Below are 450350 nucleotides of genomic sequence, written 5' to 3' on the forward strand. Positions count from 1 at the left end.
TCGCTCCTCGCCTCCGGTCTGGGCGTGTGGCTGACCTCCCCGGCGCACTCGGTGACCGTCGGCGCCTCCGGCGTCGTGTTCGGCCTCTTCGGATACCTGCTCGCACGGGGCCTGTTCATGCGCAAGCTCGGCGACTTCCTCATCGCCCTGCTCATCGTCCTCGTCTACGGGTCCCTCATCTGGGGCGTGCTGCCCACGAGCCCGTTCGTGTCCTGGCAGGCGCACCTGTTCGGGTTCCTCGGCGGCATCGCCGCCGCCGTCCTCGTCGCCCGCTCCCGCCGCGCGAAGGCCGCCGAATGAGCGCGCCCACCGGATTCACCTGGCGCGAGCGCGGCGACGGCACCGTCGTCATCACCCACCGCGGCCGCCCGGCCGCCACCCTCCGCGGCGCCCGCGCCGCCACGTTCCTCGCCGAAATCGACAGCGGCGACCCCCAGCTCGTCATGGCCCGCTGGACCGGCGCCTACAAGTTCGGCAACGAACGAACCGCCCGCAACCACCCCCGCAACCAGCGCCGATAACCCCCGCAGGGGGCCCGTCCTCGACGGCCTTGGACTGGTAGCGCCCGCGGTTCAAAGACTCGGACGACCACCTACGACCGGGGGAGCAGCCCAACCCCGCCTAGTCCGCCGCACCCTCGCCGCGCTGGCCCTCACCCGCCTCTCGTTCTGGCGTGTGGGCCGCGGCCTCAGCTTGCTGACATTCCCACAAGCAACGGTGGGCGGGACCCAGGTCCCGCCCACCGTCTCACGCGCGCTCGCGCCCGCCTTCAGGCGCCGGGGGAGGCGCCGGGGGACTGGCCGCTCGAGATGTTCACCATCCAGCCGATCCCGAACCGGTCCACCAGGGCCCCGAACTCGTCGCCCCACATCTGCCGCTCCAGGGGGATGTTCACCGACCCGCCCGCCGCGAGCCCTTCGAAGTACCCGCGCAGCTCGTCGCCGTCGTCGCCCGAGAGGCTGATCGCGATGTTCTGCCCCGGCTCGTACGGCATCCCCGGCGGCGTGTCCGACGCCATCACCGTGTACCCGGCCGCGGACGTCAGCTGCGCGTGCATCACCTGCTCCGCCGGCGCGTCCGGCACCCCCGACTCCCCGAACGTCATCACGTTCAGCTCACCGCCGAGCACCGACTGGTAGAACTCCATCGCCTCCCGCGCGTTCCCGTTGAACGACACGTACGGATTGAGGATCGAACCCATCAGAGACTCCTTCCGTCCGATCTCCCGCCATCGTCGCAGCGCGCACCCCGCCCGGCAGCCGAATCCCCGAACCCCGCACCCGCCCGCCGGCCCCGGACGGCCAGCGCGGGCCGATCGCGCCGAAAGGGCCACCGACCCGACGAACCCCGGCCCGCGATCCGGTGGGCCGAAGCAGGGCCCGACGATACATAACTTGCGGGAACGGCACTTCTCGTGAGTTATGTGCAGGCGGGCGACACACCTGTTTTTTGATTATTTAAATATCAATACCGGAAATAAATAATGTTAGGATGTGGGCATGACGAAAACAGATGGAACCTCCCAGGCCGGCCCGAAGCTCGTGACGCTCTGCAAGCGGTGCGGGACGCCGATCCCGCAGCAGCCCGGCCGCGGCCGCCCGCGCCTGTACTGCGCCGACGGCGACTGCGCCTCCCAGGCCAAGCGCCAGCGCGAGCTGCGCCGCGCCACGCCCGGGCTCGAGGGCGCGCTGGCGCGGGCCGAGGAGCTGTACGAGCAGATCGAGCAGTCGATGACGTCGGCGCTGGCGCCCCTGGCGGAGGCGCTGCGCGCGGAGACCGATCCGGCGGAGGTCGAGGCGCGGATCGCGGAGGTCCGGTCGGAGGCCGCGAGCGCGGTGGCGGCGGCGCGGGCGGAGCGGGACGAGGTGGCGTCGCGGGCGGCGGCGCTGCGGGAGGAGCTGGCGGCGGCGCTGGCCGAGGCCGAGCGGGTGTCGGCGGCCGCGGAGGCGAGTGAGGCGCGGGCGCGCGAGGCGGTGTCGGCGCGGGTGTCGGCGGTGAAGGAGGCCGAGGCGGCCCGGGAGGAGGCGTCGCGGGCGCTGGCCGAGGCGGCGGCGGCGGTGGCCGAGCGGGACGCGGCGCTCGAAGCGGCCGCGGAGGCGCGTGAGGAGGCGGCGGGGGCGTTCGCGGAGCGGGAGGCGGCGCTGGGGGCCCGTGCGGAGGCCGAGCGGGCGGCGGCGTCGGCGCGCGGTGAGGCGGAGTCGGCGCGGGTGCGGGCCGACCAGGTGGCGGCGGAGGCGGCCGAGGCGCTGCGGGCCGGTGAGGCGGCGCTGGAGCGGGCGGAGGCGCGGGTGTCGGCGGTGATGGTCGAGCGCGACGGGGAGCGGTCGCGGGTGGAGTCGCTGCTGGCGGAGTTGGCGGTGGCGCGGCGGGATGCGGAGCACGCGTCGGCGGCGGCGGTGGAGCGCGCGGAGGCGGTGTCGCGGTTGCAGGCGGAGTTCGCGGACGCGGTGGCGGATCAGCGGGTGCTGGCGTCGCGGTTGGCGGCGGCGGAGGCCGCGGTCGCGGAGGTGCGCGGTGAGGCGGCGTCGTGGCGGGAGCGGGCGCTGGCGGCGGAGGCGCGGGCCGGGGGCGCGCGGGAGTAGTGCTGCTCCCCCGCGCCGGCGCGTGGGGGTTTTGTCTGGTTCGGGGCCCGGCGGATGCCGGGCCCCGTTCCTGTTTGCTATGCGGCCGCTTCGCGGGCGGCCTGTTCGATCTGGGCGCGGTAGGCGGGCCAGTCGATGTCGTTCTCGCCGGGGAGGTTGGGGTTGGCCGCGGCGAGGCCGGCGGCGCCGTCGATGGTCTCGCGGACGATGTCGGCGTGGCCGGCGTGGCGGTTGGTCTCGGCGATCATGTGGACGAGGATCTGGTGGAGGGTGACGGTGGCGCGGTCGGCGGGCCACCAGGGGACGGTGCCGGTGGCGTCGAGGTCGAGGTCGTCGATGACGGCGTCGGAGTGGCCCCAGACGCGGCGGTAGAAGCCGGTGATGTACTCGGTGGTCTCCTCGGGGGTGGCCCACATCTCGATGTTGGGGACGGTCTCGATGAGGGGGAACCAGGCGGGCGGGTCGGGCAGGGGGCGGTCGAAGCAGTCGCCGAAGTAGCCGGCGTCGGTGGAGGCGACGTGCTTGACGAGGCCGAGGAGGTTGGTGCCGGTGGGGGTGAGGGGGCGGCGGAGGTCGTACTCCCCCAGGCCGTCGAGTTTCCACAGGAGGGATTCGCGGGCGGTCTGGAGGTAGCGCTTGAGGGTCGTCTTGGCGTCGTCGGTCATGGGTGCGAGTGTGGCACCCGGGTGCGACGTCAGAGGTCGATGGGGCGGGATTCGAAGACGCGGACGTCGGCGGGGCGGGCGCGGTAGGCGTCGAGGGCCGCGGAGCCGGCGGTGTGGTGGGGTGCGGCGAGGTGGGCGTCGAGGGCGGCGCGGTCGGTCCACTCCTCGACGCAGACGAACGCGCCGGGTTCGGTGAGGGACTCCCAGCAGGCGTAGGCGAGGCAGCCGGGGTCGTGGGCGAGGGTGGACTCCTGGAGGGCGGTGAGGCCGGCGCGGTAGGCGTCGGCGTGCTCGGGTCGGGCCCAGACGTAGGCGTGCACGGTGATCATGGCGGTGAGGGTAGCGGGTACCGGTGTCGCGGGCGGCGGGCGGCTGCTGCTACGGTCCGGGCGATGACTGCTCATGACGGGCCGGCACGGTACGGCCATCTCTACTGCAACTCCCCCATCGCCGACTGGCGGTTCGACCGGCAGGTGGCCGAGTGCGCGGCGTTCGCGCCGCAGACGATCCTCGACATCGGGTGCGGGTGGGGCGAGCTGATCCAGCGCGTGACCGAGCGGGTCCCGGGCGCGAGGGCGGTGGGGATCGACTCGGACGTGGAGCTGCTGGAGCGGGGCCGGGCGGGTGCGGTGCGGCGCGGGATCGCCGACCGGCTCGAGTTCGTGGAGTACCGGGGCGAGGACTGGACGGAGCCGGCGGACCTGGTGGTGTGCATCGGGGCGGCGCACGCGTTCGGGACGGGCGCGGACGCGGTGGGGGCGCTGGCGAAGCTGGTGAAGCCCGGCGGGCGGCTGCTGTTCGGCGACGGGGTGTGGGAGCGGGTGCCGACGGAGGCGGAGCTGGCGGCGATGTGGCCGGGCACGGGCGCCGGGGACTGGCTCCTCCTGCCGGATTTGGTGGATGCGGCGGTCGCGGTCGGGTTGCGGCCCTTGCGGGTCGAGTCGGTCGAGCGGCACGAGTGGGACGACTTCGAGTCGGCGTTCTTGGCGGACAAGGAGGTCTGGTTGCAGGCGAATCCGGGTCATGCGCGGGCCGCGGAGGTGCGGGAGCAGGCGGATGCGCATCGTGCCTGGTGGCTGCGGGGGCATCGGGGTCTGCTCGGGTTCGCGTATCTGACGTTGGGGCGCGCGGTAGCGTTATAGGTGTGGGCACGGCCCGGACCCGGTGGGGGTCCGGGCCGTTTCTCGTCTGCACCCCCGGGCCGGTCTAGAGGGCGGCGAGGGCGCAGAGGGCGATGAAGAGGACCTGTTCGGCGGTGCGGATGCCGAGGGGGGTGGCGGGTTTGCCGGCGAGGGGGACGCCGCGGCGGGCGGCGGAGTAGTTGGCGGGGTACATGGCGGCGAGGAGGGCGGCGAGGCAGATCGCGGCGGCGGTGGCGGTGGCGGGGATGAGGAGTCCGGCGGCGCCGGCGAGTTCGAGGGCGCCGGTGAGGGCGACGAGGGCGGCGGGTGCGGGCAGGCGCGGGGGGATCATGCGGATCATGTCGTCGCGGAACGTGGGGACGAAGTGCACGGCGCCGGTGAGGGTGAACATGGCGGCGAGGCCGATGCGCAGGCACAGCTGCCAGTCGTCGAGGGCGTCGGCGCCGAGGAGGCCGGTGAGGCGGGCGAGGAGGGTGGCGGCGGCGAGGGTGATGACGGGGGCCATTGGGTGTGCTTTCCGGTGGCGGGCGCGAACCCGGTCTTGACAGTGTCAAGTTAAGGATGCACCGAAAACTAGACACTGTCAAGTCTGGTGTGGTTACCGGCGGGAGCGCCAGGCCGCGACCGCCTCGTCGGCGTCGATGAGCCCGAACCGCAGCGGCGGGCCCTCCACCGGGCCGATCAGAGCCTTGCGGATGCGCTCGTTGAGCTCGGCGATCACGGCGCGCACCTCCCCCTCGTCGGCCAGCGCGTCGAGTCGTTCGGGGAGGGTCTCGCGTTCCTTGGAGAGGCGCAGGGCGGGTGGGAGGGCGTCGAGGCCGAGGTTGTCGCGGGTGGCCTGCTGGTGGAGCCACCAGTCGTCGTGGAGGGGGCGGTCGAGGCCGGGGAGGGGTTTGCCGGCGCCGGGGAGGTTCTTGAATTCGCCGCGGGCTTCGGCTTCTTGGATGGCGCGGTCGACGCCTCGGGCTTGTCGGTCGCTCATGGCGGCGCTCCCCTCGGGTGGTGGTGCGGCCATGGTATCGGTCAGGTGGTGTGGAGGACGAGGGCGACGGCGGTGAACTGGGTGGTGTAGGCGGCGATGGTGAGGGCGTGGAAGACCTCGTGGAAGCCGAACCAGTGGAGGGAGGGGTTGGGTCGTTTGAGGGCGTAGACGATGCCGCCGATGGTGTAGAGGATGCCGCCGGTGAAGATGAGGATGGTGGCGGGGAGGCCGGCGCCGGCGGCGAGTTGGGGGGTGACGGTGACGGCGGCCCAGCCGAGGGCGATGTAGAGGGTGGTGTAGAGCCAGCGGGGGGCGTTGTGCCAGAGGATGCGGAAGGCGACGCCGAGGGCGGCGCCGGTCCAGATGGCGGTGAGGAGGGCGGTGCGGGGGGTGCCGTGGAGGGCGAGGGCGGCGATGGGGGTGTAGGTGCCGGCGATGATGAGGTAGATGTTGGCGTGGTCGAGTCGTTTGAGGACGGCGGTGGCGCGGTCGGTGAGGGTGGTGCGGTGGTAGAGGGCGGAGATGCCGAAGAGGGCGGCTGAGGTGGCGGTGTAGATGGCGGCGGTGGTGCGGCCGGCGGGGGTGGGGGCGGTGGCGGTGAGGGCGAGGCCGGCGAGGAGGGCGAGGGGGAAGGCGGTGAGGTGGAGCCAGCCGCGGAGGCGGGGTTTGGGGAGGGTGGTGATCGCGGGTGCCAGTGCCATGGTTCGAGGCTACGTCCGCATGCTACTGGTCGGTAGTGTCGCTGCTCCCCCGATCGGTGGGGGGTTTAGGCCCCGTTTGGGCGGTCGCGGGGGTCTGGGGGGTTTAGGCTCCGGCCGTGGAGTGGGACGGGTTGTCGGTGCAGGTGGTGGTGCTGGCGATGGCGGCGGTGGCGGCGCCGTTGCTGGTGGATCGGTTGGAGCGGTGGGTGCGGCTGCCTGGGGTGGTGGTGGAGATCGTGCTGGGGGTGGTGATCGGGCCGCAGGTGCTGGGGTTGGTGGCGACGGGGCCGTTGTTGGAGGTGGTGTCGCAGCTGGGGTTGGCGATGCTGTTCTTCCTGGCGGGGTATGAGGTGGATTTCCGGGCGGTGCGGGGGCGGCCGATCGTGGCGGCGTCGCTGGGGTGGGTGGTGTCGTTCGGGTTGGCGCTGCTGGGGTTGTGGCTGGTGGGTGCGGGGGCGGCGGTGTTGATCGTGGCGATCGGGTTGTGTTCGACGGCGTTGGGGACGATTCTGCCGATCGCGCGGGATTCGGGGCTGCTGGCGGGTCCGGTGGGGCCGCATCTGATGGCGGTGGGGGCGGTGGGTGAGTTCGCGCCGATCGCGTTGTTGGCGTTGTGCTTCTCGGAGGGGGCGCATTCGGGGCGGACGACGCTGGTGATCGCGTTGGCGGGGTTGGCGGTGGGGGCGGCGGCGTTGGGGTCGCTGGCGCGGTCGGCGCGGGTGTCGCGGTTGCTGTCGGCGACGTTGGGGACGAGTGCGCAGTTGGCGGTGCGGTTGTCGGTGCTGGTGCTGTTGGCGGCGGTGTTGTTGGCGGCGGAGATCGGGGTGGACATCGCGTTGGGGGCGTTCGCGGCGGGGGTGTGCATGCAGGTGCTGCTGTCGGCGTTGGACGAGCGGGAGGAGGTGCTGGTGCGGTCGAAGTTGGACGGGATCGGGTTCGGGGCGGTGGTGCCGGTGTTCTTCGTGTACACGGGGGTGGCGTTCGATCTGGACGAGTTGCTGGGGTCGCCGGTGGCGTTGGCGTTGATTCCGGTGTTCTTGGTGGCGTTCGCGCTGGTGCGGGGTGTGGTGACGTGGGTGGGGGCGCGGGGTGCGCTGGTCGGTGGGGAGCGGGGTGCGCTGGGGGCGTTCGCGGCGACGCAGCTGCCGATCGTGGTGATCGCGTCGTCGACGGCGGCGGAGCGGGGTCTGGTGGACGAGGCGGTGGCGGCGGCGATGGTGGGGGCGGCGATGGTGTCGGTGCTGGTGTTCCCGCTGGTGGGGTTGAAGTGGGCGCGGCGGGACACGGCGGCGGTGGCGGCCGGGCCGATCTAGGCGGTGGGGCGTAGGGGTGGATACGCTGCGCCGCTGATGCGCGGGTGGGGGCGGGGGCGCGATGGTGGGGTCATGTTCAAGCTTCGCCGCCGGTCGTACCGGTTCTTCGTCATCGCGCACGTCGCGTCGTCGGTCGCCTGGCTCGGGTTGAGCCTGTGCCTGCTGGTGCTGGGGGTGCGGGCGGTGACCACTGCGGATCCGCGGGTGCAGTTCGCGGCGGGGTCGGCGATGGACGCGCTCGCGTCGGCGCTCGCGGTCCCGCTGGGTGCGGTGGCGCTCGTGACGGGCGTGGTGCTGATGCTGGGGACCCGGTGGGGTCCGTCGTACAAGTGGGTGCTGGTCAAGCTGGTGGCGACGGTGGCGGCGTATGCGGCGACGGTGTTGGCGCTGCGTCCGGGCCTGGCCGCGACGGCGGCGGTGCTGGACCCGGCCCGGTTGCAGGTGCTGGACGACCAGTCGGTGGCCGGGCCGGTGGTGTCGTCGGTGGTGTACCTGGGTGCGACGGTCCTGTCGTATGTCAAGCCGTGGGGACGGGTGGGCGGGCGGGGCGCGCCGGCCCGAGGACGAGTGCCCGCCCGTAGTGCTCGATGAGCGCGTCGCCTTCGGCTTCCCAGGTGCGGCCGCGGACTTTGAGGCGGCCGCGGCGGCCCCATTGGCGCAGGACGTCGCGGCGGCCGGCGAGGTCGGCGACGAGGGCGGCCAGCGCGGCGGGGTCGCCGGCGGGGAAGTGGGTGCCGTCGACGCCGGGGTCGACGAGTTCGGCGGCGCCGCCGGCGTCGACGGCGAGGACGGCGGTGCCGGAGGCGTGGGCTTCCTGGATGGTCTGCCCGAACGTCTCGAACGGTCCGGTGTGGACGAACAGGTCGAGGGAGGCGTACAGGCGGGAGAGGTCTTCGCCGTGGAGGGCGCCGAGGAACGACGCCTGCGGCAGGGTGCGTTCGAGGGCGCGGCGGCGGGGCCCGTCGCCGGCGATGACCAGGCGCACGCCGGGGAGGGCGGCGACGCCGGCGAGCCAGTGGAGCTGCTTCTCGCGGGCGAGGCGGCCGACGTAGCCGACGAGGAGCTCCCCGTCGGGGGTGAGGGCGTCGTGGAGGGTCTGGTCGCGGAAGTCGGGGTGGAAGCGGGCGGTGTCGACCCCGTGCGGGAGGACGGCCACGGACCCGATGCCCTGGGCGGTGAGGGAGCGGGCGGTGCAGTCGGAGAGCGCGAGGTTGACCGCGGCGCGCGAGTGGATGGACTTCAGGCGCTTCCACACGAGCTGTTCGAACGCGGTGAGGTGGTAGGCGCGGGTGTAGGCGGGCAGGTCGGTCTGCCAGACGGCGACGGCGGGGACGCCGCGGCGCTCGGCCCAGGCGGCGGCGCGGGCGGTGTACCCGAAGGGGCTGGCGAGGTGGACGACGTCGGGTTTGTGGGCGTCGAGGGCCTCGTCGAGGGCTTTGGTGGCGAGTCCGGCGCGGAAGTGCCGGTAGGCGGGCAGGCGCACCGAGGGCACGTGGACGACGGGCCAGTCGAAGACCGGGCGGGGCCCGGGCCCGGGGGCCGGGGCGATGACGACCGGTTCGATGCCGCGCGAGGCCAGATGCGCCGCGGCCCGCGCGACGGAGCGGGCGACGCCGTTGATCTGCGGCGGGAAGGACTCGGTGACCAGTGCGACTCTCATGACGGGAGCATAAAGGCGCAGGTGGGCGGAGGAGGGAATTGGACGTGTCGCGGGTCTGAACCGCAGCCGATATTCGCGCCCGGGAGCGTGGCCGATTCGTGCAAGACCGGGGCGGGCGGCGGCCTCTAGCGTGGGGGGCATGGGATTTCTGGAGGAGGCGGCGGCCGGTCGGGCCGCGCAGTTCGTGTGGCGGACCGGGGGCCTGGTGGACCAGCGGCGCATGGCGCTGCTGACGGGGGCGGGGACGGCCGCGGGGGTGCGGGAGGCGGTGTTGGCGCACCGCACCGGGGACGGCGGGTTCGCGTTCGCGATCGAACCGGACGTCAAGGGCCCCCAGGCGCAGCCGCTGTCGGCGATGAGCGCGCTCGAGATCCTGGCCGAGGCCGGGGTCCTCGACCAGGCGACCGGGGCCGGGGTGTGCGACTGGCTGGCCCGGCACACCGCCGCGGACGGGGGTGTGCCGGACCTGCTGGCGTCGATCGCGGCCTATCCGCACCCGCCGTGGGTGCAGGCCCCGCCGCAGGACCGGGGCGGTCTGCTCACGACCGCCCGGACCGCGGGGGTGCTGCGCGCGGCGGGGGTCGAGCACGCGTGGATCGAGGGCGCGGCCGCGTTCGCCCGGGCCCGGATCGACGCGTTGGAGGCGACGCACCCGTACGAGGCGTTCTCGATCATCGCGTTCCTGGGGTCCGAACCGGACCGGGCCTGGGCCGATCGGGCGGCGGCGCGGGTGCGGGACCTGGTGCGCGACACCTGCGTGGTGCTGGACCCGGCCCGGATGGACGAGGCCGAGGCGCCCGCGGGGTACGCGCCGGGCGAGCACCACGTCGCGTGCGACTTCGCGCCCGGCCCCGAGAGCGCCGCCGCGGCGTGGTTCACCGCCGCGGAGCTGCGGGCCTCGCTCGAGCACCTCGCCGGCGAGCAGGCCGGGGACGGGGGCTGGCCGATCCACTACCGGCGCTGGCATCCGGGGATCGAGCAGCAGGCCCGGCCCGGGTTCACGGTGCGGGCGGTCAGGACGCTGCGGGCGTGGGAGGGCCGGGTGTAGCGGTCGGGGGCCGGCCGGACCAGCGGCGCACCTGCCGGGACAGGTGCGCCTGGTCGGCGTACCCGGTCTCGGCCGCGATCCGCGCCCACGCCGGCCGGCCCTCGGCGCCGGCGGCGGCCGTGGCGCGGCGGAACCGCAGCACCTGCTCGAGGGTCTTGGGCCCGTACCCGGCCGCGTCCTCGACGCGGCGGCGCAGCTGCCGCTCCGAGAACCCGAGGTCGCGCGCCAGGACCGGCAGGCGCGGGGGCCGGGCCCGGTCCAGGGCCCGGGCCGCGGCCAGCGCGACCGGGTCGGGCCCGTAGGGGCGGGCGGCGAGCGCGGCGGCCAGGAGCGCGGCGATGCGCCACGGGTCGGTCTCGGCTGCGGCGGCCGCGGCGAGGCCGGCGGCGTCGCCCGGGTGCAGGTCGGCCAGGAGCGGCTGCGCGTCGCGGACCGCGGTGGCCGGGACGGGGCCGAGGAGGACGCGGGCCGCGCCGGGGCGCAGGCGCACGCCGGCGATCACCTCCCCCGGGGCGAGGACGGTCGCGCGCGGGCCGGTGTCGGGGCCGGCGATCTCCAGGCGCCCGGCGCGCCACAGCAGGTCGGTGCAGGCGTCGGGGACGATCCGGACCGCTTCGGCGGCGGGGGCGCGGCGCACCCACAGGCACGGCGACCAGTCCCGGGCCGCGGCCGGCGCGGGCCGCTCCTCGTATGCGGGTGCGGTGTCCACGCCTCCGACCGTAGCGCGGGGCGCCGACACGCGGCGGCGGCGCGCGCGACTCGGGGGGCGGGCCAGTGTCGGACCCCGCGGGTAGGTATTGGAGGATGCAGACCAGTTCACCGGGCCGCATCCGCAAGGGCGGCCTCCGAACCCATGTGAAGGAGCCCCCGATGTCACTGTCGAGTGCCGACATCGCCCATCTCGAATCGGTGCTGGCGCAAGGGAAGAAGCCCAAGGTGGTGTTCACCGACGCGGCCGGGCAGGTCGCCGGCCGCACCGGCAAGGTCGTCGCGCTCGACCCGGCGGGCGTGGACGACTTCGTCCACGTCGCCTTCGGCTCCGACGAGCTGTCGTTCTCCGCGGCCGAGCTGCGCCTCCCGGCCCCCGGCGAGGGGGCCCGCCGCGCGGCCGCCCCGCGCCAGCGGACCCAGGCGCCCGCGGGGCCGGGCCTGCTGCCCGACGACCCCGAGCCGACACCGAAACCCGTAGTGAGCGAGAGGAAACCCGTGACCGAACCCGAGACGCCCAAGCCGGCCGCCGCCGCTGTCGAGCCGGTGAAGAAGAAGGCGGCCCGGCCGCGGGCCGCCGCGGCCAAGCACCCCGAGCTGACCGTCACGTTGACCTATGAGGACGGCGAGTGGTCGGTGGCGGCCACGCGCGGGGCCCGCACGGTCGTCAAGGGCGCCAAGGTCGCGCACCCGAACGCGCTGGCGATGTGCCAGGCCGCGGGGTCCGACGAGGTCGCCGAGGTCGTCTCGGAGGTGGTCGAGAAGATCCGCTCCGAGGCCGCCGAGGAGGCCGCGCGCCTGCGCCGCCAGCTCGAGGAGGCCGAAGCGCGCCTCGCCGAGCTCAAGTAAGCCGCGTCCGCGGAGCCGACGGGCCCGGACGCCGACCCTGTGCAGGGGCGGCGTCCGGGCCCGGCCGTCTGTCTGTCTGTCTGTCTGTCTGTCTGTCTCCAGTGTCCGGTCCCGTCTGCGGTCGGGCGCGTCGGATCGCGGCCGGGGCGGCGGGGGCCGCGCGGGTGTGGCACGGGCCCGTACAGCGGGGACGCGAACGCGGGGACTGCTGCGGGGCCGGTGGGTGCGGTTCGGCGCGGCCGCGAAGCGGCCGGGGCCCGGTGCTCACCGGCGCGCCGCCCGCGGCGGCGCGGTGCGCTTCGGCACTGCGCGCCCGAACACGGCCGGGGCGGGCACGGGCCGGTGCCGAGCTCGGGCTGCGCGCAGCCGCGGACCTGCGCAGCACCGCTGCGGCACCCGCAGCCGGGCCGCGCCCGGCCGCCGCACCGGACGAACCACCGGGGCAGGGCGAGAGGCGCCGCCAGGCGGCCGTCGCGCCGAAGACCATCCTGCCGGTCACCTCCGACATTTCCGGGCTCCTCCCCCACGGCGGACTCGCGACAGCGACAGCGAGGGGCCGGGCGGGGCCGCGGTGTCAGTCGCGGGCGTGCTTGATGTAGATCATGACCGCTTCGCGGGTCGTCTTGACGCCCAGGGACTGGCGGGCGGCGGCGATGCGGCGGTTGGCGGTGCGCAGCGACACGAACTCGGCCTCCGCGGCCGCCGCGATCGTCGACCCGGCCGCCAGGCGCGCCAGGAGCGCGCGCTGCTCGGCGTCCAGGTCGAGCCCGTCGGCGGCCTCGGCCTTCCCCGGCGTCACCCCCAGGGGCCCGACCCGGCGCAGGTCCGCGGCCAGGTTCAGCGCCAGCTGCCCGGTGGCGACGGCGATGATCCCGGCCCCGCGCGCGGCCGCGAGCACGGCCTGCGAGGCGGTGTGGTCGTCGCCGACCTGCCCGTGGCACACCAGGCGCCGCTCGGCCAGGTCCCACGCCGGCTCCAGCAGCGCGAACCCGCGGTGCGCCGACCAGCCCGCGGCCGCGCACCGGCGCACCAGCGCCTCCGCCTCCCCCGCCGCGGCGACCACGTGCAGCGGGACCTGCTCGCCCATCACGAACCACCGCCCTCGGCCGTGCCGGCGGTCAGCAGCACGGCCGCTTCGGTGCGGGTCTTCGCGCCGAGCTTGCGCATCCCCGAGCGGATGTGGGTCTCCACGGTCTCGGCGGTGATCCCCAGGATCTCGGCGATGCGCCGCGACGGGTGCCCGGCGGCGACGTGGCGCAGCACCTCGGCCTCCCGGTCCGTCAGGCCCCCGCCGCCGCGCGCCGAGCGGCGGTCGCGGCGCACGTCGTGCTTGCGCAGGCCCCGGCGGGCCCGCCCGGCCAGGACGATCAGGCCGTGCTCGTCGGCGATCCGCTCGGCGGCCTCCAGGGCCGCGACCGCGGCCTGCGGCTCCCCCGAGTGCGCGGCCAAAGCGAGGAGGCAGCGGACCTGCTCGCGGGCGGCCAGGCCGTCCCACGCGGACGCGGCCTGCGCGAACGGGCCCGGGGCGGCCTTGTCCCACGCGGCCAGGGTCGTGGCGACCGGCGCGGGCCACGGCGCGGCCTCGGCCGCGACCGGTTCGGTCCCGGTGTCGTAGGCGATCCACCGGCCGGTGATGTGCGCGAGCCCGCCGACCAGGCCCGGCCGGGCGTCGGGGGCCTCGGGGCCGGGCTGGCCGTCGAGCCACGCGGTCTCGTGCTCGAGCCAGGCGACGAGCCCGTCGAGGGCGGCCGGGGCGTCGTGTAGGCGCGACAGGCGCGCCCGGGCCGCGCCGAGGGCGCCCGTGTCGGCCTCGGCGAGCGCGATCGACGCGGCGATGAGCGTGTCGGCGACCGCCGGGAGGGCGTGGTCGGCCAGGGACTGGGCCGCGGCGATCACGTTGTCCAGGCCCGTGCCCGACAGGACCAGGCACCAGGCGGCCGCGGCCAGGAACCGCGTCTGCCACGAGTAGGCGCCGTCGGCGCCGGCTCGGTCGGCGGCCTCGTGCGCGACCGCTTCGGCCTCGACCAGGCGGGCGGCGTCGGCCAGGGCGATCACGCGCGACCACGCGCACCAGGCTGCGGTCGTCGCGTCCCCCGCCGCGCGCGCCAGTGCCTCGGCGGCCGCGAGCGCGTCGGGGTCGGCGCCGGCGAGCGCGGCGGCGAGCCCGGGGTGGTCGATCCGGTCGTAGGAGGCGCGGACGGCGGCGGCGAGGTCGTCCCGCTCGTGCGCGGGCGCGCACAGCAGCCGCAGCTGGTCGGTCTCGGGGCCGGCGGGCGCCTCGGCGAGGGCGGCGCGCGCGGCGGGGGCCTCGCCGACGGCCAGGAGCGCCCAGGCGCGCACGATCGCGGTCTCCCCGGCCGGGTCGGGGGCGCGGTCGAGGACGGCGAGCGCGGCGTTGGTGCGCCCGGCTTCGAGGGCGGCGCGGGCGGCGGCGACGGCGTGGGCGCCGTCGAGTTCGGCCGCGAGCAGGAGCGCTTCGGCCCGGGTCTGCGGGGAGGCGCCCTCGGCGGCGGCGAGCGCGGCGGCGAGGGCGCGGGCGGCGAGGCCGGCGGCGTGGGCGTGGCGGGCGGACTCGACGCCGGTCGTGGCGTCGGCGAGGTGCTCGTGCATGGACCGGCGGGCCTCGGCGTCGAGGATGCCCGCGGCGATCTCGGCCATCCACGGGGAGGCCGGGCGCAGGAACGGGCCTTCGGGGACGGCCAGGCCGGCGTCCTGGAGGATCGGGGCGCCCTCGCCGAGCAGGCTCGGGTGCGCCGGGCGCCCGAGCAGGCCCAGGACGGCCAGGGCGGTGCGCCCGGGCCGGGGCAGGTCGGCGATCGCGGCCGCCGCGGCGGAGGCGGGGTCGCCGGGCGCGCCGGGGTCGGGGTCGCCGCCGCCGGCGTGGGCGGCGCGCTTGGCGAGCGCGGTGAGCGCGAGCGGGTTGCCGCCGGCGCGGGCGGCCAGGGCCGCGGCCCGGGCGGGGGGCAGCGCGGGCGCGCACTCGGCGACCAGGGCGGCGGCCTCGGCGTCGGTCAGGTCCGGGACGGGCACGACGGTGGCGGCGTCGAGGAGGCGCGCGAGGGCGTCCTCGCCGAGCCGGTTGGGGATGCGCAGGGCCGCGGCGACCGGGAGGCGCTCGGCCAGGACCGGCAGGACCGCGAGCGTGGCCGCGTCGCACCACTGGAGGTCGTCGATGACGAGCAGGCCCCCGCGGGTGCGCGAGTAGACCGCTTCGGCCAGGAGCGGGAGGTCGCCGGCGGGCATGCGGGCGCGGGTGGCGCGTTCGAGCGCGAGCGCGGGCTGGCCCGAGAGCATCGCCAGGCCCCCGCCGGCGTGCACGGGCCGCTTGGAGGCGCGGGCGAGCCGCTCCAGGAGCCGGGTGCGGCCGGACCCGGGCGGGCCGGTGACGACCACCAGGCCCGGGCCCGCCAGCGCGCCGGCCATGGCGCGCAGTGCATCGTCACGGTTCTCGACCCCGGCCGGTCGGGGCGTCGAGGCGACGCGGGGCGCCAGTCCGGGGGTGGGCGGCGGGGGGGCCAAGGGGGCTCCTAACGCTGTGGCACGAATGGGGGAGGCGGCCGGGCGGCTGCGGTTTGTAGTCTTTCGTTGTCGACGGATCGCCGACGCCTCTCATGATATTGCGGAAGCTTCGATGCCGCAGACCGGCGTCCGGCGGCCCGAAGTGCCGCAGACCGGCGCAGGCCCGGACTATCGGGACCGACGAGGCTACAGGAGAGGGCGGTCACGGGGACCATGGTGGCAGGACAACTCACCACGAGCGTGGCGAGCATGTGCGAGGAACTGGCCGGGAAGGTCTCCAGCGCGTCGCGTCCCGTGGTCGAGGAGGTCGCCGGCCGGCTGGGGCAGCCGCTGCGCGTCGCGGTCGCCGGCCGGTTGAAGGCCGGGAAGTCCACCCTCGTGAACGCGCTCATCGGCCGCCGCGTCGCCCCGACCGCGGCCGGGGAGTGCACGCGCGTGGTGACCCAGTTCCGGTACGGGCCGGCCGACCGCGTCGACGTCGTCGCCCGCAACGGCTCCAAGCACGCCGTCCCGCTCGACGCGAACGGCATGATCCCGACGACGCTGCCGATCCCGGCCGACGAGGCCGCGATGATCGACGTGCAGCTCTCGTCCGACCGGCTGCGGGATCTGACCGTGGTCGACACGCCCGGCCTCCAGTCGGTGAACACCGACATCTCGGACGCGGCCCGCGAGATGCTGTTCGCCGCCCCGATCGCCGAGGACGTCGACGACGACTCCAAGGCCGCCGTCGAGTCGGCCGAGGCGATCATCTACGTGTTCACCCAGCAGGTCCGCGCCGACGACGTCGACGCGCTGGAGGCGTTCGCGAAGGCGTCCCAGCAGCTGTCGTCCTCGCCGATGAACGCGCTGGGCCTGTACAACAAGGCCGACAAGCTCGCGCCCGGGCCCGGGCAGGACCCGTGGCCGGTGGCCGGGCCGATCGCCGGCGACCAGGCCAGCGTCCTGCGCCGCTCGGTGTGCGACGTCGTCCCCGTCGTCGGGCTCCTGGCCGAGACGGCCGAGGCGGGCCTGCTGACCGCCGCCGACTGCGAGGCGCTGCGCACCCTCGCCGGGCTCCCCGAGGACAAGCGGGCGCTCATGCTCGCCTCCGCGGGCCTGTTCCTGTCCACCGAGGGCCCGGTCGACAAGCACCAGCGGCAGCGCCTGCTCGAGCGCCTCGACCTGTACGGCATCCACTTCGCGATCGCGCACCTCCAGGCCAGCCCGCACCTGGCGACCGGCGAGCTCGTGCGGCTGCTGTTCGCCGCCTCGGGGTTCCCGCGCCTGCGCACCACGCTGCACCAGATCTTCGGGGTCCGCGCCGACGTCATCAAGGCCGGGTGGGCGCTCGGGCGATTGGACGCGGCCGCCGCGTCGGGCCCGGCCGCCGACCGGGACCTGCTGCGCGGCGCGGTCGAGTCGATCGTGGCCCGCCCCGAGTACCACCGGCTCCCGCTGCTGGAGGCGGCCGCGCAGGTCACCACCGGGCAGGTCGCGCTCCCCGAGGCGATGGAGGCCGAGGTCGCCCGGCTGGCGCTCACCGACGACGCCGGCGTCGTCCTGGGCCTGCCGGACGCGCCCCGCCCGCAGCTGCGCCGCGCCGCGATCGAGGCGGCCGCGCGCTGGCGGGCCTTCGCGAACGGCGGCGCCACCCCGTCCCAGGCGCGGGTGGCGAACGTGGTGCATCGTGGTTTCCATCTGCTGGCCCAACGACTCGGCTGACCGCCGGTATCGACCTGTAAGGAGAGCAAAGTGACGAATCGACTCGGCGGACCGCTGGTGGGGGGCCTCGTGGGCCTGGCCGCCGCGGCCCTGGGCGCGGTGTTCCTCACCGGCGGCGGGTTCGATGCGCGCGTCCTGGCCATAGCCGCCGGCGCGGTCCTCGTCACCGCGGTCGTGGCCTTCGTCGCCGGCAAGTCCATCGCCGCCCCCGCCGCCGCCCCGGCCTTGCAGGCGCCGGCGTTCGCGCCCGCGCCCGGCACCGGCGCGGCCTCCGGGGCGATCCCGGTGGGGCAGCTCCAGGACGCCGCCCGCGCGGCCCAGAACACCGCCGACCGGACCGTGCTGGTCGAGACGTGCATCTGGATGCGCGACCGCGCCACCTCCCCGGCGCTGGCGCAGCACCTGGACGGTGCGTTCGCGAAGGTCGGGGTCACGCCGGTGGACGCGACCGGGCAGCGGTTCGACCCGGCCGTGCACGAGGCCGGCTCCACGGTGGCCGCGCGCGGCCCGGCCGACGAGGGCATCATCGCCCGCACCGAGCAGATCGGGTACACCGACCGGGGCCGCATCGTGCGCCACCCGATCGTGACCGTCTACCGGGGCCAGGGGGTGCGGGCATGACCGACACCGCCGCCGCCGCGCCGGCCGCCCAGAGCCCGGCGCCCGCGAAGAAGGCCGCCGCGAAGCCGAACCCGGCCGCGGCCATCCACAAGCTGTGCGCGAAGGCCGCCAAGGCCGGGAACGCGTCGCTGCGGACCGTGGACGCCAAGGCCGCCGCCGAGGTCGACGAGGTCGCCCGCTGGCAGCCCGACAAGCCCGTCGCCGTCGTCGTCGGCGAGACCAAGCGCGGCAAGTCGTCGCTGGTGAACGCGCTCCTCGGCATGCCAGGTCTGTCTCCTGTAGACGCGCAGGTGGCGACGACGGCGTACCTGGAGTTCGCGTGGGCCGAGCAGGCGTCGGTGCGCGCCTGGCAGCCGGGCGCGGCCGACCCGATGCTGCTGGGCGTGGGCGACCTGCGCAACTGGGCGACGCGCCTGGGCACGATGCCCCCGGGCATGGTCCCGCCGCGGCGCATGCTCGTGGGCCACCCGTCCGCGCTCCTGAAGCACATGTCGGTGGTGGACACGCCCGGCACGGGCGGCCTGGACCCCGACCACGCCCAGATCGCGCTCGAAGCGGTCGCGCGCGCCACGTGCCTGATCATGGTCACCGACGCCTCCAGTCCGATGGCGAAGACCGAGCTCGACTTCCTCACCGAGGCGTCCAAGCGCGTCAACTTCGTGGTGTTCGCGCTCACCAAGACCGACACGTACCCGGGCTGGCGCACGGTCCTGGAGGAGAACCGGTCGCTGATCGAGGCGCACGCGCCCCGCTTCCGCAACGCCCCGCACTTCCCGGTCTCGGCCATGCTCGCCGAGCACGCCCTCAACTCCCAGGGCCCCACCCGGCAGGCGCTGGCGAAGGAGTCGGGGATCGGGCGCATGCAGCGGGCCTTGGTCAAGGTCGGCGCCGCCGGCAAGGCCCTGGTCGCGGCGAACGTGGTGCGCGCGGTGCGCACCGAGTTCTCGCGCCTGGCCGCGGCCGCGCAGGAGGACATGAAGGCCTACGACCCCGACCCCGAGACCGCCAACCGGCTCAAGGAGGAGAAGAAGCAGGCCCTCGCGGCGCGCCGCACCGAGACGAAGAAGGCGAACCTCGCGCTGCGCGTGGAGACCCAGCGCGCGAAGATCGAGGTCCAGGGCCGGCTGCGCGTGCACCTCCAGGAGCTCGAGGAGGCCCTCCTCAACGAGCTGGAGAAGGCGAACAAGGCCGCCCTCGAGTCCCTCCCCCAGCGCGTCGACATCGCCCTCCAGGGCATCGCCGCGCGCCTGTCCGGTGAGCTGCACCAGCGGTTCGTGCTCCTGGCCGAGCGCGTCCTGCGGCAGGTGTTCACCGAGGACGAGCTCATGCAGGCCACCAACTCGATCTCGGCGGGCCTGCGGGCCGCGGCCTCGGGCCGGGCCCGGCGCGACGCGAACCAGGACGGGGCGCTGCTCATGGCGTCCTCGGCGGGCGTGGCGATGATGGCCGGGCGGGCCGTGACCGCCGGCGCGGGCATGATCGGCCTGACGGCCGTCGCCGGCTCGGTCGCGAGCGTCGCGCTCACGGCCTCGGGTGTCGGCATCGGCCTGGCGGCGGCGGCGTTCCTGCTGTACCGCCGCAAGATCCAGGGCGACCGGCAGGCCGCGAAGCAGTGGGTGCAGCGGGTCATCGCCGAGGCGAGGGCGAACCTCAACGAGGAGATCGGGTTCCGCTTCACCGAGGTCGAGTTCGTGTTCAACTCCACGCTGGACGACGCCCTCGAGCGCCGCGCCGCCGAGTTCGACGCGCGGATCTCCGCGGCCGAGAACGCCGCGAAGGCCGACCAGGCCGCCCGGGCCAAGAAGCAGGCCGCGCTCAAGCAGCGCCGCGACTCCATGGCCCAGAAGGTCAAGCAGCTCGACGAGGTCCTCGCCAAGGCCCGCACCCTCGTACCAGGAGATGAGGAATCCGATGGATGAGTTCGACGAGTTCGACCCCGACGGGGCCGACGGGGACTTCCCCGACCTCGACGACGACGGCCAGGAGGCCCCCGGGTTCGACGAGTTCGAGGCCGGCGAGGTTCCCGACGAGGACGGCCTCGAGGCGTTCGCGTTCGACGACGGCGACGACGGTGACGACGAGCCCCTCGAGGAGGGCTTCGGGGTCGACGCCGAATACGAGGACGCGGGCGAGGAGGAGACCGGCGGCGACGAGACCGCGTACGCGGCCACCTACGAGGACCTGCTGCTCGACGAGGCCGACAACCCGCCGACGTTCCCGCCCGAGCTCGACCTGGACGTGCCCGAGCCGGTCGACGGCTACCCGTGGGTCGACCTGGACGTCCTCGGGTCGGCCGAGGCCGAGCCGTGGGTGAACGCCGTCGACGCCTCCGAGTACGCCCTCGCCGACGTCGACGACCCGGCCGCGCAGGCCCTGGCCCGCTTCTGGCAGGGCTAGCCCGCGCCGCGGCTCGGCGGACCCGGCAGCCGCCGACCGACGCGGCGACGGCCCCGCATCTTCGGGTGCGGGGCCGTCCGCGTTCCCGGCGGCATTCGCGAATGGGAGCGCAGTGCACTGTCCGATGTCGCCCGCTCTGGGCCGCGGCCGCGAATGCGCGAAAGACGCGCGCGGCGCGCACCGGCGCGGCCGCGCGCATGCGAAGGGCCCAGTGCGGGAGTGAAACCGCAGGACGCGAGGCCGACCGGCCGGTCCGGGGAACGGGAACGGGCCTCCACTGTGGCGGCGAGGCGGGCGGATGGCCCGAGTATCGGGCGCGACAGGTTGAGAAAACGGGACCTGCCGACACCGAAAGGGGCGAACCGGCGGTAGATTGGGGGCTCCATGACCGTCGAGTCCGACGCCCGATCCCCCTCTCCGGGCAAGGCCCGTCCCCGTACGACCGACCGGGAGCCGTGGTGAACGAACCAGACCACTACCGCGTCCTCGGGGTGAGCCCGCAGGCACCACGCAGCGAGATCCAGGCCGCCTACCGCCGGCGCCTGCGCGAGACCCATCCCGACCGCGGCGGCGACGAGGCCGAGTTCCACCTCGTCCAAGGCGCCTGGGAGACGCTCTCGCACCCGGGGCTGCGCCGCGAGTACGACCTGCTGCGCTTCGGGCGCCGCGCCGCCCGCCGCTACGGCAAGGCCGCCGCCAAGCCCGCCCACCGCAAGGTCCGCGGCTGGAACGTCGCCCCCGCGCCCGCCCCGGCCCAGCACGCGTTCACCGCCGAGGGCGCCCTCGTGGCCGTCCCCTGGCACGCCCGCCTGCGCCGGCTGCGGCCGGTGTACCGGCCCTCGGCGTGGACGGCCGCGGCCTGGTGCGCCGCGGCCGCGGCCGTGTGGGTGTTCATGGGCCTGGGCTTCCTCGGCCAGGCCCTGGCCTCGGACTCGTGGGTGTTCCTCATCCTGGCCATCCCGGTCACCATCGCGATCGCGATGATCGTGGCCGTCCAGACCAGCCGGGCCCTGCGCCGCCGCCCCGACGCCGCCCCGTCCCCGCCCACCGGGCGCCTGGTCGCCGCGTTCCTGTTCGCCGTCGCCGTCATCGTCGCCGCCGGCCCCTCGACGCCGTGGGGCTGGGCCCTGGGCCTGTACGTCCTCACCGGCGCCGGCATGGCCTGGACGGTCAAGCGGCTGCGGTACACGATCGCGCTGCGCCGCTCGGTCGGCGGCGCCCTGCGCCAGTTCAACGCGTTCGGCCCCGCCGGGACCCGCCCCAAGGCCGACCGGCCCACCGGGAAGCTCCTGCGCGAAGTCCTCACCAACCTGCCCGCCGCGCGCCTGTTCGTCGCGCTCCCGGCAGGCGCGGACACGCGCGTGCCGCACGCGATCGTGTGCGGCGACCGCATCGCGCTCCTGTGCGCCCCGATCGGACGCGACGGCGCCGACGTCGACTCGGTCAACCTGCCCGAGGCCGTCACGGCCCTCGACGCGGCCCTGCCCGACGCGCACGTCCAAGGCTGGGTGCTGTGGCCGACCCTGCCCGAGACCGCCCGCGCCGGCGAGACCGCCGCCGTCCACGACGTCGCCGTCTCCCAGGCCGCCGCCGACATCGGCCTGTGGCTCGCCGCCGCCGGCGCCGTCTACGACCTGCCGGTCCTCCAGGCGCTGCGGATGCGCCTCGCCGCCGTCCCGGCCCCGCGCACGGGCGAGCGCAACGCCGTCGTCAGGGCCTGAACCACCGCTCCCCGCACCGCCGGCGTGAGACAACGCACCCTCCACACCGGCCCCGTTCGCCAGTACAGTGCGAGCAATGGACGCCACCGCCCGCGCCGACGCGATCGTCGCCGAACGCCTCCGAGCCGCCGCCGGCCGCGAACCCCTCCCCGGGCCGGCCCGCGGCGCCACCGCGGCCGAGATCGCCGCCGCCGTCAGCGCCGGATCGCCGCACGCGGACCGGTTCGCGCGCGAGGTCGCCGCCGCGGTGCGCGGCACCGCGCTCGCACTCGAGGCCGCGCGCCCGCACCCCACGGACCTGTGGGCGGCCGCCGCCGCGGCGCACCCGGACCCGTCGGTGTGGTTCGAGCAGGCCGTCCTCCTCGGACACCCGGTGCACCCGCTCGCCCGCTCCCGCGGCGACCTCACCGACGACGAGATCCGCGCGTACGCGCCCGAGCACCGGCCCCGGTTCGACCTGGGCCGCTTCGACGTCGCCGACCGGGCCGCGAACTACACCGACGACCGCGGCCTGCCGCTCCTGCCGGCCCACCCGTGGCAGGCCGCCCGCCGCGGCCTCGGCGAACCCGCGCGCACCTGGCCCGGCGCGGCCCCGCTGATGAGCCTGCGCACCGTCTCCACCGGCGACCGGCACGTCAAGACCGCCGTCGACCTGCAACTGACGTCCGCGCAGCGCCGCGTCTCCGCCGCCGCGATCCACAACGGATACTTCCTGCCGGAGCGCCTGGAGGCCCCGGCCCGCCGGTGCGCGATCACGCTGCTGCCCGAGACCGCGGTGTGGGCCCGGACCGAGGACGGACCCGACCCGGGGCTCGCGGCGATCGTCCGCCCCGCCCCGCACACCGTCGGCCACCCGCGCGCCGTGCCGCTGGCCGCGCTCGCCGAGCCGTGCCCCTCCGACGGCCGGCCCATCGCGGCCGCGTTCACCGGCGACGACCCCGAGGCGTGGTGGGCGGCGTTCGCCGCGGTCGCGCTGGCGCCGCTGCGGCTGTTCGCGCACACCGGCGTCGCCCTGGAGGCGCACGGCCAGAACACCCTCGCGTCCTTCACCAGGGACCAGCCGACGGGCCTGGTGTACCGGGACTTCGGGGGCGTGCGCGTCCCGCCCGAGGACTTCCCCGGCTTGGCCGGGGACCTGCCCGAACCCGACCGCGACGCCCGCCTCACGAAGCTCCTCGCGGCCCTGCTCCCGACCACGCTGACCGCGATCGTCGCGGCGCTCGCCGACTGGTCCGGCACCGACCCCGGGCGATGGTGGGCGGCCGTCGCGGCGGCCGTGCGCGACCTCGACCTGGAGCCGTGGATCCGCGACCGGGTCCTGCGGGACCCGTGGCCGATCAAGGCCACCACCGCGATGCGCCTGGCGCACCGCCCGACCGACGACATCTGGGCGCAGGTCCCGAACCCGCTGGCGGCGGCGTGAACCTCACCGACCGGATCCTGGCCGCCGCCTGGCGCGAGGACCTCAACGGGCGCCGCACCGGGCCCGCCCCGGCCCCCGAGGGCCCGTTCAACCAGCTCGCCTACCCCGACCCTCCGCTCGACGGCGCCCCCGAGGACGACGACCCGGTCAAGGCCCTCGAAGCGGTCCTCGGCGCGCCCGTCCCCGCGCACCTGGCCGCCGAACTCGAATCGGCGCGCACCGGCCGCGCCCTCGCCCGCCACCGCGCCGCCGCCCGCGCCCGGCGCCTCGCGGCCGTCGCCGCCCGGGCCGGGGCGCCGTCCCTGGCGCACCTCATCGACACCTGCAAATCCGATGTGGACACGACGGCGCGGCTGCTGGAGACCCTCGCGACCGACGGCCACCAGCTGCACCCGTGCGCGCGCACCCGCCTCGGCTGGGACCGCGCCGACCTGGAGCGCTACGACCTCGAGACGCCCGCCCCGATCCCGATCCGCCTGGTCGCCGACCGCGCCGGCGTCCTCGACCGCTCCGGCGCCGACTTCCGCACCCACCCCATGCTCGCCGGCCTCGACCTGCCCGACCCCGTCGTCCCCGTCCACCCCTGGCAGCTCGAGCACCGGGTCCTGCCCGCGCACGCGGACCTGTTCGCCACCGGCCGCCTGCGCCTCCTGGACACGACCGTGCCCGCCTGGCCGACCGCCGCGATCCGCACCCTCGCCGGCCACCGGCACCCCGGGTTCCTCAAACTCGCCCTCGGCATCCACATCACCTCCACCCGGCGCGACATCTCCCCCGCGACCGCGCTCCTCGCGCCCGTCCTCTCCGCCCACCTGACCGCCCTCGACGCCGGCGGCCCGCACCGGCTCCTCCCCGACCTCGCCGGGGCCTGGCTCCCGGGCCGCCGCGACCTCACGGCCATTGCCCGCGCCCCCCTGTCCGCCGTCGTCCCGGCCGGGACGGTGTGCGTGCCCGCGACCGCGCTGGCCGCCCGGTCCCCGGTGACCGGCGTGAGCCTGGCCGCCGAATACGCCCACTGGCACGGCGACCCGGGCGCGTGGCTGCGCGCCTACGCGGCCCTGTTCGTGCCCCCGGTGCTCGCGGAGGCCGCCATGGGCATCGGACTCGAAGCCCACCTCCAGAACAGCCTCGCCGCCATGGACGGCCCGACGCCGGTCGCCGCCATCTCGCGCGACCTCGGCGGCGCCCGCCTGCACCTGCCCACGGTCCCGTTCGACGTCGCCCTGCCCCCCGGCAGCCCGGTCGACGCCCCCTCGATGGACCAGGTCCGCGCCAAAGTCGCGTACACCCTGTTCCAGAACCACCTGGCCGCGCTCGCCGCGGCCCTGGAGCGCGACACCGGCCTGGACGCGGCCGCGTTCTGGGCCGACCTGGCCGACCTCGTCGCCTCCCTCGACCTGCCCCGCGCCGACCGGGACTGCTACCTCGCGCCGCGGCTGCCGACGAAGGCGCTCCTGTCGATGCGCCTCGCACCCGGACGCGAGATCGAAGCGGCCGTGGACAACCCGCTGGCGCGCCCATGACCCCGATCCCCGAGAAGATCGCCGCGGCGGTCGGCGCGCTCGAGTCGCCGGCGAGCGCGTGGCTGTACGACCCGGCCGCCGCGACCGCGCGCCTGGCCGCGGTCCGGGCCGCGATGCCGGAGTGGACGGTCCTGTACGCGATGAAGGCGTGCGCGAACCCGGCGGTCCTGGCCGCGGCGTGCGCCGCCGCCGACGGCGTCGAGTGCGCCTCCGGCGGCGAACTGGCCGCCGCGCGCGCGGCGGGCGCGCGGCGCCTGGCGTTCTCCGGCCCGGCGAAGACCCCCGCCGACCTCGCCGCCGCCGCCGCGAGCCCGGTCCCGCTGTGCGTGCACGCCGAGAGCATCCGCGAACTCGACCTGCTCGCCGCGAACGGGTTCACGGGACCGGTCGCGCTGCGCGTCAACCGGGGCCGGGCCCTGCCGGGCACGCACCAGATGACCGGCGCGCCCACGCCCTTCGGCATGGACGAGCAGGCCATCGCGGCCGCCGTCGCGCGCGCCCTCGACCTCGGCCTGGACCTGGCCGGCTTCCACCTGCACGCCGTCTCCAACTGCCTCGACGCGGCCGCGTACGCCGCCCACGTCCTCGACGCCCTCTCCTGGTCGCACCAGGCGGCCGCCGGCCGGTTCGCGCTGCGGTACGTGAACGTCGGCGGGGGCCTGGGCGCCGACCCCCGCGGCCCCGTCCTCGACCTCGACGCGCTCGCGACCAAGCTCGGGCCGGCCCCGGCCCGGTACCGGGGCGCGGGCGTGGAGCTGGTGGTCGAGCCGGGCCGCTACCTGGCCGCGGCCGCCGGCTGGTACGCCGCCGAGGTCGTGGACGTCAAGACCGTCGCGGGGCAGGCGTTCGCGATCGTGCGCGGCGGCACCCACCACTTCCGGCTCCCGGCCGCGTGGGGCTACGCGCACCCGTTCACGGTCGTCCCCGGCCCGCGCGACGCCGCCGTCCTCGCCGATGTGGAGGTGCGCGTGTGCGGGGAGCTGTGCACCCCCAGGGACGTCCTCAACGGCGGCCAGCGCGTGGCCGCGATCGGCGTCGGCGACCGGCTGGTGTTCGCGAACGCCGGCGCCTACGGCTGGGAGATCTCGCACGACCGGTTCCTGGGCCACCCGGGCCCCGACATGGTCGTCATCGACTGATCGGCTGATCCGCAACCGCTCACCAGGCGTCTACGATGAAGGGCCCTGGCGTGCCCGGTCCGTCCCGACCAGGTGCGCTACCGCCTCGATCCCCCCATTGAGGAGTCCGTATGCCGAATCGGCGTTTTGCCCGGCGGACCCATCGCGACGCGGTCCGGCTCGCCGCCGCCGGCGACGCCGCGGGCGCGCAGGCCGCGTTCGCGGCCGCGGCGGCCGAGTACCGCGACCGCCTGGACCGCCACCCCGGGGACCGCGGCGCGCGCGAGGACTTCGCCGACCTGCTCGCCGCCCGCGCCGGCGCCCACGCCGCGGCCGGCGACGCGGCCGGCGCGTTCGCGGCCGAGGCCGAGCGCCACCGCGTCGCCGGCCCGCTCGGGGCGCCCGCGCCCGCGCGGGCCCGCCAGCGCCTGGACTTCGCCGAGGCCGCGGTGCGGGCCGGGCGGCTGCTGACGGCCGCGGTGCAGGCCGACGCGGCGCTCCACGGCCTGGAGGACACCGATCCGACCGACCCGGCCGCGCCGGGGTTCGCCGACCTCGCGGCGGCGCTGGCGCGGGCGGCGCGGGTGTTCGGGCGCGCGGCCGACCCGGACCTGGCGGTGGGCGCGGCCGACCAGGCGGCGCGGATGCTGCTGGCGTCGGGCCGCCGGGACGAGCTGCTGCGCGACAGCCTGCGCCTGGCCGCGGCCCTGCACGCGGCCTCGGGCCGGGGCGCGCACGCCCGGGGCGCGAAGGACCTGCTCGGCAAGCACTTCCCGGACGCGGCCCCGGCGCCGGCCCCGAACCTGGTGACGCTGCGGGGGGCGCTCCAGGCCGCGGCGGGCATGGGCGCGTTCGCGGACGCGGCGCTGGTGCGGCGCCTGTGCCCGGACCCGGCGGGCCGGGGCGCGCCGCCGACGGTGTCGGCCCGCTGCGACCTCGGCCTGGCGGCGGTCGCGCTGCACGCGGCGGAGCCGGCGGTCGAGGCGCTCGCGCGCACCAGTCCGGGCCTGGCGTGGCGGATCGCGACCGAGGTGCACTACCTGCTGGTGGCCGCGGACCGGCAGGGCGAGCGGAACCTGCACGTGAACTTCCGCGACCACGGCCCGGTGTGGGTGGCGATGCTCATGGCCCTGGCCGACGAGGGGCAGCGGGGGCCGCTCATGACGGATCTGGCGGGGGCGCTGGCGGGGCTGTGCGAGCGGATGCACACCCGGCACGCGGCGCCGGAGCACGAGCCGCTGGTGCGGTCGGCGCAGCGGTTCATCGCCGCGCACCGGGACGGGGCCGCGCCGTGAGCCGCGGGATGCGGGGGGTCGTGGTGGACGCGTGCTGGCGGGGCGAGCCGGGCACGGGATCGCCGACGGCCGTTGTCGAGGGCGGCGCGTTCGAGGGCGGCGCGTTCGACGACGCGGCCCGGGCGCGCGTCGCCGCCGACGCCGGCGTCTCGCACGCGGTGTTCGTCGCGCGCGAGGCCGGCGGGCTGGTCCGGCTGCGGTTCTTCACCGCCGCCGGCGAGCTGCCCGCGTGCGGGCACGGCACGCTCGCGGCCCTGACGGCGCTGGAGTCGTGGGACGACCGGGACCACTGGCGACTGGTGACGGCCGGGCGGGAGCCGTTCACGGGCGGCACGACCCCGGCCGAGGGCCCGTTCTTCGACGCCGGGCGCCCGATCCACCGCGTCCCGTCCGCGGCCGAGGTCGGGCCGGTCCTGGCGGCGCTGGGGGCGGTCCCGGCCGGGACCGTGCACGCGGCGGGGACGGCCCGCGAGCGGCTGCTGGTCCCGGTGGACGAGGTGGGGCCGCTGGCGCCGGACGCCGGCGCGCTGGCGGCGGCGTGCGACGCCGCGGGGCTGCTGGGCTGCTTCGCGTACGCGCCGGTGCGGGAGCGGTCGTTCGCGGCGCGGATGTTCGCGCCGTCGATCGGGGTGAGCGAGGACGCGGCGAACGCGAACTCGGTGGCGGCGCTGGCGGGGGTGGTGGCGGCGGCGCGGCCGCCGGGCCCGGGCGGGTCGGTGCGGCTGTCGGTGGCGATGGGGGACGGCCTGGGGTCGCCGTCGCGGATCCGCGCGGAGGCGTTCGCGGCCGCGGGCGGCGGGGTGCGGGTGTTCCTGTCGGGCCGGTCGGGGCCGCCGCGCCCGCTCTAGCGGTCGGGGCCGAACCAGCCGGGGGCGTCGAGCCGGAACGCCTCGCCGGGGGCGAGTGCGGCGAGGTCGGCTTCGAGGGCGTCGAGGCGGTCGGGGCCGATCTGCTCGGCCCACTGGGCGCGCACGCGCGCGAAGGTGCGCGCGGAGCGGTCGAGGACGTCGCGGCCGCGGGGGGTGAGGCGCACGGCCTTACGGCGGGCGTCGCGGGGGTCGGGGGCGCGTTCGACGTAGCCCTGCTGCTCGAGGGCGGCGATGGTCTTGCCGGCGGCCTGCTTGGTGACGCCGAGGCGGGCGCCGAGTTCGACGGCGGTGGTGCCGCGGGTGCCGATGGCCTGGAACACGAAGCCGTGCATGGGGCGCAGGTCGGGGTGGCCGTGGGCGGCGAGGTCGTCGTGGACGGCGTCGACGGCGGCGCGGAAGGCGGCGAAGAGCCGCAGCGGGAGCTCGTGCCCGGGGCCCGCCTCACCCATGATCGACAACCTGGTTTACTATATGGGTAACCATGTTGTCGATCCTACTGGAGTCTCTTGTGCGCATCACCCGCAGCGGCGACGCCCGCCGCACCGCCACCCCCGCGGCGGTCATGACCACCCTCGCCTCCCCGACGCTGGGGGGCGCCCCGTTCCCGCTGTGGCGGGTCGAGGCCGAGCCCGGCACCGCCGGGCCCCTGCACCTGATCGACGCCGACCAGGTCTGGACCCTCACCGCCGGGACCGTCGAGGTCGAGTGCGGCGGCGAGGCCGCGGTCCTGGAGGCCGGGGACACGGTCGTCGTCCCCGCCGGGGCGCATCGCCGCTTCACGCCCGGCCCCGGCGGGTTCACCGCCGTCGTGGCCGGCCCGGCCGGCATGCGCGCCTCGATGCCCGCCTCGCCGGAGGAGAAGATCGACCTCGCCTGGGCCGCTTAGCGTCCGGCCCGGCGGTCGCGCTGGCGGCGGGTGTAGTCGCGCAGGGCCCGGAGGAAGTCGACGCGGCGGAATCCGGGCCAGTACACGTCGCAGAAGTACAGTTCGGCGCCGGCCGACTGCCACAGCAGGAAGCTGGACAGGCGCCGTTCGCCGGAGGTGCGGATGATGAGGTCGGCCTCGGGCAGGTCGGGCGTGTAGCGGCGGGCGTCGATGTCGGCGGCGGTGAGGCGGGCGGCGGCGTCGCCGAGGCCGGCGCCGCGGGCGGCCTCGGCTTCGAGGTGGGCGCGGACGGCGTCGACGATCTCGGTCTGGCCGTCGTAGCCGATGGCGACGGTCAGGTGGGCGCCGGTGCGGTCGGCGGTGGCCGCGACGGCGGTCTTGAGGGCGTGCGCGGTCGAGTCGGGGAGGGTGTCGAGGCGGCCGGCGACGTGGAGGCGCCAGGGGTTGGCCGGTTCCAGGAGCCGTTCGGCGACGATCTGCTCGACCATGGCCATGAGGTGGGCGACTTCGCCGCTGTCGCGCTTGGTGAGGTTGTCGGCGGAGGCGACGTACACGGTGACGTGGCCGATGCCGAGGTCGTGGCACCACTGGAGGAGGTCGTCGAGGTGTTCGGCGCCGTAGCGGTGGCCGATGCCGGGGTCGGCGAAGCCCTGGGCGCGGGCCCAGCGGCGGTTGCCGTCCATGGCGACGGCCACGTGGCCGGGCAGGAGCGCGGGGTCGAGGCGGCGGCGCAGCCGCGCCGCGTAGATCCGGTACAGGCCTTGGGGTGCGCGCATGGGTGCGAGCCTACTGGCCGCCCAGGCGGGTGTCGGCGTAGGCGTCCATGGCGGCGCGCAGGTCGGCGGTGCGAAGGGCCCCGGTGCCTCAATGGGTGCCGGGTTCAGGGAGACACGAGCGAAGCCCTTGCCTTTGCGATGCTTTGTGTCACGGCAGGCATCATCGAGCGAGGGCTTCCCTCCTGTCCGGGCAGGGCGCCCGGCTCGCGCCAAAGGTCAAGCTAGGCGGCGAACCGGGCCTCCATGGCGAGGCGGGCCGCCGCGATGGCCGCGGTCTCGACCTCGCCGACCGGGTCCTTGAGATAGGACGCGGGCACGGACTGATGCAGGGTCCAGGTGACGTAGCCCGGTGCGGGCACGATGCTGTGCAGCAGCTGGGCCGAGGGCAGGTTGCCGACCTGGTCGGTGAGGTTGTACGCGCAGACGGTCACCCAGCCGGTGCGCAGGTTGTCCTCCCGCGAGGACAGGACGACCACCAGCGCGTCCTGCCGCTCGGCGCGGCGGTAGACCTGCCCGGGCGCGGGCGTCACCGCTCGCGCCCGGCGGCGTCGTCGGCGATCGCGGCGCCCCATGCGGTCCAGTCCTCGATGGCCGAGGGCGGCAGTGCGGCCACGACCTCGGCGGCCGCGTCCTGGATCTCGTGGAGGTACCGCTCCTTGACGGCCTTCTCGATGTAGTCGCTGGCGTTGCCGGAGGCCGCGGCGATCTGCCAGACCGCGTCGTCGATGTTGATGTTGTGCCGTGTCATGCACACCATCATACACACGCATATGATCAGATTCTGGTATCGGCGTAGGCGTCCATGGCGGCGCGCAGGTAGGCGGTGAAGCCGGCGCCGCGCTGCTCGTACTGGTCGCGGAAGCGGGGGTCGTCGGTGTAGAGGGCGCCCAGGCCGCGGTAGGCGGCCGCGCCGGGTTCGCTGTCCCAGTGGCGGGCGACGAGCGCGTAGTGGTCGGCGACGAGGGTCTGGACGGCGGGGTCGCCGGGGTCGCGGCCCTCGGCCCGGAGGGCGGCGAGCGCGGTGGCGATGCGGTCGAACTCGGCGGGGACGGCGCGGCGCTGCTCGGGGGTCATGTCCTGCATGGCCTGGTAGGCGCGTTCGACGACGGCGCGGCCCCAGCGGCGGCGGGCGTCGTCGCGGTGGGGGTCGTCGAGGCCGTCGAACCAGGTCTCGGGTGCCATGGCGCGTGCTCCTTCGAGTTGTCGGATGGTGGCGTCGACGGTGGCCGCGAGGCGCGCGATCCGGTCCTGCTCGCGGGCGAGGTCGGCGGCGTGGCGGCGCAGGGCCGCGAGTTCGTCGAGGCCGCCGGCGAGGATGTCGGCGATGACGTCCAGGCGCAGGCCGAGGCGTTTGAGCAGGAGGATCTGCTGGAGGCGCAGGAGCTGGGGGCGCCGGTAGCGGCGCTGCCCGCCCGGGCCGCCGGTGTCGGCGGGGGCGAGGAGGCCGATGGCGTCGTAGTGGCGCAGGGTGCGCGCGGTGACGCCGGTGAGGCGGACCAGTTCGGCGGTCGTCCAGGTGTCCATCGTGCTCTTTCCGTCGGTCGGTTCCGACGGTAGCGGGTGACGCTGCGTCAACCGCAAGGAAAGAGAGACGCGGGTCACCGTCAAGCGGCGCGACCAAGGGGCGCGCGGTTCGTTGTTTACATGGGGCGGCGTTGACCCACTCACGTGGGGCGGATTTCCCCCTGGGGTCTCCCCGCTCACGCGGGGCAGGTGAAAGACGGGCGGCCCCCGGCGCGAGCCGGGGGCCGCTTCGCTGTGCGGCTTCGTCAGGCGGCGCGGATGGCGGCCTTGCGGAAGTCGGCGTTGAGGCGGCCGATGACGTCGAGGCCGATCTCCTTGGGGCAGGCCGCGGCGCACTCGCCGGTGTTGGTGCACCCGCCGAAGCCGGCCTCGTCGTGGGCGGCGACCATGCCCAGGACGCGGGTGGCGCGCTCGGGCTGCCCCTGCGGGGTCAGGCCCAGGTGGGCGACCTTCGCGCCCATGAACAGCATCCCGGACCCGTTGGGGCAGGCCGCGACGCACGCGCCGCAGCCGATGCACGCGGCGGCCGAGAACGCGGCGTCGGCGTCCTGCTTGGGGATGGGGACGGCGTGCGCGTCGGGGGCGGTCCCGGTCGGCGCGGAGATGTACCCGCCGGCCTGGATGATCCGGTCGAACGCGGACCGGTCGACCACGAGGTCCTTGATGACCGGGAACGCGCCGGCGCGCCACGGCTCGATGTCGATCGAGTCGCCGTCCTTGAACTTGCGCATGTGCAGCTGGCAGGTCGTGGTCGCGGCCTGCGGGCCGTGCGGCTGGCCGTCGATGACCAGCGAGCACGCGCCGCAGATCCCCTCGCGGCAGTCGTGGTCGAACGCGACCGGGTCGTCGCCCTCGGCGATGAGGCGCTCGTTGAGGACGTCGAGCATCTCCAGGAAGGAGGCGTCCTCGGAGACGTCGTCGAGTTCGTAGGAGACCATCCGGCCCTTGGCGTCGGCGCTGCTCTGGCGCCAGATGCGCAGCTTGAGTTTCACTTGTAGCTCCGTTGGGTGGGCTTGACGTACTCGAACACGAGCGCTTCCTTGTGGAGGACGGGGGCGTCCTCGCCGTACTCCCACGCCGCGACGTACGAGAACCGGTCGTCGTCGCGCTTGGCCTCGCCGTCCTCGGTCTGGGACTCGGCGCGGAAGTGGCCGCCGCACGACTCGGTGCGGTGGAGGGCGTCGATGCACATGAGCTCGCCGAGCTCGAAGAAGTCGGCGACGCGCCCGGCCTTCTCCAGCTGCTGGTTGAGCTCCTCGGCCTTCCCGGTGACCTTGACGCGCTTGTAGAACTCGGCCTTGAGGTCGCGGATGAGCCCGATGGCCTTGCGCAGGCCCTCGTCGGTGCGCTCCATGCCGCAGTACTCCCACATGATCTTGCCCAGCTCGCGGTGGAAGGAGTCCACGGTGCGGTCGCCGTCGTTGTTCAGGAAGAACGCGATGCGGTCGTCGACCTCCTTGCGGGCGGCCACGACGGCCTCGTGGGTCTCGTCGAGGGCCTCGAAGGGCCCGTCGGCGAGGTAGTCCGAGATCGTGTTCGGCAGCACGAAGTACCCGTCCGAGAGGCCCTGCATGAGCGCCGAGGCGCCCAGCCGGTTCGCGCCGTGGTCGGAGAAGTTCGCCTCCCCGGTCACGAACAGGCCCGGGATGTTCGACGACAGGTCGTAGTCGACCCACAGGCCGCCCATCGTGTAGTGCACGGCCGGGTAGATGCGCATCGGCCGCTCGTACGGGTTCTCGCCGGTGATCCGCTCGTACATGTCGAACAGGTTCCCGTACTTCGCCTCCACCGCCGGCTTCCCCAGGCGCGCGATCGCGTCGGCGAAGTCGAGGTAGACGCCCAGGCCCCCCGGGCCCACGCCGTGCCCCTCGTCGCACACGACCTTCGCGGCCCGCGACGCGATGTCGCGCGGCACCAGGTTCCCGAACGCCGGGTAGCGGCGCTCCAGGTAGTAGTCGCGCTCGTCCTCGGGGATGTCGGCCGGGTGGCGCTGGTCGCCCTTGGCCTTGGGCACCCACACGCGCCCGTCGTTGCGCAGCGACTCGGACATGAGCGTCAGCTTCGACTGGTGGTCGCCCGACTGCGGGATGCACGTCGGGTGGATCTGCGTGTAGCACGGGTTCGCGAAGTAGGCGCCCTTGCGGTGCGCCCGCCACGACGCGGTCACGTTGCAGCCCTTCGCGTTCGTCGACAGGAAGAACACGTTCCCGTACCCGCCGGTCGCCAGGACGACCGCGTCGGCGATCTCGGTGGAGATCTCCCCGGTCACCAGGTCGCGGACGACGATGCCGCGGGCCTTGCCGTCGGCGATGACGAGCTCGAGCATCTCGTGGCGGGTGTGCAGGTCCACCGTCCCGGCCGCCACCTGCCGCTGGAGCGCCTGGTAGGCGCCCAGGAGCAGCTGCTGCCCGGTCTGGCCGCGCGCGTAGAACGTCCGCGACACCTGCGCCCCGCCGAAGGACCGGTTGTCGAGCAGGCCCCCGTACTCGCGGGCGAACGGCACGCCCTGGGCCACGCACTGGTCGATGATCTCCGTGGAGACCTCCGCGAGCCGGTGCACGTTCGACTCCCGCGACCGGAAGTCGCCGCCCTTGACGGTGTCGTAGAACAGGCGGTGCACGCTGTCGCCGTCGTTGCGGTAGTTCTTGGCCGCGTTGATGCCGCCCTGCGCCGCGATCGAGTGCGCCCGCCGCGCCGAGTCCTGGAAGCAGTAGTTCGCGACCCGGTACCCCAGCTCGCCGAGGGTCGCCGCCGCCGACGCCCCGGCCAGGCCGGTGCCGACGACGATGACGCGCAGCTTGCGCCGGTTCGCGGGGTTGACCAGGCGACCGGAGAAGCGCCGCTTCTCCCACCGCTCCTCGATCGGGCCCGCGGGGGCCTTGGTGTCCGCGACGGGCTCGCCCTCGCGGTAGTAGTCGATGCTCATATCACTTCACCAGTCCGAACGTGACCGACAGGGGCACGATGGCGAACCCCACGACGACGACAAGGGCGACCGCCAGCGCCACCGCCTGGGTGCGCTTGCGCCACTTCGTGTCCGGCCCGGCGATCGTCTGCACCGCCGACCAGACCCCGTGGCGCAGGTGGAACCCGAGGGCCACCAGCGCCAGCAGGTAGAACACCGTGACCGGCCACCGCTCGGGGCTGAACGTGGCCACCACGGCCCCGTACGCGTCCGGGACGTCCTTGACCGGGTTCACCGTCCGGAACGTCAGGTCCAGCAGGTGCCAGGCCACGAACAGGACGAGGACGGCCGCGCCCCAGCGCATGGTCGCCACCGCGTGCCGCGACTCGCCCTTGGCGGGCTTGCGCGAGTGGTAGCGGACCGGGCGCGCGGCCAGGGACCGGCGGGTGAGCACGACCGCCGACCAGATGTGGACCGCGGCCAGGACGATCAGGCCCACGCGCAGCACCCACAGCACCGTTTCGTGCGGCAGCAGCGGCTCGCCGAGGGTGCGCAGGCCGTGCGCGTACGCGTTCATCTCCTCGCGGCCCTCGAACACGTGCAGGTTGCCGGCCATGTGCACGATGATGAACAGGACGAGGAGGACGCCCGAGACCGCCATGGCGATCTTGAGCCCGATGTTCGACCGCCACGGCCCCGTGGGCTTGGGCGCGCGCTTCGCCGGACGCGCGGCGGTGCGCGATTGCAGATCCGTAGACACGACCGGATGCTAGACGCGACCGGCCTCACCGGTCCAATTCATGGCAGAACCCCGTTCCATGCCGATACGTTATGGACATGCGCCCGCAGCAGCTCCAAGCCTTCCTCACCGTCGCACAAACCCGACATTTCACTCACGCGGCCGAAGAACTCGGTGTGACACAACCGTCATTGAGCAAACAGATCCAAGCCCTCGAAACCGAACTCGGCGCCGCCCTCCTCACCCGCTCCCGCGGCCGCATCGAACTCACCGACGCCGGCCACACCCTCCTGCCCCACGCCCGCCGCATCACCGCCGCCCACGCCGCCGCCCGCGCCGACATCGACGACGTCCTCGCCGTCCGCGCCGGCCACCTCCGCCTCGGCGCCACCCCCTCCCTCTGCTCCTGGCTCATCGCCCCCCTCCTCACCCGCTACCGCGACGCCCACCCCGGCGTCACCGTCACCCTCACCGAAGACGGCTCCGGCCCCCTCGCCGGCCACCTCGCCGCCGGCGACCTCGACCTCGCCTTCACCGCCGGCGACACCGGCGCCGACCCCAGCCTCCACGTCCAACCCCTCCTCGCCGAAGCCCTCGTCGTCGCCTCCGCCGCCCACCTCCCGCCCCTCACCCGCCAGGCCTACATCGGCCTCCCCCAACTCAGAGAACAGGCCTTCGTCCTCCCCGCCCACGGCTACGACCTCCGCGACCTCACCATCACCACCTGCGAAGCCGCCGGCTTCACCCCCCGCACCGGCGTCGACGGCGGCGCCACCGACGCCGTCGCCTCCCTCGTCGAAGCCGGCCTCGGCATCGCCCTCCTGCCCGCCATGATCGCCGCCGGACACCCCGGCCTGCGCGCCACACCCCTCGCACCCCCCGGCGCCTCCCGCACCATCGCGCTGGCCTCGCGGCGGGAGGCCCCGCTCACCAAGGCCGCGCAGGCGTTCGCCGCGTGCCTGGAGGAGCACCTGACCGACCTGCACGCGTGGGGGCGCCTGCCCGAGGGGATGCGCGCGGTCTAGGCGAAGGTGTCGCGGTCGAACATCGCGGCGATCTGCCGCGCCGAGGGCGTCCCCGCGTCCGGGTCCGCTCCCGCGCCGAGGAGCACCGCGGTGACGTCCTCGAAGTTCTTGAACACCGCCCCCGCCAGCGGCGACTGCTGCCGGTCGTTGCACCGGTCCACGTCCGCCCCCGCCTCGACCAGCGCCCGCACCGTCCCGGCATGCCCGTGGTAGGCCGCGAGCATCAGCAGCGAGTCCCCCGACCCGTTCACCAGGTCGACCGGGAGACCGCCCGCGACGAACGCGAGGAGCCGCTCCGTCTCGCCCGCCCGGGCCAGGTCGAAGGCCGCCTCGGCGATGCTGCGGAAGTCCTCGTCGTCGCTCATGCGCACCAGCTTGGCACACCCGCACGCCGCCCGCGCCCCGATCCGCGCGCACTCCGCTGTGGACGGCGAAACGCACCGGTTCACCCGCCCAGGTGTCGCGCCGGGTATTGACACGACTGCGCTCAGGTGGGAAAGATTGATGCGGGCCCGCAGGCGATGCGCTGACACGAACCGCCGCGCCGCCCGTATCGGTGGGGACGAGCACGGTGAGGGACTCGGGCATGAGCGAGCCGAAAATCCTAGGACAGTTCCAATTGGAACATCGGACCATTCAGGTCAGCGGCGACGACGGCAACGCCGGCACGGTCTGGCTCCAGCGGCTCCACCCCGACCCGCCCATGGCGCTGGGGTGCGTCGTCGAACTCGACTCCCCCACCCCCCGGCTGCGCCTGTACCGCGCCGAATGGCCCGACGCGCTCCGCGAACGCGCCAAAGCCCACACCGTCGCGATCTGGAAGGCGTCCCGGAGCTTAACGACGCCAGGCGCGCGATGACCGCCCCGGCCTTCGCCTCCGCCTCGGCCACCTCCGCGTCCGGCACCGACCGCCACGTCACGCCCCCGCCCGCCCACACATGGACCCGGTCGGCGTCGACCGCGACCGTGCGGATCGTCACGCCCAACCGCACCCGGTCCTCCTGCACGAACCCGAACGCGCCCATCGCCGGACCCCGGCCCACCGGCTCCAGCCCCGACACCAGGCCGAGCATCGCCAGCTTCGGCGTGCCCGTCACCGACCCCGGCGGGCACACCGCCCGCAGCACCGCCGCCAACCCCGTCCCCGGCGCGATCCGGCACACCACCGTCGACTCCGCCTGCCACAGCCGGTCCCACCGCGCCAGCGCGAACAACCGCTCCACCTCGACCGAGCCCGGCACCGCCACCCGCGCCAGGTCGTTGCGGCAAAGATCCACGATCATGACGTGCTCGGCCCGCTCCTTCACCGACCCCAGCAGCGCCGCCCGGCCCGCCGCCGTCGCCGGCGCCGTCCCCTTGATCGGATACGTCGCCGCCCGCTCCCCCGCGACCGTCAAGAACGCCTCCGGAGAACCGGACGCCACCAGCCAGCCCGCACCCGACAGCACCCCGCCCCACGCCGCGCCCTCGATGCCCGCCACCGCCGCCGCGATACCCGCCGGATCCCCCGACCACGGCGCCGACCGGTGACCCACCACGTTCGCCACGTACACCTCGCCGCGCCCGATCGCCTCCTGCACCGCCACGACCGCCTTCGCATGATCGGCACCCGACCACGACGCCCGCCACGGCCCCACCGAGAACCCCCCGGCCTCGACCGCAGGCCGGGCCGGGCCGTGCGCGTACGCGACCAAGACGAGGTCCGGGACCGCCGGCACCGGACTCGGCGCCCCCGTCGCACCCCCGACCATCACCGCGCCGGCCGCCGCCGACACCAGCACCGCCACCCCGCACACCGCACCCTCGGCGCCCTCATGCGGCACCCGGAACCGGTCGCAGAACGCCGCCGCCAGCGCCGCCGGATCACCGCCGTCACCGACCCGCCACTCCAACCGGTCGACCTCCACCAACCGGTCACGGCACCCCGCCGCCACCCCCGGCGGCGCCGGCGCCACGGCACCCAAGATCGACATGCCCCCAGTGTCACCCAACCCGAGCCCCCCTCCCGAACCCGAGTGGGACACCTCACGCCGGAGCGATCTCCCCCAGGATCCCCCCATCGGCCGGCGCCGGCAGGAACGACCCACCACCGGCCTCCGCCAGCAACCCCAGATTCTCCGCGTTCGCCGACCCGAACCCGACCGTGTATACCGCCACACCACCGCCAAGGCCCTGCAACGCCGCCGCCGTCTCGTCGACCGTCGGCACACTCGCGGTGTCCTCACCCGAATTCGTCAACACCACCACCACGTTCGCCGCGCCCTCCACCGCATTCGCCTGCACCTCCCCGTACGCCGCCACCAGAGCGTCGTACAACGGCGACGGCCCCTCGTACACCGCCTCCTCCGACAGGTCGTACAACCCCTCCGTCAATGCCGACTTCCCCTCCTCCGACATCTCCGCCGACGCCACCACCGACCGCCAGTTCGACTCACCCCCCGCACCGACCCCGTACTCCCACAACCCCGCACGCCACGTCGGCTCCATCTCACCGACCATGTCCACCGCCATCCGCACCGCCGCGATCCCCGCCTCGACCGTCTCACCCCCGTACTCGACCGTCTCCTCCATCACCGCCGACGACCAGTCCAACAGGAACAGCACGTTCAGATCCTGCGCGCCCTGCTGCCACGCCCGCACCGCCGCACCCACCGACTCCGGCGTCGTCTGCCCCAACGCCGCAGCCGCATCCTCCACCGGCGCCAGATCCGGATCCGCGAACGCCCCCGACGCCACCGCGTCCGCCACATACGACCCGAACATCTCCGCGATCCGCGCATCCGACGCCGACACCCAGCCCGCACCCCCCAGCACCACATACGACGCCACCGCCGACACCGCCGCCCCGCTCGGCACCACCGGCACCAGCGGATCGACCGCATCCGAGCCCTCGTTGAAATCCTCCACCTGGTAATCCAGCAACGTCATCACCTGCGACGCGTCACCGGCCTCCGCATACGCCGCCCGCAGCGCATCCCCGTCCGCCGCCGACGACCCCGCCTCGATCGCCGCCGCATACGCATCCGCCGCCCCCTGCGAAAAACCCCCGGCCCCATCCGACGACGCGTTCAACAGCGCCACCAGACCCTCCGTCGACGACCGCGGATTCGCCGCCGCCAGACTGACCGACCCCGCCGCGGCCGCCGCCACCACGTCCTCCCACGACGGCGGCTCACCACCCAGCCACCCCAGCTCCGTCGCCGTCGACTCCGCCACCGCCAGCACCGACTCCGCCTCACCCAGCGCCAACGGCTCCGACGACACATACCCCGCCGTCGCCTCACCCGACGACACCAGCGACACCCACGCCTGCGCATCCGGCGCCCACGCGATCGGCCGCGGACCCAACCGCATCGTGTCCCACCCCGAACTGATCCCCGACGACGCATCCGCCGCCGACACCTCGGTCACCTCGACCCCGATGCACTGCCCGTCCAACTCGGGCTGCTCCAACTCCCACGCCTGCGCCGCATCCCCCAGCGCACCCGCCACCCCCGGCGCCGCCGCCACCGCCACCCGGTACACCTCACCCGAGCACCCCGACCGCAGCAACGCCACGAAACCCCACGTCAACCCCGACGCCACCAGCACGCACACCAGCGTGATCACGATCCACGGCGCCACCAGCCGCTGCTGACCGCCCTTCTTGCGCCGCCGACCGGTGCGGTGCGACTTCACCTTGTGCTCAATACCGAAAACCATGCGCGTCACTCCTGGGGGATCGTCGGCGCCCAGTGTAAAGCCCGCACGGCGAAGGCCCGCCCACAGTAGTGAGCGGGCCTCCCCCGAACGGTCCCCGGCTACTCCCCGAACGCCTCGACCGGCGGACACGTGCACGCCAGGTTCCGGTCCCCCCACGCATTGTCGATCCGACCCACCGGCGGCCAGTACTTCTGCCCCGACACCCCGCCAGGCCACGCCGCCCGCGACCGCGAATACACCCGACCCCACTCGTCCGCCGTCGCCACCGCCGCCGTGTGCGGCGCCGCCCGCAGCGCCGAATCCTCCACCGCGACCGCACCCGACGCGACCTCAGCGATCTCCTCCCGGATCGCCACCATCGCATCGACGAACCGGTCCAGCTCGGCCAGGTCCTCCGACTCCGTCGGCTCCACCATCAGCGTCCCCGCCACCGGGAACGACATCGTCGGCGCATGGAACCCGTAGTCGATCAACCGCTTCGCCACATCCTCGACCGTCACCCCCGACTCCCGCGACAGCTCCCGCAGATCCAGGATGCACTCATGCGCCACCAGCCCGTGCTCACCCGTGTACAGCACCGGGAAGTGATCCCGCAACCGCGCCGCCACATAGTTCGCCGCCAGCACCGCCGACGCCGTCGCCGCCGTCACCCCCGCCGACCCCATCATCCGCAGATACATCCACGGAATCTGCAGAATCCCCGCCGAACCCCACCGCGCCTGCGACACCGGCCCCACCGGACCCGCCGCCGCCTCCGACGGGTCCGACGGCAGGAACGGCACCAGATGCGCCGCCACCGCCACCGGACCCACACCCGGACCACCACCGCCGTGCGGAATGCAGAACGTCTTGTGCAGGTTCAGATGCGACACGTCCGCCCCGAACCGCCCCGGCTTCGCCCACCCCAGCAAAGCATTCAAATTCGCACCGTCCACATACACCTGACCGCCCGCGTCATGCACCCGCGCGCACACCTCGACGATCGTCGACTCGTACACCCCGTGCGTCGACGGATACGTCACCATCAGCGCCGCCAACCGGTCCGCGTGCGCCGCGATCTTCGCGTCCAGATCAGCGAGGTCCACGTTCCCCGCCTCATCGCACCCCACCACCACGACCCGCATCCCCGCCAGCACCGCGCTGGCGGCGTTGGTGCCGTGGGCGGAGGCGGGGATGAGGCAGACGTCGCGGCCGGTCTCGCCGCGGTCGTGCTGCCAGGCGCGGATGGCCAGGAGCCCGGCGAGCTCGCCCTGGGACCCGGCGTTGGGCTGCACGGAGACGGCCGCGTACCCGCACACGTCGGCGAGCCAGCCTTCGAGCTGCTCGATGAGGATCCGCCAGCCCTCGGTCTGGTCGGCGGGGGCCAGGGGGTGGACGTCGGCGAACGCGGGCCAGGAGATCGGCTCCATCTCGGCGGCCGCGTTGAGCTTCATCGTGCACGACCCCAGCGGGATCATGCCGCGGTCGAGCCCGTAGTCCATGTCGGCGAGGCGCTTGAGGTAGCGCATCATCGCCGTCTCGGAGTGGTGGGCGGTGAACACCGGGTGGGTCAGGTACGCGGACTCGCGCGCCAGGCCGGCCGGGACCGCGGCGGCGGCCGGGGCGGCGAGGGGGACGCCGAACGCGGCGCACACGGCCTCGAGGTCGGCCTCGGTCGTGGTCTCGTCGCACGCGACCGCGACCGTGTCCGCGTCGACCCGGCGCACGTTGACGCCCGCGGCGGCGGCCGCGGCCACCACCTCGTCCGCGCGGCCCGCCACGGGCACGGTCACGGTGTCGAAGAACGCGTCCCCGGCGACGCTCACGCCGGCCCCGGTCAGGGACGCGGCCAAGCGCGCAGCCTGGCCCGCCGCGTGCTCGGCGATCGCCCGCAGCCCCCGCGGACCGTGCCACACCGCGAACGACGACGCGATCACCGCCGGCAGCACCTGCGCGGTGCAGATGTTGCTCGTGGCCTTCTCACGGCGGATGTGCTGCTCGCGCGCCTGAAGCGCCAGACGCAGCGCGGGCCGGTCGCCCGAGTCGCGCGACACCCCCACCAGGCGGCCCGGCAACTGCCGCTGCAACGACTCGCGCACGGCCATGTAGCCCGCGTGCGGGCCGCCGAAGCCCATCGGCATCCCGAACCGCTGCGTCGACCCGACCGCGATGTCCGCCCCGAACTCGCCCGGGGCCCGCAGCAGCGTCAGCGCCAGCAGGTCGGCCGCGACCGACACCAGCGCCCCCTGCGCGTGCGCGGCCTCCACGACCGCGCCCCAGTCCCGCACCGACCCGTCGGCCCCCGGGTACTGGAGCAGCACCCCGAACGCGCCCTCCGGGACGCCATCGGACAGGTCGGCCACCCGCAGGTCGATCCCCACCGGCTCCGCCCGCGTCGCCAGCACCGCGAGCGTCTGCGGCAGCACCCGCGCGTCGACCGCGAACACGTCGCCCGCCCCGCGCTTCGCCGCCCGGCGCGCCAGCAGCATCGCCTCGGCCGCCGCGGTCGCCTCGTCCAACAGGCTCGCGCCCGCCACCGGCAGCCCCGTCAGGTCCGCGACCATCGTCTGGAAGTTCAGCAGCGCCTCCAGGCGCCCCTGGCTGATCTCCGCCTGGTACGGCGTGTACGCCGTGTACCACGACGGGTTCTCCAGCACGTTCCGGCGGATCACCGCCGGCGTGTGCGTCCCGTAGTAGCCCAGGCCGATCATCGACCGCATCGGCCGGTTCAACCCGGCCAGCGCCCGCAGCTCGGCCTGCGCCTCGGTCTCCGACACCGCCGGCGGCAGCCCCAGGCCATCAGCGGAGCGGATGAGCGCGGGCATGCACGCGTCCATCAGCGCCTCGAGGCTCGGATACCCGACCGCCTTGAGCATGGCGTCCTGATCCGCGGGATCGGTGCCGATGTGGCGGGCGGCGAAAGAAGAACGGTCGGTCACGGTACCTCCGGTGACATGGGACGACACTGGCATCCCCTCGTCTGTCACCGGCGGTGCGGCTTCAGAGCGGCCTGTTCCGAACGGTCCTGGTACCTGAGAGTTTGAAGCGAGGGACTTGCCCCTTCGGTGCCGTGTAGCGCATGAGGCCCACGATCTCTCCCGCCCGGTTTTCCGGCTCTGCCGCCATCGTAGGTCAGGACACCCCGCGCCGGCGACCGGGCACACCCGTCGTGTGGCGCTCCTCCAACCGCTCCGGCCCGTGCAGCTGCGTCGGCGCCTTCACCGGCGCCTCCCCCGGCAGCGTCGCCAACCGCCCCATCACCTCGGTCACCGTCGACCGCACCGCGATCCCGAACACCCCCTGGCCGCCGCGCAGCAGGTCGATCACCTCGCCGGCCGACCGGCACTCGTACACCGTCGACCCGTCCGACATCAGCGTGATCTCCGCCAGGTCCTTCACGCCCCGCGACCGCAGCGCCTCCACCGCCTTGCGGATGTTCTGCAAAGACACCCCCGCGTCCAGCAGCCGCTTGATCACCTTCAGCACGATGATGTCCCGGAACGAGTACAACCGGTTCGACCCCGACCCCGACGCCGGCCGGATGCTCGGCTCCACCAGCCCCGTCCGCGCCCAGTAGTCCAGCTGCCGGTACGTGATCCCCACGACCCGGCACGCCGCCGTCCCGCGCCACCCGCGGATCTGACTGGGAGGGACCGCAGGGCGTCCCGACGAAGGTTCACTGTGGGCGTCCATCGCACATCCTCCGAGCGCAGCCGGTGTTCTCCGAGGGTGAGCGTAACGCCGCGACCCTCCACCATGGGCTGAACGAGAGAAAAGCTCGGCCGCCCGCGGGCCCCGCACGCTTGCGAAACACCCGGCCGCAGGGACCGCACCGGCCCCCGGACGAGACCCTCAGCGGTTCTCCTCGAAGTCCTCGGGCGTGACCTCCTCGAGGAACTCCCGGAACTTCTCCACCTCGTCCTCCTGCGTGTCCGGCAGGACCACCCCGGCCTCGTCCAGGACCTCGTCGGCGCACCAGATCGGCGCCTCCGTCCGCAGCGCGATCGCGATCGCGTCCGACGACCGCGACGACACCCGCGTCCGCCCGTCCAGCACCAGCTCCGCGAAGTAGATCGTGTCCCGCAGCTCCGTGATCTCCACGGCCGTCAGCGTCACGTCCAGCGCGTCCAGCACGTCCCGGATCAGATCGTGCGTCAGCGGACGCGACAACTGCACGTCCTGCTGCTGATAGGCGATCGCGGCCGCCTCCACCGTCCCGATCCAGATCGGCAGGTAGCGATTCCCGTCGACCTCCTTGAGGAGCACCACCGGCTGGTTGCTCGGCAGTTCCACGCGGACCCCGACTACGGTCATCATCCGCACCGGTAACGCCTCCAACGGATCGCCGTCTAATGAAAGGACCCGCCAGGGACTGGCCCGGGCGGGTCCTGAGACTCTCAGCCTACTGCGCCGACGACGCGCGCGCTGCGCGCGCCGGGGGACGGCACCGGTCAGGCGGCCGGCTTGGGACCGGAGATGAACACCAAGCGGAACTTGCCGATCTGCACCTCGTCGCCATTGCCCAGGCCCGCGGTCTCCACGCGCTCCCGGTTGACGTAGGTGCCGTTCAGGCTCCCCACGTCGCGGACGGTGAAACCGGACGCGTCGCGGTGGAACTCGGCGTGGCGCCGCGAGACCGTCACGTCGTCGAGGAAGATGTCGGAATCAGGGTGGCGGCCGGAGGTCGTCACCTCGGTGTTGAGCAGGAAGCGCGCACCGGCGTTCGGCCCGCGGCGGACCACCAGCAACGCGGTGCCCGCCGGCAGGGAGTCCGCCAACCGGGCGGAGTTGAGCTCCGCGTCGACCTCGCCGCCCTCCTGGAGGGCGGACAGGTTCATCGTGGCCGTCACATCCGGCGGAGGGAACTCGTCATTCGAACGCGTCATGGATTGCCACCTTCTACAAGTCTGGACCCTCTGGTCACTCCGTAAGCTTCGCATACGCTCCGGCGTCGAGCAAAGCACTGAGCGAGCCGGAATCCTCGACTTCGATGTCGAACATCCAGCCCGCCGCATAGGGGTCGCTGTTCACCAATTCCGGGGATTCCGACAATTCGTCATTGCACGCTAGAATCCTACCGGTCAACGGAGCGTACACGTCGGAGACGCTCTTGGTCGACTCGACTTCGCCGACCACGTCACCGGCCCGAACCTCGGCGCCCGCCTCCGGAAGTTGGACGTATACGACGTCGCCCAGCGCGTTCTGCGCGAACTCGGTGATGCCGATGCGGACGACGTTCCCGTCCCGCTGCTCGACCCACTCGTGCTCCGCCGTGTAGCGCAGTTCTTCCGGAATCACCTGGTGCTCCCCTCTGAGGACCCCGCCGGGAGGCGGGTCGGACGACCATGACCGTATCGCCCGGCCGATCGGCCGCTGCATGGGGTCGGGGGCCGCGTGATCGAGCGCCGCCCGCGGCTGCGGTCGTGGGACCGCGGCACGGCTCAGGCGGCGATCTCGGTGCGCGGGCGGCCGGCCTTGAGGAGCCCGGCGGCCTGGCGCAGGTACACGATCGCGGCGAGCCAGTACAGGCCCAGGCCCCACCATGCGAGGGCCCACCCGAAGGGCTTGGCCCAGAAGTCGGCCTCGGGGACCAGGCCCGCGATGACGAGGACCGGGAACGAGCAGAACACGACCGCCGTGGCGGCCTTGCCGAGGAAGTGCACCTGGGGCGGGGCGTGGCCGTGCCAGCGCAGCACGATGACCATGGCGACCATGACGGCCTCGCGGGCGAGCGCGGCGAGCGTGAACAGCCACGGCAGCAGGCCCGTGTAGGTGAGCGCCAGGAGCGCGGTGAGGATGTAGAGGCGGTCCACGAAGGGGTCGAGGAGCCGGCCGAGCCTGGAGACCTGGTTCAGGTGGCGGGCCAGCTGCCCGTCGACCCAGTCGGTGCCGCTGCCGACGGCGAGGACCACGGCGGCCTGCCAGTAGTACTGCGTCGCCAGGAGCAGGTAGCAGAACAGCGGGATGCCGAGTAGGCGCACGGCGGTGACCAGGTTGGGCCAGGTCCACACCCCCCAGCCGGCGGGCGGCGCTGTGACTGCTGGTTTGCTCAAGGCGGTCCTCTCGGCGGCGCCGGCCGCGTCGCGGCCCGGTGCCCTGGGTCGGTCTCCTCTCGCTCGCCGGCGGACGAGCGGTGTGTGGTCGTTTCGATTCGCTTCGGTGGGTGTACCGCGATTCTAACCGCAGGGGCCGACAGGCGTACCGCGGAAATTCGAGGCGCCCTTTTGACGGTTGACGGGCGCAGCCCGGCGATATTCGTTGCCGAGCCTGCGAACTGCCTGTCCTCAGAGGAGGCGGAACGCCTCGATGTCGATATATCTCTTATTGAAAACGTGATGGGAAACAACCCGGGCCGGCCTGCTGGGGCCGGCCCGGGTCGGGTGTCGGGGTGCGCCCGGGGCTAGGCCGGGGGCGCACCGGGGATGAACTTCTCGGGCTCCTCCTTGCGGAAGTACGCGTTCGCCGACGGGACGGCCAGGAGGACGATGACGAGCAGGGAGCCGAGGGTCGCGAGGGCGACCAGGCCGTAGTCGACGACCGCCGTCCACGACGGGTAGGCGCCGTACACGGCGTCGAACAGGGCCTGGACGTCCAGGCCCTCGCCCTCGCCGGTCGCCTCCAGGCCCGCCTCCAGCGAGGCGGCGGCGAAGAACAGCGTGAACGCGATGAGGCCGCCGCAGATGAGCACCAGCGGCTGCACGATCCAGGTGAGGATGCGCCCGACGCGGTTGCCCGCGGCGTTGAGGACGGCCAGCACGATGAGGAGCACCGCGAAGGCGATCGGGACGAACGCGGTGGCGCCGCCGGACTCGAAGGTGGTGCCCTCGGGCAGGTCGGCGGTGCTGAAGCCCTGCGCCTCGAGCTCGGCCTCGGCGGCCGCCTGCGCGTCGGGCCCGTAGATGAAGCCGATGATCGTCTGGGCGACGAAGAAGACGGCCAGGAGGATCTGGAGCCACACGGCGAAGCTGACCGACCCGGGTCGGGTCTTGCCGGTGGGCTGGGGCGGGGTCTGGGACATGTTGCCTCCGTGCGGGTTCACGGTGACGGCCGTGAGGGCCGGACCACTGGGGGTGGTTCGCCCCCCACGCTAGCAAGCATCGACGCCCGTCGCTGGAAGGAATCCCGATCCTTCTCCCGCAGGACGCCCCGCGGCCCCGCCTCGCCCGTGAGGACTACTCCCCCGCGTCCGCCTCCCTGTCGAGCCGCCGCCGGCGCACCGCCACCGCCGCGCCCACCAGGCACCCGGCCATTGGCACCGCCAGGAGCCACAGGGCCCACGCGGCCGCCGCGAGGACGGCGACGCCGCCCAGGAGGAGGCCCGTGCCGCCCGCGTCGGTCCTGGTGTGCTCCACGGCGGCCGCGGACAGGTCCCGCCAGCGCGAGCCGGGCTCCCAGTCGGCCGCCGCCCGCAGCAGCACGGTGAGCGCCAGGTCGGCGACGGCGAACGTCGCCAGGGCGAACCCGGCCCGGCCCGGCACGCCCTCCTGGGCGAGCACGGCGAGGTTGAGGAGCAGCAGCAGTGCCGCGCCGGTCGTCGCCAGGCCGGCCGGCCGGCCGCCGCGCCAGGCCGCCCGGAAGTCGGCCCAGAACACGCCCCACGAGGCCGGCTCGCCCGCGGTGTAGGCGCGCAGGTGCCGGGAGGCGGCCGCCAGCGCGGCCGGGACGGTCACCACCGGGAGCGCCGCGAGGGCGAACCAGGCGCCGGTCAGCAGGCATTCGGCGAAGAGCGCGAAGCCCTCGCCGAACGCCTGCCGCCGGGCTCTCGCCGCGGTCGCCACTATCCCTTGACCCCGGAGGTGGCGATGCCCTTGATGAGGAACTTCTGGAAGACCAGGAAGAACAGCACCACGGGCACGAGCGAGAGCAGGGTCATGGCCATCATGCCGCCGTAGTTGGAGACGGCCTCGGTGTTGTTGTAGGACTGGAGGAGCCGCGGCAGCGGGAACTTCTCGATCTCGTGCAGGTAGATCAGCGGGCCCATGAAGTCGTTCCAGGACCAGATGAACGTGAAGATCGAGGAGGTCACGATCGCCGGGCGCAGGAGCGGCAGGATGATCGAGAAGAAGATCCGGACGTGCCCGGCGCCGTCGATGGTCGCGGCCTGGTCGAGTTCGCGCGGGATGCCGCGCAGGAACTGGACGTACATGAACACGAAGAACGCGTCCAGGCCGAGGAACTTCCCGATGACGAGCGGGAAGATCGTGTTGACCACGTCCATCTCGGAGAAGATCAGGTACTGCGGGATGAGCATGACCTGGCCCGGGAGCAGGAGCGTGGCGATGACGACCGCGAACATGGCCTTGCGGCCGGGGAACTCCAGGCGCCCGAGCGCGTACGCGGTGATCGAGCAGGAGGCGACGATGCCGACCACGGAGAGCGCCGCGATCACGAAGGAGTTCCAGAAGAACCGCCACAGCGGGACCCCGGCCATGCCGTCGAAGGCGCTCGCGAAGTTCTCCCACGTGATCGAGGTGGGGATCGGCGAGAGGTTGGTGAGGATGTCGCTGTTCTCCTTGACCGAGGCGGTCAGGACCCAGAAGGCCGGGTAGAGGACGACGACGAGGACGGCCAGGAGCGCGAGGTGCCAGGCGACGGACTTGGCGCGTTCGGCGCCGGTGCGCCGGCGGCGGGCGACGACGCGCGGGGCGTCGGTTGCGGCGGTCATCGGTTGTCCTCCCCGGCGTAGTAGACGAGGTTCTTGGCGGCGCGGAACATGATGAGCGTGACCACGCCGACGGCGAGCACGAGCATCCAGGCCCACGCGGAGGCGTAGCCCATGCGCAGGTCCACGAACGCGAGCGCGTAGATGCGGACGGTGTAGAAGAGCGTGGACCAGGCGGGGCCGCCGGCGGTGCCGCCGATGATGAAGGCGGGGCCGAACAGCTGGAAGGCGTGGACGGTCTCCATGAGCACGTTGAAGAAGATGACCGGGGAGAGCATGGGGATCGTGATGTGCACGAACCGGTGCCACCTGCCGGCGCCGTCGACCTCGGCGGCCTCGTAGAGCTCGCCGGGGACCTGGAGGAGCCCGGCCATGAAGATGACCATGGGCGCGCCGAAGGTCCAGACGCTGAGGAGGACGAGCATGAGGATGGAGACGTCGGGGTTGCCGATGAACCCGCCGCCCTCCCAGCCGAACCAGGACATGAACTGGTCCTGGGGGCCGCCCTTGGCGAACAGGGCCTTCCAGACGATGGCGATGCCGACGCTCATGGCGATGAGGGAGGGCATGTAGAACGCGGCCCGGTAGAAGCCGATGCCGCGGCGCTTCTGGGTGAGGAGCATGGCGACGGCGAGGGAGGCGACGAGCTTGAAGGGGACGGCGAGGAGCACGTACACGAGCGTGACCTTGACGGCGCGCCCGAACATGGGGTCCGCGAACATCGCCGTGTAGTTGTCGAAGCCGATGAAGTCGCCGCCGAGGATCAGGTGGTAGTCGGTGAACGAGAGCCACAGCGACCACAGCATGGGCCCCACGGTGAAGACCAGGGAGCCGATGATCCAGGGGATCATGAAGGTGTAGCCGGTGAGCAGCTCGCCGCGGCGCGAGACCGGGCGGCGCTTGGCCGTCCCGCGCTTGCGCTGGTCCTTCGCGGCGGTGGCTCCGGCCTCGTCTGCCGCGGGCGGTGCGGCGGTGGAGGGTGAAGCTGACACGGTTGGGTTCCTTATCGGCGTGGGATTCGGGCCGCGGGGGCGGATCTCGTCCGGTGCGGACGGCCGGGCCGCCCCGCGGCCCGCTGGTCGTTACTGCTCGGCGGCCAGGAGGGTCTCGGCCTCGGTGAAGAACAGCTCGGCGGCCTCGGCGGGGGTCATCTCGCCGTACTGCACCTGCTGGTAGATCTCGCCGAACTTGACCTCGACGGCGCCGGTGGCGGCGGGCGGCGCGGGCGGCGGGGTGGTCAGGTACTGGGAGACGCTCGCCTCGTAGTCGAGGACGGCCTGGGTGGGCGCGTCGATCTCGACGTTCTCCAGGCCGGTGTTGGTGGCCGGGACGCCGCGGTTGGTGCCGAGGATCTTGATGGCCTCGGCGTCGCCGAGGAGGAAGTCGACGAGCTTCGCGGCGGCCTCGGCCTGCTCGGTGGCGCCGGAGATGACCAGCTGCATCGAGGGCTTGAGGTAGAGGCCGAGGTTGGCCGGGTCCAGGCTCGGCGGCGCGGCCAGGGCGAGGGTGCCGCCGTTGGCCTCGACGGTGGGCGAGTAGCCGGGCATGAAGTTGTCCCAGCCGATCTCGGAGGCGAGGAGGTCCTGGACGAGGCCGCCCTCGACCCATTCGATGGTGGTCTCGACGGGGGGCACCATGCCGGCCGTGTACAGGTCGGCGCTGGTGGTCCACCATTCGGCGAGCTTGGCCTGGTCGAAGGCGAGGGCCTTGCCGTCCTCGGTGTAGAACGAGCCGCCCTGCTGGCGCAGCCACAGCTCCATGAAGTGGTACTGGCCGGCCCAGTCGCCGCCGCCCCACTTGCCCTCGCCGAGGGCGGGGGTGAGGGTGGAGATGGCCGACTTGTAGTCGTCCCAGCTGTAGCCGGGGGCGGGGGCGGGGACGCCGTGGGCCTCGAACCAGTCGGCGCGGTAGATGAGGCCGAGCGTGTTGCCGGCGATGGGGACGGCGACGAGCTGGCCGTCGAGCTTGGCGGTGTCGAGGAAGCCCTCGCGGAAGTCGTCGGTCTTGACGACGCCTTCGAGGGGCAGCAGGAGGCCGCCGGAGCCGAACTGGCGCAGGCGCGAGTAGTCCATCTGGAAGACGTCGGGCAGGTCGCGCGAGGCCATGCGGCCGGTCATGCCCTCCCAGTAGGTCGGGAAGTCCGCGAAGTTCGTCTGGACCTTGATGCCCTCGTTGCGCTGCTGGAAGAGGTCGACGGCCTGCTGGGTGATCTCGGCGCGGGACTCGTCGCCCCACCACTCGAAGCTGATCTCGATCGGGTCGTCGGCGGTGCCGGCGGGCCCGTCGTCGCCGCACGCCGCGGCGGCGAGCACGGCGGCCGCGGAGGCGCCGGTGAGGAGGGATCGGCGCCGGAGGCGGTAAGGGTGGCTGATCATCGTTGACTGCTCCTTCTTCTTTGAGGGGTCCCGCGGGGGCGGGCCGTTCAGGATCTATGGAGTTCGCCCCAACAGGCGTTGGGTTGCTTGCTGCCAGGAGGCCTGGGCCCCTTGGGGTTCGTGGCGCCGGGGCTGCGCGGAGGCGCGGGCGGCGGCGCGGCGGGCCGCGGGCCCGGGGCCGATGAGGCCGAGGGCCTGGGCCTGGACGAGGGCGTTGCCGAGGGCGGTGGCCTCGTCGGGTCCGGCGAGGACGGTGCGGCCGGTGGCGTCGGCGGTGAGCCGGCACAGCAGCTCGTTCCGGGAGCCGCCGCCGACGATGTGGACGGTCTCGACGGGTTCGCCGGTGAGGGCTTCGAGGGACTCGATCGCGCGGCGGTGCGCGAGGGCGAGGGAGTCGAGGATGCACGCGGCGGTCTCGGCGGGGGTCTGCGGGACGGGCTGGCCGGTCTCGGCGCAGTAGTCGCGGATGCGCGCGGGCATGTCGCCGGGGTCGGCGAAGCGGGGGTCGTCGGGGTCGACGACGGAGCGGAGGCGCTCCGCGCGGCCGGCGGCGGCGAGGAGCTCGGCGAGGTCGACGTCGAGGCCCTGGCGGCGCCAGGCGTCGACGGACTCGCTGAGGAGCCACAGGCCGGCGACGTTGCGCAGGAACCGGATGGTGCCGTCGGCGCCGCGCTCGTTGGTGAACCCGGCGGCGAGGGCCTCGGGGGTGGTGATGGGGGTGGTGCGCTCGGTGCCGACGAGGGACCAGGTGCCGCAGGAGATGTAGGCGGCGCGGTCGCCTTCGGCGGGGACGGCGGCGACGGCGGCGGCCGTGTCGTGGCTGGCGGTGGCGATGACGCGGGTGTCGGCGGCGAGGCCGGTGGCCTGGGCGATCTCGGGGAGGATCGGGCCGAGGACGGTGCCGGTGGGGGTGATGGCGCCGAGGAGGTCGGCGCGGAAGCCTGCGGCGGTGCACAGTTCGTGGCGCCAGGTGCCGGTGGCCTGGTCGACCAGGCCGGTGGTGGAGGCGTTCGTGGCCTCGCAGGCGGTGGCGCCGGAGAGCCAGTAGGCGAGGAGGTCGGGGATGAGGAGGAGCCGGTCGGCGCGGTCGAGCGCGGCCTCGTCCTCGGCAGCGAGCTGGAACACGGTGTTGAACGGCTGGTGCTGGATGCCGGTGCGCGCGAACAGGTCGGCGGGGTCGAGGGCGGCGAGGAGCCGGTCGCGGGCCGGGGCGTTGCGGGCGTCGCGGTAGCAGACGGGGTTGGCGAGGAGGCGGCCGTCGGCGTCGAGGAGGCCGTAGTCGACGGCCCAGGAGTCGACGCCGATCGAGGCGATCCCGTCCGGGGCGGCGGCGTTCGCGGCGCGGAGCCCTTCGAGGACGCCGGCCCACAGGCCGAGGACGTCCCAGTGGAGGCGGCCGTGGACCTGGACCGCCCGGTTCGGGAACCGGGCGGCCTCGGTGAGCCGGATCCGGTTCCCGTCACCGTCGTGGACGACGTGCGCCGCCATGACGCGCCCGGAGGTCGCGCCGAGGTCGACGGCTGCGATATAAGGCACAGTGTTCACTCCGGTCCGGGGCGGCGAGCGCCGGTGCGCGGCGGGCGCGGGGCGCCCTCGATGCCGGGTGGCGGAGGGCGGCGGGCGGGCGCGTCGGGGTGCGGGTCATCAGCGTTCAATCCGGTTCGGGGAGGCGAGCGCAGCGAGCGGCTGGGCGGGGCGACGGGTGCGGGTCATCTGAGGAATCCCTGCGGGTTGCCGGAGTCGACCGGGATGTGGACGCCGGTGGTGAGGCCGAGGTCGGGGCCGACGAGGGCGTAGACGGCGTCGGCGACGGAGGACGGGAGGACCTCGCGCTTGAGGAGGGTGCGGCCCGCGTAGTACCGGCCGAGCTCCTCCTCCTTGACGCCGTAGACGGCGGCGCGCTCGGCGCCCCACCCGGAGGCGAAGATCCCCGAGCCGCGCACCACGCCGTCGGGGTTGACGCCGTTGACGCGGATGCCGTGCTCGCCGAGCTCGGCGGCCAGCAGCCGCACCTGGTGGGCCTGGTCGGCCTTGGTCGCCGAGTACGCGATGTTGTTGGGGCCGGCGAACACCGAGTTCTTCGACGCGATGTAGACGATGTCCCCGCCCAGGCCCTGGGCGATCATGAGCCGCGCGGCCTCGCGCGAGACGAGGAACGAGCCCTTCGCCATGACGTCGTGCTGGAGGTCCCAGTCGGCGGCCGTGGTGTCGAGCAGCGGCTTCGACAGCGACAGGCCGGCGTTGTTGACGACGAGGTCGACGCCGCCGAACGCGAGCGCGGCCGCGTCCAGGGCGGCGGTGACCGCGTGTTCGTCGGTGACGTCGCAGGCGACGCCGATCGCGACGTCGGGCCCGCCGATCCCGGCGGCCGCGGCGGCCGCCTTGTCGGCGTCGAGGTCGGCGACGACCACGCAGGCGCCCTCGGCGGCGAGGCGCTCGGCCGTGGCCCTGCCGATGCCGCCGGCCGCGCCGGTCACGAGCGCGACCCGCCCGGCGAGCGGCTTGGGCCGGGGCCGGCGGCGGAGCTTGGCCTCCTCGAGGGACCAGTACTCGATGCGGAACTTCTCGGACTCCTCGATCGGCCGGTAGGTCGAGACGGCCTCGGCGCCGCGCATCACGTTGATGGCGTTGACGTAGAACTCGCCGGCGACGCGCGCGGTCTGCTTGTCGGCGCCGAAGGAGAACATGCCGACGCCCGGGACGAGGACGATCGCCGGGTCGGCGCCGCGGATCGCGGGCGAGTCGGCGGTGGCGTACCGCTCGTAGTAGGCGCGGTAGTCCTCGCGGTAGGCGGCGTGGCGCTCCGTGAGGTGGGCGATCACGTCGTCGAGGGGGTCGCCGGCGCCGGTCTCCAGGACCAGGGGCCGGACCTTGGTGCGCAGGAAGTGGTCGGGGCAGGAGGTGCCCAGGGCCGCGAGTTCGGGCAGCCGCTCGGAGGCGAGGAAGTCGAGGACTTCGGGGCTGTCGGTGAAGTGGCCGACCTGGCGGTGGTCGGTGGAGGCGAGGCCGCGGATGACGGGCGCGAGGGCGGCGGCGCGCTCGCGGCGGGCGGCCTCCGCGAGCGGGGCCCACCGGTCGACCGTCGCGCCGAAGGGGGCGGGGTCGCCGTGTGCGGCGAGGTAGGCCTCGCAGCCGCGGATGATCTCCAGCGAGTTCGCTTCGCACGCCTCGGAGGTGTCGCCCCAGGCGGTGATGCCGTGGCCGCCGAGGATGCAGCCGATGGCCTGCGGGTTCGCGGCCTTGACGGCGGCGATGTCGAGGCCGAGCTGGAAGCCGGGGCGGCGCCATGGGACCCACACGACGCGGTCGCCGAAGCATTCGCGGGTGAGCGCGGGCCCGTCGGCGGCGGTCGCGAACGCGATGCCGGAGTCGGGGTGGAGGTGGTCGACGTGCGCCGCGTCGACCAGGCCGTGCATGGCGGTGTCGATGGAGGGGGCGGCGCCGCCGCGGCCGTGGAGGCAGTAGTCGAAGCGGGCGACCATCTCGTCCTCGGCGTCGACGCCGGGGTAGGTGTCGGCCATGGCGCGCAGGCGGTCCAGGCGCAGGACGGCGAGGCCGGCCTCGGTGAGGGTGCCGAGGTCGCCGCCGGAGCCCTTGACCCACAGCAGGTCGACGTCGCCCCCGGTGACCGGGTCGGGGCCGGTGCCCTTGGCGGAGGTGTTGCCGCCGGCGAAGTTGGTGTTGCGCTTGTCCGCGCCGAGGCGGTTCGAGCGGGTGACGAGGTCGTCCACAGTGCTCATCTACGCGCCCCATCCGGCCTGGGAGCCGCCGACGCGGTCGGCCTTGATGCGGTCGGCGTAGCCGCTGGCGGCGTACGCGGCGAGCGGGTCGGGGTCGAGGCCCTGCTCGGCGCGGACCTCGGCCAGGAGCGGGCGGACGTCGGTGTTGTAGGCGTCCATGAGGACGGCGTTGGCGCCGAGGACGTCGCCGGCCTGCTGGGCGGCTTCGAGGGCGTCGCGGTCGACGAGGAGGGCCTTGGCGGTGGCCTCCTGGACGTTCATGATCGAGCGGATCTGGCCGGGGATCTTCGGCTCGATGTTGTGGCACTGGTCGAGCATGTAGGCGATGCCGGACTCGGGGAGGATCACCTCGCGCAGGGCGAGTTCGTGCATGATGCGGAAGAGCTGGAACGGGTCGGCGGCGCCGACCATGAGGTCGTCGTCGGCGTAGAAGCGGGAGTTGAAGTCGAAGCCGCCGAGCCGGCCCTCGCGCAGCAGGAACGCCACGATGAACTCGATGTTGGTGCCGGGGGCGTGGTGGCCGGTGTCGATGACGACCTGCGCCCGGGGGCCGAGCTTGAGGCAGTGCGCGTAGGCGGTGCCCCAGTCGGGGACGTCGGTGGTGTAGAACGACGGCTCGAACAGCTTGTACTCCAGCAGGAGCCGCTGGTGGTCGCCGAGGCGCGCGTAGACCTCGGCGAGGACCTCGGCGAGGCGGTCCTGGCGGCCGGCGATGGAGTCCTGGCCGGGGTAGTTGGTGCCGTCGGCGAACCAGAGCTTGAGGTCGGTGGAGCCGGTGGCGTCCATGATGTCGACGCATTCGAGGAGGTGCTCGACGGCCTTGCGGCGAATCTTCGCGTCGGGGTGGCAGACGCTGCCGAGCATGTAGTCGTCGTCCTGGAACGTGTTCGAGTTGATCGTGCCGATCCGCACGTTCAATTCGGCGGCGTGGCGGGCGAGGTCGGCGTAGTCCTCGACCTTGTCCCAGGGGATGTGCAGGGCGACGGAGCCAGCGGCTCCGGTGTACCGCTGGACCTGGGCGGCGTCGGCGAGCTTCTCGTAGGGGTCGCGCGGGACGCCCTGCTGGGCGAAGACCTTGAAGCGGGTCCCGGAGTTCCCGAACGCCCACGAGGGCATCTCGATGCTCTGGGCCGCCAGCACCTGCTTGGCGTACGGGGTGCGGTCAGTCATTTGCCGGCTCCTTCAGCCGCGGCGTCGGCCGCGGCCAGTTGGGTCTCCAGGTTGAACACTTCGGTGAGGACGTGGAACGACTCGTCGGCGTTCGCCCCGCCGGTGCCCTCGAAGAACGGGGCCATGGACGCCTGCCAGCGGGCGTTGACCTCGGTCGCGGCCATGGCCGCGCGGGCGGCGTCGAAGTCGGCGGTCTCGAGGTAGCCGACGAGGAGGCCGTCCTCGGACAGGAACAGGGAGTAGTTCGTCCAGCCGGTCGCGGCGAGGGCCCGGAGCATCTCGGGCCAGACCGCGGCGTGGCGCTCGCGGTACTCCTCGAGGCGCTCGGGGCGGACGCGGAGGGTGAAGCACACGCGCTGCGGCTGCTGGCTCTCTGGTGGCGCGGCGGTCACGGGGGTTCCTCCCTGAAGGGTGCGGGGCGCGGCGTGTGAACGCCGTGTTTTTGAATCGTTTCATGAATGGATTTCGCTAAACTAGAACGCGAAGCAAGCGCTTGTCAAGGCGCGGGCGGCAAGAAATTCGAACACGGTTCGGTATATGCTCCTCACGCTCGCCGTTCGCCGTTGAACCGTTTCAATCAGCGGTCGCTTCGACGGGCGTCGATCCGACCCGGCGGCGGTCCCGGCAGTCCCCTGCCGTCCCGCCAGCGCACCCGCCCCCCGATAGACTCGTTGAGGTGACCATGACCACTACCAGCATGAAGGACGTCGCGCGCGCGGCGGGCGTCTCGGTCGGCACGGTCTCCAATGTGCTCAACCGGCCCGAGGCGGTCGCCGAGGAGACCCGGGCGCGGGTGCTGGCGGCGATCGCCGAACTCGGCTACGTGCGCAACGACTCCGCGCGCCAGCTGCGGGCCGGGCGCAGCCGCACGGTGGCCATCGTGGTCCTGGACGTGGCGAACCCGTTCTTCACCGACGTGGTGCGCGGCGCGGAGCCGCTGGTGGAGTCCGCGGGCGGGGTGGTCACGGTGTGCGACTCCGGTGAGGACGTGCGGCGCGAGCGCCGGCATCTGGAGCTGCTGGAGGAGCAGCGGGTGCTGGGGCTGCTGATCACGCCGGTGGACGACTCGTCGGCGTCGTGGATCGAGCGGCTGTCGGGGCACGACATCCCGGTGGTGCTGGTCGACCGCGGCGCGGGGCGCCACCCGCACTGCTCGGTGGCGGTGGACGACGTGCACGGCGGGCGCCTGGCCGCGCGGCACCTGGTCGAGCAGGGGCACCGCAGGATCGCGTTCGTCGGCGGTCCCGCCTCGATCCCGCAGGTGGCCGACCGGCTCGCGGGGTGCCGGGAGGTGTGCGAGGAGTCCGGTGCGGAGCTGGAGGTCTTCGCGACGCCGGGGCTGAACTTCCAGGCGGGCCGGGAGGCGGTCGAGCAGATGCTCGGGCGCGAGGACCGGCCCACGGCCGTGTTCTGCGCCAACGACCTGGTGGCGCTCGGGGCGCTCCAGGGGCTGACGATGCACGGGGTGAAGGTGCCGCAGGAGTGCGCGATCGTCGGCTACGACGACATCGACTTCGCGGCGGCCGCGGCGGTGCCGCTGTCGTCGGTGCGCCAGCCGCGGGCGCAGCTGGGGCGCACGGCCGCGCAGCTGCTGTTCGACGAGATCGCCGAGGGCCGCGACCACACGCACCGCAACGTGGTGTTCCAGCCGGAGCTGGTGGCGCGGGCGTCGACGTCGCTGGAGCTGTGAAAAAACCCGCCGCCTGGGACTGTACCGGTAAAGCTCGGATCTGGTAGCGTCAGCGCGACCGGGTCCGCAGCGGGCCCGGTTGACCGTTCACCACGCCGTCCTTCCGGAGGGATCATGGCCGACCACCACCGCGCCCGCATCGGGTTCGACCCGCGCTTCACCGTCGCCGAGGTGCCCGAGCGGCTGTTCGGCTCCTTCGTCGAGCACCTGGGCCGGTGCGTCTACACCGGCATCTACGAGCCCGACCACCCGCGCGCGAACGCCGACGGCCTGCGCGAGGACGTCCTCGACCTCATCCGCGAACTGGGACCGACCATGGTCCGCTACCCCGGCGGGAACTTCGTCTCCGGCTACCGCTGGGAGGACGGCGTGGGCCCCAAGGAGGACCGGCCCCGCCGCCTCGACCTCGCGTGGGGCGTCACCGAGACCAACCAGTTCGGGCTCGGCGAGTTCATGAAGTTCTGCCGCACCGTCGGCGTCGAGCCGAACATGGCCGTCAACCTCGGCACCCGCGGCCTCCAGGAGGCCCTCGACCTGTTCGAGTACGCCAACCACCCCTCCGGCACCTACTGGTCGGACCTGCGCCGCTCCCACGGCGACGAGGAGCCGTACGGGATCAAGCTGTGGTGCCTCGGCAACGAGATGGACGGCCCCTGGCAGATCGGCCAGCGCACCGCCACCGAGTACGGGCGCATCGCCGACCAGGTGGCCCGGTCGCTGCGGTTCATCGACGGCTCCGACGACCTCGACCTGGTCGCGTGCGGCTCCTCCTCGCGCGGCATGCCGTTCTTCGGCGCCTGGGAGAACGAGGTCCTCACGCACACCTACGAGTCGGTGGACTACATCTCGGCGCACGCCTACTACCACCCGCTCGACGGCGACGTCGTCTCCTTCATGGCCTCGGCGCAGGACATGGAGCTGTTCATCGACGGCGTCATCGCCACCGCCGACGCCGTCGGCGCGAAGCTCAAGAGCGACAAGAAGATCAACATCTCCTTCGACGAGTGGAACGTGTGGTACCAGACCGCGCCCACCGGCGAGCGGCCCGAGCCGTGGGCGATCGCCCCGCGCCAGCTGGAGGACCACTACTCGGCCATGGACGCGGTCGTGTTCGGCTCGCTCATGATCACGCTGCTGCGCCGCTGCGACCGGGTCACCGCCGCGTGCCTGGCGCAGCTGGTGAACGTGATCGCCCCGATCATGACCGAGCCGGGCGGCCCGGCTTGGCGTCAGACCACGTTCTACCCGTTCGCCGAGGCGTCGAGGTACGGGCGCGGCACGGTCCTGGAGGTGAACGCCTCCTCCCCCGGGTTCGCGACGGAGAAGTACGGCGAGGTGCCGGCGCTGCACTCGGTCGCGGTGGCGAACGAGGACGGCTCGGTGACGGTCTTCGCCGTCAACCGGGACCTCGAGCGGCCGCTGACGCTCGAGATCGACGCCTCCTCGATCCGGGTCGGCGACGTCACCGTCTCCACGCTCACCAGCGACGACCCGCAGGCGAAGAACCTCCTCGACGACCAGGACCGCGTCGTCCCGGTCGCGAACGGGGACGTGACGGTCGCGGACGGCACCATCACCGTGGAGCTGCCCGCGATGAGCTGGAACACCATCCGCATCGTCTAGGCGCGCAGCCGAAGGGGAGGCCGGGGCCCGGGGGCGCCGGCCTCTCGTCATGCTGGGAGGACGCCGCGGCCCTCGCGGACCTCGAACACGAGCTGGGTCTCGGTCTGGCGGACCATCGGGTGGACGGTGACGTGTTCGAGGATGAGGTCGCGCAGGGCCTCGGGGCCGGCGACCGCGACGTGCAGGAGGAAGTCGTCGTCGCCGCCGACGTGGAAGACCGTGAGCACGCCGGGCAGGCCGGTGAGCCGGTCGTAGAGGGTGTGCACGAGCTCGCGGCTGTGGCTGCCCAGGCGCACCTTGATGATCGCGTGCAGCGGCCTCCCGAGCGCCTCGGGGCTGAGGTGGGCGCGGATGCCGGTGAGGACGCCGGAATCGCGCAGGGCGCGCAGCCGGTACGCGCAGGTCGACTCGGCCACGCCGGCGCGGGCGGCGAGGGCGGCGTTGGTCATGCGGCCGTCCTCGGCGAGCGCGGCGAGGATCGCCACGTCGGTGCCGTCGAGTGCCACCTGTTGCGTTTTCTTCGGCTGCTCCCCCGCCACGACCGCTCCTCTCGCTGAATCCGCACCGGTTCGGGCCTTCGGCGCGGGTTCCTGCGACGAGTATTGCAGCGGGTTGCGGATCTGCCTAGAGTCTGGCCATGACTTCGCCGTGGCTGCAACCCGACACGATCGCCGTTCACGCCGGCCGCGAGGACCTCGCCGGACTCGGCGTGCACGCCCTCCCGATCGACCTCTCCTCCACCAACCCGCTGCCCGACATCGACTCCGGCGGCCTCTCGTACGAGTCGATGGCGTCCGGCGGGACCCCGACCGAGGGCGGCGCGGTGTACGCGCGCCTGTGGAACCCGACCGTGGCGCGGTTCGAGTCGGCGCTGGCGCAGCTCGAGCACGCCGAGGCGGCGGTGGCGTTCTCCTCCGGGATGGCCGCGATGACCGCCGCGATCCTGGCCGCGACCGCGGAGACCGGGCGGCGGCACGTGCTGGCGGTGCGCCCGCTCTACGGCGGCACGGACCACTTGCTGTCGACGGGCCTGCTGGGGACGGAGACGACGTTCTGCGCCGCGGGCGAGGTCGCGGCGGCGGTGCGGCCGGACACGGCGCTGGTGGTGCTCGAGACGCCCGCGAACCCGACCCTGGACCTGGTGGACATCCGCGCGGTGGCCGAGGCCGCCGGCCGCGTCCCGGTGCTGGTGGACAACACGTTCGCGACGCCGGTGCTCCAGCATCCGCTCGACTGCGGGGCGTCGATGGTGCTGCACAGCGCCACGAAGTACCTCGGCGGGCACGGCGACGTGGTCGCGGGGGTCGTCGCCTGCGGCGAGGAGGCGGCGGCCGCGCTGCGGCGGGTCCGGGCCGTCACCGGCGGGCTGCTGCACCCGCTCGGCGCCTACCTGCTCCACAGGGGACTGACGACGCTGCCGGTGCGGGTGCGGGCGCAGCAGGCCGGGGCGCAGCGCGTCGCCGCCTGGCTCCGGACGCACCCGAGCGTCGCGCGCGTGCACTACCCGGGGTTCGACGGGGACCCGCAGGGCCTCCTGGGGACCCAGATGCGCGGCACCGGCGCGATGATCGCGGTCGACCTGCGCGGCGGCTACGAGCAGGCCCGGCAGGTCACCGCGTCCGTGGGCCTGTTCACGCACGCGGTGTCGCTGGGCGGGGTGGACTCGCTCATCCAGCACCCGGCGGCGCTCACGCACCGGCCGGTCGCGGCCGGCGCGAAGCCGGCCGCCAGCATCGTGCGGCTCTCGATCGGCCTCGAGGACCCCGAGGACCTCATCGCCGACCTCGACCGGGCGCTCACCGCGCGCCGCCCGGCCGAGGCGGCGGCGCCGGCCCGAGCTTGAGACCGGACCCGCCGTCCGGGCGCGCCCGGACGGCGGCGCGGGCGGTGGAGCGGGGGCCGCTAGGGGATGCGGTAGCCGAGCTCCTCGGCGGCGATGGACCAGAACGCGTTCTCGTCCGCGACGGCGGCCGGGTCGGCGGCGGCGAGGCGGGCGAGGACGACCTCGGTGAACGCGTCGCCGCGGTCCTCCTCCTCATCGTCGTCAACGTCATCGTCGGCGGCGATGGCTTCAGCTGCGGCTTCGAGTCGGTCGGCTTCGGCCGAGGCCGCGGCGTACACCTGGGAGCAGGCGGTGAACGCGGCGGCGCTCGCGTTCACCAGGACCGGCTCCTCGCCCAGGAGGTACACGCCGCCGCCGTCGCGGTCGACGCCGATCTCACTCAGGCCCGGGTCGATCGCGACGACGGCGAACACGCGGCCGCCCTCGCGGCGGTCGCGGAACGGCGGGGACTGCCACTCGCCGGGGTAGGGGGTCGCGGCGCGGCCGGCCAGGGCGGCCGCGATCTGCTCGTCGGTCACTGGGCGAACCGTTCGGCGAGGTCGTACAGGTCGTTCGCGGCGGCGCGGTCGCCGGTGACGGCGAGCGCGTCGGCGGGCAGGCGCCGCCACAGCCACAGCAGGACCTCGCCGGGCGTGCCGGCGACCGTCGCGGCCGATCCCGCGGCGACGTCGTCGGCGATGTCGATCCCGGCGACGCTCACGATCACCGTCCACGCGCGGTCGCCGGCGTCGAGCCCGACCTGGAGGCCGAGGTTCGCCTGGATGTCGTCGAGCGTCCAGTCCCGGTAGGCCTTCGAACCCCACGAGAGCATGACCGTGAGCATCTCCTCGATCCCGTCGAGGGCGAGCGCGGCGTCCACCGCGCCCACGGGCCGCCCGGCGGCGAGCTCGGCGTCGACGCGGTGCACCGCGGTCTCGTGGGCCATGCGCCGGATCCAGAACCCGACGGTCTGGTCGGGCCCGTACCAGGTGTGCGCCAGGCTCTCGGGCCCGCGGTCGTCGAACTCGGCGAGGAGGTCGGCCAGCGCGGCGTCGAACCGCTCGGCGGCGGGCCCGGTGCGCTTGATCCGGTCGGCCCCGGCGGGTTCGCGCAGGAGACGCATCGACTGGAGCTTGTGGTCGTAGACGCCGGTGAGGTGGTCGATGAGGTCGGTCGCGGTCCACTCGGGGCAGGTGGGCGCCACGGCGTCGGGCTCGGCCGCGAGTGCGGCGGCGCGGAACCGGGCGGCCTCGGCGGTCAGGTGGGCGCGGAGTTCGGGGAAGTCCATGCGCGCATCCTCGCACCCGCGTACGACAGAGCCGGGGTCACTCCTCGCGGTCGGAGAGGGCGTCGAGGAGTTCGCGGGCGTACGCGTCGGCGCGCTTGGCGCGCACGGTCTCGACCTCGACTTCGACGTCGCCGCGTCTGACGCGGATGCGGGTGGGCCGGATGCGGGCGCCGAGCCACACCCCGATGGTGGTCGTGGCGGCGGTCAGGAGCGCGTCGTTGGCGACGACGGCGTGGATGGTGTCGGTGAGGTCGCCGAGGGTCTCGCCCGATCCGGCGCCGTCGGCGGTCGAGAGGGTGATCCCGGCCCGGTTGAGGTCGGGGTCGCGGCGGAGCATGGCGAGCAGGTCGGGGGTCTCGCCCGTCTCGGCGGTGATGGAGAGCAGGTCGGCGTCGGTCACGGCCGCGGTCCTTTCGGGGAGGTGGGCGCGGACCGATGGTAGTACGGCTCAGCCGCTCCGGTGGGCCCGCCAGCCGCCGGCGCCGGTGATGTCCGGTCCGGCGGGCGCGGCGGCGACGAAGCCGGTGGCCCAGGCGCCGTCGGCGAGTTCGACCTTGCCGAGGCTCATGGGGGCGGGGAGGGCGGCGAGGAAGGCGCCGAGGGCGGCGGGGCTGAGGAGCCAGCGCTCGCCGGGGAGGCTCGCGCCGTCGCCGGTGCGGACGACGAGGGGTTTCGGCGGCGCGGTGGGCAGTTCGTACATGCGGTAGGCGGGTGCGGTGGCGACCTCGCCGGCGTAGCGGGCGCCGAGGTCGGTGAGCTGGTGGTTGAGGGGCATGCCGGTGAGGTGGGCGCCGAAGACGACGAGGTCGGCCGCGGGGGCGACGAGGGGGGCGGGGACGGCGGCGGCGCGGGCGGCGAGGTCGAGCGCGACCTGGTCGTGGAAGGCGGGGACGATGACGCTGGTGCCGAAGCCCTTGGTGCCGGCGGTTCCGGAGGGGACGGCGACGGCGGCCATGTCGAGGAGGTTCACGAAGTTCGTGTAGGTGCCCATGGCCGCGTTGACGGCGATGGGGTCGGCCTGGACCTCGGCGATCGTGGGGTGGAGGGGCGCGGTGGGGAGCAGGAGCGCGTCGAAGCCGGTGAGGATCGCGGCGGCCTGGAGGCGGGCGGCGCGCAGGCGCTGCTGGTCGGCGACGAGGTCGGCGCCGCTGAACTTGGCGGCGCCCCTGACGATCTCGGCGACCGTGGGGTCGGCGTCGGCGGGCCAGGCGTCGATGTGGGCGCCGAACGCGGCGGCGCGTTCGGCCAGGAGCGCGCCTTCGTAGAGCAGGAGCGCGGCGTCCAGGAGCGGCTGCACGTCGATGGGGACGAGGTCGACGCCGGCGGCCGCGAAGGAGGCGAGGGCGGCGTCCCACAGGGGGCGGAGCTCGGGGTCGAGGGCGGTCAGGTTCGCGTCCAGGGGGATCGCGGCGCGCGCCGCGGCCGGGGCGGCGAGGGGCGCGTCGGCGGGCCAGGCGCGGGAGGCGGGGTCGAGGGCGCTGGGGCCGGTCATGATGCGGATCGCCTCGGCGGCGAGGGCGAGGTCGGGGGCGAAGACGGTGAGGCAGTCGTAGGAGGGGCAGGCGGGGACGACGCCGTCGACGGGGACGAGGCCGAGGCTGGCCTTGACGCCGACGATGCCGTTGAGGGCGGCGGGGACGCGGCCCGAGCCGGCGGTGTCGGTGCCGAGGGCGAAGTCCGCGATGCCGAGGGCGACCGCGACCGCCGAGCCCGAGGAGGAGCCGCCGGAGATCCGCTCGGGGTCGGCGGCGGCCCGGACGGGCCCGTACGGGGAGCGGGTGCCGACCAGGCCGGTGGCGAACTGGTCGAGGTTGGTCTTGCCGAGGCAGACCGCGCCGGCCGCGCGCAGCCGCGCGACGGCGGTGGCGTCCCGGTCGGGCGTGTACGCGAAGGACGGGCAGGCCGCGGTCGTGGGCAGGCCCGCGACGTCCACGTTGTCCTTGGCCGCGAAGACCGTCCCGGCGAGCGGGAGGTCCTCCCCCGCGTCGGCGCGAGCCTGGACGCGGGCGGCCTCGGCCAGGGCGTCGGCCTTGTCGCGCAAGGTGATCCAGACCTCGGGCCGGTCGGCCTCGGCGATGCGGGCGTAGGCGGCCTCGACGCGTGCTGCGGTGTTCACTCAGTCCCCTGTCTACTTCGTTCGGTGCCTAGCGGACGACCAGCAGCGGCGCGCCCGGCGCGGCCTGGTCGCCCGGACGCGCGAGCACGCGCGTCACCGTGCCGGACGCGGTGCACGCCACGGGCATCTCCAGTTTCATCGCTTCGAGGACCACGACGGTGTCCCCGGCGGCGACGGTGTCGCCCTCGGCGACGTTCACGCGCCACACGCTGGCGGCCATCGGGGCCTCGACGAGGGTCTCGCCGGGGGCGAGTTCGATCGCGTTCCCCTGGTGCGGGGCGGGCTCGGTGTGGTCGCGGTCGAACTCGCCGGCGTCGGCCCAGCGGCGCCGCTCGGCTTCGAACGCGGCGGCCTGGCGGGTGCGGAACGCGTCGATCGCGTCGGCGTTGTCGGCGAGGAGGCGCCGGTAGTCGGCGTAGGCGAAGACGCCGTCGCGGATGTCGATCTCGGCGCGGCCGGCGGCGAGGTCGCGGCGGGTCTCGGCGAGCTCCTCCTCGGAGACGCGCTCGAAGACGACGCGGTCGAAGAAGCGCAGCAGCCACGGCAGGCCGTCCTTGAAGGACGCGAGGTCGCGCAGGCCGGCCCAGATGGGGGCGGTGCGGCCGACGAGCTGGTAGCCGCCCGGGGAGTCCATGCCGTAGATGCACATGTAGGAGCCGCCGATGCCGACGGTGCCTTCGGCGGTCCAGGTGCGGGCCGGGTTGTACTTGGTGGTGACGAGCCGGTGGCGGGGGTCGACGGGGACGGCGGCGGGCGCGCCGAGGTACACGTCCCCGAGGCCGAGGACGAGCCATTCGGCGGCGGTGGCGATCGCGGCGACGTCCTCGACCGAGTCGAGGCCGTTGATGCGGCGGATGAACTCGATGTTCGAGGGGTTGAACAGGGCGTCGTCGCGGACGTTGGTGGTGTAGCGGGCGATGGCCTCGTCGACGACGGAGTCGTTCCAGGAGATCGGCATCCGCACCTCGCGGGAGGGCACGACCATGTCGCCGGTGTCGGGCAGGTCGGCCTCGAGCTCGGTGAGGAGCCCGGTGAGGGTGCGGATGGGGAGGACGTCGGGGTCGACGTGGAGGTGGAGGGAGCGCACCCCGGGCGTGGTGTCGATGAGCCCGGCGGGGTTCGCGGCGGCGAGGGCGTCCATGAGGGCGCCGACGCGCATGCGCAGCGCCAGGTCGAGGTGCATGGGCCCGTATTCGAGGAGGACCGCGTCGTCGCCGGCGCGCCGGTAGGCGACGGCGGGCCGGTCGTCGCCGGCCTCGATCTCGGCGAGGGTGGCCTCGTCGCGGGCGGCGTTCACGAGCGGGACGGGGGCGGCGACGGGCGTGGCCCGGAGGCGGTCGGCCTCCTCCTCGGCGACGGGCAGGAACCGCACGGTGTCGCCGGGGCGCAGCTGGCCGAGCTTCCACCGGTCCGAGGTGGTCACGGTGAACGGGCACGCGAAGCCGCCGAGGCTGGGGCCGTCGGGGCCGAGGAGCGCGGGCGTGTCGCCGGTGAAGTTGACGGTGCCGACCGAGTACGGGTTGTCGTGCAGGTTGGAGGGGTGGAGTCCGGCCTCGCCGCCGTCGGTGCGGGCCCACTGGGGGCGGGGGCCGTCGAGGCGGACGCCGGAGCGCCCGGCGTGGACCTGCACGGACCAGTCGGCGTCGTAGATCCGCTCCATGTCCGCGAATGTGAAGTAGTGCGGGGCCGGCTGCGGGCCGGGGGTGACCGCGAGGGTCCACTCGTGGCCGAACGCGGGCCGGTCCTCGACCGGCACCGGCGCGGCGGGGCCGGGCGCGTGGACGGGGACGAGGCGGTCGCCGGCGCGGAGCTGGTCGCCGGTGTAGCCGCCGATGCGCCCGGGCGGGAACGTCGAGGCGGAGCCGAGGAACGTCGGGACGTCGAGGCCGCCTTGGAAGAGCACGTAGGTGCGGGCCCCGGCGTCGGCGATCTGGCCGACCGCGAGCTCGCCGCCCGCGGGCACCTCGACGGGGACCCACTGGTCGACGGGGGCGCCGTCGAGGGTGACGGGCGCGGGTGCGCCGGTGACGCACACGGTGACGGGCACGCCGAAGCGCAGGGTGGGGCCGCTGATCGTGCACTCGAGGCCGGGGACGCCCTCGTCGTTGCCGAGGGCGCGGTTGCCGAGGCGGAACGACAGGTCGTCCATCGGCCCCGACGGCGGCACCCCGACCTGCCAGTACCCGACGCGGCCCGGGAAGTCCTGCACGGTGGTGAGGACGCCGGCGCTGAGGACGTCGATGCGCGGGGAGGCGTCCGCGATCGTGGCGACCGTGGCGGTGTCGTGCTCGACGGCGAGGACGCGGGGGTCGGCGGCGGCGGCGCGCAGCTGCCCGAGGTTGGTGTGGACGCCTTCGATCCTGGTGTCGGCCAAGGCGTCCGCGAGGGCGGCCCAGGCGTCGGCGCGGGTGGCGCCGGTGGTGACGATCTTGGCGAGCATCGGATCGTACATGGCGGGGACTTCGAGGCCGCGTTCGATCCACGTGTCGACGCGCGCGGCCTCGGGGAGGTCGACGCAGGTGAGGAGGCCGGCGCTGGGGAGGTGGTCGCGGGCGGGGTCCTCGGCGTAGACGCGGGCCTCGACGGCGGCGCCGGCGACGGCGGGCCCGGTGTCGGGGAGGCCGTCGAGGAACGCGGTGTCGCCGGCGGCGGCGCGGATCATCCACTCCACCAGGTCGATCCCGAGGACGGCCTCGGTGACGGGGTGCTCGACCTGGAGGCGGGTGTTGAACTCCAGGAAGGACGCCTCCTCGCGGTCGGCGTCGTAGATGAACTCGACGGTGCCGGCGGAGCGGTACCGCGCCTCGCCCGCGAGGGCGCGCGCGGCGGCGTGCATCCGCTCGCGGACGGTGTCGGGGAGCCCGGGGGCGGGAGCCTCCTCGATGACCTTCTGGTGGCGGCGCTGGAGGGTGCAGTCGCGGTCGGCGAGGGACACGACGCGGCCGGCGCCGTCGCCGAAGACCTGGACTTCGACGTGCCGGGCATGCAATACATAGCGTTCGAGATATACCGAGTCGTCGCCGAAGTTGTCGGCGGCGAGGCGCTTGACGGACGCGAACACCTCGGCCAGAGCGGCCGCGTCCTCGGCGACGCGCATGCCGATGCCGCCGCCGCCCGCGGAGGCCTTCACGATGACGGGGTAGCCGATGGCGTCGGCGGCCGCGACGGCTTCGGCGGGGGTGGCGAGGGCGGCGGTGCCGGCGGCGAGGGGGACGCCGGCGAGCGTGGCGGCCTCGCGGGCGGTGACCTTGTCGCCGAACTGCTCGAGCTGCTCGGGGGTGGGGCCGATGAACACGAGCCCGGCTTCGGCGACGCGGCGCGCGAACTCGGCGTTCTCGGCGAGGAACCCGTAGCCGGGGTGGACGGCCTGGGCGCCGGTGTCCTTGGCGGCGGAGAGGATCGCGTCGACGTTCAGGTAGGACTCGGCGGGGGCGGCGGGGCCGACGCAGACGGCCTCGTCGGCTTCGCGCACGTGCAGGGACGCGGCGTCGGCCTCGGAGTAGACGGCGACGGTGGCGATCCCGAGCCGGTGGGCGGTCCGGGTGATGCGCCGGGAGATCTCCCCGCGGTTGGCGATGAGGATGCGCTCGAACATGGGTCTCGCTCTCAAGGGTCGGCGGCGGACGGGATCAGGGCCGGACGGCGTTCGCCAGGTGGGCCCAGGTGAGGGCGGCCTCGGCGCGGCCGACCACGATGGACCGGGAGGTCTCGATGTGGCGGGTGAGGATCGCGGTGGCCTCGCTGTAGCGGCCGTCGAGGGCGCCTTCGGCGATGGCGATGTGCTCGGCGATGGTCGACTCCATGCGTTCGGCCGTGAAGTAGTCGAACATGCGGGCGGGCCGGATCTTGTTGTTGACGACCTTGAGGGCCTCGGCGAGCTGCGGGTTGCCGGAGGAGGCCAGGAGCGTCAGGTGGTAGCGCTCGTCGGACTCGACGAACCCGGCGTCGGGGCCGGGCGGGGCGTCGCGGAGGCGGTACCAGCGTTCGAGTTCGGGGCCGAGGAGGTCGGGGTCGTGCGTGGTCTCGGGGTCGGCGGCGGCCCGGGACAGGCCGCGCAGTTCGAGGGTCAGGCGGACTTCGTACAGGTCGTTGAGCTGGTCGATGCGGGGCCGGTACGGGTAGAGGCCGTCCACTTCGCGCGAGACGAGGCCGTCGGCGGACAGGCGGCTGAGGGCTTCGCGCACGGGGGTGCGCGACACCCCGTAGTTGCCCGCGAGGCGCTCCTCGCCGAGGCGCTTGCCCGGCTCGTACTTGCCGGCCATGAGGTCGGCGCGCAGGGCGATGTAGACGCGCGCCGCGAGCGGCCCGCTGGTCTCCGGTAGGGGGGAGAAGGAGGTCATGGGTTTACTCCGGTTCGGGGAAGCGAGCGAAGCGGGCGGGGGGCGCGGAGCGCTCGCGGCACCGGGCGGCGGTGGGCCGCGCGCGGCCGCGCAGGGCCTCGGGCCGCTCGGGTGCCGGTGCGGTCGGCCGGCCGGTCGGTGCGGGTCATATGGCCATCGCCTCTCTGACGCTGGTCTCGGCGCCGGCGCCGGTGGCGCCTGCGGAGGCGACGCGGCCGGAGCGGAGGACGTAGTAGCGGTCGGCGGCCTGGAGGGCGAAGCCGAGGTGCTGCTCCACCAGCAGGACGGCGAGGCCGCCGCGCTTGGCGAGGTCGACGATCGTGGACTCGATCTCGGCGACCACGTTGGGCTGGATGCCCTCGGTGGGCTCGTCGAGGATGAGCAGGCGCGGCTCGGTGATGAGGGCGCGGGCGATGGCGAGCTGCTGGCGCTGGCCGCCGGAGAGGAGCCCGGCCTGGCGGGCGAGGAGGGGGCGCAGGGCCGGGAACAGGTCGAGCTGCTCGTCCACGAGGGCCCGGCCGCGCTTGCGGCCGTCGGCGACCAGGCGCAGGTTCTCCCCCGCCGTCAGGTGCGCGAAGCACTGCTGGCCCTGGGGCACGTACGCCATGCCGGCCTTGACGCGCTTGTTCGCGGCCCGGCGGGTGACGTCCTCCCCCGCGAGCTCGACGGTGCCGGACATGGCGGGGAGGAGGCCGACGACGGCGCGCAGCAGGGTGGTCTTCCCGGCGCCGTTGTGGCCCATGACGGAGACGACCTCGTCGGCGCCGACCTCGAGGTCGATGCCGTGGACGACGGCGGAGCGGCCGTAGCCGCAGGTGAGGTCACGCAGACGCAGCATCGGCCGCCTCCTTCGCGGTGCCCAGGTAGACCTCCTGGACGCGGGGGTCGTTCGAGACGTCGTCGACCGAGCCGGAGGCGAGGACCGTCCCGGCGTGGAGGACGGTGACGCGGGAGGCGAAGGCCCGCATGAAGTCCATGTCGTGCTCGACCACGGCGACGGCGCGGCCTTCGGCGATGTCGTGGAGGAGGCGGCCGGTGGTCTCGCGCTCGTCGTGGCCCATGCCGGCGATGGGCTCGTCGAGGAGGAGCACGTCGGCGTCGCCGACGAGGAGCATCCCGATCTCGAGCCACTGCTTCTGGCCGTGGGCGAGGACGCCCGCGGGGGTCTCGGCGCGGTCGGCGAGGCCGATGCGCTCCATGGTCTCCACGACGTGCGGCGGCAGGTGCCTGCGGCGGCGCAGGAGCGTCCACGGCGAGCGGCCGGCCCCGGCGGCGATGTCGAGGTTCTGGGCGACGGTGAGGTTCTCGAAGACGGCGGCGGTCTGGAAGGTGCGGCCGATGCCCCGGCGGGCGATGTGGTGGACCTTCCTGCCGCGCAGCTCCTCGCCGTCCTTGACGACCGAGCCGGTGTACTTGGCGAGGCCGGTGATCGCGTCGACGAGGGTGGTCTTCCCGGCCCCGTTGGGGCCGATGAGGAAGTGGACCTCGCCCCGGTTCAGTTCGAGGTCGACGCCGTCGACGGCCTTGAACCCGTCGAAGTCGACCGCGATGCCCTTGCAGGTGAGTGCGGCGTTCATGCTGCGGCCTCCACGGTGGTGCGCTTGGTCTGGAACCTCTTGGCGACGCCCGCGACCGAGGCGATGCCGCCGGGGAGCAGGGCGATGACGGCGATGAACAGGAGCCCCTGCGCGTACGTCCACGCCGAGGGGAACTGCTCGGAGAGGGCGGTCTGGGCCCAGGCGACCGCGAGCGCGCCGACGACGGGGCCGACGAGGCTGGCGCGGCCGCCGATGGCGACGCCGAGGATGAACATGATCGAGGGGACGATGCCGATGCTCGCCGGGGAGATGATCCCGACGATCGGCACGAAGACCGCCCCGGCGACCGAGGCGAAGAGCGCGGCGACGGCGTAGGCGACGACCTTGACGTTCGCGGCGTCGTAGCCGAGGAAGCGGACGCGCTCCTCGGCGTCGCGGACGGCGACGAGGAGCTCGCCGTAGCGGGAGCGGCGCAGTTGCAGCGCGATGGCGACGACGGCGAGGAGGACGCCGGCGGCGATGAAGTAGAGCATCTGCTGGTTGACCGGGTCGGCGAGGGTGAAGCCGAAGAAGTAGCGGAAGCGGCTGAGGCCGTTGAAGCCGCCGAGGGACTGCTGGCCGATGAGGAGGATCGCGAAGGCGCCGGCGAGCGCCTGGGAGAGGATCGCGAAGTAGGCGCCCTTGACGCGGCGTTTGAAGACCGCGAGGCCGAGCAGGATCGCGAAGGCGGTCGGGAGGACGAGGATCATCGCGATCGTGAACGCGGGCGAGGCGAACGGGGCCCAGTAGGCGGGCAGTTCGCGGATGCCGGCGAGTTCCATGAAGTCGGGGACGGCGCCGGGGCCGTTCCTGAACTCGGCGTCGGCCATCTTCAGGTGCATGGCCATGAGGTAGGCGCCCATGCCGAAGAAGACGCCCTGCCCGAGGGTGAGCATCCCGCCGCGGCCCCAGGCGAGGCCGATGCCGACGGCGACGATCGCGTAGCACAGGAACTGGGCGAGGAGGCCGAGCCGGAACCCGGTGAGGAGCAGCGGCGCGAGTCCGAACAGGACGACCGCGGCGGCGGCGAAGCCGGTCCAGGTCCCGGCGCGGGTGCTGAAGAACGTGCGGGGCATCGGCGGGCGCTCCTGTCCGGGGAGGCGGGCGGCGGGTGCGGGGCTCATGCGAGGCTCCTGGTTCGCAGCGTGAACAGGCCCTGCGGGCGCAGCTGGAGGAAGACGACGATGACGATGAAGACGCCGACCTTGGCGAGCGACGCGGTCGAGTAGGTCTCGAACACGGCCTGGAGCGCGCCGAGGGCGACCGCGGCGACGACCGCGCCCTTGATGCGGCCCAGGCCGCCCGCGACGACGACGAGGAACGCGTCGACGAGGTAGGACTGGCCGGTGGTGGGGCTGGTGGAGCCGATGAGGGTCAGGGCGACCCCGGCGACGCCGGCGAGGCCGGAGCCGATGAAGAACGTCGCGGCGTCCACGGACCGCGAGGAGATCCCGGCGGTCTCGGCGAGGTCGCGGTTGCCGACGACGGCGCGGATGCGCCGCCCGGCGGGCGTGAACCGCAGGACCAGCGCGACGGCGGTGACGGCGACGACCGCGAGGGCCATGATGAACAGGCGGGTGCGGGGGACGGTGACGCCGAGGAGGTCGACGCCGCCGCGCAGGGCCTCGGGCACCGAGACGTTCACGGCGGGCGCGCCGAAGACGTCGCGGGCGGCCTGCTGGAGGATCAGGCCGACGCCGAAGGTGACCAGGAGCGTGTCGAGGGGGCGGTGGTAGAGGCGGCGGATGAGCAGGGTCTCGAGGACCAGGCCCATCGCGCCGCCCACCAGGAACCCGGCGGGGAGGGCGATCAGGAGGGAGGCCCCGGCGTCGCCGACCGCCTGCTGGACGACGTACGCGGTGTAGCAGCCGGCCATGATGAACTCGCCGTGCGCCATGTTCACGACGCCCATCTGGCCGAACGTGAGCGAGAGTCCGAGCGCGGCCAGCAGCAGGATCGAGCCGGTGCTCAGGCCGGTGAACAGCTGCCCTACGAGGAGGTCCACGGCGTCTCCTTCCTGATCGTCATCACATCGATGCTTGCGAGGGGTACATGTGCAGGGCGGGCTACTCGGTCACCGAGAGGTCGGCGGCCCAGTCGTAGCCCTCGAGGAACGGGTCGGGCTCGATCGGGCCGTCGGACTCCCACACGGTGTAGAGGAGGCCGTCGGCGTCGATCCGGCCGATGCGGGCGGTCTTGGTGACGTGGTGGTTGTCGCCGTCGATGACGACGGTCCCTTCAGGGGAGTCGAAGGAGACGCCGTCGGCGGCGGCCTGGACGTCCTCGACCGCGAACGAGCCGGCCTTCTCGACGGTGGCGGCCCACAGGTGCACCGAGTTGTAGGCGGCCTCCATCGGGTCGGAGGTGACCCGGTCGGCGCCGTACTCGGCCTTGAACGCCTCGACGAACGCGGTGTTCGCGGGCGAGTCGACGGTCTGGTAGTAGTTCCAGGCGGCGAGCTGGCCCTCGATGTTCTCGACGCCGATGCCGCCGACCTCCTCCTCGGCGATGGAGACGCTCATGACGGGCATGTCCTCGGCGGTGAGGCCGACGTTCGCGTACTCGCGGAAGAACGCCACGTTCGAGTCGCCGTTGAGGGTGTTGAAGACCGCGTCGGCGTCGGCGGCCTTGACCTGGTTGACGATCGTGGAGAACTCGGTGGAGCCGAGGGTCACGTAGTCCTCGCCGAGGACCTCGATGCCGTGGGCCTCGGCGTAGGCGTTGATGATCGCGTTCGCGGTGCGGGGGAAGACGTAGTCGGAGCCGACGAGGTAGAGCGACTCGACGCCGGTCTCGACGAGGTAGTCGAGGGCGGGGATGATCTGCTGGTTCGTGGTGGCGCCGGTGTAGAAGATGTTCTCGGACGCCTCGAGGCCCTCGTACTGGACGGGGTAGTACAGGAGCGAGTCGTTGTCCTCGAACACCGGGAGCATCGCCTTGCGGGAGGCGGAGGTCCAGCCGCCGAAGACCGCGGCGACGCAGTCCTCGCGGATGAGCTTCTCGGCCTTCTCGGCGAACACGGTGGGCTCGGACGCGCCGTCCTCGGCGACGATCTCGATCTGCTTGCCCTGCACGCCGCCGGCGGCGTTGACCTCCGCGACGGCCAGCGCGATGGCGTCGCGGACGGTGGTCTCGGAGATGGCCATGGTGCCGGACAGGGAGTTGAGGGAGCCGACCTTGACGGTGTCCCCGGAGGTGTCCACGCAGGACTCGGTGGCGGCGGTCTCCTCGCCGGCGCGGGAGCCGCAGGCAGTGGTGGCGACGAGTCCGGCGAGTGCGGCGGTGGCGGCGAGGGCGCGGGCGAGGTCCCGGGCTTTGGGCTTGGAGCGCAGTGGCATGTGCAGTTGACCTTTCGCAGAGGAGCGTCCCGGCGCCGGCCGGCCGTCGAGGAGTGGGCCGCCGGTGATGGGGTACCGGGTCTGCTGGGTGCACCGGCGCAGGTCGCGGCGGTGTACAGGTGCGTATACAGCGTCGTATCCGCTCTGGGTACAAGCTATGGGCGCGATGTTTCGCCGCCGTTCACGTCAAGCACAGCCGCATGAACTCTCGTTGCCCGCAGGTAAAGAAGGCCGCACAACGGCGGGCGCGGCCGGAGAGGCCGGTGGCGGGGTCGTCTCGACCGCGGGCGGCCTGAGCGACTGCTCCGGCGCGCTGGTGGTCGGGACGCCCCTGACCGAGGGCCTCCTGGCCGAGGCCGCCGGCTTCCAGGAGACGGGCAGGGGCTCCGGGTACGGGCCGGGGCTGTTCGGGTTCGAGCCGTGCGGCGACGGCCGGGTCTGCCTCGGGCACGGCGGCGACGGCCTCGGCCGGGAGGCGCACTCGCTCCACTCCCCGGACGGGGAGCGGCAGGTCTCGGTGTCGTGGAACCTGGTCGACCGGCACGGGTGGGCCGACCCGGACGCGGGCGTGGACGCGCTCGTCGCGTCGGCACTGTGCGTCAGGCGTCTCGACCGGGCCGCCCCACGGTCTTCGGGCGGCGGTCCTGGGCGGCTGTTGTCGCGACCGGGCCCCGCGGCTTCGGACGGCGGGGCGGTCCGCCGCGTCAGGCGTCCTGGAGGTAGCGGGCGACGAGTTCGGTGCGGCTGGCGGTGCCGGTCTTGGCGAGCAGGCGCGACATGTGGACTTCGACGGTGCGCTGGGAGATGCCGAGGGCGGCGGCGATCTGGCGGTTGGAGCCGCCCGCGGCGGCGGCGCGCAGGACCTCGGTCTCGCGGGCGGTGAGGGCCCCGGTCAGCGGGGCGGGCGCGAGGGCGGCGAGGGCGGCCTCGGCCGCGGTGCGGCGGGGCCCGGGCCAGCGGCGCAGGAGCGCGACGGCCTCGGTCGCGTGCGCGAGGGCGGCCTCGCGGTCGCCGAGGCGGCGGGCGGCCTCGGCCGCGAGCGAGCGGGCGGTGGAGCGCTGGTAAGCCTGGCCGGCGGCCGCGGCGCCGTCGAAGAGGGCGAGGGCGCCGGCCCAGTCGCCGCGGCGGACGCGGGCCTCCATCCACATGAGGTCGGCGTACGGGCTGGAGCCGGGGGCGGGGACGGTGCCGAGGCAGTCGGTGAGGAAGCGGCGCACCGCGTCCGGTTCGGCGCCGCGGTCGAGGGCGAGGCGGGCGACCTCGATGACGCGCGGTTCGCGGAGGCGGTGGAGGTCGGGCGGGACGGCGTCGCGGTAGGCGCGGACGGCGGCGTCGAGTTCGGCGCGGTCGCCGCGGCGGGCGGCGATGGCCGCGGCCAGCCAGTGCGGGTAGGTGACGACCCAGCCCTGGTCCATGCCGGCGACGAGGTCGAGGCCCTCGCGGCACAGGCGCTCGGCCTCGTCGGGGTCGTCGCGTTCGAGCGCGAGGAGCCCGGCCTTGGCGGCGAGGACGGCCCGCTCGTGCGGGTCGGGTTCGATGCGGGCGCGGGCCGAGAGGAGGTCCCAGGCGCGGTCGAGGTCGCCGAAGCCGATGGCGGCGTCGCCGCCGACGCGGGTGATCTTGCCGCCCCAGGAGGCCATGCCGAGGTCGCCGACGGCGGCCACGGCGCGGTCGAACAGCCGCCACGCCTGCGGTTCGGGGAGGTCGGCGAGCTGGGCGGCGAGGAGGTTGTTGACGGCGCGGCCGAGTTTGCGCAGGTCGCCGTCGGCTTCGGCGTCGCGCCAGACTTGGTGGAGGGTGCGCACGGCGGCCTCGGTGTCGCCGAGGTAGTACAGGGCGGTCGCGCGGCTGATCGCGATGGAGCGGCGCTGCGTGTGGAGGCCGTGGCGCTCGAGGAGGGCGTCGGCGCGGTCGCACAGGGCGGGCAGGCCGGGGTAGTCGGCGGCGCGCACCATGGCCTGGGCGCGGCCGGTGAGGCAGCGGCCGTGCTCGGCGCTGCCGGGCGCGGCGAGCGCTTCGGCGGTCTCGAGGTGGCGCCACTGGTCGGCGATGCGGCCCTGGTGCCAGGCGGTCTCGGCGAGGCGGAGGTGGGCGAGGCAGCGCTCGCGGTCGTCCCCGACCGCCGCGAGGTGTCCGAAGTGGACGCGAGCGGCAATGTGGTCGCCGGTCAGGAGCGCGGCCTGCCCGGCGGTGGCGAGGAGTCCGGTGTGGTCGGGTGCGGCCGCGAGGGCGGTCTCGGCGGTGCGCTGGGCGGACTCGGTGTGCCAGGCGGCGAGCTGGCGGGCGGCGGTGCGGTCGGCGGCCGTGGCCGCGAGGGCCGTCTCGCCGAGGGCGGCGGCGTGGGCGGCGGTCGCGGGGTCGTCGCCGGCGGCGAGGGCGGCGTCGAGCGCGGCCCGGTGGACCGCCTCGGCCTCGGCGGGGAGCGCGGTGGCGGCGAACGCCTCGCGCATGAGGGCGTGGGGGAAGCGGAGCGCGGCCCCGTCGCGGCGGATGACGCCGGCCGCGGTGAGGCGCGGGAGGGCGCGTTCGAGGAGGTCCGCGCCGAGGACGGCGGCCGCGGTGGCGGTCGCGGTGCGTTCGCCGAGGAGCGCGAGGCCGCGGGCGAGCCGCCAGGCGTGCTCGTCCTCCCCGGCGAGGCGGGCGCGCACGAGGGAGGCGAGGCGGCCCGGGAGCGGCGCGGTGGCGGCCCCGGCGGCGGCGAGTTCCTTGACCCAGAACGGGTTCCCGCCGGTGCGGCGGTGGACGGCGCGGGCGGTCGCGGGCGGCACGGCCCCGCCGAGGAGGGTCCCGGTCTCGGCCGCGGTCAGGGGCCGCAGGTCGATCGCGGTGGCGTCGCGGGCGCCGCCGAGGCGGGCGAGCACGCGGGCGGCGGCCGCGGGGTGCCGGGCCTCCTCGGGCGGGCGGCCCGCGGCGAGCAGGAGCGCCGGGAGGTCCCAGGCGGCGGCGAGCTCGGACCAGAGCGCGAGGCTCTCGGGGTCGAGCCAGTGGAGGTCGTCGACGGCGATGAGGACGGGCCCGTCTGCGGCGAGGCGGCGCAGGGTCCGCATGGCGCCGCGCAGGAGCGCGCCGTCGGGCAGCGGCGCGGGCGCGCTGTCGGGTTCCTGGCGCAGCAGCCGCCACAGGCGCTCGTCGGTGCCGTCCGGCGGGTCGGTCTCGGCGGTCGCGGCCGCGAACCAGTCGTGCGGCGCGGCCCCGTCGGCGCGCGCGGTCCCCACGAGCAGCCGCGCCGGGCCGATCGCGGCCACGGCCTCCCGCAGCAGCCGGGTCTTGCCCATGCCGGCCTCGCCGACGACGGTGACGGCCACCGGTCCCCCGCCGGCCGCGAGCCGCTCCCACGCCGCGGTGATGCGCGCGAGGTCGGCGCCGCGGTCGATGAACGGGGACATGTGAGCAAGGCTAACGTCCGGCCGCTGTCGGACCGGTAGGGCAGGGTTGCAGCGGGGGGCCCGCAATACCGGTGGCATATCACATGTCACATGGCACCCGCTGCGAAGCGAGCACGTATGGGGGCGGGTTGGAGCGGGCCCCCAATACCGGTGGCACATCACATGTCACACGGCACTCACTGCGGAGCGGGCGCGTACGGGGCAGGGTTGCAGCGGGAGCCCGCAAAACCGGTGGCACATCACATGTCACGGCACTCACTGCGGAGCGGGCGCGTACGTGGAAACACGTATGGCGCAGCCTCCGGCCCGCGCCGATGCTGAAGACATGAGCCACATCGGAATCGACGCCCCGGCGGTGGAGGTGCGGGCCCTGGTCCGCGACTTCCGCACCAGGGGCGGGCCGCCGCGCCGCGCCCTCGACGCCTTCGACCTCACCGTCGCCCCCGGGGAGGTCCACGGCCTCCTCGGCCCGAACGGCGCCGGCAAGACCACGCTGTGCAAGATCCTCTCCACGATCCTGCTGCCGACCTCCGGGTCGGCGGCCGTGCACGGCCTCGACGTCGTCGCCGACGCCAAGCGGGTGCGCCCGCTCCTGGGCATCGTGTTCGGCGGCGAGCGCGGCCTGTACGCGCGCATGACCGCCGCGCAGAACCTCCGGTTCTGGGCCGCGCTCTACGGGCTCGGCCGCCGCGAGGGGCGCCGCCGCGCCGCCGAGCTCCTCGACCGGGTGGGCCTGGCCCCGCGCGCCGACGAGCCGGTGGAGACGTTCTCGCGCGGCATGAAGCAGCGCCTGCACCTGGCGCGGGGCCTCGTGGGCGACCCGCGGGTGCTCCTGCTCGACGAGCCGACCGTGGGCATGGACCCGGTGTCGGCGCACGAGTTCCGCGACCTCGTCGAGAGCCTGCGCGCCGAGGGCCGGGCGGTCCTGCTGACCACGCACGACATGGCCGAGGCCGAGGCGCTGTGCGACCGGGTGTCGTTCATCGACGGCGGGCGGCTGCTGCGCTGCGAGGATCCGCGGGTCCTCGGCGAGCTCCTGTCGCGCCACGAGCGGGTCCGGGCCGCGGGCGTCCCGGCGGCGCTCGCCGAGCGGATCGCGGCGCTGCCGGGGGTCGAGCGCGTCCGCGAGACCGGGCCGGGCGCGGTCCTGGTCGAGACCGACCGGGGCGGCGCGGCCCTGCCGGTGCTGCGCACGCTCGTCGAAGCGGGCGTCACGGACGTGTCGACCGCGCCGCCGACGCTCGAAGAGGTCTACCTGCACCTCATCGGCGAGCGCGGGATGGCGGTGCGGCCGTGACCGCCTCCTCCCCCGCGTTCTGGGCCGCGGCCCGCGCGCAGCTCACCGAGTTCCGGCGCGACCCGGGCACGCTGCTCACCCTCGCCACCGCGCCGTTCTTCGCGGTGATCCTCCTGTCGGTCACCGAGCACGGCGGCCGCGCCGACCTGGCGCCGTACGCGCTGCTCGCGCCTGCGGTGATGGCCTCGATCGGCATGGCGGTCATGGAGGCCGGCGAGACGATCTTCCGGGACCGCTCGACCGGGGTGCTGGAGGCGGTCCTGACGACGCCGGCGCCGCTGACGGCCGTCCTCACCGGGCGGATCGCGGCGATCACCGCGGTGAGCCTGGTCGGGATCGCCGAGTGCTGGCTCGTGGGCGCGCTCGGGTTCGGGGTCGTCGTCGCGGTCGAGCACCCGCTCGTGTTCGCGTTGACGCTCCTGGCGACCGCCGCGGGGGTCGCGGCGACCGGGATGCTCCTGGCCGCGGTCTTCGTGGTGGGGCGGAACGTGCGCAGCTTCCAGAACTCGCTGACGTTCCCGCTGTACCTGCTCGGCGGGGCGATGGTCCCGGTGGCGTTCCTGCCGGCCGGGTTCGAGGCGCTCTCGCGGCTGTTCTTCCTGTCGTGGGCGACCGACCTGCTGCGCGACAGCCTCGCGCCGGCGCCGGTGGCGCACTTCTGGCCGCGCCTGGCGGCGGTGGCCGGGCTGGCGGCGGGCATGTTCGCGGCCGCGTCCTGGATCGCGCACCGCATGGTGCGGCGGGTCCGGCGCACCGGGACGGTGGGGTTCGCGTGAACGCGATCGCGGTGCTGCGGCAGACGATGTGGTCCGGCTGGACCGACCTGCGGATCGTCTACACGCCGACGACGTGGGCGTTCGGGTGGATGGTCCGGGTGCTGTGCCAGGTCGTCTTCTACTCCACGCTCGGCTCGCTCCTGGGCGACCCCGAGCGGACCCGCTACCTGCTGGTGGGCGCGGCGGTGTTCATCGCCGCCAACGAGACGATGATGGCCTCGGCGTCCACGACCTGGGAGCGGCTGAGCGGCACGCTCGCGCTCCTCGCGGCCGCGCCGGCGGGGATGGTGACGGTGCTGGCCGCGCGCAGCTGGTTCTGGATCGCGACGGGCACGGTCTCGTCGTCGATCGCGCTGCTGGCGCTCGCGCCGGTCTTCGGGCTCGGCCTCGGCGCCGGGGAGGCGGCCGCGGCGGTGGCGCTGGTGTTCGCGACGGCGCTGACGAACTACGCCGTGGGGCTGTGCTGCGGGAGCCTGTCGCTGCGGTTCCACCGGATGCGGAACGTGTTCTCGAACCTCGTGCTGCTGACGATGACCGCGTTCGGCGGCGTGGTGGTCCCGGTGTCGTTCTGGCCGACCGGGTTCCAGTGGTTCGCGGCGGCGTTCCCGGCGGTGCACGGCCTGGAGGCGGTGCGCCTGGCGGTCGGCGGCGCCCCGGCGGCCGCGGTGCTCGCCGCGGTGGGCCTGGCGTTCGCGACCGCCGCGGGCTGGCTCGCGGTCGCGGCGGCGTCGCTGTGGTGGTTCCAGCGCGACGCGCGGCGGACCGGGTCGATCGACTTCGGCGACTAGCGCGACCGGTGTAATGCTTGGTCAGGGCTGTTACCGTTAGGAGATGCCCGCGACGCTGCTGCCCGACGAGCCCGCCCCGGTCCGGTTGATGAACACGGTCTGGGCCGGGCGGTCGGCGCTGACCGACGACTTCGACACCCTGGAGGGCTTCCGGGCGTGGGTCGCGGCGTTCGACCCCGCGGCGGCGGCCGCCGGGGACGGCGAGCGCGAGCGGTTCCGGGCCCTGCGCGACGCGCTGCGGCGGCTGGCGGCGTTCGCCACCGGCGACACGAGGCCCGCGGCGGCCTCCGCGATCGAGGAGGTCGAGGTCGCGGTGGCCGAGGTGAACCGGGCGGCGGCGCTGGCGCCGGCCTGGCCGGTGCTGGAGCTGCGCGGGGACGGGCTCGCCGCGCGGGCCGCGGGCGCGGGCGGTCCGGCCGACCGGCTCCTGGCCTCCTTCGCGGCCCAGGGGATCGCGCTGCTGACCGGGCCGGCGGCGCTGCGCGCCTGCTACGGGCCGAACTGCGTCCTCTACTTCACCAAGGACCATCCGCGCCGGGAGTGGTGCTCGGCGGGCTGCGGGAACCGCGCGCGGGCGGCGCGCCACTACGCCCGGCACCGCGGGGCCTGACACGGATCGACGCGAGCGCCGCACCTCCACGGGGGGTGCGGCGCTTTCGCGTGCGCGCCAAGGCGACCGGTTGCCGAAGAGACTGTCGTCACTCTAATGGTTGTAACCATTGCAAGCATTAGATCGATGTGCGAGGCTGATTTCTAGCGGATCAACCGTTAGACGATGCCCATCGACCCTGGAGGCTGCAATGCCGCTCAAGACCGGACACATCGGACTCAACGTCACGGAACTCGGCCGCTCGGTGGCCTTCTACCGCAAGGTCTTCGAGCTCGACCTGCTCGGCGAGCAGGCCGAGGGCGAGCACCGGTACGCGTTCCTGGGCCAGGACGGCGGCCTCGTGCTGACCCTCTGGCAGCAGAGCGAGGGCGGCTTCGACGCCGCCCGCCCCGGCCTGCACCACCTCTCGTTCGAGGCGCCCGACATCGACGCGGTGCACCGGGCCGAGGCCGTGCTCAAGGAGGCGGGCGCGGAGCTGTTCTACGAGGGCGTGGTCCCCCACGGCGAGGGCGCGTCCTCCGGCGGGCTGTTCTTCACCGACCCCGACGGCACCCGCCTGGAGATCTACGCCCCCTCGGGCGCCGACACCGCGCCCGCCCCCACGCAGGGCGCGCCCACCTGCGGGTTCTTCTAGGCCGCCCGGAAAGGAGCACGCCATGAGGCACGCAGGCGAACTCGCGGTCCAGCGCCGGGCCGGACTCGACCTGGACGGCTGGGGCTCGGCCGGCGCCGGCCCCGAGATCCCGGCGGTCGCCGCCGAGTTCCTCGCCCGCCAGCGCATGCTCGTCGTCGGCGCCGCCGACGACGCGGGCGCGGTCTGGGCCGGGGCGCTCGCCGGCCCGGCGGGCTTCGTCCGGGCCCGGGGCGACCGGGAGGTCGTCGTCGACGCCGTGCCCGAGGCGGGTCCGCTCGCGGGCGTGTTCGCGCCGGGGGCCGACCGCGACGTCGGGATGCTCGCGATCGAGCCGGCGACCCGCCGCCGCATGCGCGTCAACGGCACGGCCCGCCGCTCCGGCGGCGGGCTCGCCGTCCGCACCGAGCAGGTGTACGCCAACTGCCCCAAGTACATCCAGACGCGGACGGTGGACGCGGAGGAGCCGCCGGCCGGGCCGGTCGAGGCGAGCGGCTCGGACCGGCTCAGCGCCGCGCAGCGCGCGTGGATCGCGGCGGCGGACACGTTCTTCGTCGCCACGCGCGCCGACGGGCTCGGGGCCGACGCCTCCCACCGGGGCGGCAACCCCGGGTTCGTCGCGGTCGGGGACGACCGGACGCTGGTGTGGCCCGAGTACGCCGGCAACTCGATGTACATGACGCTCGGGAACCTCGAGCTCGACCCGCGCTGCGGCCTGCTGTTCCTTGACTGGGAGCGGGGCCGGGCGCTCCACCTGACCGGGACCGCCCGCACCGACTGGGACCCCGGCCGCGCAGCGGCCGTCCCGGGCGCGCAGCGGCTGGTCGCCTTCGCGCTCGACCGCGTCGTCGAGGTCGGCGGCGCGCTGCCGCTGCGCTGGACGTTCGAGCGCTACTCCAAGTTCAACCCCGTCTGAAAGGTGACCGCGATGCGCGTCCACGTCGACCGCTCCGTCTGCCAGGTGCTGGCCCAGTGCGTGTTCACCGCGCCCGACGTCTTCGAACTCGACGGCGACGACGCCCTCGTGTACCTCGCCGAGCCCGGCGAGGAGTTCCGCGACGACGTGGAGCAGGCCGCCCGCGCGTGCCCGCTCCAGGCCATCACCCTCGAATAGCCCGCACCGCAAGGAGGACCGCTGTGAGACCGCCGCTGCCCCCGTTCACCGCCGAGACGGCCGCCGCCAAGGTGCGGGCCGCCGAGGACGCCTGGAACACCCGCGACCCGCACCGCGTCGCGCTCGCGTACACGCCCGATTCGGTGTGGCGCAACCGGGACGAGTTCGTCACCGGCCGGGAGGCGATCACCGCCTTCCTGACCCGCAAGTGGGAGCGGGAGCTGGACTACGCGCTGCGCAAGGAGCTGTGGGCGTTCGCCGGGGACCGGATCGCCGTCCGGTTCCAGTACGAGTGGCACGACGCCGCGGGCGCGTGGTGGCGCTCGTACGGCAACGAGCTGTGGGAGTTCACGGCGGAGGGCCTGATGCGCCGCCGGGAGGCGAGCATCAACGACGTGCCGATCGCGGCGGCCGACCGCCGGATCTTCGGCCCTCGCGGCGAGGACGAGGGCCCGGTCCCGCTCCGGTAGCCCGGGGCCGGACGGGGACCGGGGCCCGCGACGGCCCCGGCCCCTCCGGCCGGTGTATGTCGCAGCTCACGCGGCCGCGGCTTGACCTTGACATAGGTGTCAAGGTTGGAGGCTTCTGGGCATGACCACCACTGTAGTCACCGAACCCGATGCGGCCCAGCGGCTTCCGATCTCGCCGCTGCTGGCCCTGACCACCGCCGCGTTCATGGCGATCCTCACCGAGGCGCTGCCGGCCGGGGTGCTGCCCGAGATGGCCGCGAGCCTGTCGGTGAGCGAGGCGGCGGCCGGGCAGACGCTCACCGTGTACGCCGTCGCCACCGGCGTCTCGGCGATCCCGGTCATGGCGGCCACGGCCGCGTGGCCGCGGCGCCGGCTCCTGCTCGCCGCGGCGCTCGTGTTCGCCGTCGCGAACCTCGTCACCGCCGTCTCGGACTCGTACGCGCTCACCATGGCGCTGCGGCTCGCCGCCGGCGTCGCCGCCGCGGTGGTGTGGGCCGAGCTCGTCGCCTACGCCCGCCGGCTCGCCCCGCCGCACCTCCAGGGGCGCGCGATCGCGCTGACCATGGCCGGCGTGCCGCTGGCGCTCTCGCTCGGCATCCCGCTGGGCACGTTCCTCGGCGACCTGCTCGGCTGGCGCCTGACGTTCGGCCTCGTCGCGGCCGTCTCCGCGCTCCTCATGGTCTGGATCCGCGCGTCCGTGCCCGAGTTCCCCGGGAGCCGCGCGGGCCGGCGCGAGCCGATCCTCGCCGCGCTGCGCCTGCCCGGGGTCGTGCCGGTCCTGTTCACCGTCGCCGCCTACGTGCTCGCCCACAACATCCTGTACACGTACGTGGCGACCTTCCTGCACCACAACGGCATGGACGCGCACCGGGACCTGGTGCTGCTGGTGTTCGGCATCGCGTCGGCGGTGAGCATCGTCGTCACCGGCGCCCTCGTGGACCGGCGGCTGCGGCTGCTCACGGTCCTCAGCGCCGCGCTGTTCCTCGCCGCCGCCGCGATGCTCACGGCCCTCGCCGACGAGCCGGGACCGCTGTTCCTCGCGGTCGTCCTGTGGGGACTGGGCTGGGGCGGGGTGCCGACGCTGCTCCAGACCGCGGTGAACGACGCGGGCGGCGACCGCGGCCAGGCGCTGCTGGTGACCACCTGGAACTCCTCGATGGCCGCGGGCGGCGCGGTCGGCGGCGCGATGCTCAGCCTCATGGGCCCCGCGTCGTTCCCGTGGGGCGTCCTCGTCCTCATGGCGCCCGTCGCCGCGGTCGTGATCGGCGCCAGGGCCCACGGCTTCCCGGCGCGCCGGCCCGGCCTCGCGGAGTGACGGCGCGGGCCCCGGCGCGCCGGGGCCCGCCCGCCGCGGCGGCCCGCAGCGATAGGCGATCCCTATACGCCGCAAAGGGTACGACTCTTGGACGTATCCCTCCGACGGGTGCGACAGTGATCACAGTCAATCCCTCAAGGAGGAGGCATGGCTTCGACAGCCGAGCACGAGGGCGCGGCGGCGCCCGCCGACGTCCCGCGCACCGATGTGGACAAGGCCCTGCTGGGCGGGTCCACCTACCGCAGTCTCTCCGAACTCGGCTCGGGCGCCGAGGAGCGGTTCGAGCGGGGCCGGCGCCTGGTCGGGTGGTTCCTCGCCCCGGCCGCGAGCCTGGTCTTCGGGTTCCTGCCGCTCGACATGCCCGGCGACCAGCAGACCCTCGCGGCGGTGCTCCTCGGCGTCGTCGTCCTGTGGATCTGCGAGCCGATCCCGATCCCGATCGGCGGGCTCGTGGGCGTCGCCGCGATCGTGGTCCTCGGGGTCGCGCCCGGAGACGAGGTGCTGGCGCCCTTCGGATCCACCACCATCTTCACCTTCATCGGCGCGTTCATCCTCGCGGCGGCGATGCTCAAGCACGGTGTGGCGCAGCGGATCGCGTACTTCGTGCTGGGCCTGCCGGGGGTCGGGCGGTCCACCTTCCGCACGGTCGTCGCGTTCGGCGCCATCACCTGCGGCCTGTCCGCGTTCATCTCGAACACCGCCACGGTCGCGATGCTCATGCCCACGGCCCTGGGCATCCTCGCCGTCATCGCGAAACTCATGCAGGCGCAGGGGGTGGTGCGGCCCGACTTCGACCCGATGCGCCTGCGCGTGGGCACCGCGCTCATGCTCATGCTCGCCTACGGCGCCAGCGTGGGCGGCCTCCTCACGCCCGTGGGAAGCCCGCCGAACCTGATCGGGCGCGGCCTCATCGAGGAGGCCACCGGGGAGCGGATCTCCTTCGGGCAGTGGATGCTCGCGGCCCTCCCGGTCTGCCTCATCATGTTCGCCGTCCTGGCCGTGGTGCTGCTCCTGGTCAACCGGCCCGAGATCCGCCGCATCGAGGGCGTCGAGGCGTTCATCCGCGAGCGCCGCGCCGAGCAGGGCCCGATGAGCCGCGCCGAGAAGAACACCGTGATCGCGTTCGCGGTCACCGTGACCCTGTGGCTCATCCCGGCCGTCGTCGGCCTCGTCTCCGGCACCGACTCGAGCGCCTACGTGGCGGTGAGCGACCGCCTCGACGAGGGCGTCGCCGCGGTCATCGGCGCCGCGCTCCTGTTCGTGCTCCCCGTGAACTGGTCCAAGCAGCAGGCGACCCTGACGTGGAAGGACGCGGCCCAGATCGACTGGGGCACGATCATCCTGTTCGGCACCGGGATCATCTTCGGCGCCATGCTCTCGGCGACCGGCCTGGCCGAGACGATCGGCACCGGCGCCTCCGACGCGCTCGGCATCACCAGCTCGTTCGCGATCACCGCGTTCGCCGTCGTCCTGGCGGTGCTCATCTCGGAGACGACGTCGAACACGGCGTCGGCGGCGGTCGTGGTGCCGATCGTCATCCCGCTCGCCGCGGCCGCCGGGGTCGACCCGCTCGTGCCGGCGCTCGCGGCGACGTTCGCGGCCTCGCTCGGGTTCATGCTGCCGGTCTCGACCCCGCAGAACGCGATCGTCTACGGCACCGGCTGCGTGCCGATGACGAAGATGATCCGCTCGGGCGTCACCTTCGACCTCATCGGCGCGGCCGTGATCATCGCGATCATGCCGCTCATGGTGTCCCTCACCGGCATCGGGAGCTGACGAACTAGCGCAAATGGGGCGCCCGACCTACAATGCCGTGAAGCGGCGTCGAAGGTGGGGCGCCCTCGACACGCCGGAGCCAGATGGACGCACGCCAACTCGGATACTTCCTCGCGGTCGTGGACCACGGCGGCTTCGGCAAGGCCGCCGAGCACATCCACATCGCGCAGCCCTCGCTGTCGCAGTCGATCGCGAACCTCGAACGGAGCCTCGGCGTCGAGCTGTTCCACCGGGTCGGCCGCGGCGTCGTCCTCAGCGACGCCGGCCGCAACCTCGTCGAGCCGGCCCGGCAGGTCCTGCGGGACCTGGAGACCGCCCGCGACGCCGCGAGGTCGGTGCGCGAACTCGAACGCGGCCGCCTCGACATGGTCTCCATGCCCTCCCCCGGGATCGAGCCCCTCACCGCGATGCTCACCCGCTTCGCCGAGCGGCACCCCGGGATCCTCCTGAACGTCGCGGGCGCCTTCACCGCCGACGAGGTCGTCGCCCACGTGCGCACCGGCGCGAGCGAGATCGGGCTCCTCGGCTCGTCCGAGGACCTGCGCACCGCCGAACTGCGCGTGGTCCCGGTCGAGCGCCAGCCGCTCGTCCTCATCTCGCCGCCCGGCAACGGCCTCCCCGCGGGCGACACGGTGCGCCGGGAGGACTTCCGGGGCCTGCGGCTCATCGCCTCCCAGCGCGGCAGCATCATGCGCCGCTTCGTGGACGACCTCCTCGCCGACGGCGACGGCGTGCGCCTGGCGGCCGAGATCGCGCACCGGACCTCGATCCTGCCGCTCGTGCTCGCCGGGTTCGGGCACGCGGTCATGCCCGCGTCGTGGACGCCGCTCGCGGAGCGCACGGGCGCGGCGGTGCGCCGGATCGAGCCGGCCTGGCACCTGAACGTGGCGCTGGTGAGCCGCCCGGACGGGCTGACGCCGGCGGCGCGGGCGTTCATGGCGATGGCCGAGACCCGCTCGGACTCATAGGGAGCGGCGATGGGCGCCATCGCGAACCGGTCTTGGACGGGCGCCCGGGGCCGGGTGTTGACTCGAGGCGGACCTTCGACCCGAGGAGCAGCCGTGACCGAGTTCCGCATCGCCGCGATCCCCGCCGACGGCATCGGGCGGGAGGTGGTGGCCGCGGGCCGGGCCGTCCTCGACGCGCTCCAGGCGGGCGGGGGCTTCTCGATCGCGTGGGAGGAGTTCCCTTGGGGCTCGGACTACTACGCCGAGCACGGGGTCATGATGCCCGAGGACGGGCTGGCGGCGCTGGAGGGCTTCGACGCGATCTACTTCGGGGCGGTGGGGTGGCCGACGGTCCCCGACCACGTGAGCCTGTGGGGGCTGCGGCTGCGGATCTGCCAGGGCTTCGACCAGTGGGCGAACGTGCGGCCCGTGCAGTTCCTGCCGGGCATCGAGAGCCCGCTGCGCAAGGCCGACGAGGCGGCGCTCGACTGGGTCGTGGTGCGCGAGAACTCGGAGGGCGAGTACGCGGGCCTGGGCGGGCGGAACCTCGCCTCGCGCGGGCGCGGCGGCGAGATCGCGGTGCAGTCGGCGCTGTTCACCGAGGTCGGCTGCGAGCGGATCATGCGGTTCGCGTTCGACCTGGCGCGCACCAGGACGCGGCGGAAGGTCGCGTCGGTGACCAAGAGCAACGCGCAGCAGTACGGGATGGTCCTGTGGGACGACGTGTTCCGACGGGTGGCCGCCGACTACCCGGACGTGGAGACCGAGCGCGTCCTCGTCGACGCGATGGCCGCGAAGTTCGTGCTGCACCCGGAGGACCTGTCGGTGGTGGTGGCCTCGAACCTGAACGCGGACATCCTCTCCGACCTCGGCTCGGCGCTCGCCGGGAGCCTGGGCCTGGCCGCCAGCGCGAACCTGAACCCGGAGCGGCGGTTCCCGTCGATGTTCGAGCCGGTGCACGGGTCGGCGCCGGACATCGCGGGGCGGGGCGCGGCGAACCCGGTGGGGGCCATCGGGAGTGCGGCGATGATGCTCGAGCACCTGGGGCGGCGCGAGGAGGCGGCGCGGGTCGCGGCGGCGGTGGAGGCGGTCACCGCGCGCGGGGTGCGGACGCGGGACGTGGGCGGCACGGCGTCGACGGACGAGGTGACGGCGGCGGTCGTGGCCGAGCTCGGGGTCTGAGCACCGGCGCGGGCCTGGCATATGATCTGGCGGATCGACGAAGGGATCCGTGTTGAGCTGGTATGCCGGGGTGCTCGGGAACTACGCGGTGTTCTCGGGGCGGGCGCGGCGCCGCGAGTACTGGATGTTCGCGTTCTACCATGCGGCGGCCCTGCTGGTGCTGTGGCTGCTCACGATGGCGCTCTCGTTCCCGTTCCGGGACTCGATCGACGGCGACGGGGGCGCGGTGCTCGTCATCCCGTTGGCGCTGTACTACTTCGGGACGCTCGTCCCGCTCCTCGCGGTCACCGTGCGGCGCCTGCACGACACGGGCAGGTCGGGGGTGTGGCTGCTCATGGGGCTGATCCCCGGCGGGGTCGGGGCGATCATCATGATCGTGCTCCTGTCGCAGGAGGGCGACCCGCATCCGAACCGGTACGGGCCGGACCCGAAGGCGCCGCAGGGGTTCCACCCGCCGCTGGTCGCGCAGCAGCCGGTTCCCGGGGCGCCGGGCGGGTTCGCGCAGCCCGGTTCATATGCGCAGTCCGGGCCGTACGCGCAGCCGGGCCCGGTCGCGCAGCCGGCGCCGTACCAGCCGCAGCCGGGGCCGCGGCACCCCAGCTACCGGATCGAGTGAGCGCGGCCGGTCGATAGGCTTCGCGGCATGAACGTGACGATGGCCCTGGATCTCGGCGGCACGAAGGTGGAGGCCGCACTCGTGCGCGAGGACGGCTCGGTGGTCGAGGGCACGCGCTCGCGCGCGGCGACCGGCGCGGCCGCCGCGGCCGACCGGGGTGCGGCGGAGCGGGCGATCGAGCAGGTGGTGCGCCACTGCATGGCCGCGCCGGCGTGGGCGGGGGTGGCGGCGGCCGGGATCGGCTCCGCGGGGCCGGTGGACCTGGCCGCGGGCGCGGTGGCGCCGATCAACCTGCCGTCGTTGCGGGGCTTCGGGATCGTGGACTTCGTGCGCGGCGTGTCGGGGCTGGAGCGGGTGGTGCTGCGGCTCGACGGGACGTGCATCGCGCTGGCCGAGTCGTGGCTGGGCGCGGCGCGCGGGGTGCGGAACGCGCTGGTCATGGTCGTCTCGACGGGCGTCGGCGGCGGCGTGGTGAGCGACGGGCGGCTGGTGGCCGGGAGCGGCGGGAACGCCGGCCACATCGGGCAGCTCGTGGTCGACGCGGTCGAGGGGGACGCGGCGGCCGCGACGGTGGAGGGCATCGCCTCGGGGCCGAGCACGGTCCGGTGGGCGCGGGGCCGGGGCTGGGGCGGGGCGACGGGCGAGGACCTGGCGCGCGACTACGGCGCGGGCGTGCCGGTCGCGGTGGACGCGGTGCGCCGGTCGGCGCGGGCGGTCGGGCTGGGCCTGGTGAACGCGGCGACGCTGCTGGACCTGGAGGCGGCGGTGATCGGGGGCGGGTTCTCGTTCGTGGCCGAGGACTACCCGGAGCTGGTGGCGGCGGCGGTGCGCGAGCACGCGGTGAACGCGTACGCGGCGGACCTGAAGGTGGTGCGGGCCGAGCTCGGCGGCGACGCGCCGCTGATCGGCGCGGCGGCGCTGGTGCACCGCGCCGACCTGCTGTCGCGCTAGGTCGTGTAGAGGGCCCAGGCGAGGGCGGCGAGGCCGAGGAGGTTGGCGGCGCCGCGCACGTGGTTCCACTTGATCCAGGGCGCCTCGACCTCGGCGCGGAGCGCGGCGGGGTCGGCGAGCGCGGCCGGGTCGCCGGCGGCCTCGATCCGGTTGTTCAGGGGCACGTTCCTGGCCATGGTGCCGATGAAGCTCACGAGGTTGAGCGCGAGGCCGGCGAGGGTCCACGGCAGGGCGGCGCGGTCGTCGAGGAACAGGCCGAGGACGGCGGCGGCGAGGGTGAAGCCGACGGCGCCGAGGAACGCGGTCATGAAGCGGCCGTTGAGGATGACGCGGTTGATGTGCTGGAGGGCGGCGACCCAGGCGCGGTCGTCGAGGATGCTCAGGCCCGGCATCACCGAGTACGAGTAGCCGGTGAACAGTCCGGCCATGAGGCCGGTGCTGAGCAGGGCGGCGAGCAGGGCGATCAGGTGCAGCGTGTCCATGGTCGAGGGGCCTTTCGGTCGGCGGGGCCGAGGTCGCCTCCCGACCCTACTGACCGGCCTCAGTCGACGGTGCCCCGACCCGGGCGCGGCGCGGCCGCGGTTCGGCCGGGCCGGGGCTACGCCGTGGTAACCTTCGGAGGCCCTGGTTATAACGAGCGTCATAGGCCCGCTGGGGCCGGTTGGAGGAGCGCCGATGGAGGATCTCGAACTGCGCCGCAAGGCGGTCGCCGAGCTGGGCCGCGAGCTGCGGTCGCTCGTCGAGACGGTGGCGCGCACCGAGACCCCGACGGAGGTGCTCCAGGAGCTCGCGGGCGAGGTGCAGCGCCTCGAGGCGCGGTTCACTGGGCGCCGCCGCGAGCGATCCGAGATCCCCGACGTCGACGTCTTCCCGTTCGGGCTGCGGATGTACAGCCCCGCGACCGGGCACGGCAGCGCCGTCGCGCCGCCGATGGACATCGAGGAGCGAGAAGACGGCCTCGTCGGCCGCTGCGTCCTCGGCGTGGCCCACGAGGGCCCGCCCGGGTACGCGCACGGCGGCATGAGCGCGATGCTCCTGGACGAGCTCATGGGCTGGGCGTGCGCCGCGAAGGGCCTGCCCGCCATGACGATCGCGCTCGACATGCGCTACCAGCGGCCGGTCCCGATCGAGGCGCCGCTGCTGCTGCGCGCCCGCGTCACCGGCGTGGAGGGCCGCAAGATCACCGTCTCGGGCTCCGTCGTGCCCGAGGACGAGCCGGAGACGATCCTCGTCGCCGGGGAGGGCCGCTTCGTGGCGCCCGACCTCGACCGCGCCCGGTCGCTGTTCCCGGGCGCGAAGGGCTACCAGCGCTTCGAGCGGTGAGCGGGCGTCAGCCCGCGAGTCCCTTGGCGAGGAACGCGATCGACTCCTCGATCGCGGGCAGGCGCGGCGGGTGGTTGAGGTGGCCGTGGACCATGCCGGCGGCGAGGTAGGACGCGACGGGGACGCCGACGCCGGCGAGCTGGCGTTCGAGGAGCTCGGCCGAGGCGCGCAGGTCGTCGTACTCGGAGACGACGATCCGGGTCCGCGGGAGGCCGTCGAGGCGGGCCGCGCCCGGGAGCGCGTCGGCCGGGACGTCGCTGATGCGGCCGACGTAGTTGCGGACCATGCCCTCGACGCTCGCGGTGTCGAACCGGGCCGGGATCTCGGCCATCTCCGGGTACAGGCTCCAGTCGAGCGCCGGGTTCGGGTAGTGCGCGAACGGGTAGGCGAGGAGCATCGCGTCGGCCGGGCGCGGCCCGGTGTCCCTGGCGCGCAAGGCGGTCGCGATCGCCAGGGCGGCGCCCGCGCTCGCGCCGCCGACGGCGGCCGGACCGGCGGCGGCCTCGTCGCGGGCGGCGAGCCAGGTCCAGGCGGCGTGGACGTCGTCGACGGGCACGGGGTAGCGGACGGTCTCGCCGTCGGCGAGGCGGTAGTCGACGGAGACGACGAACGCGCGGGCGCGGCGGGCGAGTTCGGCGGCGACGACGTGGCCTTCGGGCATGTCGAGGTCGCCGTGGCCGAAGCCGCCGCCGTGGGCCCACAGGATCGCGCCGGCGAGGTCGCCGGCGGGCCGGTAGGTGCGGACCGGGACGGGGCCGTGCGGGCCGGGGACGGCGGTGTCCTCGACGTCGAGGCCGGCGGTGTCCCAGCCGCGGAGGGCGCGGTACTCGTCCATGAACCGCTGGACGCGAGCGTCCCGCTCGGCGTCGGTGCCGCCGCCGGCGGCCGCGTCGGCGGCGCCGCGGAACATCGCGGTGAAGTACTCGTGGACGGGCATGGGACCTCCTGCGGCGGTGGGGACCGGTCCAGTCTCCCGCAACGCGGCAATCGCTTCCACACCGGTCCGGGCTCACCGGTCCGTCACGCGCCTCGGGCGCGGTCCACCGCGAGTTCCCGCGGGAGGCGCTCGGCCAGCGCCCTCAGCGCCCCGGCGTAGCGCGCGTACGACCCGGGTACGACCCGGCGGCCCCGAAGACCCGCGTCCGGGCCCACGCGGCGAGAGGCGCGGGTCCGTAGCGTCGAACCCATGAGGCCGCGACGCCGTCGCGGCCCGAAGGGAACGAGGGAACCGCGATGATCGAAGCGCGCGAACTGACGAAACGCTACGGGGACAAGACGGTCGTCGACCGCCTGAGCTTCACCGTGAAGCCCGGCGAGGTGACCGGGTTCCTGGGCCCGAACGGGGCCGGGAAGTCCACCACCATGCGGATGGTGCTCGGCCTGGACGGCCCCACGTCCGGGACGGTCACCGTCAACGGGCGGGCGTACGGCCGGCACGCCGCCCCGCTCCACGAGATCGGGGCCCTCCTGGAGGCCAAGTCCGTCCACCCCGGACGGTCGGCCCTCGGGCACCTGACGGCGCTCGCGCAGACCCACGGGATCGGCCGCCGCCGCGTCGAGGAGGTCATCGAGCTCGCCGGCCTCCAGAGCGTCGCCCGCAAGCGGGTCGGCGCGTTCTCGCTCGGCAGGGGCCAGCGCCTCGGCATCGCCGCCGCGCTCCTGGGCGACCCCGAGGTGGTCATGCTGGACGAGCCGGTGAACGGGCTCGACCCCGAAGGCGTGCTGTGGATCAGGAACCTGCTGGCGCGGCTCGCCGCCGAGGGCCGGGCCGTGCTCCTGTCCTCGCACCTGATGAGCGAGACCGCGCAGGTCGCCGACCACCTCATCGTCATCGGCCAGGGCCGGCTGCTGGCGGACACGAGCGTGGCCGACCTGGTGGCGGCGTCGCTCGGCGGCGTCAGCGTCGCCGCGGACGAGGCCGGGAGGCTCGGGGCGCTCCTGGCCGGGCCGGACGTCACCGTGACCTCCACGGAGGGCGGGCGGCTCCAGGTCACCGGGCTCAGCGCCCGGGAGGTCGGCCGGGTCGCGGCCGAGCACGGCATCGCCCTGCACGAACTCACCCCCACGGGCGTCTCCCTCGAGGAGGCGTTCATGGAGCTCACCAGGGACGAGCTGGAGTACCAGAGCGCCCCCGTCACCGGAAGGACCGCGCGATGACCGCCGTCATGGAGAACCGCACCGAGGTCAAGCGGGTCGTGTTCCCGCGGGTGCTGCTGTCGGAGTGGACGAAGTTCCGCACCCTGCGCTCGAGCTGGATCACGCTGGGGCTCAGCCTGGTCCTGCTGGGCGGGCTCGGCGCGATCGCCGCGTTCACGTACAGCCCGGGCGGGGCCGAGGTGACCGACGGCCCGCCCGGGATCGCCGGGCGGCCGCTGGACGCGGTGAGCCTGGCGCTCATGGGGCTGTCGTTCGCGTCGATGGTCGTGGGCGTGCTCGGGGTGCTGCTCAGCGCCGGCGAGTACTCGACGGGCATGATCCGCTCGACACTCGCGGCGGTGCCGAAGCGACTCCCGGTGCTGTGGGCGAAGACGCTCGTCGCGTTCGCGGTGGTGTCCGCCGTGGCGACGCTGGGGGCGTTCGCGGCGTTCCTGATCGGGACGGCCGGGCTCGACGGGGAGGCGGTCGCGCGGTCGCTCGGCGACGACGGGGTCGTGCGCAGCCTAGCCGGGGCCGGGGCGTACCTGGGCCTGACCGCGGTCTTCGGGGTCGCGCTGGGGACGCTGCTGCGCTCCCCCGCGGGGGCGATCGCGTCGCTGGTTGGGATCCTGCTGCTGGTCCCGGGTCTGGCGATGCTGCTGCCGGAGTCGTGGTACGACGCGCTGAACCCGTACCTGCCGTCGAACGCGGGCGGGGCGGCGTACGCGCTCACGCAGGCCCCGGACGGGCTGGCGCCGGGCGAGGGCCTCGCGGTCTACGCGGCCTGGGTGGCGCTGGCGCTCGCCGGGGCGGCGGTCCGCTTGAAGCGCGCCGACTCGTAGGCGGCGCAAGGGAGCCCGGGGCCTCGCGGTCCCGGGCTCCGCGGTGTTCAGGCGTGGACCTGGATGACCGCGCGGGTGCCGGTGAGGCGCCAGTCGGGGGCCTCGGCGTCGAGTTTCGCGAGCCGGGCGGGGTCGATGCCGACGGCGAGGTCGGACTTGGCGGTGCGCAGGGCGGCGACCGGGCCGGGGAAGTGCCCGGCGGCCTCGGCGAACGGCGTGGCCGGGTCCCATTGGAGGTCGCCGACGAGGCGGCGGTAGTTGAGGTCGCCCTTGAGGATCACGAGCTTCGCGGCCGCGAACTCGGCGGCGAGGTCGGCGGGCAGGGTCCGGTAGTCGGTGGGGTGGACGTAGGCGCCGTGGGTGCGCAGGCGCAGCCAGCCCATGCGGACGGCGTCGCGCAGGCGGCGGGCGAGGTCGCGGACCTCTTGATGCGGGTCGCGGTCGAGGGCGGCGAGGGTGGCGACGACGTCCTGGCCGGTGGCGTCGGAGACGAAGTAGGGGTGCGGTTTGAGGTGGAGCTCGACCGGTCCGGCGGCGGTCTCCAGGAGGTGGTCGACGAGGGCGAGGTCGGCGGTGATCTCGCGGCCGGCGTTGTCGGCGACGACGATGACCGGGGCGTCCCCGGGGGCCTCGGCGAGCTCCCAGAGGGCCTCGGAGTCGTCGACGAGGACGTCGCCGGCGCTGGTGTCGGCGCCGGGGTTGTTCGTGCGGAAGCCGAGGTCGGCCTGGTTGCCCCAGAGGGCGGCGAGGAGGAGGGCGCGGCGCCGGTCGGCCGCGCCCGCGCCGCGCAGGGCGGCGTAGGCGTCGAGGTCGGCGCGCAGCTCGGGGCCGTCGAGCTGGGCGTGCTTCTGCGGCGCGAAGGGGTCGACGCCGCACCAGGGGCTGTCGTAGTGGTGGTACTCGACGGCGCGCAGGAGGCGCCGGTAGAAGTACGACTCGGCCCACAGGAACGGCAGTGACTCCCAGGGCCGGCCGGCGTGGGCCTCGACCTCGAGGTGCCAGGTGTGGATCTCGGGCCCGCCGGGGGTGCGGGCCGGGACGTCGCCGGCGAGGGACTCGGCGAGGAGCGCCTCCAGGGCCTCGGCCACGTGCGGCGGGTAGGGGAAGTCGGCGAGCAGGTTGGCGACGAGCACCGGGTGGCGCTCGTGGAAGACCGAGCGGCTGAAGGAGCCGGGCCGGTCGATGCCGATGGGCGGGGGCAGCTGCGGGTCGGGCACCTCGGCCCCTCCGTTCTCTCGCGCGGGACGCCGCCATGATCGCATCCCGGTCCGGGCCGGTGCGCGGCCGTTCGCGCCCGGTGTCCGCGTTGGGGTGTGACGCACCGCATTCCGGCGATCACCCTGTTATCGGTCAATCCGTCCGCCACCTGCGGCGACGTTTCTCGAATCGTTATCAAGGGGGACCTATCCAACCATTTATCTATGGGTTAGATTTACCCCCGTCTCAACCCCGTGCCGACGGTGTAGTCGGCGCAAGACAGAGAGAGGCCGAGACATGGAGAACAAGATTCGCCGGCGCACCCTCGTCCAGGCCGCGGCCACGGCGGGCGTCGCGGCGCCCGTGCTGGCGGCGTGCGGCTCCGGCGGCGGCGACGCCGACGGTCCCCTGAAGATGGTCGTCTGGGGCGGCGACCTCGACAAGGAGACCTACCAGGCCCGCATCGACTTGTTCGAGGCCGAGAACCCCGACATCAAGATCGAGCTCCAGCTGATCCCCTCGGACCAGTACGAGCAGAAGGTCCAGACGATGATCGCGGGCGGCGACGGCCCCGACATCATGCAGGTCGCCGAGGGCGTCAACACCTACTCCTCGAAGAGCCAGATCCTGCCGCTCGACGACTACGCCAAGGACGCCGGCCTCGACCTCGAGCAGCGCTTCGGCCCCGTCGGCAACCTGTACTCCTACGAGGACAAGGTCTACGCGATCCCGGACCGCTCCGGCGCCATGATCGTCTACTACAACAAGGACCTGTTCGACGCCGCGGGCGTCGCGTACCCGACCGCCGAGTGGACCCAGGAGGACGCCCAGGCGGCCATGGAGAAGCTGACGGTCCCCGGCACCCAGTGGGGCTACGGCGGCGCCGGCTGGTGGCCGCAGTGGTGGTCCTTCGCCTACCAGAACGGCGGGCAGATCATCGACGACTCGGGGCGGCCGACCGCGAACTCCCCCGAGGTCGTCGCGGCCCTCCAGTGGGCCAACGACCTCGCGCACAAGGACCACTTCGTGCCGACCGCCGCCGAGTACGCGGACATGGGCCCGGACATGGGCGGCGACCCCGCCTTCGCCGCCGGCAAGGTCGCGATGAACACGACCGGCTTCTGGGCCATCGGCGGCCTGCTGGAGGCCGACATCAACTGGGACATCGCCCCGCTGTGGCGCGGCGCCCAGCAGGCCGTCTCGGCCTTCGGCTCCGGCCTGGCGATCTCGCGCGACTCCAAGAACCCCGAGCGGGCGTTCAAGGCGATCGAGTTCCTCACCGGCGCCGACGCGCAGGAGGTCATCATCGACAAGGCCCAGGACGTGCCCGCCAACCTCGAGGTGCAGCAGTCCGACGCGTTCCTGGCCCCGGCGTGGGCCACCAAGCCGATCAACATGGCCGCGTTCGGCGAGTCCGCCGACTTCATCTTCCGCGCCCCGTTCATCCCGCAGTGGAACGAGATGCAGGCCGCGTTCAACGACAACCTCGGCACGTTCTGGAACGAGGGCGGCGACGCCCAGACCGAGCTGGACAAGATCCAGGCCCAGCTCGAGTCGATCATCTCCGACTGATCGGGACCGCAACGATGTCGAAGACCATCGACGAGGCCCCCGGCGCGGTGCGCGACGCGCGCCGCGCCGGGAGGCGCCGCACCATGTCGTCGCGGAGCAGGAAGGAGGCCTTCTACTTCTGGCTCTTCATCTCGCCGTGGCTGATCGGGTTCGTCGGGTTCCTCCTTGGCCCGATGATCGCCTCGATCTACATCTCACTGACCGAATGGGACTCGTTCACGCCCCCGGAGTGGGTCGGCCTGGACAACTACGCGAAGGCGCTCACCGAGGACCCGGTCTTCTGGAAGGCCCTCGGGAACACCTTCTACTACGCGGCGATCTCGGTGCCCCTGGGCCTGGCGATCGGCGTGTGGCTCGCGAACCTGCTGAACAAGCGGGTGCGCGGCCGCAAGCTCTTCCGCACCTTCATCTACCTGCCGACGCTCGTGCCGCTCGTGGCGACGGCGATGGTCTTCAAGATGGTCCTCGCGCCCTCGGGCCCGCTGAACGAGGCCCTGAGCTGGATCGGCATCGACGGCCCGAACTGGCTGCTCGACCCGACCTGGGTCAAGCCCGCGCTCATCGTCCTGTCCGCGTGGGGCGCCGGCGGCGCCACCGTGCTCCTGCTCTCGGCCATGAACGGCATCCCGCGCGAGCTGTACGAGGCCGCCGAGATCGACGGCGCCGGCGCCTGGCGCCAGTTCTGGTCGGTCACGTTCCCGCAGATCACGCCCGTGATCTTCTTCAACCTCATCATGGGGCTGATCGGGTCGTTCCAGATCTTCTCGCAGGTGTACATCCTCACCGCGGGCGGACCCGACAACGCCAGCCAGATGGTGGTCCCGCTGCTGTTCCGCGAGGCGTTCTCCTTCTACCACTTCGGTTACGCGTCGGCCGTCGCCTGGCTGCTGTTCGTCGTCATCATGGCGTTCACGCTCATCGCGTTCCGCACGTCCCGCAGCTGGGTGTTCTACGAGCAGGAGGTCAAATGACCGGTCTCGCGTCCCAGGCCCCGGCCCGCGCCGGCGCCCGGCGGAAGCGCCCGGAGCGCGAACCCCGCCTGCTCTCGGCCTTCAAGGCGTCCCCGGCGACCTACGCGGTCCTGCTGGTCGTCTCGGCGGTCTTCTTCGTCCCGTTCATCCTCATGGTCTCGATCTCGCTCTCCAGCGACCTGACCAGCTCCCAGAACGCGTTCACGGTCATCCCGACCGAGTTCGAGTGGCGGAACTTCACCGAGGTGTTCACCGCGACCGGCCTGCCGGTCGGGCGGTTCGTCCTCAACTCGGTCCTCATCGCCACGCTCTCGGCGGTCGGCCAGGTGCTCTCGTCCTCGCTCGTCGGCTACGCGTTCGCGCGGCTGCGGGCCCCGGGCAAGGGCGTCATGTTCATGATCGTGCTCGCCACGATGATGATCCCCGCCCAGATCACGATGATCCCGCAGTTCCTGCTGTTCAAGGAGCTCGGCTGGGTGAACACCTACCTGCCGCTCATCGTCCCGAACTTCTTCACCAACGCGTTCAACGTGTTCCTGGTGCGCCAGTTCGTCTCCCGCATCTCCGGGGAGCTCGACGAGGCCGCGCAGATGGACGGCCTGGGCTACTTCGGGGTGTACCGGCGCATCATCCTGCCGATGATGTGGCCGATCCTCACCGCGATCGCGATCTTCACCCTCACGCACGCGTGGGGCGACTTCATGGGCCCGCTCATCTACCTCAACTCCGAGGAGTCGATGCCGCTGGCGCTCGGCCTCCAGTACATGACGGGCACGAGCAACGAGATGCAGCTGCCGCCGTGGAACCTCGTCATGGTCGGGTCGATCATCCTGACCCTGCCGATGATCGCGATCTACTACCTCGGCCAGAAGTACCTGTACGAGATGAACCTCCAAGGCGGAAGCGCGGGAGTGAAGTGATGACCGACCTGTCCGCCCCGGCCGCGGGGCTGGGCCCCTCCGGGCTCGTCCTCGACGGCCGCGAGGAGGCGCTGCTGTGCGCGTCGCTGTTCTACTTCCGGCTCCCGCGGGAGACCTGGGAGTCGCGGCTCGCGCAGGTCCGCGCCACCGGCTACCGCATGATCGACGTCTACCTGCCGTGGAACTTCCACGAGACCGCCCCCGGCGTGTGGGACTTCGAGGGCCGCCGCGACGTCGGCGCGTTCCTCGACCTCGCGCACGAGGCCGGCCTCGCGGTCATCGCCCGGCCCGGCCCGTACATCTGCTCCGAATGGGACGGCGGCGCGCTGCCCGCCTGGCTGGGCCTCGACCCCGACCTGCGCCTGCGCCAGGCCGAACCGCGCTTCCTGGAGCAGGTCCGCGGCTGGTTCGACCGCGCGATGCCGCTCCTGGCCGAGCGCCAGTGGGGCCGCGGCGGGTCCGTCGTCGCCGTCCAGCTCGAGAACGAGCTCGACTTCTTCGACACCGCCGACCGGCACGCGTACATCAGCGCGCTGCGGGACATGGCGACCGCGCACGGCATCGAGGTGCCGCTGGTCGCCTGCGCCGGCCAGGGCGACCTGGTCGGCGCGAACGGCGGCGTCGAGGGCGTGGCGCCCGCGTTCAACTTCTACCCCGACGACCGCTCGCCGTTCGTCGAGGCCGAGGTGCGCCGCTACGCCGACCTCGTCGCCTCCCGGGGGCTGCCGCTGCTGGTCACCGAGACCAACCGCAGCCACGCCACGCTCCGCCGCCTGCTCGTCAGCGGCGCGGTCCTGATCGCGCCCTACCTCCAGGCGTCCGGGTTCGACTTCGGGTACACGCCCTCGGTCGGCAACTGGGGCGACCCGGGCGGGCTCATGACCCACGACTACGACTTCGGCGGCTACCTCTCCCCCGTGGGCGAGGCGCGGGCCGAGACCGCCGAGGCCCGCGTGCTCGCCGCGTTCGCGCGCACGCTCGGCCCGGCCCTCGCCAAGGCCCGCACCACCGAAGCCGAAGGCGTGCAGGACGTCTCGGTGACCACCAGCTCGTCCCCGTCGCGGCTCCTCCTCGACGGCGGCGGCACCGTCACCGGCGTCCCGAACCTCGCCGAGGAGCCGGGCACGGCCCTGGTGAACGGCGTCGAGGTGGCGCTCGCGCCGCGCTCGACCGCGCTCATCGTGCAGGACCTGCCGCTGGCCGGCTTCGGCCTGCCGGGGACCCTCGTGTTCGCCGCGGCCGACCTCGTCGGCGCGGACGCCGACGGGCTCCGGTTCGCCTCGCGCACCCCCGGAACCGTCGCGTTCGCGCACGGCGACGAGGCCCCCGTGTCCGTCGAGCTGCCGGCCCCCGCCCCGGGCGCGCCGGTACGGCACCGGGTCGAGTCCGGCCCGGCCGCCTGGCACGTGGTCGTGCTCCACCCCGAGGACGTCCCCGGCCCCGACGGCGCGCGGGCCGAGATCACCGGCCCCGCAGGGGAACCCGAGCCGCTCACCGCCGCCGTCCGGCTCGCGGCGGCGACCCGCTCCGGCGAGACCGAGGCGCACGCGCTGCCGCCGGCCTCCGAGGCCGCGGGCGTCCACCGCGGCCGCACCCACTACGCGACCGTCCTCGACGGCGTCGCGGAACTGCTCGTCGCAGGCGCGGCCGACATCGTGGACCTCGCACTCGACGGGGAGGCGCTGCCGACCCGCGTCGGCTACGGGGCGACGTTCACGCTCCCGACCGCCGGGAGGACCGCGTTCGCGGCCACCGTGGAGACCTGGGGCCACGCCAACTTCGACGACACGCGCCTCCCGGGCCTCGCGCTCGGGTCGCTGCGCGGCCTCGGCCGCGTCTGGTCCGTCGAGTCGCGCGAGGACGTCCACGCACTGTGGACCGTCGACGGCGGCGAGCAGTGGGCCGGGGACCCCGCGCCCGTGCGGAGCCTCGGCGGCTGGAGCAGCACCCGCATCGGGCGGCCGGCGACCTACCGCCGGACGCTCCCGGTCGACGGCGTCGCCCACTACGCCCTCCACCTCGGCGAGCTGACCGTCCCGGTCGAGGTCGCCGTGGACGGCGAGGCGCGCACCGTCAGCCCGCTCGACCCGTGGGTGCACCTCGCGCCGGGACGGGGCCGCGACATCGCGGTCACCGCCCCGCACTGGCCCGGTTCCGGTTCCGGCCCTGTGGAACTGCTCCGGCTCGAAGCCGTGCGCGGGTGGCGGGTCGAGGCCCAGCCGGACACCGCGATCCTCGCGCTGGCCGCCCAGGAGGCCGCCGGGACCGACGTCGAGCTGCCGCTGTGGCTCGCGCCGGGCGAGGAGGTCTGGCTCGACGTGCCCGTGCCCCCCGGCGGGCGCTCGCTCCGCTTCGAGGGCGAGCAGGTCCGCGTGAGCGCCTTCGCGCGATACTCGTCCGAGGGCGAGACCCGATGCGAACTGCTGGGACGGGTGTGGCTCGACGACGCGCACCGGCCCCGGTTCACCGGCGGCGATCCGGGTCGACTGTGGATTCCGGCCGGGTGGAACTCCGGTACCGTCAGGTTGCTGGTCCGCGGCACCGCCGGAGGCGCGCAGCCGCGCCTCGCCCGCGCGACCGCCGCCCCCGCACCGGAGTAGCAGCCCCACAGCCCCAGGAGTTCCCATGGCCCCCACCAGGCGCACCTCACGCGACATCCGCAGCGAGTCGCGGCTCGACGTGCTGCACGCGCTGCTCACCGCGGGCGAGACGACCCGCAACGAGCTCGCGCGCACCACGGGCCTGAGCACCGCGACCGTGGCCACGGTGGTCAGCGACCTGCTCACGGGCGGGATCGTCACCGAGGCCCGCGTCGCGTCGGGGCGCGTCGGGCGGCCCACGACACTCCTGCGGCTCAACCAGGACCGCGGCCGCATCGTCGGCGTCGACGTCGCGGAGACCTACATCAGGGCCGTCGTCTTCGACGCCGCGCTCGACGAGGTCGCCGCCGCGGAGGTCGCGGCCGACGAGCGGCACGACGAGACGGAGGAGGTCGTCGACGGCGTCGCGCGCGCCGTCGACGCCGCCCTCGCGCGGGCGGGCACGCCGCGGGACGGGGTGCTCGGGGTCGGCATCTCGCTCCCCGGGTCCATGCAGCGCTGGGGCGGGTCCTCCCCCGTCATGCCGAACGCGGTCTGGCGGCACGTCGACCGGCTCCGCGAGCGCCTCGGCCTGCCGATCGTGGTCGACAACCCGCTCAAGGCGATCGCCACCGCGGAGCTGTGGTTCGGCCAGGGCCGCCGGCACTCCAGCACCATCACCGTGAACCTCGGGACCGGCGTCGGCGCCGGCATCATCCTCAACGGGGCGATCCTGCGCGGGGCCACGAACTTCGCGGGCGAGTGGGGGCACAGCCTCCTCGCGCTCGACGGGCGGCCCTGCCGGTGCGGCCGCCGCGGCTGCGTCGAGGCGTACGTGGGCGCGCTCGGCATGCAGCGGACCCTGGAGGCCGTCGCCCCCGAGCACCCGCTCGCGTCCGTGCCGCTCCAGCGGGACTTCATCGGCGCGCTCGCCGCCGCGCTCGAACCCCCGGAGCCGGACCCGGCCGTCACCGAGACGATCCAGCGCACCGCCCGCTACCTGGGGGCGGCGCTCGCCGACCTGGTGGCGATCGTCAACCCCGAGACGATCACGCTCACGGGGTGGACGGTGTGGGCGCTCGGCGACCACCTGGTGCCCGCGGTGCGCCGCAGCGTGGTCGCGGAGGCGCCGGGGGACGCCGCGGCCGACCTGGAGGTCGAGGTGTCGACCGTGCGCGGCAACTCGGTGGCGACCGGGATCGCCACGATCGCCTTGGAGCGCTTCCTGAGCGACGTCGGCCTCGTCACCACCCGGGTTCCCACCGCGCTCTGACGTGTCGCTGGGCGGCCGCCGGGGTAACCCGGGATCGGCAGACGACGCGCCGACCGGCGCGTTCCGCGACCGAAGGAGGATGTGCCTTGAGCACCATCACCGAATCAGTCGACGTCGAAGTCCCGGTCTCCACGGCGTACAACCAGTGGACGCAGTTCGAGACGTTCCCGCAGTTCATGGAGGGCGTCGAGGACGTCCAGCAGATCGGCGAGACGCTGACCCACTGGCGCACCAGCATCGGCGGGGTCTCGCGCGAGTTCGACGCGGCCATCACCGAGCAGCACCCGGACGAGCGCGTGGCCTGGACCTCGATCTCCGGCCCGACGCACGCCGGCGTGGTCACCTTCCACCGCCTCGACGACCTCCACACGCGCGTGACGGCGCAGATGGAGATCGACCCCGAGGGCTTCGCCGAGACGGCCGCCGACAAGCTCGGCGTCCTCGACCGCAAGGTCAAGGGCGACATGCAGCGGTTCAAGGAGTTCATCGAGAACCGCGGCACCGAGACCGGCGGGTGGCGCGGCGACGTCGAGCCGCCCGGCCTCCCGCTCTGACCGGGGGCCCCGGAGGGGGTATTTGACAGCGGCCGGGCCGCGCCGTCGAACGGCGCGGCCCGGCCGCTGCGCGTCTAGCGGAGGACCGCGGTCTGGGTCTGGCCGCCGGTGTCGGCGAGCTGCACCGTGAGGCGCGGGCGGTCGCCGGGCTCGAACGCGACGGTGTCGTCGCCTTCGGCGAGTTCGCTCGCGGGGAACGGCAGTTCGATGACGGCGGTGCCGGTGGTGCGGCCGGAGTCGGCGACCGCGACCTGGAGGCCGTCGTCGCTCTGGCGGACCAGGACGGTGGCGGGGGCGTCGCAGGCGAGGCCGCCGGCCTCCCCGGCCTCCCAGAAGTGGGCGGCGACGAGGCCGGCGCCGGAGTCCTGGACCGCCTGCACGGTGGCGGTGTTCGCGAGGACGCGGAGGCGGTCGCTGCCGGCGGCGGTCGCGGTCGCGGTCTCGTCGGCGCCGGGGAGCAGGACGTAGGCGTAGGCCGCGCCGGCGGGCGAGACGCCGTGGTCGAACCAGAGGGTGGCGTAGCGGCGGGCGTGGACCTCGGTGTCGCCGCCGCCGGTGGTGGGGCCCTGCTCGATGTCGTTCCAGGCGCCTTCGCGGGTCTCGCGCAGGCCGCGCAGTCCGGTGGCGCCCTGGGGGAAGAGGTAGCCGCCGACGCCTTCGAGGTGGATCCACCGGGCGTCGTCGAGGCTCGCGGACCAGCCGGGGTCGGCGCTCTGCTCGTCGCCGTTGACGGCGAGGCGGGGCGCGCCGTCGGCGCCGAGGTTGCGGTGCTCCACGGTGGTCTCGACGGTGCGCCCGTCCGAGGCGGTGATGTCCGCGCCGAGCGCGATCACGGCGTCTTCGAGGACGAACCAGGACTTCTTGGCGCGCAGGGAGGAGCCGTCGGCGACGAGGTCCATCGCGGCGGCGGCGAAGCGGTCGAGGACCGCGCCCCCGGCGACGTCGTTCTCGGGCAGGAGCTTGACCATGCCCTCCTCGGCGGCGATCACCTCGCGCTCGCGGGTGTCCACTGTGGTGCCGGGGAGGCGGTAGGGGTTCACGGTGGGCCAGAACTCGTCGTTGTACTGGCGGGGGTCGCCGGGCAGGTAGAGGTAGTGCGCGCCGTCGCCGAGGTACCAGCCGCGCAGGTTCTCCCAGTTGCCCATCTCGTAGGCGGCCACGCGGTTCGAGGACATCGAGAGCGCCCACGACCAGCCGGGGCGGCGGACCACGACGCGGTCCATGTCGGCGAAGACATGGGTGGCGTCGGCGCGCGGGGCGGCCGCGACGGCGGGGTCGTCGAGGATGGCCTTGACGCGGCTGATCCCGGCGATGCCGGCGGTGGCGGCGTAGGGGAACGACTCCTGCGAGCGCTCGACCCAGCCTTTCACGAGGGCGTCCCAGCGGGCCCGGTACTCGGCGGGCGCGCCGACGGCGAGCTGGGTGAGCGCGGTGATGAAGCCGGCGCCGTTGTGGAAGTCGCGCTGCTCGGGGCGGGAGATCCCGCGGCCGTACACGCAGTCCATGAACAGGCCGTCCTCGACGAACGGGGCGTAGGAGCGCTCGACGGCGTCGTAGAGGACCGGCACGTCCTCGTCGACGACCTCCCCGGCGGAGCCGGCCAGGAGGGAGACGGCGAGGCCGGTGGAGGACAGGAGCGTGGTCCCGTACGCGGCGGCGTAGGGGACGTCGTCGTGCTGGATGAGGGAGCCGTCGCGGTAGAAGCCGTCGCCTTCGGTGACGTACTGGAAGAGCGAGTGGCGGCCGTCGTCGACCTTGCCGGAGAGGTCGTCGCGGGCCTGGCGGAGCTTGTCCTCGTCGCGGCCGAGGATGCCGCGGAGGGCGAGGATGACGGCCTTGTCGGCGCGGTTGGCGCCGGTCTCGTGCGTGTTCGGGTTGACCACGCGCATGTCGGCGTCGGGGCACCAGCGGTCGACGGCGGCGAGGAAGTCCGCGAGGCGTTCGGCGGGGATGCGGTCGTACAGGATCGTGCAGGTGCGCAGGAGCGCGGCGGGCGAGCCGATCTCCCACCAGTACCAGTTGTCGACCTGCTCGGCGTGCTCGTTGTAGCCGCCGTCGTAGAGCAGGCCGAGCCCGGAGACGACGGCGTCGGCGACCTCGTCGCTGCCGTGCTGGGAGGTGCCGGGGGTGGCCCAGGCGATGGCGAGGCGGTAGAGCTGGCGGAAGGAGTTGTTGAAGTTCGAGGCCGAGGAGACGGGGGCGAGGTCGGGCCACACGGCGGTGCGGGAGTCGCTGCGGTCCATGGTCTCCCACAGCGGGGCGGCCTCGGACTCGATGCGGCTGATGGCGGGCGCGTACTCGGGGTCGGCGGGGTCGATCGCGCCGCCGACGAGGAGTTCGGCCGCGCGGGTGCGGAGCGCGTCGAAGTCGAGGGGGTTCGCGGGCCCGTCCGCGGCGGTGATGCGCGGGGTCTCGGCCGCGCCGGAGAGGTAGGCGCCGAGGCCGACGCCGGCGCCGACGCCCGCGAGTCCGAGGGCCCCTCCCAGCAGCAGTCGGCGGTTGAGGGAGGAGGGCGTCGTGGCAGGCATGCGGCGTCCAAATCAAGGCGTCGGCGGCGAAGCGGGGTGGAGGTCGCCCCAATACTAGCGGCCCCTTGGGGAACCGGCACTCCCCCGCTGACCTGGGCGGGCCCGTCGAGACTCGGGCCACAGTGCACGATTCAGCGCTGGTCGGACACCAGGTCGTCGGCGCGGGTGCGGCCGCGGGCGACGAACGCGTCGGTGTAGCGGTCGAGGGCGGCGGCGAGGACGGGGTCGGGCTGGGCGTCGCGGGCGGCGGTGAAGCAGGCCAGCGCGGCGGCGGCGATCGGGCCGTCGCGCAGGGCGGCGGTGGCGGCGCGCAGGTAGAGGTCGGCGGGGGCGGCCCCGCGCCAGAGCGGTTCGAGGGCGGCGTTCGCGGCGTCGGCGGCGGCGGGGTCGTCGAGGAGGGTGGCGGCGAGGGCGACGGGGACGATCCAGTCGGGGCCGGGCTGGGCGTCGATCATCCGCAGTTCGAGGTAGCGGCCGCGGGGGCGGACGGGCGGGAAGAGGGTGGTGGCGTGGTAGTCGAGGTCGTCGCGGGTGGGCGGGCGCAGGCCGGTGCCACGGAGCCAGTCGCGGAAGGTGAGGCCGCGGGGGACGGTCCAGCGGTCGGGGCCGCGGACGGCCATGACGCGGGCGTCGAGGGCGTAGCGGGCCCAGGACTCGCGGGGGTCGCCGGCGGGGACGGGGCGGGAGCGGGTGGGGTCGATGGCGGTCCACACGTGCTGGCGGGTGGAGCGCCAGAGGCTGGGTTCGCCGCGGCGCAGCGGGGAGTTGGCGAAGGCGGCGATGAGGACGGGGGCGAGGCGGTGGGCGAGGTCCCAGCGGGCGGCGAGGCCGTGGGGGCCGGGGAGGTCGAGGCCGGTGTCGAGGCAGACCTGGACCGAGGCGGTGTTGGCCATCATCCAGCGGCCGGCGCGGCCGTCCTGGTCGAAGAGCTCTTCCATGGCCTGGTATCGGGGGTTGCGGACGACCCTGCGGGGCAGGCGGATCGGGTCGAGGCCGAGGCCGAGGAGTTCGAGGCCCTCGGCGGCGAGGGCGGCGGTGACGCGGGCGCGGTCGGTCTCGAGGTCGTCGTGGCAGGTGCGCAGGGGCGCGGGGCGGGTGCTGAGTTCGAGGGCGCCGCCGGGTTCGAAGGTGAGGCGGGTGCGGCGGGGCAGGGCGTCGCGGACGCCGAGGAGGGCGCGGACGGACTCGGGGTCGATGCGGCGGCGGCGGTCGGCGGGGCTGGTGAGGTGCCATTCGACCTCGGCGCCGACGCGGGCGGGGGCGACGGGGAGGAAGGAGCGGGAGGCGAGGTGCTCGAACGCCTGGTCCTCGGTGAGGGGGGCGGCTTCGGTGCGGTCGCGGAGCGTGGCTTCGGACATGCTGACTCCCGGTCTCGGAGGAGACGGCGGGCCGCGGGCCCGCTTCGAGTATTCCTATCGGATCAATAGGATATAAGCATGGTACGGCCCGCGCGCCTTCCGCGCAACCACGACCGGGCGAAGTGGACGAGCGCGGCGGCCAGGCGTCGTCGGCGGCGGTGAGCTCGGTGATGCGGACCGGGAACTCGACGGCGACGGGACCTCGTCGACGACGGGAACGCGCACTTGAATCCTACTTGTTCGATAGGATATGCTGCCGAGGTGAACCGCATCAGCGAACCGGCGAGGCCGAGGTGGACCAAGCGGCGCCACATCGACTTCGCGCGTTCGGATTCCGCGCTGTGTCGCCCGGGCGACGCCGCCGCGGCCGTGCGCTGAACGAGCGCTGCCCGACGACGCTGCCCGCCCCGGAACTCCCACCGAGCACGAACGAAGGCGCAGCCATGACTCCCGTCCAGACCCGCACCCGCCCCCCGGCCCACCGCCGCTCGGGCACCGCCACGATCACCGTCACCGTCGAGATCCCCGCCGACGACCCGCGCCTGGCGCGCCGCCTCACCGCGGCGCTCGGCGTCCTGGCCCAGGGAGGCGGCCGGGTGGCCGTCTCCGGGGAAGGGGCCCCGGTGGTCCCGGCCGAGCCGGCAGCCCCCGAGCCGGCAGCCGCGCCCGCGCTCGTCATCGACGTCGCAGGGCGGGAGGTGACCATCCGCGGCGAGGCGGTCGCCCTGACCCGCTTGGAGTTCGACCTGCTCGCGTTCCTCGCGCGACACCCCGGCATGGTCCACACCCGCCCCGAGCTCCTGCGCTACGTCTGGGAGACGCCGGACACGGGCCTGCCCGGCCGCACCGTCGACGTCCACGTGCGGCGCCTGCGGGCCAAGCTCGCCGAGTTCGACGCGCTCGTCGCCACCGTCCGCGGCGTCGGCTACCGGTTCACCCGCAGCCGGGACGTGGAGTACCGGGCCGCCCCGGGATACGCCGACCTGGACCGGGTTCTCAGCATCTAAGAAATCCTAGTATTTCTATAGGAATACTGGTAGTGTTGCGGGCATGACGTCCGCCAGCCTGCTGACGCGGCGGCGCGAGATCGACCAGATGCGCGCCGCCAGCGCCCTCTGTCGCCTCCGAATGCGCTAGCCGGGACCCGCCGCACGGCCGCTCCCGACCCGCGATCCTCCACACCGGACCGTCCCGCACCGATGCCGCCGCGCTCGGGCGGGGCTCCGATTCCCCCTAGGGCCCCAGCGGCCCCGTTCCCGCACGCCCGCCTGCGGCGTGTCCTCGCACGCCACCCACACGAAGGACCGCACCGTGACCCACAGCTTCGCCGTGACCACCGTGGTCGGCAACCCGAAGCGCCTGTCGCGCACCCTGACCACCGCCGAGGCCCTGGCCGCGGCCGTCGCCGGCCCCGGGGCCGGGACCGCCTCGTTCGACCTCGCCGAGCTCTACCGGGACGGGATCGAGCCGCCGCACGGCGGCTTCGAGCACGCCCTCGACCGCATCCGCGCCGCGCAGGTGCTCGTCGTCGGCACGCCCGTCTACAAGGCCGCCTACACCGGCCTGCTCAAGCTCTTCCTCGACCAGCTCCCGCCAGCCGCGCTGGAGGGGACCGTCGCCGTCCCGGTGACGATCGCGGCCTCCGCCGAGCACCGCCACCTCGCCGACCTCCAGCTGCGGCCGGTGCTGGCCGAGCTGGGGGCGAGCCTGCCGGTCCCCTCGCTCGCCCTGCGCGAGGACGAGCTCCCCGAGCTCGACGCGCACCTGGCGAAGTGGACGGGCGCGCACCTGCCGGCCCTCGCGGCCGCCGCGCGCGCCGCCGAGGGGGCGGCGGCATGAGCACCGGCCTCCACGCGGGCGTCGAGCCCGCCGCGTTCCGGTCCCTGTTCCGCGGCCACCCCGCCGGCGTCACCGTGGTACTCGCCGACGGCGGGAACGGCCCGGCCGGGTTCACCGCCACCTCGCTCACGTCGGTCTCGATCGACCCGCCGCTGGTGTCGTTCGCGATCGCCTCGGGCTCCTCGGCCTGGCCGGCGGTCCGGGAGGCCGAGAGCCTGACCGTGAACTTCCTGTCCGCCGAGCAGCACGCCCTCGCGACCCGGTTCGCCACCAGCGGGATCGACCGCTTCAACGGCACCGCCTGGTCGCGCCTGGACACCGGCGAGCCGGTGCTGGCCGACGCGCCGGCGCACCTGCGGGCCGTCGTCACCGACCGCATCGAGGCCGGCGACCACCACATCGTCCTCGCGCTCGTGGTCGGCGCCGCCGGCGGCGGCCACGAACCGCTCGTCTACCACGCCGGCGGCTACTGCGCCGCCGCGCCCCTCGACTGACGCGACGCTCCTGCGACCTTTCCGAAAGGCCAATCCCCATGCCATCGAAGACCACCCGACGCACCCTCCTGGCGGGCGCCCCCGCCGTCGCCGCGCTGGCCCTCGCCGCCTGCTCCGAAGCGGACGGCGGGCCCGCGCTCGCCGCCGACGCCGACCTGCCGACCGCGGTCCCCGAGGGCACGAAGCTCGTCATCGGCGACCCGTCCCAGCAGCTCGCGTTCGAGCTGTCGGGGCTCGCCTCCCTGCTCACCTTCGAGGTCGAGTGGGCGAACATCTCCGGCGGGCCCAAGTCCGCCGAGGCGTTCCGCGCCAAGTCGCTCGACCTCTCGTCCGTCGCCGACATCCCGCCGATCCACACCAACTGGACGGGGCTGCCGACCCGGATCGTGGCCGCGTCCGGGCGCGTCGACCCGCTCGCCCACCCGATCTACGACCTCGGCGTCGCCCCCGGCGTCGACGTGGCGTCCATCGGGGACCTGGCCGGGAAGCGGATCGCCTACTCCCCCGGGCAGGCCCAGGGCGCGCTCATCCTGCGCGTGCTCGACGCCGCCGGGCTGGCCCAGGACGACGTGGAGCTCGTCGAGCTGCCGTCCACCGCCGACACCTACTCGAACGCGCTCGCGGGCGGGGAGGTCGACGTGGCGCCGATCGGCGGCACCCAGGTCAAGTCCTATGTGAACAAGTACGGGGCGGACGGGGCGACCACGATCCCGCACGGCCTGCGCGACGACCCGTGGGTGCTGTACGCGCCCGTCGAGGTCCTCGAGGACGCCGGCAAGGCCGCCGCGATCGCCGAGTACGTGCGCCTGTGGGGCGCGGCGAAGCTGTGGACCCGCGCCAACCGCGACGAGTGGGTCGACGCCTGGTTCGTCGAGCACGAGGGCCTGTCGGTCGAGGACGGCGAGTACCTGTTCGACCGCGAGGGCGAGCCGGACTTCCCCGAGACGTGGGACGAGACCATCGAGCGCCACCAGGAGACGATCGAGATCGTCGCCGAGGGCACCGGCAACGACGTGCTCGACGCCGAGGACCTGTACGACCGGCGCTTCGAGCCCCTCGTGGCCGAGGGCGTCGCCGCGTACGGGGACGGCGGCGCGTCATGACGGACACCGCGACGACCCGAGCGGCCGAAGCGGGGGTGACGGGGGCGGTCGTGCCTCCCGTGGACGACGAGGAGCTGGCCGCCGGGCGCGCCTCGCGCCCGCGGGGCAAGCGCCGCCTCGGTCCCGGCCGGCCGCTGCGGTTCGGGTACCTCGTCGGCCCCCTCCTGCTCCTGGGCGTGTGGGTCTGGGGCTCGGCGCAGGGCTGGATCGACCCGCGGGTGCTCACGGCCCCCTGGACCGTGGCCGCCACCGCATGGGACCTGTGGGAGTCCGGGCGCCTCGGCCCCGACCTGCTGGTCTCGGCCCGGCGCTTCGCGCTCGGGCTCGTGTTCGGCGTCCTCGCCGGGCTCGCGCTCGCGCTCGTCTCGGGGCTCAGCCGCTGGGGCGAGGCCGTCGTGGACGGGCCGGTGCAGATCAAGCGGTCCATCCCGAACCTCGCGCTGCTGCCGCTCCTGCTGCTGTGGTTCGGCATCGACGAGCGGATGAAGATCATCACGATCGCGCTCGGCGTGCTCATCCCGATCTACCTCCACACCCACAACGGGCTGCGCTCGATCGACGGGCGCTACGCCGAGCTGGCGGAGACCCTGCGCCTCAAGCCGGCCGCGTTCATCGGCCGGGTGGTCCTGCCCGGCGCGCTCCCGGGGTTCCTGCTGGGCATGCGGTTCGCCGTGACCTCGTCCTGGCTGTCCCTGGTGGTGGTCGAACAGGTGAACGCCACCAGCGGCATCGGCTACATGATGCTGCTGGCCGGCACGTACGGGCAGACCGACGTCATCATCGTCGGCCTCGTCCTGTACGCGCTCCTGGGGCTCGCCTCCGACACCGTCGTCCGCTTGATCCAAAGGAGGGCCCTGTCATGGCGCCGCACCCTGGAGGACTGACGGCCACCGCGGCCGTGCAGATCCGCGACCTCCACCGCTCCTTCACCGACGACCGGCCGGTGCTGTCCGGCCTGGACCTCACCATCGAGGCCGGCGAGTTCGTGGCCCTCCTGGGCCGGTCCGGCTCGGGCAAGTCCACGCTCCTGCGGGCCCTGGCCGGCCTCGACCAGGACGCCTCGGGCACCGGCGACGTCGTCGTGCCCGAGCAGGTCTCGGTCGTCTTCCAGGACTCGCGGCTGCTGCCGTGGCAGCGGGTCCTGCGCAACGTCGTCCTCGGCCTCGAGGGCCCCGGCGCCGTCGCGCGCGGCCGGGAGGCCCTGGCCGAGGTCGGCCTCGCCGGGCGCGAGCGGGCCTGGCCCCGGGAGCTGTCCGGCGGCGAGCAGCAGCGCGCGGCCCTGGCCCGCTCCCTGGTGCGCGAACCCGAACTGCTGCTCGCCGACGAGCCCTTCGGGGCCCTGGACGCCCTGACCCGCATCAAGATGCACGGGCTCCTGCGGGCCCTGTACGAGCGCCACCGGCCCGCCGTCCTGCTCGTCACCCACGACGTCGACGAGGCGATCGCCCTCGCCGACCGGGTGCTCGTGCTCGACCACGGCGTGGTGAAGACCGAGCGGCGCATCGACCTCGACGGCGCCCGCGACCCCTCGGACCCGCGATTCGCGGCCGTCCGCACCGAACTGCTCGCCGCCCTCGGCCTCGCCGGCGGCGCCGAGATCAAGCAGGAGGAATCATGAGCAACCCGCCGAAGCAGCTGCACCTCAACGCGTTCCTGATGAGCACCGGGCACCACGAGGCGTCCTGGCGGCTCCCCGAGTCCGACCCGTACGCGACCACCTCGATCGCGCACTACACGAAGCTCGCCCAGACCGCCGAGCGCGGCAGGCTCGACTCGATCTTCTTCGCGGACTCGCCGTCGCTGTGGGGCACGATCGGGCGCCGGCCCTCGGGGTCGCTGGAGCCGACCGTGGTCCTCGCCGCCATCGCGGCGCTCACCACGCACATCGGCCTCATCGCGACGGCCTCGACGACGTACAACGAGCCGTACAACCTGGCCCGGCGCTTCGCCTCGATCGACCACATCTCCGGCGGCCGCGTCGGCTGGAACATCGTCACCACCGCCACCCTCGACGCGGCCCGCAACTTCAACCTGGACGAGCTGCCCTCGCACGCCGCCCGGTACGCCCGGGCCGAGGAGTTCCTCCAGGTCGCCAAGAAGCTGTGGGACTCCTGGGATGACGCGGCCGTCCTGGCCGACAAGGAGGCGGGCCGCTGGGGCGACGACCGGCTGCTGTACCCCGCCGCGCACGCGGGCGAGCACTTCCAGGTCGCCGGCGCGCTCAACGTCCCCCGCTCCCCGCAGGGGCACCCGCTCCTGGTGCAGGCCGGGTCCTCCGAGGACGGCAGGGCGTTCGCCGCGGGCCACGCCGAGGCGATCTTCACCGCCTGGCAGACCCTCGAAGAGGCGCAGGCGTTCTACGCCGACGTCAAGCGCCGCGCGCGGGCGGCCGGGCGCGACCCCGACGGGGTGCTCGTCCTGCCGGGCATCGTCCCGGTCCTCGGCTCGACCGAGGCCGAGGCGCGGCTGCTGGAGGAGGAGCTCGACCGGCTCATCGTCCCCGAGTACGCCCTGGACAACCTCGCCAAGCAGCTCAAACTCGACCCGTCCGAACTGGACCTCGACCGGGAGCTGCCCGCGGCGCTGCCGACCGAGGACGAGATCGAGGGCGCCAAGAGCCGCTTCACGCTCATCGTGGACCTGGCCCGGCGCGAGCGCCTGACGGTCCGCCAGCTCATCGGCCGCCTCGGCGGCGGGCGCGGGCACCGCACCTTCGCCGGCACGCCCGAGCAGGTCGCCGACGCGATCCTCGACTGGGCCGACCACGGCGCGGCGGACGGCTTCAACATCATGCCCGCCGTCCTGCCGTCCGGCCTGGAGGCGTTCGTCGACCAGGTGGTGCCGATCCTCCAGGCCAAGGGGCGCTTCCGCACCGAGTACGAGGCGACGACGCTGCGCGGGCACTACGGACTCGCCCGGCCCGAGAACACCCGGCGCCTCGCCGCCGTCGAGTCGGCGGTCAAGGGCGTCCTCGCCCACGCCCGCTAGGGCAAAGGGGACAGAACCGTCCCGAATACCGGAACGGTCGGCGTTCGCCGAGCTAGACCGCGGTCGTCCCTCCCGCATGGCGGGACCCGGGTTGCCTCCAATTCGGAGGCGACCCTAAAATTCCCACTACATTAGTCGGAATGATCGGACTACTAGGAAATCCTCCTCCGCAATCGATCCAGAAAGTATCCCCATGAGCCCTGCCAGCCTGCGCCCCCTCAAGCGCCGCAGCGTCATCGCGGCCGCCGCCGCCGTCTCCAGCGCGAGCGCCCTGGCCGCCTGCGGCGCCGGGGAGGACGACACCTCCGAAGCCGCCGCCGCCGCCGACGCCGACAGCGCCACCGCCAGCGGCACGATCCGCCTCGGCTACTTCGGGAACGTCACCCACGCCCCCGCCCTCGTCGGCCTCGAAGCCGGCGTCTTCGCCGACACCCTGCCCGAGGCCGTCACGATCGAGGAGACCGTCTTCAACGCCGGCCCCTCCGCGATCGAGGCCCTCTTCGCCGACGCCATCGACATCTCCTACATCGGACCGAACCCCGCGATCAACGGCTGGGCCCAGTCGGGCGGCCAGGCCCTCCACATCATCGCCGGCTCCACCTCCGGCGGCGCCGGCCTCGTCGTCAAGCCCGAGATCACCGAGGTCGAGGACCTGCGCGGCAAGGCCCTCGCCACCCCGCAGCTGGGCAACACCCAGGACGTCGCGGCCCGCTACTGGCTCAAGGAGCAGGGCTTCGCGACCGACGAGAACGGCGGCGGCGACGTCTCCGTGACCCCCATCGACAACGCCGAGGTCGCCGCGGCCTTCGACGACGGCACCGTCCAGGCCGCCTGGGCCGTCGAACCGCGCTACTCGGACCTCGTCCTCAAGCACGGGGCCGTCGAGTTCCTCAACGAGCGCGAGCTGTGGGAGGGCGGCGAGTTCGTCACCACCCACGTCATCGTCTCCAAGAAGTTCCTCGACGAGCAGCCCGCGCTGGTGAAGGCGTTCCTCGAAGGCCACCTCGCGGCCCTCGACTACATCGCCGCGAACCCCGACGAGGCGCAGGCGAGGTCGAACGACCGCATCGAGGCCTTGACGGACAAGCGCCTCGACGACGCCGTCATCGCCGCGGCCTTCGAGAACCTGAGCTTCACCGCCGACCCGATCGCCGCCTCCCTCCAGGGCAGCAAGGACCACGCCGTCGAGATCGGCCTGCTCGAAGAGGTCGACCTCAAGGGCATCTACGCCCTCGACGCCCTGAACCAGGTGCTCGCCGACCGCGGCGACGCCGAAGTCTCGGCGGGTGACCTGGCATGACCCAGACCCGCACGGAGACGCGGGTCGGCGAGACCGCCCGGGCCGCCGGGGCCGTGGTGCTGACCGACGTGGTCAAGCGCTACGGCCGCGGCCCGGGCGCCGTCACGGCCCTGGACGGCGTCTCCCTCACCGTCGCGCCCGGCAGCTTCACCTGCCTGCTCGGCGCCTCCGGCTGCGGCAAGAGCACCCTGCTCTCCCTCGTGGCCGGACTCGACGACCTCTCCGGCGGCGCGATCGAGCACGTCGACCACCCGGTCGCCATGATGTTCCAGGAGTCGGCGCTGTTCCCGTGGCTCACGGTCCAGGGCAACGTCGAGATCGCCCTGCGGGTGCGCGGCGTCGGTCGGGCTGAACGACGCCGCCGCGCCCTGGAGCTGCTGGAGACCGTGCGGCTCACCGGGTTCGCGCACAAGCGGCCCCACGAGCTCTCCGGCGGCATGCGCCAGCGCGTCGCGCTCGCGCGCGCCCTCGCGCAGGACGCGTCGGTGCTGCTCATGGACGAGCCGTTCGGCGCGCTCGACGCGATGACCCGCGACCTCCTCCACGACGAGCTCGAGCGGATCTGGCGCGAGCAGGGCCTGACGGTCCTGTTCGTGACCCACAACGTGCGCGAGGCGGTGCGCCTGGGCGACCAGGTGGTGCTGCTGAGCTCGCGGCCGGGCCGGGTGCTCGAGGTGTACGACGTGGGGCTGGAGCGGCCGCGGCGGATCGACTCGGCGCCGGTGGCGGCGCTGGCCGCGCGCATCACCGACGCGCTGCGCGAGGAGGTGGGCCGCCATGCCGGCTGAGACCGTCGACGCGGGGACCTCCCGCGACCTGGTGTCGGGGCTCGACGCGCTGGAGCGGACGCCGATCACCGAGACCCGGTGGGGCCGGTTCGCGTCGCGGCTGTGGGCCGGGACGTGGCCGAAGGTCCTGGCGCTGGCGCTGGTGATCGGGGCGTGGCAGGCGCTGTTCCTCAGCGGCTGGAAGGACCCGTGGGTGCTGCCGTCGCCGCTGGCGGTGTGGGAGGACCTGGCGGCGTACGCGGCGACGCCGGACTACGCGCAGGCCGTCCTCATCACGATGCAGCGGGCGCTGACCGGGTTCGCGCTGTCGGTGGTGGTGGGTTCGGTGCTGGGCATCGCGGTGGCGCGGTTCAAGCCGCTGCGGGCGGCGATCGGCTCGCTCATCACCGGGCTCCAGACGATGCCGTCGATCATGTGGTTCCCGCTGGCGATCCTGCTGTTCAAGATCTCGGAGTCGGCGATCCTGTTCGTGGTGGTGCTGGGGGCGGTCCCGTCGATCGCGAACGGCATCATCTCGGGGATCGACTACGTGCCGCCGGCGTGGCGGCGGGTGGGCGCGGTCCTGGGCATGCAGGGCTTCCAGTTGTACCGGCACGTGATCCTGCCGGCGACGCTGCCCTCGTTCGTGTCGGGCCTCAAGCAGGGGTGGGCGTTCGCGTGGCGCTCGCTCATGGCCGGGGAGCTGCTGGTGATCGTGGCGGGGCAGGGCTCGATCGGCGCGCTCATGCAGGGGGCGCGGGAGTTCAACGACTCGGCGCGGGTGCTCACGTGGATCATCACGGTCCTGGTGATCGGCATCCTGGTCGACACGGCGTTCAAGGCGGCCGACGACCGCATCCGCAGGACGTGGGGCCTGGCGGCGGACCGCTAGACCCCCTGGCCGTGCGCAGTCTCCCCCGGCGGGTGTCCGCACCTTCCCCGCCGGGGGGCCTCGGCCGCCCCCGGGCGCCGCTCCGCAGACTCCGGGGCCGGGTTCCCGATCAGCTCGCGGGAACCCGGCCCCGGCCCCGCCGAGGTGAACGGGGGCCGAAGGGCCGGCGACGATCGTGTGAGGTGCGGCCTGGGAGGTGGTTCGGGCCGCGGCGGGGCGGTTACGGTTGCGGCGGGCGCGAGGAGGCGCCGCCATGCCCGCGCGATCGGAAGGCCCGCCGTGATCTACAACCTCTTCGACTCCGTCGCCGCCTACCGGCCCACCGAGGCCGAGCAGGCCGGGCCCGTGCCGCCGGTCGAGGCGGTCCTGTTCGACTTCAGCAACACCATCTTCAAGCTCATCGACGTCCCCACCTGGCTGCGCCGGGTCGCGGACGCCACCGGGCGGCCGCTCGACGCGGAGGTCCTGGAGAAGACCGCCGAGCAGCTGTACGAGACGTACCGCATCCCCGAGGTCGCGGCCGCGCAGATCGGGCGCGACGAGTCCGCCGCGCAGCACCGGACCGCGCTGTTCGCGTGGTTCGAGCGGGTCGACTACCTCCAGGGCGTCGAGGAGGCCGCGTACGGCCTCATCGCCGCCCCCGACGCGTGGGTGCCGTACCCCGACACCGAGCCGCTCCTGCGCGAGCTGCGCCGCCGCGGGATCAAGACCGGGATCGTCTCCGACTTCCCGTGGGACGTGGGCGTCCACATGGCGCACTTCGGGCTGGAGGACCTCGTCGACGTGCGGGTCGTGTCGTACCAGTACGGGACCGAGAAGCCGGACCCGGTGCTGTTCCGGGCCGCGTGCGAGCAGCTCGGCGCCGACCCGCGCGCGACGCTCATGGTCGGCGACAACCCCGTGAAGGACGGCGGCGCCGCGGCCTCGGGCCTGCGCGCGTACATCCTGCCGGGCGAGCCGCGCACGGGCGAGCGCGGGCTCGCGCACGTCCTCGGGTTCCTCGACTAGCGCGCCGCTAGGGCTTCTTGGGCTTGGCTCGCAGGTGGGCGCGCTCGCCCTGGGCGCCGAAGAGGCTGAGGAACTCCACGGACTCCTCGCCGGCGCGCCCGAACCAGTGCGGGGTGCGGGTGTCGAACTCGGCGGCCTCGCCGGGCTTCATCACGAAGTCGTGCTCCCCCAGGACGACCCGCAGCCGTCCGTTGAGGACGTACATCCACTCGTAGCCCTCGTGCACCTGCGGGTCGGGCTCGGTCGGCGCGCCCGCGGGGATGATGAGCTTGTACGCCTGGATGCCGCCGGGCCGGCGGGTGAGCGGCAGGTGGACCATGCCGTGGCGCACGACCGGGCGCAGGTGGATGCGCGGGTCGCCGGTCGGCGGGGCGTCCACGAGCTCGTCGAGCGTGACGCCGTGGGCGCGCGCGAGGGGCAGGAGCAGTTCGAGCGTGGGCCGCCGCGCCCCCGACTCGAGGCGCGAGAGGGTGCTCACGGAGATGCCCGTGAGCGCGGCGAGGTCGGCGAGGGTCGCCTCGCGCTCCTTGCGGAGGGCGCGCAGGCGCGGGCCGACCGCGTCGAGGGCCTTCGTGAAGGCGTCGTCGTCCATGCCGACTATTTTGCCAGACCGGCAAGAAAGCTTGCGGGTTTCGCGGGTCCTGTTCTACGGTTCGGTCCGGAGGTGGTCGAAGTGACCGATGAACTGAGGGACAGGTACGACGTCGTGGTGATCGGCGGGGGCGCGGCCGGGCTGAACGGCGCGCTCATGCTCGGGCGGGCCCGCCGGTCGGTGGCCGTGATCGACGCGGGCGAGCCGCGGAACGCGCCCGCGGACGGCGTCCACGGGCTGCTGGGCCGCGAGGGCGTGCCGCCGGGCGAGCTGCTCGCGGCCGGGCGCGCGGAGGTGCGCGCGTACGGCGGGCACGTCGTGGAGGGCCGGGTCGCGAAGGCGCTCAAGCGGGACCGCGAGTTCGTCGTCGCGCTCGAGGACGGCCGCGAGGTCGTTGCGCGGCGTCTGCTCGTCGCCGCGGGCGTCGTCGACCGGCTGCCGGAGATCCCCGGGCTGGCCGAACGCTGGGGCAAGGACGTCGTGCACTGCCCGTACTGCCACGGCTGGGAGCACCGCGACCAGGCGATCGGCGTGATCGGCAGCGGCCCGATGAGCGCGCACCAGGCGCTGCTGTTCCGGCAGTGGACCGACGACCTGGTGTTCTTCACCCACACCGCGCCGGAGCTGTCCGCCGAGGACCGCGAGAAGTTCGCCGCGCGCGGCATCCGCGTCGTGGAGGGCCGCATCGCCGCGATCGAGGCGGACGGCGCCCGGATGGAGGACGGCCGGCTCGTCGAGCGCCGGGCGTTCGCGACCGCGACCCGCATGGAGGCCCGGGCCGGGTTCCTCGCCGGTCTCGGCCTGGAGGTCGCCGAGCACCCCTCGGGCGCGGGCGAGCACGTCCCGGCCGACCAGTTCGGGAAGACCGCGGTGCCGGGCGTGTGGGCCGCGGGGAACGTGACCGACCTGATGGCCCAGGTGGGGCCCGCCGCGGTCGCGGGGGCGATGGCCGGGGCGATGATCAACGCCGACCTCATCGAGGCGGAGACGGCCGAGGCCGTCGAGGTGCACCGGCTGGGCGCGTAAGGTGGTGCGGCGGCCGCGCGGCCGCCGCACTTCGATCCATTTCAGAGCTTGACGGCGGGGCGGTCGCATTCCCTTGCCGCGCATGGCCGGTGGCGGGCCGGGCCCGACCAGGCCATGGTCGTTGAAGGGCATGGTCGTTCAAGGGCACGGTCGTTCAAGGGCACGGTCGTTGAAGGGCATGGTCGTTCAAGGGCATGGTCGTTCAAGGGCACGGTCGTTCAAGGGCACGGTCGTTCAAGGGCACGGTCGTTCAAGGGCACGGTCGTTCAAGGGCACAGTCTTCTGAGGGCTCGGTTCAAGGGCACGGTCGTGGGGCGACTCCCGACGGGTGCGGCGGCGGGCCGTTCAGCGCCGCGGTTCGCCGTCCTCGGGACCGAAGGCGAAGTCGCCTCCGGTCGGGTCCTCGGCGACGACCTGGACGGTCTCGATGACCTCGGCGGGGTCGTCGTGCGGGTAGACGACGTACTCGCCGGTGCTGATCATGTCGCGGTCGCTCATGACGGCGCCCTTTCGATCGGAGGGGTCCGCCTCCACTGTAGCCGCGATGCCGGGACGGCCCCGGTCCGCGATCGCGGGCCGGGGCCGTCCGGGCGTCTACTCGGGGCGCTTCGGCTTGAGGGCCGAGCCGCCGGTGGCGAGGCGCATCAGGTCGGAGGACAGGTCGATGTCGAGCTCCGTCCCGCCCGCCGAGCCGTACTCGTGCTGGTAGGACTTCCACGACTCCGAGCGCACCTGGTCGGCGAAGCCGGACTCCATGAGCAGGAGCAGCTCGATCGCGGCGCGGCCGATCCGCTCGCCCAGCTCCGCGGCGTTCCAGTCCTCGGTGGCGGCGAAGACCGAGGTCGGCACCGTCATCGTCCGCAGGTAGGCGAACAGCGACCGCATCTGCTCGTCGACGACGAGCGCGTGCCGTGCCGTGCCCGCCGTCGCGGCCAGGACCACCGGCTTGGCGATGAGCAGGTCGTTGTCGAGGACGTGGAAGAACGAGCTGAACAGCCCGCTCGGCGCGGCCTTGTACACGGGGGCGCTGGCGACGATCCCGTCGGCGCGGCCGAGGACCTCGATCGCGCGGGTCATCTTGGGGCCCATGAGCTGCGAGACGATCGCGGTGGTGATCTCACCGGCGAGCTCGCGCAGGTCGATCACGTCGATCGCGACGGCCCCGCCGCGCTCCTGGGCGAGCGCGGCGACGCGCGAGGCGATGCGGTCGGCGAGCATCCGCGTCGAGGACGGGTCGCTGGTGCCGGCGCTGACGACGGCGAGCCGGAACGGCTCCTTCGGGGTGGTCACAGCACGGCCTCCTTTCGGGTCCGGTGGGTCTGCTGGGCCGGGGTCGCGGCCCCGGCGAGCTTGCGGCCGATTGATTCGAGCTGGCGCATCTCCTCGTCGGTGAGGACGTCGGCGACCGCGCGCGCCACGTCGACGGCGTGGCGGCCGCCGACCGAGCGCTGCGCCTCGCGCCCGGCCGCGGTGAGGCCCAGGCGCAGGCCGCGCCCGTCCTCGGGGTCGGGGGTCCGCTCGACCAGGCCGCGCTCGGCGAGCCGCTCGACCAGCCGCGAGAGCGCGGGCTGGCTGAGCAGGACGCCGCGGCCCAGCTCGAACAGGCGGATCGGGCCGTCGTGCTTGGACAGCGTGTAGAGCACGTCGTACTCGCGCATCGACAGCTGGTCCCAGATCGGCTCGGCCGCGAACCGCTTCATGAGGGAGGCGTGGGCGGTCAGCAGCGACTCCCAGGCGTCGTTCGCGAGCCGGCTCCGTGAACGGGGCATCGGTCCTCCTCCTAGATCTCCGGGTACTCGGCGGCGGGCGCCGAGTCCTGGTAGGGGGAGGCGCCGGTGACGTTGTCGCCGCGGTTGGCGTTCGGGCGCGGCTGGCGGGCCGGGCCGTCGCCGTACTTGGCCTTGACCAGTCCGGCGTGCGTCGGGGCGTCGGCCGACTCGGGGTCGCGGCGGGAGGCGAGCTCCTTGCGCAGCACCGGGACGACCTCGCCGCCGAGCAGCTCCAGCTGGTCCAGGACCATGCCGAGCGGCATGCCGGCGTGGTCGATGAGGAACATCTGGCGCTGGTAGTCGCCGAAGGCGTCGTGGAAGGTCAGGGTCTTGTCGATGACCTCCTGCGGGCTGCCGACGGTCAGCGGCGTGCCCTGCGTGAACTCCTCCAGGGTCGGGCCGTGGCCGTAGACGGGCGCCTCGTCGAAGTAGGGCCGGAACTCCTTGACCGCGTCCTGGGAGCGCTTGGCGATGTACGCCTGGCCGCCGACGCCCACGATCGCCTGCTTGCGGGTGCCGTGGCCGTAGTGCTCGAAGCGCTGGCGGTAGAAGTCGATGAGGCGCTTGGAGTGCGAGGTGGGCCAGAAGATGTGGTTGGCGAAGTAGCCGTTGCCGTAGAACGCGGCCTGCTCGGCGATCTCGGGCGTGCGGATCGAGCCGTGCCACACGAACGGCGGCACGTCGTCGAGCGGGCGCGGCGTCGAGGTGAAGCCCTGGAGCGGGGTGCGGAACTGGCCCTCCCAGTCCACGACGTCCTCGCGCCACAGCTTGTGCAGGAGGTTGTAGTTCTCCAGCGCGAGCGGCAGGCCCTGGCGGATGTCCTGGCCGAACCACGGGTAGACCGGCGCGGTGTTGCCGCGGCCGAGCATGAGGTCCATGCGGCCCTTGGCGAGGTGCTGGAGCATGGCGTACTCCTCGGCGATGCGCACCGGGTCGTTCGTGGTGATCAGCGTGGTCGCCGTGGTGAGGATGAGCCGCTCGGTGAGCGCGGCGATGTGCGCCAGGAGCGTGGTCGGCGAGGAGGAGAAGAACGGCGGGTTGTGGTGCTCGCCGATGGCGAAGACGTCGAGGCCGACCTCTTCGGCCTTGACCGCGATCTTGACGATCGCCTCGATCCGCTCGGCCTCGCTCGGGGTCTCGCCCGAGATCGGGTCGCGCGTGATGTCACTGACTGAGAAGACACCGAACTGCATCGGATTCCCTGCTCTCCCCGCCGCGGCGGGCTTGAAGTTCATGCGTTTGCATCTACCTTAACGGGGCGGGCCCGGGGTCTATTCCGGTTCCCCGAACCGAGTCGCGCCTCACACCGGCGGTGGGCGGGCGGTGACGCGGCGGTGACGGATCGGTGCCCGGATTGCGTACCCTCGGAAGGACACTGCCGCGATCGGTCGATTCGGCGGCGCCGTCCGCTCCACCCCCCGGAGGCCCACTTGCACGATCTGTACTCCCCCGACCGCGACCGCTACTGGAACGACGACCACCCCGTCCTCGACCTCGTCCGCTCCCGCAGGAAGGGCGGGAAGGGGCCCGGCGCGCACGGCGACGGGCACAAGCTCGGGCTCGCCGTCGAGGGCGGCGGCATGCGCGGCGTCGTCTCCGCCGCGATGCTCACGGCCCTGGACGACCTGGGGCTGCGCGACGTCTTCGACAGCGTCTACAGCTGCTCGTCAGGCTCGGTCAACGCCGCGTACTTCGCGGGCGGGGAGACCTGGTACCCCCTCACCATCTACTTCGACGACCTCGCCACCAAGCAGTTCGTCGACATGCGCCGCTTCGCCTCGCGCCGCGGCATCCTCAACCTCGACTACGTCTTCGAGCGGGTCCTCGAGACCGTCAAGCCGCTCGACTACGACGGCATCCTCGCCGGCGCGGCCGGGTTCCACGTCGCGGTGACCCTCGTCGACGAGCTGCGCACCGAGAGCGTGGGCGACTTCCGCGACCGGGACGACCTGCGCAGCGCCCTGCGCGCCTCGTGCTGGCTGCCGGTCGCCGTCCCCGGCGCGGGCGAGTTCCGGGGCCGGCGCGCCGTCGACGGCGGCGTCCTCACCGCGCACCCCTACCTCCTGGCCCTCGCCGACGGCTGCACCCACGTGCTGTCGCTGAGCACCAAGCCGATGCGGGCGCCCGGCCGGCCCTCGCCGGGGCGGCGCCTCTCCGCGTTCTACATGGAGCGCATCAGGAAAGGGCTCGGCAAGGGCTACCTGGCGTCCCTCGACCGGTACCGGGTGCAGCGCCGCCGACTCCAGGAGTGGATGACCGAGCCCGGCAACGGCCCGTTCGTGCTCGACCTGGCGCCGCTGCCGTGGATGCCGGAGGTGCGCCGCCACGAGATGTCGCTGGGAGCGCTGCTCACGGCCGCCCGGCAGTCGCACGCGATCATGCACGCCGCCGTGAACGGCGTCCCGGCCTCCCGGCTGCGCGACGGATCCTTCGCGTCCCTGCCGCGCTTCGTCACCGTGGACGGAGGCGTCCGTGCCGACCACTGAGGAGCTCACCGCGGCCCTGGCGGCCGTCGCCGGGGACGGCGAGCCCGCCGCGGCCGCCGTCCTCGCCGGCTGGGGCGCGGACGAGTGGCGGGAGGTCCTCCTCGACCTCCCGCTCGACGAGTTCGGGTACCACAACCGGTACCACATCGAGCAGCGCGCCGAGATCGAGCGGCTCTGGGCCTGGTGGATCCGCGAGGACGACGGCCCCTGCCCGCCGGAGGCCGCCGGGTACCTCGGGTTCTACCTGCTCACGATCACCGCGCTCCACTGCTCCGAGCAGGCCCGGTTCCACGGGCGGACGGCCGTGCGGTTCCGAGCGCCCGGCGGGCGCGTCCGCGCCGCCGACCTCTCGGCGGACCTCGTGCGGGACCAGCGCGTGCGCGAGGCCGTCAAGGAGCTCTACGACCCGCGGTACGGGGCCGAGCCGGCGAGCGCGGAGACCCGCGCCGAGTGGGACAAGATCGACTTCGGCTCGCTGCGGTTCCACCGCCACGGGACCACCTCGGTCATCCTGCACGGCAGGAGCGCCCGGCCGCGCGACAGCCGCAAGCCCGAGTTCGCGCTCAAGTGCCTCGTCTACCCGTACCAGCAGCAGCCCCCGATCGCCGCCGCCGCCCGGGCGTACGCGTCGCGGTTCAGCGCGTTCCTCTCCGACGACGACCCCCTCGTCGGGGTGTGGGCCAGCCACGACGGCTGGATCCTCATGGACTACCTCGAAGGCGACACGCTCGCCGACCGGCTCCGGTCGCGGCCGCGACCGAAGGCGAACCCGCGCAAGGCCGCGATCCGGCCGATCGACATCGCCGAGCTCGACGTCCTCGGCAGCGCGCTCCTGCTCGCGCTCGCCGACCTGGAGCGGCTCGGGTACCGGCACGAGGACCTGACGCCCTCGAACATCATCGTCAAGGAGTCCGGCACGGGCGTGCGCGTCCGCTTCATCGACCTGGGCGTCAACCACCTCCACGCACGGACGCTGCCGGGCGAGGCGCCCGGCGAGGCGGCGTACGTCGCCCCCGAGGTGCGCCAGGGCGGGCGCGGCGGCGAGGAGGCCCACCTGTACTCGCTCGGCCGGCTCCTGCTGGCGATCGGCGGCGCCGAGCTCAACCCGGACGGCAGCCTGCCCGACCACTCCTACGTGCTCTCGACGGGCATGGCCCGGCTGCTCGAGGACCTCGTCGACCGCGACCCGGCGCGCCGCCTCCTGGTGACCCCGATCCAGGAGTACGAGGACCCGGCGGAGGCGCGCGCCCACAACCGCATCGACCAGATCCGCGAGCTGTTCCAGCGCGAGATGGAGGTCATCCGCGAGTCCGCGCGGCTGGAGCCGCAGGGCGCGTTCGAGCGGTTCCGGAACCTGCTGCCGGGCTCGGGGACCGTGGCCCGGCAGGGCCGGATCATGCGGGTGCGCCGCCGCCAGGCCGAGGAGCTGCGGAAGCGGGGGAAGGCCGCGGACGGTCCGCGGCTGGTCAAGGCCCAGCGGCTGCACCGGTGGGCCTGGGCGGCCGCGTTCGTCCTGTGGGGGACGCTCGCGGTGGTCGTCACCTGGTGGGTGGAGGACTTCGGCATCGGCTGGCAGGCGAAGTGGATCGAGATGGTGAACATCGCGGTCGCCCAGAGCGGCCTCGACGTCGACTTCTTCGCCGCGATGCGCATGGACGGCTACGACATGCCCGATCCGCTGGGGAACCTGCCGGCGCGGCTGGTCGGGTTCTCGTTCGCGCTGGTGAACGCCCGGTTGTACCTGAACCTGTTCGCGGAGATCTCGCCGCTGTCGCCGCTGCGGCGGCGCGGCCGGCAGCGGTTCCTCACGGCCGCGACGGAGTTCGGGCTCCGGTCGATGGCGATCCTGCCGTCCCTGTGCGTGCTCCTGCCGACGCTCGTCCAGGGCGACTGGTGGCCGCTGGCGACACAGATCGGCCTGGTGTGGACCGCGGTCGTGTTCACCGTGTTCATCGCGTTCGAGCGGGACACGCACCGGCGGGCGCGGCGGGCCGGCCTGTCGACGGTGCCCGAGGGCGAGTTCCCGCCCGGGCGGCTCGCCCGGTGGCGGCCCACGCTCCTGGTGTACTGCGTCCCGGTGCTGGTCATCGGCACGCTCATCATGCTCGACCTGGTGCAGGACGAGCTGGTGTACGCGTGCTTCGTGTCGCTGATCAACCTGTCGATCTACTACTTCAAGAGCGCGGGCGCCGACGCGCCGCGGGTGCGCACGGAGCTGTCGCGGGCGTTCCTGGCGGCCGAGCGGCTCGACCACCTGGAGGCGCGCCGGCGGGCCGCGCTCGGGTCCCGGAAGGGTCAGGCGAGGGGGCGGCGCATGCAGACCCGGGGCCAGCGGTCGATGCCGTGGGCGGCCTCGCGGTCGACCACGGCCCGCAGCCCCGGCGTGAGCGCGGCCTCGGGGAGCGGCGCGAAGCCCAAGCGGGCGTAGTAGGGCGCGTTCCACGGGACCTCGGCGAACGTGGTCAGGGTGAGCGCGTCCAGGCCGTCGGCGGCGGCGCAGGCGGCGGCGTGGTCGATGAGGCGGCGGCCGACGCCGCGCCGGGCCCAGTCGGGGTGGACCGAGACCTGCTCGATGTGGAGGGCGCCGTCGATCGGTTCGGCGATGAGGTAGGCGGCGGGCGCGCCGCGGTCGTCGGCGGCGGCCCAGGCGAGGCCGGTGCGGCGGTAGTCGTCGAGCTCCTTGAGGGTGAGCGGCTCGTCGTCGGCGATCGCCTCCATGCCGACGGTGCGGAAGCACTCGCCCGCGGCGCGCTCGATGTCCTGGAGCAGAGGGAGGTCGGCTTCGGTCACAACCCTGATGCGCATGGGGCCAGTGTGCGCCGGAGGGGGCCGCCGCGGCAAGCCGGTTCGCCTCGCGGCGTCGAACTCGGAGGCCATTCCGAGGGGGCGGTTCGGTTCACGACTGTACGTCGCGGCGTCCCGCTCGCGGGGACGGGAAATTCCGTTGGAGCGGACTCTTGACACGGCGGCGCGGGGACCCGGTAGAGTGAAGCAACTTTACCGATAAATACCCACGCCGCTTCCAGGAAGGCACCGATGAGCAGCACCGTCAACGCCGTGGTCAACCTCGACCTCGAGGGCCCCGTCATCAACCGCCACGTGTACGGCCACTTCGCCGAGCACCTCGGCCGCTGCATCTACGGCGGCTTCTACGTCGGCGAGGACTCCGACATTCCCAACGAGGGCGGCATCCGCCTCGACGTGGTCGAGGCCCTGCGGGCGCTCGACATCCCCAACCTGCGCTGGCCCGGCGGCTGCTTCGCCGACGAGTACCACTGGCGCGACGGCATCGGCCCCAAGGAGGACCGGCCGGCCATGGTGAACACCCACTGGGGCGGGGTCGAGGAGAACAACCACTTCGGCACCCACGAGTTCATGGCGCTGTGCGAGCTGCTCGGCACCGAGCCGTACATCTCCGGCAACGTCGGCTCCGGCACCGTCCAGGAGATGAGCGAGTGGGTCGAGTACCTCACCCGCGACGGCGACTCCCCCGCCGTGCGCGAGCGCAAGGCCAACGGCCGCGAGGAGCCCTGGAAGGTCAAGTTCTGGGGCCTGGGCAACGAGACCTGGGGCTGCGGCGGCAACATGTCCGCCGAGCAGTACGCCCTCGAGGCCCGCCGCTACGCGACCTACTGCCGCGACTACGGCGACAACAAGCTGTACCGGATCGCCGCCGGCGCCTCCGACTTCAGCTACGCGTGGACCGAGACGCTCATGAAGCAGCTCTCGCACCTCGGCTGCCAGCGCGTCGAGCGCCCCCTGTACCAGGCGGTCTCGGTGCACTACTACACGATCGCGGGCACCTGGGACGACAAGGGCTCGGCGACCGAGTTCACCGCCGAGGAGTACTACACGACGATGGCGAAGGCCGCGCGCACCGACGAGCTGCTCACCGGCCACGCGAACGTGATGGACCTGTACGACCCGAAGAAGGAGATCGGGATCGTGCTCGACGAGTGGGGCACGTGGTGGAACGTGGAGCCGGGCACGAACCCCGGGTTCCTGTACCAGCAGAACACGATGCGCGACGCGCTCGTGGCGAGCCTCCACTTCGACATCTTCCACCGGCACGCCGACCGGCTCGTGATGGCGAACATCGCGCAGACGGTGAACGTGCTCCAGGCGATGATCCTGACCGACCCGGACTCGGGCGCGCTGGTGCTCACCCCGACCTACCACGTGTTCCGGATGAACAAGGGCCACCAGGACGCCGCGAGCCTCCAGGTGCACGTCGTGGGCGACGCGCCGGTCAAGGACGTGGACGGCGCGGCGCTGTCGACGGTCTCGGTCTCGGCCTCCCGCAAGGACGGGCGCCTGCTGGTGTCGCTGTCGAACCTGGACGCCGACGAGGCCGTGGACGTGTCGATCGACCTGCGCGGCGGCTCGGTCGCGGGTCTGGAGTCGGAGATCCTCACCGCGGGGGCGCTCCACGCGCACAACACCCCCGAGCAGCCCGAGGCGGTCGCCCCGCGCGCCCACGACGGGGCCCGGATCGAGGGCGGCCGCCTGCTGGTGCACCTGCCCGCGCACTCCTTCGCGACCGTGGCCGGGGACGTGGCGTAGTCGTGCGCTCGCACTAAGGTGAGAGCATAGGAGGATCGTCGGATCCCGAAAGGCGGTACCCGAGATGGTGACGATGAGCGACGTGGCGCGCCTGGCCGGCGTGTCGAAGATGACCGTGTCCAACGTGGTCAACAACCGGGCCGGGGTCTCCGAACCCGTCCGGCTGCGCGTGCTCGACGCCATCCAGCAGTCCGGGTACCGCCTGAACGTCAACGCCCGCACGCTCAAGGCCGGGCGCACCGGGGTGATCGGCCTCGCGGTGCCCGGCGTCGACCAGCCGTACTTCGGGATGCTCGGGGCGCTGGTCATCGAGGCGGCGCGGGCCCGGGGCTTCCACGTGGCGATCGAGCAGACCGGCGGCAGCGACACCGGCGAGGTCGAGGCGGTCGCGCACTCGCACAAGCTCCAGTTCGACGGGCTGATCCTGAGCGCGGTCGTGCTCGACCCGCGCGAGCAGGGGCACTCGTGGGGCGACTTCCCGATCGTCATGCTCGGGGAGCGCGACTTCGGGGCCAGCATCGACCACGTCGGGATGGCGAACGAGGCGGGCACGCGGGCGGCCACGGAGCATCTGATCGCCCAGGGCTGCACCAGGATCGCGAACGTCACGGGCTGGACCCTGGAGGGCGTCCACGTGGTCTCGCGCCGCTACCAGGGCTATGTGGACGGCCTCGCGGCCCATGGCATCGAGGTGGACACGTCGCTGGTGGCCCTGTCGGGCATGGGCATGGAGGACGGCCGCCGCGCCGTCCGCCGCCTCCACGCCTCGGGCGTGCCGTTCGACGGGGTCGTGGCGGTCACGGACACGGTGGCGCGGGGCGTCATCCGGGGCCTGGCCGACCTGGGCCTGCGCGTCCCCGAGGACGTGCGGGTCATCGGATTCGACGACGTCCCCGAGTCGGCCTACACCACCCCGGCGCTGTCCTCGGTCGCCCCGGACCACCGCTGGATGGCCGAGAAGGCGGTGTCCCTCATCGCCTCCCGCATGGAGGACCCCTCGCGCCCGCCGGAGGAGCACACGGCCCCCTTCGAGCTGAAGATCCGCGAGTCGACCGCCTGAGCGGACGGCTCGTCGTCGGCGATCCCGTCACCGGGCGCGGCCGGCCCGACCCCGGATGGTCTGATGTATGGCGCCGGGAGAACAATGCATTGGCGGGCATCAATCCCTTGTCTCGGCGAATACCCATATGAAATGATGACGGCTGCACGTCAACACATCTGATCTTTGACTCCGCTCCCCTGGGGCTCCGAGGTCAGGAGGAGGCAGCGTTGCCCGTGAGTCGTTCCCCCCGCCCCGATCCGTCCGCGACCGCCGCGACCGCCGTCGAGTCGGTCACCGGGGCGCGCGACCGGTTCCGCGAGTCGCTGCGGGAGCACCTCTCCTCCGCCGTCTCCGAGTTCACCGCGGCGACCGCGCTCATCGTGCTGTTCGTCGCCCTCAGCCTCGCCAGCCCGCACTTCCTCACCGCCGACAACCTGTTCAACATCGGGTCGCAGACGGCGGTCATCGCGATCATCGCGGTGGCGCAGACGATGATCATCATCACCAAGGGGATCGACCTGTCGGTTGGCGCCGTCGCCGCGCTGGCCGGGGTCGTCGGCGCGATCGTCGTCCGCGACCTCGGGTTCACGGTGTGGGAGGCGACGGCCGTCGCCGTCGGGGTGGGCGCGTCGGCGGGACTGGTCAACGGACTGCTCATCGCGGGCGCGCGGCTGCCGCCGTTCATCGCCACCCTCGGCATGATGTCGGCCGGGCGCGGGCTGGTCTTCATCATCACCGGCGCGGTCGGCGTCTACAGCCTGCCGGAGTCGTTCCAGCTGCTCGGCAACGGCGAGATCGCCGGAGTCCCCTTCGCCGTCGCAGTAACGGCGGCCGTCGCGCTCGGATCGGCGTTCCTGCTCTCGCAGACCCGCTTCGGCCAGTACGTCTACGCGATGGGCTCCAACATGGAGGCGGCCCGCCGCTCGGGGATCGCCGTCCGCCGACACCTCACCGCGGTCTACGTGCTCGCCGGCGCGCTCGTCGGGCTCGGCGGCATGGTCGCGGCCTCGCGCGTCAACTCGGGCCAGCCGAACTACGGGATCGGCCTCGAACTCGACGTCATCGCCGCGGCGGTCATCGGCGGCGCCAGCCTGTTCGGCGGGCAGGGCCGGATCGCGGGGACCCTCATCGGCGCGTTCCTCATCGCCGTGGTGCGCAACGGCTCCGTGCTCCTGGACATCAGCATCCACTACCAGCAGGTCATCGTCGGCCTCATCATCTGGGCCGCCGTCTACTTCGACCAGTTCCGGCGGCGGCGCCTCGAAGCCCGCGGGTGAGACCCCGCCGCCGACCACCGCTCACGACGGAAGGACAAGGCCATGGCCATCGACTCGAGGACCCGCAGCGGTCTCGCCGTACTCGCGGCGCTGGCGGCCCTGACCGCCGGCGCCTGCGTGGAGGTCCGGGACGACTCCGGCGGCGGAGACGGCGGCACGGTGGACGGACCGCTCGAGATCGCCGTGGTCCCCAAAGCGGTCGGCCACGAGTTCTGGAGCACCGTGCGGGCCGGGGCCGAGTGCGCCGCCGAACTCGCCGGAGACGTCACCGTCGAATGGGACGGCGTCAGCGCGGAGACCGACGTGGAGGGGCAGGTCAACCTCATCCAGAACTTCGTGACCCAGGAGGTGGACGGCATCGTCTACGCCGCCACCGATGCCGCGGCGCTGGCCCCGGCCACGCAGCACGCGCTCGACGCCGGCGTCCCGGTCGCCATGATCGACTCGGGCACCGACCCGCAGCCCGACGAGGTCCCGCTGTACGCCACCGACAACCGCGCCGGAGCCGTCGAGGCCGCGAACCTCCTGGCGCAGGCCCTCGGCGAAGGCGAGCACGACGTGGCGCTCATCGAGTTCCAGCCCGGCTCGCAGACGAACACCGAACGGGTAGAGGGCTTCACCGAGGGCCTCGCCCAGCACGGCAACCTGAACCTGGTCGGGCAGCAGCCCAGCCACAGCGACGTCAACGAGGCCCGCCGGGTCACCGAGGACATCCTCACCGCCAACCCCGACCTGGCCGGCATCTTCGCCGCCAACGAGCCGAGCGTCCTCGGCGCGGCCCAGGCCGTCGAGGCCGCCGGGAAGTCCGGCGAGGTCGTCATCATCGGCTGGGACGCCGCCCCGGACGAGATCGCCGGCCTACGCGACGGCCAGATCGCCGCGCTGGTGGTGCAGAACCCGTTCCGGATGGGCTTCTTCGGGGTCCAGAACATGGTCGAGCATCTCCGCGAAGGCACGCCGATGACGTCGGCCGACACGGGCGTCACCTTCGTGACCCGGGAGAACATCGACTCGGAGGAGGTCCAGGCCGTGCTCGAGCCCAGCTGCGACAACCCGCCGGTCGGCCAGTGAGCGCCGGCCGCGGCCGCACCTCCCGCGGTCCGGGGCGCGGCGACGGGGCGCCCCCGGTGCTGGAGGCGCGCGGGATCGTGAAGCGCTTCGGCCATGTCGAAGCGCTCCGCGGCGCGGACTTCGCCGTCCACCGCGGCGAGGTGGTGGCGCTGATCGGCGACAACGGCGCCGGGAAGAGCACGCTGATCAAGGTGCTCTCGGGGGCCCAGCCGCAGGACGGGGGCGAGATCCTGGTCGACGGGCGCCCGCAGCGCTTCGGGTCCCCACTGGACGCCCGGCGGGCGGGCGTGGAGACCGTGTACCAGGACCTCGCGGTCGCCGACGACCTCAGCGTCGCCGCGAACCTCTACCTCGGCCGCGAGATCAGGCGCCGCGGCCTCCCGGGCCGGCTCGGCCTGCTCGACAAGCGGGCGATGCGCCGCGGCGCCGCCGCGGCGCTGGAGCAGCTCGGGGTGCGGGTCCCGCGCGTCACCACCCCGATCGCCATGCTGTCGGGCGGACAGCGGCAGAGCGTCGCCGTGGCGCGGGCCGTCGTGTGGGCGACGAGCGTGGTGATCCTCGACGAGCCGACCGCGGCGCTCGGCGTGGTCCAGACCGCGCGGGTGCTGGAGGTCATCGAACGCGCCCGGGACGCCGGCAGGTCGGTCGTGCTGGTCAGCCACAACATGCCGCAGGTCCTGGAGGTCGCCGACCGCGTCGAGGTCATGCGCCTGGGCCGGCGCACCGCCCGCTTCCGGGCGGCCGACGTCACCACCGACGACCTGGTCGCGGCCATGACCGGGGCGCTCGCCACCGAACCGGAGGACGCGGCGGACCTCCACTGAGGACGCCGGACGCCGCCCGGGCGGCCATGACCTCGCCCGGGCGGCGGTGTTCGGCGCGGCGCTAGACCAGGGTCCAGCGCTGGTTCGCGCCGCCGTTGCAGCTCCACAGGATCACCCGGGTGCCGTTGGCCGTCGCGCCGCCGGTGACGTCGAGGCAGAGCCCGGACGCGGCGTTCGTGATGGTGCCGTTCGCGTTGCGGACCCACCGCTGGTTCGCGCCGCCGTGGCAGGTCCAGATGATGGCCTGGGTGCCGTTGGCGGTGCCGCCGTTCGAGGCGTCCAGGCACTTGCGGTTCCCGCCCGAGTAGACGGTGAGCTCACCGGCCGCGGTGGCGGTCCACTGCTGGTTCGCGCCGTTCCAGCAGTCGTAGATCTGCAACTGCGTGCCGTTGGCCGTGGACTGGTTCGGCACGTCCAGGCACCGGTTCGACGGGGCCGAGCGCAGCGCCCCGGTGACCTCGCCGGTCCCCTGGCCGCCGGGGGTCAGGGTGACGGTGTAGGCGTCGTGCGCCGACTGGAGGTTCACCGGGACCGTGATCGAGCCGCCGGCGGCGCTCATGTCCTGCTCGAAGACGACCTGCGGCGCGTTGAGCGGCGCCTGCTCCGGAATCCGCTCGACCTTGACGTGGACGTTCCCGTCGTTGACGAGCCAGGGCGTGGCCGAGAGGCCGTCGTACCTGACCGAGGCCGATCCGGTGCGCCCGTTGATGTCGCCGATGACGGTGACCACCCGCTCGGCGGCGCTGTCCTTCGCGGCGGAGATCGCGGTGCCGCCGACCTGCCCGGAGGTGCCGACCAGGGTCCCGGTCATGTCCGCGTAGGCGCGCATCACCCACCACAGGCCGGTCGGGCGCCAGCCGTTCGAGGTCGGGGTCAGCAGGCCCGTGAGGTTGGGCTCCAGGCAGCAGAACCAGTTGCCGCGCAGCGCGTTCGCGTAGTCGGACTGCGCGAAGCGGGCGAGGTACCAGGCGAGGACGTTGGCCTCCTGCATGTCGGCCGGCTGGTACTCGTTGGCCGACATCGGCAGCGGCGGGATGCCGCTCGCGGCCAGCATGTCGAGTGTGGACTGGCCGACGCGGACCGGGTCGTCGACCACGCCCAGGGTGTGGTTGGCGATCCAGTCCGGCAGGGTGCCCGCGGCCTTGGTGTGCGCCAGCCAGGTCCGCCACTGCTCGGGGCGGCGGTCCGGGGTGTAGGCGAACGAGGGGCCGAGGATGACCGCGTTCGGGTCGACGCGCCGGATCTCCCGGACCGCGGTGTCCCACATGCGGAAGTACTGCTCGCTGTTGACCCCGCGGGTCCAGAAGATCTCGATGTCGGGTTCGTTCCAGATGTCGTACGACATCGGCATTCCGGTGTCCCGCATCCTGGTGGCGATGGTGGAGACGAAGGTGGCCCAGTTCGAGCAGTCGCCGTTGTCGCAGGGGTACATCGTGTTGGCGCCCTGCCCGCCGTACGCGCCGTACACGTCGCTCAGGATCACCTGGTACTGGGCCTCGTAGGGCGCGGCGGTGAAGCGCCGGGCCTGCGAGGTGAGCGAGTTCACGATGGTCTGGGTGGCGGTGCCGTAGCGGTAGCCGTCCTCGATCCAGCCGCGGGTCATGTGCCCGCCGGCCCGGAAGGCGTTCATGCGCAGCGGTTCGAGGTACTGGTCCGCCGGCTGGCTGCCGTCGCCGGTGACGCCGTACAGGAATCCGAGGCCGACGCCGTTCGACGGCCCCTGGTCGGAGGCGAGGTTCACGTTCATCGTGACCTGCGCCCGGCTCTCGCCGGGGGTGACGATGAGGGCCGCCAGGACCATCGCGAGGGCGAGGCCGATCGTGACCGCGGCGCGGCCGCGCCAGGTCAGCGGCCTGCCGCCGAGTGCGGACACCGGTGGTCTCGAAGCGGCTGAAGCGGGTCGGGACATCGGGTGCTCCTTTCTGTTCGGCCGGCGCGCCGGCGGCGCGCCGGCGAGGGGTCAGCTTCGCTGGAGGGCGAACAGCTGGTTGGCGCCGCCGGTGACGTTCCACTGCGAGATGCGGGCGCCGTCGGCGGTGGACTGGCCCCACACGTCCATCGCCAGTCCGCTCTGGCGGTTGACGAGGGTCACGGTGCCGCCGCCGTGGTCGACCACCGACCACTGCTGGCTCGCGGCGGTGGAGGCCGGCTGCTGGGTGATGTCGGCGCCGGTGCCGCTGCCCGACACCTGGAGGACGAGTCCGGAGTGGCGGGCTCTGATCCGCCAGTAGCCGGCCCCGGCGTCCACGAAGTCGAACTGCTGGTTGGCGCCGCTGTGGATCGCCCACTGGATCAGCGCCGCGCCTGCGGCGGTGGAGGAGCCGTTGACGTCGGCGGCCTTGCCGCTGTGCTGGGCGACGAGCCGGTAGTGCACGCCCGGCTCGACCGGCCCGGTGCTGCCGCCGCCAGTCTCGGTGGGCTTGCGGGACAGCGCCATCGCCTGGCCGACGCTCGGCAGGGGCTTGAGCCGGTAGGTGTAGGAGTAGTCGTGGCTGGGGAACAGCTTGTACTGGTCGAGCGGTTGCGCGCCCCAGCTGTCGTCGCCGCCGACGCCGGTCTGCCGGTAGTTCAGCCGCAGCACGACGTCCTGGCGGCGGGTCAGCTGGTAGTCGTGGCGGACGCCGACGGACAGGTCCTCCGGGGTGAAGTGGGAGGCGTTGACCTCAAGGAGCGGCTCGCCGGTCGCGAGCAGGCCGCGCCCGGCGGCGTCGACCAGGGCGACCCAGCGGACGTCGGTCTTGTTGCCGTTCTCCTGCGGCCGGAGGTACGGGGTCCACTGGTCGGACACCGTGGAGGCGTAGACGCCGACGTCGGTGCCGGTGCGGCGGTCCCAGTGGTTCTCCTCGGGTCCGCGCCCGTAGTAGTGCAGCTGCTCCAGGGCCGAGGGCAGGAACAGGATCGTGCCGACTTCCGGGATGTAGGGCAGGCTCGACGAGCCGGGGTGGAGGAAGCCGTCCACTCGGATCTCGCCGTTGCCGTAGATCGTGTACGTGGTGCGGAAGGTCGACTGGGTGCTCGTCGGCAGCGTGCCCGTGACGGTGATCCGCCGGGACCGGTCGGACGGGCGTTCGAGGACGACGCCTGTGACGGCCCGGTTGCGTCCGGCGGCGCGCCAGGTGCCGTTGCGGGTCGGGTGGCCGTTGCCGCGGTCGTTGTCGGTGGGGGCCCGCCAGAAGTTCGGGACCGGGCCGGAGTTCACCAGCCGCATCCCCATCGCCTCGTACGCGGTGATCTCGCCGGTCGACCTGGAGACGGCGACGCTGAAGCCGGTGCCGGTGACGGTGAACCGGTCGCTGGTCTGGGAGTCGGTCAGCGTCGGCACGTCCGCGAGCGGGACCGGGACGACCGGCGGGCTGTCGAAGTCGACGGGGAGCTGCTGGGCGGCCACCTCGTGTCCGGCGTCGGCCCAGGCGGTCGCGGACTTGAGGGTGAACGAGAGTTCGAGGAAGTGCTCGGTGCCGGGGGCGATCGGGGCCGGGCGCTGGATCGGCACGCGGATCGCCTTGTTCGTCAGCGGCGGGATGTCGAGCTGCTGCGCGGTGAGGCGGCCGCTCTGGACGACCGCGCCGTCGGCGACCAGCGCCCAGGCGCCGTCGAACTCGTTCACGTTGTGGAAGGCGTACTCGTTGGCGATCCGGACGTCGCCGGCGGCGAGGTCGGCGCCGGCGGTGGTGTTGATCGCCTGGTAGACGCGCTTGACCTCGGTGGACTTGCCGGTCGGCTCGCGGCCGGCCAGGACGAAGCCGTTGCCGCAGAAGTTGCCGTCGTTGGGGTTGTCGCCCCAGTCGCCGCCGTAGGCGAGGTAGGTCGCCCCGCCCCCGAGCGGGATCGGCCAGCGCAGGGCCTGGTCGGCGAAGTCCCAGAGGAACCCGCCCTGGAGGATCGGGTACTGGCGGATGACGTCCCAGTACTCCTTGAGGCCGCCGTTGGAGTTGCCCATCCCGTGGGAGTACTCGACGAGGATGTAGGGCCTGGTGTCGCCGGTGTCGAGGGCGCGGGCCCGGATCCCGGCGGCGGTGTTGTACATCTGGGTGCGGATGTCGCTGACCGCGGGCCGGCTGTCGCCCTCGTACTGGATGATCCGGGTGGGGTCGGCCGCTCGGATCCAGTCGCGCATGGCGACGAAGTTGGAGCCGCCGCCGGCCTCGTTGCCGAGGGACCACATGACGACCGAGGGGTGGTTCTTGTCGCGGTGGACCATCTGGGCGGCCCGGTCGATCACGGGCGCGGTCCAGGCCGAGTTGGACGCCGGGTACTGGTCGCGGACGCCGTGGGTCTCGAGGTTGGCCTCGTCCATGACGTACATGCCGTACTCGTCGGCGAGGTCGTACCAGTCGGGGTGGTTGGGGTAGTGGGCGGTGCGGACCGCGTTGACGTTGAGCCGCTTCATGACCTCGATGTCGCGGACCATGTCGTCGCGGGTGAGCGCCGCGCCGTGGTCGGGGTCCATCTCGTGGCGGTTGGTGCCGCGCAGCGAGACCGGTCTGCCGTTGATGCGCATGAGGCCGTTGCGGATGGCGAACTCGCGGAAGCCGACGCGCGTGGACACGATCTGGGTGACCGCTCCCGAGGGGTCGCGCAGCCGCAGCACAGCCGTGTAGAGGTTCGGGTGCTCGGCCGACCAGAGCCTCGGGCCCGTGACGGCTTTGGAGCCGCGCGCGACCGCGTCCCGGCCCGCCTGCACGGAGCCGATGTCGACCTGGGACGTCATCGGCGCGGGCCAGACGGCCTGTCCGTCGAGGTCGTAGAGCTGGGTCTCGACCGTGTAGGTCCCGGACCGCTGGGCGCCCTTGTAGCGGACGGCGGCGGTGACGGCGAGGTCGGCGTTGGTGTAGGCGTCCCGCAGGGGCGTGTCGATCTTGAAGTCGCGCAGGTGGACCTGGGGCAGGGAGTAGAGGAAGACCGGCCGGAAGATCCCCGCGAGGCGGATCATGTCCTGGTCTTCCATCCAGTCGCCGTCGGGGAAGCGGTAGACCTCGACCGCGATGAGGTTGGAGCCGGCGCGCACGTGGTCGGTGACGTCGAATTCGGACGGCGTGTAGGAGCCTTCGCGGTAGCCGACCTTGGTGCCGTTGACCCACAGGTAGCACCCGGATTTGACGCCTTCGAAGTGGAGGAGGACGCGGCGGCCCTGCCAGGCGGTGGGGAGGTCGAACCTGCGGCGGTACTGGCCGACCGGGTTGAAGCGGGTGGGGGCGAAGGGCGGCTGGGCGTTCTCGTGGTCGCCGTTGGCGCCCCACCACGGGTAGGTGAAGTTGAGGTAGATGGGGAAGTCGTAGCCTTGCAGCTGCCAGTTGGACGGGACCGGCATCGAGTCCCATTCGCTGTCGTCGCGGTCGGTGCGCCAGAAGTCGGCGTCGCGGTCGGCGGGCCGGTCGGCGTGCTGGAAGCGCCAGTCGCCGTCGAGGTCGAGCCGGTACGGCGAGTCGGTGCGGTCGGCCCGCAGGGCCTGCTGGAGGTCGGCGTACGGCATGAAGGTGGCGTGCGGGGGCTCGGTGCCGACCTCGAAGATCCCGATGTTGTTGTTCCACTCGGGGTAGCCGTTCGGCGGGTCGGTCCAGGCGGCGGTGGTCTGCTCGGCGGCGGCGGGGGTGCCGGGTTCGGCGGCTGCGGCCCCCGTGGGCAGGGAAGCGCTCCCAAGGGCGGCGAGGCCGCTCCCGAGGAGGGTTCTGCGGCGCGCGCGGGCGCGCCTGGCGGATGCTTCCGACATGGTGGTCTCCTATCGGCTTCAGGCGGGCCGGAGTTCGAAGCGCTGGTTGGCGGCGCCGGTGGGGTTCCATTGGGAGATGCGGGCGCCGTCGGCGGTGGACTGGCCCCACACGTCCATGGCGAGGCCGCTGTGGCGGTTGACGAGGCTGACGGTGCCGTTGCCGTGGTCGGTGACCGACCACTGCTGGCTCGCGGCGGTGGAGGCCGGCTGCTGGGTGATGTCGGCGCCGGTGCCGGTGCCGGAGACTTGCAGGACGAGTCCGGAGTGGCGGGCTCTGATCCGCCAGTAGCCGCCTCCGGCGTCGACGAAGTCGAACTGCTGGTTGGCGCCGCTGTGGATCGCCCACTGGATGAGGGCGGTACCGGCGGCGGTGGAGGCGCCGTTGACGTCGGCGGCCTTGCCGCTGTGCTGGGCGACGAGGCGGTAGTGCACGCCGGGCTGCACCGCCGATCCGCCGCCGAGGGAGGTCGCGCGGTAGGTGCGGCCGGCCTGGCCGGGGAACGCGATCAGGTCGCTCTCGGGCTCGTCGGGCACGATCGCCGCGCCGTTCGACTCGTCCACGAGCTCGTAGTCGCCGGTGAACATGCGGCTGCGGATCCTGACGGGGCCGTCGCGGTCGGGTCTGACGGTGAGGTCGTCGATCGTGCCGCCGCTCCAGGTCGCGCCGACGGTGTAGCCGCCGCGGCCGCGCAGGCCCGACACGGACCCGGTCGGCCAGGCGGGCGGCAGCGCGGGCAGCAGGTGCAGCTCGCCGGCGTGGCTCTGGAGCAGCATCTCGGCTATCCCCGAGGTCGCACCGAAGTTGCCGTCGATCTGGAAGGGCGGGTGGAGGTCGAACATGTTGGGCGCGAGGCGCTCGGGCGTCACGAGCAGGCGGATCAGGTCGTGCGCCCTGGTGCCCTCCTCCATGCGCGCCCAGTAGTTGATCTTCCAGGCGAGGGACCAGCCGGTGCCGGCGTCGCCGCGCAGTTCCAGGGTGCGGCGGGCGGCCGTGAACAGCTGCGGGGTGCCGCGCCTGGTGATCTGGTTGCTCGGGTGCAGGCCGTAGAGGTGGGAGATGTGCCGGTGCTGCGGGTCGGTCTCGATCCAGTCGTGGAGGTACTCCATGATGTTGCCGCGCGAGCCGATACGCATGGGGGCCAGCCGTTCGCGGGCCGCCCGGACCTCGGCGCGGAAGTCCGCGTCGACGCCGAGGACCTCGCTTGCGGCGGCGCAGCCGTTGAAGAGGTCCCGCAGGATCTGGTTGTCCATGGTGGGCCCGGCGCAGACGGTGGCGTCGTTGTGGTGCAGCATCTCCGGCGAGTTCGAGGGGTTGGTCACCAGCCAGCCCAGTCTCGGCTCCTCGACGAGGGTGTCCAGGAAGAACTGCGCCGCGCCCTTCATCGCGGGGTAGTTCGCCTCCAGGAAGGCCCGGTCGCCGGTGAACCGGTAGTGGTCCCAGATCATGGTCGCCAGCCACGCGCCGCCGGTGGGCCACATGCCCCAGCGGGCGTCGTCGACCACTGAGGTCCCGCGCCAGCCGTCGGTGTTGTGGTGCGCGACCCAGCCGCCGGCGCCGTACTGGACGTCGGCGGTGCGCGCGCCGGTGGCCGTGAGGTCGCCGATCATGTCGAACACCGGCTCGTAGCACTCGGACAGGTTCGTGGTGTCGGCCGGCCAGTAGTTCATCGGCAGGTTGGCGTTGAGGGTGTACTTCGACTCCCACGACGGGGTCATCGAGTCGTTCCAGATGCCCTGGAGGTTGGCCGGCTGGGTGCCGGGGCGCGAGGAGGAGATGAGCAGGTACCGGCCGTACTGGAACAGCAGGGCCGAGAACTGGGGGTCGCTGCCCGAGCCGTGCCGGGCGATGCGGTCGTCGGTGGGCTGGTCGGCGGCGGCGGTGCGGCCGAGGTCGATGGCGGTGCGGTCGAACAGCGCCCGGTAGTCGGCCACGTGCCGGGTCCGGAGGCCGTCGTACGAGGCGCCGGTCGCGGCGTTGAGGCGGTTCCAGGCGTGCCCCTGGTAGTCGCCGTTCACGGTCTGGTAGTCGACGTAGCTCGTCCCGATCGAGATCAGGAGCGTCACGGCGTCGGCGCCGGAGACCTGGAGGGTGCCGCCGGAGGAGCTGGTACTCCCGCCCTGGACGACGGCGCGGGCGAGGGCGAGGAACTTCACGGACCCCGCGATGCCGCGCTGGTCCCCCGACCGGCCGTCGAGGGCGATGGTCCGGGAGTCGGGACTGGACTTCGCGGCGCGCTGCGGGGTGCTGAACGCGGCGGAGAACGAGACCCGGCCCGCGGTCCCGGCGGTGAGGCGCACGGCGATGACCTGGTCGGGGTGGGAGGCGATGACCTCGCGCTGGTAGCGCACGCCGCCCGCGGTGTAGCTGACGCCGGCGGCGGCCGTGGTGAGGTCGAGCCAGCGCTCGTACCCGGAGGCGCCGCTGATGCCCGGGAAGGTGAGGTTGAGGTCGCCGACGGGCTGGTAGGCGAGCTGGCCGGCGGGCCTGCCGAGCATCGTCTGGTTGATGAGGCTCTGGGCCTGGCCCCACTGGTCGGCGAAGACGAGCTGGCGGATCTGCTGGAGCGAGTCGGCTCCGGCGGTGTTGCTGTAGTCGTGCGGGCCTCCGGCCCAGACCGTGTCCTCGTTGAGCTGGAACCGCTCCGTGGCGGTGTTGCCGAAGACCATCGCGCCGAGGCGGCCGTTGCCGACGGGGAGTGCGCGCAGCCAGTCGGTGCCGGCCGGTTCGTCGTACCACAGTGCCAGGTCGCCCGCGGCCTGCACCGCCGGCGGCGCCGCCGAGGCCGCGGGCGGCGCCGTCCATTGGAGGGGCGCGGCGAGGGCGCCCGCCGCTCCGTATTTGATCACTTGCCTGCGCGGGAGCGCTGCCATCGGTCCTCCGAGGGGGGTGAAGGTCCACGCTTTCTATTGACGTTCGTCAATACATGGATTCCCTCAGGGTACTTACATCCGACCTAAGAGGTCAAGGGATCCGCGCAAGCCCGGATAAAACTCGCGCGAATCCTGTATTTGAAGACGATTCATCTGATCTTTCTTGAGGCTCAAGCGATCTGAATCAAGACGACCATCGTCGAGGCGTAGTCGCCGGGGTGCAGGTCGAGCGCGAGTCCGTGCGAGGCGAGCAGCGCGCCGTGGTGCACCCGGCCGGTGCGCTCGTCGCGGTACCGGGCGCCCGGTTCGAGGCCGTGGAGCTTGAGCAGCGGGTCGGGGTAGCCGAAGGCGCGCGCCTTGCGCCAGGCCAGCACCACGGTCTCCTCGCCCCTGGTGTACTGGACGCCCTCGACGCCTCCGGCCCGCAGCGGGTGCCGGCGTCCGAGCTGGACGACGGGCCGGATCCGCTTGTAGTCAGCCACCAGCTCGGCGCCGCGGCCCAGCTCCTCCTCACTCCAGATCCGCAGGTCGCCGCCGACGGCGAGGACGCCGGCCATGGCGACGTGGAAGCGGAAGTCGAGCGGGACCTCCCGGCGGGTGAACGGGTTCGGCGAGTCGGTGACCCATGCGCCCATGACCCGCGCCGGGTACACCTGCGCGAAGCCCTCCTGGATCGCGATGCGGTCGACGGCGTCGGTGTTGTCCGAGGTCCACACCTGGTCGGTGCGCCGCAGGATGCCGAAGTCGACGCGGCCGCCGCCGGACGAGCACGACTCGATCCGCAGGGCGGGGTGGTCGGCGCGGAGCCGGTCGAGGATCGCGTAGAGGTTGCGGGTGTGGTCGAACCAGAGCCGGTCCGGGTCCGGCTCGCCGGGCCAGCCGGCTTCCGTGAAGGGGCGGTTCATGTCCCACTTGACGAAGTCGATCTCGTTGGCGCTCAGCAGTTCGTCGAGGCGGGCGTGGAGGTACTCGGCCACGTCGGGGCGGGCCAGGTTGAGCACGAGCTGCTGGCGCACCTCGCTGCGGCGGCGGTGCGGCTGGTGGTAGACCCAGTCGGGGTGGGCGCGGTACAGGTCGGAGTCGGGGTTCACCATCTCCGGCTCGACCCAGATCCCGAACCGCATGCCGCGCGCGTGGACGTGCTTGATCAGCGGCCCCAGGCCGTCGGGGAACCGGTCAGGGCTCGGGGTCCAGTCGCCGAGCCCGGCCCGGTCGTTCACGCGCGCGCCGAACCAGCCGTCGTCCATGACGAACAGCTCGCAGCCCATCGCCGCCGCCCGGTCGGCCAGGCGCATCTGGTCCTCGGCGGTGAAGTCGAACTCCGTGGCCTCCCAGGAGTTGTAGAGGACCGGGCGGACCTCCTCGGGGTGCGGCAGGACGTGGGCGAGCGCGTAGTCGTGCCAGGCGGCCGCGGCCGCGGCGAAGCCGCCCGCGGTGTGCAGTCCGGCCGCGACCGGGGTCTCGAGGGTCTGGCCGCCGCCCAGGCGGATCGTGATCGGGTCGTGGCCGAAGCCGGCGGAGACGGTGACGCTGCCGGTGGGGCCCTTCTCGACGGTGATCCGCCAGGTGCCGCTCCAGGCGAGGGCGGTCGACCAGACCGGGCCGGAGGTCTCGGTGGCCTCGCCGTCGTCGATCGCGACCCACGGGTTCGACTGGTGGCCGGTGACGCCGCGGCGGGAGCCGATCACGGTCTCGCCGAAGGGGATCGTGGTCCGGGTGAGCTGTGTTTCGGCGCCCCACTCGCCGTGGAGCTGGCTCAGGCGGGGGGCCTCGAGTCCGGGCACGACCCAGGTCGCCGAGTCGGCGCGGACGACCTCGATGTCCTCGGCGCCGCTGTTGTGCAGCGTGATCGAGCGCTCGATGACGTCGGTGCCGGGGCGGGTCCGGTAGGTGGTGCGCACCTCCAGCGGATAGTGCCGGTCGGTGAAGACGAAGGTCAGGTCGCCGTCCTCGGCGAGCGCCTCGGCGAAGGCGAGTTCGAGGTCGCGGGTGCCGTCGGCGAAGCGGACCTGGACGCCGTTGTGGCCGTATTGGAACGCGGACGCGGCGGCGAGGTCGAAGCGGGGTTCGCGGCCGATGACGGGCCGGAACGCGGCCTCGGGGAGGTCGAGGAGGGCGAGCGCCTGCTCGGTGCTCAGCCGGGGGCCCCAGTGGAGGCCGCGGAGCCGGTCGTCGTCGTCCAGGGCCACGACGTAGCTGGTGTTCGGCGTGTCGATGGTCCAGAGGCGGGGTTCGCGCGCGGTCATGCGGCGTCCTTTCACGGGTGTCGGTGGTGCTGGTGTCCGGTGTCGCGGTGAGCGCCCGCCCCGGTGCGGGGCGGGCGCTCACCGGCGCCGGCGGGTCATTCTAGGAGCGGCGCGATCGCGAAGCGCTCGAAGTGGGCGGCGCGGCCTTCGCGGTCGCCGATGTCGGTGAACAGGCCGGGGTTGCCGATCTCGATGGTGTTGGTCCCGGCTTCGAGGTCGACGATGAGCGGGTAGGACCAGAAGTCGCTCCAGCTCCAGGTCCCTCGCATGGGGACGGTGCGGACCGGTTCGCCGTTGACGGTGAACTCGGCGTAGCGGGAGATGATGTCGATGTTGTAGTCGTGGCCGCTCTTGCGCTCGTCGTTGGCGTAGTGGACGAGGAGCAGGTGCGGTCCGGCCTGGTCGGCTTCGACGGTGAGGGTGGCGGTGTTGCCCTCGCCGCCGCCCACGCCGGTGATGGCCTGGCCGCCGGCCGCCCACGGGTCGTCGGTCAGGGTCGCGGTGCCGGACAGGTCGGCGTCGGCGGCCGCGATCTGGGTGAAGTCCTCGGTGCCGCCGTCGCCGGTGACGGTGAGGGCGTGGACGTCGAGGGCGCGCCGGCCCGCGGCGTTGAGGGCGATGCGGTTGACGCCTTCGTGGAGGGCGAGGGTCTGCTCGTCCTCCAGGTCGAAGGCGACGTCCTCGCCGTGGGGGCCGAGGACGGTGAGCTCGCCCTTGCCGTCGGCGTCGACGGCGACGTCGTAGTAGCCGTCGGCGGGCGCGTAGACGTCGAAGACGATCCGCTCGTCGCCGCGGACCTCGACGCCTTCGTCGCGGCCGTAGTCGTAGTCGGCGTCGCCTTCGGTGCGGGCGAGGACGGCCGGGTAGGTGTGCGTGTCGACGGCGGCGGGCGTGAGGTCGATCTTGTCGAGTCCGGCCTCGCCGTACGCGGTGCCGGCCTCGTGGTCGGACTTGGCGAGCGCGATCGCGTTCGCGCCGGCCTCGAGTTCGACCTGGACGGTGACCTGGCCCCGGGAGCCCCACTGCATGGTGGACGGGTAGGTGATCGTCTCGGCGGGGCCGCCGTTGACGGTGAGGAACTGCTCCGTGGGCGAGGCGCCCTCGGGAAGGTTGCGGCCGTATGTGTTCCCGTAGGTGACGGTGAGGTCGTAGACGCCGGCCGCGGGGACGTCCACGTCGAACTCGACGCGGCTGTCGGCCCGGGTCAGCGAGCCGACGCTCTTGCCGCCGGAGGCGGGGAAGGAGAACGGCCTCGCGGGGCCGCCTTCGTCGTAGACGGTGCCGGCGGTGATCGCGGCGTCCTCGGCCTCCCAGGTGCCGGTCCACGGGAGTTCGACCTCGTCGACCCGGCCGGTGCCGGGGGTGAGGGTGATCCAGTAGGCGGACATGGGGTCGAGCCCGGCGAGTTCGATCGCGGCCGCCCCGCTGCGGTCGGGGCGGAGCGCGATGCGGTCGACGACCTGCGGCGGCGGCGAGGAGCCCTCGTTGCCGGTCCAGGCGATCTCGTGGACGGTGGCGGTGATCCTGCGGCCGAGGTCGGCGCCGGCGGCGTCGAGGCCGGTGAGGTCGACGACCGTGTCGCCCGCGCCGCCGCCGAGCAGGATCTGCGCCTGGCCCTTCGCCTCGTCGTAGGTGGCGATGCCCTGGAGGGTGTCCACGGCGTTGTCCTGCGGCGGGGTGACGAGCGCGGTCTGGCCGGTCATCTGCGAGTAGGTCTTGAGGAACCACCAGCCGCCGTTGGGGACGTTGGTCTGCGGGGCGTTGCCGGAGAGGCCGCCCGCCGCGGTCCAGTACGCCATGTCGGCGAGGGCGTCGGTGTCCTCGAACATGGCGGCCCACTGGACCATCTGGCCGGGCATGCCGAAGTCGCGGTTGTTGCCGTACTCGTTGATGTTGATCTGGCGCGGCTCGATGCCGAGTTCGGCTTCGAGGGCGCGGTAGTGGTCGTGGTTGCCCTCGTAGTAGCGCAGCGAGTCGGGCGAGAGCTCGTGCCAGGTGACGACGTCGGGGACGGTGCCCGCGGCGACGGTGTGCTCCATGAAGTCGCGCATGAACCGGGCGTCGTAGTGGGACTCGTTGGGGCCGGCGATCGGCGTGTCGGGGGCGATCTCGCGGAGGCGCTCGTAGGCGAGGTCCCAGTCGCGGAAGAAGCGGGCGGTGGTGCCCTCGTAGTCGGCGCCGCGGTTGTACCAGATCCAGTTGGGTTCGTTGAACGGCACGTAGACGAGCCGGTCGGCGTGCTCGGACGCCTCCATGACCGGGACCATCTCCTCGATCTCGGCGAGGTAGGCGTCGATGCCGTCGTTCTGGTAGGGCCAGTCGGGGTACCAGTCCTGGAGGTTGACGAAGGCGTCGCCGCCGTCGTGCTCGGCGAGGACCTCGAGGACGTCGTTCGCGTCGCCGTTGGGGTGCTGGAGGCCGCCAGTCGGCTTGGGGGCCATCGAGGCCATGTCGAGCGCGTCGAGGAGGTTGTCGCCGGGCACGCCGTTCTCGGAGATCCCGTACAGGGAGCCGACCGCGCCGTGGGTCGGCTCGCCCGTGAGCCGTCCGAAGTCGACGGCGAGGACGGGGAGGTCCTGGGCTTCGGCGGGCGCGGCGGCGAGGCCGGTGAGGAGGCCGGTCGCCGCCGCGGCCGCGAGGCCCCTGCGGAGGAGTGGATGCATTGCAGCCCTTTCGGTAATCGTCGTTGGCGAGGGGGACCGGAGGTCTCGCGCACGATCAGTTCGGGTGACCGCCACGCGGGACGGGGCTTGGGGCCGCCTTCGAGCTTGGACCGCAGCAGGTCGAACGCGCTGCGGCCCACGCCGCGGAAGTCGAGGTCCACGGTGGTCAGCGGCGGGATGTGGTAGGCCGCGAAGGGGCTGTCGTCGCAGCCGATGACGCTGAGGTCGCCGGGGACGTCGCGGCCCGCGTGGTGCGCGGCGTGGAGGACCCCGAAGGCGAGGTCGTCGTTGCCGCACATGACGGCGGTGACCTCGGGGTCGGCGACGAGGGCGACCGCGGCCTCGGCGGCGGAGCCGATCGTCCAGCCGGACTGGACCGCCTCGGGAGGCGTGATGCCCGCTTCCGCGAGGGCCTCGGCCCAGCCGTCCTGGCGCCGCGCCTTGCCGGGCATCGCCAGGTAGTGGACGGTGCGGTGACCCATGGACAGCAGGTACCGGGTCGCCCGCTGGGCCACGATCCGGTCGTCGAGGGACACCAGCCAGTCGTCGGCGTCCGGTTCGAGGCCGAGCTGGTCGTCGCCGGTGGCGACCACGGCCCCGGGTTGGGACCTGCGCAGGACGCGCCTGGCGAGCGTGGTCGTGGCGTCGTGGGCGATCACGATGGCGGGCGCGCCGTCGTGCGAGAGCCGGGACTGGATGTCGTGCTCGGTGTACGTCTGGTCCGGGTCGAGCACCGAGACGAGCACGGTGAACCCGGCGGCGCTGGCGGCGTCCTCGATGCCGCGGAGCGTCTCGGCCGTGCCGTACAGGGAGGTGTCGAAGGTGAAGACGGTGACCGACCGCACGGCGCCGCCGGCGAGGGTGCGGGCCGAGCGGTTGGGCCGGTAGCCCAGTTCGCTGATGGCGGCCTTCACCTTCGCGCGGGTGGCGGCGGCGACCATCGGCGCGTCGTTGATGACGCGCGAGACGGTCTGGTGCGACACCCCTGCGTGCTTCGCCACGTCGAAGATGCTGACGGGCTTGGATTCGGCGGCGCTCATGCGGTCGGTCACCTCTCGGTTCGGGTCGGCTATTCGGCGTTGGCGAGTTCGACGACCGCCTCCGCCGCTGCCTGGGCGTCCTTCTGGCCCAGCCAGACCTGATTGAACTCGTCGAGGGCCGCGGTGCCGAAGGCGGCGTCGTTCATCGACAGCGGGTAGCCGATGGTGGTGCCTTCGGCGGCGGTCTGGAACCCGGTCACGTCGATGCCCTGGCCCGCCCAGTAGTCGGCGAAGCCCTGGTTGAGGGAGGACACGCCCGGCCATACCGAGCCCATGTCGGTGGCGATGGCCTGCGCCTCCTCGGAGCCGAGGAACTTGACGAGCTCCCAGGCCTCGTCGGGGTGCTCGGTCCCCGCGTAGATCGCGTTGGAGAGTCCGTTGATGACGGTGCCGGAGCCGGCGGGCCCGGACGGGTTGTCGGCCACCGCCCAGGTGCCCGGTTCGAGGCCGTCGCGGTAGAAGCTGAGCGTCCAGGAGCCGTCGAGCGCGGTGGCGGCCTGGCCGGCGACCACGTAGTCGCCGGGGACGCCGCCGTTGGGCTGGTTCGTCGACTCGGCGGGGACGGCCACGCCCCAGCGGTTGTAGAGGTCGGCGGTGAACTGGATGGCCTCGACGCATTCGGGGGCGTCGATGGCGTAGTCGCCCCAGGGCTCGGTCTGGAGCGCGCAGCCGTTCTGGACCGCGTAGTTCCACCAGTCGGTCTGGCCGGTGTTGGAGGACATCGCGGTCCCGTACTGGACCACGTTCTCGGGGTCGAAGTCGGGGCTGAGGGCGTTGTTCCCGGCGGCGTCGAGGGTGAGCTTCTGGAGGAACTCCACATAGGTCCCGCCGTCGACGGGGTTCCATTCGAGGTCGCCGACGGTGGCCGGGTCGATGCCGGCGGCTTCGAGCGCGTCGACGCGGTAGACGAGCGCGATGGAGTCCCAGTCCTTCGGCAGGCCGTACTGGTCGTCCTCGAACCGCCACGAGTCGTAGAGGCTCGCGGGGTAGACCGAGGGGTCGACGCCGTCCTCCTCGATGTAGTCGGTGAGGGGCAGCAGGACGCCGTTGTCGGCGTAGGTCGGGAAGCGGGAGACGTGGTTCCAGAAGACGTCGGGCGCGTCCTCGGCCGCGAACCGGCTGTCGAGGCCGGTCCAGTAGTCCTCCCACGGGTTCTGCTCGAGTTCGACGGCGATGTCGGGGTGGTCCTCGTTGAAGGCCGCGATCATGGCCTCCAGCGCCGGCCGCTGGTTGTCGTCCCAGAACGCATACCGCAGCGTCACCGCTCCGCCGTCGTCGCCGCCGCAGGCGGCCGTGGCGGGGAGGGCGAGCGCGAGGGCGGCGAGGGCCGCCGAGCGCGTCTTGTTCATCCTTCGTGCCTTTCGTCGTTGAGAGGTTGGCGGAGAGGTCCGGTCGTCATTTCATGCCGCTGAGCGCGATGGAGCGGACGATGTGCCGCTGGAAGGCCAGGAAGACGGCGACCAGCGGGAGCAGCGCCATGGTGGAGGCGGCCAGGACGAGGTGGTACTCCTGGTTGAACTGGCTCTGCATCTGCGCGATGCCGCGCGTGATGACCCGGGTCGACTCGGAGTGGGTGATGATCAGGGGCCACAGCAGGTTGTTCCAGGTGTTGACGAAGCTGATGATCGCGAGCGTGCCGAGGATCGGCTTCGCCATCGGGACCATGACGCGCCACAGGATGGTGAACGTCCCGGCCCCGTCGATGCGGGCCGCGTCCTCGATCGAGGCGGGGATGGTCTTGAAGTACTGGCGCACCAGGAACACCCCGTAGGGCATGAGGAACCCGAACACGAACGGCAGCACGAGCCCCACGTGCGTGTCCACCAGGCCGAGCTCGCGCACGATGATGAAGGTGGGCACCAGGGTCACGATCTGCGGGACCATCAGGGTCGCGATGTAGGCCCAGAAGAGGGCGTCGCGGCCGGGGAAGTCGAGGCGCGCGAACGCGTAGGCGGCGAGCGTGGAGAACACGAGCTGGCCGACGGTGACCGCGACCGCGACGACGACCGAGTTGACGACGAAGGTCGCGAAGTCGTAGCGGCTCCACACCTCCGCGAAGTTCGCCAGGATCGGGTTCGCCGGCGGCGCCCACGGCTCGGAGGTCAGGATCTCCTGCTTGGACTTGAAGGCGGCGTTCACGGTCATCAGGTAGGGCGCGACCGAGAGCAGCGCGCCGGCCACGAGCACCAGGTAGAGCGGGATCTTCTTCATCGGAGGCTCCTAGCTGAAGTCGTAGACGGTGCGCTTGCGGAAGAGCGCGGCCTGGGCCAGGGTGATGAGCGCGATGATCGCGAACAGGATCACGGCGAGCATGGAGGCGTAGCCGGCGTTGCGCTGGGTGAAGGACTCCAGGTAGATCTGGTAGTTCAGCGTCGCGGTGGAGCCCGCCGGTCCTCCGGCGGTCATCACGTGGATGGTGTCGAAGACCTGGAACGAGCCGATGACGCTGGTGATGAGCACGAACAGCATCGCCGGGCGCAGCAGGGGCAGCGTGATCGAGAAGAAGCGGTGGACCGGGGAGGCGCCGTCCACGTCGGCGGCCTCGTAGAGCTGGGCGGGGATGGCCTGGAGTCCGGCGAGGAAGAACAGCATCGTGTAGCCGGTGTACTGCCAGACGTTGACCGAGGCGATCACCGGCATCGCCCAGGCCGAATCGGTGAGCCAGGCCGCGCCGTCGACGCCGAACAGGCCCAGGAACCGGTTGAGGGCCCCGTAGGCGGGGTCGAAGACCCAGCGCCAGATGACGCCGAGCGCCACCGGCATCGCCATCCACGGCAGCACGTAGATGACGCGGAAGGCGTTGCGGGCCTTGATCTTCGCGTTGAGCGCCAGCGCGAGGAGCAGGGCCAGCACGGTCTGGGCGGGGATGTTGAGCAGCACGTAGTAGAAGGTGTTGCCGATCGCCTGGAGCGCCCGTTCGTCCTCGGCCAGCGCGCGGTAGTTCTCCAGGCCGACGAACTCGGGGTCGGACAGCAGGTTCCAGTCGAAGAAGCTGAGGGCGACGACTACGAGGATCGGCGCGATGAGGAAGACCGCGAAGCCGAGGAGGCTCGGGGCGAGCATCGCGTAGGCCGGCAGCGTCTGCCGCGGTTTCCACGACCGCGCGGCTCGGGGCGGCGTTCCTTGGGCACTGGCGGGCGCGGGGCGCGGCGTGGTGGCGGGCAGGGTTCGCATGGCACCTCGCTGGTCGTCGGGGACTGAGGATGCGAGTGCATGTTAGCGCTCACGGACGCGAGACGTCAAGACTCATCAATACGTCCATTTATAGGTCGGCAGATCGCGCCGCTGAACTGGCATGGGAACGACCGGTCCGATCGGGCGTTCATCATCGGCCGGTGCCCCGCGGCCTCCACCGCAGCGATCCCGTTAGCGCTCACAGTGCGCTGGAGCCGCCTCCGGTGCTCGGAGACGGGCGAGGCCGCCCCGGCGATGCGCCGGGGCGGCCTCCTATCCCTGGGTGGTTAGGTCAGTGAGCCGGTGACGGTGCCGCCGGACTCGGTGACGTAGTAGGTCACCGTGCGGCCGCTCCAGAAGTGGAACGTCAGGGTGACCTTCTGGCCGTCGGTCACCTCGGACCAGAAGGCGGTCGGGAGGGTGACGGTGCCGGCCGCGTAGTCGGGGTTGAACGCGCGGCCGAACTCCTTGTAGGAGGTCCAGTTCTGCGGTCCGGCGTTGGTGCCGTCGGCGTACTTGGCCTCCATGGTCGCGAGCTGGTCGCCCTTGAACTGGGTGGGGATCGCGAAGGTCGCGGAGGCCCCCGTGGCGGCCGACATGGTCGGCTGGTCGTAGGAGATGACGCTGATGCGCCACGGCACGCCCTGCGAGAAGACCGCGTGGACGGTGCCCCTGACGCCGTAGGAGCGGTCGCCCAGGAGCGTCGTCAGCCGGCTGGCCTTGATGGTGAGGGTCGAGCCGGAGATCGTGTAGTCGGTGCCCTGGACGAGGTTGGTGGTGCCGACGCGCAGGCCCTGGAACGTGGTGCCGTTCAGGTTGAGGGTCAGCGAGACGTCGGCCACGGTCGCGGCGCGGCCCACGTAGATCTGGTCGGTGGACGCGGTGCCGGAGCGGGTGGTCCAGGCGGCCTTCGTCATCGCGAACAGCTCGGGGTCGCGCCACTGGAAGGTGGTTCGGTTGAAGTGCTGGCCGTTGTCCCACAGCTGGAGCGTGATGCCCTTCTGGCGGGCGTAGTAGCCGATGTACTCGAAGAACTTGAGCTTCTCGCCCTGCTCGACGGTGCCGGTGTGGGTGTCGAAGCCGAGGAGGCCGTACTCGCCGACGAGCACGGGGATGCCGTTGGCGACGAACTCGTTGTAGGCGCGGTCGAAGTAGCCTTCGAGGTCGGCCCGGACCTCGTCGTTGAACTTGGTGAAGCCGGCGACGTTGACGCTGAAGGGCCAGAAGCCGTAGTAGTGGATGGTCGCGGCCAGGTTCGGGTCGTCGAGTGCTTGGATGGTGGCGCTCAGGGCGTCCAGGCGGCCCTGGTCGGCGTTGGTGTGCAGGGTCGGGAGGACCAGGACGCGGGTGGCGTTGCCTCCGCCGGTGCCGCGGACGATCTCGTGGAACGAGGTGTTCAGGTCGTCCAGGAGCGCGTACGCGGTGGCGTCGTCCACATTGGCGAACTGGGGCTCGTTGACGCTCTCGAAGAGGAGCTCGGGCGGCGCGTCGCGGAAGCGGTCGGCGAGCGCGGTCCAGATGGCCTCGTAGCGGTCCTCGACGACGGTGCGGTTGGTGTTCATGGCCGACATCCAGATCCACGAGTCGTGGTGGATGTTGATGAGCACGTACAGGTCGGCGTCGAGGGCCCAGCCGACGACCTCTTCGACGCGGTCGAGGTAGGCGTCCTCGACGGCGTACGGGGCGGTCTTGGACTGGTGGTTGTCCCAGGTGACGGGGATGCGGATGCTGTTGTAGCCCTGGGCGGCGACGTTCTCGATGAGGGCCTGGGTGATGCGCGGGTTGCCCCAGGCGGTCTCGTCGGCGCCGACGGCGTCGAGGGAGTTGCCGAGGTTCCAGCCCGGCTGCATGGCCGCGACGGTCTCCATCGCGGTGAGGCCGCCGGTGGGCGGCGGGGTGGTGGTGGGCGGGGTGCTGGGCTCGCCGACCGCGCCGGTGCAGACGGCGCCGTTGAGGCTGAACGAGGCCGGGACGCCGTTCGCGCCGGACCAGGAGCCGTTGAAGCCGAAGGAGACCGAGGCGCCGGTGGCGATGGAGGCGTTGTAGCTCATGTTCTTCGCGGTGACGGTGTCGCCGGCGTCGGTGGTGGTGGCGTTCCACGCCTGGGTGACGCGCTGCCCGTTGGGGAAGGTCCACACCAGGTTCCAGCCGGAGACCGGGTCGCCGAGGTTGGTGATCTTCACGTCGCCGGTGAAGCCGCCGCCCCACTGGCTCTGGATCTTGTAGTCCACTTTGCATCCCTCGGCCGCGTAGGCGGCCGTGGGGGCGAGGATGCCGAGCCCGGCGGCGAGGACGGCGAGGGCGGCCACCGCCAGTGCCATCCACTTGCGGGTCCGTCGTCTGACGACTTGCATGGTGCTCCTTCTGTCCGCGTCGGCTGCCGGGAGGACGCGGGCCGCGGGAACCCATAGAGAATCCTCGATGCAAGACTAAGTTGTGAGACTAAACTTTGTCAATCGCTCCCAAGGGACGGACCCGGACGGCCTCGGCGGGCCGCCGGACGTGCGGCCGCGTCAGGGGAGCCGTTGTAGAGCGGCGCGGACCTCGTCCGCGTCCTGGTGCCCGAGCCGGTCGAGGATCTCCAGCGCCCGCCGGTAGTGCGCGCGGGCCGCGCCGGGGTCGTCCATGGCGGCGCGGTTCTCCGCCATGTTCACGAGCGTGGCGGCGGCCCGGTGCCGGTTCCCTTCGGGGCTCTCGTAGAAGTCCAGGGCGCGCGTGTAGCAGTCCTCGGCCGCGGCGTGGTCGCCCCGGGCGGCGTGGACGAAGCCGAGGCTGTCCCAGCAGACGGCGAGGCCGTCGCCGTTGCCGAGCGCGCCGTAGAGGTGCAGGGCATCGCGGCAGTGGCGTTCGGCGGCGTCGTACTCGCCGACCTGGGCGAGGCTCCAGCCGATGTTGTTGAGCGCGTCGGCCTGCCCGCTGCGGTCGCCGAGCCGCTCGTAGCGCTCCAGGGCGGCGACGTTGCAGGCGGCCGCGTCGCGGTGCCGGCCTTGGAGGTAGTCGATGTAGCCGCGGTTCTTCAGGACGGCGGCCTCGCCGTGCGCGTCGCCCAGCGCCGCGAACACCTCCAGCGCCTGCGCGAACCGGGCCCGGGCGGCGTCGAATTCGCGGAGGCTGCCGTGGACGCGGCCGAGCTTGCGGAGCGAGGTCGCCTGCCAGCGCCGGTTCCCGGCGCGCTCGGCCGCGGCGAGCGCGAGCCGTTCGACCTCCATCCAGGTGCGCCAGCGGTTGCGCCGGTGCAGGGTCTCGGTGACGGTCCAGGCGAGCGGCCAGACCAGGTCGTCCCAGCCGCGCGCGTCGCACTCCGCCACGAGGGCCAGGAGCGCGGTCGTCTCGGCGTCGAACCACGCCTGCGCCTCCGCGGAGGTCGCCAGCGCGGGGACGGCGACGCCGGGCCCGGGCTCGGGCAGGTCGATGGGTGGGCGGCCGGGGACGAGGAGGAGCGTCGCCGCGTGCGCGGTGTGCATGTAGTGGAGGACGAGTCGGCGGAGCGCGGCCTCGCGCCGTTTGGGCGGGTCGGTCTGCTCGGCCTGCTCGACGGCGTAGGCGCGCAGGAGGTCGTGCGTGTCGTATCGGCCCGGCGCGCGTTCGGAGGCGAGCCTGGCGGCGGTGAGTTCACGCAGGAGGCGGGCGGTCTCGGCGACGGGCCGGCCGGCGAGGCTGGCGGCGGCCTCGACGCTCGCGTCCGATTCGGGGGCGAGGGTGAGCAGGCGGAACAGCCGGGCGGCCTGGCGGCCGACCGAACGGTACGACCAGGAGAGGACCGCGCGGACCCCGGTGTCGGGTTCGCCGGTGTCGAGGGCGTCGAGGCGGCCGCTTCCGCGGAGGTGGCGGGCGAGGTCGGCGAGGGGACGGGCGGGCGCGGTCTCGGCCCGGGCCGAGACGACCGCCAGCGCCAGGGGAAGGCCCGCGCAGGCGTCGACGATCGCTCGCGCGGCTTCGGGTTCGCGGTCGAGCGCTGCGGTGCTCAGGCGCGCGGCGAGCAGCCGGTGCGACTCGCCGGGGCTCAGGGTCTCCAGGGCGATCGCAGCGGTGCGGTGCTCGACCAGCAGCCCCGTCAGCGGGTTGCGGCTGGTGATCAGGGTCAGGGCGCTGCCGGCGCCCGGGATGAGCGGGCGCACCTGGGCGGCGTCGCGAGCGTTGTCGAGGACGACCAGGAGCCGGAGGTCGGCGGTGACGGTGCGGAAGAGCCCGGTGCGGGCTTCGGTGCCCTCGGGGATCTCGCGGGGCGGCACGCCGAGCGACTGGAGGAACCGACCGAGCACCTCGCCCGGGTCGGCCGGGACGGCGTGCGGGCTGAAGCCGTGGAGTTCGGCGTGGAGCTGCCCGTCGGGGTACTCCCCCGCGACCCGGTGGGCCCAGTGGATCGCGGTCGTGGACTTGCCGACGCCGCCGGTGCCGGTGAGGACCCGGACGGGGCGGTCGGACCCGCTGAGCAGTTCCAGCGCGTCCTCGCGGCCGATGAAGACCGCGGGTTCCGCGGGCAGCTGCCGCGGCACGGCGGCGGACGGGCGGCGGGCCGGTCCCGCGGACGGCGGCCGTCCGGCGAGCAGGTCGGCGTGGAGCCGCCGCAGTTCGGGCCCGGGGTCGGCGCCGAGCGCGTCGACGAGTCCGGCCCTGGCGGTCTCATACCGGTCGAGGGCTTCGGCGCTGCGCCCGCTGCGGTCCAGGGCCACGATCAGCCGGGTCCAGAGGGTCTCGCGCAGCGGGTGGGCCGCGACCAGGTACTCGAGCTCGGCGACGATCTCGCCGTGGCGCCCCTCGGCCAGGTCGAGGTCGATGCGCCGCTCGAGGGTCTCCAGCCGCAGCGCCTCGAGGCGCGGTGCGGCGGTCGCGGCCAGCCAGTGGCAGTCGATGTCCTCGAAGGCCTCGCCGCGCCACAGCCCCAGTGCCTCCGCGAGCCGGGCGCGGTCGCCGGCGCTCCGGGCGAGGCGTTCGAACCGGGTCGCGTCGACGTCCTCGTCGCAGGCGTGGAGGACGAGCCCGTGCGGGCCGCCGCCGACGCGGTCGGCGCCGAGGAGGTCGCGGAGCCGTCCCGCATAGGTCTGGAGGGTGCGCCGGAGGTGGCCGGGCGCCTCGTCGTCCCAGATCGCCTCGCCGAGGCGGTGGTAGGGGACGACGCGCCCGGGGGTGAGCGCGAGGATCGCGAGCAGGCACCGGAGCCGGCCCGCGGTCACCTCGACGGCCGCGCCGTCCCGCTGGACCGTGAGCGGTCCGAGCAGGCCGATCGTGAGGTCGCCTTCGGATTCGTCCATGATGCCGTCCAAGCCTAGGGCCAGTTCCAGTGTTCGGCGCACCCGGTCGCGACCAGGCATGACGCCGCGATGGGAGCCGTTTGAGGCGCTCGGGGGCTCCCATGGTCCGGACGGCGACGGGACCGGGGCGCGGAGCGCACCGGCGGGGGCTCGGGGAGCGCATGGGTGCAGGCAGGGCGGGGTTCCGCGAGGTCGTCGCGAGCCGCGAGTTCCGCGTCCTGTGGCTCGCGCAGGCGCAGTCGCGCATCGGCGACCAGCTCGCCCGGGTGGCGCTCGCGCTGCTGGTGTACGACCGGACCTCCTCGGCGGCGATGACCGCCCTGGTCTACGCGCTCACCTTCCTGCCGCCGCTGCTCACCGCGCCGCTGCTCGCCGGGTTCGCCGACCGCTGCTCGCGGCGGGCGGTCATGGTCGCCGTCGACCTGCTCCGAGCCGTCCTCATCGGACTCATGGCGGTGCCGGGAACGCCGTTGGCGGCGTTGATGGTCCTGGTGCTGCTGGCGACCTGCCCGCAGCCGCTGTTCTCGGCCGCGCGCAACGCGACCCTGCCGCGGGTGCTGCCGGACGCCCGTTTCGCGGTCGGGATGAGCGTCATCACCGCCACCGACGGGCTCGCGCAGATCGCCGGGTTCACCGCGGGCGGGCTCCTGGTGGCGGCCACCGGCGACCCGCGTCCGGTGCTCGCCGTCAACGCCGCCACGTTCGTGCTCTCCGCGGCCCTGCTGCACTGGGGCATCGGCCCGCACCGGCCCGAGCCGTCCGCTCAGTCCGGGCGGCGCGGGTTCGCGGTCGCCGGGGTCGGGTACGTCGTCCGCGACCGGACCCTCCTGGGGCTCGCCTCCGTCATGTGGGTCTTCGGGTGCTTCGTGGTCCCTGAGGCGCTCGCGGTCCCCTATGCGGCCGAGATCGGCGCCGGCGAGGAGGCGGTGGGTCTCCTCATGGCCGGCGACGTGATCGGCATGACCGTGGGCGCGGTCGCCGTCGCCAAGACCGGCGCCCGATGGCGGCGGCGGCTGCTGGTGCCGCTCGCGGCGGCGACGGGCCTGCCGCTCATGGCGACCGCGCTCGCCCCCGGCGTCCTTCCCACGGTCGTGCTCTGGGCCGCGGCGGGGTGCCTCGGCTCCTACATGGTCTTCGCCCAGATCGCGTTCACCCAGCTCGTGCCCGACCACGTGCGGGCCCGCGCGATCGCCTTCGCCTCGGCCGGCCTCCAGACCGCGCAGGGCGTCGGGGTCATGCTCGGCGGCGTCCTCGCGGAGGCCGTGCCCCCCTCCCTGGCGATCGCGGTGAGCGCGGCGGCCGGTTCCACTGCGGCGCTGCTCATCGGTGCCGTCCACCGGCTCGGCCGAGTCGACCCCGAGGTCGGCGTGCGACTTCCTGCCGCGCAGCGCGAACCGGTCGGTGCGTGAGTGGAGCGGCCGATGTCCCGTGAGCACGACCGGCGCGTTCCTGAACGGCCGGACCGAGTCTCCCGTCCCGGTCCCGGGACGGGCCCGGCGAGCAGGAGAGGAGGTGCGCCATGCGAGGCCGTGACTTCTAGTCACCGGTGGGCGGCAGTCGTGGGATGACGCCGTCCGACGCCCCGGAGTGCCGGACGCGCACGGCGCGGCCGGCACCGCGACACCGGGGCACCCGCGTTCGCGGCGCTCCGCCTGCGGGCGCGGGCACTCGGCGGCCCGCCTCCGGTCGAGGCGGGCCGCCGATGTCGTATACCTGGCGTGACGCCGATCTGAGACGAGGGTGAAGCCGGTCCGCCCTTGACTGTCGGTACCGGCGTGCCGGCCATGCGGACCGCACCGGCCACGACTGCGCGAAGGAGCCTCCATTCATGATCGTGATCACGACCGCCCGACCGGACGAGTTCGCGGCCGCCGCCGACGTCCTCGCGGAGGCCTTCGTCGACGACCCCGTGGCCCGCGGCATCGTGCCCTTCGAGGCCGACCGGCGGCGACGGCTGGCGCACCTGTTCACCGCCGTCCTCAGATCCGGTCCGGGACCGCGCGGCGTCATCGACCTCGCACGGCGGGAAGGCGACGAGCGCATCGTCGGCGTCGCCGCCTGGGAGGCGCCCGGCTCGCGACGCGGGGCGCTCGGGCGGGAACTGGCCCAGCTGCCGCTGTTCCTCAAGGCGTTCGGACCCGCCGGGCTGCCCCGCGCGATGATGATGGAGCACCGCCTCCAGCGCCACCGGCCCACCGTGCCGCACTGGTACCTCGCCGACATCGGCGTCAGCGTCTCGGCCCGCGGGCTCGGTGTGGGTTCGGCGCTGCTGCGGGCCCGTCTGGACGCCGTCGACCAGGCCGGCCTTCCGGCCTACCTCGAGTCGTCCACGCCCGAGAACCGCCGCTTGTACGCGCGCTTCGGGTTCGGCGAACTCGCCTCCATCGCCGGGATTCCGGGCGCCTCGCCGGTGGCGATGCTCCGCTCGTCACCGCCGGATCCCGGCGGCCTCGGCTGACGAAGGGGGCGGCGACGCCGGGCCCGCGCCGGGCCCGGCCGTCCGATGGGGACGGTGGCCGGGCCGACGCCGGCGGTCCCGGTGGCCGCGGCGGTGACGGAGCCGGACCGGTCAGGAGACCGCTTCGGCGGCGACCGTCTCCCGTCCCGGCGGCGGCTACTCGGGTTGCTCCTGCAGGGCCCGGACCTCGATGCGCGAACCCAGGGCGGCCGAAGCCTGCTCGGCCCAGCTCAGCGCCTGCTCCTCGTCAGGGGCCTGAACGATCCAGAATCCGCCCACGTACTCGGCCGCCTCGACGAACGGGCCCGGCGTGCGGACGGGCGTCCCGCCGGTTGCGTCGACGGTGACCGCGGTCGAGGGCGGCTGGAGGCCGCCGGCGGTGACGAAGGCGCCGGCCTCACCGAGATCGGCGTTGAACTTGTCGACGGCCTTCATCATCGCCTGGAGCTCGGCGGGGTCGATCTCCTGCATGGACTCCATCGTCGGCTCCTCGGCCGACTCGTGCGGGATCGTGAGGAAGTACTGAGGCATGGGGCCTCCTCCATTCTCGTCTTCAGGGAGCGGTCCGCAGCGGTCGCATGCCGACACGCCGCGGTATGTCGGCAGTCAACGACCGCCCGCTCTCACCCACGCCTCACTTCAGCCTCACTCCAGGTCCCCGTTCACGCAGCGGACGCAGCGGGCCCGGTGCCGCGGGCCGGCCGAGAGCCGCGGGGATCAGCGGCCGGCAGCCGCCGAGATCCCGACCGTGAACGCGGTCGCCCTCGCTTCCAGCTGGTACTGCGGCTGCACGCCCGGCCCGCAGGAGGCCGAGCCCATGCCGTGCAGGGCCGCGTCGACGTTGACGTACAGCTCGCCCCGCTCGACGAGTTCATGCGGATGCTTCGCCTCGTCAAGGTCCTCGCTCGTCCACGGCCGCACCGTCAGCGCGAACGTCGGATCGCCGAGGAAGCCCAGGGTGCGGCCACCGCCGGACAGGGTCGCCCAGCGGACGTCGATGCGGGAGCCGTTCTCCTGCGGGAACACGTACGGCGTCTGGAGGTCGGCCACGGTGGACCGGAAGCGGCCGACGCGGGCGGCCGCGCGGGTGTCGGCGTAGGCCTCGCCGGGCCCGCCGCCGAACCACTCGACCTGGTCGAGGTCCTTCGGCACGGCGAGCCGCAGGCCGAGGCGCGGGAGCGGCACCTCCCACCTGCCCTCCGGCGCCACCTCGACGGTGAGCCAGATCCGGTCCGAGGCGTCGGCGCGCCAGCGGTACACGGCGCCGATCGCGGTGTCCGCCCCGGCTGCGGCGAGCCGGGTCGTGACGACGAGCTCGTCGGCGCCCGCCTCGACGGCGAGGGTCCGGTGCTCCAGCCGGTCCAGCGCCAGGCCCCGCCCTCGCCACTTGGAGGCCAGGTCGAGCATGCCCCAGGCGACCCGGTCGTTGTCGGTCGGCGCCCGCCACACGTCGAGGCGGGGACCGGTCATCTCGATGCCGCCCAACGAGGTCAGGCGGCCCCGGCCGTCGAACTCGGCCTCGCCCAGGACGATGCGGTCCGCGGTCTGGACCGGCGCAGCGAGCGGTCCGCGCCGCGTCGGCTGCGGCGCCGACAGCGGCGCCTGGCCCCAGGCGAGTTCCAAGCCGGCCTCGCCCCAAGCGGTGTCCGCGGCCAGGTGCGCGCTCACCGTCAACCATCGCTCGCCTTCGGAGGGGGACGCCGCCGCTTTGGCGAGCGCCTCGGGCCAGTCCGCGACGGTTGCCTCCCCTGCCGCCGTGACCGGGACGTCGAGCACGCCGTCGGCCACCGGGTCCCCGTCGTCCTCCAGCCGCCACGCGAACCGCAGATGCGCCGTGTCGAGGAAGTCGTAGCCGTTCGCGACCGACACGGTCGCGGCCTCGGGGTCGATCCGGATCTTGACCGGCTCGATCACCTTCTTGTATTCGAGGAGACCCGGAGACGGCGTGCGGTCGGGGAAGACGAGGCCGTCGGCGACGAAGTTGCCGTCGTGGAGGGGTTCGCCGAAGTCGCCGCCGTATGCGAACCACTCGCGGCCGTCCTCGGTGCGCCTGCGCACGCCGTGGTCGATCCACTCCCAGATGAACCCGCCTTGCAGGCGCGGGTACCGCTCGAACAGGGCCTGGTAGTCGCTGAGGCCGCCGGGGCCGTTGCCCATGGCGTGGGCGTACTCGCACAGGATGAACGGCAGGCTCCGGCGGCGCTCGTCGTTCACCGGGTCTTCGCAGCGGTCCTCTTCGCGGCGGCCGATGCGCTCCAGCTCGTCATGGGGGACGTACATCCGGCTCCAGATGTCGGTGTAGCGCGCTTCGAGGTCGCATTCGTAGTGGACCGGTCGCGCCGGATCGCGGTCCTTCGTCCAGGCCGCCATCGCTTCGAGGTTCTCGCCTTCGCGGCACTCGTTGCCGAGGGACCACATGATCACGCTCGGGTGGTTCTTGTCGCGTTCGACCATGCGGGCCATGCGGTCGAGGAACGCCTCGCGCCAAACGGGGTCCTTCGCCGGGTTGTCGCGCCAGGAACTGAGGTCGAAGCCGTGGGTTTCGAGGTCGCATTCGTCGATGACCCAGACGCCGATCTCGTCGCACAGGTCCAGGAAGCGGCGGTCGGGCGGGTAGTGGCTGGTGCGCACGGCATTCACGTTGTGCCGCTTCATCACCTCAAGGTCACGGCGCATCGTCTCCACACTGAGGGTGCGGCCGTCGTCGGGGTCCCACTCGTGCCGGTTGACTCCCCGCAGCAGAATCCGGCGGCCGTTGACCTTCAGGACGCCGTCCTCGACCGCCACGGTCCGAAAGCCGATCCGCAGGCGCACGCGCTCGGTCGCGGTGGCGACCTCGGCGTCGTACAGGCGCGGGGTCTCGGCCGTCCACGGCTCGACCGCGACACGGGCCGTCTCACCGGCGGCGATGTCGATACCGAGTTCAGGCACGGTGACCCGGGCACCCTCGGGCGCCTCGACCCGGAGGGCGCCGCGGCCGGTGCGGTGGTCGTAGTCGGCGTGGACGAACACGTCCTCGATCCCGCCCTCGGGCCGGTGGAGCAGGGACACGGGCCGGAAGATCCCCGACAGCCACCACATGTCCTGGTCCTCCAGGTAGGACCCGGCCGACCACTGGTGGACCCGGACCGCGACGGTGTTCTCGCCGGCGCGCAGGTGATCGGTCGCGTCGAACTCGGTCGGCAGACGCGAACCCTTGCCGTCACCGAGCAGGACCCCGTTGACCCACACCGCGAACGCCGAATCCACCCCCTCGAAGCGCAGCACGGTGCGCCCGGTCGCGGGCCACTCGGCCGGGAGGGTGAACGTCCGCCGGTACTCCCCGGTCGGGTTCGCGTCGGGGACCCGGGGCGGGTCGACCGGGAACGGGTAGGAGATGTTCGTGTACTGGGGCTTGCCGTAGGGGGCGGCGCCGTCGAGGTCGTGCATCTGCCACATCGACGGAACCGCGAGGGTGTCCCAGGCGCTCGCGTCGAAGCCGGGCGCCTCGAAACCGTCGGTGAGGTCGTGCAGGCCGGCGCACCAGCGGAACCGCCAGTCGCCGTCGAGCGAGAGCACCGGCGCATCGGTCTCGGGCGCGGCACGCGGCGCGAGCCGCCCGCTCCCCGGATCGACGCTCTCAACGAACGCGGTGCCGAAACGGTCAGCGGATGCGGGAACGAAGCCAGTCACCGGCCGAGCGTAGCCAGCCCGCCCGGCCGCCGGAGTTGGTCATTCTCACCGAGTCATGGTCGATTTTCACCGCCGGCCCGACGCGGCTGGAGGCGCCGGACGGCCTGTCGCGCCGACAGGTTCGGCGACTTTCATGCGTGCGCGCGGGAACGGCGCCGGACCGTCCGGAAGCTCCTCGCTCCAACCCCTGGTTCTGCGGGCACACTGGGCCGATGGACTACGTCGCCCGCGTCCCGGCTCCGCCCCTCGACCGCTACATCGACGACCTCTACTACCTGAGCGGAAAGCCGCGTCACGCCCGGATCAACGTGCCGCCCATGCCCTCCGCCCACCTCTTCCTCAACCTGGGCGACCCCGCCCGGCTCTGGAACTCCGATCCGGCCGCGGCACCCGCGTTCGTGGCCGACGGCTGGTTCGCGGGGATGTGGACCAGGCGCTTCACCGTCGAGTACCCGGCCTCGGTGCGGCTGCTCGGCGTCCACTTCAAGCCGTGGGGCACTTCGCCGTTCACGGGCATGCCCGCGAGCGAGCTGACGAACCGCTGGGTCCCGGTGGACGCCGTCTGGCAGCGCTCACTTGACCGCATCCGCAACCGCCTCCACGAGTCCGGTGCGACGGCTGAGGCGCTGCACTCCCTCGAAGCGGAACTGCTCGCGCGACTCGTCGACGCCCCGCCCCACGGCCTCGGCCTGGTCCGGCACACGGCCCGGCGACTCGAACGCGCCCACGGCGCGGTCGCCATCGCCGGGCTGGCCGACACCGCCGGCGTCAGTGCCAGCCACCTGAACACGCAGTTCCGCCTCCACGTCGGCGTCTCGCCCAAGCGGGTGGCGCGGATCTACCGGTTCGCGCGGCTCATCCTCTCGGTCGACGTCCAGGGCCCGGTCGACTGGGCCGAGACCGCGCACCGCGGCGGCTACTTCGACCAGGCCCACTTCAGCCGCGAATTCAAGGAGTTCACCGGGCACACGCCCTCCCAGTACCTGGCCCTGCGCCGCCGCATGCCCGCCGAACCCGACTTCCCGCCCGACGCCGGGCCGATGCCGGCCGAGTTACTTTGTACAAGACCGGCGCCGCGGCCACGCGATAACGTCGCGCCACATGACGACGAAAGGGAAGACCGTGGGCGCAGTGATCATGCACAACGTGGTGTCGGTGGACGGATTCATCGCTGACGAGCACGACGACGTCGGCTCGCTCCACGACTGGTACTTCGGAGGCGACACCCCGCTCGCCTCCGCCGACGAGTCCGCGTACGACCATTCGGAAGGCGTCGGCGGTTTCCGGCTCTCGGCGGTCTCGGCGGCCTACGTCCAGCCCATGTGGGCGTCGATCGGCGTCATCGTGATGGGCCGCCACTTCTTCGACCTCACCAACGGCTGGGAGGGCAATCCGCCCGCCGGCGACCACGTGGTCGTGGTCTCCCACCGCCCCAAACCCGAAGGCTGGCATCCTGAAGCGTCCTACCACTTCGTCTCCGGCGTCGCCCCCGCGATCGCCAAGGCCAAGGAGCTCGCGGGCGACCGGATCGTCAGCGTCGCCGCCGGCGAGGTCGGCGGCCAGGCGCTGGCCGCCGGGCTCGTAGACGAGGTCGCCATGGACGTCGTGCCGATCGTGTTCGGCTCGGGCAAGCGGTACTTCGGCAGCATCGAGGGCCAGCACCGCCTCGAGGACCCGCACGTCGTCATCCAGGGCGACCGGGTGCTGCACCTCCGATTCAAGGTCAGCCGCTGAGCCGGCGCCGAGGCGACAGGACGCGCCGGTCGCCCGCCGCATGAGCCCGGCATCGTGGCCGCCGTGTCCGGGCGGGGCGCCGAGTCTGGCACAGCTCCGGCGCCCTGCCGAGTCCCTGGTCCGGCTACGGGTGCTGCGAGCGCCTCGCCGCCTTCATCAGCGTCACACCGGATCCGAACGCCTCGACTGCGAACGGCTCGAGGTGGACCGCGGTCTCAATCCCGTCGAACAGCGGTTTTCCTTCGCCGAGATACACCGGGTGGAGCCTTCACGACGTGTAGGTGGCGTCGATGAGGGCGGCCAGCCGGGCGGCTGCGGCGCCGGTGTCGTAATCGGGGTCCTGGAGTTTCTCGGTGACGATCGAATCGATGGCGCCGCCGACGATGAGCGCCGTGGTGCGGCTGTCCGGGTCGGGAGCCAGGCCCCGTGCGCTGCGGGCGGTCTGGACGAGCTGCGCCAAGGGTCTCCAGCGGGCGGCGCTGTCGCGTTCGGCGTCGCTGTTGCCCAGCGCCTCGATGATCATGCGGGTGTGGTGGCGGTTGACGCTCAGGTGCTCGATCATCGAAATCGCGTAGGCGGCGGGGCCGTCCTCTGCGGACGCGGCCTCCACCGCGGCGCCCACATGCGAGACGAGCTCCTGGAGCACGTGTTCATAGGCCGCGTCGACGACCGCGGACTTGCTGGGGAAGTGGTAGAGCACCGCGGGCTTGGTGATGCCCGCGCGTTCGGCGATCCCCGCCAGGGAGACCCCCGCATACCCCTTCTCGGCGACGAGTTCGACGGTCTTCTCGATGATCTGGGCCTGGCGGAGGCGCTGGATGAAGGTCGCCGATTCGCCGTCTGACCCGCCCGTACTCGTCTCTGACACCTCCGCAGCTTACCACGTGGTATATTTTCTGACCGATCGGTAAGGAGTGATGATGCCAGCCAGGGACCCCGCATCGAAGGAACGGACCGCCGCACCCGACGACGCCGAGCCGCGACGCCGGTGGTGGCGCCGCCGCCGCGTCCTGATCCCCTCGGCGGTCGTGCTCGCACTGGTCCTCGCGGCGGCCTTCGGCCTGCGCACCCCCTCCCCCGTCGGACACTGGGACGGCGCCGAAGGGCAGGACGCGTTCATGGCCGCGTACGAGGAGGCGTTCGAGGACATGCCCGAGCCGGCCCAGACCCTCGACGTGCGCACCGATTTCGGCATCGTGCGCGTCTACCGATTCGACGGGCGTGACGGAGGCGCGCCCCTGGTGCTGCTCCCAGGCCGCGCCTCGGCGACACCGGTCTGGGCGGACAACCTGCCCTCCCTCCTCGAGATCAGCGACGTCTACACCCTCGACCTGCTCGGCGAACCCGGGATGAGCGTGCAGGAGCGCCCGATCACCTCGGACGAAGACCAGGCCGCGTGGCTGCACCAGACCCTCGAGGGCCTTCCGGAGGACGAGTTCGACCTGGTCGGCCTCTCGATCGGCGGGTGGACCGCCGCCAACCTCGCCCTCCACCACCCTGACCGCATCCGGACCATGACGCTGGTCGAACCGGTCTACGTCTTCGACGACATGCCCTGGGGCACGGTCGTGCGTTCGATCCCCGCCGCGTTCTCCTGGATGCCCAAGTCCTGGCGCGACGGCTTCAACTCCTACACCGCCGGCGGAGCACCCGTCGAGGACGTCCCGGTCGCCGACATGATCGAGGCGGGGATGCAGCACTACCGCCTCAAGCTCCCCCAGCCCACCCGCATCGGCGAGGACCGGCTCGAAGCGATCGAGATGCCGGTGCTGGTGATCATCGCCGAGGAATCCGTCATGCACGATCCCGCCACCGCCGCCGAGACCGCCGAGCGTGCTCTTCCCGACGGCACGGTGCACCGCTACGAGGAGGCGTCACACGCGGTGAACGGCGAATACCCCGACCGGCTCGCCGAGGACCTCGCCGCGTTCCTGGCGACCTGACGCGATTCCGCACGAACGGACGCGGAGTTGAAGCACCGGGGCGGATGCGGCGGGCCGGGCCGCTGCGGCCACGGGCGTGTTCGAGGACGGCCGCTTCGACGGTCTCGGCCGTTGCGGCCGAGGCCGTCCGGGCCCGCCGGGCGAGCGGAGCTCCACCGCGACGGCACCGTCTGCCGATCGGCGATCTCGGCCCGGCCCCTTGAGGAGGGCGACCGAGGCCTACCAGAGACAGCGGTAGCGGGTCAGTCGTAGGCCGCGAAGCGTTCGTGCGCTTGAGCGGCCATCGTCCCGGTGACCGCGAGGGCGTCTGCCGTTTCGAATTCGCCGGGCTCGGCGGTCAGCCCGACCGACATCAGGAGGCGCCCGGCACCGGCGCTGAGCAGGAACACCTGCCGCGAATCCCAGAGGTGCGCGTTGGTGTAACCGCTGAGACCGCCGCTGTCGAAGTCCTCGATCGTGTAAGTGTCCGGGTCGCCCTCCCAGGTCCGGCGGCTCTGGTCGGTCGTGCGCTCGGCGTAGTCTGCGGCCGTCTCGGACACGACGGTCAGGCTGAGATCCATGCCCGAGCCCGAGCGGTACACGCAGTGGAGGACGCCGGTCTCAGTGTCAGGATCTGCCTGGGCGGTCGCGGTGTCGAGCTCGGCGGCGCTCGCGGCGAGCGCCTCGAATCCGGCAAGGTCGAAGTCGTCACACGCGGTCTTCGCGAAGTCGGCGGCGACGCCCGTCGCGGCTTCGGACGGCGATTCAGTTCCATTCGGACGTTCGCTGTCCGAGAAGCCGCCGCGCAGGTGCAGGACCGCAAGCGCGGCGATGGCCAAGGCGGCGACGCCCGTCCCGAAGATCAAGACGAGCCGTTTCGTCGACCGGCCCGGGGAATGCGGCTGGTTTGCGGGGGAAGACAAGCGCTCGCTCCTGAGATCGGCCGGTCAGGGCACGCATCCGCGGCGGGCTCGCGCCACGGCGTGGCCTGCGCGCGGCGCCGGTCGGAGATGCTGACGCCACCGACGATAACGGGGCCGTGCCATAGGCGAAGTTCGTTCATGTCAGGGAACCGGCGACCTCAGCGCCGCCGGTATTCGCGGCGGCGTGGGACCTGGAGCGGGCTTCCTCCGAAGCCGGTCATCGTCAAGGCGGACGCAGATCGGCCGGTGTTGCCGTCGACCGGCGGGCCCGGTTCCCCCCCTGAGTCGGGGCCTGCGTGGGTTCGGGTCACGTCGCAAGGAAAGGGGATCGTCACCTCTGGACGGCTCGTCCGCGCGTCAGGTGTCCAGCGCGGCGACCTCGGCGACTGAGTTCAGTCTCCGGCCCCGCTCGTAGGCCGCTTCGAACGCCTTGCGCCCCATGGTCGCAGCGAGCCGGCCGGCGATGCGGTCGACGTCGAAGCGTTCACCTTGCGGGAGTGGGATTCCGGCGTGCGCGCGCAGCGCGGCCGCGCCGCCCAGCAGGACCGCGGCCGTCTCGACGTCGCCGAGGAGTGACCGGGCGCCGGCGATCCCCTCGATCGCGTGCGCGGCGGCGAACGGCTCCCGCCCGCGTGCGGCGGCCAGCGATTCGCGGTGGAGTCGCAGTGCGTCGTGTGCGTCGCCGCGCATCTCGGCGGCGAAGCCGAGTTCGGCCAGGAGCATCGTGTAGGCGTCGGCGAGCATCGGCGGGCCCGCGACCCATGGGAGCCATTCGCGGGCGATGCGCTCGGCTTCATCGAGGTCCCCGCTGCGGCGGGCGGTGAACATGAGGCCGGTGGCGGCGAACATCCGGCAGAACGCCACCGACTGCTCGACGGCCATGTCGTAGGCCCTGCGGTGGAGCCGCCGCGCCTCGTCGAGGTCGCCGCGGAGCATCTCGACGCGGCCGAGCCGTGAGAGCCGGTACGACTGCTCCATGCGGAGGTCCAGGCCCTCGGCGAGGTCGAGGGCCTGGAGGTTGAGCCGTTTCGCGTCCTCGTACTCGCCGACGCTCTCGGCCCGCACCGCCAGCGTCTCAAGTGTCTGGAGCGTCCCCCAGGCGTCGCCGATCGCGGCGAAGGCGTCCCGGCCGCGCTCGGCGAGCAGCCGGGCCCGGGCGAGGTCGCCGCGCAGCATCGCGAACCACGACAGGGACGCGTCTACGGCCGCCGAGCCCCACCGGTCGCCGGCGGCCTCGAAGTACTCCCCCGCGCTGACGGCGAAGGCCTCGGCCGCGTCCGTGTCCTCGACGCCGAGGTGGGTGAGCGACAGGAACAGCTCGGCGCGGGCGCGCTCGTGCTGATCGGTCATGGCCGCGAGATGCTTGGGCGCGTCGGCGAGGGTCAGGCCGTCTGCCGGGGCGGTCATCGCCGCGTAGCACGAGCGCCAGAACAGGGCCGAGGCGCGCAGCCCGTCGGGGGCCGGCCCGTCGATGCCGAGCGCGACCGCGAGCGACCGGGCCCCTTCGAGGACACTGCCGCGCAGGAACCAGTACCAGCTGAGCGCCACCGCGAGCCGCATGGCCTGCTCGGCCTCCCGTTGACGGACGGCGGTGTCGAATGCGATGTGGACGTTCGCGGCGTCGGCGTCGAGGCGGCGGAGCCACCGGCGCTGCCCGGGGCCGCGCAGCGCCGTCGCGGAGGCTTCGGCGAGGCGGGTGAAGCGGTCGAGGTGCGCCGTGGCCGCGGTCTCGTACGCGCCGGCTTCGCGCAGGCGTTCGCGCCCGTAGACCGCGACCGATTCGAGGAGCCGGTACCGCCGATCGCCGGAGGAGTCGTCGGTTCGCGCGAGCGACCGGTCGACCAGTCCCGCGAGCGCCGCGGCGGCCTCGTGCTCAGCGAGCTGGGAGGCGCAGAGAACAGCGACGGTCTCCAGGTCGGCGTCCCAGGCGGTCGACAGTGCGGTGAGGACGGTCCGCTCGGGCCCGCTCAGGAGCCGCCAGCTCCAGTCGAGGACGGCGCGGAGGGACCGCTGCCGCTCGGGCAGGCCCCGCGCTCGGGCGTCGAGGAGCCGGTCGTCCAGCTGCGCGGCGAGGGCGTCGACGCCGAGGGCGTGGACGCGGGTCGCGGCCAGCTCGAGCGCGAGCGGGAGCCGGTCGAGCCGGTCGCACAGCGCCGCGACGGCGGCGCGGTTCACAGGGGTGACCGCGAAGGCGGGGTCGGCGTCGGCCGCGCGGTCGGCGAAGAGCCGCACGGCCGCGTCCGCGTCGAGCGGGTCGACCCGCCGGAGGCGTTCCCCTGGGACCCGGAGCGGTTCGCGGCTGGTGGCGAGGATCCGCGTTCCGGGGCAGGCGGCGAGGAGCCGCGCGCACAGCTCGGCGGCCGGCTCCGCCAGGTGCTCGCAGTTGTCGAGGACCACCAGCGGCGGCTTGGACGCAAAGGCACCCTTGAGGACGGTGAGCGGGTCGCCGGCGCCGCCGGGTGCGATGCGCGGGGCGGATTCGAGCAGTCCCATCGCCTCGGCGACCGCGGCCGCGAGGCGCACGGCGTCGACGCCGGTGTCGAATGCGCCCAGTTCGATCAGCCAGGCCCCGCCGGGGGCCGGCGCGGCGGCGGCCGCGGCGAGGGCGAGGCGGGTCTTGCCGACGCCGCCGGGCCCCGTGAGCGTCACCAGCCTCGCCTCGGCGAGGGCCGCCAGGAGTGCGTCGAGGTCGCGTTCACGGCCGATGAGCGGGGTCGGCGCGGCGGGAAGGTTCCCGCGCGGGGCGGGCGCCAGTGCCGGGTCGTGGTTGAGCATCGCCCGGTGCAGCCCGCGCAGGTCCGGTCCCGGTTCGAGCCCGAGTTCGGACGCGAGCCGATCGCGCAGCATCCGGTACGACGCGAGCGCTTCGTTCTGGCGTCCGTCCAGGTACAGCGCCCGCATGTGGACCGCGCGCAGCCGCTCGCTCAGCGGGCGGTGCTCGATCAGCGCTGCGGCGTCGGCGAGGACCCCACCGCGGTGCCCGATCTCGAGCCGGGCCTCGAGCAGCGCCTCCCGCACGTCCATCCGGCGCGCTTCGAGCCGGGCCGCCTCGCCCGCGAGGACGTCGTACTCGGCCAGCGCGGGCCCGCGCCACAGCCGCAGCGCCTCCTCGAGGAGCTCGACGCGCGCCGCCGCGCCCGCTTGCTCGGCTTGCACCGCGAGCGCTTCGAACCGGCCGGCGTCGACGTCCTCGGGCGCGGCGGCGATCCGGTAGCCGTCGCCGACGCGCTCGACGGCCGCGCCGAGCCGTCGCAGGTGGGAGACCTTCGTCTGCAGCGCCGCGCGCGGGTGCTTCGGCGGACGGCCGCCCCACAGGTCCTCGACGAGCCGGTCGACGGCGACCGTCCGGCCCGGGTCGACCAGGAGCCGCGCGAGCAGGGCCCGGACCTTCCGCTCGGCCACCGGCACCGGCTCGCCTGCGTCCGTCCGCACCTCGAGCGGCCCCAGGATTCCGAATCGCACCCCCCAACCCTAACGAAGGGGCCCGGGCCGCAAGGAGACCGTGAGCGGACCGAAAGCGCGGCGCGGACCCTTGGGCCGGCAAGGACGACCCGAGGATTGGAGAACCGCCATGGCGAACACCGAAGCCGCGCCCGCGAGAGCGGGCGCGCGGGAATGGGCGGGCATGGCGGTGCTGGCGCTGCCGGTGCTGCTGCTGTCCCTCGACCTGACCGTGCTGCACCTGGCCGCCCCCGCGCTCGGCGCGGACTTGGGCGCCTCGGGCACGCAGCTGCTGTGGATCCTCGACGTGTACGGCTTCATGGTGGCCGGTCTCCTGGTGACCATGGGGAACCTCGGCGACCGAATCGGCCGCCGCCGGCTCCTGCTCATCGGCGCCGGCGCGTTCGGGGTCGCCTCGGTGGCGGCCGCGTACGCGCCCACCGCGGCAGCGCTCATCGCGGCCCGCGCGCTGCTGGGCGTCGCCGGGGCCACGCTCATGCCCTCGACGCTCGGGCTCGTCCGGGCGCTGTTTCGCGACCCGCGGCAGCGGGCCCTCGCGATCGGCGTGTGGAGCCTCGCGTTCACGCTCGGCGGTGCGATCGGCCCGATCGTCGGCGGCGTGCTCTTGGCGCACTTCTGGTGGGGCGCGGCGTTCCTGCTGGGCGTCCCGGTCATGCTCCTGCTCCTGGCCGCCGGACCGTTCCTGCTCCCGGAGGAGCGCGACGCCTCGGCGGGCCGCATCGACCTGCTCAGCGCCCTCCAGGCCCTGGGCACGATGCTCCCGGTCGTGTACGCGCTCAAGGAGTTCGCGAAGGACGGCTTCACGGCCGCGACGGCCGCCGCGCTGGCGGTCGGCGCGGTCTTCGCGGTGCTGTTCCTGCGCCGCCAGCGCCGCCTGGAGGACCCGCTGGTGGACCTGACGCTGTTCCGCGCCCCGGGCTTCGCGGCCGCGCTGGGGGCGCTGCTGCTGTCGATGACGGCCCTGGGTGGCGTGCTCATGCTGTTCGTGCAGTACCTCCAGATGGTGAGGGGGCACACGGCGCTCGAAACCGGCCTGCTCCTGCTCCCGGGCGTCGCGGCGAGCGTCGCCGGGTCGCTTCTCGCGCCGCTCCTGGCCCGCCGTGCGCGCCCCGCGGTCCTCATCGGCGCCGGGATCGTCATGGCGGTCGCGGGGCTGCTCCTGTTCGCCGTGGTCGAGCCCGAGGGCGGCCTGTGGCCGCTCGTGGCCGGAACGGTCCTGATGTTCCTGGGCCTGACGCCGATCGCGGTCCTCGGCACCGGGCTCGTGGTCGACTCGGCCCCGAAGAAGCGGGCGTCCTCGGCCAGCTCGTTGTCGGAGACCGCCTCGGAGCTCGGCACGGCACTGAGCATCGCGCTCATCGGCTCGGTCATCACCGCGGTCTACACGACCCGCATGGCCGCCTTCGCCGGCGCGGCCCCGGGCGGGGCCCGAGACAACCTAGCGGCCGCACTCGACGCCGCCGCGAGCCTGCCCTCGCGCGATTCGGCCGCGCTCCTCGACGCAGGCCGGGCCGCGTTCACCGACGCGCTCAACACCGGCGCCCTGGCGGCGGCCGCCGTCCTCCTGGCGGCCCTGGCGATCACGACGGCGGCGCTGCGGCGCGTCCCACCGCTGGGTGAATCCGACTAGCGGCCGTCCCCGCAGTCGCTTCGGGGCTTCATGCGGCGGAGGTCGGATCGGGAATCGGGTTGCGTGCACGGAGGGCGGCGCTCGCCATGGCGCGGTCTCACCGGGACCTCGCGATAGGCGTCGCCGAGTCGCTCGAGCAGCGCCGCCTCGGTGGCCGCAACTCCGGGCCGAATGCGGATGCGGCGCGCCACCCGCTTCCGGGTCGCGGTGGACAACGGCAGCACAGGACCAGGTCCTGACGAGGCGAGGACCGCTGGTTCGAGCGGCAGGGGCGGAAAGGGGGCCGGGCGCGACGCGCCCGGCCCTGGCCTCGCCCCGACTCAGCGCGCCGGCCCCCAGCACGCCGCCGGGTCACGCCTCGCCGCCGCGACCGCGTCGCGCCGAGGCTGGACCGCGGCCGGGTCGAGCTGTTCGGGCATCCGCTCCTCCAAGAGGTCCAGCTCCAAGCGCTGCAAGCGTTCCTGCGAAGCCCGCACCGGACCGGACGGGAAGCGCCGCAGGTGGCGCCGTCGCGAGTGCCGGCGCGAAAGGCTGTGCGCCTCATCGGGAGCGAGCGTGCGGAGCATGACCTCCTCCTCCGAGACCTGCGCCCAGCGCGCCCGGAAGCCGTGCCGCACGACCAGGACCACGAGCATCGTGATCGCGAAGTTCACCAGCGGCTTCGCGACGGTCCCCGCGAGTCCGCCGCCCAGCGGGCTGTCGAAGTACCAGTGCATGCCCATCGCCAGCGCCAGGCACCCGACCGCCACGGCGACCCGCCGCGCCCTCGACCGGCCGTTCGCGCTCACCAGGTAACCGATCCCCGCCCCGGCGACCGCGCTCATCGCCCAGTGCGAGCCGATCCCGGTCAGCAGAATCCGCACCCACAGCACGTCGAACGTCGACCCGAGCGGGTCCACTCCGCCGGACACCCCGACCGCGTTGAGCCCGTAAGTGAAGTTCTCCATCACCTGGAAGCCGAGCCCGATCAGCGCCCCGTAGACGAGACCGTCGGCGGCAGTCCGCACGAGACGGGTCGAGACCGCGGCGAGCAGCACCACGCCCGCGGCCTTCGCCAGCTCCTCGTTCAGCGGCGCGCTCATCGCCGCCGCCCAGGCGCCGGCCCGCTCCACGCCGAGCGCCCGCGTCCAAGCCGGGACGAGCAGACCGTTCATCACCAGCGCGATCCCGCATGCGGCGAGCCCGCCCCACATGAGCGCGAGCCAGGTCCCGGACCACGGCGGGGCCTGCACCGGTCGCAGGATCCGCCGCGCGAGCCACAGCCCGACCGCGAGGGTCGGCACCAGCACGAGCACGTCGAGCACGGCGCTGGCCGGGAACGCCTGCGCGACGGGCAGGAAGTCCTTCTGGAGCGTCCACAACCCGAAGCCGGACGCCACGATCAGGCTCCAGAACGCCACCGACCGGACCTTGACGACCAGCGGGCGCGACGGTCCCGCAGCAGCAGGCGCCGCGACAGGCGCCGGTGTGGGATAGGCGTAAGCGGTCACGACTCCCCCTCGAACGCGATGGAATCGATGAGCTGGGTGGCAGCGGACCAGTCGGTGTCGCCGGCATCGGCCGGCGCGAGGACCTTCGCGTCCACGGCCTGCACGCCTTCGGCGTCCGGGAGCACGAAGGCCTCGCCGGCCCGGCTTCCGATCTGCAGGCCGCCTTCGAGCCCGGTTGCGCCCGAGGACGTCTCGAACCCACCGGGACTGCCCAGCGACACCTGCGCGCCCGCGTGCCGTTCGACGTCCAGGAGCCGCCCCATGCCGGTCCACATCTGGCTCGGCGCAGTCTGGCCGTTGAAGATCACACTGGACAGCTCCACCGTCACGTCCCCTCGAGTGAGCACCAGCTGCGAGTCGAGATCACTGGCGGCGTCGTCGAGGACCCATCCCTCCCCGACCTGGACCGACGCTTGACGGTCGGCCCCGAACCCGATCACCGTTCCGGAGACCAGCGCTTCGCCCGCGGGCTGCGACTTCGCGAAGGCCGCCTCAGCGGCGATCATCACGAGCAGCAGCCCGACCACGGCGATCGGCACCCAGACGCGGTGCCTGCCCTGAACCGCGTTCCCCGCGGTTGCAATGTCGTTCATGCCTTCAACATAACCGCTTTCGCGGTCCATGCATCCTGCGAAAACTCTAAGATGGCGGCTCTGTGAGAACTCCGATCCAAACTCGAAATCGGCGGCCGTGTCCGGCCTTGCTCGATGCGGTCGCATCGGCCGCCGGTTCCCGGCAGATGCACAAGTCGTCATTCGAACCCGGTCGAGGAGTCCGGGCTCCGTCAGTTCCTTGCGACGGTGGCGAGCTGGGTGCGGTTGGCGATGCCGAGCTTCGCGTACGCGTGCGACAGGTGGGTCTTGACGGTCGCGCGGCTCATGAACAGCTTCCCGGCGATCTCCGGATTCGTCATCCCGGTGATCGCGAGCTCGACCACGCTCACTTCGGTGGGTGTCAGGCTCGCCCAACCGCTCGCGGGCCGGGAGCGGCGCCCGCGCGCCCGCCTGGCGTATGCGACGGCCTCCTCGAGCGCCATCGACCGCCCTTCCCGGCGGGCCTCCGACTCGCCGGGCAGGTCCAGTTCGGACGGACTGAGTCCGATCTCCTCGCGCGCCCGGTCGCAGGCCCCGAAGAGGCGCGCGGCCTCGGGGCCGCCTTCCGCTAGCGCCGCAAGATGTTCGAGGCTGGACACACAGCTCAGGCGCAGGCCGTGCTCGGCGCGGATCGCGAGCGCCTCGTGGTGGGCCTCCTCGGCCCACTTCGGGTCGGGCGCGAGTTCGCCCCGGACCTCGAACGCGTCGGCGACCAGGCCGGGCATCTGGAGTTCGCGGCCGGCGCGCATGGCCATCTCCACGTGAGCGTTCGCGGCGTCGCCGGGCCCCAGGGCGCGGGCGAGTCCGAGCCGGGCGTCCGGGGCCAGGAGGTGCTCGGGGATCCCGCCCGGGTTCGCGAGGTCGCGCTCGTACCAGTGCCGGGCCTGCGCTCGGTCCCCGGCGTCGAGGTGGAGGTCGCCGACGCAGGTGAAGAACCAGGGTATGAACGGCGGTGGTTCGACGTTCGCGTCGATCTCGACCAGCAGCGCCAGTGCGGCCCACGAGTCGGCGGGCCGTCCCGCCCACCGCGCGACCCGCGCGAGTGCGATGCGCGCCATGCCGATCCGGTGGAAGTCGCCCAGCGGCTCGGCCAGGGCCAGGGCCTCGCGCGCCCGCTCGTCGGCCCGGCGCAGGTCGCCGCCGAGGGCCATGCTCACCGCGAGGATTCCGCACGCGGTGGAGGCGACCTCGCGGTCGCCTCGCGCGGCCAGCCCGCGCATGCCGTCCTCGAGGAGCCCCGCGGCTCGGGCGTGGTCGTCCCGGCGGTGGTGGACCATGCCGATGAGGACGTTCGCCGCGTCGCGGACGAAGCCGTCGCCGAGCCCGGCGGCCCGTTCCCGGGCCTCGGACGCCATCTGCTGGGCCGCGTCGAGGTCGTCGTAGAGGCGGTCGATCGCCGTCAGCAGCAGCGCGAGGCAGGCCGAGCGCTTCTCCCCCGCCTCCTCGGCCAGAGCGAACGCCTGGGCAGCGAGCTCGCTGCCCGTGCGCCGCTCGTTGGTGTCGGCGACCAGGGCCGTCCCGGTCAGCAGCCGCGCCTGGAGTGGGGTGCGCTCGCCCTCGCCGAGGCGCGCGGCCCGGCGCAGGAGTTCCAGTCCCTCGCGGCCGCGCCGGCTCGAATGCCAGAACCAGGGCAGCTCGGCCGCCAGCTCCCGTCCGAGGACGGGATCCGGTCGTGACAGGCCCCAGTCGATGGCGGCGTGGAAGTTCTCGTATTCGGACGCGACCGCGGCCCGCCACGCGTCCTTGTCGGTGTCGATCAACGCCCGCCATGAACGCACCTGCGACAGGCAGGTCTCCAGGTGGCGGCCGCGCACCGCGTCGCCTGCGCCGGTGGCCTCGAGGCACTGCCCGGCGAACTCGCGGACCGTCTCCAGCATCCTGAACCGGGTCGCCGCGCCGCCGGTGTCCGCGACGAGCAGGGACTTCTCGACCAGGCTCCGCAGGCTCTCCAGGACAGGTCCGCGCTCCTCGCACAGCGACTGGGCCGACGCCGCGCAGAACCCGCCGCGGAAGACGGCGAGCTGCTCGAACAGGCGGCGCTCGGACTCTTGGAGCAGGTCGTAGCTCCATGCCATGGACGCCGCGAGCGTCTGGTGGCGGGCCGCCACGCCGTGCGGGCCGCGGACCAGGAGCCGGAACCGGTCGTCGAGTCCGTCCAGGATCTCCCGCATCGACAAGGTCCCCGACCAGGCCGCCGCGAGCTCGACCGCCAGCGGCATCCCCTCCATGCGCGCGCAGGCGGCGAGCACGACCGGATCCTGTGCGGCGCCGAGGTCTCCGGCGCGCTCGGCGAACAGCCGCACCGAGTCCTCCCGGCTCATCGGCGGCACCCGCCAGACCGCTTCGCCCGGCAGGCGCAGCGGCTCGCGGCTGGTGCACAGGACCGTCAGCAGCGGGCACCGCCGCAGCAGTTCACCCACGACGTCGGCGGCGGCCTCGCGCACGTGCTCGCAGTTGTCCAGGCACAGGAGCGTGCGCTGCTCCGCGAGACGGCCCGCGAGCACGCCGATGCCGTCCCGGTCGGCGGTGCGGAGCACGCCGAGCGCGTCCGCCACGAGTTCGGGGACGGCGAGCGGGTCGGCGGTCGCGGACAGGTCGACCCAGTGGCGGCCCTCGAAGGCCGCGTCCCGGGCGGCGCGGATCGCCAGCCGCGTCTTCCCGCACCCGCCCGGACCGACCAGGCTCACCAGGCGCGATGACGCCACCGCGGCGCCGACCGCTCGGAGCTCGGCATCACGCCCGATGAAACCGGTGAGTTCGAGTGGGATCGCGCCGTCGTCCATGGGTTGAGTCTGCCACCCCGGCGGGCCGATCGCCGATATCGGCCACCTGGCCGATCTTCCGGGCCGCCGAACCGGCGAACATGGTCTTCAACAGCGAGAACACCGCACTGAGGAGTGGACATGAGTGACGAGCACCGGCCGATGCCGCTCGGCCCCGACCCCGCGCTGGCGGTCCTGGACCGGTTCGTGGGCGAGTGGGTCATGGAGGGGAGCATGCTCGGCTCCGACGAGACGACCATCAAGGGCCGCGCCTCCTACCGCTGGCTGCCCGGCGGTTTCTTCCTCGAGCAGCATGTGGAGCTGGACTTCGGCGGGATGGTGCGCGTCGACAGCCTCGAACTGGTCGGCTACGACCCTGAGTCGAAGACGTTCCCCTCGCGGGTGTACTCGAACATGTCCCCTCAGGACCTGCCCTACACCTGGTCGATCGAGGGGGACGACGTGACGATCACGGTCGCCCACGGCCCGCTCGACGCCACCTTCCACGGCCGCTTCAGCGACGGCGGCGACACCTTCGCCGGCGGCTGGCGCCCCAATCCCGGCGCCGACGAGGACGTCAACTTCCCGTACAACGTGAGCGGACACCGGGTCTGACCCGGCCGGTCCCGAACCACGACTGCACGACACCAATGTGAACCGGAGTATCCAAGAATATGTCTGACGCCAACGGCCGCAAGGTCATCGCGAACATCTGCATCTCCCTCGACGGCCGCTACCACGGCCCCGGCGGGCCCGCCGACTTCGGCACCTTCATTCCCTACGCCACCTCCGACACGGCGCGCGACCACATGGCCCGCATGATCGAGCACGCCACAACCGCCGTGCTGGGCCGCGTCAACGCCGAAGGCTTCCTGGGTTTCTGGCCCTCGGTCGCCGGGAGCGAAGAGGCCGACCCGCGCGACCGCGCCTACGCCGAGTGGCTCGTGAACGTCGAGAAGGTCGTCCTGTCGACCACGCTCGCCGAGTCGCCCTGGGAGCGGACCGTGATCGCGAACGCGCCCACCGCGGAGGTCGTCGCCGGCCTGAAAGCGACCGGCAGCGGCGACATCCTCGCCAACACCAGCCCCACGGTCATCAAAGCGCTGCTCGAAGCCGACCTGGTCGACCGTCTCTACCTCGTGGTGATCCCCGAGATCGTCGGCGGCGGCGAGCGCCTCTTCGAGGACGGCCTTCCCGCCACGACCTGGGCCCTCACCGAGCAGCGCACCGGCAAGCTCGGCGAGATGGCCCTGATCTACGACCGGTCCAGGTAGCCCGAGGCGACGCGGGGCTGCCGTCCACTGGACGGCGGCCCCGCTCGTGATGCCGGCCGCCGGCACTCGTCTCGAGTTCACGATCGTGCGCGCCGGCGTCGGGCGCTGCTCGGGTGCGCCCCAGCCGCTCCCGGTGTCGAACTGCGGCTGAGCGAGCGGATCGAGGACCTCCTCACCCGGCGCGAGATGTTGCACCGACTCGCCCACGGAACCTGCCGGTACCGCCGCAGCACCGACACGGGCGCGAGACGGTCTTGCTCAGGGGCCCCGCCGCGCAGTGCGGCGGGGCGACCGCTCACCGCTGTGATGCCGTCATGCCGGCACGACGAAGGTCGTCACGCTCTGGGGCGGGAGCGATGCGGTGAAGCCGTTGCCCCGCCCTGAGACGGCGGGCTGTTCGGCGAGGTTTCGCGTGGCGTCGGTGAGCCACTGCCGTGCTTTGCGGACCACGCGGCCCTTCACGGCGAACGACTGGCTCGCCGATGCGGTGGTCGTGTTCACGGCGACGATGACGACCGTGCCGTCGTCGCCGGCGTAAGCGGAGGTGAGGACGCCGGTCTGCGGTTCCTTCTGCGCTTCGACGCGGTGGTGGCCGGGGCGCACGAACTTCGAGAAGTGCGCGAGCATGCAGCCGCGCTTGCTGATCGTGCCGTCTTCGAGGAGGGGCCCGTAGAAGCGGCGGATGTACCACCAGACGTAGGCCTGGAACTGGGCGTCGGCCATCGCATGGTGCACGTGCTCGGCGACGGTGAGGGCTTCGGGCCAGAGGTTCGCCGAGCTGGAGCTGTTGGGGTGGTAGACCTCCGTCATCCACAGTTCCTTGTCCGCGCCGTTCTCCTCGAAGAGCGGATACGGGAAGTCCTGGAGCTGCGTGCCGTAGAGGTGCGCGCCGAGGATGTCGAGGTTGGCGAGCGCCGCGGGGTGTTCGAGGATCGGGTCCGAGACGCGCTTGACGTACTGGAAGGACTCCGGTGCGATGACGCGGCAGTCGATCCCGGCGGCGAACTCGCTGAGGAAGCGGTTCATCTCGTCGGTGGTCCACCAGGTCCACTCGTGCGCGTAGTCGGGCTCGTTCTGGACCGAGATCGCGTACAGCTCGACGCCGTTGTCGCGCATGTGGTGCACGAAGCCGTTCAGGTGGTCCGCGTAGGCGCCGTACGCGTCGTGGCGCAGGCGGCGGGCCTCGCGGGGCGGGGTGTACGGCGCGGCCATGAGGTAGTCGAGGTCCGGCCCGCCCCCGCCGGTCGCGACGACCTTCACCGGCCATTGGCCGGGGGTCATCTGCGCCTGGACCGACGTCCAGTCCCAGGCGCCGGGTTCGGTGCGGGGGAAGCGGACGCCTTCGGCGACCGCGACGCCCGCGACGTGGATGTCGGCCTGGACGTCTCCGGCGGGCGCCGCGTATCTGAACGCGAGGTTCTTGGTGCCGGCCGAGCCGATGACGACGTTGTCGAACTGGACGCTCGCGTCAGCGGCGTCGCCGAAGCGCACGTACCCTTCGCCCTGGTAGCCGGGGTTGTCGGTGGCGATGTGCGCGTTCACGAGAGTGGCGTCCTCGGCCTCGTACTGGCTGCCGTGGGGCACTTCGTCTCGCACGAACAGCTCGACGAGGTCGGCCGGCGGGTTCCACGGGGAGGCGAAGACGAGCGCGCCCTTGGCGGCCGCGGCTTGCGCGGTGGCGAGGTCGGCGGACCAGTCGGCGGTGTCCTCGGGCACGGGGACGCGCAGGATCGTGAAGCCGAGGTCGTCGGGGCCGTTGTCGAAGGCGGTGTCGCATTGGGACGGGGTGAGTTCGCCGATCCAGCGCGCGTGGGTCATGCCGCCGAACCCGCGGATGGCCTGGTGGCGCCGCGCGGGCTCGACGACGACGGCCCGCGGTCGGCTCGGGTCGGCCTGTGCGGGCGCTGCGCTCAGTCCGAGCGCCAGCGGCACGGCCGCGGCGCCGCCGGCCAGGACGGCGCGGCGGTTGAGCGGGGATCCGGAGGGCGGCGTTGCCATGGGTGTCTCGCTTTCTGTGGGGTCCCTGCCCGGGGGGTTGCGGGCAGGGTCGTTCGCGGATCGTGCGTCGCGTCGCGTCGCATCGTGTCGTGGGTGGCTGGTGGTCGGGTCGGCGGCGCGGGGGCGGCCGACCCGACCCGTCCTAGTCGGACTCGTTCCGGGCGCGGTCGAGCGCGGCGTTGACGGTCTCGAGGAGCTGGCTCGCGCCGAGGCTCTCGACCTCGGTGACGTAGGCGTCCCAGTCGCCGTCGATGGATCGCTGGCCGGTGATGAATCCCGCCGTGGCGGCTTGGACGGCGTCGGTGAGCTGGGTCTGGAGCAGCGAGGTCTGCTCGAGCTCGATCTCGTCCAGGAGCGGCGCGGGCGGGGTCGGGACCTGCTCCTTCCCGTCGAGCTGGCGCGCGGTCCAGTCGGCGATCTCGTCGGTCATCATGGAGAAGATGAGGTCCCTCGATGAGCCGTTGGCGAGCAGGAAGACGCCGTTGCTGTAGCCGTAGTCGGCGTTCAGGAGTTTCGGCGCGCCGGCGTTGATCGAGCTCCACGCGATGTCCTCGTTGAGGACGCGGGTGCCGTCGGCGTCGCGGGTGAACGTCTCGCCTTCGACGCCCCACTGGGCGAACTCCAGGCCCTCGTCGGAGTAGTACAGCCAGTCGACGAACTGGAGGAGCGCCTTGAAGTAGGGCTGCTCGGCCGCCTTGCTGCTGATCAGGAGGCCGGAGGTGAAGCGTCCGCTGGGGAGTTTCGAGCCGGCGGGCCCGCCGGGGATCGAGATGAGCCGGATGGGGACGTCGCCGAAGCCGGCGTCGGCGAACTTGGTCCGGTACTCGGCAAGCGTCTGGGTGTTGCCGGAGATGGTCGCGGAGCGGCCCGAGATGAACTTCTGGACGGCCTGGTCGTCGCTCTGGGTCACCTCGGGGTCGAGCAGGCCGGCTTCGACGAGTCCCGCGGCGAAGGAGACGACTTCCTTGTACTCCTCGGTGGTGCCGGTGAACACGTACTCGCCGGCGTCCTCGTCGTAGAAGGTGTTGGCGTACCCCCATCCGGCGATGGTGTCGTAGTTCGTGGCCATCACGCTGAGGAGCGAGCCGAGGGTGGTGGCGTCGGTCCAGCGGTCCGACATCGGGTAGTCGATCTCGGGGTTGGCGTCCTTGACCTTCTGGAGCTGCTCCCGGAACTCCTCCCAGGTGGCGGGGTCCTCGGTGACGCCGGCCCGCTCCCAGAGGTCTTCGCGGATCACGACGGAGTACTGCACGTCGGGCGCTTCGCGGAGGCCGGGGAGGTGGTAGATCCGGCCGTCGGCCTGGCGCTTGGTCTCGAGGTCGGCTTCGAGCCCCCAGTCCTTGATCTTCTGCTGGAAGTTCGGCAGGTAGTCGAAGTAGCTGGAGACCGCGAGGATCGCCCCGCCGGAGATGAACTGGGTCTCGCTGCCCCCGTAGGTGGCGGAGATGAGGTCGGGCGCTTCACCGCTGCCGATGAGCAGGGACCGCTTCTGGTCGAAGTCGGCCATGGGGATGTCGGTGCGCTGGAAGGTGACGTTGTGGTCCTCGTCGAGGTGGTGGAAGACCGACCAGTCGTCCTGCACCGGGTAGTTGGGGTGGTCGCGGTACATGAGCGAGAACTGGACCGGCTCGGTCGCCTTGAAGGTGACGCCGACGCCGTAGTCGTCCATGGCGCCGACGGAGTGCGCGTCGTCGATGGTGACGTCGCCGGCGGTGTCGTCGCTCGGGCCGTCGGAGCAGCCGGACAGTGCGACATCGCATGCGGCGATGCCGGCGAGCGCGCCGAGGGCTCTGCGGGTGATGGGCATGGTGGTTCTCCTGTCGAGGGATGGCCGTCGTTGGACGGGGATTCGATCGGTGCGGGGTGTTCAGCCTTTGACCGACCCGAGCATGACGCCCGAGACGAAGTAGCGCTGGATGAACGGGTAGAGGCAGATGATCGGCAGGACGGTGAGCAGCATCGTCACCGCCTGGATGTTGGAGGCGACCTGGGCGGCTTCGCCGCCGTCGGTGATCTCCTGCGTGCCGGTCGCCGCGGCGATCAGGTTGCGCAGGTAGACGGTCACCGGGAAGAGCGACTTGTCGTCCATGTAGAGGAAGGCGCTGAACCACGAGTTCCAGTGCCCGACGGCGTAGAACAGCGTCATGGTGGCGAGGACCGCCTTGGACAGGGGCAGGACGATGCGGAAGAAGATGCCGTACGTCGTGAGTCCGTCGATCGCGGCCGCCTCTTCGAGCTCGGTCGGGAAGTTCTCGAAGAACGACTTCATCACCAGCAGGTTGAAGACGCTCAGCGCGCCGGGCACGACGACGGCCAGGATGCTGTTGCGCCAGCCGAGGTAGCTGGCGATGAGGATGTAGTTGGGGATGAGGCCGCCGCTGAAGAACATCGTGAACACGGCGATGCCGACGAAGAAGGTGCGGCCCTTGAGGTGCGGTTTGCTGAGCGCATACGCGTACGTCGAGGTGATCGCCATGGCGATGGCGGTGCCGACGATGGTGTACAGGACGGTGTTCGCGTAGTTGGTCCAGAACAGCTCGTCGGCGAACACGACCTGGAAGGTGTCGAAGTTGAAGCCGCGCGGGACGAGGTTCACCTCGCCGGCCGCGATGTGGCCCTCGGAGGAGAACGCCTTCGCGACGAGGTTCACGAACGGGTAGAGCGTCACGGCGCACACGAGCAGCAGCACGGTCACGTTGACGACGCGGAACACGCGGTAGCCGAGTGATTCGCGGATGACGCCGGTCTCGCGGCGGACGTGGGCGAGGTCCGGCTTCCTGGAGAGGTCTTCGGTCACCACAGCGAGGTTCCAACCATTCGACGGGACAGGGTGTTCGCGAACAGCACGAGCGCGAGGCCGATGGCGGCCTCGAAGAGCCCGATCGCGGTGCCGTAGGAGAACTGGGCGGACTGGATGCCGACGCGGTACAGGTAGGTCGCGATGACATCGCCGGTAGAGTAGACGAGGGGGTTCTGGAGCAGCAGGACCTTCTCGAAGCCCACGGCCATGAACGAGCCGATGTTGAGGATCAGGAGCACCATCATCATCGGGCGGATGCCGGGCAGCGTGATGTGCCACGTCTGCTTCCAGCGGTTGGCGCCGTCGACGCGCGCCGCTTCGTAGAGCTGGTCGTCGATCGTGGTGAGCGCCGCGAGGTACAGGATGGTCCCCCAGCCGACGGTCTGCCAGACCTCTGAGGACACGTAGATCGGGCGGAACCACTCCGGCCGCTGCATGAACGGCACCGGATCGGCGCCGAGTGCGGTGGCGATCTGGTTCACCGTGCCGTTCAGCGAGGTCAGCTGGAGCACGAGGCCGACGACGATCACGATCGACATGAAGTGCGGCAGGTACGAGATCGTCTGCACGATCCGCTTGAAGCGGCGCGACCGCACCTCGTTGAGCATGAGGGCCAAGACGATCGGCAGCGGGAAGGTGACCAGGAGCGTCAGGGCGCCGAGGATCACCGTGTTCCAGAAGACGTTCCAGAACTGCTGGTTGGTGATGAAGGCTTCGAAGTAGTAGAAGCCGACCCACTCGTCGCCGAAGATCGATCCGCCGGGGCGGAACCTCCGGAACGCGATGACGTTCCCGAGCATCGGGATGTACTTGAACACCAGGAGGAACAGGACCGGCACGATCAGGAACGTGTACAGCCGCCAGTCGCGGGCGATCGCGCGGCGCCAGGTGACGGTCGCGCGCCGGGACGGTCTGCTACGGCGTCGGCGCCCGGCCGCGGCCGTCCGCGCCGCGCTCGCGGCTCGCGCGTGGTCTTCGGAGGTGAGCTGGGTTGCAGCGGGTTGGGTCATTCGGGGCTCCACATCGTTGTGGTCTTCTGCGCTCGTCGCCGGCTACGGGGCGAGGACGACGGCGTCGGCCTGCGCTCGCAGGCTGAGTTCGGCGGCTTTCAGCGCGTGCGCTTGGGTCATCGCGGTCTCGGTGCGGTCGATGCAGTCGCGGATGAGGCGTCCGAAGTAGGGGAACCCGGTCATGCCGTTGGCGTTGAACCGGTACTGGCCCTCGTGGTTGACCAGGAGGACCTGTCCCCCGCCGTTGTCGGTGCCGATGTCGACGTACTTGCGCAGTTCGATGTAGCCGTCGGTGCCCAGCAGGAGGGTCCGCCCGTCGCCGAAGACGCCCAGGCCCTCGGGGGTGAACCAGTCCACGCGCACGTAGCCGGTGGCGCCGTTGTCGAGCACGACGTGGGCGTCGCCGAAGTCCTGGAGGCCGGGGGTGTCGGGGTGGGAGTAGTTCGCGACCGTCGAGGTGGACACGCGTCCGTCGGCGGCCCCGGTGTAGAAGAGCATCTGCTCGAAGTTGTGGCTGCCGATGTCGCAGAGGATGCCGCCGTACTGCGCGGGATCGTAGAACCAGTCCGGTCGCCCGCCGCCGATGCGGTGCGGGCCGAAGCACACCACCTGCACGACGGTGCCGATCGCGCCCCGCTCGATGAGCTGGCCGGCGAGGATCGCGGCCTCGGAGTGGATGCGTTCGCCGTAGTAGACCGCGTACTTGCGGCCCGTGCGCGCGGTCGCCTCGCGAACGGCCTTGAGCTGCTCGAAGGTGGTCAGCGGCGCCTTGTCGGCGAACGCGTCCTTGCCCGCCTCGATGGCGCGCAGGCCGATCGGGGCCCGGTCGGAGGGGATGGCCGCCGTGGCGACGAGGCGCACCTCGGGGTCGTCGAGCACGTCCTGCTCCGAGGCGGCGACGCGCGCGGTCGGGTAGCGCTCGGCGAACGCGGCGGCCCGGTCGGGGTCGGGGTCGAAGACCGCTGTCACGGTCGCGCCGGCGCCGATGAGGCCGTCGGTCATGCCGTAGATGTGGCCGTGGTCGAGGCCGACGGCCGCGAACGCGAACGCTCCGGGCTCGACGACCGGCTGCGGCAGGGGGTCGAAGGTGTACGGGTGATCCACTGTGGGGTGCTCCTTAATCGGTGACGTCGTAGGTGCGCAGGCGCCCGCACATGCCGTACTTGCGGGCGCCTTCGGAGGGGATCGCCTGGTGCACACGGGCATCGCTCAGGTGCGCGATGTCGCCTCGGGCGACCGCCCGGGTCAGTGCGAGTGACCGCTCGGCCTGCGCGAGGGGTCGCTCGCGCACGAGCCGGCCCCAGTCCTCGGCACGGGCCTGGACGAGCGCGCCGGCCGCGGCGTGGAAGTCCTTGAGCGGCCCGAGGTCGCCGGAGCGGACCGCGTCGCGCAGGCGCCCGAAGCCGGTCACGGCCAGGTCGCGGCGCGCTTCCACGCGCTCGCTGCGGCCGTACGAGTCGCCGATCGAGGCCGCTTCGTCGTACGCGGCGGGGTCGGCGAGGATCTCGGCGGGGAACGTCATGACCGCGTCGCCGGCCTCGGGCAGGCCGGCGTTGCTCATCAGCACGATGATCTTCAGCCCTCCCCGGTTCACGGCGCGGTGGATCGTGCCCGGGGTGAACCACACGACCGAGCCCGCTTCGAGGTCGGTCTCGTGGAAGCCCTCGCCGTCGATCGCCTGGAGCGTTCCCCGGCCCTCGACGACGAGGTACGCCTCGGTGGAGACCAGGTGCATGTGGGGGCTGCCGCCGCAGACGCCGTCGGGCGCGGCGCTGCCGTAGACGTCGAGGTGCGACAGCGACGTGCCGCCGGGGAACGAGGAGATGGTCACGAGGCCGCCTCGGCGAGCGATCGCTGCTTCTCGTGGAAGTGCGGTGCGTGCTCCACGAGCCGGCCGGCCCGGTAGTAGGGGTCGTCCGCCCGCAGCGGGAGCTGGACGAACGTCCGCTCGATGCCCGACTTGTAGATCGCGGTGACGACCTCGACCGCGTTCCGGCCGTCCCGGCCGTCGGCGATGGGCGCGCGTCCCTCGCGGATCGCGGACAGGAGGTCGCCGATCTGCCCCGCGTGGCCGCGGTGGCGCAGCGGCTCGCGCTGCGCGACCACCGCCTCGATGGCCGCCACCAGGTCCGGATCGCCGCCCCGCTCGGGGAAGCCGGCCTCATTGGACCGCTCGGCGACGACCTTCCACGGCTGGGAGACCCGGGCCTTCTCGCCTTGGACGACGATCTCCTGCTCCTCGCCGTGGTGCACGACCGAGCTCGTCAGCTGAGCGAGGCCCTGCTCGAACCGGAACACCGCGACGGAGAGGTCCTCGACCTCGCTGTTGCCGTGCTGGGCGTTCGCGAGCATCGCGGTGATCTCGGTCGGGCGTCCCAGCATCCACAGCAGCAGGTCGATGTGGTGGATGGCGTGGTTGAGCGTGCAGCCGCCGCCTTCCTTCTCCCACGTGCCGCGCCACCACAGGTCGTAGTACGGCAGGCCCCGCCACCAGGCCGAGTCCACCCGGACGTGGGACACCGAGCCGAGCAGGCCCGAGTCGAGGACGTCCTTGAGCGTGGCGAGGTCGTCGCGGAAGCGGTTCTGCGCCACCACCGAGAGCAGCCTCCCGGAGCGCTCCTGCGCCGCGAGCATCGCGTCGCATTCCTCCAGCGACGGCGCCATCGGCTTCTCCACCAGGACGTTCACGCCCGCGTCCAGTGCCGCCACGGCCAGCGCGGCGTGGGTGGACGGCGGCGTCGCGATGCTCACCAGGTCGAGGCGGGCCTCGGCAAGCATCCGCAGCGGGTCGTCGTACCCGGTCGCGTCTCCCAGCCCGAACGACGCGGCCTTCTCGGCCGCCTTGCCCGGCACGGCGTCGGCGAGCGCGACGATCTCGCATTCGTCGGGGAACGCGCGGTAGCCCTCGACGTGCGCCCCCGCGATGCCGCCGGTGCCGATGATTCCTACTCTGAGCATGGCTCCTCAAGTCAACTACTACGTATTACTAAGACGTAGTAGGTAGTATGAGCACGCCTCAGCCGCGGGGTCAAGGGCTTCGCGTGGATTTCTCAAGATGAAGGATGCAGGCACATGGAGAAACGGCCGACCAGCCACGACGTCGCTCGGCTCGCGGGGGTCTCGCAGACGACCGTCTCGCTGGTGTTCACCGGGCGCAACGGCATCTCGGCCGCGACTCGGGAGCGGGTCCTCCAAGCGGCCGCCGAGCTCAACTACCGCCCCAACCTCGCCGCCCGCTCCATGCGCACGCGCCGCACCGGGCGGCTGGCGGTCGTCATCCCGTTCGCGGGCCTCAATCTCGCGCCCATCCTCGAGGGAGCCGTGACCACCGCGCGCGAGGCCGGATACGCCGTCGAGGTCGTCAGCCTGTCCAACGAGGAGATCGACGCGCTCCTCGACTCCTCCGAATACGAAGGGGTCCTCTCCTTCTCCCCCATGCCGGCGCCGCGGGAGTCGGCCGAGGAGTCGACCACCGCGTTCCTCGCGCTCTCCGAGTTCGACCAGGAGATGCACGCCACGGGGGCGTTCAGCGACGCGCAGCCGATGGTGGAGATGATGGAGCGCCTCGTCGAGCTCGGCCACCGGCGGTTCCTGCACGTCGCCGGCTCCCCCACCTTCCCCTCGGCCGTCGCGCGCCGCGACCTCTACCTCGCCACCGTCGACCGGCTCGGGGTCGAGTCCGTGGGGGTCGTGGCGAACAGCTGGAGCGGGATCACCGCGAAGGAATGCGTGCTCGCGCTGCCCGACGACGTCATCCCGCTGGCGATCATCGCCGCGAACGACATCCTCGCCGCCGGCGCGATCCGCGGCTCGGTCGAGCGCGGATGGTCGGTCCCGGGAGACGTCAGCGTGACGGGCTGGGACGACGCGGCGCTCAGCGCCCACTTCATCCCGTCCTTGACGACCGTGTTCCAAGACCGCGTCCGCCTCGGCGCCTACTCGATGCGCCGGCTCATCGCCACCATCCGCGGCCAGGAGGCCCCCGAGCCGGAGACCGGCCTGCAAAAGGTCATCTGGCGCGAGTCGGTCGCCCCGCCGAGCACCCGCTGACGCGAACCGCCGCCGCGAAGGCGGGGAGTGCACCCCGCCTTCGCGGGTGCGTCCACTGCGGCCGGAGGACGGCTACACCGGGTGCCGGGTCAGGCGGCCGGACTCCATTGCGACCCAGATCGCCGCGTCCGGACCGACGGTGAGTCCGTGGGGTTCGGCGCCTTCGAGTTCGAACTCCTGGACCGCTCCATCGACGGTGATGCGGGCCAGCTTGCCGGCGCCCCACTCGGTGAGCCAGAGTGCGCCGTCCGGTCCCGCCGTGATCGCGTGCGGCCGTGCCCCGCGGTCGGGGAGGGGGAACTCGGTGATCGCGCCGGAGGTGTCGATGCGGCCGACCTGCCCCGCACCGATCTCCACGAACCACAGCGCGTCGTCAGGGCCCGCGCAGATGCCGACCGGTGCCGCCCCGGGCGTGGGGAGCGGGTACGTGGTCACCACGCCGCCGGTCGTGATGCGGCCGATCGCGTTGCCCTGGTTGAGGGTGAACCACAGCGCTCCGTCGGGGCCCGCCGTGATCGCCGAGGGCATCGCTCCCGAGTCCGGGAGCGCGTACGAGGACATCTGCCCTTCCGAAGTGATGCGTCCGATCAGGTCGTCCTGCAATCGGGTGAACCACATGGCCCCGTCGGGGCCTGCGGCGATGCCGTACGGCGACGTCGCCTCGAACGCGGTGACGTCGCCGTCGACGGCGATGCGCCCGATCCGGCCGCCGGCGAACTCGGTGAACCACAGGGCGCCGTCCGGGCCCGCGGTGATGACCGTGGGCTGGCCGTCGGCCGGTTCGAGGGAGAAGAACACCGGGTCCTCTCCGGGGACGGCGCGCCCGATGCGGCCTTGGTGGACGAGGGTGAACCAAAGCGCGCCGTCGGGGCCGCTGGTGACGCCGTACGGTGAACCGTCGATCAGCATGGAAGAGCAAGCTCCTTTCCATTGAAGCGGCGCCGCAGCGCCCGGTCGTGCGAGACCACCAGGAGGGTCCGCTGGAAGTCGCCGAGCGTCCGCCGGGTGGCCGAGACTCCTCGGAGGGTCGGCCGTACAGCCAGGACGACTCCAATCGCAACTAATGTAGCTTTAAGCTAGCACGAGGATCACCTTAACGCAACTGGAGTAGATTTTGGAGACACGCCCTGGTGGCCGCAGCGCCCGCGTCCGCGAAGCCGTGCGACAGGCCACGCTCATCGAACTGGCCGAGAACGGCTACAGCGGTTTGACCGTGGACGCTGTGGCGAGCCGCTCAGGCGTGCACAAGACCACCGTGTACCGGCGCTGGGGCAACGCGGAGGGCCTGATCGCCGACGCGCTCGAACTGGCGAGCAGCGAACCGTGGCCGCTGCCCGACACCGGCTCGCTGCAGGGCGACCTGCGGGGGATCGTCGAACTCGTGCGCAGCGGGTTCGCCGATCCCACCAGCGGGCCGATCGCCGCCGCGTTCGTGTCGGCCGCCGTGCAGAGCTCCGGTCCCGCGCAGGCGCTGCACGCGTTCTTCGCCTCCCGCCACGAGCAGGCGGCGCCGATCGTGGAACGGGCGATCGCGCGCGGCGAGATCCCGGCGGACACCGACGCGGCAGAGCTGATCAGGACGGCCGTCGGGCCGATCTACTACCGGTTGTTCATCACCCACGAGCCGGTCACCGTGCGCGACGCCGAACGCGCGGCCGACGCCGCGTTCGCCGCCGCCCGCGCGGGGGTCCTGCATCCGTAAGGAAACCGCGTCGACGCGGTCACCTGCCGATACGCCGCACGGCTGCGGCCAGAAGGGCTCCAGAGACCTTCAGGGCCACCCAGGGCTGCATAGACGGAACCCCAGACCGGGACTTCGTCCCCGGCCTGGGGTTGCACCCACGATCTGCTCAGGCGGCGGGGTGCCTGCTGCGCAGCCACCAGGCGATCTGGCCCAGCGCGCCCACGACGATCGCGCCGAGGAGGACGTTCACGAGCACCTCGTCGGCGAGGGTGAGCGCCGAGCTCTGGTACGCACCGGTCCTCAACGCCGGCACCTGGACGGTCACGGCGAAGGCAAGGCACGCGAGCGCGGCCGCGCCGTACGCGATCCGTCGCCCGGGCAGCGGCCAGGACGCCGCGACGAGCACCGCCGCGGCGGCGAGGAACGCGGCCGTGAAGCCCACCGGCGCCGTCTCGGCCGGATCGGACCCGAGGAGGAAGTACACGGCGGTGACCAGCAGCGAGAGCAGCATCGCGGCCAGGGCGCCCCCTTCGGCGAGGTACGTCGCCACCCGCGGGCGCGGCATTCGCCATGAGGCCCACAGGAGCCAGGGCGCGGGCAGGGCCAGGATCGCGATGCCGAGCGCGGTCTGGGCCGGGCCGGAGAGGTCGCCGTCCAAGGCGAGCCAGCCCATGAGCAGGAGAACCCATGCGACGGGGGCGAGGCCCCAGGCGATGGCGGGGACGTTGCCCCGTGTGGCGGTGGTCTGCGATGTGGTGTCCATGGAAGCAGTGTCGCAACCCTGGTCAAGCCCCCTGCCAGGGAATTCGGACACTATCTGGAGGGTTCCCACAACCACGCCCTCCCCGTGCCCGCATCCCCGCGGTATTTTTCTAGGTTTCCGACAAACGATGTGCCGGCCGTGCGCTCAAGGCCGGAGGCCCTGAGCGCCCGCGGTGGGCGCGGGCCGGGTCGCCGCGGGCGCTCAGGCGCTCTCGCGGTCCTCCAGCCCCACGGCCCGGCGCAGCTCGTCCTTCTGCTTGCGCAGGTCCTCGGAGTCCTCCCCGACGTGGTTCATCAGGTGCGACAGCGCGTCGGCCATGGCGTTGAGCTTGTGCTGCACGGCCTTCTCGTTGCGCGACTGCGTGTTCTGGAGGAGGGCGACCATCAGGAACGTGATGATGGTGGTCGGGGTGTTGATGATCAGCTGCCAGGTGTCGAAGTCGAAGAAGATGATCAGCGGCGCCCACAGCAGCACCAGCAGGACGCAGCACGAGAAGAACCACGCCCGCGAGGCGAAGTCCGCGACGTGCGAGGCCAAGTGGTCGAAGAACCCGACCTTGGCGCTGACGTCGGAGGGCATGACGGCCGAAGCCTCCGGATCACGATCCATTTCGGAGCTCATTCCCGAGTTATACCCGAAGGCGGCCCTCCCGAAGGACGCCGCACCGGCGTGCCATCGGGAACGACGCGGACGATCGGCCCGCCCGCTGTGTCAAGCCCCCGCGGCGATCACCCAGGCGGCGGCGACCAGGCCGAGCCCGGCGGTGAGGCAGCAGGTGGTCAGGAGCAGGCGCCCTCCCGGCGGCGCGGGCCTGCGGCTGCGGAGGTGGAGGGCGAGCCGGCGTTCGCGGCGGTGGGCCCAGTGCACCAGTGCCAGGCCGCCGAGCACCGCGAGCGCGGTCAGCTCGAGGGCGAGCCACGGCGCCTGGGAGGCGGTGGCGCGGGCGGCCAGGATCAGGCCGGCGCACAGCGCCAGCGCGGTGCGCCGCCACGCCAGAGCGGTGCGTTCAGGTTGCAGTCCCCGGTCCCAGTGGCTGCGGGGCGGCCCGGAAGCGCTCACAGGACAGGGCCGGCGGCCAGGCCCGCGGCGACGAGGACGGCCACCAGCGCCACCGCGACGGCGATCGGCAGCGCCAGGGACGGAGCGGGCAGCGGCTGCCCCGTGCGGATGGCCCGCTCGGTGCGCGTCCAGGTCCGCCACGCCTGTGCGGGCAGGGCGACGCCGACCGCGATCAGGATCAGCGCCGCGCTCAAGCGGATCGGGCCCGGCAGCGCCGTCGCCAGGGCCTGGAGTGCGATGCCTCCGGCGATGAAGGCCAGCGCGGTCCGGATCGACGCGAGGAAGGTGCGCTCGTTCGCCAGCGAGAAGCGCGGGTCGGGTTCCTCGCCGTGCTCGTACACGGACTTGGGGAACCGCCGGCCCGTGTGCGGCTTCTGCTCGGCGCCGGATCCTGGGCGCCGCTCGGGGTCGCGATCGTCGTGCGGCGTGCCCCGTCCGCCACCGGCTGTGGGGGTGTGCGCGGTCCTCACGTGCGGAACTCCAAAGGTCTGCAACCGTCGGTCTTGCGAGCGGCCTTCACGGCCGCGACTGCACCATAAGAAGCCGCCCGCACGACCGGAGAGGAGGAGCCCGAGAAGATGAACTGCATCGCCCCACCGCGCATTCGCGGAGGCGACCGGGGTGCACGGGGGTGGCACCGCACTCCTGGGCGGGTGCCGTCGCAGCCGCAGCCGCACCCCGTTTGCGCTGCGCCAAGAGGCCTACGATGGGCGCATGGCAAAACCCTCAATGAAGATCGAATTTGAGGTCTGGGTCAACGCGAAGGGCGAGATTCACCTGACGAGCAACGACGGCCGTCTGGCGAAGGGGATCAACATCCGAGCCAAGGAGGGCCTCGAATCCACCCGGGTCCTTCGCGAAGCCCTGGCGGAGCAGCTCCCGTCCGGCCACGGCAAGCACTCCAAGCCTTGAACCAGACCCCGAGACAGGGCTGGCGCCCCGGTTCCCGGACCGCTCCACCTCGCGGTGGTCGGCCATGATCAGCTCCACGATCCCCATCAAGCCCTGTCGGACCGGTCGCCGCGCCTGAGACGCCCGGCGACGCCGATCGTGCGGTACCCCGGCCCGGACTCGGTGCGAGGCGTTTGCCGCCGCCTTGCTGCGGTATCCGCCGGGCATGGACGACGACGGGGCGCCGCCGCGCGCCGAGCACGCGGCACCCGCCCGCGCCGAAGCGCGGGCGGGCCAGTCGCTCGCGGCGTGCGCGCTGATCGGCGCGGCCGCCATGGCCGGGGTCGACGAGATCGTCTTCCATCAGCTCCTCCGCTGGCACCACTTCTTCGACCGCTCGACCACCGCGGTCGGGCTGGTCTCGGACGGCCTCCTGCACACCGCGGAGCTGCTGGCCCTGGTCGCCGGGTTCACCTGGTTCGCGGACCTGCGCCGCCGCGGCGCCGTCGATCCCGCCCACGCCTGGGCCGGCCTGGTCCTCGGCCTGGGCGGCTTCCAGCTCTTCGACGGGATCGTCGACCACAAGCTGCTGCGCCTCCACCAGATCCGCTACGGCGTCGATCCTCTGCCGTACGACCTGGTCTGGAACGGCACCGCCCTCGTACTGCTCGCCGTCGGCGCTGCCCTAGCCGTCCGCGCCCGCCGCCGCATGCGCGCCGCCCGGTCCCGGTCGTGAGCGGTGCCGTGCTCCATCACCCGCCGCTGGGGCCGACCGTGCTGGTGGTGTCGGGCGCCGCGTTCGCGGCGATCCTGGTGTACCTGTGGGGAGCCGACCGGCTCCGGCGCCGCGGCGACGCCTGGCCGCTGGGGCGCGACCTCGCCTGGACCGCCGGCGCCGGGTCGATCGCCATCACCCTCCTCATGCCGCTGCCCGGCGGCCCGTTCACCGCGCACGCGGCCCAGCACCTGGTCCTGGGCATGGCCGCACCGCTCCTGCTCGTCCTCGCGCGGCCCCTCACCCTTGCATTCCGCGCGCTGGGGCCGGGCCGAACCCGCCGCGCCCTCCTCAGCTCCGTCCACTCCAGACCGATCGGGTGGCTCGCCTTCGCGCCGCTGGCGGCGCTCGCGGACCTGGGCGGCCTCTGGGTGCTCTACCGGACCCCGCTCTTCGCGGCCGTCCAGGACCGGCCGCTCGCCCATGCGGCGGTGCAGGCGCACGTGATCGGCGCGGGCGTCTGGTTCGCGTTCGCCCTCTGCCAACTCGACCCCGTCCGCCGCCGCTGGAGCCCGGCGTGGCGCGGCGGCACCCTCCTGGCCGCCGGGGCCGCGCACGCCGTCCTCGCCAAGAGCCTCGCCACGGCCCCGCCGCCGGGCACCGACTTCACCGGCGCCGACCTCCTCAGCGGGGCGCAGCTCATGTACTACGGCGGCGACCTCGCGGAAGCCGCCCTCGCCGCCGTCATCGCCCTCCAGTGGTACCAGGCCACCGGCCGGGCCCGAGCGCGACGTCACCGCCACGCCGCACTCGCCCGCGAACCTAGCCCGGCGCGAGCCGCGCCGTGACGGGGCGATCGGATCGACTCGCATCGCCCGTCCGGCATCGGACGCCTCGGACACGAACTGCCCGTGCGGGAGCCGAGGGCCGGTGACCACATCAGACGCTCGCCGCGCGTCGGTGTCGGGAACCGGCCTACGGACTCTGACGCGGCCGCCGGGGAGCGGGTGACATTCGTACAAGACGGAGGTCCGCCGAACCGTGCATCCTCGCTGCATGATCGAGTACGAAACCGCGCACCTGCACGGGATGCACGTGGTCCAGGCCGGCCCGCGGCTGGCGCCGCCGCTGCTGCTCCTCCACGGATCGGGGGCCGCGGGCGGCCTGTGGGGTCCGGTGGCCCGGGCGCTGGCCCGCCGCCATCGCGTCGTCCAGGTCGACCTCCCCGGCTGCGGCCAGTCCCCGCCCGCGCCGTCATACGAGGTGCCGGCGCAGGCCGGCAAGGTGGCGGCGATGCTCGACGACCTCGGTCTCGGCCCTGTCGCGGCGGTCGGGCACTCCAGCGGCGGCTATGTCGCCACCGCGCTCGCCGAACAGCGCCCCGACCTGGTGCGGTCGATCGCGCTGATCAGCACCGGCCCGAGCCTCGACGCGCTCCTGCCGCAGCCGCTCTTCCTCCGGGCGCTGCTCGCTCCGCCGTTCGGCCCGCTGCTCTGGTCACGGCGTTCGGACGCGATGATCCGCAAGGGGTTGAACGCGACCGCCGTCCGCCCGGTGGACCTCACCGACGAGATGGTCGCGGAGGTCAAGGCCATCTCCTACCGCGCGTTCCGCACGATCCTGCGCCGGAACACCGAGTACATCGCCGAGCGCTGCGTGCCTGAGCGACTGGCGGCCCTCGGGGTGCCGTTGCTGGTCATCTTCGGCGCCGCCGACCCCCGCTGGGAGCCCACGTCGGCGCACCGCTACGAGGCGGTGGCGACCGCACGGACCGAGATGCTCGACGGCGTCGGACATCTGCCCCTCCTCGAAGCACCGGAGGCCGTCAGCGAACTGCTGCTCGACTTCACCGCCGAGGATCGCTGACACGCCGGGCGAATGCCCGCACCGAGTACGCTGTGACCTTCGGCCACCGCGCGATCGTCGGTCTTCGCGCATCGATGAGCGACGGTGGCCGCGTTTTCACCGCGTCTCACGCGGGTCGTGGCAGGAGGGCAGATGCAGCACGGCGAAGTCTGGTGGGTCGAGTTCGATGAGCGGCGACCGGTCGTCCTGCTGCAAGGGGACGAGGCGTCCGGGTTCCGTGCGATGCAGGTCGTCGCTCCGGCGGGCGTCGACATGAACGGCCTGGGCGTCGAGGTGGCCGTGGGCGCCGCGGAAGGGCTGCCCTTCGCAGGCGTACTGCGGTTCGCGTTCCCGCGGCCGGACTCCATCCCGTGCACGTGGCTGACGACCGTGACCCGGGAGGACCTGGTCGAGCGGGCAGGCGCGCTGCCCTCCTCGAAACTCGGCGAGATCGAAGACGCCCTCCGTGCCGCCGGACAGCAGGAGGAGCGGCCCGCGACGGCGACCGATCGCGATCTGCGGCCAGGACACTAGACTGGTGAGGTGCTGCCTCAAGGGACGGTCGACTGGGCGATGGTGGACGTGGCGCTCCCGTCCCGGCCGCTTCGGCTGCCGGGGATCGACATGGTCGGGTTCGGCCACCGTTCGCCCGCGCCAGCCGAGATCGCCATGGTCACGCACCCGTCCGTCACGCTGCTCATCGATCTGAGCGAGGACGACCAGATCGCCTCCGACGCCCAGGGGCGGCGTGTTCGCGGCAGTGTCGTCGCGGGGCTCGTCCCCGGTGATCTCCGGGTGGCCGGCCAGGGGGTCCACGACTGCCTTCAGATCCGGCTCGATCCGGTCGCCGCCACCGCGCTGCTCGACGCCTCGGCTGAGCTCAGCGGGGCCGTCGTGTCCCTGGAGGAGGTCTGGGGCCGCGACGCGGGGCGGGTCGAAGACCGGTTGCGCGATGCCGCATCGTGGCACGAGCGGTTCGAGATCGCGGTGGACGTCCTCGGCCGCCGACTGGGCGCGCGTCCCTCCGTCGACCCGGAGGTCGCCTACGTCTGGGAGCAGACCCTCGCCGGCCGAGGGCGGGTTCGGGTCGACGACCTGGCCGCCGAGGTCGGATGGGGGCGCAAGCGCCTGTGGTCCCGCTTCCGGGCCCAACTCGGGATCACTCCCAAACGGGCCGCCCGACTGGTGCGGTTCGACCGCGCCGCCCACCTGCTCGCGTCCGGTCGCAGCGCCGGGAGCGTCGCGATTGCGAGCGGCTACGCCGACCAGTCGCACCTGCACCGCGAGGTGAAGACGTTCACGGGGCTCACGCCCACGGCGCTGGCCGCGGCACCGTGGCTGGCGATCGACGACGTCGCGTGGCCGACCCCTTGATCGTCGCCCAGTCCTGAGTGAGCGGAGTCCACTCAACTGCGTTCACCCCAGAAACATTGGCGCGCAAGGGTTCGATTCAAAGGCGCTCACGGCTCGGCCGGGAACGCGCGGGCGAAGGCGAGGACCGCGGTTCGTTCGGTGCCGTCGTCGGGGATCTCGCGGCGGCGCCAGCGCAGCAGCAGGGTCTCGAGTTCGCGGCCGAACTCCTCGAGTTCGGCCGGGTCGAGCCGCAGCCAGACGTGCGCGGCGAATGCGGCGTCGCTCCACGGCGGTTCGGCGGCGGCGAGGAACTGCCGGGCGCGCTCGGCGTCGCGTTGCAGTAGTACGAGGTCGGCCGCGGTCGCGGCGGTCTCGGCGGCCGGGCGGCCCGTGTCGGCGCCGGGCCGCCACCGCAGCCCGCGGGTCACCAGCCGCCAGCGGCGCTTGCGGCGGTCGTCCTCGGCCCCAGCCGATTCGACCAGGCCCGCGTCGACCATGACCTTGAGGTGGTGGGAGACGCTGCCGGTGGCGAGCCCGAGGGTCTGCGCCAGTTCCGTGGTGGTCGAAGGCCCGTGGACGGTCAGCGCGTCGAGGAGGCGGGACCGGTCGGGATGGGCGAGGCAGGCCAGCGCCTGCACGTCGCCGTCGATCTGCCGCACGTCACCGGGCTCGCCGTCTCTCATACGAGCCATCTTAGCAAGCAGATTTGCGCAAATCTGCTTGCGGATCTATGCTGGGCCTTCCACCGACCCCCTTTGACGGAGGCCACCGATGCAATACGCGCCGCTCGGGCGCACGGGCATGACCGTGTCGCGATACGCGTTGGGCACCATGATGTTCGGCAGCGCCGGCAACACCGACCACGACGAGTGCACCAGGATCGTCCACACCGCGCTCGAAGCGGGGATCAACTTCGTGGACACCGCCGACATGTACAGCACCGGCGAGTCCGAGCGCATCGTGGGAGCGGCGCTGCGGGGCCGCCGGGACGACGTGATCCTGGCGACCAAGGGCCACTTCGCCCTCGAGGAGGGACTGAACCGCAGCGGCAACTCCCGCCGCCACCTGCTCAACGCCGTCGACGCGAGCCTGCGGCGGCTGGGAACGGACTGGATCGACCTGTACCAGGTCCACCGGCCCGACTGGAGCACCGACCTGGAGGAGACGCTCGGCGTGCTCACCGATCTGGTGCGCGAGGGGAAGATCCGGGCCTTCGGCTGCTCGACGTTCCCCGCCCACGAGCTGGTCGAGAGCCACCGGGTCGCCGAGGCCCGCGGGCTGATGCGGTTCCGCACCGAGCAGCCGCCGTACAACCTCCTCGCGCGCGGGATCGAGCGCGACGTCCTCCCGGTGGCCGAGCGGTGGGGCATGGGCGTGCTCACCTGGAGCCCCTTGGGGTTCGGGTTCCTCACCGGCCACCACCGCGCCGGAGCGGCGGATTCGGCCCGCGCCAGGCTGCGCCCGGCCTGGTTCGATCCCGAGAACCCCGAGGTCGCCCGCAAACTCGCCGTCGCCGAGCAGCTGGCCCAGGTGGCCGACGACCTCGGCCGCCCGCTGCCGGCGCTCGCGACCGCGTTCCCGCTCGCCCACCGCGCGGTGACCTCCGTGATCACCGGCGTGCGCACCCTCGAACAGCTCGACGCGACGCTGAAGCACGTCGACCTGGTCCTGGACGACGCCACCCTCGACCGGCTCGACGCCATCGTCCCGCCGGGCACCGACGTCTACGACCCGCAGTCCCCGATGCCGCTCCCCTGGCTCACCGACCCGGCACTGCGCCGGCGGACCGCGGCGACCGGCTGACGCCGGCACCGGGCGGACCGAAGCCCTGGACCTCCGCACCGGTGCGGCCGAAGTCGAAGGCCGCAATGGTTGCACCCTCGTAGTGCGCGGCCGCCATGTCGTCGGCCGCCTCCGGTGACGCAAGGATCGCTTGTCCCCCATGCGAGCCACAACCGGGTGTCCACTCCGGGGCGATGGCGTGGGTCCCCGATCGCCATAGCGTTCAAGGAGATCGCGGCGCACGGCCGCGACTCGACGAATGGAGGTCGGCATGAAGCCGGTATGGCAGTTCGCGGCGATCGCGGCGGTGGCGCTGCTCGGACGAGTGGTGTTGGGGCCGTTCATGGACCAGCCCTGGGTCATGCTCGCGGGAGGCGTGGCGGCGGCCGTCGCCCTCCTGCTCGCGTACCGCTGGATCGTGCGGCTCACCGAGCGGCGGACCGTGACCGAGCTCGGCGAGCGCGGGGCGGTGTCCGGCCTGCTCGGCGGGACCGCGCTCGGGACCGTCATGTTCGCGCTCGTCATCGGCTGCATCGCCCTCCTCGGCCAGTACCATGTGGACGGCTGGGGGGCGCCCGAGGCGGCGCTCGGACTCGTCGGGCTCATGGCCGTGGCCGCCGTGTCCGAGGAGCTGATCTTCCGCGGCGTCCTGCTGCGCTGGATCGAGACCCGCTTCGGCAGCTGGGTCGCGCTGGCCGTCACCGCGCCCCTGTTCGGGCTGATGCACCTCGCCAACCCCGACGCGAGCCTGTGGGGCGCCACCGCGATCGCGATCCAGGCGGGCGCGATGCTGGGCGCGGTCTATCTGGCGACGCGCAGCCTGTGGCTCCCGATCGGCATCCACTTCGGATGGAACACCGCCCAGTCCGCGCTGTTCTCCACCCAGGTGTCCGGCAACGACACGGCGCAGGGCCTCCTCGACGCGGCGACCAGCGGCCCCGCGGCCGTCAGCGGCGGCGAGTTCGGCCCCGAGGCGAGCGTCTTCGCGGTCCTCGCCGGCGCCGCCCTCACGGTGGTCTTCCTGGTGATCGCCCACCGCCGCGGCAGGATCGTGCCGGCCCGCTCGCGCCGCGCCGCGGCCCCGGCGGATGCGGATAGAATCCCCCGGTGACCGCCCGCCAGCGGGCCGCCCGCCTCCGCGCTCGGACCGCCCGGGCGCGGCGCGCGTTCGCGGCCCTGCCACTCGTCGTCCGCGACCTGCCGCTCGGACTCCTCTTCGCGGGCTTGGCGCTCCTGCCGACCTTGCACGACCAGGTGACGCAGGTCGGCGACATGCCCCGCCGCCCGCTCGACGCCGTCGGGTACGGCCTCCTGCTCCTCCAGAGCCTGCCGCTCGCCCTGCGGCGGCGCAGTCCGGGCCTCGGCCTCGGCCTCATCGCCGCCGGCTTCGCGCTCTCCTCCCTCACCGGCTACCACTCCCCCGCGGGCTCGGCCCTTCTCGTGGCGCTGGTCAGCGCCGGGGCGCACCTCGAACGCGGCCGCCGCGCGACCGCCGCCGGCCTCGTTGTCGCCTATGCCGCGTTCGCGGCCGCGCTGATCGCGCTCGGCTCGCCCGAGCGGATCGACGGGTTCGCGTTCGTGCTCCTGATGCTCGGTTCCGCTTGGGCCGCAGGCGCGTGGCTGCGGAACCGGCGGCGCGCCGAGGCCGAGCGCCGGCGCGAGGTCGCGGCGGCGACCCGCACCGCGGAGCGGGCCCGGATCGCGCGGGACCTGCACGACGTGGTGACGCACCACGTGACGGCCATGACCGTGCAGGCCGAAGCCGCCCGATACCTCACGGCCGCACCGGAACGGCTCGATGCGGCCCTCCGCGCGATCGGCGAGACCGGGCGCCTCGCGACCGCCGACCTGCGCCGGCTCCTCGACGTGCTCGGACCCGCCGGCGACAGCGGTGCGGGGCGCCTCGACGCCGGCGGGCGTTCCGAGGGGGCACGGCATCCCGCCGGGCTCGACGGCGGCACCTCCGGGCGACGCATCGCATCGGGGCCGGAAGCGGACGTCCCGGCGCTCGCCGAGGCCGTCGGCCCGGGAGCCGACGACGGCGCGGACCACCCCGCCCCGCTCGAAGACCTGCGGTCCCTTGTGGCGCGCACCCGCAGCGCCGGGCAGCCCGTGGACCTCGCCGAGACCGGCGGCGCGCCGGGGAGGACCGCGGGCGAGGTCGCCGCGCACCGCGTCGTCCAGGAGTCGCTCACCAACGCGCTCAAGCACGCCCGCGGCGCGGCGACCGCCGTGACCGTGGATCGCGGCGAGGACGCGATCACCGTGGAGGTCAGGACCGCCGGGGGCCGCGGCACCACGGCGTCGCGCGAGGGCTCGGGACGCGGCCTCGCCGGGCTGCGCGAGCGCGTCGCGCTCCTCGGCGGCGAGTTCCACGCGGGCCCCGGCGAGGACGGGGCCTTCACCGTCGCCGCCCGGATTCCCGCCCCCCGTGCTGAGAGCCCAAGGGAGACTTCGTGACAGCGCCCGTCAGGGTCCTCGTCTGCGACGACCAGATGCTGGTTCGCACCGGCCTCGTCACCATCATCGACGCCCAGCCCGATCTCGAGGTCGCGGGCGAATGCGGCGACGGCGCCACGGCCGTGGCCCTCGCGGAGCGGCTGCGTCCCGACGTGGTCCTCATGGACGTGCGCATGCCCGTCCTCGACGGCATCGAGGCGACGCGCCGCCTCGCCGGCGCGGCCGTCGCCGACCCGGTGAAGGTCCTCGTCGTCACCACCTTCAACCTCGACGAGCACGTCTACGAGGCGCTGCGCGCCGGCGCGTCGGGCTTCCTCCTGAAGGACGCGCCGCCCGACCGGCTCCTCCAGGGCATCCGCACGGTCGCAACGGGATCGGCCCTCCTCGACCCCGAGGTCACCCGCGCGCTCGTGGGCCGCTTCGCCGCCCGCATCCGCCCGGCCGACCGGGCCCCCGGCTCCCCGCTCACGCCGCGCGAGCTCGAGGTGCTCCGGCTCATCGCCGACGGCCGCTCGAACGCCGAGATCGCGGCCGCGCTCCACCTCAGCCCCGAGACCGTCAAGACCTTCGTGTCCCGCATCCTCACCAAACTGGGCCTGCGCGACCGCGTTCAAGCCGTCGTCTACGCCTTCAGAAACGGCCTGGTCGACTGAACCCGCGTGCCTCCACACTGCGCCCGATCGCGTTCGGGCACGTATGCTGCCCGTTGTGATGACGCAGCAAGGCCCGCGCAGCGATGCCCTTCGCTGGGCCGCAGCCCAGTTCGGAGACGCCGCCGCGGTGGACTCGGCCACCGGACTGCGCGAGGGCGGCAACCCTTGGCTGCTGCGGATCCGGCACGGCGGCGGGGTGACCGACGCGGTGCTGAAGACCACCGCACCGGCAGGCGTCGCGGGCATGATGACCGAGGTCGCCGCGTTGCGGGTGGCCGGCCAGGCGGGCGTGTCGGCGCCGCGCCTCCTCGCGGTCGACGCCGACGGCGAGGCCGCCGGGACACCGGCCGTCCTGGAGACCGCGGTGCACGGGCGCAGCCGAATCCCGCTCCAGGCCTCCCCGGAACGGCTGCGCGGACTCGGGGCGGCGGCCGCCGTCCTGCACACGGTCACGACCGAGCCGTCGCCTGAACTGCCGCGGCGGACCCGTCCGATCCCCGCCAGCGACTTCGCCCGCGACCGGCGCGAGGGCAGGGAGCGCTCGACGCCGCTGCTGGACGCCGCTGACGAGCGGGTCGCACGCGTCCCCGTCCCGGAGCGTGCTCCCGTCCTCGTGCACGGCGACCTCTGGCAGGGCAACACGATGTGGGACGGCGACCGGCTCACGGGCCTCCTCGACTGGGACATGGCCGGTGTCGGCCACTACGGGATCGACCTGTCCTCGCTGCGGCTCGACGCGGCGCTCACCTTCGGGCAGGAGGCCGCCGGGCCGGTGCTGGAGGGCTGGGAGCAGCGCTCAGGCGGCGCGGCCGCAGACGTCGCCTACTGGGACGCCGTCGCCGCCCTGAACATGCCCGGCGACATGGCGGAGTTCGTGCCCGCCATGCACGATCAGGGCCGGCCGGACTTGACCGCGACCGAGCTGAACGCGCGCAGGGACGCGTTCCTCAGCGCAGCGCTCGACCGGCTCTGAGACGCGGCCGAGCCGGCCGACATCGCCGTTGCGGTGTCCACGGCGGGAACGCGAACGGCTGGCGGAGCACTGGGCTGATCGCCGGGTCAGTGCAGCCCGCGGTCGAACCGCACCGAGTCCGAGGGCCCCGCTGACTCACCGCGTTCTGCGGTAGAGTCCCGCGATGAACGATGAACAGTGGAACGAGATCATCGAGTCGGAGCGGGAAGGCGAAAGCGGCCCATGGCTGTGCCCCGACTGCGACGAGCTGACCGTCGAACTGGGCGTGCGGTTCGAGGGCGGTGCCGCCGTCGAATCGACCTTCATGTGCAACTCCTGCCAAGCCTCGGTCACCGCCCCCGCCTGAGGCACCCTCTCTAAGGTCACCGGGCTGGGAGGCCGCTTGTGGTCGGCCGCTTCGCCGGCTTCGGTCGGGCGGGGAGGTCGTGCGCGACCGCCCAGACGCCGGTGCGGCACAGGGCCTCCTTGTACCGCACGGCCGCGGGGCCGGTCAGGACAGCGCGCTTGGGCCGGTCGTCGGCGGTGACGAACTGGACGACGGCGTCGCTGCGGCCGAGGCTGATCGCCTGGTGGAAATAGCGCACCCGAAGGCGTGACGGCCGCCGGTCGGTCAGCCGCGCCGCGAGGTCGCCGGCGGCGATCCAGGCGGTGGGCATGCCCGAGGAGCAGGACATGCGAAGCGGCCGCCCGCCGGGGCCGTTCGCCCAGGCGGCATCCCCGATGACGTAGACGTCGGGGTGGGAGAGCGAGCGCATCGCGGCGTCGACGGCCACCTGGCCCGAGGGCGCCGCGTCCAGTCCGGCCGCGGCCGCGATCGGGTTCGCGCGGAAGCCGGTTGCGGCGATCGGGAGGTCGGCCGCCAGGAGGGTCCCGTCACCGGTGACCGCTCCGTCTGGGGTGAACCGCTCGATGCGCACGCCTTCGCGCGTTCGGATGCCGAGGTGGTGGAGTCGGCGTCGCAGGTGTCGCTGGGCCGCGGGTGCGAGCCAGTCGCCCAGTTCGCCGCCGGTCGCCAGGGTCACGGGGAGGTCGGGTCGGGACTCGGCGATCTCGGTGGCGAGTTCGATGCCGGTCAGGCCGCCGCCCGCGACGAGGACGCGTTCGCCCGCACCGGCTCGCGCGAGCCGGTCGCGAAGGCGCATCGCGGCCGCTGGGGAGGCCGCGTTCCAGACGTCTCCGGCACCGGGCATGGGCGCGGCCGCGCTGCCGAGGGCGTAGACGAGCGTGTCGTATGCGAATGCCGTTCCGTCCGCGACGACGGTGCGGGCCTCGGCGTCGACCGCGCTGACTCGTGCGACGCGCAACCGCACGCTGGTGCCGGACAGCAGGTCGGCCAGATCGTGCGAGGGGAGGTCCTGTCCGGCTGCCACTTGGTGGAGTCTGAGGCGTTCGACGAAGTCGGGCCGGTCGTTGATCAACGTGATCTCGGTGTCGGTGCGGCGCAGCAGGGCGGCGAGCCTGCGGGCGGCGGTGAGGCCGGCGTATCCGGCTCCGAGCATGAGGACGCGGTGTCCCATCGTGGTCTCCTTGTCGGTCGGTGACGCCTCTTGAAGAGTCAGCGCGTCCGTTCCTGACAGACCGGGGCCGGAGATGACGCGGATCACCAGGCGTCGACGAGCGGCGGCTCGGGCGCTTCGGCGCGCCACTGCCGGTTGAGGTAGGAGAGCTTGCCCGGGTCGGCGTAGCTGAGCACGGCCGCGATCTTGCCGTTCGCCACGGTGAGCGCCATGGCCGCGACGGCGGTGCCGTCGACGACGGCGACGAGCGCCGGGGAGCCGTTGACCACGGCGGCGTGGATCGCGGGCGCGCCTCCCAGGAGCCGCCGTTTGACGGGCGTGGGCACGGCGATGCCGCGCAGGTAGGCGGCGATGCGCTCGGCGCCGCGGTAGGCGCGGGGGATGGTCGGGACCGCGCCGCCGTCGCCGATCGCGGTGGCGTCGTCGCGAAGCAGCGCGATCAGCCGTCCCTTGTCGCCCGAGGTGGCGGCGGCGAGGAAAGCCTCGGCGACCCGGCGGGCGGCGGCCGCGTCCAGCCGCTCCTCGCGGTCGACCGTGCCGATGCGCCTGCGGGCCCGGTGCAGGTGCTGCTGGCTGGCGGCCTCGGTGATGTCGAGGATGCCGGCGATCTCGCGGTGGCTGTGGGAGAACGCTTCGCGCAGCACGTAGACGGCCCGTTCGAGCGGTTGCAGCCGCTCGTACAGGACGAGCATCGCCAGCGACACCGACTCGCGCTGCTCGGCGGTCTCGGCCGGATCGAGCATCGGGTCGCCGTCGAGCACCGGTTCGGGCAGCCACTGCCCGAACGAGCGCTCGCGGCGGGCCCGGCCCGACGACAACCGGTCGAGGCAGAGGTTCGTCAGCGCCTTCGTCAACCAGGCGTCGGCGGAGCGGAGGCCGGCGCGGTCGACCGCCGCATAGCGGAGGAACACGTCCTGCACCGCATCCTCGGCCTCGGTGGCCGAACCGAGCATGCGGTAGGCGATGGCGCCCAACCGGGGCCGGGCCGCCTCGAACTGCTCTACCTCCCGCGGAGTCAACGCCATGCGACCATGATCCGCCGCCCCGAGGACGGCCCGCGACCCGTATGGCCGCTTGGTGACACGGACGGCGGCGATCGCGGCGGCACCGGTCAGGAACCGCGGTGGAGCGCGCGGGGGCGGCGAGTGGCTCGCGGACCCGGAGCGCGCCTCGACACGCCTGCGGCGCGTCCGGTCAGTGGTCGTTCACCCCGCTCCAGGGCATCCGGGCGGCGGCGGATTCGTCCAGGAGGCCACCGCGTCGGGTGCGGGGCGGGGCCGCAGAGTCCTCATAGGACGTTGTCCGGTCGCCGGAGCGGGAACTCCGGCGACTGGTTCGGTTGCAGCGGTTCGGGTTCGAGTCGCCGGGGTCCGGAGACGGAGTCGCGGAGGCGGAGTCGCGGCGGCGGTCTTCGGAGTTCGCGGCCTCCTGCGCGGTCATCCGTTCACGGTCACCGCGATCATCGCGACGGCGGCGATGACGTCGAGGAAGAGGCAGAACTCGGCCATCGAGCGGACCACGACGCGGCCGGTGCGGTGGTGCCAGGCGTCCCAGGCGGCGTGGCCGAGCAGGCCCGCGGCCACGAGGTAGGCGGCGACGTCGCCGCCGATGAGCAGGACCGCGACGGCGGCCCCGCCGAACAGGACCATGGCGAGGGACTGGAGCGGCAGCACCTCGAACGGGCGGATGAGGCCGCGGACCAGGCCGTACAGCGCGAAGGCCGCGGCGATGCCGAGCAGGACCCAGGTCGGCGCGTCCTCCCAGGGGGTGAAGTTGGCCGCGCCGATGACCACGAAGGACAGCCAGAACACCGGCCAGGCGGCGCGGGGCCGCTGGAGGGCGGCGGCGCCGAGGTAGACCAGGCCGGAGGCGGTGAGCACGGGCGCGAGGTCGGCGCCGGAGGCGAGGTCGTAGGCCACGAACGCGCCGAAGGCGATCCCGAAGGCGATGGGCCAGAAGCGGAGCACGCGGTGGCGGGCGAGCGCGGGGGCGTGGGTCGACATGGGAAGCTCCTCGTATACCTATAGGGGGTATCTGACGTCTCCAACGATCCGCCCGCGCCGCGGTCCGGTCAAGCCGGGAGGGACCCGGTGTCCGAAATCTTGGGTTACCGGTCTTCCGGACCGAGCCCGCGCGGGCCTATGGTGGAGGGCATGGACCCGCACCGCGTGGTCGTCGTCGGCTACGACGACGCCGAACTCCTCGACATCGCCTGCGTCACCACCACCCTCGACGCCGTCCGCCAGATCGACCCGGCCCTGCGCTACGACATCGCGCTCGCCACGCCCGGCGGCGGCCCGATCACCTGCACCTCGGGCCTGGTCCTCGGCGGCCAGGCCGCGCTCGAGCGGATCCGCGGCCCCATCGGCACGCTCGTCGTCTCAGGGGGCCTGGGGCACAACGCGGCCGCGGACGACGAGCGGATCGTGGGGCACGTGCGCCGCCTCGCCCGCGAGAGCGAGCGCGTCGCGTCCCTGTGCACCGGCGCGAGCGTCCTCGCCGCCGCCGGGCTCCTCGACGGCAGGCGCGCGACCACGCACTGGCGCTTCGCCGACGACCTCGCCCGGGCGTACCCGCAGGTCGCGGTGGACCCGCGCCCGATCTGGGTGCAGGACGGGAACGTGTACACCGCCGCGGGCGTCACCAGCGCGCTCGACCTCGCGCTGTCGTTCATCGAGGCCGACTTCGGCGCGGACCTGGCCCGCTGGGTCTCGCGGGCGATGGTCACCTACCTGCACCGGCCCGGAAACCAGGCGCAGATGAGCATGTTCACCGCGGCCCCGGCGGCCGACCACGACATGGTCCGCAAGGTCACCGACCACATCGCGGGCGGGCTCGACGGCGACCTGTCCACCGAGGCGCTCGCGCGGCTGGCGCGAGTGAGCCCGCGGCACCTGACGCGGCTGTTCCGGGCCCACCTGCGGCAGACGCCGGGCCGGTACGTCAGGAAGGCCCGGGTCACATCGGCGGCGCAGCTGCTGTCCACGACGGACCTCCCGGTGGCGCGCATCGCCGCCCGCTGCGGCTTCGCCTCGGCGGAGGCGCTGCGGCAGGCGTTCGCGAAGGAGTACGGGATCGCGCCCTCGCAGTACCGGTCGGTGGCCACGACCGCGGGCTGAGCGCTACGGCACGGACTTGATGGGCCACACCAGGATGCCGCCGAGGAGGGTGGTGGCGGCGGCGACCGCGTACAGGCCCGCGTAGCCGCCGAAGCCGGCGATGATCGGCGCGGCCAGCGCGGGGCCGAGGACCTGCGGGACGGTGGAGGCGATGTTGATGATGCCGAGGTCCTTGGCGCGGTCGGTGGCGGCGGGCAGGACCTGGGTGATGAGGGCCTGGTCGACGGAGAGGTAGACGCCGAAGCCGGCGCCCATGATCGCGGCGGCGGCGATCGCGGCGGGCCAGGTGTGCCAGAAGACGAGGATGAGCGCGGCGGCGGCGATGACCACTGAGGACGCGGTGACGAGGGCCTTGCGGCGGCCGATGCGGTCGGAGAGGACGCCGCCGGCGACGGCGGTGGCGATGACGCCGCCGGTGTAGAGGAGGGTGAGGACGAGGACGCCCTCCTCGGGGTTCGGGTGGTGGACGGCGTCGTCGAGGAAGTACAGCAGGTAGAGCGTGCCTGTGGCGTTGCCGAGCATGACGAGGAAGCGCGTGAACCAGGCCCAGGCGAAGTCGGGGTGGGCCTTCGGGGGGACCCAGAACGTGTCGAGCAGGGCCTTCCAGGTGAAGGGGGGCCGGGCGGCGCGCGGCAGCGGCGGGTCCGGTGTGGACAGGACGAAGGGGAGGCACATGGCGGCGGCGGCGAGGCCGATGACGGCGTAGCCGGCGGCGAGGTCGGTCACGAGCATGGTGACCACGACGGCGCCGACGACGAGGCCGAGGGCCTGGGGGAAGCCGATCCAGCCGGAGACGACGGCGCGCTGGCGGACGGGGACGTGGTCGGGGACGCCGGCGTTGAGGCTGGCGTAGCCGGCGTTCAGGGCGGCCTGGGCGAGGCACCAGCACAGGAGGACGCCGAGGACGGTGGTCTGGGCGCCGAGGAGGCAGAGGGCGAGGGCGCCGAGGGCGGCGCCGCCGAGGGTCCAGGGGTGGCGGCGGCCGAAGCGGCCCGCGGTGCGGTCGGAGAGGGCGCCGGCGACGGGGTTGGCGACGACGGCGACGAGCGCGCCGACGCCGGTGACGAGGCCGAAGGCGGCGACCTTGCCGTCCTCGTCGATGTCGGCGAGCTGGAGCGGGAGGAGGACCTGGATGGGGGTGAAGAAGGCCATGTAGAGGCCGAGCATGGCGGTGGTGATGCCGCCGATCCAGACGCGGCCGACGTCGCGGTCGGGTTCGGCGAGGGCGGGGTGGGGGCGGGGGGCGGGCGGGGCGGCGGTCATGGGCGCTGGGCCCGGATCAGTTCGGCGTAGTGGTCGAAGGAGGCCTTGGGGGTGCGCTCGCCGGTCGCGAAGTCGACGTGGACGAGGCCGAAGCGCTGGTGGTAGCCCTCGGCCCACTCGAAGTTGTCGAGGAGGCTCCACACGAGGTAGCCGCGGACGTCGGCGCCCTGCGCGACCGCGTCGGCGAGGGCCCGGACGTGGGCGTCGAGGTAGTCGATGCGGGCCTGGTCGCGGATGCGGCCGTCGGGGTCGGGGGCGGTGTCGTAGGAGCAGCCGTTCTCGGTGACCCACAGGGGCGGGAGGGCGTCGCCGTAGTCGGCGGTGAGGTCGAGGAGGGTGCGGGTGAGTCCGGAGGGGATGACGGGCCAGCCGAAGTCGGTGGTGTGGACGTGCTCGAACTCGGCGATCTCGAAGGGGAGCGGGGTGGCGCCGGGTTCGGGGGCGGCGACGCGGGTGGGGTTGTAGTAGTTGACGCCGAGGCCGTCGAGGGGCTGGGCGATGGCGGCGAGGTCGCCGTCGCGGACGAAGGGGAGGTCGCCGTCGAGGCCGAAGCCGTCGAGCGCGGGGTAGGCGCCGAGGAGGACGGGGTCGGTGAAGAGGCGGCGGTGGAGGGTGTCGTAGGCGAGGGCCGCGGCGGTGTCGGCCGCGGCGGCGCTCGCGGGGATCGCGGGCGTGTAGGAGTTGGTGAGCATGACGTGGGGGGCGCCGGCGGCGCGGAGGGCGGCGGTGGCGAGGCCGTGGCCGAGGAGCTGGTGGTGGGCGGCGGGGAGGGCGTCGAGGAGGTAGGCGTGGCCGGGGGCGTGCTGGCCGAGCGCGTAGCCGAGGGCCATGTGCTCGAAGGGCTCGTTGAGGGTGATCCAGTGGGGGACGCGGTCGCCGAGGCGGTCGGCGCAGATCGCGGCGTACTCGGCGAAGCGGTGGGCGGTGTCGCGGTCGAGCCAGCCGCCGCGGTCTTCGAGGGCCTGCGGGAGGTCCCAGTGGTAGAGGGTGGGCATGGGGGCGACGCCGGCGTCGAGGAGGGCGTCGACGAGCCGGTCGTAGAAGGCGAGGCCGGGCCCGTTGGCGGCTCCGGCGCCGTCGGGCTGGACGCGGGGCCAGGCGATGGAGAAGCGGTAGGCGTCGACGCCGAGGCGGCGCAGGAGGGCGACGTCCTCTTCGTACCGGTGGTAGTGGTCGCAGGCGGTGGCGGCGGTGTGGCCGTCGCGGATCTTGCCGGGGGTGGCGGTGAAGGTGTCCCAGACGGAGCGGCCGCGGCCGTCCTCGGTCGCGGCGCCTTCGATCTGGAACGCCGATGTGGCGGCGCCCCAGGTGAATCCGTCTGGCAGGAGCGGGATCGCGGCCACGGGCGCCTCCGAAAGTGACGTGAGTAACGTTCGTGAAGATACCAGGTCGCGAACCGGCCGGTAACCCCTCTTCAGCTGGCGTTTCCGCGCCCGGCGGCGCGGATCTCGCGGGGCGGGGCGCCGAGTTCGCGGCGGCTGGCCTTGTTGAACGCCTGGAGGTCGGGGATGCCGACGGCGGCGGCGACGGCCGCGATCGACAGCGTCGACTCCTGGAGGAGGTGGCGGGCGCGTTCGAGGCGGCGGCGCCGGATGTGGGCGACGACGGTGGTGCCGGTCTCGGCGCGGAACAGGCGCGTGAGGTGGTTGTGGGACAGGCCGACCGCGGCCGCGACCTCGGGGACGGCGAGGGGGCGCGGCAGGTTGGCCTCGACGTAGGCGAGGGCGGCCGCGACGGGCCCCGCGGGCGCCTCGGGCGGGGGTTCGGTGAGGCGCCACAGGACGGTCCAGACCTCGGCGTCGGCGCGGGGCGAGCGCTGGGAGGCGACGGCGCGGCGCAGGGACTCGGCGACGGCGGCGCGGGCGGGCCCGGCGTCGCGCATGAGCGGGACGTCGTGGGCCGCGCCGGACGCGGCGAGTCTGAAGTGGACGTACAGGTGCTCGGAGGGGCCGCGGTAGCGGAAGACGGCCTCGGTGTCGGGCGGGATGAGGCTGACGCGGCCGGGCCGGATGGCGTGGGCGGTGCCGCCGACGGTGAGCTCGGCCTCGTAGTCGTAGAGGTGGAGCTGCCACAGGTCGGGCAGGCGGAAGCGGTCCTCGGGGGCGGTGCGGCCGTGGAGGCCGACGCCGGCCTGGACGGTCCGGGGCGGTGCGCTCAGGTGGAGGCGGACGCGGTGCATGGGGAGAATCGACCACCACTCGGTGATTACGGCCAACGACAGGGCTGAGATTAGTCCTTAGGTTGGGTGCATGGCAACCACTGATCACCTGCTGTCGTCGGTCGAGGTCGCGCGCTTCGTCGCCCACGGCTACCACCGCATGGACGCCGTCGTCCCCGCCGAGCTCAACGAGGAGGCCATCGAGGTCTTCGACGCCGGGGTCCCCGTCGTCTACCGCGGCGAGCCGGTCGCGAAGGTCTTCGAGGAGGGCTCGTTCACGCGGCGCCTCCTCGACGTGCCCGCCGTCGCCGGCGCGCTGCGCAGCCTCGTCGGCCCCGACCCGCTCGTCGACCACCAGGCCCTCCACGTCCGCTCCCCGCACGAGGGCGCGGCCCAGGCCCTCCACGGCGACGCCATCATCGACACCCGCCCCGACGCCTTCGACGTCCAGCTCATGTACTACCCGCACGAGGTCACCGGGACCATGGGCGGCACCCTGTCCGTGCCCGGATCGCACCTGCGCCGCACCAACGAGTCCGACACCGGCCGCTACCAGAACCTGCGCGGCCAGACGCGGCTCACCTGCCCGGCCGGCACCGTGGTCCTGCTCCACCACGGCATCTGGCACGGCGGCCGGCGCAACGACTCCGACCGCCGCCGCTACATGTACAAGATCCGCTTCAACCCCACCGTGCCGCAGGTGCGCCTGTGGGACACCGCCGACCTGCACGACCCGCGCGTCGCCGAGGAGCTGTCGGTGTACTTCCCGTGGTGCGAGCACGCCACCGGGCGCCTGGAGATCTACAACCGCATCAAGCTGTGGCGCGCCATGACCGGCGACGCCGCCTTCGACATCGACCTGTGGGCGACCCGGGTCGCCAACCGCCCCGGGAGGGCCGCATGAAGCAGCAAGTCCTCGTCCTGTACCTGAACACCTCCGGCCTCGACTCCGAGGTCCTCGCCTGGTCCTTCTACGACGGCACCGGCAAGACGAACCCGACGACCGGCGACAGCGACCTGCCGCCCTACGACACCGGCACCGAGGCCCTGCGCGACGGCTGGCGGCTGTTCCAGGCCTCCCAGCTCCTCCCGCCCTACCCCGGCCACGAGTACGACACCTCCTTCCTCAAGCACGAGTTCTGGTTCGAGAAGCTCGAGTAGGCGACCCCGGCGGGGCGGCGCGCGCCGCCCCGCCGGAACTGCGTTCGGATCGGGTGGGAGGGGCGGCGGGGCCGCGGCGCGGAGGACGCGCGGCGCACGGCGCGAGCCCCGTCCGCGGGGGTGCGCCAGCGTCCGGCCCGGTCGCCGCGCGCTGATCCGTTTCGCCCTCGCCTCGGGCGAATCCGCACTACCGTGGCGTGGGCGTTCTCCCGCTGTTCACTTGACGTTGGTGGAACCGCATACCCGTGCCGCATAGCGTCCGGGTCGAGAGACAACCGAACGCGACGACCCCCGCGCGTTCCCCATCGGACTGCCACATGGAGAAGCGAATGCAACCCCAGAACCCGGAGCGCCGCCGCCTACAGCTGTTCCCCACCGTGCACGGCGGGCGCTCCGCGATGACGTGCATGTACCGCTGCGGCGACGCCTGTAGCCACCCGGTTCCGAACACCTCCGACAACGAGTACCTGGGCGACGTGATCGCCAAGGCCGTGTCGCGCCGCGGCCTGTTCAAGGGCGGCGTGACGGCGGGCGTCGTCGTGGGTGCGGCCGGTGCGCTGGCCGCTCCGGCCGCCGCGGCCGACGCGGACGGGTCCTCCTCGGCGCGCTGGGGCCGGACCCCGCGCGGCCTCGACTTCGAGCCCGTCGAGCCCAACCGCGAGGACGCCGTCACCATCCCCGAGGGGTACGAGCAGCAGGTCGTGATCGCCTGGGGCGACCCGATCCTGGAAGGCGCGCCCGAGTTCGACGCCCACGCCCAGACCGCCGCGGCCCAGGCGGGCCAGTTCGGGTACAACAACGACTACGTGGCGCTGCTCCCCCACCCCGAGAGCCGCCGCAAGAAGGTGCTCGTGGCCAACCACGAGTACAGCGACGAGGTCCTGATGCTCCCGGCGTACGACAGCGCCGCGCCGTCCGAGGAGCACATCAAGATCGGCCTGGCCGCGCACGGCCTGTCCGTGGTCGAGGTGGACGAGGACCGGGAGACCGGCGACCTGACCCCCATCGTGGGCGCGCCGCTGAACCGCCGCATCACCGCCGAGACCCCGTTCGTCCTCGCCGGCCCCGCGGCCGGGTCGGACCTGCTCAAGACCTCCGCGGACCCCGAGGGCACCACCGCGCTGGGCACGCTGAACAACTGCGCCGGCGGCATGACCCCGTGGGGCACGGTCCTGTCGGGCGAGGAGAACTTCAACCAGTACTTCGCGAACGCCGGCTCGGTGACCGACCCGGTCGCGAAGGCCCGCCTGGCCCGCTACGGCCTCTCCGGCGGCGCCAGCCAGCGCAAGTGGGAGACCTACGACAAGCGCTTCGACCTGCTCCAGGAGCCCAACGAGCCCAACCGGTTCGGCTGGATCGTCGAGGTCGACCCGTACGACCCCGAGTGGACGCCGCGCAAGCGCACCGCCCTGGGCCGCTTCAAGCACGAGGGCGCGGGCCCGCGCCTGGCCCGCGACGGCCGCGTTGTGGTCTACATGGGCGACGACGAGCGCTTCGACTACATGTACAAGTTCGTCTCGAAGCACAAGATGAAGACGGGCAGCTCCCGCAGCGCGCGCGAGCACAACCGCAAGCTCCTCGACGAGGGCACCCTGTACGTCGCCAAGCTCACCGGCGACAGCCCGGTCGAGGAGATCGACGGCACCGGCGCCCTCCCGTCGGACGGGAAGTTCGACGGCTCGGGCGAGTGGATCAAGCTCGCCTCCGGCGACACCTCCTACGTGGAGGGCTTCACCGCCGACGAGGTGTACGTCTTCACCCGCCAGGCCGCCGACAAGGTCGGCCCGACCAAGATGGACCGCCCCGAGGACGTCGAGCCGAACCCGAAGACCGGCAAGGTGTACGTGGCGCTCACGAACAACTCGCAGCGCGGCACCTCCGGGCGCGCGGCGGCCGACGAGGCCAACCCGCGCAACTCGAACCGGCACGGCCAGGTCCTCGAGCTGACCGAGCGCTGGGGCGACCCGACCCAGACGAAGTTCGGCTGGAACCTGCTGCTGGTCTGCGGCGACCCGGAGGCGGCCGACACCTACTTCGGCGGATTCCCGAAGGAGGAGGTCAGCCCGATCTCCTGCCCGGACAACGTGGCGTTCGACCCGTACGGGAACCTGTGGATCTCCACCGACGGCAACGCGCTCGGCTCGAACGACGGCCTGTTCGCGGTGTCCCTGGAGGGCCGCTCCCGCGGCCAGGTCAAGCAGTTCCTGACCGTGCCGCTCGGCGCGGAGACCTGCGGCCCGGTCGTGCAGGAGAAGCACATCCTGGTCGCGGCCCAGCACCCGGGCGAGCTCGACGGCGCGAGCTTCGAGAACCCGCTCTCGGACTGGCCCGACGGCCCCGGCTCGATCCCGCGCCCGGCGATCGTGAACGTGACCAAGGAAGGCTTCGAGAGCATCGGCTGCTAGGAGTCTGAACGAGACGGCGGCGCCCCGCGCGGGGCGCCGCCGTCTCGGCGTTCCCGGGGAAGCGGGATCGGTACAGGGGCCGATCGGGCGAGGCCGGATCGCTCCGGGCCGCGGGGCCGGGTCGGCGGAGTTGGCGGTGCGGCGCGGGCGCGCCTAAGCTCGACCCCGGCCGATGCCCGGCCCCGACTAGGAGGTTCCCTCATGCCCGTCGCTCTCGTCTCCGGTGCTTCGCGCGGTCTCGGCGCCGTCATCGCCCGGCGCCTGGCCGCCGACGGCTTCGCCGTCGCGGTCAACTACGGCTCCAGCCGGGAGGGGGCCGAACGGGTGGTCGCGGACATCCGGGAGGCGGGCGGGACGGCGGCGGCGTTCGGCGCCGACGTCACCGACGAGGCCGCGGTCGCGGGCCTCGCCGAGCGGGTCCGGGCCGAGCTGGGGCCGGTGACGGTCCTGGTGGCGAACGCGACCGGGCCGCAGCCGGAGGTCCCGCTCGACCGGCTCGAGTGGAGCGACCACCTCGCGCAGCTGGAGTTCTTCGTGAAGAGCCCGACGCTGCTGCTCAAGGCGTTCCTGCCGGACATGCGCGCGGCCGGCGGCGGCCGGGTGGTGCAGATCGGCTCCGACATGTTCGAGCGGGCGCTCGCGGGCTGGTCGGCGTACGTGGCCGCGAAGGGCGCGCAGTGGGGCCTGACCCGCTCGTGGGCGCGGGAGCTGGGCCCGGACGGGATCACCGTGAACCTGGTGGCGCCCGGCTGGATTCCGGTGGAGCGCCACGGGGAGCTCGGCGACGCCGACCTCGCCGGGTACCTCGCGGACCTGCCGCTGGGCCGCATCGGCGTGCCCGACGACATCGCCGCGGCCGTGTCCTACCTGGCGTCGGACGCGGCGGCGTTCGTGACCGGCCAGCGCCTGACGGTCAACGGCGGCCACACCATCGACTAGGAGTCCGGCGGCCGGCCGCGGGGGTCGTCCCGCGGCCGGCCGCTGCGTGTTCCCGCACAGGAGCGCTGGTGATGCGGTGCCCTGCCCGGAGGAAGGTGATCGGGCTTCCTCCGGGGCCTCGGGTCAGCGCTGGGTGAGCGAGATGCGGTTGCCGCTGGGGTCGGCGACGACGGACCGGCGGGGCGCGTAGTCGGTCTCGAAGGGCGGCTGCACGAGCGCGGCTCCCGCGGAGAGCGCGGCCGCGTGCGCGGCGTCCAGGTCGTCGACGTAGAGCCCGAACATCGCGGGACCGAACCGGCCGCCCTCGCCTGCCGCCGCGTCGAGCGTCAGCAGGAAGAACGAGTCGGTCTCCCACGCGCCGAATTGGAACGACGCGATGCTCTGGTCGTATTCGAGGCCGAACGCCTCGGTGTAGAACCGGACGGTCGCCTCGAGGTCGCTCGCCGGAATGGTCACCTGCACCACCCTGTCCTCCTTCGTAACTGCCATTTCCGTCCCTTCCTCGTAGTCCCGGCCGAGGGCCTCGGCCAGTCGTGTGATGGCATGAGCCCGCTCCAGGAGCCGCTCGCGGTGCGCATGGAGCACTCCTGCGGCGTCGCGACCGCTCTGGTCGGACAGCATCGTCCGGATCTGGTCGATGGGCAGGTCCACTGAGCGCAGGCGGCGGATCAGCACCGCCCGCGCCGCCTGGTCGAGCCGGTAGCGCCGGTATCCGGTGCCCGGATCGACCCGGGCCGGTCGCAGCAGGTCGACCTCGTCGTAGTGGCGCAGCGCCGGTATCGACAGGCCCGTCTTGACGGAGAACTCGCCGATGCTGAGCAGTTCGCGTTGACTCATACCGGCCACGCTATGGGCTCGGGCTACCTGAGGGTCAAGTCCCGATCAGCACTCGTTCGACGCCCTGCGCCGATCCTGCGGGAGGGCCGAGCGAGCAACCGGGCCTGAACGCCGCCGGGCCGCGGCCGCCGAGGGGCCGAGATCACGCCAGGTCGGCCGCGCGGCCGGGGGCGTCGTCGGGGTCGGGGCCTCGGGTCGGGCGCATCGCCCCGAGGTGATCACCATGAGCGGAACGCAGTTGTCACCCGGACGAGCGGCGGCCGGGGGTGTCATCGAGGTCGGGGGCCGCGGATCGAGCGCATCGTCCCAAGGTGATCACCGCCGCGGAACGCAGGGGGGCGCATTGTCACCGGGACGAGCGGCGCGGCGTCGGCCATACCAGGCGCGCGAGATTTATCGAACACCAGTTTGATGTTGCATCGGCGCCGAGGTTCGGTAAGTTGATCTTGATACACATGTTCGACCACAGCACGGGGGTTCTGGTGGCGACCACAGTCGCGGCCGCATTGGCCGCCGAGCTCGGGCTGCGCACAGCCGCAGACCTGCGCAGCACCGCTGCGGCACCCGCAGCCGGGCTGCGCCCGGCCGCCGCGCCGGGCGAACCGGGGCAGGGCGAGAGCCGCCGCCAGGCGGCCGTCGGGCCCCCGAAGACCATCCTGCCGGTCACCTCCGACATTTCCGGGCTCCTCCCCCACGGCGGACTCGCAACAGTGACAGCGATCACCGCCACCCGCCGCGGGGCCACCTCCCTCCTGTGGCGCCTCCTGGCCGGCCCCACCGGCGCCGGAGCCTGGTGCGCCCTGGTCGGCCTCCCGAACCTCTACCCGCTCGCCGCGACCGCCGCCGGGGTGGACCTCGGGCGGGTGGCGCTGGTCGACCCGGGGTCGCTCATCGCCGAGGCCGCCGGGGCACTGGCCGAGGGCGTCGCCGCGATCGTCGTCCCCAGCGAGGCCCTGAGCCCCGCGCAGGCGCGGCGCCTGACCGCCCGCGCCCGCGGCAGCGGCACCTCCATCATCTGGTGGGAGACCCGGCCGGTGGCCGGCGCCGACGCCCGGCTCCAAGTGGCCCGGGCCCACTGGAAGGGCCTGCGCGCCAACACCGGCCGCCGGTGGGGCGCCGGGAGGCTCGCCGCCTGCGAACTCGAGGTCGCCTCCCGCTGGCGCTCCGGCGGCGTGCGCCGGGCCTCGGTCTGGCCGTACGGCGGCAGGCCGCCCGAGCACGTCCTCGACCTCCGCGACCGCCCCGCCGAACCGCCGCGCGGCGACCGCCGGGCCGAGGACGCCGCGGACGAGCCGCGCGTCGTCCCGTCGGGAGAGCCGCGGACCGCCGAGCGCGCCCCGGCGAGCCCGGCCGGGCCCGGACACCCTGCCGAAGTCGGCACCGCCGTCGTGGACCTGCGCGCCCACGCCGTCGCCCCGGGCCGCGAGCGGCCCGCCGCCGAGGCCGCCGGTCCGCGTCCCGCCGGAGGTGAGCGGCGATGACCGCCCGCGTCGGCCGCGCCCCCAGCCGGGTCCTGGTCATGCGGCTGGTCGACTGGGACGGCGAGGACGCCGCCGCGTTCGAACCGGTCCTGGAAGCCCTCGACCTGCTCACCCCGTACGTCGAGGTCCTCGAACCGGGCTGCGCTGCCGTGCCGCTGCGCGCCGGGTCCGGCGACGAGGCCCTGTTCTGCGAACGGCTCATCGACACCGTGTCCGGCCTGGTCGACCAGGACTGCCTCACCGGCGTCGCCGACGGCCTCTTCGCGGCCCTCCTGGCCGCCCGCGACGGCCGCATCGTCCCCACAGGCGGCGACGCCGCGTTCCTCGCCGGATGCGACATCGCCGACCTCCTCGCCACCGGCCTGGTCGGCCCCGACGTGTGCGAGACCCTGCGGCACCTGGGCATCGACACCCTCGGGAAGTTCCGGGAACTGCCGCCGCAGGCGGTGGCCGAGCGGTTCGGCGCGCCCGCCAGACGGGCCCAGATGCTCGCCGCCGGGCGCTTCTCCCGGCCCCTCGTGCCGCGCCCGGCCGCGCCCGAGCTCGCGGTGGTCGAGACCCCCGAGACGCCGTACGCCACGATCGAGCACGCCGTCTTCGCCGCCCGGCCCCTCGCCGAGCGGCTGCTGCGCGTCCTGGACGAGCGCAACCTCGCCTGCACCCGCGTCACCGTCACCGCCCGCACCGGCAGCGGCCTGGAGCGGCGCCGGACCTGGCAGATCGACCCCGCCATCACCGCCGCCGACCTCTCCCGCCGCGTCCGCTGGCAGCTCGAAGGCTGGCTCGCGGCCGGGCCGCTCGTCCACGGCGGCGACGAGGCCGCGAACGCCGTCACTTCCCTCGAACTCGCCCCGGGCGGCCTGGTCGGCCTCGTCGAGGCCGGGCGCGGCCTGTGGGGCGAGAAGACCGCCGCCGCCATCAGAGCCGAAGCGGCCCTGCGGCACACGCAGAGCCTGCTCGGCCCCGAAGCCGTCCGCGTCGCCGGCCACGCCGACGGCCGCGACCTCGCCGAGCGGTACGCCAGCGCCGCATGGGAGGTCGAGCCGGCCCCGCCGCCGCCGTCGGGACCGTGGCCGGGCGGGCTGCCCGATCCGCTGCCGCAGCTGACCGGCACCGGCCAGGAGGTCGAGGTCCTCGACGCGGCCGGCGCGCCGGTGGCGGTCTCGGCGCGCGGCGACCTCTCGGCGACGCCGGCGCTGGTCGCCTTGGGCGGCAGGCGGATCCGGATCGCGGCGTGGGCGGGGCCGTGGCCGGTCGCCGAGCGGTGGTGGAGCGCGGAGGCCCGCCGGTACGCGCGCCTCCAGGTGGAGCTGGCCGACGGGAGCCTCGCGCTCCTGGCCCGCGAGGACGGCCGGTGGAGGGCGGTGGGCTGGTATGACTGAGTACGCCGAGCTGCACTGCCATTCGCACTACTCGTTCGCCGACGGCGCCGACTCCCCCGCGGCCCTGGTGGCCGAGGCCGAGCGGCTGGGGCTGTGCGGGCTGGCCATCACCGACCACGACGGCCTCTACGCGGTGTCGCAGTTCGCCTCGGCGGCAAGGGAGAAGCCGGTGCGGACGGTGTTCGGCTCGGAGCTGGGCCTCGGCATGACGCGGGCGCGGCGGGGCCAGGCCGACCCGGCCGGGACGCACCTGGTGGTCCTCGCGCGCGACCCGGACGGGTACCGGGCCCTGTCGCGGGCGATCACGGAGGCGAAGCTCAAGGGCGGCGAGAAGGACCTGCCGGTGTACGCCCTTGAGGGGCTGGCCAGGCACGCGGGCGGGCGGTGGCAGGTGCTCACCGGCTGCCGCAAGGGCCTGCTGAACGCCGCGCTGGACGCGGGCGGGCCCGACGCGGCCGAGGCGCGGCTGCGGGAGCTGGTGGACCTGTTCGGGGCCGAGTCGGTCGCGGTCGAGCTGACCTGCCACGACCTGCCCGGGGACGTGGAGCGGATGGAGGCGCTGGCGGCGGTGGCGCGGCGGGTCCGGGTGCCGGTGGTGGCGACGAACAACGTCCACTACGCGTCCCCCGCGCGCGCGAAGGCCGCGGCGGCGCTGGCGGCGATCCGGGCCCGCACGACCCTGGACCAGGCCGACCCCTACCTGCCGGCGAACGCGGGCGCGCACCTGCGCAGCGGCGCGGAGATGGCGCTGCGGTTCGCGGACTTCCCCGAGGCGGTCGAGCATTCGGCGAAGATCGCGTACGAGTGCGCGTTCGACCTGGAGCTGCTGAAGCCGCGGCTGCCGCGGTTCCCGGTCGAGGACGGCTACGACGACAGGTCGGCGCTGGCGCAGCAGGTCGTGCGGGGGGCGAGGCAGCGGTACGGGGACCCGTACGACCCGGCGCTGCGGAAGGCGTGGGAGCAGCTCGACAAGGAGCTGCGCGTGATCGGGGCGCTGGGGTTCGAGGGGTACTTCCTCATCGTCGCCGACATCGTGCGCTTCTGCCGGGAGCGGGACATCCTGTGCCAGGGCAGGGGTTCGGCCGCGAACAGCGCGGTCTGCTACGCCCTGGGGATCACCAATGTGGACCCGATCGAGTTCGGGCTGCTGTTCGAGCGGTTCCTCTCGGCCGACCGGGACGGCCCCCCGGACATCGACGTCGACATCGAGTCGGGGCGCCGCGAGGAGGTCATCCAGTACGTGTACGAGCGGTACGGGAGGGACCGGGCGGCGCTGGTGGCGAACGTGGTCACGTACCGGCCGCGGTCGGCGGTGCGGGACGCGGCGAAGGCGCTGGGGTACGGGCACGACCAGGCGGTGGCGTGGTCGAAGCGGCTGCACCGCTGGAGCGGCCTCGATCCCGAAGAGGCGCAGGACATCCCGGCGGACGTGCAGTCGCTCGCGGGCGAGCTGCGGGACCTGCCGCAGCACCTGGGCATCCACCCGGGCGGGATGGTGCTCACCGAGGAGCCGGTGAGCCAGATCGTGCCGGTCGAGCCGGCCCGGATGCGGGACCGCACGGTCCTCCAGTGGGACAAGGAGGACTGCGCCGACGCCGGGCTCGTCAAGTTCGACCTGCTGGGGCTGGGGATGCTGGAGGCGCTGCACCGCATGGTCGACCTGGTGGCCGACTTCCACGGCACGCGCGTCGACCTGGCGAAGCTGCCGTCCCGGGACGAGGCGGTGTTCGCGATGCTCCGGCGGGCCGACACCGTCGGCGTGTTCCAGGTGGAGTCGCGGGCGCAGATGGCGACGCTGCCGCGGCTCAAGCCGCGGAACTTCCGGGACCTGGTCGCGGAGGTGGCGCTGATCCGGCCCGGCCCGATCCAGGGCGGCGCCGTCCACCCGTACCTGCGGCGCCGCAACGGGGAGCCGTGGCGCGACAAGGTGCCGGAGATCCTGCACCCGGTGCTGGAGAAGACGTACGGCGTGCCGCTGTTCCAGGAGCAGCTCATGCAGATCGCGATCGTCGCGGCGGGCTTCGACGGCGGGGAGGCCGACCGGCTGCGCCGGGCCATGGGCGCCAAGCGGTCCGCCGAGAGGATGGAGGCGCTGAAGGAGCGCCTGTACGCGGGGATGCGGGAGCGGGACATCGTCGGCGCGGAGGCCGACCAGATCTATGACCAGCTGAAGTCCTTCGCGGACTTCGGGTTCCCCGAGTCGCACTCGGCGTCGTTCGCGCACCTGGTGTGGTCCTCGGCGTGGCTCAAATGCCACTACCCGGCGGCGTTCTACGCGGGGCTCCTGGCGAGCCAGCCGATGGGGTTCTACTCCCCCGCCTCGCTCATCGCCGACGCGCAGCGGCACGGCATCGAGGTCCTGGCCCCGGATGTGAACGCCAGCGGGGAGGTCGCCTCGCTCGTCCCGGCCGAGCGGGCGTGCGAACCGCCGCTGCACGGGGTCGCGGACCTGCGGCTGGGACTCGACAACGTCAAGGGGCTCGGGGCCGACGCGGGCCGCCGCATCGCGGCCGCCCGCGACGCGGACGGGCCGTTCGCGTCGATGGCCGACCTGGCGCGCCGGGCCGGGCTCGACCAGGGGCGGCTCGAGAAACTCGCCGTCGCCGGGGCCCTGCGCAGCCTCGAACCTGACCGGCGTCGAGCATTGTGGACGGCGGGCACGGTCGACGAGCGACCCGGCACGATCCCCGGGACCGGGCCGTCGGCGCCCGCGCCGACCCTGCCGGGCATGAGCGCGGCCGAACTCGCCCGCGCCGACTACACCGGCCTGGGCCTGTCGGTCGACACCCACCCGATGGAGCTGGTGCGCAAGGCCCTCGACGCCGACGGCGTCCTGCCCGCGCGGCGGTTGCCGCACATGCAGGACGGCAAGCGGGTCGAGATCGCCGGGATCGTCACCCACCGCCAGCGCCCCTCGACCGCGAAGGGCGCGACGTTCCTGAGCCTGGAGGACGAGACCGGGATCGCGAACGTCATCTGCTCCCAGGGGCTGTGGAAGCGCTGGCAGTCGGTGGCGACGGTGGCGAAGGCGCTGCGGATCAAGGGCACGGTGGAGAAGGCCGAGGACGCGCACAAGAGCACGATGCCGATGATCGTGGCGTACAAGCTGATCGAACTGGACCTGAACAGCCCGGCCGCCCCCTCGCGCGACTTCCGCTGACCCGCTCCAGCAACCGACCCCGCCTTACCGGAGCCGCCCCATCTCGCGCAGTTCCGGATCTGGGGTCGCCGCCTGGCATCTGCTGCGGGCCTCAGCCGGCGGCGATGCGCATGTAGTCGCTGCCGAAGGCGTCGTCTACTTCGGAGGGGTCGAGGCCGTAGCCGAGGAGGGAGTGCTCGTGGCGGCGGACGCCGTCGCGGCCGCCGCCTTGGCCGGTGCGGGTGAGCTGCTCCTCGAGGCGGGCCTCGTCGTCGGGGCCCCAGGGGAGGTCGAGCTGGCGGAACAGCTCGGGGACGGCGGAGTGGGGGCTGCCGGTGAGGCGGTGGTACTTGACGTCGATGAACCGGCCGGGCTGCCCGGCGGCGGCGCGGACCTGGCGGCACTGCTCCATGCCGGCGGCGAGTTCGCGCAGCCAGGTGCGGCCGATCTCCTTGGGGTCGACGGCGCCGCGCTTGAGGTGGATGCTGTAGAGGCTCTCCACCATGGAGCACAGCGACGACATGACGGTGTTGGGGTCGCGGTGGGTGAGGACGATCTGGGCGTCGGGGAAGACGCGCAGGATCGAGTCGAGGTTGAAGATGTTCCCGGGGTGCTTGAGGACCCAGCGCCGGCGGGGCCGGCCGTGCTGGAGGACCTGGAGGGCGTCGCGCACGAACCGGAAGTCGGTGTCGCGGTCGTAGGAGTTGCGGTACCAGTCGAGGTAGCCGGGCAGGGGCGCGACGGTGGTGTGGAAGGTCGCGTGGAACTTGAGCCAGTAGTCCTCTTCGGGCCACTCGGCGTTCGTGGGGTGGATGCTGGTCCAGGACTTGGAGAGCAGGAGCGTCATGTCGAGGCGCTTCTGGGTGGCGCGGATGCGGCGCGCCCGCTCCTCGGGGGACGGTTCGAGACCGAGGTAGTACATCTCCCACAGGAACGGGGCACGGGCGGAGTCGGAGCCGGCGATGATGTGCTGCGCGAGCGTGGTGGCGGTGCGGGGCAGGCCGAGGACGAAGATGGGCCGCTCGATCGGCTCGCTGCGGATCGCGGGGTGCTCGGCCTGGAGGCGGCGGACGGTGAGCAGGTTGGAGATGCGGGCCTCGACCATGTCCTTGGCGGAGCGCCAGCCGACGCCGGAGAGGTTCGGGGTCTCGGCCCAGCAGTGCAGGAGGTAGCGCAGGCTCTCCAGGAGGTCGGCGTCCTCGTCGGACAGCGTGAGGCCGGCGGTGCCGGTGTCCTTGCGGGACTTGGCGTGCATCTTGTCGAAGAGGGCGTCGACCTTGCGGGCGCTGCCCGACTCGGACCGCCGCTGGCCTTCCATGAGGACGTTGAGGACGCCCAGCATCGGTGTGGTGCGCTGCAAGAGAGGTCTCCTTGGTGACGAATCGTCCGCTCCGCGTGCGCCACACCATACCGCCGCCCGCGGAGGCGGCGGGATGCAGGCCCGGGCTATGCGTTCGCCTGCGCCGCTTCGAGTTCGCGGAGCGCGTCGGCGGCTTCGCGGGCGGTCTGGCGGCGCATGCCGGCGTCGCCGAGGGCGAGGACGGCGGTGAGGGCGCGGCGGTGGGCCTCTGTGAGGCGTCGGCGGCCGCGGCGGGGACGACGCCGGAGCCCTCCCATTTGCTCCGCGGCAGTCCTGAAGGGGCGCAACGCGAACGGGCCCGGCCGCGATGCGGCCGGGCCCGGGGTCCACGGACGGGTCAGTGCGCGAGCGCCGGCTCCTGGCCGTCGGTCGCGGGGCGGCGGACGAAGAAGCCCGCGGCCACGGCGATGACGGCCATGCCCGCGCCCCACAGGAACGCGGTGTGGATGCCGTCGGACGTGGCGGTGACCGCATCGGCGCCGGCCTCCAGGCTCGCGGTCGCGCCGGTGGTCATCAGCGTGATGAACACGGCGGTGCCGACGGCGCCCGCGAACTGCTGGAGCGTGGAGAGGACGGCGCTGCCGTGCGAGTACAGCTCCATGTTCAGCGACCCGAGCGAGGAGGTCATGAGCGGCGTCATGAGCAGGCTCAGGCTCAGGCTCATGAGGACGTGGATGACGACGACGAACCAGACCGGGCTGGTCTGGCCGAGCATCGTCAGCCCGCCGAGCGCGCCGAGGAGGCCGAACGAGCCGGGGATCACCAGCGGGCGCGGGCCGAGCCGGTCGTAGAGGCGGCCGATGGTCGGGCCGGTCAGGCCCATCGCGAGGCCGCCGGGCAGGACCACCAGGCCGGTCTGGAACGTGGAGAGCGCCAGCACGTCCTGGAGGTACATGGGCAGCAGGATGAGCGAGCCGAACAGGGCCGCCATCGAGACCAGCAGCATGACGATGCCGACGGTGAACGTGCGGCTGAGGAACACCCGCAGGTCCATCAGGGCCGAGTCGGTGCGCTGGAGCCGCAGCTGCCGGAACACGAACAGCCCCAGGGAGAGCGCGCCGGCGGCGATCGCCATCCACGGCTCGACGAACGGCTCGTGGCCCGCGGCGGCCTCGCCGAGGGAGCTGAGGCCGTAGATGAGGCCGCCGAAGGCGATCGCGGAGAGCAGTGCCGAGAGCAGGTCGAACTTCACCGGGCGGGGCTCGCCGAGGTTCTGGATCTTGACGGCGCCGAGGATCAGGCCGAGGACGGCGATGGGCAGCACCGACAGGAACATCCACTGCCAGGGCAGGTTCTCGAGGATGAAGCCGGAGAACGTCGGGCCGATCGCGGGCGCGACGGCGATGACGATGGTGATGAAGCCGATGGTGCGCCCGCGCCGGTCGGCGGGCACGAACGTCATGACGGTGGTCATGAGCAGCGGCAGCATGACGGCGGTGCCGCTGGCCTGGATGACGCGGGCGGCCACGAGGACGCCGAACACCGGCGCCGCCGCGGCGAGGACCGTGCCGGCGGTGAACAGGGTCATCGCGGCGATGAACACGGTCCGCGTCGTGAAGCGCTGGAGGATGAGCCCGGTCATGGGGATCACGACCGCCATGGTGAGCATGAAGGCCGTGGTGAGCCACTGGACCGTCGAGGCGGTCAGCGAGAACTGCTCCATCAGCTCGGGCAGGGCGACGCCCATGATGGTCTCGTTGAGGATCATCACGAACGCGGCCACGAGGAGGACGCCGAGGACCAGTTTGATCTGGGCCGGGACGCCGGCCGAGGCGGGGGTCTCGTCCGCCGCGGGGGTGCCGGCCGCTTCTGGTGTGTCGGCCGGCCGCTGGTCAACGCTCATGGGGGGATCCTTCGGGTGCGGAGTCTCGTCCCGGTGCCGAGGTGCCCGCGCGGTGGTGACGGCGCGGACGCACCGGAAGTGTCAGTGACTGTCGATTCTTGCAGTTGCTACCATCCTGGCATGGCCGCCGGTGGGAGTCTGCGAGAAGTGTCACGTCGGGCCGTGCAGTCGAACATCGCACGGACCGCCGAGGCGCTGTTCGTCGCCAAGGGCTTCGAGGAGACCACCGTCGACGAGATCGCCGCGGCCGTCGGCATGTCGCAGCGGAGCTTCTTCCGGTACTTCCCCTCGAAGGACGAGGTCGTCCTCGACAGCCTCGCGCGCCTCGGCGAGGAGCTCGCCGCGCGCCTCGCGGCCCGCCCGCCCGGCGAATCCGAATGGGACTCGCTGCGGCGCGCGTTCGACCCCGTCGTCGAGCGCTTCGGCGACCCAGTATCGCGCGAGCACGACGCCGCGATCCAGCGAATTATCGACGGCAGCCCGCGCCTGTTCGCCTCGTACCTGCGCCGCCTCGAGCATTTGCAGCGCGACCTCACCGAAGCGCTCCTGGTCCGCGCCGGCGCCGGCGCGGACCCCGTGGTCATGCGGGCCATGGTCGGCGGCGCGTTCGCGTGCCTGCACGCCTCGGCGTTCCCGACCTTCGAGGCCTCGGACGAGTTCGGGCCCTGCCTCGACCGCACGATGGCGGCGCTCCGGCCGGTCGCCGCGCGCTGACCGGCCCCGATTCGGGCCGAACCCCGGGCGCGGGCGCCCGCCACCGGCGACACTGTCAGCGTGGGACGCACAGTGGACGAACCGGCGGCGCCGCCGCGCGCCGGCCGCGGGATCGGACTCCTGCTGCTCGCCGGGCTCGTCGGCGTCCCGGTGTCCGCGGCCGCCTTCCTCTTCCTCGCGCTCCTGCACCGCATGACCGCGTTCGTGTGGGAGGACCTCCCGGGCGACTTGGGCCTCGACCCGCTGCCGTGGTGGTGGCCCGTGCCGTGGCTGCTCGCCGGCGGGCTCCTCGCGGGCACGGCGATCAGCCGCCTGCCCGGCCGCGGCGGACACGTCCCCATCGACGGGCTCTCGGCCGCACCCGTGCCGCCGAAGCATCTGCCCGGCGTGCTCCTGGCCGCGCTCGGGGCCCTGCCGCTCGGCGCGGTGCTCGGACCGGAGGCCCCGCTCATGGCCGTCGGCGGCGCGACCGCGCTGCTGCTGACCCGCCGCTGGACGCCCGACGCCCGCTCCCCCGAGGCGGCCGTGGTCGGCACCGCCGGGGCGGCCGCGGCGGTCTCGGTGATCTTCGGCAGCCCCCTCGTCGCGGGCGTGTTCATCCTGGAGGCCGCCGCGGCCTCGGGCGCGAAGGCGGTCCGGGCGGTGCTGCCGTGCCTGCTCGCGGCCGGCGTCGGCGCGATCGTCTTCACCGGCCTCGGCGACTGGACCGGCCTGCCGGTGGCCTCCCTCAGCCTCCCCGGCCTCGACGCCGCCTCCCTGCACGCCACCGATCTGCTGTGGACGGTGCCCGCGGCAGCGGTCATCGCGCTCGGGATGCGGGAGGTCCGCGCGCTCGGCCGCCGGCTCGCCCCGGTCGCCGAGCGGCGGCCGATGGCCATGGCGCTGACCGCGGTCGCGGTCACGGCGGTGTGCGCGGCCGCGTACACGCTCCTCACCGGCAGGCCCCCGGTGGAGGTCCTGCTCTCGGGGCAGGACTCGCTCGCCGAACTCAGCGCCGACCCGGCCTCGCTCACCGCGTGGGCGCTCGTCGCGATGATCGCGTGCAAGGGCCTGGCGTACGCCGTGTCGCTGGCGGCGCTGCGCGGCGGCCCGATCTTCCCCGCCGTGTTCCTCGGCGCCGCGGCCGGCGTGCTGCTCAGCGCCCTGCCCGGGTTCGGGGCGGTGCCCGCGCTCGCCGCCGGCATGGCCGCGGCGACGGCCGCCGTCATGCCGCTCCCGGTGTCGGCCGCGGTCCTGGTGACGCTGCTGCTGGGCGCGGACGCGGCCGCGACGGCCCCGGTCGTGATCGCCGCCGTCGTCGTCGCCACCGCCGCCGGGCGGGTCCTCGACCGGCCGCGACCGGCGGAGGCGGCCCCGTGAGGCGCCGCCTGCCCGCGCCGTGGCGGTACCTCGTCGTCTGCGGGGCGCTCGTCGTCGCCTACGCAGTGGCGCCGATGCGCGCCGACGCCGAACCGCTCGTCCTGGCCCTGCGGTGGACGTCCACGGCGGCGATGCTCGTCGTCATCGCGCTCGCGGCCCGCTGGGAGGCGGTCCGGCAGCTGCGCGACCCCGCCGCGCCCCTCGGCGGCCTCGCCGTCGCGGTCCTCGGCGGGGTGCTCGTGTTCGCGCTCGCGGACTACGGGCTCGCCGTCAACCGGCCCGGCGAGTTCGCGGGCCTCGACACCAGAGTGGACGCCCTCTACTTCGCGCTCAGCACCCTGCTCACCGTCGGCTTCGGCGACGTGCACGCGCAGGGGCAGCTCGCGCGCGCCCTGCTGTGCGTGCAGATGGCGTTCAACTTCACCGTCATCGCCGCTTCAGCGTCCCTCATGGCGCGCAAGCTCACCGCGCGCGCCCGGCAGCGGAGCCGTCAGGCCGGCCGGTAGCCGACGCCCCGACAGGAACCCCGGGCCGGCCCGCAGCAGCGCCCCCCGGAACCGCGAACTCCTTCACCGGCAGCACCCGCGGACCGCGGTGCGGCGCACCGGGTCCGGCTCGATCCCGGCCGCGCGGAGCGGGCGCGCGTCCGGGCGGCGGCGCTTGAACGCGGAGCACGGGCCGGGGCAGGCGGGGGCCGCGGTGCTGCTGGTGGTGGCGGTGCGGGGGCGGCGCGCGGTGCCGGTCCGCGCGCCGCACCGCTCACGGGCGCCGCAGTGCCGCGAGTGCGATCGCGCCCGCGGTGAGCGCGGCGGCGGCGAGGACGGAGCCGGCGGGGCCGGCCTGCTCGTAGCCGAGGCCGGCGAGGACCGGCCCCGCCGTGGCGCCGACGTTGAGTGCGGCCGTCGCGTAGGACCCGCCCATGGTGGGCGCGTCCCGCGCGGCGGCCATGATGCGTCCGATGAGGGTGCTGCCGGTGCCGAACGCGAGCGCTCCGAGGACGGGCGCGAGCGGGAGGAGCGCGCCCGGCGCGAGCGCGAGCGCGGCCCATCCGGCGAGGAGGAGCGGGCCGCCCCAGGCGAGGAGGCGGCGCCAGTGCCGGTCGGCGAGGCGCCCGGCGGCGGCGACGCCGAGGAACGCGCCCGCACCGAATAGCGCCAGGGCGAGCGCGGCGCGGCCCCCGGCGAGGGCGCCGAGGTAGGTGTAGGCGCCGAAGGTGCCGCCGTTGACGAGGACGCCGAGCGCGAGGACGTGCAGGACCTCGGGCCGCTTGAGGACGGCGAGTTCGGTCCCGAGGCGCAGCGGCGCGGCCGCCGCGGGCCGGTCGGGGGCGGCGAGCGCGACGGCCGCGAGGGCGGGGGCGGCGAGGGCCGCGACCGCCCACAGTGCGGCCCGCCAGCCGAGGGCCTCGCCGAGGACGGCCCCGGCCGGGACGCCGGCGACGAGCGCGAGCGTGGTGCCGCCCAGCAGGACCGCGAGGGCCCGGGCGCGGGCGGTCTCGGGGACGAGGAGGGCGACGGTGGCGAGGGCGACCGCGAGGAAGCCGGCGTTCGCGAGGGCGGCGGCGACGCGGGTCGCGAGGAGGACCGCGAAGTCGTCGGTGAGAGCGCCGGTGACGTGCGCGGCGATGAACAGCGCCAGGAACGCGGTGAGGGCGGCGCGCGGGGGCCAGCGGCGGCCGGCGGCGGCCATGAGGGGCGCGCCCGCGACCATGCCGGCGGCGAACGCGGAGGTCAGGAGCCCGGCTTCGGCGATGGTGACGCCGAGTTCGGCGGCGATGGCGGGCAGGAGGCCGGCGAGCATGAACTCCGAGGAGCCCTGGGCGAACACGGCGACGGCGAGCAGGTAGAGGACGAGCGGCATGGCGGATTCTCCGAAGTGTCGAGAGCGGACGGCGGACGGCCGCCGGCGTCCCGGACGCGCGGAGCAGGACCCTGCCGTCGGGCAGGGCTGAGGAAGGGGTGGTCTCAGGCGAGCGTCGCGGGCCGCCGGCGGTGCGGCGGCCCGGGTCTGGACGCTTCGGGTGAGGACATGGCGCCGAAGCTATCACGAGGGGCGCCGCGGGTTCGAACGGTTTTTCACGCTGCGTGGGCGTCCCGCTCACCGCGTGCACACGCAGATGCACGTGCATCTGCGTGTGCAGCGCGAGGGTAAGATCTGCGGTATCGTCACGGAACACCGCGGTCTCAGGCGTTTCCGATCGGATGCGTCCCCTGGGGCTTCGACAACTGCATACGACGAATGTCGGAATCCACCGATGGACCTTGGTCCGTCCCCGGCAACGGTCCCCCGCCGGCGGACCATTTCGTGAAAGGAAATGAGCGATGCTCGACGGTCCTGCCGTCGGCATGGTGGGAGTCGCAGCCGTGCTCGCGGCGGCGTTCGTGCTCACGTTCTGGTTGGCGTTGAAGGGCAGTGCTCCGAGCGAGCGGGCCGCGATCATCGCCGCGCTCGCGGCGGTCGTCGTGGCGCTCGTGGACCTGCTGCTGCGCCGTCCCAGGGACGGGGCCCCTCCGGAATAGCCGCGGAAGGCCCGCAGCGCGCTCCGGCGCGCGGCGGGCCTTCGCAGTGCGCCGGTCAGGCCGGGGCGAGCAGGCTCGCGTAGAGGGTCAGGCCAGGGCCGAAGGCGAGCATGACGACCGGGCCGTCCGGCGGCCCGGCGCGCAGGATCTCGTCGAGGACGAGGAGGACCGTGGCCGAGGAGCAGTTGCCGTGCTCGGCGAGGACGCGGCGGGACGGGTCGAGGGCGGTGGGGGCCAGGTCGAGTCCGGCGGCGACGGCGTCGAGGACGCGGGGCCCGCCGGGGTGCACGGCCCACCCGGCGACCTCGGAGCGGTCGAGGCCGTGGCGGGCGAGGAGGTCCTTCACGAGCGGGCCGACGTGCTCGCTCAGGGCCTCGGGGACCTCCGGCGACAGGCCCATGCGGAAGCCGAGGTCGGTGACGCGCCAGGTCATGTGGCCGCGGCGGGCGGTGTCGGTGCGGGCGGCGACGTCGACCACGCGCAGCGGCGCGGGCGCGCCGGGGCGCAGCACGGCGGCGGCGGCGGCGTCGCTGAACAGGGCGTGGACCACGGCCTGGTCGGTGTCGCGGGTGGCGGGCTGGACGTGGAGCGAGGTGAGCTCGACGCACAGGAGGACGGCGGGGCGGTCGTGCGCGGCGACGTAGTCGGCGACCGCGCCGAGGGCCGGAATCGCGGCATGGCATCCCATGTGGCCCACCAGGAGCCGGCGGGCGTCGGGGCGCAGCGGGAGCGCCTCGGCGAGGTCGATGTCGGTGCCGGGGGTGCCGTAGCCGGTGCAGGTGGCGACGGCGATGAGGCCGATCTCGTCCGCTTCCGTGCCGGCGGCGGCGAGCGCCCGGCGGACGGCGCGCAGCCCGAGGGCGGGGGCGCGCTCGGCGTACCGCCGCATGCGCTCCGCCGTGGACCAGGCGGCGGCGTCGGCGAGCTCGTGCGGCGGGGTCGAGGAGTGGCGGCGGGCGACGCCGGCGGTGTCGAACATGCGGCCAGCGATGCGGCTGCCGCCGAAGTGGGAGCGGAACACGTGCTCCCACAGCCAGTCCTGCTCGTACTGCGGGGGCAGGGCGGTGCCGATCCCGGCGATGCCGGCGCTCACCACCGCGGGACCGCCGTGTCGTGGTCGGGGTCGCTCCCGAGGGCGGCGGCGCCGAGCCAGTCGGCGCACACGTCCGAGGTTGCCGGCTGGAGGGCGCCGCAGCGGGCGTCCCGGTAGAGGCGTTCGAGCGGGTGCCCGCGCCGGGAGGCCGAGGTCCCGGCGGCCTCCAGGAGCGAGGAGGCGACCTGGAACGCGGTGTCGCCGGCGATGAGCTTGGCGCGCCACACCCACCGGTTGGTGTCCTCCTCCCCCGGCGCGGCGTCGATGCGGCGGGCGGCTTCGGCGACGGCGAGCTCGGCGGCCGCGACGGCGGCGTCGGCGCGGCCGAGGCGGGCGCGGACCGGCGCGAGCGTGTCGAGGCCGCGGCCGCGCACGTGTGCGGCGGCGGCGTCGACGGCCGCGTGCGCGACCCCGGTGTAGACGGCGGCGTAGGAGGCGACGAGCCACTGCGGCATGGCCTCGGCGAGGAGCAGCGCGAGCCCTTCGACGCCGCCGAGGAGCGCCTCGGGGCCGACCTCGACGTCGAAGTGGACGTCGTGGCTGCCGGTGGCGCGCATGCCGAGCGAGTCCCAGGTCTCCTCGACGCGGATGCCCTCGCCCGCGGGGACGAGGAAGTGGGAGACGAGGGGCTCGGCGGAGTCGGCGTCGCGGGCGGTCACCAGGTAGGCGTCGACGTGGCCGGAGCCGGACACGAACGCCTTCGCTCCGGTGATCCGGTAGCCGTCGCCGCTGCGGCGGTACGCGGTCGTGGTCTTCGACAGGCGGGAGCCGCCGCCGCGCTCGCTCATCGCGACCCCGTAGAGCGCGCCGCCCGCGGCGGCCTCCAGGGCCTTGTCGCGGGCGGCGAAGAAGCTCTCGGGCGCGCCGAGGGCGCGCACCAGGTGCTCGGGGGTCTGCGCGAGCGCGCCGGTCACCGAGGCGTGCATGTTGAAGATGAGCGCCGTCGAGCCCGCGCCCCGCGCCAGGGCCGCCGCGACCGCGGCGTACTCGGCGAAGGAGGCGCCGAAGCCGCCGAGCCGCTCGGGGACCATGAGCCCGGTCAGGCCCGCCTCCCGCAGCTCGGCGAAGTCGGCCTCGGGGAAGCGGCCGCGTTCGTCATGGGCCGCAGCGCGGTCGGCGAAGCGCGGCGCGAGTTCGCGCGCCAGCGCGAGGGCCTCGGCTCCCCTGGACTCGGTCGGTGCTGGCATGGGCGCTCACTCCTCGGGTCGGGACGTCCGGCGGCGGGTGCCCCGGAGCCCGGTTCCCAATCCTGGTGGGCCTCAGCCGGCGGGGACCCCAGTATGGAGGAGCAGGGCGACGTCGACAAGGGCCACGACGAGCACCGCGTGGAACGGCGCGCGCGAGCCGGGGCGGCGGCCGAGGGCCAGGCCGAGGACGAGGACGGCGGCGGCGACCGGGACCGCGGCCAGCACCAGGGGCGAGGGCGGGCCGGGCGGGCCGAACGCGAGCAGGGCCGAGGCGGTGAGGACGAGGGCCGCGGCGGCGAGGCGGGTCGCGGTGGGGCCCAGGCGGTGCGGGAGGCCGCGCACGCCGGTGGCGGCGTCGTCGGCGAGGTCGGGCAGGACGTTCACGAAGTGCGCGCCGGAGCCGAGGGCGGCCGCGGCGGCGGTGAGCCACAGCGGCGGCCACGGGGCGCCGGGTTCGCCGAGGGACACGATGGCCGGGAGGAGTCCGAAGGAGAACGCGAAGGGCAGCACGGAGAACGGGGTGGACTTGACGCCGAGGTCGTAGGCCCAGGCGGAGACCAGGGCGGCGAGGTGCGCGAGGGTGGCCGGGACGCCGGAGGCGAGGGTGAGCAGGACCGCGGCGGGGGCGCTGACCGCGACGGCGGCGCTGACGACGGCGGGGTGGAGGTCCCCGGAGGCGAGGGGCTTGCCCGGGCGGCCGGCCTGGGCGTCGCGGGGCGCGTCCACGAGGTCGTTGAGCCAGCCGACCGACAGCTGGCCGAGCAGGACCGCGGCGGCGATCGCGACGACGCCGGCGAGGGGGCGGCCGGTGGAGGCGGCGAGTCCGGCGGTGACGAGGGCGACCGCGAAGCCCGGGACCGGATGAGAGGCCTGGAGGAGGGCGGCGAGCATCGCCGCGGCCGTGCGCATCGGATCAGTGTGCCACCCTGGCGGTATGCGACGCCAGACCCGAGACGCCGGCCGGACCGTCCCGAACGACCCGGCGCTGTACGACCGCCACGCCGGGGAGTGGTGGCGGCCGCGGGGCGTGTTCGCGGTCCTGCACTGGCTGGCGGCGGCCCGCGGCGCGATGGTCCCGGCCGCGACGCGGCCCGGCGCGGTGCTGGTGGACCTGGGCTGCGGGGCGGGGCTGCTCGCGCCGCACCTGGAGGGCAAGGGCTACACGCACATCGGGGTGGACCTGTCGGCGGCGTCGCTGCGGCTGGCGGCCGCGCACGGGGTGCTCGCGGTGCGCGGGGACGTGCTGGCGGTGCCGCTGCCGGACGGGTGCGCCGACGTGGTGGCGGCCGGGGAGATCCTTGAGCACGTCCCGGATCTGCGGCGCGCGGTGGCGGAGGCGTGCCGGCTGCTGCGCCCGGGCGGGCTGCTGGTGGTGGACACGCTGGCGGCCACGGCGCTGTGCCGGTTCCTGGCGGTGACGGTGGCCGAGCGGGTGCCGCGGATCGCAGTGCGCGGCGTGCACGACCCGGCGCTGCTGGTGGACCGGGCGGCGCTGGTGGAGGAGTGCGCCCGGCACGGGGTGGCGCTGGAGCTGCGCGGCATCCGTCCGTCGCTTGTGGACACCGCGTGGTGGTTGGCGGGGAGGCGGGCGTCGGTGCGGATGGTGCCGGTGCCGACGACGGCGGTGCTGTTCCAGGCGCGGGGCGTGAAGCGCTGAGGCGTGCGACGGCATGGGCGCGGGGCGGGGGGAAGCACGCAGGCCAAGACGTTGCGGCGCGGGGAGAAGCAGACGCGCGGCGTCGAGCGCAGAGCGGGTGAAGTGCTTCGGCGCGAGATCGGCCGGAGCGGTGGGGGGTTCGGCCGCCGGACGGCGTGTTGCGGGGCCGCGCCCGGTCGGGCGCGGCCCCGGCGAGGTGTGCGCCCCGCTAGTGGGCGGTCTTGTGCCGGCTCGAGGCGATGCCTTCGGCGACGCCGATGAGCAGCACCGAGGCGATGACGGCGACGACGAAGCCGAGCACGTTCAGCTCCCAGATGTCGCCGGTGCCGAGCAGGTTCGCGATGGTCCCGCCGATCACCGATCCGACGAGTCCGAGGAGCAGCGTGGCGAGGATGCCCAGCGACTGCTTGCCGGGCTTGATCAGGCGCGCCAGCGCGCCGATGACGAGTCCTGCGACGATGAATCCGATCACGGGAGCCTCCCTTTTCGGTTGATCCAGTGTCGATGGTGTACCCCGCTCATGCCGTTTCCACACCGCCCGCGGCGGTCCGTCGCGCCGCGCGGCGGCGCTTGGCCCGTCGCAGCAGGTAGCGCACCAGCGCCATCACGATCGCGATCACGATGTTGCGCAGCAGCCAGGTCATGCGTTCTCCTTCCCGTCGGCGGCGTCCTCGTCGGCCTTGGCGACGGCCAGGCGCGAGAGCCGGTCGAGCGTTTCGCGGTTCCGCGGCGCGATCAGTCGCGCCTGGAAGGGCACGGGCAAGAGCGAGAGGGGGCCGCGGACGGCGGCCTCGGTCATGGTCAGGTCGGTGCCCCCGTCGGCGGGGGCGAGGTCGAAGCGGACCCGGGCCTTGCCGAGCGGCCACAGGCGGGCCTCCAGGACGAGCAGGCGGGGCTCGTCCACGGCGAGGACGCTGGTGGTGTCCTCGATGAGCAGCGGCCAGGGGCCGATGCTGTGGTGGATGCGGGTGCCGCGGGCGGGCCAGTCGTCGTCGGCGCCGCGGATGCGGGAGCACCCCACGACCCACGACGGGTAGTTCCAGCCGTCGGCGAGGACGGCGAAGACGGCCTCGGGCGGGGCCGGGACGTGGACGCGGACGCCGCGTCTCTTGCGCTGGTTCATGGTGCACCGCCTCCGGGTTCAGTGGGTCTCGTAGAGCCAGTGGTGGGCGCGGTCGACGGCGGCGCGGTACCAGGCGCCGGCGAGGCCGCTGCGGGCCAAAGCGGCCCGGGCCGCGTTCGCGCCGGGCGCGCCGTGGACGGCGCCGCCGGGGTGGGCGGAGGCGCCCGCGAGATAGAGCCGGTCCAGGACGGTGTCGGCGCGGCCGAGGCCGGGGACGGGCCGGAACACGAGCTGCTGGTGGATCGCGGCGGTCCCGGCGTTGATGGCCCCCTGGTCGAGGCTGCGGTCGAGGGCCTCGAGGTCGCGGGGCCCGGAGAGGGCGCGGGCGCGGATGCGGTCGCGGAACCCGGGCGCGTGCGCCTCGATCTCGGCCTCGATGCGGTCGGCGCGGCGCATGGTCTCGTCGCGGCTCCAGCCCAGGCCGCGCGGCAGGCGCGTGTAGGCCCAGAGGGTCTCGGTGCCGTCCGGGGAGCGGGTCGGGTCGGTGGTGGTCATCTGCCCGGCGAGGAGGAAGTACCGCTCGGGGTCGCGCCCGGCGGCGAGGTCGGCGCCGTGCGCGGACAGGCCGGCGAGGTCGGCGCCGAGGTGGACGGTGCCGGCGCCGGACACGCCGGGCGCGGTCCACGGGACGGGCGCGTCGAGGGCCCAGTCGATCTTGAGGGTGGCGGGGTCCCATTCGAACGCGGCGAGGTCGGCGGCGAGGCGGCGCGGCAGGTGCTCGAGGCCGATGAGGTCGCGGTACAGGTGCGGGGCGGCGACGTCCGCGAGGACGGCGCGGCGCGCGCGAATGGGGGCGCCGTCGGCGTCGCGCACGCCGACGGCGGTGCCGCGCGCGTGGAGGACGCGCCCGGCGGGCCGGTCGCAGTCGATGCGGCCGCCGCGGGCGCCCAGGCGGGCGGCGAGCGCGGCGGTGAGGCGCCCGGCGCCGCCTTCGGGGACGGGGAAGCCGACGTCCTGGCCGACCATGGACAGGAGCCAGCCGAACAGGGCGCTGGCGGCCTGGTCGGGGCCGAGGCCGCTGTGGGCGGCGTTGCCGGCGACGAGGAGCCGGGCGCCTTCGCCGGCGAAGCGCTCCTCGGTGAGGCGGCGGGCGGTCATGGCGGCGGTGCGCGCGAAGCGGAGGGCGTCGCCGGGGCCGAGGGCGCGCAGGAGGCGGGCGGCGGGGCGCACGGGCGGGAAGGGCCGCAGGAGGGCGTCGATGAGCGGGTCGCGGATGCGGCGCCAGAACGCGAACTCGGCGCGCCAGGCGTCGCCGTCGCCGGGCGCGAACGCGTCGACGGAGGCGGCGGTGCGCTCGAGATCCTGGGAGAGGACGGCGGCGCGGCCGTCGGGGAGGACGTGGGCGAGCACGTCGGGGGCGCGGCGCCAGCGCACGCCGTACGCGTCGAGGCCGAGTCCGGCGATGACGGGCGAGACCGCGCCGAGGGGGTAAAAAGCACTGCACCGGTCGGCGAGGAAGCCGGGCGCGGCGAGTTCGGCGGTGCGCACGGCGCCGCCGGGTTCGGCCTCGGCTTCGAGCACGAGGACCTCCCAGCCGGCGTCGGCCAGGAGGTTGGCGGCGACGAGCCCGTTCGGTCCCGCGCCGATGACGACCGCGTCGACGGTCTCGGTGTCGGCCATGCCGGCGGCACCTCCCCTCGGCTCCCGGATACCCGGGCGGGCCGCGAAGATGCGCCGCCGGCGCGGCGGGCTAGCTCAGCGTGAAGCTGATGAAGCGGGGCTTGTAGATGCTCGGGTCGGTGTAGTGCGAGCCCTCCTCGGTCATGCGGCTGTCGAAGGTGTTGACGTTGTAGGACATGACGAACCGGTTGCCGGAGCTGAGCGTCGCGTGGATGTGGGGGTTGTAGGCGAAGATCCGCTCGTCGTAGTACGGGACGCCGAACATGCCGGTCTCGGGCATCTGATAGACGAGGCTCTGGTTGGTGAAGGGCCCGGCCGGCGAGCACGAGGTGTACGCGTACACCTTGTTGCTGAAGCCGACCGTGGAGTCCTGGCTGACCAGGAGGTACTGGCCGTTCCACTTCGTCACCGAGTACTCGTTGGCGATGCCGTTGAGGCCGATGCCGGTGTCGGACTCGTATGCGGTCCAGCCGTGCTCGGTCCAGAACTGCCACTTCTCGGTCGCGCCGAGGTCGGTGCCGTGCACGCGGGCGATCCGCTGCTTCTTGTTCGTGGGGGCGTCGGCGAGCCCGTAGATGTAGGTGTAGCCGTCGCCGGACTGGCTGGCGGGGAGGAGGGCGGAGCCCCAGGCGCCGGCCTGCGAGGGCAGGGCCTCGACGCGGATCGGGTCGGTCAGGTCGGAGAGCGCGAAGGTGGCGACGACGTTCTGGTCGAAGCGCCAGTCCCAGTCGCCGGTGCCGAACCGCAGGTACTCCTGGAAGACGACCTGGAGGTAGTCGGTGCCGTTCTGGCGGGAGATCATGCCGTCGCCGAGCCAGTACCAGTGGTTGGCCTCGGGCGGGGGCATGATCGCCTCCGGGGCGGCGGTGGTGCCGCCCTGGATCGTGGTGAGGCTGCTGCCCTCCTGTCTCACGAAGGTGCTGTTGATGAGCGGCGCGGTGACCGGTCGGGTGCCGTCGTCGTTGAGGGGGCCGAGGAACGTGTCGGAGAACAGCCACAGCAGGTCCCCGTCGGGCAGGCGCACCGAGTAGGTCGAGTCGCCGCCGGTCCAGCCGTTCGGGGTGGACTCGGCGTAGTCGAGGAACAGCTGCTCGGGGGCGACGCCGTCGTCCTGAAGGGTGCTCACGTTCAGGTTCGAGAGGTTGCACGAGGGATGGTCGAGCGGGACGAGGGCCCGGACGCGGAAGCGGTACTCGCGGCCGTCGCCGTCGGCCTCCACGGAGTTCGTCTGGAGGTCGGTGCGGGTGGCGATGAGGGTGACGACCATCGGGTAGGCGTAGTCGGCGACGGTGATGACGTTGCTCGCGTCGGGGTAGACGGCGCGGGCGGCGGTCGGGTACTCCGCGAGCGTGCCCGGACTGCCCTGCGGGGACCAGACCATGGCCACGTACTCGAGGTCGTCGCGGTCCTCGGTGGCGATGGTGAGCTTCGACCGGTAGCCGTCGGTCGGGTCGCCGGAGTGCTGGACGGCCGAGAAGTCGAAGTAGGCGGAGCCGCCCGGTTCGATCATCGCGGTATAGGTCTCCTGGGTGCCCATGGGGACGGCGCGGGTGGTGCGGTAGGGGCGGTACTCGCCGAGCAGGTGGTCGTCGGTGCGGGAGTCGCCCATGAGGAAGTCGCGCCACAGGTCGCGCTCCTCGTCGGCGTACCCGTACCCGGCCATGGGGTTCGGCGGGGCGCCGCCCTGCTCGGCCGCGAGCCGGTAGTTCGCGACGGAGAAGCCGAGGAGGGTCGAGGGGATGTCGAGCCCGTACCCGGTGAGGACGGCCTTGATGGCGGTGATCGGCGTCGAGTCGTGGTCGCGGATGTGCTCCCAGGTCTTGCGGACCGCCGAGACGCTTTCGGTCTGCTCGTTGAGGTAGAACGCGAGCGGGAAGGTGCTGTACTGGCGCGAGCTGCCGAGTGCTTCGGCGGCGTTCAGGGCGCGGCCGGGGTCGCCGAGGAAGTCGGGGATCGCGTGCGCGTACATCATCGCGGCGGTGGGGTTGCGCGGGTCGTACGGCTGGAGCCGGTAGGACATGAGCGTGGCCCATTCGGCGGTCGACTCCATCCACCAGTTCATGGTCTTGAAGTCGGTGCCGCCCATCCAGTCGCGCACCCACGCCCAGTTGATCTCGCCGGTGTCGTCCCAGTACTGGTACTGGACGATGTGGAAGAACTCGTGCCGGGGCAGGTAGTCGTAGTTGTCCGAGTCGTTCAGGCCCGGGTCGGAGGGGAGGACGATCATCGGCTGGTCGTTGGCGCCGAACGGGAGCGTGAACGCGCTGCCGTGGAACCAGCCCTCCTGGACCTCGTTGAGCCCCACGACGACCGCCCACGGGCCGCTGCCGGGGTCGACCTCGTAGCCCATGTCGCGGTAGGCGTCCTGGGCTTCGGCGATCGCGTTGATCATGTCGACCACGGCGGTGGGGCGGCCGTTGGCGCCGGCGTCGGCGGGGACGCCGCGGGTATCGCCCGGACTGTCCTTGACGTCGTAGAGGAACACGAAGTCCCCGGCGAACGCCTGGCACTCGTAGTCGTGGAAGTTGTAGGTGTAGGAGGAGGCGCAGTCGTCGACGGCCGCGGTGGCGGCGTCCTCGATCGCGAACGGCTCGGCGCCGAGGGCCTCGGCGGTGATCTCCTGGCGGACGGGGCTGCGCTCGGCGGCGAGGGCCGAGCCCCAGGTGTCGCCGGAGGCGGGCCCGAACGCGGCGTCGCCGTCGTCGGTGAACGCGTCGAACGCCTCCTGGTCGAACGGCTGGGGTTCGGAGACGCCCTGCTGCGGCAGGTCCGCCGTGTCGGTCTCGGCGTGGGAAGTGGACTCAGGGGCCGGTTCCGGTGGGGCGGCCTGGGTGGGCTGGATGACCAGCATGCTGACGAATACCGCTGCGGCGCAAGCGATCGGAAGTCTTCTCAAGACTGTCCTCCGTCCCGATGGTATCGATACCAATGAGTATGGCAGCGATCGGCGCATCAGGATAGAGCGCAGTGGAGGGAAATCCGGCCCGCGGGAAGCGGGACGGAGCCGCGCGGGCGGCGTTGCGGCGCAAGCGGTCAGGGACCGGGAGCACCGCTGGATCAGGGAGCGGGGTGGTTGAGAAGACGGCGCCGTTCTCGAAGCAGGTCGTCCAGGAGGGCGGCGACGCCGGCGGCGAGCACCCACCCGGACGGTTCGCGGTCGTGCAGGGCCGCAAGGGCTTCGCGGAGCCAACGGCTGCGCGGTCCAGCCGCGCTCGGCGGCGGCGTGCTGGGCGAGGAGGACGGCGAGCGCCGCGAGGAGGACCGCGCCGAGGACGGCGGACCGGTCGTCGCCGGCCTCGATCTCGGCGAGGGCGGAGGCGGGGTCGTTAGGAGGCAGCGTCGTTAGGGAGCAGCGTCGTTAGGAAGCAGGGTCCCACAGGCCGCGGGCGGTGCCGGCGTTCACGTGGGCCTCGTACACGACGACCTTGCCGTGGATGACCTCCAGGCAGGCGCGGAGCTCCGCGATCTTGGCGAGGACGGCGGCCTCGTGGTCCTGGAGGAGCTTGAGCCGCTCGGCCTCGTTCCCCGGCCCGGCCGCCACGAGCGACGCGAACTCGCGGATGCCCGCGATCGGCATCCCGGAGTCGCGCAGCCGGTTCATGAGCGTCAGCCACTCGACGTCGGCGCGGTCGAAGACCCGCCGCCCGCCGCTGGAGCGCGGGATGGGCCGCAGGAACAGGCCCTCACGCTCGAAGAACCGGAGCGCGTGCACGCTCAGCCCGGTCGCCTCGGCGACCTCCCCGATCGAGTACCGCTCCTCCATGCGGGCCATCCTAGCCTGACCTCGGGTTCCGCTCATATTTAGCGATCAACCGCCGTTCACCTGTCGAAATGGTTTGTCGAACGGGCCGATCGGATGCAAGCTGGTCCCCGGTGCCCGCGCCGGGCACCCGTGCGCCCACCGTTCGATTGGACCGACGTGACCGATTCCTCCCTGCGCGAGCGCCCTCCCCGCACCGACCCCGTGCTGGCGCGCTGGCGCAACGCCGTGTTCACGATCTTCGCGCTCTCGGGGTTCGTGTTCGCGAACTGGGCGGCGCGGGTGCCGAACATCCGCGACATCCTCGGGGCCTCGACCCAGGAGATGGGCGTCCTCATCCTCGGGCTCTCCGGCGGCGCGATCCTCGGGCTCGTGGCCTCCAGCCACGTGATCACGCACCTCGGCGTCAACCGGGCCATCGTGTGGTTCCTCGCGACCGCGGCCGTGGGCCTCATCGGGGCCGGGCTCATCGCCGGGTACACGCCGAGCTTCTGGCTGCTGTTCCTGGCGCTCATGGTCTCGGGCGCGGGCAACGCGGTGCTCGACGTGGCGATGAACGTCGCCGGAGCGGCCAACGAGCGGCGCATCGGCAAGACGCTCATGCCGATGTACCACGCCGGGTTCAGCGTCGGCACCATGCTCGGCGCCGGCACGGGCGCGCTCACCGAGCAGCTCGGCGTCCCCGTCGAGGCCCACCTGACGGCCGTCGGCGTCGTCGTCATCGCCCTCGACCTGTGGGTGGTCCGCTACCTCCAGCCCGCCGAGGAGCCGCACGAGGCCGAGCCCGGGACGCCAGCGGGCTGGCGCACCCGCCTCTCGGCGTGGACCGACCCGCGCATCCTCCTCATCGGACTCATCATCCTCGGGATGGCGTTCACCGAGGGCTCGGCGAACGACTGGCTGGGCCTGGCGATGGTCGACGGCTACGGCCTCACCAACCCCGGCGGCGCCGCGGTCTTCGCCGTGTTCGTCACCGCGATGACGGCCGGCCGCCTCTTCGGCGGCGCCGCCCTCGACCGCTTCGGCCGCGTCCCGGTCCTCGCCGGCTCGGCGCTCCTGGCGTTCGCCGGGCTCCTGCTGGTCATCATCGGCCCGACGGCCCCGGTCGCGATCGCCGGCTCGGTCCTGTGGGGCATCGGAGCGTCCCTCGGCTTCCCCGTGGGCATGTCCGCCGCCGCCGACGATCCGCGCAAGGCCACCGCCAACGTCGCCGCGGTGGCGACGATCGGGTACCTCGCGTTCCTGGTCGGCCCGCCCCTCATCGGACTCCTCGGCGAGGAGGTGGGCCTGCGCAAGGCGTTCCTGGTCGTCCTCGTCCTGGTGGCGGTGGCGGCGGTCTGCTCCCCCGCGGCCCGCAAGCCGAAGGGGCTGAGCGGATGACGCCGGTCAGCCCTTGAGCCAGGCGGCCCAGGTGGGGACGGCCTCGAGCATCGTCGTCAGGGCGGTGACCGAGGCGCGGACGTCGCGGCCGAACTGGGCCCGCTGCGCGGCGCTGCCGCCGCGGTGGCCGCAGGCCATCCACAGCTGCCAGGCGGTGGAGGCGAGGCGGCCGGTGAGGATGCCGGTGAAGGCCGACTCGTCGGCCGGACCGGGCGTGCCGCCCGCGGCCGCGTAGCCGGCGACGCACGCTTCGACGCTGGCCCGGTCGGGCTCCATGACGCCGAGTGCGGGCGCGCCCATCTCGACGGCGATGGCCACCAGCTCCCACCAGGGGACGTTCGGTCCGCCGGAGTCGAAGTCGATGAGCTTGGGGCCCTCCGGGGTGACCATGATGTTCAGGTGGCTGAAGTCGCCGTGGACGACGACTTCGGCCGGTTTCTCGGCGGCCTCGCCGAGGGCGGCGATGCGCATCGCGGCGTCCTTGAGGGCACCCGCTTGAGCGGTGTCGAGCACGCCGAGGTCGCGGGCCTGGCCGAGCCACTCGTCCCAGTCGGACTCGGGGTGGAAGCGCGAGGCGTAGTCGCCGGCGCCGGACGGGTCGGGCGCGACCGCGAGCCGTTCGAGGGCCGCGAACGTCGCGCCGGCCCATGCGGCCAGGCGCGGCGGCACGGGCGCGGGGGCGTGCCGCCCGTCGAGGAACCGCGCGGCCCTGGCGTACGCGCCGCCGCCGACCGCGACCCACAGGCCCGAGGCCGCGCCCGCGGGCACGAGCGGCTCGGCCATGTCGACCCCGGCGCGCCAGGCCGCCGCCTCCAGCCGCCCCGTCTGGGCGACGTCGGCGTGCCAGTAGTCGCCGTGCGGCACGGTCGCCTTGACGACCCAGGTGCCGGAGTCCGTGTCGAGCCGCCACACCGGGGAGTGCTCGTCGCGCTTGAGGGCTTCGGCGGGCCCGCGCAGCGCGCCGAGCCCGAGTGCGGCCGCGGCCGCTGCTGGATCCATGCCGCGCATTCAACCGCTTGCCGGATAGGGGGTCAACCGATTTGCGGCCCGGTGGCGAGGAGCCGCCGGACGAGGCGGAGGGCGGCGGTGAGCTGTTCCGCCTGATCCGGCGGACGCGCGGCTCCTCGGCCTCGGACCGGGGACCGGATGAGGGATTCCTCCCCCATCGGGGCGATCGTCCGTGAAAATGGGCGCGTGATCCGGTCCGCACGGGTCGCGGGCCGACCGGGGGCCCTGATTTAGACTCTGTCTAAACTGCGAGTAAGTTGTTGTTTAGACCTGGTGCGGGAACCGCCCTGGCAGGGGTTCGGGGCTCCCGCGAATCATGAGGAGGAGAGCCATGTCTCAGGATCACGAGGCCGTCGTCCACGACGCGGAGGCGGGGGCCGAGTCGAAGTGCCCCGTCGCGCACGGGCGCGCGCCCGTCCCGGCGCAGGGCGGCGGCAACCGCGGCTGGTGGCCGGACCGGCTCAACCTGCGGCTCCTGGCCAAGAACCCGGCCGAGGGCAACCCGATGGGCGAGGACTTCGACTACGGCGAGGCGTTCCTGTCGCTCGACCTGGCGGCCGTCAAGGCCGACATCGAGCAGGTCCTGACGACCTCGCAGGACTGGTGGCCGGCGGACTTCGGGCACTACGGCCCGCTCATGATCCGCATGGCCTGGCACTCCGCGGGCACGTACCGCATCAGCGACGGCCGCGGCGGCGCCGGCTCCGGCCAGCAGCGCTTCGCGCCGCTGAACTCCTGGCCCGACAACGGCAACCTCGACAAGGCCCGCCGCCTGCTGTGGCCGGTCAAGCAGAAGTACGGCCGGAAGCTGTCCTGGGCCGACCTCATGATCCTGGCCGGGAACGTGGCGCTGGAGTCGATGGGCTTCCGCACGTTCGGGTTCGCCGGCGGCCGCGAGGACGTGTGGGAGCCGGACGAGGACGTGTACTGGGGCCCCGAGACCACCTGGCTCGGCGACGCCCGCTACTCGGGCGACCGCGAGCTGGAGAACCCGCTCGCCGCGGTGCAGATGGGCCTGATCTACGTCAACCCCGAGGGCCCCAACGGGAACCCGGACCCGATCGCGGCGGCCCGCGACATCCGCGAGACGTTCGCGCGCATGGCGATGAACGACGAGGAGACCGTCGCGCTCATCGCCGGCGGCCACACCTTCGGCAAGACCCACGGCGCCGGCACGGCCGACCACGTCGGGGCCGAGCCCGAGGGTGCCGAGATCGAGGAGCTGGGCCTGGGCTGGAAGAGCAGCTTCGGCACCGGCAAGGGCGGCGACGCCATCACCTCCGGGCTCGAGGGCATCTGGACCACCACGCCGACCCAGTGGGACAACAGCTTCTTCGAGATCCTGTTCGGCTACGAGTGGGAGCTGTTCAAGTCCCCCGCCGGCGCGCACCAGTGGCGGCCGAAAGACGGCGGCGGCGCCGGGACCGTCCCCGACGCGCACGACCCGACCAAGCAGCACGCGCCCACGATGCTCACCACCGACCTGTCGCTGCGCTTCGACCCGGTCTACGAGCCGATCGCGCGCCGCTTCAAGGACGACCCGCAGGCCTTCGCCGACGCGTTCGCCCGCGCCTGGTTCAAGCTCACCCACCGCGACATGGGCCCGAAGGTCCGCTACCTCGGCGCCGAGGTGCCCGAGGAGGACCTGATCTGGCAGGACCCGCTCCCGGCGGCCGACTACGACCAGATCACCGACGCCGACGTGGCCGACCTCGAGGCCCGCATCCTCGACTCGGGCCTGACGGTGCAGCAGCTCGTCTCGACCGCGTGGGCGGCCTCGTCGTCGTTCCGCGGCTCCGACAAGCGCGGCGGCGCCAACGGCGCCCGCATCCGCCTCCAGCCGCAGCGCGGCTGGACGGTGAACGAGCCCGACAAGCTCGGCCTCGTCCTCGGCAAGCTCGAGGAGGTCAAGGAGGCGTTCAACTCGGCGCAGCTCGACCGCAAGCGCGTCTCCCTCGCCGACCTCATCGTCCTGGGCGGCACCGTCGCGGTCAAGAAGGCCGCGAAGGACGCCGGGTTCGACGTCGAGGTGCCGTTCGCGCCCGGCCGCGTCGACGCGACCGAGGAGCAGACCGACGCCGACTCGTTCGCGCCGCTCGAGCCGACCCACGACGGGTTCCGCAACTACCTCGGGAAGGGCCACCGCGTCCCCGCGGAGTTCCTGCTCGTGGACAAGGCGAACCTGCTCACGCTCACCGCGCCGGAGATGACCGTCCTCATCGGCGGCCTGCGCGTCCTGGGCGCGAACTTCGAGGGCGCCCCGCACGGCGTGTTCACCGACCGCCCTGGTCAGCTGACGAACGACTTCTTCCGGAACCTCCTGGCTCCGGGCGTGACCTGGAAGGCCGGCGCCGACGGGGTCTACGAGGCCCACGACGACGCCACCGGCGAGGTCAAGTGGACCGGTACCCGCGTGGACCTGCTGTTCGGCTCCAACTCCGAGCTGCGGGCCCTGGCCGAGGTGTACGGCAGCGACGACGCCGCCGAGAAGTTCGTGCAGGACTTCGCGGCCGCGTGGGTGAAGGTCGCGAACCTCGACCGGTTCGACCTGCGCTAGCGCGTGGACGACGCCGCCGGGCCCGATCGGGCCCGGCGGCCTTCTCGTCTCCTCAGCGGGACTCGCAGCGCTCGCGCAGGACCGGGACGCCCGCGCCGTCGAGCTCGTCGCAGTAGACGGCGCGCCCGGTCATCGCGCCGACGAGCGCGATCGTCGGGCCGGCGGCGAGCGGGCCCGAGCCGGCCCTGAAGGGGCCGTCGGTCGCTTCGAGGCGCAGCCCGGCGGCGCGCTTGGCCGAGGGCACCGCGAGGTTCGTGCGCTGGAAGTAGGCGGCCACCGCGGTCACGGTGGCGACGGGGTGCTCGCGGCGGATGCCGAGGGGCCGGCGGATGTCCTCGCCGTGGACGACGATATCGCCGAGCATCGCCTTGAGCGGGATGGGCCTGGTCGTGCTCGTGGCGACGCCCTCGAACGCGGCCAGGGTCTCGGCGCCGGAGCGGCCGAGGCGGCGGCGCAGCTGGACGTCGACCTGCGCGTCGAAGTCGAAGCGGCACTTGATGACCCCGAGCATCCAGCGCGGCCACGACAGGCTCGCGCCCGCCGTGAGGTGGGCGAGCAGCTCGCGGACCGAGAGCCCCTCGCACAGCGAGGGCGTGCGCCACGCCTCCTCGTCGAGTCCGGCGAGGTCGGCCGCGAGGGCCTTGCGCTCGGCGAACACGGCGTCCCACAGTGCCGCCTTCGGCAGGTTCGCTTCGGTCACCTGTCCTCCCCTCTCCGCCTGGTCAGACGACGCGGCGGGCCCGGATTCAGCGGAGTGCGACCGGCGTCTCAGCCGAACTCGGCGAACGGGGGCGCGTACGCGTACGTGCCGCGCAGTTCGGGGCGCCAGGCGGTGAGGATGCGGATCTGGAAGTACGCGCCCCATTCGGGGTGCTCGGGCGCGACGCCGTGGTCGGCGGCGGGCACGAACCCGAAGCGGGCGTAGTAGCCCGGGTCGCCCAGGAGGAGGATCGCAGGCTCGTCGCGGGCGTCGGCGGCGCCGATCGCGGCGTGCATGAGGGCCGAGCCGATGCCCGCGCCTTGGAAGGCGGGGTCGACGCCGATCGGGCCGAGCCCGAGCACCCGGGTCTCCCCGAGGGTCCCGTAGGTGGAGACGACGTGGCCGACCGGGCGGCCGTCGACCTCGGCGACCAGGGAGTGCTCGGGCGCCCAGGCGTCCGTGCCGCGCAGGGCGTCGACGAGGTCGGCCTCGCCGCCCGAGGAGTGCGGGGCGTCCTTGAAGGCGGCGGTCTGGAGGGCGTGGACGGCTTCGCGGTCTGCGGCGGTCTCGCGTCGGATGAGCGTCATCGCCCGAGTATCGCGGGCGCTCCGGCTCCGGCGCTACCGGATTCCGAGGATGGCGCGGGCGCGGCCGAGCATCGCGGGGTCGACCATCTCCCCGCTCGGGAGGGTCGCCACGCCGCCGTGTTCGAGGGCGGCGAGGACGGCCTCGGCCCACGCGGTCTCCTCCGGGGTCGGCGCGAAGACCTCGCGGATCACGGGGATCTGCTTGGGGTGCACGGCGGTGCGGCCGCGCAGGCCGAGGGCCCGGCCGCGCTCGGTGTCGGCGCGCAGGCCGTCGAGGTCCTGGATGCGCGGGTAGGCGGAGAGCATCGGGGCGGGCAGGTCGGCGGCGCGGGCGGCGACGAGCAGGCGGATGCGGGCGTGGTCGAGGACGGCGTCGGCCGTCGAGCCGAGGTCGCCGGCGAGGTCGGCCTCGCCGAGCGCGAGCGCGGCGACGGCCGGGTGGGCGGCGATCGCGGCGGCGTGCTCGAGGCCGCGCGCGGACTCGATGAGCGCGGTCAGCGGCAGGCCGGGCGCGAGCGAGGCGACGGCGCCGAGGTCCTCGGGGGCCTCCACTTTGGGGATGCGGAGGCCGACCCGGGCGCCGGTGGCGCGCACGGCCCGGATCTCGTGGTCGGCGCCCGGGTTGACGCGGACCTGGACCGCGGGGCCGCCGGTGCGGCCGCGGAGCCAGGCGGTGACGTGGTCGAGCGCGGCGGCCTTCGCGTCGCCGGCGACGGCGTCCTCCAGGTCGAGGATGACGACGTCGGCGCCGGAGGCGGCGGCCTTGTCGAAGCGGTCCGGGCGGTCGCCCGGGACGTAGAGGGCGCTGACCGGGTTCATACGATCCCCTGCTCCCGCAGTCGTTCCAGCTGCTCGCGGGTGACGCCGACCTCGGCGAGCACCTCGTCGGTGTCCTGGCCGTGGCGGCGGCCGGGCCAGCGGATCGCGCCGGGCGTCGCCGAGAGCCGGAAGAGGACGTTCTGCATCCGGACCGGGCCGAGCTCCTCGTCCTCGACGGTCTGGACGGTGCCGAGCGCCCGGTACTGCGGGTCGGCGAGGACGCCGCGCACGTCGTAGACGGGGGCGACGGCGGCCTGGGCGTCCTCGAACGCGGCCACGACCTCGGCGGTGGGGCGGGCGCCGATCCAGGCGGCGACGGCGTCGTCGAGCTCGTCGGCGTGCTCGGCGCGGGTGTGCCCGGTCGCGAACCAGGGCTCGTCGACGAGGTCGCCGCGTCCGACCAGGCGCATGACGCGCTCGGCGATCGACTGGGAGCTGGTGGAGACGGCGACCCACTCGCCGTCGGCGGTGCGGTAGACGTTCCGCGGCGCGTTGTTCACCGAGCGGTTCCCGCTGCGCGGCTGGAGGACCCCGAGCTGGTCGTAGGCGGTGATCTGGCCGCCGAGGAGCATGAGGATCGGCTCGATGATGGCGAGGTCGACGACCTGGCCGGCCCCGTCGCGGTCGGCGGAGCGGAGCGCGACCATGACCGCGTACGCGGTGGCGAGCGCGGCGATGCCGTCGGCGAGGCCGAACGGCGGCAGCGTGGGCGGCCCGTCGGGCTGGCCGGTGAGGGCCGCGAAGCCGCTCATGGCCTCGGCGAGGCTGCCGAAGCCGGGCCGGCGGGCGTAGGGGCCGGTCTGGCCGAAGGCGGTGACGCGGGCGACGACGAGGCGCGGGTTGGCCTCGTGGAGGCGCTCGGGGCCCAGGCCCCAGCGCTCGAGGGTGCCGGGCCGGAAGTTCTCGATGAGGACGTCGGCGCCGGCGGCGAGGCGCAGCAACAGGTCGGCGCCTTCGGGGGTGCCGAGGTCGACGGTGACGGTGCGCTTGTTGCGGCCCAGGGTCTTCCACCACAGGTTGACGCCGTCCTTCGAGGGGCCGTGGCCGCGGGCGGCGTCCGGCTTCGTCGGATGCTCCACTTTGATCACGTCGGCGCCGAAGTCGCCGAGGAAGGTGGCGGCGATCGGCCCGGCGAACAGGGTCGAGACGTCGAGGACGCGCAGGCCCTCCAGCGGTGCGGTCATGCGGTTGCCTCCGGCAGGTCCCAGGCGATGCGGAATCCGATGCTGCTCGACCGCTCCAGGCCCAGGCCCGGGAGGAGGAGCTTCAGGCTGAACTCGGGGTCGCGCGGGCCCCCGTCGGCGTACCAGTCGGAGCCTTCGGAGCGGTGCGCGCTGCCGCCCTTGAGCATCGTGAAGCGGGTGACGCCGTCGGAGTGCTCGCTCTCGGTCCAGTTCCACACGGCCGGTCGGCGGCGGGTGAAGCCGGGGAGGCCGGCGGCGAGCTGCCATTCGAACTCGTCGGGCAGGCGGGCGCCGGCCCAGGCGGCGTAGGCGCGGGCGTCGTCGAGGGAGACGCCGGTGACCGGGGCCATGGGGTCGGCGCCCTCGGTGCCGCACAGGAACCGGTTCGGGACCTGCGGCGCGTAGCCGGTGCGGTCGAGGAACTGCCGGTACTGGCGGACGGTGACCTCGGTGGCGGCCACGGCGACCGGGCCGGCCGCGATCTCGAGGCGCTCCTCGCGCGGGTCGTGGAGGCGCGGCGGGAGCGGCTTCCACTCCTCGACGTAGGGCGCGCCCTGGTAGAAGCCGGTCTCGCGGCGGCGGTAGGCGACGGTGACGTCGCGGCGGCCGGCCTCGACGCGGACGGCGGTGTTCGGGGGGCTGGTGATCGCCGAGCGCGGGGGCCGCACGCGGACGGCTTCGCGGGCGGGGAAGGCCGCGTCCGAGGAGCCGGGGTCGGCGGCGGCCTCGCGCAGGAGACCGTCGAGCCAGGCGGGGGGCGCGGCGCCGGGCGCGAGTTCGAGGACGCCGGCGACGCCGCGGGCGGGGACCTTGACGGCGCCGGCGACCTCGGTCCCGGCGGTGACGTCGAAGCGGCGGCCCGCGGCGGGGGCCGCGAGGGGGTCGCCGACCCAGTCGAGGTCCCGCCGGTTGATGATCGTCCACAGTGTCAGATCGCCGCGGGTCCAGCGGGAGGCGTACACGCCGGCGGCGACGGCCTCGGGGGTGGCGCCTTCGAGCGGCGCCCACTCCCCGTCGAGGAGGACGTCGGCGGCGGCGCGCTGGACGCGGAGCATCCGGCGCAGCGTGGCCTCGTCGCGGCGGTTCCAGCCGACCCACACGCCGAACACGGCGTCCCACACCAGGACGCCGGTGCCGTTCATCCACGCGGTCTGGAGCTCGCCGGAGTGGTCGCGGTTCCAGCGGCGGATCGAGTGCATCATGTGGCGGCGCTCGTACCAGTGCGCGCGCTGCACGCCGGGCGCCTCGGAGTCGGCGAACCACTGGGCCCAGGACAGGAGGTGGTCCTCGATGCGCGGGTTGGCGACCCGGGACTCGCCTTCGAGGACGTACCCGGCGAGGGCGCGGGTGAGCGCGGCGTCGCCCTCCTTGAGGGTGTCGAGGAAGACGCCGTCGGCGCCGGTCTCGCGCATGAGGTCGGCGAGCTCGGCGGCGTCCTCGCGGCCGGTGCGGCGGGTCCCGGTGTCCCACGGGTTGTAGTCGACGAAGACGCGCAGGCCGCGGTCGTGGAACTCCCGCACGAGGCCGGCGAGGCCGGGCACGTCGCGGTAGTAGTCGAACTGGTTGCGGTCGTCGATGCCGATGACGGGGTAGGCGTGCCAGAGGACGAGGCCGTCGAGGCCGCCCTGGGAGGCGATCGCGTCGAGGAACCGGTCGACGGTGAAGGTCTGGGAGGCGTGGTCGAACAGGCGCTCGTCCCACAGCCACACCTGGGCGACGGCGAAGGCGCGGGAGGCCCAGCGGGTCGCGGGGTCCTCGTACGCCTCGCCGCTGTAGGCGAGGCGGGCGCGGGCCTCGTCGCGCCAGGCGGCGAGGTCCTCGCGCCAGGCGGGCCAGTCCGCAGGGTCGTCGGGCGCGGCGAAGATCTTCGCCACGTCCCCGGCCTCGGGGTCGATCTTCCCGCCCGGGGGCAGGACGGTGGGTCGGTCGATGGGCCGGGGCGCGAGCGGGTCGAACGCGTCGGCGGCGGCCGCGGGGTCAGCGTGCGTCACGGAACTCGCGCACCTCCTCCAGGGTCGGGATGGACGGGACGGCGCCTTTGCGCTGCACGCTGATCGCGGCGGCGGCGGTGGCGAAGCCGGTGGCGGCGACGAGCGCCTCGACGCCGTCGCCGGACAGCGCGGCGGCGAAGGCGCCCACGAAGGTGTCGCCGGCGCCGGTGGTGTCGACGGCGTCGACGGTGTAGCTGAGGACGGGGACGGGGTCCTCGCCGGGGGAGCCGACGAGCGCGCCGCCGGCGCCGAGCGTGATGACGACGGCGCAGCCGTGCGCGGTGAGGGCGGTCATCGGGTCGGCGCCGGGCCCGGCGAGGGCGGCGGCCTCGTGCTCGTTGACGATGAGCACGTCGGCGCCGCGCAGGACGGGGGGCGGGACGGGGGCGGCGGGGGCGGCGTTGAGGACCACGCGGGTCCCGGCGGCCCGGGCGACGCGGACGGCTTCGGCGACGGTGTCGAGCGGGGTCTCGAGCTGGAGGACGAGGACGTCGGCCGCGGCGACGGCTTCGCGTTCGGCGGCGCTGAGGTCGGTGAGGCGGGCGTTCGCGCCGGAGTCGACGACGATCGAGTTCTCGCCGCGCCGGTCGACCAGGATCGCGGCGGTGCCGGTGGAGGCGTCGACGCGCCGGTCGAGGAGGGTGATCCCGGCGGCGCGGGCCTCGGCGGCGAGGCGGTCGCCGGCGTCGTCGCGGCCGAGGGCGGCGATGAAGCGGGTGTCGGCGCCGGCGCGGACGGCGGCGACGGCCTGGTTGTTGCCTTTGCCGCCCGCGTAGGAGGCGGAGCCGGCGGCCAGGACGGTCTCGCCTGGCGCGGGGAGGCGCTCGACTTCGTAGACGAGGTCGAGGTTGGCGGAGCCGATCACGAGGACGCGCATCGGGAGACCTCCAGGGTGCGGGTCGCGAGCTGTGAGAACCGGGCGCCGGCGAAGCCGGGCACGGAGGTGGCGTAGCGGTCGTCCAGGGGCGCGGTCCACTGGTCGGGCAGCGCGCGTGCGCCGGTGATCGCGCCGGTGAGGGCGCCCGCGGTGGCGCCGACGGAGTCGGTGTCCCAGCCGCCGGAGACGGCGAGGGTGACGGTGCGGTGGAAGTCGCCGCCGCCGCGGGCGAGCGCGAACGCGAGGAGGGCGGCGTTGGGAAGGACGTGGACCCAGTGGAGGTGCCCGTACTCGGCGTGGAGGGCGTCGATCGCGGCCTCGTCGTCGAGGTCGCCGTCGGCGAGCGCGATGCCGCGCGCGAGGGCGGCGGCGTAGCGGCTGCGCGGCGGGACGACGGAGCGGCCGGCGGCGAGGACGAGGTCGACGGGCGCGCCGGCGACGGCGGCGGCGCTCGCGGCGGCGGCGAACATGGCGCCGTAGATCCCGTTGCGGCCGTGGGAGAGTCGCGCGTCGGTCCAGGCGAGGAGGGCGGCCTCGACGGGCAGGCCCGGGCGGGTCCAGCCGTACAGGTCGGTGCGGATCTGGGCGCCGATCCAGTCGCGGAAGGGGTTGCGGACGGCGCCGGCCCGCTCGGGTTCGACGCCGTCGAGGAGGTTGCGGTAGGCGATGCGCTCGGCGGTGAAGACGCGGCCCCCGGGGAGGAGGTCGAGCCAGGCCTGGGCGACGTGGTCGGTGGTGAAGCCCTCGCCGTGCCGTTCGAGGAGGGTGAGGGCGATGAGCGGGAAGTTGAGGTCGTCGTCCTCGGGCATGCCGTCGATGTGCTCGGCCAGGCTGGTGGGGCGCGAGCGGCGGTTCCACGGGTACCGGGCGGCGACGGCGGGGTCGAGGCCGCGCTCGGTGAAGTAGCCGCGGAGGGGCCAGTTGCCGGTGGACCGGGCGATGGCGCGGATGCCGTCGAGCGGGAGCTTCTCGACGGGTTTGCCGAGGAGGCAGCCGGCGGCGCGGCCGAGCCAGGCGCCGAGGACGCGGTCGTGGAGGTCGCCGGGGTCGGGGAGCTCGGGCGGGCGCGCGAGCGCGAGGACGGGCCCGGGGTCGTCGGGTTCGGCCTCGGCGAGCCCAGGCGGGTCGGGGAGGCGGTCGAGGTCGTCGAGGAGTTCGCGGGCCAAGGCGCGCAGGGCTTCCGGGGCGGGCTCGGGGGTCGCGCCGGAGGCGGGCGGGTCCGCGGGGCCGCCGGCGGCGGTCCAGCGGTCGCGGATCGCGGCGGCGTCGCGGCCGTCGAGCCGGGCGGCTTCGAGGGCGTGCGGGACGAGGTCCTCGGGCTGGGTCCAGGAGAGGCGGATCATGCGGCGGCCCCGGCGTAGGCGGCGCGGGCGGCGGCGACGCCGGCGGCGCGGGCGGCGTCGGCGGCCCACACGTCGCGGGCGACGGCGGCGATGACGGGCCCGGTGGCGGTGACGTCGATGCGGCTGGCGTCGGAGACGTCCGCGACCCAGTCGGCGGGGACGGCGGCGAGGCCGCCGAGGGCTCCGGCGAGGGAGCCGGCCATGACGGCGATGGAGTCGGAGTCGCGGCCGTAGTTGACGGACCCGAGGACGGCGTCGCGGTAGTCGCCGCGGGCGGCGACGAGCATGCCGAGGGCGATGGGCAGCTCCTCGATGGCCTTGGTGCGGCTGGGGATGCGGGCGTCCATCGCGGGGGCGCGGTAGTCGGGGCCGACGGTGTCGTACGGTTCGACGGCGCGGCGCAGGTCGGCGAGGCCGGTGCGCCAGTCGGTGACGCCTCGGGCGGCGTCGGTGACGGCCGCGATGGCGTCGCGGGTGCCGTCCTTGGCGAGGCGGAGCGCGGTGGCGACGACGGAGGCGACGTCGGCGCCGGGGCGCATGGCCTCGGCGACGGCGGCGGCGTAGACGCCGGCGGCCTCGCGGCCGTAGGAGGACTGGTGGGCGCCGGCGACGTCGACGGCCTCGGCGTAGGCGGCGTCGGGGGCCCCGGCGTTGACGATGCCGATCGGGGCGGCGTACATGGTCGCGCCGCAGTTGACGATGTTGCCGACCCCGGCCTCGCGGGGGTCGACGTGCCCGTAGTGGAGGCGGGCGACGAGCCACTTCTCGGCGAGGAAGATCCGGTGCAGCAGCAGCGCCTCGGACTCGAACTCGGGGATCCACCGCTTCTCCCCCATGAGGAGTGGCACCAGGTGGGCGGCGACGTCGTGGGCGGTGAGGTGGTCGCGGACGGTGCCGTAGACGTCGACGAGCGCGGCCGTCATGAGGGTGTCGTCGGTGATGTGCCCGTCCCCCTTGTGGTACGGGGCGATGGGGCGGGCGTTGCGCCAGTCCTCGTTGAAAGGCGGCACGATCCCCTCGATGAATCCGCCGTAGCGCCGCTGGATCGCCTCGGGGGTGTTCCCTTCGGCGGCGCCGCCGAGCGCGTCGCCCACCGCGGCGCCCGCGAGCGCGCCGGTCGCCTTGTCCGCCAGCAGGTCCGTCGCGGCGGTGTGCGGCAGGTCCATCGTGTCTCCTCTGTGTCGGTTCGGTGCCCGCCGGGGCTCGGCCCCGGCGGGCGGGGTGTGCGGCGGGGGTCAGCCCAGGTCGTTCCAGCCGTCGGTGAGCTGCGTGCGGAGCTCGTCGACGGTGATCTCGTCCGCCAGGTACTGCTGGAGGGCGGGGGTCGCGTACTGGTCCTTCCACTGCGGGTAGTTCACGGCCGACTGGAAGGGCGCGGCCGACAGGCCCTCGCCGGAGGCGAGGATGGCGTCCCAGCCGTTGTCGCCGGCGGTCTGCTCGGCGACGAGGTCGCGGGCGGCGGTCGAGGACGGGATGAGCCAGTCGCCCTGGGCGAGCGCGGCCTGGTGGTCGGCCTGCATGAAGAAGTCGATGAACGCGGCGGCCTCCTCGACGTGCTCGGACTCGGCGGCCACGGACATGGTCTGCGGGTTGGCGGCCTGGGTCGCGCCGGCGGTGCCCGCGAGCGGGGGCAGGACGGCCCAGTTGAAGCCCTCGGGCGCGGACTCGGTGATCTGCTGGGCGATGTAGTTGCCGGCGACGTACATCGGGTAGGTGCCGTCGAAGAAGCCGGGGAGGACGTCGGAGCCGGACTGGGTCAGCGAGACCGGGTCGAGGGAGGCGTCGTCGTAGGCCATGGCGTGGATGCGCTCGGGCACGGCGAGTTCGTCGTCGCCCACGGTGATCTGGTCGCCGTCGAAGAACGTGCCGTCGAAGCCGAGGGCGAGGTTCATGACGGCGGCGGTGGGCTGCTGGAGGCCCCAGCCGAGGCCGAAGCCGCCGTCGGCGGCGAGCTGGGCCGCGAGGCCCTGGAAGTCGTCCCAGGCGAGGCTCTCACCGGTCGGGAGGGCGACGCCGGCGTCGGCGAACGCGTCGGTGTTCGCGAAGACCACGTAGGACTGGAGCAGGGTCGGGGCGGCCACGACGGACCCGTCGGAGGCGGTCACGGTGCCCCAGATGTCCTCGGAGACGGCGGCCTTGGTGTCGTCGCCGAGGTAGGGGCTCAGGTCGGCGAGGTAGCCCTGCTCGGCGAAGCCCATGATGTCGGCGGACTCGTCGTGGATGACGTCCGGCGCGGTGCCGCCCTGGAACTGGGTGACGAGCTGGTCGTGGACGTTGTCCCAGGAGCCTTGGACGAGTTCGACCTGGACGTCGGGGTTGGCCTCGTTCCAGGCGTCCACGATGTCCTGCGTGGCGGCGATGGTGGTGTCCTGGTAGGCGAGGGACTGGAAGGTCAGGGTCACCGTCCCGCCGTCGCCGGAGTCGTCGCCGACGCCGAAGGCGGAGCAGCCGGTGAGCGCGAGGGGCAGGGCGAGGACGCCTGCGACCGCGGCGACGCTGGCGCTGGTGCGAGTGCGCATTGCTTTCTCTCTTTCCGTGGTGGTCGGTGCGGTCAGCCTTTGACCGCGCCGCTGAGGAGTCCGGCGGTGAGCCGTTTCTGGATGAGCATGAAGAACACGAGGCTGGGCAGGCACGCGAGGAGCGCGGCGGCGGCCAGCGGCCCGAGCTGGACCTGCCCCTCGGCGCCGACGAAGCGGGCGAGGGCGAGCGGCAGGGTCTGCATGTCGGGGTCCTGGATGAGCACGAGCGCGAAGAAGAACTCGTTCCAGGAGTTGATGAACGTGAACAGGCTGGTGGCGACCAGGCCGGGGGCGAGGAGCGGGAGGACGATCTTGCGGAGCGTCTTGAACCGGCCGGCGCCGTCGACGGCGCTCGCCTCCTCGAGTTCGACGGGGATCGCGGCGACGTAGCCCTGGAGCATCCACAGCGCGAACGGGAGCGCCCAGACGGCGTAGACGAGGACCAGGCCGAGGAGGGTGTTCACCAGTCCGATGTTCTTGAGCAGCAGGAACAGCGGGATGATGATGAGGATGAACGGGAACACCTGGGAGAGCAGGATCCAGCCGGTGGCGGCGGCGCGCAGCCGGGTGCGGAACCGCACCAGCGCGTAGGCGGCCGGGAGGGCGACGGCCGTGACGATCGCGGTGGTGGTGGCCGCGGTGAGGAGGCTGTTGCCGGCGGCGCGGAACAGGTCGGCGCGTTCGATCGCGGCGGTGAAGTTGTCGAGGTTCAGGCTCTGGGGCAGGAAGGCCGGGTCGGGCGAGCGGATCTCGCGGTCGGTCTTGAACGCGGTCGTCAGCAGGAACACCAGGGGGAATCCGAGGAAGGCCATGTACGCCGCGAGCGCCAGGTACTGGAGCGGGCGGGTGGCGGGGCTGCGCTTGGTCACTGGTGCCTCCTCCGCATCTGGGCGCGCAGGTACAGGAACAGGAAGGCGCCGATGAGGACCACCATGACGTTGCCCATGGCGGCGGCGTAGCCGAAGTTGCCGTACCGGAACGCCTCGTTGTAGGCGAACAGGCTCGGCAGCATCGTGGTCCCGCCCGGGCCGCCCGCGGTGAGGACGAACACGAGGGCGAACGAGTTGAAGTTCCAGATCAGGTCGAGCGTGGTGATCGCGGTGACGATGGGCCGCAGGGCGGGGAGGGTGACGTGCCAGAAGCGGCGCCAGGTGCTCGCGCCGTCGATCGCGGCAGCCTCGTTCAGCTCGGCGGGCACGGACTGGAGTCCGGCCAGGAGCGTGATCGTGGTCTGCGGCATGCCGGCCCACACGCCGACGACGATGACGACCGGGAGCGCGATCGCGGACTCGCCGAGCCAGTTGACCGAGGACGGCAGGCCGAGGGTCTCGAGGGTGCGGTTGACGGGCCCGTAGTTCGGGTTGAGCATGAGCTGCCACATGATCGCGATGATCACCGGGGGCATCGCCCACGGGATGAGCGCGAGCGTGCGGGCGAGCCAGCGCAGCCGCAGGTCGAGGTTGAGCAGCAGCGCGAGGCCGAGCGAGGCGAGGAACTGGAGGGCCGTCACGCTGAAGGCCCACACGAGGCCGATCTTGAAGGAGTTCCAGAACAGTTCGTTCCCGGCGAGGGCGGCGTAGTTGTCGAGGCCGTTGAAGTGCGTCTCGGCGTTCAGGCCGGCCTGGGCGTCGGTGAAGCCGAGGGCGACGCCGTACACGAGCGGGTAGACGCTGAACAGCATCACCGGGAGCAGCGCGGGGAGGACCAGGAGCCAGGCGTCGCGGCCCTCGGCGGAGCGGCGGCGGGCCCGGGGCGGCGCGGGAGCGGCGAGGGCGGTCATGCCGGTCCCCCGGTGGACTCGCGGACCGACAGGGCCGGGGGGATCACGATGCGGCTGACGGGCGCGCCCGGTTCCTGGATGCGGCGGATGAGGAGCTTCGCGGCGGCCTTGGCGCGCTTGGCGGAGCCGAGGTCCACGGAGGTGAGGGAGGGGGTGGCGAGTTCGGCGGCGTCGGTGTCGTCCATGCCGACGACGGCGACGTCCTCGGGGACGCGGGTCCCGGCGGCGGCGAGCTCCTTGAGGGCGGCGACGGCGAGGAGGTCGTTCGCGCCGATGATCGCGTCCGGGCTGGCCTGGCCGAGGAGCGCGGCGGTGGCCTTGCGGCCGGCGCGGTAGGTGAACGCGGTCGCGGTGACCTGGAGTTCGGAGGAGGTGGCGAGGCCGAACCGCTCGACGGCGGCGAGGTACCCGGCGAGGCGGGCCGAGCCGGGGACGGTGTCGACGGGGCCGTTGACGAGCGCGATGCGGCGCCGGCCCTGGGCGACGAGGTGCTCGACGGCGAGGCCGATGCCGGTGGCGGAGTCGGCGCGCACGTTGTCGAGGGCGACGTCGGCGGGGAGGGTGCCGATGACGACGATCGGGAGGCGGCTGGACCGCATGGCCTCGATCAGGTCCTCGGTGATGCGCAGCGGGCTCATGAGGAGCCCGTCGGCGTAGCCGCGGTTGAGGCTGGTGACGAGGTCGATCTGGGCCTGGGGGTCGCTGCCGGTGGAGGAGACGACGAGCCGGTACCCGGCCTTGGCGACGATGCCGGTGACGGTGCGCATCATCTGCACGTAGACGGGGTTGCCGACGTCGGCGACGGCGAGGGTGATCTGGTCGGTGCGGCCGGTGCGCATGGTGCGGGCGCTGGCGTGGGGGACGTAGCCGAGTTCGGCGGCGGCCTCCCTGACCTTGCGCGCGAGCTCCGGGCTGGCGGAGCCGCCGTTGAGGACCCGCGACACGGAGGACACGGAGACCCCGGCCTTGGCGGCCACGAGCTGGAGGTTGGACTTCGGTGTCTCAGCCATCCTCATCCCTGCGAGGTAGGAGGGGTTTGGGAACGTTCTTAAGAACGTTTCCAAGCACCATAGCAGAGATCCCCGGGAACGCAACACCAGTCACACCGGTCTCGCCGCGGGGTATGTCGCCGCAGGCGGGAACGGCGAAGCGCGCCTCCCGGTCGTCCGGCGGCGCGCTTCGGCCGGGCGTCGGCGGCGCTAGGCGGGCTCGGCGGCGGCCTCGGCGCGGAGGAACTCCTCGCGCTTGCGGTGGTGGAACCAGAACGGCGCCAGGGGGACCACGGCGCACACGAGCGCGAGGAGCGTGGTGCCGAAGCCCCAGCCGAGGCGGCGGCGCACGAGGAGGGTCGAGCCGACCAGGAGCACGAACAGGGCCCCGTGGAGGGAGCCGAGCGGCATCACCAGGTCGATTTCGGAGACGCGGCTCAGCAGCGAACCGAAGACGAGCAGGAGCACGAAGGACCAGCCCTCGGCGAGGGTGAGCATCCGGTACAGGAAGACGGGGTTCTTTGCCACCGCGGGCCCCTTTCAGAGTGGTTTCCGCGCCGAACCTAGCACTGGGCCCCTGGAGGCGGCCCGGCGTGGAGTGCGCCTGCGCCGCAGCCCACCCGCGGGCGGTTGACGAACCGGCCCGTCCTGGTATATGAATGAAATGGTATATAACTGAGGGGGTATGCAATGGAGGTGTCCGCGGTCTTCGAAGTGCTCGCGCTGCCGGCGCGGCAGGCGATCGTCGAGCGGCTCCGGGAGGGGCCCGCGACGGTGGGCGAGCTGGCCGGGGCCCTGGGGCTGAGCCAGCCGCTCGCGTCGAAGCACCTGCGGGTGCTGCGGGATTGCGGGTTCGTCAGCGTCCGCGCCGATGCGCAGCGACGCTGGTACGAGCTGCGCCCTGAGCCTCTGCGCGAGGTCGACCGGTGGCTGGAGCCGTACCGCTGGATGTGGGAGGAGCGTCTCGACCGGCTCGGGGACCGCTTGGACGCCATGGCCCGGCATGAGGACGAGGAGGAGTGATGTCCGATCCCGAGATGCTCGCCGACCGCGGCCGACCGGCCGTCCGGATCGAGCGGCGCTACGACCACCCGATCGACCGCGTCTGGCGCGCGGTGACCGAGCCCGCGCACCTCGCGCAGTGGTTCCCGTTCGGCGCCGACCTGGAACTGCGCGCGGGAGGGAAGGCCGACTTCGGCGAGGGCGGCGAAGGCGAGGTCCTGGAGGCCGACCCTCCACGGTTCCTCGCGTTCACATGGGGCGGCGACAGGCTGGAGTTCACGCTGGCCGAGGAGGACGGCGGGACCCGGTTCACGCTCGTGCACGGCTTCGACGACCGCGGCGGGGCGGCGAGCTTCGCGACCGGGTGGGAGCAGTGCATGGCGGGCCTGGTCGAGGTCCTCGCCGACCGAACGCCGGGCGATCCGGGCCGCGGCGTCGCCCGCCACGAGGAGCTGGCAGCGCGATTCGGGCTCAACGAGCCGCAGGTGGACGAGGGCCCCGGCGGCTGGACCGCGCGGTTCGAGCGGCAGCTCGTGTGCCCGGCGAAGACCGCGTGGGATCTGTTCTTCGGCGGGAAGCGCGCCCCGGGCGTGGGCGCGGAGTTCCGGGCGCCGCAGGCCCCGCATGTGCTGCTGGGCACCGTGACCGAGTGCGAGAGGCCGACGTCCTTCGCGTTCGTCGTCGCGCAAGGCGAGCCCGGAGGGGAGGTGCGGCTGCGCCTGGGCGAGGGCACCGGTCACGGCGCGCGGCTGTTCCTGGAGGTGCGCGGAGCCGACCCCGCGCAGCTCGACGCGGCCGTCGAGCAGTGGGGCGTCGGCGCGGTCGAGCACATCGCGGCCGAGGCGGCGAGGCTCGCGACCGCATAGAGCAGGGCCCGCCGAATATCGGCGGGCCCTGCTCGTGCCGCTAGAGCGCGCGGCTCTTGAACGAGCGCAGCCGCAGGCTGTTGCCGACCACGAAGACGCTGGAGAACGCCATGGCCGCCCCGGCGAGCATCGGGTTGAGCAGGCCGAGGGCCGCGAGCGGGATCGCCGCGACGTTGTATCCGAAGGCCCAGAACAGGTTGCCCTTGATGGTGCCGAGGGTGCGCCGGGAGAGCCGGATCGCGTCGGCCGCGCCGCGCAGGTCGCCGCGGACCAGCGTGATGTCGGCGGCCTCGATCGCGACGTCGGTGCCGGTGCCCATCGCCAGGCCGAGGTCGGCCTTGGCGAGCGCGGCGGCGTCGTTGACGCCGTCGCCGACCATCGCCACGACCTTGCCCTCCTCCTGGAGGCGGGCGACGGCCGCGACCTTGTCGGCGGGCAGGACCTCGGCGATGACCTCGTCGATGCCGACCTCGGCGGCGATGCGCTCGGCCACGACCTTGTTGTCGCCGGTGAGCAGGACCGGGGTGAGGCCGAGGGCCTTGAACTGGGCGACCGCTTCAAGGCTGGTGGGCTTGACGGTGTCGGCGACGACCAAGACCCCGCGGGCCTCGCCGTCCCAGGCCACGGCCACCGCGGTCTTGCCCTCGCCCTCGGCGGCGGCCTTCGCGTCGGCCAGGGCCGGGCCGAGTTCGAGCGACCAGTCCTCCAGGAGGCGCTCGCGGCCGACCACGACGTAGTGGCCGTCCACGACGCCTTGCACGCCTTTGCCTTCCACGTTCTGGAAGTCCTCGACGGCGGGCAGCTCGACCTCCTCGGCCGCGGCCTTCGCGATCGCCTGCGCGACCGGGTGCTCCGAGGCGTACTCGAGGGCGCCGGCGAGGCGCAGCAGCTCGGCGCGCTCGACCCCGTCGGCCGCGACGGCGTCGACCAGGGTCATGCGGCCGGTGGTGACCGTGCCGGTCTTGTCGAGCACGATGGTGTCGACGCGGCGCGTGGACTCCAGGACCTCGGGGCCCTTGATGAGCACGCCCATCTGGGCGCCGCGGCCGGTGCCGACCAGGAGCGCGGTCGGCGTGGCGAGGCCGAGGGCGCACGGGCAGGCGATGATGAGGACCGCGACGGCGGCGGTGAACGCCGTGGCCGCGGGGAACCCGGCGCCGAGCCAGAACCCGAGGGTGCCGACGGCGATCGCGATGACGACCGGCACGAAGATCCCCGAGACGCGGTCGGCGAGGCGCTGGACCTCGGCCTTCCCCGACTGGGCCTCCTCGACGAGGCGGGCCATCTGGGCGAGCTGGGTGTCCGCGCCGACGCGGGTGGCGCGCACGGTGAGGCGGCCGCCGGCGTTCACGGTGGCGCCGGTGACCGGGTCGCCCGCGCCGACCTCGACGGGCACGGACTCGCCGGTGAGCATGGAGGCGTCGATCGCGGAGGTGCCGGAGACGACGACGCCGTCGGCGGCGATCTTCTCCCCCGGCCGGACCACGAACTCGTCGCCGACGGCGAGCTGGGCGATCGGGACGCGGGTCTCGGTCCCGCCGCGCAGCACCGCGACGTCCTTGGCGCCCATCTCGAGCAGGGCCCGCAGGGCCGCGCCCGCCCGGCGCTTGGAGCGCTTCTCGAAGTAGCGCCCGGCGAGGATGAACATGGTGACGCCGGCGGCGACCTCGAGGTACAGGTTGGAGGCGCCGTCGCTGGGCTCCACGGTGAACTCGAACGGGTGGGTCATGCCGGGCGTGCCGGCCGTGCCCCAGAACAGGGCGTACACCGACCAGGCGAACGCGGCGAGCGTGCCGACCGACACGAGCGTGTCCATCGTGGCCGCGCCGTGGCGCAGGTTCGTCCACGCGGCCTTGTGGAAGGGCCACGCGGCCCAGGCGATCACCGGCCAGGCGAGGGCGAGGGAGAGCCACTGCCAGTACTCGAACTGGAGGGCCGGGGCCATCGACATGGCGATGACCGGGACCGACAGGACGATCGAGGCGATGAGGCGGTCGCGCAGGGAGGTGAGCTCGGGGTCGGGGCGGTCCTCGGCGGCGGCCTCCGGTTCGGGGGCCTTGGGGAGGGCGGCGGTGTAGCCGGTCCGCTCGACGACGGCGATGAGCTCGGCCGGGTCGGTGCCCGCGGGGGCCTCGATCTGGGCCTTCTCGGTGGCGTAGTTGACGCTGGCGGTGACGCCGTCGAGCTTGTTGAGCTTCTTCTCGATCCGCATGGCGCAGGAAGCGCAGGTCATGCCGCCGATCTCGAGTTCGATGCGGTTCGCGGCGGCGGGGGCCGATGCCATGGCACTTCTCCTTTCTGCTGCTCGGTCGCTCAGTCGTCGTGGGCGTCGGTGCCGTCGTGCCCGTGCGGGGACGCGGACTCGGCGGGCGCGGCCGGCTCGGTGCCGTCGGTGTCGAGGACGAACGGCGCGGTGTGGACCTGGCCGTCGACCTGGAAGTCGAGGTAGAGCAGGTAGCGGCCCTCGGTGGGCGCGGCGGTCGCGAACACGATCCGCGGCCCCGACGTGGTGCCGGGTTCGGGCTCGTCGCCTTCGGGGTGGACGTGGAGGTAGCCGAGGTCGCCCTCGCGGAGGGCGACGAGGTGGCCCCAGGCCCCGAGGTAGGGCTCGAGGGCGGTGACGGGCGCGCCGTCCTTCGCGACCTCGACGGTGAGCTCGGTGGTGGCGCCCGCGGCGAGGTCGCCGGTGAGCGTGACGTCGAAGCCGTCGACGCTGGCGGTGCGGGTGACCGGGTTGTCGGCGCGGGGCGCGTACTCGCCCGCGACCTCGACGGTCTGCGAGAGCGTCACGTCGAGCTCCTCGGCGGTGTCGCCGGGCACGAAGTCGGCGAAGACGCGGTAGGTGCCGGGCTGGTTCCAGGACCAGGGCAGGGACCAGGTCTCGCCGTCGAACTCGGGGTGGACGTGGCGGAACTCGGCGCCGTCGGCGCGCACGACGATGAGGTGCAGGTCCTTCTCGTGGGACTCGGTGTACTCGGTGAGCGGCGCGCCGCCGGGGGCGGTGATGCCGAAGGCGAGCACGCCCTCGTCGCCGACCGCCGCGGGGGCGGTCACCGCGCTCATGACGTAGCCGTCCTGCTCGATCGACAGGCCGCGGACCGGGTCGGCCTCGTGGCCGCCGTGGTCGTCCTCCGCGCCGCCCTCCATGTCCATGTCGTGCTCGGGTTCGATCTCGTTCAGGCGGTCTTCGACGACGCCGTCGGGGACGACGTTCGCGGCGAGCGCGAACGTGCCCCCGAACAGCGCGGCGAGTCCGAGGCCGAAGGCGCCCAGTCGGACGGGGGTCTTCATGACAGGCGCACCGCCTCGTAGCCGGCCTCGTCGACGGCGGCCACGACCGCGGCGTCGTCCACCGGGCCGTCGGCGGTGACGACGAGCCTGCCGGTGGCGGCGCTGACGTCGATCCGCTGGATCGGGCCGATCTTGCCGACCTCTTCGCGAACGGACATCTCGCAGTGCCCGCAGGTCATCCCGGTGACCTGGTACTCGATGACGCTCATGACGACTCCTCTCGCTCAATCATACCCCTGGAGGGTATCTCTTGACTCAGAATTTATACCCCCAGGGGGTATCAAGTCAAGAGCCGGGTCCCACTTTTCGCGAACATCCGGCTTCTCACGGCCGCGGACGCTGGCACCTCCCCGTCTCGCGCCGGGGCAAGGCGGCTCAGGCGTCCATCTGCCGCAGCATCTCCGGGCCAGCCCGCCCCCACGACCCTGACCGAAGGGGTCGGCGACCCGGAGGCCTTGGTCCACTGGAGTAGGTCCCGACGCGAGCCGGCGAGTCGCATGCCCGTTCAAGCGCTCCTCGTTGCATGTCTGGATAGAGCCCCGATGTGTTTGAGAATTGCGCGGAGGTCATCCCTGGCATTCACGTCATTGCAAACCGACGGCGCGGTTCACGTCGCCATCGGACGAGCCGAGAAGACCGATTACCGGTCTCTCGAGAAACTCGGCAGGCGATTTGAAGTTGATCATGCCTCCGCTGACGCGGATTCCAGTCCTTCCTCCTAAGATGAGGTGTGGCCCGTCGGAATCCTTCCCCCTCAAGGCGCGCGGCACCTCTGCTGATCCTCTCGTCAGCACTGGCACTCGCTTCACTTCTCACATTGTTGGCGATCGCACAACCGCATCTCAGCGTTGAAGTCTGGCTGAGCCTGAGCGGTCTGCTGATCGCAGTTCTCACATTGTTCCTCACTATTCCCGGGACTCGCCAGGCGCTTTACGCAAACCGTTCGGTGACGGGTGAATTCGACCTTCCCGCTCTTCGGCGAGGAGTTCGCAGGCGGTGGGAGGCGGCGGCTGAACAACGCGGTCTGCAGGACGACACCCTCGGCATCGTCTGGCGGAACACCGATCGTCCCGTCACCCGCGTCGCCGGCAGAACCCTCGACGACCTCGTCGACGTTCCCAACGATGTGACCCATCTGGGCGCGCACTGGCGCGCGCTCGCCGCGCCCAGACAACTGGTGGTCCTCGGTCCTCGTGGGGCGGGCAAGACGTCGACGCTGGTGCTGCTCGCACATGACCTGCTGAGCGAGGGGGAGGACGCGCCGCTTCCGGTCCCCGTCAACCTCAACGGATGGGACCCCCGCAAGACCGGCCTCGACGCATGGGCCGCCGCCCAGCTCATCGAGGAGTTCCCCGACCTCAAACGCCGGACACGCTCGGGAGCGAGTGCCGCTAGGACGTTGTTGGAAGACGGCACGCTCATCCCGTTCTTCGACGGCCTCGACGAGTCTCACGACCACGCGGAAGGCCTGCGGGTCTTCAACGCGACCTGGCGGAAACGCGCCTTCGTGGTGAGCTGCCGAGCGGAGGAGTTCGAGGAGGCCGTCCGACTGCGCCACGAAAGCCTCGCCGCTGCTCCGGTCATCGACCTGCAGCCTGTCACACCTGCGCAAGCGACCTCCTACCTCCCGTCCGGAGGGCAGATCGACGGTGACCGACGCTGGAGTGACGTGATCGGCAGGATCACCTCCAACCCTGACGGCGTCCTCGCCTCCGCCCTGTCCACGCCGCTGATGGTCTATCTCGCGCAGATCGCCTACCAGGTGGAGCCCACCGCTGACGAACTGCTGGAATTCGACTCGGCGACCGCGATCGAGCAGCGCCTGTTCCGTGCGTACCTGCCCGCGCTCTACAGCGGCCGGCACCCCCGGGGCGACACCGAGCAGCGCCACACACCGGCCGAGGCTGATCGATGGCTCGGGTTCCTGGCTGCACAGGCTTCCGCCTCGCAAGGCGTTGCGTGGTGGCGCCTGCCGGCAGCCTGCGGGCCATGGTTCCTCGTCGGGTACATCGCGCTGACGGTTGCGATCGCCTGGATTCTGGTGGGAAGCGCGGCCGGATTCTGGTACGGCGCGATCTTCGCCGCTGGAATCGGTCTGCGCATTCCCGCATACAGCAACCCGGTCATCTCGACCCATGGCCATCGCGCCGGTGACATCACCATCGGCGTCCTGTGCGGAACGCTGTGCGGCACCATCGGATTTCTCGCCGGAGGCCTGGCAAGCGCCCTGTCCATCGGCGTGGCCTCCTCGATCGCGGTCAAGTTCGCGATCGAGGCCTATCAGCGTCATGGAGTGGATGAATACCCTCGGACGCCGATCGAGGTGCTCCGCGAGGACGTCAAGCATTCGCTGCAGCTGGCGCTGTCGGCCGGCGTCTCAGTCTTCGCGGCCGCCATCTTCATGGACGGCCCGCTCGGAGCCCTCGTATTCGGGCTCGTCGGCGCCTTCGCGGGGGGCCAGGCCGGCTACTTCGACACAGGCCCGCTCAGGGGAGCGATCCCCGGCGCCCTGACGTACGGCACCATAGGGGCCGTCTCCGGAGGCATCCGGCTCGATGTCGTCGACGGTGTCCTGCTCGCGCTCGGGACGGTGAGCACGGTCATCGCCCTCAACGTCTGGTACCGCTCGCTTTGGGCAAGGCTCTGGCTCGGGGTCACCGGCCGACTCCCCTACCGTGTGATGCGGTTCCTCGAGAACGCCGCGCAACTCGGCGTGCTCCGAAGAACCGGGGCGGTCTATCGCTTCCGCCACGAGCGGATCCAGACCTACCTGGCATCGAAGTACGCCCCGGACCACCAGGCTCCCCCGGTACTCGGAACGCGGGGGGCCACGCCATGACCCAGGACTGGGACCTCACCATGCGAATGGTGCTGCAGCGTCGCGAAGCCTATCTCAGCGAGCACTACATCGGACTCCACTTCACCGTCGTCAGTCTCGCGCTGGGGACCGCCGGGGTCACCGCGGCGCTCCTACTCGCCGCCGGGACTCTGCCCGCGGACTACGCGGTGCTCTTCGGTTTCCTCTGGGCTACCACCGTTCTTGCAACAATCACGGCCTTCGGGGCCGCCACCGTGGGTTCGGTCCTGCTGCCGTCGCGGCTGCCTTCGATCTCCGACCTGGTGCTACCCCTCCTGATCGCCATCTGCGAGTTCCTGTTGTTCGCGATCCTCGCCCCGCAGGCAGGGAGCGACACCGCTCCTCGCCGCGCTGTCATCACCTGGTACTTCCTCATGGCGGCCTTCTGCGCCCTGGCCGCCGTTGCGATCGCAAGGGTGGGCGTCATCTTCCGATCCGCGCGCTACAGCCCCGACATCAGGGCCCACATGCACTGGTACCGAAGGCAGCTCCGCCTGGACGCGCTTGGTGCCACAACGACGGCGTCGCTCAGCCTCGCGGCCGGGTTTCTCCACCTAGGGGCCTCCCAAGTACCGGCATGGGTCTCCTGCGGCATCACCACGATCATCGCCGCGCTCCTCGTTCTGGCCAGCCTCGGGCACGGAAGGGTGTCGAACTACTGGCAAGCGGCGCTGGACGGTCACCTCGGCAGGTAAACGTCTTCCGAGGGGCCCTGCGCTCTTCAGGTGCCCGATCAAGGAGTCAGCCCCGCGAACAGCTGCCGCGCTTGAGCATCGGTCGGCGCACGGCCTTCAGCCGCCTCGAAGTAGGCCTCCAGGAAGGGAAGCAAGAGGGAAGGGCTGACATTGACGGCGCGCGATTGCGGTTGAAACCCGATGAGCCGCATGTGAGGTCGTCGACCGCATCCGACGCGGACTTCGGGCTGCACATACGGCACGAGGACCGGGGCGGCCCCGTGTCGGGTGTAGAACGCGTCGCGGCGGACTGGGTCCCCGAACCGGGGGTGGGGTCGATAGGCGGTCGGGTCTTCGATCTCGGCGAGGACGGCGTGCGGGTGGTAGCGCCGTTGCCACGTCTCGAGGGCATGTTCGAGGAGTCGCCCTCCGATCCCCGTGCTTCGTCTGTCGGCGGTGACCGCGAGATAAGTCAGCAGGACGATGGGGTGAGGTTCCCAACGACTGCCCACCACCGCGGCCACCGGGACCTGATGGGCGTCCAGGACGGCGAAAACGGTGACGCCGGCGGCGAGACCGGCGGCGAGATCCTTGAACGTCTCCAGCTCCTGCGCGGGGAAGTTCGGTTCCAGGACGTGCCGGTAGACCGCCTCGAGCAGCGGCCCCGAGTCGGTCACTTCGACGATGGGATCAACGTGGGCGTTCATTGCCTTCCGGGTCCTGTTCCTCACTGCTTGGGTTCGACCAGCGGTACACCGCGACGCTACAGGTGATCGCGGCCGTGATGATGACGCCGAGCAGCGCCCATGCCCACTCGTTGGGAAGCGAGGCCGTCTGCAGGACTTGGACCACGCCGGCGAAGCCGGTGGCCGCCATCGCGGCCAAGAGGGCTTCGATAAGGCTGCGGCTCCGTCTGGCGCGGCGTTCGCGCTCCATCTCGACGTGCTCCTGGAACTCGGTCGCAATCGCTTCGATGTGCACTTCGAGGCGATCGTTGAGCAATTGCCCCAGCTTGTCGGCGATATCCTGTTCGGACTGCTCGACGCCGCTCAGCGCGAGCAACTCGGTGAGCGCTTCGGTGTCGGCGGGAGAGGCCATGAAGTTCGGGGAGTGGATGAGCGATTGCACCGCCCGGTATTCAGAGGCGAAGTCGTGCAAGGAGACGAGTTCACGCCGCAGCCGGGCGGCGTGCTTCGTGAGTTTGGCCGCGTCCGCAGAGGTCTGGATGCCGCTGACGAGTTCGGTGACTTCGCGGTGCCGCTGGGCGAGGCGGTCGGACCACACGCTGTAGAGCCCGTCGAGGGTCCCCACGAATTCAGCAACAGTCTCATAGGTGCCGACGCCGAAGGTCGGCATCCCGAAAGGGACGAGAATCGTCGAGTTCGCGGTGCCGACCACGAGGTTGCCGGCTTTGCGGACCGTCGCCAGCACCGTGTCCGACGGGACGGTGAATCGCGCCCAGTCGCCGATGGACTCGATGCCGTTGGGCACCGTGTGCAGTACTGCCTGAGCACCGAACGCCGCGCGGAACTCCTTGCCGGACTTGACGGACCGGCGCTCCTGGCCACGGGGGTTCGCGCCGGTGCGGACACTGGCCTCGTAGACGGTGGCGAGCACGTGGTATCGGCCTGACCGTGATTCGACCCCTTCGCCCAGCACCGACGCGACCGCCGCTTGCAGTTCGGTGGCGAAGTCGTGCAAGCCTGCCCAGTGCCGGTCAGCACCGCCGCAACTGACGAGCATAGTGCCGTGTTCGGGCGCGGCCCGGAACAGAGTGAACATGGCGCTGTGCGGGTCGAGCCCGTACTGATGCGACTCGAGTCGAACGTAATGGTTCCCGAGGACCGACAACCGGACCTCGGCCTTGAGCTCATCCACGACGACGCCGTCGGGGTGGGAGAGGCGGACCGGGGGCAACTGGATCGAAGCGCCTTCGAATCGACGCTTATGGAAGTCCGCGCCCGCCCACACGTCGCACAGCTCGAGCACCCGCCGGATCGCCACCGCCCCGATACCGCCGAGTGCCGGAGGGGAGGTCTGCGCCCGAATCGAGTCGACCGCATCTTCCGCATCGACTCCGTTGCACCCGAATGGGAACAGGTAGACGGTCTTCAAGTGGTCCAGGGTGAGCCACTCACTGTCGGCCGCCTCGTCTATGCGTTCAAGACAGGAGCGGTGTCCTCGCAGTTCGCTCTTCTGGACGTATGTCAACGGAGCATCCTCGGCAGCCGTCAACGCGGCGAACGCGTCGGTCAGGTCGATTCCGGGACCTCCGAGACGTGCTCGCACTCCGAGCAGTACCTGCTCAACCGCCTTGTAGTAGGCGCTGGTGGCATTCCAGATCCGCATCAGGCCGTCGCGAAGAGAGAGGGAGTCCTCGGGGAGTCCCTGCACGCAGTTCCCGAGTTCGGCGGCGCTTGCTTGCGCGAGCTTGACGGCTTCGAGGTGGCGGCTCAGATCACCGCAGCACAAGGCGTCTTCAACCCTGATCTCCTCGACCAGCATCCGCATGAGCGCAACGACGGCTTCACCTGCGGCACGCTCATCGGCGTCCGGCACGAGGGGCCGCAGTTCCTCCCATTGGCGTTCGAACTCCTCGAGGCCACCGATCATCCGAGTGAACTCGTACGACAGTTTCCACGCTCGGTGCGCGACTCCCCAGACGAACATTCCCAGCATCGCCGGACCGAGTGGGAGCCGCGCAGCGGCTTGCAAAGAATTGCGAAAGAGGATCTCGCGCTCCCGCACCTGCTCGACAGCCGGCGGTATCGCCATTCCGTGTCCGGGAGCATTCCATTGAAACTGCTCCCAAACTAGCTCAACCGATATTCCTGACGTACGTAATAGATCACCCAGAAGGTCGTGATCGAGGGTTTCAGTCAAGGTCTTGATCGCCCTGTTCGCAACATCGGTTTCGTATTCAGATTCCATGCCTGGAGTATCGCACCGACGGCGGTATCCCGCACGCCCGAGCACGCGACGTCGATCCGCTTCAGTCGACGTCGAGCATTGGCGAGGTCGAACTTGAAAACTGACCGCGGGGGCTATTAGGAAATCCTGCCCAGGAAGCGCGGGATCGAGATGGTTTGTTCCTGACCCCGGAGGCTTCGTCGCTTCCTTCGTCAGTTCGTCGGTCAACAGGGAACGCCCGGGGATTCCGCCGTGGGCGTAACGGGTGGAATCCTCCGGGCGCGTCGGCTTACCGTGGGGCATGGCTGAGACTTCCCCGAACCCGGTCGCCGCACCGGAGCAGACCCGACGGCGCACGGCCCCGAGCGAGCCCCTGTGGCGCGACGTCCTCGGCGAGCAGCTGCGCTCGGCCCGCCGCGAGCGCGGCGAGACCCTGAGCGAGACCGCCGACCGCGCCGGGATCTCCCCGCAGTACCTCTCCGAGATCGAGCGCGGCGTGAAGGAGCCCTCGAGCGAGATGATCGCCGCGGTCGCCGGGGCCCTGGACACGACGCTCGGCGACCTGGTGCTCCAGGTCGCCGAGCGGATCCTCCTCGACCGCAGCGCGATCGACCGCGCCGGCGCCCCGTCCGGCCCGGTGTGCCGGGCGGCGTACGCGCTGGCGGCCTAGACCGCGGGGCGGTGCGGGCCCAGCCCGCACCGCCCCGCTACTTCGCTTCGAGGATGTTGTCGATGAGGCCGTAGGTCTTCGCGGCCTCGGCGGTGAAGACGCGGTCCCGGTCGGTGTCGACGCGCAGCTGCTCGGCGGCCTGGCCGGTGTGGCGGGCGAGGATCTGCTCCATGCTGTCGCGCACGCGCACGAGCTCGTCGGCCTGGATGATGAGGTCCGGGATCGGGCCGCGGCCCTGGCCGGCGGGCTGGTCGAGGACGATCCGGGCGTGCGGCAGGGCCGAGCGCATCCCCTCGGTCCCGGCGGCGAGCAGGACGGCGCCGACGCCGACGGCCTGGCCGACGCAGAGCGTGGCGACCTTCGGGCGGATGTACCGCAGCGTGTCGTAGACGGCGAGCATCGCGCTCGGGTCGCCGCCTTCGCAGTTGATGTAGAAGTTGACGTCCTTGTCGGGGTTGGCCTCCTCGAGGTGGAGGAGCTGGGCGACGAGCGCGTTCGCCACGCCCGCGTCGATCGCGGTGCCGAGGTAGATGATCCGGCCCGAGAGCAGGTGCGAGTAGACGTCCATGACGCGCTCGCCGCGTCCCTGGTCGACGATGACGTTCGGGATCATGTAGCTGCTCACCGTTCTCCTCCTTGCGCGGCGACCCGCAGGCCGATGCCGGGGCGCTCCTTCGGGGCGATCTCGTCGAACGAGGTGACGACGGCGTCGACGAAGCCGAATTCGCGCGCCTCCTCGGCGGTGTACCAGCGGTCGCGCAGCGAGTCCTCGAAGACCCGCTCGATCGGCTGGCCGGTGTCCTCGGCGATGAGCCGCAGCACGGTGTCCCTGGTGTAGCGCAGGTCGTTGGCCTGGAGTTCGATGTCGACGGCCGCGCCGCCGATCCCGGCCGAGCCCTGGTGCATGAGGACGCGCGCGTGCGGCAGCACCCGCCGCTTGCCCGGCGTGCCGGCCGAGAGCAGGAACTGTCCTGCGCTGCAAGCGATTCCGAGTCCGAGGGTGGCGACGTCGCACGGCACCAGCCGCATCGTGTCGCGGATGGCGAGCATCGCGGGGACCGAGCCTCCCGGGGAGTGGATCCACAGCGAGATGTCGCTCGCGGGGTCGTCGATGGCCAGGGACAGCATCTGGGTCGCCAGGAGGGTGCCGTTGTCGTCGTCGAGCACGCCGTCGAGGACGAGCACCCGCTGCTGGTACAGCTCGCGCCGCACGCGTTCGGAGAACTGCTGCGGCCTGTTGTCTTCGCTCATGTCTCCACGGTGCGCGCCGGGCCCGGTCCGGCGCAATCGGATCCGCCGTGAGCGGATCTGCTGTGGGCAGCGCGGCGGCCGCGGAGGCCGGTCGGGCCTCCGCGGCGCGGCGGGCTCGTCATCGCGGCGGTCAGACCGCGAGCGCCTCGGTGATCTTGCGGGACATCTCGGCCATGGTCGGGCTCGGCCCGCCGCGGTGCGCGCGGTTGGCGGTCTCGACGGCGAGGCCGACGACCCGGCGGAAGTTCTCGGCCTCGGCCTCGTCCTGCGCCCGCAGGACGCGCACTGCCTCGGCGAGCGCGGGGAGGACCTGGTCGGCGACGGCGGCCGCTGACTTGCCCTTGAGTTTGAAGTCGTGCTGCTTCGAGGCGAGCACGTGCCCGACCGCGCCGGTGGCGGAGGCGTAGGACAGCGAGCCCTCGGTGGCGACCCGGTGGGCCGAGCCGGCGAGGCCGGCGAAGGACAGGAGGTGGATCGCGCCGTAGGCGGCGGTGCGGATGACGGTGCGGTGCTCGGCGGTCAGGTTGACGCTCATGGTGGTTGCTCCTCGTGTGGTTCAGCGGGCGTTTCCCGTTGATGGAGCAAGTGTCGGGGGCGGCGCTGACGGGGCGCTGACACACGGCTGACGCCTTGGGCGGGCCGCGGCGGCCGCTGTCAGCGCGGCAGGACGTGCCCCTGGGCGGCGTCATGCGGGGCGTGCCGGTGCGTCCCGTGGGCAGCGGGCCGGCCGGCCGTCCACCAGCGGCGGGTCGGCTCGCGCCTCAGGCGAGCAGCCCGGACACGATCCTGCCGAGGGCGTCCGCGCGCCGGTCCGGGGCCGCGGTCCCGTCGGCGGCGGCGAGGTCGCCGAGCAGCGCGGTGATGCGCGGCCGCTCGCCGGTCGCGGCGACGTGGCCGAGGTAGGCGGCGGCCTGTCCGGGCCGGGCGGCGCCGGCGTGCTCGTTGAGGGCGAAGGTCGCGACCACGGCGTTGAGCAGGGCGAAGACCTCGAGTTTGGCCCGTCCGTCGGCGGGGTGGTCGGCGAGCACTTCCAGGACGTGGTCGAGGACGCGGACCGCGTTGGGCCCCATGGAGGGGCGCGTGAGGACCAGTTCGGGCAGCCACCGGTGGCGGGCCATCACCGCGTGCAGGGCCTCCCCCACCGCGACGAGGTCGGCGACCGGATCGCCGGTGGCGTCGCCGAGCCGGACGTCGGCGGCGGCCGCGTCGACCATGAGGTCGAGGAGGTCGTCGCGGCCGCCGACGTAGCGGTAGAGGGAGGCGCCGCCGGTGCCCAGCTCGGCGGCGACGTTGCGCATCGACACCGCGTCGAGGCCGCCGCGGTCGGCGACCGCCAGCGCCGCCGCGGTGATCTCGGGGCGGCTGCGCACCGCGGGCCGGCCGGTGGCGGCGCGCTCGGGCCGCAGCCAGATCGGTTCGTCGTAGTCGGCCATGTCACTCCCCACTCGTTTGCGAACACTGTACCCGAAGGCTAGACTTCGGGAACACCGTTCGCGAACTCTGAGGAGGAGCCATGGAACGACCGCACGCGCCCGCCCCGACCGGCTACGCGGCCAACGGCGCGGTGCGCCTCGCCTACGAGGACCACGGCGGCGCCGGCGGGGAGCCGCTCCTGCTGGTGATGGGCTCGGCCGTCACCAGGTTCTGGTGGCCGCCGGGGTTCATCGCCGAACTCGTGGGGCGCGGCTTCCACGTCGTCTCGTTCGACAACCGCGACTCGGGCCAGTCGACGCACTTCCCAGCCGCGCCCGCGAAGCCGGTGACCGCCCTGTTCCGCAAAAAGGTGCCCGCCTACACCGGCGAGGACGTGGCCGACGACGCCGCCGCGGTCCTCGACGCGGTCGGCTGGGACTCGGCCCACCTGTTCGGGCACTCCAACGGCGGCCTACGGGCGCAGCGCATCGCACTGCGCCATCCGCACCGGGTGCGGAGCCTCGCCACCTCGGCGGCGGTGTCCTCCGACGCGGGACGGCTGCGGCTGCTGCGCTGCATCCACTTCGGCACCGTGGCGAGGATGGCCCGCCTGCGCTTCCCCGACACCCCCGAGGGCGACCTCGCCCTGGGCCTGGCGGTCTCCCGCGCGCTCGCGTCCCCCGGCTACCCGTTCGACGAGGAGGAGGCCCTGGAGCGGATCAGGAGGGACGGGTACAGCCCGGTCCGCGACCCGAACACGATGGGACGCCAGCTCGGCGCCCACTGGTCGGGCCCGGCACTCGGCACCCTCGACCTGCCGGCGGTGGTCTTCCACGGCGAGGACGACCAGCTCCTGCGGGTCGAGGCGGCCCGCGACCTCGCCGCCGCGATCCCCGGCGCCCGCCTGGTGGTCGTGCCCGGGCTCGGCCACGACCTCCCGCGGGGCGTCTGGCCCCGGTTCGCGGCGGAGATCCGGGCGAACGCGGACGCCGCCGCTGAATCCGGGCGCCGGGCGTCGTCTCCATTAGCGAACGTGCACCGGAGCGAAGGGACACCACCATGAGGAACGAGCAGCTGCGGCTCCTGGAGGGGCTCCTGGGCTCATGGCGGCTGACGCTGTCGGACGCCTGGTTCCTGGAGCCGCCCGGGACCGAGGTCCACGGTTCGGCCACCGTCGAGTGGCTCGGCGACGCGTTCCTGGTGATGCGGTGCGACCTCGACGGGGACCTGACGATGGTGTTCGGGCGCAGCGACGCGAACGACGCGTTCACGGCCCTCTACCAGGACGACCGGGGCGTGTGCCGGGTGTTCGCGGTGACCGTCGACGGGTCGCATGTGGAGTTCATCCGGAAGGACCCGGACTTCCACCAGCGCTTCATCGCCGAGATCGGGCCGGACCGGATCCTCGGACGCTGGGAGGCGTCCGAGGACCGGGGTGCGACGTGGCGCAAGGACTTCGACCTCACCTACGACCGCGTCGCGGAGGGCTGACCGGGGTCAGCGGCGGGTGTAGACGACGCCGATCTTGTCGACCTCGGCGCCGGCGCGGCCGTGGAAGCCGGCGATCTGCCAGCCGGCGGGCGCGGTGTAGGTGGTGCAGTCGCCGGTGGCGGTGCCGCCGGCGAGGGTGCGGCCGATGCTGGTGGTGAAGCGGGCGAAGAAGATCCGCGTGTGGCCGTCGCGCTGGCCGCGGCACAGGTGGAGCGACACCGGGTACTCGCCCGCGCCGAGCGCGAGGGCCGCGGGGGTGCCGCCGCTGCCGCCGTGGTCGAGGACGGTGCCGTCGGCGAGGGTCAGGCCGATGAGGTCGACGCGGGCGCCGGAGCGCAGGCGCAGGACGGCGGGGTCGTCGCCGGCGTCGAGGTCGTCGACGTCGGTGAAGAAGGCGCCGTGGGAGCCGCCGAACTGGTCGCTGAGGGTGAAGTCGCCGCCGGTGGTCCAGGCGAAGTCGACCGCGATCGGGTAGTGGTCGGAGAGGTTCTCGCCGTTCGCGTCGCGGAAGGCGGCGTGGTCGTTGCGGTACTGGCCGGCGTCGAGGCGGACGTGGTCGCCGGAGCGGTAGAGGACCTTGTCGACGACCTCGCAGGAGGCGTTCACGGTGGCGTCGTCGCAGACGAGGGCGGGGTCGCCCTCGTCGGGGGCGTCGCCGCCGCGCACGAGTTCGACCCAGGCGTCGGTGAGGCCGTTGGCGGCGGCGAACTCGGCGATGCCGTCGCCGCGGGTGTAGCGGGTGTTGGTGTCGCCGTAGACGATGACGGCGTTCCCGGCGGAGTGGGCGGCCATGAACGCGGTGACCTGGGCGAGGTTGGCCTCGCGGGCGGCGATGTCGGCGCCGTCGCTGCCGGCGTCGGTGTGGAGGTTGTAGAGGTCGACCCAGACGCCCTCGGCGAGGCGGGCGCGCATGAACGTGAAGCCCTTGGGGGTCAGGCAGTCCCCGGAGCCGGAGGCGCACTGATCCCAGGTGACCCGCTCGAAGTCCTCGAACGGCAGGTCGGAGAGGGTGTTGAGGCCGTCGCCGAAGGGCACGCCGCCGCTGGTGGGGGTGCGGTGCGGGTGGTCGTCGGCGGCGTAGAGGGCCGCGTGGTAGTTGAAGTCCTCCTGGACGTGCACGATGTCGTACGCGCCGAGGCGGGAGCCGATGATCGGCGTGTTCGTCTCGGGGTCGCCGTCGCCGAGGCCCAGCGGGAGGCCGGCGATGTTGTAGGAGAGGACGGACAGGTCGCCGCTCGTCGCGGCGGCCTCCTGGGCCGCGGCGGGCGGCGCGGGGAGGGCGACGGCGGCGAGCGCGGCGAGCGCGGCCAGGCGGGTCGGGATGCGCATGGGACTCCAGTCGCGGTGCGGCCGAGGGGGACTCGGCTCGGATGACAGCCCTGCCAGATTGCCCGGAATACGCGAAATGTTCAAGACGGCGGGGGGAACGCGCGGTGAAGCCGCGGCGCAGGCGCGCCGCGGCTGGACCGGCGCCGGTTCAGAGGGCGAGGTCGAGGGCGAGGGTGGTGACGGCGAGGCCGAGGAACGCGAAGGTCCCGACGGTCTCCTTCGGCCAGAAGTTCGCGAGGACGTGGGTGTGGACGGCGCAGGTCCAGAACAGGACCAGGCCGGCCGCGGCGGCGGTGCCGAGCGGCGGGTAGGCGAGACCGGCGAGCAGGCCGAGGCCGCCGAGGACCTTGAGGACGCCGATGGGGAAGACGAGCATCGAGTGCGGGACGTGCGCGCCGTCCATGAGCGGCAGGATGACCTTGAGGCGGGCCATGGCGCCGATGCCGGAGCCGAGGTTGGCGAGGCCGCCGGCGAGGACGAGGACGAGGTACAGGGTGGACATGGGTTGCTCCCTTGAGTCGGTTCAGTAGGCGACGGTGACGTGGGTGCCCGCGGTGCGCCGGTCGGCTGCGGCGCGGAGCATGTAGTGGGCGGCGTCCGCCCGGGAGAGGCGGAACGCGCGCGGCAGGCTGGTGCCGTGGGCGACCTGGTAGGTCCCGGTGAGCGGGCCGTCGGTGAGGCGCGGCAGGCGCACGGCGGTCCAGTCGAGGCCGCTGGCGGCGAGGAGCTCCTCGGCGGCGGCGACGTCGCTCATGTGGGCGCCGATGACGGCCCGCACCAGCGGAAGGGTGAACAGCGTCATGGCGAGGCCGGCGCCGGGTTCGCGGCGCAGCGGCCGCGGCCGGTTCGGGCTGGGGACGGTGGAGAGGCCGATGCCGCTGACGGCGACGATCCGCCGGGTCCCGGTGTCCCGCATGGCGTCCGCGATCGCGGCGGTGGCGCGGGAGACGATGCCGGTCTCGTCCTTGCGGCGGGGGCCGACGCAGGAGAGGACGGCGTCGGCGCCGGCCAGGGCCGCGCGGAGCGCGTGCGGATCGGGGTCGGCGAGGTCGACTGCGGCGGCCGGGATCTCGGGGTCGAGGCGGGCGAGGTCGCGGACGACGGCGGTGACGTGGTGGTCCGCGGCGAGGGCCTGAGCGGTGACGGCGCGGCCGATCCCGCCCGTCGCCCCGATGACGACGAGTCTCATTGGACGTTCCTTATCGCAGCTGGGTGAGTTTCTCGGGGTTGGTGACGGCGTAGACGCCGGTGACGGCCCCGTCCTCGGGGCGCAGGTCGAGCATGAGGACGCCGACGACGCGGCCGTCGCGCTCCATGAGCGCCGACGGGGAGCCGTTGACGGGCCGGAACCCGATCGCGAGCCCCGCGGAGCGGCGGAAGGCGCGCCCTGCCAGGAACGCGGCGATGCGGTCGGGGCCGTGCATGGGCCGGGGCCCGGCGGCGGGGGCGAGGCCGCCGCCGTCGCAGGTGAGCGCCACCTCGGGGGCCATCAGGCCGATGAGGGCCTCGAGGTCGCCGCCGGTGACGGCGGCCATGAACCGCTCGGTGACCTGCCGGTGCACGGCCGGGTCGACCCGGTACTTCGGGCGGCGGGCACGCACGTGGGCGCGGGCGCGGCGCGCGGTCTGGCGCACGGCGGCCGGGGTGCGGCCGAGCATCTCGGCGGTCTCGGCCAGGGTGTAGCCGAAGACGTCGGCGAGCACGAACACGGCGCGCTCGGCGGGCGTCAAGGACTCCAGGACCACCATGAGCGCCAACGAGACCGACTCGGCGCGCAGCGCGCGCTCGGCCCCGTCGGGCGCGGCCGGTCCCGGCGCGGTCGCCAGGGGCTCGGGCAGCCAGGGCCCGACATAGGTTTCCCGGCGGCGCCGGATCGCGCCCTGCCGGGCGATGGCGGCGTTGATCGCGACGCGCACCAGGTAGGCGCGCGGGTGCGCGATCGGCGCGCCGTGCGTGCGGGCCTCCCAGGAGAGCCAGGTCTCCTGGAGGACGTCCTCGGTGTCGGCGACGGTGCCGAGCATCGAGTAGACGATGCCGAAGAGCAGCTCGCGGTGCTCGGTGAACACCGCGGTGGCCGCTCCCGCATCGGCGTCGGGTTCCATGGTCGCCTCCTCGATCGGGGGTTGTCGCCGATCTGAGAGCAGCAGACGGGCCCCGGATGTGACATCCGGGGCCCGTTCATGACCGAGGACACAGCCCCGCGAGGGGCGCGGCCTACTCGGTGCCGACGTAGACGAGCGACTTCAGGACGTACTTCCCGGGTTCGAGGACGCCCCTGAGCACCGGCAGGACCGTCGCCGGCCAGTACAGGTGGGTGCCGGGCATCGGCTCGATGACGTCGGCCTCGCGGCCGGTCCCCGAGTCGATGATCTCCGAGCGGATGCCCTGGCTGGTGACGGCGGCCTTCGCCTCCCCGACCTGCGGGACGTGCCCGGGCTTGGGCACGCACCAGCCGCCTTCACCGGTGTGGAGGAGCCGGCCGGTGTCGATCACGTGCACGCGCGCGTGCCAGCCGTCCACGGCCGCTTCGAGGGAGGTCGTGATCGTCACGTCGTCCCACGGCTGCCAGTTGACGGTGAGCACGCCGTTCTCGTCGATGGCCCCCTCGTCGGAGTCCTCGCGGCCGCGCCAGTGCCGTCCGTCCTCCGAGAGCATGAGCGCCCCGTCCGGGGCGGCGGCCTCCAGGCCCTGCCCGACCGCGGCGTGCGAGAACCCGGCGAGCGTCGAGTACGCGAACTTCCCGTACGCGGCCTGCCCGTTGCGCGCCCACGGCTGCCACGCCTGCCCGTTCAGGCGGGTCACGTGCCCGGAGCGGTCGCGCACGTGCACGGCCCGGGCCGCCTTGTGCGCCTCCACGACCGGCCCCGGCACCACTTCCTCGGCGGTCCAGAAGGGATGGTCGGGCGCGGCGGCGAGGCCGAGGAAGACCTTCGTCGCCCACCACGGGGACCCGGCGGTCACGTACTGCTCCACGACCGCGTCGTTCGGGTACGAGTAGCCGACCGTCAGGCGCCCTTCGGTGTCGAGCATCGGCCGGCGCCACCACCAGTCCAGGTGGCGGCGCGCGAACCCGCCGGCCTCGCCCCACGGCACGGCCTCGACGTCCGCGGCGGCCAGCGCGCCCCACAGCGCCCCTTGCGCGAAGCGGTAGCCCATGCTGCGCCCGTAGGGGACGGCGGCGCCGTCGGCGGCGAACCAGGAGCGGAAGCGGCGGGCGAACGCGGCGGCGTTCTCCACGTACCGGTCGTCGCCGGTGAGCTTGAAGTGCAGGAGCGCGTACGTGTGGAACGCGAACGGGTTGTAGTAGTCGACGCGCCCGCCGGGGCCGTCCTCGAAGACGGCGTCGCCGAGCCGGAACTCCCCCATGCGCTCCAGGTGCGCCTCGGCGACGGCCGGGTCGGTCTTCACGCCGACGCGCTTGAGGCCGTGGCCGGCGAACACCGGGAAGTAGTGCCAGTTCATGTCGGCCACGCCGGTGAGGTAGGCGTCGGAGAGCCAGGCGGCGACCTTGTCCCTCGCCTTGGCGTCCAAGGGCTCCCAGAGCTTCTCGGGGGCGGTGGCGAGGCCCCAGCCGACGGAGGCGGCCTCGACGCAGCGCTGGCTGGTGTGGGTGACGTCGCCGACGTACCAGTCGTCCTCGGGGTCGAGGGCGCGGGCGAGGGTGGCGGCGAGGGGCTCCCAGACGGCGTCGGGGACGTGGTCCTTGGCGGCGGTGAGCCCCCACAGTGGACGGGTGAGGAGCTCGAACCAGTTCTCCCGGTGCGAGTGGTTCGACATGGTGACCGGCATGGCCCCCGGGCCCCGCGCGGCCAGCTCCACCGCCGGGCGCGCGACCGCGAGCGCGGCGGCGCCCCATCCTGCATGGCTCTGGTCCAACGGTCCGAACAAACGCTGCGGAGAAGTCACGCTGGCAGACGCTATCAACGCGGGGCGGCTCCTGCAACCCCGGCGGGGGTCGGCCATGGGTTATTCACGGGTCGAATCGTGTGAATCCGGGGTGGCTCAGCGTCACCGCCGCCCCGCAAGATGAGTGGCAGTCGTGAACCGCGCTGGGAATGGGAGGGCTCGCATGGGCGATCGGTACGAGGCGTTCTGCATGGCGGATCCGTCGTTCTACGACGCGATGCACTCCGAGGCGACGGCGGGCGCGTCGTACGCGGTGGCCGACCGGGACCTCCCGGAGGGCTGGCGCTGCACGGCGAAGGACGACTGGCTGACCGTCCGCCGGGAGGGGGCGGCGCTGCCGCTCCAGGGCTGGAAGATCCACGCCTCGGCGACGCTCGACGGGGCCGAGCGGGTCCTGGAGGCGGTGTGGGACTACTGCGTGCCGCGCGGCATCCAGTTCAAGTTCCTGCGCTCCCCGGGGGCGTTCCGGGCGCGGGTGTCGAAGTACGCGCCGCGCGGGTTCTCCGGGAAGCTCGTCACGGTCTACCCGGGCGACGACGCCGAGTGCGAGCGGATCCTGACCGAGCTCGGGGCCGAGCTCGAAGGGGTGCCGGGGCCGTACATCCTCAGCGACCTGCGCTGGGGCGCGGGCCCGCTGCACGTGCGGTACGGCGCGTTCGCGAACCGGTTCACGACCGACGCCTCCGGCGCGGTGGTGCCGGCGATCGAGGACGGCGAGGGCCGCCTGGTCGCCGACCGGCGCGACCCGGTGTTCCGGGTGCCGGAGTGGCTGGAGCTGCCGGCGTTCCTCGAACCGCACCTGAAGGCGCGCAACGCGGTCACGGTCACCGAGGTCCCGTACGCGATCGAGCGGGTCCTGCACTTCTCCAACGGCGGCGGCATCTACCTGGCCCGGCACGACGACGGCCGGCAGGTGGTCCTCAAGGAGGGCCGCCCGCACGCGGGCCTGGACGCGTGGGGCGAGGACGCGGTGCGCCGCGTCGAGCGCGAGCACGAGGTCCTGTCGCGCCTGGCGGGCGTGCCGGGCGTCCCGGAGGTCTACGACCTGTTCTGGCTGGGCGAGCACCGGTTCATGGCGATGGAGTACGTCGAGGGCGAGGTGCTCTCCAAGGCGGTCGTCACCCGCTACCCGCTCATCGACGCGACCGCCGGGCCCGCCGAGTACGAGGCGTTCACCGCCTGGGCGACGGGCGTGTACGAGCGACTGGCGGCGATCGTCGCGGCCGTCCACGACCGCGGGCTCGCCTACGGGGACCTGCACCTGTTCAACGTCATGGTCCGGCCCGACGGCAGCCCGTGCCTGCTCGACTTCGAGGTGGCCGGCCCGGTGGACTCCGAGCGGCGGGCCGGCCTCGGCAACCAGGGCTTCGCGGCGCCGCGGTCGACGGCCGGCGCCGAGGCGGACCGGTACTCGCTCGCGTGCATGAAGCTCGCGCTGTTCCTGCCGATGACGAACCTGCTCGGCCTGCACCGCCTCAAGGCGCGCCACTTCACCGAGATCATCACCCGGCACTTCCCGGTCGCCGCGGACTGGTTCGACGACGCGCTCGAACGCATCGCCCCGGCCGGATTCGCGTACGAGCCGCCCCGGATCGACACCGACCCCGGCTCGTGGCCCGGCGTGCGCGACGCGATCGCGAAGGCGGTCACCGCCAGCGCCACCCCGGACCGGGACGACCGGCTCTTCCCCGGCGACGTCGAGCAGTTCGAGTCGGGCGCGCTCGGCCTCGCGTTCGGCGCGGCGGGGGTCCTGTACGCGCTGGACGCGGCGGGCGCGGGCCGGTTCGAGGAGTACGAGGCGTGGCTGCGCGAGCGCGCGGTCCACCCGGCCTCGGGCTCCAGGCTGGGCCTCTACGACGGGCTCTTGGGCGCGGCGTTCGCCTTGGACCGCTTCGGGTACGCGCAGGACGCGCTCGACATCGCCGACATCGTGCTCCGCGAGGACTGGGAGACGCTCGGCGGCGACCTGTCCGGCGGCGTCTCCGGCATCGGCCTGGGACTGCTCCACCTCGGACTGTCGCGAGGGGAGCGGGGCCTGGCGGAGGCGGGGCTGCGCGCGGCCGCGATCGCCGCGGACCGGCTCGCGGCCGAGACCGGCACCGCGAGCGTGAGCGGCGGCGGCGAGCCGTGGGCGGGCCTGATGCGCGGCGGCGCGGGCCGGGCCGTGCTGTTCCTGCGCGCCGCCGAGGCGACCGGCGACGCGGGCTACCTCGACGCGGCCGAGGCCGCGCTCAAGGCCGACCTGCGGCGGACCGTGGTGCGGGACAACGGTTCCCTTGAGGTCGACGAGGGCTGGCGGACCATGCCGTACCTCGACGCCGGCAGCGTCGGCATCGGCCTGGCGCTGGACCTGTTCGCGGCCCACCGGTCCGTGCCCGAGTTCGCGCGGGCGTCCGAGGGCATCGCGGTCACCGCGTCCTCCCCCATGTACATCCTCCCCGGCCTGTTCACGGGCCGGGCGGGCATCCTCCTGTACCTCGCCTCGCGCAGCGCGGACCCCCTCGCGGACCCGCTGGTGCGCAGGCAGGCGGAGTCGCTCGCCTGGCACGCGCTGCCGTACGGCGACGGGATGGCGTTCCCCGGCACCGGGCTGCTGCGCCTCTCGATGGACCTGGCCACCGGCGGCGCGGGCGTCCTGCTCGCCCTCGGCGCCCTGCACGGCGGCCCGGGACTTCCCCTGGTCCACGGCGCCGCCGCCCCACAGACGCCCGCGCCGCAGGCGCGGGTCGAACAGATCATCTCCCGATGACCTACGAAAGGAAGAAGAACATGGCTCTTCTCGACCTCCAGGGCATGGACAACGGCGCGGCCGCGACCAAGGGCGGCGGCTCCAGCGCGAGCGGGCACTCCTGCCCCTCGAACCTGTCCGCGACCCTCTGCGGCGGCACCAGCGGGCTCTCCGTCCTGCTCTGCCACTAGCCGGTCGCCGCGGCCCCGGACAAGTCACCGATGTCCGGGGCCGCGGCCCGTCCAACGCAGGGCCGGTGGGCTCGCGACAGCGTGTCATTGCGTTTCCGTCTCTACGGACCGGCCGCTCGGAACTCACGCGATCGCGACGGCAGCATGGATCGCCCAGATCCAAACGCTTGCGCAGGCGCGTCGCTCAAGTCCCGCCCTCCAGGGCGGCGGGCGGCCCAGCGCCATGCGCTCGGGGCAGCGCATGTCGCCGCTCAGGCCCGTGATGGTGCTGCGGCACACGCCGATCCGGTTCCGGGCGGTACGACCGCAGAGGCTGCTGGGGACCCGGCGGTGCGTGGTTGCAAACGCGCGTGCTGAGGCGCCACCCGCTCGCGGCAGAACACGCGATCACCTCCGTGCTCGCGGCAGGGCGTACGACACCGATCTCAACCAGTTGCGGCTGAACGCGAAAGGAGCAGGTGACGATGACCCGCGAACTCACTGCCGGACCGGCCACCTCCGTTGCGCGCCAGACCGATCCCTCCCCAGACCCACTCACGTTCGGGACTGCGGTGCGGCAGGCCAGGGCCTGGCTGCCGCTCATCGGGGCGGCGTCGCTGCTCGGCTCCCTCGGCATGCTCGCGCTGCCGCTCGCGCTCGCGGCGGCGGTCGACGCCGTAGCCTCCGGAAGGGACGCGACCGGGCCGGTGGCCCTCGCGACCGGACTGGTCGTCCTCGGCGTCCTGTGCGACCTCGCCGAATCATGGGCCGAGACCGCCTGCGCCGCAACCACTTCCGCGCGGCTTCGCACCGGGCTCGTCCGGCGCGTCCTCGCCGCTCCGCACCAGGTCGGCCGCTTCGACACCGGCGACCTCGTCGCCCGGATCTCGGCGGGCGCCGCGGACGCGGCCCACGCCGGGCCGAGCGCGGTGAGCGCCGCCGCGGCGGTCCTGCCGCCCATCGGGAGCCTGGTGATCCTCATCTGGCTCGACTGGCGGCTCGCGGCGGCGTTCGGCGTCGGCCTCGCGCTGGTCGCAGTCGTGCTGCGGCTCTTCGCCAAGCAGACCGCGACCGCCGCCCTGCGCTACCAGGAGGCGCAGGGGCAGATGGCGGCCCGTCTCACCGAAGCGCTCGAAGGCAGCCGCACGATCGCCGCAGCGGGCACCTTCGGGACCGAGATCCGCCGCGTTCTCGCGGGCCTCCCGGACCTGTCCCGCTATGGCAGGGCGACCTGGAAGGCCCTGTCAGCCGCGGGATCGCGCGCGGCGATCGCCGGGCCCCTCGCCACGGTCGGCGTGCTCACCGTCGCCGGGTTCCTCGTCAGCACCGGCGACCTCACTCCCGGGGAACTCCTCGCCGCCGGCCAGTACGCGATGCTCGGCGCTGGCCTCGGCTCCCTGACGGGCGTGGTCGCCGCGCTCGCTCGCGCGAAGGCCGCGGTCGGACGCCTCGCCGAGGTCCACGACCTCAGTGCCATGTCATATGGCACCGACCATCTCCCCGCGGGCGGAGGCCGCCTCGAATTCCAGGCCGTGTCCGTCTCCCACGAATCCACCCCCCTCCTCCGGGACGTCAGTGTGACGATCCCGGGAGGAGCGCTGGCGGCGGTGGTCGGAGTCTCGGGTTCGGGGAAGTCGATCCTGGCCGAGACCGCGGTCCGCCTCCGGGACCCCGACAGCGGCACCGTCACCCTCGACGGCCGCCCACTCCCCTCCTTGTCCCGCATGGAACTCCGCCGCGCCACCGGCCTCGCCCCCGCCCGCCCGGCCCTGGCGGGCGCGACCCTCGCCGACGCCATGGGCCCGGGCCGGCCCCGCCCGCAGGTCCTCGCGGCTGCGCGTGCGGTCGGCGCCCACGACTTCGCCACCCGGCTCCCCGCAACATATGACACACCACTCCCCGACATCCCCATGTCCGGCGGCGAGGCCCAACGTATCGGCCTCGCCCGCGCCTGGCACGCCGACCGGCTCCTCGTCCTCGATGACGCCACCTCCAGTCTCGACCTCCTCAGCGCCCGCCGCATCGAGGAGGCCCTCGCCGCGACCGGCCGCACCCGCCTCGTAGTGACATATGACGCGGCGCTCGCCGCCCGCGCGGACCTGGTCATCTGGCTCCACGATGGACGCGTCCGCGACACCGGCACCCACGAGGCCCTCTGGGCTGACCCCGACTACCGGGCGGTCTTCGCGCAATGAAACGAGAACTCCGATACGCCGCTTCGGGTCTCAGCGCCCGCGCCATCTGGCGGCTCCTCGCCTGGTCCGCCCTCGAGGTCCTGCCGACCGCCGTGTTCGGCCTGATGTTGGCCCGCGCGATCGACGAGGGCTTCCTGGCGGGCCGCCCGTGGACCGGCGCGGCATGGCTGGGCGGGGTTCTGCTCGCGGCCGCGATCGGCGCAGTGGGCGCCGGACGGGTGTACGCCGCGCTGGGCGCGGTGGTGGAGCCGTTCCGAGACCGCTTGGTGCGGCGGGTGATCCGTCGCGCCTTGCGAAACGCGGTGGCGGGCAGTCCGGAGCCGGGGGCGCTGTCGCTCCTCACCAGACAGGTCGAGATCGCCCGCGACGCCTATGCGGGCATCATCGTGTCGGTCAGAGGATGCCTGGTCACGACGGTCGGGGTCGGGGCGGGCCTCCTGGCGCTGGACGGCCGCCTCGCCGCGCTGGTCCTGCCCCCGTTCCTGCTGGGGCTGCTCGCCTTCGTGGCGACCCTCGGTTTCGCCGCGAACCGCCAACGCGCCGCCGCCGAGGCGGACGCCAACCTGACCGACCGCGCCACCCAGGTCACCGCGGCGGCCCGGGACCTTGCCGCTTGCGGCGGCGAGGCCCACGGCGAGGCGCTGGCGGCCGAACCGATTGCGGCCCAGGCGAAGGCAGAACGCGCCCTCGCAGGCGCCGCAGCCCTCCGCACCCTCTGCTTCGCGATCGGGGGCTGGCTCCCCCTCCTGGTCCTGCTCGCGTTCGCTCCGAGGCTCCTCGACCAGGGCACCACCGCCGGCGCCCTCACCGGTGCGCTCCTGTACATCCTCACCGGCCTCCAGCCGGCCCTCGCCGCCCTCATCACCGGCCTGGGCACCAGCGGCCTCCGCCTCTACACCGCCCTCACCCGACTCCTCCCAACCACCGCAGCCACAAGCGCAAGCGCGGCCATGACCCCCACCGCGCCCCCACCCCCGCCCGCAACCGCGACACCGACACCGACACCGACACCGACACCGACACCGACACCGACACCGACACCGACACCGACACCGAGTGATTCTCACTCCGCCCTCGGGCCCTCAGCCAAGACCTTGTCGGACTCTTCGGGCACTATCAAAGCGGGGGCGACTCCGAAGCCGAGTAACGGTCACTTTTCCTTGCGACCCAACATGTCCGACCCCTCAGGCACGATTGAAACGGGGGGTCCCCCGCACGCCCGTTTTGAAGGCAAAGGCCGGGAACATCCCGATCAGACCGCACCCGCACCCGCACCCGCACCCGCACCCGCACCCGCACCCGCACCCGCACCCGCACCCGCACCCGCACCGATCATTGAAGCCCACGGCCTCACCTTCGCCTACGGCCCGCATTCCGCACCGGCCGTTCGAGATCTCGACCTGGCCGTTCACTCCGGCGACCATCTGGCGATCGTCGGTCCGAGCGGCGTCGGCAAGTCGACGCTCGCCGCACTCCTGTGCGGCCTGCTCCGGCCCGACAGCGGCGAAGTCACCTACAGCGGCACTGCGGCTGCCGCGCTCAGGCCGCGCAAGCTCGCTCACCACCGCGTACTGGTCCCGCAGGGCGGATACGTCTTCACCGGAACCGTCCGCGACAATCTCTCGTACCTGAACCCCGGCGTTGGCGACCCTGAGATCGCCCACGCCGCAACGCAGCTCGGCGCTGACGCGCTCATCGACCGCCTCGGCGGCCTCGACGCGACCATCCAACCCCGCAATCTGTCCGCCGGCGAGCGCCAGCTCCTCGCCCTCGCCCGCGCGTACCTCTCCCCCGCGCCTGCGGCAATCCTCGACGAGGCCACCTGCCACCTCGACCCGGCCGCCGAGGAGCGCGCCGAGCTGGCCTTCGCCGAACGCGGCACCCTCATCGTCATCGCGCACCGGCCCACCTCAGCGCTGCGCGCCGCGCGCGTCCTCGTCCTGGACGCCGGCACCGCCACTCTCGGCGATCGCGATCTCCTCCAGGACGTCTCACCGCTGTTCCGCGAACTCCTCGCACACAAGGCCGGAGTCTCGGCAGTCGCGCCCGGAATCGACCAAACCGGTTCGCCCTCGACCCCCGCTCAGTCCTCCGGCCGTCAGGCAGGGGACTTCGCCGAGCCTGCTGCGGTCCGAAGCACCGGGTAGGGAAGTCTTCGGGGCCGCCTCGTCGACTCCCTCAGCCGGCCTTATCCCTGACCGAATCGATATCGCGAATGCCATGCCCCTGAGCGTTCACGACTGGAGGGGCACCGCGCCATCGGCGCGGTGCCCCTCCGAATACGTCGGCCTCGCAATTCCACTGAGACCGGAGCTGGCGGCGACCGCTCAGATCCAGCCCGCCCCCTGGGCGATCCGGACCGCGTCGATCCGGCTGCGCGCGCCCAGTTTGTGGATGGCGTTGGACAGGTAGTTCTGCACGGTCCCCACCCGCAGGAACAGCTTCTCCGCGATCTCGACCGTCCGCGCGCCGGTCGCCGCGAGGCCGAGGACCTCGCGTTCGCGCGGCGTGAGCGGGTTGGCGCGCGAGCGCATCGCGGCCAAGGCGATCTCGGCGTCGATGACCGGCTCGCCGCGCATCAGGCGGCGGATGGCCTCGACGAAGCGGTCGAAGCTGTCGCCGGTGGTCATGATGCCGACGCGCGGCGCGAAGCGGGTGACCTCCGGGCGAATATCGGCCGGGCGGTTGGGGTCCATGAGCAGCAGGACGTTCGCATCCGGCAGCGCCGAGCAGACGGACGCGACATGTTCGTGGGGCAGTAAACCGGCTTCATGGACCAGCACGTGCGGCCGCACCTGGCGGGCCGCCGCGATCACGTCTTCACCCGGTGAGAGATCATGCACCTCCGTGATTTCTTGGACGCCGCCGAGGCCGCGCGCGAGCGCGGTCCTCCAGAGGTCCTGATCGTGCTTGAGGAGAACCCGGATCATGTACCCACCTGGATAACGTCGAGCGGACGACGCCCCCACCACACCGCCCTCGGACTACGGTTTCCCTTCCAGCTGAGAGGTTACCTGTCCCGAAAGGACACTAAACGCCCAGGAAGTGTCAGATCATTGACATATCCGCATCTACCAGTCTAAGTGATCATCATCCGTGACGGTCCGATAGATTGTCTTCGAGTCGCCCGAGCAGCGAGGCGAGCCGGTCGCGGTCGTCGGCTTCGAAACCGGCGCAGGTGATCTCATCGAGCCGCCTCCAGGAGTCCTCAATGCTGTCGAGAAGTTCGCGGCCGCTCGCGGTGATCGCGACGACGGAGACACGGCGGTCGACCGGGTCTTCGCGGCGCTCGACCAGGCCCTGCCGTTCGAGGCGTTGGAGCATCTTGGTGACCGTGGACGGGTCGATGCCCAGTTCGAGGACGAGGCGGGACTGGCGGGTGTCGCCGTGGTCGGCGAGGCGGCCGAGCATGACCTCTTGGCCGGGGTACAGGCCGATCTCGCGCAGGATGCGGCCCGCGGCGGCGCGGTGGGCTCGGGCGACGCGGAAGAGGGCGTGGCCGATGTCGCCTACACCGTGCTCGTTGTCGCAGACATCGCTTCCGCTGCTGCTGAGGGCGTGGCGGCTCGGTTCCATCCGGCCAGCGTAGCAACGCTTGGTCGGCCAATAATGATGCCGATCGGGCGAGAACCGAGGCTGCGGCGCCGCCGGGTGACGATTCGGTTCACGCCTCCCAGCTCTCCGGGGCTTCGGTGCTCCGGGGTTGCCGTGCTCCGGTGCTCCGCTCCGCTCAATGCTTCGACGCCCTGCGGCTCGGCCGCGTGGGAAGCGTCAGCGATATGTCACATGGCGCAGGCTCTGTCCGATGCGGACGGGACCCACGCCATGTGACATGTGATGTGCTACTGAGTGAGGAGTAAAGCAGCCCGGGCCGGGCCCTCGATGCTGAATCCGGCCCCGGTCGATCTCGAAAGCGACACGATCAATGCCTGCCCGGGCGCGCTGCCGGCGCACCCGAGCGAAGCGCTGGGACCGGCGGCACTCAGACGCCGCTTCAGGGCTGGCCCCAGGAGGTCCGGAGGCGGGATTGCATCCGGTTCCGGAGAGCCTGGAGCCGAAGGCCCAGCGTCTCGCGACCTTGAGGAGGAAGTCCCAGAAGCCGGAGTGCTAGGAGTCGGAGTCCCGGAAGCCGGAGGGCTCGAGGTGGGAGCCCCGGCTACCGGAGTCCTCGGAGTCGGAGCCCCGGCAGTCGAAGCGCTCGTGGAAGCCCTGGCAGTCGGAGCACCCGGAGCGGGAGCCACCGCATCCAGGGCTCCCGGAACCCGAAATGCCGACGCCGAAGTCCCAAGCGCCGATATCCCCGGCCCCGAAGTCCCGCTAGCCGGAGACCTCGATCCCGGGACCCCGGGCCCCGCAGCTTCAAGAGCCGCCGCCCCAGAAGGCACCGAGTCCCGTGTCCCCGGCTCCGACTCCACCGCCTCCACAGGCCCGGCCGCGATCGCCGGCCGAGGCGTCTCGTCCGGCTCGATCCCGCGGGTCCGCTGCCAGTGCCTGGCGACCCAGCCGAGGATCCCGCCGACGGCCAGGACCGTCAGGACCGAGCCGAGCAGCGATTGCAGGCCCGGACCGGCGATCCAGGCGATGAGCAGGCCGAGGCCGACGGTGTACACCGCCCACAGCACTCCGCCCAACGCGGCCATCCGCCCATACGGGACACTCCCCGCGCCCGCCGCGATCCAGGCGAGCGTCGTGCGCCCCGCCGGAAGGAAGCGGGCGATGATCGTCGTGCGGTACGGATGCTTCGCGACGCTGCCCTGGAGCAGCTTCTCGAGCTTCAGCACCGCGCCCATCGCCGACCGCTCCGCGAGCCGCGCGAGGAACCCGGGCGGGCGCCGCCGCAGCCCGGCCCGCACCGCGCGGAACACCTTGTAGCCCATGAACTCGCCGAACCACGACGAGCCCGCCGCGCCGACGAAGAGGACGACGATCAGCCACGGGTTCCCCATCACGAGCCCCGCCGCGGCCGTCACCAGCGTCGCGCTCGGGAGCATCGGGATGAAGAAGTCCGCGGTGATCATGCCGATGAGGATCACCAGCGCCCAGAAGAAGACCATGCGGTCCCCCGTTCACCGAACACCCGCGGGGACCCGGGCCGGGGGTCGGCCCGAGCCCCCTCAGGGCGTTCGGTTACTTGGACGCTCCGACGAGCTCGCGCTCGTCCTCGGGGGCGTCCTTGGCGAGGTGCTGCTGGAGCTTCTCCCCCTCGACGTCGACGTTCGGCAGGATCCGGTCCAACCACTTGGGGATCCACCAGGCGCCGCGCCCGATGAGGGCCATGACCGCCGGGATGATCGCCATGCGGACCACGAACGCGTCGAACACGACCGCCGCGGCCAGCGCGAAGCCCATCGAGGCGATGAGCGACTCGGCGCTGAAGATGAACGCGGCGAACACGCTGATCATGATGAGCGCGGCCGCGACCACGACGCGCGAGGAGTGGCCGTAGCCGTCCACGATCGCGGCCTTGGGGTCGGCGCCGTGCACGTACGCCTCACGCACCCGCGTGACCAGGAAGATCTGGTAGTCCATCGCGAGGCCGAACACGAGGCCGATCATGAGGATCGGCATCATCGACATGATCGGGCCGGGCTGGTCCACGTTGAACAGCTCGGCGCCCCAGCCCCACTGGAAGACCGCGACGAGCGCGCCCAGGGCCGCGAACACGCTGAGCATGAACCCGAGCGTGGCGGTGAGCGGCACCAGGATGGAGCGGAACACCAGCAGCAGGATCAGCGCGGCGAGGCCGACGACGATGAGCATGTACGGCAGCAGCGCGTCGTTGAGGTTGTCAGAGATGTCGATGTTGAGCGCGGTGGCGCCGGTGACGGCCCAGTCGGCGTCGGTGTCGTCGGCGAGGACGCCGCGGATGTCGTGGACGAGCTGGTTGGTGGCCTCGTCCGCGGGCGCGGCCTCGGGGATGACGGTGACCAGGAGGGTGTCGCCGGCCTGGTTCGGGACGGCCTGGCCGACGAGGGCGATGCCGTCGATGTCGTTCAGTTCGGCGGTGACGTCCTGGGCGGCGGCCATGGCGTCGACGCCGTCGTCGAGGTCGCCGACGATCATGAGCTGGCCGTTGAAGCCGGGGCCGAAGCCCTCGCTGATGAGGTCGTACGCCTGGCGCTGGGTGGTCTCCTCGCCGGAGGAGCCGGCGTCGGGCAGGCCCAGTTCGAGGTCGGTCGCCGGGTAGGCGAGCGCGCCGAGGCCGAGGATGCCGATGAGCGCCACCAGGATCGGGTGGCGGGTGACGAAGCCGGCCCAGCGCTTGCCGCCGTTGGGCTTGGTGCCGTGGACGCCGGCGGCGATGCGGCGGCGCTGGCGTCCGGTGAAGATGCGCTTGCCGGCGAAGCCGGCGAAGGCGGGCAGGAGCGTCACGGCGATGACGACGGCGATGAGGACGGTGACGGCGGCGGCCACGGCCATCTCGGTGAGGAACGGGATGTTCACGACCGACAGGCCCAGGAGGGCGACGATGACGGTGAGGCCGGCGAAGAACACGGCGGAGCCGGCGGTGCCGACGGCGCGGCCCATGGCGTCGGCGCGGGCCCGGCGGTCCTCGACGCGGCCGTCCTTGGCGAGTTCGGAGCGGTAGCGGGAGAGGATGAACAGCGCGTAGTCGATGCCGACGGCGAGGCCGATCATCGAGGCGAGGGTGCCGGTGGACTCGCTGACGTTCATGAAGGACGTGGCGGCGAGGATGCCGGCGGTGGTGAGCATGACGCCGAGGACGGCGGTGATGATCGGGAGTCCGGCGGCGAGGAGCGCGCCGAAGGTGATGATGAGGACCACGAGGGCGACGCCGATGCCGATGAGCTCGGTGGCGCTGGTCTCGGGCATGGCCTGGAGGACGTCGCCGCCGACTTCGACGCGGACGCCCTGGTCTTCGGCGTCGGCGACGGCGGCTTCGAGGTAGGCGACGGTGTCCTCGTCGAGCTCCATGGCGGGTTCGGCGTAGGCGACCTGCATGACGCCGATGGTCTGGTCCTCGGCGGAGAGCATCCCGATCGGTTCGCCGTTCGGCCCGGTCGCGAGGGGGCTGGTGACGGAGGCGATCTGCGGGGAGTCGGCCATGACGGCGGCGAGCGCGTCGATCGCGGCGGTGTTGGCCTCGGAGGTGAGGGGTTCGCCGTTCTCGGACTGGATGACGATCTGGGCGGACCCGCCGTCGGCGGCCATCTCGGGGAAGCGGTCCTCGAGGAGGTCGAAGGCCTCCTGGGATTCGGTGCCGGGGAGGACGAACTCGGGGTTGGTCTCCTGCTGGAGGGTGGCGGCTGCGGCGCCGACGCCGGCGACGACGAGGATCCAGACGGCGAGGACGAGCCAGCGCAGTCGGTAGGACCCTCTGCCGAGACGGTAGAGGAAGGTGGCCACGGTGGGTGCTCCAATCGGATGATTGGCCGGTCCCGCCTGGTGCGCTGTCGCCAGTGCGTGGGTGTGTGCGGCGGGACCGGTCGGGTGGTGTTCGCCGACAGCGTCGTCGGCGGTGGGTTTCCTGGTGTGTTTCCTTTGTGCAGTTGTAGGTTCGGGCGTCCGGGCGGTTCAGGCCGCGGGCGCGGGGGGCGGCTGGGTGATGCCGCGTTCGAAGTGGGCGAAGGCCTCGGTGATGGCCTCGGCGAGGGTGCGGTCGCCGGGGTCGGAGAGCCAGTGCTCGGTGGAGGTCTTCATGGTGACGAGGGCGGCGCCGAGGAGGAGCCGGGGGTAGAGGTCGTCCTTGCTGGTGCCGGTGGCGGTGGCGACGATGTCGATGGCCTCGGCGAACAGCTCCATGAACTGGCCGGACTGCTCTTTGATGAGGGAGGGCGAGGAGTGGATGAGCTGCTCGCGGCAGCGCATGGCGTCGATGTCGTACTTCTCGTCGAAGCGCATGTCGATGGTGGCGTCGCGGAAGGCGTCCCAGATCGGCTGGTGGCGGGCGCGTTCGCGCAGGCCGGCGAGGAGCTGGCCGGTGGTCTGCTGGAAGTCGTAGAGGAGTGCGGCTTCCTTGGAGGGGAAGTAGTTGTGGAAGGTGCGCGTGGAGACGCCGGCTTCGGCGGCGATCTCTTCGGCGGTGACGTGGTCGAGGCCGTCCTTCGCGAGCGCGAGGCGGAAGGTCGCCTCGGAGAGGGCCGCCTTGGTGGCGGCCTTCTTGCGCTCGCGGAGCCCGGTCGATTCGGCCATGTGGGTAACCCTAGTGGGGGTTGCCGGTGTTTACAAGATGCCCGAGATGAAATTTTGCAGATCACGCAAGTTTTGCTATGTGAGTGGCGCCACGCAGGTCACGCCGGGGACGGTCCACTCGACGGTGGGCGCCTGCTCCCCGGTCGGGTCGACGCGCGTGACCTTGCCGCCCTGCTGGCAGGCGACCAGCAGGGTGCCGTCGCCGGTGAGGACGGCGTCGCGCGGCCAGGACGCGCCGACCGGGACCGAGCGCACGAGGGCGCTGGTCGCGGGGTCGACGACGGCGAGCTGGTCGGGGCCGCGGACGGTGATGTAGACGAGGCCGCGCTCGGGGTCGGGGACGACGGCGGCCGGCAGCGGCCGGGGCGCGTCCTCGTCGAGGCCGATGTCGGGCATGGCGGCGTAGTCCACGGCTTCGACGGTCGGGAGCGGCACGGACGGGCCGAAGGAGAACGTGGCGGAGCGGTCGTCGTAGGAGCCGACCGCGAACGCGTTCGCGAGCTCGCCGGCGACGACGGCGCGGTCGCCGAGGAACGCGAGGTGCCGGGGCCCGAACCCGGGCTCGAGCTGGGTGGTGGCGGCGGGGGTGAGGGTGCCGTCCTCGCCGAGGTCGAGCGCGTGGATGCGGTCGGAGCCGAGGTCGACGACCAGCACGCGTGACATGTGACATACCACTTGGTGGGCGTGGGGGCCGGACTGCCGCTCGGGGTCCCGGCCGGAGCCGGAGAGCCGGAAGACGTCCGCGGCCTCCCCGAGGGTGCCGTCCTCGCCGATCGGGAGGGCCGCGACCGAGGCGCCCGAGCCGTCCGCGGCGCCGTAGTTCGCGACCAGGAGCCAGCGCCCGGTCGGGTCGACCGTCGCGTGGCAGGGGTTGTTGCCCGCGGTGGAGCGGCCCTGGCCGGCGCGGTCGAGCGCGAAGTCGTCGCCCAGGCGCCAGGCGCCGGCGAAGCCCGGCTCGGTCTCGGTGAGGGTGTAGACGGCTGCGGGGCCGACGTGGACCCACGAGGGGTTCACCACCGCCGCCGGCTCGCCGAGCCCGTCGGGTCCGGCCGCGACGAGGCCGGGGCCGCCTTCAGTGGTGTAGTCGCCAAGGAGGTACCGCATGCGCCCGATCCTAGCGGCCCGGCCGCGGGCGGGCGCGGGCTCGGGCACCCGGGGCCCGCCGCGCTGGACGGGCCGGTGCGCCGCGGCGGGTTCTAGACTGGGGGCATGGGTCCTGAACGAGGAAACGACGAGCAGTGGCGCGAGAAGCTCACGCGCGACGAGTACCGGGTGCTGCGCCAGGGCGGCACGGAGGCGCCGTGGACCGGCGAGTACGTCGACGAGAAGCGCCGCGGCGTGTACCGGTGCCGGGCGTGCGGGTCGGAGCTGTTCTCCTCCGACACGAAGTTCGACTCCCGCTGCGGGTGGCCGTCGTTCTGGACGCCGCTCGCGGGCGACCGGGTGCGGCTGCTGTCCGACGACAGCCTCGGGATGCAGCGCACCGAGGTGCGCTGCGCGAACTGCGACTCGCACCTGGGGCACGTGTTCTACGGCGAGGGCTGGGACAACCCCGACGACGCCCGGTTCTGCATCAATTCGATCAGTTTGACGCTCGAACCGGCCGAGGACGCCGCCTGACACGGCTTCCGCTGCGCCCCAAGGGGGTCCACCGGGCGCGCAGGCGGCCCCGGCCGCGTGCGGGCCCGGTCGCGGCCCCCGGTTAAGCTCACCTTCGTGCCCTGCTCCCGATGACGAAAGAGGCCGAGGGTGGAACCCGGGAACCTGATCGCTGGCCGTTACCGCCTTGAACAGCGCCTGGCGGCGGGCGGCATGGGCGAGGTGTGGCGCGGGACCGACACCCGGCTCAACCGCGTCGTCGCCGTCAAGCTGCTCCACTCCGGACTGTCGGGCAACGACCGGTTCCGGGCCCGCTTCCACCAGGAGGCGCAGGCGGTCGCCCAGCTCCAGTCGCCCGGGATCGTCGCGCTCTACGACTACGGCGAGGAGCACGCCCCCGAAGGGCTCGTCTCCTACCTGATCATGGAGCTCGTGCGCGGCCAGGCGCTCGACAACGTGCTGCGCCAGCGCCGCCGCCTCTCCCCCACCGAGACGCTGAAGATCATGGCGTCCGCGGCCGAGGCCCTCGACGTCGCCCACCAGGCCCACATCATCCACCGCGACATCAAACCCGGGAACCTCCTGGTCAACGACGACGGCAGCGTCAAGATCGTCGACTTCGGCATCGCCGCCGCCAAGGGCGGGGCGGGGCTCACCGAGACCGGCACCGTCATGGGCACCCTCGCGTACGCCTCGCCCGAGCAGCTCCAGGGCGTGCAGCTCACCGGCGCGACCGACGTGTACTCGCTCGGCATCGTCGGCTACGAGGCCCTCGCCGGGCGGCCGCCGTTCGCCGGGAACGAGCCGACCGCCGCGATCGCCGGGCACCTCACCGGCCAGCCCGCGCCGCTCCCGCCCGACGTCCCGGCCCCGGTCGCGAACATCATCATGCGCTGCCTGGCGAAGGACCCGCGCCAGCGCTTCGCGTCGGCCGCCGAACTGGCCCGCGTGTGCCGCGCCGGCGGCACCGGCGGGACGACCGCGATCCTCGCCCCCGCGCCGAGCCCGTTCCAGGACAACCAGTCCACCCGCGTCATGTCGCCCGCCGCGGGCGGCGCGATGGGCGCGGCCATGGGCGCCGGGGTCGTCGCGGCCCACACCAACCCCATGCAGCAGCAGCAGTTCCAGGACGACTACGCGCCCGCCGCGGGCACCGGCCAGTACCGCACCGGCGGCGCCGCCGAGCGGCCCCTGCCGCCGCCCCGCGACATGGAGCAGGCCCGCCGCAACCCCACCGGGCCGATCCTCGTCTCCCTCGCGGGCGTCGCGGTCCTCGTCATCGCCCTGCTCATGTGGTCGCCCTGGGACGGCGACGAGGACGACCCCGCGGGCGCCTCCGACGACGCCACCACCGCCACCGAGACCTCCCAGGCCGCCGAGGAGGAGACCACCGCCGAAGACGAGGACACCGACGACGGCGGGGGCGAGGACAACGAGGGCGGCGGCGAGGAAGACGAGCAGACCTCCGAGGAGGAGACCACCGAGGAGGAGGTCGACCTCGTCGAGATGGAGGACTTCCGCGGCCAGGACGTCAACGACGCCGTCGAAGACCTTGAGAACCAGGGCTTCAGCGACGTGACCGCGAGCCCCACCGCGCCCGAGAGCACCGAGCACGACACCTGCGAGGTCCTCTACCAGACCCCCGAGGACGGCGCGGAGGTCGGCTACGACACCCCGATCGAGCTCGCCTACGTCGCCAACGACGAGTCCTGCCCGGACGGCGTCGTCGAATTCTAGCGGCGCCACCGCCGCAGCGAGCGGCGTGCGGCAGGGCGCCCGGCTGTCACACCGGTCGGGCACCCTTGAACTCGGGGGCCCGCGGATGTCCGTTTCGCCGTGAACCGCCGTTCACGTTCGAACGCACCGCGCATCCCGGCCCGAGGGCGCGGACGATCGGGCTCCGCGACAATGGTCGGCATGCCGCAACCGCCCGCGCTGCCCGACCTTCCGATCCGGGAGTCGCTCCCCGCACTCCTGGAGGCCGTGGCGCGCACCGGGACCGCCGTGCTCGCAGCGCCGCCCGGGACCGGGAAGACCACGCTCGCGCCGCTGGCGCTCGCCGGCCTCATCGACGCCGGACCGGACCATGTGACGCGTGATATGCCACAGCGGCGGGTGCTCGTGGCCGAGCCGCGCCGGCTCGCCACCCGGGCGGCCGCCGCGCGCATGGCCGCGATCCTCGGCGAGCGCGTCGGCGACCGGGTCGGGTTCCAGATCCGGGGCGAGACGCGCCGGTCGGCGGCCACACGGGTCGAGGTCGTCACCACCGGGGTGCTGCTCAACCGGCTCCTGGCCGACCCCGAACTGCCGGGCGTCGACCTCGTCGTCCTCGACGAATGCCATGAGCGGCACCTGGAGACCGACACCGCCTGCGCGTTCCTCATCGAGACCCGGCAGGTGCTGCGCCCCGACCTCGGACTCGTCGCCGCCTCCGCCACCGCCGACGTGGCACTGTGGACCGGACTGCTCGCAGCCGGCGGCGACCCCGCGCCCGCGATCGCCTCCGAGCCGATGCGCCACCCCGTCGCCATGCACTGGGCGCCCCCGCGCGAGCGCCTCGACCCGCCCGACGGCCTGCGCGTCGACCCCAGGTTCCTCGGTCATGTGTCACATGTCGTGGGCCGCGCCCTCGACGCCGACGACGGCGACGCGCTGGTGTTCCTCCCCGGCGCCGCCGAGATCAGGCGGGTCGCCGACCAACTCCGAAACCTCGATGCCGATATATATCAGTTGCACGGATCGGTGTCGTCGGCCGAACAGGACCGCGCGATGCGCGCCGGGGGCCGGCGGCGCGTCGTGCTCGCCACCGACATCGCCGAGTCGAGCCTGACCGTGCCGGGGGTGCGGATCGTCGTCGACGCCGGGCTGGCGCGCCGCCCCGTGGTCGACCACGCCCGGGGGCTCCCGGGGCTGACGACCGCGCCGGCCTCCCGGGCCGCGGCCGACCAGCGGGCGGGCCGCGCCGGCCGCGAGGGCCCGGGCGCGGTGTGGCGGTGCTGGAGCGAGGCGGAGCACCTGCGCCGCGCCGCCCAGCCGGTCCCCGACGTCGCCGCCGCGGACCTCACCGCCTTCCGCCTCCAGGCCGCCTGCTGGGGCACCGCCGTCGCCGACCTCGCCCTGCCCGGGCCGCCCCCGGCCGGCGCGGTCGAGGCCGCCGAGGCCGTCCTGGAGGCCTTGGGCGCCATCGACGGCGACGGCGCGGCGACCGACCGCGGCCGCGCCCTCGCCCGGGTCGGGCTCCACCCGCGGCTGGCGCGGGCGCTCGTCGACGGTGCCGCCCGCGTCGGCTCCGCGAAGGCCGCCGAGGTCGCGGCCCTCCTCGGCCTCGACCGCCGCGGCAGCGGGGACGACCTGCTCGCGCAGTGGCGGCAGCTGCGCGCCGCCCGGGACCGCCAGTGGGAGCGGGAGGCGCAGCGCCTCGCCCGCGCCGTCCCCGAGGTCGACCGCCGGGTCGGCGACGACGAGGCCGCGGCCACCGTGATCGCCCTCGCGTTCCCCGAGCGGGTCGCCAAGCGCTCCGGCGCCCAGTGGCTCACCGCCGGCGGCACGGGCGCGACCTGCGCCGACGGCTCCGCCCTGGCCGGCAGCGAATGGATCGCCGTCGCCGACGCCGACCGCTCCCCCGGCCGCGCCGCCGCGCTCATCCGCGCCGGCGTGCCCATCGACGGCGGCCTCGCCCGCGAACTCGTCGGCGTCCGCCGCGAGGAGCGCGTCGAGTGGGACCGGGAGCGCCGCGACGTCGTCGCCCGGTCGGTGCGCATGGTCGGGGCGATCACCGACGCCGTCGAGCCGCTCAAGGACCCCGACCCCGCGCTCGTCGCCGCCGCGCTCCACGAAGGACTGCGCCAGGAGGGCCTCGCCCTCCTCGGCCGCTGGCCCCTCGCGAAGGAGCTGCGGGACCGGATGGCGTTCTGCCACAGGGAGATCGGCGAGCCGTGGCCGGACGTGAGCGAGGCGGCCCTCGTCGCCGACACCGCCTGGCTCGAACCGTGGTGGTCCCGGGCCCGCCGCCGCGAGGACCTCGCCCGGATCACCGCCGAGGACGCGCTGCGGAACCTCCTGCCGTGGTCGGAGGACATCGACCGGGCCGCGCCCCGGCGGCTCGAACTCGGCAACGGCGTGACCGGCCGCGTCGACTACGGCGACGGGCGCCCCGTCCTGTCGATGAAGCTCCAGCTGTTCTTCGGCGCCACCGCGATCCCGCCCGTCGCCGGGGTCCCGGTGCAGGCGCACCTGCTCGACCCGGCCGGGCGGCCGCTCGCCGTGACCTCCGACCTCGAGTCGTTCTGGCAGGGCCCGTACCAGCAGGTGCGCAAGGAGATGCGCGGCCGGTACCCGAAGCACCCGTGGCCGGAGGACCCGGCGTCGGCCGAGCCGACCGCGTGGACGAACCGGCGGCTGCGCGGCGGCTGAACCGCCGGGCCCGGGGCGATCGGCCCGCTAGACCGCGTCGAGCCAGGCGTCGATCGGCAGGAGCATCCACGTGCCCGCGAACGCGGCCGCGATCGTGGCGAGCATGAACACGAAGATCCAGAACCCGGCCGGGAACGGGGTGATCCCCGCGAGCTGGTCGGCGTCCGACTGCCCCGAGCCGCGGCCGCCGCGCCGCCGCGACCCGAGCTCCAGGACCGGCTTGACCGCGCCGAGCAGGAGCAGCCACACGCCCGCGTACGCGGCCACCGTCTGCACGATCGCGGTCCCGTACCAGGTCGCGGCGAACACGCCCGCGCCGACGACGAGGAGCGCGAGCGCCCCGTACCAGTTGCGGATGAACACCAGCATGACGGCCAGGAGCACCAGCGTGATCCACAGCAGCAGCACGATCCGGCCCGCGCCGGTCAGGGCCGCGGCGCCGAGGCCGAGGAGCGCGGGGGCGGTGTAGCCGGCGACGAGGGTCATGGCCGCGCCGAAGCCGGTCGGGCGGCCGCGCGAGAACGTCAGCCCCGAGGTGTCGGCGTGGAGGCGGATGCCGGTGAGGCGCCGTCGCATGAGGACGGCCATGAGCGCGTGCCCGCCCTCGTGCGCGATCGTGACGAGGCCGCGGCTCCAGCGCCACACCGGCGCGTACAGGACGGCGGCGGCCGCGGCGGCGAGGCACGCGAGCATGACGCCGACCGGCGGGGCCTCCTGGGTCTGGGTGAGGGTGTCGATGACGGACTCGATCGGTGCCACAGGACCTCGTCTTCGGGGTGAAACGGACGCGCGGTGAAGGATGATCCTAGCGGCGGGCATATGGTAGAGGAGGAAGAGGCACCTTGTCGTGGAAGGACGGCCCCGATGGGCAGCGACGACCGCACCGATCCGCACCTGGGCTTCCTCGAGACGAGCGACCGACTCGTCGAGGAGCTGGCGATGCACAACCTCAAGGCGCGCGACCGGTTGCGGGAGGGCATCGCCTGGCTGGAGGCGCGGCGGGTTGACGCCGACGACGCCGAGCACGCCGACATCGAGATCCTCGTCGCCCAGTGCCATGACGCCCTCAAGCGGCTCGAGTCGCTGCGCGGCGCCTACCAGGACGTGCGGGCCATCAACGCGGCCGCGCACGCCGAGCACCTGGAGTGGCTCGACAAGCGGATGCTCGGCGGCACCGAGACTCCCGAGGAGCGCAGCGAGCGCCACCAGCGGCTCGAGCGGCTCCGGGAGGAGCGGCAGGCGCGCATGAGCGAGCTGCGGCGCCGGTCCGAGGAGGCGCGGCGGCCCCCGCAGACCGAGGGCGAGGACGGCGCGCGCTGACACGTGGGCCCGGTGCGGGGCGTTGCGCCGCAAGGGCTCACCGCGGCCGCGGCGGCCGCCGGAGGTAACGTTTCGGCCACGACCCATTGACATGTTCCTATCCGTTGGGTACGAATGAGTCCTGGACCATTTGAGAGAGCGCTCTCTCATCTCACATCTGATCAGCGATGTGATCTGAGAGAGCGATCTCTCCATCCCGGCAGAGGAGCCTTCATGGCAGACGTTCAGACCTCCGTACGCACGAGACACGGGCGGCGGCTCGCCCGCGCGGCCGCCGCCGTCGCCGCGGGCGCCGCGCTCATCGCGAGCGTCGGCCTCGCGATCGCGAACGCCGACGCGCAGACCGACCCCGCGGCCGCCCAGACCTGGAACCTCGTCTGGTCCGACGAGTTCAACGGGTCCGCCGGCCAGCTGCCCTCGGCGGCCGACTGGCAGTTCGACCTCGGCAACTCCTACCCCGGCGGGCCCGCGAACTGGGGCACCGGCGAGATCGCGTCCCACACGAACGACCCCGCGAACGTCTCCCTGGACGGCAGCGGCAACCTCAAGATCACCGCGCTGCGCGACGGCGCCGGCGCGTGGACCTCCGCGCGCATCGAGACCGTCCGCGCCGACTTCAAGGCGCCCTCCGGCGGCACCCTCGCGATCGAGGGGCGCCTCCAGCTCCCCCAGGTCAGCGGGGACGCCGCGCTCGGCTACTGGCCCGCGTTCTGGGCCCTGGGCTCGCCGTTCCGCGGGAACTACTGGAACTGGCCGGGCATCGGCGAGTACGACATCATGGAGAACGTGAACGGGCAGGGCACCGTCCACGGCGTCCTCCACTGCGGCGTCGCCCCCGGCGGCCCCTGCAACGAGTTCAACGGCCTCGGCGGCACCACCCAGTGCGGCGGGTCCTGCCGCAACGGCTTCCACACCTACCGCTTCGAGTGGGACGACTCCGGCGCGTCGGGCCAGCTGCGCTGGTACGCCGACGGGCAGCTGTTCCACACCGTGAACGAGAGCGCCCTCCCGGCCGACACGTGGGCGTCGATGACGGACCACGCCGGCTACTTCATCCTGCTCAACCTGGCGATGGGCGGGGCGTTCCCCGACGGGGTCGCGGGCCACGCGACGCCGACCGCGGCGACGCAGCCGGGCGCCTCGATGCTCGTCGACTACGTGCGGGTCTACACCGCGGGCGGCTCGGGCGAGCCGACCGGGGAGCCGACCACCTCCCCCGGCGGGGGCGGGAACCGCGACGCGTACGCGGCGATCGAGGCGACCTCGTTCGACGGCTCCTCCAGCGGCCTGCCGGCGGCGGGCGGGGCGATCGGCCCGCTCGGCGACGGCGACTGGGTCCGCTACGACGACGTGGACTTCGGGTCCTCGGCCCCGCTCGACTTCATGGCCCGCGTCGCCTCCGGCGCCGCCGGCGGGGTCAGCGGCCTGGTCGAAGTCCGGATCGACTCGCGGACGGCCGCGCCCATCGGGTCGTTCGCCGTGGCGAACACCGGCGGCTGGACCGCGTGGCGCGACGTCCCCGGGAACGTGTCCCGCGTGACCGGCGTCCACGACGTGTACCTGACGTTCACGTCCGGGCAGAGCCAGGACTTCGTGTCCGTCGACCGGTTCCACTTCCGGCGCTGATCCCCCGGGGTGCGGGCGGGTCCGCCCGCACCCCGGCCCGGTGGCATGTCACATGCCACACCCCTGCTTGAGGGGGCGCCTGCCGCCGGCGGAGACCGCCGGTTGCGAGAGAGCGCTCTCTCATCGCGCGCGAGCGTGAATCCCTCATCCGAATCCCGACCACAGTGGAGAACCAGTGAACACAAGCAGACCGATCCGCGCCGCGGCCCTCGCCGCGGCCCTCGTCACGGCGGCGGGCCTGACCGCCTGCTCGGGCGGGGAGGACGACGGCAAGATCACGTTGAGCGTCGGCCTGTTCGGCGACTTCGGCTTCGGCCCGCTCTACGAGGAGTACACGAAGCTCCACCCCGACATCGAGTTCGAGGAGCGGATCTCCGAGTTCGCCGACCACCACACGAACCTGACCACGCACCTGGCGACCGGATCGGGCGCGGCCGACATCGAGGCGGTGGAGGTCGGGTACATCTCGCAGTACACCGCCCAGCCCGACCGGTTCCACGACCTCCTCGACCTCGGCGCCGACGAGCTCGAGGGCCAGTGGCTGGACTGGAAGTGGCAGCAGGCGCTGTCGGCCGACGGCGAGTCCCTCATCGGGCTCGGCACCGACGTCGGCGGCATGGCCATGTGCTATCGCCGCGACCTGTTCGAGGCCGCGGGCCTGCCGGTCGAGCGCGACGAGGTGTCGGCGCTGTGGGCGGAGTCGTGGGCGGACTACGTGGCCGTCGGTGAGCAGTACACGGCCGACACCGGCGGGTACTTCTTCGAGTCCTCCGGGAACATGTTCCGCGCCATGGTCGAGCAGGCCGAGGAGGGCGTGTACGACCGCGAGGACAACCTCATCGTCGAGTCGAACCCGGCGATCGGCGAGGCGTGGGACCTGACCGTGCAGGCGATCGAGGCCGGGATGTCGAACCGGCTGACGGCGTGGACGCCGGAGTGGAACGCCGGCTTCAACGAGGGCACGTTCGCCACGATCATCTGCCCCGCGTGGATGACCTCGTACATCGAGACGAACGCGCCGGACGCGGCCGGGCTGTGGGACATCGCGACCGTGCCCGGCGGGGCCGGGAACATGGGCGGCTCGCACCTGGTGCTGCCCGCGCAAGGCGAGCACGCCGAGGAGGCGTACGCGTTCATCGAGTGGCTCACCGCGCCCGAGCAGCAGCTCAAGGTCTTCGAGGCGACCGGGAACTTCCCGTCCACGCCCGAGCTGTACGAGGACCCGGCGCTGACGGGCCTGACGAAGCCGTACTTCAACGAGGCGCCCGTGGGCGAGATCTTCACCGCCGCCGCGCAGGCCGTGCGCCCGCAGTACCAGGGCCCGCTCCAGGGCGACGTGCTCGCCACGATCGGGCAGGGCCTAGGCCGCATCGAGGACGGCAGCCAGTCGCCCGAGGAGGCGTGGAGCCAGGTGCTCTCGGACCTCGAATCGTTCTAGCCCCAGTGGAGGGCGGCGGGCCCGGCGGGCCCGCCGCCCGGACCGGGGCGGCCCGTGTCACGGCGCAGCACGCCCGCCCGGATCGGGGCGGCCGCCCCGCGTCACGGCGTCTTGTGCCCCGGCGCGCCACGCCTAGTCCGCCCGGAAGTCGCCGCTCGCGGCACCCGGTCCGTCCGGGGCCGGCCGCCGCCCGCGGCGCCGCCGCTTGCGCCCCTCCTCCTCCCTCCGACCGTGAAAGCGACCCGATGACCATCGCCGCCAAGGGGACCGGCCGCCCCGGCCCCGCGGGCCTCCTGCGCTACCGCCTGGACCTGAAGGCCTCCCCGTACCTGTACATCGCCCCGTTCTTCGTGCTGTTCGCCGTGTTCGGGCTGTTCCCGCTCGCATTCACCGCGTGGGTGTCCGCCCACGAGTGGAGCCTGCTCTCCGACGAGCGCGTGTTCGTCGGGTTCGGGAACTACGCGACGCTGCTGAACGACCCGTACTTCTGGAACGCGCTCGGCAACACGATCTCGATCCTGCTGCTCGCCACCGTCCCGCAGCTGCTGGCGGCGCTCCTGCTCGCGCACGTGCTGACGCTGCGGCTGCGCGCGCAGACGTTCTGGCGCATGGGGATGCTCCTGCCGAACGTCGCCTCCGTGGTGGCGGTCGCGGTCATCTTCAGCCAGCTGTTCGGCCGCGACTTCGGGCTGATCAACTGGGTCCTGGAGTCCGTGGGCGCGGGCCGCATCGACTGGCAGGCCGGCAGTGCCACGTCACATATCGCGATCGCGGTGATGGTGGCGTGGAAGTGGACCGGCTACAACGCCCTTATCTACCTGGCGGCGATGCAGGCGGTGCCGCGGGAGGTGTACGAGGCCGCGCACCTCGACGGGGCGTCGCGCCTCCAGCAGCTGTTCCACGTGACCGTGCCGATGATCCGGCCGACGATCGTGTTCACGGTGATCGTGTCGACGATCTACGGCCTCCAGATCTTCGCCGAGCCGCAGCTGTTCGGCGGCGGCGGGCAGAACGGCGTCACGGGCGGCGCGTCCCGCCAGTTCCAGACGCTCACCCTGTACCTGTACGAGCACGGCTTCAACCGCGGCTTCGAGTTCGGGTACGCCTCGGCCGTGGCCTGGACGATGTTCGCCGTCATCGTCCTCGTCGCCCTCCTCAACTACCTGTTCGTCCGTCGCATCAGGAGCGCCTCGTGACCGCCGTGAACCTCGCCGACCGCACCGCCGACCAGCCCGCCGCCGACTCCCGGCGGTCGAGCCGCACAGCCTTGCCGGGCCGGCCCGACCGCCGGGCCCGGGCCCGCCTGCGCGCCCTGCGCGAGCAGCCCGGCCGCCTCGCCTACCTGACGCTCGTCGCGGTCCTGTTCTTCTCGGGGTTCCCGCTGTACTACAGCTTCGTGGTGGCGTCGCGGGACAACTCGGCGCTGGCGACGGTCCCGCCGCCGGTGCTGCCGGGCGCGAACCTGGTCGAGAACGTGCGGCGCGTGTTCGACACGGTGCCGTTCGGGACGGCGCTGCTGAACTCGGTCGTGGTGAGCGGCACGGTGACGGCGTCGGTGGTGTTCTTCTCGACGCTGGCCGGGTTCGCGTTCGCGAAGCTGGAGTTCAAGGGCGCCAAGGTGCTCCTGGTGTCGGTGGTGGCGACGATGATGGTGCCGGTGCAGCTGGGCGTCATCCCGCTGTTCATGCTCATGGTGGAGCTGGAGTGGACGGACACGCTGTGGGCGGTGATCGCGCCGGGCCTGGTGAGCGCGTTCGGGGTGTTCTTCATGACGCAGTACCTGCGCGGGGCGCTGCCGGGGTCGCTGATCGAGTCGGCGCGGATGGACGGGGCCTCGACGTTCCGGATCTTCTGGCAGATCGTGATGCCGGCGGCGCGACCGGCCGCGGTGGTGCTCGGGGTGCTCACGTTCCTGACCGCGTGGAACGACTACTTCTGGCCGCTCATCGTCCTCTCCAGCCCCGAGCACCAGACGGTCCAGGTGGCGCTGTCGACGCTGTCGGGCGGGTACGTGACGGACCAGTCGCTGGTGCTGACCGGGACGATGCTGGCTACGCTTCCTCTGCTGGCGGTGTTCGCGCTCTTGGGCAAGTACATGATCAGCGGGATCATGCAGGGCGCGGTCAAGGGCTGACACGGAGACGGAGGCGGACGCGATGCGGCGTGCGGATGCGGGGCCGGTGCGGGGCGCCCGCCAGGGGCGGCCGACCCTGGAGGAGGTCGCCGAGCGGGCGGGGGTGTCGCGCGCGACGGTCTCCCGGGTCGTGAACGGGCAGACCACGGTGAACGAGGACCTGCGGCGGGCCGTGGAGGCCGCGGCCGACGAGCTCGGGTACGTGCCGCACGCCGCCGCGCGGTCGCTGGTGACGCACCGGACGGACTCGGTGGCGCTCATCCTCCCCGAGTCCCCGAACCGCGTGTTCTCGGACGACCAGTTCTTCCCGGGCGTCATCCGCGGGGTCGCGACCGAGCTGGACGCGGCCGGGAAGCTCCTGGTGCTCATGACGACCGGGTCGGCGGAGGCCCGCCAGCGCGCGGAGCGGTACGCGGTGGGCGGGCACGTGGACGGGGTGATGTTCGCGTCGCTGCACGACGCGGACCTGCTGCCGGAGCTGATGATCCGGCGGGGGGTGCCGGTGGTGTGCAACGGGCTGCCGCAGCTGGAGGCGCCGTGCATCGACGTCGACCATGCGGGCGGGGTGCGGGCGGCCGTGGAGTACCTGGTGGCGCAGGGGCGGCGGCGGATCGCGTCGATCGCGGGGCCGCTGGACATGGTGGCGGGGCGGGCGCGTCTGGACGGGTACCGGGAGGTGCTGGCGGAGGCGGACCGGCGGGCGATCGTGGCGGTCGGGGACTTCACGGCGGAGTCGGGTCAGACGGCGATGCGGCAGCTGCTGGCGGACGAGCCGGAGTTGGACGCGGTGTTCGTGGCGTCGGACCTGATGGCGCACGGGGCGCTCCAGGCGCTGCGGGAGGCGGGGCGGCGGGTGCCGGAGGACGTGGCGGTGGTGGGGTTCGACGACATCGCGCTGGCGTCGTATTCGGATCCGCCGCTGACGACGGTGCGGCAGCCGATCGCGGAGATCGGGCGGACGATGGCGCGGACGATGCTGCGGCTGCTGGAGGGCGGCGAGGTGGCGCCGATGACGATCCTGCCGACGGAGCTGGTGGTGCGGGAGTCGGCGTGAGGGCGCGCCGGAGCCCGGGTCCGCTCGCGCGGCCCGGGCTGCGGGTCGTTCTGTCCTGGTTGCGGCCGCTTCCGCGCGCCCGCCGGGCGCGTGCGGTGCGGCCTGGCTAGGTGAAGACGCTCACCCCGCCGGGGCCGACCAGCAGGCCGACGATGATGACCACGATCCCGAGGAGTACCTGGCCTCGGAAGATCATGTAGATACCGTAAACCACGAGTAGGACCGCGAGGATCCAGAGAATCAATGCCATGCGGTCCGTGTACCCATAGGCCGAAGGAATATGTCTACATGCTTCGAATCTCGTGGCGGCGGGGCCGGGGCGGGCGTGACGGGGCCGGATTGTCGGTGGGTCGTGGTGGACTGGTGCCGTGGAGGTCGCTCTGGTGCACGGGAGGGCCGGGGAGGGCTGGACGATGCCCCTGCCCGGTGGCGAGGTGGCCTATCACCGGGATCTGGCGGGTGCGGTGCGCGCGGCGGAGGCGGGCGGCGGGCCGCGGTGGGTGGTGGCGGACGCCGCGCGGGACTACGCGGTGCTGCTGGAGGCGGGGGCGCGGCTGGACCGGGTGCGCGACCTGCGGTTGGCGGAGCGGATCCTGTCGCGGGTGGAGGCGCATGAGCCGCCGGCGTTCGTGGTGGCGTCGGACCCGGACGCGGGGACGCTGTTCGAACGGGAGCCGGAGCCGGTGGACGGTCCGGCGGAGTTGACGCGGTTGCAGGCGGCGTGGCTGGACCAGCGGCGGCGGACGGCGAACGCGGCGATCCCGGGCTTGGGGGCGCTGCTGGCGGCGGAGTCGGCGGGGGCGCTGGTGGCGGCGGAGATGGGGCGGACGGGGGTGCCGTTCGACCGGGAGGTGCACGACCGACTGCTGCGGGACCTGCTGGGTCCGCGGCCGGCGAAGGGGCTGCGGCCGCGGAAGTTGCAGGCGCTGGCGGACCGGGTGTCGGAGGCGTTCGGGCACCAGTTGAACCCGGATTCGACGAAGCAGGTGCTGGCGGCGTTCCATGCGGCGGGCGTGGAGGTGAAGACGACGCACGCGTGGGAGCTGCATTCGGTGGACCATCCGGCGGTGGAGGCGCTGAAGGTGTACCGGGAGCATGCGCGGGTGTGGAGTGCGTTCGGGTGGAACTGGGCGGACGCGTGGGTGGGCGAGGGGCCGGGCGGCCGGGGCCGGTTCCGGCCGGTGTACATCGTGGGCGGGGCGGATACGGGGCGGTGGGGCACGGACGGGGGCGGGGCGTTGCAGTTGCCGCATTCGGTGCGGGAGGCGATCCGGGCGGATCCGGGGTGGAAGCTGGTGGCGGCGGATGCGGCGCAGTTGGAGCCGCGGCTGCTGGCGGCGATCAGCGGGGACCGGGCGATGATCGCGGCGACGGCGGCGGACGACCTGTACACGGAGTTGGCGCCGAGTCTGGGCGGGGAGCGCGGGAAGGCGAAGATCGCGTTGATCTCGGCGATGTACGGGGGGACGGCCGGTGACGCGCGGCAGCTGGTGCTGCTCATGCGGGAGCGGTTCCCGGCGGCGTTCGAGAAGGTGGAGTCGGCGGCGCGCACGGGTGAGAAGGGCGGGCTGGTGCGGACGTGGCTGGGGCGCACGGTGCCGGCGCCGTCGGAGCGGTGGTGGCGGATGCTGAGTTCGGAGGACGGCACGAAGGCGTCGTCGAGCCGGGGCCGGTTCACGCGGAACTTCATCGTGCAGGGGACGGCGGCGGAATGGGCGCTGGTGCTGCTGGCGCTGCTGCGGCGGGAGCTGTTCGAGCGGGGGCTGGGCGAGCTGGTGTTCTTCCTGCACGACGAGGTGATGGTGCACTGCCCGGCGGAGCGGGCACCGGAGGTGGCGGCCGCGATCGAGCGGGCCGCGGAGGCCGCGACGCGGACGCTGTTCGGCGACGTGCCGGTGCGCATCCCGCTGCGCCCGAAGATCGTGGACAGCTACGCCGAGGCGAAGTAGCGCACCGGGCGCTGGGTCGTACTGAGTTTCAGGTGGGACCGGGGCCCGGGGTCGGGTGCCATGTGACATGTCATATGGCATTCATCCTGGACATTGCGTTCAAAGAGCGGCGGCCAGCGCGGGGCTGCGGCCCGTCCGCAGCTGGTGCAGGATCGTTGCCGTGTTGCGCGGGGCGCGGGGCGCGGGGCGCGGGGCGCGGGGCGCGGGGCGCGGGGCGCGGGGCGCGGGGCGCGGGGCGCGGGGCGCGGACGGAGTATGCGCGGCTTGTGTTGTCACGGCATCGCTGCTGGGGTTCGGGGTCGGGTGCCGCACTTGGGAAGTGCGTCATATCAGATGGTGGGCTCGGCTGTGGGGAGGAGGCGGGGCGGGGCGGGGCGCTGCTCGGGTCGTAGTACCCGGGTACCACTCGCGTCTCGCAAGATCGCTCCCGAAACCGATGAACGGGGGCGGGTGCGGCCGTAGCGTCGTGGGCATGATCGAGATCGAGCACTTGACGAAGCGCTACGGCCGGAAGACGGCCGTGGACGATCTGACGTTCGCCGTGAAGCCGGGCGTCGTCACCGGGTTCCTGGGGCCGAACGGGGCCGGGAAGTCGACGACGATGCGCGCCATCGTGGGCCTGGACGCCCCGACGTCGGGGCTGGCCCGTGTGAACGGGCGGCACTATTCGGAGTTCCGGTCGCCGCTGACGGAGGTCGGCGCGCTGCTGGAGGCGAAGTCGGTGCACGCCGGGCGCAGCGCGTACAAGCACCTGCTGGCGCTGGCGCGCACGCACGGCATTCCGGTGCGGCGCGTCCACGAGGTCATCGACCTGGTGGGTCTGCACGAGGTGGCCGGGAAGCGCGTGGGCGGGTTCAGCCTGGGCATGGGCCAGCGGCTGGGGATCGCGGTGGCGCTCCTGGGCGATCCGGGGGTGCTGATCCTGGACGAGCCGGTGAACGGTCTCGACCCGGACGGGGTGAAGTGGATCCGGTTGCTGCTCAAGGGGCTCGCGGCGGAGGGGCGGACGGTGTTCCTGTCCTCGCACCTGATGAGCGAGCTGGCGCAGACGGCGGAGCACCTGATCGTGATCGGTCAGGGCCGGCTGCTGGCGGACACGACGGTGGACGACTTCGTGTCGGGGAACGGGAAGTCGCGCGTGCGCGTGGTGTCGCCGGATGCGGCGCTGCTGGCCGAGCATCTGGCGGGTCCGGGTGTCGCGATCGCGAGCCCGGAGCGGGGCGTGCTGGAGGTGAGCGGGACGGAGGCCGCGGTGGTGGGCCAGACGGCCGCCGCGCACGGCCTGGTCCTGCACGAGCTGCGGACCGACCGCGGTTCGCTCGAGGATGCGTTCATGCAGTTGACCGCGGACGCGGTCGAGTACCGGCAGACCACGGAAGGGGTCAAGTGATGACCGCGGCAGCGATGACGGAGCGGCCGGCGTACGCGCCGCCGCAGCAGTACCGGCTCACGTTCACGGGTGAGCTGCGTTCGGAGTGGACCAAGTTGTGGTCGCTGCGCTCGACGTGGATCGTGCTGCTGTGCGCGGTCGTGTTCGCGGGCGGGCTCGGGGCGCTGATCTCGGCGAACGTGCCGGACGAGGCGGCCGTGGGCGGGGCGGACACGGCGCTGGCGTACGCGATGGCGGGCGTGTCGCTGTCGTCGGTGTTCGTGGCGGTGCTGGGCATCCTGACGGTCACGGGCGAGTACTCGACCGGTTCGATCCGGTCGACGCTGTCGGCCGCGCCGAAGCGGCTGGGGATGCTGTGGTCGAAGGCGCTGGTGTTCGGCGCGGTGGTCGCGGTCCTGTTCACCGTCATGGTGTTCGCGACGTTCTTCATGTCGCAGGCGCTGCTGGAGGGGACGGCGATCGGCGGGGTGTCGCTGGGCGACGACGGGGTGCTGCGGGCGGTGCTCGGGCACGTGGCGATGATCGTGTACCTGGCGCTGCTGGCGGTGGCGATCGGGGCGATCCTGCGGAACTCGGCGGGCGCGATCGGGTTCTACGTGGGCGTGATCATGGTCCTGCCGCAGCTGGCGACGCTGCTGCCGTGGGAGTGGGTGGCGGACGCGGTGCCGTACGCGCCGGGGAACGCGGCGAACACGATCGCGTTGGCGGACACGTCGTCGAGCGCGCTGTCGCTGGGCGAGTCGTGGCTGTGGATGGGGATCTGGCTGGCCGTCGCGTACGGGCTGGCGGCGGTGCTGCTGAAGCGCCGCGACGTGTGACAATCCCTGCTGTGGGAGGGCTTTCGTGGCGCGGGCGGTGAAGGCGGCCGGCGAGCGCGGGCTGTGGCAGCGGGTGTCGGAGTTCGACTCGCGGCACCCGCTGCTGTGGGATCTGTTCCCGATCATGCTGTATCTGTTCTTCGGGTGCCTGGGGGTGGTCGGGGCCGCGGTCGGCGAGGTCGAGATCCGGCATCCGGTCGCGCAGGCGGTGGCGGCGGCGCTGTTCCTGGTGCCGACGATCTGGCGGCGGCGGTACCCGTTCGCGGTGCTGCTGAGCCAGATCGTGCCGTTGTGCATCACGATCCCGCTGTCGCTGACGGCGAACGGGTCGGGGGTGTCGGACGCGGCGTCGGGGCTGGCGTTCACGGTGGTGCTGTACAACATCGTGCTGCGGCGGCCGCTGCGGCTGCTGTGGTGGGCGGGCCTGGTGTCGCTGGCCCCGTCCCTTGTGGACTGGTTGGTGAACCATCCGTTCACGGTCGCGAGCTTCCTGGGGTTCTTCGTGCCGGGGGCGCTGTACTTCGGGTTCGTGGTCGTGGTGGGGCTGCTGGTGCGGACCCGGCGGGACTTCCAGAGCACGCAGCGGGACCAGGCGACGCGGGAGGCGGTGTCGGAGGAGCGCAACCGGATCGCGCGGGAGATGCACGACATCATCGGGCACAACCTGGCGGTGATCAACGCGCTGGCGGACGGCGGGTCGTATGCGGCGGCGGCGTCGCCCGAGAAGGCCAAGGAGGCGTTGGAGGCGATCGGGCGGACGAGCCGGGAGGCGCTCGGGGAGCTGCGGCGGGTGCTGTCGGTGCTGAAGGCGGAGGACCCGGAGGAGGTTGAGCTGGCGCCGCAGCCGGGCCTGTCCGACATGGACGCGCTGATCGAGCGGGTGCGGGAGGCGGGCCTGCCGGTGACGCTGCTGACGTCGGGCGAGCGGTGGGAGTTGTCGGAGAACCAGCAGCTGGCGGTGTACCGGACGGTGCAGGAGTCGTTGACGAACGTGCTCAAGCACGCGACGGGGCCGCGGCGGGCCGAGGTGTCGCTGGAGTACCGGGAGTCGGGGCTGTCGGTGACGGTGTCGAACTCGGGGAACCGGGTGGACGAGGCGGGGACGGCGCGGGGTCTGGCGGGGCTGGCGGAGCGGGCGGCGGCGTTCGGCGGCACAATGGTGGCCGGGCCGGAGGCGCACGGCGGTTGGCGCGTCGCGTTGTGGATGCCCGTGGACGGGAAGGAGCGCCGGTGACGACGCTGCTCATCGTGGACGACCACCCCTTGCAGCGCATGGGGTTCCGGATGCTCGTGGAGAGCCAGCCGGATCTGGTGGTGCTCGGGGAGGCCGAGAACGGGGCCGACGCGGTGCGGCGCGCGACCGAGCTGGGCCCGGACGTGGTGCTCATGGACGTGCGCATGCCGGGGGTGGACGGGATCGAGGCGACGCGGAGGATCATCGCGGCGGGCGGGCGCAGCCGGGTGCTGGTGCTGACCACGTTCGACCTGGACGAGTACGCGTATGCGGCGCTGCGGGCGGGCGCGAGCGGGTTCCTGGTGAAGGACGCGCAGCCCGAGGAGCTGCTGTCGGGCATCCGGGTGGTGGCGGCGGGCGACGCGGTGGTGGCGCCGAAGCTGACGCGGCGGCTGCTGGACCGGTTCGCCGACCAGTTCCCGGTCGACGGGGAGGACGAGGCGAAGACCGCGGCCGCGCAGCTCGGGGTGCTCACCGAGCGCGAACGCGAGGTGCTGACGGCGATCGGCAAGGGCTGGAACAACACCGAGATCGCCGAGCGGTTCCATTTGGCCGAGTCGACGGTGAAGACGCATGTGGGCCGCATCCTCGCGAAGATCGGCGCCCGCGACCGGGTCCAGGCGGTCATCTTCGCCTACAACACCGGCCTGGTGACCCCCGAGAGCCGGTGAAAAAACGGCGGCCGGCCGGGCGGCGCGAGCCGCCCTCGCCCGTATCGCCGTGTCGTACCCGTGGGGCAGGGTTGCAGCGGGGGGCCCGTGATACCGGTGGCATATCACATGTCACACGGCACTTTGGGCGGGTTCAGCGGCGCGTGTAGGCGAGGAGGTCGCATTCGGCTTCGACCGGCTGCGGGGTGGTCTCGGCGGCGGCGTCGGCTTCCATGGCGGCGAGGCCGGCGCGGTACTCCTCGTCGGTGAGGTGCTCGTAGACCGAGAGGGCGCGCATCCGCTGCCGCTCGGTGTACTCGGCGAGGCTGTCGGCGGAGCGGTGGTGGACCTCGACGAGGGCGGCGCGGGCGAACCCGGCGGCGGCGAAGACGGCGTCGGTCTCGGCGAGGGTGGGGAACACGTCGACGTCGATGTCCCTGGTGCGCGGGAAGTACCGGTACAGCAGGAGGTCCTTGAGCCGGTCGGCGAGGGTCGTGGCGATGAGGAGCCGCGCGCCGGGCGCGAGGACCCGGGCGAGTTCGCGGGCGGCGGCGGGCCGGTCGGGGACGTGGTGCCACACCAGGAACATGAGCGCGAGGTCGGCGGTGGCGTCGTCGAGCGGCAGGTCCGCGGCGCTGCCGTCCGCATAGGTGACGAGCGGGTGCGCGGACTCGGCGTGCGCGATCTCGCGCATCCGCGCGGCGGGCTCGACGCCGACGACTTGGGTCCCGAACGCGTCGGCGAGGACCGGCGTGAACCGCCCGGTGCCGGAGCCGACGTCGAGGACGCGTCGGATGGGGCGGTCGCCGGCGAGCGCGCGGAACGCCCGCGTCCAGCTGCGGCGGCTGGAGGGCAGGAGCCGGCGGCCCTTGGCGTATCCGGCGTGCTGGGTCCGGTCGTAGTCGACGCGCTGGAGCCCCATGGCGCCTCCTCTCGGTCAGGCGGTCGGCACCAGGTAGCGCAGGGTGGTGCCGCGCTGGTCTTCGAGTACCCCGCCGTTGCGTTCGATCACCTTGCGGGAGGCGGTGTTCGACGCGTCGCAGGTGACGAGGGCCCGGTCGATGCCGAGCGCGGCGGCGTGCGGGAGGGCGGCGGCGAGCATGGCGGTGGAGTGGCCGCGGCGGCGCGCCGAGGGCCGCACGTCGTAGCCGATGTGGCCGCCGATGCGGGCGAGGTGCTCGTTGAGGCGGTGCCGGATGGAGATGCGGCCGAGGTAGGTGTCGCCCTCGGCCCACCAGAGGGTGGTGACGGGGACGAAGCCGTCGGGGGCGGCGGTGCGCCAGCCGAGTTCGGCGGCGATGTACTCGGCGACCCAGTCGGTGCCGGGCCGCTGGAACCGGTCGATGACCATGCCGGTCCAGGAGTGCGCGACCTCGGGGTCCGCGGCGGTGAACTCGTGCAGGGCCTCGGTGAAGGAGGCGGCGAGCCGCGGCGTGGGGTCGATGAGTTCCGGCACGGTTTCGACGGTAGTGGACCGGCTCCGGGCCCGCAACCGCGTTCGCGGCCCGCACCGGCTGTTCCCGGATCGGGGCACGGAATGTAGCGCGTCCGTCATCTTCCGTTGGTAGCGTTGCGGGTCGGTTCTAGGGAGGTTCGGCATGGCCGGTTCGGTGCTGGCGGCTTCGGTGCTGCTGTTCGACATGGACGGGACGCTGGTGGACTCGACGGCGTCGGTGGAGCGGGCGTGGGGGCGGTTCGCCGACCGCCACGGGCTCGACGCGGCGGCGATCCTGGCGGTGGCGCACGGGCGCCCGACGATCGAGGTGGTAGCGGACTTCGCGCCCCGGGGCGTGGACGTGGTGGCCGAGACCGACCGGATCGAGGCCGAGGAGATCGACCGCACGGACGGCATCAGCGAGGTGCCCGGCGCGGCCGCGCTCCTGGGGTCCCTCGACCCGTCCCGCTGGGCGGTCGTCACCTCGGCGACCCGCGCGCTGACGCTCAAGCGCCTTGCGGCGGTCGGCATCCCGCTGCCGAAGGTCCTGGTCGCGGCCGATGACGTGACCCGGGGCAAGCCGCACCCGCAGCCGTACATGCTCGCCGCCCGCGCGCTCGGCTACGACGCGACCGCGGCGGTCGCGTTCGAGGACGCCCCGGCGGGCTTGACGTCGGCGACCGAGGCCGGCGCGGCCACCGTGGTCGTCGGCGGCTACCGGGGCGAGGCGGCGGCGGGGCTCCCCCGCGTGCCCGACCTCACCGGTGTCCGCGTCGTCCAGGTGGGCCCGGGCCTCGAGGTCCGCCTTCCCTAGCCCCGTGCGCCCCAGGACTGTCGTGTTCCCGACACGGCCGTGACGGCGGGGCGGCCGCCTCGTTCCTTCGGGTGAATCCCCCGAATGAGAAGAGGAGTCGATGCCAGGAGAGTTCCACGAGATCCTCGTGAAGCTGATCCAGGACGAGCCCGAGTCGGTGGCGTGGCTGCTGGGCCGCGCCGGAGGCCGGCGGGGCGCGCGGTGCGTGGCCGCGCAGACCCGCACCGGATCGGTCGGGTCCCCGGGCCCGACGGAGCGCCGCGCGGACGGCGTCGTCCGGCTGGAGTTCGCCGACGGGTCGCAGCTGCTGGTCGTCTGCGAGGTCCAGAACGAGTGGAGCGAGGACAAGTACTTCCGGTTGCCTGGGTACGTGTCCCGCGCGTTCGAAGACCACCGGATCCCGGTCTCGCTGCTGATGATCTGCCGGTCCGACTCCCTGGCGAGGCGGTTCCGGCGGGGCATCGAGATGGGCCCCGGCTCGACGGTGGCGGTCGAGACGGTGGGGCCGTCCCAGGTCCCGGAGCTCGGTTCGGGCGACGAGCCGCCGACGGCGGCGGCGGCGGTGCTCGCCGCGGTGCTGCGCAAGCAGCCGAAGCACGTCCCCGAACCGCTGTTCGTCTCGACGCTCGACGCCTGGCTCGGTACCATCGAACCAGGTCGAGCCGCCGATTACGCGAAGTATCTGCTCACCACCCTGGCGAAGGAGCCGGCGACCTTGCTGGAGGCACTGATGAAGACCGAAGCCCGTCTCTACCACTCGGAGTACACCGAGGAGCTGCTCGCGAAGGGCCGCGAGAAGGGGCTCGAGGAGGGGCTCGAGGAGGGCGCGCTCCGGCATGCCAGAGCGACGCTGCTGCGCATCCTCGAGGCCGGGGGCCCGGTGAGCGCCGAACGGCGCGAGGCGATCGAGTCCTGCACCGACCTCGCGCGGCTCGACGCCTGGATCACCGAGCAGATCCCGTCCGCCCAGGGCTGACATCGAGTCGTGAAGGCCGCCACCGCGTTCGCGGTGGCGGCCTTCGTCGTCCGGGGTGCGGTCTCGCGGTCCTGCCTCGGCCTCGGCGGGCGCCCGGGGCTCAGGCGGCGGGCTGCGCGGCCTCCATGCTCGCGAGGCGGGCGGCGCGGAGGCGGCCGGCGAGGTCGCGGGTGGGGCCGCCGCGGACGAGGAGGACCAGCCACGGGTCGTCGTCCATCCTGGCGGCGCTGACCAGGGCCAGCGCCATGATGTGGGCGCAGACCTCGCGGGAGTCGGCGCAGCCGCAGGAGGTGGTGATGCGGTTGTGCTCCTCGGTGACGAACTTCTTGGGGAGCAGGCGCATGCCGGCGTCGGCGAGGACGTCGTCGATGCGTTTGGGCAGGCGTCCGGCGAGGAGGCCGGCGACGCAGGAGGGCGAGAGGGACAGGGCGGTCATGCCGGCGGCCCAGGCGGAGGCGTTGTAGACGGGGATGGCGATGGAGGCCTCGTGGGTGCCGGTGCCGTCGGAGACGGTGCCGGAGACGAGGCCGGGCTCGATCGCGAGGCCGGTGACGGCGCCGTGTCCGGCGAGGGCGCGGCCTTTGACGATGCGCTGGTCGGGGTAGTTCAGGCCGATGGTCTCGAGGGCGCGCCACCATTTGCGGCCCCACCAGGTCCGGCCGTACGGGTCGCTCACAGGTGGCCTCCGTCGTCGTCGAGTTCGATGAGTTTGCGCAGCTGGGAGTCGTCGAGTTCGCCGAGCCAGTCCTCGCCGGAGCCGACGACGGCCTCGGCGATGGCGCGTTTGCGGGCGAGGAGCTCGTCGACGCGCTCTTCGAGGGAGCCGGCGGTGACGAGCTTGTGGACGTGGACGGTCTGGGTCTGGCCGATGCGGTGGGCGCGGTCGGTGGCCTGGTCTTCGACGGCGGGGTTCCACCAGCGGTCGTAGTGGACGACGTGGGAGGCGCCGGTGAGGTTGAGGCCGGTGCCGCCGGCGCGGAGGGAGACGAGGAGGATCGCGGGCCCTTCGCCGGTCTGGAACTCGTCGACGAGGCGGTCGCGGGCGGGCTGGTCGAGGCCGCCGTGGAGGAAGGGGGCGGCGACGCCGAGTTCGGCTTCGAGGTGGCGGGAGAGGAGTTCGCCCATCTGCCGGTACTGGGTGAAGATTAGGGTCTTGTCGCCTTCCTCGACGACTTCGGTGAGCATCTCGGTGACGCGGTCGAGTTTGCCGGAGCGTTCGGCAAGGGTGCCGTCGCCGACGCCGACGTACTGGGCGGGGTGGTTGCAGATCTGCTTGAGGCGGGTGAGGAGTTTGAGGACGCGGCCGCGGCGGGTGATGCCGTCGCCGAGTCCTTCGTCGAACGCCTCGCGGATGGCTTCGCGGTAGAGGCCGGCCTGCTCGTCGGTCATGGTGCAGGCGACGACGGACTCGATCTTGGGGGGCAGGTCGGCGGCGACGTCCTCTTTCATGCGGCGGAGGACGACGGGGTCGATGCGGGCGCGGAGGGTGGCGGCGGCGACGGGGTCGCGGCCGATCTCGATGGGGTCGGCGAAGCGGCGTTTGAAGTCGGCCTGGATGCCGAGGAGGCCGGGGTTGACGAACTCGGAGATGGACCAGAGTTCGGCGAGGTGGTTCTCGACGGGGGTGCCGGTGAGGGCGATGCGGACGCGGCCGGTGAGGTCGCGGACGGCGCCGGCGGTGCGGGAGCGGTGGTTCTTGATGGCCTGGGCCTCGTCGATGACGATGGTGTCCCAGCCGATGGCGCGGAGGAGTTTGATGTCGCGCAGGGCGATCGAGTAGGAGGTGACGACGACGTCGGCGTCCGTGAGGGGCGCGGCGGACTTGGTGCGGGCGGGGCCGTGGTGGAGGTGGACGGTGAGCTGGGGGGCGAAGCGGGCGATCTCGCGCTGCCAGTTGCCGACGAGGGAGGTGGGGCAGACGACGAGGTGGGGGGCGAGGCCGGCGCGGCGGACGAGGAGGCCGATGGACTGGAGGGTCTTGCCGAGGCCCATGTCGTCGGCGAGGATGACGCCGGCGCCGCCGTCGGCGGCGGCTTCGAGCCAGGCGATGCCGTGGGACTGGTAGCGGCGGAGGTCGGCGTTGACGCGGACCTCGCCGGGGTCGGCGTGCTGGGCGGTGATGAGGCGGAGGTTGAGGCCGGAGTCGGAGCGGAGGAGCTCGGTGTAGGACTCGACGAAGGCGCCGACGAGGGCCTTCGCGGTCCAGACGTGGCCTTCGGAGTGGGGGGCGGCGTGGCCTTCGGCGGGGAGTTCGCCGGCGATGCGGTCGAGGTCGTCGAACTTGTCGTCGTCGACGGCGTTCGCGATGCGGGCCCAGATCGCGACCGATTCGGTGATGTCGGGGCGGGAGGCGATGCGGGTGAGGGCGGGGAGGACGGGGCGGACGGGGGTGGCGACGCCTTCGACCGTGGTGAGTTCGCCCGCGAGGTACAGGTCGGCTTCGACGGGGTCGCCGGGGGGCAGTCCGAGTTCGGCCACCGCGGCCTCGGGTCGCGCGCCGCCGTAGAACAGGAGCCGCCCGTCGGCCGGGGAGGCGTGGTCGGGCAGGAAGGTGGCGTGCAGTTCGCTGGGTGGCAACGAGGCTCCTACGGTGGGAAGGCAGACGTGCCATTTTGCCACAAGCGCGGGCCTGATCCCAAACGCGCGAACCGTTATGTGGGTGTTTGGGTGGTTCACGGCAGGAACGGGGCGGGTCCGTCCGTCATGCTGCCGGCCGCGGTCGCCCGCGGCGGCGGCTCCGGTCGGGCCCGCCCCGTCAACCCCAGAGCAAGGTCCGTCGGGAGGGCGGGCGTCGCCGGGCGGGCGGCGCCGGCGCGCCGGGGCCGCGGCCCTCCACATTGAGGTCGAGTCGGCATCCTTCGGGCAGAAGGATGTTCGAACGTGTAGAAGTTAGCGATAATTTCGAACACTGTCAATACCGGGCGGGGTGGCGGCGTCAGTCGATCGGGCAGCGGAGCGCGAGGTTGAACGCGGCGGTGTCCTGGTACTCGGCGCGGGCCCGGTCGAGGTCGGCGGGGTCGGTGCCGGCGACGAGGTCCTGGACGTCGAGGGCGTAGGCGGCGGCGAGGGTCTTGAGGGCGGGGTCCTGGATCTCGGTGCCGAGGGCCTCCATCTGGTCGACGACCTCGTCGAGGCTGGCGCCGTCGGCCTGCCCGACGAGGTCGAGGGCCTGCCAGGCGCGGTCGCAGTCGGCGGCGTAGCGCTCGGTGTCGCGTTCGAGGTCCTGGTTGCGGGGGTCGGCCTCGTCGGAGCCGCCGAGGCACTCGGTGAGCATCCAGAGCAGCAGGAGGACCCCGATGGCCCAGGCGAAGAGCTTGAGCAGGCGCACGTCGATCATGGTCGCCCCCATCGCGAGAGCCGTCCGCTTCAGTCTACGCGGGGCGCGGTCCGACCGCCCCTTTGAGAATGCGCTTTCCAATGGGTAGGCTGAGGCGGTCCCCCGACCCCGACCGCGGCGGGCCGCGGACGAAGGGAGCCCCTGTTGGACGTCCTGTGCCTGGGCGAGTCGATGTGCGTGTTCGCGCCCACGACCGCCGGACCCCTGCGCACGGCCGCGGAGCTGCACGTCGGCGTGGCCGGCGCGGAGTCGAACGTCGCCGTCGCGCTGGCGCGGCTGGGCGCGCGCGCCACCTGGCGCGGCCGGGTCGGCGACGACCCGTTCGGACAGCGCATCCGCGACGTACTGGAGGCCGCGGGCGTCGACTGCGGCGGGGTCGCGACCGACCCGGGGCGGCCGACGGGCGTGTACTTCAAGGACCCGGGCCCCGAGGGCACGGTCGTCCACTACTACCGGCGCGGCTCGGCGGCCTCGGCGATGGGGCCCGGGGAGCTCGCGGGGACCGCGGCCCCGCGGATCGTGCACCTGTCGGGGATCACGCCGGCGCTGTCGGCCTCGTGCGCGGCGCTGGTCGAGGAGCTGCTGGTGGAGCGGGCGCTGGCCCCGGCGGCCGTGAGCTTCGACGTGAACTACCGGCCGGCGCTGTGGCCGGTCGAGAAGGCCGGGCCGGTGCTGGCGCGGCTGGCGGGCGCGGCGGACATCGCGTTCGTGGGTCTGGACGAGGCACAGACCCTGTGGGGCGTGAAGACCGCGGAGGACGTGCGCGAGCGCGTGCCGGGCGCGGGCGTGCTCGTCGTCAAGGACGGTGGGAACGGCGTCACCGCGTTCGAGGGCGAGGCGCGGCACTACTCCCCCGCGGAGCCGGTCGACGTGGTCGAGCCGGTGGGCGCCGGGGACGCGTTCGCGGCCGGGTTCCTGTTCGGGCGCCTGCGCGGGGCGTCCGCCGCGGCGTCGATGCGCTTGGGCCACCGGCTGGCCGCCGGGGCCCTCCAGACCGTCGGGGACCTCGCGCCCCCGCCGTCCCCTGAGACCGTTCGAGCCATTCTGGAGGACCAGTGACCCTTGACCAAGGCGCATTCTTCGACCGCCTCTTCGCCGGGCAGCGCGTCATGGCGATCTGGCGGGGCCTGCCCGCCGGTGAGACCGTGGCGCTCTCGGAGCGGCTGTGGGACGCCGGGGTGGACCTGGTGGAGGTGCCGATCGGGCAGCCGGGGCAGGAGGAGGCGCTCGCGGCGGCGGTGCGGGCCGCGGAGCCGCGCGGGCACCTCGTCGGTGCGGGCACGGTGGTGTCGGTCGGGCACGTGGAGCGCGCGGCCGCGGCCGGCGCGGCGTACACGATCGCGCCGGGCCTGAACCCGGCGGTGCTGGCCGCGTCGCACGCGGCGGGCCTGCCGCACCTGCCGGGCGTGGCGACGGCGAGCGAGGTCGGTCTCGCGCGGGAGCTGGGCTGCACGTGGGTGAAGGTCTTCCCGGCGTCGTCGCTGGGCAAGGACTGGTTCAAGGCGATGGCCGGTCCGTTCCCGGACGTGAAGTTCGTGGCGACCGGCGGGGTGGGCCCGGACGAGGTCGAGGCGTACCGCGGGGCCGGCGCATCGGTGATCGGCATGGGCTCGGCCCTGGCCGACCCGGCGAACATCGAGAAGTTGGTGGGCTGAGCGGGACTCGGGTCCGGGTGCCGTGTGACATGTGATGTGCCACCGGTATCACGGGCCCCCCGTCGCAACCCTGCCCTAGGGGTACGACAGCCGCGCGCAACATGAGTGTTGCGCGCGTTCTCGTTTCGGCCGGCGGTGGGGGCGCCGGTCTCCAGTGGTCTCCCGGTAGCCGCCGCGGCGGCCTTCCGCGGCGGAGGGCCGCGCTTGGACCGGATGGGAGGTACGGCGCGGAGGTCAGCGCCTGCCGAGGAGTCGGGTGCGGTGCGGAGTGGCGGTCAAAGCTTGCCGGGAGCCGGGTACGGCTCGGCGTGGCGGTCAAAGCTTGCCGGGAGCCGAGTGCGGTGCGGGGTGGCGGTCAGAGCTTGCCAAGGAGGGAGACCACGGGGTAGCCGTCGAGGCGGTCGCGGCCGGAGAGGGAGGCGATCTCGAGGAGGGCGGCGCAGGCGGCGACGGTGCCGCCGAGGCCCTCGACGAGGCGCACGCCGGCGGCCATGGACTCGCCGGTGGCGATGACGTCGTCGACGAGGAGGACCCGGTCGCCGTCCTTGACGGCGTCGGCGTGGAGCTCGACGCGGACCTCCGCGTACTCGCCGCGGTAGGACTCGACGGCGGCCTCGCGGGGCAGCTTGCCGGCCTTGCGAATCGGCAGGAGCGGCTTGCCGGTGCGGTCGGCGAGCGGGGCGGCCCACAGGAAGCCGCGGGCGTCGAACGCCGCGATCGAGTCGTACGGGTGCGCCTCCACCGCCTCCTGGAGGCGGTCGATCGAAGCGCGGAACGCCTCGGGGGTCGCCAGCAGCGGCGTGATGTCGCGGAATCCGACCCCGGGTTCGGGGAAGTCGGGGACGACGGGCACGTATTCGGTCAGGTCCACGACGGCAAGCGTAGCGGGTCGCGGCCGCACGGGCGCCGAACCGCACCCCCGCGAGATCCCGCCCGGACCGCACCCCCGCGAGATCCCCATCCGGATCGCGCCGCCGCCGCTCCCCGGCGAGAACCGAAGCGCACTCATGTATCTGCCCCTTGTCGGACCCCTGGGGCAGGGTTGCGACGGGGGGCCCGTGATACCGGTGGTACATCACATGTCACATGGCGCCGGTGCACGGCGAAGCCCCCGGCCCTGCGGCCGGGGGCTCGGGAATCGACTGGCTCGGGACCGGCCGGACGGGTCCGACCGGGTCCTTAGGCCGCGACGGGCTGGCGGGCCTTGACGGCGGCCACGACCAGGTTCTGCTGCGACTGGACGTAGCAGACGTGGGTGCTCGCGAGGAACACGAACAGGGTGGCGAGGCCGGTCGAGAAGGTGGGGGTGAGGCCGGCGGCCTCCTGCTCGGCGCGGATCGAGGCGCAGAACTTGAACCAGTTGACGATCGGCCAGATGAACAGGGTCAGGGCGCCGATGAGGAGCGACCAGACCATGTTGGCCGGGTTGACGTTCTTCTCGCCGTTCGGGTTCACGGCCTTCACCTCGGCGGTGATCTTCGCGAACCACACGAAGTAGTAGATGCCGAGCGTCGGGAGGTTGAGAATCCAGACGGCGAACGGGCCGCGGGTCTTCAGTTCGGGCATGGGGGCATGACTCCTTGCGGTAAGGGGAAACGGGTGCGGTCAAAACGCACGGCTGCGGGACGAATCCCGCAGCCGGTTGGGCTCGCTGACCGAAGTGCAGCTCACGTTAGCATGTTCGTTTGTCTTGTATGGAGGAAGGTGCCCCTGTTCGCTCAGCCCTTTAGTCCGGTTTGGGCCACCCCTTGGACCATGAAACGCTGCAAGAACAGGAACACGAACACCAATGGGAGAATCGCTACCAAAGCCGCGGCGAACAACTGCGAGAGGCTGACCGTCTGCGCGGTCAGGAACGTCGACAGCGCCACCTGCACGGTCCACGACTCCGGCGACCGGCCGATCACCAGCGGCCACAGGAACGAGTTCCAGGCCCCCACGAACGTGATCACCGCGATCGCGGCGAGGAAGTTCCCCGAGTTCGGGATGACGATGCGCCAGAACGCGCCCCAGTGGCTCAGCCCGTCCACCCGCGCGGCCTCCTCCAGCTCCTTCGGGAACCCGAGGAAGTACTGGCGGCACAGGAACGCCGCGAACCCGCTGAACAGGCCCGGGATGATCAGGCCCCGGTAGTCCGAGAGCCAGCCCAGGCTCGAGACCATCACGAAGCTCGGCACGAACGTGATCGCGCCGGGGATCATCAGCGTCGCCAGCACCACGTAGAACACCTTGTTCGCGTGCCGCCACGGGACGCGCGCCAGCCCGTACCCCGCTGTCGTGCACAGGAACAGCGTGCCGACCGTGGTGAGGACCGCGACGATGAGCGAGTTCAGGAGCGAGCGCGCCATCGGCACCGACGGGTCGTCGAACAGCCGCGAGAAGTTGTCCCAGGCCGGGTCCGGCGAGAACCACATCCAGCCCGGCGCCGTGATCTCGGCGTCGGTCGCCAGCGCGTTGCGCAGGATCAGGTAGAACGGGATGAGGAAGAGCACCGCGAGTCCGATGAGGACGGCGAGGGCGGCGGCGCGGGAGACGCGGGCGCCGATTCCGGGGCGGAAGCCGACGGGGGTGCTGCGCTGCGAGTCGAGTGACATGCTCAGCTCTCCTTGTTCCCGAAGCCGAAGAACCTGCCTTGGAGGACGGTCACGATCGCGATGATGAGCGCGAGGATGAGCGAGCCGGCCGAGCCGCGGCCGAGGTCTTGGACCATGCCGAGGGTGTTGTAGTAGAGGTAGACGAGTGGCGGCCTGGCGTAGGCCTGGTTGCCGATGAGGAGCACGAACTCGTCGAACGCCTGGTAGGCGGCGATGAGGATGAGCATGAGGACGGCGACCGAGGTGGCGCGGAGCTGCGGCAGGGTGATGTGCCAGAAGGTCTGGAGGCCGGGTTTGGCGCCGTCGACGTAGGCGGCCTCGTACAGGTGCTCGGGGATCTGGCGGAGTGCGGCGATGAACAGGATCATGTAGAAGCCGCATTGGATCCAGAGGCGGAGGGTGACGATGACGAGCCAGTACCAGGGCGGGCTGGGGTCGAAGAGCCAGGCGGTGTCCTCGATGCCGAAGAGGCCGAGGACGGTGTTGGCGAGGCCGTAGCGGACGCCGCTGAAGATCGACATCTTCCAGACGAGGGCCGCGACGACGTAGGAGCAGGCGAAGGGCAGGAAGAAGACGGATCGGAAGAAGGCGCGCATGATGCGGACGCGGTCGAGGAGGAGGGCGAGGCCGAGGGAGGCGGCGAAGGTGAGGGGGACGATGAAGGCCGCGAAGACGGTGAAGGTGAGGAGGGCGTCGGTGAAGGCGGCGTCCTGGAGCATCGCGGTGTAGTTCTGGAAGCCGATGAAGTCCTCGGGGAGGGGTGTGACGGTGTTGCGCGCCTCGAAGAAGGAGAGGTAGGCGCTCCAGAACACGGGGATGACGGTGAAGACGATCAGGCCGATGAAGAAGGGCCCGACGAAGTACCAGAAGGTGAGTGCGGTCCGCCAGCCGCCCTTGCGACGGCGGGACCGGGGTGTGCTGGCCCCGGTGCCCGCCAAGGGCGCGGCGGTCTCGGTGGAGACGGCCACGATTTCCCCGATCAGCCGAAGATGGTGTCGAGCTCGGACTGGATGGTCTGGGCGGCCGTGTCGAATTCGGCCGAGGGGTCGGCGCCTTCGAGGACGATGCGGTTCATCATGTCGTCGACGGCGGTCTCCATGGTGGGGGTCCAGTTGGGGTTGTCGCCCCAGCCGTATTCCTGTGAGATCTGGACGGCGGTGGCGGCGGGGCCTTCGGCGAGGGCGTCGGCGTTGGCGGCCATGGACTTGCGGGGCGGGATGTGGAAGCCGTAGGAGAGGCACCAGTCCTGGATGTACTCCTCGTTGTCGATCCAGAGCCATTTGGCGAAGGCCTTGGCCTCGTCGACGTGTTCGGACTTGGCGTTGACGAAGGTGGACCAGCCGCCGTTGTAGACGGTGGGGGCGCCGCCGTCGAAGCCGGGGAGGGGCATGACGGCGATGTCGTCGCCGTAGGTCTCGATGATCTGGGGGAGGGCCCAGAGGCCGCACCACTGGATGGCGCAGAGGCCCTGGATGATCGAGGAGGGGTCCCAGGCTTCGGTGGGGGCGCCGATGAGGAGCGAGTCGGTCTCGTGGAGGGCTTTGACCTTGAGGGCGCCGGCGATGACGGTGTCCTTGTCGAAGCCGATCTGGTTGTCGTCGGTGAGGAGGGTCTGGCCGGCGGAGAAGACGATGGGTTGGAAGAGTTTGGTGGCGGAGTCGTCGTTGCCGAGGAAGAGGCCCTTGACGTCGGGGGTGGTGAGTGCGGCGGCGGCGGCCATGAGGTCGTCGAAGGTGGCCGGTTCGGTGATGCCGGCGTCGGCGAAGAGGGACGGCCGGTAGTAGAGGAACTGGGGGTCGTCGATCATCTGGATGCCGTAGATCTTGCCGTCGATGGAGTTGCGTTTGACGTCGATCTCGGTGAAGTCGTCGAGGACGCCTTCGAACAGGTCGTCGAGGGGGACGATCTGGCCGGAGTCGACCATGGAGCGGTTGAGGTGGCTCTCGAAGACGTCGGGGTAGTCGCCGGGTTTGTCGGCGAGGAGTCCGGAGGAGAGGGCGGTGTCGTAGTCGCCGGGTACCCAGTTGATGGTGACGGTGGCGTCTTCGTATGCGGCGGCGTACTTCTCGGCGGCCTGCTGGGTGCCGGCCTCGCCGTACTGGTGGTACCACTGGTAGAGGTTGACGCCGTCGCCGTCGCCGCCGCGGCCGGTGTTGGAGCCGCAGGCGCCGAGTGCGCCGGCGCCGGCGGCGAGGCCGCCGAGGGCGAGCATGCGGCGGCGGTTGAGGGCCAGTCCGGCGAGCGTCTGCTGCGTGGTGGGTCGGTTGTGGTTGGGGGCCATTGCTAGCTCCTCGCTACGTTGAGAGGTCGGAAGGGCTCCCGCGCGACTCCGGGTCATGGTCGTCGCCGCAGCGGAGAATCGACATGCGCCGATTCGCCTCCCAGTGTTGCTAGCGTCGCTCACTTTGTCAATGGGTTGTAGTAAGGCTCGGGGTAACGATTTGCGCGCGGTTCCCTTGGGGGCGCTCGCTTCTGGTGGAGGGGTGTCGTCGCTGCGTGCAGCGCCGGGAGCGCCCCGGCGGCGGTGGCGCGTGGGGCGCTGGTGGCGGCGGTGGCGGCTGGGCCGCGTCCGCCCCGTATTCGGGTGGGGCGCTGCGGGTCCGGTCAGCGGCGGCTGCGGGACCCGACGGTGTTCAGGCGGTTGAGGTGGCCTTCGAGGGCGAGCGCGGCGGCGCCGAGCGCGACCATGTTGCGCTCCTCGGTGTTCCGTTTGAGGCGGGCGGCCTTGAGGGGGGCCTCCATGGCGTGGTCGCCGAGGCGGCGCTCGAACTCGGGGATGAGGGCGTCGCCGAGGGCGGCGGTGACCCAGCCGTCGAAGACGACGAGGTCGGGGTTGACGAGGTTGAGGAGGTTGGCGACGCCGGCGGCGAGGGATTCGGCGACGGTCTCGACGGTGCGGACGGCGGAGGGCTCGCCGGCCTTCCAGGCGGCGGCGAGGGCGGCCATGGCCTCGGTCTGGGAGCCGGCGGCGGCGCGGCCGTCGAGCTGGGCCCACTGCCACAGGATGGCGGGCGCGCCGACGTACGCTTCGATGCATCCTTTGGCGCCGCAGCGGCATTGGGGTCCGGCGGGGTTGATGGTGGTGTGGCCCCACTCCCCCGCGGAGTTGGTGGCGCCGCGGTAGAGCTGGCCGCCGAAGGCGAGGCCGGCGCCGACGCCGGTGCCGAGGATGAGGACGGCGAGGCGGTCGACGCCGCGGCCGTCGCCGAACCACAGCTCGCCGACGGTGATGGTCTTGAGGGGGTTGTCGAGGTAGACGGGGACGTCGAGGCGGAGGCGCTCGGTGAGGAGCTGGCGGAAGGGGACGTCGTGCCAGTTCCAGTTGGGGGCGAAGCCGGAGACGCCCCAGGTGACGTCGACCTGGCCGGGGAGGCTGACGCCGACGCCGAGGATGGCGCGGTCGCCGAGGCGGGAGCGGACCTGGTCCATGGCGGCGGCGATGTGGCCGATGACCTGGTCGGGGCTGTTCTCGCTGGCCTCCATGCGCTCGTCGGCCCGGTCGACCACGGTGAGGGCGAGGTCGTAGACTTCGAGCTGGACGTAGGTCTCGGCGACGTCGACGCCGATCATGACGCCGCCGCCGGCGTTCGGGGCGAGGAGCGCCCGGGGGCGTCCGCCGCCGGAGTCCTCGCGGCCCACCTCGACCACGACGCCGAGCTCGATCAGGTCGGTGACCAGGTTGGAGACCGTGGCGACGGAGAGGTCGGTCTCGCGGGCGAGGATCTGGCGGGAGGTCGGCGCGTCCGCGATGAGGTGCCGCAGCACTGCGAAGCAGTTGCGCAGGCGGATGTCGCGCGAGGTGGACTTCATGGCTGAATGCTACGACGCGGGACGCCACTTTGTAAATGGGTTAGATGAAGGGGTCGCCGCTTGTTCGCGCAGTGACGGCCGTGAATGTCGCTTCGGCCCGATATGCTCTGGAGCGGTCTCGCCGCGCCGGCGGCGTGCGACAACGAGGGGTGGACGGCATGGAAGAGCGCGTACTGGGCAGGACCGGCGCGAGCGTCGGCGTCGTCGGGTTCGGCGCCTGGCAGATCGGCGCCGACTGGAGCGAGGTCTCCGAGGACGACGCCGAAGCGGCCCTGGAGGCCGCCGCCGGCGCGGGCGTCACGTTCTACGACACCGCCGACGTCTACGGCGACGGCCGCTCCGAGCGGATCGTCGGCGCGTTCCGCAAGCGCCGCCCGGGCGTGTTCGTGGCGACGAAGATGGGCCGGCGCGCCGAGCAGGTCCACGCGAACTACAGCGAGCCGCACTTCCTGTCCTGGAACGACGACTCGCGCTCGCGCCTCGACATGACCCCGCTCGACCTGGTGCAGCTGCACTGCCCGCCCACGAGCGTGTACGGCGACGACGAGGTCTTCGCCGTCCTCGACGCGATGGTCGCCGACGGGCGCATCGCCCACTACGGCGTCAGCGTCGAGACGTGCGAGGAGGCCCTCGCCGCCATCGCCCGGCCCGGCGTCGCGACGGTGCAGATCATCCTGAACCCGTTCCGGCAGAAGCCCCTCGAGCGCGTCCTCCCGGCCGCCGCCGACGCCGGCGTCGGCGTCATCGCGCGCGTCCCGCTCGCCTCCGGGCTGCTCTCCGGCAAGTACACCGCCGAGACCGAGTTCGCGCCCGACGACCACCGCAACTACAACCGGCAGGGCGAGGCCTTCGACGTCGGCGAGACGTTCGCGGGCGTCGACTACGCCACCGGCCTCGCCGCGGTCGAGCGGCTGCGGCCCCTCGTGCCCGCCGGCATGACCATGGCCCAGTTCGCGCTCCGCTGGATCCTCGACCAGCCCGGCGTCACCGTCGTCATCCCCGGCGCGCGCAACGCCGAGCAGGCCCGCGCGAACGCCGCCGCGGCCGCCTTCCCGCCCCTCGGCGAGGACCTCCACGCCGAGGTCCGCGCCGTCTACGACGACCTGATCCGGCCCCAGGTCCACCACCGCTGGTAGCGGCCTACGGCTCCCAGGGGACGGCGGCGCTGAAGTTCGCGCCCAGCAGGCGCACGAAGTTCCAGTGGTCGTCGTCCTCGAACCCGTCCCCGCCGTCCAGCAGCATCCGCGCGGGCGGGAACGGCCGGCCTTCGCGCAATTGCGAGATCGCCGCCAGGTGCGCGCGCCCCGCCGCCGCGCCGCCGTCCAGGCACGCCAGCGCCTCGCGCAGCGCCGGCTGGAACGTGCCCGGCTCCCACAGGCCCTCGATCTCGTCGAGCTCGACCGTGACGTACACGCCGGGTGCGGCGGCGACCGCCGCGCGCAGCATCGCGGCGTGCCCGTCCAGGGGGCCCTCGGCCGCGAAGATCCGGTTGAGGACGGGGACGGCGGCGTCGAGCTGGGCGAGCGCGCGGTCCTTGGGGGCCAGCGGCGCGGTGGCCTCCACGACGTCCTCGTCGTCGTCCTCATCGTCGTCGTCCTCGCCGGGCTCGACTTCGACGAGGTCGCCGTCGGGCCCGAACTCGTAGAAGACCTCGTCGGGGTCGTCCTCGACCACGATGGTCTGGGTGACGAGGTCGGCGGGGCGGAACAGGGCGAGCCACAGGAGCGGGACGCAGCGGACGTCGTAGGCGACGACGCCGGTCGCCGGCGCGAAGCCCGCGTCGGTCGTGGAGGGGTAGAGGGTCCGCAGGCCGGTGGCGCACAGGTACGAGGAGTTCGGCATGACCGCAGCCTAAGTCCGCGCCGCCCCGGGTCCGCGGCGGCGGGGCCCGGAAAGCCGTTGACGGCGGCTTTAGGCTCGCCGCATGGACACCACTGCGCTGCTGTGGCTCATCGGCGCCGCCGGTTCGGGCAAGACCGCGACCGGGTGGGCGGTCTTCCGGGAGCTCGCCGCGGCGGGCGTGCGGGCCGCGTTCGTCGACGGCGACCAGGTCGGCATGGCCTATCCCGCCCCGCCCGGGGACCGGGACAACGAGCACGTCAAGGCCCGCGGCCTCGGGGCGCTCTGGGCCGGGTACCGGGCCGCGGGCGTCCAGTGCGTCGTGGCCGCCGGGGGCGTCGGGACGGCCGCGACCGTCGCCGACTTCGCCGCGCAGGTCCCCGGCGCGGCCATGACGGTCGTGGAGCTGACCGTGGACGCGGCGGAGCGCCAGGCCCGGCTCATCGGCCGCGGCTCGGCGGACCTGGTCGAGCCCGCGGCCGCGCTCGCGGCCGCGTTCGACCGCGCCCCGCTCACCGAGCACCGCGTCGACACCGGCGGCCGCACCGTGGACGAGGTCGCGCGACTGGTCCTCGACCGCGTCGGGCGGCCCGCCGCCGGGGCGGGGCCGTGGCCGCCGCGCCGGTTCCCCGCGCCGGAACCGATCGCGGGCGAGCGCGTCCCGCTGCTGTGGGTGTGCGGCGCGACCGGCGTCGGGAAGTCCACAGTGGCGTTCCCGGTGTTCCTGGCGCTCCTGGCCGCCGGGGAGCGGGCGGCGTACATCGACCTCGCCCAGGTCGGCTGGGCCCGCCCCGAGGCCCCCGGCGACCCCGGCGGGCACCTGCTGCGGGCCCGGAACTTCGGGGCGCTGTGGCGGTCCCACCGCGCCGCCGGGTCGCGGGTCCTCGTCGTCTCCGGCAGCGGCGGCGGCCCGGCGGACATGCGCCGCTACCTCGACGCGGTCCCCGACTGCGATCCCCTGGTGGTGCGCCTCGACGCCCGGCCCGACGTGCTCGCCGAACGGGTCCTCATGCGCAGCAAGGGCATCGGCGTCGAACTGCCCGGCGACGAGCTCCGGGGCCTCGCCGGCGCCGACCTCGACCGGGCGGTGGCGGCGGCGCAGGCCGAGGCGGTCCGCCTCGCGGCCGACGGTGTCGGCGCGGTGCACCTCGACACGAGCGATCGCTCCCCCGAGCAGCTCGCCGCCGGCATCCATGCGCGCTTGGTGCGGCGCGGCGGAGGAGCGGCGGCCCCGTGACCCGGTTCTCCCCCATGCGCTTCCACCTGCGGACCGAGCGGCTGGTCCTGCGGCCGTGGGCGCTCTCGGACGCCGAGGCGCTCCGGGACCTCCACGCCGAGCGCGGCGACGGACGGCCCACGGTCGCGGAGGCCCGGGCGGTCGTCGCCGGCGCGATCGCCGCCGCCGAGGCGACCGGGATCGCGCTCCTGCCGGTGACGCGCCGGACCGAAGGCGACGTGATCGGCTACTGCGGCCTCACCGTCGGGCGCGCCACGGTCGAGGAGCCCGAGATCGCCTACGAGCTGTTCGCGCGCGTCCACGGGAACGGCTACGCCACCGAGGCGGCCCGCGCCGTCCTCGCCGCCGCCGCGGACACCGGCCGCACCCGGCTCTGGTCGACCGTGCGCGCCTGGAACACCGCGTCGTTCCGGGTGCTCGACAAGCTCGGTTTCGAGCGCGACCGCGTCACCGCCGACGACCGCGGCGATATCGTCTGGCTCACCCGGGCGCTGCCGTAGGGCCTGTCCTGCGGGATCAGGGAGCGGCGGTGTCCGAGTCCGCGCGCTCGCAGGCGGAGGATTCTCCGAATACCGGGGTTGGGTTCGGAGGGCCGATCACGCGGCGAGCGGGAGCGACCGGTTTGATGCGCAGGGGCCCTAGGCGCGGCAGAGGTCGCGGACCTCGGGGCGGGCGGTGAAGCCCGCGGCGCGGTAGGTGGCGACGGCGGCCGCGTTCGCGGTCGGGGTGCACACGAGGGCGCTCGAGGCGCCGAGGTCCCGCAGCGCGGCGGCCGCGGCGAGCGCGACCGCCCGGCCGTGGCCGCGCCCGCGGTGGTCGCGGTGCGTGCCGACCGGCTCCAGGAGCCCCGGGCGGCCGGGGCCCGCGGACCAGACCGTCGCGGCCGCGACCGGGACGTCGTCGCCGTCGTAGGCGACCAGGCAGCGCGCGTCGGCGTAGGCGGCGCCGGACGCCATCGCGTGCCAGCGCTCGTCGGTGAACGTGGAGCGGTCGAAGGCGGCGCGGTGGACGGCGGTGCGGACCGCGGCCCGGTCGGGGCCGATCGTCTCGATGCGCACGCCCGGGTCCTCGACCGGGTCGGCGAGGTCGCGGTGCAGGGGCGTCCACGCCTCGCCGCGCGTCCAGCCGCGGGCGGGGAGGAGGTCGTGGAGGAGGGAGTCGCGCGGGGCCTCGACGCTCGCCTCCCCGGCGGGCAGGACGTCCGCGAGGTCGTCGGCGATGCGGTGCGCGAGTTCGGGGTCGCGGCGGGCGTCGGGGGCGGTCGTCAGGCGCAGCAGGGCCGGGCCGTCGAGGAGGCCGACGGCGAGGAGGCGGCCGCCGCGGGTCCAGGTGCGGACCGCCGCGGCGGCGGCGTCGGCGCCGAAGCGGTGGAACCAGCCGAGGTCGCCGGGGTGGAGCTGCATCGGGGCGCCGTCGCGCTGCCATTCGCGGAGCGCGGCGTCGATGCGGTGGAGGTCGGGTGCGGTCGCCATAGGGGCGATCTCACCGCACGGGCGGGTGCGGCCGCAACTGGTTTCAGCAGGCGGCCCTCCGGCGGGCCTCGGCGGCGTCGTCGGCGTGGAGGGCCTCGGCGGCGAGGACGGCGCACTCGTCGAGGGTGCGGGACGCGAGTTCGGCGCGGACCGCGGGGATCGCGGAGGGCGCCATGGAGAGGCTGGTGACGCCGAGGCCGACGAGGACGCAGGCGAGGAGCGGGTCGCTGGCGGCCTCGCCGCACACGCCGACGGGCTTGCCGCTCTCGCGGCCGGCCTCGGCGGCGAGGCTGACGAGGTCGAGGAGGGCGGGCTGCCACGGGTCGAGGAGGTCGGCGAGGGCGCCGTTCATGCGGTCGGCCGCGAGCGCGTACTGGCCGAGGTCGTTGGTGCCGAGGCTGGCGAAGTCGCAGTCGTCGAGGATGCGGGCGGCGCGCAGGGCCGCGGCCGGGACCTCGATCATGGTGCCGGCGGTGTCGAGGCCGTGGTCGCGGCAGCGGGCGGCGAACGCGCGGGCCTCGGCCTGGGTCGCGACCATGGGGGCCATGACCCACACGTCGGCGTCGCCGGCGGTGGCCGCGGCGCCGATGGCGGCGAGCTGGTCGTCGAGGAGGGCCGCGCCGGCGGCGGTGCGGGCCAGGCGGATGCCGCGGACGCCGAGCGCCGGGTTGGGCTCGTCGCCGTGGTCGGCGAACGCGAGCGGCTTGTCGGCGCCGGCGTCGAGCGTGCGCACGACGACCTTGCGGCCCTGGAAGGCCGCGAAGACCTGCGCGTAGGCGGCGGTCTGCTCCTCGACGGTCGGCGCGGTCTCGCGGTCGAGGAACAGGAACTCGGTGCGGAACAGGCCGACGCCTTCGGAGTCGGCGGCGGCGGCCGCGTCGAGGTCGGCCGGGGAGCCGAGGTTGACCAGGAGCTGGACGGCGTGGCCGTCGGCGGTGCGGCCGGGGCCGCGGGAGCCGGCGAGGGCTTCGGTGCGGCGGGCCTCCCCCTCCAAGGCCCGCCGCACCCGCTCGGGGCCGGGGTCGACCGCGACGAGGCCGGTGCGGCCGTCGACGAGGACCGGGACGCCGTCGGCGAGGGCCGCGGCGTCGGGGCAGGCGACGACCGCGGGCAGGCCCATGGACTTCGCGAGGATCGCGGTGTGGCTGGTCGGCCCGCCCTGCTCGGTCACCACGGCGACCACGGTGGACGGGTCGAGGGCGGCGGTGTCGGCCGGGGCGAGGTCGCGGGCGACGAGCACGTACGGGTGGCCCGGGTCCGGGAGGCCGGGCATCGGGAGCCCGAGGAGGGCCGCGACGGCCCGGTCGCGGAGGTCGTCGAGGTCGGCGGCGCGTTCGGCGAGGTAGCCGCCGGCGGCCTCCAGAGACGCCTTGAAGGAGTCGAACGCGCCGGCGAGGGCGTGCGGCGCGGACCGGCCCTCGGCCAGGCCCTGGGCGATCCGGTCGGCGAGGGCCGGGTCCTCGGGGATCATGGCCTGCGCGTAGAGGACTTCGGCGGCCGGGCCGTCGGCGCGTTCGGCGCGGGCCTCCAGGTCGGCGGCGACCGCGGCGAGCGCGGCCGTGGCCGAGGCGAGCGCGGCCCCGGTGTCGGCCTCGGGCCCGGTGTCGGCGGGCAGGGCGGGCGGGGGCGCGAGCCGGGCGGCGGGCGCGGACGCGACGCCCGGGCTGACCCCGATGCCGGTCATCTCTGCGGCGGTCATCGGCGGGCCCCCTACTCGGCGTCCTGGTCGGTGGCGAGCACGGTCGCGAGGGCGTCGAGGGCGGCCTCGGCGCCCTCGCCCTCGGCGCGGAGGACGACTTCGTCGCCGTACTTGGCGCCGATGCTCACGACCAGGAGCATCGAGGCGGCGTCGACGGGCTCCTCGCCGGGCCGGCCGATGGTGACCGGGACCGGCTGCTCCTTGGCGGCCTTGACGAAGAGGCGGGCCGGGCGCAGGTGCAGGCCCACCTTCGATCCGATGACGACGGTGCGTTCAGACATGTGCTCCCCCGTGGGCTAGATGGTGACCAGGGCCTGGTCGTCGGCGGCCGCGGCGGCCTTGGACTTCCAGGCGGTTTTGAGGACGACGGCGCACAGGCACGTCGCGGCGGCGCCGGCGAGGAGGGCGACGACGAAGCCGCCCGGGTTGCCGATGAGGGGCAGCACCCACACGCCGCCGTGCGGGGCGCGGAGGGTCGAGCCGAACGCCATCGAGACCGCGCCGGCGGCGGCGCCGCCGATCACGGTGGACGGGATGACGCGCAGCGGGTCGGCGGCGGCGAACGGGATCGCGCCTTCGCTGATGAAGAACGCGCCCAGGAGCCAGGCGGCCTTCCCGGACTGGCGTTCGGGCTGGCTGAACAGGCGGGGGCGCACCACGGTCGCGAGGGCGAGGCCGAGCGGCGGGACCATGCCGGCGGCCATGACGGCGGCCATGATGGTGAGGTCGCCGGAGGCGAGGGCGCCGACGCCGAACAGGTACGCGACCTTGTTGACGGGGCCGCCGAGGTCGAAGCCCATCATGGCGCCGAGGAGGAGGCCGAGGAGGACCGCGTCGACGCCGGAGAGGCCGGCGAGCCAGTCGGTGAGCCAGGCCTGGGCCTCGGCGATGGGCCGTCCGATGAGGACGAGCATGGTGAACCCGGTCGCGAACACGCTCACCAGCGGGACGATGACGATCCGCATGATGCCGGAGAACGCCTGGTTGGCCTTGACGAGCTTGAGCGCCATGACGATCGCGCCGGCGATGAGGCCGGCGGCGACGCCGCCGAGGAAGCCCGCGCCGACGGCGACGGCGATGAGGCCGCCGACGACGCCGGGCGCGATGCCCATGCGGTCGGCCATGCCGAAGGCGATGAACCCGGCGAGGATCGGCACGAGCATGGAGAACGCGAGCCCGCCGATGTAGAACATGACGCCGGCGATCCCGGCCTCGGCGAGGAGGCGCGTCGGGTCGGCGATGGCCTCGTAGGTGACGCCTTCGAAGGTGCCGCCGTTGACGACGTTGGCGATCTCGGCGCCGCCGATGACGAACGCGAGGGCGATGAGGATGCCGCCGGCGGCGACGAACGGCAGCATGTAGGACACGCCGGTCATGAGCCAGAGGCGGAGTTTCGCGCCGGGGCCGAGCTTCGGGCCGGCCGGGGCCGCGGGCGCGGCGGCGGCCGCGGCGGGCGCGGGCGCCTCCGCGGCCTTGGCGGCGGCTTCGGCGACCATGTCGGCGGCGTGGTTGATGCCGCGCTTGACCGGGCCGGAGACGAGCGGCTTACCGGCGAAGCGGTCCTTCTCGCGGACGTTGACGTCGGCGGCGAAGATGACCGCGTCGGCGGCGGCGATGACGGCGGGGTCGAGCGGTTCGGCGCCGGCGGCGCCCTGCGTCTCGACGTGGATCTCGTGCCCGGCGTCCTTGGCGGCCTGTTCGAGCGCTTCGGCGGCCATGTAGGTGTGGGCGATGCCCGTGGGGCATGAGGTGACGGCTACGAGCTTCATTGTTCGTGCACCTTCTTCGTGCTGTGCGCCTATGCGAGGGCGCTGTTGATGAGGGCGGCGGCCGCGGCGGCGTCGGGCGCGTCGCGCAGTGCGGCCTTGAAGTCCTGGTGGACGAGTTTGCGCGCCAGGGACGCGAGGATGGTCATGTGGTCGGAGCCGCCGCCCGCGGGGGCGGCGATGAGGAAGACGAGGTCGGCGGGGCCGTCGTCGGCGCCGAAGTCGACGCCGGCGGCCGAGCGCCCGAAGGCGAGGCTGGGGGCGGTGACGTGGGCGCTGCGGGCGTGCGGGATGCCGATGCCGCCTTCGATGCCGGTGGGCATCTGCTCTTCGCGGGCGCGCACGTCGGCGAGGAAGCCCTCGGTGTCGGTGACGCGCCCGGCGGCGGCCAGGCGGGCCGCCAGCGCGGCGGTGGCCGCGTGGCGGTCGGCGCCGGTGAGGTCGAGGTCGACGAGGTCGGCGGTGATCAGATCGGACATTGGTGTGCTCCTTCTCGTGTTCAGCGCAGGACCAGGTCGGGGTCCGGGGCGGCGGTGACCTCGACGGCGGCGAGGTCGATGTCGGCGGGGGCGGGCATGATCGAGCCGGGGAGGGCGACGGCGGCGGTGCCCCAGGCGACGGCGGCGGCGAGGGCGTCGGGGCCGGCGCCGCCGGCGGCGAGGAATCCGGCGAGGGCGGCGTCGCCGGCGCCGACGGTGCTGGCGACGGGTCCGGCGAGGGGGGCGCGGGCGTGGTGGACGCCGGCGGCGTCGACGAGGATCGCGCCGTCGGCGCCGAGGCTGGCGAGGACGGCGGAGGCGCCTTGGTCGCGGAGCGCCTGGGCGGCGCGGACGGCGTCGCCGAGGGTGGCGATGGGGGTGCGGGCGGCTTCGGCGAGTTCGTCGCGGTTGGGTTTGACGAGGTCGGGGCGGGCGCGGAGGCTTTCGGCGAAGGCGGGGCCGGAGGTGTCGACGGCGGCGCGGGCGCCGGCGTTGCGGGTGCGTTCGACGAGGAGGGCGTAGAAGTCGGGGCCGACGCCGGGCGGGAGGCTGCCGCAGCCGGCGATCCAGGAGGCGGGCCGGTCGAGGGTGGGGGCGATGGCGGCGACGAGGAGCTCTTCGATCTCGGTGGGGCGCAGGGCGGGCCCGGACTCGTTGAGTTTGGTGACGGTGCCGTCGGCTTCGGCGATGGTGAGGTTGGAGCGGACGCCTTGGGAGACGGGGACCTCTTCGACGGGGACGCCGGCTTCGCCGAGGAGGTCGAGGAGTTCGGTGCCGGCGTGGCCGCCGGTGGTGAGGACGGCGCGGGTGGCGTGGCCGTTGGCGACGAGGGCGCGGGAGACGTTGACGCCCTTGCCGCCGGGGTCGACGCGGTCGGAGGCGGCCCGGTGGATCTCGCCGCGGCGGAGCCGGTCGACGGCGATGGTGCGGTCGAGGCTCGGGTTGGCGGTGACCGTGACGATCATGCGCGCACCACTTTCAGGTCGGCGGCCTCGAGGTCGGCGGTGAGCCCGGTGTCGAGGCCGGTGTCGGTGACGAACAGGTCGACCTGGTCGAGGGTCCCGAAGCGGGCCAGGCAGTCGTTGCCGACCTTGGTGTGGTCGGCGAGGACGACGGATTTGCGGGCGGCGGCGATCATGGCGCGCTTGACGGCGGCCTCGCCGGTGTCGGGGGTGGTGAGGCCGCGTTCGGCGCTGACGCCGTTCGCGCCGAGGAAGGCGACGTCGACGTAGGTGTCGGCGAGGGCGCGCAGGGCCCAGTCGTCGACGGCGGCCATGGTGCGGCCGCGGACCTTGCCGCCGACGATGAGGACGGTGAGGCGGGGTTTGGCGGCGAGGAGGGAGGCGATGAGGACGGAGTTGGTGACGACGGTGAGTTCGCGGTCGCCGGGGAGGATCTCGGCGAGGCGGGCGGTGGTGGTGCCGGCGTCGAGGAGGATCGCGCCTTCGGCGGGGACCTCGTTGAGGGCGGCGGCGGCGATGCGCTCCTTCGCGGCGGTCTGGACGGTGTCGCGGGCGGCGACGGTGGGTTCGAAGCCGAGGCGTTCGAGGGGGATCGCGCCGCCGTGGACCTTCTTGACGACGCCCTGGCGTTCGAGGGCGGTGAGGTCGCGGCGGATGGTCTCGGTGGTGACCGCGAAGGCGGCGGCGAGGGCGGCGACGTCGACGCGGCCCTCGGCGCGGGCGCGCTCGGCGATGCGCTGCTGGCGCTCTTCCGCGAACATGTTGTTTCACCTCCGTTTCGATTGGATTCATTTGGTTATACATGGCTCCATGTGGCTTCGTCAACTCGGTGCGGGCCGCCGCGGGCGTCACGATTGCGTAACGGGCCCGCCGGCCTCGAACGCTACCGAGCGGGCGGGGCCGCGGCCGCGTTTCGGCCGGGACGGCGGGCCGGCCGCGGCGCGTGCTTGAATGCGGGCATGGCCATCACGATCCTCAGAGGGGACATCACCCGCCAGCGGGTCGACGCGATCGTCAACGCCGCGAACTCCTCGCTCCTGGGCGGCGGCGGCGTGGACGGGGCGATCCACCGGGCGGGCGGGCCCGCGATCCTGGAGGCGTGCCGGGCGCTGCGGGCCGGCGAGTACCGGCAGGGCCTGCCGACCGGGCAGGCCGTCGCCACGACCGCGGGGCGGTTGGACGCGCGGTGGGTGATCCACACCGTCGGCCCGGTCTGGTCCCGGGACGAGGACCGGAGCGCGCTCCTGGCCTCCTGCTACCGCGAGTCGCTGCGGGTCGCCGCCGAGCTGGGGGCCGCGTCGGTGGCGTTTCCTGCCGTGTCGGCGGGGGTATACGGCTGGCCTGCCGAATCGGCCGCGCGCATCGCGGTGGACGCGGTGCGCGCGCACGGGACCGAAGTGGACGACGTCAGGTTCGTGCTGTTCAACGACGAGGTCTACGCGGCCTTCGAGCGGGCCGCGGGCTGACGCCCGCACCGCCGCGCCCCGCTGTCGGACCCCGCCGGTACGGTTCCGGGCAACGGACGAAGGGGACCCGCATGAAGACGCTCACCGAGGACGCGTTCGCCGCCGCCGAACGGTACCTGGAGCTCCACGCCAGACTCGTCGACCGGCTCCGGTTCGCCCACGCGTTCCTCGGCGCCCCGGGGGAACTGGTGCGCAACGCCGTCGCCGCCTACCAGAACCTCGACGGCGGCTTCGGCCACGCGATCGAACCGGACCTGCGCGGTTCGGGCAGCCAGCCGCAGGGCGCCGAGATCGCGCTGTGGATGGTCGAGGGCATCGCCGCCGCCGACGAGCCGATGCTCCTGCGCGCCTGCGACTGGCTCGAGGCGCACGCCACCGAGGACGGCGGCGTGCCGTGGGTGCTGCCGAGCGTCCTCGACGACGAGCGCGCGCCGTGGTGGCAGCCGCAGGGCGAGAAGCCGCCGGCCGCGCTCAACCCGACCGCGCCCATCGCCGGGCTCCTCCACGCGCACGGCGTCGACCACCCGTGGCTCGGTCCGGCGACCGAGTTCTGCTGGCAGGCGATCGCCGGGATCAGCGAGATCGGCGCGTACGACGCGATGTGCATCCTGACCTTCCTCGAGCGCGTCCCCGACCGCGAGCGCGCCGAGGCCGAGTTCCAGCGGCTGCGCGCCTCCCTGCGCGACGCGGCCGCGCTCGACCCGGACGCCCCCGGGCACGTCCACTCCCCCGTCGACCTCGCCCCGCGCCCTGACGCCATGGCGCGCAGGCTGTTCAGCGACGACGAGCTCAACCTCCACCTCGACCGGGTGATCGACGCCCAGGGCGGGGACGGCGGCTGGGCCCCGAACTTCGAGCTGTGGACGCCCGTCGTCGCCCACGAATGGGGCGGCTACCTGACACTGGCGCGGCTGCGGACGCTCCAGGCGTACGGGCGCATCGAGCAGTAGGGCGCGCCGGGCGGCCGCCGTCGGAGGCGAGGGGCGGCCGCCCGGGGTCAGGAGGCGAGGGTGTAGCGGGAGCCGCATCGGGATCGCATGCGGCTCCGCGCGTCCGGCGGGTCGATGAAGTCCTCGACGATCACGGTGATCACCGCGACGACCGCGAGCACGACCACGACCGCCGCGATGACCGCCGCGCCGAGCAGGCGCTTGTGCGTCATCGCGTCGCTCCTTTCGGGAGGCTGCCTCCTGTATAGCAGCTCCCGGGCGGGACCGGTCCCGGATTTCCGGGCGGCGCCGACGAGACCCGTTGCGGCGCAACGTGTCCGCGGCTCGCGTCAGGCGGGTTTGCGGGCCTCGCCGGCCAGGTGGGGACTGGCCTTGAGGGGGTAGGGCAGGTACGGGAGCCGGCGGGGTTCGAGGCCCGCGGTGTCGAAGCCGGCGGCGGCCAGGGCCGCGCCGGTGCCGCGGGAGGTGTGGCAGCCGCCCATGACGTGCGACCAGATCACGACGTCGAAGAGGTATTCGAGGGCGCGGAGGTTGCGGTTCTCGGAGCCGACGTGCTCCAGGAGCACGAGCCGCCCGCCGGGTTTGAGGACGCGGTGGATCTCGGCGAGCGCGCGGTCCTGGTCCTCGACCGAGCACAGCACGAGGGTGGAGACGACCGCGTCGAAGGAGTCGTTCTCGAAGGCGAGCCGCTCGGCCTGTCCGTCGAGGACGGTCGCCGCGAGGCCGAGGCCGTCGGCCTGCTCGCGGGCGAGGTCCCGCAGGGCCGCTTCGGGTTCGACCGCGACCAGTTCGGTCACGGCCGGCGGGTAGTGGGGGAAGTTGGCGCCGTGGCCGCTGCCGACCTCGAGCACCCTGCCGCTGAGTCCTGCCAGGAGCCGCGCCCGCTGCTCGCCGAGGCCGCGGTCCTCGATGGACGCGGCGGCCTTGGGGTACCAGCGGGCGAAGAGGCGGTGGCTCCTTCGTGCCATGTTCACTCCTCGTCGTTCTGCGACCGGGCCAGGAGCACGACGGCCACCACGACGGCCAGCAGCAGGATCACGGCCACGAGGAAGGTGTCGACCGCGAACAGGGCGTTCAGGCCCCATGCGAGGAACGGGGCCATGACCACGAGCACCGCCGTCAGGGCGATCCAGCGCGCGTTGCGGCTCATGAAGTCCATCGGTGCTCCTCCCGGGTTCACCCCGAGCCTACGGGAGGGCCGCCCCGGGCGGGGGAGGCGGATCAGTTGGTGCGCGTGTTCGGCAGGTGGTCGCCGAGGTAGCCGATCCAGACCTTGCCGGTGGCGCCGCCGGCGTCGTCGAGGAAGTGCATGCGGGGCGCGGGCGAGCCGACGGGCTGGAGCTTGATGTGGGCCGGCATGTACACGCGCCCTGAGGGATCGACCTCGGTCGGGACCCGGAACAGGCGCGCCCGGTAGAACTTCGGGTTCCCCGAGACGGAGTCGGACTCCTTCATGGACACCGTGGCCGGGGTGAGGTGCGGCTCGCCCGGGAGGGGCCGGGAGCACCAGTCGTAGAAGCCGCCGGTGAAGCGGTCCTCGGCGCGGGCGGCGGCGTAGGCGTCGAGGGCGCGCAGGGCGTCCCACGCCCGGCCGGTCCAGCGGCGGCGCTGGCGCGGGTAGGTGACGTCGAGGCGGGAGACCTCGGTGTCGATCGTGTCGGGCAGTTCGAGGTGGCGCAGCTGCTTGCGGGCGCGCTGGACGACGTCCATGAGGCTCTCGGCGTCGAGGGGGCCGTCGGGGCCGTCGTCCTGGACGCCGTAGACGGGGTCGGCGTGCTCGGCGAGGCGGCCCTCGAGCCAGCGGATGCGGTCCTGGGCCTTGCGTTCGCTCTCCTGGAGTTCGACGTAGTCGAGTTCGAGCCGGTCGTACTCGGCGCGCAGGCGCTCGAGCTCGTCGCCGCGGCCGCGGCGGCCGAGGAGGCCGGTGGACTCGACGGCGCGGGTGAGGGCGTCGAGGTGCGCGGACATCGTCTTGATGAGGGCGGTGGTCTCGGAGTCGCCGCCGCGGGCCATGTCGACGAGCGCTTCGAGGACGGCGTCGTCGAGGTGGTCGGCGAGGCGCTCGGCGATCTGGGCGGCGAGCCGGTCGGAGCCCTCGGCGGCGGGGGCAGGGGGCGCCGGCTCCGGTTGCGGGGCTTCGGGTTCCGGAGCCGCCGCCGGATCGGGCTGGGGCGCCGCGGCGGCCGGGACGGGCTGCGGCGATTCGGCCTCCGGTCGCGGCGCTGCGGGCTCGGGTTCCGGTTCGGGCGGCCTGGACTGGGGCGCGGGCGCGGCGGGTTTCGGGGAGCGGGGGACGGCGATCGCGGCCGGGCTCGGCGGGGCGGCGTGGAGCGCGGCCGGGTCGAGGGCGCCGGCGAGGATGCGGGCGACGCGCTGCTCTGCCTGGCGGATGTCGGCGGGGACCTGGCGGTGCACGGACAGCTCGACGACGCCGGTGACGACGACGTCGAGGGCGCGGGTGCCGTGCTCGCGGATGGCGCTGCCGCCGCGGGGCTGGTGGCGCATCGCGTACGACTCCTCGCCGGGCCGCACCCCGGGCAGGTAGGTGCGCAGGCCGCCGCCGAAGACGCTGAGGTCGGGGCCGAGCCAGGCGTTCAGCTCCTCCTGCGTCTTCGTGTCGTAGAGGCGCACGATCGAGGCGATGCCGGCGAGGGCCTCGGCGAGGTGGTCGGCGCAGGCGGCGGCGGTCGCCGGGTCGGTGCGGTCGACGGTGAGGACGATGAGCGGGACGGCCCGCGAGGGGTGGGCGAGCCGGGCGGTGAGGTCCTTGACCTCCTCGGGGCCGACGAGGTGGACGCCGGCCTCGACCGGGACGGCGCCGTCGCCGGCGCGGCCGGTCGCGAGGTAGTCGGCCACGAAGCCGGGGGCGCGCACCGGCGCCGCGGTCGCGGACAGGTCGCCCTCGACGGTCACGGTGACCCAGCTGCGGTCGGGCCTGCGGCCCTGGGCCCAGGTCGCGGTGGTGCGCAGGCGGCCCCGGCCGGTGGGCTCGTCGAAGGTGTAGCGGCCGCAGACCCCGGTGTCGGCCAACGTGATCCGGGTGCGGCCGCGGGAGCGCTCGAGCAGGGGCGAGCCGTCGTCCTCGACGCCGGCCCACGCCGCGAAGCACCGCCGCAGCCGCGGTCCGAGCCGTTGCCCGCCGTCGCGGAGTACTGCCTGGTAGAACAGCGTCACTGTGCCTCCAGCGGGTCCTTCGGCGGCCACGTTGAAGGGACATGCTACTGGAGATCGGGCCGCGGGTCGTCCACCAAATCCAATAGGGACGGTCGCGGACCGCGGCTGCGTCCGAGGCGGGGCGGCCGGAGGGCGGCGGCCTCGCGCCAGTCGACGTCCGGGCGCGGAACGGGCCCGCGCCTCGGTCGGCGCGGGCCCGTCGCGGATTGACGGCGTACTGGGGTCAGGCGGTCTCGGCGGCCGGCTCGTCCTGCTCGGCGGGGCGGTTCGCCTTGTCGAGGACGGGGCCGCCCACGTCGCGCTCGGCGAGGTGGCGGCGGACCGAGTAGGCGACGGCCGCGATCCACACCAGGGCGATCGCGAGGTAGGCGGCGACCTGGACGGCGCCGGAGGCGCCGAGCCATTCGGAGCGCAGGAGCGTGCGGGCGTTGGTGAGGATGATGAGGCCGCCGACGGCCGAGCCGAGGACGCGCGGCGGCACGTGCCGCACCAGCCAGGCCGCGATCGGGGCGGCGATGAGGCCGCCGAGGAGGAGCACGCCGACCCAGGCGAAGTCGATGTTCTCGCCGCCGAGGCCGATGAGGAAGCCGATCGAGGCGGCGACGGCCACCAGGAACTCGGAGGTGTCGATCGAGCCGATGACCTTGCGCGGCTCGATGCGGCCGCTGGCGAGCAGGGCGGGGGTGCCGACCGGGCCCCAGCCGCCGCCGCCGGTGGCGTCGACGAAGCCGCCGAACAGGCCCAGCGGGGTGAGGAACCGCTTGCGCAGCGGCTTGCCGAGGTTGCGGCCGTCGATGCCGCGCAGCGTGAAGCGGATGAGCAGGTAGAGGCCGAGGGTGAAGAGGATGGCCGACATGATCGGGGCCGCGGACTCGGTGGAGAGCCACGACAGGAACGTCGCGCCGGCGAAGGCGCCGATCGCGCCCGGCACGCCGATCTTCAGGACGACCTTCCAGTCGACGTTCCCGAACCGCCAGTGCGCGGCGCCGGAGGCCAGGGTGGTGCCGATCTCGGCGAGGTGGACGGTCGCGGAGGCGGAGGCCGGGTTCGTGCCGATCGCGAGCAGCAGCGTCGCGGAGGTCGCACCGTAGGCCATGCCCAGGCTGCCGTCGATGAGCTGGGCGGCCAGGCCGACCAGCCCGAGGAGGACGAGCGATTTCACGGGGTTGCCTTCCGAGACGGTGACCGGATATCTCTACTAAATCTATGGGAAATATAGGCAGGATGGGGGTGGACGTCAACCGCCGGTCCCGCTCCGCGGGATCGGGGCGGCGGACGGCGGGCCCGGGGTCCGCCGCGTCCGGGATTTCCCTCCGATCCCGGGACAGGGCGCGCCGCGGGGGCCAGAATCGGCCCGAGAAGCCGCCGCCGGCGGCCCAGCAGGAAGGAAGGCGCCCATGAGCAAACTCATCGCCGTGGCCTACCCGGACGTCCCCACCGCCCAGACCGTCCTCGGCAAGCTCGCCGACATGCAGAAGCGCGAGCTCATCAAGCTCGCCGACGCGGTGGTGGTCGAACGCCGCGACGACGGCAAGGTCAAGCTCCACCAGTCGACGTCCCTGGTCGGCGTCAGCGCCGCGGGCGGGGCGCTGTGGGGCGGCCTCATCGGCCTGCTGTTCTTCGCGCCGCTGCTCGGCATGGCCGTCGGCGCGGCCGCGGGGGCCGCGGGCGGCGCGCTGACCGACGTGGGCGTGGACGACTCGTTCATGAAGGAGCTCGGCGCCGAGCTCACGCCGGGCTCGGCCGCGCTGGTCCTGCTGGTCGTCTCGGCCACGGAGGACAAGGTCGTCGAGGAGCTCGGCGGTCGGTACCAGGGCCGCCTGCTCCAGACCAACCTGTCCTCGGAGGAGGAGCAGCGGCTGCGCGAGTCCATCGACGCGGTGCAGGCGAACGCCACCTGAGCGCACGGGGCGGACGGCGGCGGCGGCTCCCAGCGCCGCCGCCGTTCGTTTTCCCTGTTGGGAACCTTCGCGGCGCGGGTTCTGGCTACGCTCTCGGCATGAAGCGGGGGGCCAAGGCGGCGGACATGCAGGGCTACATCAGGTCCTATGTCATGCCGGAGGGGCCGTGGGACCGGATCGCGTCGGGCCACCCCGCGTCGGCGCTCCTGCTGCGGCTGCTGCCGCTCCTCCTGCTGGCGGCGACGGTGCCGCTCGCGTTCCTCGTCCCGTCGATGGGGCAGTTCGCCGACTACGCGCTGGTGTTCCTGCCGGCGTTCACGGCGCTGGTGAACGGGCCGGTGGCGACCCTGGTCGCGACGCTGGCGACGGTGGCGATCGTCAGCTGCGGCGGCGACGCCCTGGGGCTCCTCCCCTATCCGCAGAGCGCGTGGAGCGACCTGCCGCCGCTCATCGCGGTCGGGGTGCTGTGCACGGTCCTGGCGTGGGTGCGGAACCGGATCGTGATGCGGCTGCTCGACATGACGCTGGTGGCCGAGACGGTGCAGGGGGCGATCCTGCCGGAGCTGCCGCCGGAGGTCGGCGGCGTGAAGGTGGCGGTGGCGTACCGGACGCACGCGGGCAGTCCGGGCCTGGTGGGCGGGGACTTCTACGACGTGCAGGACACCGACGCGGGGATCAGGGCGGTGGTCGGCGACGTGCAGGGGCACGGGCTGAGCACGGTGCACCTGACCGAGGCGCTGCTGGGGACGTTCCGGGAGCGGGCGCTCGACGACCCGGACCTGGCGACGCTGTCGGCGCGCCTGGAGCGGCGGGTGCGGCTGCACAACCGGGGGCGCGACGAGTGGCAGCAGTCGTTCGCGACGGCGGTGCTCCTGGAGATCACGCCGCGGCACGACACGATCCGGGTGGTGCTGTGCGGGCATCCGGCGCCGCTGCTGGTGCGCGGGTCGGCGGAGCCGCTGTCGGCGAGGCCGACGCCGCCGCTGGGGTTGACGGACTTCGGGTTGCAGCGCACGGAGGTCCGCGAGGCGGCGCTCATGCCCGGTGACGTGATCGTGGCGTTCACGGACGGGTTCGTGGAGGGGCGCAACGCGGACGGGCAGACGTTCCCGCTCGTGTCGATGCTGAACGCTCACGTCGCCTCCGGCATCCGCGACCCGGACCGCTTGCACCGCAAGCTGAAGGCGGACTTCCAGGGCGGCGGCTACATGCGCACGGACGACCTGACGGTGCTCATCATGCAGCTCCCGGGCTCGTCGGCGCGGTGAGGTGCGGCCCGCGTCGGCGCAGGTCAGCGCGCCGGACGGCTGGGACGCGAACGGCGGCCCCGCACACGCGGGGCCGCCGGTGGTCGTGCGGCCGTTGCTATTCGGCCGCCGGCTCGTGCGGGGCCTCGAAGTAGGAGCGCTCGCCGGGGGTCTCGGGGGCGCCCATGGGGACCGCGACGGTCACGGTCTCGCCGTTGGAGAACGCGAACTCGAGCTCGACGCTGGAGCCCATCTCGACCGCCTCCTTGAGCCCGTCGAGGAGCAGGAAGGAGCCGGAGGTCGGCGCCAGGCGCAGGTAGTCGCCCGCGGGGATCTCGATGGCGAACACGGACTCGCCGATGATCTCGGCGGTTTCCTCGGGGGACCCGGACTCGCCTTCGGCCGGTTCGGACTCGCCCGGAGTTCCGGAGGCGTCGCCGCCCGGAGTCGCGGAGGCGTCCGCGCTCGGGCTCTCCTGCTCGGGGCCTTCGGAGCCCTCGCCGGCGCCGGGGCTCTCGGATTCCTCGCCCTCAGCGGGGCTCCCGGTCTCCTCGGGCCCGACCACGAGGGCTTCGGCGGCGAACAGGACGGTGTCGGCGTCCGGGCTCGTCACCGCCTCCAGGACCACGGTCTCCTCGCCGTTGTTGCCGATCCAGACCCGGAGCGGGGCCTGCCCGCCCTCGGGGTAGGCGCCGCCGTCGCCGTAGTCGATCTGGAGGTCGCGCAGGGCCACGGTCCCCGCGTCCGCGTCGACCCCGGAGATGGCCGGCACCATCTCACTCGTCTCGGCGTCCTGCCCGGCGCCGCACCCCGTCAGGGCCAGCGCCAGAGCCGCGGCCCCGACCACCCCCGCCGCCGCCCGGCGGCCCGTGTCTCGTCTCTCCACAAGCGCCACCCTAAGCGCGAAACGCCCCCGCACCCGGCCGCGACATACCGGTGTCGCCGCATTGTCGTACCCCTGCGGCAGGGTGGATTCCGGGGGCCCGCAGGTCGGGTAGTACGTGATATGTCACATGGCATGCACCGGGTTCACCCGCGGCGGCGGCCGACGGCGCGGTGGTCGAGGGCGGCGATGACGCGGTCGATGAGGGCCGGGTCGTGCCCCGGCGAGGATCGCATCTGAAGCAGGTGCGCGGTCGAGGCGGCGAGCATCTCGCTCTCGATGCGCTGCATGGCGTCGAACCGCTCGGCCAGGCGCTCGGTCTCGGGGTCCTCGCGGTCCTCGACGATGGAGGCGACCTGGGCGGCGCGGCGGTCGTACCACTGCTCCATGCGGGCGGCGACCTCGTCGTCGACCTCGCCGGCCTCACGGAGCTCGCGCAGGCGGCGGGCGGCGGCCCGCCCGGATTCGAGCATGATGGACCGCAGCGCCTCGGTCTCCTTCGCGGTGTCCGCCCTGACGCCGAGGAGCGCGATGAGCCCGGGCAGGGTGAGGCCCTGCGCGAGGAGCGTCGCGATCACGACGACCACGGCGAGGAACTGGATCTGCTCGCGGCCGGGGAACGGCGAGCCGTCCGCGGTCGTCACCGGGAGCGCGAGCGCGGTGACGATCGTGACGACGCCGCGCATCCCCGCCCAGGCCGTGACGACCGCGAGCCGCGGGTGCTCCCCCAGCTGCTTCCAGCCGATGCCCTTGCGCCCCAGGATGATCGCGAGGCCGAGCCAGAGGGCGCGGACGGCGATCACGGCGCCCGCGACCGCGAGCGCCTTCCACAGCAGGTCCTCGACGCCGTCGCCGACGGCCTGGATGATGTCGACCAGCTCCATGCCGACGAGTGCGAACGTGAGCGCGTTCAGGGCGGTCTCGAGGACCTCCCACACCGAGCCCTGCACGAGCCGGCCCTCGTTGTCCTCGGGGTCGTTCGAGCGGGCGACGAGGTAGAACGCGGCGCAGATGACGGCGAGGACGCCGGAGGCCCTGGCGCCGTCGGCGAGCAGGTAGGCGATGTAGGGGCCGGTGAGGCCGAGGGCGGTGCTGACGCGCGAGTCGTCCACGAGGGAGCCCAGCTTGACGAGGATCCAGCCGACGCCGAGGCCGATCGCGACGGCGGCGACGGCGGAGTACGCGAAGAGGCCGGCCGACCACATCGCCGAGACGGAGCCGGTGACGGTGCCGATGACCGCGACGTTGTAGAGGGTGAGGGCGGTGACGTCGTTGAACAGGCCCTCGCCTTCGAGGATGGTGACGAGGCGGCGGGGCAGGCCGAGCCGGTCGGCGATGGCGCTGACGGCGGCGGCGTCGGGCGGGGCGCAGATCGCGCCGAGGACGACGGCGGCGGTCAGGGGCAAGGCGGGGCTGATGGTCGCGGCGAGGAGGGCGACCGCGGCGGCGGTGACGAAGACGAGGACGACCGCGAGGAAGATGATCGGGCGCCAGTTCGCGGCGAAGTGCCGCCACGAGTACTTGCGGGCGGCGGCCCACAGCAGGGGCGGGAGGAGGACGGGCAGGAGGTGCTCGGGGTCGAGGTCGAGGGCGGGCATGCCGGGGACGAGGCCGAGGGCGAGCCCGTAGAGGCAGACGAGGACGGGCGCGGGGATGCGCATCCACTCGGCGGCGGCGGTCAGCAGCAGTCCGCCCACGGTGAGGGCGAACAGGATCGCCACCAGTTCCATGCGGCCTCCGGTCCGGTCGTGCCTGGTGCGATCTTAGGCTGCGGAGGCGGCGGCGGAACCGCGGATTACGGGATGGTTTGCGGCTATCGTTCCGCCTATGAGCACTGTCGACACTGCCGAGCGCGCGGCCGCGGCGGAGCCCGCGCCGCCGGTCCTGGGCAAGTCCCGCCGGAACCTCGTGTTCGTCACGATCCTGCTGGGCATGCTCATGGCGGCGCTGGACCAGACGATCGTGTCGACGGCGCTGCCGACGATCGTCGCCGACCTCGGCGGCGCGGGCCACATGGCGTGGGTGGTGACGTCCTATCTGCTCGCCGAGGCGATCGCGTCGGCGATCGTGGGCAAGTTCGGCGACATGTTCGGGCGCAAGGCGATCTTCCAGATCAGCGCGGTCGTGTTCGTGGGCGGTTCGGCCCTGGCCGGGTTCAGCGACGACATGGTGTTCCTCATCGTGGCGCGCGCGGTCCAGGGGCTGGGCGCGGGCGGGCTCATGGTCACGGCGATGGCGCTCATCGCGGACGTGATCCCGCTGCGCGAGCGCGGCAAGTACCAGGGCGCGATGGGCGCGGTCTTCGGGGTGACGACGGTGCTCGGGCCGACGCTCGGGGGCCTGTTCACCGACCACCTGTCGTGGCGGTGGTGCTTCTACGTGAACGTGCCGATCGCGGTCGTGATGATCGCGATGGCGGCGGCGACGGTGCCGCGGGTGCGGGCGGCCGTGCGGCCGGTGATCGACTACTGGGGGCTGATCTTCGTCGCGGTCGGCACGTCGCTGCTGATCCTGGCGCTGGAGTGGGGCGGGGACGACTACGCGTGGGACTCGCCGACGATCCTGGGCATGTTCGCCGGGGCGGTGGCGGCGCTGGTGGTGTTCGTGCTGGTCGAGCGGCGGGCCGCGGAGCCGATCCTGCCGATGTGGCTGTTCCGGAACCCGGTGTTCGCGGTGTCGTCGGTGCTGAGCTTCATCGTGGGGTTCGCGATGCTCGGGGCGATGACGTTCCTGCCGACGTACCTCCAGTACGTGGACGGGGTGTCGGCGACGGTGTCGGGGTACCGGACGCTGCCGATGGTCGCGGGCATGCTGACGACCTCGATCCTGTCGGGCTCGGTGGTGAGCCGCACCGGGCGGTACAAGGCGTTCCCGATCGCCGGGACCGGCGTCATGGCGGTCGGCCTCTACCTCATGTCCACGATGGACCGGGCGACGAGCGTGTGGCTGGAGTCGCTGTACATGCTGGTGTTCGGGCTCGGTCTGGGCCTGGCGATGCAGGTGCTCACGATCGCGGTCCAGAACACGGTCCCCTACGCGCAGATGGGCGCGGCGACGTCGGGGGTGACGTTCTTCCGGACGGTCGGCTCCACGTTCGGGACCGCGATCTTCGGGACCCTGTTCACCAACCACTCGACGCCGCTGCTGGCGGCGGCGTACGCCGAGGCGGGCGTGGACCCGGCCGCGGTCGCGAGCCCCGCGGCGCTGCACGCGCTGCCCGAGGCCGTGATCGCCCCGATCGCGGACGCGTACGCGGACTCGATCGACTTCGTGTTCCTCTGGACGGTGCCGGTCGCCGTGGTCGGCTTCCTGGTGGCGTGGTTCCTCCAGGAGCGGCCGCTGCACGACGCGGCGCGCGGGCGCGCGAACGACATGGGCGAGGGCTTCGCGGCCCCGGACCCGTCACCGTCGGAGGAGCGGCTCGCGCGGATGGTCGCCGACCTCATGCGGCGCGAGCGGCGCACCGTCTACACCGAGGTGTACGAGGCGGCGGCGGGCGCGAGCGCGCTCGACCGGGCCGGGACGTGGGCGCTGCGCCAGGTGTACATGCGGCAGGTCGCGGGGGCCGACGCGACGCTCGCGGGGATCGCCGCGGCCCACCGGCTGCCGCCGCAGGTGCTGCAACCGGTGTTCGTGCAGGCGGTCCGGGAGGGGTACCTGACGGTGAACGCGGGGCGCCTGAGCCTGACGCCGCGGGGCCGCGCCGAGTTCGAGCTGTTCGTGTCGGCGTGGAAGCGCTGGCTCGACCGGCATCTGGACGACTGGAGCCTCGCCGACCCGCAGGACCGGGAGGTGTTCAACCGGTCGGTCGCCCATCTGGCGCGCGACATCGCCGCGCAGGAGTCCTTTGAGTCCTCGGACCGGCGCGACGCGGCGGCCTCGGTGTGAGCGTCGTCTTCGGGCGGGACCGGCCATGCCGGTCCCGCCCGCTGTCATATCGGGGCGCGGGCCGTGTCGGGGTCTGCGGCGGAGGGCTGTTCGCGTACCGCGCACCGCGTACTGCGCACCGCGTGCCCGCCGGCCGCGGCGACCATGGCACCGGCACCCGCGGTCACCACTCTCCCCCGAGTCCTCGCCTCCACGGCCGGCTCCACCTCACCGCCTTCCCCCTCGCCCTCCTCGCCGGACTCACCCCCACCGCCCCGCCGGCCGCACCACCGCCTTGAGGCGCTGAGGGCGTCACTCCGGTTGCGGCCGTGCGGGGGTGAGGGTCGGTTCGCCGTCGCCGGCGCGCAGGATCGCGTCGGCGCCGCCGAAGTCGACGTTCGATCCGCCGCCCGCCACGCTGCGATCGTCGCGGGTGTCGGCGCGGGTGTCGTGGCGGTCTTCGGGGGCGGCGAGGGTGCCGGCGACGAAGACGTACTTGGGGCCGAGGAGGACCGCGACGATGGCGCCCGCGCCGGACCAGGCCAGGTTCATGCCCGCCATCTCCATGCGGCTCTCGGTGCGTTGCAGGTGAATGTTGTGCGCGAAGACCGCGGTCGGGCCGCGTTCGGCCTCGGTGGCGCGGATGTCGAGGAGGTTGCGGGCCATGAGGGCGTCGCGCACGCTGGCGAGGCGGCTCCACCGTTCGCTTTCTTCGAGGGGCTGCGCGGCTTGGCGGTGGTAGCGGAGCAGGCCGAGCGCGGTGGTCGCGTGGATGCGGGCCCGGTCCCAGTCGGTGCGGGAGGTCGCCGCGATCAGACGCGGCGCCTCGGCGTCGAGCGCGGCCAGGAGGTCGTCGGCGACGACGCGGAGCCGGTGGGCCGCCGGGGTGTCGCCGGGTGAGGCCGCCGGGTCGACGACCGCTTCAGTGCGGCTCCACCGCTCGTCGTCGCCGCACGGTTCGGTGAGATCGAGGTCGCGGCCGAGGTAGTCGCGGACGTGCTCGAGGTAGGCGCGCGGGCTGGCCGCGGTGAACTCGAGCGGGGCGTCCATGCCGTGGAAGGCGACCCGGTCGCGTGGGGCGCGGCCCTCGTTGTGCTCGCGCAGCCATGCGAGGAGGCGCCGGTTGACGTCGAAGGCGCCGAAGCCGTGCGTGATCCCCTCGGCGGCGGCGGAGTCGAGGGTTCCGGCGCGGCCCTGCACGTAGTCGTCGGCGATGAGCGCGGCCACGCGGTCCGATTCGAACGCGATCGAGCGGACGCCGCCTTCGACCAGGCGGGTGAACAGTTCGAGGCGGGCGTCGGCGAGCGCGGAGTCGCCGTGGGCGTGCTCGCCGAGCCCGATGAGCTCGTGGGAGCCGGTGATGCAGTGTCGGTGTTCCATGGGCGCAAACGTATCGTTGAAAGAACGATTGAGACTTCGATCGGGTGCTAGCTCGGGGCAGCACGGTAGAGTCTCAAACGATGGTGAACTTGCGGCCTTCTGATCTCGCGCGGGAGCACGGCCTGTCGGCGCAGGCGGTGCGCAATTACGAGCGCGACGGGTTCCTGCCGCCGGCCGAGCGCACCGCGAGCGGGTACCGGGTGTACACGGAGGTGCACGCGGCCGCGCTGCGGGCGTACCTCGCGCTGGTGCGCGCGTACGGGCACGCGACGGCGGGCGAGGTCATGCACGCGGTCCGGGACGGGAGCGTGGACGACGTCCTGATGGTGATCGACCGCGGCCACGAGCAGCTGCTGCGGGACCGGGCCACGCTCGACTCGGTGCGGGTCGCGGTGGGGCGGTTGACGGGCGGGGCGGTCCCGGAGCCGTCGCGGTCGACGGCGCCGTTCACCGTGGGCGAGCTCGCGCACCGGCTGCGGGTCACCCCGGCGACGCTGCGGAACTGGGAGGAGGCGGGCGTCCTCGCGCCCGAGCGGGACCGCGCCACCGGGTACCGGCGGTACGGTCCGGCCGACGTGCGGGACGCGGAGCTCGCCCATCTGCTGCGGCGCGGCGGGTATCCGCTGGAGCATGTGGCAGCGGTGGTGCGGCAGGTCCGCACGGCGGGCGGCACCGAGGCGCTCGCGGCGTCGCTCGAGGACTGGGGGCGGCGACTGACACGCCGGGGCCTGGCGATGCTGGAGGCGGCCGCGCAGCTCAGCGGCTACTTGGCGCTCCTCGGTGAATCGGGGTAGGCGGACACGCGCGGTGCGGCGGCCCCGGTGTCGGGGCCGGGCCTCATACTGGGTGGCCGCCATGTCACACAGCACTGAGGAGCTACGATGCCCGCCCGAGTCGCCCGGCCGGACACGCCCATGACCCTGCCCGAACTGGACGGCCGCCGCGCCAGCTACCGGGAGCGCGTCGGCGAGGCCCTGCGGGCCGCGATCATCGCCGGACAGCTGAGCCCCGGGAAGGTGTACTCGGTGCCGGCGCTCGCCGAGCAGTTCGGGGTCTCGGCCACGCCGGTTCGCGAGGCCATGCTCGACCTCGTCAAGGAGGACCTGCTGGCCCCGGTGCCCAACAAGGGGTTCCGGGTCACGGTGGTCTCGGAGGAGCGGCTCGACGAGTACACGCGGCTGCGCGAGCTCATCGAGATCCCCACGGTCGTCGCGCTCGCGGAGTCGGCGGACCCGGTGGAGGTGGAGGCGCTGCGGCCGCTGGCGCAGGCGATCGTCGACGCGGCGGCCGAGGAGGACCTGCTCGCGTACGTCGAGGCCGACATGCGGTTCCACCTGGCCCTGCTGTCACTGTCGGGCAACGGAACACTGGTGGAGACGGTCCGGAACCTGCGGTTGCGCTCGCGCCTCTACGGCTTGACGGCGCTGATGGAGCTGGGCGAGCTGGAGGAGTCGGCGGTGGAGCACCTCGAGATCGTGGAGTGCCTGCTGGCGCGCGACGCGGCGGCGACCCAGCGGGTCATGGAGCTGCACCTGAGCCATGTGCGGGGCAAGTGGGCCCAGCCCTGACGGGGCGGCGGTGGCATGTCACATGCCGCCTATTGAGTCCCGGGTGGAATGTCACGCACAACCGGTTGAAGGGCCGGTGGAATGCCACGCTTTACCAGGCCTGGAACTCGGTGGAATGCCACGCACCCCCCGGGCCGGTAATCCAGTGGAATGCCACGCGGTACCGGAAGGTCACGCGCTACCGGCTGGAACCCAGGTCGAATGTCGCGCGTGAGCACTGCCTTCGACGGCATGTCGCATTCGCTCGTCGGGACCAGGTGGTGCGGTGGTGCGCTATGGCGTCTTGCACTGGAACCCAGTAGTGCGTCACGCATCGCCTGCGGCGGCCGCGGGCTGGACTCGCGGCCGCTGCGAGGTCGCGTGCTAGTGGTCGTCCCAGTGGCCGGCGTGGGCGGCGTGGCGGTGCCCGTCGTGGACGTAGTCGGTGTGGTCGCCGTGGGCGACGGCGAGGTGTCCGCAGTCCTTGCCGTGCTCGTGGCTGTGGCCGTCGTGCACGTGGTGGCCCTCGGGTTCGCATTCATCCACGTGGTCGCCGTGAACGCGGTGCAGGTGCCCGTCGTGGGCGTAGTCCGTGTGGTCGCCGTGCGGCACCGCGGTGTGGCCGCAGTCCTTGCCGTGCTGGTGCGTGTGTGCGGTGTGTTCCTTGTGTGCGGCCATGTCGCCGCCCTCCTCAGTCTTGCGGTGTGCCGAGCCGGCGCCGCGGGCGCGGCTCGATCGTCACCGTAGACCCCTGCGGGTGCCGCTGCGGGGTTTCGGCGAACCGGGCGGGACGGGTTCGCGACAGTCGGGCCGTTTCAGGCGTTCGCGGCGTGGTCGATGGCCTCGACGACCGTGTCGGCGGTGTGGGTGGGCCGGTAGTCCGGCGCGGTCCAGGTGCGGCCGAGGTGGAGCCAGACGCTGGGGACGCCGAGGCGGTGGGCACCGAGGATGTCGGCGTCGTCGCGGTCGCCGATCATCCATGCGTCGGCGAGGGAGCCGCCGACGGCGGCCGCGGCGGCGTGGAAGACCGCCGGTTCGGGCTTGTCGGTGCCGATGGCGCCGCTGACGATGGACGCGTCCACGAGGCGGTCGAGTCCGGCGTTGCGGATCTTGCCGGTCTGACTGGGAACCGGGCCGTTGGTGACGATGACGACGCGATGCCCGGCGGCGCGGGCGCGTTCGATGGCGGCGGCGGTCTCGGGGGCGAGGCGGGCGTTGTCGCGGGAGCAGGCGATGAGGGCCGTGATGAGGTCGTCTTCGGTGAGGCCGAGGTCGAGGCGGTCGAGCATGGCCTTGGCGACGACGGGCCGGGGTGTGTACCCGCGCTGGTCGATCTCCATGATCCAGTCGGCGTGCTCGGCCGGAAGGCCGCGGTCGTCGAGGAGGGCGAGCAGGCCGGTGCGGAAGCCGGCGTCGCGGTCGATGAGGGTGTTGTCGAGGTCGATCATCAGGAGCGTCACGGCTGTGAGGGTAGCCGGGGTCGGGCGCGGCGTCGAGGGTGAGCGGGCGTCGAGGGTTGGCGGGCGTCGCGGATGGCGACGGCGGCGAGTCCGAGGGCGAGGGCGCCGGTCAGGGCGGCGCTGCCGGTGTCGGTGACGTGCGGTGGTCCTGGAGGATAAGAGGTTGGTCCTGGATACGCACTTCGCGGTGCCGGTCTTGCACGATCGGGTCATCCTGAGGCGAGACTGTGACCTGAATGTGATCTATTGAGGACGCCAGCAGGAGCGAAGTAGTCAGTGGGCTTGCCGCTCGCGGTGCCTCGCTTCTCGCTGCTCCCGCTCCCGTCTCCGGGAGGGCTCCGCTGCTGTCTTCGGGTATGCCCCGCTCCGGTCTCCGGGCAGGCCCCCGGATCCGGGCAGGCTCCGCTGCCGTCTCGGTCCGGCTCCCGGCTCCCGGCTCCCGGCTCCCGGCTCCCGGCTCCCGGCTCCCGGCTCCCGGCTCCCGGCTCCCGGCTCCGAAAGATGAAACCATCGAAACCTTGTCGTCGCCCTTCAAAACGGACACCGTTGGGCCCCCGGCGCAAGGGTGGCATGAGGGACCGACAGTCCTTCCGGGTCCGGACCCGGCCGCTGCGGGTCAAGCGTGCCGGGCCCGCCGCGGGCGGATGCGCCCCGCTCAGACCCGCCCCGGGCGGGTGCGTCCCACCTGGACCCGCCCCGGGCGGGTGCACCCCGCCCCGACCCGCCGCAGACGGAAGCGCCCTGCCCGGACCTCCGCGGGCGAATGCGCCCCGCCTCAACCCGCCGCGAGCGGGTGCACCCCGCCTCGACCCACCGCAGGCGGATGCGCCCTGCCCCGCGGCGGCTCGCGTGTCTCAGGCGCGGCGGTACGGGGCCGGGACGGGGACCTCGTCGCCGAGTTCGCGGGCGGCGTGGAGGGGCCAGTAGGGGTTGCGGAGCAGTTCGCGGCCGATGAAGACCGCGTCGGCGTCACCGTCGGCGAGGATCTTCTCGGCTTGGCGGGGCTCGGTGATGAGGCCGACCGCGCCGGTCGGGAGGCCGGTCTCGCGGCGCACCCGCGCGGCGAACGGCACCTGGTAGCCGGGCGCGGAGGGGATGTCGGCGCGCGGGACGCTGCCGCCGCTGGAGACGTCGAGCAGGTCGATGGCGTGCTCGCGGAGGACCGCGGCGAGGCGCACGGTCTCGTCGGCGGTCCAGCCCTCGGGTTCGATCCAGTCGGTGGCGGAGACGCGGAAGAACACGGGGACGCGGTCGCCGACCTCGGCGCGGACGGCGTCGGCGATCTCGACGGCGAGGCGGGTGCGGTTCTCGAAGGAGCCGCCGTACTCGTCCTCGCGGCGGTTCGAGACCGGGGAGAGGAACTCGTGGAGGAGGTAGCCGTGGGCGCCGTGGATCTCGACGACCTCGTAGCCGGCGTCGAGGGCGCGGCGGGCCGCGGCGGCGAACGCGGCGACGACCTCCTGGATCTCGGCGGCGGTGAGGGCGTGCGGGACGGGCCGGGACGAGCTGAACGGGACGGCGCTGGGCGCGACCGGGATCCAGCCGCCTTCGCTCGGGTCGAGGGCGCGGCCGCCGTTGAACTCGAGGTCGGAGGTGGCCTTGCGGCCGGCGTGGGCGAGCTGGATGCCGGGGACGGTGCCGTGGGCGCGCATGAGGGCGGTGAGGCGGCGGTGGGCTTCGACCTGGGTGTCGTTCCAGATGCCGAGGTCGCCGATGCTGATACGGCCTTCGGCGGTGACCGCCGTGGCCTCGACGAGGATGAGGCCGGCGCCGCCGACGGCGCGGGAGCCGTAGTGCTGGACGTGCCAGTCGTTGGGGGCGCCGGTGCCGGGACCGGTCGTGTCGGCGCTGTACTGGCACATCGGGGCCATCCAGGCGCGGTTTGGGAACTCGGTGCCCCGGATGGCGAGGGGCGAGAACAGGTTGCTGGTCACGGGCGGGTCCTTCTGCGGTCGGGCGGTCTTCGAGGTGGGCGGCGGGCGGGCGGGGCCGCCGGTCCCGGCGGCCCCAAGCGTACGTCTATCCGATGAGTTTCAGCAGCTCGTCGGCCGCCTGGTGTGACGACTGCGGGTTCTGGCCGGTGACGACGGTGCGGTCGACCACGACGTGCGGCGTGAACGGCTCGGCGGCCTCGAAGTGCAGGCCGGCCGCTTCGAGGCGGGTCTGGAGCAGCCACGGGGCCCGGTCGGCGAAGGCGCCGAGGCGCTCCTCCCGGTCGGTGAAGCCGGTGATGCGGTAGGCGGCGAAGGCGTTGCCGCCGTCGGGCTCGGTGGCGGGCAGGAGCGCGGCGAGGCCGTGGCAGACGAGGCCGACGGGCTTGCCGGAGGCGAGGGCGTCGGCGAGGATCACGCCGGCGCGCTCGTCGACGGCGAGGTCCTCCATGGGGCCGTGGCCGCCGGGGACGTAGACGGCGTCGTAGTCGGCGAGGTCGACGTCCGCGAGGTCGAGCGGCGCGGCGAGCTCGGGGGCGGTGGCGACGGCGTCGCGGTACCGGGCGGCGGGCTCGGGGCCGCCGGCGGCGTCGGGCTCGAGGCTCACGGGGTCGACGGGCGGGACGACGCCGCCGGGCGTGGCGACCTCGACCCGGTGGCCGGCGGCCTTGAACGCGTCGAGCGGGACGACGGCCTCCTCGGCCCAGTAGCCGGTGGTGTGGGTGGTGCCGTCGTTGAGCGTCCACTCGCTCGCGCCGGTCATGATGAACAGGATCTTCGCCATGGCGTGTGTCTTTCTCCTCGTGGTGGTCCGGTGTCCGGCCTGGTTACTCCTCGAAGCTCGCGAAGTAGCTCGCGGCCATGTCCTCGTCGCCGTGGCCCTGACCGGAGGCGCGCCGGAAGCGCTCGGCGCCGGCTTCGGCGAGGTCGAGGCGGACGCCGCTCGCGCGGGCGGCCTCGACGATGAGGCGGGCGTCCTTCAGGGCGGTGTCGAGGCCGAAGCTGGTGTTCCCGGTGGCGCCCTCGAGGATGAGGCCGCCTTTGGCGTGGGCGTAGCCGGCGTCGAGGGGGCCGCCGGAGATGAGGTCGAAGAAGCCCTTCGGATCGACGCCGAGTCCTTCGGCGAGCGCGAGGACTTCGCCGATGCCGTGGGTGAGGACGAAGACCCAGCTGTTGGCGACGAGCTTGAGGCGGGAGGCGGCGCCGTCGCGGCCTTCGGCGCCGGTCCAGACGGTCCGGGCGCCGACGGCGTCGAACACGGCGGTGGCGACCGGGTCGTCGGCGGGGCCGGAGGCGAGGACGGTGAGCTGTCCGGCTTCGGCGGGGGCGCGGGTGCCGAGGACGGGGGCGTCGAAGTACAGGAGTCCGTGCTCGTCGGCGAGGGCCGCGAGTGCGGCGGCGCCGTCGGGGCCGGCGGTGGTGGACTGGATCCACCGGGCGCCGGGTGCGAGGCCCGGGGCCGCCTGGGCGATGACCTCGGCGACGGCGGCGCCGTCGTAGAGCATGGTGAGGACGGCGTCGGCGCCCTCGACGGCCTCGGCGGGGGTGCCGGCGACGGCGATGCCGTCGGCGGCGAGGGGTTCGGCCTTGTCGCGGCTGCGGTTCCAGGCGGTCACGCGGTGTCCGGCGCGGGCGAGGTTGCGGGCCATCGCGGCCCCCATGATGCCGGTGCCGAGCACGGCGACGTGGAGCTGGTCGCTCATCGGGTCCTCCTTGGGTTCACGGGCGCGGGTTCCCGGTGTCGCGCCCACGATACTTGCAGACGCGGGTTAATTGCAAGCGATGGTTATTTGCGTGTTGCGTATATCGCCGTACGCTAGGATAGAAGTTCGCCCGAGCCCGAAGGAGGACCACGTGAGCGCGGCCCCGCAGACCACGACGGCCCTGGCGCAGCACTGGTGCGCCCTCTCGGCCCTGCACGAGCGCATCGCCGAGCGGATCGGGCGCCGGCTCGAGGCCGAGCACGACCTGAGCGTGCGCGAGTTCTCCCTCCTCACCGTCCTCAGCCGCCAGCGCGAGGGCTCGGGCGGGCACTTGCAGATGCGCGAGGTCGCCGAGGCGATCGTCCTGAGCCAGAGCGCGACCACGCGCCTGGTGACCAGGATGGAGGACCGGGGGCTGCTGGCGCGCACGATCTGCAAGGACGACCGGCGCGGGATCTACACGAACGTGACCGAGGCGGGGCGCCGGCTGCTGGCGGCGGCGCGGCCGACCCATGACGGGGCGCTGGCCGAGGCGCTCGGCGAGGCGCGGGCGAACCCGGATTTCAAGCCGCTGGTGGAGGCGCTGGAGCGCATCGGCGCGTGACGGCGCGGCCGCGGTGCGGTTCGCATTGGAGCGCAGGCGGACGGCGGGTTCGGCCGCTCGTGTGCGGCTAGGAGCGGCTCGACGGCCTCAAGTCCCCCGTGGTCGTCCTCGGTGATCGGGGCGGCAGGGGGCACCACTGTAGGGGTGCATGGAGTGGGGTCGACGGGTCTCTGGGCTGGTGGCGGCCGGGGTCAGGACTTCCAGAACTTGACGGCGATGTGGGCGAGGCCGTCGCGCTGGGGGCGGGTCTTGAGGACCTTCTCGAACTTGTGGTTGAGGTAGAGGCCGGGGGGTTCGGAGTCGACGCGGAAGACGTTGCCGACCCAGCCGACGGGGCGGTCGCCGTCGAGTTCCCACAGCTCCACGATGCGGTCGCCGGGCTTGATCGTCATTCTGATGTGGAGTCCGAGGTACTCGGCGTCCCCGGTCCGGAGCCAGCCGACTTTCTCGGGGTCGGGGTACCCCTTCGGGAGCGGGGTCTCGGGTCCGTTCATTCCGGGCCAGCCATTCCATGCATTGATGACAATCCGGTCTCCATCATCGCAGACCACGGTATGCACGCAACTGCCGCACAGAGTGACACCGGGTCTGCAACGACCAGGATAGTAGGCGCTTCCGGCGGTGCGGTCGGACGGAGTGGGCGTTCGGGGGCGGGGACGTGACCAGCGTCCGGAGGGGCGCGCCCGGTATGTCCGGGCGGCGGGGAGGCCGGATACTGGGCGCATGAAGCTCAGTCGCGGCGTCTCGGTGTTCCTGCTCGCGTTCGGCGTGTGGTCGTGGTTCATCTGGATCACGTTCGTGAAGAACCTGTTTGCGGACGTCAGCGGCCTGGCGTTCGACGGCGCGGGCGATCCGACGCCGTACTTCTGGGTGCATCTGGCGCTCGCGGTGGCGTCGTTCGGGCTCGGGACGGCGGTCGGGGTGGTCGGGTTGCGGGGGCTCCTGGCGAGCCGCCGCACGGGTCGCGGCGATTCCTGAAAGGACCGTTCGACTCGTTGGCGACTCGCCCGTGAGTCGGAAATCCGACGCGGATCTTTTTCACCCGTTCGGGACGGAAAGCGTTTGATTCGGAAGGCGGGCCGCCGGGCTGGAGATCCGGCGGTCCCCTCAGGCGTCCTCGAGTTCGCGCATGGCCTTCGAGGCGGTCTCGAGGTCGCGTTCGTCGGCGGTCTCGGCGAGGTGGTCGGTGAAGCGGAGCAGGGCCCAGGCGCGGACGCGCTCGGTGTCGGCCCCGAGTCCTTCGGCGACGGCGCGGAGGAGTTCGGCGCCGGAGTGGGGGCCGTGGAGCTGCTGCATGAACAGGAAGTAGCCGCCGTCGAAGGCGCGTTCGGCGAGGTAGGGCTTGGGGTCGATGACCAGCCACGGTTCGCGTTCGGCGGAGACGATGTTGCCCAGGTGGGTGTCGCGGTTGGCGATGCCGAGCTCGGGCGGGTCGGCGAGGGCGTCGCAGAGGGCGAGGGCGTCGCGGAGGCGCTCGTCGCCGACGCGGTAGCGCAGGTCGGGGCCGGCGTCGGCGTACTCGGCGCGCCAGGTGTCGAGCAGCCCGGTGGCGGCGGGCGGCTCGGGGTAGCCGGCCTCGGGTTCGTACGGGCGCCACAGCCGCCGGTAGAGGCCGGTGGCGATCCCGATGCGGCGCCAGGCGGCCGCGGGGGTCTTGTGGCCGAAGAACCTGGTGGACTTCAGCCGGTTGCCGGGGACGGCGCGCTCCATGAGCATCGCCCCGGTCTCGGGGTCGTAGTCGTGGAGGCGGACCGCGCCCTCGCCCCGGTACTGGCGCAGCGCGGTCGGTTCGGCGGCGTTCTCGTCGTCGCGGTAGATCACCTTGAGGACGGCCGGGGTGCCGTCGTCGTGGAGCACCGGGACGACGTACGAGTGCGATCCGCCGTCGTAGGGCGGTCCGTCGATCCGAAGCGACCACGCGCGCTTGAGGCTCCAGACCGTCTTGGGGAGCGCGTCGAGCCACGCCTGGCCGGCGGCGCCATGCCAGTTGAGGACGTCGCGGCGGACAGAGGAAGGAACCACACCAAATCGCATCGGTACAGTATCGAGCACTCCGTTTCGGCGACGCAATCCGCATATGCGTTTGTGGCGGGCAGTCAGGCCACTGCGGACGGTGTCAGGTTCCGGTTGTGAAGGCCGCCACGGCATCCGCGACGGGGTCGTCGCCGCCGCGCAGCTCGAGGACCTTGCGGGAGACCGCGGGGGTGCGCAGGAGCTCGGCGAGGACGGCCGCGACGTCGGCGCGGGTGACCTGCCCGCGGCCGAGCGGGGGCTCGCCGAGCTGGACGGTGCCGGTGGGGTCGTCGTCGGTGAGCGCGCCGGGCCGGAGGATGACCCAGTCGAGGTCCCTGGCGCGCAGGTCGTCCTCGGCGGCGGTCTTGGCCTCGATGTAGGCGGCCCAGACCTCGTCGCGGGACGGGTCGGGGGCGGTGCCGGCGCCCATGCTGGAGATCTGGAGGAAGCGGCGGATGCCCGCGCGCTCGGCGGCGTCGGCGAGGAGCACGGACGCGGCGCGGTCGACGGTGTCCTTGCGAGCGGCGCCGCTGCCGGGGCCGGCGCCCGCGGCGAAGACGACGGCGTCGACGGCGTCCCCGGTCTCGGAGGCGAGGAGCCCGGCGAGGTGCTCGGCGTCGGCCTGCTCGAGGTCGATGACGATCGGGCGTCCGCCGATCGCGGCGATGTCCTCGGACTGCTCCGGTTTGCGGATGAGCCCGGTGACGGAATGTCCTTCGGCGGCCAGGATCTCGGTCAGGAGCAGCGCGATCTGTCCGTGCCCTCCGGCGATGACGACATGCATACGGCCCACCCTAGCCCGGTCGGCGGCGCGGCGGGGCGGTCCGTGCCCGATCGCGGCCGGGGCCGCGCCCCGGCGCCTCCGATGGTGCGCCCCCGAACCTGAAGCCTCGCTGAAGCCGCCTGAAGCGGACTTCAGGAGCGGCGGCCGCCCGGTTGCGGGACCGGTGCGGGCCGGGTAGCGTGGGCGGCTCCGTTCGCCCGTGCTGAAGGGACACTGGATGGCCGTCGACGTCGAGCGCACGATGGACAACTACCGCGACGCGGGGAACCTGCGGGCCCGCGTGAGCGTCTACCGGTACCGGGAGCCGCGGTTCGACCCCGAGACGCTCGCGCTCGAACTGCTGCCGGACGACCTCGGGTATGTCCTCGATGTCGGCGCCGGTTACGGGAGGTACGCGAGGCGCCTCCGCGCCGCGCACCCCGAGGCGGTGGTCGTCGCCGTCGACAAGTCCCCCGGCATGCTCGCCGAGGTCCCCGAACCGGCAATGGTCGCCGACGCGCAGGCGATCCCGTACCCCGACGGCAGCGTCGACGCGGTCCTGGCGATGCACATGCTCTACCACGTGCCTGACGTGGCGAAGGCGGTCGCCGAGTTCCGGCGCGTCCTCAGACCCGGTGGGACGCTGCTCGTCTCGACCAACGCGCACACCGACATGACCGAGCTGTACGACCTGTGGGACCGCGCGGTCGCGACCGTTCCGGATGCGGTCGGCTCCACCGGCGCCGCGACCGTCGCGCACTTCGACTCGGCGAACGCGCCCGGGTACCTGGAGACCGCGTTCGACTCGGTCGAGGCCTTCGAGCGGCGCGGCGTCGTGGCCGTGCCGGAGGCCGGGCCGCTCATCGACTACCTGCGGTCGGCGCGGTCGTTCTTCGCCTGCGGCGACGACGCGTTCGCAGCGATCGTCAGCGAGGTCGAACGGCGGCTGGCCGAGCACTTCGCGGCGCACGAGACGTTCGACTTCCAGAAGACCGCCGTCTTCTACCGGTGCCGGTGACGACGCCGGAGCCGCCGCGGCTGATCCTGCTCAACGGCGCGCCGGCGGTCGGGAAGTCGACGCTGGCGCGGCGGTACGCCGAGGAACGCCCGCTGGCGCTCGTGCTCGACCTGGACGTGCTGCGGCGCATGCTCGGACGCTGGCGCGACGACCCGGCCGCCGCCGGGGCCCGGATCCGCTCGGTCGCGCTCGCCGCGGCGCGCGAGCACCTCGCGGCCGGATTCGACGTGGTGGTGCCGCAGCTGGTGGGCCGGGTCGAGTTCATCGAACGGCTCGCGGCGGCCGCGGCCGCATCGGGGGCGCGGTTCGACGAGGTCTTCCTGCTGGACGGCGAGGAGAACGTGGTACGCCGCTTCGCCGCACGCACCCGGGCCGCCGCCGATCCGACGCACGTCGAGGCCCACGAGCTGCTGTCGGGCGGGGAGCAGGCGCTGCGCGACTGGCACGGGCTGATCGACCGGCTCGCCGCCGAACGGCCGCAAGCGGTCACGGTCGCATGCGTTCCCGGCGACGTCGAGGCGACCTACCGGGCCCTACTCGCGGCGATCGGCGTCGAGTCGCCTGCGGCGCAGCCGGATTGAGGAGACGCGCGGGCCGTCGGGGGCGGGCGTTGGGCGCGGGTCGCTCGGCCAGCCGAGATCGGGAGCCGGGCCGGGCGAGGCCGGGAGCCGGCCGGTCGGGGCCGGAGAAGACGGGCCGGGCGAGGTCGGGAGCCAGGCCGGTCCAGGGCGGAAACGGGGCCAGGCGAGGGCCGGGAGCCGGTCCCGCCGAGTCCGGAAGCCGGCCGGTCAAGGCCGGAGAAGACGGCCGGTCGAGAGGCTGGGAGCGGGGCCGGGCGAGGCCGGAAGCCGGGGCGAGGCCGGGAGCCGAGCCGGGCCATGCTGGAAGCCGGCCGGTCGAGGCCGGGAGCCGGGTCGAGGCCGGGAGCCGGTCCAGCCAAAATCGGAAGCTGTGCCGGTCAAGGCCGGAAGCCGGCCGGTCAAGGCCGCCACTCGTCTCGCGGACCTCGCCGGGCACGACGGCAGAGCGGACTCGATGACGAGCGGAAGCGGTCGAGAAGGCCTGTGGCAGCGGGCTAGGTGAGGTCGAGGACCGCTTCGATGATCTGGGCGACGCCGTCCTCGGCCGCGGGGCCGGTGCGGCCGGTGGCCGCGGCGGCGGCGTCGGGGTGGGCTCCGGCGACCGCGAAGGAGCGGCCGGCCCAGGCGAGCATGGAGACGTCGTTCGGCATGTCGCCGAACGCGATCACGTCCTCGGCGCCGATGCCGCGATCAACGCACCAGGCCGCCAGCGCGGCGCCTTTGGCGGCCTCGGCCGCGGTGCACTCGATCTCGGGGAAGCTCCCCCAGTGCCAGAGCTTCACGCCGGGGAGGTCGATGTCGCGGACGGCCTCGTACATGGCCTCGCCGGTGGAACCGGGGACGCGGACGACCAGCTCGGCGACGGCGTCGGCCGCGCCGATGAGGTCGTCGTCGGGGTCGAGGAGGATCCAGGGGTCGTTGAGGAGGACGCCGACCTGGTGGAAGGTCGACTGGGTGAAGCGGCGCTCGCCGGTCTCGACGGCGAAGACCGCGCCGGGGAGGGCGGCGCGGAGGCGGCCGTGGAGGTCGCGGGCGACGGGGAGCGGGACCGGGCGGAGGAGTTCGGCGGTCTGGGAGGCGGTGTCGTAGACGACCGCGCCGTTGCAGCAGATCGCGGCGTCGAGGACGGGCGCGAGTTCGGGGATGCGGTATGCGGCGCGGGGCGGCCGGGCGGTGACGGCGACGGTGAGGACGCCGTGTTCGCGGGCGGACTGGAGGGCCTTCTGGTTGCGGGTGGAGAGTCGGCCGTCGCGGCCGAGGAGGGTTCCGTCGAGGTCGGTGGCGATCACCTTGGGGGCAGGCACGGTCTGAGTATCGGGGGCGGGGCCCCGGGGGGGCAAGCCGGTAAGGGCGGTGTCACATGGCACTGGCGGTAGGGCCGGGGCCCCGGGCGGGCATGCCGGTAGGTGCCGTGTCATATGGCACTGGCGGTGGAGGCGGGGCCGTGGGCGGGCAAGCCGGTAAGCGCCTTGTCACATGGCACTGGCGGTAGGGGCGGGGCGGCGGGGCGGTCGCCGTACGGCGCGGGGTTCAGGCGCGCTTCTTGGTGGAGCGGCGGCGGAGGAGGGCGCCGACCGCCCAGCCGGCGGCGAAGACGGCGGTGAGCATGATCCACATCGGGGTCTCGACCTTGACGACCCAGAGTTTGACGCCGACCTCCTCGGTGTTGGCGAGGACGAACCAGACGGCGAGGGCGATGATGACGGCGGCCGTGATGAGGCGGCGCAGGCCCCTGCCGGACTTCGGGCCGGATTCGTCTCCAGTGGACATGGTCCGCTCCCCTCTCGTGTGCCGGAGGGCCAGTATGGGCGGGGTGCGGCGGGAGCGGCGGCGCTTTCGGGAAACGGGCCGGTCCCGGCGAGCGGCGCCCGCCGGGACCGGCGGGTCAGCCGGCGTACGGGGCGGCCGCGGCCTGGGCCGCGGTCATGAGGGCGCCCCGGTTCTCGGGCCAGAGCGTGTCCTCGACGCACGAGAACGCCGGGAGGAACCCGCCGCAGTTCCCGAAGTCGGGGCTGACCTCGAACGTGAAGGCGGCGACGCCGAGTTCACCGTAGGCCATGTCGTCGGTGGTGCCGCTGGTGCTGTAGCCGACGGTGTCGCCGTTGGTGCCGACGAGGTAGCCGTTGGACTCCGCCATGGCCTCGCCGAGGGCGCGCAGCCGCGCGTCGTTCGGGGCGGCGTTCTCGGTGTAGCCCCACGGGATGATGATGTACTCGCCGTAGGAGTGGAGGGTCACGAACACGTCGCGGGCGTCGGCGGGCGCGGGGTCGTCCTCGGCCTCGCCGCGCTGGTCGGGGTGGAGGGCGCGCAGCCACTCCTCGACCGCGCGCGTCTCCGGTTCCGATGCGGCCGTGGTGCCCTGGTAGGTCTCCGCGCACGGGTTGGTGGAGTCGGCGCCCCACTCGTAGGAGGAGTTGCGGTTGAGGTCGACGCCGAGGCGGGCGCCGCAGTTCCCGGCGGAGTCGTTGGCGTTCTTGCGCTGGAGCACCGGGTCGTCGCCGCCGGAGGCGACGATGTCGACGCCGTCGGGGTTGACGACGGGCACGACCCACACTTCGGTGGTGTCGAGCAGGTCGGTGGTCGCGGCGTCGGTGCCGTAGCCGGCGACGAGGTCGTCGATCCAGCGGAGTGCGATCTCGCCGGTGGCGATCTCGCGGGCGTGGATCTGCGCGATGAGCGAGAAGCGGGGCTTGGTCGAGTCGGGGTCCTGCTCGCAGTCGCCGGCGGCGATCGCGGTGACGCACACGGCGTAGATGTCGTGGCCGCCTTCGCCCTGCGTCTTGAGCCAGGAGTCGCCGATGTCGTACAGGCGGGCGAGGGACGGGTGGGCGGCGGCCACGTCCTGGAGGTGGGCCTCGATCGCGTCGACGGTGCGGTAGCCGCCGTAGTAGGTGCCCTCCTGCTGGGCGGTGGCGGCGACGTCCTTGTAGACGGTGTCGAAGAACTCGGGGTCGTGGCCGAGGGCGCGCAGGTCGTCGGCGACGGCCTGGTCGCCGATGATCTGGGCCTCGCCGCCGTGGTCGTGGGCGACGTCGAAGCCGAGCTGCTCCAGTTCGGCGACCTCGGTCTGGGAGAGTCCGTCGACGGTCCAGGTGACGGGCTCGGCGGCGGCGGGGGACGGGGCGGCCGGGTCGGCCTGTGCGGTGAGGGCGGCGGCGCCGGTGGTCGCCGCGGCGACTCCGAGCGCGACGCCGGCGGCGACGAGCCTTCGCTTCATATGCATGTGTCCGTTCCGTTCTCGGGCCGCCGAGGGTGACGACAGCCCGAAGGGGCGGTCAAAGGGAGCCTAATCATACAATCATTTGACAAGTCCCGATAGTTCCGGCAAATCCGGACACAGTGGATGAAGTTATGGAGTCCTCAAGGGACGTCAGGCCGCGGCGGCCGTGTCCCCCGCGAGCAGGGCCTCGATGACCTGGGCCACGCCGTCCTCGGCGTTGGTCGCGGTGCGGTCGGTGGCGGCCTGGACGGCCTCGGGGTGGGCGTCGCCCATCGCGTAGGAGCGGGCGGCCCAGGCGAGCATCGGGGCGTCGTTGGGCATGTCGCCGAAGGCGACCACGCTTTCGGGCCCGATCCGGCGGTCCTTGCACCAGGAGGCGAGGCCGAACGCCTTGTCGGCGCCGCGGGCGTTGAAGTCGAGCATCCCGAAGTCGCCCCAGTGGCACATCGACAGGCCGCCGAGGTCGGCGCCCTCGACGGCGGCGGCCATCTCCTCGCCGGTGCGCCCGGCGCAGTACACCTTGATCTTCACGGCCCGCTTGGCGCGCTTGAAGACCGCGTCGACGTCGGGCACGAAGTCCCAGTTCGAGGCGCCCACGAGCGGCCGGTACGCCTCCTCGCCGACGATGCCGGTGCCGGTCTCGACGGCGAACACCGCGTCGGGCAGGCGCGCGGCGATCGCCGCGGCCACGCGGCGGCCCGGACCGATCCGGATCGAGCGCAGGACGCGGATGCGGCCGGTCTCGGGGACGTAGTCGATCGCGCCGTTCGCGCAGATCGCGCCGTCGAGGAGCGGGAGGAGGTCGGGGAGCATGTCGACGCCGTAGGGGGTGCGGGCGGTGACGGCGACGACCGCGACGCCCTCGGCGCGGGCGGCCGCGAGGGCCTCGCGGGTCCGCTCGGAGAGCGTGCCGCCCGGGGAGAGCAGCGTGCCGTCCAGATCGGAGGCGATCACAAGGGGTTTGAGCACCGCTCTAGTATCGCCCGGCCCGGCAAGGGCGGCAACCGGCGAGACAGGCAGCGGACACCGCCCGTTCGTACTGGATCGGACCGGTTCGGCCCCAAGAATTCCGGTGAGGCGGACCGGTATCGGACCCTTTGTTGACCCATGAGTCAAGAATGGGGTAGGGTTCGGGGCATGGGCAGACCGAGGGAATTCGAGCCGGAGGCCGTCGTCGCGCAGGCGATGGAGGCGTTCTGGACCGGCGGGTACGCGGGGACCTCCCCCGCCGACCTCGCCGAGGCCACCGGCGTCGGCAAGGGCAGCCTGTACCACGCCTTCGGCTCCAAGCGCGAGCTGTTCGGCAAGGCCCTCGACCTGTACGAGCGCGGCGGGTCCGAGCTGACCGAGGCGTACCTGAACGAACCGGGCACGGCCAAGGAGCGCATCCGGGCCTACCTCGAGTTCCTCGTGGACGTCGACCTCGACGGACCGGTGCGCCGCGGCTGCCTCGCCGCCAACACCGCGCTCGAACTCGGCGGACGCGACTCCGAGGCGACCGAGGCGGTGCGGCGCATGACCGACAGAAACGTGGCGCTCGTGGCCGAGCGCCTGCGCCGCGGCCAGCGCGACGGCGACGTGCCGGCCGGCGTGGACCCGGACGCGCAGGCGCTGCTGCTGATGAACACCCTCCTCGGGCTGCGCGTCATGGCGCGCACCCACGACCGCTCGACCCTCCACGCGATCATCGAGTCCGCGCTCGCGGGCTTCTGAGACCACCGCGCCCTCGCTCGAGGGCGTTTTTCTCATCCCGATTTTTGACTTCGAGTTCAAAAATCGACCACCTGATGAAAGGCGAACACCATGGAACTGGGACTCACCGGCAAGACCGCGCTCGTCACCGGCGCGGGCCGGGGCATCGGCCTCGCGATCACCGAAGCCCTTGCGGCCGAAGGCGTCCGCGTCGTCGGCGCCTCCCGCACGATCACCCCCGAACTCGAGAAGGCCGCGGCCGCGACCGTCGCAGCGGACCTGTCCACCCGCGAGGGCGCGGTCGCGATCGTCGAGGCCGCGGCCGAGGCGGTCGGCGGCATCGACTTCCTGGTCAACAACGTGGGCGGCGGCGATGCCGACAAGATCGTCGCCGCCGGGTTCCTCGACGTGCCCGACGAGCAGTGGCGGCAGATCTTCGACCTCAACCTGTTCAGCGCGGTCTGGACCACGCGGGCGGCGCTGCCGGGGATCGTGGAGCGCCGCGGCGCGATCGTCAACGTGTCGTCGGTGAGCGGGCGCGTCCCCACGGGCGCGCCGGTCGGGTACGCCGAGGCGAAGGCGGCGCTGACGATGTTCTCCAAGCGCCTCAGCGAGGAGGTCGCACCGCTCGGGGTGCGGGTCAACACGGTCTCGCCGGGCGTCGTCGGCTCGCCCATGTGGCGCGACGCGGACCGCCTCGGCGGCAAGCTCGCCGAGACGCTCGGCGTCGCGCATGAGGACCTGCTGGCGGGCATCCCGGCGCAGTTCGGGATCGCGTCGGGCCGCATCAGCGAGCCCGAGGAGGTCGCGGACCTGGTGGCGTTCCTGCTGTCGGACCGGGCGGCGAACATCCACGGCGCCGACCACGTCATCGACGGCGGGACCCTGAAGGCCGCGTAAGGAAACCACGACGAGGACGGCGGGCGCGGCAAGACCGCGCCCGCCGTCCAGCGCGCGGAGGCGCGGGCCCGAGGGCGGAGCGGCCGGCGTGCGGGCCGGGACCGGGCGGTGGTTCTGAAGCGGGGCTTGCGGAGGTTGTGGGCCCGAAGGCAGGGCTGTCGGCGTGCGAGGGCTGGGACCGAGCGGGAGACGGGGCAGGCGCAGGGGCTGGGGACGGCGTTTCGTCGGACCCCGGTGTCACGGTTGGGTCACAGCCGCAACCGGCGGGGCCGGGCGGTCGTCAGAGGTCCCGTGACCGCAGCGATTCGCAGCCTCGTCCTACCTTGGACGAACAACACCCGTCGAAGGAGCCCCGTCATGAACTACAACCCGCCCCAGCACTACAGTTTCGGCGATCCGGAGCCGCAGCAGCCGCAGAGCGGGCCGCCCTCCTACGGGCCGCAGAGCGCGCCGCCGGCGTACTCCCCCGCGCCGCCCGCCCCGGCCGGGTACGTGCCGACGCAGCCGGCGCCGCCGATGCCGACCCAGCCGATGATGGCGGCGGGTCCGCCGCCGCAGCGGCGGTCCCCGATCGTGCCGGTGCTGGCCGTCGCCGCGGTCGTCGGGTTCGCGGGGGCCGCGGTGTCGCTGGCGCTGTGGCTGCGCACCAGCGGCGACCTCGAGGACGCCAACGCGCAGCTGGACGACCGCGACGCGGAGGTCGCGCAGCTCCAGGAGGACCTCGACGCCGCCGAGACGCAGGTGAGCGAGCTCGAAGTGGAGGCCGCGGACGCGGAGTCGATGCGGTCCTGCCTGGACGACCTCGCGTGGTACTACGCGACCGAAGCGGGCTCCGAGGAGGAGACGCAGGCGGAGCTGGCGCTCCAGGAGAGCTGCGCCACCTGGCTCTGGTAGCCGCGTCCGGGCCCGCCCGCCGCGCGGCGGGCGGGGGCCCGGGCCGTCAGCGCTCGCCGCGGTGGCGGGCGAAGGCGGCCGGGATGCGCATCCCGTGCCCGCGGAACAGGTCGAGGCCCTCGGCCTCCTCGCGGGTGATCCAGCGGGCCTCGGACGCCTCCAGCTCGGCGAGCCGCAGCGGCTGCGCCGGGTCGAGGGCGCGGGCGGTGAAGCTCATGATCATCGGCATGCGGTCGTCGCCGAGTTTGGTGTCCCGCTTGTCGAACGCCCAGGACAGGCCGGTGAGCTCCACGTCGAGCCCGGTCTCCTCGAAGGCCTCGCGGACCGCCGCGAGGCCCACCGGCTCGCCGACCTCGGCGGCGCCGCCGGGCACCGCCCACTGGCCGGTGTCGGTGCGGCGGATGACGAGCAGGCGCCCCGCCTCGTCGAATACCGCGGCGTCGCAGCCGGTCGAGACGCACTCCGCGGTGAGGTCGCCGCAGTCGATGCGGGGGTACTCGACCCCGGTCTCGACGGCGTCCTCGCACAGCGCCGCGATCCGGTGCTGGCGTTCGCGCTCGTAGAAGTCCGCCGACTCGGCGAGCGACTCCTTCGCGAGCGCGGCGACGGCGTCGAGGAGCTGCTTGACGACCGGCGCGACCGGGAGCGGGCCGCGGTCGGGGGCGACGGCCGTCGCGGACGGGTTCAGGCTCGGGACGTCGCCTTCGAGGTCGGGCTCGGACGGCTCCAGGAGCGCGGCCGCGTCGGCCGCGTCGAGGTGGGTCTCGAGTTCGTAGACGAGCAGGTAGGTGTGGGGGCAGGGCAGGCCCGCGAGGTCGGTGTCGGCGATGGCGACCGGTTCGGCGGGGGCGCGGGTGCGCAGGGCGGCGGCGACGGCCTCGAGGCGCTGGCCGAGGGTCCCGGAGGTGCGGCTGAGGCGGCGGCGCCGGATGAGGCGCGTGCCGTCGGCGCAGTCGATGCGGAGCTCGGTGCCCGGCATGGGGGTGCGCAGGCCGGTGTCGGCCTCGTAGGCGGCGAGGATCGTCTCGTAGGGCCGGTGGTCGACCTGGGCGAGGAGCGCGGCGGCGAGTTCGCGCAGGCGGCGCAGGCGGGCCTCCTCGGCGGGGCCGGTGCCCCAGAAGAGGCCGTTGGCGGCCTCGGCGCGGAGGATCCCGGAGAGGCGGGCGAGGCCGCGGGCGGCCTGCCCGTTCGCGTCGGCGGTGTCGATGGCCATGGCGCTCCTTCGCATCGGTTCCCGGGGCGGTCAGATCGTACGCTGCCCCACGGCCGCGCGGGCGAGGCTCAGCGCCTCCTGTGTCGAGGCGATCAGGGCCGGGTCGCCGAGGCGTTCGCGGATCTGGAGGACCTCGGTGAGGACGTCGACGGCGAGGTGGGGGCGGCGGGCGTCGATGAGGTGCTTGCCGTAGTGCTGGAGCGTGTAGTGGACGAGCTCGGGGCAGCGGGTGCGGGCGAGCTCGATGGCCTCGCGGTAGACCGGTTCGGCGGCGTCGAGGGCGCCGGGGTAGCGGTGCGCGTCGCCGAGGTTGACGAGGGCGGCGACCTTCTGGTTCGGGGTCTCGGCGCGCTCGACGGCGGCGGCGAGGACCCGCTGGGCCGCGGCGTAGTCGCCGAGGGCGATGAGGCCGACGCCGGCCTGGCGCAGCTCGGGCTGCGGGAGCCGGGGTTCGCGGGCGAGCTCGAAGTGCACGAGGCGGCGGAGCCGGTCGGGCTCGGTGGCGTACATGCGGCCGTCGTTGCCGGTCGCGATGAGTTCGGCGATCTGGTGGCGCTCTGCTGACAACGCGCGTCCCCCTTCCGGGCCTGGAGCCGCTGCGAGGCGGTCTCAGGTGAGGATAGAGCCGGAACGGGCCGGTTGCCCAGGGCCGATCGCGCGGCGCGGGCCGGAGCGGGGCCCGCGGGGCGGCCGGTGCCGTTGCGGCTCACCGGTTCCGCAGCACGAGGCCCTGGTACTCGCCGATCGTGCCGGCGACGGGGATGCGGGCGGCCTCGACGAGCGCGAAGTGCTCCTGCGCGAGGGCCTCGATGCGGTCGGCGGTGAAGAACGAGAAGAACCGCTTCGGCTCGTACGCGTCGGACTCCCAGACGCCCTCGGAGTCCTCGCCGCCGTACTGTCCCCAGTAGAACAGGCCGCCGGGGGCGAGGACGCGGGCGATCCCGGCGAGGACGGCGGGGAGGTCGGCCTTGGGGACGTGCAGGAGGCAGTTCATGCCCCAGACCGCGTCGAAGGCGGCGTCGGGGAAGTCGAGGCGCGCGAAGTCCATGACGCGGGCGTCGAGCCCCTTGGCGCGGCAGTGCGCGACGAGGGCCGGGGAGAGGTCGGTGCAGGTGACCGCGAAGCCCGCGTCGGCGAAGTGCCTGCCGCTGACCCCGTGGCCGGCGCCGATCTCCAGGAGGGCGGCGCCGGGGCGCAGGTGCGCTGCGAAGCGGGCGCGCTCGGACCGCTTCCAGGGGGCGTCGTCCATGACCTCGCGGGCGTCGGCGCCCGCGTCGTAGGCGGCGCGCAGGTCGGTCTTCACGTCGTCGTATCGCATGGGGCTGATGATGCCCGCGGGGTGCGACAGGACTAGCGGAGCCCGGCTTCGGCGAGCATCCGCTTGCGGGTCCGAGCCGGGAGGCGGTCGACGTAGACGGTGCCGTCGAGGTGGTCGCTCTCGTGCTGGAGGCAGCGGGCCAGGGTGCCGGTGCCCTCGATGCGGACCGGGTTCCCGGCGGGGTCGAAGCCCTCGACGACGGCGGTCGACGACCGGGGCGTGTCGGTGAACGGGCCGGGGACGGACAGGCAGCCCTCCTCGCCGACCATGAGCTCGCGCGGCGGCGGGGGCAGGACGAGCACGGGGTTGACGACCGCGGCGACGGTGCGCACGCCCTCGGCGTCCTCGCAGTCGAGCACGAACACGCGGGCGTCGACGCCGATCTGGTTGGCGGCCAAGCCGACCCCGTTCGCGGCGTACATGCTCGCGAACATGTCCTCGACCAGGTCGGCCAGCGCGGCGTCGAAGGACTCGACGGGGCGGCAGGGGCGGTGCAGGACGGGGTCGCCGTAGCGGACGATGGGTCGGGCCGTGCCGGTGTCGCCCGGGTTCGGTCCGGCGTCCGCGGCGGTGTCGTCGGCGCTCAACGGTGCTCCTCGGTCTCCCGCGGCCCCGGTCCGGGGCCGCTTGTTGCAAGTCTATGGCAACAGTATCCGGGCCGGTGCCGGATCCCTCCCGATCGATAGCGGTTCGTCTCCGGGTCGTTACGCGGCGTCGGGAGCATTGGAGGCGGCGGCGGATCCCTGGCCGCCACCTCTCCCCACCCCTTTGCGAGGCAGCATATGCGTGAGTTCAGGATATCCATTGTGGCCGCCGCGGCGGCGCTGCTGCTGTTCGGCTGCGCCGACGCCGGCACTGACGGCGGCGGCTCGCAGGCCGTGCCGGAGGCCGCGGACGAGGGCGCGGTGAACGGGGGCTCGGTCGATGACGGGGCCACCGCCGCGGCCGACCCGCAGTTCGATTCCGGGAACCGCGACGTCATCTATGAGTCGGCGCTCGAGGTGGCCGACCCCGATCCAAACCGGGTCGCGGAGGAGGCGTGGAACCTGGCCGAGTCGCTCGGGGGGTTCGTGGGCGCCGACCAGCGCGATCTGTTCACTGTGGACGGCTCGGTGCAGGGCCGGGCGCACCTGGTGATGCGGATCCCGTCCGAGCGGTTCCAGGAGGCGATGGACGGGCTCACCGCCTTGGCCGAGAGCGAGGTCCACCGGTCGGTGACCACTGAGGACGTCACGGAGGCCGTGGTCGACCTGGAGTCGTACATCGCGACCAAGGGCGCGAGCGTCGCCCGCGTCCGCGAGCTGCTGGCCGAGGCCGACTCGGTGAGCGCGATCCTGGAGCTGGAGACCGAGCTGGCCGAGCGGGAGGGCGAGCTCGCCTCGCTCCAGCAGCAGCTCGCCGACCTCGAGGACCGGGTGGCCCTGTCGACCATCGAGTTCACCGTCGCCGCACCGGAGGTGGAGTCCTCGGTCGAGTCCGGGTACGACGGTCCGGACAGTTTCTGGGACGGGCTCGTGGCCGGGTCCAGGGGTGCGCTCGCGGTCCTGGTCGGGCTGTCGGTGGTGGTGGGCGTGCTCCTGCCGTTCCTGCCGATCGCCGCGCTCGCGGCCGCCGCCGTGGTGGTGCCGCTGCGGTGGCGGGCCCGGCGGCGGGCGGCCGCGTCGCCGGTGTCGCCGCCGCAGGTCGGGGCCCCTGCCGTGCCGCGCGAACGCGTTTGAGGCCCGGGCGGCGGGTGGCCGCCCGCCGCCCGGGGCGGTGTCCGAACGCCACTGTGAGAGACTGGCTCGCGTTCGTTCCGCCGCCCGAGGAGAGGACGTCCCCTATGCGCCGCGTCGCCGGCTGGGTCAAGCCCCTGAACACCGCCATGGCCCCCGCGCTCGCCCGCGCGGTCCGGGACCCGGACGCGACGTTCGAGAGGATCCTGGGGAAGGCCGAGGCCGGCGCGGGCGTCGGCGCGGACATCGACCGCGCGTTCGTCGAGGACTACCGGGCGCTGCTGCACCGGTTCGCGGCGGTCCGCGACCTCTCCTACCTGGGTTGGACCGCGACGTCCTCCGAGTTGCAGATGCGGATGGAGAACCGGCTGCGGATCCGGCGCCTGCACGCCGAGGACCCCCGGATCGGGGCCGAGCCGATCGACCGGCCGATCGTCGTGGTGGGCCTGCCCCGCACCGCGACGACCTTGGCGCACAAGGTGATCGCGGCGCCGGAGGGGAACCGCGCGCCGCTGATGTGGGAGTTCCACCACGCCGACCGGTTCGACGTCGACCCGAAGCTGCGCGAGCGGCGCATCGCGAAGGCGCGCAAGATCTCCGCGGCGGTCAACCTGATCACCCCGATCTGGGAGACGATCCACCCGAGCACCGCCGAGACGCCCGAGGAGTGCGTGCTCGCCCTCCCCCACGGCCTCCAGTGGGGCACCCGGTTCAAGCTCCCCGGCTACCGGGACTGGCTGGCGCAGCACGACTTCGTGCCGGACTACCAGTACCTCAAGGAGTTCCTGCAGGTGCTCCAGGCCGGCGACCGGCCGCGGCGCTGGGTGCTGAAGTCGCCGTTCCACCTGTACAACCTGGACGCGCTCCTCAAGGTCTTCCCCGACGCGCACATCCTGTGGACGCACCGCGACCCGCAGACGGTCATGGGCTCGTGGTGCTCCCTCGTGGAGACCGGGACGGCGCTGTGCAACCGCCGCTACGACACCCGCGAGATCGGGAGCGAGTGGCTGGACTCGCTGTCGTGGATGGTGGAGCAGGGCCGCCTGGCGCGCCTGGGGGTGCCGCCCGAGCGCATGGTCGACGTGTCGTACCACCAGCTCACGGCCGACCCGTACGGGCAGCTGCCGCGCATCTTCGAGCGGCTCGGGCTCACGTGGAGCCCCCGCGAGGAGGGGAACCTCGAGCACGTCCTCGCCCGGCCGGGCATGCGCCGCAACCACGAGTACACGCTCGGGCGGTACGGCCTCGACCCCGAGGCGGTCGACCGGGCGTTCGGCGACTACACCAAGCTCGTCGCCGCGATCCGCTAGGGCCCCAGGGGGTTTCGCGGCGGGACGGGGTCGAGGTCCATCGCGCGGGCGCGCACGATCTCGAGGGCGCGGGTGACCGCGCCGAGGCTGACCACGCCGCCCCCGAGCGTGGAGGCCACCAGCTCGGGCGCGGGCGGGTGCGTGAGCTCGTCGAGGCGCTGCGCGGCCCGTTCGAGGACCGGGTCGAGGGACTCGGCCACCGCGCCGGCCAGGACGATCCGCTCCACGTCGAGCAGGCCGCCGAGGACCGCGCAGATCCGCGCGAGGCGCTCGGCCATGCGCTCGGCCAGCGCGAGCGCGGCGCCGTCCCCGGCCTCGGCGGCGCGCAGGACGAGTTCGGCGCCGAGGCGGTCGGCGGGGGCGGTCATGAGCGGGCTGGCGGGGTCGGCGTCGCCGGCCTCGCGCACCTCGAGCGCCCAGCGGCGCAGGAGGTTCCCGATGCCGTGGGTGGAGCCGACGCCTTCGACGAGGGTGAGCAGGCGCAGTTCGCCGGCGGCGCCGCGGCGGCCGCGCACGAGGTGGCCGTCCACGACGTAGCCGGCGCCGAAGCGCTCGCCGGAGACGAGTGCGATGTAGGAGGAGGCGCCGGCGCCCGCGCCGAGGGCGCCTTCGGCGATGGCGGCGAGGTTGGCGTCGTTCTCGACCTCGGTGAGCCAGCCGCGGGCGCGGAAGTGGGCGGCGTAGCCGGGGTTCATGCGCTCCCAGAAGCGCTGCTCGCCTTCGGGTGAGGCGCCGTCGAGGCCGGTGGGGGCGGGCACGCCGACGGTGATGCAGAGGACGGCCGCGGGCGGGGCGCCGGCGCGGTCGAGGGCGGTCGCGACGGCGGCGTCGGCGGCCGCGAGGCGGGCGGCGGGGTCGGCGCCGTCGGGGTCGGTCTCGGTGCGGGCGCGGGCGAGTTCGCGGCCGCGGAGGTCGGCGGCGATGGCGGTGGTGCAGTGCTGGCCGGCGTCGACGCCGAGGACGACGCCGGCGTCGGCGCGGAGCTCGTAGCGGCGGGCGGGGCGGCCCTTGCGGTACTCGCCGCCGGCGGCGCGGGCGTTGGGGAGCTCGGCGAACCAGCCGCGGTCGACGAGCTCGTCGCAGAGCGCGATCACGGTGGAGCGCGCCAGCCCCGTGGCGGAGATCACGTCGCTGGCGGTGAACGCCGCGGCGTCCCAGGCGCGGTCCAGGACGGCGGCCGCGTTGAGGCGCCGCTGGGGGTGGGTGCGGTCCTCGTGCTCGGTCATGGTCCTTGACACCTCGGCTCGGCGGGTTCAGTATGGAGCGAATTGATTTTCTCTCTGGATTTAATCATGGGAACGTTCGGGTCCGCGCCGCGGGCGCGGCCCGCCACCACCGAAAGGCATCCGAAGATGGCTGCTCCGAACCCGGTCTCACCCGCCGACTGGTGGCGCCAGGCCACCGTCTACCAGATCTACCCCCGCAGCTTCGCCGACGCGAACGGCGACGGCGTCGGCGACCTGCCCGGCATCACCTCGCGCGTCGGCTACCTCGCCGAGCTCGGCGTCGACGCCGTGTGGCTCAGCCCGTTCTACCCGTCCGCGCTCGCCGACGGCGGCTACGACGTGGACGACTACCGCGACGTCGACCCGCGCCTGGGCACCCTCGACGACTTCGACGCGATGGTCGCGGCCCTCCACGGGGCCGGCATCAAGCTCATCGTCGACATCGTCCCCAACCACTCCTCGAACCGCCACGAGTGGTTCCAGGCCGCGCTCGCCGCCCCGAAGGGCTCCCCCGAGCGCGACCGGTACGTGTTCCGCGACGGCCTCGGCGAGGACGGCGAGCTGCCGCCCGCCGACTGGGTCTCGATGTTCGGCGGCCCGGCCTGGACGGCCGTCGGCGACGGCCAGTGGTACCTCCACCTGTTCGCGCCCGAGCAGCCCGACTTCAACTGGCGCAGCGAGGAGGTGCGCGCCGACTTCCTCAAGACGCTGCGGTTCTGGTCCGACCGGGGCGTCGACGGGTTCCGCGTCGACGTCGCCCACGCCCTCGCCAAGGACCTCCCGGCCGACCTGCCCTCGCAGGCCGAGCTCGAGGCCATGGACAAGGCCACGGGCCTGCACCCGCTGTGGGACCGCGACGAGGTCCACGACATCTACGCCGGCTGGCGGCGGGTGTTCAACGAGTACGACCCGCCGCGCATCGCGGTCGCCGAGGCGTGGGTGAACCCGCCCGCGCGCCGGGCCCGCTACGCCAGCGCCGAGGGCCTGGGGCAGGCGTTCAACTTCGACCTGCTCGAAGCCGACTTCGACGCCGGGGCGTTCCGGAGCATCATCACCGACAACCTGGAGCAGGCGGCCGCGTCGGGCTCCTCCACGACGTGGGTGTTCTCCAACCACGACGTGGTGCGCCACGCGACCCGGTACGGCCTGCCGCCCAACGGGGACGAGCCGCGCAAGTACAACCGGGCGTGGCTGCTCTCGCGCGGGACCGAGCCCGAGCTCGACGCCGCGCGGGGCCTGCGCCGGGCGCGGGCCGCGACGCTCCTCATGCTCGCGCTCCCGGGCTGCGCGTACCTGTACCAGGGCGAGGAGCTGGGCCTCGGCGAGGTCGCCGCGATCCCCGACGAGGCGCGGCAGGACCCGACGTTCTTCCGCAGCCCCGGTGTGGACGTCGGCCGCGACGGCTGCCGCGTGCCGCTGCCGTGGACGGTCGAGGGGCCCTCGTTCGGGTTCGGCGCCGGGCCCGCGCACCTGCCGCAGCCGGACTGGTTCGGGAAGCTCTCGGTCGAGGCCGAGGCGGGCGACGAGGGCTCGACCCTGTCGCTGTACCGGGAGGCGCTCGCGCTGCGCCGCGAGCTCCAGACCGACGAGACGCTCGAATGGGTGCGGTACCCGTCCGAGTCGGTGCTGCACTTCCGGCGCGCGAACGGCTGGGAGGCCGTGGCGAACTTCGGCGCCGAGACGCTGCCGCTGCCGGAGGGCCGCGTGCTGCTGGCGAGCGGCCCGTTCGACGCCGGCGAGCTGCCGGGCGAGACCACGGTCTGGCTCCGGCGGTGAGGAACCGGGCGGGGCGCCGCGGCGCCCCGCCCGCCTACTCGAGGTGGTTGCCGTGGTCGCCGCCCACCGTGAACGGCGTCGAGACGCCCTCGTACATCAGGTGGGCCGACAGTCCTTCGAGGACGTGCGACAGGTTGTGGCAGTGGTCCATCCAGATGCCGGGGTTGTCGGCGGTGAAGGCGATCTCGTACTCCTCGTCGTCGGCGACGTTCAGCGAGTCGATCCACCAGGGACTCCCGGTCGCGGCCACGCCGTCGCGCGAGAGGACGAGCGCGTGGTGGCCGTGCAGGTGCATCGGGTGGACCTCGCCGCTGCCGTTGGCGATGCGCATGACCACCAGGTCGCCCTCGGCGACCGTGTACATCGGCACGTCGGGGTACAGGCCGCCGTTCACGGTCCACCACAGGCCCGGCCGGCCGTCGAGGAACCCGGGGCGGCGGCCGATCGCGTACTCGAACACGCGGTCGGCGTCCTCGGCGCTGAGCGCGGGCGCGGGGGGCGCGGTCCCGTAGTGGAGCGGGTCGAGGATCGCCGCCGGGACGGGGCCCGGCTCGTCGGGGGCGTCGCCGAAGAGCAGGTCCGCGCCGCCGAGTCCGACGCGCGCGCCGCCCTCGGGCACGGTGAACTCCAGGTCGGCGCGCCCGCCCGCGGTCACGGTGACCGACACGTCCTCGACCTCCTCCGGGCCCGCGAGGTCGGTGCCGTCGACGGCGGCCAGCCGGAACGGCGCGCCCTCGACCCACGTCTGCATCGGGCCCGCGTCGGTGTTCACCACCCGCACGCGCACCCGGTCGCCCGGGGCGGCCGCGACCGCCGTGTCCTCGTCGAGGCCGTTCACGGTGCGGCCGCCGGGGAAGAGGTGCACCACGGCGAGCGCGTCGACCTCGACCGGGCGCGCCTCGGCGGCCGGGGCGACGACGAGCGCGCCGAACAGGCCGCCGCGCACCTGCTCGTGCGCGACCTGGTGCGAGTGGTACCAGTACGTGCCCGCCCGGTCGGCGTAGAACCGGTACGTGAACTCCTCCCCCACCGCGACCGCGTTCTGGGTGACCCCGGCGACGCCGTCCATGCCGCCCGGCACGTCGACGCCGTGCCAGTGCAGGGTCACGCCGTCGCCGACCGACTCGTTGACCAGGCGCACCTCGACCAGCTGGCCCTGCTCGGCCTCGATCACCGGGCCCGGCGACGAGCCGTTGACGCTGTAGCCCTCGACGCGGCGGCCCGAGGGGAGCGTGAACGGGCCCTGCTCGGCGGTGAGGACGACCGACACGTCCGGTGCGGCGCCGGCGGGCGGGACCAGGGCGTCCACCGGCACGGACACGCCGGCGTGGTGGGCGGGCCCGCCGCCGTGGTCGGCGTAGCCCAGGTCGGTGACCGAGTAGGCGCCCGGGACCAGGCTCGAGGCCCAGAACCAGGCGAGCGGAGCGAGGACCGCCAGGGAGGCGGCCGCGGCGAAGGCGGTGCGGACGCCTCTACGCGTAGGCATCCTGGGCCGCCGACGGCTCGGCCGCCGGTCTCCTCGCGCGCACGCCGGTCCAGACGGCGACGGAGAACAGCACGAGCGCGTTGAGGCCGTGGAGCATGCCGAAGAACGCCGCCTCGTGCCCGAAGATCCCCAGGAAGATCTGGAGCGCCACCAGGGCGGCCACGATGAGCGCGAAGACGACGCCGCGCGGGACCTTCGCGAAGAACGAGGCGATGAGCAGGAGCAGCGCGATCACGGGGATGACCATCATGCCGTTCATGCCGTGGAGCATGAAGCCGACGACCTCGGGGAACGCGAACTCGTCGCTCTCCATGACGGCCTTGTCGAGGACGCCGCCCTCCTGCACCCAGATGCCGAGCCCGGCCACGGCGTACACCATGACGGCGGCCTGGATCGCGACTTCGGCGGCGATGACGAAGGCGAGGATGCGGTAGGTGAGTCTCATGGTGCTGCCCCCAGGGCCTGGACGCGATTCGCTTCTCTGTCCGAATCTACGCCCGATCACGGCCCTGGTCTGGGGTTTCACCGGCCCCGGCCGGTCCGCGGGCGGGCGCGTTCGCGCCCGCCCGCCGCGCCTACTGGAGGGCCCAGATCTGGACGGCGCCGAGCGCGGCGCCGGTGACGGCGACCTTGGTGCCGTCGACCTCGGCGAACACGGCCGACTGGATGAGGTCCTCGCCCTCGTGCGGGGCGAAGATCTCCCCGAACTGCCGCCCGGTGGACAGGTCGAACATGCTCAGGCCCCGGCTGCCGTGCATGACGGCCACGGGCACCCCGTCGACCTCGGTCACGCCGACCGCGGTGACCTCCTGGAGCAGCTCCTGGCCCGCGGTGCCGTACGGCTCCCCCGCGGCGAGGTCCCAGGCCTGGACCGAGCCCTCGGCGGTGACCGTGACGCCGAGGTCCTTCCCGGCCGCGGTGCCGGCCCCGAAGGCGACGACCTCGTAGCTCAACTGGTCGAAGGTGGCGCCGACCGGCTCGCCGGTGGCGAGGTCGGCCACGAACACGCGGTTCTCGTAGGTGCCGACGTGGCGCAGGACGCCGCCGACCGCGGCCATGCCGGTGAGGTCGGCGTACGCGGTCGTGACCGAGCCGATGTCGGCGCCCGTGTAGAGCTGGCGCACCTCGTAGTCGGTGAGGTAGGCGGGCACGCCGTCCCACAGGCCGACCCAGTAGATCGTGTCGTAGCCCGACTCGCGCTCGTTCACGGGCGCGGCGGGGTCGGCGAGGGGCCAGACGGCCTCGGTCGTGCCGTCGCGGCTGAACGCGATCCACTCGCCGTCGTACTCGAACACCGAGAGGTGGTCGATCGGGTTCTGGTGGCCGCGGTACTCGTCGATCTTCTCGCCGGTGGTGAGGTCCCAGATGCGGATGATGGCGTCCTCGCCGGCGGAGACGGCGACCGGGACGGTGCCGATGAACCCCGTGCGGACGGCCGTGACCGCGCCGGTGTGCGCTCCGGCGACGTCGAAGACGAGGTCGCCCTGCTCGGCCTCGGCGAGGGGCACCGGGCCGCTGCCGCCGCCCGCGTCGGAGGCGGCGTCGCCGCCGCCGTCGTCGGAGGACGCGCCCTGGTCCTCCTCGCTGCTGTGCTCGCTCGACGGCTGCCCGTCCTCGGCGAGGTCGGCGGAGCCGTCCTCGCGCAGGTACTGGACGCCGATGAGGAGGGCCAGCGCGACGACCACGGCCGCGGCGCCCGCGCCGACGGTGGTCAGGCCCTGCTTCGTCCTGATCCACGGCGTCGGCGGCGGCGCGGGGTATCCGGGGGCCTGCGGCGGGTACGGGCCGGTCGGCGCGCCGGGCGGGACCATGGCGGGCTGGGTGACCGGGCCGGGCGCGCTCGGGACCGCCTGCGGCGTGCGGGGCGCGGACGGCGGCGGGAGCGGCATCGTCTGGTTCGTCGCGGGCACCGGCGAGGGCGCGGGGGCCGGCGGCGCGGTCTGCGGGGGCAGGGCCGGGCTGGGGACCGAGACGGGGGTGCTGACGGTGTGCTGGGCGACCAGGCCGCCTTCGGAGACGGCGAGTTCGGGCTGCTCGATGGCGGCCGCGGCGATGCCGAGGTCGCGGTGCAGCTGGGTGGCGACCAGGGGCATGCGGCTGGCGGCGCCGACGAGGAAGAGGCCGGCGATCTGCTCGGGGCCGAGCCCGGACTCGCGGACGACGCCCTGGGTGACGCGGATGGTGCGGGCCACGAGCGGGGCGCAGACGCGCTCGACCTCGTCGCGGGTGAGGTGGGCGTCGACGTCGAGGAGGGGGATGGTCAGGTCGGTGGAGGCCGAGCGGGACAGGCGCTCCTTCGCTTGGCGCACCTCCTCCATGAAGGCGGTGCGGTGGCGCAGGTCGGCGGGCTCGGTGGGGGCGGTGAGGCGGGTCCAGCGCTCGTCGCCGGGCTGGACGCTGGCGGCGAGGTGCTCGGCGAGGGCCTGGTCGAAGTCGAGGCCGCCGAGGTCGTCGGCGCCGTCGACGGCGAGGACGTCGAAGCCGGTCGCGCTGCGGCGCAGGACGGTGGCGTCGACGGTGCCGCCGCCGAGGTCGTAGACGACGACGCCGGAGCCGGGCGGGACGTCGGCGCCGAGGGTCTCCACGAAGTAGGACGCGGCGGCGACCGGTTCGGCGACGAGGTCGACCTGGCCGAGGCCGGCGGCCGCGGCGGCGTCGGCGACGACGTGGCGGCGGGTCGGGCCCCAGGCGGCGGGCACGGTGACGGTGACCGGGCCGAGGGCGCCGAGGGTGTGCTCGCACTCGCGGGCGACGCGGGCGAGGACGGCGGCGATCACGCTCGTCACGGGGATCTCGGTGTCGCCCAGGAGGATCGACTCGTCGTCGATGCGGCGCTTCGGGTTGGGCTCGAACCGCTCCGGGCGGCGGCGTCCGGAGTGGACGGCGTCGGCGCCGACGACCGGGCCGCCCTCGTCGTCGATGAACACCGCGCTGGGCAGCTGCGGCGAGCCGTCGAACAGCTGCTGGTGGACCCGGCCGTCGGCGCGCCGGATGGTCGCGACCGTATGGGAGGTGCCGAAGTCGACGCTGATCGCGGCGGGTCGGGGGCTGGAGAAGGACATGCGGTCACTCTAATGACCTGGGGCCAGCGCGAATCCGCTAGGGAACCCTGGAGTCCCCTGCGGCCGGAGGGGGCTGCGAGAATTCCTCAGTGGGGATTCAGACGCAGCTGCGCCGCGCGAACACGGTGTTCCGGTTCGTCGCCCTGGGCTACCCGGTCCTGTTCGGGGCGCTCGCGTTCGACGCGCTCGCGCGCCCCCTGTGGGCGGCGCTGCTGGTGGCGGTGCTGCTCGGCTGGACGTGGCTGGCGACCGAGTGGTACCGGCGGCGCGGGTACGAGGCGGCGGCGCTGTACGCCGACCTCGGGGTGACCGTGGCCGCGGTGGCGGCCTCGGCGTGGGCGCTGGACGCGGGCGGCGAGGTGCCGATCTCGGTGGGGCCGTGGATGGCCGGGGCGGTGCTCGCGTGGGCGGCGGCCTGGGGCCGGCGGTCGGGCGCGATCGCGGGCGCGGTCGTGTCGGTCGCGGGGATGCTCTTCAGGGGCGGCGTGCACTCCAGCACCGTGAACGAGACGGTCCTCCTGGTGCTCACCGGGTTCGCGGCCGGGCACCTGGTGCGGCTGGGGGTCGCGGCGGAGCAGCGGATGCGGGAGGCCGCCGAGCGCAGTGCGGCGGCGCGCGAACGAGAGCGGCTGGCCCGCGACATCCACGACTCGGTGCTCCAGGTGCTGGCGCTGGTGCAGCGGCGCGGCAGCGAGATCGGCGGCGAGGCGGCCGAGCTGGGGCGGCTCGCCGGGCGCCAGGAGGAGGCGCTGCGGGCGCTCGTGCGCTCCGCGTCGTACCGGCGGCCGCTCGACGGGCAGCGGGACCTGCGCGAGCTGCTCGGGCGGCACGAGGGGCCGGAGGTGACCGTGGCGGCGCCGGCGACGCCGGTGCTGCTGCCGGCCGAGACCGCGCGGCAGTTCGCGGCCGCGGTGGCGAGCGCGGTCGACAATGTGCGGGAGCACTGCCCGGAGGCGACCCGGGTGTGGCTGCTGGTCGAGGACGAGGGGGACGCGGTCCAGGTGAGCGTGCGCGACGACGGTCCCGGGTTCGCGCCCGGGCGGCTGGAGGAGGCCGCGGCCGAGGGGCGCCTCGGTGTGGCGCAGTCGATCCGGGGCCGGATCAGGGAGCTGGGCGGCGCGGTCGGGATCGTCTCGGCGCCTGGAGCGGGCACGGAGGTGGAGATGCGGGTGCCGCGGACCGCGGGGGGAGGTGCCGGTGGCGACGCTCGTCGTGGTCGATGACCATCCTATTTGGAGAGAGGCGATCAGCCGGGACCTGACGGGGGCCGGGCACCGGGTGCTCGCCGTGTTCGGGGAGGGCCGGGCCGCGCTGGAGGGCATCCGCTCGCTGCGCCCCGACGTGGCGATCCTCGACCTCCAGCTGCCGGACCTGTCCGGGGTGGCGGTGCTCCAGGGCCTGGGCGAGGACTGCCCGACCGCGGTGCTGGTGCTGTCGGCCAGCGGCGAGTCCTCGGACGTGCTGGAGGCGATCAAGGCCGGGGCGCGCGGCTACCTCGTCAAGTCGGCCTCGCCCGCCGAGCTCGCCGAGGCGGTCGAGCGGGTGGCGGCCGGGGACGCGGTGTTCACGCCCGGCCTGGCCGGCCTCGTCCTCGGCGAGTACCGGCGGCTGGCGAACGCGCCCGAGCCCGAGGAGCGCCCGCGCCTGTCCGACCGCGAGACCGAGGTGCTGCGCCTGGTGGCGAAGGGCCTGGGGTACAAGGAGATCGCCGCCCGGCTGACGCTGTCGCCGCGGACCGTGCAGAACCACGTGCAGCACATCCTCTCCAAGCTCCAGCTGCACAACCGGGCCCAGCTGGTGCGGTACGCGATCGAGCAGGGCATCGACGGGGACTGAGTACTTTCGCCCCCGCGAAATGAGCGATCCAGCCGATGCGCCGCGACGGCGGCATGGGGCTGAATGGAGGCATGAACGCCTTCATCACCGCCGCCGGGGCGTACCTCCCCGGGGACCCGGTCGGCAACGACGAGATCGCCGCGCGCCTCGGCGGCGTGGACGCGCGCGGGGACCGGCTGCGCCGGCGCATCCTCGCCGCCAACGGGATCGCCAAGCGCCACTACGCGCTCGACGAGCGCGGCCGCACCACCGAGCTGAACGAGGAGCTCGCCGCGGCCGCCCTGAAGTCCATGCTGGACGACCGCGGGCTGGCCCCCGCCGACCTCGACATGCTCGCCACCGCGACCACCCAGGGCGACCTCCTCGTCCCCGGATTCGCGTCGATGGTCCACGGCCGCATCGGCGGCGGGCCGATGCAGCTGCTGTCCGCCGCGGGGGTGTGCGCCTCCAGCCTCGCGGCCCTCGACGCCGCCGTCGCGAAGGTCCGCCTCGGCGACCGGGAGCGCGCCGCCGTCGTCGGCAGCGAACTCGCGTCGCGGTGGCTGCGGGCCTCCCGGTTCAACGGCGCGCCCGCGAAGGGCGGCGGGGGCGGCGACACCGACGCGCACTTCCTGCGGTGGATGCTCTCGGACGGGGCCGGGTCGGTCCTGGTCGAGTCCCGGCCGCGCGCCGACCGGCCCTCCCTGCGCGTGGACTGGGTCCGCACCGTCTCGCTCGCGCACGAGCACGAGGTGTGCATGCGCGCCGGCACCGCCGACGCCGGCACCCCCGCCGCCGGGCGCACCTGGCAGGACATGGGCAGCGCCGCCGCGGCCGAGCAGGCCGGGATGATGCTGCTGCGCCAGGACACCTCGGCGCTCGGCGCGCTCGCCGAAGCGGGCCTGAAGGAGTTCGCGTCCCTCGCGCGGCAGGGGCTCATCGATCTCAAGCGCCTCGACCACGTCCTGTGCCACTACTCGACGAACGCGTTCCGCGACATCGTCTTCGACCAGCTCGCCGCCACCGGCGCGCAGATCGACACCGGCCGCTGGTTCTCGAACCTGGAGACGCGCGGGAACACCGGGGCCGCCTCGATCTTCATCGCCCTCGAGGAGTGCTGGCGGACCGGGCGGTTCGAGCCGGGCCAGACCGTGCTCCTCGCCGTCCCCGAGTCGGGCCGGTTCTCCTTCGGGTTCGCGCACCTGACGTGCGTGGCGCCCGAAGCGGCGCAACCGGTCCAGGTCCAGGTGCCGGAGCGGGCGGCCGCGCCCGTCCACGAGCCGGTCCCGACCTCGGACGGGAACGTGTTCGCGCGCCTCGACGCGGTGTGGGAGGACTTCGAGCGGCGCCTCGACGCCGTCCCGGTCCTGCGCCGCCTCCACGCCGGGGAGTCCACACTGGAGGACTACCTGCGGCTGCTGTTCAACCTGCGCCAGCAGGTCGCCGACGGGGCCCGGTGGATCTCCCGCGCCGCCTCGAACTTCTCGGTCGACCTGTTCGACCTGCGCAGCGCCGCCATCGGGCACGCCGCCGAGGAGCACCGCGACTTCATGATGATCGAGCGCGACTACGCCGCCTGCGGCGGCTCGATCGAGGCGATCCGCGCGGGCCGCAAGAACATCGGGTCCGAGGCGCTCTCGGCGTACATGTTCCACGCCGCCTCGCAGCCCGACCCGATCGGGCTGCTCGGGGCCATGTTCGTCATCGAGGGCCTCGGCACCGGCAAGGCCGCCGCCTGGGCCGCGCAGTTCAAGGAGCAGCTCGGCCTGCGCGACGACCAGGTGAGCTTCCTGGCCTACCACGGGGAGGCCGACGACGACCACTTCGCGAAGCTCCAGGCGATCCTCGCCTCCCCGCGCGTCGACGCCGCCGCGGCCGACGCGATCGTCTCCACCGCGAAGGTGGTGGCGCGCCTGTACGCGCTCCAGCTCGAAGAACTCGACAATGTCTGACCTCGCCGGGCCGCCGCTGTGGGACGCGGTCACCGCCGACCCGTCCCTCGCGCTCGACCGCGAGACGGCCCTGAAGATCGCCGCCGACCAGCGCCGCTGGACCCGCACCTGGCTGTACCCGCTCGCGCGGCCGGTCTCGCGGGTCCTGGCGCTGGTCATCGTGGCGCTCAAGCGGATCACGCCGGTGCGCTGGACCGCGCACCGGCTCATGGACGCGCTCTGCATCTGGTTCCTGCGCCGCTTCGTGTCCCCGCTCGCGGTCGAACTCCTCATCCGCCACTTCGTGATCGAGACGAACCTGCTCAACTTCATCGTGCGCAACACCGACACCGCGATCGAACCGGTCGCGCTGCGGCCCACCGACCTCGCCGGGCTCGGCGACAACGCCGTCATCGAGCACGACGTCAACGTGTACGTGGTGCTCGCCGGGCTCGGACCCGTCTCGCGGCGCGAGCGCATCGACTACTCCGGGCTCGACATCCCCGAGCTCGACCCCGAGCCCGAGCGGTTCCGCCTGGCGCACTTGGACATCCAGACCGCGCTGTGCCTCATGAACCTGCCGTTCGCCGCGTGCCTGACACCCGAGGAGTACCGCCGTGCCGTCCACTCGATGCGATTCGACGACTCGATCCTGGCGATCCTCGCCGAGATCACCGGCGACCCGACGTTCCTGCGGTGGTGCAGCGGCGACCTGTCGGTGCGGGTCGACTCCAACACGGACGTGCCGCACGCGGTGTACCGCCATGCCGTGATCTGCGAGTACGCCCACGAGCACCTGCGCCGGGCGGCGGCGCGGGCCTGAAGGCCGCGCGTCGGGAAAACCGAGTGCGCCCGGCGGGCCGGGTCCGGGCGGCCTGGACGGTTGCGTCCCACCGACGTCAAGAACCCGTCAAGGATGTTGACGCAGGTCAATCGCGGTGGTGCGCTGGAAGTACCAAGCGGATCGCAACCGGAGGTGGATGATGGAGCGCACTCCCTCGACCCCGTACTCCCGCGCCGGCGGCCTGGCCGCCCTCGGCGGTTCCATGCTCGTGGCCGGCTCGATGTTCCTCCCGTGGGCCGACGCCGGCGGAGGGACGGTGAACTTCTGGGGCCTCGCGGACGTGGAGGCCGTCAGCGCCGACGCCGCCACGTACGGGCTCTCGCTGGCCCTGATCCCGCTGCTCGTGCTGTGGTGCGCGCTGTTCTTCGCGTGGCGCACCCACGAGGTCCGGATGGCCTGGGCCTTCGGCGGGTTCACCGGGGCGATGCTGCTCTACGGCGGCGACCTGCGCCTCAGCGAGGACCTGCCCGCCGCCGGGCAGGGCGCCGGCGAGGTCGTGGCCGCGGTCGGACTCCTGCTGCTGGCCGCGGGCTGCGTGCTCGCGCTGGCCGCGAACGTGCCCGAGCCGGCCGGGTCCCGCGCGGACTGGAAGGGCTCGCTCTGAGCGAGTGAACGCCGCGGGCGGTGCCATGTCACATACGGACTGGAAGGGCCTCTCTGAACAGGTGCACGCCGCGGGCGGTGCCGTGTCACGCGTGATGTGTGACACGGCACCGCCCTTGGCGGCTACTGCTCGTCGAGGAGGCGGCGCTTCGCCGCCTCGAACTCCTCCTGGGTGAGGCTGCCGTCGGCGCGCAGGGCCGCGAGGCGCTCGAGCTCGGTGGCGATCGAGACGGGGTGCCCGTGCGCGGCCAGGTGGGTCGTGGTCGCGTTCGTGGAGGTCAGGATCTTGCCGGGGGCCTTCGCGCGGCGGAACCACGGCCGGGCGAGGCGGGCCTTCTCGGGGCTGGTGTCGCGGAAGACCGCGAACACCGGGTCGAGGTGCCAGTGGCTGCGGGCGGGCACCCGGATGCGGTGGCGGCTGCCGTGGTGGGTGAAGGTCAGGTCGGCCATGCCGAAGCCGCTCTTGGCGAGCGTCTCCGCGGAGGTGCGGCCGTAGTCGCCCTCCCCCGCCTTGAAGTCGGTGAGCGTGGCCCGCACGCGCTGCGCGCCCAGGAGCCGGGCGCCGTAGCCGGTGACCTTCAGGTCGAGGAGCAGGCCGAGGACCGCGACCGCCGCGCCGACGACGGCCACCGCGAACCAGAACTGCTGCCCGCCGGCGACCTCGGCGGCCGGGACGCCGTCCGCGACCGCCTGCTCGGCGCCGCTCACCGCGGCGTACGGGCCCAGGGCGAGGGACAGGCCGAAGCCGGTGACGCGCACCGACTTCGTGAGGAGGACGAGGACGACGACGTTGCAGGCGATCCCGGCGACCGGCAGGAGCGCCCGCGGGTCGTCGGTGGAGCACTCGCCGCCCCAGCACTCCCAGGCGACGGCGTCGCTCACGCGCACCCCCTCCTCGATGAGCCACCAGGCGGCGGCCGCGAACGGGAGGGCGAGGAGGAGCAGCACGAGCGGCGAGGACCCGCGGGTCCGGGCTTCGGTGTTCGGGGTGTCAGGCACGAGACCAGTATGGAGCGCGGAAGGCCGGAGCGGGGACCCGCCGAACGGCCGAGCCGCCCCGACGCGCGATTTGACCTCGAGTGCACTCGAAGTTCTACGCTCGGTCCATGAGCACTCCGCAGCAGAGCATCAACTCCGGATTCGGCGCGACCACCACCGCCGCCGACGTCCTCGACGGCGTCGACCTCGCCGGGAAGCGCGTCCTCGTCACCGGCGGCTACTCCGGGATCGGCCTCGAGACCACCCGGGCGGCCGCCGCCGCGGGCGCGCAGGTCGTGGTCCCGGCCCGGCGGCCCGAGGTCGCCGAGAAGGCGCTCGCCGGGATCGCCGCCGAAGGGAAGGGCACCGGAGGGAAAGGCACCATCGAGACGGACGCGCTCGACCTCGCCGACCTCGCCAGTGTCGAGTCCTTCGCCGGCCGGCTCCTGGACGCCGGGGCCCGCTTCGACGCCGTCATCGACTCCGCCGGCGTCATGGCCTGCCCCGAGACCCGCGTCGGCCCCGGCTGGGAACTCCAGTTCGCCGTCAACCACCTCGGCCACTTCGCGCTGGTGAACCGCTTGGCGCCCTTGCTGAACGAGGGCGCGAGGGTCGTCGCCGTCTCCTCCGGCGGGCACCGGCGCTCGGGCATCCGCTGGGACGACCCGCACTTCGCGCGCGGCTACGACCGGTGGGAGGCGTACGGGCAGTCCAAGACCGCGAACGTCCTGTTCGCCGTCCACCTCGACCGGCTCGCGCGGGACCGCGGGATCAGGGCGTTCGCGCTCCACCCCGGCGGCATCCTCACCCCGCTCCAGCGGCACGTCTCCCGCGAGGACCAGGTGGCGCTCGGCTGGGTCGACGAGGACGGCAACCCCGTCGCCGACTGGCTCAAGAGCCCCGAGCAGGGCGCGGCCACCCAGACGTGGGCGGCGTTCTCCCCGCAGCTCGACGGGCTCGGCGGCGTCTACCTCGAGGACTGCGACGTCGCCGAGGTGAGCGAGGACGGCCGCGGGGTCGCGCCGCACGCCGTCGACCCCGAGCAGGCCGCCCGGCTCTGGGACTACTCGGTCGAGCTCACCGGCGTCGACGGGTTCCGCGGCTGACGCCGGTCCCGCGCGATAGTTTCGAACGGCCGCCCGGGGACCCGGGCGGCCGTTCGAGGAGAGGGACACCGGATGGAGATCAACGAGCTGCTGGCAGACGCCTTCGGGCGGGTCCTGGAGGACGTGCGCGCCGTCGCCGACGGCCTCGCGCAGGAGGACCTCGACGCCCGGCCAGGACCGGAGGCGAACTCGATCGCCTGGCTGGTGTGGCACATCGCCCGCGTCCAGGACGACCACGTGTCCGAAGTGGCCGGACGCGAGCAGGTGTGGACCGCGGACGGCTGGGCCGAGCGGTTCGGCCTGCCGCTGCGCGAGGGCGACATCGGATACGGGCACACCAGCGAGCAGGCCGGCGAGGTCAAGGGCGTCCCCGGCGCGGAGCTCGTCGCGTACTACGAGGCGGTGCACGCCCAGACCCTCGCGTACGTCGCCGGGCTCACCGCGCCCGACCTCGACCGGATCGTCGACCGGAACTGGACGCCGCACGTGACGCTCGGCGTGCGCCTGGTCAGCGTCGTCAACGACAACCAGCAGCACGTCGGCCAGGCCGCGTACGTGCGCGGGCTGCTCGAACGCGGGTGACCCCGGGTTCAGGCGCTGTCGCGCACGACCAGCTCGGTCGGGAGGATCACCGGTTCGACCTCGCGCTCGTCGAGGAGGTCGATGAGGAGCCGCACCGTCTCCTCGGCCACCTTGTCGAGCGGGTGGCGGACCGTGGTCAGGGCCGGGCGGGTCGCCGCGGCGATCACCGAGTCGTCGAAGCCGCCCACGGCCACGTCGTCGGGGACGCGCCGGCCCGCCTCGTGCAGGGCCTGGAGCGCCCCGGCGGCCATGAGGTCGGAGGCGACGAACACCGCGTCGAGGTCCGGCACGGCCTCCAGGAGGCGGCGCATCGCGGCCTCCCCCGCGGCCTGCGTGTAGTCGCCGTGGACGATGAGCTGCTTGGCGGCCTTGCGGCCCAGCACGCCCGTGAACCCTTCGAGGCGCAGCGCGCCGCCGGGCGTGTCGAGCGGGCCGGTGATCATGCCGATCCGGCGGCGGCCCTGGTCGACCAGGTACTGGGTCATCGCGCGGGCGCCCCCGCGGTCGTCGGCGGCCGCGTACGGGATCACCGACTCGCGCCCGAGCACCGCGCCGCACGCGACGGCCGGGATGCCGGAGCGCTCGATCTCGTCGAGCAGCGGGTCCCCCGCGTGCGTCGACACCAGCAGCGCCCCGTCCGCGTGGCCGCCGCGCAGATACCGGGCGACGCGGTCGCGGCCGCGGTCGTCCCCGGCGATCATGAGCACCAGCGACATGTCGCGCTCGGCGAGCTGGTTCGTGGCCACCCGCATGAGGACCGAGAAGTTCGGGTCCTCGAACAGGCGCTCCTGCGGCTCGGAGAGCACCATGACGATCGAGCCGGTCCGGCTGGTCACCAGGCTGCGCGCCGCGCGGTTGACGACGTAGCCGGTCTCGGCCACGGCCCGGCGCACCGCCGTCTCCGCCGACAGCGAGACGTTCGACTTGCCGTTGAGGACCCGCGAGACCGTGCCGCGCGAGACGCCCGCGGCGTCGGCGACGTCGTGGATCGTCGGTCGTTTCCGTGCCAAGTTGCTCAGCTCTCCCTTGTGTCTCAGTCATTATGTCCCCGCCCGGCGAGCGGGCGGGGCCGCAGCCCGGAGGACCGCGGGAGGGGAGGCCGCCCAAGGGGAAGGCCGCCTCCCCGCGCGTTCACCCGGCGTCGCCGCCGAGCGCCCGCAGCGACGGCAGCGCCTCGCCGCCGAAGTCGAACAGGGCCTGGTTCGCCCACGAGCTGCCGGCCTCGTCCACCACGTCGTCGCCGTACTCCATGCCGGCCCGCGACGCCCAGGTGGTGCCGTCCACCGGGAGCCACGCCGGCTCCCAGTAGACGATCCCCAGCCCGCGGCCGTGCGGGACGGCGGCCACGGTGGCGTACAGGTCGCGCAGGAACGCGGCCTGGCCCGCGGGCGACACCTCGTAGCCGCAGCCCTCGGCGAGCGCCGCGGTGAAGACCTGGTGGTGGCCCTCGGGCCGCGCGTCCGTCCACGCGTAGGCGGTCTCGACCACGACGAGGTCCTTGCCGTAGCGCAGGGCGAGGTCGTTCAGGTTGGCGCCCAGGTCGTCCAGGGTCCCGTGCCAGTACGGGTAGTACGACAGGCCGATGACGTCGTAGTCGAGGCCGCGGACCGTGGCCTGGTCGAACCAGCCGCGGTACAGCTCGTTCGCGCCGCCGCAGTCGAGGTGGAGCATGACCCGCGCGGCCCCGGACTCGCGGACCGCGGCGGCGCCGGCCGCGAGGAGCCCGGCGAGGCGGTCGAACGCCGCCGGGTCCTCGGCCGCGAAGCGGCGCTCGGCGTCGAGGAACCTCGGGATGCGGCCCTCGGGCCAGAGCATCCCGTTGGTGATCTCGTTGCCGACCTGGACCATGTCCGGGTACGCGCCGGCGTCGGCGAGCGCGGCCAGGACCTCGGCGGTCCAGTCGTGCACGCGCGCCCGGAGGGCCTCGCCGGCGAGGCCGCGCCACGACTTCGGGACCGACTGCTTCTTCGGGTCGGTCCAGAAGTCCGAGTAGTGGAGGTCGAGCAGGAGCCGCTGGCCCGCGGCCTTCGCCCGGCGGGCCAGCGCGATCGTGGTCGCGAGGTCGTTGGTGCCGCCCATGTACGGCTCGCCGGACTCGTCGCGCGGGTCGACCCACAGGCGCAGGCGGATCCAGTTGACGCCGGTCTCCGCCAGGAGTTCGAAGAGGTCGCGTTCGGCGCCCGCGGCGCGGAAGACCGCGCCGCGCGCCTCGATCTCGGCGGTCATGGACACGTCGGCGCCTCGGATGGGCGGCATTCGGTCTATCCCTTCTCGGCGCCGGCGCTCGCGCCGGTCACCAGGTAGCGCTGGAGGACGATGTAGAGGACGGTGATCGGGACGGCGAGGATGACCGCGCCGGCGGCGAAGGTCGTGAACGCGTTCTGGTAGACGTCCTCGATCATGGCGAACAGGCCGAGCGCGACGGTCTGCTTCTCGGGGCTCTGGAGCAGCAGCGCCGGGAGGATGAAGTCCATCCACGGCATCGTGAACTGCGTGATGGCCACGAAGGTGAGCATGGGGCGCATGAGCGGGAGGACGATCTTCACGAAGATCGTCCAGCGGCTCGCGCCGTCGATGGCGGCGGCCTCGTCCAGGCTGGCGGGCAGGTTGTCGGTGTAGCCCTTCATGAGCCAGGTGTTGTAGGGCAGGGCGGCGGCGATGCTCACGAGGGCGAGGCCGGTGAGGGAGTCGAGCAGTCCGAAGTTGAGGAACAGCATGTAGACGGCGATGGCGGTGAGGAAGGTCGGGAACATCTGGAGGATGAGGATGCCCAGGAGCCCGGCCTTGCGGCCCTTGAAGCGGATGCGGGAGAACACGTAGCCGCACAGGGCGGAGAGGACGACGGAGCCGACCGTGTTGAGGACGGCGACGTAGAGCGAGTTGAGGTACCAGCGGCCGTAGTCGGTCTCGGTGAAGAGGCTGACGTAGTGGTCGAGGGTGGCGCCGTCGGGGACGGGCTCGGCGTCCATGAGGCCGTCGCCGGGGCTGAAGGAGGCGCCGACGATCCACAGGAGCGGGAAGACCACGATGATCGCGACGACCAGGAGTTCGAGGTGGAGGAAGGCGCTCGCGAGGCGCTCGCCGCGGGGTGCGGCGGGGCGGCGCTTGCGGGCTGCGCGGGCGCGGGCGGTTGCGTCGAGTGTTGCGGTCATTGGTTCACAGCTCCCGAATCGCCTTGGAGCGGTTGAGGTTCCACACGGAGATGGTGCCGACGATGACGAAGATGAGCATGCTCATCACGGCGCCGATGTTGTAGAGGCGGTTGTCCAGGGTGAGGTTGAACAGCCAGGTGATGAGCAGGTCGGTGCTACCGGCGAAGCGGTAGTCGGCGTTGTCGGGTCCGCCCTGGGTGAGGAAGTAGATGACGCCGAAGTTGTTGAAGTTGGACACGAACGCGAGGATGAGCAGGGGCGAGACGGTGCGGTGGACCACCGGGAAGGTGATGTGCCGCAGCTGCTGGAGGGGGCCGGCGCCGTCCATGCGGGCGGCCTCGTAGTAGCTGTCGGGGATGTTGGTGAGGACGCCGCCGACGAGCGCCATGAAGAACGGGAAGCCGAGCCACAGGTTGACCAGGAGGGCGACGCCGCGGGCGAGGTTGGGGTGGGACGGGTCGGTGAACCAGTAGACGCGCTCGTCGGTGAGGCCGATGTCCATGAGCCACTGGCTGATCGGGCCGAACTGGCCGTTGAACATGGAGCGGAAGACGAGGGCCGAGACGATGCCGGGGACGGCCCACGGGAGCAGGAACACCGAGCGCCACACGCGCGGGAACCTGACCTTCCGGTTCGCGAGGAGGACGGCCTGGAGGAACCCGGCGGCGTAGGTGGTGGCGGTGGCGACGACGGCCCACACGAAGGTCCAGCCGAGGACGCCGAGGAACGTCGCGGTCCAGGAGGGGACGGCGAAGACGGTCGCGAAGTTCTCGAAGCCGACCCAGTTGACGAGGTTCTTGGGGGGCAGGTTGTCGCGGTTGTAGTCGGTGAAGGCGACGAGGATGCCGAAGAGGACCGGCAGGACGGACATGAAGACGATGAGGACCAGGCCGGGCGAGAGGACGATGTAGGCGAAGGCGCCTTCCCAGACCCGCTTGAAGTAGGCGCGGGAGGTCTCGTGCGGGGCGCCGGCGTTGCGGGCGCGGCGGTGCCCGAGGGCGTCGCGGATGCTCCAGACCCACACGATCGCCAGGAGCGCGAGGGTGAGGAGGGCGATGAGGCCGTTGGCCATGAGGACGATGGAGTTGTCGCCGTCGGTGAGGCCGGTGACGGTCATCTGGCGCGGCTGGGTGCCGAGCGTGAACAGGCCCCACAGGCCCTTGACGAAGAAGCCGCCGTTGCCGCGGGCGTCGTAGTCCATGCCGGCGTAGTAGTTGCCGGTGCCGATCTCCCAGCCGATGAGGGCGGCGAAGAAGGCGAAGAAGAACGCGGCCTTGCCGGCCTGGCGGTTGAGCAGCTGGCCGGCGCCCCACACCAGTGCCGAGGCGAGGCCCGGCACCGGTGCGGGTAGGCCGCCCTTGTGAGCGGTGCGCATTGCGTCTGTATCCCTTGGCGCGGTTAGAGTCCGGCGAGCTCGTCGTAGCCGGCGACGGCCGCGGCGGCGGCGTCGGCGGAGGACGAGAGGTCGTCCCAGACGGCGACGGTCATCTCGTTGGCGGTGGACCAGAAGTACTCGGGCAGCTGCGGGAACAGGTCGGCCTGGGCGCCCTGGGCGACGATGCCGGCGACGTGCGGGTCCTCGGAGAGGCCGGCGATGTTCGCGAGCAGGTCGGGGTTGAGGGCCGGGATCTGGCCGGTGGTGGCGTAGAGGGCGGCGGCGCCGGCGTCGGAGGCCATGAAGTTGGCGAAGACGCGCGCGGCGGCCGGGTACTTCGTGTACGCGGAGACGGCGATGACGTGCATGCCGGCGAAGGAGGACGCGGGGTCGCCGGAGGCGGCGGCCGGGATGGTGGTGACGCCGTACTCGAAGCCGTGCTCGGCGGCGCCGGCGTCGAAGGCGGAGAACGCCCACGGGCCGGTGATGATGTACGGGGTGTTGCCGGCGGCGAACTCGGCCTCGACGGTCTCGGGGGTGGCGTCGGCGGAGGGCACGTTCCAGACCTCGCGCAGGCCCTTGTAGTACTCGAGGGCCTCGGCCAGGGCCGGGTCGTCGAAGCCGGGCTCGGCGACGTCGCCGTCCGGGTACGCCTGCCAGCCCATGGAGGAGAGCACCGAGTAGGAGTAGTAGATCTCGCCGGGGACCCAGCGGATCGTCCACTTGTTGGCGGCCGGGTCGTTGTAGGAGGCGGCGAGGGCCTTGATGTCCTCCCAGCTCGCGGCGGGCTGGTCGGAGCCGGTCTCGGCGGCGAGGAGCGTCTTGTTGTACATGAGCGCGATGGACTCGGTGGTGACGGGCACGGCGTACATCTGGCCGTCCTCGCCCGAGACGGCGCCGGTGAAGTTCTCGGCCATGCGTCCCTTGAGGACGGACTCGTATTCGCCGAGGGGCGCGGCGGTGCCCTCCTCGATGGCGCGGGCGACCTGGTCGTAGAAGCTCATGAAGACGTCGCCGCCGTTGCCGGCCTCGCCGGCGAGGGACATCTCGTTGACGGCGTCGTTCTGGGCGACCAGCTCGTACTCGAACCGGATGTCGGGGTAGACGTCCTTGAACGCCTCCTTGAACGCGGCGATCTGGGCGTTCGCGAGGTCCTCGTTCTCGAACCAGAGCTTGAGGGGGGCCTCGCCGGAGGCGATCTCCTCCTCGATGACGTACTGCTGGGCGTCGGCGTCCCATTCGAGGCCGCCGGAGGCCTGCTCCTCCGCCTCGGGGCCGCCGCAGGCGGCGAGGGCCCCGGCCGCGGCGACGCCGCCGCCCGCGGCGAGGAGGTGGCGCCGGTTCATCGAGGGTCCCGCGTAAGCACCGTTGCTGCGCATGTCAAGTCCTTGTCTCGGTGAGAGGGTGTCCGGCGCGCGCTGGGCTGAGTTCGGCGTGCCGCCAGACTGTGAACGTTTACACGAATCTAGCGACTCACGTCGCACTTGGCAACGTATTTTTGTCCGTTCACATCCGTTTCACGTGGAACGCACTTCATGAAACGATCACAATTTCGAAACGAGCACCGACTGAAGCACAGGTTGCAGGGCCGATAAGCGTGCGGTACTGTGCACGTTCACAGGCATTGACGCAAGGAACCCCACAGGAGACCGCGGTGCAGACCATTCGCTACGGAGGCGACTACAACCCCGAACAGTGGCCGGAGGAGGTCTGGCGGGAGGACGTGCGCCTCATGCGCGAGGCGGGCGTCAACCTCGTCAGCCTCGGGGTCTTCAACTGGGGGATCATCGAACCCGCCCCGGGCGAGTACGACTGGCGGGGCCTCGACGAGGTCGTCGGCCTGCTGCACGAGGGCGGGATCGGGGTGAACCTGGGGACCCCGACCTCCTCGCCGCCGGCGTGGCTGCGCAAGGCGCACCCCGAGATCCGCCTCGTCGACGCCGAGGGCCGCACCCTCGCCGGCGGCTCGCGCCACGGCGTGTGCCCCTCCTCCCCGGCCTACCGCGACGCCTGCGCCTCCATCGTGGAGCAGCTGGCGGCCCGGTACGGGAGGCACCCCGCGGTCGAGCTGTGGCACGTGCACAACGAGTACGGCTGGGCCAATGTGGAGTGCTACTGCGAGGCGTCCGCCGCGGCGTTCCAGGACTGGCTCGCGGCGAAGTACGGCGACGTCGACCGGCTCAACGACGCCTGGGGCACCGCGTTCTGGGGTCTGGTGTACCGGTCCTTCGACCAGGTCGAGGCCCCCGCGGCCGCGCCGCCGGGCGTCAACCCCGCGCTCCTGCTCGACTGGAAGCGGTTCTCCAACGACGAGCACATCGCCAACTACCGGCTCCAGCGCGAGATCATCGCCCGCCACTCCCCCGCGCCGGCGACCACGAACTTCATGATCCCCAACTGCGAGGGCATGGACTACCGGCGCTGGGCCCCGGCCGTGGACGTGGTCGCCAACAACCACTACCTCATCGCCGAGCGCGAGGACCACCACATCGAGCTGTCGATGAGCGCCGACCTCACCCGCGCCGTCGCCGGCGGCCCGTGGATGGTCATGGAGCACTCCACGTCCGCGGTGAACTGGCAGCCGCGCAACATCGCCAAGACCCCCGGCGAGCTGCGCCGCAACTCGCTCGCGCACGTCGCGCGCGGCGCCGACGGCCTCATGTTCTTCCAGTGGCGGGCCTCCCGGGCCGGCGCCGAGAAGTTCCACTCCGCGATGGTCCCCCACGGCGGCACCGACACCGAGGTGTGGCGCGACGTCGCCGCGCTCGGGAACGACCTCAAGCGACTGTCCGAAGTGGTCGGATGTGAGGTCGAGGCCGAGGTGGCGGTCCTGTGGGACTGGGAGTCCTGGTGGGCGCTCGAACTCGAGTGGCGGCCCTCGGTCGACCTGCGGTACCGCGAGCGCGTCGAGGCGTACTACGCGGCGCTGTGGCGCCAGCACGTCACCGTCGACTTCGCCCACCCCGAGGCGGACCTGTCGGACTACCGGCTCGTCGTCGCCCCGTCGTCCTATGTGCTCACCGACGCGGCCTCGAAGAACCTGCGCGGCTACGTCGAGAACGGCGGGCACCTGGTCGTCTCGTACTTCTCGGGGATCGTCGACGAGCACGACACCGTGCACCCCGGGCCGCACCCCGGCGCGCTGCGCGAGACGCTCGGCCTGTGGATCGAGGAGTTCCACCCGCTCCACGAGGGCGAGGCGGTGGCGCTCGACGCGGGCGCCGGCCTCGGCGGCGCCGCGGCGGGCCGGATCTGGTCCGAGCACGTGCGCCTCGACGGGGCGGAGGCCGTGGCGCGCTTCGCGTCCGGGCCCGACGCGGGCCGCCCGGCGCTGACCCGGCACGACCTCGGCCGGGGCACCGCCTGGTACGCCGCGACCGCGCTCGACGAGCCGACCGGCCTGCGCGAGCTGCTCGCCACCGCCATGGACGCCGCCGGTGTCGAACGGCCCCAAGGCGTCCCGGAGGGCGTCGAGGTCGTCCGCCGCGGCGGGCACCGGTTCCTCATCAACCACACCGGCGACGACGCCGAGGTGCCCGGCGCGGGCGTGAACGCGCTCGACGGCACCGCGTACGACGGCCGCGTCCCGGCCGGCGGGGTCGTGATCGTCGCCGACTAGAGCCCCGGCGGCCCCGCACCCCCGCGGGGCCGCCGCCCCCTCGAACCGAACAGGGAGATCTCAATGAAGAGAAGAACCGCCCTCACCGCCGCGGTCGCCGCCCCGGCGCTCGCCGTCCTCGGCGGCGGCACCGCCGCCTCGGCGCAGACCGCGTTCGCGCGCGGGGCCGACATCTCCAGCCTCGCCAAGTCGGAGGCGCTCGGCGGCGTCTACATGTGGCCCGACGGCTGGCGCGAGGACGCCGTCTGGATCCTCCAGAAGAGCGGCGTCAACTGGATGCGGCTGAAGGTGTGGGTGAACCCCGCCGACGGCTACAACAACAAGACCCACGTGGTGAACATGGCCAAGCGCGCCCGGGCCGCGGGGCTCAACGTGCTCGTCGACTTCCACTACTCCGACTCCTGGGCCGACCCCGGCCAGCAGACCAAACCCGCCGCGTGGCGCGGCTACAGCTTCGCGCAGCTGCGGACCGCCGTGTACGACCACACCGCGGATGTGCTCGGCGCGCTCGCCGCCGCGGGCGCGACCCCGCAGATGGTGCAGGTCGGCAACGAGCTCAACGGCGGGATGCTGTGGCCCGAGGGCCGCTACGACCAGCTCGACCAGCTCGCGCAGTTCCTCATCTCCGGCGCGAACGCCGTGTACGCCAAGGCGCCCGGCGCGAAGGTCATGCTGCACCTGGCCGAGGGCGGCAACAACTCGGTGTTCCGGTGGTTCTTCGACGCGATGAAGGCACGCGGCGTGTGGTGGGACGCGATCGGCGCCTCCTACTACCCGTACTGGCACGGCTCGCTCGCGGGCCTCCAGTCGAACCTGAACGACATGGCGTCGCGGTACGGGAAGCCGGTGTACGTGGTCGAGACCGCGTACCCGTTCACGGCCGCGGACTCGGACGGGCACGCGAACGTCGTCTCGGCCGCGACGCCGGTGTCCGGCTACCCGGCGAACACGACCGGGCAGTCGAACATGCTCAAGGCGATCGCGAACGTCGTCAAGAACGTGCCAAACGGCCGCGGCGCCGGCGTGTTCTGGTGGGAGCCCACCTGGACCGCGGTGCGCGGCAACGGCTGGGACCCGGCGGACCCGAGCAGCGGCAACGCCTGGGAGAACCAGGCGCTGTTCGACTTCGCGTGGAAGGCGACGCCCGCGCTGAAGACCCTCGGAACGCTCTAGCACTCCCCCGGTGGGGCCGGTCCCCTCGGCGCGCCGAATGGGCCGGCCTCCTACCCCGATTCCCCTCTCGAGAAAGCGAACACATGAAACGCAGAACCGCCATCACCGCCGCGGGCGCGGGCGCCCTCGCCGTCGCAGCGGCCGCCGCGACCCCGGCGCTCGCCGAGGCCGTGGGCGACGACCAGGGCCGCCCGAAGCCGGAGAGGTTCGTGCGCGGCGCGGACGTCTCGGGGCTGCCGAAGAACGAGGACTTCGGCGCGGTCTACCGGAAGGCCAACGGCCGCACCGGGGACGCGCTGAAGATCCTCGCCGCCTCAGGCGTCAACACGATCCGCGCGAAGGTCTGGGTCGACCCGGCCGACGGCTACAACACGAAGGAGCGGGTGGTCGAGCTCGGCCGGCGCGTCGAGCGGGCCGGGATGGACCTCATGGTCGACTTCCACTACTCGGACACCTGGGCCGACCCCGGCAAGCAGTTCAAGCCGGCCGCGTGGGCCGAGCTGCCGTTCGAGGAGCTGACGGCCGCGGTGTACGACCACACCGCCGACGTCCTCGGCGCGCTGCGGGACGCCGGGGTGCGGCCGACGATCGTGCAGGTCGGCAACGAGACCAACGGCGGCCTGCTGTGGCCGGACGGGCGCTGGGATCAGCTGGAGCAGATGGGCCGGCTCCTCGCCGCCGGGTGCGACGCCGTGCACGACACCGCCCCCGGGGCGAAGGCGATGCTGCACCTGGCCGAGGGCGGGAACAACGGCGCGTTCACCTGGTTCTTCGACAACGCGATCGCGAAAGGCGTCGAGTTCGACGCGATCGGGGCCTCGTACTACCCGTTCTGGCACGGGCCGATCAGCGGGCTCGAGGCGAACCTGAACGACCTGGCGACCCGGTACGGGAAGCCGCTGTACGTGGTCGAGACCGCGTACCCGTTCACCACCGCGGACTCGGACGGGCACCCGAACATCGTCACCGACCCCGAGCCGGTGGCCGGGTACCCGTCGAGCCCCGAGAACCAGGTGCACTGGCTCGAGCGGATCGCCGAGGCGGTGCGGAACGTGCCCGACGGGCTCGGCCGCGGCGTCATCTGGTGGGAGGCCACCTGGACCGGCGTCGAGGGCGCGGGCTGGGACCCGGCCGACCCCGCGAGCGGAAACGGCTGGGAGAACCAGGCGCTGTTCGACTTCGACGGGAAGGCGCTGCCGGGGTTGCGGGCCCTGGGCAAGCTGTAGAGACCTCGAACATCCCTGAGGACGGCCACGCCGTCCGGCCGAACCGCCCCGGTGGGGTCAAGCACCAGTGGCGGCGGGCCGGGCGGCGCGGCCCCGGACTGCGGTGGCGCGTCACGTGTGACGTACTACCCGGTTCAGCCGGTGGCGAGCTTGGCGGCGAAGCCGATCATGACGGCGCCGACGAGGCCGTTGCCGGCCGCGGCGAGGCGGCGGCGCCGCCGGAAGGTCTGGGCGAGGCCGTCCCCGGCGAGGATGAGCGTGGTCAGGTAGGTCATGGACAGGACCTGGATGATCACGAAGAGGACGCCGTAGCTGAGGACCGGGTAGGCGTAGTTCGGGTCGACGAACTGGACGAAGAACGAGACGAAGAACAGGATCGCCTTCGGGTTGAGCAGGCTCGCGATGAAGGCGCGGGTGAACGGACGCTCGTTGGGCGAGACCGCGGCCGCGGGGGCCTCGACGGCGGCGCCGCGGCGGGCGGCGCGCCAGGACCTGACGCCGCCGCGGATGAGCCCGAACGCGAGGTAGGCGAGGTAGACGACGCCGGCCCAGCGGACCAGGTTGTAGATGAGCGGCGAGGTGGCGAAGACCGAGGCGAGGCCGGCGGCGGTGGCGATCATGAGCACCGAGTCGCCGCAGAAGACCGCGGCCGCGGCCTTGAACCCGTCGCGCCGTCCGCGCCGGGAGGCGACGGACAGCACGTAGAGGGAGTTCGGTCCGGGCAGCAGGATGATGAGGACGGAGGCGACGACGTAGGTCCACAGGTCGACGGTGCCGAACACGGGCGCTTTCCTCTCGGGGGGTGGGGCCGGGCGGGGTTTCGGCGCGGGGCCTCAGCAAGCGTACGGTCCGGGCGGGCGTCCCGCCAAGGTCCGTCTCAGGGCAGGCGGTCGAGGCGGCGCAGCAGGTCGGCCGCGCCGCGGTGGTCGGGGTTGTAGGCGAGGGCCTGGCGCAGGACCTCGCGTGCGGCGCTGATGCGGCCGAGGCGGCGCAGGTCGCCGGCGTGGAGGTAGGCGCGTTCGGCGAGGAGGTCGAGCAGGCGCGGGTTCCCGAGGTCGTGGTGGTAGGCGCAGGTGAGCCAGGCGTGCTGGCGCTCGTAGTCGTCGGCGGTCGGGTGCTCCATCGCGGCGTCGACGTGGACCTGGATCATCGCGTCGAGCAGGTCGGGGTCGTCGCCGCCGCGGGCCCAGGCGCGGTGGGCGATGCTCAGGGCCTCCTCGGGACGGCCGGCGGCGAGGTGCTTCCCAGCGGCCTCCAGGAGCAGGGCGGCCCTGGAGCGGCGCGAGGCGGCGGCGCGGTCGGCCCGGAGGTCGGCGAGCATCCGCTCGGCCGCGGCGATGAGGTCGGTGAGGGCAGCCTCGGCCTCGTCGGTGCGCCCGGCGGCGATGAGGTCGGCCGCGGCATCGAGGCCCGCGGACGGCGGGTCGGGGACGGCGCTGCCGCTGGCGGAGGGGCTCCCGGTTCGGCCGGTGCCGGCGGGGTTTCCCGGGCGGCCCGCAGCGGGTGGCTGGTCGGAGGCCGTGCGGCCGGTAGCGGCGGGGTTCCCGGTGCGGCCCGCCGCAGGGTTTCCTGAGCGGTCCGCCGCGGACGGCAAGTCGGGGACGGTGCGGAGGGGCGTGGTGCGACCGGTGGCGGTGCCTGTGCGACCGGTAGCGGATGCGGCGGTGCGGCCCGCACCGGGGCCGGGGTCGAGGGCGGCGTGGCGGAGGGCGCCGAGGGCGAGCGCGCGGGCGGAGGCGCGGGTGACGGGGACGCCGCGGGAGGCGGCGGCGTCGGCTGCGAGGGCGGCCGACCCGCCGTAGAGGAGGACGCCTCGGATGCGGTCCCAGCCGCCGCCGAGCTCGTCGACGAGGGCGTCGGCCCGGGCCATGGCGGTCGTGACGAGGCCGGCGGCGAGCCGGCCGAAGGCGTCGACGGCGGCGCGGTCGGCGTCGAGGCGCCTGCCGATGTCGGGCAGGGCGATCCGGGTGTCGCCGGCGGCGAGCGCCCGCTTGATGTCCTCGGCTGCCTGGCGCAGGCGCCGCCATGCGGCCTCGCCCGCGGGCGGGCGGGCGTCCTCGCCGCGCGTGTCGAGGTACCAGCGGGCGACGAGGGCGTCGAGGTCGGCGCCGCCGCCGGAGGTCTCGCCGTCGTAGCCGAGGGCCCGGCAGCGGGGGCCGGAGGCGTCGATCAGGGCGAGTTCGAATCCGGTGTAGCCCATGCCGAAGGCGAGCAGGAGGCCGGCGGGGGCGTCGGCGGGCCGGCCGCCGGCCGCGGCGAGGGAGTCGCCGAGGAGGCCCGCGTCGTCCAGGCCGGCCGCGGCGGCGGCGCGGAGCAGGGCCTCGCGCTGACGGGTCTCGAAGCGGGCCGGGACGGCGATGACGGTGCGCCGCACGGGGGCCGCGGCGGCCTCGGCGACCCGGTCGCGGAGGTCGCCGAGGGCGCGGGCGAAGACCGCTTCGGGGTCGTCGCCCGCGCCGGCGGTGCCGAGGCGGCTCTTCCAGGTCGGGAACGCGGCGGTCCCGCCGGGGTCGCGCGGCGGCTCGTAGCCGAGCCACGGCCACCGCGCGCCCTCGAGCCCAGTGAAGCCGCGGGCTTCGCCGCGGACCCCGTACGCGGCCCGGATGCCGGTGCCGCCCAGGTCGATGCCGAGGTCGACGAAGCGATCGGCGCTCACCGTCGGGACCGTCTCAGGGGCGGTGGCGGAGGATGCCGCCGAGGTCGTCGGCGTCCTCGATCTGCTGGACGCCGGCGTTCTCCCGGTAGACCCGGTTGATCATGGTCTTCAGGGCGCGGGCCTGGTCGTGGACGACGGCGTCGCTGCCGCGGGTGTGGGCCTCCTGGATCTTCGCGATGGACTCGTTGATGCTGTCGGCGTCGCGCTTGCTCGCCTGGCTGGCGGCCCGCTCGGCGAGGTAGAGCTGGGTCGCCAGGCCGGAGCCGAAGATGTCGCGGTTGAGCACGTCGACCATGCGGCGGCACTCGTCGGGGTTGTCGATCATGAGCGCCTCCTCGGCGCGGTCGAGGTCGCTGCGGATCTTCGCGGCCTGCGGCACGGCGATGTACTGCTCGTACACCTCCAGGAAGCGCCGGGCGCCGTCCATGGTGGACATGAGGACGTCGCGGTAGTCGTCCTCGGGCTCGTCCTCGACGAGCTCGGGCCGGGCGGCGCGGGCGCGCTCCTGGTCGACCTGGAGCCGCATGGTCTCCTCCAGGCCGACGCTCGGGACCGAGACGGTGACGTGCAGGATGCGGTCCTTGTCGAGGAACATGCCCACGTCGACGGCGGCGTGCATCTCCACGCCCGGCGGGAGGGCGACCTCGAACAGGCCCTGCTCGTGGTTCTCGCTGGCGACGGTGCTGTTGCCCTCGTAGACGGGCATGCGGATCTTCGCGGTGTCGGTGACCTCGAAGGAGCCGTGCATCGGCTCGCTCAGCGGGTACGGGGTGTTGCGCGGGATGATCGGCACGAACGCGTCGGCGCTGGAGCCCTTGACCGCGGCGACGCCGAGCGCCATCCCGGTCACGTCGTACACGTTCGTGTCCCGGCCGACGCTGCGGGCCCCGGCCAGGCTCGCCCCGCACTGGGTGCACTCCTGCGCGGCGTCGTCGTTGACGGCCTTGCACTCCTGGTTCGGGCACTCCACGCCCTCGAGCGTGTCGGCGAGGATCGCCGCGCCCAGCGCCACGCACTCCATGGGGTCGATCTGGCGGCGGACCTTGCCGGCGCCGAACACCTCGGCGACCGCGGCGCGCACCCGCGGCACCAGGGTGGAGCCGCCCACCAGGATGACGTCGGTGATCTGGTCGGGCACGAGCTTCTCGTTGCCGAGCGCCTCGTGCACCAGGTCGAGGGTGCGGGAGACGAGCGGCTCGATCATGGCGTCGAACTCGGCCCGGGTCAGCTCCATCTCGACGTCGCCGAGGCCCCCGGCGTCCTGGAAGGCCCCGCCGATGTAGATCTCCGCGCTCGGCGCCTCGGTCAGCTCGAGCTTGGCCTTCTCGGCGGCGCGCTTGGCGAGGAACAGGAACCGGGCGTCGCCGGCGGGGTCGACGCCGAAGTTCGAGCGCACCCAGGCGACGATGCGGTCGACGATGAGCTGGTCGAAGTCGTCGCCGCCGAGCCAGTTGTCGCCGGTGTAGGAGAGCACCTGGAAGTGGTTGCGGCCCTGGCCGTCCCGGACCGAGTTGAGGATCGAGATGTCGAAGGTGCCGCCGCCGAAGTCGTAGACGAGGACGCGGCGCTGCTCGCCTTCGCGCTGGTCGAGGCCGAACGCGATCGCGGCGGCCGTGGGCTCGTCGATGATCCGCTTGACGACCAGTCCGGCCGCCTCCCCGGCCTTGCGGGTGGCGGCCCGCTGGGCCTCGCGGAAGTACGCCGGGACGGTGATCACGGCGTGCGTGACCTCCTCCCCCAGCTTGTCGGACGCGCCGGAGCGGAGGTGGCGCAGGATCATCGTGGAGACGTCCTCGGGCGTGTAGGGCCGGTCGCCCATGACCACGTGCGCGCGGGCGTCGTCGCCCTCGCCGGGGACGATCGCGTAGGGCCGCCGGTCGGCGGCGTCCCGGACGGCCTGGTCGTCGAAGTCGCGGCCCATGAGGCGCTTGACCGACTGGATGGTGTTCTTCGGGTCGCGCTCGGCGACGTTCAGCGCGAACGTGCCGATCAGGAACTCGGCGTCCTGGCCCGCGCGCTTGCGCAGCCCCACCACCGAGGGCGTGCTCGCCTTGCCGTGGATCTTCACCACTTCGACGTCGGCGCGGTCGCTGTCGCGCCGGGCCACGACCGAGTTGGTCGTGCCGAGGTCGATGCCGATGGCCGTCATTCGGATGCTCCTTCTCCTGACGCTGCGATGACCACCGCGGGCCGCAGCAGCTCTCCCCGGTACCGGACCCCGCGGGCCCAGACCTCCAGAACCGTGTCCTCGTCCTTGCCCGGCTCGTGCCGGACCTCGCGCCACTCGTGGGTCGCGGGCTTCGCGGTCTCCCCGACCCGGCCGAGCAGCTCGGCGCGGCCGGAGGCGACGACGAGCTTCTCCAGCCGGGCCGACAGGGCCTTGAAGCGGTCGCGCTGCTGGGCGGCGTCGGCCGCCTCGTCGAGCGCCCACCGGTCGACCTGGTCCATGACGTCGGCGATGCCGTTGAGCAGGCCCGCGGTCTCCTTCTCCGTCTCGGGGTCGCGCTCGCGGGCGCGCACGGCCCGCTCGATGTTCAGGAAGCCCCGGAGCATCGCCGTCAGCTGCTCGCGCTGGGCGTCGACGTCCTGGGCGAGGCCGAGCGTCGCCTCCCGCGCGGCGGCGAGCGCGGCCGCCACGTCGGCGTCGGAGCCGGGCTCGGGCGGCGGGGGCCGGCGGGCCTCCCGGTCCGGGGCCGGGCGGGCCGGCTTCTTGCGGGGCTTGTGCTGGTTCCTGCGGCTCATCGGGTTCCTTACTGGTCGAATCGGATCAGGGTGTCGAGGAGGTGGCGGGGCGGGAACGCGGCCAGCTCGGCGGAGACGTCGACCGGCGGGGCCGGCCGGGCCTCCACCGGGGGCAGGTCGTCGCCGATCGAGGCGAGGAGTTCCAGGGCGGTCTCGCGCTGGGGCGGCACGGGTGGCGGGGCGGCGGCCTCGGCGCGCTCGCGTTCGAGGCGGGCCCGCGCCTCGGCGACGGCCGCGGGGAGGTCCACGTCGTACAGGAGGGCGTCGGCGAGGAGCCGCTTGGGGACCTCCCGCAGCTCGTCCCAGGCGGCCTGGGTGGCGGCGTTCATCAGGCCGCTGGTCATGAGGGTGAAGGAGGCGTTCTCGACCTCCTCCTGGGTGGAGTGGGGGCCGATGCCGGCGGGTTCGAGGGCCTCGTAGGGGTACCGGCCGTCCCAGGCGGGGCGCGGGTCGCGGATCACGGTTCGCTCCTTCCTTCCGCGAGTTGGGCTTTCAGGACGCCGATGAGGGCGCGCGCGGCGCCGCCGGAGCCCGGTTCGAGGAGGACGGCCCGCACGAGGTCGTCGGCGGCGCGGGTGAGGTCGCCGGCGAGGGTGCGGGACTCGGCGCGCGCGGTGAGCGAGCGGGCGGTGTCGTGCTCGCTGTAGGAGTCGACGATCGCGGAGATCTCGGCGACGGAGAGGCCGGCGAAGTTGGCGTCCTTGATCTCGTCGACGACCTCGACCAGGGAGGACCGCACCCGGTTGTTGAGGCCGCCGGCGCTGACGCGGGCGTCGATGTGCTCGAGCGCCTCGGTGAGGAGTTCGAGCCGGGCGGCGGGCCGGTCGGCGGGGGTGCGGTCGGAGGCGATGACGAGGAACCGGGCGTGGCTCTCGACGGCGCGGTCGGCGGCGGGGTCGAGCGAGAGGGCGCGGCGCATGTCGGGCAGGAGGGCGGCGACGGGCGCGGTGCGGTCGGCCGACCAGCGGTAGAGGGCGCGGTCGACGAGGCGGCGGGCGAGCTCGCGGTCGAGTTCGGCGACGCCGACGGGTCCGGCCACGCCCTGGGCGGCTTCCAGGAGGGCGATCGCGTCGTCGAGGCGGGTGTGGCGGCGGTCGTCGGTGTCGACCAGGTGCCGGACGCGGCCGAGGATGATCCGCAGCACGCCTTCGCGGGTCTTCACCTGGGTGGCGCCGTTCGCGGCGACGGCGACGGCGGTCCTGAACTCCCCCATGGCGTCCTGGACGCGGCCTTCCGCGAGGAGGCTCTGGCCGCCGAACAGGCGGATGCGCACGGCGAGGTCGATCGCGTCGCGGTGCAGCCGGATGCGCCGGTGCGGGAGGCGGCCGTAGGCGGGGGCGCGGGCGGCCCAGTCGGCGCAGTGCGCGCAGTCGGCCGGGTGGCCGGCGGCGTCGGGGCCCTCGCAGTCGGGGGGCAGGTCGGCGCGCGGGAGCCGGTGCAGGTCGGGGAGGGCCTGCGCGGCGGCGTCGTAGCGGCGCCGCTCGTACTCGGTGAAGGCGCGCGCGGACGGCGAGAACGCCCAGCGCAGGCGGCGGGCGACGGTCTCGTCGGCGCTCTCGTCGGCGTCGAGCGCGGCGGTGAAGCGGGCGAGGGCGTCGGCGAGCCCGGCGACGGCGAGGTAGCCGGGGCCGCAGGCGAGGGGCCGCTCGCCGTCGAGGGGCAGGCCGCCGGCCTCGCGCAGGGCGCGGGCCGCCTCCAGTTCGGTGTCCAGATAGGACACGAGTTCGCGGCCGCGGCCGGCGAGTCCGGCCCGGCCGCCGCGGGCGTGGCGCTCGGTGCGGCCGGTGAGGACGCCGGAGAGGTGGGCGCCGAGCTCGGCGCGGAGCCGCCAGGCGTCGGCGGGGGTGACGGCGCGGCCGTAGCGCTCCGAGCGGGACGCCGCCCAGGCGGCCCAGTGCGCGTCGTCGCCCGCGAGGGTCGCCCAGCAGGCGAGGGAGGTCCGCCACGAGTCCTCGGCGGCCTCCCAGGCGCCGATGCGCTCCAGTTCGCTCGCGCGCCAGAACTCGGCGGCGGCGAGCCGGTGGCAGTCGACGCGGTCGCCGGGGCGGGCGGCGGCGCGGCGGCGCAGCAGGCCGACCGCCTCGTCCCGGCGTCCTGACAGGAGGGTGAAGAGGGGCGCCTCCTCGGGGAGGCGCTCGCACAGCTGGGCGAGGGGGTCGCCGTCGAGGTCGAGGCCGCTCAGGGCCCGGCCGAGGGCGGCCCGGTCGCGGGACCAGTGGTGGAGGGTGTCGGTGAGCAGGCGCTGCACCGGGTCCCGGAGGCGGTCCCAGGCGAGGCGCGACTCGGCGCTCATGCCGCCCAGGCGCATGAGCGTGAACGGGGCGGCGTCGATCTCGTCGGCGGAGGCGTCGGGGCCGATCCCGGCCGCGGCCAGCGCGGTGTACGGGTGCGCGGGGTCGTGCTCGGCGAGGGGGTCGGCGACGAGCCCAGCGGTGAGGAGGCGCTCGGCCCAAGGGAGGGCGCGGCGCAGGCCGCGGAGGCGGTCGGCGCGGGCGAGGGCCTCGGCGAGGCCGGCGGCCTCGTAGGCGGCGGCGGCCGCGGTCCACCGGCCGGTCTCCTCGAGGTGGCGGGCCTCGGCGTAGCGGGCGCGGGTGTCGGCGTCGGCGAGGCCGGGGCAGGCGCGGTACGCGTCGGCGGCGGCGGCCCAGTCGCCGTCCTGTTCGGACGTGCGGCCGCGGGCGTAGGCGTCGAGGGCGGCGGTGCGGTGCTCGTCGCCGAGGCCGGCGGCGAGGTCGGCGACGGCGGACCAGTCGCCGCTGTCGAAGGCGGCGTCGAAGGCCCGGTGGAACGCGGCGCGGCGGGCGAGGGCGGCGCTGTCGCCGAAGCCGTCGGGGAGGCCGTCGCAGGCGTCGAGGACGTCGGCCCAGCGGGCGTCCTGGGCGGCCTGCTGGGCGCGGGCGTAGCGGCGCCAGTGGGCGGTGTCGCGGTGGTCGTCGGGGAGGTCGGCGGCGAGCGCGAGGAGGTCGGTCCAGGCGCCTGCGGCGGCGTGGGCGCGCAGGACGGCGTAGCGGCCGCGCTCCTCGTCGCCGGCGGCGTCGAAGGCGGCCGCGGCGGCGGTCCAGTCGCCGTCGTGCTCGGCGAGTTCGCCGCGGGCGCGGTGGCGCAGGCGCCCGGCGGCGCCGTCGCGGGCCTCGGCGGGGGTGTCGCCGAGGAGCGGGAGGACGGAGGCCCAGTCGGCTTCGGCCGCGGCGGCCGCGGCGCGGGCGTGGCGGCGGCGGCGCCCAACCTCGCCGTCCTCGAATCCGTCGGCGAGGTCGGCGAACCCGGCGATGGTCCCGTCCCAGTCGTCGCGGGCGTCGGCGGCGCGGCCGGCGGCGTACTTGACGCGGGCGGCGGCGTCGGCGAAGCCGGCGGGGAGCGCGGCGTGGAGGGCGCCGGCGGTGTCCCAGTCGCCGCGGCGCTCGGCGGACCGCGCGTCGGCGTAGCGGGCGCGGAGGGCGGCGTCGCGGTGCCCGGTGGCGCGGTGGCGGTCGGCGGCCTCGGACCAGCGGCCGTCGAGTTCGAGGGCGCGGGCCTCGCAGTAGGCGGTCTGCTCGGCGGCGTCGGGGAGGCGCCGGTAGGCGGCCGCGGCGCGGCGCCATTCGCCGGCGGCCTCGTCGTGCTCGGCGGCGGCGAGGAGCCGGCCGGCGAGGTCGCCGGGGCGGTCGGCGAGGTCGGGGACCTGGTCGAAGTGCTCGGCGGCGGTGAGCCATTCGCTTGCGGCGTAAGCGAGGTGGGCGGCGGCGAGGACGGCGCGGCGGGCGCTGTCGGCGAAGCCGTCGGCGGCGGCGAACGCGGCGGCGGCCCGGTGCCAGTCGCCGGCGGCCTCGGCGGCGCGGGCGGCGGCGTAGCCGGGCCAGTGTCCGATGTCGAGTCCGGCGGCCGCGGCGGCGGCGAGGCGCTCGGCGGCGGCGTCCCAGTCGCCGGCGGCGGCGAGGCGGCGGCCGCGGGCGAGTTCGAGGCGGGCGGCGGCGTCGGCGTAGGCGGCGCAGCGCTCGTAGTCGGCCGCGGCGGCGTCCCAGTCCTCGGCGTCCTCGGCGATGCGGCCGCCGGCGTAGGCGGCGCGGTCGGCGGTGTCGCGCAGGCCCTGGGGGCGGGCGGTGAGGATGCGGTTGAACTGGGCGCGGGCGTCGGCCCAGCGGCCGTCGGCCTCGTAGGCGGCGGCCCGGGCGTAGCGCTCGTCGAGTCCGGCCTCCTCGGCGGCGGCGCGCAGGCGGGCGGCGGCGTCGCGGTAGCCGCGCCCGCGTTCGGCGAGGACGCGGCGGTAGCGGTCGGCGGCCTCGTCCCAGTCCTCGGCGGCCTCGGCCGCGGCGGCGGCCTCCATGAGGGCGTGGAGGCGGGCGTCGGCGGCGGCCTCGGCGTCGAGGAGGGCGGCGACGTCGGCGGGGAGGCCCGGGATGTCGGCGGCCGCGGCGCCCTGCTCGGCGGCGAGGGCGGCGCACAGGCGCTCGACGGCGGGCCAGGCGAGTTCGAGCTCGGCCTCCTGGCGCAGGAGTTTGAGCGCGGCGGTGGGGTTGCGGACCTTGACGGTGCGCAGGACGGCCTCCCAGTCGCGTTCCCAGCGGCGGAACCGGGCGGCGCGGAGGATGGCGTCGCGGGTGAGCTCGCCGTCGCCTTCGACGAGGTCGACGGCGGTCTTGCCGGCGCGGAGGAAGTCGACGTCGCCGGTGTCGCCGTCGTGCATCTCGCGGGCCTTGAACAGCCAGCCGTGGCCGCAGTCCTCGTGGAGGAAGAGCGTGGGGGTGCCCCATTCGACGGCGGTGTCGCCGTGGTGGGCGATGCGCTGCCGGGCGGAGACGACGGCTTCGTCGACGGACTTGTTGGCGCACATGCCGTCGAGGATGCGGGGGCCGACCTCGCGGGCGGCGAGGTCGGTGATGAGGCCGCGCATGCCGACGACGGCGGGGATGCCGCGGCCGACGAGGGCCTCGGCGAGGCCCGAGAACGGTTCGGCGGGGCCCGATCCGGCGCTGTGGCAGAGGTTGAGGACGACGAGGCGCAGTTTGGGGGCGTTGACGAGCATGCCGCCGAGGAGGTCGCCGGGGACGGCGTCGGGGGCGCCGCCGGCGGTCTCGAGGAGGACCGAGGCGATGCCGCCGCGGGCGTCGCGCTCGCCGTGGGCGATGAGGTGGACGGCGGCGGGTCCCTGCTGGGCTTCGAGCCAGGCCTCGATGCGGTCGCGGGTGGCGTGCCTGATGACCTCCTGGCGGGCCAGGAGCGGGGGCAGGAGGTCGGCGAGGGCGGCGATCTCGGCGTCGCCGCCGAGTTCGGGGAGGCCGTCGGGGGAGGCGACGGCGATGAGGGTGCTGATGGCCTCGCGGCCGTCCTCGGGGAACGGGAGGCGGGAGCGGACGGGGTTGCCCGGGAGGGAGCGGACGAGGGAGAGGTTGGAGTCGAACGCGAACGTCTGCCCGGGCTGGTCGGAGGGGGCGCAGAGGGTCTCGACGGGGAGGTCGGCGAGTTCGGGGGGCAGGTCGAAGCGCAGGCGCAGGCCGCGGCTGCGCTGGGCGGCGCGGGCGGCGTCGAGGCAGCGGCCGAGCGGCCCGCCGAACAGGAGCGCGTAGGTCTCGGCCCCGACGGCGCGGAGTTCGGCGGCGGTGTCGGCGCCGCGGCGGGGGGCGCGGTGCAGGTCGACGTCGACGAGCCGGCTGTGGGCTTCGCGCAGGCGCGCCGGCTCGTCGCCGACGTCCAGGACGGCGGCGCCGGCCGCGGCGCCGTTGGCGACCGCGAGGTACCGCTGGGTTCCGATGCGGCGCAGCCGAATCCGGAGTTCGTCGTATTCCTTCATGTCACCATCCGTTCCGGCGGGGGCACAGGAGGTCGCGCAGCTGCCGGACCTCGGCCAGGCGGGCGCGCAGTTCGGGGTCGGGCTGGGCGGCGAGCAGCGTCGTGTACTGGTCGACCGCCTCGTCGAGGAGCGTGCAGGCGGCCTGCTTGCGGTCGGGCGGGATGAGCCCGCCCGAGTAGGTCACGAGGACGGCCATGGCCGCGTTCTCGGCGGTGGTGGCGAGGTTGCGCCGCACCTGCGGCACGTCGGGGGCGAGGGCGACGGCGGCGCGGAGGTCCTTGAGCGCCTCCTGGAAGCGCTGCCGGTTGGCGGCGGCGACGCCGCGCCGGTTGAGGATCATCGCCTTGAGTTCGGCGCCGCTGTCGCGGAAGCGGCGGTACTCGCCGTTGTGGGGGCGGTCGCGCAGGAGCGCCTCGAACTGGTCGAGGGCGCGCTGCGCGAGGGCGAGCGCGGCGGTGTCGTCGCCGTGCGCGGGGTCGGTGAGGATCTTGTCGGCCTCGTTCATGAGGGTCACGCCGAGGTTGCGGCGGGCCGCGACCTGGTGGGGCGCGAGGGCGACGGCGCGGGTGAAGTCGGCGACCGCGTCGTCGGTGCGCCCGTCCCTGGTGGCCTGGACGCCGCGCTGGTCGAGGGCGTCGGCGAGGAGGGTCTCGACGCGGTCGCGGTCGTCACCGCACCCGCACAGGTCCACGACGGACTCGAGGAGGTCGACGACCTCGCCGTACCGCTTGCGCCGGTAGAGGGCTTCACCACGGCCGAGGGCGGTGGCGGCCGTGGCGGCCGCGACGCCGTCGGCCTCGCCGGCGAGGCGGGCGAGGCGGGCGGCCTCGCGCCAGTGGCCGGCGGCGGTCTCGGCGCCGCCGTCCTTGCGGCCCACGGCTGCGGCGGCGAGCGCGAGGAGCGCTTCGCAGGCGAAGGCGGCGGCGTGCTCACGCAGGGACGCCCGGCCCTCGGGCCGGCCGGCGTAGGCGGGGTTGCGGGCGGCGAAACGCGCGCAGTCCGGGTCGCAGGCGTGCGGCTCGGAGCCGGTCGGGTCGGCGCCGCGGCAGTCGGGGCAGCGGAGGTCGAGGGCGGCGCGGAGGGCTTCGCCGGGGCGGCCGAGCGCGAGCGCGGCGGCGGCGGTGCCCGCGGCCGAGAAGTGGATCTCGATGACGCCGCGGTCGAGCGGGTCGAGGCCGGCGGTGAAGGCGCCGAACCGGTCGTGGAGGCCGAGTTCGGCGAGGCGGAGCGGGCCGCACACGAGCGGGTCGGCCGGTTCGGCGGCGTCGCCGGGGGGCAGTCCGCCGAGGGCGGCGAGGGCGTCGGCGGCGGCGGTCTCGCGGTGGAGGAGGGCGGGGGCGTCGGCCGCGCCGGCGTCGGCGGCGGCCTTCTCGATGAGGCGGCGCAGGCGGTCGCGGGCGTCGTCCATGGCCGCGGTGGTGACGGGGGCGGCGTAGCGGCGTGCGGCGTCGGCGCGGCGGCGCTCCCAGTGGTCGTCGTCGGCGAGCAGGGGCGCCCAGGCGGCGATGCAGGGGCCGGCGAGGTCGGGGTCGCGGGTGTCGGCGAGGCCGTGGAGGAGGAGCAGCGGGCGGGCGGGGTCGGTGCCGGGGACGGCCGCGGCGGCGGCCGCGCGGTCGCCGCCGAAGGCCGCGATGAGGGCGTCGAGGAGGGCGTCGGCGGTGCCGAGGACGGTGGCGGCCTTGCGGTTCCGGGCCGCGGCCAGCTCCCAGTCGCCGTCGGCGGCGGCCGTGTAGGCGGCCTCGCGGAGGACGCGGGCGGCCTCGGCGCCGGCGCGGCCGGTGCCGGGTTCGGCGTCGGCGCCGGTGCGGAGCAGGGCGGGCGCGCGCCAGGGGTTGGCGGTGAGCGCCGCGAGCGCGTCGAGCCGTCCGGCGCGGTAGAGGGCCTCGCCGTAGGTCTCGTCGTCGGGCGCGGGGCCGGGCGCGGGGTCGGCTTCGAAGGCGTCGCAGGCGCCGTCCCAGTCGCCGTCGCCGGCCCGGAGGGCGGCGAGCGCGCGCGAGGCGCCGCGGCGGACCGCTTGCGGCGCGGGCGGTTCGCACAGCTCCTTGAGTTCGGTCTCGGGCCGTTCGCCGCGGGCGAGGAGGACGAGGGCGAGGCCGAGGCGCCCGAGCGGGTCGTCGGGGTGCTCGAGGGCCGCGGCGGCGGTGTCGGTGTCGCCGGCGGCGAACGCGAGCAGGCCGCGGAAGCGGCGGGCGCGCGGGTGGGCGGAGGCGTACAGGTGCCGCCGGGCCTCGTCGAGGTCCGCCGCGGCGACGGCGGCCGCGGCGGCGTGGAGGCGCAGTTCGCCGACCGGCGCGTCGTAGCCGTAGGGGGCGGCGGCCTCGAAGTCGGCTGCGGCGCCGTCGAAGTCGCCGGCGTCCCGGCGGCGCAGGGCGCGCGCGTAGCGGGCCCGGGCCTCGAGGTCGCCGCGGCCGGGGACGCGGGTCCAGGAGGCGACGGCCGCGTCGAGGTCGCCGGTGCGGTACGCGGAGGCGCCGTGGAGGAGGCGGGCGACGGGGTCGTCCAGGCCGGCGTCGAGGGCGCGGCCGGTGGCCGCGAGGGCGGCGGCGGTGTCGCCGCGGCGGTGGGCGAGCACGCCGCGGACCGCGTCGGCGAGCGGGGTGGCGGCGGCCTGGGCGAACCATTCGGCTTGGGGCGCTTGGCCGGTGCGCAGTGCCAGGAGCGCGCCGAGTTCGAGGGCGGGGAGGTCGAGCGGGCCGCGCCCGGCGGCTTCGCCGAGGTCTTCGAGGGCGCGGGCGTCCTGGCCGAGCTTCACGCGGGTGTAGGCGCGCTGGAGGTGGGCGCCGGGGGCGCCGCGGGCGATCGCGGCGGAGAAGAACCATTCGGCGCGGGCGTACGAGCCGCCGTGGGCCGCAGCGCATCCGGACCAGTAGAAGCCGGCCCAGCGGTCGGGCCAGCGCTGCTGGACCTCGCTGAACCGAAGGTCGGCGGCCTGGGGCTGGGCGCGGGCGAGCTGGACGCGGCCCTGGCCGATGCGGGCGGCGGCGTTGGTGTCGTCGAACGCGGGGTCGTCGCCGGTCTTCTTCTCGGACTTGCGGATCGCGGCGGCGTATTCGCGTTCGGCGGTGTCGAGGTCGCGGGCGGCGAGGGCGTGGTCGCCGCGGTCGCGGGCGGCGCGCGCTTGGGAGAGGACGAGTTTCGCGAGCACGGGGGCTCATCCCTCCACTTCGTCGTTCACTGACCTCCACGTCTTGCGGGCCCGGTCGTAGTGGACGGGGCCGCTGCGGAACCGGTCGAGGTCGAGGGACACGAGCGCGTCGAGGGCCTCGGGCGGCAGGCCGGCCTCGAGGACGATGCGCAGTCCGGTGTCGGGGTCTTCGAGGACCATCGGCGCGGGGTCGGCCTCGCCGGGGCGGCGCAGTCTCGCGGCGCTCCGTTTGAGCGAGTCGTAGAGGTCGTTCATCACGCCGGTGCCGAATGCGGTGAGCGCGGCCTGGAGTGGCAGGGCGAGCAGGGTGAGCCACACGAGGTCGGAAGTGGACCGGTGGGCGAGCGTGCGGCGGACTTCCGTTTCCACGCCGCTCGCGGCCAGGGCCGACGTCAATTCGGCCGCATCGGTATCGGGAAGTGAATCGTGGATCAGCAGTTCGGCGCGAATAGCGGATGTCGGCATGCGGCCCCCAGGCTGCACTCGTGTCCGGCGACTGTGACCAATCATCATATGCGGGTCCGGCAATTCGTGCGGTACAAGGATTTTCCGGCTCGCGGCGCTGCCGGGCCAGTCGTCTCGCAGGCGTCTCGGGCGCGTCATCGGCGCCTCGCTTCGGTCCGGTGTTCCATGCGGCCGAGTCTGGCCGGGCCCGTCACCGATCCGTCCCACATCCGCCTTCACTCGGTCTCCGGGACGGCGCGAGCGGGGCCGGGAGGACGCTGGTCCTCCCGGCCCCGCTCGGGGCCGCGCTGGCGCGGTGGTCGTATCCTGGGGCGCGACGGGGCCGGCGGCGCGTGCGGGTATGCGCCGCCGGCCCCTCCGCGTTCAGGAGTTGTCGAGGCGCGGGAGCACGAGCTCCTTGCCGATGAGGCGGATCGCAGCGTAGGCCGGGACGGACAGGACGATGCCGACGACGCCGAAGAGGGTGCCGCCCACCAGGACCGCGACGATCGCGGCGAGGTTGGAGACCTTGACGGCGCTGCGCATGACCGTCGGGTAGATGACCCAGTTCTCCAGCTGCTGGTAGGCGATGAAGAAGATCGCGGCGGCCAGGGCGGTCATCGGGGAGACCGCGAGGGCCACCAGGGTGACGACGACGGCGCCGATGGTGGCGCCGATCTGCGGGATGAGGTCGAGCAGGGCCACCAGGAGCGCGAGGAGCGCGGCGTAGGGGATGCCGACGATCGCCATGAAGATCCACGAGGAGATGCCGGCGAAGAGCCCGATGGCGAGCGCGCCGATGAGGTAGGCGCCGACCTGGGCCAGGATGCCGTCGAGGATGCGGCCGGTCTGCTCGCGGCGGGAGGCGGCGACCAGGCGCAGGGAGCCCTGGCGCAGCTGGGTGTAGGCGGCGAGGATGAACACGGTCAGCAGGAGCGTGGTGATGGTCCAGACGAGGCCGTTGGCGGCCGAGGCCGCGCCGCCGGCGACGCCGCCGACGGCCTTGGAGATGTTCTCGGCGGTGAGGACGTCCTGGGCGCGGTCGAGGAGGCCGGACTCGCCGCCGAAGCGGGCGGCGAGGTCGCTGTTCATGACGCTCTTGTAGTAGCCGGGGACGTTCTCGACGAACTGCGCGGTCTCGCGCACGAGCGCGGGGATGATCGCGGCGAGGCCGCCGCAGAAGACGAGGAAGATCCCGAGGAAGAGGATCGTCATGGCCAGCCAGCGCTTCATGCCGCGGTTGGTCATGATGCTGATGATGCGTTCGAGGCCGACCGCGAGGAACGCCGCCACGACCAGGGCCGTGATGACCGTGCTGAGTTCCTGGAGGGACCAGACGACGGCGTAGGCGACGGCGAGTCCGAGGCCGAAGAGGACGCCGGCGGCGATGGGCGGGCTCTGGGAGAGTGATCTGCGCAGCGGCAGTCCGGGTTTGTCAGCCATGGGCAATGTCTAGCAGATTCGGCGCAGTGGCGTCACTCTCGGTGCGCCGGTCGCGGGGCCGGGCTCTACTGTGACCGGTCGGCGGGCGCGGCGGAGGGCCGGCGGCGACGCCGGCCCTCGGGCTCGTCCTGGGGCGTTCGGACCGGTCAGCGCTTGAAGCCGTGGGCGAGGAGGCGGGCGGTCTCGGCGCGGCGGCCCCAGGCGATGAACGCGAAGAACGCGAGGAGGATCAGCGGGGTGTACACGGGGTAGGCCAGGATCGTGGCGTTGAAGATCGCGGCGCCGATCATGAGCAGGCCCAGGCCGGTCGCGGCCAGGCCCGACAGGCGCGGGATGAGCAGGCCCACGCCGCCGGCGAGCTCCACGGCGCCGATGAAGTACATGAACCAGTCGCCCCAGCCGATGGTGTCGAAGCCCGCGGCGGCGGACTCCATGCCCAGGAGCTTCGGGGTGGCGGAGGCCGCGATCATGAACACGGCGAGGAGGATCTGGAGGACCCACAGGGTGATGTGGAGTCCCCGGCCGGGGCGCGCGGCGTCGACGGTCTGTTCGGCGGCGATGTCGTTGGTGCTCATAGTGGGTCGTACCTTCCGGGAGTATCGGGCTCTTGCTGTGTAGACGACGGTGGGGGCGCGGATTCATCGCGGCGGCGGGGGAAAGTTCGGCCGCGGGCGTCGGTCGTGCCGGATACGGTGAGGGCATGATCGACAGCCGCCAGGTGGTCCGGTACCGCACGCACGTCCAGCAGCTCGACCGGAAGCGCGGCGCGCTCGCCGCGACGGCGGTCCTCGACCTCGGGGTGCAGGAGACCGGGCCCGACGGGGCGATGTGGGCGCTCGCGGTGCGCGGCGTCCGGCCCGACGAGGCGGACCTGGTGTGGCTGTGGACGCTGCGCGGGGCGCCGCACGCGTACCGGCGCGAGGACGTCGGCGCGGTCGCGGCCGCCGTCGCGCCGTGGTCGGACGCGGACGCGGCCAAGCGGGTCTTCGACGCCTCCAAGCCGCTCAAGGCCGCCGGCATCCCGGTCCTGGAGGCGCTCGACGCCGTCGCCGCCGAGATGCGCCAGGTCGTGCGGCGCCCGATGGTCAAGGGCGAGGTCTCGACCCGTCTGCACGAGGCCCTGCCGGAGCCGTACCAGCGGTACTGCCGCTCGTGCGACGCGGTGCACCTGTACGAGATGCCGTTCCGGCTCGCCGCCGTCCGCGCCGGACTGGAGCTGGAGCCGCACACCTCGCCGCCGGTCCTCAAGCCCGTCAAGGGGTTCGAGGCGGCCGCCGACTACCCCGAGCGACTCGACCCGGTGCGGGCCTACCTGCACCTGTGCGGGCCGGCCACGGTCAAGGAGGTCGCCGAGTACCTCGACTCCCCCGTCAAGGAGGTCAAGGCGCACTGGCCCGAGGACGCGGTCGAGATCGAGGCCGCGGGCGAGCGGCGGTGGATCCTCGCCGGGGACGAGGCGGCGCTGCGCGACGCGGACGCGGAGCCGGTGCGGCTCCTCGGGCCGTACGACCTGCTGCTCCAGTCGCGGGACCGGAAGGTCCTCGTCGCCGACCCCGCGCGGGCGAAGGCGCTGTGGCCGGTCCTGGGGCGACCGGGGGCGGTCCTGGCCGGGGGCCGGATCGCGGGGCTGTGGCGGCCCCGCAAGTCCGGGAAGCGGTTCACGGTGGGCGTCGAGCCCTGGGAGCGGTTCGGCGCGGCGCGACGCGAGGCCGTCGCGGCCGAGGCCGAGCGGCTGGCCGCGTTCCGCGGAGTCGGCCTCACCGCGGTCGAGTACGCGGACTGAGCCTATTCGCCGGTCTGGCCGTCGATCGACTCGCGGATGAGGTCGGCGTGGCCGTTGTGGCGCGCGTACTCCTCGATCATGTGCAGGAGGATCCAGCGCAGCGTCGGGGTGCGCCCGTCCTTCCAGGAGCGGGCGGCGGGGCGGTCGAGGCCGCCGTCCTCGAGGGCCTCGGCGATCAGGGCGCGGGCGCGCCCGACCTCCCGCTCCCACAGGGCGAGGAGCGCCTCCGGGGCGTCCTCGGCGGCCGAGTGCCATTCCCAGTCGGGGTCGGCCTTCCAGTCGACGTCGTCCCAGGGCGCGCCGGCCGGGCGGCCGAAGAGGTCGTCGGAGAACCAGCTCACCTCGACCAGCGCGAGGTGCTTGAGCATGCCGCCCAAGGTCATCGTGGAGGCGCCGACGGTCTTCCGGAGGGCGCCGGCGTCGAGGCCGCGGACCTTCCAGGCGAGGGTGGCGCGGTGGTAGTCGAGGAAGCCGAGGAGCATCGCGGCCTCGTCTCCGGAGACGGGCGGCTCGGGGCGGCCCTGTGCGTCGATGACGGTCATGACCGGACTGTAGCGGGGCGGAGGGCGGGGCGCCCGCGCGTCTCGCCGCGGCGGCCGGCTGCGATGCCGGTGCCCGCTCCCCGGATCCGGGAGCGGGCACCGGACGCCGCGGGCCCGCGCCGGCCCAGGCGCGGCCGGCGTCGGCGCCGGGGCGGGTCGAACGCCAGGTTAGGACCGGAATCGTTTGCAGGTCAAGGCGTCCGGAGGTCTCGATTGCACATCCGTATGTTCAGCCGATGCCGGGTGGCACGAACAGCCGGAGACGCCGCCGAACTGCGGACACGCCCGGGAGGCCGCCGCGCCGGAGTGGTTGAATCGCGGAGTGACGACCCCCGAAGCTCCCCCCGGGCGCGACCTGCGCCGCCTGCGCCTCTACACCTTCTTCACCGTGATCGGCTCCGGACCGCTGGCGCTGTTCATGGCCGCGCTGTTCCTCGCCGGCAACCTGAACGGCACCGCAGTCCTGCCGCTCGCGGCGGGCGCGTTCACCGGCTCGGTCGTGTTCTGCACGGCCTCGCTCGCGCTCCAGTGGCACGGCCAGGGCCCCTGGCGGCGCCGGATCTTCTGGAGCGCCTCGGTGGCGCTGCTCGCCGTCGGCGTCGCGCTCGAGGCGGGCACGGGGTACCTGACGGCCGCGTGGGCGGGCCCCGCCGGCCTCATCGCGGCCGAGGGCGTGCTGCTGTGGACGCGGCCCGGCCGCCGCAGCGCCGCGCTCGCGGGGGCCACCGCGGCCGCGGTCGGGCTCGCGTTCCTCGCCGAGGCGGCGGGGCTCACGGACGCGCCGATGGTGGTCACCTCCGTGGTGCTCGTCCCCTCGGTCGCGGTCGGCATCGTGTGCCAGCTGTGGCACTACCGGGTCGCGCAGGAGCTGGAGCGGGCCCGCGGGCTCGCCGCCGAGCTCGCCGTCGCCGAGGAGCGGCTGCGGTTCGCGGCCGAGCTCCACGACGTGCAGGGCGGACACCTCCAGGCGATCATGCTCAAGGCCCAGGTGGCGCGCCGCTTCGCGGACACCGACCCCGAGCTGGCCGCGAGCGAGGTCCGCGCGGTCGAGGAGCTCGCGCGCGAGGCGCTGCGCGACATGCGGGCCGTCGTCGGCGGCTACCGCAAGACCGCGCTCGCCGACGAGATCGACTCGGCCGCCAGGCTCCTCAAGTCCGCGGGCGTCCAGGCCAGCGTGCCGGACGCGGCCCCGCAGCTCGACGAGGACACCGAGCGGCTCCTGGGCCTGCTCGTGCGCGAGGCGACCACGAACCTGATCCGCCACGCCGAGCCGACCTCCGCAGACGTGTCGGTCGTGGAGATCGACGCCGAGGTCACCGTCACCGTCGTCAACGACGGCGCGAGGGAGCCCGCCGAGGGCGGCAACGGCCTGTCGATGCTCGCGCGGCGCTTCGGCGAGGCCGGCGGCAGCGTCGAGCACACCCTCGACGGCGACCGCTGGACGATCAAGGGGACCCTGCCGAAGCCCGCGCCGCGGCCGCGCCGCCCGCCGCAGGCCCGCGGCCGGCGCCTCCGCCGCTGAGCGGAGGCGCCCGGCCCGGTCAGCCCCCGAACGTGTGGGACTCGAGGTGGTCCAGGAGCACCCACTCCGACTCCGGGCTGGCCGCGGCCACCAGCTCCCCCAGCTTCGCCGCGCCGAAGTGGTCGACGGCCGGCTCCTCGAGCGGCGCCTCGTAGTCGTCCCAGTGCGTCGGCACGATGTAGGGCGGGAAGCCCGTGGCCGCGAGCATCCGCTCCACGTAGTCCGGGTAGTTCGGGTTGGGGCCCTGCATGAACAGGACCGTCGGCCGCACGCCCGCGACCTCGCGCTCGTGGAAGGACGGCAGGCCGTTGAAGAACAGCGAGACCTCCCCGAAGGTGACGAGGTAGGCGAGGCTGCCGCCCTCGACGAGGTCGCGGATCACCTGCGGCCGTTCGGGAACCGCGCCGGGACGGGTGCCCGGGAACAGCAGCGTCTTGTGCTTCCCGGAGACGCCGTGGGAGGAGCGGAAGACCTCGACGGTGTAGCCGTCGAACTGGTACAGCTCCCCGCCGCCGACCTGCGAGAGCTGCGCGTCCGGGGTTCCCATGGCGCGCAGCAGGTTCAGGTGCGTCTCGGTGCCCAGGACGGTGGCGCCGGTCTTCCCGGCGATGTACGGGACGTCCGCGATGTGGTCGAAGTGCGCGTGCGTCACCAGGATCGAGTCGGCGACGCTCACGGAGGCGTCGACGGCCGCCTCGTCCACGGTGATCGGCGTGTCCGGGTTGAACTGGCCCGGGACGGTCGCGCCGGTGTACGTGCGCGACAGGTACGGGTCGACCAGGACGGTGGTGCCGCCGGAGGCGATCTCCCAGGCGTTCGTGCCCAGCCAGCGGACGGTGACCTCAGAAGTCATGGCTCTCCAGGTGGTCGAGGAGCAGGAACTCGGTGTCGGGGCTGGCGGCGGCCACGCGGTCACGCAGGGCCTCCCAGTCGCCGCCCTTGACGGCGGGCTCGGTCAGCGGCTGGTCGAAGTCGTCCCAGTGGGAGGCGACCACGAACGGCGGGTGGCCGGTCGCCTCGAGGGCGCGCTCCACGTAGTCGGGCGTGTGGCCGCCGCCGGGCTGGAGGAACAGCACCGTGGGGCGGACGCCCTCGATCTCGTGGTGGTGGAAGTTCGCCGAGCCCATGTTGAAGAAGGAGACGCCGCCGAAGTCGATCAGGTAGGTGAGGCTGCCGCCTTCGACGAGGTCCTTGATCCTGCGGGGGCGCGGGGGGACCTTCGCGGGCCGGGTGCCGCCGAACAGGATCCGCTTGTGCTCGCCGGAGGCGGAGTGGGAGGAGCGGAAGACCTCGACGGTGTAGCCGTCGAACTGGTACAGCTCGCCGCCGCCGACCTGCGAGAGCTGCGCGTCGGGGGCGTCCATGGCGCGCAGCAGGTTCAGGTGCGTCTCGGTGCCGAGCACGGTCGCGCCGGACCGCCGGGCGAGGTAGGGGACGTCGGCGATGTGGTCCCAGTGCCCGTGCGTGACGAGGATGATGTCGGCCTTCGGCAGGTGCTCGTCGATGACGTCCTCGTGGACCTCGATGGGCGTCTCCGGGTCGGCGCCGCCGCTGGTGTACGCGCCGGTCGGGAAGCGGCTCACCCACGGGTCGATGAGCACGGTCGCGGACTCGGTGGTGAACTCCCACGCGTTCGTGCCCAGCCAGCGCAGGCGCACGCCCGCGGTGTCGGCCTGGGCCGCGGCGACGCCGCCCGCGGTGGCGGTCGCGGCGACGGCCGCGACGCCGGTGCCCTTGAGGAGGTTGCGGCGCCGCAGCGCCGGGTTGCGGTTCTCGGTCATGGCGGACAGTCAAGCCGCGCGGTCGCGGTCTGTCCAATATCAACGCGCGTATCGCCTCATATGCGGATTGATATCGTGGCTCGGTGGACATCATGCGGCACCTGGAGTGCTTCCTGGCGGTCGGTGAAGAACGTCACTTCGGGCGGGCCGCCGAGCGCCTGGGGATGGAGCAGCCGCCGCTGAGCCAGCGCATCCGGCGCCTGGAGAAGGAGCTGGGCGCGGAGCTGTTCGACCGCAGCGGCGGGCAGGTGGCGCTGACGGCGGCCGGGAGCGTGCTCATGCGGGAGGCCCCGGCGCTGCTGCGGCAGCACCAGCGGCTGCGGACCCTGGTGAAGCGGGCCGCGGAGGCCGACCCGGCGGAGCCGCCGCGGCCGTGGAGCTCGATCTACTGAGCCGGACTAGCGGCTGATCGCGTCGGTGAGGGCGAGGGCGGCGCGGCTCATGGCGAGTTCGACCTCGCGGAAGTTGCGGCGGGTCGGTTGGGCGGAGACGCTGATGGCGTGGCGGCGGCCGTCGGGCCACTCCCAGACCGAGACCTCGTTGAGCCACCCGGGGAGGGACCCGGAGCGGCCGTGGACGCGGACCTCGCTGGGGGCCAGGCGGGAGAGGCGGCCGCCGGTGAGCTGGCGGCCCATCCAGGTGCGCATGTCGGCGGCGATCGGCGCGGGGCCGTTCCAGACGTGCCGCAGGAACGCGGTGAGGTCGGCGCAGGTGGAGACGTTGGTGCGGTCGGGGTCCCAGGCGCTGGTGGCGCGCAGCTCGGCGGTGGAGACGGCGCCGGCGTCGAGGACGTGGGCGAGGGCCTGGAGGTCGGGCGCGTCGAGGTCGCGCGCGACCGCTTCGAGGATGGAGCGGGGCGGGCCGAGCAGGCGGGTCCCCTTGAGCCCCAGGCGGGCCGGGAGGCTCCGCAGGGAACCGGCGCCGATGCGGGCGGTGACGAGGTCGGCGGCGGAGTTGTCGGAGACCTCCATCATGAGCGCGGCGAGGTCCCAGACGCTGATCTGGGAGTCGTAGCGGAACCCGGCGGTGCCGGTGCCGCCGAGGCGGTCCTCGGCGGTGGTGCGGACCGTCGCGGCCGGGTCGATGAGGCCCTCCTCGACCTGGCGGCGGAACTCCCAGGCGATGAAGAGCTTCACGACGGAGACGAGGATGACGGGTTCGTCCTCGCGCACGCCGAGGCCGCGGCCGTCGGCGAGGTCGCGGATGTGGGCGCTGGCGCGGGCGCCGAGCGGCGCGAAGAACTCGTCGATCACCGGTCGGCCCAGCCGGTGAGGCGGACGACGGCGTCGGCGACCTCGGCGGCGGTGCGGCCGTCGGTGGGGACGCGGTGGACCCAGTCGGGGGCGTGCTCGTCGAGGTGGCCGGCCATGCGGGCGCTGCGTTCGAGGTGGGCGTCGAGGGCGCTCCCGATCTCGCGGCCGCGCAGGCGCTGCCCGGCGGTGTCGTCGCGGGCGGTGAGGAGCGCGCCGATCGGGGTGACGCCGCCGCCCATGGCCGCGGTGATCATGTCGGCTTCGAGGACGGCGACGGTGTTGCAGTAGACGAGGCGGGTGTGGCCGAGTTCGCGGTAGTTGCCCCAGACGGCGGCGAGGTTGCGGGCGGTGATGAGCGTGCGGTTCGGGTCGCCGGGCGGGGCGGGGTGGACCTGGTCGAGGAAGTCGCCCTCGATGAAGGCGTGGGCGACGCCGCGGTCTTGGAGGCGGGCGGAGACCTCCCAGGCGGCGGTCGTCTTGCCGACGCCGGAGCGACCGCCGATGAGGAGCACTTCGCACTGCACGTCGGTTCCGGTCAATTGGAGTCCTTTCGTCGGCTGACACGGTACCGGCCGCGGGCGGTGGCGGCGAGCGGGATTCGGCGGCGGCCGCGGGGGCGGCGGCCGGTTCTAGAATCGGGCTCATGGAGGACGAGGGCCCGCTGCTGCGCGAGGTGTACCCGGACCTCGTCGCGGAGCTGGAGCGGCTGCTGGAGGACGAGGGCGAGCGGTACCTGTCGATCACGGTGCGGGACCTGCGGATCGTAGCGGAGTGCGAGTGCCGGGACGACTACTGCCAGAGCATCCGGACCGCCCCGCACCCGCCCGGCGAGCCGTACGGGGCCGGGCACCAGAACGTGCTGCTCGACCCCGAGGAGGGGATGCTCGTGCTGGACGTGCTGAACGAGCGGATCGTGTACGTCGAGATCCTGTTCCGGCCCCCGATGGCCCGCCGGGACGTCAGCCGGCCGTAGCCGGCGCGAGCGTCCAGAGCGCTTCGGCCGCACCGTGGTCGGGGGCGGCGTTCGCGGCGGCCAGCGCGAAGTCCTGGCGGAGGCCGCCGGTGGGGGCCGCGCCGGGCGAGTGCTGGGTGACCGAGACGCCGCGGACGCGGAGCGTGTAGACGCCCGCCTCGGGTGCGGCGACGGTGATCTGCTGGACGTTGTTGGTGACGCGGGTGACGGGGTTGGCGTCCCAGTTGAGGACCTCGCCGGAGGGCGTCTCGAGCTGGAGGTAGAGCTCGTTGACGAGGCCGCCGATGCCTTCGAGGGCGGGCGCGTCGGTCCACGCGAGGGTGGCCTTGAGGGGCCGGGCGGGGTCGGCGGCGGTGAGGCGGAAGGCGCGGATCTCGCCGGTGGCGACGGCGTGGGCGGGGTCGTCGGCGAAGCCAATGCGCTGCTCGGGGCCGATGGCGGCGGCGACGTCGACGCGGCCGAAGCCGGAGACGTGGTTGGGTCCGGCGGGGATCTCGCCGGGGTACTGGCCGGGGATGTGGACGGCGCCGTTGACGAGGAGGGCCTTGAGGAGGGCGCCGGAGGGGCGGCGGCCGTCCTCGAGGTGGCCGGCGGCGGCGAGGCGCTGGCGGACGAGGGCGGCGGCTCCGGCGACGAGCGGGGTGGCCATGCTGGTGCCGCCGCTCCAGCAGTAGCGGTCGCGCAGGGGGTGGTCGGCGGGGAGGCGGCCCCAGAGGGGGTCGCCGTCGCCGTCGTAGACGGAGGTGAGCATGGAGAGGACGTTGGTGCCGGGGGCGACGACGTCGGGCTTGATGCGGAGGTCGTCGGTGGGGCCGCGGGAGGAGAAGGCGGCCATGCCGTCGATGTTGTCGGAGACGTGGCCGGCGGCGGCGAGCTTGGGGTAGCCGGACCACTCGCTCCAGTCGCGGTCGAGGCCGGGGGCCGGGTCGGAGCCCGGGGGGCGGTCGTTCTCGGTGGCGCCCACGGTGAGGCAGTTCTTGGCGGTGCCGGGCGAGCCCATGGAGTCGCGGTCGATCCGGCCGTCGCCGTCGGCGTCCTCGCCGTCGTTGCCGGCGGCGAAGAGGACGAGCATGTCGGGGTGGTTCCAGGTGAAGGCGTCGACGGAGCGGGCGTTCTGGCTGTACTCGCCGGCGAGGGGCGCGCCCCAGGAGTTGGTGTGGACGCGGGCGCCGGCGTCGTAGGCCTCGGCGAAGAGGGCGGCGATGTCGCCGGGGATGCCGTAGAGGCCGGATTCGGGCGGGGGCCAGGGGAAGGTGAAGGGCTGGAGTCCGGCGGCGGCGAGTTCGGCGCGGGACTTCCAGCGGATGCGCTGGGCGATGGCCTGGAAGAAGACCTGGGCGCCGGGGGCGACGCCGGCGGGGACGGGTCCGGCGCCGGCGAGGCGGGCGGCCTCGCCGTTGCCGAGGACGGAGCCGGTGACGTGGGTGCCGTGGCCGGATTCGATGTCGGCGGGGCCGTCGTCGTGGGCGGGCGGGTCGTTGGTGAAGGGCGACAGGACGTTCCGGGTGGGCCAGGAGGTGATGCCGGCGACGCGGCCGCGCACGTCGGGGTGGACGGTCTCGGGGTCGCCGTTGTCGAGACCCGAGTCGCAGACGGCGACGATCTGGCCGGCGCCGGTGAGTTCGAGGCCGGCGAAGACGCGGTCGTCGGGGACGCCCATGACGGCGGTGGCGCGGTCGTTGCTGGTCTGGGAGAAGGCGTAGGGCACGATCGCCTGCACGCCTTGGAGGTCGGCGAGGTCGGCGATGAGGGTGCGGGGGACGCTGGCGACGACGGAGGAGGGCAGGACGGTGAGGACGGTGCCGCCGGAGCGGCGGATGCGGTCGGTGAGCGCGGCGGTGTCCTCGCCGGGGAAGACGGCGACCTCGACCATCTGGAGGGCGTCGTCGGCGAAGGCGTCGGGGTCGACGGCGGCGAGCTGCTCGGCGCCGAGTTCGCGCGGGAGCTGCTGGAGTTTGGTGGAGACCTTCATGGCGGGCCGGTATGGGGTGACCTCCTCGACCCGCGGGAGGTCCCGGATGGCCTGCACGCGTTCGGGAAGGGCGCCGACGAGGAGGGTGAACCCGGAGAGGCTGCCGTGGATCTCGGCGCCCGCCTCGGTGAGCTCGGCGAGCCAGGCGGCGGTGGGCGGGCCGATGAGCTTGACGAGCCAGTAGGCGGTGCGGCCGGGTTCGGGTTCGAGGGCGAGGTGCTCCTGGGCGTCGACGGCGGCGGCGAACGCGAAGCTGGCGCCGGCGGTCTGGACGGGCTGCTCGGGGAGGGGCGCGGTCTCGACGCCGCGGTCGGCGAGGTCGCGGGCCTGGCGGGCGGTGGTGGCGACGAGGAGGGAGTCGGGGTACTCGGCGAGGACTTCGGCGCCGGTGTCGCGGACGGCGTCGCGGTCGTCGGGGGTGCGCAGGGTGACGAGGAGCTTCGACATGGGTGGGCCTTCTTCCGGAGAGGTGCGCCGTCGGGCTGCCGGTCTCCTCAGGCTACGCGGGTTGCGTGACGGGTTGGGTGCGCAACGTATCCGCCGAACGGCTGAATGCGGCGGCGGGGAGGTGCCGCTCGGTGCACAGGAGGATGAGCCCCCCGGCGAGGACGGCGGCGGCGAGCGCGGCCCACAGCTGCCAGGTTCCGGCGTCGAGGAGGAGGCCGAGGGCCATGGGGGCGACGGTGCGGCACAGGGACCAGGACAGCTGGTAGACCGAGAGGTAGCGGCCGCGCACGTGGTCGGGGGCGGCCTGGACGGCGAGGCTCTGGGCGGGCGCGGAGTGGATGAGCTCGCCGGCGGTGTAGAGGACGGCGACGGCGAGGACCGCGGCGGCGCCGCCGCCGGCGGCGGGCAGGACCGCGAAGGCGGCGAAGGAGAGCGCGAAGACGGCGGTGCCGAGGGCGGCGCCGCGGGTGCGGCGGGCGCGGGCGGTGGCGCGGGCGGCGGGGACGCCGAGGAGGGCCACGAGCGCGGTGTTGGCGGCGAAGACGGCGCCGGCGAGGGCGTCGGGGAGGCCGACGTCGCGGGTGAGGAACACCGGGAGGGCGATGGCCTGGGCGGTGTAGCCGAAGGCGATGAGGAAGTTCGCGGCGGTGAGCGCGAGGTAGGGCCGGTCGGCGAGGACGGCGCGGTAGCCGCCGCGGGCGGCGGCGGGCGCGGGGGCCGGGCGGGGCCCGGTGCGGACGGGGGCGACGATCGCGGCCGCGGCGGCGCAGGCGGCGGCGAGGGCGGCGGCGGCCGCGAGGAAGCCGGCGCCGGTGCCGCCGAGGGCGAGCATCCCGGCGGCGGCGAGGGCGCCGAATCCCATGGCGCCGTTGCGCAGGCTCCGGTCCCAGGCGAGGAGCCGGTCGCGTTCGGCGCCGCGGGCCATCTCGCCGATGAGGGACTGCTGGCCGGGGGCCGCGGCCCACATGGCGACGGCGACGAGGAGGGCGACGCCGAGGAACGCGGTGTAGGTGTGGGCGAGCGGGTAGAGCGCGAAGCCGACGCCGCGCAGGGCGAGGGCGGCGACGTAGACGCGCTTGCCGCCGAAGCGGTCGATGAGGGCGCCGACGGCGGGCATGGAGGCGAGCGCGCCGAGGCCGGCGAGGGTGAGGCCGGTGCCGATCGCGGTGAGGGACTTCCCGGTGAGGGCGTGGACGAAGAGCATGGTGAGGGGCACGTAGACGCCCTGGCCGAGGGCGTCGACGAAGCCGGCGGCGATGAAGCGGCGGCGGTCGCCGGCCGAGAAGTTATCTTCCATGGAAGACATATTATCTTCCTTGGAAGGTAGAATGCAAGGCATGCGGAAGGAAGAACCGAACGACGCCGTCGCCGGCATGGTCGGCCAGTGGCGGCGCGAGCGCCCCGACCTGGACGCCTCGCCGATGCTCGTGGTGGGCAGGCTGTTCCGCCTCGCCGAGGACTTCGACCGGCGGCTGCGCCCGCCGTTCGCCGCGGCCGGGCTCGGCAACGGCGACTTCGACGTCCTCGCGGCGCTGCGGCGCTCCGGCGAGCCGTACACGCTCTCGGCGGGCGACCTCAGCCGCACCGTCCTGGTCACCACCGGCGCGATCACCAAGCGCGTCGACCGCCTGGAGGCCAAGGGCCTGGTCGCCCGGTCGGTCACCGACGAGGACGCCCGCGGCCGCCGGATCGCGCTGACGCCCGCGGGCCTCGCACTCACCGACGAGCTCATGGGCGTGCACCTGGCGAACCAGGCGCGGCTCCTGGAGCCGCTGAGCGCGGCGGAGCGGGAGGCGCTCGCCGCGCTCCTGGCGAAGCTGTCCTAGGCGGCGCTTAGGCGCTCGGCGAGGGCCCGCAGCTCCCCTCGCAGCGCGTCCGGCTCCTCCACGGTGAACGGCAGGTCGAGGCCCGCGGCGAACAGCGCCAGGTCCCGCAGCGAGTCGGTCCCGGTCTCCCACCGGCATTCGCGCTCGCCCGCGGCCTCCAGCAGGCCGCTGCCGACCGGGAGCCGGTCGGCCGCCTCCGCAAGGGGCACATGGAGTCTGATACGAGCGCGGTGGCGCCAGGCGGACCGGCCGATGCCGTCGAGGACGTGCGCCACGGCCTCGGCGGGCGGCTCCTTCGGGGTGAACCGCGGGCCGTTCGGGGTGCGCGGCTCGATGCGGTCGGCGCGGAAGGTGCGCCAGTCGCCGCGGTCGGCGTCCCACGCGAGCAGGTACCAGCGCCGCCCGGTGTAGACGAGCCGGTGCGGCTCGGCCCGGCGGCGGCTCCGCTCCCCCGCCCGGTCGAGGTAGTCGAACCGCAGCTGCTCGCACCGGTGCACGGCCTCGGCGATCGCGGTGAGCAACGCCGCGTCCACGGCCGGGCCGGCCGCGGCGGCCGCCGCGGTGGCCGAGCGGAGCACCCCGATGCGCCGCCGCAGCCGCGCGGGCATCGTCTGCTCGAGCTTCGCCAGCGCCCGCAGCGAGGTCTCCTCGATCCCGGCCACCGCCCCGGTCGCGGCCGCGCGCAGGCCGACCGCGACCGCGACGGCCTCCTCGTCGTCCAGCAGGAGCGGCGGCACGGCGCTCCCCGCTTCGAGCCGGTACCCGCCGGCCGGGCCGGTCGCGGACGCGACCCGGTAGCCGAGCTGGCGGAGCCGGTCGACGTCGGCGCGCACGGTCCGGGTGCTCACCTCCAGGCGCTCGGCCAGCGCGGCGCCGGTCCAGTCGCGGCGGGCCTGGAGGAGGGCGAGGAGGCGCAGCAGGCGCGCGGAGGTCTCGAGCATCCTCGGATTCTCCCACGCATTGCGGAAGCTCTCCTTCCGCAATGCTCCGTAGCGTGGGGTGCAACGACAAACGAAGGAGCACGACATGCTGCGGGGATTCGCCACCGTCACCTATTTCGCCGAGGACCTGGACGCCGCGAAGGCGTGGTACGCCGAGCTGCTCGGCATCGAGGCCTACTTCGAGGTGCCCGGCGGGTACGCCGAGTTCCGGGTGGGCGACTACGGGCACGAGCTCGGGCTCGTCAAGGGCAGCTGGGCGCCGCACGACATGGCGGCCGCGCCCGGCGGCGCGATCGCGTACTGGCACGTCGACGACCTCGACGCCGCCATCGCGCGCCTGACCGCGATGGGCGCCGTCGAGCACGAGCCGAAGACCGTGCGCGGGGAGGGCTTCGTGACCGCGTCCTTCGCGGACCCGTTCGGGAACGTCCTCGGCGTCATGTTCAACCAGCACTACCTCGACGTGCTCGGGGCGCAGCGGTGAGCGCGCACGAGTTCGCCGACCTCGCCGCCTGGGAGGCGTGGCTGGAGCGGCACCACGGGGACCGGACCGAGGCGTGGCTGCGGATCGGCAAGCGCCGCACCGCGCTCGCGCTCATCCGCATCGAGGACGCCATCGACGGCGCGCTGTGCTTCGGCTGGATCGACGGCCAGCGCAAGGCGCTCGACGGCGACTCGTTCCTCCAGCGGTTCTCGCCGCGCCGGGCCGCGAGCCCGTGGTCGCTGGTGAACCGGGTCAAGGCCGACGGGCTCGTCGCGGCGGGCCGGATGCGGCCGGCGGGCGCGGCCCGGATCGCCGAGGCGCGGGCCGACGGGCGCTGGGACGCGGCCTACGAGGGGCAGCGCAGCGCCGCCGTCCCGCCGGAGCTGGCCGCTGCGGCCGCGGCGGCGGGCGTGGAGGAGGCGCTGGCGGCGCTGGGCCGGGGCGAGCGGTACGCGCTCATGCTGCCGGTGCTCCAGGCGCGCACGGCGGCCGCGCGGGAGCGGATCGCGGCGCGGATCGCCGCCGGGCTCGCCGAGCGGCGGGGGGCGGGCCCGGCCGCGCCGGCGTGAGCGATGATGGCCGGGTCCGCTAAGGAGGCGACCATGGAGCTACCGGGCCCGGCCAAACCGCAGACCACGATCTTCACCGTCATGTCCGCGCTCGCGCAGCGGCACGGGGCGGTGAACCTCGGGCAGGGCTTCCCCGACGAGTCGGGGCCCGCGCACGTCGTCGAGGCGGCCGTCGCGGCGATGCGGGAGGGCCGCAACCAGTACCCGCCGATGCCGGGCGTCCTGGAGCTGCGGCAGGCGATCGCGGCCCACCAGCGCGACTGGTACGGGCTGGAGCCGGGCGTCGAGGACGGCGTCGTGGTGACCGCGGGCGCCTCGGAGGCGATCGCGGCCGCGATGCTCGCGTTCGTGCGCCCGGGCGACGAGGTCGTGGCGATGGAGCCGTTCTACGACTCGTACAAGGCGTCCGTGGAGCTCGCCGGCGGCGCGATCGTGCCGTGGCCCCTGGAGGCCCCGGAGTTCCGGCCCGACCTGGACCGGCTCGCGGCGCTGGTGAACGACCGCACCCGGCTGCTGCTGGTGAACTCCCCGCACAACCCGACCGGGACGGTCCTGGACCGGGCCGAGCTGGAGGGGATCGCGCGGATCGCCGTCGAGCGGGACCTGCTCGTGGTCACCGACGAGGTGTACGAGCACCTGGTGTTCGGCGGCCGGTCGCACGAGCCGATCGCGGCCCTGCCAGGCATGTGGGACCGGACGGTGACGATCGGGTCGGCCGGGAAGACGTTCTCGGTGACCGGCTGGAAGATCGGGTGGGCGACGGGCCCGGCGGCGCTCGTCGACCGCGTCAAGGGCGTCAAGCAGTACCTGTCGTTCGCGTCGGGGACGCCGTTCCAGTACGGGATCGCCGCAGCGCTCGGCTCCGGCCGCGACTACTACGAGGCGTACCTCGCCTCGTACGCCGAGCGGCGCGACCTGCTCGCGCAGGGCCTGGCCGGGCTCGGGTTCACCGTGTACGAGCCCGAGGGCACGTACTTCATCACCGCCAGCGCGGCCCCGCTCGGGTATGGGGACGGCATGGCGTTCTGCCTGGAGCTGCCGGAGCGGTGCGGGGTCGTGGCGATCCCGAACCAGGTGTTCTACGCGGACCCCGCGGCGCCGAGGCCGGAGGTCCGCTTCACGTTCTGCAAGCCCCGGGCCGTCCTGGAGGAGGGCCTGGAGCGCCTGCGCAAGGGCCTCTAGACGATCACCGACAGGAGCACGAAGAAGACCACGAGCAGGATGATGACGGCCGCGCCGGTCACGAGGACGGCGGGCTCCTGCGACAGGGGCCGGCCCGCAGGCGGCTGCTGGTAGGCGGGCTGGGGCTGCGGCGCGGGCTGGTAGTTCGTCTGCGGCGGCAGCATCTGCGGGGCCTGGACCGGCTGGGGGGCCTGCACGGGCGGGCGCGGGGCCGACATGTGCCCGGCCGGGGAGACGGGCCCGCCGGAGGTCGGGCGGGTCATCGGCTGCTGCTCGGTCGGGGCCGGGCCGGAGGCGGCGCGGACCGCGCCCTCGACCACGACGGTCTCGGGCTGCTCGAACGTCTGCGGCGGGACGCCCAGCTTGGAGTGGATGAGCTGGGAGATCATCGGGATGCGCGAGGAGCCGCCGACGAGGAAGATCCCGACGAGGTCGGCGGGGTTCATGCGCGCGGAGCTGATGGCCCGCTGGAGGCAGTCGACGGTCCGCTCCAGCGGCGGGCGGGCGATGTCCTCGAACTCGGCGCGCGTCAGGTGGGCGTCGACCTCGAGCGCGGGCAGGTGGATGTCGGCGCTCGCGGTGCGCGAGAGCGTCTCCTTGGCGCCGCGCACGTCCTCGTAGAGCATGCGGCGGTAGCGGCGGTCGCGGTCGTCGGCGGGGGTGAGGAGCCGCTGCCAGTCGGCGGGGTGCGAGGCGCCGTAGGTCTTGCCGAGGTGCTCGACGATGCCGTGGTCGAAGTCGAGGCCGCCGATGTCGCCGATGCCCTCCTCGGCGAGGACCTCGAAGCCGGTCTGGGTGCGGCGCACGACCGTGGCGTCGAAGGTGCCGCCGCCGAGGTCGTAGATGGCGAGGGAGCGCCCGGGCGGGACGGCGGTGCCGAGCACCGACGTGAAGTAGGAGGCCGCGGCGACCGGCTCGGGGATGAGCTGCGGGGCCGGGAGGCCGGCGAGGCGCGCGGAGTCGACGAGGATGGAGCGGCGGCGCTCGCCCCAGCGCGCCGGGTGGGTGAGGCGGACCTGGCCGGGCATCTGGCCGGCCTGGCGCTGGGCCTCCAGGGCCACCTGCTGGAGCACGTACGCGAACACCTGCGGCACCGGGATCTCGGAGGTGCCCAGGAACAGCGAGCCGTCGTCGATGCGGCGCTTCGGGTTCGGCTCGAACCGCGCGGGGTCCATGCGGGCGTTGCGCTCGGCGTCGCGGCCGACGAGCATGCGGCCGTCGGAGTTGTAGTAGACCGCCGAGGGCAGGATCGGAGCACCGTCGAACAGCAGCGGTCGTACGCGTCCGTCGGCCGAACGCAGCACGGCGACGGTGTTCGAGGTTCCGAAGTCGATTCCAAGCACGTGCATGTGAGAACTCCTTGTCTGGTGCACACCTTACTGGGCCCGTCCACCCTCGATGCGACCCGTTCGGTGTTCACGCGTCGCTCACGCACCGTTCGCACCCGCTTCGCCCGGGTCGCGAGCGGCATCTCACGTGCTCGCCCGCGCGGATCGGGGCCCGTGTTGTGTCACACTTCAAGGGGACGTCCGTGGCGGCCGCGACCGCGCCGGGCCACACTTGGGGGTCCGCGTCGGAACGGCTGCATCAGCGGACGGCCGTGCCGGGAAGGATCCGGCCAGGTCCCGGCGTTGTACGAAGCGAAGGCTCCCAGGATTCGGCGTGATCCGGGGGCGCGCAGCGCGGCCGGGGACCGACCGGCCCGGCTGCGTGGGTCAGGGCAAGTGCTCAAAGGAAGTGCAGGGGAACATGGGCGACAGAATGCTGAGGGGCTCCCGTCTCGGCGCCGTCAGCTACGAATCGGACCGCAACACGGAGCTGGCGCCCCGCCAGACCCGTGATTACGTGTGCCCGCAGGGCCACCGCTTCGAGGTGCCGTTCGCCGTCGAGGCAGAGATCCCGCTCACGTGGGAGTGCCGCCTGGACGGGACCACCGCCAAGCTCGTCGACGGCGAGGAGCCGGAGACGAAGAAGGTCAAGCCGCCGCGCACCCACTGGGACATGCTGCTGGAGCGCCGGTCGATGGAGGAGCTCGAGGAGATCCTCGACGAGCGCCTCCAGGAGATGCGCGCCCGCCGCGGCGAGCGCTAGCGCCTGAGACTCACGGACCCTGGTCGATCGACCGGGGTCCGTTGTCGTACCGCCTCGGCTCGTCCTCGGGGAAGCGCGGGTCGTCGGCGAAGCGGGGGTCGGCGGCGTCGCGCTCCGCGATCACCTCGCCGTCGATGACGTCGCCGCCGCCGAAGCGCATGACGGGGGTGCGGGCGGCGATCCAGCGGCCCAGGCCCCGGAAGATGAACCGGGTCGGCGGGAACAGCAGCAGCAGCCCGACGAGGTCGGTGACGAAACCGGGGATGATCAGGCAGAACGCGCCCGCCAGCGCGTACCCGTTCGGGGGTTCCCGCGACGGGTCGCCGCCCGAGTTGAGGTAGTCGCGGGCGGCCCGGAAGGACTTCCTGCCGACATGGCCGACGAGTGCGACGCCGAGGGCGGTCGTGCCCGCGAAGATCAGGAACGTGTAGAAGAACCCGACGAGGTAGGCCAGGCCGAAGAAGGCGGCGGCCTCGGCGACGATCCACACCGCCAGCGCGAGCCTGAGTGCGAACGGGGCCCGCTTCGGTGCCTGCGGCGGATGCTGGTGCGTCACCCCTCGATTCTGCCACGGGAGAAGACCCGCCGGAGTTGCCGTGCGCGGTGGGCGAATCCCCACCGGGTCACGTTCCACAGGGCTTCGACCGTGATGGCGCCGTTCATCTTCGAGGCGCCGGCGCGGCGCTCGGTGAAGACGATGGGGACCTCGCGGATGTCGAACCCGGCCTTGACGGCGCGCCAGGTGAGGTCGATCTGGAAGCAGTAGCCGACGGAGTTGACGGTGTCGAGCTGGAGCTTCTGGAGGGCGTCGAGGCGGTAGGCGCGGTAGCCGGCGGTGACGTCCTGGACCTGGAGGCCGAGCATGGCGCGGGTGTAGATCCCGGCGCAGCGCGAGAGCGCGAGCCGGTGGAGGGCCCAGTTGCGCACGGAGCCGCCGGGGATGTACCGGGAGCCGAGCGAGAGCTCGGCGCCGTCGGCGATCGCGTCGAGGAGGCGGGGCAGGTCGGCGGGGTCGTGGGAGCCGTCGGCGTCCATCTCGACGACGACGCGGTAGCCGCGCTCCCCCGCCCACGCGAACGCGGCGAGGTAGGCGGCGCCGAGGCCCTGCTTCTCGGAGCGGTGGAGGACGTGGACGCGGGGGTGGGCGTCGGCGAGGCGGTCGGCGATGTCGCCGGTGCCGTCGGGCGAGTTGTCGTCCACGATGAGGACGTCGATGTCCGGGCAGCCGTCGAGGGCGGCCGCGACGGTGGTCTCGATGTTGTCGCGCTCGTTGTAGGTGGGAATGGCCACAATGGCCGGACCGACATCGCTGCCGGGGACGTTCCGGTCCGGTGATCGACTCATGGGTCCGACTTTCTAGGCCTGGCTGCGGCGGTGCCGGATGTTGATGGCGATTGCGCAGGCCAGGGCCACCAGTGCCGCTCCGGTGAGGACCGCTTCAGGCAGAATACCCATTGTGGTCGCCGGTGTAAACGAAGCGGGCGAGGCGTCCGCGAGCGTCAGGTCGGTCTGGATGACGGCGGCGGTGTTGAACTCGGTGGCCTGCGAGACCGCTCCGGTGTGGTCGGTGAAGGCGGAGACGCCGACGGTGGAGGCCATGAGGCCGTCGCGGCCGTGCTCGATGGAGCGGATCTGGACCATCGCGAGCTGCTGCTGCGCCTCCTTCGTGTCGAAGGTGGCGTTGTTGGTCTGGACGACCATGAGCTGGGCGCCGGCGAGGACGGAGTCGCGGGTCTCGGCGTCGAAGGCGATCTCGAAGCAGATGAGCCCGGTGATGTCGGCGCCGGCCACGGGGATGACGCCTTCGCTGGTGCCGGGCGCGAAGCCGGCGACGTTGTCGAGGCCCTCGGACATGCGCGGGTCGATCCACCCGGCGATGGTGCTGAAGAAGTCCTTGTAGGGGACGTACTCGGCGAAGGGCACCGGGTGGCGCTTGGCGTACATGTGGACGGGCCCGTCCTCGGGATCCCACACGATGCTCATGTTGGAGACGGTGCCGTCGTCGTTGTGGACGATGCCGCCGAGGACGATCGGCGCGCCGATCGCGGCCGCCGCGAGGCTGATCCGGTCGTAGGCGTCCTGGTTCTCGATCGGGTCGATGTCGGAGGCGTTCTCGGGCCAGACGACGAAGTCGGGGCGCTCGGCGCGGCCTTCGTTGACGGCGTCGGCGAGGTCGAGCGTGCCTTGGACGTGGTTGTCGAGGACGGCGCGGCGCTGCTCGTTGAAGCCGAGGCCCAGGCGCGGGACGTTGCCTTGGACGACGGCCACGTTGACGGTGCTGCCCGAGCCGGCTGAGTAGAAGTTCACGAACGCCAGCGGCTTGAGCACGGCGAGCGGCCCTGCCGAGACGAGGACGAGCGCTCCGAGGAGCGCAGCCGTCTTCCCCAGCCATCGCCCCCGTCGCACAGTCACCGAATACCCCACCGTGAGGAGGAGCCCGCCCGCGAGGGCGACGACGAAGCTGAGGAGCGGCGCGCCGCCGAGCCAGGCGGCGGCCGCGGTGGGGGCGTCGGCCTGGCTGAACGCGAGGCGGGCCCACGGGAAGCCGCCGAAGGGCTGGCGGTCGCGCAGGGCCTCCTGGGCGACCCAGGCGACGCCGGTGAGCGGGGCCCAGATCCAGCGGTGGCGGTCGATCAGGCGCGAGCAGACGGCGAGGCCGGCGCCGAGGAGGCCGGTGCCGAGCGCTTCGAGCGCCGAGAGGAACAGCCAGGGCCACTGGCCGACCTGCGTCGAGGACCAGGCCAGGAGCGGCAGGAAGAACGCCATGCCGTAGACGAAGCCGATGCCGAGGCCCCCGCGCAGGCGGCGGCGGTGGACGGCCGCGCCGAACCCGGCGACGGACACGGCCGCGAGCGGCCAGGCGCCGTAGGGCGGGAACGCGAGGACGGCGAGCAGGCCGGAGGCGAGGGCGAGGACGAGCGCGGCGGGGAGGCTCAGGCGGCGCCCGAGCGGCGAGGCGACGAGGAGGGCGAGGCGGCGGGGCCGCGCGGCGGGGGCGTCCCCGGCCGGAGGCGCGTCGCGGACGTCTTCGGTCACGGTGCTCAAGTAGGGCGCTCCTCGCTCGTGCGCTGGCCGGATGGGCGCACCGGCGGCGAGGGGCCCTCGCGGACCGGTGGGGGTCAAGCGTACTGCGGGGACGGCAAAGGGGCGTAGCTGTGTCCGGCTACGCCCCTCGCACGGGTTTCTCCCAGTCCCTGTACGGCCGGTGTCCCCTGCCGCGTTCACTGGTGATCTTCGGACCAACTCGCACCCGTCTGGCTGAGCGTCTACGAGCTGTTGTCTAGGGATCACTGGTGTCCGCCGCGGGTCCACCACCGGCGACCGGCCCGCCTTCCTCCGCCGACCCCCGCGATCTGGACCTGGCCGCCGGTGGCAGTGCGGCCGCGCTGCCACCTTGTCCAGTCTGCGTGGGAGCAAAGCAAGTCGAGTCGCCCCCGACGTTCGGCGGGCCACCGTTTCAGGTCTTCCGCCGAGGACCAGACCACCGTAAGCCAAACAGCGCCGATGGCGTCAACCGGGTCGGAATTTTGGTCCAGCAATTTTTCTCGCGTCGGCGCCGCCGCGGGCGCAGGTCCAGGTCAGGCGCGCTGGTAGACGAGGGTTCCCTCCGCCACAGTGAGGACGCACTTCGGGTCGGCGGCGTCCGGGTCACTCAAGTCGGGGAGCCGCCCGCCGGTGAGGTCCCACACTGTGAAATTGGCGCGGGTGTTCGGGACGAGCGACCCGGAGTCGTCGATCCCCAGGGCCCTCCAGCCGCCCCTGGTGGCCGCCGTGAAGGCCGCGGTCGGTGAGAGGCGGGAGGCCGGGTTCCAGTGGCGCACGGCGGCTCTCACGCCGCCCCAGGGGTCCAGTGCGGTGACCGGCGAGTCGGAGCCGAAGGCGAGCGGGACGCCGACGCCGGCGAGCCTCGAGAGCGGGTTGGCCGCCAGCGCGCGCTCGCGCCCGAGGCGGGCCGCGTACATGCCGCCCGGGCCGCCCCAGGCGGCGTCGAACGCGGGCTGGACGGAGGCGTGGACGCCGTGGTGGACCATGCGGGCGATGAGGCCGGCGTCGAGGAGTTCGGCGTGCTCGATGCGGTGGCGCGCATGCCGGACGGCGTCGAGGCCGAGTTCGCGCTCGACCGCGTCGAGGCCGTCGAGGACGTTCGCGACGGCGCCGTCGCCGATGGCGTGGAAGGCAGCGGGCATGCCCGCGCGGTGGGCGGCGCGCAGGTGGGCGGCGACGTCGGCGGCGGTGAGGTACTCGGCGCCGAGGGTGTCCTCGTCGGCGTAGGGGGTGCGGAGGAAGGCGGTGCGGGCGCCGAGGGAGCCGTCGGCGGACAGGTCGCCGCCGGCGCCGTGGGCGCCGAGGTCGCGGGCCTTCTCGGCGGCGCCGAGCTCGCCCCACCAGCCGTAGACGGCGGGGTTGCCGGGCTCCCGGCCGAGGGCGACGAGGCCGGAGAACTCGGCTTCGGCGAGCGGGTCGGCGTCGTTGGGGATGGCCATCTCGGCGAGCGCGGCGATGCCGAGGCCCGCGGCGTGGGTCAGGCCGACCTGGGCGGTCGCGAGGCGCTGGGAGACGGGGATGGCGGCGTTGACGGTGGCGCGGGCGGCGCGGTGGGCGGCGCGGGTGAGGAGCCCGGAGGGGTGGTGGCCGTCGAGGGCGGCGAACTCGGGGTGCTCGGCGAGGAGGCGGGGCCCGGCGACGCCGATGTGGCCGCAGGCGCGCGACAGGTACGCGAGGCGGCCGCCGGCGGCGTTCCCGAGGTCCGGTGACGACGGCGGGACGGGGTCGGCCCATTCGGTCTCGTCCCAGCCGTGGGCGAGGACGATCGCGTCGGGCGGGAGGGCCGCGGCGAAGGCCGCGACGCGTTCGAGGACGGCGGCGGCGGAGGGGAGCCCGGCGAGGTGGAGGCCGGTGAGGGAGGCCCCGGTGCCGGTGAGGTGGACGTGGGAGTCCACGAACGCCGGGGTCACCAGGGCCCCTTCGAGGTCGACGGTGCGGTCGGCGGCGGGCAGGTCGTCGTCGCCGCCGACCCAGGCGATCCGGTCGCCCGCGGTGAGCAGGGCGGTCGCGGCGGGGTGGGTCGGGCTCAGGACCCGCCCGCCGCGCCAGAGGGTGCGTTCGGTCCGCTCGGTGTGCTCGAGGAGGCTCATGCCTCCCATGATGTCAGTCGACCGGGTGCAGGACGCGGTGGAGGAAGGTGCGGGCCCGCTCGGTCTTGGGGTCGGTGAGGACCTCGGCCGGGGCGCCCTGCTCGACGATGACGCCGCCGTCGAGGAACAGGACCCGGTCGGCGACCTCGCGGGCGAACGCCATCTCGTGGGTGACCACGAGCATCGTCATGCCCTCGGCGGCGAGCCCCTTCATGACCGAGAGGACCTCGCCGACGAGTTCGGGGTCGAGGGCGCTGGTGGGCTCGTCGAAGAGCATGAGCCGCGGCTTCATCGCCAGCGCGCGGGCGATGGCGACGCGCTGCTGCTGCCCGCCGGACAGCTGCGCGGGCCGGGCCCGCTCCTTGCCCTCGATGCCGACCTCGGCGAGGAGGCGGCGCGCCTCGGCGACCGCTTCGTCCTTGGGGGTCTTGCGGACCCGCCGCTGCGGGACGACGAGGTTGTCGAGGATCGACAGGTGGCTGAACAGGTTGAAGTGCTGGAAGACCATGCCGATGTCGCGGCGGGCGGCGTCGAGGTCGGCGTCGGGTCCGGTCATGTCGTGCCCGGCGGCGGTGATGGTGCCCGCGGTGGGCGTCTCGAGGAGGTTGACGCAGCGCAGGAGGGTGGACTTGCCGGAGCCGGAGGGCCCGATGAGGCACACGACCTCGCCTTCGGCGATCTCGAGGTCGATGCCGCGCAGGACCTCGTTGTCGCCGAAGCGCTTGTGCAGTCCCGCGATCGTCACTATGGGCGCGGTCATCGCCGGTCCTCCCGGTTCTCGAGGCGGCGGGCGAGGAGCCCGAGGGGGATCGTCAGCAGCAGGTAGAGCAGGCCGCCGACGAGCAGCGGGGTGGCGTTGGCGGTGTCGGTGAGCTCGTTGCGCGCGAACTTGGACAGCTCCATCGTGGCGGTGGTGACGCCGAGGACGAACACGAGGGAGGAGTCCTTGGTGAGCATGACGAGTTCGTTCGTCAACGGGGGCACGACGATGCGCAGCGCCTGCGGGAGGACGACGGTGACCATGGTGCGGGTGTGGCTCATGCCGAGGGAGCGGGCGGCCTCGACCTGGCCGCGGGGGACGGCCTGGATGCCGGCGCGGACGCTCTCGGCGATGTAGGCGGAGGAGGTGAGGCCGAGGCCGATGGCGACCTGGCCGTAGACGCCGCCTGGGTACTGGATGCCCGGGAACGCCTGGGGGACGCCGAATCCGACGAGGAAGAGGACGAGGAGGGCGGGCAGGCCGCGGAAGACCTCGACGTACGCGGTCGCGAACCAGCGGTAGGGGCCGAACGCCGAGACGCGCATGAGCGCGATGGGGACGCCGACGACCATGCCGAACGCGAACGCGAGGACGGTGTAGACGATCGTGTTCCAGAACGAGGTCCACACCGCGGGGAACATGTCGGCCGCGATGTCGAGCTGGAAGAACGAGGCGGCGATCTGCTCCCAGTCGGCCGCCGCCGCGAGGAGCGCGACGACGGCGACGAGGACGGCGTACTGGAGGCCGCGCGCAAGGCGGCGCCGCTGCCTGGCCGTCATCCGGGCGGGCGCGGCTTCGGTGGTGGCGGCCTCCACTACTGGTCGAGGTTCCCGGTGTAGGGCTCGCCGATCCACTGCTCGTACAGCTCCGCGTAGGTGCCGTCGGCGAAGATCTCGTCGAGCATGGCGTTCACCTCGTCGAGGAGCTCCGTGTCGTCCTTCTGGACGGCGAAGCCGTAGTGCTCGGCGGTCTCGATGGTCTGGACGAGCTGGAGGTCGGTGGCGGTCTCGATCATCTCGTTCCAGGTGGCGAGGTCGGCGATGGAGGCCTGGACGCTCCCGGCGGTGAGCGCGGAGGCGATGTCGCCCATGGACTCGAAGGCGACGACCTCGTAGCCGTACTGCTCGGCGTTGTCGTTGGCGTAGGCCTCGCCGGTGGAGCCGGACTGGACGGCGACCTGGGCGCCGTCGAGGTCCTCGAGGGCGGCGACGGCCGAGCCGGAGGGCACGACGAGGGCCTGGTCGGCGCGGTAGTACGCCTGGGACATGCCCATGGCGGCCTGGCGCTCCTCGGTGATGGAGAGGCCGGCGGCGGCGATGTCGCAGGTGCCGGCGTTCAGGGCCTCGCCGGAGGAGATCGACTCGAAGCCGATCTCGACGATCTCGACGGACTGGTCGAGGCGCTCGGCGAGCAGGTTCATGAGGTCGATGTCGAAGCCGGCGTACTCGCCGTCCTGCTCGAACTCGAAGGGCTCGAAGGGGACGTTGGTGCAGACGGTGAGGGTGGAGTCGTCCTCGGCTCCGGACGAGCATGCTGCTGCGGCGAGCCCGGTCCCGATCAGGGCCAGGGCGGCCGCGGCGCGGCGGGTGTGCGTGTTCACCTGAAGGCTCCTCATAGTTCGCTGATGGGCCGATCTTTCCGGTCGGACCCTCCCATACTTGTGCCACCTGGGCCGTAATGTGGCAGGTTTCGCAGTTCGGCCGGGCGCCTCGCCGATCGCCCGCGGTGTCGCCTCCTCGTGAGAGAGTGGTGCGCATGCTGATGCTCATCGACGCCGCGTCCCTGTGGTACCGCGCCTACTACGGGCTCCCGTCCTCGATCAAGGCCCCGGACGGGCGCCGGTCGGGCGCGGTGCGGGGCTTCTTCGACGGCCTCGCGGTGCTCTCGAAGCGCTTCTCCCCCACCGGGATCGTGTGCTGCCTGGAGGGGAACTGGCGGCCGCAGTGGCGCCTGGACCTGATGCCGGGCTACAAGGCCGACCGGGCGCTCCCCGACGGCTCCGAGGACACCCCGGAGGGCCTGGACGACCAGGTCGCGGCGATCGAGGCGCTCCTGCCGGCGCTCGGGCTGGCGACGGCGGCGCACCCGGAGTTCGAGGCCGACGACGTCATCGCGACGCTCGCGGCCCGCACGGCCGAGCCGGTCCACGTCGTCACCGGGGACCGCGACCTGTTCCAGCTGGTCGACGACGAGCGCGGCCGCAAGGTCGTCTACCTGGCGAAGGGCATCTCGAAGGCGGAGCTGTTCGACGGCGAGGCCGTCGCCGCGAAGTTCGGGGTGAACCCGAGCCACTACGTCGACTTCGCGGTCCTGCGCGGCGACCCCTCGGACGGCCTCCCGGGCGTCAAGGGCATCGGCGCGAAGACCGCGGTCGCGCTCGTGAACACGTACGGCGGCATCGCCGGTCTCAAGGCCGCGGCCGCCGACCCGGCCTCGGAGCTCCCGGCCCGCCAGCGCGCGGCGATCGGGGAGTCGGCCGAGTACCTCGACCGGGCGGTGGCGACGTCCACTGCGGTCGCGGACGTCGACGTGCCGCTCGTCGACGCGGCGATCCCGGCCGAGTGGCACGACCCCGCCGCGGTCGATGAGCTGGCGGCGCAGTGGAACGTGGGCTCGGCGCTCCAGCGGCTCCAGGCGGCGCTCGCCGCGCAGGCCGGCGACGCCCCGGCGGTCTGATGGCGGGGCCGTTCCTGCGGTCGGTGCGGGCCGAGGGGATGCCCGAATCGGGCTGGCCGTGGGACCTGCCGGCGGTGCGGGCGCTGGAGGCCGGCCTCGATCTCGACGCGCCGGTGGTGATGTTCTGCGGCGACAACGGGACCGGGAAGTCCACGCTGGTCGAGGCGCTCGCGGACGCGCTCGGGTTCAACGTGGAGGGCGGGTCGCGGAACTTCAGGTTCGCGACGGCGCGGACGGCGACGCCGCTGGCCGAGCACCTGGTGGTGGCCCGGCGGGCGGGCAGGCGGCCCGCCGACTCGTTCTTCCTGCGCGCGGAGTCGTTCTTCAACGTGGCGACGGAGATCGAGCGCCTCGGCGCGGGCTGGGGCGCGTACGGCGGGACCTCGGCGCATGAGCGCTCGCACGGCGAGGGCTTCCTCGACCTGGTCGTCAACCGGTTCGGCGGCGCGGGCCTGTACCTGCTCGACGAGCCGGAGTCGGCGCTGTCGGTCCACGGCTGCCTGGCGCTGCTCGCGCGGATCGCGTCGCTGACGGCGCAGGGCAGCCAGTTCATCGTGGCGACCCACTCGCCGATCCTGCTGGCCTGCCCGGGGGCGGTGCTGTACGAGGCCGGCGGTGAGGGCATCGCGCCGGTGGCGTACGACGAGGCCGGGCCGGTGCGGCTGACGCGGGGGTTCCTCGCCGACCCGCAGCGGTACCTGCACCACCTGCTGGACGGGGACTAGGAGTGTCGCACCCGCGGCGGGTCGGTTCGAGTCGACGGGTTCGCTCGCCGGGCGGCCTTCCCGGTCCTGGTGTCGGATCGGGGAGGCCGGCAACGCCGCGAGCGGGCGCAGCGGCCGTCAGGGGCGCTGTCAATCCCAGACGGTCGCGGCGGCCTCGAACTCGGCGCGGTCCGAGTGGACGGGGATGACGCACAGGAGGTGGCCGCCGGGCGCGCGCAGGGTGCGGCACTCGAGCCAGCGCGAGACCTCGACGGCGCCGAGCGCGGTGAGGCGGTCGGTCTCGGCGTCGAGGTCGTCGGTCTCCATGTCGATGTGGAAGCGCGGTTCGCCGTCGATGCGCTGCACCGCGGTCACCAGGCCCGCGATCCCGCCGGGCAGGCTCGTGAACTGGGGTTCGTCGTCGTTCGGCCGCGCCTCGACGCCGAGGGCGGCGGACCAGAACGCGGCGGCCGCGTCGGCTTCGGGCGTGTCGAAGAGGATCGTCGAGATGCGGCTGCGGTGCATGCGGAAGCCCTTCGGGTGCGGCGCGGCCCGGCCGTCTCAGCGGCCGGGTCGCACGGTTCGTCCTTACACGTCGGCGACCACGCCGCGGCGGATCGAGTCCACCGCGTCGAAGGCCGCGTCGGCGAGCTTGTTCGAGGACTCGGTGCCGATGAACCGGGCCGCGGTGCCCATCTGGTGGAGCAGGTCGGCGGTGCGGCGGGCCCAGCGCACGAAGTCGCCGCCGGGCATCGGCCACGGGCCGTCGGCCGCGGCGAGGGCCTTGGAGAGCTCCTCGCCCTTCGTCCACCGGTAGATCGGCCAGGCCAGGCCCAGCTGCGGCCGGGAGATGAGCGAGAGGCCCCGCTGGTTCTCGGCGCGGCGGATGGCCTCCCAGCGGCGCTGGGTCTTCGCGACGAGGTCGGTGATGGGGCCGGGCACGGCCACGAAGAACTCGTCCTCCTCGAATCGGGACTCGTAGATGACCGTGGAGGCGATCGCGGCCAGCGAGGGCGCGTCGAGGCCCTCCCAGATGCCGTCGCGCAGGCACTGGGCGACGAGCAGGTCGGTCTCCACGAACAGGTTGCGCAGCAGCCGCCCGGACTCGGTGACGGTCTCGCCTTCGAGGTACCCGAACTCGGTGAGGACTTCGCGCACGGCCGTGAACTGGCGCGCGAGCGAGTGCTCGCGGCGCTCGGAGCGGCGCCGGAGCGTCTCCTCCTCGCGCTTGAGGCGGGACCAGCGGGAGGCGTGCACGGTGTGCTGCCCGGCGTCGGGGCAGGTGCGGCACGGGTGGTTCTTGACCTCCTCGCGCAGGCGTGCGATCTCGGGGGTCTCGGCGGCGCCGCCGCGGCGGGTGGGCCGCGAGCGGTCGCGGGTGGCCTCGCGCAGGCTCGCGGCGAGGTCGCCGCGGGCCTTGGGGTCGCGCCGGTCGAAGCGCTTGGGCATGCGGATCTTGGTGACCACTTCGAGGCCGCCGTCGAACGCGGCGGTCTCGACGGTGCCGGCCCAGCCGTCGGCGGTGAGCACGGCCCAGCGCGGGTCGTGGTGGCGCGAGCCGCCGGTGGGGCGCAGGAACACGGCCCAGCCGGTGCGCTTGCCGCGCGAGATCCACACGACGTCGCCGCCGCGGAGCTGCTCGAGGTTGGTGCGGGCCTCGTCGCGCAGGGCGCCCTTGCGGCGCTTCTGGTTCGCGCGCTCGGCCTGCGAGAGCTCGTGCGTCAGTTCGTAGTAGGCGAGGAAGTCGCCCTTGTGGCACTCGGCGCCCTTGGCGGCCTCGGCGGCGCGCCGGCCCAGGGAGCGGGCCTGCTCGGCGATGTGGACGGCCTCGGAGTCCGACTGGAACTGCGCGAACGAGGAGGCCAGGACCTCTTGGGCGCGTTCGACGCCGGCGGCGCCGATGAGGTTGACGGCCATGTTGTAGGAGGGCGCGAACGAGGAGTTCAGCGGGTAGGTGCGCTTGGAGGCGAGGCCTGCGAGCTCCTTGGGGCGCACGTCCTCGGCCCACACGGTGACGGCGTGGCCCTCGACGTCGATGCCGCGCCGCCCGGCGCGCCCGGTCAGCTGCGTGTACTGGCCGGGGGTGAGCATGACGTGGTCGGAGCCGTCGTACTTGATGAGCCGCTCCAGGACCACCGAGCGGGCGGGCATGTTGATGCCCAGCGCGAGCGTCTCGGTGGCGAACACGGCCTTGAGGAGGCCGCGTTCGAAGAGCTTCTCGACGACCTCCTTGAACACCGGGAGGAGCCCGGCGTGGTGGGCGGCGATCCCGGCCGCGAGGCCGGCGAGCCAGCGGTCGAAGCCGACGGCGTCGAGGTCGGCGGGGTCGATGTGGGAGACGGCGGCGGTGGCGTAGTCGACGATCTCGTCGCGTTCGCGCCCGTCGGTGAGGCGCAGGCCGGCGCGCACGCACTCGTCGACGGCGGCGTCGCAGCCGGCGCGCGAGAAGATGAAGTAGATCGCGGGCAGCAGCGCGGCCTGGTCGAGGCGGGAGACGACGCGGCCGCGGTCCACATGGGGCCGGCCGCGGCGGCGCCCGCCGCCGGCGCGCTCGCCGCGCTCGCGCATGCGGGCGTCCTTCTTCAGCAGTTCCTTGGAGACGTAGTCGCCGTCGGGCTCGAACAGGTCGAGGAGGGCGCCGCCGATCATCATGTGCTGCCACAGCGGGACCGGGCGGGTCTCGGAGACGACGACCTCGGTGGAGCCGCGGACGCTCTTGAGCCAGTCGCCGAACTCCTCGGCGTTGGAGACCGTCGCCGACAGGGAGACGACGCGGACCTCCTGCGGGAGTTCGATGATGATCTCCTCCCAGACGGCGCCGCGGAAGCGGTCGGCGAGGTAGTGGACCTCGTCCATGACCACATAGCGCAGTCCGTGGAGGGTGGCCGAGCCGGCGTAGATCATGTTCCGCAGGACCTCGGTCGTCATGACCACGATCGGGGCCTCGCCGTTGACGACGGTGTCGCCGGTGAGGAGGCCGACGTTCTCGGCGCCGTGGGCGTCGACGAGGTCGTTGAACTTCTGGTTCGACAGGGCCTTGATGGGCGTCGTGTAGAAGCACTTGCGGCCCTCGGCCAGCGCCAGGTGCACGGCGAACTCGCCGACGACGGTCTTGCCGGCGCCGGTGGGGGCGCAGACGAGGACGCCGTGCCCGGATTCGAGGATGCGGCAGGCCTCGACCTGGAAGTCGTCGAGTTCGAACGGGTAGTCCCCCGCGAAGGCCGCCAGCTGGGGCCATTGCCGGCGCGCCTGCGCGGCGGCGTGGCGCTCGGCCGGGGAGCGGTCGTCGGCGTACGGCACGTCGGCGTTAACCATGGCCTCAACACTAGTCTGCTACCCCGACAAGAGCATCCCGGTAACGCGCCAGCGCACCCGGCTGTGACGACGCCTACACGGCCGGGTATCGTCCCGGATGTGCACCGTGATTCCTCACCAGGAGACGACGATGCGGGACGCGGAGGGGTCGACGCGGTCCTGTTCGACTTCCACGGCACCTTGGCGCAGCTCGAACCCCTGACCAGGGCGGTCGCGCTGGCCGCCGAGGTCTGCGGGAAGCAGCTCTCACCGCTCGCGGTGACGGCGCTCGCGGATGCCATCGGCGCGCAGGGCTGGCTCGGTTCGGGCATGGAGCCGCGGGTGCGGCCGCACTTCGCGGAGGCGTGGGCGGACCGGGACCTCGACGAGGACTCCCACCGCGAGGCGTTCACGGAGCTGGCGGCGCAGGCGCACGGCGTGTTCGACGGCCTCGCGGAGGCCCTGTACGACCGGCTCGCCTCCCCCGAGGGCTGGGTGGCGTTCGCCGACACGTTCTCCACGCTGGTGTCGCTCAAGGCGCAGGGCTACCCGATCGCGCTGGTGTCGAACATCGGCTTCGACGCGCGCCCGATCCTGCGGCGCCTGGGCATCGACCGGTTCATCGACGCGTGGGTGCTGTCCTACGAGGTCGGGTACTGCAAGCCCGACGAGAAGATCTTCTACGCGGCCTGCCACGCGCTGGACGTGGAGCCGAGCCGGGTGCTCATGGTCGGCGACACGATGGCCGACGCGGGCGCGGCCCGGATCGGGGCCCGCTGCTACCTGGTGCCGCACGCGGAGGCGGGCCGGGCGGTGGGCCTGGACGCGGTGCTGCGGCTGGTCCGCGGCGGCTGCTGAACGGAACCTGAGACACCGGAAGGCCCCGGAGCGGTTGCGCTCCGGGGCCTTCCGTTCGCTCGGCCTGGGTCCTCAGGGGACTCAGGTGATGTCGTCGTAGCCGTCGACGCGCCGTCCGAGGCGGTTGCGCCGCTCCTCGGGGTAGTCCTCGTCGTCGAGCCCGCTCGCCGCGATGGACGAGGCGGCGGCGACGTCATCGGCGCTGCCGATGTCGCTGGCCTCCTCGTCGTCCCACTCGTCCTCGTCGGTGATGCCCTTGCGCTTGTCGTTGAGATGGGCGACGACGAGCGCCATCCCGTAGAGGATGAGCATGCAGATCGCAAGGGCGGTCATGCCGAACGGGTCGGGGGTGGGCGTGAAGATCGCGGTGAAGATGAAGCTCACCACGACCACGATCCGCCACCAGCCGCGCATCCGCTTCGCGGTCACCAGCCCCATCACGTTGAGCATCAGCATGATCAGCGGGAACTCGAAGCCGATCCCGAAGACCACCATCACCGTGAGGTAGAAGTTGATGTACTCCTCGAGGTTCAGCGCGATCTGGAATCCGGTGCCCTCTTGGAGGACCATGATGAACTGGATGCCGTGGCTGACCACGAAGTACGCGAGGAGCGCGCCGCCGAGGAACAGCGGCGCGGCGATCCCGATGAACGTGTAGGCGTACCGGCGCTCGTTCCGGTGCAGGCCGGGGGCGATGAACGCCCACAGCTGGTACAGCCAGAGCGGCGAGGTGGCCACCAGGCCCATGTACAGCGAGACCTTGAGGTACAGGGCGATGTGGGACGCCGGCGAGTTCAAGGTGAAGTTGCACAGCACCTGCTCGCTGTCTTCGATGTTCGCGGCCGGCGTGTTGCAGTACGGCTGCGCGAGGAACTCGATGGCCTGCTTGGAGAAGACCAGGCCCAGCGCGGTGCCGACCAGGATGACCAGGACCGCGATCATCAGGCGCGAGCGCAGGTCCATGAGGTGCTCCATGAGCGTCATGGAGCCGTCGGCGGCGCGCTGGAACTTGGTCTGGCGTTTGCCCTTGCGGCGTGGTGGTTCGTCCGCCATGGTCGTAACGGCCGTGTCCGGACTAGCGCGTCTGCTTGCGGTCGACCGCTTCGCCGTCGATCACGGTCTCGTTGACCGGCGCCGGCGGGTCGAGCGGCTCGCGCGTGTGCTTGGGCTCCGCGCGGACGTCGCCGTCCTTGTCGGGGTTGTTCGAGTCGGTCTTCATCGCCTCGGTCTCGGACTTCAGGATGCGCATGGAGCGACCGAGTCCGCGGGCCATGTCCGGGAGCTTCCGGGAGCCGAACACCAGCAGGATGACAACGACGAGAATGATGATGTGCCAGGGCTTCAGTGCACCCATTGTTCGGTCCCTCCGGATATATGTCGGTGACGTTTACCATCGTATGCCTCGGTGGAGGCTGCCGCCACGGAGCCTGAGACCGGGTTCACCCCGTGGTCACCGTTGGTAGGCGCGGCTACGACATCGTCGAGCCGGACAAGCATGACCGACGTTTGACACTTCCGTCAACACTGGAGCCTTGGGGAACGCCGATCTTTATCAGAATGTGGCGAGTGCGACCGGACGGTGTCACTTCTCGGGCAGCGCGGCGGTCGCCCGCTGCGCCTGAGCGAGGGTCGCGTTCAAGCGTTCTTGCAGCTCCTGGGCCTGTTCGACGCGTTCTTGGGCGCGTTCGAGCCCGCTGCCGAGTTGCTTGAGGCCGCCGAGGAGGCGCCACGCCGCGGCGGCGAGGAGCACGAGTCCGGCGAGTGCCAGCACGACCGATATCGCCCAGATCATCGGGACAGTCTATGCGACGGGCCGGGCTCAGGCCGCCGGGGCGTAGCGGGCGAGCGCGGCCCGCGCGGTCTGGCGGACGGCGTCGCGCAGCTCGGCCGGGGCGACGACCTCGGCCTCGCCGCCGAGCCCGAGGACGAAGCGGCGGGCCCAGTCGAGGTCGCGCACGCGCATGACGACGCGGCGGCGCCCGTCGGGCTCGCCGGCGACCTCCTCGCACGGGTAGGAGTCGACGACGCCCTTCGCGCCGGGGCCGAGCAGCAGCTCGATGCGGGGCAGCTCGGAGGCGAGGAACGCGGTGGGCGCGGGCTGGTTCGTCAGGCGGAGCGGCTCGGAGGGCTCGTCGAGCTCGGTGCACGCGTCGATCCGGTCGATGCGGAACTGGCGGATCTCCCCCGCGGTCCGGCACCAGGCCCGCAGGTAGGCGTGGCCGTCGGCGACGACGATCTCGATCGGGTCGACGACGCGCTCGGACGTGGTGTCGCGGTGCGCCGAGTAGTAGGTGATGCGCGCGGCGTGCCCGGAGGCGACGAGCGCGGCGTACTTCTCGGCCTGCGGGTCGGTGACGGTGTCGCGGACGGTGACGTCGGCGGGCGCCTCGCCCGCGGCGGCGGCGAGCTTGTCGAGCGCGGAGGCGATGGCGGCGCGGTCGCCGACGCCGGGCGTGTCGGCGAGGACCCGCAGGGCGACGGAGAGCGCGAGCGCCTCGTGGGCGGCCAGGCGCACCGGCCGGTCCATGCCGGCGGCGAACAGGACGCGCACGGCGTCGGCGTCGAAGGCGATGTCGATGAGGTCGCCGGGCCCGTAGCCGGGCAGGCCGCACATCCACAGCATCGTCAGGTCGGCCTGGACCTGCTCGACGTCGACGCCGAAGTCGGCGGCGATCTCGGTCATCGGCACCCCTTCGGGGCGCGCGACCAGGTACGGGACGAGGTTGAGCAGTCGGGCGAGGCGGTTCGTCGTCATGTCAGTCTTCCTCCTCGTCGGCGAGGGTCTGGAGGCACGCGACGGTCTCCTTGACCAGCTCGGGCGGGTCGACCACGAGCACGTCGGCGCCGAAGGAGGCGAGCCAGGCGGCGGTCGGGGCGGTCTCGGTGTACGAGAAGCAGACCTGGTCGCCCTCGGGGGTGCGCGGCCCGATCTGGTCGGCGCGGCGGCGCACGCCCCAGGCGCGCTTGGGCCGGACGAGGACGGTGGCGCGGACCGGCTGCTGCCGGGCCTCGGACTCGGAGGCGAACGCGAGCACGTCGACGTCCTCGGGGATCGTGTACGCGCCTTCGGGGCCGGTCAGGCGGACCTTCCCGGAGATGCGCGAGAGCCGGAAGCACCGCTGGGCGCCGCGGTCGAGGTCGAGCCCGGCGACGTACCAGCGCCCGCGCCAGGCCGCGCAGCCCCAGGGCTGGAGGCGGCGCTGCTGCGCGGACTCGTCGCGGGCCCCGAAGTAGTCGAAGACGACGGCGCGGCGCGCGGCGATCGCCTCGAAGAACGGGGAGAGGGCGGCCTCGGCGCCGGGCAGGGACTTCACGGTCGCGGTGGCGGCGTGCGACTCGACGTCGATCCCGGCCGCGCGGAGCTTGAGCAGGGCCTCGGCGCTCCCGGTCTGGAGTTCGGGCTGCTGCCACAGGCGCGCGGCGGCCGCGACGGCGGCGGCCTCGGCGTCGGTGAACTCGATCTGCGGCAGCTCGAAGTCCGAGCGCGCGATCCGGTAGCCGGGCTCGCCGTCGGCGAGGTAGTCGATGCCGGACTGGAGCGGGATGCCGATGCGGCGCAGCTCGGCCTTGTCGCGCTCGAACTTGCGCTGGAACGCCTCGTGCGCCTTCTTGTCCTCGGGGTCGTGCTCGTAGCCGGGCACGGTCCGGGCGATCCTGCCGGCGGTCTGGAAGCGCCGCGAGGACAGCAGGCAGAGCACCAGGTTCACCAGTCGTTCAGTGCGATCGTTGGACACCCGCCCAGCCTATGCCAGCGCCCGAACCGGCCGCCATCACGCCCGGGGCCCCGGCGGGGCGCGCCGCGGGGGCGCGGCGCGGCGGGTGCCGGGCGCTGCCGCCGACTGTCCATGGCCCCCAAGCACCCCCTTGTAGTTGAGGGCCGCTTTGGTAGGGTCCGGGCGTGATCAGATGGCGATACGGGACCGTGACCGGCGTGCGCGGCGGCTGGCGCGGGTGCACCGAGCTGGAGGTCGACGTCGAGGCCCGCGAGGGCGAGGACGCGTTCTCGTGCCGGGGCCTGGCCTACGACGAGCTCGTCGGGGTCCCGAAGGTCGGCGACCGGGTGCTGCTCAACTGCAACGCCATCGCCAAGGGCCTGGGCACCGGCGGGTACGCGCTGGTCATCGCCGTCCCCGACCGGCTCCCGGCCGACGTCGAGGGCCCCGGGCACATCGTGAAGGCCCGCTACACGCCGATGCAGGCGATGCGCCTGGCCGTCGACGAGGACGACTCGCCGTACCGGGCGGCGGTCGAGGAGTGCGAGGACCTCGGCGGGATGCCGGTGGTCGTGGCCGACCTGCACTCGGCGCTCGCGCCGGTCCTCGCGGGGGTGCACGCGACCGCGCCGGACGCGAAGGTCGCTTATGTGATGACCGACGGCGGGTCGCTCCCGGCGTGGTTCTCGCGCCAGCTCGACCAGCTCTCGGACCGGATCAGCACGGTCGTCACCGCCGGCCAGTGCTTCGGCGGCGACCTGGAGGCCACGAACATCCACAACGC

The 450350-nt window shown here is 73.4% G+C and carries 406 protein-coding genes, 4 pseudogenes and 1 riboswitch (2 of these 411 only partly in view); of the genes and pseudogenes, 176 read left to right on the forward strand and 234 right to left on the reverse strand.

What is annotated here, in order from left to right:
* Both EIW28_RS15660 and EIW28_RS15665 read left to right on the forward strand, forming a co-directional pair.
* Positions 1–300: the final stretch of a rhomboid family intramembrane serine protease gene (locus EIW28_RS15660; RefSeq protein WP_125248647.1), read on the forward strand. 300 nt of this gene lie to the left of the window's left edge; 300 of the gene's 600 nt are visible here — the last part of the coding sequence; its start codon lies off the left edge, out of view; it ends in the stop codon at positions 298–300.
* A complete protein-coding gene (locus EIW28_RS15665) occupies positions 297–521 on the forward strand; it encodes a hypothetical protein (RefSeq protein WP_125248648.1) in 225 nt (74 codons plus the stop codon). Before EIW28_RS15660 ends, EIW28_RS15665 begins: the two co-directional genes overlap by 4 nt.
* A gap of 248 nt (positions 522–769) precedes the next feature.
* Here the strand turns inward: EIW28_RS15665 and EIW28_RS15670 are convergent, their stop codons facing one another.
* Entirely contained in the window at positions 770–1201 is a 432-nt protein-coding gene (locus EIW28_RS15670) for a VOC family protein (RefSeq protein WP_125248649.1), read from the reverse strand.
* 298 nt (positions 1202–1499) lie between these two features.
* On the opposite strand from EIW28_RS15670, the gene EIW28_RS24275 reads away from it, so the two are divergent.
* The gene (locus EIW28_RS24275; RefSeq protein WP_158630421.1) at positions 1500–2582 is read left to right on the forward strand and encodes a hypothetical protein; all 1083 of its coding nucleotides are present in this window, start codon (positions 1500–1502) and stop codon (positions 2580–2582) included.
* A gap of 77 nt (positions 2583–2659) precedes the next feature.
* On the opposite strand, the gene EIW28_RS15680 is transcribed toward EIW28_RS24275, so the two are convergent.
* Positions 2660–3247, reverse strand: a complete 588-nt coding sequence (locus EIW28_RS15680; protein ID WP_125248650.1) for a DinB family protein — start codon at positions 3245–3247, stop codon at positions 2660–2662.
* Positions 3248–3276: 29 nt separating this feature from the next.
* Positions 3277–3576 (reverse strand): putative quinol monooxygenase, encoded by a 300-nt coding sequence (locus EIW28_RS15685; protein ID WP_125248651.1) that lies wholly within the window; start codon positions 3574–3576, stop codon positions 3277–3279.
* 63 nt (positions 3577–3639) lie between these two features.
* Here EIW28_RS15685 and EIW28_RS15690 point away from each other — a divergent pair, with 63 nt between their 5' ends.
* Positions 3640–4389, forward strand: coding sequence for an SAM-dependent methyltransferase (locus EIW28_RS15690; protein WP_125248652.1), 750 nt, complete (start codon positions 3640–3642; stop codon positions 4387–4389).
* Positions 4390–4453: 64 nt separating this feature from the next.
* Here EIW28_RS15690 and EIW28_RS15695 read toward each other — a convergent pair whose 3' ends face one another.
* From EIW28_RS15695 to trhA, 3 genes are all read right to left on the reverse strand, one after another.
* Complete coding sequence (locus tag EIW28_RS15695; RefSeq protein ID WP_125248653.1) at positions 4454–4894, reverse strand: DoxX family protein; 441 nt, start codon at positions 4892–4894, stop codon at positions 4454–4456.
* A 93-nt stretch (positions 4895–4987) separates the two neighbouring features.
* A complete protein-coding gene (locus tag EIW28_RS15700) occupies positions 4988–5371 on the reverse strand; it encodes a DnaJ family domain-containing protein (RefSeq protein WP_125248654.1) in 384 nt (127 codons plus the stop codon).
* A gap of 41 nt (positions 5372–5412) precedes the next feature.
* A complete protein-coding gene (gene trhA / locus EIW28_RS15705) occupies positions 5413–6072 on the reverse strand; it encodes a PAQR family membrane homeostasis protein TrhA (RefSeq protein ID WP_125248655.1) in 660 nt (219 codons plus the stop codon).
* Between the two features lie 116 nt (positions 6073–6188).
* On the opposite strand from trhA, the gene EIW28_RS15710 reads away from it, so the two are divergent.
* Together EIW28_RS15710 and EIW28_RS15715 are read left to right on the forward strand one after the other, a co-directional pair.
* Positions 6189–7385 (forward strand): cation:proton antiporter, encoded by a 1197-nt coding sequence (locus EIW28_RS15710; protein WP_125248656.1) that lies wholly within the window; start codon positions 6189–6191, stop codon positions 7383–7385.
* Positions 7386–7457: 72 nt separating this feature from the next.
* A complete protein-coding gene (locus EIW28_RS15715; RefSeq protein ID WP_125248657.1) occupies positions 7458–7976 on the forward strand; it encodes a DUF2269 domain-containing protein in 519 nt (172 codons plus the stop codon).
* Here the strand turns inward: EIW28_RS15715 and EIW28_RS15720 are convergent.
* Complete coding sequence (locus tag EIW28_RS15720) at positions 7903–9045, reverse strand: glycosyltransferase (RefSeq protein ID WP_125248658.1); 1143 nt, start codon at positions 9043–9045, stop codon at positions 7903–7905. The two genes, EIW28_RS15715 and EIW28_RS15720, sit on opposite strands and share 74 nt — an antisense overlap.
* 139 nt (positions 9046–9184) lie before the next feature.
* Between EIW28_RS15720 and EIW28_RS15725 the strand changes: the two genes are divergently transcribed.
* Complete coding sequence (locus tag EIW28_RS15725; protein ID WP_125248659.1) at positions 9185–10093, forward strand: hypothetical protein; 909 nt, start codon at positions 9185–9187, stop codon at positions 10091–10093.
* Here the strand turns inward: EIW28_RS15725 and EIW28_RS15730 are convergent.
* Complete coding sequence (locus EIW28_RS15730) at positions 10059–10802, reverse strand: helix-turn-helix domain-containing protein (RefSeq protein ID WP_125248660.1); 744 nt, start codon at positions 10800–10802, stop codon at positions 10059–10061. The two genes, EIW28_RS15725 and EIW28_RS15730, sit on opposite strands and share 35 nt — an antisense overlap.
* 161 nt (positions 10803–10963) lie before the next feature.
* On the opposite strand from EIW28_RS15730, the gene EIW28_RS24280 reads away from it, so the two are divergent.
* A complete protein-coding gene (locus EIW28_RS24280) occupies positions 10964–11650 on the forward strand; it encodes a hypothetical protein (protein WP_158630422.1) in 687 nt (228 codons plus the stop codon).
* A 574-nt stretch (positions 11651–12224) separates the two neighbouring features.
* Here EIW28_RS24280 and EIW28_RS15740 read toward each other — a convergent pair.
* Complete coding sequence (locus tag EIW28_RS15740; RefSeq protein WP_125248661.1) at positions 12225–12737, reverse strand: LuxR family transcriptional regulator; 513 nt, start codon at positions 12735–12737, stop codon at positions 12225–12227.
* On the reverse strand, positions 12737–15169 hold the full coding sequence (locus EIW28_RS25420; RefSeq protein WP_197717298.1) for a LuxR C-terminal-related transcriptional regulator: 2433 nt from the start codon (positions 15167–15169) through the stop codon (positions 12737–12739). The genes EIW28_RS15740 and EIW28_RS25420 overlap by 1 nt, the downstream gene beginning before the upstream one ends.
* Positions 15170–15418: 249 nt before the next feature.
* Here EIW28_RS25420 and EIW28_RS15750 point away from each other — a divergent pair, with 249 nt between their 5' ends.
* The 10 genes from EIW28_RS15750 (at position 15419) to EIW28_RS15795 (ending at position 27819) form a co-directional block, all read left to right on the forward strand.
* Positions 15419–16873 (forward strand): dynamin family protein, encoded by a 1455-nt coding sequence (locus tag EIW28_RS15750; protein WP_232014003.1) that lies wholly within the window; start codon positions 15419–15421, stop codon positions 16871–16873.
* Positions 16874–16903: 30 nt separating this feature from the next.
* A complete protein-coding gene (locus EIW28_RS15755; RefSeq protein ID WP_125248663.1) occupies positions 16904–17494 on the forward strand; it encodes a nucleotide exchange factor GrpE in 591 nt (196 codons plus the stop codon).
* Positions 17491–19413, forward strand: coding sequence for a dynamin family protein (locus EIW28_RS15760; RefSeq protein ID WP_125248664.1), 1923 nt, complete (start codon positions 17491–17493; stop codon positions 19411–19413). Before EIW28_RS15755 ends, EIW28_RS15760 begins: the two co-directional genes overlap by 4 nt.
* Positions 19406–19891: a hypothetical protein gene (locus EIW28_RS15765; protein ID WP_125248665.1), complete on the forward strand. Its 486-nt coding sequence runs from the start codon at positions 19406–19408 to the stop codon at positions 19889–19891. The genes EIW28_RS15760 and EIW28_RS15765 overlap by 8 nt, the downstream gene beginning before the upstream one ends.
* Positions 19892–20349: 458 nt before the next feature.
* Positions 20350–21612 carry a J domain-containing protein gene (locus tag EIW28_RS15770; protein ID WP_158630423.1) on the forward strand — a complete coding sequence of 421 codons (1263 nt, stop codon included), beginning with the start codon at positions 20350–20352 and terminating at the stop codon, positions 21610–21612.
* Between the two features lie 76 nt (positions 21613–21688).
* Positions 21689–23035, forward strand: coding sequence for an IucA/IucC family protein (locus EIW28_RS15775; RefSeq protein ID WP_125248667.1), 1347 nt, complete (start codon positions 21689–21691; stop codon positions 23033–23035).
* Positions 23032–24558, forward strand: coding sequence for an IucA/IucC family protein (locus tag EIW28_RS15780; protein WP_158630424.1), 1527 nt, complete (start codon positions 23032–23034; stop codon positions 24556–24558). The genes EIW28_RS15775 and EIW28_RS15780 overlap by 4 nt, the downstream gene beginning before the upstream one ends.
* Positions 24555–25697 carry a type III PLP-dependent enzyme domain-containing protein gene (locus EIW28_RS15785; RefSeq protein ID WP_125248669.1) on the forward strand — a complete coding sequence of 381 codons (1143 nt, stop codon included), beginning with the start codon at positions 24555–24557 and terminating at the stop codon, positions 25695–25697. Before EIW28_RS15780 ends, EIW28_RS15785 begins: the two co-directional genes overlap by 4 nt.
* Before the next feature lie 110 nt (positions 25698–25807).
* Positions 25808–26971, forward strand: a complete 1164-nt coding sequence (locus EIW28_RS25425; protein WP_125248670.1) for a hypothetical protein — start codon at positions 25808–25810, stop codon at positions 26969–26971.
* Between the two features lie 8 nt (positions 26972–26979).
* A complete protein-coding gene (locus tag EIW28_RS15795; protein ID WP_125248671.1) occupies positions 26980–27819 on the forward strand; it encodes a PhzF family phenazine biosynthesis protein in 840 nt (279 codons plus the stop codon).
* Here the strand turns inward: EIW28_RS15795 and EIW28_RS15800 are convergent.
* Positions 27816–28289, reverse strand: a complete 474-nt coding sequence (locus EIW28_RS15800) for a MarR family winged helix-turn-helix transcriptional regulator (RefSeq protein WP_125249038.1) — start codon at positions 28287–28289, stop codon at positions 27816–27818. The two genes, EIW28_RS15795 and EIW28_RS15800, sit on opposite strands and share 4 nt — an antisense overlap.
* 59 nt (positions 28290–28348) lie before the next feature.
* Between EIW28_RS15800 and EIW28_RS15805 the strand changes: the two genes are divergently transcribed.
* Complete coding sequence (locus tag EIW28_RS15805; protein ID WP_197717299.1) at positions 28349–28726, forward strand: cupin domain-containing protein; 378 nt, start codon at positions 28349–28351, stop codon at positions 28724–28726.
* Here the strand turns inward: EIW28_RS15805 and uppS are convergent.
* From uppS to EIW28_RS15840, 7 genes are all read right to left on the reverse strand, one after another.
* Entirely contained in the window at positions 28723–29502 is a 780-nt protein-coding gene (gene uppS / locus EIW28_RS15810; RefSeq protein ID WP_125248673.1) for a polyprenyl diphosphate synthase, read from the reverse strand. The two genes, EIW28_RS15805 and uppS, sit on opposite strands and share 4 nt — an antisense overlap.
* 221 nt (positions 29503–29723) lie before the next feature.
* The gene (locus EIW28_RS15815) at positions 29724–30032 is read right to left on the reverse strand and encodes a hypothetical protein (RefSeq protein WP_125248674.1); all 309 of its coding nucleotides are present in this window, start codon (positions 30030–30032) and stop codon (positions 29724–29726) included.
* A complete protein-coding gene (locus EIW28_RS15820; protein WP_125248675.1) occupies positions 30029–30250 on the reverse strand; it encodes a hypothetical protein in 222 nt (73 codons plus the stop codon). Before EIW28_RS15820 ends, EIW28_RS15815 begins: the two co-directional genes overlap by 4 nt.
* 26 nt (positions 30251–30276) lie before the next feature.
* Positions 30277–31026 (reverse strand): MerR family transcriptional regulator, encoded by a 750-nt coding sequence (locus EIW28_RS15825; RefSeq protein WP_125248676.1) that lies wholly within the window; start codon positions 31024–31026, stop codon positions 30277–30279.
* 245 nt (positions 31027–31271) lie between these two features.
* Positions 31272–32018: a succinate dehydrogenase/fumarate reductase iron-sulfur subunit gene (locus EIW28_RS15830; RefSeq protein WP_125248677.1), complete on the reverse strand. Its 747-nt coding sequence runs from the start codon at positions 32016–32018 to the stop codon at positions 31272–31274.
* Positions 32015–33946, reverse strand: a complete 1932-nt coding sequence (locus tag EIW28_RS15835; RefSeq protein ID WP_187350621.1) for a fumarate reductase/succinate dehydrogenase flavoprotein subunit — start codon at positions 33944–33946, stop codon at positions 32015–32017. The genes EIW28_RS15830 and EIW28_RS15835 overlap by 4 nt, the downstream gene beginning before the upstream one ends.
* Positions 33947–33953: 7 nt before the next feature.
* Positions 33954–34691 (reverse strand): succinate dehydrogenase cytochrome b subunit, encoded by a 738-nt coding sequence (locus EIW28_RS15840; RefSeq protein WP_197717300.1) that lies wholly within the window; start codon positions 34689–34691, stop codon positions 33954–33956.
* A gap of 77 nt (positions 34692–34768) precedes the next feature.
* Between EIW28_RS15840 and EIW28_RS15845 the strand changes: the two genes are divergently transcribed.
* Positions 34769–35695, forward strand: a complete 927-nt coding sequence (locus EIW28_RS15845; protein ID WP_125248679.1) for a LysR family transcriptional regulator — start codon at positions 34769–34771, stop codon at positions 35693–35695.
* Here EIW28_RS15845 and EIW28_RS15850 read toward each other — a convergent pair.
* Positions 35692–36060 carry an ankyrin repeat domain-containing protein gene (locus EIW28_RS15850; protein ID WP_125248680.1) on the reverse strand — a complete coding sequence of 123 codons (369 nt, stop codon included), beginning with the start codon at positions 36058–36060 and terminating at the stop codon, positions 35692–35694. The two genes, EIW28_RS15845 and EIW28_RS15850, sit on opposite strands and share 4 nt — an antisense overlap.
* A gap of 254 nt (positions 36061–36314) precedes the next feature.
* On the opposite strand from EIW28_RS15850, the gene EIW28_RS25055 reads away from it, so the two are divergent.
* Complete coding sequence (locus EIW28_RS25055) at positions 36315–36554, forward strand: hypothetical protein (protein WP_232014034.1); 240 nt, start codon at positions 36315–36317, stop codon at positions 36552–36554.
* A 70-nt stretch (positions 36555–36624) separates the two neighbouring features.
* On the opposite strand, the pseudogene EIW28_RS15855 reads toward EIW28_RS25055, so the two are convergent.
* The 17 genes and pseudogenes from EIW28_RS15855 to EIW28_RS15935 all read right to left on the reverse strand — a co-directional run.
* Positions 36625–37755, reverse strand: a pseudogene (locus tag EIW28_RS15855) (chorismate-binding protein); the annotation flags it as partial.
* The gene (locus EIW28_RS15860) at positions 37721–39397 is read right to left on the reverse strand and encodes a VWA domain-containing protein (protein ID WP_125248682.1); all 1677 of its coding nucleotides are present in this window, start codon (positions 39395–39397) and stop codon (positions 37721–37723) included. The gene EIW28_RS15860 and the pseudogene EIW28_RS15855, both read right to left, overlap by 35 nt.
* Before the next feature lie 98 nt (positions 39398–39495).
* Positions 39496–42348 (reverse strand): aminomethyl-transferring glycine dehydrogenase, encoded by a 2853-nt coding sequence (gene gcvP, locus EIW28_RS15865; protein WP_125248683.1) that lies wholly within the window; start codon positions 42346–42348, stop codon positions 39496–39498.
* A gap of 38 nt (positions 42349–42386) precedes the next feature.
* Positions 42387–42487: riboswitch (glycine riboswitch) on the reverse strand.
* A 21-nt stretch (positions 42488–42508) separates the two neighbouring features.
* Positions 42509–43069: a MerR family transcriptional regulator gene (locus tag EIW28_RS15870; protein ID WP_125248684.1), complete on the reverse strand. Its 561-nt coding sequence runs from the start codon at positions 43067–43069 to the stop codon at positions 42509–42511.
* A 159-nt stretch (positions 43070–43228) separates the two neighbouring features.
* Positions 43229–43699: a bifunctional nuclease family protein gene (locus tag EIW28_RS15875; protein WP_125248685.1), complete on the reverse strand. Its 471-nt coding sequence runs from the start codon at positions 43697–43699 to the stop codon at positions 43229–43231.
* A gap of 128 nt (positions 43700–43827) precedes the next feature.
* Positions 43828–44262 carry an FHA domain-containing protein gene (locus EIW28_RS15880; protein WP_091046005.1) on the reverse strand — a complete coding sequence of 145 codons (435 nt, stop codon included), beginning with the start codon at positions 44260–44262 and terminating at the stop codon, positions 43828–43830.
* Between the two features lie 34 nt (positions 44263–44296).
* Positions 44297–44674, reverse strand: coding sequence for a glycine cleavage system protein GcvH (gene gcvH / locus EIW28_RS15885; RefSeq protein WP_125248686.1), 378 nt, complete (start codon positions 44672–44674; stop codon positions 44297–44299).
* A 143-nt stretch (positions 44675–44817) separates the two neighbouring features.
* On the reverse strand, positions 44818–45429 hold the full coding sequence (locus EIW28_RS15890; RefSeq protein ID WP_125248687.1) for a CDP-alcohol phosphatidyltransferase family protein: 612 nt from the start codon (positions 45427–45429) through the stop codon (positions 44818–44820).
* Positions 45430–45776: 347 nt separating this feature from the next.
* A complete protein-coding gene (locus EIW28_RS15895; protein WP_125248688.1) occupies positions 45777–46394 on the reverse strand; it encodes a hypothetical protein in 618 nt (205 codons plus the stop codon).
* Positions 46395–46548: 154 nt separating this feature from the next.
* A complete protein-coding gene (locus tag EIW28_RS15900) occupies positions 46549–47154 on the reverse strand; it encodes a DUF624 domain-containing protein (protein WP_197717302.1) in 606 nt (201 codons plus the stop codon).
* Positions 47154–48041 (reverse strand): carbohydrate ABC transporter permease, encoded by an 888-nt coding sequence (locus EIW28_RS15905; protein ID WP_125248689.1) that lies wholly within the window; start codon positions 48039–48041, stop codon positions 47154–47156. The genes EIW28_RS15900 and EIW28_RS15905 overlap by 1 nt, the downstream gene beginning before the upstream one ends.
* Entirely contained in the window at positions 48038–49030 is a 993-nt protein-coding gene (locus tag EIW28_RS15910) for a carbohydrate ABC transporter permease (protein ID WP_197717303.1), read from the reverse strand. The genes EIW28_RS15905 and EIW28_RS15910 overlap by 4 nt, the downstream gene beginning before the upstream one ends.
* A 90-nt stretch (positions 49031–49120) precedes the next feature.
* A complete protein-coding gene (locus tag EIW28_RS15915) occupies positions 49121–50413 on the reverse strand; it encodes an ABC transporter substrate-binding protein (protein ID WP_125248690.1) in 1293 nt (430 codons plus the stop codon).
* Between the two features lie 54 nt (positions 50414–50467).
* Positions 50468–51949 (reverse strand): rhamnulokinase, encoded by a 1482-nt coding sequence (locus EIW28_RS25430; protein ID WP_269462605.1) that lies wholly within the window; start codon positions 51947–51949, stop codon positions 50468–50470.
* A 173-nt stretch (positions 51950–52122) separates the two neighbouring features.
* Positions 52123–54153 carry a bifunctional aldolase/short-chain dehydrogenase gene (locus EIW28_RS15925; RefSeq protein WP_125248691.1) on the reverse strand — a complete coding sequence of 677 codons (2031 nt, stop codon included), beginning with the start codon at positions 54151–54153 and terminating at the stop codon, positions 52123–52125.
* Complete coding sequence (gene rhaI / locus EIW28_RS15930) at positions 54154–55323, reverse strand: L-rhamnose isomerase (protein ID WP_125248692.1); 1170 nt, start codon at positions 55321–55323, stop codon at positions 54154–54156.
* A complete protein-coding gene (locus EIW28_RS15935) occupies positions 55320–55715 on the reverse strand; it encodes an L-rhamnose mutarotase (RefSeq protein WP_197717304.1) in 396 nt (131 codons plus the stop codon). Before EIW28_RS15935 ends, rhaI begins: the two co-directional genes overlap by 4 nt.
* Positions 55716–56005: 290 nt before the next feature.
* Here EIW28_RS15935 and EIW28_RS15940 point away from each other — a divergent pair, with 290 nt between their 5' ends.
* A complete protein-coding gene (locus EIW28_RS15940; RefSeq protein WP_125249044.1) occupies positions 56006–57013 on the forward strand; it encodes a LacI family DNA-binding transcriptional regulator in 1008 nt (335 codons plus the stop codon).
* Between the two features lie 114 nt (positions 57014–57127).
* A complete protein-coding gene (gene arfA / locus EIW28_RS15945; protein WP_125248693.1) occupies positions 57128–58636 on the forward strand; it encodes an arabinosylfuranosidase ArfA in 1509 nt (502 codons plus the stop codon).
* Between the two features lie 47 nt (positions 58637–58683).
* On the opposite strand, the gene EIW28_RS15950 is transcribed toward arfA, so the two are convergent.
* Positions 58684–59142 (reverse strand): Lrp/AsnC family transcriptional regulator, encoded by a 459-nt coding sequence (locus EIW28_RS15950; RefSeq protein ID WP_197717305.1) that lies wholly within the window; start codon positions 59140–59142, stop codon positions 58684–58686.
* 131 nt (positions 59143–59273) lie between these two features.
* Here EIW28_RS15950 and EIW28_RS15955 point away from each other — a divergent pair, with 131 nt between their 5' ends.
* The gene (locus EIW28_RS15955; protein ID WP_125248695.1) at positions 59274–60479 is read left to right on the forward strand and encodes a trans-sulfuration enzyme family protein; all 1206 of its coding nucleotides are present in this window, start codon (positions 59274–59276) and stop codon (positions 60477–60479) included.
* A 59-nt stretch (positions 60480–60538) separates the two neighbouring features.
* Here EIW28_RS15955 and EIW28_RS15960 read toward each other — a convergent pair whose 3' ends face one another.
* The 12 genes from EIW28_RS15960 to EIW28_RS16015 form a co-directional block, all read right to left on the reverse strand.
* On the reverse strand, positions 60539–60997 hold the full coding sequence (locus tag EIW28_RS15960) for an SUKH-4 family immunity protein (RefSeq protein ID WP_125248696.1): 459 nt from the start codon (positions 60995–60997) through the stop codon (positions 60539–60541).
* Positions 60994–61746, reverse strand: a complete 753-nt coding sequence (locus tag EIW28_RS15965) for a maleylpyruvate isomerase family mycothiol-dependent enzyme (RefSeq protein WP_125248697.1) — start codon at positions 61744–61746, stop codon at positions 60994–60996. Before EIW28_RS15965 ends, EIW28_RS15960 begins: the two co-directional genes overlap by 4 nt.
* 37 nt (positions 61747–61783) lie before the next feature.
* On the reverse strand, positions 61784–62146 hold the full coding sequence (locus EIW28_RS15970; RefSeq protein ID WP_125248698.1) for an effector-associated constant component EACC1: 363 nt from the start codon (positions 62144–62146) through the stop codon (positions 61784–61786).
* 48 nt (positions 62147–62194) lie between these two features.
* The gene (gene atzF / locus EIW28_RS15975; RefSeq protein ID WP_125248699.1) at positions 62195–63862 is read right to left on the reverse strand and encodes an allophanate hydrolase; all 1668 of its coding nucleotides are present in this window, start codon (positions 63860–63862) and stop codon (positions 62195–62197) included.
* Between the two features lie 28 nt (positions 63863–63890).
* Positions 63891–67457, reverse strand: coding sequence for an urea carboxylase (gene uca, locus EIW28_RS15980; RefSeq protein WP_125248700.1), 3567 nt, complete (start codon positions 67455–67457; stop codon positions 63891–63893).
* Positions 67458–67491: 34 nt separating this feature from the next.
* Positions 67492–68202 (reverse strand): GntR family transcriptional regulator, encoded by a 711-nt coding sequence (locus EIW28_RS15985; protein WP_125248701.1) that lies wholly within the window; start codon positions 68200–68202, stop codon positions 67492–67494.
* A 145-nt stretch (positions 68203–68347) separates the two neighbouring features.
* Complete coding sequence (gene urtE / locus EIW28_RS15990; protein ID WP_125248702.1) at positions 68348–69040, reverse strand: urea ABC transporter ATP-binding subunit UrtE; 693 nt, start codon at positions 69038–69040, stop codon at positions 68348–68350.
* The gene (gene urtD / locus EIW28_RS15995; protein WP_125248703.1) at positions 69024–69779 is read right to left on the reverse strand and encodes an urea ABC transporter ATP-binding protein UrtD; all 756 of its coding nucleotides are present in this window, start codon (positions 69777–69779) and stop codon (positions 69024–69026) included. The genes urtE and urtD overlap by 17 nt, the downstream gene beginning before the upstream one ends.
* Complete coding sequence (urtC, locus tag EIW28_RS16000; protein ID WP_125249045.1) at positions 69776–70855, reverse strand: urea ABC transporter permease subunit UrtC; 1080 nt, start codon at positions 70853–70855, stop codon at positions 69776–69778. Before urtC ends, urtD begins: the two co-directional genes overlap by 4 nt.
* 44 nt (positions 70856–70899) lie before the next feature.
* Positions 70900–71784, reverse strand: coding sequence for an urea ABC transporter permease subunit UrtB (urtB, locus tag EIW28_RS16005; RefSeq protein WP_125248704.1), 885 nt, complete (start codon positions 71782–71784; stop codon positions 70900–70902).
* 61 nt (positions 71785–71845) lie between these two features.
* Positions 71846–73117, reverse strand: a complete 1272-nt coding sequence (gene urtA, locus EIW28_RS16010; RefSeq protein ID WP_125248705.1) for an urea ABC transporter substrate-binding protein — start codon at positions 73115–73117, stop codon at positions 71846–71848.
* Between the two features lie 704 nt (positions 73118–73821).
* Entirely contained in the window at positions 73822–76503 is a 2682-nt protein-coding gene (locus EIW28_RS16015; protein WP_158630425.1) for an ATP-binding protein, read from the reverse strand.
* A 325-nt stretch (positions 76504–76828) separates the two neighbouring features.
* Here EIW28_RS16015 and EIW28_RS16020 point away from each other — a divergent pair, with 325 nt between their 5' ends.
* The 14 genes from EIW28_RS16020 (at position 76829) to EIW28_RS16085 (ending at position 88976) form a co-directional block, all read left to right on the forward strand.
* Complete coding sequence (locus EIW28_RS16020) at positions 76829–77800, forward strand: ABC transporter ATP-binding protein (protein ID WP_125248707.1); 972 nt, start codon at positions 76829–76831, stop codon at positions 77798–77800.
* Complete coding sequence (locus tag EIW28_RS16025) at positions 77797–78576, forward strand: ABC transporter permease (RefSeq protein WP_125248708.1); 780 nt, start codon at positions 77797–77799, stop codon at positions 78574–78576. The genes EIW28_RS16020 and EIW28_RS16025 overlap by 4 nt, the downstream gene beginning before the upstream one ends.
* Complete coding sequence (locus tag EIW28_RS16030) at positions 78573–79364, forward strand: ABC transporter permease (RefSeq protein WP_125248709.1); 792 nt, start codon at positions 78573–78575, stop codon at positions 79362–79364. The genes EIW28_RS16025 and EIW28_RS16030 overlap by 4 nt, the downstream gene beginning before the upstream one ends.
* Positions 79365–79407: 43 nt before the next feature.
* A complete protein-coding gene (locus EIW28_RS16035) occupies positions 79408–79974 on the forward strand; it encodes an ABATE domain-containing protein (RefSeq protein ID WP_197717306.1) in 567 nt (188 codons plus the stop codon).
* A 190-nt stretch (positions 79975–80164) separates the two neighbouring features.
* Positions 80165–80608 (forward strand): VOC family protein, encoded by a 444-nt coding sequence (locus EIW28_RS16040; protein ID WP_125248710.1) that lies wholly within the window; start codon positions 80165–80167, stop codon positions 80606–80608.
* Between the two features lie 22 nt (positions 80609–80630).
* Positions 80631–81521, forward strand: coding sequence for a pyridoxamine 5'-phosphate oxidase family protein (locus EIW28_RS16045; RefSeq protein ID WP_125248711.1), 891 nt, complete (start codon positions 80631–80633; stop codon positions 81519–81521).
* A gap of 12 nt (positions 81522–81533) precedes the next feature.
* Positions 81534–81719: a ferredoxin gene (locus EIW28_RS16050; RefSeq protein ID WP_125248712.1), complete on the forward strand. Its 186-nt coding sequence runs from the start codon at positions 81534–81536 to the stop codon at positions 81717–81719.
* Positions 81720–81742: 23 nt separating this feature from the next.
* Positions 81743–82189 carry a nuclear transport factor 2 family protein gene (locus tag EIW28_RS16055; protein ID WP_125248713.1) on the forward strand — a complete coding sequence of 149 codons (447 nt, stop codon included), beginning with the start codon at positions 81743–81745 and terminating at the stop codon, positions 82187–82189.
* A 121-nt stretch (positions 82190–82310) separates the two neighbouring features.
* Positions 82311–83504: an MFS transporter gene (locus EIW28_RS16060; RefSeq protein ID WP_125248714.1), complete on the forward strand. Its 1194-nt coding sequence runs from the start codon at positions 82311–82313 to the stop codon at positions 83502–83504.
* Between the two features lie 147 nt (positions 83505–83651).
* Positions 83652–85280: an SLC13 family permease gene (locus tag EIW28_RS16065; protein ID WP_125248715.1), complete on the forward strand. Its 1629-nt coding sequence runs from the start codon at positions 83652–83654 to the stop codon at positions 85278–85280.
* An 83-nt stretch (positions 85281–85363) separates the two neighbouring features.
* The gene (locus EIW28_RS16070; RefSeq protein WP_125248716.1) at positions 85364–86248 is read left to right on the forward strand and encodes a LysR family transcriptional regulator; all 885 of its coding nucleotides are present in this window, start codon (positions 85364–85366) and stop codon (positions 86246–86248) included.
* A 93-nt stretch (positions 86249–86341) separates the two neighbouring features.
* Positions 86342–87409 carry a tartrate dehydrogenase gene (locus EIW28_RS16075; RefSeq protein ID WP_232014007.1) on the forward strand — a complete coding sequence of 356 codons (1068 nt, stop codon included), beginning with the start codon at positions 86342–86344 and terminating at the stop codon, positions 87407–87409.
* A gap of 49 nt (positions 87410–87458) precedes the next feature.
* A complete protein-coding gene (locus tag EIW28_RS16080) occupies positions 87459–88025 on the forward strand; it encodes a DUF805 domain-containing protein (RefSeq protein WP_197717307.1) in 567 nt (188 codons plus the stop codon).
* A gap of 27 nt (positions 88026–88052) precedes the next feature.
* Positions 88053–88976 carry an ROK family protein gene (locus EIW28_RS16085; RefSeq protein ID WP_125248718.1) on the forward strand — a complete coding sequence of 308 codons (924 nt, stop codon included), beginning with the start codon at positions 88053–88055 and terminating at the stop codon, positions 88974–88976.
* On the opposite strand, the gene EIW28_RS16090 is transcribed toward EIW28_RS16085, so the two are convergent.
* Complete coding sequence (locus EIW28_RS16090) at positions 88973–89458, reverse strand: anthrone oxygenase family protein (RefSeq protein WP_158630426.1); 486 nt, start codon at positions 89456–89458, stop codon at positions 88973–88975. The genes EIW28_RS16085 and EIW28_RS16090 overlap by 4 nt on opposite strands.
* 193 nt (positions 89459–89651) lie before the next feature.
* On the opposite strand from EIW28_RS16090, the gene EIW28_RS16095 reads away from it, so the two are divergent.
* Positions 89652–90299, forward strand: coding sequence for a PaaI family thioesterase (locus EIW28_RS16095; protein ID WP_125248720.1), 648 nt, complete (start codon positions 89652–89654; stop codon positions 90297–90299).
* A gap of 7 nt (positions 90300–90306) precedes the next feature.
* On the opposite strand, the gene EIW28_RS16100 is transcribed toward EIW28_RS16095, so the two are convergent.
* The gene (locus EIW28_RS16100) at positions 90307–91236 is read right to left on the reverse strand and encodes an alpha/beta hydrolase (protein ID WP_197717308.1); all 930 of its coding nucleotides are present in this window, start codon (positions 91234–91236) and stop codon (positions 90307–90309) included.
* A 296-nt stretch (positions 91237–91532) separates the two neighbouring features.
* Here EIW28_RS16100 and EIW28_RS16105 point away from each other — a divergent pair, with 296 nt between their 5' ends.
* Positions 91533–92456, forward strand: coding sequence for an ATP-binding cassette domain-containing protein (locus EIW28_RS16105; protein WP_125248721.1), 924 nt, complete (start codon positions 91533–91535; stop codon positions 92454–92456).
* Positions 92453–93277, forward strand: a complete 825-nt coding sequence (locus EIW28_RS16110; protein ID WP_125248722.1) for an ABC transporter permease — start codon at positions 92453–92455, stop codon at positions 93275–93277. Before EIW28_RS16105 ends, EIW28_RS16110 begins: the two co-directional genes overlap by 4 nt.
* 47 nt (positions 93278–93324) lie before the next feature.
* Here the strand turns inward: EIW28_RS16110 and EIW28_RS16115 are convergent, their stop codons facing one another.
* Positions 93325–94494 carry a damage-control phosphatase ARMT1 family protein gene (locus EIW28_RS16115; protein WP_197717309.1) on the reverse strand — a complete coding sequence of 390 codons (1170 nt, stop codon included), beginning with the start codon at positions 94492–94494 and terminating at the stop codon, positions 93325–93327.
* 277 nt (positions 94495–94771) lie between these two features.
* On the opposite strand from EIW28_RS16115, the gene EIW28_RS16120 reads away from it, so the two are divergent.
* The 6 genes from EIW28_RS16120 (at position 94772) to EIW28_RS16145 (ending at position 102343) form a co-directional block, all read left to right on the forward strand.
* On the forward strand, positions 94772–96046 hold the full coding sequence (locus EIW28_RS16120; protein WP_197717310.1) for an ABC transporter substrate-binding protein: 1275 nt from the start codon (positions 94772–94774) through the stop codon (positions 96044–96046).
* Between the two features lie 83 nt (positions 96047–96129).
* Complete coding sequence (locus tag EIW28_RS16125) at positions 96130–97017, forward strand: carbohydrate ABC transporter permease (RefSeq protein WP_408612224.1); 888 nt, start codon at positions 96130–96132, stop codon at positions 97015–97017.
* Positions 97014–97937 carry a carbohydrate ABC transporter permease gene (locus tag EIW28_RS16130; RefSeq protein WP_125248725.1) on the forward strand — a complete coding sequence of 308 codons (924 nt, stop codon included), beginning with the start codon at positions 97014–97016 and terminating at the stop codon, positions 97935–97937. The genes EIW28_RS16125 and EIW28_RS16130 overlap by 4 nt, the downstream gene beginning before the upstream one ends.
* Positions 97937–100537 carry a beta-galactosidase gene (locus EIW28_RS16135; protein WP_125248726.1) on the forward strand — a complete coding sequence of 867 codons (2601 nt, stop codon included), beginning with the start codon at positions 97937–97939 and terminating at the stop codon, positions 100535–100537. The genes EIW28_RS16130 and EIW28_RS16135 overlap by 1 nt, the downstream gene beginning before the upstream one ends.
* Positions 100538–100562: 25 nt before the next feature.
* Positions 100563–101789: an ROK family transcriptional regulator gene (locus EIW28_RS16140; protein WP_125248727.1), complete on the forward strand. Its 1227-nt coding sequence runs from the start codon at positions 100563–100565 to the stop codon at positions 101787–101789.
* Between the two features lie 86 nt (positions 101790–101875).
* On the forward strand, positions 101876–102343 hold the full coding sequence (locus EIW28_RS16145) for an SRPBCC family protein (RefSeq protein WP_125248728.1): 468 nt from the start codon (positions 101876–101878) through the stop codon (positions 102341–102343).
* Between the two features lie 74 nt (positions 102344–102417).
* Here EIW28_RS16145 and EIW28_RS16150 read toward each other — a convergent pair whose 3' ends face one another.
* Both EIW28_RS16150 and egtA read right to left on the reverse strand, forming a co-directional pair.
* The gene (locus EIW28_RS16150) at positions 102418–104871 is read right to left on the reverse strand and encodes a polysaccharide lyase 8 family protein (RefSeq protein ID WP_125248729.1); all 2454 of its coding nucleotides are present in this window, start codon (positions 104869–104871) and stop codon (positions 102418–102420) included.
* Positions 104872–105002: 131 nt separating this feature from the next.
* Entirely contained in the window at positions 105003–106229 is a 1227-nt protein-coding gene (gene egtA / locus EIW28_RS16155) for an ergothioneine biosynthesis glutamate--cysteine ligase EgtA (protein WP_125248730.1), read from the reverse strand.
* 443 nt (positions 106230–106672) lie between these two features.
* Between egtA and EIW28_RS16160 the strand changes: the two genes are divergently transcribed.
* The 11 genes from EIW28_RS16160 to EIW28_RS16210 all read left to right on the forward strand — a co-directional run bounded on the left by EIW28_RS16160 (position 106673) and on the right by EIW28_RS16210 (position 116620).
* On the forward strand, positions 106673–107236 hold the full coding sequence (locus EIW28_RS16160; protein ID WP_125248731.1) for a winged helix-turn-helix domain-containing protein: 564 nt from the start codon (positions 106673–106675) through the stop codon (positions 107234–107236).
* 304 nt (positions 107237–107540) lie between these two features.
* Positions 107541–108068: an NADPH-dependent FMN reductase gene (locus tag EIW28_RS16165; protein WP_125248732.1), complete on the forward strand. Its 528-nt coding sequence runs from the start codon at positions 107541–107543 to the stop codon at positions 108066–108068.
* Positions 108065–108562, forward strand: a complete 498-nt coding sequence (locus tag EIW28_RS16170) for a flavin reductase family protein (protein WP_125248733.1) — start codon at positions 108065–108067, stop codon at positions 108560–108562. Before EIW28_RS16165 ends, EIW28_RS16170 begins: the two co-directional genes overlap by 4 nt.
* Positions 108563–108600: 38 nt before the next feature.
* The gene (locus tag EIW28_RS16175; RefSeq protein WP_125248734.1) at positions 108601–109665 is read left to right on the forward strand and encodes an ABC transporter substrate-binding protein; all 1065 of its coding nucleotides are present in this window, start codon (positions 108601–108603) and stop codon (positions 109663–109665) included.
* Entirely contained in the window at positions 109662–110549 is an 888-nt protein-coding gene (locus EIW28_RS16180) for an ABC transporter permease (protein WP_125248735.1), read from the forward strand. The genes EIW28_RS16175 and EIW28_RS16180 overlap by 4 nt, the downstream gene beginning before the upstream one ends.
* On the forward strand, positions 110525–111283 hold the full coding sequence (locus EIW28_RS16185; protein WP_125248736.1) for an ABC transporter ATP-binding protein: 759 nt from the start codon (positions 110525–110527) through the stop codon (positions 111281–111283). Before EIW28_RS16180 ends, EIW28_RS16185 begins: the two co-directional genes overlap by 25 nt.
* Positions 111280–112653, forward strand: coding sequence for an LLM class flavin-dependent oxidoreductase (locus EIW28_RS16190; RefSeq protein ID WP_125248737.1), 1374 nt, complete (start codon positions 111280–111282; stop codon positions 112651–112653). Before EIW28_RS16185 ends, EIW28_RS16190 begins: the two co-directional genes overlap by 4 nt.
* Positions 112654–112846: 193 nt before the next feature.
* On the forward strand, positions 112847–113953 hold the full coding sequence (locus EIW28_RS16195; protein WP_187350615.1) for an ABC transporter substrate-binding protein: 1107 nt from the start codon (positions 112847–112849) through the stop codon (positions 113951–113953).
* A complete protein-coding gene (locus EIW28_RS16200; RefSeq protein ID WP_125248738.1) occupies positions 113950–114741 on the forward strand; it encodes an ABC transporter ATP-binding protein in 792 nt (263 codons plus the stop codon). Before EIW28_RS16195 ends, EIW28_RS16200 begins: the two co-directional genes overlap by 4 nt.
* Positions 114731–115612: an ABC transporter permease gene (locus tag EIW28_RS16205; protein WP_125248739.1), complete on the forward strand. Its 882-nt coding sequence runs from the start codon at positions 114731–114733 to the stop codon at positions 115610–115612. The genes EIW28_RS16200 and EIW28_RS16205 overlap by 11 nt, the downstream gene beginning before the upstream one ends.
* A 279-nt stretch (positions 115613–115891) precedes the next feature.
* Positions 115892–116620, forward strand: a complete 729-nt coding sequence (locus EIW28_RS16210; protein ID WP_125248740.1) for an HAD family hydrolase — start codon at positions 115892–115894, stop codon at positions 116618–116620.
* A 7-nt stretch (positions 116621–116627) separates the two neighbouring features.
* Here EIW28_RS16210 and EIW28_RS16215 read toward each other — a convergent pair whose 3' ends face one another.
* The gene (locus EIW28_RS16215; RefSeq protein WP_125248741.1) at positions 116628–117212 is read right to left on the reverse strand and encodes a helix-turn-helix domain-containing protein; all 585 of its coding nucleotides are present in this window, start codon (positions 117210–117212) and stop codon (positions 116628–116630) included.
* Between the two features lie 81 nt (positions 117213–117293).
* Here EIW28_RS16215 and EIW28_RS16220 point away from each other — a divergent pair, with 81 nt between their 5' ends.
* On the forward strand, positions 117294–118238 hold the full coding sequence (locus tag EIW28_RS16220) for an NAD(P)/FAD-dependent oxidoreductase (RefSeq protein WP_125248742.1): 945 nt from the start codon (positions 117294–117296) through the stop codon (positions 118236–118238).
* Positions 118239–118583: 345 nt separating this feature from the next.
* Here the strand turns inward: EIW28_RS16220 and EIW28_RS24285 are convergent, their stop codons facing one another.
* The 4 genes from EIW28_RS24285 to EIW28_RS16235 all read right to left on the reverse strand — a co-directional run bounded on the left by EIW28_RS24285 (position 118584) and on the right by EIW28_RS16235 (position 121200).
* On the reverse strand, positions 118584–118736 hold the full coding sequence (locus EIW28_RS24285; RefSeq protein WP_158630427.1) for a hypothetical protein: 153 nt from the start codon (positions 118734–118736) through the stop codon (positions 118584–118586).
* Positions 118737–118832: 96 nt separating this feature from the next.
* Complete coding sequence (locus EIW28_RS16225) at positions 118833–119528, reverse strand: CE1759 family FMN reductase (protein ID WP_125248743.1); 696 nt, start codon at positions 119526–119528, stop codon at positions 118833–118835.
* On the reverse strand, positions 119525–120007 hold the full coding sequence (locus EIW28_RS16230) for a MarR family winged helix-turn-helix transcriptional regulator (protein WP_125248744.1): 483 nt from the start codon (positions 120005–120007) through the stop codon (positions 119525–119527). Before EIW28_RS16230 ends, EIW28_RS16225 begins: the two co-directional genes overlap by 4 nt.
* An 11-nt stretch (positions 120008–120018) precedes the next feature.
* On the reverse strand, positions 120019–121200 hold the full coding sequence (locus tag EIW28_RS16235) for an LLM class flavin-dependent oxidoreductase (protein WP_125248745.1): 1182 nt from the start codon (positions 121198–121200) through the stop codon (positions 120019–120021).
* Between the two features lie 237 nt (positions 121201–121437).
* On the opposite strand from EIW28_RS16235, the gene EIW28_RS16240 reads away from it, so the two are divergent.
* Positions 121438–122493, forward strand: coding sequence for a patatin-like phospholipase family protein (locus EIW28_RS16240; RefSeq protein WP_197717311.1), 1056 nt, complete (start codon positions 121438–121440; stop codon positions 122491–122493).
* 673 nt (positions 122494–123166) lie between these two features.
* Positions 123167–123565: pseudogene (locus EIW28_RS25075) on the forward strand (protein kinase domain-containing protein); the annotation flags it as partial.
* Between the two features lie 1223 nt (positions 123566–124788).
* Here EIW28_RS25075 and EIW28_RS16250 read toward each other — a convergent pair.
* Positions 124789–125298 carry a GNAT family N-acetyltransferase gene (locus tag EIW28_RS16250; protein WP_125248747.1) on the reverse strand — a complete coding sequence of 170 codons (510 nt, stop codon included), beginning with the start codon at positions 125296–125298 and terminating at the stop codon, positions 124789–124791.
* 231 nt (positions 125299–125529) lie between these two features.
* Between EIW28_RS16250 and EIW28_RS16255 the strand changes: the two genes are divergently transcribed.
* The 5 genes from EIW28_RS16255 to EIW28_RS16275 all read left to right on the forward strand — a co-directional run bounded on the left by EIW28_RS16255 (position 125530) and on the right by EIW28_RS16275 (position 131270).
* Positions 125530–127056, forward strand: coding sequence for an alpha-N-arabinofuranosidase (locus EIW28_RS16255; protein WP_125248748.1), 1527 nt, complete (start codon positions 125530–125532; stop codon positions 127054–127056).
* 73 nt (positions 127057–127129) lie between these two features.
* Positions 127130–128116 (forward strand): LacI family DNA-binding transcriptional regulator, encoded by a 987-nt coding sequence (locus EIW28_RS16260; protein ID WP_197717312.1) that lies wholly within the window; start codon positions 127130–127132, stop codon positions 128114–128116.
* A 215-nt stretch (positions 128117–128331) separates the two neighbouring features.
* Positions 128332–129375, forward strand: coding sequence for an ABC transporter permease (locus EIW28_RS16265; protein ID WP_197717313.1), 1044 nt, complete (start codon positions 128332–128334; stop codon positions 129373–129375).
* Positions 129376–129417: 42 nt separating this feature from the next.
* A complete protein-coding gene (locus tag EIW28_RS16270) occupies positions 129418–130446 on the forward strand; it encodes an ABC transporter substrate-binding protein (RefSeq protein ID WP_125248750.1) in 1029 nt (342 codons plus the stop codon).
* Positions 130443–131270 carry an ATP-binding cassette domain-containing protein gene (locus tag EIW28_RS16275; RefSeq protein WP_232014009.1) on the forward strand — a complete coding sequence of 276 codons (828 nt, stop codon included), beginning with the start codon at positions 130443–130445 and terminating at the stop codon, positions 131268–131270. Before EIW28_RS16270 ends, EIW28_RS16275 begins: the two co-directional genes overlap by 4 nt.
* Positions 131271–131331: 61 nt before the next feature.
* Here EIW28_RS16275 and EIW28_RS16280 read toward each other — a convergent pair whose 3' ends face one another.
* The 11 genes and pseudogenes from EIW28_RS16280 to EIW28_RS16330 all read right to left on the reverse strand — a co-directional run bounded on the left by EIW28_RS16280 (position 131332) and on the right by EIW28_RS16330 (position 154226).
* On the reverse strand, positions 131332–133143 hold the full coding sequence (locus EIW28_RS16280) for an RICIN domain-containing protein (protein ID WP_197717314.1): 1812 nt from the start codon (positions 133141–133143) through the stop codon (positions 131332–131334).
* A gap of 87 nt (positions 133144–133230) precedes the next feature.
* Entirely contained in the window at positions 133231–136980 is a 3750-nt protein-coding gene (locus EIW28_RS16285; protein ID WP_125248751.1) for a glycoside hydrolase family 2 TIM barrel-domain containing protein, read from the reverse strand.
* Between the two features lie 18 nt (positions 136981–136998).
* Positions 136999–139851 (reverse strand): glycosyl hydrolase family 95 catalytic domain-containing protein, encoded by a 2853-nt coding sequence (locus EIW28_RS16290; protein ID WP_125248752.1) that lies wholly within the window; start codon positions 139849–139851, stop codon positions 136999–137001.
* A 170-nt stretch (positions 139852–140021) separates the two neighbouring features.
* Positions 140022–142097: an alpha-galactosidase gene (locus tag EIW28_RS16295; RefSeq protein WP_125248753.1), complete on the reverse strand. Its 2076-nt coding sequence runs from the start codon at positions 142095–142097 to the stop codon at positions 140022–140024.
* 95 nt (positions 142098–142192) lie between these two features.
* On the reverse strand, positions 142193–144760 hold the full coding sequence (locus EIW28_RS24705) for a carbohydrate-binding protein (RefSeq protein ID WP_125248754.1): 2568 nt from the start codon (positions 144758–144760) through the stop codon (positions 142193–142195).
* Positions 144761–144858: 98 nt separating this feature from the next.
* Positions 144859–145800 (reverse strand): annotated as a pseudogene (locus tag EIW28_RS25685) (LacI family DNA-binding transcriptional regulator); the annotation flags it as partial.
* Between the two features lie 29 nt (positions 145801–145829).
* Positions 145830–147149 carry an ABC transporter substrate-binding protein gene (locus EIW28_RS16310; protein ID WP_125248755.1) on the reverse strand — a complete coding sequence of 440 codons (1320 nt, stop codon included), beginning with the start codon at positions 147147–147149 and terminating at the stop codon, positions 145830–145832.
* Positions 147150–147195: 46 nt separating this feature from the next.
* The gene (locus EIW28_RS16315) at positions 147196–148011 is read right to left on the reverse strand and encodes a carbohydrate ABC transporter permease (protein ID WP_125248756.1); all 816 of its coding nucleotides are present in this window, start codon (positions 148009–148011) and stop codon (positions 147196–147198) included.
* 9 nt (positions 148012–148020) lie between these two features.
* A complete protein-coding gene (locus EIW28_RS16320; RefSeq protein WP_197717316.1) occupies positions 148021–148974 on the reverse strand; it encodes a carbohydrate ABC transporter permease in 954 nt (317 codons plus the stop codon).
* A gap of 287 nt (positions 148975–149261) precedes the next feature.
* On the reverse strand, positions 149262–151328 hold the full coding sequence (locus EIW28_RS16325) for a cellulase family glycosylhydrolase (RefSeq protein WP_125248757.1): 2067 nt from the start codon (positions 151326–151328) through the stop codon (positions 149262–149264).
* A 159-nt stretch (positions 151329–151487) separates the two neighbouring features.
* Entirely contained in the window at positions 151488–154226 is a 2739-nt protein-coding gene (locus EIW28_RS16330; RefSeq protein WP_158630428.1) for an AfsR/SARP family transcriptional regulator, read from the reverse strand.
* A gap of 161 nt (positions 154227–154387) precedes the next feature.
* Between EIW28_RS16330 and EIW28_RS16335 the strand changes: the two genes are divergently transcribed.
* Positions 154388–155635, forward strand: coding sequence for an MFS transporter (locus EIW28_RS16335; RefSeq protein ID WP_158630429.1), 1248 nt, complete (start codon positions 154388–154390; stop codon positions 155633–155635).
* Positions 155636–156054: 419 nt separating this feature from the next.
* The gene (locus tag EIW28_RS16340; protein ID WP_125248760.1) at positions 156055–156684 is read left to right on the forward strand and encodes a GNAT family N-acetyltransferase; all 630 of its coding nucleotides are present in this window, start codon (positions 156055–156057) and stop codon (positions 156682–156684) included.
* A gap of 156 nt (positions 156685–156840) precedes the next feature.
* Here the strand turns inward: EIW28_RS16340 and EIW28_RS16345 are convergent, their stop codons facing one another.
* On the reverse strand, positions 156841–157215 hold the full coding sequence (locus EIW28_RS16345; RefSeq protein WP_125248761.1) for a YciI family protein: 375 nt from the start codon (positions 157213–157215) through the stop codon (positions 156841–156843).
* Positions 157216–157401: 186 nt separating this feature from the next.
* Positions 157402–160356: a glycoside hydrolase family 2 TIM barrel-domain containing protein gene (locus EIW28_RS16350; RefSeq protein ID WP_125248762.1), complete on the reverse strand. Its 2955-nt coding sequence runs from the start codon at positions 160354–160356 to the stop codon at positions 157402–157404.
* Positions 160357–160568: 212 nt separating this feature from the next.
* Here EIW28_RS16350 and EIW28_RS16355 point away from each other — a divergent pair, with 212 nt between their 5' ends.
* Both EIW28_RS16355 and EIW28_RS16360 read left to right on the forward strand, forming a co-directional pair.
* Positions 160569–161531, forward strand: a complete 963-nt coding sequence (locus tag EIW28_RS16355; RefSeq protein ID WP_125248763.1) for a helix-turn-helix transcriptional regulator — start codon at positions 160569–160571, stop codon at positions 161529–161531.
* The gene (locus tag EIW28_RS16360) at positions 161479–162090 is read left to right on the forward strand and encodes a dihydrofolate reductase family protein (protein WP_125248764.1); all 612 of its coding nucleotides are present in this window, start codon (positions 161479–161481) and stop codon (positions 162088–162090) included. Before EIW28_RS16355 ends, EIW28_RS16360 begins: the two co-directional genes overlap by 53 nt.
* 124 nt (positions 162091–162214) lie before the next feature.
* Here EIW28_RS16360 and EIW28_RS25435 read toward each other — a convergent pair whose 3' ends face one another.
* Positions 162215–162346, reverse strand: coding sequence for a hypothetical protein (locus EIW28_RS25435; protein ID WP_269462606.1), 132 nt, complete (start codon positions 162344–162346; stop codon positions 162215–162217).
* 12 nt (positions 162347–162358) lie between these two features.
* Positions 162359–162958, reverse strand: a complete 600-nt coding sequence (locus tag EIW28_RS16365) for a TetR/AcrR family transcriptional regulator (RefSeq protein ID WP_187350616.1) — start codon at positions 162956–162958, stop codon at positions 162359–162361.
* Positions 162959–163010: 52 nt separating this feature from the next.
* On the opposite strand from EIW28_RS16365, the gene EIW28_RS16370 reads away from it, so the two are divergent.
* Positions 163011–164033: an alpha/beta fold hydrolase gene (locus EIW28_RS16370; RefSeq protein ID WP_125248765.1), complete on the forward strand. Its 1023-nt coding sequence runs from the start codon at positions 163011–163013 to the stop codon at positions 164031–164033.
* Between the two features lie 242 nt (positions 164034–164275).
* On the opposite strand, the gene EIW28_RS16375 is transcribed toward EIW28_RS16370, so the two are convergent.
* Positions 164276–164851: a hypothetical protein gene (locus tag EIW28_RS16375; RefSeq protein WP_125248766.1), complete on the reverse strand. Its 576-nt coding sequence runs from the start codon at positions 164849–164851 to the stop codon at positions 164276–164278.
* A gap of 441 nt (positions 164852–165292) precedes the next feature.
* Positions 165293–168397 (reverse strand): BTAD domain-containing putative transcriptional regulator, encoded by a 3105-nt coding sequence (locus EIW28_RS16380; RefSeq protein WP_125248767.1) that lies wholly within the window; start codon positions 168395–168397, stop codon positions 165293–165295.
* A gap of 109 nt (positions 168398–168506) precedes the next feature.
* Here EIW28_RS16380 and EIW28_RS16385 point away from each other — a divergent pair, with 109 nt between their 5' ends.
* A complete protein-coding gene (locus tag EIW28_RS16385; protein ID WP_125248768.1) occupies positions 168507–170027 on the forward strand; it encodes an MFS transporter in 1521 nt (506 codons plus the stop codon).
* A gap of 320 nt (positions 170028–170347) precedes the next feature.
* Here the strand turns inward: EIW28_RS16385 and EIW28_RS16390 are convergent, their stop codons facing one another.
* From EIW28_RS16390 to EIW28_RS16400, 3 genes are all read right to left on the reverse strand, one after another.
* Complete coding sequence (locus tag EIW28_RS16390; protein ID WP_125248769.1) at positions 170348–171427, reverse strand: PrsW family intramembrane metalloprotease; 1080 nt, start codon at positions 171425–171427, stop codon at positions 170348–170350.
* 86 nt (positions 171428–171513) lie between these two features.
* Positions 171514–172140 (reverse strand): hypothetical protein, encoded by a 627-nt coding sequence (locus EIW28_RS16395; RefSeq protein ID WP_125248770.1) that lies wholly within the window; start codon positions 172138–172140, stop codon positions 171514–171516.
* Between the two features lie 161 nt (positions 172141–172301).
* Positions 172302–174893, reverse strand: coding sequence for a helix-turn-helix transcriptional regulator (locus EIW28_RS16400; RefSeq protein ID WP_125248771.1), 2592 nt, complete (start codon positions 174891–174893; stop codon positions 172302–172304).
* 120 nt (positions 174894–175013) lie between these two features.
* Between EIW28_RS16400 and EIW28_RS16405 the strand changes: the two genes are divergently transcribed.
* Positions 175014–175487: a DUF1579 family protein gene (locus EIW28_RS16405; protein ID WP_125248772.1), complete on the forward strand. Its 474-nt coding sequence runs from the start codon at positions 175014–175016 to the stop codon at positions 175485–175487.
* Between the two features lie 59 nt (positions 175488–175546).
* Entirely contained in the window at positions 175547–176146 is a 600-nt protein-coding gene (locus tag EIW28_RS16410; RefSeq protein WP_125248773.1) for a dihydrofolate reductase family protein, read from the forward strand.
* A gap of 312 nt (positions 176147–176458) precedes the next feature.
* Here the strand turns inward: EIW28_RS16410 and EIW28_RS25440 are convergent, their stop codons facing one another.
* From EIW28_RS25440 to EIW28_RS16445, 7 genes are all read right to left on the reverse strand, one after another.
* Positions 176459–178144, reverse strand: a complete 1686-nt coding sequence (locus EIW28_RS25440) for a CBM35 domain-containing protein (protein ID WP_125248774.1) — start codon at positions 178142–178144, stop codon at positions 176459–176461.
* Between the two features lie 142 nt (positions 178145–178286).
* Positions 178287–179951, reverse strand: coding sequence for an ABC transporter substrate-binding protein (locus tag EIW28_RS16420; RefSeq protein WP_125248775.1), 1665 nt, complete (start codon positions 179949–179951; stop codon positions 178287–178289).
* A gap of 60 nt (positions 179952–180011) precedes the next feature.
* Positions 180012–180881: a carbohydrate ABC transporter permease gene (locus EIW28_RS16425; RefSeq protein ID WP_408612225.1), complete on the reverse strand. Its 870-nt coding sequence runs from the start codon at positions 180879–180881 to the stop codon at positions 180012–180014.
* A gap of 56 nt (positions 180882–180937) precedes the next feature.
* Positions 180938–181954: an ABC transporter permease gene (locus EIW28_RS16430; protein WP_125248777.1), complete on the reverse strand. Its 1017-nt coding sequence runs from the start codon at positions 181952–181954 to the stop codon at positions 180938–180940.
* 42 nt (positions 181955–181996) lie between these two features.
* Entirely contained in the window at positions 181997–183058 is a 1062-nt protein-coding gene (locus EIW28_RS16435) for a Gfo/Idh/MocA family protein (RefSeq protein ID WP_125248778.1), read from the reverse strand.
* Between the two features lie 13 nt (positions 183059–183071).
* Positions 183072–183785: a cupin domain-containing protein gene (locus EIW28_RS16440; RefSeq protein ID WP_125248779.1), complete on the reverse strand. Its 714-nt coding sequence runs from the start codon at positions 183783–183785 to the stop codon at positions 183072–183074.
* Positions 183782–184912: a Gfo/Idh/MocA family protein gene (locus EIW28_RS16445; RefSeq protein WP_125248780.1), complete on the reverse strand. Its 1131-nt coding sequence runs from the start codon at positions 184910–184912 to the stop codon at positions 183782–183784. Before EIW28_RS16445 ends, EIW28_RS16440 begins: the two co-directional genes overlap by 4 nt.
* Positions 184913–185026: 114 nt before the next feature.
* On the opposite strand from EIW28_RS16445, the gene EIW28_RS16450 reads away from it, so the two are divergent.
* A complete protein-coding gene (locus EIW28_RS16450) occupies positions 185027–186004 on the forward strand; it encodes a LacI family DNA-binding transcriptional regulator (RefSeq protein ID WP_125248781.1) in 978 nt (325 codons plus the stop codon).
* Between the two features lie 72 nt (positions 186005–186076).
* Here EIW28_RS16450 and EIW28_RS16455 read toward each other — a convergent pair whose 3' ends face one another.
* Positions 186077–186913 (reverse strand): Vgb family protein, encoded by an 837-nt coding sequence (locus tag EIW28_RS16455; protein ID WP_125248782.1) that lies wholly within the window; start codon positions 186911–186913, stop codon positions 186077–186079.
* Positions 186914–187118: 205 nt separating this feature from the next.
* On the opposite strand from EIW28_RS16455, the gene EIW28_RS16460 reads away from it, so the two are divergent.
* Complete coding sequence (locus EIW28_RS16460) at positions 187119–187706, forward strand: TetR/AcrR family transcriptional regulator (RefSeq protein ID WP_125248783.1); 588 nt, start codon at positions 187119–187121, stop codon at positions 187704–187706.
* A 148-nt stretch (positions 187707–187854) separates the two neighbouring features.
* Here EIW28_RS16460 and EIW28_RS16465 read toward each other — a convergent pair whose 3' ends face one another.
* From EIW28_RS16465 to EIW28_RS16480, 4 genes are all read right to left on the reverse strand, one after another.
* Positions 187855–188451 (reverse strand): hypothetical protein, encoded by a 597-nt coding sequence (locus EIW28_RS16465; RefSeq protein ID WP_125248784.1) that lies wholly within the window; start codon positions 188449–188451, stop codon positions 187855–187857.
* 201 nt (positions 188452–188652) lie between these two features.
* On the reverse strand, positions 188653–189060 hold the full coding sequence (locus EIW28_RS16470) for a low affinity iron permease family protein (protein WP_197717319.1): 408 nt from the start codon (positions 189058–189060) through the stop codon (positions 188653–188655).
* A gap of 102 nt (positions 189061–189162) precedes the next feature.
* The gene (locus tag EIW28_RS16475; protein ID WP_125248785.1) at positions 189163–189510 is read right to left on the reverse strand and encodes a DUF202 domain-containing protein; all 348 of its coding nucleotides are present in this window, start codon (positions 189508–189510) and stop codon (positions 189163–189165) included.
* Complete coding sequence (locus EIW28_RS16480; RefSeq protein ID WP_125248786.1) at positions 189507–189980, reverse strand: YidH family protein; 474 nt, start codon at positions 189978–189980, stop codon at positions 189507–189509. Before EIW28_RS16480 ends, EIW28_RS16475 begins: the two co-directional genes overlap by 4 nt.
* Positions 189981–190224: 244 nt before the next feature.
* On the opposite strand from EIW28_RS16480, the gene EIW28_RS16485 reads away from it, so the two are divergent.
* From EIW28_RS16485 to EIW28_RS16510, 6 genes are all read left to right on the forward strand, one after another.
* Entirely contained in the window at positions 190225–190422 is a 198-nt protein-coding gene (locus tag EIW28_RS16485) for a hypothetical protein (protein ID WP_125248787.1), read from the forward strand.
* Positions 190423–190627: 205 nt separating this feature from the next.
* On the forward strand, positions 190628–191137 hold the full coding sequence (locus tag EIW28_RS16490; protein ID WP_125248788.1) for a DUF2243 domain-containing protein: 510 nt from the start codon (positions 190628–190630) through the stop codon (positions 191135–191137).
* Positions 191134–191964 carry a cytochrome c oxidase assembly protein gene (locus tag EIW28_RS16495; RefSeq protein WP_125248789.1) on the forward strand — a complete coding sequence of 277 codons (831 nt, stop codon included), beginning with the start codon at positions 191134–191136 and terminating at the stop codon, positions 191962–191964. Before EIW28_RS16490 ends, EIW28_RS16495 begins: the two co-directional genes overlap by 4 nt.
* A 208-nt stretch (positions 191965–192172) precedes the next feature.
* Positions 192173–192982: an alpha/beta fold hydrolase gene (locus EIW28_RS16500; protein WP_197717320.1), complete on the forward strand. Its 810-nt coding sequence runs from the start codon at positions 192173–192175 to the stop codon at positions 192980–192982.
* Between the two features lie 132 nt (positions 192983–193114).
* The gene (locus tag EIW28_RS16505) at positions 193115–193495 is read left to right on the forward strand and encodes a type II toxin-antitoxin system PemK/MazF family toxin (RefSeq protein WP_125248790.1); all 381 of its coding nucleotides are present in this window, start codon (positions 193115–193117) and stop codon (positions 193493–193495) included.
* A 39-nt stretch (positions 193496–193534) separates the two neighbouring features.
* Positions 193535–194335 (forward strand): helix-turn-helix domain-containing protein, encoded by an 801-nt coding sequence (locus EIW28_RS16510; protein WP_408612226.1) that lies wholly within the window; start codon positions 193535–193537, stop codon positions 194333–194335.
* 86 nt (positions 194336–194421) lie between these two features.
* On the opposite strand, the gene EIW28_RS16515 is transcribed toward EIW28_RS16510, so the two are convergent.
* A complete protein-coding gene (locus EIW28_RS16515; RefSeq protein WP_197717321.1) occupies positions 194422–194997 on the reverse strand; it encodes a helix-turn-helix domain-containing protein in 576 nt (191 codons plus the stop codon).
* Between the two features lie 88 nt (positions 194998–195085).
* Here EIW28_RS16515 and EIW28_RS16520 point away from each other — a divergent pair, with 88 nt between their 5' ends.
* From EIW28_RS16520 to EIW28_RS16545, 6 genes are all read left to right on the forward strand, one after another.
* Positions 195086–196117, forward strand: coding sequence for an aldo/keto reductase (locus tag EIW28_RS16520; protein WP_125248792.1), 1032 nt, complete (start codon positions 195086–195088; stop codon positions 196115–196117).
* 250 nt (positions 196118–196367) lie between these two features.
* Complete coding sequence (locus tag EIW28_RS16525; RefSeq protein ID WP_125248793.1) at positions 196368–197207, forward strand: CPBP family intramembrane glutamic endopeptidase; 840 nt, start codon at positions 196368–196370, stop codon at positions 197205–197207.
* The gene (locus EIW28_RS24715; RefSeq protein ID WP_197717322.1) at positions 197204–198556 is read left to right on the forward strand and encodes a sensor histidine kinase; all 1353 of its coding nucleotides are present in this window, start codon (positions 197204–197206) and stop codon (positions 198554–198556) included. The genes EIW28_RS16525 and EIW28_RS24715 overlap by 4 nt, the downstream gene beginning before the upstream one ends.
* The gene (locus EIW28_RS16535) at positions 198553–199209 is read left to right on the forward strand and encodes a response regulator (protein ID WP_125248794.1); all 657 of its coding nucleotides are present in this window, start codon (positions 198553–198555) and stop codon (positions 199207–199209) included. The genes EIW28_RS24715 and EIW28_RS16535 overlap by 4 nt, the downstream gene beginning before the upstream one ends.
* A gap of 58 nt (positions 199210–199267) precedes the next feature.
* Positions 199268–200182 (forward strand): phosphotransferase family protein, encoded by a 915-nt coding sequence (locus EIW28_RS16540; protein ID WP_125249059.1) that lies wholly within the window; start codon positions 199268–199270, stop codon positions 200180–200182.
* Between the two features lie 163 nt (positions 200183–200345).
* The gene (locus EIW28_RS16545; protein ID WP_125248795.1) at positions 200346–200528 is read left to right on the forward strand and encodes a hypothetical protein; all 183 of its coding nucleotides are present in this window, start codon (positions 200346–200348) and stop codon (positions 200526–200528) included.
* A gap of 16 nt (positions 200529–200544) precedes the next feature.
* Here the strand turns inward: EIW28_RS16545 and EIW28_RS16550 are convergent, their stop codons facing one another.
* The 3 genes from EIW28_RS16550 to EIW28_RS24290 form a co-directional block, all read right to left on the reverse strand.
* Positions 200545–201699, reverse strand: coding sequence for an NAD(P)/FAD-dependent oxidoreductase (locus EIW28_RS16550; protein WP_125248796.1), 1155 nt, complete (start codon positions 201697–201699; stop codon positions 200545–200547).
* An 83-nt stretch (positions 201700–201782) separates the two neighbouring features.
* On the reverse strand, positions 201783–202724 hold the full coding sequence (locus tag EIW28_RS16555) for a sigma-70 family RNA polymerase sigma factor (RefSeq protein ID WP_125248797.1): 942 nt from the start codon (positions 202722–202724) through the stop codon (positions 201783–201785).
* 411 nt (positions 202725–203135) lie between these two features.
* The gene (locus tag EIW28_RS24290) at positions 203136–203702 is read right to left on the reverse strand and encodes a hypothetical protein (protein WP_158630431.1); all 567 of its coding nucleotides are present in this window, start codon (positions 203700–203702) and stop codon (positions 203136–203138) included.
* 150 nt (positions 203703–203852) lie between these two features.
* On the opposite strand from EIW28_RS24290, the gene EIW28_RS16565 reads away from it, so the two are divergent.
* Entirely contained in the window at positions 203853–204818 is a 966-nt protein-coding gene (locus tag EIW28_RS16565; protein ID WP_125248798.1) for a GlxA family transcriptional regulator, read from the forward strand.
* A 3-nt stretch (positions 204819–204821) separates the two neighbouring features.
* Here the strand turns inward: EIW28_RS16565 and EIW28_RS16570 are convergent, their stop codons facing one another.
* The 3 genes from EIW28_RS16570 to EIW28_RS16580 form a co-directional block, all read right to left on the reverse strand.
* Positions 204822–206081 (reverse strand): MFS transporter, encoded by a 1260-nt coding sequence (locus tag EIW28_RS16570; protein ID WP_125248799.1) that lies wholly within the window; start codon positions 206079–206081, stop codon positions 204822–204824.
* On the reverse strand, positions 206078–207424 hold the full coding sequence (locus EIW28_RS16575) for a GH1 family beta-glucosidase (protein ID WP_125248800.1): 1347 nt from the start codon (positions 207422–207424) through the stop codon (positions 206078–206080). The genes EIW28_RS16570 and EIW28_RS16575 overlap by 4 nt, the downstream gene beginning before the upstream one ends.
* Before the next feature lie 71 nt (positions 207425–207495).
* Complete coding sequence (locus EIW28_RS16580) at positions 207496–208260, reverse strand: helix-turn-helix transcriptional regulator (RefSeq protein ID WP_125248801.1); 765 nt, start codon at positions 208258–208260, stop codon at positions 207496–207498.
* A 70-nt stretch (positions 208261–208330) separates the two neighbouring features.
* Here EIW28_RS16580 and EIW28_RS16585 point away from each other — a divergent pair, with 70 nt between their 5' ends.
* The 4 genes from EIW28_RS16585 to EIW28_RS16600 all read left to right on the forward strand — a co-directional run bounded on the left by EIW28_RS16585 (position 208331) and on the right by EIW28_RS16600 (position 212744).
* A complete protein-coding gene (locus tag EIW28_RS16585) occupies positions 208331–209143 on the forward strand; it encodes a phytanoyl-CoA dioxygenase family protein (RefSeq protein ID WP_187350617.1) in 813 nt (270 codons plus the stop codon).
* The gene (locus EIW28_RS16590) at positions 209140–209400 is read left to right on the forward strand and encodes a hypothetical protein (protein WP_125248802.1); all 261 of its coding nucleotides are present in this window, start codon (positions 209140–209142) and stop codon (positions 209398–209400) included. The genes EIW28_RS16585 and EIW28_RS16590 overlap by 4 nt, the downstream gene beginning before the upstream one ends.
* Before the next feature lie 329 nt (positions 209401–209729).
* Positions 209730–211805, forward strand: coding sequence for a PhoX family protein (locus EIW28_RS16595; RefSeq protein WP_125248803.1), 2076 nt, complete (start codon positions 209730–209732; stop codon positions 211803–211805).
* 201 nt (positions 211806–212006) lie between these two features.
* Positions 212007–212744 carry an SDR family oxidoreductase gene (locus tag EIW28_RS16600; RefSeq protein WP_125248804.1) on the forward strand — a complete coding sequence of 246 codons (738 nt, stop codon included), beginning with the start codon at positions 212007–212009 and terminating at the stop codon, positions 212742–212744.
* Positions 212745–212867: 123 nt separating this feature from the next.
* On the opposite strand, the gene EIW28_RS16605 is transcribed toward EIW28_RS16600, so the two are convergent.
* Entirely contained in the window at positions 212868–213581 is a 714-nt protein-coding gene (locus EIW28_RS16605; protein ID WP_125248805.1) for a MerR family transcriptional regulator, read from the reverse strand.
* A 482-nt stretch (positions 213582–214063) separates the two neighbouring features.
* On the opposite strand from EIW28_RS16605, the gene EIW28_RS16610 reads away from it, so the two are divergent.
* The 3 genes from EIW28_RS16610 to EIW28_RS16620 are packed head-to-tail and all read left to right on the forward strand — an operon-like array spanning position 214064 to position 219604.
* A complete protein-coding gene (locus EIW28_RS16610) occupies positions 214064–215062 on the forward strand; it encodes a hypothetical protein (protein ID WP_125248806.1) in 999 nt (332 codons plus the stop codon).
* Entirely contained in the window at positions 215059–216444 is a 1386-nt protein-coding gene (locus EIW28_RS16615; protein WP_125248807.1) for a DNA polymerase Y family protein, read from the forward strand. Before EIW28_RS16610 ends, EIW28_RS16615 begins: the two co-directional genes overlap by 4 nt.
* Positions 216437–219604, forward strand: a complete 3168-nt coding sequence (locus tag EIW28_RS16620) for an error-prone DNA polymerase (RefSeq protein ID WP_125248808.1) — start codon at positions 216437–216439, stop codon at positions 219602–219604. The genes EIW28_RS16615 and EIW28_RS16620 overlap by 8 nt, the downstream gene beginning before the upstream one ends.
* 91 nt (positions 219605–219695) lie before the next feature.
* Here EIW28_RS16620 and EIW28_RS16625 read toward each other — a convergent pair whose 3' ends face one another.
* From EIW28_RS16625 to EIW28_RS16630, 3 genes are all read right to left on the reverse strand, one after another.
* Complete coding sequence (locus EIW28_RS16625) at positions 219696–220943, reverse strand: sulfotransferase family protein (protein WP_125248809.1); 1248 nt, start codon at positions 220941–220943, stop codon at positions 219696–219698.
* 86 nt (positions 220944–221029) lie between these two features.
* On the reverse strand, positions 221030–221200 hold the full coding sequence (locus tag EIW28_RS24295; protein WP_158630432.1) for a hypothetical protein: 171 nt from the start codon (positions 221198–221200) through the stop codon (positions 221030–221032).
* An 80-nt stretch (positions 221201–221280) separates the two neighbouring features.
* Positions 221281–222786 (reverse strand): MDR family MFS transporter, encoded by a 1506-nt coding sequence (locus tag EIW28_RS16630; protein WP_125248810.1) that lies wholly within the window; start codon positions 222784–222786, stop codon positions 221281–221283.
* A 162-nt stretch (positions 222787–222948) separates the two neighbouring features.
* On the opposite strand from EIW28_RS16630, the gene EIW28_RS16635 reads away from it, so the two are divergent.
* From EIW28_RS16635 to EIW28_RS16645, 3 genes are read left to right on the forward strand one after another with little or no spacing between them, the layout of a single operon-like run.
* A complete protein-coding gene (locus EIW28_RS16635) occupies positions 222949–223500 on the forward strand; it encodes a TetR/AcrR family transcriptional regulator (protein WP_158630433.1) in 552 nt (183 codons plus the stop codon).
* Between the two features lie 60 nt (positions 223501–223560).
* Positions 223561–224859 carry a chloride channel protein gene (locus tag EIW28_RS16640; RefSeq protein ID WP_125248812.1) on the forward strand — a complete coding sequence of 433 codons (1299 nt, stop codon included), beginning with the start codon at positions 223561–223563 and terminating at the stop codon, positions 224857–224859.
* Entirely contained in the window at positions 224856–225365 is a 510-nt protein-coding gene (locus EIW28_RS16645; RefSeq protein WP_197717323.1) for a potassium channel family protein, read from the forward strand. The genes EIW28_RS16640 and EIW28_RS16645 overlap by 4 nt, the downstream gene beginning before the upstream one ends.
* 253 nt (positions 225366–225618) lie before the next feature.
* On the opposite strand, the gene EIW28_RS16650 is transcribed toward EIW28_RS16645, so the two are convergent.
* Complete coding sequence (locus EIW28_RS16650; protein ID WP_125248813.1) at positions 225619–226719, reverse strand: Cmx/CmrA family chloramphenicol efflux MFS transporter; 1101 nt, start codon at positions 226717–226719, stop codon at positions 225619–225621.
* Between the two features lie 461 nt (positions 226720–227180).
* On the opposite strand from EIW28_RS16650, the gene EIW28_RS16655 reads away from it, so the two are divergent.
* Complete coding sequence (locus tag EIW28_RS16655; protein WP_125248814.1) at positions 227181–227378, forward strand: hypothetical protein; 198 nt, start codon at positions 227181–227183, stop codon at positions 227376–227378.
* A 55-nt stretch (positions 227379–227433) separates the two neighbouring features.
* On the opposite strand, the gene EIW28_RS16660 is transcribed toward EIW28_RS16655, so the two are convergent.
* From EIW28_RS16660 to EIW28_RS16670, 3 genes are all read right to left on the reverse strand, one after another.
* Positions 227434–228471, reverse strand: coding sequence for a type III polyketide synthase (locus EIW28_RS16660; RefSeq protein ID WP_125248815.1), 1038 nt, complete (start codon positions 228469–228471; stop codon positions 227434–227436).
* Positions 228468–229658: an acyl-CoA dehydrogenase family protein gene (locus tag EIW28_RS16665; RefSeq protein WP_125248816.1), complete on the reverse strand. Its 1191-nt coding sequence runs from the start codon at positions 229656–229658 to the stop codon at positions 228468–228470. Before EIW28_RS16665 ends, EIW28_RS16660 begins: the two co-directional genes overlap by 4 nt.
* 72 nt (positions 229659–229730) lie before the next feature.
* A complete protein-coding gene (locus EIW28_RS16670; protein ID WP_125248817.1) occupies positions 229731–230567 on the reverse strand; it encodes a UbiA family prenyltransferase in 837 nt (278 codons plus the stop codon).
* A gap of 25 nt (positions 230568–230592) precedes the next feature.
* Here EIW28_RS16670 and EIW28_RS16675 point away from each other — a divergent pair, with 25 nt between their 5' ends.
* Entirely contained in the window at positions 230593–231315 is a 723-nt protein-coding gene (locus tag EIW28_RS16675) for a methyltransferase domain-containing protein (RefSeq protein WP_125248818.1), read from the forward strand.
* Between the two features lie 208 nt (positions 231316–231523).
* Here the strand turns inward: EIW28_RS16675 and EIW28_RS16680 are convergent, their stop codons facing one another.
* From EIW28_RS16680 to EIW28_RS16695, 5 genes are all read right to left on the reverse strand, one after another.
* On the reverse strand, positions 231524–231787 hold the full coding sequence (locus EIW28_RS16680) for a GlsB/YeaQ/YmgE family stress response membrane protein (RefSeq protein ID WP_125248819.1): 264 nt from the start codon (positions 231785–231787) through the stop codon (positions 231524–231526).
* A 46-nt stretch (positions 231788–231833) separates the two neighbouring features.
* The gene (locus tag EIW28_RS25445) at positions 231834–231959 is read right to left on the reverse strand and encodes a hypothetical protein (protein ID WP_269462607.1); all 126 of its coding nucleotides are present in this window, start codon (positions 231957–231959) and stop codon (positions 231834–231836) included.
* Positions 231956–232438 carry an SRPBCC family protein gene (locus EIW28_RS16685; RefSeq protein ID WP_125248820.1) on the reverse strand — a complete coding sequence of 161 codons (483 nt, stop codon included), beginning with the start codon at positions 232436–232438 and terminating at the stop codon, positions 231956–231958. The genes EIW28_RS25445 and EIW28_RS16685 overlap by 4 nt, the downstream gene beginning before the upstream one ends.
* An 18-nt stretch (positions 232439–232456) precedes the next feature.
* Complete coding sequence (locus EIW28_RS16690) at positions 232457–234058, reverse strand: phytoene desaturase family protein (RefSeq protein WP_125248821.1); 1602 nt, start codon at positions 234056–234058, stop codon at positions 232457–232459.
* A 70-nt stretch (positions 234059–234128) separates the two neighbouring features.
* Positions 234129–236909, reverse strand: coding sequence for a hypothetical protein (locus EIW28_RS16695; protein ID WP_125248822.1), 2781 nt, complete (start codon positions 236907–236909; stop codon positions 234129–234131).
* 372 nt (positions 236910–237281) lie between these two features.
* Here EIW28_RS16695 and EIW28_RS25450 point away from each other — a divergent pair, with 372 nt between their 5' ends.
* Entirely contained in the window at positions 237282–237404 is a 123-nt protein-coding gene (locus EIW28_RS25450) for a hypothetical protein (RefSeq protein ID WP_269462608.1), read from the forward strand.
* A gap of 12 nt (positions 237405–237416) precedes the next feature.
* Here EIW28_RS25450 and EIW28_RS16700 read toward each other — a convergent pair whose 3' ends face one another.
* A complete protein-coding gene (locus EIW28_RS16700; protein ID WP_125248823.1) occupies positions 237417–237821 on the reverse strand; it encodes a MerR family transcriptional regulator in 405 nt (134 codons plus the stop codon).
* 156 nt (positions 237822–237977) lie between these two features.
* Between EIW28_RS16700 and EIW28_RS16705 the strand changes: the two genes are divergently transcribed.
* The gene (locus tag EIW28_RS16705; protein ID WP_197717326.1) at positions 237978–239198 is read left to right on the forward strand and encodes an MFS transporter; all 1221 of its coding nucleotides are present in this window, start codon (positions 237978–237980) and stop codon (positions 239196–239198) included.
* A gap of 6 nt (positions 239199–239204) precedes the next feature.
* Here the strand turns inward: EIW28_RS16705 and EIW28_RS16710 are convergent, their stop codons facing one another.
* Positions 239205–240197, reverse strand: coding sequence for an aminoglycoside phosphotransferase family protein (locus EIW28_RS16710; protein WP_158630434.1), 993 nt, complete (start codon positions 240195–240197; stop codon positions 239205–239207).
* A gap of 340 nt (positions 240198–240537) precedes the next feature.
* Between EIW28_RS16710 and katG the strand changes: the two genes are divergently transcribed.
* On the forward strand, positions 240538–242763 hold the full coding sequence (gene katG / locus EIW28_RS16715) for a catalase/peroxidase HPI (protein WP_125248826.1): 2226 nt from the start codon (positions 240538–240540) through the stop codon (positions 242761–242763).
* Between the two features lie 52 nt (positions 242764–242815).
* On the opposite strand, the gene EIW28_RS16720 is transcribed toward katG, so the two are convergent.
* The 13 genes from EIW28_RS16720 to EIW28_RS16780 all read right to left on the reverse strand — a co-directional run bounded on the left by EIW28_RS16720 (position 242816) and on the right by EIW28_RS16780 (position 256080).
* Positions 242816–243463, reverse strand: coding sequence for a maleylpyruvate isomerase family mycothiol-dependent enzyme (locus tag EIW28_RS16720; protein WP_232014011.1), 648 nt, complete (start codon positions 243461–243463; stop codon positions 242816–242818).
* A 68-nt stretch (positions 243464–243531) separates the two neighbouring features.
* The gene (locus tag EIW28_RS16725) at positions 243532–244050 is read right to left on the reverse strand and encodes a GNAT family N-acetyltransferase (RefSeq protein ID WP_125248828.1); all 519 of its coding nucleotides are present in this window, start codon (positions 244048–244050) and stop codon (positions 243532–243534) included.
* Positions 244051–244083: 33 nt separating this feature from the next.
* Complete coding sequence (locus tag EIW28_RS16730) at positions 244084–244869, reverse strand: HpcH/HpaI aldolase/citrate lyase family protein (protein WP_125248829.1); 786 nt, start codon at positions 244867–244869, stop codon at positions 244084–244086.
* On the reverse strand, positions 244866–246053 hold the full coding sequence (locus EIW28_RS16735) for a CaiB/BaiF CoA transferase family protein (protein ID WP_125248830.1): 1188 nt from the start codon (positions 246051–246053) through the stop codon (positions 244866–244868). Before EIW28_RS16735 ends, EIW28_RS16730 begins: the two co-directional genes overlap by 4 nt.
* Positions 246050–248044, reverse strand: a complete 1995-nt coding sequence (locus tag EIW28_RS16740) for an SUMF1/EgtB/PvdO family nonheme iron enzyme (protein WP_125248831.1) — start codon at positions 248042–248044, stop codon at positions 246050–246052. Before EIW28_RS16740 ends, EIW28_RS16735 begins: the two co-directional genes overlap by 4 nt.
* On the reverse strand, positions 248031–248921 hold the full coding sequence (locus EIW28_RS16745) for a ribokinase (RefSeq protein ID WP_125248832.1): 891 nt from the start codon (positions 248919–248921) through the stop codon (positions 248031–248033). Before EIW28_RS16745 ends, EIW28_RS16740 begins: the two co-directional genes overlap by 14 nt.
* Positions 248906–250264 carry an ADP-ribosylglycohydrolase family protein gene (locus tag EIW28_RS16750; RefSeq protein WP_125248833.1) on the reverse strand — a complete coding sequence of 453 codons (1359 nt, stop codon included), beginning with the start codon at positions 250262–250264 and terminating at the stop codon, positions 248906–248908. Before EIW28_RS16750 ends, EIW28_RS16745 begins: the two co-directional genes overlap by 16 nt.
* Entirely contained in the window at positions 250261–251430 is a 1170-nt protein-coding gene (locus EIW28_RS16755; RefSeq protein ID WP_125248834.1) for an ADP-ribosylglycohydrolase family protein, read from the reverse strand. Before EIW28_RS16755 ends, EIW28_RS16750 begins: the two co-directional genes overlap by 4 nt.
* A gap of 69 nt (positions 251431–251499) precedes the next feature.
* A complete protein-coding gene (locus tag EIW28_RS16760) occupies positions 251500–252783 on the reverse strand; it encodes an ABC transporter substrate-binding protein (protein ID WP_125248835.1) in 1284 nt (427 codons plus the stop codon).
* A 32-nt stretch (positions 252784–252815) separates the two neighbouring features.
* Positions 252816–253595 carry a carbohydrate ABC transporter permease gene (locus EIW28_RS16765; RefSeq protein ID WP_125249062.1) on the reverse strand — a complete coding sequence of 260 codons (780 nt, stop codon included), beginning with the start codon at positions 253593–253595 and terminating at the stop codon, positions 252816–252818.
* A gap of 53 nt (positions 253596–253648) precedes the next feature.
* On the reverse strand, positions 253649–254563 hold the full coding sequence (locus tag EIW28_RS16770) for a carbohydrate ABC transporter permease (RefSeq protein ID WP_125248836.1): 915 nt from the start codon (positions 254561–254563) through the stop codon (positions 253649–253651).
* Positions 254560–255573 (reverse strand): LacI family DNA-binding transcriptional regulator, encoded by a 1014-nt coding sequence (locus tag EIW28_RS16775; protein ID WP_125248837.1) that lies wholly within the window; start codon positions 255571–255573, stop codon positions 254560–254562. The genes EIW28_RS16770 and EIW28_RS16775 overlap by 4 nt, the downstream gene beginning before the upstream one ends.
* A 189-nt stretch (positions 255574–255762) precedes the next feature.
* On the reverse strand, positions 255763–256080 hold the full coding sequence (locus EIW28_RS16780; protein WP_125248838.1) for a DUF3817 domain-containing protein: 318 nt from the start codon (positions 256078–256080) through the stop codon (positions 255763–255765).
* 162 nt (positions 256081–256242) lie between these two features.
* Here EIW28_RS16780 and EIW28_RS16785 point away from each other — a divergent pair, with 162 nt between their 5' ends.
* Both EIW28_RS16785 and EIW28_RS16790 read left to right on the forward strand, forming a co-directional pair.
* Entirely contained in the window at positions 256243–256575 is a 333-nt protein-coding gene (locus EIW28_RS16785) for an ArsR/SmtB family transcription factor (RefSeq protein WP_232014013.1), read from the forward strand.
* Positions 256575–257420 (forward strand): SRPBCC family protein, encoded by an 846-nt coding sequence (locus tag EIW28_RS16790; RefSeq protein WP_125248839.1) that lies wholly within the window; start codon positions 256575–256577, stop codon positions 257418–257420. Before EIW28_RS16785 ends, EIW28_RS16790 begins: the two co-directional genes overlap by 1 nt.
* Before the next feature lie 40 nt (positions 257421–257460).
* Here the strand turns inward: EIW28_RS16790 and EIW28_RS16795 are convergent, their stop codons facing one another.
* The 3 genes from EIW28_RS16795 to EIW28_RS16805 are packed head-to-tail and all read right to left on the reverse strand — an operon-like array spanning position 257461 to position 260920.
* A complete protein-coding gene (locus tag EIW28_RS16795; protein WP_125248840.1) occupies positions 257461–259704 on the reverse strand; it encodes a heavy metal translocating P-type ATPase in 2244 nt (747 codons plus the stop codon).
* Positions 259705–259733: 29 nt separating this feature from the next.
* Entirely contained in the window at positions 259734–260711 is a 978-nt protein-coding gene (locus EIW28_RS16800; protein ID WP_125248841.1) for a heavy-metal-associated domain-containing protein, read from the reverse strand.
* Complete coding sequence (locus EIW28_RS16805) at positions 260708–260920, reverse strand: heavy-metal-associated domain-containing protein (RefSeq protein ID WP_125248842.1); 213 nt, start codon at positions 260918–260920, stop codon at positions 260708–260710. The genes EIW28_RS16800 and EIW28_RS16805 overlap by 4 nt, the downstream gene beginning before the upstream one ends.
* 611 nt (positions 260921–261531) lie before the next feature.
* Between EIW28_RS16805 and EIW28_RS16810 the strand changes: the two genes are divergently transcribed.
* Positions 261532–263550, forward strand: a complete 2019-nt coding sequence (locus EIW28_RS16810; RefSeq protein ID WP_158630435.1) for a hypothetical protein — start codon at positions 261532–261534, stop codon at positions 263548–263550.
* On the forward strand, positions 263547–264263 hold the full coding sequence (locus EIW28_RS16815) for a hypothetical protein (RefSeq protein ID WP_125248844.1): 717 nt from the start codon (positions 263547–263549) through the stop codon (positions 264261–264263). Before EIW28_RS16810 ends, EIW28_RS16815 begins: the two co-directional genes overlap by 4 nt.
* A 38-nt stretch (positions 264264–264301) precedes the next feature.
* Here EIW28_RS16815 and EIW28_RS16820 read toward each other — a convergent pair whose 3' ends face one another.
* Both EIW28_RS16820 and EIW28_RS16825 read right to left on the reverse strand, forming a co-directional pair.
* On the reverse strand, positions 264302–264949 hold the full coding sequence (locus EIW28_RS16820) for a GNAT family N-acetyltransferase (protein WP_125248845.1): 648 nt from the start codon (positions 264947–264949) through the stop codon (positions 264302–264304).
* Positions 264933–267173: a hypothetical protein gene (locus EIW28_RS16825; protein ID WP_125248846.1), complete on the reverse strand. Its 2241-nt coding sequence runs from the start codon at positions 267171–267173 to the stop codon at positions 264933–264935. Before EIW28_RS16825 ends, EIW28_RS16820 begins: the two co-directional genes overlap by 17 nt.
* A gap of 280 nt (positions 267174–267453) precedes the next feature.
* Between EIW28_RS16825 and EIW28_RS16830 the strand changes: the two genes are divergently transcribed.
* Positions 267454–267822: a helix-turn-helix domain-containing protein gene (locus tag EIW28_RS16830; protein ID WP_125248847.1), complete on the forward strand. Its 369-nt coding sequence runs from the start codon at positions 267454–267456 to the stop codon at positions 267820–267822.
* Positions 267823–267859: 37 nt separating this feature from the next.
* On the opposite strand, the gene EIW28_RS16835 is transcribed toward EIW28_RS16830, so the two are convergent.
* The 4 genes from EIW28_RS16835 to EIW28_RS16850 all read right to left on the reverse strand — a co-directional run bounded on the left by EIW28_RS16835 (position 267860) and on the right by EIW28_RS16850 (position 270506).
* Positions 267860–268447, reverse strand: a complete 588-nt coding sequence (locus EIW28_RS16835) for a ClpP family protease (RefSeq protein ID WP_125248848.1) — start codon at positions 268445–268447, stop codon at positions 267860–267862.
* Positions 268444–269073 (reverse strand): ClpP family protease, encoded by a 630-nt coding sequence (locus EIW28_RS16840; protein ID WP_125248849.1) that lies wholly within the window; start codon positions 269071–269073, stop codon positions 268444–268446. Before EIW28_RS16840 ends, EIW28_RS16835 begins: the two co-directional genes overlap by 4 nt.
* A gap of 130 nt (positions 269074–269203) precedes the next feature.
* Positions 269204–269608, reverse strand: coding sequence for a hypothetical protein (locus EIW28_RS16845; protein WP_125248850.1), 405 nt, complete (start codon positions 269606–269608; stop codon positions 269204–269206).
* 226 nt (positions 269609–269834) lie between these two features.
* On the reverse strand, positions 269835–270506 hold the full coding sequence (locus EIW28_RS16850; protein ID WP_125248851.1) for a TetR/AcrR family transcriptional regulator: 672 nt from the start codon (positions 270504–270506) through the stop codon (positions 269835–269837).
* Positions 270507–270586: 80 nt separating this feature from the next.
* On the opposite strand from EIW28_RS16850, the gene EIW28_RS16855 reads away from it, so the two are divergent.
* Positions 270587–271549 carry an alpha/beta fold hydrolase gene (locus EIW28_RS16855; protein WP_125248852.1) on the forward strand — a complete coding sequence of 321 codons (963 nt, stop codon included), beginning with the start codon at positions 270587–270589 and terminating at the stop codon, positions 271547–271549.
* Positions 271546–271977 (forward strand): hypothetical protein, encoded by a 432-nt coding sequence (locus EIW28_RS16860; RefSeq protein WP_125248853.1) that lies wholly within the window; start codon positions 271546–271548, stop codon positions 271975–271977. Before EIW28_RS16855 ends, EIW28_RS16860 begins: the two co-directional genes overlap by 4 nt.
* A gap of 6 nt (positions 271978–271983) precedes the next feature.
* On the opposite strand, the gene EIW28_RS16865 is transcribed toward EIW28_RS16860, so the two are convergent.
* The 5 genes from EIW28_RS16865 to EIW28_RS16885 all read right to left on the reverse strand — a co-directional run bounded on the left by EIW28_RS16865 (position 271984) and on the right by EIW28_RS16885 (position 277182).
* Positions 271984–273306 (reverse strand): jacalin-like lectin, encoded by a 1323-nt coding sequence (locus EIW28_RS16865; protein ID WP_125248854.1) that lies wholly within the window; start codon positions 273304–273306, stop codon positions 271984–271986.
* 148 nt (positions 273307–273454) lie between these two features.
* Positions 273455–273808 carry a DoxX family protein gene (locus EIW28_RS16870; protein WP_125248855.1) on the reverse strand — a complete coding sequence of 118 codons (354 nt, stop codon included), beginning with the start codon at positions 273806–273808 and terminating at the stop codon, positions 273455–273457.
* 21 nt (positions 273809–273829) lie between these two features.
* A complete protein-coding gene (locus EIW28_RS16875; RefSeq protein WP_125248856.1) occupies positions 273830–274495 on the reverse strand; it encodes an NAD(P)-dependent oxidoreductase in 666 nt (221 codons plus the stop codon).
* A 10-nt stretch (positions 274496–274505) separates the two neighbouring features.
* Positions 274506–275408: a sigma-70 family RNA polymerase sigma factor gene (locus EIW28_RS16880; protein WP_125248857.1), complete on the reverse strand. Its 903-nt coding sequence runs from the start codon at positions 275406–275408 to the stop codon at positions 274506–274508.
* A 112-nt stretch (positions 275409–275520) separates the two neighbouring features.
* A complete protein-coding gene (locus tag EIW28_RS16885; RefSeq protein WP_158630436.1) occupies positions 275521–277182 on the reverse strand; it encodes a DUF2264 domain-containing protein in 1662 nt (553 codons plus the stop codon).
* Positions 277183–277375: 193 nt separating this feature from the next.
* Between EIW28_RS16885 and lanKC the strand changes: the two genes are divergently transcribed.
* The 4 genes from lanKC to EIW28_RS25090 all read left to right on the forward strand — a co-directional run bounded on the left by lanKC (position 277376) and on the right by EIW28_RS25090 (position 284452).
* Complete coding sequence (gene lanKC, locus EIW28_RS16890) at positions 277376–279961, forward strand: class III lanthionine synthetase LanKC (protein ID WP_125248859.1); 2586 nt, start codon at positions 277376–277378, stop codon at positions 279959–279961.
* Positions 279958–280131, forward strand: a complete 174-nt coding sequence (locus tag EIW28_RS16895; RefSeq protein ID WP_232014014.1) for a SapB/AmfS family lanthipeptide — start codon at positions 279958–279960, stop codon at positions 280129–280131. Before lanKC ends, EIW28_RS16895 begins: the two co-directional genes overlap by 4 nt.
* 551 nt (positions 280132–280682) lie before the next feature.
* Positions 280683–282305 carry an ABC transporter transmembrane domain-containing protein gene (locus tag EIW28_RS16900; RefSeq protein WP_232014015.1) on the forward strand — a complete coding sequence of 541 codons (1623 nt, stop codon included), beginning with the start codon at positions 280683–280685 and terminating at the stop codon, positions 282303–282305.
* A complete protein-coding gene (locus EIW28_RS25090) occupies positions 282302–284452 on the forward strand; it encodes an ATP-binding cassette domain-containing protein (protein WP_232014016.1) in 2151 nt (716 codons plus the stop codon). The genes EIW28_RS16900 and EIW28_RS25090 overlap by 4 nt, the downstream gene beginning before the upstream one ends.
* A gap of 180 nt (positions 284453–284632) precedes the next feature.
* On the opposite strand, the gene EIW28_RS16915 is transcribed toward EIW28_RS25090, so the two are convergent.
* The 6 genes from EIW28_RS16915 to EIW28_RS16940 form a co-directional block, all read right to left on the reverse strand.
* Complete coding sequence (locus tag EIW28_RS16915) at positions 284633–285235, reverse strand: response regulator transcription factor (protein WP_125248861.1); 603 nt, start codon at positions 285233–285235, stop codon at positions 284633–284635.
* Between the two features lie 160 nt (positions 285236–285395).
* Positions 285396–285881 carry a MarR family winged helix-turn-helix transcriptional regulator gene (locus EIW28_RS16920; RefSeq protein ID WP_125248862.1) on the reverse strand — a complete coding sequence of 162 codons (486 nt, stop codon included), beginning with the start codon at positions 285879–285881 and terminating at the stop codon, positions 285396–285398.
* A 266-nt stretch (positions 285882–286147) separates the two neighbouring features.
* Positions 286148–287359, reverse strand: coding sequence for a hypothetical protein (locus tag EIW28_RS16925; protein ID WP_125248863.1), 1212 nt, complete (start codon positions 287357–287359; stop codon positions 286148–286150).
* A gap of 73 nt (positions 287360–287432) precedes the next feature.
* Positions 287433–289673 (reverse strand): MMPL family transporter, encoded by a 2241-nt coding sequence (locus EIW28_RS16930; protein ID WP_125248864.1) that lies wholly within the window; start codon positions 289671–289673, stop codon positions 287433–287435.
* A gap of 168 nt (positions 289674–289841) precedes the next feature.
* Positions 289842–290459: an acyl-CoA-like ligand-binding transcription factor gene (locus EIW28_RS16935; RefSeq protein ID WP_125248865.1), complete on the reverse strand. Its 618-nt coding sequence runs from the start codon at positions 290457–290459 to the stop codon at positions 289842–289844.
* 75 nt (positions 290460–290534) lie between these two features.
* The gene (locus tag EIW28_RS16940; protein WP_125248866.1) at positions 290535–291563 is read right to left on the reverse strand and encodes a lactonase family protein; all 1029 of its coding nucleotides are present in this window, start codon (positions 291561–291563) and stop codon (positions 290535–290537) included.
* A 105-nt stretch (positions 291564–291668) separates the two neighbouring features.
* Here EIW28_RS16940 and msrB point away from each other — a divergent pair, with 105 nt between their 5' ends.
* The 3 genes from msrB (at position 291669) to hrpB (ending at position 296471) form a co-directional block, all read left to right on the forward strand.
* Positions 291669–292079, forward strand: coding sequence for a peptide-methionine (R)-S-oxide reductase MsrB (msrB, locus tag EIW28_RS16945; protein WP_125248867.1), 411 nt, complete (start codon positions 291669–291671; stop codon positions 292077–292079).
* 129 nt (positions 292080–292208) lie between these two features.
* Positions 292209–293795, forward strand: a complete 1587-nt coding sequence (locus tag EIW28_RS16950) for a serine/threonine-protein kinase (RefSeq protein WP_125248868.1) — start codon at positions 292209–292211, stop codon at positions 293793–293795.
* A gap of 180 nt (positions 293796–293975) precedes the next feature.
* Complete coding sequence (gene hrpB, locus EIW28_RS16955) at positions 293976–296471, forward strand: ATP-dependent helicase HrpB (RefSeq protein WP_125248869.1); 2496 nt, start codon at positions 293976–293978, stop codon at positions 296469–296471.
* Between the two features lie 27 nt (positions 296472–296498).
* Here the strand turns inward: hrpB and EIW28_RS16960 are convergent, their stop codons facing one another.
* Positions 296499–297230, reverse strand: coding sequence for a M50 family metallopeptidase (locus tag EIW28_RS16960; RefSeq protein ID WP_197717328.1), 732 nt, complete (start codon positions 297228–297230; stop codon positions 296499–296501).
* A 105-nt stretch (positions 297231–297335) separates the two neighbouring features.
* Here EIW28_RS16960 and EIW28_RS16965 point away from each other — a divergent pair, with 105 nt between their 5' ends.
* The 6 genes from EIW28_RS16965 (at position 297336) to EIW28_RS16990 (ending at position 304043) form a co-directional block, all read left to right on the forward strand.
* Entirely contained in the window at positions 297336–297791 is a 456-nt protein-coding gene (locus EIW28_RS16965; RefSeq protein WP_125248871.1) for a hypothetical protein, read from the forward strand.
* A 213-nt stretch (positions 297792–298004) separates the two neighbouring features.
* Positions 298005–299417 (forward strand): carbohydrate-binding protein, encoded by a 1413-nt coding sequence (locus EIW28_RS16970; RefSeq protein ID WP_125248872.1) that lies wholly within the window; start codon positions 298005–298007, stop codon positions 299415–299417.
* 175 nt (positions 299418–299592) lie between these two features.
* Positions 299593–300855, forward strand: a complete 1263-nt coding sequence (locus EIW28_RS16975) for an ABC transporter substrate-binding protein (protein WP_197717329.1) — start codon at positions 299593–299595, stop codon at positions 300853–300855.
* A gap of 245 nt (positions 300856–301100) precedes the next feature.
* Positions 301101–302051: a carbohydrate ABC transporter permease gene (locus EIW28_RS16980; protein ID WP_125248873.1), complete on the forward strand. Its 951-nt coding sequence runs from the start codon at positions 301101–301103 to the stop codon at positions 302049–302051.
* Positions 302048–302989, forward strand: a complete 942-nt coding sequence (locus EIW28_RS16985) for a carbohydrate ABC transporter permease (protein WP_232014017.1) — start codon at positions 302048–302050, stop codon at positions 302987–302989. The genes EIW28_RS16980 and EIW28_RS16985 overlap by 4 nt, the downstream gene beginning before the upstream one ends.
* A gap of 22 nt (positions 302990–303011) precedes the next feature.
* On the forward strand, positions 303012–304043 hold the full coding sequence (locus EIW28_RS16990) for a LacI family DNA-binding transcriptional regulator (RefSeq protein ID WP_125248874.1): 1032 nt from the start codon (positions 303012–303014) through the stop codon (positions 304041–304043).
* Positions 304044–304149: 106 nt separating this feature from the next.
* Here the strand turns inward: EIW28_RS16990 and EIW28_RS24520 are convergent, their stop codons facing one another.
* The gene (locus EIW28_RS24520) at positions 304150–304293 is read right to left on the reverse strand and encodes a GPGG-motif small membrane protein (RefSeq protein WP_176953224.1); all 144 of its coding nucleotides are present in this window, start codon (positions 304291–304293) and stop codon (positions 304150–304152) included.
* A 118-nt stretch (positions 304294–304411) separates the two neighbouring features.
* On the opposite strand from EIW28_RS24520, the gene EIW28_RS16995 reads away from it, so the two are divergent.
* The 5 genes from EIW28_RS16995 to EIW28_RS17020 all read left to right on the forward strand — a co-directional run bounded on the left by EIW28_RS16995 (position 304412) and on the right by EIW28_RS17020 (position 310105).
* Positions 304412–305992, forward strand: coding sequence for a bifunctional 3'-5' exonuclease/DNA polymerase (locus EIW28_RS16995; RefSeq protein WP_197717330.1), 1581 nt, complete (start codon positions 304412–304414; stop codon positions 305990–305992).
* A gap of 472 nt (positions 305993–306464) precedes the next feature.
* On the forward strand, positions 306465–307382 hold the full coding sequence (locus EIW28_RS17005; protein WP_125248876.1) for an ATP-binding cassette domain-containing protein: 918 nt from the start codon (positions 306465–306467) through the stop codon (positions 307380–307382).
* Positions 307382–308200, forward strand: coding sequence for an ABC transporter permease (locus tag EIW28_RS17010; protein ID WP_125248877.1), 819 nt, complete (start codon positions 307382–307384; stop codon positions 308198–308200). Before EIW28_RS17005 ends, EIW28_RS17010 begins: the two co-directional genes overlap by 1 nt.
* Positions 308201–308225: 25 nt before the next feature.
* Complete coding sequence (locus EIW28_RS17015; protein WP_125248878.1) at positions 308226–309434, forward strand: sensor histidine kinase; 1209 nt, start codon at positions 308226–308228, stop codon at positions 309432–309434.
* Complete coding sequence (locus tag EIW28_RS17020) at positions 309431–310105, forward strand: response regulator (protein WP_125248879.1); 675 nt, start codon at positions 309431–309433, stop codon at positions 310103–310105. The genes EIW28_RS17015 and EIW28_RS17020 overlap by 4 nt, the downstream gene beginning before the upstream one ends.
* A 133-nt stretch (positions 310106–310238) precedes the next feature.
* Here the strand turns inward: EIW28_RS17020 and EIW28_RS17025 are convergent, their stop codons facing one another.
* On the reverse strand, positions 310239–311006 hold the full coding sequence (locus EIW28_RS17025; RefSeq protein ID WP_125248880.1) for a class I SAM-dependent methyltransferase: 768 nt from the start codon (positions 311004–311006) through the stop codon (positions 310239–310241).
* A 15-nt stretch (positions 311007–311021) separates the two neighbouring features.
* Positions 311022–311540 (reverse strand): GNAT family N-acetyltransferase, encoded by a 519-nt coding sequence (locus EIW28_RS17030; RefSeq protein ID WP_125248881.1) that lies wholly within the window; start codon positions 311538–311540, stop codon positions 311022–311024.
* Between the two features lie 142 nt (positions 311541–311682).
* Here EIW28_RS17030 and EIW28_RS17035 point away from each other — a divergent pair, with 142 nt between their 5' ends.
* Together EIW28_RS17035 and EIW28_RS17040 are read left to right on the forward strand one after the other, a co-directional pair.
* Positions 311683–312333: an HAD-IA family hydrolase gene (locus EIW28_RS17035; protein ID WP_197717331.1), complete on the forward strand. Its 651-nt coding sequence runs from the start codon at positions 311683–311685 to the stop codon at positions 312331–312333.
* 100 nt (positions 312334–312433) lie between these two features.
* Complete coding sequence (locus tag EIW28_RS17040; protein WP_125248882.1) at positions 312434–313309, forward strand: hypothetical protein; 876 nt, start codon at positions 312434–312436, stop codon at positions 313307–313309.
* Positions 313310–313409: 100 nt separating this feature from the next.
* Here the strand turns inward: EIW28_RS17040 and EIW28_RS24300 are convergent, their stop codons facing one another.
* The 3 genes from EIW28_RS24300 to EIW28_RS24305 form a co-directional block, all read right to left on the reverse strand.
* A complete protein-coding gene (locus EIW28_RS24300) occupies positions 313410–313985 on the reverse strand; it encodes an SWIM zinc finger family protein (protein ID WP_158630437.1) in 576 nt (191 codons plus the stop codon).
* On the reverse strand, positions 313982–315886 hold the full coding sequence (locus EIW28_RS17050; RefSeq protein WP_197717332.1) for a DEAD/DEAH box helicase: 1905 nt from the start codon (positions 315884–315886) through the stop codon (positions 313982–313984). Before EIW28_RS17050 ends, EIW28_RS24300 begins: the two co-directional genes overlap by 4 nt.
* A 358-nt stretch (positions 315887–316244) precedes the next feature.
* A complete protein-coding gene (locus EIW28_RS24305) occupies positions 316245–316646 on the reverse strand; it encodes a hypothetical protein (RefSeq protein WP_158630438.1) in 402 nt (133 codons plus the stop codon).
* Between the two features lie 144 nt (positions 316647–316790).
* Between EIW28_RS24305 and EIW28_RS17060 the strand changes: the two genes are divergently transcribed.
* Complete coding sequence (locus tag EIW28_RS17060) at positions 316791–317705, forward strand: sugar kinase (protein ID WP_197717333.1); 915 nt, start codon at positions 316791–316793, stop codon at positions 317703–317705.
* A complete protein-coding gene (locus tag EIW28_RS17065; RefSeq protein WP_232014018.1) occupies positions 317702–318301 on the forward strand; it encodes a bifunctional 4-hydroxy-2-oxoglutarate aldolase/2-dehydro-3-deoxy-phosphogluconate aldolase in 600 nt (199 codons plus the stop codon). The genes EIW28_RS17060 and EIW28_RS17065 overlap by 4 nt, the downstream gene beginning before the upstream one ends.
* A gap of 355 nt (positions 318302–318656) precedes the next feature.
* Here EIW28_RS17065 and EIW28_RS17070 read toward each other — a convergent pair whose 3' ends face one another.
* From EIW28_RS17070 to EIW28_RS17095, 6 genes are all read right to left on the reverse strand, one after another.
* Entirely contained in the window at positions 318657–319172 is a 516-nt protein-coding gene (locus EIW28_RS17070; RefSeq protein WP_125248884.1) for an adenine phosphoribosyltransferase, read from the reverse strand.
* 308 nt (positions 319173–319480) lie between these two features.
* Complete coding sequence (locus EIW28_RS17075; RefSeq protein WP_125248885.1) at positions 319481–319867, reverse strand: DUF4234 domain-containing protein; 387 nt, start codon at positions 319865–319867, stop codon at positions 319481–319483.
* 152 nt (positions 319868–320019) lie between these two features.
* Entirely contained in the window at positions 320020–320895 is an 876-nt protein-coding gene (locus EIW28_RS17080; protein WP_125248886.1) for a carbohydrate ABC transporter permease, read from the reverse strand.
* A 2-nt stretch (positions 320896–320897) separates the two neighbouring features.
* Positions 320898–321863, reverse strand: coding sequence for a carbohydrate ABC transporter permease (locus EIW28_RS17085; protein ID WP_125248887.1), 966 nt, complete (start codon positions 321861–321863; stop codon positions 320898–320900).
* Positions 321864–321874: 11 nt separating this feature from the next.
* Positions 321875–323176, reverse strand: coding sequence for an ABC transporter substrate-binding protein (locus EIW28_RS25095; RefSeq protein WP_125248888.1), 1302 nt, complete (start codon positions 323174–323176; stop codon positions 321875–321877).
* Between the two features lie 323 nt (positions 323177–323499).
* Positions 323500–324705 carry an ROK family transcriptional regulator gene (locus tag EIW28_RS17095; protein ID WP_125248889.1) on the reverse strand — a complete coding sequence of 402 codons (1206 nt, stop codon included), beginning with the start codon at positions 324703–324705 and terminating at the stop codon, positions 323500–323502.
* A 158-nt stretch (positions 324706–324863) separates the two neighbouring features.
* On the opposite strand from EIW28_RS17095, the gene EIW28_RS17100 reads away from it, so the two are divergent.
* A complete protein-coding gene (locus EIW28_RS17100; RefSeq protein ID WP_125248890.1) occupies positions 324864–325841 on the forward strand; it encodes an aldo/keto reductase in 978 nt (325 codons plus the stop codon).
* Between the two features lie 4 nt (positions 325842–325845).
* Here the strand turns inward: EIW28_RS17100 and EIW28_RS17105 are convergent, their stop codons facing one another.
* Positions 325846–326547, reverse strand: a complete 702-nt coding sequence (locus EIW28_RS17105) for a hypothetical protein (protein ID WP_125248891.1) — start codon at positions 326545–326547, stop codon at positions 325846–325848.
* Positions 326548–326629: 82 nt separating this feature from the next.
* On the opposite strand from EIW28_RS17105, the gene EIW28_RS17110 reads away from it, so the two are divergent.
* Together EIW28_RS17110 and EIW28_RS17115 are read left to right on the forward strand one after the other, a co-directional pair.
* Complete coding sequence (locus EIW28_RS17110) at positions 326630–327781, forward strand: hypothetical protein (protein ID WP_125248892.1); 1152 nt, start codon at positions 326630–326632, stop codon at positions 327779–327781.
* A 14-nt stretch (positions 327782–327795) separates the two neighbouring features.
* Positions 327796–328281 carry a GNAT family N-acetyltransferase gene (locus tag EIW28_RS17115; protein WP_408612227.1) on the forward strand — a complete coding sequence of 162 codons (486 nt, stop codon included), beginning with the start codon at positions 327796–327798 and terminating at the stop codon, positions 328279–328281.
* Between the two features lie 138 nt (positions 328282–328419).
* Here the strand turns inward: EIW28_RS17115 and EIW28_RS17120 are convergent, their stop codons facing one another.
* The 6 genes and pseudogenes from EIW28_RS17120 to EIW28_RS17150 form a co-directional block, all read right to left on the reverse strand.
* Entirely contained in the window at positions 328420–329253 is an 834-nt protein-coding gene (locus EIW28_RS17120) for a GNAT family N-acetyltransferase (RefSeq protein ID WP_125248894.1), read from the reverse strand.
* Positions 329254–329296: 43 nt separating this feature from the next.
* Entirely contained in the window at positions 329297–330952 is a 1656-nt protein-coding gene (gene ptsP, locus EIW28_RS17125) for a phosphoenolpyruvate--protein phosphotransferase (protein ID WP_125248895.1), read from the reverse strand.
* A gap of 11 nt (positions 330953–330963) precedes the next feature.
* On the reverse strand, positions 330964–331233 hold the full coding sequence (locus tag EIW28_RS17130) for an HPr family phosphocarrier protein (RefSeq protein WP_125248896.1): 270 nt from the start codon (positions 331231–331233) through the stop codon (positions 330964–330966).
* 15 nt (positions 331234–331248) lie between these two features.
* Positions 331249–333197 (reverse strand): annotated as a pseudogene (locus EIW28_RS17135) (PTS fructose transporter subunit IIABC).
* 20 nt (positions 333198–333217) lie between these two features.
* The gene (pfkB, locus tag EIW28_RS17145) at positions 333218–334162 is read right to left on the reverse strand and encodes a 1-phosphofructokinase (RefSeq protein WP_125248899.1); all 945 of its coding nucleotides are present in this window, start codon (positions 334160–334162) and stop codon (positions 333218–333220) included.
* Positions 334159–334920, reverse strand: coding sequence for a DeoR/GlpR family DNA-binding transcription regulator (locus tag EIW28_RS17150; RefSeq protein WP_125248900.1), 762 nt, complete (start codon positions 334918–334920; stop codon positions 334159–334161). Before EIW28_RS17150 ends, pfkB begins: the two co-directional genes overlap by 4 nt.
* A 198-nt stretch (positions 334921–335118) precedes the next feature.
* On the opposite strand from EIW28_RS17150, the gene EIW28_RS17155 reads away from it, so the two are divergent.
* The gene (locus tag EIW28_RS17155) at positions 335119–335625 is read left to right on the forward strand and encodes an O-acetyl-ADP-ribose deacetylase (RefSeq protein ID WP_125248901.1); all 507 of its coding nucleotides are present in this window, start codon (positions 335119–335121) and stop codon (positions 335623–335625) included.
* A 71-nt stretch (positions 335626–335696) separates the two neighbouring features.
* Entirely contained in the window at positions 335697–336575 is an 879-nt protein-coding gene (locus tag EIW28_RS17160) for a hypothetical protein (protein WP_125248902.1), read from the forward strand.
* Between the two features lie 47 nt (positions 336576–336622).
* Here the strand turns inward: EIW28_RS17160 and EIW28_RS24310 are convergent, their stop codons facing one another.
* The 5 genes from EIW28_RS24310 to EIW28_RS17175 all read right to left on the reverse strand — a co-directional run bounded on the left by EIW28_RS24310 (position 336623) and on the right by EIW28_RS17175 (position 340911).
* On the reverse strand, positions 336623–336787 hold the full coding sequence (locus EIW28_RS24310) for a hypothetical protein (protein ID WP_158630439.1): 165 nt from the start codon (positions 336785–336787) through the stop codon (positions 336623–336625).
* Between the two features lie 117 nt (positions 336788–336904).
* On the reverse strand, positions 336905–337543 hold the full coding sequence (locus tag EIW28_RS17165) for a class I SAM-dependent methyltransferase (protein ID WP_158630440.1): 639 nt from the start codon (positions 337541–337543) through the stop codon (positions 336905–336907).
* 2 nt (positions 337544–337545) lie between these two features.
* Positions 337546–337734, reverse strand: coding sequence for a hypothetical protein (locus EIW28_RS24315; RefSeq protein WP_158630441.1), 189 nt, complete (start codon positions 337732–337734; stop codon positions 337546–337548).
* A gap of 62 nt (positions 337735–337796) precedes the next feature.
* Entirely contained in the window at positions 337797–339749 is a 1953-nt protein-coding gene (locus EIW28_RS24015) for a hypothetical protein (RefSeq protein WP_148102613.1), read from the reverse strand.
* 223 nt (positions 339750–339972) lie between these two features.
* On the reverse strand, positions 339973–340911 hold the full coding sequence (locus EIW28_RS17175) for a sulfite exporter TauE/SafE family protein (protein WP_125248905.1): 939 nt from the start codon (positions 340909–340911) through the stop codon (positions 339973–339975).
* 235 nt (positions 340912–341146) lie between these two features.
* On the opposite strand from EIW28_RS17175, the gene EIW28_RS17180 reads away from it, so the two are divergent.
* Both EIW28_RS17180 and EIW28_RS17185 read left to right on the forward strand, forming a co-directional pair.
* Positions 341147–341650, forward strand: a complete 504-nt coding sequence (locus EIW28_RS17180; RefSeq protein ID WP_125248906.1) for a DUF1269 domain-containing protein — start codon at positions 341147–341149, stop codon at positions 341648–341650.
* 98 nt (positions 341651–341748) lie between these two features.
* Positions 341749–342918 carry a PP2C family protein-serine/threonine phosphatase gene (locus EIW28_RS17185; RefSeq protein ID WP_125248907.1) on the forward strand — a complete coding sequence of 390 codons (1170 nt, stop codon included), beginning with the start codon at positions 341749–341751 and terminating at the stop codon, positions 342916–342918.
* 97 nt (positions 342919–343015) lie between these two features.
* Here the strand turns inward: EIW28_RS17185 and EIW28_RS17190 are convergent, their stop codons facing one another.
* Together EIW28_RS17190 and EIW28_RS17195 are read right to left on the reverse strand one after the other, a co-directional pair.
* On the reverse strand, positions 343016–343783 hold the full coding sequence (locus EIW28_RS17190) for a copper chaperone PCu(A)C (protein ID WP_125248908.1): 768 nt from the start codon (positions 343781–343783) through the stop codon (positions 343016–343018).
* A gap of 143 nt (positions 343784–343926) precedes the next feature.
* Positions 343927–345510, reverse strand: coding sequence for a cation:proton antiporter (locus EIW28_RS17195; RefSeq protein ID WP_125248909.1), 1584 nt, complete (start codon positions 345508–345510; stop codon positions 343927–343929).
* Positions 345511–345607: 97 nt separating this feature from the next.
* Here EIW28_RS17195 and EIW28_RS17200 point away from each other — a divergent pair, with 97 nt between their 5' ends.
* Positions 345608–347668 carry an MDR family MFS transporter gene (locus EIW28_RS17200; RefSeq protein WP_125248910.1) on the forward strand — a complete coding sequence of 687 codons (2061 nt, stop codon included), beginning with the start codon at positions 345608–345610 and terminating at the stop codon, positions 347666–347668.
* A 291-nt stretch (positions 347669–347959) separates the two neighbouring features.
* Here the strand turns inward: EIW28_RS17200 and EIW28_RS17205 are convergent, their stop codons facing one another.
* On the reverse strand, positions 347960–349027 hold the full coding sequence (locus EIW28_RS17205) for an erythromycin esterase family protein (RefSeq protein WP_125248911.1): 1068 nt from the start codon (positions 349025–349027) through the stop codon (positions 347960–347962).
* 80 nt (positions 349028–349107) lie between these two features.
* Here EIW28_RS17205 and EIW28_RS17210 point away from each other — a divergent pair, with 80 nt between their 5' ends.
* Both EIW28_RS17210 and EIW28_RS17215 read left to right on the forward strand, forming a co-directional pair.
* The gene (locus EIW28_RS17210) at positions 349108–349821 is read left to right on the forward strand and encodes a TioE family transcriptional regulator (RefSeq protein ID WP_125248912.1); all 714 of its coding nucleotides are present in this window, start codon (positions 349108–349110) and stop codon (positions 349819–349821) included.
* An 87-nt stretch (positions 349822–349908) separates the two neighbouring features.
* Entirely contained in the window at positions 349909–350595 is a 687-nt protein-coding gene (locus tag EIW28_RS17215) for a GntR family transcriptional regulator (RefSeq protein WP_125248913.1), read from the forward strand.
* Positions 350596–350958: 363 nt separating this feature from the next.
* On the opposite strand, the gene EIW28_RS17220 is transcribed toward EIW28_RS17215, so the two are convergent.
* The 5 genes from EIW28_RS17220 to EIW28_RS17245 form a co-directional block, all read right to left on the reverse strand.
* Entirely contained in the window at positions 350959–351252 is a 294-nt protein-coding gene (locus EIW28_RS17220) for a hypothetical protein (RefSeq protein ID WP_125248914.1), read from the reverse strand.
* 137 nt (positions 351253–351389) lie between these two features.
* On the reverse strand, positions 351390–352034 hold the full coding sequence (locus EIW28_RS17225; RefSeq protein ID WP_197717335.1) for an HAD family hydrolase: 645 nt from the start codon (positions 352032–352034) through the stop codon (positions 351390–351392).
* A gap of 854 nt (positions 352035–352888) precedes the next feature.
* A complete protein-coding gene (locus EIW28_RS17235; RefSeq protein WP_125248915.1) occupies positions 352889–353968 on the reverse strand; it encodes an NADH:flavin oxidoreductase/NADH oxidase in 1080 nt (359 codons plus the stop codon).
* An 85-nt stretch (positions 353969–354053) separates the two neighbouring features.
* Positions 354054–354749, reverse strand: a complete 696-nt coding sequence (locus tag EIW28_RS17240) for a type 1 glutamine amidotransferase domain-containing protein (protein WP_125248916.1) — start codon at positions 354747–354749, stop codon at positions 354054–354056.
* Between the two features lie 43 nt (positions 354750–354792).
* Positions 354793–355668, reverse strand: a complete 876-nt coding sequence (locus tag EIW28_RS17245) for an NAD(P)-dependent oxidoreductase (protein WP_125248917.1) — start codon at positions 355666–355668, stop codon at positions 354793–354795.
* Positions 355669–355819: 151 nt separating this feature from the next.
* Here EIW28_RS17245 and EIW28_RS17250 point away from each other — a divergent pair, with 151 nt between their 5' ends.
* On the forward strand, positions 355820–356272 hold the full coding sequence (locus EIW28_RS17250) for a MarR family winged helix-turn-helix transcriptional regulator (protein WP_232014020.1): 453 nt from the start codon (positions 355820–355822) through the stop codon (positions 356270–356272).
* Positions 356273–356463: 191 nt separating this feature from the next.
* On the opposite strand, the gene EIW28_RS25100 is transcribed toward EIW28_RS17250, so the two are convergent.
* On the reverse strand, positions 356464–356766 hold the full coding sequence (locus EIW28_RS25100; protein WP_232014021.1) for a hypothetical protein: 303 nt from the start codon (positions 356764–356766) through the stop codon (positions 356464–356466).
* Positions 356767–356995: 229 nt separating this feature from the next.
* Here EIW28_RS25100 and EIW28_RS17260 point away from each other — a divergent pair, with 229 nt between their 5' ends.
* Positions 356996–357250: an SCO4848 family membrane protein gene (locus EIW28_RS17260; protein WP_187350628.1), complete on the forward strand. Its 255-nt coding sequence runs from the start codon at positions 356996–356998 to the stop codon at positions 357248–357250.
* Positions 357251–357379: 129 nt separating this feature from the next.
* On the opposite strand, the gene EIW28_RS17265 is transcribed toward EIW28_RS17260, so the two are convergent.
* A complete protein-coding gene (locus tag EIW28_RS17265) occupies positions 357380–358294 on the reverse strand; it encodes an aminoglycoside phosphotransferase family protein (RefSeq protein WP_158630442.1) in 915 nt (304 codons plus the stop codon).
* A 94-nt stretch (positions 358295–358388) separates the two neighbouring features.
* Positions 358389–359069: an SDR family oxidoreductase gene (locus tag EIW28_RS17270; protein WP_125248922.1), complete on the reverse strand. Its 681-nt coding sequence runs from the start codon at positions 359067–359069 to the stop codon at positions 358389–358391.
* 199 nt (positions 359070–359268) lie between these two features.
* Between EIW28_RS17270 and EIW28_RS17275 the strand changes: the two genes are divergently transcribed.
* Both EIW28_RS17275 and EIW28_RS17280 read left to right on the forward strand, forming a co-directional pair.
* Positions 359269–360066 carry a class I SAM-dependent methyltransferase gene (locus tag EIW28_RS17275; RefSeq protein WP_125248923.1) on the forward strand — a complete coding sequence of 266 codons (798 nt, stop codon included), beginning with the start codon at positions 359269–359271 and terminating at the stop codon, positions 360064–360066.
* Positions 360063–360647: an AAA family ATPase gene (locus tag EIW28_RS17280; RefSeq protein ID WP_125248924.1), complete on the forward strand. Its 585-nt coding sequence runs from the start codon at positions 360063–360065 to the stop codon at positions 360645–360647. The genes EIW28_RS17275 and EIW28_RS17280 overlap by 4 nt, the downstream gene beginning before the upstream one ends.
* Positions 360648–361141: 494 nt before the next feature.
* On the opposite strand, the gene EIW28_RS17285 is transcribed toward EIW28_RS17280, so the two are convergent.
* The 4 genes from EIW28_RS17285 to EIW28_RS17300 form a co-directional block, all read right to left on the reverse strand.
* On the reverse strand, positions 361142–361951 hold the full coding sequence (locus tag EIW28_RS17285; RefSeq protein ID WP_158630443.1) for an HAD family hydrolase: 810 nt from the start codon (positions 361949–361951) through the stop codon (positions 361142–361144).
* Positions 361952–362177: 226 nt separating this feature from the next.
* Complete coding sequence (locus EIW28_RS17290; protein ID WP_125248926.1) at positions 362178–362417, reverse strand: hypothetical protein; 240 nt, start codon at positions 362415–362417, stop codon at positions 362178–362180.
* Positions 362418–362532: 115 nt separating this feature from the next.
* Positions 362533–363870 (reverse strand): M14 family zinc carboxypeptidase, encoded by a 1338-nt coding sequence (locus EIW28_RS17295; protein ID WP_125248927.1) that lies wholly within the window; start codon positions 363868–363870, stop codon positions 362533–362535.
* Between the two features lie 147 nt (positions 363871–364017).
* Positions 364018–364836, reverse strand: a complete 819-nt coding sequence (locus EIW28_RS17300) for an HAD family hydrolase (RefSeq protein WP_158630444.1) — start codon at positions 364834–364836, stop codon at positions 364018–364020.
* Between the two features lie 168 nt (positions 364837–365004).
* Between EIW28_RS17300 and EIW28_RS17305 the strand changes: the two genes are divergently transcribed.
* From EIW28_RS17305 to EIW28_RS17315, 3 genes are all read left to right on the forward strand, one after another.
* The gene (locus EIW28_RS17305) at positions 365005–365580 is read left to right on the forward strand and encodes a TetR/AcrR family transcriptional regulator (RefSeq protein WP_125248929.1); all 576 of its coding nucleotides are present in this window, start codon (positions 365005–365007) and stop codon (positions 365578–365580) included.
* 90 nt (positions 365581–365670) lie between these two features.
* Positions 365671–366459, forward strand: coding sequence for an oxidoreductase (locus EIW28_RS17310; protein ID WP_125248930.1), 789 nt, complete (start codon positions 365671–365673; stop codon positions 366457–366459).
* A 357-nt stretch (positions 366460–366816) separates the two neighbouring features.
* On the forward strand, positions 366817–367353 hold the full coding sequence (locus EIW28_RS17315) for a hypothetical protein (protein WP_125248931.1): 537 nt from the start codon (positions 366817–366819) through the stop codon (positions 367351–367353).
* A gap of 46 nt (positions 367354–367399) precedes the next feature.
* On the opposite strand, the gene EIW28_RS17320 is transcribed toward EIW28_RS17315, so the two are convergent.
* The 4 genes from EIW28_RS17320 to def all read right to left on the reverse strand — a co-directional run bounded on the left by EIW28_RS17320 (position 367400) and on the right by def (position 370471).
* Positions 367400–368566, reverse strand: a complete 1167-nt coding sequence (locus EIW28_RS17320; protein ID WP_158630445.1) for an NUDIX hydrolase — start codon at positions 368564–368566, stop codon at positions 367400–367402.
* A gap of 30 nt (positions 368567–368596) precedes the next feature.
* The gene (locus EIW28_RS17325; RefSeq protein WP_125248933.1) at positions 368597–369133 is read right to left on the reverse strand and encodes a tetratricopeptide repeat protein; all 537 of its coding nucleotides are present in this window, start codon (positions 369131–369133) and stop codon (positions 368597–368599) included.
* 139 nt (positions 369134–369272) lie between these two features.
* The gene (locus EIW28_RS17330; RefSeq protein ID WP_125248934.1) at positions 369273–369884 is read right to left on the reverse strand and encodes a class I SAM-dependent methyltransferase; all 612 of its coding nucleotides are present in this window, start codon (positions 369882–369884) and stop codon (positions 369273–369275) included.
* 32 nt (positions 369885–369916) lie between these two features.
* The gene (gene def / locus EIW28_RS17335; protein ID WP_125248935.1) at positions 369917–370471 is read right to left on the reverse strand and encodes a peptide deformylase; all 555 of its coding nucleotides are present in this window, start codon (positions 370469–370471) and stop codon (positions 369917–369919) included.
* 219 nt (positions 370472–370690) lie between these two features.
* Here def and EIW28_RS17340 point away from each other — a divergent pair, with 219 nt between their 5' ends.
* Together EIW28_RS17340 and EIW28_RS17345 are read left to right on the forward strand one after the other, a co-directional pair.
* On the forward strand, positions 370691–371602 hold the full coding sequence (locus EIW28_RS17340; RefSeq protein WP_158630446.1) for a DUF4349 domain-containing protein: 912 nt from the start codon (positions 370691–370693) through the stop codon (positions 371600–371602).
* A 104-nt stretch (positions 371603–371706) separates the two neighbouring features.
* Positions 371707–372909, forward strand: a complete 1203-nt coding sequence (locus tag EIW28_RS17345) for a sulfotransferase family protein (protein WP_125248937.1) — start codon at positions 371707–371709, stop codon at positions 372907–372909.
* On the opposite strand, the gene EIW28_RS17350 is transcribed toward EIW28_RS17345, so the two are convergent.
* Positions 372906–374135: an ROK family protein gene (locus tag EIW28_RS17350; RefSeq protein ID WP_125248938.1), complete on the reverse strand. Its 1230-nt coding sequence runs from the start codon at positions 374133–374135 to the stop codon at positions 372906–372908. The genes EIW28_RS17345 and EIW28_RS17350 overlap by 4 nt on opposite strands.
* 126 nt (positions 374136–374261) lie before the next feature.
* Here EIW28_RS17350 and EIW28_RS17355 point away from each other — a divergent pair, with 126 nt between their 5' ends.
* Complete coding sequence (locus EIW28_RS17355; RefSeq protein WP_197717336.1) at positions 374262–375911, forward strand: glycoside hydrolase family 13 protein; 1650 nt, start codon at positions 374262–374264, stop codon at positions 375909–375911.
* Between the two features lie 34 nt (positions 375912–375945).
* On the opposite strand, the gene EIW28_RS17360 is transcribed toward EIW28_RS17355, so the two are convergent.
* The 3 genes from EIW28_RS17360 to EIW28_RS24320 all read right to left on the reverse strand — a co-directional run bounded on the left by EIW28_RS17360 (position 375946) and on the right by EIW28_RS24320 (position 380459).
* Complete coding sequence (locus EIW28_RS17360; protein ID WP_125248940.1) at positions 375946–377397, reverse strand: multicopper oxidase family protein; 1452 nt, start codon at positions 377395–377397, stop codon at positions 375946–375948.
* The gene (locus tag EIW28_RS17365; protein ID WP_125248941.1) at positions 377384–377842 is read right to left on the reverse strand and encodes a hypothetical protein; all 459 of its coding nucleotides are present in this window, start codon (positions 377840–377842) and stop codon (positions 377384–377386) included. The genes EIW28_RS17360 and EIW28_RS17365 overlap by 14 nt, the downstream gene beginning before the upstream one ends.
* 130 nt (positions 377843–377972) lie before the next feature.
* The gene (locus tag EIW28_RS24320; RefSeq protein WP_158630447.1) at positions 377973–380459 is read right to left on the reverse strand and encodes an Hsp70 family protein; all 2487 of its coding nucleotides are present in this window, start codon (positions 380457–380459) and stop codon (positions 377973–377975) included.
* An 89-nt stretch (positions 380460–380548) separates the two neighbouring features.
* Here EIW28_RS24320 and macS point away from each other — a divergent pair, with 89 nt between their 5' ends.
* The 5 genes from macS to EIW28_RS17405 all read left to right on the forward strand — a co-directional run bounded on the left by macS (position 380549) and on the right by EIW28_RS17405 (position 385653).
* A complete protein-coding gene (gene macS, locus EIW28_RS17385) occupies positions 380549–381682 on the forward strand; it encodes a MacS family sensor histidine kinase (protein ID WP_125248942.1) in 1134 nt (377 codons plus the stop codon).
* The gene (locus EIW28_RS17390) at positions 381657–382295 is read left to right on the forward strand and encodes a response regulator (RefSeq protein WP_125248943.1); all 639 of its coding nucleotides are present in this window, start codon (positions 381657–381659) and stop codon (positions 382293–382295) included. Before macS ends, EIW28_RS17390 begins: the two co-directional genes overlap by 26 nt.
* A gap of 71 nt (positions 382296–382366) precedes the next feature.
* Entirely contained in the window at positions 382367–384226 is a 1860-nt protein-coding gene (locus EIW28_RS17395; RefSeq protein ID WP_125248944.1) for a 3-oxoacyl-[acyl-carrier-protein] synthase III C-terminal domain-containing protein, read from the forward strand.
* The gene (locus tag EIW28_RS17400; RefSeq protein ID WP_125248945.1) at positions 384219–385028 is read left to right on the forward strand and encodes a DUF6999 family protein; all 810 of its coding nucleotides are present in this window, start codon (positions 384219–384221) and stop codon (positions 385026–385028) included. Before EIW28_RS17395 ends, EIW28_RS17400 begins: the two co-directional genes overlap by 8 nt.
* A gap of 160 nt (positions 385029–385188) precedes the next feature.
* A complete protein-coding gene (locus tag EIW28_RS17405) occupies positions 385189–385653 on the forward strand; it encodes a hypothetical protein (protein WP_125248946.1) in 465 nt (154 codons plus the stop codon).
* A gap of 122 nt (positions 385654–385775) precedes the next feature.
* Here the strand turns inward: EIW28_RS17405 and EIW28_RS17410 are convergent, their stop codons facing one another.
* On the reverse strand, positions 385776–386651 hold the full coding sequence (locus tag EIW28_RS17410; protein WP_125248947.1) for an SHOCT domain-containing protein: 876 nt from the start codon (positions 386649–386651) through the stop codon (positions 385776–385778).
* A gap of 107 nt (positions 386652–386758) precedes the next feature.
* Here EIW28_RS17410 and EIW28_RS17415 point away from each other — a divergent pair, with 107 nt between their 5' ends.
* Together EIW28_RS17415 and EIW28_RS17420 are read left to right on the forward strand one after the other, a co-directional pair.
* Positions 386759–387736, forward strand: a complete 978-nt coding sequence (locus EIW28_RS17415) for an SDR family NAD(P)-dependent oxidoreductase (RefSeq protein WP_125248948.1) — start codon at positions 386759–386761, stop codon at positions 387734–387736.
* 72 nt (positions 387737–387808) lie between these two features.
* Complete coding sequence (locus EIW28_RS17420) at positions 387809–388318, forward strand: mycothiol transferase (RefSeq protein ID WP_125248949.1); 510 nt, start codon at positions 387809–387811, stop codon at positions 388316–388318.
* Between the two features lie 8 nt (positions 388319–388326).
* Here the strand turns inward: EIW28_RS17420 and EIW28_RS17425 are convergent, their stop codons facing one another.
* From EIW28_RS17425 to EIW28_RS17445, 5 genes are all read right to left on the reverse strand, one after another.
* Positions 388327–389328: a LacI family DNA-binding transcriptional regulator gene (locus EIW28_RS17425; protein WP_232014022.1), complete on the reverse strand. Its 1002-nt coding sequence runs from the start codon at positions 389326–389328 to the stop codon at positions 388327–388329.
* A 121-nt stretch (positions 389329–389449) separates the two neighbouring features.
* Positions 389450–390574, reverse strand: a complete 1125-nt coding sequence (locus EIW28_RS17430; protein WP_125248951.1) for a glycoside hydrolase family 53 protein — start codon at positions 390572–390574, stop codon at positions 389450–389452.
* Positions 390575–390579: 5 nt separating this feature from the next.
* A complete protein-coding gene (locus EIW28_RS17435) occupies positions 390580–391470 on the reverse strand; it encodes a sugar ABC transporter permease (RefSeq protein ID WP_125248952.1) in 891 nt (296 codons plus the stop codon).
* 4 nt (positions 391471–391474) lie between these two features.
* Positions 391475–392845: a carbohydrate ABC transporter permease gene (locus EIW28_RS17440; protein WP_125248953.1), complete on the reverse strand. Its 1371-nt coding sequence runs from the start codon at positions 392843–392845 to the stop codon at positions 391475–391477.
* Between the two features lie 23 nt (positions 392846–392868).
* The gene (locus EIW28_RS17445; RefSeq protein ID WP_125248954.1) at positions 392869–394224 is read right to left on the reverse strand and encodes an extracellular solute-binding protein; all 1356 of its coding nucleotides are present in this window, start codon (positions 394222–394224) and stop codon (positions 392869–392871) included.
* Positions 394225–394499: 275 nt separating this feature from the next.
* Between EIW28_RS17445 and EIW28_RS17450 the strand changes: the two genes are divergently transcribed.
* From EIW28_RS17450 to EIW28_RS17460, 3 genes are all read left to right on the forward strand, one after another.
* Positions 394500–396464, forward strand: a complete 1965-nt coding sequence (locus EIW28_RS17450) for a beta-galactosidase (protein ID WP_197717338.1) — start codon at positions 394500–394502, stop codon at positions 396462–396464.
* Between the two features lie 63 nt (positions 396465–396527).
* Entirely contained in the window at positions 396528–397637 is a 1110-nt protein-coding gene (locus EIW28_RS17455) for a glycoside hydrolase family 53 protein (protein WP_125248955.1), read from the forward strand.
* 83 nt (positions 397638–397720) lie between these two features.
* On the forward strand, positions 397721–398863 hold the full coding sequence (locus EIW28_RS17460) for a glycoside hydrolase family 53 protein (RefSeq protein ID WP_125248956.1): 1143 nt from the start codon (positions 397721–397723) through the stop codon (positions 398861–398863).
* A 134-nt stretch (positions 398864–398997) separates the two neighbouring features.
* Here EIW28_RS17460 and leuE read toward each other — a convergent pair whose 3' ends face one another.
* From leuE to EIW28_RS17505, 10 genes are all read right to left on the reverse strand, one after another.
* Positions 398998–399645 carry a leucine efflux protein LeuE gene (leuE, locus tag EIW28_RS17465; protein WP_125248957.1) on the reverse strand — a complete coding sequence of 216 codons (648 nt, stop codon included), beginning with the start codon at positions 399643–399645 and terminating at the stop codon, positions 398998–399000.
* 95 nt (positions 399646–399740) lie between these two features.
* Complete coding sequence (locus EIW28_RS25455; RefSeq protein ID WP_125248958.1) at positions 399741–401519, reverse strand: Hsp70 family protein; 1779 nt, start codon at positions 401517–401519, stop codon at positions 399741–399743.
* Between the two features lie 13 nt (positions 401520–401532).
* Positions 401533–403668 carry an Hsp70 family protein gene (locus EIW28_RS17475; protein WP_125248959.1) on the reverse strand — a complete coding sequence of 712 codons (2136 nt, stop codon included), beginning with the start codon at positions 403666–403668 and terminating at the stop codon, positions 401533–401535.
* Positions 403665–404261 carry a nucleotide exchange factor GrpE gene (gene grpE / locus EIW28_RS17480; RefSeq protein WP_125248960.1) on the reverse strand — a complete coding sequence of 199 codons (597 nt, stop codon included), beginning with the start codon at positions 404259–404261 and terminating at the stop codon, positions 403665–403667. The genes EIW28_RS17475 and grpE overlap by 4 nt, the downstream gene beginning before the upstream one ends.
* A gap of 8 nt (positions 404262–404269) precedes the next feature.
* On the reverse strand, positions 404270–404722 hold the full coding sequence (locus tag EIW28_RS24325) for a hypothetical protein (RefSeq protein ID WP_158630448.1): 453 nt from the start codon (positions 404720–404722) through the stop codon (positions 404270–404272).
* Complete coding sequence (locus EIW28_RS25460) at positions 404719–410028, reverse strand: CHAT domain-containing protein (RefSeq protein WP_125248961.1); 5310 nt, start codon at positions 410026–410028, stop codon at positions 404719–404721. Before EIW28_RS25460 ends, EIW28_RS24325 begins: the two co-directional genes overlap by 4 nt.
* Position 410029: 1 nt before the next feature.
* Positions 410030–413173 (reverse strand): hypothetical protein, encoded by a 3144-nt coding sequence (locus EIW28_RS17490; RefSeq protein ID WP_125248962.1) that lies wholly within the window; start codon positions 413171–413173, stop codon positions 410030–410032.
* A 6-nt stretch (positions 413174–413179) separates the two neighbouring features.
* Positions 413180–413542 (reverse strand): hypothetical protein, encoded by a 363-nt coding sequence (locus tag EIW28_RS17495; protein ID WP_125248963.1) that lies wholly within the window; start codon positions 413540–413542, stop codon positions 413180–413182.
* A gap of 459 nt (positions 413543–414001) precedes the next feature.
* Positions 414002–415060: an AI-2E family transporter gene (locus tag EIW28_RS17500; protein ID WP_125248964.1), complete on the reverse strand. Its 1059-nt coding sequence runs from the start codon at positions 415058–415060 to the stop codon at positions 414002–414004.
* Positions 415061–415206: 146 nt separating this feature from the next.
* The gene (locus EIW28_RS17505; RefSeq protein ID WP_125248965.1) at positions 415207–415635 is read right to left on the reverse strand and encodes a DoxX family protein; all 429 of its coding nucleotides are present in this window, start codon (positions 415633–415635) and stop codon (positions 415207–415209) included.
* A 125-nt stretch (positions 415636–415760) separates the two neighbouring features.
* Here EIW28_RS17505 and EIW28_RS17510 point away from each other — a divergent pair, with 125 nt between their 5' ends.
* Complete coding sequence (locus EIW28_RS17510; RefSeq protein ID WP_125248966.1) at positions 415761–416843, forward strand: DNA glycosylase AlkZ-like family protein; 1083 nt, start codon at positions 415761–415763, stop codon at positions 416841–416843.
* A 2-nt stretch (positions 416844–416845) separates the two neighbouring features.
* Here EIW28_RS17510 and EIW28_RS17515 read toward each other — a convergent pair whose 3' ends face one another.
* On the reverse strand, positions 416846–417385 hold the full coding sequence (locus EIW28_RS17515) for a DinB family protein (protein ID WP_125248967.1): 540 nt from the start codon (positions 417383–417385) through the stop codon (positions 416846–416848).
* Positions 417386–417707: 322 nt separating this feature from the next.
* On the opposite strand from EIW28_RS17515, the gene EIW28_RS17520 reads away from it, so the two are divergent.
* On the forward strand, positions 417708–418907 hold the full coding sequence (locus EIW28_RS17520; RefSeq protein ID WP_125248968.1) for a sensor histidine kinase: 1200 nt from the start codon (positions 417708–417710) through the stop codon (positions 418905–418907).
* Between the two features lie 19 nt (positions 418908–418926).
* On the opposite strand, the gene EIW28_RS17525 is transcribed toward EIW28_RS17520, so the two are convergent.
* Together EIW28_RS17525 and EIW28_RS17530 are read right to left on the reverse strand one after the other, a co-directional pair.
* On the reverse strand, positions 418927–419760 hold the full coding sequence (locus EIW28_RS17525; RefSeq protein WP_125248969.1) for an MBL fold metallo-hydrolase: 834 nt from the start codon (positions 419758–419760) through the stop codon (positions 418927–418929).
* On the reverse strand, positions 419750–420688 hold the full coding sequence (locus EIW28_RS17530) for an MBL fold metallo-hydrolase (protein ID WP_125248970.1): 939 nt from the start codon (positions 420686–420688) through the stop codon (positions 419750–419752). The genes EIW28_RS17525 and EIW28_RS17530 overlap by 11 nt, the downstream gene beginning before the upstream one ends.
* 92 nt (positions 420689–420780) lie before the next feature.
* On the opposite strand from EIW28_RS17530, the gene EIW28_RS25465 reads away from it, so the two are divergent.
* Positions 420781–421080, forward strand: a complete 300-nt coding sequence (locus EIW28_RS25465; RefSeq protein WP_125249073.1) for a LysR family transcriptional regulator — start codon at positions 420781–420783, stop codon at positions 421078–421080.
* A 6-nt stretch (positions 421081–421086) separates the two neighbouring features.
* On the opposite strand, the gene EIW28_RS17540 is transcribed toward EIW28_RS25465, so the two are convergent.
* Both EIW28_RS17540 and EIW28_RS17545 read right to left on the reverse strand, forming a co-directional pair.
* A complete protein-coding gene (locus tag EIW28_RS17540; RefSeq protein ID WP_158630449.1) occupies positions 421087–421941 on the reverse strand; it encodes a serine hydrolase in 855 nt (284 codons plus the stop codon).
* Positions 421938–422480 carry a hypothetical protein gene (locus tag EIW28_RS17545; RefSeq protein ID WP_197717339.1) on the reverse strand — a complete coding sequence of 181 codons (543 nt, stop codon included), beginning with the start codon at positions 422478–422480 and terminating at the stop codon, positions 421938–421940. Before EIW28_RS17545 ends, EIW28_RS17540 begins: the two co-directional genes overlap by 4 nt.
* Positions 422481–422584: 104 nt before the next feature.
* Here EIW28_RS17545 and EIW28_RS17550 point away from each other — a divergent pair, with 104 nt between their 5' ends.
* Positions 422585–422914, forward strand: a complete 330-nt coding sequence (locus EIW28_RS17550) for a hypothetical protein (protein WP_197717340.1) — start codon at positions 422585–422587, stop codon at positions 422912–422914.
* On the opposite strand, the gene EIW28_RS25470 is transcribed toward EIW28_RS17550, so the two are convergent.
* Both EIW28_RS25470 and EIW28_RS17560 read right to left on the reverse strand, forming a co-directional pair.
* On the reverse strand, positions 422901–425333 hold the full coding sequence (locus tag EIW28_RS25470) for a S8 family serine peptidase (protein WP_125248971.1): 2433 nt from the start codon (positions 425331–425333) through the stop codon (positions 422901–422903). The genes EIW28_RS17550 and EIW28_RS25470 overlap by 14 nt on opposite strands.
* Before the next feature lie 52 nt (positions 425334–425385).
* The gene (locus EIW28_RS17560; protein ID WP_158630450.1) at positions 425386–426630 is read right to left on the reverse strand and encodes an MFS transporter; all 1245 of its coding nucleotides are present in this window, start codon (positions 426628–426630) and stop codon (positions 425386–425388) included.
* Between the two features lie 40 nt (positions 426631–426670).
* On the opposite strand from EIW28_RS17560, the gene EIW28_RS17565 reads away from it, so the two are divergent.
* Positions 426671–427159 carry a MarR family winged helix-turn-helix transcriptional regulator gene (locus tag EIW28_RS17565; RefSeq protein WP_125248973.1) on the forward strand — a complete coding sequence of 163 codons (489 nt, stop codon included), beginning with the start codon at positions 426671–426673 and terminating at the stop codon, positions 427157–427159.
* Here the strand turns inward: EIW28_RS17565 and EIW28_RS17570 are convergent.
* The gene (locus tag EIW28_RS17570; protein WP_125248974.1) at positions 427156–428100 is read right to left on the reverse strand and encodes a helix-turn-helix transcriptional regulator; all 945 of its coding nucleotides are present in this window, start codon (positions 428098–428100) and stop codon (positions 427156–427158) included. The two genes, EIW28_RS17565 and EIW28_RS17570, sit on opposite strands and share 4 nt — an antisense overlap.
* An 85-nt stretch (positions 428101–428185) precedes the next feature.
* On the opposite strand from EIW28_RS17570, the gene EIW28_RS17575 reads away from it, so the two are divergent.
* Genes EIW28_RS17575 through EIW28_RS17585 form a run of 3 tightly spaced genes read left to right on the forward strand, consistent with a single transcriptional unit; the run spans position 428186 to position 430335 of the window.
* The gene (locus EIW28_RS17575) at positions 428186–428584 is read left to right on the forward strand and encodes a VOC family protein (RefSeq protein ID WP_125248975.1); all 399 of its coding nucleotides are present in this window, start codon (positions 428186–428188) and stop codon (positions 428582–428584) included.
* Positions 428581–429153 (forward strand): YdeI/OmpD-associated family protein, encoded by a 573-nt coding sequence (locus EIW28_RS24330; RefSeq protein WP_158630451.1) that lies wholly within the window; start codon positions 428581–428583, stop codon positions 429151–429153. The genes EIW28_RS17575 and EIW28_RS24330 overlap by 4 nt, the downstream gene beginning before the upstream one ends.
* A gap of 33 nt (positions 429154–429186) precedes the next feature.
* Complete coding sequence (locus EIW28_RS17585; RefSeq protein WP_197717341.1) at positions 429187–430335, forward strand: aminotransferase class I/II-fold pyridoxal phosphate-dependent enzyme; 1149 nt, start codon at positions 429187–429189, stop codon at positions 430333–430335.
* Here EIW28_RS17585 and EIW28_RS25475 read toward each other — a convergent pair.
* Positions 430332–431684, reverse strand: a complete 1353-nt coding sequence (locus EIW28_RS25475) for an Hsp70 family protein (RefSeq protein WP_125248977.1) — start codon at positions 431682–431684, stop codon at positions 430332–430334. The two genes, EIW28_RS17585 and EIW28_RS25475, sit on opposite strands and share 4 nt — an antisense overlap.
* Positions 431685–432084: 400 nt before the next feature.
* Between EIW28_RS25475 and EIW28_RS17595 the strand changes: the two genes are divergently transcribed.
* Positions 432085–432426 (forward strand): RNA polymerase-binding protein RbpA, encoded by a 342-nt coding sequence (locus tag EIW28_RS17595; RefSeq protein ID WP_091028371.1) that lies wholly within the window; start codon positions 432085–432087, stop codon positions 432424–432426.
* 10 nt (positions 432427–432436) lie between these two features.
* On the opposite strand, the gene EIW28_RS17600 is transcribed toward EIW28_RS17595, so the two are convergent.
* The 7 genes from EIW28_RS17600 to EIW28_RS17630 form a co-directional block, all read right to left on the reverse strand.
* Entirely contained in the window at positions 432437–432982 is a 546-nt protein-coding gene (locus EIW28_RS17600) for an FxsA family protein (protein ID WP_158630452.1), read from the reverse strand.
* Complete coding sequence (locus EIW28_RS17605; RefSeq protein WP_125248979.1) at positions 432979–433770, reverse strand: polyprenol monophosphomannose synthase; 792 nt, start codon at positions 433768–433770, stop codon at positions 432979–432981. Before EIW28_RS17605 ends, EIW28_RS17600 begins: the two co-directional genes overlap by 4 nt.
* A gap of 12 nt (positions 433771–433782) precedes the next feature.
* Positions 433783–435462 (reverse strand): apolipoprotein N-acyltransferase, encoded by a 1680-nt coding sequence (gene lnt, locus EIW28_RS17610; RefSeq protein ID WP_125249077.1) that lies wholly within the window; start codon positions 435460–435462, stop codon positions 433783–433785.
* 542 nt (positions 435463–436004) lie between these two features.
* Positions 436005–437561: an amidohydrolase gene (locus EIW28_RS17615; protein ID WP_125248980.1), complete on the reverse strand. Its 1557-nt coding sequence runs from the start codon at positions 437559–437561 to the stop codon at positions 436005–436007.
* A 13-nt stretch (positions 437562–437574) separates the two neighbouring features.
* Positions 437575–438321 carry an amino acid ABC transporter ATP-binding protein gene (locus EIW28_RS17620; RefSeq protein ID WP_125248981.1) on the reverse strand — a complete coding sequence of 249 codons (747 nt, stop codon included), beginning with the start codon at positions 438319–438321 and terminating at the stop codon, positions 437575–437577.
* A complete protein-coding gene (locus EIW28_RS17625) occupies positions 438318–439100 on the reverse strand; it encodes an amino acid ABC transporter permease (protein WP_125249078.1) in 783 nt (260 codons plus the stop codon). Before EIW28_RS17625 ends, EIW28_RS17620 begins: the two co-directional genes overlap by 4 nt.
* 35 nt (positions 439101–439135) lie before the next feature.
* The gene (locus EIW28_RS17630; RefSeq protein ID WP_158630453.1) at positions 439136–439921 is read right to left on the reverse strand and encodes a transporter substrate-binding domain-containing protein; all 786 of its coding nucleotides are present in this window, start codon (positions 439919–439921) and stop codon (positions 439136–439138) included.
* A gap of 155 nt (positions 439922–440076) precedes the next feature.
* Here EIW28_RS17630 and EIW28_RS17635 point away from each other — a divergent pair, with 155 nt between their 5' ends.
* Together EIW28_RS17635 and EIW28_RS17640 are read left to right on the forward strand one after the other, a co-directional pair.
* On the forward strand, positions 440077–440997 hold the full coding sequence (locus EIW28_RS17635; protein ID WP_232014024.1) for a 5'-3' exonuclease: 921 nt from the start codon (positions 440077–440079) through the stop codon (positions 440995–440997).
* Positions 440997–441722, forward strand: a complete 726-nt coding sequence (locus EIW28_RS17640) for an AAA family ATPase (protein WP_125248983.1) — start codon at positions 440997–440999, stop codon at positions 441720–441722. Before EIW28_RS17635 ends, EIW28_RS17640 begins: the two co-directional genes overlap by 1 nt.
* Positions 441723–441851: 129 nt before the next feature.
* Here the strand turns inward: EIW28_RS17640 and EIW28_RS17645 are convergent, their stop codons facing one another.
* Positions 441852–442226 carry a VOC family protein gene (locus EIW28_RS17645; RefSeq protein WP_125248984.1) on the reverse strand — a complete coding sequence of 125 codons (375 nt, stop codon included), beginning with the start codon at positions 442224–442226 and terminating at the stop codon, positions 441852–441854.
* Positions 442227–442289: 63 nt separating this feature from the next.
* Positions 442290–445016 carry a DEAD/DEAH box helicase gene (locus EIW28_RS17650; RefSeq protein WP_125248985.1) on the reverse strand — a complete coding sequence of 909 codons (2727 nt, stop codon included), beginning with the start codon at positions 445014–445016 and terminating at the stop codon, positions 442290–442292.
* A gap of 99 nt (positions 445017–445115) precedes the next feature.
* Between EIW28_RS17650 and EIW28_RS17655 the strand changes: the two genes are divergently transcribed.
* Positions 445116–445853, forward strand: a complete 738-nt coding sequence (locus EIW28_RS17655; protein ID WP_125248986.1) for an HAD family hydrolase — start codon at positions 445116–445118, stop codon at positions 445851–445853.
* Positions 445854–445934: 81 nt separating this feature from the next.
* On the opposite strand, the gene tatC is transcribed toward EIW28_RS17655, so the two are convergent.
* The 5 genes from tatC to EIW28_RS17680 form a co-directional block, all read right to left on the reverse strand.
* Positions 445935–446906, reverse strand: a complete 972-nt coding sequence (gene tatC / locus EIW28_RS17660; RefSeq protein WP_125248987.1) for a twin-arginine translocase subunit TatC — start codon at positions 446904–446906, stop codon at positions 445935–445937.
* 22 nt (positions 446907–446928) lie between these two features.
* Positions 446929–447207, reverse strand: coding sequence for a Sec-independent protein translocase subunit TatA (gene tatA / locus EIW28_RS17665; protein ID WP_125248988.1), 279 nt, complete (start codon positions 447205–447207; stop codon positions 446929–446931).
* 228 nt (positions 447208–447435) lie between these two features.
* Positions 447436–447645, reverse strand: a complete 210-nt coding sequence (locus EIW28_RS17670; protein WP_125248989.1) for a hypothetical protein — start codon at positions 447643–447645, stop codon at positions 447436–447438.
* A 27-nt stretch (positions 447646–447672) separates the two neighbouring features.
* On the reverse strand, positions 447673–448608 hold the full coding sequence (locus EIW28_RS17675; RefSeq protein WP_125248990.1) for a helix-turn-helix transcriptional regulator: 936 nt from the start codon (positions 448606–448608) through the stop codon (positions 447673–447675).
* Position 448609: 1 nt separating this feature from the next.
* Positions 448610–449587: a helix-turn-helix transcriptional regulator gene (locus tag EIW28_RS17680; protein ID WP_125248991.1), complete on the reverse strand. Its 978-nt coding sequence runs from the start codon at positions 449585–449587 to the stop codon at positions 448610–448612.
* A 164-nt stretch (positions 449588–449751) separates the two neighbouring features.
* Between EIW28_RS17680 and EIW28_RS17685 the strand changes: the two genes are divergently transcribed.
* A protein-coding gene (locus EIW28_RS17685; protein WP_125248992.1) for a DUF3866 family protein crosses the window boundary here: on the forward strand, positions 449752–450350 show its 5' portion. 493 nt of this gene lie beyond the right edge of the window; only the first 599 of its 1092 coding nucleotides appear in the window; it begins with the start codon at positions 449752–449754; its stop codon lies beyond the right edge, outside the window.

The organism is Glycomyces terrestris (assembly GCF_003933745.1).
Taxonomy (GTDB): Bacteria; Actinomycetota; Actinomycetes; order Mycobacteriales; family Micromonosporaceae; genus Glycomyces; species Glycomyces terrestris.

What these genes read in the sequence shown, in the direction of transcription:
- EIW28_RS15665 (WP_125248648.1), top strand. Translation starts at nt 297, where the DNA reads ATGAGCGCGCCCACCGGATTCACCTGGCGCGAGCGCGGCGACGGCACC.
- EIW28_RS15670 (WP_125248649.1), bottom strand. Translation starts at nt 1,201, where the DNA reads ATGGGTTCGATCCTCAATCCGTACGTGTCGTTCAACGGGAACGCGCGG.
- EIW28_RS24275 (WP_158630421.1), top strand. Translation starts at nt 1,500, where the DNA reads ATGACGAAAACAGATGGAACCTCCCAGGCCGGCCCGAAGCTCGTGACG.
- EIW28_RS15680 (WP_125248650.1), bottom strand. Translation starts at nt 3,247, where the DNA reads ATGACCGACGACGCCAAGACGACCCTCAAGCGCTACCTCCAGACCGCC.
- EIW28_RS15685 (WP_125248651.1), bottom strand. Translation starts at nt 3,576, where the DNA reads ATGATCACCGTGCACGCCTACGTCTGGGCCCGACCCGAGCACGCCGAC.
- EIW28_RS15690 (WP_125248652.1), top strand. Translation starts at nt 3,640, where the DNA reads ATGACTGCTCATGACGGGCCGGCACGGTACGGCCATCTCTACTGCAAC.
- EIW28_RS15695 (WP_125248653.1), bottom strand. Translation starts at nt 4,894, where the DNA reads ATGGCCCCCGTCATCACCCTCGCCGCCGCCACCCTCCTCGCCCGCCTC.
- EIW28_RS15700 (WP_125248654.1), bottom strand. Translation starts at nt 5,371, where the DNA reads ATGAGCGACCGACAAGCCCGAGGCGTCGACCGCGCCATCCAAGAAGCC.
- trhA (WP_125248655.1), bottom strand. Translation starts at nt 6,072, where the DNA reads ATGGCACTGGCACCCGCGATCACCACCCTCCCCAAACCCCGCCTCCGC.
- EIW28_RS15715 (WP_125248657.1), top strand. Translation starts at nt 7,458, where the DNA reads ATGTTCAAGCTTCGCCGCCGGTCGTACCGGTTCTTCGTCATCGCGCAC.
- EIW28_RS15720 (WP_125248658.1), bottom strand. Translation starts at nt 9,045, where the DNA reads ATGAGAGTCGCACTGGTCACCGAGTCCTTCCCGCCGCAGATCAACGGC.
- EIW28_RS15725 (WP_125248659.1), top strand. Translation starts at nt 9,185, where the DNA reads ATGGGATTTCTGGAGGAGGCGGCGGCCGGTCGGGCCGCGCAGTTCGTG.
- EIW28_RS24280 (WP_158630422.1), top strand. Translation starts at nt 10,964, where the DNA reads ATGTCACTGTCGAGTGCCGACATCGCCCATCTCGAATCGGTGCTGGCG.
- EIW28_RS15740 (WP_125248661.1), bottom strand. Translation starts at nt 12,737, where the DNA reads ATGGGCGAGCAGGTCCCGCTGCACGTGGTCGCCGCGGCGGGGGAGGCG.
- EIW28_RS15750 (WP_232014003.1), top strand. Translation starts at nt 15,419, where the DNA reads ATGTGCGAGGAACTGGCCGGGAAGGTCTCCAGCGCGTCGCGTCCCGTG.
- EIW28_RS15760 (WP_125248664.1), top strand. Translation starts at nt 17,491, where the DNA reads ATGACCGACACCGCCGCCGCCGCGCCGGCCGCCCAGAGCCCGGCGCCC.
- EIW28_RS15765 (WP_125248665.1), top strand. Translation starts at nt 19,406, where the DNA reads ATGGATGAGTTCGACGAGTTCGACCCCGACGGGGCCGACGGGGACTTC.
- EIW28_RS15775 (WP_125248667.1), top strand. Translation starts at nt 21,689, where the DNA reads ATGGACGCCACCGCCCGCGCCGACGCGATCGTCGCCGAACGCCTCCGA.
- EIW28_RS15785 (WP_125248669.1), top strand. Translation starts at nt 24,555, where the DNA reads ATGACCCCGATCCCCGAGAAGATCGCCGCGGCGGTCGGCGCGCTCGAG.
- EIW28_RS25425 (WP_125248670.1), top strand. Translation starts at nt 25,808, where the DNA reads ATGCCGAATCGGCGTTTTGCCCGGCGGACCCATCGCGACGCGGTCCGG.
- EIW28_RS15795 (WP_125248671.1), top strand. Translation starts at nt 26,980, where the DNA reads ATGCGGGGGGTCGTGGTGGACGCGTGCTGGCGGGGCGAGCCGGGCACG.
- EIW28_RS15800 (WP_125249038.1), bottom strand. Translation starts at nt 28,289, where the DNA reads ATGGGTGAGGCGGGCCCCGGGCACGAGCTCCCGCTGCGGCTCTTCGCC.
- uppS (WP_125248673.1), bottom strand. Translation starts at nt 29,502, where the DNA reads ATGCGCGCACCCCAAGGCCTGTACCGGATCTACGCGGCGCGGCTGCGC.
- EIW28_RS15820 (WP_125248675.1), bottom strand. Translation starts at nt 30,250, where the DNA reads ATGACACGGCACAACATCAACATCGACGACGCGGTCTGGCAGATCGCC.
- EIW28_RS15825 (WP_125248676.1), bottom strand. Translation starts at nt 31,026, where the DNA reads ATGGACACCTGGACGACCGCCGAACTGGTCCGCCTCACCGGCGTCACC.
- EIW28_RS15845 (WP_125248679.1), top strand. Translation starts at nt 34,769, where the DNA reads ATGCGCCCGCAGCAGCTCCAAGCCTTCCTCACCGTCGCACAAACCCGA.
- EIW28_RS15850 (WP_125248680.1), bottom strand. Translation starts at nt 36,060, where the DNA reads ATGAGCGACGACGAGGACTTCCGCAGCATCGCCGAGGCGGCCTTCGAC.
- EIW28_RS15860 (WP_125248682.1), bottom strand. Translation starts at nt 39,397, where the DNA reads ATGGTTTTCGGTATTGAGCACAAGGTGAAGTCGCACCGCACCGGTCGG.
- gcvP (WP_125248683.1), bottom strand. Translation starts at nt 42,348, where the DNA reads ATGCCAGTGTCGTCCCATGTCACCGGAGGTACCGTGACCGACCGTTCT.
- EIW28_RS15870 (WP_125248684.1), bottom strand. Translation starts at nt 43,069, where the DNA reads ATGGACGCCCACAGTGAACCTTCGTCGGGACGCCCTGCGGTCCCTCCC.
- EIW28_RS15880 (WP_091046005.1), bottom strand. Translation starts at nt 44,262, where the DNA reads ATGACGCGTTCGAATGACGAGTTCCCTCCGCCGGATGTGACGGCCACG.
- EIW28_RS15895 (WP_125248688.1), bottom strand. Translation starts at nt 46,394, where the DNA reads ATGTCCCAGACCCCGCCCCAGCCCACCGGCAAGACCCGACCCGGGTCG.
- EIW28_RS15905 (WP_125248689.1), bottom strand. Translation starts at nt 48,041, where the DNA reads ATGACCGCCGCAACCGACGCCCCGCGCGTCGTCGCCCGCCGCCGGCGC.
- EIW28_RS15915 (WP_125248690.1), bottom strand. Translation starts at nt 50,413, where the DNA reads ATGATCAGCCACCCTTACCGCCTCCGGCGCCGATCCCTCCTCACCGGC.
- EIW28_RS15925 (WP_125248691.1), bottom strand. Translation starts at nt 54,153, where the DNA reads ATGAGCACTGTGGACGACCTCGTCACCCGCTCGAACCGCCTCGGCGCG.
- rhaI (WP_125248692.1), bottom strand. Translation starts at nt 55,323, where the DNA reads ATGACTGACCGCACCCCGTACGCCAAGCAGGTGCTGGCGGCCCAGAGC.
- EIW28_RS15940 (WP_125249044.1), top strand. Translation starts at nt 56,006, where the DNA reads ATGACCACTACCAGCATGAAGGACGTCGCGCGCGCGGCGGGCGTCTCG.
- arfA (WP_125248693.1), top strand. Translation starts at nt 57,128, where the DNA reads ATGGCCGACCACCACCGCGCCCGCATCGGGTTCGACCCGCGCTTCACC.
- EIW28_RS15955 (WP_125248695.1), top strand. Translation starts at nt 59,274, where the DNA reads ATGACTTCGCCGTGGCTGCAACCCGACACGATCGCCGTTCACGCCGGC.
- EIW28_RS15965 (WP_125248697.1), bottom strand. Translation starts at nt 61,746, where the DNA reads ATGGACTTCCCCGAACTCCGCGCCCACCTGACCGCCGAGGCCGCCCGG.
- uca (WP_125248700.1), bottom strand. Translation starts at nt 67,457, where the DNA reads ATGTTCGAGCGCATCCTCATCGCCAACCGCGGGGAGATCTCCCGGCGC.
- EIW28_RS15985 (WP_125248701.1), bottom strand. Translation starts at nt 68,202, where the DNA reads ATGACCTCCTTCTCCCCCCTACCGGAGACCAGCGGGCCGCTCGCGGCG.
- urtE (WP_125248702.1), bottom strand. Translation starts at nt 69,040, where the DNA reads ATGCTGCGTCTGCGTGACCTCACCTGCGGCTACGGCCGCTCCGCCGTC.
- urtD (WP_125248703.1), bottom strand. Translation starts at nt 69,779, where the DNA reads ATGAACGCCGCACTCACCTGCAAGGGCATCGCGGTCGACTTCGACGGG.
- urtC (WP_125249045.1), bottom strand. Translation starts at nt 70,855, where the DNA reads ATGCCCCGCACGTTCTTCAGCACCCGCGCCGGGACCTGGACCGGCTTC.
- urtA (WP_125248705.1), bottom strand. Translation starts at nt 73,117, where the DNA reads ATGCCACTGCGCTCCAAGCCCAAAGCCCGGGACCTCGCCCGCGCCCTC.
- EIW28_RS16015 (WP_158630425.1), bottom strand. Translation starts at nt 76,503, where the DNA reads ATGTCCCCGTTCATCGACCGCGGCGCCGACCTCGCGCGCATCACCGCG.
- EIW28_RS16020 (WP_125248707.1), top strand. Translation starts at nt 76,829, where the DNA reads ATGAGCCACATCGGAATCGACGCCCCGGCGGTGGAGGTGCGGGCCCTG.
- EIW28_RS16035 (WP_197717306.1), top strand. Translation starts at nt 79,408, where the DNA reads ATGCCCGCGACGCTGCTGCCCGACGAGCCCGCCCCGGTCCGGTTGATG.
- EIW28_RS16040 (WP_125248710.1), top strand. Translation starts at nt 80,165, where the DNA reads ATGCCGCTCAAGACCGGACACATCGGACTCAACGTCACGGAACTCGGC.
- EIW28_RS16045 (WP_125248711.1), top strand. Translation starts at nt 80,631, where the DNA reads ATGAGGCACGCAGGCGAACTCGCGGTCCAGCGCCGGGCCGGACTCGAC.
- EIW28_RS16050 (WP_125248712.1), top strand. Translation starts at nt 81,534, where the DNA reads ATGCGCGTCCACGTCGACCGCTCCGTCTGCCAGGTGCTGGCCCAGTGC.
- EIW28_RS16060 (WP_125248714.1), top strand. Translation starts at nt 82,311, where the DNA reads ATGACCACCACTGTAGTCACCGAACCCGATGCGGCCCAGCGGCTTCCG.
- EIW28_RS16065 (WP_125248715.1), top strand. Translation starts at nt 83,652, where the DNA reads ATGGCTTCGACAGCCGAGCACGAGGGCGCGGCGGCGCCCGCCGACGTC.
- EIW28_RS16070 (WP_125248716.1), top strand. Translation starts at nt 85,364, where the DNA reads ATGGACGCACGCCAACTCGGATACTTCCTCGCGGTCGTGGACCACGGC.
- EIW28_RS16085 (WP_125248718.1), top strand. Translation starts at nt 88,053, where the DNA reads ATGAACGTGACGATGGCCCTGGATCTCGGCGGCACGAAGGTGGAGGCC.
- EIW28_RS16090 (WP_158630426.1), bottom strand. Translation starts at nt 89,458, where the DNA reads ATGGACACGCTGCACCTGATCGCCCTGCTCGCCGCCCTGCTCAGCACC.
- EIW28_RS16095 (WP_125248720.1), top strand. Translation starts at nt 89,652, where the DNA reads ATGGAGGATCTCGAACTGCGCCGCAAGGCGGTCGCCGAGCTGGGCCGC.
- EIW28_RS16100 (WP_197717308.1), bottom strand. Translation starts at nt 91,236, where the DNA reads ATGCCCGTCCACGAGTACTTCACCGCGATGTTCCGCGGCGCCGCCGAC.
- EIW28_RS16105 (WP_125248721.1), top strand. Translation starts at nt 91,533, where the DNA reads ATGATCGAAGCGCGCGAACTGACGAAACGCTACGGGGACAAGACGGTC.
- EIW28_RS16110 (WP_125248722.1), top strand. Translation starts at nt 92,453, where the DNA reads ATGACCGCCGTCATGGAGAACCGCACCGAGGTCAAGCGGGTCGTGTTC.
- EIW28_RS16120 (WP_197717310.1), top strand. Translation starts at nt 94,772, where the DNA reads ATGGAGAACAAGATTCGCCGGCGCACCCTCGTCCAGGCCGCGGCCACG.
- EIW28_RS16125 (WP_408612224.1), top strand. Translation starts at nt 96,130, where the DNA reads ATGTCGTCGCGGAGCAGGAAGGAGGCCTTCTACTTCTGGCTCTTCATC.
- EIW28_RS16130 (WP_125248725.1), top strand. Translation starts at nt 97,014, where the DNA reads ATGACCGGTCTCGCGTCCCAGGCCCCGGCCCGCGCCGGCGCCCGGCGG.
- EIW28_RS16135 (WP_125248726.1), top strand. Translation starts at nt 97,937, where the DNA reads ATGACCGACCTGTCCGCCCCGGCCGCGGGGCTGGGCCCCTCCGGGCTC.
- EIW28_RS16140 (WP_125248727.1), top strand. Translation starts at nt 100,563, where the DNA reads ATGGCCCCCACCAGGCGCACCTCACGCGACATCCGCAGCGAGTCGCGG.
- EIW28_RS16150 (WP_125248729.1), bottom strand. Translation starts at nt 104,871, where the DNA reads ATGCCTGCCACGACGCCCTCCTCCCTCAACCGCCGACTGCTGCTGGGA.
- egtA (WP_125248730.1), bottom strand. Translation starts at nt 106,229, where the DNA reads ATGTCCGAAGCCACGCTCCGCGACCGCACCGAAGCCGCCCCCCTCACC.
- EIW28_RS16160 (WP_125248731.1), top strand. Translation starts at nt 106,673, where the DNA reads ATGACTCCCGTCCAGACCCGCACCCGCCCCCCGGCCCACCGCCGCTCG.
- EIW28_RS16170 (WP_125248733.1), top strand. Translation starts at nt 108,065, where the DNA reads ATGAGCACCGGCCTCCACGCGGGCGTCGAGCCCGCCGCGTTCCGGTCC.
- EIW28_RS16175 (WP_125248734.1), top strand. Translation starts at nt 108,601, where the DNA reads ATGCCATCGAAGACCACCCGACGCACCCTCCTGGCGGGCGCCCCCGCC.
- EIW28_RS16180 (WP_125248735.1), top strand. Translation starts at nt 109,662, where the DNA reads ATGACGGACACCGCGACGACCCGAGCGGCCGAAGCGGGGGTGACGGGG.
- EIW28_RS16185 (WP_125248736.1), top strand. Translation starts at nt 110,525, where the DNA reads ATGGCGCCGCACCCTGGAGGACTGACGGCCACCGCGGCCGTGCAGATC.
- EIW28_RS16190 (WP_125248737.1), top strand. Translation starts at nt 111,280, where the DNA reads ATGAGCAACCCGCCGAAGCAGCTGCACCTCAACGCGTTCCTGATGAGC.
- EIW28_RS16195 (WP_187350615.1), top strand. Translation starts at nt 112,847, where the DNA reads ATGAGCCCTGCCAGCCTGCGCCCCCTCAAGCGCCGCAGCGTCATCGCG.
- EIW28_RS16200 (WP_125248738.1), top strand. Translation starts at nt 113,950, where the DNA reads ATGACCCAGACCCGCACGGAGACGCGGGTCGGCGAGACCGCCCGGGCC.
- EIW28_RS16205 (WP_125248739.1), top strand. Translation starts at nt 114,731, where the DNA reads ATGCCGGCTGAGACCGTCGACGCGGGGACCTCCCGCGACCTGGTGTCG.
- EIW28_RS16215 (WP_125248741.1), bottom strand. Translation starts at nt 117,212, where the DNA reads ATGGACGACGACGCCTTCACGAAGGCCCTCGACGCGGTCGGCCCGCGC.
- EIW28_RS24285 (WP_158630427.1), bottom strand. Translation starts at nt 118,736, where the DNA reads ATGAGCGACCGCGACATGATCAGCACCGGCGAGTACGTCGTCTACCCG.
- EIW28_RS16230 (WP_125248744.1), bottom strand. Translation starts at nt 120,007, where the DNA reads ATGCCCCGTTCACGGAGCCGGCTCGCGAACGACGCCTGGGAGTCGCTG.
- EIW28_RS16235 (WP_125248745.1), bottom strand. Translation starts at nt 121,200, where the DNA reads ATGCAGTTCGGTGTCTTCTCAGTCAGTGACATCACGCGCGACCCGATC.
- EIW28_RS16250 (WP_125248747.1), bottom strand. Translation starts at nt 125,298, where the DNA reads ATGCGCATCAGGGTTGTGACCGAAGCCGACCTCCCTCTGCTCCAGGAC.
- EIW28_RS16255 (WP_125248748.1), top strand. Translation starts at nt 125,530, where the DNA reads ATGAGCAGCACCGTCAACGCCGTGGTCAACCTCGACCTCGAGGGCCCC.
- EIW28_RS16260 (WP_197717312.1), top strand. Translation starts at nt 127,130, where the DNA reads ATGAGCGACGTGGCGCGCCTGGCCGGCGTGTCGAAGATGACCGTGTCC.
- EIW28_RS16270 (WP_125248750.1), top strand. Translation starts at nt 129,418, where the DNA reads ATGGCCATCGACTCGAGGACCCGCAGCGGTCTCGCCGTACTCGCGGCG.
- EIW28_RS16285 (WP_125248751.1), bottom strand. Translation starts at nt 136,980, where the DNA reads ATGTCGGAAGCATCCGCCAGGCGCGCCCGCGCGCGCCGCAGAACCCTC.
- EIW28_RS16290 (WP_125248752.1), bottom strand. Translation starts at nt 139,851, where the DNA reads ATGGCAGCGCTCCCGCGCAGGCAAGTGATCAAATACGGAGCGGCGGGC.
- EIW28_RS16295 (WP_125248753.1), bottom strand. Translation starts at nt 142,097, where the DNA reads ATGACCGCGCGCGAACCCCGCCTCTGGACCATCGACACGCCGAACACC.
- EIW28_RS24705 (WP_125248754.1), bottom strand. Translation starts at nt 144,760, where the DNA reads ATGCATCCACTCCTCCGCAGGGGCCTCGCGGCCGCGGCGGCGACCGGC.
- EIW28_RS16310 (WP_125248755.1), bottom strand. Translation starts at nt 147,149, where the DNA reads ATGAACAAGACGCGCTCGGCGGCCCTCGCCGCCCTCGCGCTCGCCCTC.
- EIW28_RS16315 (WP_125248756.1), bottom strand. Translation starts at nt 148,011, where the DNA reads ATGAAGAAGATCCCGCTCTACCTGGTGCTCGTGGCCGGCGCGCTGCTC.
- EIW28_RS16320 (WP_197717316.1), bottom strand. Translation starts at nt 148,974, where the DNA reads ATGCGAACCCTGCCCGCCACCACGCCGCGCCCCGCGCCCGCCAGTGCC.
- EIW28_RS16325 (WP_125248757.1), bottom strand. Translation starts at nt 151,328, where the DNA reads ATGCAAGTCGTCAGACGACGGACCCGCAAGTGGATGGCACTGGCGGTG.
- EIW28_RS16330 (WP_158630428.1), bottom strand. Translation starts at nt 154,226, where the DNA reads ATGGACGAATCCGAAGGCGACCTCACGATCGGCCTGCTCGGACCGCTC.
- EIW28_RS16335 (WP_158630429.1), top strand. Translation starts at nt 154,388, where the DNA reads ATGGGTGCAGGCAGGGCGGGGTTCCGCGAGGTCGTCGCGAGCCGCGAG.
- EIW28_RS16340 (WP_125248760.1), top strand. Translation starts at nt 156,055, where the DNA reads ATGATCGTGATCACGACCGCCCGACCGGACGAGTTCGCGGCCGCCGCC.
- EIW28_RS16345 (WP_125248761.1), bottom strand. Translation starts at nt 157,215, where the DNA reads ATGCCTCAGTACTTCCTCACGATCCCGCACGAGTCGGCCGAGGAGCCG.
- EIW28_RS16355 (WP_125248763.1), top strand. Translation starts at nt 160,569, where the DNA reads ATGGACTACGTCGCCCGCGTCCCGGCTCCGCCCCTCGACCGCTACATC.
- EIW28_RS16370 (WP_125248765.1), top strand. Translation starts at nt 163,011, where the DNA reads ATGCCAGCCAGGGACCCCGCATCGAAGGAACGGACCGCCGCACCCGAC.
- EIW28_RS16385 (WP_125248768.1), top strand. Translation starts at nt 168,507, where the DNA reads ATGGCGAACACCGAAGCCGCGCCCGCGAGAGCGGGCGCGCGGGAATGG.
- EIW28_RS16395 (WP_125248770.1), bottom strand. Translation starts at nt 172,140, where the DNA reads ATGGACCGCGAAAGCGGTTATGTTGAAGGCATGAACGACATTGCAACC.
- EIW28_RS16400 (WP_125248771.1), bottom strand. Translation starts at nt 174,893, where the DNA reads ATGGACGACGGCGCGATCCCACTCGAACTCACCGGTTTCATCGGGCGT.
- EIW28_RS16405 (WP_125248772.1), top strand. Translation starts at nt 175,014, where the DNA reads ATGAGTGACGAGCACCGGCCGATGCCGCTCGGCCCCGACCCCGCGCTG.
- EIW28_RS16410 (WP_125248773.1), top strand. Translation starts at nt 175,547, where the DNA reads ATGTCTGACGCCAACGGCCGCAAGGTCATCGCGAACATCTGCATCTCC.
- EIW28_RS25440 (WP_125248774.1), bottom strand. Translation starts at nt 178,144, where the DNA reads ATGGCAACGCCGCCCTCCGGATCCCCGCTCAACCGCCGCGCCGTCCTG.
- EIW28_RS16420 (WP_125248775.1), bottom strand. Translation starts at nt 179,951, where the DNA reads ATGCCCATCACCCGCAGAGCCCTCGGCGCGCTCGCCGGCATCGCCGCA.
- EIW28_RS16430 (WP_125248777.1), bottom strand. Translation starts at nt 181,954, where the DNA reads ATGACCCAACCCGCTGCAACCCAGCTCACCTCCGAAGACCACGCGCGA.
- EIW28_RS16445 (WP_125248780.1), bottom strand. Translation starts at nt 184,912, where the DNA reads ATGCTCAGAGTAGGAATCATCGGCACCGGCGGCATCGCGGGGGCGCAC.
- EIW28_RS16450 (WP_125248781.1), top strand. Translation starts at nt 185,027, where the DNA reads ATGGAGAAACGGCCGACCAGCCACGACGTCGCTCGGCTCGCGGGGGTC.
- EIW28_RS16455 (WP_125248782.1), bottom strand. Translation starts at nt 186,913, where the DNA reads ATGCTGATCGACGGTTCACCGTACGGCGTCACCAGCGGCCCCGACGGC.
- EIW28_RS16465 (WP_125248784.1), bottom strand. Translation starts at nt 188,451, where the DNA reads ATGGACACCACATCGCAGACCACCGCCACACGGGGCAACGTCCCCGCC.
- EIW28_RS16470 (WP_197717319.1), bottom strand. Translation starts at nt 189,060, where the DNA reads ATGGATCGTGATCCGGAGGCTTCGGCCGTCATGCCCTCCGACGTCAGC.
- EIW28_RS16485 (WP_125248787.1), top strand. Translation starts at nt 190,225, where the DNA reads ATGGCAAAACCCTCAATGAAGATCGAATTTGAGGTCTGGGTCAACGCG.
- EIW28_RS16490 (WP_125248788.1), top strand. Translation starts at nt 190,628, where the DNA reads ATGGACGACGACGGGGCGCCGCCGCGCGCCGAGCACGCGGCACCCGCC.
- EIW28_RS16500 (WP_197717320.1), top strand. Translation starts at nt 192,173, where the DNA reads ATGATCGAGTACGAAACCGCGCACCTGCACGGGATGCACGTGGTCCAG.
- EIW28_RS16505 (WP_125248790.1), top strand. Translation starts at nt 193,115, where the DNA reads ATGCAGCACGGCGAAGTCTGGTGGGTCGAGTTCGATGAGCGGCGACCG.
- EIW28_RS16510 (WP_408612226.1), top strand. Translation starts at nt 193,535, where the DNA reads ATGGTGGACGTGGCGCTCCCGTCCCGGCCGCTTCGGCTGCCGGGGATC.
- EIW28_RS16515 (WP_197717321.1), bottom strand. Translation starts at nt 194,997, where the DNA reads ATGAGAGACGGCGAGCCCGGTGACGTGCGGCAGATCGACGGCGACGTG.
- EIW28_RS16520 (WP_125248792.1), top strand. Translation starts at nt 195,086, where the DNA reads ATGCAATACGCGCCGCTCGGGCGCACGGGCATGACCGTGTCGCGATAC.
- EIW28_RS16525 (WP_125248793.1), top strand. Translation starts at nt 196,368, where the DNA reads ATGAAGCCGGTATGGCAGTTCGCGGCGATCGCGGCGGTGGCGCTGCTC.
- EIW28_RS16540 (WP_125249059.1), top strand. Translation starts at nt 199,268, where the DNA reads ATGACGCAGCAAGGCCCGCGCAGCGATGCCCTTCGCTGGGCCGCAGCC.
- EIW28_RS16545 (WP_125248795.1), top strand. Translation starts at nt 200,346, where the DNA reads ATGAACGATGAACAGTGGAACGAGATCATCGAGTCGGAGCGGGAAGGC.
- EIW28_RS16550 (WP_125248796.1), bottom strand. Translation starts at nt 201,699, where the DNA reads ATGGGACACCGCGTCCTCATGCTCGGAGCCGGATACGCCGGCCTCACC.
- EIW28_RS16555 (WP_125248797.1), bottom strand. Translation starts at nt 202,724, where the DNA reads ATGGCGTTGACTCCGCGGGAGGTAGAGCAGTTCGAGGCGGCCCGGCCC.
- EIW28_RS24290 (WP_158630431.1), bottom strand. Translation starts at nt 203,702, where the DNA reads ATGTCGACCCACGCCCCCGCGCTCGCCCGCCACCGCGTGCTCCGCTTC.
- EIW28_RS16565 (WP_125248798.1), top strand. Translation starts at nt 203,853, where the DNA reads ATGGACCCGCACCGCGTGGTCGTCGTCGGCTACGACGACGCCGAACTC.
- EIW28_RS16570 (WP_125248799.1), bottom strand. Translation starts at nt 206,081, where the DNA reads ATGACCGCCGCCCCGCCCGCCCCCCGCCCCCACCCCGCCCTCGCCGAA.
- EIW28_RS16580 (WP_125248801.1), bottom strand. Translation starts at nt 208,260, where the DNA reads ATGCACCGCGTCCGCCTCCACCTGAGCGCACCGCCCCGGACCGTCCAG.
- EIW28_RS16585 (WP_187350617.1), top strand. Translation starts at nt 208,331, where the DNA reads ATGGCAACCACTGATCACCTGCTGTCGTCGGTCGAGGTCGCGCGCTTC.
- EIW28_RS16590 (WP_125248802.1), top strand. Translation starts at nt 209,140, where the DNA reads ATGAAGCAGCAAGTCCTCGTCCTGTACCTGAACACCTCCGGCCTCGAC.
- EIW28_RS16595 (WP_125248803.1), top strand. Translation starts at nt 209,730, where the DNA reads ATGCAACCCCAGAACCCGGAGCGCCGCCGCCTACAGCTGTTCCCCACC.
- EIW28_RS16600 (WP_125248804.1), top strand. Translation starts at nt 212,007, where the DNA reads ATGCCCGTCGCTCTCGTCTCCGGTGCTTCGCGCGGTCTCGGCGCCGTC.
- EIW28_RS16605 (WP_125248805.1), bottom strand. Translation starts at nt 213,581, where the DNA reads ATGAGTCAACGCGAACTGCTCAGCATCGGCGAGTTCTCCGTCAAGACG.
- EIW28_RS16615 (WP_125248807.1), top strand. Translation starts at nt 215,059, where the DNA reads ATGACCGCCCGCGTCGGCCGCGCCCCCAGCCGGGTCCTGGTCATGCGG.
- EIW28_RS16620 (WP_125248808.1), top strand. Translation starts at nt 216,437, where the DNA reads ATGACTGAGTACGCCGAGCTGCACTGCCATTCGCACTACTCGTTCGCC.
- EIW28_RS24295 (WP_158630432.1), bottom strand. Translation starts at nt 221,200, where the DNA reads ATGGGAGGGCTCCGGCGTCGTCCCCGCCGCGGCCGCCGACGCCTCACA.
- EIW28_RS16630 (WP_125248810.1), bottom strand. Translation starts at nt 222,786, where the DNA reads ATGAGCGTTGACCAGCGGCCGGCCGACACACCAGAAGCGGCCGGCACC.
- EIW28_RS16650 (WP_125248813.1), bottom strand. Translation starts at nt 226,719, where the DNA reads ATGCCGCTCGTCCTCTACCTGCTCGCCGTCGCCGTGTTCGCCCAGGGC.
- EIW28_RS16655 (WP_125248814.1), top strand. Translation starts at nt 227,181, where the DNA reads ATGCTCGACGGTCCTGCCGTCGGCATGGTGGGAGTCGCAGCCGTGCTC.
- EIW28_RS16665 (WP_125248816.1), bottom strand. Translation starts at nt 229,658, where the DNA reads ATGCCAGCACCGACCGAGTCCAGGGGAGCCGAGGCCCTCGCGCTGGCG.
- EIW28_RS16670 (WP_125248817.1), bottom strand. Translation starts at nt 230,567, where the DNA reads ATGCGCACGGCCGCGGCGATGCTCGCCGCCCTCCTCCAGGCCTCTCAT.
- EIW28_RS16675 (WP_125248818.1), top strand. Translation starts at nt 230,593, where the DNA reads ATGCGACGCCAGACCCGAGACGCCGGCCGGACCGTCCCGAACGACCCG.
- EIW28_RS25445 (WP_269462607.1), bottom strand. Translation starts at nt 231,959, where the DNA reads ATGACCTGGCTGCTGCGCAACATCGTGATCGCGATCGTGATGGCGCTG.
- EIW28_RS16685 (WP_125248820.1), bottom strand. Translation starts at nt 232,438, where the DNA reads ATGAACCAGCGCAAGAGACGCGGCGTCCGCGTCCACGTCCCGGCCCCG.
- EIW28_RS16690 (WP_125248821.1), bottom strand. Translation starts at nt 234,058, where the DNA reads ATGGCCGACACCGAGACCGTCGACGCGGTCGTCATCGGCGCGGGACCG.
- EIW28_RS16695 (WP_125248822.1), bottom strand. Translation starts at nt 236,909, where the DNA reads ATGCTGGTCATCCAGCCCACCCAGGCCGCCCCACCGGAACCGGCCCCT.
- EIW28_RS16700 (WP_125248823.1), bottom strand. Translation starts at nt 237,821, where the DNA reads ATGGAGGAGCGGTACTCGATCGGGGAGGTCGCCGAGGCGACCGGGCTG.
- EIW28_RS16710 (WP_158630434.1), bottom strand. Translation starts at nt 240,197, where the DNA reads ATGGATCCAGCAGCGGCCGCGGCCGCACTCGGGCTCGGCGCGCTGCGC.
- katG (WP_125248826.1), top strand. Translation starts at nt 240,538, where the DNA reads ATGTCTCAGGATCACGAGGCCGTCGTCCACGACGCGGAGGCGGGGGCC.
- EIW28_RS16725 (WP_125248828.1), bottom strand. Translation starts at nt 244,050, where the DNA reads ATGACGCTCATCCGACGCGAGACCGCCGCAGACCGCGAAGCCGTCCAC.
- EIW28_RS16730 (WP_125248829.1), bottom strand. Translation starts at nt 244,869, where the DNA reads ATGAACCCGGTCAGCGCCCTCTACGTCCCGGGCGACCGCCCGGACCGC.
- EIW28_RS16735 (WP_125248830.1), bottom strand. Translation starts at nt 246,053, where the DNA reads ATGACCGCACCGCTGGAGGGCCTGCGCGTCCTCGACGTCTCGACCCTG.
- EIW28_RS16745 (WP_125248832.1), bottom strand. Translation starts at nt 248,921, where the DNA reads ATGCGCGTCCTCGTGATCGGCTCCGCCAACCTCGACCTCGTCTACGAA.
- EIW28_RS16750 (WP_125248833.1), bottom strand. Translation starts at nt 250,264, where the DNA reads ATGATCCGCCTCTCCTGGACCCAGCCCGAGGACCTCGTCCCGCACGCC.
- EIW28_RS16755 (WP_125248834.1), bottom strand. Translation starts at nt 251,430, where the DNA reads ATGGACCTGCCGCACACCGCCGCGACGGACCTGCTGGCGGACAAGGCG.
- EIW28_RS16760 (WP_125248835.1), bottom strand. Translation starts at nt 252,783, where the DNA reads ATGCGCACTCGCACCAGCGCCAGCGTCGCCGCGGTCGCAGGCGTCCTC.
- EIW28_RS16765 (WP_125249062.1), bottom strand. Translation starts at nt 253,595, where the DNA reads ATGGCCTTCCTCGGATTCCCCCTGGTGTTCCTGCTGACGACCGCGTTC.
- EIW28_RS16770 (WP_125248836.1), bottom strand. Translation starts at nt 254,563, where the DNA reads ATGACCGCCCTCGCCGCTCCCGCGCCGCCCCGGGCCCGCCGCCGCTCC.
- EIW28_RS16775 (WP_125248837.1), bottom strand. Translation starts at nt 255,573, where the DNA reads ATGGCTGAGACACCGAAGTCCAACCTCCAGCTCGTGGCCGCCAAGGCC.
- EIW28_RS16785 (WP_232014013.1), top strand. Translation starts at nt 256,243, where the DNA reads ATGGAGGTGTCCGCGGTCTTCGAAGTGCTCGCGCTGCCGGCGCGGCAG.
- EIW28_RS16790 (WP_125248839.1), top strand. Translation starts at nt 256,575, where the DNA reads ATGTCCGATCCCGAGATGCTCGCCGACCGCGGCCGACCGGCCGTCCGG.
- EIW28_RS16795 (WP_125248840.1), bottom strand. Translation starts at nt 259,704, where the DNA reads ATGGCATCGGCCCCCGCCGCCGCGAACCGCATCGAACTCGAGATCGGC.
- EIW28_RS16800 (WP_125248841.1), bottom strand. Translation starts at nt 260,711, where the DNA reads ATGAAGACCCCCGTCCGACTGGGCGCCTTCGGCCTCGGACTCGCCGCG.
- EIW28_RS16805 (WP_125248842.1), bottom strand. Translation starts at nt 260,920, where the DNA reads ATGAGCGTCATCGAGTACCAGGTCACCGGGATGACCTGCGGGCACTGC.
- EIW28_RS16815 (WP_125248844.1), top strand. Translation starts at nt 263,547, where the DNA reads ATGACCCAGGACTGGGACCTCACCATGCGAATGGTGCTGCAGCGTCGC.
- EIW28_RS16820 (WP_125248845.1), bottom strand. Translation starts at nt 264,949, where the DNA reads ATGAACGCCCACGTTGATCCCATCGTCGAAGTGACCGACTCGGGGCCG.
- EIW28_RS16825 (WP_125248846.1), bottom strand. Translation starts at nt 267,173, where the DNA reads ATGGAATCTGAATACGAAACCGATGTTGCGAACAGGGCGATCAAGACC.
- EIW28_RS16830 (WP_125248847.1), top strand. Translation starts at nt 267,454, where the DNA reads ATGGCTGAGACTTCCCCGAACCCGGTCGCCGCACCGGAGCAGACCCGA.
- EIW28_RS16840 (WP_125248849.1), bottom strand. Translation starts at nt 269,073, where the DNA reads ATGAGCGAAGACAACAGGCCGCAGCAGTTCTCCGAACGCGTGCGGCGC.
- EIW28_RS16845 (WP_125248850.1), bottom strand. Translation starts at nt 269,608, where the DNA reads ATGAGCGTCAACCTGACCGCCGAGCACCGCACCGTCATCCGCACCGCC.
- EIW28_RS16850 (WP_125248851.1), bottom strand. Translation starts at nt 270,506, where the DNA reads ATGGCCGACTACGACGAACCGATCTGGCTGCGGCCCGAGCGCGCCGCC.
- EIW28_RS16855 (WP_125248852.1), top strand. Translation starts at nt 270,587, where the DNA reads ATGGAACGACCGCACGCGCCCGCCCCGACCGGCTACGCGGCCAACGGC.
- EIW28_RS16860 (WP_125248853.1), top strand. Translation starts at nt 271,546, where the DNA reads ATGAGGAACGAGCAGCTGCGGCTCCTGGAGGGGCTCCTGGGCTCATGG.
- EIW28_RS16865 (WP_125248854.1), bottom strand. Translation starts at nt 273,306, where the DNA reads ATGCGCATCCCGACCCGCCTGGCCGCGCTCGCCGCGCTCGCCGCCGTC.
- EIW28_RS16870 (WP_125248855.1), bottom strand. Translation starts at nt 273,808, where the DNA reads ATGTCCACCCTGTACCTCGTCCTCGTCCTCGCCGGCGGCCTCGCCAAC.
- EIW28_RS16875 (WP_125248856.1), bottom strand. Translation starts at nt 274,495, where the DNA reads ATGAGACTCGTCGTCATCGGGGCGACGGGCGGGATCGGCCGCGCCGTC.
- EIW28_RS16880 (WP_125248857.1), bottom strand. Translation starts at nt 275,408, where the DNA reads ATGGAACCCGACGCCGATGCGGGAGCGGCCACCGCGGTGTTCACCGAG.
- lanKC (WP_125248859.1), top strand. Translation starts at nt 277,376, where the DNA reads ATGGGCGATCGGTACGAGGCGTTCTGCATGGCGGATCCGTCGTTCTAC.
- EIW28_RS16895 (WP_232014014.1), top strand. Translation starts at nt 279,958, where the DNA reads ATGACCTACGAAAGGAAGAAGAACATGGCTCTTCTCGACCTCCAGGGC.
- EIW28_RS25090 (WP_232014016.1), top strand. Translation starts at nt 282,302, where the DNA reads ATGAAACGAGAACTCCGATACGCCGCTTCGGGTCTCAGCGCCCGCGCC.
- EIW28_RS16915 (WP_125248861.1), bottom strand. Translation starts at nt 285,235, where the DNA reads ATGATCCGGGTTCTCCTCAAGCACGATCAGGACCTCTGGAGGACCGCG.
- EIW28_RS16920 (WP_125248862.1), bottom strand. Translation starts at nt 285,881, where the DNA reads ATGGAACCGAGCCGCCACGCCCTCAGCAGCAGCGGAAGCGATGTCTGC.
- EIW28_RS16925 (WP_125248863.1), bottom strand. Translation starts at nt 287,359, where the DNA reads ATGGTCTTCTTCTGGGCGCTGGTGATCCTCATCGGCATGATCACCGCG.
- EIW28_RS16935 (WP_125248865.1), bottom strand. Translation starts at nt 290,459, where the DNA reads ATGGCCGAATCGACCGGGCTCCGCGAGCGCAAGAAGGCCGCCACCAAG.
- EIW28_RS16940 (WP_125248866.1), bottom strand. Translation starts at nt 291,563, where the DNA reads ATGCGGTACCTCCTTGGCGACTACACCACTGAAGGCGGCCCCGGCCTC.
- msrB (WP_125248867.1), top strand. Translation starts at nt 291,669, where the DNA reads ATGGGTCCTGAACGAGGAAACGACGAGCAGTGGCGCGAGAAGCTCACG.
- hrpB (WP_125248869.1), top strand. Translation starts at nt 293,976, where the DNA reads ATGCCGCAACCGCCCGCGCTGCCCGACCTTCCGATCCGGGAGTCGCTC.
- EIW28_RS16965 (WP_125248871.1), top strand. Translation starts at nt 297,336, where the DNA reads ATGGGCAGCGACGACCGCACCGATCCGCACCTGGGCTTCCTCGAGACG.
- EIW28_RS16970 (WP_125248872.1), top strand. Translation starts at nt 298,005, where the DNA reads ATGGCAGACGTTCAGACCTCCGTACGCACGAGACACGGGCGGCGGCTC.
- EIW28_RS16980 (WP_125248873.1), top strand. Translation starts at nt 301,101, where the DNA reads ATGACCATCGCCGCCAAGGGGACCGGCCGCCCCGGCCCCGCGGGCCTC.
- EIW28_RS16990 (WP_125248874.1), top strand. Translation starts at nt 303,012, where the DNA reads ATGCGGCGTGCGGATGCGGGGCCGGTGCGGGGCGCCCGCCAGGGGCGG.
- EIW28_RS24520 (WP_176953224.1), bottom strand. Translation starts at nt 304,293, where the DNA reads ATGGCATTGATTCTCTGGATCCTCGCGGTCCTACTCGTGGTTTACGGT.
- EIW28_RS17005 (WP_125248876.1), top strand. Translation starts at nt 306,465, where the DNA reads ATGATCGAGATCGAGCACTTGACGAAGCGCTACGGCCGGAAGACGGCC.
- EIW28_RS17010 (WP_125248877.1), top strand. Translation starts at nt 307,382, where the DNA reads ATGACCGCGGCAGCGATGACGGAGCGGCCGGCGTACGCGCCGCCGCAG.
- EIW28_RS17025 (WP_125248880.1), bottom strand. Translation starts at nt 311,006, where the DNA reads ATGGGGCTCCAGCGCGTCGACTACGACCGGACCCAGCACGCCGGATAC.
- EIW28_RS17035 (WP_197717331.1), top strand. Translation starts at nt 311,683, where the DNA reads ATGGCCGGTTCGGTGCTGGCGGCTTCGGTGCTGCTGTTCGACATGGAC.
- EIW28_RS17040 (WP_125248882.1), top strand. Translation starts at nt 312,434, where the DNA reads ATGCCAGGAGAGTTCCACGAGATCCTCGTGAAGCTGATCCAGGACGAG.
- EIW28_RS24305 (WP_158630438.1), bottom strand. Translation starts at nt 316,646, where the DNA reads ATGATCGACGTGCGCCTGCTCAAGCTCTTCGCCTGGGCCATCGGGGTC.
- EIW28_RS17075 (WP_125248885.1), bottom strand. Translation starts at nt 319,867, where the DNA reads ATGCCCGAACTGAAGACCCGCGGCCCGTTCGCCGTCTGGATTCTCAAC.
- EIW28_RS17080 (WP_125248886.1), bottom strand. Translation starts at nt 320,895, where the DNA reads ATGTCACTCGACTCGCAGCGCAGCACCCCCGTCGGCTTCCGCCCCGGA.
- EIW28_RS25095 (WP_125248888.1), bottom strand. Translation starts at nt 323,176, where the DNA reads ATGGCCCCCAACCACAACCGACCCACCACGCAGCAGACGCTCGCCGGA.
- EIW28_RS17095 (WP_125248889.1), bottom strand. Translation starts at nt 324,705, where the DNA reads ATGAAGTCCACCTCGCGCGACATCCGCCTGCGCAACTGCTTCGCAGTG.
- EIW28_RS17100 (WP_125248890.1), top strand. Translation starts at nt 324,864, where the DNA reads ATGGAAGAGCGCGTACTGGGCAGGACCGGCGCGAGCGTCGGCGTCGTC.
- EIW28_RS17105 (WP_125248891.1), bottom strand. Translation starts at nt 326,547, where the DNA reads ATGCCGAACTCCTCGTACCTGTGCGCCACCGGCCTGCGGACCCTCTAC.
- EIW28_RS17110 (WP_125248892.1), top strand. Translation starts at nt 326,630, where the DNA reads ATGGACACCACTGCGCTGCTGTGGCTCATCGGCGCCGCCGGTTCGGGC.
- EIW28_RS17115 (WP_408612227.1), top strand. Translation starts at nt 327,796, where the DNA reads ATGCGCTTCCACCTGCGGACCGAGCGGCTGGTCCTGCGGCCGTGGGCG.
- EIW28_RS17120 (WP_125248894.1), bottom strand. Translation starts at nt 329,253, where the DNA reads ATGGCGACCGCACCCGACCTCCACCGCATCGACGCCGCGCTCCGCGAA.
- ptsP (WP_125248895.1), bottom strand. Translation starts at nt 330,952, where the DNA reads ATGACCGCCGCAGAGATGACCGGCATCGGGGTCAGCCCGGGCGTCGCG.
- EIW28_RS17130 (WP_125248896.1), bottom strand. Translation starts at nt 331,233, where the DNA reads ATGTCTGAACGCACCGTCGTCATCGGATCGAAGGTGGGCCTGCACCTG.
- pfkB (WP_125248899.1), bottom strand. Translation starts at nt 334,162, where the DNA reads ATGATCGTCACGGTCACCGCCAACCCGAGCCTCGACCGCACCATCGCC.
- EIW28_RS17150 (WP_125248900.1), bottom strand. Translation starts at nt 334,920, where the DNA reads ATGTTCGCGGAAGAGCGCCAGCAGCGCATCGCCGAGCGCGCCCGCGCC.
- EIW28_RS17155 (WP_125248901.1), top strand. Translation starts at nt 335,119, where the DNA reads ATGGCCATCACGATCCTCAGAGGGGACATCACCCGCCAGCGGGTCGAC.
- EIW28_RS17160 (WP_125248902.1), top strand. Translation starts at nt 335,697, where the DNA reads ATGAAGACGCTCACCGAGGACGCGTTCGCCGCCGCCGAACGGTACCTG.
- EIW28_RS24310 (WP_158630439.1), bottom strand. Translation starts at nt 336,787, where the DNA reads ATGACGCACAAGCGCCTGCTCGGCGCGGCGGTCATCGCGGCGGTCGTG.
- EIW28_RS17165 (WP_158630440.1), bottom strand. Translation starts at nt 337,543, where the DNA reads ATGGCACGAAGGAGCCACCGCCTCTTCGCCCGCTGGTACCCCAAGGCC.
- EIW28_RS24315 (WP_158630441.1), bottom strand. Translation starts at nt 337,734, where the DNA reads ATGGACTTCATGAGCCGCAACGCGCGCTGGATCGCCCTGACGGCGGTG.
- EIW28_RS17180 (WP_125248906.1), top strand. Translation starts at nt 341,147, where the DNA reads ATGAGCAAACTCATCGCCGTGGCCTACCCGGACGTCCCCACCGCCCAG.
- EIW28_RS17185 (WP_125248907.1), top strand. Translation starts at nt 341,749, where the DNA reads ATGAAGCGGGGGGCCAAGGCGGCGGACATGCAGGGCTACATCAGGTCC.
- EIW28_RS17195 (WP_125248909.1), bottom strand. Translation starts at nt 345,510, where the DNA reads ATGGAACTGGTGGCGATCCTGTTCGCCCTCACCGTGGGCGGACTGCTG.
- EIW28_RS17200 (WP_125248910.1), top strand. Translation starts at nt 345,608, where the DNA reads ATGAGCACTGTCGACACTGCCGAGCGCGCGGCCGCGGCGGAGCCCGCG.
- EIW28_RS17205 (WP_125248911.1), bottom strand. Translation starts at nt 349,027, where the DNA reads ATGGAACACCGACACTGCATCACCGGCTCCCACGAGCTCATCGGGCTC.
- EIW28_RS17210 (WP_125248912.1), top strand. Translation starts at nt 349,108, where the DNA reads ATGGTGAACTTGCGGCCTTCTGATCTCGCGCGGGAGCACGGCCTGTCG.
- EIW28_RS17215 (WP_125248913.1), top strand. Translation starts at nt 349,909, where the DNA reads ATGCCCGCCCGAGTCGCCCGGCCGGACACGCCCATGACCCTGCCCGAA.
- EIW28_RS17220 (WP_125248914.1), bottom strand. Translation starts at nt 351,252, where the DNA reads ATGGCCGCACACAAGGAACACACCGCACACACGCACCAGCACGGCAAG.
- EIW28_RS17240 (WP_125248916.1), bottom strand. Translation starts at nt 354,749, where the DNA reads ATGGCGAAGATCCTGTTCATCATGACCGGCGCGAGCGAGTGGACGCTC.
- EIW28_RS17245 (WP_125248917.1), bottom strand. Translation starts at nt 355,668, where the DNA reads ATGAGCGACCAGCTCCACGTCGCCGTGCTCGGCACCGGCATCATGGGG.
- EIW28_RS25100 (WP_232014021.1), bottom strand. Translation starts at nt 356,766, where the DNA reads ATGAACGGACCCGAGACCCCGCTCCCGAAGGGGTACCCCGACCCCGAG.
- EIW28_RS17260 (WP_187350628.1), top strand. Translation starts at nt 356,996, where the DNA reads ATGAAGCTCAGTCGCGGCGTCTCGGTGTTCCTGCTCGCGTTCGGCGTG.
- EIW28_RS17270 (WP_125248922.1), bottom strand. Translation starts at nt 359,069, where the DNA reads ATGCATGTCGTCATCGCCGGAGGGCACGGACAGATCGCGCTGCTCCTG.
- EIW28_RS17290 (WP_125248926.1), bottom strand. Translation starts at nt 362,417, where the DNA reads ATGTCCACTGGAGACGAATCCGGCCCGAAGTCCGGCAGGGGCCTGCGC.
- EIW28_RS17295 (WP_125248927.1), bottom strand. Translation starts at nt 363,870, where the DNA reads ATGCATATGAAGCGAAGGCTCGTCGCCGCCGGCGTCGCGCTCGGAGTC.
- EIW28_RS17305 (WP_125248929.1), top strand. Translation starts at nt 365,005, where the DNA reads ATGGGCAGACCGAGGGAATTCGAGCCGGAGGCCGTCGTCGCGCAGGCG.
- EIW28_RS17310 (WP_125248930.1), top strand. Translation starts at nt 365,671, where the DNA reads ATGGAACTGGGACTCACCGGCAAGACCGCGCTCGTCACCGGCGCGGGC.
- EIW28_RS17315 (WP_125248931.1), top strand. Translation starts at nt 366,817, where the DNA reads ATGAACTACAACCCGCCCCAGCACTACAGTTTCGGCGATCCGGAGCCG.
- EIW28_RS17320 (WP_158630445.1), bottom strand. Translation starts at nt 368,566, where the DNA reads ATGGCCATCGACACCGCCGACGCGAACGGGCAGGCCGCCCGCGGCCTC.
- EIW28_RS17330 (WP_125248934.1), bottom strand. Translation starts at nt 369,884, where the DNA reads ATGCGATACGACGACGTGAAGACCGACCTGCGCGCCGCCTACGACGCG.
- EIW28_RS17345 (WP_125248937.1), top strand. Translation starts at nt 371,707, where the DNA reads ATGCGCCGCGTCGCCGGCTGGGTCAAGCCCCTGAACACCGCCATGGCC.
- EIW28_RS17350 (WP_125248938.1), bottom strand. Translation starts at nt 374,135, where the DNA reads ATGACCGAGCACGAGGACCGCACCCACCCCCAGCGGCGCCTCAACGCG.
- EIW28_RS17355 (WP_197717336.1), top strand. Translation starts at nt 374,262, where the DNA reads ATGGCTGCTCCGAACCCGGTCTCACCCGCCGACTGGTGGCGCCAGGCC.
- EIW28_RS17360 (WP_125248940.1), bottom strand. Translation starts at nt 377,397, where the DNA reads ATGCCTACGCGTAGAGGCGTCCGCACCGCCTTCGCCGCGGCCGCCTCC.
- EIW28_RS17365 (WP_125248941.1), bottom strand. Translation starts at nt 377,842, where the DNA reads ATGAGACTCACCTACCGCATCCTCGCCTTCGTCATCGCCGCCGAAGTC.
- EIW28_RS24320 (WP_158630447.1), bottom strand. Translation starts at nt 380,459, where the DNA reads ATGTCCTTCTCCAGCCCCCGACCCGCCGCGATCAGCGTCGACTTCGGC.
- EIW28_RS17395 (WP_125248944.1), top strand. Translation starts at nt 382,367, where the DNA reads ATGAACGCCTTCATCACCGCCGCCGGGGCGTACCTCCCCGGGGACCCG.
- EIW28_RS17400 (WP_125248945.1), top strand. Translation starts at nt 384,219, where the DNA reads ATGTCTGACCTCGCCGGGCCGCCGCTGTGGGACGCGGTCACCGCCGAC.
- EIW28_RS17405 (WP_125248946.1), top strand. Translation starts at nt 385,189, where the DNA reads ATGGAGCGCACTCCCTCGACCCCGTACTCCCGCGCCGGCGGCCTGGCC.
- EIW28_RS17415 (WP_125248948.1), top strand. Translation starts at nt 386,759, where the DNA reads ATGAGCACTCCGCAGCAGAGCATCAACTCCGGATTCGGCGCGACCACC.
- EIW28_RS17420 (WP_125248949.1), top strand. Translation starts at nt 387,809, where the DNA reads ATGGAGATCAACGAGCTGCTGGCAGACGCCTTCGGGCGGGTCCTGGAG.
- EIW28_RS17430 (WP_125248951.1), bottom strand. Translation starts at nt 390,574, where the DNA reads ATGCCGCCCATCCGAGGCGCCGACGTGTCCATGACCGCCGAGATCGAG.
- EIW28_RS17435 (WP_125248952.1), bottom strand. Translation starts at nt 391,470, where the DNA reads ATGACCGCAACACTCGACGCAACCGCCCGCGCCCGCGCAGCCCGCAAG.
- EIW28_RS17440 (WP_125248953.1), bottom strand. Translation starts at nt 392,845, where the DNA reads ATGCGCACCGCTCACAAGGGCGGCCTACCCGCACCGGTGCCGGGCCTC.
- EIW28_RS17445 (WP_125248954.1), bottom strand. Translation starts at nt 394,224, where the DNA reads ATGCGCAGCAACGGTGCTTACGCGGGACCCTCGATGAACCGGCGCCAC.
- EIW28_RS17455 (WP_125248955.1), top strand. Translation starts at nt 396,528, where the DNA reads ATGAAGAGAAGAACCGCCCTCACCGCCGCGGTCGCCGCCCCGGCGCTC.
- EIW28_RS17460 (WP_125248956.1), top strand. Translation starts at nt 397,721, where the DNA reads ATGAAACGCAGAACCGCCATCACCGCCGCGGGCGCGGGCGCCCTCGCC.
- EIW28_RS17475 (WP_125248959.1), bottom strand. Translation starts at nt 403,668, where the DNA reads ATGACGGCCATCGGCATCGACCTCGGCACGACCAACTCGGTCGTGGCC.
- grpE (WP_125248960.1), bottom strand. Translation starts at nt 404,261, where the DNA reads ATGAGCCGCAGGAACCAGCACAAGCCCCGCAAGAAGCCGGCCCGCCCG.
- EIW28_RS25460 (WP_125248961.1), bottom strand. Translation starts at nt 410,028, where the DNA reads ATGAAGGAATACGACGAACTCCGGATTCGGCTGCGCCGCATCGGAACC.
- EIW28_RS17500 (WP_125248964.1), bottom strand. Translation starts at nt 415,060, where the DNA reads ATGGCTGACAAACCCGGACTGCCGCTGCGCAGATCACTCTCCCAGAGC.
- EIW28_RS17505 (WP_125248965.1), bottom strand. Translation starts at nt 415,635, where the DNA reads ATGAGCACCAACGACATCGCCGCCGAACAGACCGTCGACGCCGCGCGC.
- EIW28_RS17510 (WP_125248966.1), top strand. Translation starts at nt 415,761, where the DNA reads ATGATCGACAGCCGCCAGGTGGTCCGGTACCGCACGCACGTCCAGCAG.
- EIW28_RS17515 (WP_125248967.1), bottom strand. Translation starts at nt 417,385, where the DNA reads ATGACCGTCATCGACGCACAGGGCCGCCCCGAGCCGCCCGTCTCCGGA.
- EIW28_RS17525 (WP_125248969.1), bottom strand. Translation starts at nt 419,760, where the DNA reads ATGACTTCTGAGGTCACCGTCCGCTGGCTGGGCACGAACGCCTGGGAG.
- EIW28_RS17530 (WP_125248970.1), bottom strand. Translation starts at nt 420,688, where the DNA reads ATGACCGAGAACCGCAACCCGGCGCTGCGGCGCCGCAACCTCCTCAAG.
- EIW28_RS25465 (WP_125249073.1), top strand. Translation starts at nt 420,781, where the DNA reads ATGCGGCACCTGGAGTGCTTCCTGGCGGTCGGTGAAGAACGTCACTTC.
- EIW28_RS17550 (WP_197717340.1), top strand. Translation starts at nt 422,585, where the DNA reads ATGGAGGACGAGGGCCCGCTGCTGCGCGAGGTGTACCCGGACCTCGTC.
- EIW28_RS25470 (WP_125248971.1), bottom strand. Translation starts at nt 425,333, where the DNA reads ATGTCGAAGCTCCTCGTCACCCTGCGCACCCCCGACGACCGCGACGCC.
- EIW28_RS17560 (WP_158630450.1), bottom strand. Translation starts at nt 426,630, where the DNA reads ATGGAAGATAACTTCTCGGCCGGCGACCGCCGCCGCTTCATCGCCGCC.
- EIW28_RS17565 (WP_125248973.1), top strand. Translation starts at nt 426,671, where the DNA reads ATGCGGAAGGAAGAACCGAACGACGCCGTCGCCGGCATGGTCGGCCAG.
- EIW28_RS17570 (WP_125248974.1), bottom strand. Translation starts at nt 428,100, where the DNA reads ATGCTCGAGACCTCCGCGCGCCTGCTGCGCCTCCTCGCCCTCCTCCAG.
- EIW28_RS17575 (WP_125248975.1), top strand. Translation starts at nt 428,186, where the DNA reads ATGCTGCGGGGATTCGCCACCGTCACCTATTTCGCCGAGGACCTGGAC.
- EIW28_RS17585 (WP_197717341.1), top strand. Translation starts at nt 429,187, where the DNA reads ATGGAGCTACCGGGCCCGGCCAAACCGCAGACCACGATCTTCACCGTC.
- EIW28_RS25475 (WP_125248977.1), bottom strand. Translation starts at nt 431,684, where the DNA reads ATGCACGTGCTTGGAATCGACTTCGGAACCTCGAACACCGTCGCCGTG.
- EIW28_RS17595 (WP_091028371.1), top strand. Translation starts at nt 432,085, where the DNA reads ATGGGCGACAGAATGCTGAGGGGCTCCCGTCTCGGCGCCGTCAGCTAC.
- EIW28_RS17605 (WP_125248979.1), bottom strand. Translation starts at nt 433,770, where the DNA reads ATGAGTCGATCACCGGACCGGAACGTCCCCGGCAGCGATGTCGGTCCG.
- EIW28_RS17615 (WP_125248980.1), bottom strand. Translation starts at nt 437,561, where the DNA reads ATGAGCCTCCTCGAGCACACCGAGCGGACCGAACGCACCCTCTGGCGC.
- EIW28_RS17620 (WP_125248981.1), bottom strand. Translation starts at nt 438,321, where the DNA reads ATGACCGCGCCCATAGTGACGATCGCGGGACTGCACAAGCGCTTCGGC.
- EIW28_RS17625 (WP_125249078.1), bottom strand. Translation starts at nt 439,100, where the DNA reads ATGACGGCCAGGCAGCGGCGCCGCCTTGCGCGCGGCCTCCAGTACGCC.
- EIW28_RS17635 (WP_232014024.1), top strand. Translation starts at nt 440,077, where the DNA reads ATGCTGATGCTCATCGACGCCGCGTCCCTGTGGTACCGCGCCTACTAC.
- EIW28_RS17640 (WP_125248983.1), top strand. Translation starts at nt 440,997, where the DNA reads ATGGCGGGGCCGTTCCTGCGGTCGGTGCGGGCCGAGGGGATGCCCGAA.
- EIW28_RS17645 (WP_125248984.1), bottom strand. Translation starts at nt 442,226, where the DNA reads ATGCACCGCAGCCGCATCTCGACGATCCTCTTCGACACGCCCGAAGCC.
- EIW28_RS17650 (WP_125248985.1), bottom strand. Translation starts at nt 445,016, where the DNA reads ATGGTTAACGCCGACGTGCCGTACGCCGACGACCGCTCCCCGGCCGAG.
- tatC (WP_125248987.1), bottom strand. Translation starts at nt 446,906, where the DNA reads ATGGCGGACGAACCACCACGCCGCAAGGGCAAACGCCAGACCAAGTTC.
- tatA (WP_125248988.1), bottom strand. Translation starts at nt 447,207, where the DNA reads ATGGGTGCACTGAAGCCCTGGCACATCATCATTCTCGTCGTTGTCATC.
- EIW28_RS17670 (WP_125248989.1), bottom strand. Translation starts at nt 447,645, where the DNA reads ATGATCTGGGCGATATCGGTCGTGCTGGCACTCGCCGGACTCGTGCTC.
- EIW28_RS17675 (WP_125248990.1), bottom strand. Translation starts at nt 448,608, where the DNA reads ATGACGACGAACCGCCTCGCCCGACTGCTCAACCTCGTCCCGTACCTG.